The sequence below is a fragment of the Candidatus Bathyarchaeota archaeon genome (genome assembly GCA_026014685.1).
Taxonomy (GTDB): domain Archaea; phylum Thermoproteota; class Bathyarchaeia; order Bathyarchaeales; family Bathycorpusculaceae; genus Bathycorpusculum.
Window position 1 is genome coordinate 1 of record JAOZHW010000007.1, and the last position, 461373, is coordinate 461373.

The 461373-nt window shown below is 47.0% G+C and carries 492 protein-coding genes, 8 tRNA genes, 1 pseudogene and 1 riboswitch (1 of these 502 only partly in view); of the genes and pseudogenes, 247 read left to right on the top strand and 254 right to left on the bottom strand.

What is annotated here, in order from left to right; genetic code table 11:
- Positions 1–22 precede the first annotated feature (22 nt).
- Positions 23–147: transfer RNA gene (locus NWE96_04295), tRNA-Leu, on the top strand.
- 42 nt (positions 148–189) lie between these two features.
- On the opposite strand, the gene NWE96_04300 is transcribed toward NWE96_04295, so the two are convergent.
- The 3 genes from NWE96_04300 to NWE96_04310 all read right to left on the bottom strand — a co-directional run bounded on the left by NWE96_04300 (position 190) and on the right by NWE96_04310 (position 3838).
- The gene (locus tag NWE96_04300) at positions 190–1140 is read right to left on the bottom strand and encodes a site-specific integrase (GenBank protein MCW3983197.1); all 951 of its coding nucleotides are present in this window, start codon (positions 1138–1140) and stop codon (positions 190–192) included.
- A 228-nt stretch (positions 1141–1368) separates the two neighbouring features.
- Positions 1369–3189: a hypothetical protein gene (locus tag NWE96_04305; protein MCW3983198.1), complete on the bottom strand. Its 1821-nt coding sequence runs from the start codon at positions 3187–3189 to the stop codon at positions 1369–1371.
- Positions 3167–3838 (bottom strand): AAA family ATPase, encoded by a 672-nt coding sequence (locus tag NWE96_04310; GenBank protein ID MCW3983199.1) that lies wholly within the window; start codon positions 3836–3838, stop codon positions 3167–3169. The genes NWE96_04305 and NWE96_04310 overlap by 23 nt, the downstream gene beginning before the upstream one ends.
- A gap of 336 nt (positions 3839–4174) precedes the next feature.
- Here NWE96_04310 and NWE96_04315 point away from each other — a divergent pair, with 336 nt between their 5' ends.
- The 4 genes from NWE96_04315 (at position 4175) to NWE96_04330 (ending at position 7312) form a co-directional block, all read left to right on the top strand.
- Positions 4175–5173, top strand: coding sequence for a hypothetical protein (locus NWE96_04315; GenBank protein MCW3983200.1), 999 nt, complete (start codon positions 4175–4177; stop codon positions 5171–5173).
- 351 nt (positions 5174–5524) lie between these two features.
- Positions 5525–5800 (top strand): hypothetical protein, encoded by a 276-nt coding sequence (locus NWE96_04320; protein MCW3983201.1) that lies wholly within the window; start codon positions 5525–5527, stop codon positions 5798–5800.
- Positions 5794–6087 (top strand): hypothetical protein, encoded by a 294-nt coding sequence (locus tag NWE96_04325; protein ID MCW3983202.1) that lies wholly within the window; start codon positions 5794–5796, stop codon positions 6085–6087. The genes NWE96_04320 and NWE96_04325 overlap by 7 nt, the downstream gene beginning before the upstream one ends.
- Positions 6088–6562: 475 nt before the next feature.
- The gene (locus NWE96_04330) at positions 6563–7312 is read left to right on the top strand and encodes a hypothetical protein (GenBank protein ID MCW3983203.1); all 750 of its coding nucleotides are present in this window, start codon (positions 6563–6565) and stop codon (positions 7310–7312) included.
- Between the two features lie 45 nt (positions 7313–7357).
- Here NWE96_04330 and NWE96_04335 read toward each other — a convergent pair whose 3' ends face one another.
- Positions 7358–8824: an MBL fold metallo-hydrolase gene (locus tag NWE96_04335; GenBank protein ID MCW3983204.1), complete on the bottom strand. Its 1467-nt coding sequence runs from the start codon at positions 8822–8824 to the stop codon at positions 7358–7360.
- 140 nt (positions 8825–8964) lie between these two features.
- On the opposite strand from NWE96_04335, the gene NWE96_04340 reads away from it, so the two are divergent.
- Positions 8965–10092: a radical SAM protein gene (locus NWE96_04340; GenBank protein ID MCW3983205.1), complete on the top strand. Its 1128-nt coding sequence runs from the start codon at positions 8965–8967 to the stop codon at positions 10090–10092.
- Here the strand turns inward: NWE96_04340 and NWE96_04345 are convergent.
- Positions 10085–10837 (bottom strand): hypothetical protein, encoded by a 753-nt coding sequence (locus NWE96_04345; protein MCW3983206.1) that lies wholly within the window; start codon positions 10835–10837, stop codon positions 10085–10087. The genes NWE96_04340 and NWE96_04345 overlap by 8 nt on opposite strands.
- A 134-nt stretch (positions 10838–10971) precedes the next feature.
- Here NWE96_04345 and NWE96_04350 point away from each other — a divergent pair, with 134 nt between their 5' ends.
- The 5 genes from NWE96_04350 (at position 10972) to NWE96_04370 (ending at position 14382) form a co-directional block, all read left to right on the top strand.
- Positions 10972–11217: a helix-turn-helix transcriptional regulator gene (locus NWE96_04350; GenBank protein ID MCW3983207.1), complete on the top strand. Its 246-nt coding sequence runs from the start codon at positions 10972–10974 to the stop codon at positions 11215–11217.
- A gap of 921 nt (positions 11218–12138) precedes the next feature.
- Positions 12139–12423, top strand: coding sequence for a hypothetical protein (locus NWE96_04355; protein ID MCW3983208.1), 285 nt, complete (start codon positions 12139–12141; stop codon positions 12421–12423).
- Between the two features lie 129 nt (positions 12424–12552).
- Positions 12553–12819 carry a hypothetical protein gene (locus tag NWE96_04360; GenBank protein ID MCW3983209.1) on the top strand — a complete coding sequence of 89 codons (267 nt, stop codon included), beginning with the start codon at positions 12553–12555 and terminating at the stop codon, positions 12817–12819.
- A gap of 101 nt (positions 12820–12920) precedes the next feature.
- Positions 12921–13715, top strand: a complete 795-nt coding sequence (locus tag NWE96_04365) for a site-specific DNA-methyltransferase (GenBank protein MCW3983210.1) — start codon at positions 12921–12923, stop codon at positions 13713–13715.
- Positions 13716–13755: 40 nt separating this feature from the next.
- Positions 13756–14382 (top strand): hypothetical protein, encoded by a 627-nt coding sequence (locus NWE96_04370; protein MCW3983211.1) that lies wholly within the window; start codon positions 13756–13758, stop codon positions 14380–14382.
- Between the two features lie 458 nt (positions 14383–14840).
- On the opposite strand, the gene NWE96_04375 is transcribed toward NWE96_04370, so the two are convergent.
- Both NWE96_04375 and NWE96_04380 read right to left on the bottom strand, forming a co-directional pair.
- Positions 14841–15503: a hypothetical protein gene (locus NWE96_04375; GenBank protein MCW3983212.1), complete on the bottom strand. Its 663-nt coding sequence runs from the start codon at positions 15501–15503 to the stop codon at positions 14841–14843.
- A gap of 315 nt (positions 15504–15818) precedes the next feature.
- The gene (locus NWE96_04380) at positions 15819–16079 is read right to left on the bottom strand and encodes a hypothetical protein (GenBank protein ID MCW3983213.1); all 261 of its coding nucleotides are present in this window, start codon (positions 16077–16079) and stop codon (positions 15819–15821) included.
- A 31-nt stretch (positions 16080–16110) separates the two neighbouring features.
- Between NWE96_04380 and NWE96_04385 the strand changes: the two genes are divergently transcribed.
- From NWE96_04385 to NWE96_04395, 3 genes are all read left to right on the top strand, one after another.
- On the top strand, positions 16111–16242 hold the full coding sequence (locus tag NWE96_04385) for a hypothetical protein (GenBank protein MCW3983214.1): 132 nt from the start codon (positions 16111–16113) through the stop codon (positions 16240–16242).
- Between the two features lie 585 nt (positions 16243–16827).
- Entirely contained in the window at positions 16828–17715 is an 888-nt protein-coding gene (locus NWE96_04390; GenBank protein MCW3983215.1) for a hypothetical protein, read from the top strand.
- 80 nt (positions 17716–17795) lie between these two features.
- Entirely contained in the window at positions 17796–18284 is a 489-nt protein-coding gene (locus NWE96_04395; GenBank protein MCW3983216.1) for a hypothetical protein, read from the top strand.
- 26 nt (positions 18285–18310) lie between these two features.
- Here NWE96_04395 and NWE96_04400 read toward each other — a convergent pair whose 3' ends face one another.
- Both NWE96_04400 and NWE96_04405 read right to left on the bottom strand, forming a co-directional pair.
- The gene (locus NWE96_04400; protein ID MCW3983217.1) at positions 18311–18775 is read right to left on the bottom strand and encodes a type II toxin-antitoxin system VapC family toxin; all 465 of its coding nucleotides are present in this window, start codon (positions 18773–18775) and stop codon (positions 18311–18313) included.
- Positions 18775–19020: an AbrB/MazE/SpoVT family DNA-binding domain-containing protein gene (locus NWE96_04405; protein MCW3983218.1), complete on the bottom strand. Its 246-nt coding sequence runs from the start codon at positions 19018–19020 to the stop codon at positions 18775–18777. Before NWE96_04405 ends, NWE96_04400 begins: the two co-directional genes overlap by 1 nt.
- A 108-nt stretch (positions 19021–19128) precedes the next feature.
- Between NWE96_04405 and NWE96_04410 the strand changes: the two genes are divergently transcribed.
- Positions 19129–19599, top strand: coding sequence for a GNAT family N-acetyltransferase (locus NWE96_04410; GenBank protein MCW3983219.1), 471 nt, complete (start codon positions 19129–19131; stop codon positions 19597–19599).
- Here NWE96_04410 and NWE96_04415 read toward each other — a convergent pair.
- A complete protein-coding gene (locus NWE96_04415) occupies positions 19596–20306 on the bottom strand; it encodes a hypothetical protein (GenBank protein ID MCW3983220.1) in 711 nt (236 codons plus the stop codon). The two genes, NWE96_04410 and NWE96_04415, sit on opposite strands and share 4 nt — an antisense overlap.
- A 327-nt stretch (positions 20307–20633) precedes the next feature.
- Between NWE96_04415 and NWE96_04420 the strand changes: the two genes are divergently transcribed.
- The 3 genes from NWE96_04420 to NWE96_04430 all read left to right on the top strand — a co-directional run bounded on the left by NWE96_04420 (position 20634) and on the right by NWE96_04430 (position 23888).
- Positions 20634–21248, top strand: a complete 615-nt coding sequence (locus NWE96_04420) for a hypothetical protein (GenBank protein MCW3983221.1) — start codon at positions 20634–20636, stop codon at positions 21246–21248.
- Between the two features lie 137 nt (positions 21249–21385).
- Positions 21386–21883 carry a hypothetical protein gene (locus NWE96_04425; protein MCW3983222.1) on the top strand — a complete coding sequence of 166 codons (498 nt, stop codon included), beginning with the start codon at positions 21386–21388 and terminating at the stop codon, positions 21881–21883.
- 133 nt (positions 21884–22016) lie between these two features.
- Positions 22017–23888 (top strand): carbohydrate-binding domain-containing protein, encoded by a 1872-nt coding sequence (locus NWE96_04430; protein MCW3983223.1) that lies wholly within the window; start codon positions 22017–22019, stop codon positions 23886–23888.
- 193 nt (positions 23889–24081) lie between these two features.
- Here the strand turns inward: NWE96_04430 and NWE96_04435 are convergent, their stop codons facing one another.
- From NWE96_04435 to cbpB, 4 genes are all read right to left on the bottom strand, one after another.
- Positions 24082–24807, bottom strand: coding sequence for a polyphosphate polymerase domain-containing protein (locus NWE96_04435; protein ID MCW3983224.1), 726 nt, complete (start codon positions 24805–24807; stop codon positions 24082–24084).
- Positions 24804–25442, bottom strand: coding sequence for a lamin tail domain-containing protein (locus NWE96_04440; GenBank protein ID MCW3983225.1), 639 nt, complete (start codon positions 25440–25442; stop codon positions 24804–24806). The genes NWE96_04435 and NWE96_04440 overlap by 4 nt, the downstream gene beginning before the upstream one ends.
- 40 nt (positions 25443–25482) lie before the next feature.
- On the bottom strand, positions 25483–26148 hold the full coding sequence (locus NWE96_04445) for a DUF4956 domain-containing protein (GenBank protein MCW3983226.1): 666 nt from the start codon (positions 26146–26148) through the stop codon (positions 25483–25485).
- A gap of 300 nt (positions 26149–26448) precedes the next feature.
- On the bottom strand, positions 26449–27723 hold the full coding sequence (cbpB, locus tag NWE96_04450; GenBank protein ID MCW3983227.1) for a peptide-modifying radical SAM enzyme CbpB: 1275 nt from the start codon (positions 27721–27723) through the stop codon (positions 26449–26451).
- A 271-nt stretch (positions 27724–27994) separates the two neighbouring features.
- On the opposite strand from cbpB, the gene NWE96_04455 reads away from it, so the two are divergent.
- The 3 genes from NWE96_04455 to NWE96_04465 all read left to right on the top strand — a co-directional run bounded on the left by NWE96_04455 (position 27995) and on the right by NWE96_04465 (position 29704).
- A complete protein-coding gene (locus NWE96_04455; protein MCW3983228.1) occupies positions 27995–28591 on the top strand; it encodes a hypothetical protein in 597 nt (198 codons plus the stop codon).
- An 87-nt stretch (positions 28592–28678) separates the two neighbouring features.
- Positions 28679–29224, top strand: a complete 546-nt coding sequence (locus NWE96_04460) for a hypothetical protein (protein MCW3983229.1) — start codon at positions 28679–28681, stop codon at positions 29222–29224.
- A gap of 312 nt (positions 29225–29536) precedes the next feature.
- Positions 29537–29704, top strand: coding sequence for a hypothetical protein (locus NWE96_04465; GenBank protein ID MCW3983230.1), 168 nt, complete (start codon positions 29537–29539; stop codon positions 29702–29704).
- A 206-nt stretch (positions 29705–29910) separates the two neighbouring features.
- Here NWE96_04465 and NWE96_04470 read toward each other — a convergent pair whose 3' ends face one another.
- Together NWE96_04470 and NWE96_04475 are read right to left on the bottom strand one after the other, a co-directional pair.
- The gene (locus tag NWE96_04470) at positions 29911–31032 is read right to left on the bottom strand and encodes an FAD-dependent monooxygenase (GenBank protein MCW3983231.1); all 1122 of its coding nucleotides are present in this window, start codon (positions 31030–31032) and stop codon (positions 29911–29913) included.
- Positions 31033–31043: 11 nt separating this feature from the next.
- Complete coding sequence (locus tag NWE96_04475; protein MCW3983232.1) at positions 31044–31526, bottom strand: flavodoxin; 483 nt, start codon at positions 31524–31526, stop codon at positions 31044–31046.
- 113 nt (positions 31527–31639) lie between these two features.
- Here NWE96_04475 and NWE96_04480 point away from each other — a divergent pair, with 113 nt between their 5' ends.
- The 4 genes from NWE96_04480 to NWE96_04495 all read left to right on the top strand — a co-directional run bounded on the left by NWE96_04480 (position 31640) and on the right by NWE96_04495 (position 35782).
- Positions 31640–32125, top strand: coding sequence for a winged helix-turn-helix transcriptional regulator (locus NWE96_04480; GenBank protein MCW3983233.1), 486 nt, complete (start codon positions 31640–31642; stop codon positions 32123–32125).
- Positions 32126–32205: 80 nt separating this feature from the next.
- Positions 32206–33099: a hypothetical protein gene (locus NWE96_04485; GenBank protein MCW3983234.1), complete on the top strand. Its 894-nt coding sequence runs from the start codon at positions 32206–32208 to the stop codon at positions 33097–33099.
- Positions 33100–33225: 126 nt separating this feature from the next.
- The gene (gene ilvC / locus NWE96_04490) at positions 33226–34290 is read left to right on the top strand and encodes a ketol-acid reductoisomerase (GenBank protein MCW3983235.1); all 1065 of its coding nucleotides are present in this window, start codon (positions 33226–33228) and stop codon (positions 34288–34290) included.
- Positions 34291–34423: 133 nt separating this feature from the next.
- Entirely contained in the window at positions 34424–35782 is a 1359-nt protein-coding gene (locus NWE96_04495) for an SLC13 family permease (protein ID MCW3983236.1), read from the top strand.
- Here the strand turns inward: NWE96_04495 and NWE96_04500 are convergent.
- The 3 genes from NWE96_04500 to NWE96_04510 all read right to left on the bottom strand — a co-directional run bounded on the left by NWE96_04500 (position 35779) and on the right by NWE96_04510 (position 37601).
- A complete protein-coding gene (locus NWE96_04500) occupies positions 35779–36531 on the bottom strand; it encodes a HesA/MoeB/ThiF family protein (GenBank protein ID MCW3983237.1) in 753 nt (250 codons plus the stop codon). The two genes, NWE96_04495 and NWE96_04500, sit on opposite strands and share 4 nt — an antisense overlap.
- A 128-nt stretch (positions 36532–36659) precedes the next feature.
- Complete coding sequence (locus NWE96_04505; protein ID MCW3983238.1) at positions 36660–37016, bottom strand: hypothetical protein; 357 nt, start codon at positions 37014–37016, stop codon at positions 36660–36662.
- Between the two features lie 201 nt (positions 37017–37217).
- Positions 37218–37601: a PRC-barrel domain-containing protein gene (locus tag NWE96_04510; protein MCW3983239.1), complete on the bottom strand. Its 384-nt coding sequence runs from the start codon at positions 37599–37601 to the stop codon at positions 37218–37220.
- A gap of 155 nt (positions 37602–37756) precedes the next feature.
- On the opposite strand from NWE96_04510, the gene NWE96_04515 reads away from it, so the two are divergent.
- On the top strand, positions 37757–37999 hold the full coding sequence (locus tag NWE96_04515; GenBank protein MCW3983240.1) for a hypothetical protein: 243 nt from the start codon (positions 37757–37759) through the stop codon (positions 37997–37999).
- Between the two features lie 36 nt (positions 38000–38035).
- Here NWE96_04515 and NWE96_04520 read toward each other — a convergent pair whose 3' ends face one another.
- From NWE96_04520 to NWE96_04545, 6 genes are all read right to left on the bottom strand, one after another.
- On the bottom strand, positions 38036–39121 hold the full coding sequence (locus NWE96_04520; protein MCW3983241.1) for a flippase-like domain-containing protein: 1086 nt from the start codon (positions 39119–39121) through the stop codon (positions 38036–38038).
- A 473-nt stretch (positions 39122–39594) separates the two neighbouring features.
- Positions 39595–42870 (bottom strand): carbamoyl-phosphate synthase (glutamine-hydrolyzing) large subunit, encoded by a 3276-nt coding sequence (gene carB, locus NWE96_04525; protein ID MCW3983242.1) that lies wholly within the window; start codon positions 42868–42870, stop codon positions 39595–39597.
- The gene (carA, locus tag NWE96_04530; protein ID MCW3983243.1) at positions 42871–44016 is read right to left on the bottom strand and encodes a glutamine-hydrolyzing carbamoyl-phosphate synthase small subunit; all 1146 of its coding nucleotides are present in this window, start codon (positions 44014–44016) and stop codon (positions 42871–42873) included. It lies immediately after the preceding gene.
- Positions 44017–44038: 22 nt separating this feature from the next.
- Positions 44039–45556: an argininosuccinate lyase gene (gene argH, locus NWE96_04535; protein MCW3983244.1), complete on the bottom strand. Its 1518-nt coding sequence runs from the start codon at positions 45554–45556 to the stop codon at positions 44039–44041.
- 15 nt (positions 45557–45571) lie between these two features.
- Positions 45572–46792 carry an argininosuccinate synthase gene (locus NWE96_04540; protein MCW3983245.1) on the bottom strand — a complete coding sequence of 407 codons (1221 nt, stop codon included), beginning with the start codon at positions 46790–46792 and terminating at the stop codon, positions 45572–45574.
- A 280-nt stretch (positions 46793–47072) separates the two neighbouring features.
- Positions 47073–47543, bottom strand: coding sequence for a hypothetical protein (locus NWE96_04545; protein MCW3983246.1), 471 nt, complete (start codon positions 47541–47543; stop codon positions 47073–47075).
- A 114-nt stretch (positions 47544–47657) separates the two neighbouring features.
- Here NWE96_04545 and NWE96_04550 point away from each other — a divergent pair, with 114 nt between their 5' ends.
- From NWE96_04550 to NWE96_04590, 9 genes are all read left to right on the top strand, one after another.
- Positions 47658–48134, top strand: a complete 477-nt coding sequence (locus tag NWE96_04550) for a hypothetical protein (protein ID MCW3983247.1) — start codon at positions 47658–47660, stop codon at positions 48132–48134.
- A 9-nt stretch (positions 48135–48143) separates the two neighbouring features.
- Positions 48144–48296 (top strand): hypothetical protein, encoded by a 153-nt coding sequence (locus tag NWE96_04555; GenBank protein MCW3983248.1) that lies wholly within the window; start codon positions 48144–48146, stop codon positions 48294–48296.
- 286 nt (positions 48297–48582) lie between these two features.
- A complete protein-coding gene (locus NWE96_04560) occupies positions 48583–49161 on the top strand; it encodes an ACT domain-containing protein (protein MCW3983249.1) in 579 nt (192 codons plus the stop codon).
- Between the two features lie 315 nt (positions 49162–49476).
- Positions 49477–50724 (top strand): threonine synthase, encoded by a 1248-nt coding sequence (gene thrC / locus NWE96_04565; protein MCW3983250.1) that lies wholly within the window; start codon positions 49477–49479, stop codon positions 50722–50724.
- A gap of 7 nt (positions 50725–50731) precedes the next feature.
- Positions 50732–51775, top strand: coding sequence for a homoserine dehydrogenase (locus NWE96_04570; GenBank protein MCW3983251.1), 1044 nt, complete (start codon positions 50732–50734; stop codon positions 51773–51775).
- A 2-nt stretch (positions 51776–51777) separates the two neighbouring features.
- Positions 51778–53187, top strand: a complete 1410-nt coding sequence (locus NWE96_04575; protein MCW3983252.1) for an aspartate kinase — start codon at positions 51778–51780, stop codon at positions 53185–53187.
- 39 nt (positions 53188–53226) lie between these two features.
- The gene (locus tag NWE96_04580) at positions 53227–54879 is read left to right on the top strand and encodes a glycosyltransferase family 39 protein (GenBank protein ID MCW3983253.1); all 1653 of its coding nucleotides are present in this window, start codon (positions 53227–53229) and stop codon (positions 54877–54879) included.
- A gap of 50 nt (positions 54880–54929) precedes the next feature.
- A complete protein-coding gene (locus NWE96_04585; protein MCW3983254.1) occupies positions 54930–55517 on the top strand; it encodes a DUF3786 domain-containing protein in 588 nt (195 codons plus the stop codon).
- Positions 55518–55748: 231 nt separating this feature from the next.
- The gene (locus tag NWE96_04590; GenBank protein MCW3983255.1) at positions 55749–56141 is read left to right on the top strand and encodes a 30S ribosomal protein S8e; all 393 of its coding nucleotides are present in this window, start codon (positions 55749–55751) and stop codon (positions 56139–56141) included.
- Between the two features lie 12 nt (positions 56142–56153).
- On the opposite strand, the gene NWE96_04595 is transcribed toward NWE96_04590, so the two are convergent.
- The 6 genes from NWE96_04595 to NWE96_04620 form a co-directional block, all read right to left on the bottom strand.
- Positions 56154–56465: a signal recognition particle protein Srp19 gene (locus tag NWE96_04595; protein ID MCW3983256.1), complete on the bottom strand. Its 312-nt coding sequence runs from the start codon at positions 56463–56465 to the stop codon at positions 56154–56156.
- 10 nt (positions 56466–56475) lie between these two features.
- Entirely contained in the window at positions 56476–58227 is a 1752-nt protein-coding gene (locus NWE96_04600) for a glutamate--tRNA ligase (protein ID MCW3983257.1), read from the bottom strand.
- Between the two features lie 16 nt (positions 58228–58243).
- Complete coding sequence (locus NWE96_04605) at positions 58244–59314, bottom strand: polyprenyl synthetase family protein (protein ID MCW3983258.1); 1071 nt, start codon at positions 59312–59314, stop codon at positions 58244–58246.
- A gap of 4 nt (positions 59315–59318) precedes the next feature.
- Positions 59319–60419 (bottom strand): type 2 isopentenyl-diphosphate Delta-isomerase, encoded by a 1101-nt coding sequence (gene fni / locus NWE96_04610; GenBank protein ID MCW3983259.1) that lies wholly within the window; start codon positions 60417–60419, stop codon positions 59319–59321.
- A gap of 1 nt (position 60420) precedes the next feature.
- Complete coding sequence (locus tag NWE96_04615) at positions 60421–61224, bottom strand: isopentenyl phosphate kinase (GenBank protein ID MCW3983260.1); 804 nt, start codon at positions 61222–61224, stop codon at positions 60421–60423.
- Positions 61225–61361: 137 nt separating this feature from the next.
- Positions 61362–63362 carry a multicopper oxidase gene (locus tag NWE96_04620; GenBank protein ID MCW3983261.1) on the bottom strand — a complete coding sequence of 667 codons (2001 nt, stop codon included), beginning with the start codon at positions 63360–63362 and terminating at the stop codon, positions 61362–61364.
- 160 nt (positions 63363–63522) lie between these two features.
- Between NWE96_04620 and mvk the strand changes: the two genes are divergently transcribed.
- Positions 63523–64461 carry a mevalonate kinase gene (gene mvk, locus NWE96_04625; protein MCW3983262.1) on the top strand — a complete coding sequence of 313 codons (939 nt, stop codon included), beginning with the start codon at positions 63523–63525 and terminating at the stop codon, positions 64459–64461.
- On the opposite strand, the gene NWE96_04630 is transcribed toward mvk, so the two are convergent.
- Genes NWE96_04630 through NWE96_04640 form a run of 3 tightly spaced genes read right to left on the bottom strand, consistent with a single transcriptional unit; the run spans position 64458 to position 67864 of the window.
- Complete coding sequence (locus NWE96_04630; GenBank protein MCW3983263.1) at positions 64458–65081, bottom strand: hypothetical protein; 624 nt, start codon at positions 65079–65081, stop codon at positions 64458–64460. The two genes, mvk and NWE96_04630, sit on opposite strands and share 4 nt — an antisense overlap.
- Before the next feature lie 3 nt (positions 65082–65084).
- On the bottom strand, positions 65085–65720 hold the full coding sequence (locus tag NWE96_04635) for a hypothetical protein (GenBank protein MCW3983264.1): 636 nt from the start codon (positions 65718–65720) through the stop codon (positions 65085–65087).
- Between the two features lie 29 nt (positions 65721–65749).
- On the bottom strand, positions 65750–67864 hold the full coding sequence (locus NWE96_04640; protein MCW3983265.1) for a hypothetical protein: 2115 nt from the start codon (positions 67862–67864) through the stop codon (positions 65750–65752).
- Positions 67865–68263: 399 nt separating this feature from the next.
- Between NWE96_04640 and NWE96_04645 the strand changes: the two genes are divergently transcribed.
- The 5 genes from NWE96_04645 to NWE96_04665 all read left to right on the top strand — a co-directional run bounded on the left by NWE96_04645 (position 68264) and on the right by NWE96_04665 (position 74911).
- On the top strand, positions 68264–69580 hold the full coding sequence (locus NWE96_04645) for a UbiD family decarboxylase (protein MCW3983266.1): 1317 nt from the start codon (positions 68264–68266) through the stop codon (positions 69578–69580).
- A gap of 5 nt (positions 69581–69585) precedes the next feature.
- On the top strand, positions 69586–70785 hold the full coding sequence (locus NWE96_04650; protein ID MCW3983267.1) for an aconitase X catalytic domain-containing protein: 1200 nt from the start codon (positions 69586–69588) through the stop codon (positions 70783–70785).
- Complete coding sequence (locus NWE96_04655; protein ID MCW3983268.1) at positions 70773–71159, top strand: DUF126 domain-containing protein; 387 nt, start codon at positions 70773–70775, stop codon at positions 71157–71159. Before NWE96_04650 ends, NWE96_04655 begins: the two co-directional genes overlap by 13 nt.
- Positions 71160–71352: 193 nt before the next feature.
- Positions 71353–73773: an AAA family ATPase gene (locus NWE96_04660; protein MCW3983269.1), complete on the top strand. Its 2421-nt coding sequence runs from the start codon at positions 71353–71355 to the stop codon at positions 73771–73773.
- A gap of 148 nt (positions 73774–73921) precedes the next feature.
- Positions 73922–74911: a PLP-dependent cysteine synthase family protein gene (locus tag NWE96_04665; protein ID MCW3983270.1), complete on the top strand. Its 990-nt coding sequence runs from the start codon at positions 73922–73924 to the stop codon at positions 74909–74911.
- Here the strand turns inward: NWE96_04665 and NWE96_04670 are convergent.
- The 6 genes from NWE96_04670 to larB all read right to left on the bottom strand — a co-directional run bounded on the left by NWE96_04670 (position 74908) and on the right by larB (position 78957).
- Complete coding sequence (locus NWE96_04670) at positions 74908–75051, bottom strand: hypothetical protein (GenBank protein ID MCW3983271.1); 144 nt, start codon at positions 75049–75051, stop codon at positions 74908–74910. The genes NWE96_04665 and NWE96_04670 overlap by 4 nt on opposite strands.
- 78 nt (positions 75052–75129) lie before the next feature.
- The gene (locus NWE96_04675) at positions 75130–75978 is read right to left on the bottom strand and encodes an energy-coupling factor ABC transporter ATP-binding protein (GenBank protein MCW3983272.1); all 849 of its coding nucleotides are present in this window, start codon (positions 75976–75978) and stop codon (positions 75130–75132) included.
- Between the two features lie 14 nt (positions 75979–75992).
- Positions 75993–76805, bottom strand: coding sequence for a cobalt ECF transporter T component CbiQ (gene cbiQ, locus NWE96_04680; protein MCW3983273.1), 813 nt, complete (start codon positions 76803–76805; stop codon positions 75993–75995).
- The gene (locus NWE96_04685) at positions 76802–77092 is read right to left on the bottom strand and encodes a hypothetical protein (protein MCW3983274.1); all 291 of its coding nucleotides are present in this window, start codon (positions 77090–77092) and stop codon (positions 76802–76804) included. Before NWE96_04685 ends, cbiQ begins: the two co-directional genes overlap by 4 nt.
- Positions 77093–77099: 7 nt before the next feature.
- Complete coding sequence (locus tag NWE96_04690) at positions 77100–77789, bottom strand: energy-coupling factor ABC transporter permease (GenBank protein MCW3983275.1); 690 nt, start codon at positions 77787–77789, stop codon at positions 77100–77102.
- A 385-nt stretch (positions 77790–78174) separates the two neighbouring features.
- Complete coding sequence (gene larB, locus NWE96_04695) at positions 78175–78957, bottom strand: nickel pincer cofactor biosynthesis protein LarB (protein MCW3983276.1); 783 nt, start codon at positions 78955–78957, stop codon at positions 78175–78177.
- Positions 78958–79039: 82 nt separating this feature from the next.
- On the opposite strand from larB, the gene larC reads away from it, so the two are divergent.
- The gene (gene larC / locus NWE96_04700; protein MCW3983277.1) at positions 79040–80290 is read left to right on the top strand and encodes a nickel pincer cofactor biosynthesis protein LarC; all 1251 of its coding nucleotides are present in this window, start codon (positions 79040–79042) and stop codon (positions 80288–80290) included.
- A 9-nt stretch (positions 80291–80299) separates the two neighbouring features.
- Positions 80300–81127, top strand: a complete 828-nt coding sequence (gene larE / locus NWE96_04705) for an ATP-dependent sacrificial sulfur transferase LarE (protein ID MCW3983278.1) — start codon at positions 80300–80302, stop codon at positions 81125–81127.
- A gap of 70 nt (positions 81128–81197) precedes the next feature.
- Here larE and NWE96_04710 read toward each other — a convergent pair whose 3' ends face one another.
- From NWE96_04710 to NWE96_04725, 4 genes are all read right to left on the bottom strand, one after another.
- A complete protein-coding gene (locus NWE96_04710; protein MCW3983279.1) occupies positions 81198–82466 on the bottom strand; it encodes a hypothetical protein in 1269 nt (422 codons plus the stop codon).
- A gap of 120 nt (positions 82467–82586) precedes the next feature.
- Positions 82587–83306 (bottom strand): hypothetical protein, encoded by a 720-nt coding sequence (locus tag NWE96_04715; protein ID MCW3983280.1) that lies wholly within the window; start codon positions 83304–83306, stop codon positions 82587–82589.
- Positions 83307–83470: 164 nt separating this feature from the next.
- Entirely contained in the window at positions 83471–84007 is a 537-nt protein-coding gene (locus tag NWE96_04720) for a gamma-glutamyl-gamma-aminobutyrate hydrolase family protein (GenBank protein ID MCW3983281.1), read from the bottom strand.
- Positions 84008–84024: 17 nt separating this feature from the next.
- Positions 84025–84705, bottom strand: a complete 681-nt coding sequence (locus NWE96_04725; protein ID MCW3983282.1) for a TIGR00289 family protein — start codon at positions 84703–84705, stop codon at positions 84025–84027.
- A gap of 96 nt (positions 84706–84801) precedes the next feature.
- On the opposite strand from NWE96_04725, the gene NWE96_04730 reads away from it, so the two are divergent.
- Together NWE96_04730 and NWE96_04735 are read left to right on the top strand one after the other, a co-directional pair.
- Entirely contained in the window at positions 84802–85374 is a 573-nt protein-coding gene (locus NWE96_04730; protein MCW3983283.1) for an NAD(P)H-dependent oxidoreductase, read from the top strand.
- Positions 85371–86057, top strand: a complete 687-nt coding sequence (locus NWE96_04735; GenBank protein ID MCW3983284.1) for a hypothetical protein — start codon at positions 85371–85373, stop codon at positions 86055–86057. The genes NWE96_04730 and NWE96_04735 overlap by 4 nt, the downstream gene beginning before the upstream one ends.
- A 19-nt stretch (positions 86058–86076) precedes the next feature.
- Here the strand turns inward: NWE96_04735 and NWE96_04740 are convergent, their stop codons facing one another.
- From NWE96_04740 to NWE96_04755, 4 genes are all read right to left on the bottom strand, one after another.
- A complete protein-coding gene (locus NWE96_04740) occupies positions 86077–87261 on the bottom strand; it encodes an ACT domain-containing protein (protein MCW3983285.1) in 1185 nt (394 codons plus the stop codon).
- Between the two features lie 83 nt (positions 87262–87344).
- Entirely contained in the window at positions 87345–87623 is a 279-nt protein-coding gene (locus tag NWE96_04745; protein ID MCW3983286.1) for a hypothetical protein, read from the bottom strand.
- Positions 87624–87721: 98 nt separating this feature from the next.
- The gene (locus NWE96_04750) at positions 87722–88027 is read right to left on the bottom strand and encodes a DUF1622 domain-containing protein (GenBank protein ID MCW3983287.1); all 306 of its coding nucleotides are present in this window, start codon (positions 88025–88027) and stop codon (positions 87722–87724) included.
- A 302-nt stretch (positions 88028–88329) separates the two neighbouring features.
- On the bottom strand, positions 88330–89667 hold the full coding sequence (locus tag NWE96_04755; protein MCW3983288.1) for a serine hydroxymethyltransferase: 1338 nt from the start codon (positions 89665–89667) through the stop codon (positions 88330–88332).
- Between the two features lie 113 nt (positions 89668–89780).
- Between NWE96_04755 and NWE96_04760 the strand changes: the two genes are divergently transcribed.
- Together NWE96_04760 and cgi121 are read left to right on the top strand one after the other, a co-directional pair.
- Positions 89781–90665, top strand: coding sequence for a phosphoribosyltransferase (locus NWE96_04760; protein MCW3983289.1), 885 nt, complete (start codon positions 89781–89783; stop codon positions 90663–90665).
- Positions 90662–91225 carry a KEOPS complex subunit Cgi121 gene (cgi121, locus tag NWE96_04765; GenBank protein ID MCW3983290.1) on the top strand — a complete coding sequence of 188 codons (564 nt, stop codon included), beginning with the start codon at positions 90662–90664 and terminating at the stop codon, positions 91223–91225. Before NWE96_04760 ends, cgi121 begins: the two co-directional genes overlap by 4 nt.
- On the opposite strand, the gene NWE96_04770 is transcribed toward cgi121, so the two are convergent.
- Positions 91222–91749 carry a THUMP domain-containing protein gene (locus NWE96_04770; protein ID MCW3983291.1) on the bottom strand — a complete coding sequence of 176 codons (528 nt, stop codon included), beginning with the start codon at positions 91747–91749 and terminating at the stop codon, positions 91222–91224. The two genes, cgi121 and NWE96_04770, sit on opposite strands and share 4 nt — an antisense overlap.
- Before the next feature lie 184 nt (positions 91750–91933).
- Between NWE96_04770 and NWE96_04775 the strand changes: the two genes are divergently transcribed.
- From NWE96_04775 to NWE96_04785, 3 genes are all read left to right on the top strand, one after another.
- Positions 91934–93424: a 2-isopropylmalate synthase gene (locus NWE96_04775; GenBank protein ID MCW3983292.1), complete on the top strand. Its 1491-nt coding sequence runs from the start codon at positions 91934–91936 to the stop codon at positions 93422–93424.
- Between the two features lie 106 nt (positions 93425–93530).
- Positions 93531–93782 (top strand): hypothetical protein, encoded by a 252-nt coding sequence (locus NWE96_04780; GenBank protein MCW3983293.1) that lies wholly within the window; start codon positions 93531–93533, stop codon positions 93780–93782.
- A 119-nt stretch (positions 93783–93901) separates the two neighbouring features.
- Positions 93902–94010: transfer RNA gene (locus NWE96_04785), tRNA-Met, on the top strand.
- 11 nt (positions 94011–94021) lie between these two features.
- Here the strand turns inward: NWE96_04785 and NWE96_04790 are convergent.
- Positions 94022–94486, bottom strand: a complete 465-nt coding sequence (locus tag NWE96_04790) for a flavodoxin family protein (protein MCW3983294.1) — start codon at positions 94484–94486, stop codon at positions 94022–94024.
- A 120-nt stretch (positions 94487–94606) separates the two neighbouring features.
- On the opposite strand from NWE96_04790, the gene NWE96_04795 reads away from it, so the two are divergent.
- From NWE96_04795 to NWE96_04810, 4 genes are all read left to right on the top strand, one after another.
- Positions 94607–94819, top strand: a complete 213-nt coding sequence (locus NWE96_04795; GenBank protein ID MCW3983295.1) for an AbrB/MazE/SpoVT family DNA-binding domain-containing protein — start codon at positions 94607–94609, stop codon at positions 94817–94819.
- Positions 94776–95183 carry a type II toxin-antitoxin system VapC family toxin gene (locus NWE96_04800; protein ID MCW3983296.1) on the top strand — a complete coding sequence of 136 codons (408 nt, stop codon included), beginning with the start codon at positions 94776–94778 and terminating at the stop codon, positions 95181–95183. The genes NWE96_04795 and NWE96_04800 overlap by 44 nt, the downstream gene beginning before the upstream one ends.
- Before the next feature lie 152 nt (positions 95184–95335).
- Positions 95336–95776 (top strand): heavy metal-binding domain-containing protein, encoded by a 441-nt coding sequence (locus NWE96_04805; protein MCW3983297.1) that lies wholly within the window; start codon positions 95336–95338, stop codon positions 95774–95776.
- A gap of 26 nt (positions 95777–95802) precedes the next feature.
- A complete protein-coding gene (locus tag NWE96_04810; GenBank protein ID MCW3983298.1) occupies positions 95803–97383 on the top strand; it encodes a long-chain fatty acid--CoA ligase in 1581 nt (526 codons plus the stop codon).
- 109 nt (positions 97384–97492) lie between these two features.
- On the opposite strand, the gene NWE96_04815 is transcribed toward NWE96_04810, so the two are convergent.
- The 5 genes from NWE96_04815 to NWE96_04835 form a co-directional block, all read right to left on the bottom strand.
- Entirely contained in the window at positions 97493–97795 is a 303-nt protein-coding gene (locus tag NWE96_04815) for a cupin domain-containing protein (protein MCW3983299.1), read from the bottom strand.
- Between the two features lie 44 nt (positions 97796–97839).
- A complete protein-coding gene (locus NWE96_04820) occupies positions 97840–98115 on the bottom strand; it encodes a hypothetical protein (protein ID MCW3983300.1) in 276 nt (91 codons plus the stop codon).
- 481 nt (positions 98116–98596) lie between these two features.
- Positions 98597–98908, bottom strand: a complete 312-nt coding sequence (locus NWE96_04825; protein MCW3983301.1) for a hypothetical protein — start codon at positions 98906–98908, stop codon at positions 98597–98599.
- Positions 98909–98982: 74 nt separating this feature from the next.
- Positions 98983–100323: an NADP-specific glutamate dehydrogenase gene (gene gdhA, locus NWE96_04830; GenBank protein MCW3983302.1), complete on the bottom strand. Its 1341-nt coding sequence runs from the start codon at positions 100321–100323 to the stop codon at positions 98983–98985.
- 24 nt (positions 100324–100347) lie between these two features.
- Entirely contained in the window at positions 100348–100653 is a 306-nt protein-coding gene (locus NWE96_04835; GenBank protein ID MCW3983303.1) for a hypothetical protein, read from the bottom strand.
- Between the two features lie 175 nt (positions 100654–100828).
- Between NWE96_04835 and NWE96_04840 the strand changes: the two genes are divergently transcribed.
- Complete coding sequence (locus NWE96_04840) at positions 100829–101311, top strand: Lrp/AsnC family transcriptional regulator (GenBank protein MCW3983304.1); 483 nt, start codon at positions 100829–100831, stop codon at positions 101309–101311.
- Positions 101274–101768: an Lrp/AsnC family transcriptional regulator gene (locus tag NWE96_04845; GenBank protein ID MCW3983305.1), complete on the top strand. Its 495-nt coding sequence runs from the start codon at positions 101274–101276 to the stop codon at positions 101766–101768. Before NWE96_04840 ends, NWE96_04845 begins: the two co-directional genes overlap by 38 nt.
- Positions 101769–101860: 92 nt before the next feature.
- Here NWE96_04845 and NWE96_04850 read toward each other — a convergent pair whose 3' ends face one another.
- The 5 genes from NWE96_04850 to NWE96_04870 are packed head-to-tail and all read right to left on the bottom strand — an operon-like array spanning position 101861 to position 107025.
- Positions 101861–102670: a hypothetical protein gene (locus NWE96_04850; protein MCW3983306.1), complete on the bottom strand. Its 810-nt coding sequence runs from the start codon at positions 102668–102670 to the stop codon at positions 101861–101863.
- A gap of 4 nt (positions 102671–102674) precedes the next feature.
- Positions 102675–104186, bottom strand: a complete 1512-nt coding sequence (locus tag NWE96_04855) for a glutamate synthase-related protein (protein ID MCW3983307.1) — start codon at positions 104184–104186, stop codon at positions 102675–102677.
- A complete protein-coding gene (locus tag NWE96_04860) occupies positions 104186–105298 on the bottom strand; it encodes a glutamine amidotransferase family protein (GenBank protein ID MCW3983308.1) in 1113 nt (370 codons plus the stop codon). Before NWE96_04860 ends, NWE96_04855 begins: the two co-directional genes overlap by 1 nt.
- Positions 105299–105300: 2 nt before the next feature.
- The gene (locus NWE96_04865) at positions 105301–106581 is read right to left on the bottom strand and encodes an FAD-dependent oxidoreductase (protein ID MCW3983309.1); all 1281 of its coding nucleotides are present in this window, start codon (positions 106579–106581) and stop codon (positions 105301–105303) included.
- Positions 106582–107025: a 4Fe-4S dicluster domain-containing protein gene (locus NWE96_04870; GenBank protein ID MCW3983310.1), complete on the bottom strand. Its 444-nt coding sequence runs from the start codon at positions 107023–107025 to the stop codon at positions 106582–106584.
- A gap of 269 nt (positions 107026–107294) precedes the next feature.
- Between NWE96_04870 and NWE96_04875 the strand changes: the two genes are divergently transcribed.
- The 3 genes from NWE96_04875 to NWE96_04885 all read left to right on the top strand — a co-directional run bounded on the left by NWE96_04875 (position 107295) and on the right by NWE96_04885 (position 110661).
- The gene (locus NWE96_04875) at positions 107295–108398 is read left to right on the top strand and encodes a phosphate uptake regulator PhoU (protein MCW3983311.1); all 1104 of its coding nucleotides are present in this window, start codon (positions 107295–107297) and stop codon (positions 108396–108398) included.
- Positions 108399–108532: 134 nt separating this feature from the next.
- Entirely contained in the window at positions 108533–109690 is a 1158-nt protein-coding gene (locus tag NWE96_04880; protein ID MCW3983312.1) for an acyltransferase, read from the top strand.
- A gap of 44 nt (positions 109691–109734) precedes the next feature.
- Complete coding sequence (locus NWE96_04885) at positions 109735–110661, top strand: alpha/beta hydrolase (protein ID MCW3983313.1); 927 nt, start codon at positions 109735–109737, stop codon at positions 110659–110661.
- Positions 110662–110669: 8 nt separating this feature from the next.
- Here NWE96_04885 and NWE96_04890 read toward each other — a convergent pair.
- The 3 genes from NWE96_04890 to thsB (NWE96_04900) all read right to left on the bottom strand — a co-directional run bounded on the left by NWE96_04890 (position 110670) and on the right by thsB (NWE96_04900) (position 113609).
- Positions 110670–110747, bottom strand: a tRNA-Glu gene (locus NWE96_04890).
- A gap of 84 nt (positions 110748–110831) precedes the next feature.
- Positions 110832–111776, bottom strand: coding sequence for a DUF475 domain-containing protein (locus tag NWE96_04895; GenBank protein MCW3983314.1), 945 nt, complete (start codon positions 111774–111776; stop codon positions 110832–110834).
- Between the two features lie 180 nt (positions 111777–111956).
- On the bottom strand, positions 111957–113609 hold the full coding sequence (thsB, locus tag NWE96_04900; protein ID MCW3983315.1) for a thermosome subunit beta: 1653 nt from the start codon (positions 113607–113609) through the stop codon (positions 111957–111959).
- 274 nt (positions 113610–113883) lie between these two features.
- Here thsB (NWE96_04900) and NWE96_04905 point away from each other — a divergent pair, with 274 nt between their 5' ends.
- Complete coding sequence (locus NWE96_04905) at positions 113884–114024, top strand: YHS domain-containing protein (protein MCW3983316.1); 141 nt, start codon at positions 113884–113886, stop codon at positions 114022–114024.
- A 32-nt stretch (positions 114025–114056) separates the two neighbouring features.
- Here the strand turns inward: NWE96_04905 and aqpZ are convergent, their stop codons facing one another.
- From aqpZ to NWE96_04925, 4 genes are all read right to left on the bottom strand, one after another.
- Entirely contained in the window at positions 114057–114758 is a 702-nt protein-coding gene (gene aqpZ / locus NWE96_04910) for an aquaporin Z (protein ID MCW3983317.1), read from the bottom strand.
- 86 nt (positions 114759–114844) lie between these two features.
- Positions 114845–116128 carry a DUF1015 domain-containing protein gene (locus NWE96_04915; protein MCW3983318.1) on the bottom strand — a complete coding sequence of 428 codons (1284 nt, stop codon included), beginning with the start codon at positions 116126–116128 and terminating at the stop codon, positions 114845–114847.
- A gap of 11 nt (positions 116129–116139) precedes the next feature.
- Positions 116140–117042: a hydroxyacid dehydrogenase gene (locus NWE96_04920; GenBank protein MCW3983319.1), complete on the bottom strand. Its 903-nt coding sequence runs from the start codon at positions 117040–117042 to the stop codon at positions 116140–116142.
- Positions 117039–118112 carry an aminotransferase class V-fold PLP-dependent enzyme gene (locus NWE96_04925; GenBank protein MCW3983320.1) on the bottom strand — a complete coding sequence of 358 codons (1074 nt, stop codon included), beginning with the start codon at positions 118110–118112 and terminating at the stop codon, positions 117039–117041. Before NWE96_04925 ends, NWE96_04920 begins: the two co-directional genes overlap by 4 nt.
- Before the next feature lie 191 nt (positions 118113–118303).
- On the opposite strand from NWE96_04925, the gene NWE96_04930 reads away from it, so the two are divergent.
- Positions 118304–118420: transfer RNA gene (locus NWE96_04930), tRNA-Ser, on the top strand.
- 270 nt (positions 118421–118690) lie between these two features.
- The gene (locus NWE96_04935; protein ID MCW3983321.1) at positions 118691–119113 is read left to right on the top strand and encodes an OsmC family protein; all 423 of its coding nucleotides are present in this window, start codon (positions 118691–118693) and stop codon (positions 119111–119113) included.
- A gap of 12 nt (positions 119114–119125) precedes the next feature.
- Here the strand turns inward: NWE96_04935 and NWE96_04940 are convergent, their stop codons facing one another.
- Positions 119126–119605 carry a hypothetical protein gene (locus NWE96_04940; protein MCW3983322.1) on the bottom strand — a complete coding sequence of 160 codons (480 nt, stop codon included), beginning with the start codon at positions 119603–119605 and terminating at the stop codon, positions 119126–119128.
- A gap of 347 nt (positions 119606–119952) precedes the next feature.
- Between NWE96_04940 and NWE96_04945 the strand changes: the two genes are divergently transcribed.
- Positions 119953–120783, top strand: coding sequence for an HAD family hydrolase (locus NWE96_04945; GenBank protein MCW3983323.1), 831 nt, complete (start codon positions 119953–119955; stop codon positions 120781–120783).
- A 55-nt stretch (positions 120784–120838) separates the two neighbouring features.
- Here the strand turns inward: NWE96_04945 and NWE96_04950 are convergent, their stop codons facing one another.
- From NWE96_04950 to NWE96_04985, 8 genes are all read right to left on the bottom strand, one after another.
- The gene (locus NWE96_04950; GenBank protein MCW3983324.1) at positions 120839–121201 is read right to left on the bottom strand and encodes an endonuclease domain-containing protein; all 363 of its coding nucleotides are present in this window, start codon (positions 121199–121201) and stop codon (positions 120839–120841) included.
- A 335-nt stretch (positions 121202–121536) separates the two neighbouring features.
- Positions 121537–121770 (bottom strand): hypothetical protein, encoded by a 234-nt coding sequence (locus NWE96_04955; protein MCW3983325.1) that lies wholly within the window; start codon positions 121768–121770, stop codon positions 121537–121539.
- 474 nt (positions 121771–122244) lie between these two features.
- Positions 122245–122490 carry a hypothetical protein gene (locus NWE96_04960; protein MCW3983326.1) on the bottom strand — a complete coding sequence of 82 codons (246 nt, stop codon included), beginning with the start codon at positions 122488–122490 and terminating at the stop codon, positions 122245–122247.
- Between the two features lie 94 nt (positions 122491–122584).
- On the bottom strand, positions 122585–123325 hold the full coding sequence (gene scpB, locus NWE96_04965; protein MCW3983327.1) for an SMC-Scp complex subunit ScpB: 741 nt from the start codon (positions 123323–123325) through the stop codon (positions 122585–122587).
- Positions 123297–124022, bottom strand: a complete 726-nt coding sequence (locus NWE96_04970; protein MCW3983328.1) for a hypothetical protein — start codon at positions 124020–124022, stop codon at positions 123297–123299. The genes scpB and NWE96_04970 overlap by 29 nt, the downstream gene beginning before the upstream one ends.
- Positions 124022–127576 carry a chromosome segregation protein SMC gene (gene smc / locus NWE96_04975; GenBank protein MCW3983329.1) on the bottom strand — a complete coding sequence of 1185 codons (3555 nt, stop codon included), beginning with the start codon at positions 127574–127576 and terminating at the stop codon, positions 124022–124024. The genes NWE96_04970 and smc overlap by 1 nt, the downstream gene beginning before the upstream one ends.
- 273 nt (positions 127577–127849) lie before the next feature.
- Positions 127850–130507: a PQQ-binding-like beta-propeller repeat protein gene (locus NWE96_04980; GenBank protein ID MCW3983330.1), complete on the bottom strand. Its 2658-nt coding sequence runs from the start codon at positions 130505–130507 to the stop codon at positions 127850–127852.
- A 180-nt stretch (positions 130508–130687) separates the two neighbouring features.
- Entirely contained in the window at positions 130688–131464 is a 777-nt protein-coding gene (locus NWE96_04985) for a molybdopterin-dependent oxidoreductase (GenBank protein MCW3983331.1), read from the bottom strand.
- A gap of 240 nt (positions 131465–131704) precedes the next feature.
- On the opposite strand from NWE96_04985, the gene NWE96_04990 reads away from it, so the two are divergent.
- The 5 genes from NWE96_04990 to NWE96_05010 all read left to right on the top strand — a co-directional run bounded on the left by NWE96_04990 (position 131705) and on the right by NWE96_05010 (position 137940).
- Positions 131705–132118: a hypothetical protein gene (locus NWE96_04990; protein MCW3983332.1), complete on the top strand. Its 414-nt coding sequence runs from the start codon at positions 131705–131707 to the stop codon at positions 132116–132118.
- Entirely contained in the window at positions 132087–136334 is a 4248-nt protein-coding gene (locus tag NWE96_04995) for a PAS domain S-box protein (protein MCW3983333.1), read from the top strand. The genes NWE96_04990 and NWE96_04995 overlap by 32 nt, the downstream gene beginning before the upstream one ends.
- Positions 136286–136738 carry a response regulator gene (locus NWE96_05000; GenBank protein ID MCW3983334.1) on the top strand — a complete coding sequence of 151 codons (453 nt, stop codon included), beginning with the start codon at positions 136286–136288 and terminating at the stop codon, positions 136736–136738. Before NWE96_04995 ends, NWE96_05000 begins: the two co-directional genes overlap by 49 nt.
- A gap of 144 nt (positions 136739–136882) precedes the next feature.
- Complete coding sequence (locus NWE96_05005; GenBank protein MCW3983335.1) at positions 136883–137104, top strand: hypothetical protein; 222 nt, start codon at positions 136883–136885, stop codon at positions 137102–137104.
- A 122-nt stretch (positions 137105–137226) separates the two neighbouring features.
- Entirely contained in the window at positions 137227–137940 is a 714-nt protein-coding gene (locus tag NWE96_05010; GenBank protein MCW3983336.1) for a hypothetical protein, read from the top strand.
- A 21-nt stretch (positions 137941–137961) separates the two neighbouring features.
- On the opposite strand, the gene NWE96_05015 is transcribed toward NWE96_05010, so the two are convergent.
- From NWE96_05015 to NWE96_05055, 9 genes are all read right to left on the bottom strand, one after another.
- On the bottom strand, positions 137962–138192 hold the full coding sequence (locus NWE96_05015) for a DNA-directed RNA polymerase subunit N (GenBank protein ID MCW3983337.1): 231 nt from the start codon (positions 138190–138192) through the stop codon (positions 137962–137964).
- A 14-nt stretch (positions 138193–138206) separates the two neighbouring features.
- Positions 138207–138626 carry a 30S ribosomal protein S9 gene (locus NWE96_05020; GenBank protein ID MCW3983338.1) on the bottom strand — a complete coding sequence of 140 codons (420 nt, stop codon included), beginning with the start codon at positions 138624–138626 and terminating at the stop codon, positions 138207–138209.
- Positions 138627–138628: 2 nt separating this feature from the next.
- Complete coding sequence (gene rplM, locus NWE96_05025) at positions 138629–139081, bottom strand: 50S ribosomal protein L13 (protein ID MCW3983339.1); 453 nt, start codon at positions 139079–139081, stop codon at positions 138629–138631.
- A 7-nt stretch (positions 139082–139088) separates the two neighbouring features.
- On the bottom strand, positions 139089–139451 hold the full coding sequence (locus tag NWE96_05030; protein MCW3983340.1) for a 50S ribosomal protein L18e: 363 nt from the start codon (positions 139449–139451) through the stop codon (positions 139089–139091).
- The gene (locus NWE96_05035; protein ID MCW3983341.1) at positions 139448–140251 is read right to left on the bottom strand and encodes a DNA-directed RNA polymerase subunit D; all 804 of its coding nucleotides are present in this window, start codon (positions 140249–140251) and stop codon (positions 139448–139450) included. The genes NWE96_05030 and NWE96_05035 overlap by 4 nt, the downstream gene beginning before the upstream one ends.
- A gap of 124 nt (positions 140252–140375) precedes the next feature.
- Positions 140376–140786, bottom strand: a complete 411-nt coding sequence (locus tag NWE96_05040) for a 30S ribosomal protein S11 (protein ID MCW3983342.1) — start codon at positions 140784–140786, stop codon at positions 140376–140378.
- On the bottom strand, positions 140783–141376 hold the full coding sequence (locus NWE96_05045) for a 30S ribosomal protein S4 (GenBank protein ID MCW3983343.1): 594 nt from the start codon (positions 141374–141376) through the stop codon (positions 140783–140785). The genes NWE96_05040 and NWE96_05045 overlap by 4 nt, the downstream gene beginning before the upstream one ends.
- 2 nt (positions 141377–141378) lie before the next feature.
- Entirely contained in the window at positions 141379–141864 is a 486-nt protein-coding gene (locus tag NWE96_05050) for a 30S ribosomal protein S13 (protein MCW3983344.1), read from the bottom strand.
- A gap of 199 nt (positions 141865–142063) precedes the next feature.
- Complete coding sequence (locus NWE96_05055) at positions 142064–144649, bottom strand: PQQ-binding-like beta-propeller repeat protein (protein MCW3983345.1); 2586 nt, start codon at positions 144647–144649, stop codon at positions 142064–142066.
- 345 nt (positions 144650–144994) lie between these two features.
- Here NWE96_05055 and NWE96_05060 point away from each other — a divergent pair, with 345 nt between their 5' ends.
- Complete coding sequence (locus NWE96_05060; GenBank protein ID MCW3983346.1) at positions 144995–145249, top strand: SemiSWEET transporter; 255 nt, start codon at positions 144995–144997, stop codon at positions 145247–145249.
- 181 nt (positions 145250–145430) lie between these two features.
- Here the strand turns inward: NWE96_05060 and NWE96_05065 are convergent, their stop codons facing one another.
- Both NWE96_05065 and rbcL read right to left on the bottom strand, forming a co-directional pair.
- Positions 145431–148088 (bottom strand): hypothetical protein, encoded by a 2658-nt coding sequence (locus tag NWE96_05065; protein MCW3983347.1) that lies wholly within the window; start codon positions 148086–148088, stop codon positions 145431–145433.
- 249 nt (positions 148089–148337) lie between these two features.
- The gene (gene rbcL / locus NWE96_05070; GenBank protein MCW3983348.1) at positions 148338–149561 is read right to left on the bottom strand and encodes a type III ribulose-bisphosphate carboxylase; all 1224 of its coding nucleotides are present in this window, start codon (positions 149559–149561) and stop codon (positions 148338–148340) included.
- 80 nt (positions 149562–149641) lie between these two features.
- On the opposite strand from rbcL, the gene NWE96_05075 reads away from it, so the two are divergent.
- On the top strand, positions 149642–151186 hold the full coding sequence (locus NWE96_05075; protein MCW3983349.1) for an AMP phosphorylase: 1545 nt from the start codon (positions 149642–149644) through the stop codon (positions 151184–151186).
- A gap of 6 nt (positions 151187–151192) precedes the next feature.
- Here NWE96_05075 and NWE96_05080 read toward each other — a convergent pair whose 3' ends face one another.
- Both NWE96_05080 and NWE96_05085 read right to left on the bottom strand, forming a co-directional pair.
- Positions 151193–151549, bottom strand: a complete 357-nt coding sequence (locus NWE96_05080) for a DUF5518 domain-containing protein (protein MCW3983350.1) — start codon at positions 151547–151549, stop codon at positions 151193–151195.
- A gap of 48 nt (positions 151550–151597) precedes the next feature.
- On the bottom strand, positions 151598–152296 hold the full coding sequence (locus tag NWE96_05085) for a TIGR00266 family protein (GenBank protein ID MCW3983351.1): 699 nt from the start codon (positions 152294–152296) through the stop codon (positions 151598–151600).
- Between the two features lie 89 nt (positions 152297–152385).
- Here NWE96_05085 and NWE96_05090 point away from each other — a divergent pair, with 89 nt between their 5' ends.
- Positions 152386–153099, top strand: coding sequence for a hypothetical protein (locus NWE96_05090; protein ID MCW3983352.1), 714 nt, complete (start codon positions 152386–152388; stop codon positions 153097–153099).
- On the opposite strand, the gene NWE96_05095 is transcribed toward NWE96_05090, so the two are convergent.
- The gene (locus NWE96_05095) at positions 153083–153799 is read right to left on the bottom strand and encodes an NERD domain-containing protein (protein MCW3983353.1); all 717 of its coding nucleotides are present in this window, start codon (positions 153797–153799) and stop codon (positions 153083–153085) included. The genes NWE96_05090 and NWE96_05095 overlap by 17 nt on opposite strands.
- Positions 153800–154242: 443 nt before the next feature.
- Between NWE96_05095 and NWE96_05100 the strand changes: the two genes are divergently transcribed.
- The 24 genes from NWE96_05100 (at position 154243) to NWE96_05215 (ending at position 177893) form a co-directional block, all read left to right on the top strand.
- Complete coding sequence (locus tag NWE96_05100; protein ID MCW3983354.1) at positions 154243–155331, top strand: acyltransferase family protein; 1089 nt, start codon at positions 154243–154245, stop codon at positions 155329–155331.
- Positions 155332–155411: 80 nt separating this feature from the next.
- Complete coding sequence (locus NWE96_05105; protein ID MCW3983355.1) at positions 155412–155819, top strand: putative metallopeptidase; 408 nt, start codon at positions 155412–155414, stop codon at positions 155817–155819.
- A gap of 113 nt (positions 155820–155932) precedes the next feature.
- Entirely contained in the window at positions 155933–157615 is a 1683-nt protein-coding gene (locus NWE96_05110) for a DNA topoisomerase I (protein ID MCW3983356.1), read from the top strand.
- A complete protein-coding gene (locus NWE96_05115) occupies positions 157612–157899 on the top strand; it encodes a DUF167 domain-containing protein (protein MCW3983357.1) in 288 nt (95 codons plus the stop codon). Before NWE96_05110 ends, NWE96_05115 begins: the two co-directional genes overlap by 4 nt.
- Positions 157900–159240, top strand: a complete 1341-nt coding sequence (locus tag NWE96_05120; GenBank protein ID MCW3983358.1) for a PQQ-like beta-propeller repeat protein — start codon at positions 157900–157902, stop codon at positions 159238–159240.
- A gap of 75 nt (positions 159241–159315) precedes the next feature.
- Entirely contained in the window at positions 159316–159756 is a 441-nt protein-coding gene (locus NWE96_05125) for a nuclear transport factor 2 family protein (GenBank protein ID MCW3983359.1), read from the top strand.
- A 192-nt stretch (positions 159757–159948) separates the two neighbouring features.
- On the top strand, positions 159949–161535 hold the full coding sequence (ppcA, locus tag NWE96_05130; GenBank protein ID MCW3983360.1) for a phosphoenolpyruvate carboxylase: 1587 nt from the start codon (positions 159949–159951) through the stop codon (positions 161533–161535).
- A gap of 181 nt (positions 161536–161716) precedes the next feature.
- Positions 161717–163225, top strand: a complete 1509-nt coding sequence (locus tag NWE96_05135) for a homocysteine biosynthesis protein (GenBank protein ID MCW3983361.1) — start codon at positions 161717–161719, stop codon at positions 163223–163225.
- Positions 163226–163660, top strand: coding sequence for a 4Fe-4S dicluster domain-containing protein (locus NWE96_05140; protein ID MCW3983362.1), 435 nt, complete (start codon positions 163226–163228; stop codon positions 163658–163660). It begins immediately after the preceding gene.
- A complete protein-coding gene (locus NWE96_05145; GenBank protein ID MCW3983363.1) occupies positions 163657–164367 on the top strand; it encodes a UPF0280 family protein in 711 nt (236 codons plus the stop codon). Before NWE96_05140 ends, NWE96_05145 begins: the two co-directional genes overlap by 4 nt.
- A 36-nt stretch (positions 164368–164403) precedes the next feature.
- Positions 164404–166092: a hypothetical protein gene (locus NWE96_05150; protein ID MCW3983364.1), complete on the top strand. Its 1689-nt coding sequence runs from the start codon at positions 164404–164406 to the stop codon at positions 166090–166092.
- Between the two features lie 198 nt (positions 166093–166290).
- Positions 166291–167535, top strand: coding sequence for an aspartate kinase (locus NWE96_05155; protein MCW3983365.1), 1245 nt, complete (start codon positions 166291–166293; stop codon positions 167533–167535).
- A gap of 12 nt (positions 167536–167547) precedes the next feature.
- Positions 167548–168339, top strand: coding sequence for a 2-amino-3,7-dideoxy-D-threo-hept-6-ulosonate synthase (locus tag NWE96_05160; GenBank protein MCW3983366.1), 792 nt, complete (start codon positions 167548–167550; stop codon positions 168337–168339).
- A complete protein-coding gene (locus tag NWE96_05165) occupies positions 168336–169376 on the top strand; it encodes a 3-dehydroquinate synthase II (protein MCW3983367.1) in 1041 nt (346 codons plus the stop codon). Before NWE96_05160 ends, NWE96_05165 begins: the two co-directional genes overlap by 4 nt.
- Positions 169373–170056 (top strand): type I 3-dehydroquinate dehydratase, encoded by a 684-nt coding sequence (gene aroD, locus NWE96_05170; GenBank protein MCW3983368.1) that lies wholly within the window; start codon positions 169373–169375, stop codon positions 170054–170056. The genes NWE96_05165 and aroD overlap by 4 nt, the downstream gene beginning before the upstream one ends.
- Positions 170056–170913, top strand: a complete 858-nt coding sequence (locus NWE96_05175) for a shikimate dehydrogenase (GenBank protein MCW3983369.1) — start codon at positions 170056–170058, stop codon at positions 170911–170913. Before aroD ends, NWE96_05175 begins: the two co-directional genes overlap by 1 nt.
- A 7-nt stretch (positions 170914–170920) precedes the next feature.
- Positions 170921–171787, top strand: coding sequence for a shikimate kinase (locus NWE96_05180; protein MCW3983370.1), 867 nt, complete (start codon positions 170921–170923; stop codon positions 171785–171787).
- A gap of 2 nt (positions 171788–171789) precedes the next feature.
- Positions 171790–173085: a 3-phosphoshikimate 1-carboxyvinyltransferase gene (gene aroA / locus NWE96_05185; GenBank protein ID MCW3983371.1), complete on the top strand. Its 1296-nt coding sequence runs from the start codon at positions 171790–171792 to the stop codon at positions 173083–173085.
- A complete protein-coding gene (gene aroC, locus NWE96_05190; GenBank protein ID MCW3983372.1) occupies positions 173063–174166 on the top strand; it encodes a chorismate synthase in 1104 nt (367 codons plus the stop codon). The genes aroA and aroC overlap by 23 nt, the downstream gene beginning before the upstream one ends.
- A gap of 3 nt (positions 174167–174169) precedes the next feature.
- Entirely contained in the window at positions 174170–174430 is a 261-nt protein-coding gene (locus tag NWE96_05195; protein MCW3983373.1) for a chorismate mutase, read from the top strand.
- A 28-nt stretch (positions 174431–174458) separates the two neighbouring features.
- Positions 174459–175538: a pyridoxal phosphate-dependent aminotransferase gene (locus NWE96_05200; GenBank protein MCW3983374.1), complete on the top strand. Its 1080-nt coding sequence runs from the start codon at positions 174459–174461 to the stop codon at positions 175536–175538.
- Complete coding sequence (locus NWE96_05205; protein MCW3983375.1) at positions 175538–176410, top strand: prephenate dehydrogenase/arogenate dehydrogenase family protein; 873 nt, start codon at positions 175538–175540, stop codon at positions 176408–176410. The genes NWE96_05200 and NWE96_05205 overlap by 1 nt, the downstream gene beginning before the upstream one ends.
- 6 nt (positions 176411–176416) lie before the next feature.
- A complete protein-coding gene (locus NWE96_05210) occupies positions 176417–177049 on the top strand; it encodes a gamma-glutamyl-gamma-aminobutyrate hydrolase family protein (GenBank protein ID MCW3983376.1) in 633 nt (210 codons plus the stop codon).
- 196 nt (positions 177050–177245) lie between these two features.
- On the top strand, positions 177246–177893 hold the full coding sequence (locus NWE96_05215) for a hypothetical protein (GenBank protein ID MCW3983377.1): 648 nt from the start codon (positions 177246–177248) through the stop codon (positions 177891–177893).
- A 113-nt stretch (positions 177894–178006) separates the two neighbouring features.
- On the opposite strand, the gene pheA is transcribed toward NWE96_05215, so the two are convergent.
- The 8 genes from pheA to NWE96_05255 form a co-directional block, all read right to left on the bottom strand.
- Positions 178007–178819, bottom strand: coding sequence for a prephenate dehydratase (pheA, locus tag NWE96_05220; protein MCW3983378.1), 813 nt, complete (start codon positions 178817–178819; stop codon positions 178007–178009).
- Positions 178816–180342: a 2-isopropylmalate synthase gene (locus NWE96_05225; protein ID MCW3983379.1), complete on the bottom strand. Its 1527-nt coding sequence runs from the start codon at positions 180340–180342 to the stop codon at positions 178816–178818. The genes pheA and NWE96_05225 overlap by 4 nt, the downstream gene beginning before the upstream one ends.
- Before the next feature lie 6 nt (positions 180343–180348).
- Positions 180349–181383, bottom strand: a complete 1035-nt coding sequence (locus tag NWE96_05230; GenBank protein ID MCW3983380.1) for an isocitrate/isopropylmalate dehydrogenase family protein — start codon at positions 181381–181383, stop codon at positions 180349–180351.
- Positions 181380–181883, bottom strand: a complete 504-nt coding sequence (locus NWE96_05235) for a 3-isopropylmalate dehydratase small subunit (GenBank protein ID MCW3983381.1) — start codon at positions 181881–181883, stop codon at positions 181380–181382. Before NWE96_05235 ends, NWE96_05230 begins: the two co-directional genes overlap by 4 nt.
- On the bottom strand, positions 181883–183145 hold the full coding sequence (locus NWE96_05240) for a 3-isopropylmalate dehydratase large subunit (GenBank protein MCW3983382.1): 1263 nt from the start codon (positions 183143–183145) through the stop codon (positions 181883–181885). Before NWE96_05240 ends, NWE96_05235 begins: the two co-directional genes overlap by 1 nt.
- A 97-nt stretch (positions 183146–183242) precedes the next feature.
- Positions 183243–183755 (bottom strand): acetolactate synthase small subunit, encoded by a 513-nt coding sequence (gene ilvN / locus NWE96_05245; protein ID MCW3983383.1) that lies wholly within the window; start codon positions 183753–183755, stop codon positions 183243–183245.
- Entirely contained in the window at positions 183755–185461 is a 1707-nt protein-coding gene (gene ilvB, locus NWE96_05250; protein MCW3983384.1) for a biosynthetic-type acetolactate synthase large subunit, read from the bottom strand. Before ilvB ends, ilvN begins: the two co-directional genes overlap by 1 nt.
- A 505-nt stretch (positions 185462–185966) precedes the next feature.
- Positions 185967–190316, bottom strand: coding sequence for an AAA domain-containing protein (locus NWE96_05255; protein MCW3983385.1), 4350 nt, complete (start codon positions 190314–190316; stop codon positions 185967–185969).
- Positions 190317–190477: 161 nt separating this feature from the next.
- Between NWE96_05255 and NWE96_05260 the strand changes: the two genes are divergently transcribed.
- Positions 190478–191047, top strand: a complete 570-nt coding sequence (locus NWE96_05260) for a hypothetical protein (protein MCW3983386.1) — start codon at positions 190478–190480, stop codon at positions 191045–191047.
- Between the two features lie 4 nt (positions 191048–191051).
- Here NWE96_05260 and NWE96_05265 read toward each other — a convergent pair whose 3' ends face one another.
- Positions 191052–191177, bottom strand: a complete 126-nt coding sequence (locus tag NWE96_05265; protein MCW3983387.1) for a hypothetical protein — start codon at positions 191175–191177, stop codon at positions 191052–191054.
- 174 nt (positions 191178–191351) lie between these two features.
- Between NWE96_05265 and NWE96_05270 the strand changes: the two genes are divergently transcribed.
- Entirely contained in the window at positions 191352–191510 is a 159-nt protein-coding gene (locus NWE96_05270) for a hypothetical protein (protein ID MCW3983388.1), read from the top strand.
- 3 nt (positions 191511–191513) lie between these two features.
- Here NWE96_05270 and NWE96_05275 read toward each other — a convergent pair whose 3' ends face one another.
- The 6 genes from NWE96_05275 to NWE96_05300 all read right to left on the bottom strand — a co-directional run bounded on the left by NWE96_05275 (position 191514) and on the right by NWE96_05300 (position 197213).
- Complete coding sequence (locus NWE96_05275) at positions 191514–192668, bottom strand: M20/M25/M40 family metallo-hydrolase (GenBank protein MCW3983389.1); 1155 nt, start codon at positions 192666–192668, stop codon at positions 191514–191516.
- On the bottom strand, positions 192634–193830 hold the full coding sequence (locus tag NWE96_05280) for an acetylornithine/succinylornithine family transaminase (GenBank protein MCW3983390.1): 1197 nt from the start codon (positions 193828–193830) through the stop codon (positions 192634–192636). Before NWE96_05280 ends, NWE96_05275 begins: the two co-directional genes overlap by 35 nt.
- 10 nt (positions 193831–193840) lie before the next feature.
- Positions 193841–194647, bottom strand: a complete 807-nt coding sequence (locus tag NWE96_05285; GenBank protein ID MCW3983391.1) for a [LysW]-aminoadipate/[LysW]-glutamate kinase — start codon at positions 194645–194647, stop codon at positions 193841–193843.
- A gap of 8 nt (positions 194648–194655) precedes the next feature.
- A complete protein-coding gene (argC, locus tag NWE96_05290) occupies positions 194656–195705 on the bottom strand; it encodes an N-acetyl-gamma-glutamyl-phosphate reductase (GenBank protein ID MCW3983392.1) in 1050 nt (349 codons plus the stop codon).
- Positions 195706–195736: 31 nt separating this feature from the next.
- On the bottom strand, positions 195737–196921 hold the full coding sequence (locus NWE96_05295) for a hypothetical protein (GenBank protein ID MCW3983393.1): 1185 nt from the start codon (positions 196919–196921) through the stop codon (positions 195737–195739).
- Positions 196922–197003: 82 nt separating this feature from the next.
- Positions 197004–197213 carry a lysine biosynthesis protein LysW gene (locus NWE96_05300; protein MCW3983394.1) on the bottom strand — a complete coding sequence of 70 codons (210 nt, stop codon included), beginning with the start codon at positions 197211–197213 and terminating at the stop codon, positions 197004–197006.
- 251 nt (positions 197214–197464) lie between these two features.
- Between NWE96_05300 and NWE96_05305 the strand changes: the two genes are divergently transcribed.
- Positions 197465–197875: an Lrp/AsnC family transcriptional regulator gene (locus NWE96_05305; protein ID MCW3983395.1), complete on the top strand. Its 411-nt coding sequence runs from the start codon at positions 197465–197467 to the stop codon at positions 197873–197875.
- Here the strand turns inward: NWE96_05305 and NWE96_05310 are convergent, their stop codons facing one another.
- A complete protein-coding gene (locus NWE96_05310; protein MCW3983396.1) occupies positions 197876–198328 on the bottom strand; it encodes a DUF523 domain-containing protein in 453 nt (150 codons plus the stop codon).
- Between the two features lie 107 nt (positions 198329–198435).
- On the opposite strand from NWE96_05310, the gene NWE96_05315 reads away from it, so the two are divergent.
- A complete protein-coding gene (locus NWE96_05315) occupies positions 198436–198615 on the top strand; it encodes a CooT family nickel-binding protein (GenBank protein MCW3983397.1) in 180 nt (59 codons plus the stop codon).
- A 287-nt stretch (positions 198616–198902) separates the two neighbouring features.
- Positions 198903–199823, top strand: a complete 921-nt coding sequence (locus NWE96_05320) for a hypothetical protein (protein MCW3983398.1) — start codon at positions 198903–198905, stop codon at positions 199821–199823.
- Positions 199824–199898: 75 nt separating this feature from the next.
- Here NWE96_05320 and NWE96_05325 read toward each other — a convergent pair whose 3' ends face one another.
- From NWE96_05325 to NWE96_05335, 3 genes are all read right to left on the bottom strand, one after another.
- The gene (locus NWE96_05325) at positions 199899–200330 is read right to left on the bottom strand and encodes a hypothetical protein (protein ID MCW3983399.1); all 432 of its coding nucleotides are present in this window, start codon (positions 200328–200330) and stop codon (positions 199899–199901) included.
- 114 nt (positions 200331–200444) lie between these two features.
- Positions 200445–201152 (bottom strand): zinc ribbon domain-containing protein, encoded by a 708-nt coding sequence (locus NWE96_05330; GenBank protein MCW3983400.1) that lies wholly within the window; start codon positions 201150–201152, stop codon positions 200445–200447.
- Positions 201153–201204: 52 nt separating this feature from the next.
- Complete coding sequence (locus NWE96_05335; protein MCW3983401.1) at positions 201205–201717, bottom strand: hypothetical protein; 513 nt, start codon at positions 201715–201717, stop codon at positions 201205–201207.
- Positions 201718–202002: 285 nt separating this feature from the next.
- On the opposite strand from NWE96_05335, the gene NWE96_05340 reads away from it, so the two are divergent.
- From NWE96_05340 to NWE96_05360, 5 genes are all read left to right on the top strand, one after another.
- On the top strand, positions 202003–202833 hold the full coding sequence (locus tag NWE96_05340) for a D-fructose 1,6-bisphosphatase (protein MCW3983402.1): 831 nt from the start codon (positions 202003–202005) through the stop codon (positions 202831–202833).
- Positions 202826–203671, top strand: a complete 846-nt coding sequence (locus tag NWE96_05345) for a metallophosphoesterase (GenBank protein MCW3983403.1) — start codon at positions 202826–202828, stop codon at positions 203669–203671. Before NWE96_05340 ends, NWE96_05345 begins: the two co-directional genes overlap by 8 nt.
- A 73-nt stretch (positions 203672–203744) precedes the next feature.
- Positions 203745–203966, top strand: coding sequence for a type II toxin-antitoxin system HicB family antitoxin (locus tag NWE96_05350; GenBank protein ID MCW3983404.1), 222 nt, complete (start codon positions 203745–203747; stop codon positions 203964–203966).
- A 13-nt stretch (positions 203967–203979) separates the two neighbouring features.
- Positions 203980–204177 carry a type II toxin-antitoxin system HicA family toxin gene (locus NWE96_05355; GenBank protein ID MCW3983405.1) on the top strand — a complete coding sequence of 66 codons (198 nt, stop codon included), beginning with the start codon at positions 203980–203982 and terminating at the stop codon, positions 204175–204177.
- A gap of 88 nt (positions 204178–204265) precedes the next feature.
- Positions 204266–204421, top strand: a complete 156-nt coding sequence (locus tag NWE96_05360) for a ribbon-helix-helix domain-containing protein (GenBank protein ID MCW3983406.1) — start codon at positions 204266–204268, stop codon at positions 204419–204421.
- Positions 204422–204426: 5 nt separating this feature from the next.
- Here the strand turns inward: NWE96_05360 and NWE96_05365 are convergent, their stop codons facing one another.
- The gene (locus NWE96_05365) at positions 204427–205194 is read right to left on the bottom strand and encodes an orotidine 5'-phosphate decarboxylase (GenBank protein MCW3983407.1); all 768 of its coding nucleotides are present in this window, start codon (positions 205192–205194) and stop codon (positions 204427–204429) included.
- Positions 205195–205552: 358 nt separating this feature from the next.
- On the opposite strand from NWE96_05365, the gene NWE96_05370 reads away from it, so the two are divergent.
- Complete coding sequence (locus NWE96_05370) at positions 205553–207472, top strand: aconitate hydratase (protein MCW3983408.1); 1920 nt, start codon at positions 205553–205555, stop codon at positions 207470–207472.
- A 39-nt stretch (positions 207473–207511) separates the two neighbouring features.
- Here the strand turns inward: NWE96_05370 and NWE96_05375 are convergent, their stop codons facing one another.
- Entirely contained in the window at positions 207512–208198 is a 687-nt protein-coding gene (locus NWE96_05375) for a hypothetical protein (GenBank protein ID MCW3983409.1), read from the bottom strand.
- Between the two features lie 154 nt (positions 208199–208352).
- Between NWE96_05375 and NWE96_05380 the strand changes: the two genes are divergently transcribed.
- Positions 208353–209300, top strand: a complete 948-nt coding sequence (locus tag NWE96_05380) for a sodium:calcium antiporter (GenBank protein MCW3983410.1) — start codon at positions 208353–208355, stop codon at positions 209298–209300.
- 77 nt (positions 209301–209377) lie between these two features.
- Here NWE96_05380 and NWE96_05385 read toward each other — a convergent pair whose 3' ends face one another.
- The 4 genes from NWE96_05385 to NWE96_05400 all read right to left on the bottom strand — a co-directional run bounded on the left by NWE96_05385 (position 209378) and on the right by NWE96_05400 (position 212181).
- A complete protein-coding gene (locus tag NWE96_05385) occupies positions 209378–209794 on the bottom strand; it encodes a universal stress protein (protein MCW3983411.1) in 417 nt (138 codons plus the stop codon).
- A gap of 114 nt (positions 209795–209908) precedes the next feature.
- Complete coding sequence (locus NWE96_05390; GenBank protein ID MCW3983412.1) at positions 209909–211165, bottom strand: right-handed parallel beta-helix repeat-containing protein; 1257 nt, start codon at positions 211163–211165, stop codon at positions 209909–209911.
- A gap of 503 nt (positions 211166–211668) precedes the next feature.
- Positions 211669–211932, bottom strand: coding sequence for a hypothetical protein (locus tag NWE96_05395; GenBank protein ID MCW3983413.1), 264 nt, complete (start codon positions 211930–211932; stop codon positions 211669–211671).
- Positions 211933–212093: 161 nt separating this feature from the next.
- A tRNA-Leu gene (locus NWE96_05400) sits at positions 212094–212181 on the bottom strand.
- Between the two features lie 151 nt (positions 212182–212332).
- Between NWE96_05400 and NWE96_05405 the strand changes: the two genes are divergently transcribed.
- Positions 212333–213577, top strand: coding sequence for a glycosyltransferase (locus NWE96_05405; GenBank protein ID MCW3983414.1), 1245 nt, complete (start codon positions 212333–212335; stop codon positions 213575–213577).
- A 6-nt stretch (positions 213578–213583) separates the two neighbouring features.
- Here the strand turns inward: NWE96_05405 and NWE96_05410 are convergent, their stop codons facing one another.
- Positions 213584–214834 carry a hypothetical protein gene (locus NWE96_05410; GenBank protein MCW3983415.1) on the bottom strand — a complete coding sequence of 417 codons (1251 nt, stop codon included), beginning with the start codon at positions 214832–214834 and terminating at the stop codon, positions 213584–213586.
- 182 nt (positions 214835–215016) lie between these two features.
- On the opposite strand from NWE96_05410, the gene NWE96_05415 reads away from it, so the two are divergent.
- The 6 genes from NWE96_05415 (at position 215017) to NWE96_05440 (ending at position 221558) form a co-directional block, all read left to right on the top strand.
- Positions 215017–215093, top strand: a tRNA-Thr gene (locus NWE96_05415).
- Between the two features lie 155 nt (positions 215094–215248).
- Positions 215249–216139 (top strand): hypothetical protein, encoded by an 891-nt coding sequence (locus tag NWE96_05420; protein MCW3983416.1) that lies wholly within the window; start codon positions 215249–215251, stop codon positions 216137–216139.
- A gap of 160 nt (positions 216140–216299) precedes the next feature.
- Positions 216300–217568 carry a glycosyltransferase family 39 protein gene (locus tag NWE96_05425; protein ID MCW3983417.1) on the top strand — a complete coding sequence of 423 codons (1269 nt, stop codon included), beginning with the start codon at positions 216300–216302 and terminating at the stop codon, positions 217566–217568.
- Positions 217558–219423, top strand: coding sequence for a phospholipid carrier-dependent glycosyltransferase (locus NWE96_05430; GenBank protein ID MCW3983418.1), 1866 nt, complete (start codon positions 217558–217560; stop codon positions 219421–219423). The genes NWE96_05425 and NWE96_05430 overlap by 11 nt, the downstream gene beginning before the upstream one ends.
- Entirely contained in the window at positions 219420–220163 is a 744-nt protein-coding gene (locus NWE96_05435) for a glycosyltransferase family 2 protein (protein ID MCW3983419.1), read from the top strand. Before NWE96_05430 ends, NWE96_05435 begins: the two co-directional genes overlap by 4 nt.
- 207 nt (positions 220164–220370) lie before the next feature.
- Positions 220371–221558 (top strand): MFS transporter, encoded by a 1188-nt coding sequence (locus NWE96_05440; protein ID MCW3983420.1) that lies wholly within the window; start codon positions 220371–220373, stop codon positions 221556–221558.
- A gap of 45 nt (positions 221559–221603) precedes the next feature.
- Here NWE96_05440 and NWE96_05445 read toward each other — a convergent pair whose 3' ends face one another.
- Complete coding sequence (locus NWE96_05445; protein MCW3983421.1) at positions 221604–222896, bottom strand: hypothetical protein; 1293 nt, start codon at positions 222894–222896, stop codon at positions 221604–221606.
- Between the two features lie 117 nt (positions 222897–223013).
- On the opposite strand from NWE96_05445, the gene NWE96_05450 reads away from it, so the two are divergent.
- The gene (locus NWE96_05450) at positions 223014–224168 is read left to right on the top strand and encodes a right-handed parallel beta-helix repeat-containing protein (protein MCW3983422.1); all 1155 of its coding nucleotides are present in this window, start codon (positions 223014–223016) and stop codon (positions 224166–224168) included.
- Here the strand turns inward: NWE96_05450 and NWE96_05455 are convergent.
- From NWE96_05455 to NWE96_05465, 3 genes are all read right to left on the bottom strand, one after another.
- The gene (locus NWE96_05455) at positions 224165–224758 is read right to left on the bottom strand and encodes a hypothetical protein (GenBank protein ID MCW3983423.1); all 594 of its coding nucleotides are present in this window, start codon (positions 224756–224758) and stop codon (positions 224165–224167) included. The genes NWE96_05450 and NWE96_05455 overlap by 4 nt on opposite strands.
- Positions 224759–224854: 96 nt before the next feature.
- The gene (locus NWE96_05460; GenBank protein MCW3983424.1) at positions 224855–225340 is read right to left on the bottom strand and encodes an Lrp/AsnC family transcriptional regulator; all 486 of its coding nucleotides are present in this window, start codon (positions 225338–225340) and stop codon (positions 224855–224857) included.
- Positions 225340–225825, bottom strand: a complete 486-nt coding sequence (locus NWE96_05465) for an AsnC family transcriptional regulator (GenBank protein MCW3983425.1) — start codon at positions 225823–225825, stop codon at positions 225340–225342. Before NWE96_05465 ends, NWE96_05460 begins: the two co-directional genes overlap by 1 nt.
- 206 nt (positions 225826–226031) lie before the next feature.
- Between NWE96_05465 and NWE96_05470 the strand changes: the two genes are divergently transcribed.
- Together NWE96_05470 and NWE96_05475 are read left to right on the top strand one after the other, a co-directional pair.
- Positions 226032–228518 carry a hypothetical protein gene (locus NWE96_05470; GenBank protein ID MCW3983426.1) on the top strand — a complete coding sequence of 829 codons (2487 nt, stop codon included), beginning with the start codon at positions 226032–226034 and terminating at the stop codon, positions 228516–228518.
- A gap of 218 nt (positions 228519–228736) precedes the next feature.
- Positions 228737–229180, top strand: coding sequence for a hypothetical protein (locus NWE96_05475; protein MCW3983427.1), 444 nt, complete (start codon positions 228737–228739; stop codon positions 229178–229180).
- On the opposite strand, the gene NWE96_05480 is transcribed toward NWE96_05475, so the two are convergent.
- Complete coding sequence (locus NWE96_05480) at positions 229177–230562, bottom strand: B12-binding domain-containing radical SAM protein (protein ID MCW3983428.1); 1386 nt, start codon at positions 230560–230562, stop codon at positions 229177–229179. The two genes, NWE96_05475 and NWE96_05480, sit on opposite strands and share 4 nt — an antisense overlap.
- Positions 230563–230718: 156 nt before the next feature.
- On the opposite strand from NWE96_05480, the gene NWE96_05485 reads away from it, so the two are divergent.
- Positions 230719–231558 carry a class I SAM-dependent methyltransferase gene (locus NWE96_05485; GenBank protein ID MCW3983429.1) on the top strand — a complete coding sequence of 280 codons (840 nt, stop codon included), beginning with the start codon at positions 230719–230721 and terminating at the stop codon, positions 231556–231558.
- 7 nt (positions 231559–231565) lie between these two features.
- Here the strand turns inward: NWE96_05485 and NWE96_05490 are convergent, their stop codons facing one another.
- On the bottom strand, positions 231566–232597 hold the full coding sequence (locus NWE96_05490; protein MCW3983430.1) for an AsnC family transcriptional regulator: 1032 nt from the start codon (positions 232595–232597) through the stop codon (positions 231566–231568).
- Between the two features lie 277 nt (positions 232598–232874).
- Between NWE96_05490 and NWE96_05495 the strand changes: the two genes are divergently transcribed.
- On the top strand, positions 232875–234239 hold the full coding sequence (locus NWE96_05495; GenBank protein ID MCW3983431.1) for a B12-binding domain-containing radical SAM protein: 1365 nt from the start codon (positions 232875–232877) through the stop codon (positions 234237–234239).
- Positions 234240–234249: 10 nt separating this feature from the next.
- Positions 234250–235344: an aldo/keto reductase gene (locus NWE96_05500; protein MCW3983432.1), complete on the top strand. Its 1095-nt coding sequence runs from the start codon at positions 234250–234252 to the stop codon at positions 235342–235344.
- A 7-nt stretch (positions 235345–235351) separates the two neighbouring features.
- On the opposite strand, the gene NWE96_05505 is transcribed toward NWE96_05500, so the two are convergent.
- On the bottom strand, positions 235352–235690 hold the full coding sequence (locus NWE96_05505; GenBank protein MCW3983433.1) for a hypothetical protein: 339 nt from the start codon (positions 235688–235690) through the stop codon (positions 235352–235354).
- Between the two features lie 118 nt (positions 235691–235808).
- Here NWE96_05505 and NWE96_05510 point away from each other — a divergent pair, with 118 nt between their 5' ends.
- Entirely contained in the window at positions 235809–237161 is a 1353-nt protein-coding gene (locus NWE96_05510; protein ID MCW3983434.1) for a glycosyltransferase family 39 protein, read from the top strand.
- On the opposite strand, the gene NWE96_05515 is transcribed toward NWE96_05510, so the two are convergent.
- Complete coding sequence (locus tag NWE96_05515) at positions 237139–238350, bottom strand: MFS transporter (GenBank protein MCW3983435.1); 1212 nt, start codon at positions 238348–238350, stop codon at positions 237139–237141. The two genes, NWE96_05510 and NWE96_05515, sit on opposite strands and share 23 nt — an antisense overlap.
- Positions 238351–238471: 121 nt before the next feature.
- On the opposite strand from NWE96_05515, the gene NWE96_05520 reads away from it, so the two are divergent.
- Positions 238472–239161: a hypothetical protein gene (locus NWE96_05520; GenBank protein MCW3983436.1), complete on the top strand. Its 690-nt coding sequence runs from the start codon at positions 238472–238474 to the stop codon at positions 239159–239161.
- Positions 239162–239163: 2 nt separating this feature from the next.
- Here NWE96_05520 and NWE96_05525 read toward each other — a convergent pair whose 3' ends face one another.
- From NWE96_05525 to NWE96_05575, 11 genes are all read right to left on the bottom strand, one after another.
- A complete protein-coding gene (locus NWE96_05525) occupies positions 239164–239727 on the bottom strand; it encodes a hypothetical protein (GenBank protein MCW3983437.1) in 564 nt (187 codons plus the stop codon).
- Positions 239728–239816: 89 nt separating this feature from the next.
- Positions 239817–240386, bottom strand: a complete 570-nt coding sequence (locus tag NWE96_05530) for a flavodoxin domain-containing protein (protein MCW3983438.1) — start codon at positions 240384–240386, stop codon at positions 239817–239819.
- A gap of 113 nt (positions 240387–240499) precedes the next feature.
- Complete coding sequence (locus tag NWE96_05535; protein MCW3983439.1) at positions 240500–241036, bottom strand: N-acetyltransferase; 537 nt, start codon at positions 241034–241036, stop codon at positions 240500–240502.
- 122 nt (positions 241037–241158) lie between these two features.
- Positions 241159–241416, bottom strand: a complete 258-nt coding sequence (locus NWE96_05540) for a KEOPS complex subunit Pcc1 (protein MCW3983440.1) — start codon at positions 241414–241416, stop codon at positions 241159–241161.
- Positions 241417–241483: 67 nt separating this feature from the next.
- Positions 241484–241810, bottom strand: a complete 327-nt coding sequence (locus NWE96_05545) for a 50S ribosomal protein L37ae (GenBank protein MCW3983441.1) — start codon at positions 241808–241810, stop codon at positions 241484–241486.
- 15 nt (positions 241811–241825) lie between these two features.
- Complete coding sequence (gene rrp42, locus NWE96_05550) at positions 241826–242617, bottom strand: exosome complex protein Rrp42 (protein ID MCW3983442.1); 792 nt, start codon at positions 242615–242617, stop codon at positions 241826–241828.
- Complete coding sequence (rrp41, locus tag NWE96_05555; protein ID MCW3983443.1) at positions 242617–243351, bottom strand: exosome complex exonuclease Rrp41; 735 nt, start codon at positions 243349–243351, stop codon at positions 242617–242619. Before rrp41 ends, rrp42 begins: the two co-directional genes overlap by 1 nt.
- Entirely contained in the window at positions 243344–244060 is a 717-nt protein-coding gene (gene rrp4 / locus NWE96_05560; protein MCW3983444.1) for an exosome complex RNA-binding protein Rrp4, read from the bottom strand. The genes rrp41 and rrp4 overlap by 8 nt, the downstream gene beginning before the upstream one ends.
- Positions 244061–244090: 30 nt before the next feature.
- The gene (locus tag NWE96_05565; GenBank protein ID MCW3983445.1) at positions 244091–244777 is read right to left on the bottom strand and encodes a ribosome assembly factor SBDS; all 687 of its coding nucleotides are present in this window, start codon (positions 244775–244777) and stop codon (positions 244091–244093) included.
- A 7-nt stretch (positions 244778–244784) separates the two neighbouring features.
- Positions 244785–245513 (bottom strand): archaeal proteasome endopeptidase complex subunit alpha, encoded by a 729-nt coding sequence (gene psmA, locus NWE96_05570; protein ID MCW3983446.1) that lies wholly within the window; start codon positions 245511–245513, stop codon positions 244785–244787.
- Between the two features lie 308 nt (positions 245514–245821).
- On the bottom strand, positions 245822–247180 hold the full coding sequence (locus NWE96_05575) for a PQQ-binding-like beta-propeller repeat protein (GenBank protein MCW3983447.1): 1359 nt from the start codon (positions 247178–247180) through the stop codon (positions 245822–245824).
- A 179-nt stretch (positions 247181–247359) separates the two neighbouring features.
- Here NWE96_05575 and NWE96_05580 point away from each other — a divergent pair, with 179 nt between their 5' ends.
- Complete coding sequence (locus NWE96_05580) at positions 247360–248787, top strand: radical SAM protein (GenBank protein MCW3983448.1); 1428 nt, start codon at positions 247360–247362, stop codon at positions 248785–248787.
- Positions 248777–249730, top strand: coding sequence for a DUF362 domain-containing protein (locus tag NWE96_05585; protein MCW3983449.1), 954 nt, complete (start codon positions 248777–248779; stop codon positions 249728–249730). Before NWE96_05580 ends, NWE96_05585 begins: the two co-directional genes overlap by 11 nt.
- Here the strand turns inward: NWE96_05585 and NWE96_05590 are convergent.
- From NWE96_05590 to NWE96_05600, 3 genes are read right to left on the bottom strand one after another with little or no spacing between them, the layout of a single operon-like run.
- A complete protein-coding gene (locus NWE96_05590) occupies positions 249727–250920 on the bottom strand; it encodes a glycosyltransferase family 4 protein (GenBank protein ID MCW3983450.1) in 1194 nt (397 codons plus the stop codon). The genes NWE96_05585 and NWE96_05590 overlap by 4 nt on opposite strands.
- Positions 250917–251909, bottom strand: a complete 993-nt coding sequence (locus NWE96_05595; GenBank protein MCW3983451.1) for a glycosyltransferase — start codon at positions 251907–251909, stop codon at positions 250917–250919. The genes NWE96_05590 and NWE96_05595 overlap by 4 nt, the downstream gene beginning before the upstream one ends.
- A gap of 5 nt (positions 251910–251914) precedes the next feature.
- Positions 251915–252613: a glycosyltransferase family 2 protein gene (locus tag NWE96_05600; GenBank protein ID MCW3983452.1), complete on the bottom strand. Its 699-nt coding sequence runs from the start codon at positions 252611–252613 to the stop codon at positions 251915–251917.
- Here NWE96_05600 and NWE96_05605 point away from each other — a divergent pair, their 5' ends adjacent.
- From NWE96_05605 to NWE96_05630, 6 genes are all read left to right on the top strand, one after another.
- Complete coding sequence (locus tag NWE96_05605; protein MCW3983453.1) at positions 252614–253252, top strand: hypothetical protein; 639 nt, start codon at positions 252614–252616, stop codon at positions 253250–253252. It begins immediately after the preceding gene.
- On the top strand, positions 253236–254348 hold the full coding sequence (locus NWE96_05610) for a histidinol-phosphate aminotransferase family protein (GenBank protein MCW3983454.1): 1113 nt from the start codon (positions 253236–253238) through the stop codon (positions 254346–254348). The genes NWE96_05605 and NWE96_05610 overlap by 17 nt, the downstream gene beginning before the upstream one ends.
- A gap of 122 nt (positions 254349–254470) precedes the next feature.
- On the top strand, positions 254471–255913 hold the full coding sequence (gene proS, locus NWE96_05615) for a proline--tRNA ligase (GenBank protein ID MCW3983455.1): 1443 nt from the start codon (positions 254471–254473) through the stop codon (positions 255911–255913).
- A gap of 216 nt (positions 255914–256129) precedes the next feature.
- Positions 256130–257443 (top strand): hypothetical protein, encoded by a 1314-nt coding sequence (locus NWE96_05620; protein MCW3983456.1) that lies wholly within the window; start codon positions 256130–256132, stop codon positions 257441–257443.
- Positions 257440–257907, top strand: coding sequence for a hypothetical protein (locus tag NWE96_05625; GenBank protein MCW3983457.1), 468 nt, complete (start codon positions 257440–257442; stop codon positions 257905–257907). Before NWE96_05620 ends, NWE96_05625 begins: the two co-directional genes overlap by 4 nt.
- 105 nt (positions 257908–258012) lie before the next feature.
- Positions 258013–259248 carry an aminotransferase class I/II-fold pyridoxal phosphate-dependent enzyme gene (locus NWE96_05630; protein MCW3983458.1) on the top strand — a complete coding sequence of 412 codons (1236 nt, stop codon included), beginning with the start codon at positions 258013–258015 and terminating at the stop codon, positions 259246–259248.
- A gap of 503 nt (positions 259249–259751) precedes the next feature.
- On the opposite strand, the gene ilvE is transcribed toward NWE96_05630, so the two are convergent.
- The 3 genes from ilvE to NWE96_05645 form a co-directional block, all read right to left on the bottom strand.
- Positions 259752–260636, bottom strand: coding sequence for a branched-chain-amino-acid transaminase (gene ilvE / locus NWE96_05635; GenBank protein MCW3983459.1), 885 nt, complete (start codon positions 260634–260636; stop codon positions 259752–259754).
- A 93-nt stretch (positions 260637–260729) separates the two neighbouring features.
- Positions 260730–262628: a threonine--tRNA ligase gene (locus tag NWE96_05640; protein MCW3983460.1), complete on the bottom strand. Its 1899-nt coding sequence runs from the start codon at positions 262626–262628 to the stop codon at positions 260730–260732.
- A 12-nt stretch (positions 262629–262640) separates the two neighbouring features.
- On the bottom strand, positions 262641–262862 hold the full coding sequence (locus tag NWE96_05645) for a hypothetical protein (protein ID MCW3983461.1): 222 nt from the start codon (positions 262860–262862) through the stop codon (positions 262641–262643).
- Positions 262863–263015: 153 nt separating this feature from the next.
- On the opposite strand from NWE96_05645, the gene NWE96_05650 reads away from it, so the two are divergent.
- Positions 263016–263924 carry a glycosyltransferase gene (locus tag NWE96_05650; GenBank protein MCW3983462.1) on the top strand — a complete coding sequence of 303 codons (909 nt, stop codon included), beginning with the start codon at positions 263016–263018 and terminating at the stop codon, positions 263922–263924.
- Between the two features lie 6 nt (positions 263925–263930).
- Here NWE96_05650 and NWE96_05655 read toward each other — a convergent pair whose 3' ends face one another.
- Positions 263931–264857 (bottom strand): PfkB family carbohydrate kinase, encoded by a 927-nt coding sequence (locus tag NWE96_05655; protein MCW3983463.1) that lies wholly within the window; start codon positions 264855–264857, stop codon positions 263931–263933.
- Positions 264858–264974: 117 nt separating this feature from the next.
- A riboswitch (Fluoride riboswitch) is annotated at positions 264975–265052 on the top strand.
- Between the two features lie 15 nt (positions 265053–265067).
- On the opposite strand from NWE96_05655, the gene crcB reads away from it, so the two are divergent.
- From crcB to NWE96_05690, 7 genes are all read left to right on the top strand, one after another.
- The gene (gene crcB, locus NWE96_05660; protein ID MCW3983464.1) at positions 265068–265454 is read left to right on the top strand and encodes a fluoride efflux transporter CrcB; all 387 of its coding nucleotides are present in this window, start codon (positions 265068–265070) and stop codon (positions 265452–265454) included.
- A complete protein-coding gene (locus tag NWE96_05665; protein ID MCW3983465.1) occupies positions 265455–265766 on the top strand; it encodes a DUF190 domain-containing protein in 312 nt (103 codons plus the stop codon). It abuts the gene before it with no gap.
- A gap of 238 nt (positions 265767–266004) precedes the next feature.
- Positions 266005–266841, top strand: coding sequence for a hypothetical protein (locus NWE96_05670; protein MCW3983466.1), 837 nt, complete (start codon positions 266005–266007; stop codon positions 266839–266841).
- A complete protein-coding gene (locus NWE96_05675; GenBank protein MCW3983467.1) occupies positions 266838–267680 on the top strand; it encodes a hypothetical protein in 843 nt (280 codons plus the stop codon). The genes NWE96_05670 and NWE96_05675 overlap by 4 nt, the downstream gene beginning before the upstream one ends.
- Positions 267673–267999 carry a hypothetical protein gene (locus NWE96_05680; GenBank protein MCW3983468.1) on the top strand — a complete coding sequence of 109 codons (327 nt, stop codon included), beginning with the start codon at positions 267673–267675 and terminating at the stop codon, positions 267997–267999. The genes NWE96_05675 and NWE96_05680 overlap by 8 nt, the downstream gene beginning before the upstream one ends.
- A 121-nt stretch (positions 268000–268120) precedes the next feature.
- Positions 268121–269560, top strand: coding sequence for a hypothetical protein (locus NWE96_05685; protein MCW3983469.1), 1440 nt, complete (start codon positions 268121–268123; stop codon positions 269558–269560).
- A gap of 114 nt (positions 269561–269674) precedes the next feature.
- Positions 269675–270289, top strand: coding sequence for a superoxide dismutase (locus tag NWE96_05690; protein ID MCW3983470.1), 615 nt, complete (start codon positions 269675–269677; stop codon positions 270287–270289).
- 56 nt (positions 270290–270345) lie between these two features.
- Here the strand turns inward: NWE96_05690 and NWE96_05695 are convergent, their stop codons facing one another.
- Positions 270346–270663: a ferredoxin family protein gene (locus tag NWE96_05695; GenBank protein ID MCW3983471.1), complete on the bottom strand. Its 318-nt coding sequence runs from the start codon at positions 270661–270663 to the stop codon at positions 270346–270348.
- Between the two features lie 90 nt (positions 270664–270753).
- Here NWE96_05695 and NWE96_05700 point away from each other — a divergent pair, with 90 nt between their 5' ends.
- A complete protein-coding gene (locus tag NWE96_05700) occupies positions 270754–271530 on the top strand; it encodes a DNA primase (GenBank protein ID MCW3983472.1) in 777 nt (258 codons plus the stop codon).
- 204 nt (positions 271531–271734) lie between these two features.
- Positions 271735–273117 carry a dihydrolipoyl dehydrogenase gene (locus NWE96_05705; GenBank protein ID MCW3983473.1) on the top strand — a complete coding sequence of 461 codons (1383 nt, stop codon included), beginning with the start codon at positions 271735–271737 and terminating at the stop codon, positions 273115–273117.
- A gap of 49 nt (positions 273118–273166) precedes the next feature.
- On the opposite strand, the gene NWE96_05710 is transcribed toward NWE96_05705, so the two are convergent.
- Entirely contained in the window at positions 273167–273661 is a 495-nt protein-coding gene (locus tag NWE96_05710) for a GNAT family N-acetyltransferase (GenBank protein ID MCW3983474.1), read from the bottom strand.
- A 96-nt stretch (positions 273662–273757) separates the two neighbouring features.
- Between NWE96_05710 and NWE96_05715 the strand changes: the two genes are divergently transcribed.
- The 4 genes from NWE96_05715 (at position 273758) to NWE96_05730 (ending at position 276674) form a co-directional block, all read left to right on the top strand.
- Positions 273758–274543, top strand: a complete 786-nt coding sequence (locus NWE96_05715; protein MCW3983475.1) for a Coenzyme F420 hydrogenase/dehydrogenase, beta subunit C-terminal domain — start codon at positions 273758–273760, stop codon at positions 274541–274543.
- A gap of 136 nt (positions 274544–274679) precedes the next feature.
- On the top strand, positions 274680–275411 hold the full coding sequence (locus tag NWE96_05720) for a hypothetical protein (GenBank protein MCW3983476.1): 732 nt from the start codon (positions 274680–274682) through the stop codon (positions 275409–275411).
- A 142-nt stretch (positions 275412–275553) separates the two neighbouring features.
- Positions 275554–276294 carry a coenzyme F420-0:L-glutamate ligase gene (locus NWE96_05725; protein ID MCW3983477.1) on the top strand — a complete coding sequence of 247 codons (741 nt, stop codon included), beginning with the start codon at positions 275554–275556 and terminating at the stop codon, positions 276292–276294.
- Between the two features lie 44 nt (positions 276295–276338).
- Positions 276339–276674, top strand: coding sequence for an SCP2 sterol-binding domain-containing protein (locus NWE96_05730; protein ID MCW3983478.1), 336 nt, complete (start codon positions 276339–276341; stop codon positions 276672–276674).
- Here the strand turns inward: NWE96_05730 and NWE96_05735 are convergent.
- The 3 genes from NWE96_05735 to NWE96_05745 are packed head-to-tail and all read right to left on the bottom strand — an operon-like array spanning position 276669 to position 279656.
- Complete coding sequence (locus NWE96_05735) at positions 276669–277214, bottom strand: YkgJ family cysteine cluster protein (GenBank protein ID MCW3983479.1); 546 nt, start codon at positions 277212–277214, stop codon at positions 276669–276671. The two genes, NWE96_05730 and NWE96_05735, sit on opposite strands and share 6 nt — an antisense overlap.
- Before the next feature lie 11 nt (positions 277215–277225).
- The gene (locus tag NWE96_05740) at positions 277226–278425 is read right to left on the bottom strand and encodes a glutamate-cysteine ligase family protein (protein ID MCW3983480.1); all 1200 of its coding nucleotides are present in this window, start codon (positions 278423–278425) and stop codon (positions 277226–277228) included.
- Between the two features lie 37 nt (positions 278426–278462).
- A complete protein-coding gene (locus tag NWE96_05745) occupies positions 278463–279656 on the bottom strand; it encodes a cation:proton antiporter (protein ID MCW3983481.1) in 1194 nt (397 codons plus the stop codon).
- Between the two features lie 213 nt (positions 279657–279869).
- Here NWE96_05745 and NWE96_05750 point away from each other — a divergent pair, with 213 nt between their 5' ends.
- The 3 genes from NWE96_05750 to NWE96_05760 are packed head-to-tail and all read left to right on the top strand — an operon-like array spanning position 279870 to position 282468.
- A complete protein-coding gene (locus NWE96_05750; protein MCW3983482.1) occupies positions 279870–280565 on the top strand; it encodes a RimK-like ATPgrasp N-terminal domain-containing protein in 696 nt (231 codons plus the stop codon).
- A complete protein-coding gene (locus NWE96_05755) occupies positions 280558–281436 on the top strand; it encodes a RimK family alpha-L-glutamate ligase (protein ID MCW3983483.1) in 879 nt (292 codons plus the stop codon). The genes NWE96_05750 and NWE96_05755 overlap by 8 nt, the downstream gene beginning before the upstream one ends.
- A 60-nt stretch (positions 281437–281496) precedes the next feature.
- Positions 281497–282468, top strand: coding sequence for a deoxyhypusine synthase (locus tag NWE96_05760; protein MCW3983484.1), 972 nt, complete (start codon positions 281497–281499; stop codon positions 282466–282468).
- A 12-nt stretch (positions 282469–282480) separates the two neighbouring features.
- On the opposite strand, the gene NWE96_05765 is transcribed toward NWE96_05760, so the two are convergent.
- Complete coding sequence (locus NWE96_05765) at positions 282481–283557, bottom strand: deoxyhypusine synthase (protein MCW3983485.1); 1077 nt, start codon at positions 283555–283557, stop codon at positions 282481–282483.
- Positions 283558–283873: 316 nt separating this feature from the next.
- Between NWE96_05765 and NWE96_05770 the strand changes: the two genes are divergently transcribed.
- Genes NWE96_05770 through wecB form a run of 3 tightly spaced genes read left to right on the top strand, consistent with a single transcriptional unit; the run spans position 283874 to position 287570 of the window.
- Positions 283874–284440 carry a hypothetical protein gene (locus NWE96_05770; GenBank protein ID MCW3983486.1) on the top strand — a complete coding sequence of 189 codons (567 nt, stop codon included), beginning with the start codon at positions 283874–283876 and terminating at the stop codon, positions 284438–284440.
- The gene (locus NWE96_05775; protein MCW3983487.1) at positions 284398–286467 is read left to right on the top strand and encodes a minichromosome maintenance protein MCM; all 2070 of its coding nucleotides are present in this window, start codon (positions 284398–284400) and stop codon (positions 286465–286467) included. The genes NWE96_05770 and NWE96_05775 overlap by 43 nt, the downstream gene beginning before the upstream one ends.
- A gap of 14 nt (positions 286468–286481) precedes the next feature.
- Positions 286482–287570: a UDP-N-acetylglucosamine 2-epimerase (non-hydrolyzing) gene (gene wecB / locus NWE96_05780; GenBank protein MCW3983488.1), complete on the top strand. Its 1089-nt coding sequence runs from the start codon at positions 286482–286484 to the stop codon at positions 287568–287570.
- Here the strand turns inward: wecB and NWE96_05785 are convergent.
- From NWE96_05785 to NWE96_05810, 6 genes are all read right to left on the bottom strand, one after another.
- On the bottom strand, positions 287567–288337 hold the full coding sequence (locus NWE96_05785; GenBank protein ID MCW3983489.1) for a PAC2 family protein: 771 nt from the start codon (positions 288335–288337) through the stop codon (positions 287567–287569). The two genes, wecB and NWE96_05785, sit on opposite strands and share 4 nt — an antisense overlap.
- Positions 288334–288501 carry an RNA-protein complex protein Nop10 gene (locus NWE96_05790; protein MCW3983490.1) on the bottom strand — a complete coding sequence of 56 codons (168 nt, stop codon included), beginning with the start codon at positions 288499–288501 and terminating at the stop codon, positions 288334–288336. Before NWE96_05790 ends, NWE96_05785 begins: the two co-directional genes overlap by 4 nt.
- Entirely contained in the window at positions 288501–289286 is a 786-nt protein-coding gene (locus tag NWE96_05795) for a translation initiation factor IF-2 subunit alpha (protein MCW3983491.1), read from the bottom strand. The genes NWE96_05790 and NWE96_05795 overlap by 1 nt, the downstream gene beginning before the upstream one ends.
- Before the next feature lie 12 nt (positions 289287–289298).
- Entirely contained in the window at positions 289299–289496 is a 198-nt protein-coding gene (locus NWE96_05800; protein MCW3983492.1) for a 30S ribosomal protein S27e, read from the bottom strand.
- Positions 289497–289522: 26 nt separating this feature from the next.
- Complete coding sequence (locus NWE96_05805; GenBank protein ID MCW3983493.1) at positions 289523–289798, bottom strand: 50S ribosomal protein L44e; 276 nt, start codon at positions 289796–289798, stop codon at positions 289523–289525.
- Positions 289799–290006: 208 nt separating this feature from the next.
- On the bottom strand, positions 290007–291971 hold the full coding sequence (locus NWE96_05810) for an arginine--tRNA ligase (protein ID MCW3983494.1): 1965 nt from the start codon (positions 291969–291971) through the stop codon (positions 290007–290009).
- Positions 291972–292057: 86 nt separating this feature from the next.
- On the opposite strand from NWE96_05810, the gene NWE96_05815 reads away from it, so the two are divergent.
- Positions 292058–292906 (top strand): histone deacetylase, encoded by an 849-nt coding sequence (locus NWE96_05815; GenBank protein MCW3983495.1) that lies wholly within the window; start codon positions 292058–292060, stop codon positions 292904–292906.
- Positions 292907–292919: 13 nt separating this feature from the next.
- Here NWE96_05815 and NWE96_05820 read toward each other — a convergent pair whose 3' ends face one another.
- From NWE96_05820 to NWE96_05830, 3 genes are all read right to left on the bottom strand, one after another.
- Positions 292920–293546: a 4Fe-4S dicluster domain-containing protein gene (locus NWE96_05820; GenBank protein MCW3983496.1), complete on the bottom strand. Its 627-nt coding sequence runs from the start codon at positions 293544–293546 to the stop codon at positions 292920–292922.
- 237 nt (positions 293547–293783) lie between these two features.
- The gene (locus tag NWE96_05825) at positions 293784–294218 is read right to left on the bottom strand and encodes a cobalamin-dependent protein (GenBank protein MCW3983497.1); all 435 of its coding nucleotides are present in this window, start codon (positions 294216–294218) and stop codon (positions 293784–293786) included.
- 64 nt (positions 294219–294282) lie between these two features.
- On the bottom strand, positions 294283–294786 hold the full coding sequence (locus tag NWE96_05830) for an amino acid-binding protein (GenBank protein ID MCW3983498.1): 504 nt from the start codon (positions 294784–294786) through the stop codon (positions 294283–294285).
- Between the two features lie 124 nt (positions 294787–294910).
- Here NWE96_05830 and NWE96_05835 point away from each other — a divergent pair, with 124 nt between their 5' ends.
- From NWE96_05835 to NWE96_05845, 3 genes are all read left to right on the top strand, one after another.
- The gene (locus tag NWE96_05835) at positions 294911–295204 is read left to right on the top strand and encodes a UPF0175 family protein (GenBank protein ID MCW3983499.1); all 294 of its coding nucleotides are present in this window, start codon (positions 294911–294913) and stop codon (positions 295202–295204) included.
- A 13-nt stretch (positions 295205–295217) separates the two neighbouring features.
- Entirely contained in the window at positions 295218–295748 is a 531-nt protein-coding gene (locus NWE96_05840) for a DUF3368 domain-containing protein (GenBank protein ID MCW3983500.1), read from the top strand.
- A gap of 80 nt (positions 295749–295828) precedes the next feature.
- Positions 295829–297250, top strand: coding sequence for a TrpB-like pyridoxal phosphate-dependent enzyme (locus NWE96_05845; protein MCW3983501.1), 1422 nt, complete (start codon positions 295829–295831; stop codon positions 297248–297250).
- Between the two features lie 32 nt (positions 297251–297282).
- On the opposite strand, the gene NWE96_05850 is transcribed toward NWE96_05845, so the two are convergent.
- Positions 297283–297759 (bottom strand): hypothetical protein, encoded by a 477-nt coding sequence (locus tag NWE96_05850; GenBank protein MCW3983502.1) that lies wholly within the window; start codon positions 297757–297759, stop codon positions 297283–297285.
- A gap of 217 nt (positions 297760–297976) precedes the next feature.
- On the opposite strand from NWE96_05850, the gene NWE96_05855 reads away from it, so the two are divergent.
- The 5 genes from NWE96_05855 (at position 297977) to NWE96_05875 (ending at position 302096) form a co-directional block, all read left to right on the top strand.
- A complete protein-coding gene (locus NWE96_05855) occupies positions 297977–298612 on the top strand; it encodes a DUF996 domain-containing protein (protein ID MCW3983503.1) in 636 nt (211 codons plus the stop codon).
- 13 nt (positions 298613–298625) lie between these two features.
- Positions 298626–299183, top strand: a complete 558-nt coding sequence (locus NWE96_05860; protein ID MCW3983504.1) for a hypothetical protein — start codon at positions 298626–298628, stop codon at positions 299181–299183.
- 56 nt (positions 299184–299239) lie between these two features.
- The gene (locus tag NWE96_05865; protein ID MCW3983505.1) at positions 299240–300373 is read left to right on the top strand and encodes an ATP-NAD kinase family protein; all 1134 of its coding nucleotides are present in this window, start codon (positions 299240–299242) and stop codon (positions 300371–300373) included.
- Between the two features lie 125 nt (positions 300374–300498).
- Positions 300499–301602: a DegT/DnrJ/EryC1/StrS family aminotransferase gene (locus tag NWE96_05870; protein ID MCW3983506.1), complete on the top strand. Its 1104-nt coding sequence runs from the start codon at positions 300499–300501 to the stop codon at positions 301600–301602.
- Between the two features lie 113 nt (positions 301603–301715).
- On the top strand, positions 301716–302096 hold the full coding sequence (locus NWE96_05875) for a cyclophilin-like fold protein (GenBank protein MCW3983507.1): 381 nt from the start codon (positions 301716–301718) through the stop codon (positions 302094–302096).
- 7 nt (positions 302097–302103) lie between these two features.
- Here NWE96_05875 and NWE96_05880 read toward each other — a convergent pair whose 3' ends face one another.
- From NWE96_05880 to NWE96_05890, 3 genes are all read right to left on the bottom strand, one after another.
- Positions 302104–302577, bottom strand: a complete 474-nt coding sequence (locus NWE96_05880; GenBank protein MCW3983508.1) for a hypothetical protein — start codon at positions 302575–302577, stop codon at positions 302104–302106.
- A 61-nt stretch (positions 302578–302638) separates the two neighbouring features.
- On the bottom strand, positions 302639–302965 hold the full coding sequence (locus NWE96_05885; protein ID MCW3983509.1) for a 30S ribosomal protein S25e: 327 nt from the start codon (positions 302963–302965) through the stop codon (positions 302639–302641).
- 35 nt (positions 302966–303000) lie between these two features.
- A complete protein-coding gene (locus NWE96_05890) occupies positions 303001–304491 on the bottom strand; it encodes a radical SAM protein (protein MCW3983510.1) in 1491 nt (496 codons plus the stop codon).
- 106 nt (positions 304492–304597) lie between these two features.
- Here NWE96_05890 and NWE96_05895 point away from each other — a divergent pair, with 106 nt between their 5' ends.
- Positions 304598–305350: a TrmB family transcriptional regulator gene (locus NWE96_05895; protein ID MCW3983511.1), complete on the top strand. Its 753-nt coding sequence runs from the start codon at positions 304598–304600 to the stop codon at positions 305348–305350.
- Between the two features lie 99 nt (positions 305351–305449).
- Here the strand turns inward: NWE96_05895 and NWE96_05900 are convergent, their stop codons facing one another.
- From NWE96_05900 to NWE96_05915, 4 genes are all read right to left on the bottom strand, one after another.
- Positions 305450–306556 (bottom strand): ABC transporter permease, encoded by a 1107-nt coding sequence (locus NWE96_05900; protein MCW3983512.1) that lies wholly within the window; start codon positions 306554–306556, stop codon positions 305450–305452.
- A 3-nt stretch (positions 306557–306559) separates the two neighbouring features.
- Complete coding sequence (locus NWE96_05905) at positions 306560–307513, bottom strand: ABC transporter ATP-binding protein (protein MCW3983513.1); 954 nt, start codon at positions 307511–307513, stop codon at positions 306560–306562.
- 115 nt (positions 307514–307628) lie between these two features.
- Complete coding sequence (locus NWE96_05910; protein MCW3983514.1) at positions 307629–308147, bottom strand: hypothetical protein; 519 nt, start codon at positions 308145–308147, stop codon at positions 307629–307631.
- A 7-nt stretch (positions 308148–308154) separates the two neighbouring features.
- Positions 308155–308523, bottom strand: coding sequence for a hypothetical protein (locus tag NWE96_05915; protein MCW3983515.1), 369 nt, complete (start codon positions 308521–308523; stop codon positions 308155–308157).
- Positions 308524–308605: 82 nt separating this feature from the next.
- Here NWE96_05915 and NWE96_05920 point away from each other — a divergent pair, with 82 nt between their 5' ends.
- On the top strand, positions 308606–308884 hold the full coding sequence (locus NWE96_05920; GenBank protein MCW3983516.1) for a UPF0147 family protein: 279 nt from the start codon (positions 308606–308608) through the stop codon (positions 308882–308884).
- Positions 308885–308954: 70 nt separating this feature from the next.
- Here NWE96_05920 and NWE96_05925 read toward each other — a convergent pair whose 3' ends face one another.
- The 6 genes from NWE96_05925 to NWE96_05950 form a co-directional block, all read right to left on the bottom strand.
- Entirely contained in the window at positions 308955–309833 is an 879-nt protein-coding gene (locus tag NWE96_05925) for a UbiA family prenyltransferase (protein MCW3983517.1), read from the bottom strand.
- Between the two features lie 149 nt (positions 309834–309982).
- On the bottom strand, positions 309983–312664 hold the full coding sequence (locus NWE96_05930) for a PQQ-binding-like beta-propeller repeat protein (protein ID MCW3983518.1): 2682 nt from the start codon (positions 312662–312664) through the stop codon (positions 309983–309985).
- 203 nt (positions 312665–312867) lie between these two features.
- Positions 312868–313146, bottom strand: a complete 279-nt coding sequence (locus NWE96_05935; protein ID MCW3983519.1) for a winged helix-turn-helix domain-containing protein — start codon at positions 313144–313146, stop codon at positions 312868–312870.
- A 206-nt stretch (positions 313147–313352) separates the two neighbouring features.
- The gene (locus NWE96_05940; protein ID MCW3983520.1) at positions 313353–314525 is read right to left on the bottom strand and encodes a KamA family radical SAM protein; all 1173 of its coding nucleotides are present in this window, start codon (positions 314523–314525) and stop codon (positions 313353–313355) included.
- Between the two features lie 163 nt (positions 314526–314688).
- On the bottom strand, positions 314689–315078 hold the full coding sequence (locus NWE96_05945) for a non-heme iron oxygenase ferredoxin subunit (GenBank protein MCW3983521.1): 390 nt from the start codon (positions 315076–315078) through the stop codon (positions 314689–314691).
- Between the two features lie 20 nt (positions 315079–315098).
- On the bottom strand, positions 315099–315569 hold the full coding sequence (locus NWE96_05950) for a PadR family transcriptional regulator (GenBank protein ID MCW3983522.1): 471 nt from the start codon (positions 315567–315569) through the stop codon (positions 315099–315101).
- Between the two features lie 85 nt (positions 315570–315654).
- Between NWE96_05950 and NWE96_05955 the strand changes: the two genes are divergently transcribed.
- The 16 genes from NWE96_05955 to NWE96_06030 all read left to right on the top strand — a co-directional run bounded on the left by NWE96_05955 (position 315655) and on the right by NWE96_06030 (position 331164).
- Positions 315655–315984, top strand: a complete 330-nt coding sequence (locus tag NWE96_05955) for a cupin domain-containing protein (GenBank protein ID MCW3983523.1) — start codon at positions 315655–315657, stop codon at positions 315982–315984.
- 37 nt (positions 315985–316021) lie between these two features.
- On the top strand, positions 316022–317455 hold the full coding sequence (locus NWE96_05960) for an NAD(P)/FAD-dependent oxidoreductase (protein MCW3983524.1): 1434 nt from the start codon (positions 316022–316024) through the stop codon (positions 317453–317455).
- A 4-nt stretch (positions 317456–317459) separates the two neighbouring features.
- Positions 317460–318203: a hypothetical protein gene (locus NWE96_05965; protein ID MCW3983525.1), complete on the top strand. Its 744-nt coding sequence runs from the start codon at positions 317460–317462 to the stop codon at positions 318201–318203.
- A gap of 60 nt (positions 318204–318263) precedes the next feature.
- Complete coding sequence (locus tag NWE96_05970; protein MCW3983526.1) at positions 318264–318803, top strand: hypothetical protein; 540 nt, start codon at positions 318264–318266, stop codon at positions 318801–318803.
- Complete coding sequence (locus NWE96_05975) at positions 318803–319780, top strand: SPFH domain-containing protein (protein MCW3983527.1); 978 nt, start codon at positions 318803–318805, stop codon at positions 319778–319780. The genes NWE96_05970 and NWE96_05975 overlap by 1 nt, the downstream gene beginning before the upstream one ends.
- Before the next feature lie 12 nt (positions 319781–319792).
- Complete coding sequence (locus tag NWE96_05980; GenBank protein ID MCW3983528.1) at positions 319793–320131, top strand: hypothetical protein; 339 nt, start codon at positions 319793–319795, stop codon at positions 320129–320131.
- A 193-nt stretch (positions 320132–320324) separates the two neighbouring features.
- Positions 320325–321614 (top strand): serine--tRNA ligase, encoded by a 1290-nt coding sequence (gene serS / locus NWE96_05985; protein MCW3983529.1) that lies wholly within the window; start codon positions 320325–320327, stop codon positions 321612–321614.
- Between the two features lie 51 nt (positions 321615–321665).
- Positions 321666–322325, top strand: coding sequence for a 30S ribosomal protein S3ae (locus tag NWE96_05990; protein MCW3983530.1), 660 nt, complete (start codon positions 321666–321668; stop codon positions 322323–322325).
- Positions 322326–322387: 62 nt separating this feature from the next.
- The gene (cofD, locus tag NWE96_05995; protein ID MCW3983531.1) at positions 322388–323356 is read left to right on the top strand and encodes a 2-phospho-L-lactate transferase; all 969 of its coding nucleotides are present in this window, start codon (positions 322388–322390) and stop codon (positions 323354–323356) included.
- Positions 323357–323699: 343 nt separating this feature from the next.
- Complete coding sequence (locus NWE96_06000; GenBank protein ID MCW3983532.1) at positions 323700–324368, top strand: DUF47 domain-containing protein; 669 nt, start codon at positions 323700–323702, stop codon at positions 324366–324368.
- Between the two features lie 532 nt (positions 324369–324900).
- Positions 324901–325938: a 4-hydroxy-tetrahydrodipicolinate synthase gene (dapA, locus tag NWE96_06005; GenBank protein ID MCW3983533.1), complete on the top strand. Its 1038-nt coding sequence runs from the start codon at positions 324901–324903 to the stop codon at positions 325936–325938.
- On the top strand, positions 325931–326716 hold the full coding sequence (gene dapB, locus NWE96_06010) for a 4-hydroxy-tetrahydrodipicolinate reductase (protein MCW3983534.1): 786 nt from the start codon (positions 325931–325933) through the stop codon (positions 326714–326716). Before dapA ends, dapB begins: the two co-directional genes overlap by 8 nt.
- Positions 326717–326783: 67 nt before the next feature.
- Positions 326784–327842: an aspartate-semialdehyde dehydrogenase gene (gene asd, locus NWE96_06015; protein ID MCW3983535.1), complete on the top strand. Its 1059-nt coding sequence runs from the start codon at positions 326784–326786 to the stop codon at positions 327840–327842.
- Between the two features lie 31 nt (positions 327843–327873).
- Positions 327874–329163, top strand: coding sequence for a diaminopimelate decarboxylase (gene lysA, locus NWE96_06020; protein MCW3983536.1), 1290 nt, complete (start codon positions 327874–327876; stop codon positions 329161–329163).
- 5 nt (positions 329164–329168) lie between these two features.
- Complete coding sequence (dapF, locus tag NWE96_06025; GenBank protein MCW3983537.1) at positions 329169–330014, top strand: diaminopimelate epimerase; 846 nt, start codon at positions 329169–329171, stop codon at positions 330012–330014.
- Entirely contained in the window at positions 330007–331164 is a 1158-nt protein-coding gene (locus NWE96_06030) for an aminotransferase class I/II-fold pyridoxal phosphate-dependent enzyme (GenBank protein MCW3983538.1), read from the top strand. The genes dapF and NWE96_06030 overlap by 8 nt, the downstream gene beginning before the upstream one ends.
- Positions 331165–331235: 71 nt before the next feature.
- Here NWE96_06030 and NWE96_06035 read toward each other — a convergent pair whose 3' ends face one another.
- Positions 331236–332279: a sodium:calcium antiporter gene (locus NWE96_06035; protein MCW3983539.1), complete on the bottom strand. Its 1044-nt coding sequence runs from the start codon at positions 332277–332279 to the stop codon at positions 331236–331238.
- A gap of 133 nt (positions 332280–332412) precedes the next feature.
- Between NWE96_06035 and NWE96_06040 the strand changes: the two genes are divergently transcribed.
- Positions 332413–332829, top strand: a complete 417-nt coding sequence (locus NWE96_06040; protein MCW3983540.1) for a universal stress protein — start codon at positions 332413–332415, stop codon at positions 332827–332829.
- A gap of 15 nt (positions 332830–332844) precedes the next feature.
- On the opposite strand, the gene NWE96_06045 is transcribed toward NWE96_06040, so the two are convergent.
- Positions 332845–333906 (bottom strand): mechanosensitive ion channel family protein, encoded by a 1062-nt coding sequence (locus NWE96_06045; protein MCW3983541.1) that lies wholly within the window; start codon positions 333904–333906, stop codon positions 332845–332847.
- Positions 333907–334006: 100 nt separating this feature from the next.
- Positions 334007–334936, bottom strand: a complete 930-nt coding sequence (locus NWE96_06050) for a hypothetical protein (GenBank protein MCW3983542.1) — start codon at positions 334934–334936, stop codon at positions 334007–334009.
- 336 nt (positions 334937–335272) lie between these two features.
- Here NWE96_06050 and NWE96_06055 point away from each other — a divergent pair, with 336 nt between their 5' ends.
- Positions 335273–335623: an Ig-like domain-containing protein gene (locus tag NWE96_06055; protein MCW3983543.1), complete on the top strand. Its 351-nt coding sequence runs from the start codon at positions 335273–335275 to the stop codon at positions 335621–335623.
- Between the two features lie 84 nt (positions 335624–335707).
- Positions 335708–336247 carry a zinc ribbon domain-containing protein gene (locus NWE96_06060; protein ID MCW3983544.1) on the top strand — a complete coding sequence of 180 codons (540 nt, stop codon included), beginning with the start codon at positions 335708–335710 and terminating at the stop codon, positions 336245–336247.
- Between the two features lie 60 nt (positions 336248–336307).
- Here the strand turns inward: NWE96_06060 and NWE96_06065 are convergent, their stop codons facing one another.
- From NWE96_06065 to NWE96_06080, 4 genes are all read right to left on the bottom strand, one after another.
- On the bottom strand, positions 336308–337540 hold the full coding sequence (locus NWE96_06065; GenBank protein ID MCW3983545.1) for a phosphoglycerate kinase: 1233 nt from the start codon (positions 337538–337540) through the stop codon (positions 336308–336310).
- A gap of 62 nt (positions 337541–337602) precedes the next feature.
- Entirely contained in the window at positions 337603–338622 is a 1020-nt protein-coding gene (gene gap, locus NWE96_06070) for a type I glyceraldehyde-3-phosphate dehydrogenase (protein MCW3983546.1), read from the bottom strand.
- 266 nt (positions 338623–338888) lie between these two features.
- Positions 338889–339917, bottom strand: a complete 1029-nt coding sequence (locus NWE96_06075) for an adenosylcobinamide amidohydrolase (protein MCW3983547.1) — start codon at positions 339915–339917, stop codon at positions 338889–338891.
- Between the two features lie 15 nt (positions 339918–339932).
- On the bottom strand, positions 339933–340151 hold the full coding sequence (locus NWE96_06080; GenBank protein ID MCW3983548.1) for a 4Fe-4S binding protein: 219 nt from the start codon (positions 340149–340151) through the stop codon (positions 339933–339935).
- Between the two features lie 60 nt (positions 340152–340211).
- Between NWE96_06080 and NWE96_06085 the strand changes: the two genes are divergently transcribed.
- Positions 340212–341096, top strand: coding sequence for a hypothetical protein (locus tag NWE96_06085; protein MCW3983549.1), 885 nt, complete (start codon positions 340212–340214; stop codon positions 341094–341096).
- Here the strand turns inward: NWE96_06085 and NWE96_06090 are convergent.
- Positions 341083–341835, bottom strand: a complete 753-nt coding sequence (locus NWE96_06090; protein MCW3983550.1) for a carbon-nitrogen hydrolase family protein — start codon at positions 341833–341835, stop codon at positions 341083–341085. The two genes, NWE96_06085 and NWE96_06090, sit on opposite strands and share 14 nt — an antisense overlap.
- A gap of 245 nt (positions 341836–342080) precedes the next feature.
- Between NWE96_06090 and NWE96_06095 the strand changes: the two genes are divergently transcribed.
- On the top strand, positions 342081–343064 hold the full coding sequence (locus NWE96_06095) for an asparagine synthase C-terminal domain-containing protein (protein ID MCW3983551.1): 984 nt from the start codon (positions 342081–342083) through the stop codon (positions 343062–343064).
- A 40-nt stretch (positions 343065–343104) separates the two neighbouring features.
- On the opposite strand, the gene NWE96_06100 is transcribed toward NWE96_06095, so the two are convergent.
- The 4 genes from NWE96_06100 to NWE96_06115 all read right to left on the bottom strand — a co-directional run bounded on the left by NWE96_06100 (position 343105) and on the right by NWE96_06115 (position 346477).
- Positions 343105–343929, bottom strand: a complete 825-nt coding sequence (locus NWE96_06100) for a PKD domain-containing protein (protein ID MCW3983552.1) — start codon at positions 343927–343929, stop codon at positions 343105–343107.
- Between the two features lie 106 nt (positions 343930–344035).
- Positions 344036–344836: a molybdopterin-binding protein gene (locus NWE96_06105; protein ID MCW3983553.1), complete on the bottom strand. Its 801-nt coding sequence runs from the start codon at positions 344834–344836 to the stop codon at positions 344036–344038.
- An 81-nt stretch (positions 344837–344917) separates the two neighbouring features.
- Positions 344918–345124, bottom strand: a complete 207-nt coding sequence (locus NWE96_06110) for a hypothetical protein (protein MCW3983554.1) — start codon at positions 345122–345124, stop codon at positions 344918–344920.
- A 294-nt stretch (positions 345125–345418) separates the two neighbouring features.
- Complete coding sequence (locus NWE96_06115) at positions 345419–346477, bottom strand: zinc metalloprotease HtpX (protein ID MCW3983555.1); 1059 nt, start codon at positions 346475–346477, stop codon at positions 345419–345421.
- A 341-nt stretch (positions 346478–346818) separates the two neighbouring features.
- Here NWE96_06115 and NWE96_06120 point away from each other — a divergent pair, with 341 nt between their 5' ends.
- Positions 346819–347010, top strand: a complete 192-nt coding sequence (locus tag NWE96_06120) for a hypothetical protein (GenBank protein MCW3983556.1) — start codon at positions 346819–346821, stop codon at positions 347008–347010.
- Here NWE96_06120 and NWE96_06125 read toward each other — a convergent pair.
- Together NWE96_06125 and NWE96_06130 are read right to left on the bottom strand one after the other, a co-directional pair.
- Complete coding sequence (locus NWE96_06125) at positions 347007–347234, bottom strand: DUF2798 domain-containing protein (GenBank protein ID MCW3983557.1); 228 nt, start codon at positions 347232–347234, stop codon at positions 347007–347009. The two genes, NWE96_06120 and NWE96_06125, sit on opposite strands and share 4 nt — an antisense overlap.
- A 122-nt stretch (positions 347235–347356) precedes the next feature.
- Positions 347357–347797 carry a hypothetical protein gene (locus tag NWE96_06130; protein MCW3983558.1) on the bottom strand — a complete coding sequence of 147 codons (441 nt, stop codon included), beginning with the start codon at positions 347795–347797 and terminating at the stop codon, positions 347357–347359.
- Between the two features lie 197 nt (positions 347798–347994).
- Between NWE96_06130 and NWE96_06135 the strand changes: the two genes are divergently transcribed.
- Positions 347995–348345: a hypothetical protein gene (locus tag NWE96_06135; GenBank protein MCW3983559.1), complete on the top strand. Its 351-nt coding sequence runs from the start codon at positions 347995–347997 to the stop codon at positions 348343–348345.
- A 75-nt stretch (positions 348346–348420) separates the two neighbouring features.
- On the top strand, positions 348421–348960 hold the full coding sequence (locus NWE96_06140; GenBank protein ID MCW3983560.1) for a hypothetical protein: 540 nt from the start codon (positions 348421–348423) through the stop codon (positions 348958–348960).
- Positions 348961–348968: 8 nt separating this feature from the next.
- Here NWE96_06140 and NWE96_06145 read toward each other — a convergent pair whose 3' ends face one another.
- The 3 genes from NWE96_06145 to NWE96_06155 are packed head-to-tail and all read right to left on the bottom strand — an operon-like array spanning position 348969 to position 351240.
- Positions 348969–349925, bottom strand: coding sequence for a hypothetical protein (locus tag NWE96_06145; GenBank protein MCW3983561.1), 957 nt, complete (start codon positions 349923–349925; stop codon positions 348969–348971).
- The gene (locus NWE96_06150; protein ID MCW3983562.1) at positions 349922–350764 is read right to left on the bottom strand and encodes a hypothetical protein; all 843 of its coding nucleotides are present in this window, start codon (positions 350762–350764) and stop codon (positions 349922–349924) included. The genes NWE96_06145 and NWE96_06150 overlap by 4 nt, the downstream gene beginning before the upstream one ends.
- Positions 350761–351240 carry a hypothetical protein gene (locus NWE96_06155; protein MCW3983563.1) on the bottom strand — a complete coding sequence of 160 codons (480 nt, stop codon included), beginning with the start codon at positions 351238–351240 and terminating at the stop codon, positions 350761–350763. Before NWE96_06155 ends, NWE96_06150 begins: the two co-directional genes overlap by 4 nt.
- A 192-nt stretch (positions 351241–351432) precedes the next feature.
- On the opposite strand from NWE96_06155, the gene NWE96_06160 reads away from it, so the two are divergent.
- Together NWE96_06160 and NWE96_06165 are read left to right on the top strand one after the other, a co-directional pair.
- The gene (locus NWE96_06160) at positions 351433–351717 is read left to right on the top strand and encodes a glutaredoxin family protein (GenBank protein MCW3983564.1); all 285 of its coding nucleotides are present in this window, start codon (positions 351433–351435) and stop codon (positions 351715–351717) included.
- On the top strand, positions 351714–352289 hold the full coding sequence (locus tag NWE96_06165; protein MCW3983565.1) for a ferredoxin:glutaredoxin reductase: 576 nt from the start codon (positions 351714–351716) through the stop codon (positions 352287–352289). Before NWE96_06160 ends, NWE96_06165 begins: the two co-directional genes overlap by 4 nt.
- Here the strand turns inward: NWE96_06165 and NWE96_06170 are convergent, their stop codons facing one another.
- Together NWE96_06170 and NWE96_06175 are read right to left on the bottom strand one after the other, a co-directional pair.
- On the bottom strand, positions 352290–352439 hold the full coding sequence (locus tag NWE96_06170) for a hypothetical protein (protein ID MCW3983566.1): 150 nt from the start codon (positions 352437–352439) through the stop codon (positions 352290–352292). It abuts the gene before it with no gap.
- Positions 352440–353188: 749 nt separating this feature from the next.
- Entirely contained in the window at positions 353189–353758 is a 570-nt protein-coding gene (locus NWE96_06175; GenBank protein ID MCW3983567.1) for a ribbon-helix-helix protein, CopG family, read from the bottom strand.
- Positions 353759–353962: 204 nt separating this feature from the next.
- On the opposite strand from NWE96_06175, the gene nth reads away from it, so the two are divergent.
- Both nth and NWE96_06185 read left to right on the top strand, forming a co-directional pair.
- Positions 353963–354622 carry an endonuclease III gene (nth, locus tag NWE96_06180; GenBank protein ID MCW3983568.1) on the top strand — a complete coding sequence of 220 codons (660 nt, stop codon included), beginning with the start codon at positions 353963–353965 and terminating at the stop codon, positions 354620–354622.
- 53 nt (positions 354623–354675) lie between these two features.
- On the top strand, positions 354676–355152 hold the full coding sequence (locus tag NWE96_06185) for a peroxiredoxin (protein MCW3983569.1): 477 nt from the start codon (positions 354676–354678) through the stop codon (positions 355150–355152).
- A gap of 169 nt (positions 355153–355321) precedes the next feature.
- Here NWE96_06185 and NWE96_06190 read toward each other — a convergent pair whose 3' ends face one another.
- Entirely contained in the window at positions 355322–356209 is an 888-nt protein-coding gene (locus NWE96_06190) for a GDP-mannose dehydrogenase (protein ID MCW3983570.1), read from the bottom strand.
- 76 nt (positions 356210–356285) lie between these two features.
- Here NWE96_06190 and NWE96_06195 point away from each other — a divergent pair, with 76 nt between their 5' ends.
- Positions 356286–356789, top strand: coding sequence for an N-acetyltransferase (locus NWE96_06195; protein MCW3983571.1), 504 nt, complete (start codon positions 356286–356288; stop codon positions 356787–356789).
- Positions 356786–357763 (top strand): DUF354 domain-containing protein, encoded by a 978-nt coding sequence (locus tag NWE96_06200; GenBank protein ID MCW3983572.1) that lies wholly within the window; start codon positions 356786–356788, stop codon positions 357761–357763. The genes NWE96_06195 and NWE96_06200 overlap by 4 nt, the downstream gene beginning before the upstream one ends.
- Here the strand turns inward: NWE96_06200 and NWE96_06205 are convergent.
- The 5 genes from NWE96_06205 to NWE96_06225 all read right to left on the bottom strand — a co-directional run bounded on the left by NWE96_06205 (position 357760) and on the right by NWE96_06225 (position 360415).
- The gene (locus NWE96_06205; GenBank protein MCW3983573.1) at positions 357760–358530 is read right to left on the bottom strand and encodes an S-adenosyl-l-methionine hydroxide adenosyltransferase family protein; all 771 of its coding nucleotides are present in this window, start codon (positions 358528–358530) and stop codon (positions 357760–357762) included. The two genes, NWE96_06200 and NWE96_06205, sit on opposite strands and share 4 nt — an antisense overlap.
- 3 nt (positions 358531–358533) lie before the next feature.
- Complete coding sequence (locus NWE96_06210; GenBank protein MCW3983574.1) at positions 358534–358818, bottom strand: MoaD/ThiS family protein; 285 nt, start codon at positions 358816–358818, stop codon at positions 358534–358536.
- Positions 358819–358868: 50 nt separating this feature from the next.
- Complete coding sequence (locus NWE96_06215; protein ID MCW3983575.1) at positions 358869–359249, bottom strand: hypothetical protein; 381 nt, start codon at positions 359247–359249, stop codon at positions 358869–358871.
- 15 nt (positions 359250–359264) lie between these two features.
- Positions 359265–359498 (bottom strand): 30S ribosomal protein S17e, encoded by a 234-nt coding sequence (locus tag NWE96_06220; GenBank protein MCW3983576.1) that lies wholly within the window; start codon positions 359496–359498, stop codon positions 359265–359267.
- A gap of 143 nt (positions 359499–359641) precedes the next feature.
- Positions 359642–360415: a TatD family hydrolase gene (locus NWE96_06225; GenBank protein ID MCW3983577.1), complete on the bottom strand. Its 774-nt coding sequence runs from the start codon at positions 360413–360415 to the stop codon at positions 359642–359644.
- A gap of 149 nt (positions 360416–360564) precedes the next feature.
- On the opposite strand from NWE96_06225, the gene NWE96_06230 reads away from it, so the two are divergent.
- Positions 360565–360786 (top strand): NFYB/HAP3 family transcription factor subunit, encoded by a 222-nt coding sequence (locus tag NWE96_06230; protein ID MCW3983578.1) that lies wholly within the window; start codon positions 360565–360567, stop codon positions 360784–360786.
- A 216-nt stretch (positions 360787–361002) separates the two neighbouring features.
- Here NWE96_06230 and NWE96_06235 read toward each other — a convergent pair whose 3' ends face one another.
- The 4 genes from NWE96_06235 to NWE96_06250 form a co-directional block, all read right to left on the bottom strand.
- Positions 361003–362613, bottom strand: a complete 1611-nt coding sequence (locus NWE96_06235) for a glutamate synthase-related protein (GenBank protein ID MCW3983579.1) — start codon at positions 362611–362613, stop codon at positions 361003–361005.
- Between the two features lie 184 nt (positions 362614–362797).
- Positions 362798–363133, bottom strand: coding sequence for a hypothetical protein (locus tag NWE96_06240; GenBank protein ID MCW3983580.1), 336 nt, complete (start codon positions 363131–363133; stop codon positions 362798–362800).
- Positions 363134–363137: 4 nt separating this feature from the next.
- Positions 363138–364382 (bottom strand): replication factor C large subunit, encoded by a 1245-nt coding sequence (locus NWE96_06245; GenBank protein ID MCW3983581.1) that lies wholly within the window; start codon positions 364380–364382, stop codon positions 363138–363140.
- Entirely contained in the window at positions 364366–365379 is a 1014-nt protein-coding gene (locus NWE96_06250; GenBank protein MCW3983582.1) for a replication factor C small subunit, read from the bottom strand. The genes NWE96_06245 and NWE96_06250 overlap by 17 nt, the downstream gene beginning before the upstream one ends.
- 285 nt (positions 365380–365664) lie before the next feature.
- On the opposite strand from NWE96_06250, the gene NWE96_06255 reads away from it, so the two are divergent.
- The 6 genes from NWE96_06255 to NWE96_06280 all read left to right on the top strand — a co-directional run bounded on the left by NWE96_06255 (position 365665) and on the right by NWE96_06280 (position 371710).
- The gene (locus NWE96_06255; protein ID MCW3983583.1) at positions 365665–366243 is read left to right on the top strand and encodes a CBS domain-containing protein; all 579 of its coding nucleotides are present in this window, start codon (positions 365665–365667) and stop codon (positions 366241–366243) included.
- Between the two features lie 71 nt (positions 366244–366314).
- Positions 366315–367661 (top strand): dihydroorotase family protein, encoded by a 1347-nt coding sequence (locus NWE96_06260; GenBank protein MCW3983584.1) that lies wholly within the window; start codon positions 366315–366317, stop codon positions 367659–367661.
- The gene (locus NWE96_06265; GenBank protein MCW3983585.1) at positions 367658–368134 is read left to right on the top strand and encodes a Mut7-C RNAse domain-containing protein; all 477 of its coding nucleotides are present in this window, start codon (positions 367658–367660) and stop codon (positions 368132–368134) included. The genes NWE96_06260 and NWE96_06265 overlap by 4 nt, the downstream gene beginning before the upstream one ends.
- Positions 368135–368371: 237 nt before the next feature.
- The gene (locus NWE96_06270; protein MCW3983586.1) at positions 368372–369622 is read left to right on the top strand and encodes a Glu/Leu/Phe/Val dehydrogenase; all 1251 of its coding nucleotides are present in this window, start codon (positions 368372–368374) and stop codon (positions 369620–369622) included.
- 200 nt (positions 369623–369822) lie between these two features.
- Complete coding sequence (thsB, locus tag NWE96_06275; protein ID MCW3983587.1) at positions 369823–371466, top strand: thermosome subunit beta; 1644 nt, start codon at positions 369823–369825, stop codon at positions 371464–371466.
- A 1-nt stretch (position 371467) separates the two neighbouring features.
- Entirely contained in the window at positions 371468–371710 is a 243-nt protein-coding gene (locus tag NWE96_06280; GenBank protein MCW3983588.1) for a DNA-directed RNA polymerase subunit K, read from the top strand.
- A 353-nt stretch (positions 371711–372063) separates the two neighbouring features.
- Here NWE96_06280 and NWE96_06285 read toward each other — a convergent pair whose 3' ends face one another.
- Positions 372064–374601 carry a hypothetical protein gene (locus NWE96_06285; GenBank protein MCW3983589.1) on the bottom strand — a complete coding sequence of 846 codons (2538 nt, stop codon included), beginning with the start codon at positions 374599–374601 and terminating at the stop codon, positions 372064–372066.
- A gap of 179 nt (positions 374602–374780) precedes the next feature.
- On the opposite strand from NWE96_06285, the gene NWE96_06290 reads away from it, so the two are divergent.
- The 3 genes from NWE96_06290 to NWE96_06300 all read left to right on the top strand — a co-directional run bounded on the left by NWE96_06290 (position 374781) and on the right by NWE96_06300 (position 376292).
- Complete coding sequence (locus NWE96_06290) at positions 374781–375533, top strand: hypothetical protein (GenBank protein ID MCW3983590.1); 753 nt, start codon at positions 374781–374783, stop codon at positions 375531–375533.
- 158 nt (positions 375534–375691) lie between these two features.
- The gene (locus NWE96_06295) at positions 375692–375892 is read left to right on the top strand and encodes a hypothetical protein (GenBank protein MCW3983591.1); all 201 of its coding nucleotides are present in this window, start codon (positions 375692–375694) and stop codon (positions 375890–375892) included.
- A complete protein-coding gene (locus NWE96_06300; protein ID MCW3983592.1) occupies positions 375882–376292 on the top strand; it encodes a PIN domain-containing protein in 411 nt (136 codons plus the stop codon). Before NWE96_06295 ends, NWE96_06300 begins: the two co-directional genes overlap by 11 nt.
- Positions 376293–376294: 2 nt before the next feature.
- On the opposite strand, the gene NWE96_06305 is transcribed toward NWE96_06300, so the two are convergent.
- The 5 genes from NWE96_06305 to NWE96_06325 all read right to left on the bottom strand — a co-directional run bounded on the left by NWE96_06305 (position 376295) and on the right by NWE96_06325 (position 379955).
- Positions 376295–376382, bottom strand: a tRNA-Leu gene (locus NWE96_06305).
- A gap of 103 nt (positions 376383–376485) precedes the next feature.
- Positions 376486–377070 (bottom strand): methionine biosynthesis protein MetW, encoded by a 585-nt coding sequence (metW, locus tag NWE96_06310; protein ID MCW3983593.1) that lies wholly within the window; start codon positions 377068–377070, stop codon positions 376486–376488.
- Positions 377067–378170, bottom strand: a complete 1104-nt coding sequence (locus tag NWE96_06315) for a homoserine O-acetyltransferase (protein MCW3983594.1) — start codon at positions 378168–378170, stop codon at positions 377067–377069. Before NWE96_06315 ends, metW begins: the two co-directional genes overlap by 4 nt.
- Positions 378171–378186: 16 nt before the next feature.
- A complete protein-coding gene (locus tag NWE96_06320; GenBank protein ID MCW3983595.1) occupies positions 378187–379488 on the bottom strand; it encodes an O-acetylhomoserine aminocarboxypropyltransferase/cysteine synthase in 1302 nt (433 codons plus the stop codon).
- 113 nt (positions 379489–379601) lie between these two features.
- Entirely contained in the window at positions 379602–379955 is a 354-nt protein-coding gene (locus NWE96_06325) for a helix-turn-helix domain-containing protein (GenBank protein MCW3983596.1), read from the bottom strand.
- A 113-nt stretch (positions 379956–380068) separates the two neighbouring features.
- Between NWE96_06325 and NWE96_06330 the strand changes: the two genes are divergently transcribed.
- From NWE96_06330 to NWE96_06340, 3 genes are all read left to right on the top strand, one after another.
- Entirely contained in the window at positions 380069–380623 is a 555-nt protein-coding gene (locus NWE96_06330) for a CBS domain-containing protein (GenBank protein ID MCW3983597.1), read from the top strand.
- 62 nt (positions 380624–380685) lie between these two features.
- Entirely contained in the window at positions 380686–381630 is a 945-nt protein-coding gene (gene cysK, locus NWE96_06335; protein ID MCW3983598.1) for a cysteine synthase A, read from the top strand.
- A gap of 76 nt (positions 381631–381706) precedes the next feature.
- The gene (locus NWE96_06340) at positions 381707–382774 is read left to right on the top strand and encodes a serine acetyltransferase (protein ID MCW3983599.1); all 1068 of its coding nucleotides are present in this window, start codon (positions 381707–381709) and stop codon (positions 382772–382774) included.
- A gap of 267 nt (positions 382775–383041) precedes the next feature.
- Here NWE96_06340 and NWE96_06345 read toward each other — a convergent pair whose 3' ends face one another.
- Complete coding sequence (locus NWE96_06345; GenBank protein MCW3983600.1) at positions 383042–383485, bottom strand: Lrp/AsnC family transcriptional regulator; 444 nt, start codon at positions 383483–383485, stop codon at positions 383042–383044.
- 215 nt (positions 383486–383700) lie between these two features.
- Here NWE96_06345 and guaA point away from each other — a divergent pair, with 215 nt between their 5' ends.
- From guaA to NWE96_06370, 5 genes are all read left to right on the top strand, one after another.
- A complete protein-coding gene (guaA, locus tag NWE96_06350; GenBank protein MCW3983601.1) occupies positions 383701–385251 on the top strand; it encodes a glutamine-hydrolyzing GMP synthase in 1551 nt (516 codons plus the stop codon).
- A gap of 98 nt (positions 385252–385349) precedes the next feature.
- A complete protein-coding gene (locus tag NWE96_06355; GenBank protein MCW3983602.1) occupies positions 385350–386438 on the top strand; it encodes an NDP-sugar synthase in 1089 nt (362 codons plus the stop codon).
- Positions 386439–386470: 32 nt separating this feature from the next.
- Positions 386471–387838, top strand: a complete 1368-nt coding sequence (gene glmM, locus NWE96_06360; GenBank protein MCW3983603.1) for a phosphoglucosamine mutase — start codon at positions 386471–386473, stop codon at positions 387836–387838.
- 21 nt (positions 387839–387859) lie between these two features.
- The gene (locus tag NWE96_06365) at positions 387860–389188 is read left to right on the top strand and encodes a 3-hydroxyacyl-CoA dehydrogenase NAD-binding domain-containing protein (GenBank protein MCW3983604.1); all 1329 of its coding nucleotides are present in this window, start codon (positions 387860–387862) and stop codon (positions 389186–389188) included.
- Entirely contained in the window at positions 389185–390132 is a 948-nt protein-coding gene (locus tag NWE96_06370; protein ID MCW3983605.1) for a Gfo/Idh/MocA family oxidoreductase, read from the top strand. Before NWE96_06365 ends, NWE96_06370 begins: the two co-directional genes overlap by 4 nt.
- Positions 390133–390134: 2 nt before the next feature.
- Here the strand turns inward: NWE96_06370 and NWE96_06375 are convergent, their stop codons facing one another.
- Both NWE96_06375 and NWE96_06380 read right to left on the bottom strand, forming a co-directional pair.
- The gene (locus NWE96_06375; GenBank protein ID MCW3983606.1) at positions 390135–390404 is read right to left on the bottom strand and encodes a Trm112 family protein; all 270 of its coding nucleotides are present in this window, start codon (positions 390402–390404) and stop codon (positions 390135–390137) included.
- 36 nt (positions 390405–390440) lie between these two features.
- Positions 390441–391304: a class I SAM-dependent methyltransferase family protein gene (locus NWE96_06380; protein MCW3983607.1), complete on the bottom strand. Its 864-nt coding sequence runs from the start codon at positions 391302–391304 to the stop codon at positions 390441–390443.
- A gap of 78 nt (positions 391305–391382) precedes the next feature.
- Here NWE96_06380 and NWE96_06385 point away from each other — a divergent pair, with 78 nt between their 5' ends.
- Complete coding sequence (locus NWE96_06385; GenBank protein ID MCW3983608.1) at positions 391383–391544, top strand: DNA-directed RNA polymerase subunit P; 162 nt, start codon at positions 391383–391385, stop codon at positions 391542–391544.
- A 61-nt stretch (positions 391545–391605) separates the two neighbouring features.
- On the opposite strand, the gene NWE96_06390 is transcribed toward NWE96_06385, so the two are convergent.
- On the bottom strand, positions 391606–391908 hold the full coding sequence (locus NWE96_06390; GenBank protein MCW3983609.1) for a hypothetical protein: 303 nt from the start codon (positions 391906–391908) through the stop codon (positions 391606–391608).
- A gap of 127 nt (positions 391909–392035) precedes the next feature.
- Positions 392036–394078, bottom strand: a complete 2043-nt coding sequence (locus NWE96_06395; GenBank protein ID MCW3983610.1) for a carboxypeptidase-like regulatory domain-containing protein — start codon at positions 394076–394078, stop codon at positions 392036–392038.
- 202 nt (positions 394079–394280) lie between these two features.
- Here NWE96_06395 and twy1 point away from each other — a divergent pair, with 202 nt between their 5' ends.
- The 6 genes from twy1 (at position 394281) to NWE96_06425 (ending at position 397747) form a co-directional block, all read left to right on the top strand.
- Positions 394281–395243 (top strand): 4-demethylwyosine synthase TYW1, encoded by a 963-nt coding sequence (gene twy1 / locus NWE96_06400; GenBank protein MCW3983611.1) that lies wholly within the window; start codon positions 394281–394283, stop codon positions 395241–395243.
- 82 nt (positions 395244–395325) lie between these two features.
- Complete coding sequence (locus tag NWE96_06405) at positions 395326–395508, top strand: hypothetical protein (protein MCW3983612.1); 183 nt, start codon at positions 395326–395328, stop codon at positions 395506–395508.
- Positions 395509–395566: 58 nt separating this feature from the next.
- On the top strand, positions 395567–396220 hold the full coding sequence (locus tag NWE96_06410; protein MCW3983613.1) for a hypothetical protein: 654 nt from the start codon (positions 395567–395569) through the stop codon (positions 396218–396220).
- Between the two features lies 1 nt (position 396221).
- Positions 396222–396887 (top strand): endonuclease V, encoded by a 666-nt coding sequence (locus NWE96_06415; protein ID MCW3983614.1) that lies wholly within the window; start codon positions 396222–396224, stop codon positions 396885–396887.
- 39 nt (positions 396888–396926) lie between these two features.
- Positions 396927–397277 (top strand): methionine--tRNA ligase subunit beta, encoded by a 351-nt coding sequence (gene metG, locus NWE96_06420; GenBank protein MCW3983615.1) that lies wholly within the window; start codon positions 396927–396929, stop codon positions 397275–397277.
- 176 nt (positions 397278–397453) lie between these two features.
- On the top strand, positions 397454–397747 hold the full coding sequence (locus NWE96_06425; GenBank protein MCW3983616.1) for a 30S ribosomal protein S26e: 294 nt from the start codon (positions 397454–397456) through the stop codon (positions 397745–397747).
- 4 nt (positions 397748–397751) lie between these two features.
- Here NWE96_06425 and pgsA read toward each other — a convergent pair whose 3' ends face one another.
- Positions 397752–398417, bottom strand: coding sequence for an archaetidylinositol phosphate synthase (gene pgsA, locus NWE96_06430; protein ID MCW3983617.1), 666 nt, complete (start codon positions 398415–398417; stop codon positions 397752–397754).
- 182 nt (positions 398418–398599) lie between these two features.
- Here pgsA and albA (NWE96_06435) point away from each other — a divergent pair, with 182 nt between their 5' ends.
- Both albA (NWE96_06435) and NWE96_06440 read left to right on the top strand, forming a co-directional pair.
- Positions 398600–398890, top strand: coding sequence for a DNA-binding protein Alba (albA, locus tag NWE96_06435; protein ID MCW3983618.1), 291 nt, complete (start codon positions 398600–398602; stop codon positions 398888–398890).
- Between the two features lie 152 nt (positions 398891–399042).
- Positions 399043–400323: a cation:proton antiporter gene (locus NWE96_06440; GenBank protein MCW3983619.1), complete on the top strand. Its 1281-nt coding sequence runs from the start codon at positions 399043–399045 to the stop codon at positions 400321–400323.
- Between the two features lie 62 nt (positions 400324–400385).
- Here NWE96_06440 and NWE96_06445 read toward each other — a convergent pair whose 3' ends face one another.
- The 3 genes from NWE96_06445 to rpl7ae are packed head-to-tail and all read right to left on the bottom strand — an operon-like array spanning position 400386 to position 401206.
- Positions 400386–400583 (bottom strand): 50S ribosomal protein L24e, encoded by a 198-nt coding sequence (locus tag NWE96_06445; GenBank protein MCW3983620.1) that lies wholly within the window; start codon positions 400581–400583, stop codon positions 400386–400388.
- 21 nt (positions 400584–400604) lie between these two features.
- Positions 400605–400826, bottom strand: a complete 222-nt coding sequence (locus tag NWE96_06450) for a 30S ribosomal protein S28e (GenBank protein MCW3983621.1) — start codon at positions 400824–400826, stop codon at positions 400605–400607.
- Entirely contained in the window at positions 400826–401206 is a 381-nt protein-coding gene (rpl7ae, locus tag NWE96_06455; protein MCW3983622.1) for a 50S ribosomal protein L7Ae, read from the bottom strand. The genes NWE96_06450 and rpl7ae overlap by 1 nt, the downstream gene beginning before the upstream one ends.
- Before the next feature lie 165 nt (positions 401207–401371).
- On the opposite strand from rpl7ae, the gene NWE96_06460 reads away from it, so the two are divergent.
- The 5 genes from NWE96_06460 (at position 401372) to NWE96_06480 (ending at position 404305) form a co-directional block, all read left to right on the top strand.
- Positions 401372–401629 (top strand): Gar1/Naf1 family protein, encoded by a 258-nt coding sequence (locus tag NWE96_06460; GenBank protein ID MCW3983623.1) that lies wholly within the window; start codon positions 401372–401374, stop codon positions 401627–401629.
- Complete coding sequence (locus NWE96_06465) at positions 401622–402596, top strand: transcription initiation factor IIB (GenBank protein ID MCW3983624.1); 975 nt, start codon at positions 401622–401624, stop codon at positions 402594–402596. The genes NWE96_06460 and NWE96_06465 overlap by 8 nt, the downstream gene beginning before the upstream one ends.
- 37 nt (positions 402597–402633) lie before the next feature.
- Positions 402634–402939, top strand: coding sequence for a hypothetical protein (locus NWE96_06470; protein MCW3983625.1), 306 nt, complete (start codon positions 402634–402636; stop codon positions 402937–402939).
- Positions 402940–402986: 47 nt separating this feature from the next.
- Complete coding sequence (locus NWE96_06475; protein MCW3983626.1) at positions 402987–403601, top strand: DUF116 domain-containing protein; 615 nt, start codon at positions 402987–402989, stop codon at positions 403599–403601.
- A 128-nt stretch (positions 403602–403729) separates the two neighbouring features.
- Positions 403730–404305 (top strand): hypothetical protein, encoded by a 576-nt coding sequence (locus tag NWE96_06480; protein MCW3983627.1) that lies wholly within the window; start codon positions 403730–403732, stop codon positions 404303–404305.
- Between the two features lie 54 nt (positions 404306–404359).
- Here the strand turns inward: NWE96_06480 and NWE96_06485 are convergent, their stop codons facing one another.
- The 5 genes from NWE96_06485 to NWE96_06505 form a co-directional block, all read right to left on the bottom strand.
- A complete protein-coding gene (locus NWE96_06485) occupies positions 404360–405790 on the bottom strand; it encodes a site-specific integrase (protein ID MCW3983628.1) in 1431 nt (476 codons plus the stop codon).
- The gene (locus NWE96_06490; protein MCW3983629.1) at positions 405787–406188 is read right to left on the bottom strand and encodes a hypothetical protein; all 402 of its coding nucleotides are present in this window, start codon (positions 406186–406188) and stop codon (positions 405787–405789) included. The genes NWE96_06485 and NWE96_06490 overlap by 4 nt, the downstream gene beginning before the upstream one ends.
- 15 nt (positions 406189–406203) lie before the next feature.
- Positions 406204–406470, bottom strand: coding sequence for a hypothetical protein (locus NWE96_06495; protein ID MCW3983630.1), 267 nt, complete (start codon positions 406468–406470; stop codon positions 406204–406206).
- Positions 406471–406569: 99 nt separating this feature from the next.
- The gene (locus tag NWE96_06500) at positions 406570–406956 is read right to left on the bottom strand and encodes a hypothetical protein (protein MCW3983631.1); all 387 of its coding nucleotides are present in this window, start codon (positions 406954–406956) and stop codon (positions 406570–406572) included.
- Between the two features lie 181 nt (positions 406957–407137).
- The gene (locus tag NWE96_06505; protein ID MCW3983632.1) at positions 407138–407389 is read right to left on the bottom strand and encodes a hypothetical protein; all 252 of its coding nucleotides are present in this window, start codon (positions 407387–407389) and stop codon (positions 407138–407140) included.
- Between the two features lie 202 nt (positions 407390–407591).
- Here NWE96_06505 and NWE96_06510 point away from each other — a divergent pair, with 202 nt between their 5' ends.
- From NWE96_06510 to NWE96_06560, 11 genes are all read left to right on the top strand, one after another.
- A complete protein-coding gene (locus tag NWE96_06510; protein MCW3983633.1) occupies positions 407592–408035 on the top strand; it encodes a winged helix-turn-helix domain-containing protein in 444 nt (147 codons plus the stop codon).
- A gap of 99 nt (positions 408036–408134) precedes the next feature.
- Entirely contained in the window at positions 408135–409055 is a 921-nt protein-coding gene (locus NWE96_06515; protein ID MCW3983634.1) for a zinc-dependent metalloprotease, read from the top strand.
- 226 nt (positions 409056–409281) lie between these two features.
- Positions 409282–409875, top strand: a complete 594-nt coding sequence (locus NWE96_06520; GenBank protein MCW3983635.1) for a hypothetical protein — start codon at positions 409282–409284, stop codon at positions 409873–409875.
- A 178-nt stretch (positions 409876–410053) separates the two neighbouring features.
- Entirely contained in the window at positions 410054–411007 is a 954-nt protein-coding gene (locus tag NWE96_06525; GenBank protein ID MCW3983636.1) for a hypothetical protein, read from the top strand.
- Positions 411008–411153: 146 nt separating this feature from the next.
- Positions 411154–411753 carry a hypothetical protein gene (locus tag NWE96_06530; GenBank protein ID MCW3983637.1) on the top strand — a complete coding sequence of 200 codons (600 nt, stop codon included), beginning with the start codon at positions 411154–411156 and terminating at the stop codon, positions 411751–411753.
- 336 nt (positions 411754–412089) lie between these two features.
- Positions 412090–412797: a hypothetical protein gene (locus NWE96_06535; protein MCW3983638.1), complete on the top strand. Its 708-nt coding sequence runs from the start codon at positions 412090–412092 to the stop codon at positions 412795–412797.
- A 78-nt stretch (positions 412798–412875) separates the two neighbouring features.
- A complete protein-coding gene (locus NWE96_06540) occupies positions 412876–414408 on the top strand; it encodes a hypothetical protein (GenBank protein ID MCW3983639.1) in 1533 nt (510 codons plus the stop codon).
- Between the two features lie 703 nt (positions 414409–415111).
- Positions 415112–415987, top strand: a complete 876-nt coding sequence (locus NWE96_06545) for a hypothetical protein (protein MCW3983640.1) — start codon at positions 415112–415114, stop codon at positions 415985–415987.
- 17 nt (positions 415988–416004) lie between these two features.
- A complete protein-coding gene (locus NWE96_06550; GenBank protein ID MCW3983641.1) occupies positions 416005–416616 on the top strand; it encodes a hypothetical protein in 612 nt (203 codons plus the stop codon).
- A gap of 213 nt (positions 416617–416829) precedes the next feature.
- Positions 416830–417297 (top strand): hypothetical protein, encoded by a 468-nt coding sequence (locus tag NWE96_06555; protein MCW3983642.1) that lies wholly within the window; start codon positions 416830–416832, stop codon positions 417295–417297.
- Positions 417298–417677: 380 nt separating this feature from the next.
- On the top strand, positions 417678–418211 hold the full coding sequence (locus NWE96_06560) for a hypothetical protein (GenBank protein MCW3983643.1): 534 nt from the start codon (positions 417678–417680) through the stop codon (positions 418209–418211).
- 601 nt (positions 418212–418812) lie between these two features.
- On the opposite strand, the gene NWE96_06565 is transcribed toward NWE96_06560, so the two are convergent.
- The 20 genes and pseudogenes from NWE96_06565 to NWE96_06660 form a co-directional block, all read right to left on the bottom strand.
- A complete protein-coding gene (locus tag NWE96_06565) occupies positions 418813–420276 on the bottom strand; it encodes a hypothetical protein (protein MCW3983644.1) in 1464 nt (487 codons plus the stop codon).
- Between the two features lie 7 nt (positions 420277–420283).
- The gene (locus NWE96_06570) at positions 420284–421735 is read right to left on the bottom strand and encodes a terminase family protein (protein MCW3983645.1); all 1452 of its coding nucleotides are present in this window, start codon (positions 421733–421735) and stop codon (positions 420284–420286) included.
- Positions 421686–422138, bottom strand: coding sequence for a hypothetical protein (locus tag NWE96_06575; protein ID MCW3983646.1), 453 nt, complete (start codon positions 422136–422138; stop codon positions 421686–421688). The genes NWE96_06570 and NWE96_06575 overlap by 50 nt, the downstream gene beginning before the upstream one ends.
- Entirely contained in the window at positions 422135–422377 is a 243-nt protein-coding gene (locus NWE96_06580) for a hypothetical protein (protein MCW3983647.1), read from the bottom strand. The genes NWE96_06575 and NWE96_06580 overlap by 4 nt, the downstream gene beginning before the upstream one ends.
- Complete coding sequence (locus NWE96_06585) at positions 422361–422774, bottom strand: hypothetical protein (GenBank protein MCW3983648.1); 414 nt, start codon at positions 422772–422774, stop codon at positions 422361–422363. The genes NWE96_06580 and NWE96_06585 overlap by 17 nt, the downstream gene beginning before the upstream one ends.
- Positions 422775–422787: 13 nt before the next feature.
- Positions 422788–424398, bottom strand: a complete 1611-nt coding sequence (locus NWE96_06590) for a hypothetical protein (protein ID MCW3983649.1) — start codon at positions 424396–424398, stop codon at positions 422788–422790.
- Positions 424395–424946 carry a hypothetical protein gene (locus NWE96_06595; GenBank protein MCW3983650.1) on the bottom strand — a complete coding sequence of 184 codons (552 nt, stop codon included), beginning with the start codon at positions 424944–424946 and terminating at the stop codon, positions 424395–424397. The genes NWE96_06590 and NWE96_06595 overlap by 4 nt, the downstream gene beginning before the upstream one ends.
- A pseudogene (locus NWE96_06600) lies at positions 424943–425260 on the bottom strand (hypothetical protein). The gene NWE96_06595 and the pseudogene NWE96_06600 overlap by 4 nt, the downstream one beginning before the upstream one ends.
- A gap of 106 nt (positions 425261–425366) precedes the next feature.
- A complete protein-coding gene (locus tag NWE96_06605; GenBank protein ID MCW3983651.1) occupies positions 425367–425831 on the bottom strand; it encodes a hypothetical protein in 465 nt (154 codons plus the stop codon).
- Entirely contained in the window at positions 425806–426012 is a 207-nt protein-coding gene (locus NWE96_06610) for a hypothetical protein (protein ID MCW3983652.1), read from the bottom strand. Before NWE96_06610 ends, NWE96_06605 begins: the two co-directional genes overlap by 26 nt.
- 18 nt (positions 426013–426030) lie before the next feature.
- On the bottom strand, positions 426031–426894 hold the full coding sequence (locus tag NWE96_06615; GenBank protein ID MCW3983653.1) for a phage tail tube protein: 864 nt from the start codon (positions 426892–426894) through the stop codon (positions 426031–426033).
- Positions 426895–426913: 19 nt separating this feature from the next.
- Complete coding sequence (locus tag NWE96_06620) at positions 426914–427936, bottom strand: hypothetical protein (protein MCW3983654.1); 1023 nt, start codon at positions 427934–427936, stop codon at positions 426914–426916.
- On the bottom strand, positions 427933–429324 hold the full coding sequence (locus tag NWE96_06625) for a hypothetical protein (GenBank protein MCW3983655.1): 1392 nt from the start codon (positions 429322–429324) through the stop codon (positions 427933–427935). The genes NWE96_06620 and NWE96_06625 overlap by 4 nt, the downstream gene beginning before the upstream one ends.
- A 2-nt stretch (positions 429325–429326) precedes the next feature.
- The gene (locus NWE96_06630; protein MCW3983656.1) at positions 429327–429677 is read right to left on the bottom strand and encodes a hypothetical protein; all 351 of its coding nucleotides are present in this window, start codon (positions 429675–429677) and stop codon (positions 429327–429329) included.
- Positions 429674–430909: a hypothetical protein gene (locus NWE96_06635; GenBank protein ID MCW3983657.1), complete on the bottom strand. Its 1236-nt coding sequence runs from the start codon at positions 430907–430909 to the stop codon at positions 429674–429676. Before NWE96_06635 ends, NWE96_06630 begins: the two co-directional genes overlap by 4 nt.
- A 68-nt stretch (positions 430910–430977) precedes the next feature.
- A complete protein-coding gene (locus NWE96_06640; protein ID MCW3983658.1) occupies positions 430978–431931 on the bottom strand; it encodes a phage major capsid protein in 954 nt (317 codons plus the stop codon).
- A 6-nt stretch (positions 431932–431937) separates the two neighbouring features.
- Complete coding sequence (locus NWE96_06645) at positions 431938–432366, bottom strand: DUF2190 family protein (GenBank protein MCW3983659.1); 429 nt, start codon at positions 432364–432366, stop codon at positions 431938–431940.
- An 85-nt stretch (positions 432367–432451) separates the two neighbouring features.
- A complete protein-coding gene (locus tag NWE96_06650; protein MCW3983660.1) occupies positions 432452–433138 on the bottom strand; it encodes a hypothetical protein in 687 nt (228 codons plus the stop codon).
- A 194-nt stretch (positions 433139–433332) separates the two neighbouring features.
- On the bottom strand, positions 433333–433677 hold the full coding sequence (locus NWE96_06655) for a hypothetical protein (protein ID MCW3983661.1): 345 nt from the start codon (positions 433675–433677) through the stop codon (positions 433333–433335).
- 238 nt (positions 433678–433915) lie between these two features.
- The gene (locus NWE96_06660; protein ID MCW3983662.1) at positions 433916–434866 is read right to left on the bottom strand and encodes a sodium:calcium antiporter; all 951 of its coding nucleotides are present in this window, start codon (positions 434864–434866) and stop codon (positions 433916–433918) included.
- Between the two features lie 320 nt (positions 434867–435186).
- On the opposite strand from NWE96_06660, the gene NWE96_06665 reads away from it, so the two are divergent.
- On the top strand, positions 435187–435483 hold the full coding sequence (locus NWE96_06665) for a hypothetical protein (protein MCW3983663.1): 297 nt from the start codon (positions 435187–435189) through the stop codon (positions 435481–435483).
- Positions 435484–435929: 446 nt separating this feature from the next.
- Here the strand turns inward: NWE96_06665 and NWE96_06670 are convergent, their stop codons facing one another.
- From NWE96_06670 to lysS, 6 genes are all read right to left on the bottom strand, one after another.
- On the bottom strand, positions 435930–436454 hold the full coding sequence (locus NWE96_06670) for a hypothetical protein (protein MCW3983664.1): 525 nt from the start codon (positions 436452–436454) through the stop codon (positions 435930–435932).
- A gap of 182 nt (positions 436455–436636) precedes the next feature.
- Positions 436637–437587, bottom strand: coding sequence for a hypothetical protein (locus NWE96_06675; protein MCW3983665.1), 951 nt, complete (start codon positions 437585–437587; stop codon positions 436637–436639).
- A gap of 7 nt (positions 437588–437594) precedes the next feature.
- Positions 437595–437945, bottom strand: a complete 351-nt coding sequence (locus tag NWE96_06680) for a hypothetical protein (protein ID MCW3983666.1) — start codon at positions 437943–437945, stop codon at positions 437595–437597.
- Between the two features lie 261 nt (positions 437946–438206).
- Positions 438207–438285: transfer RNA gene (locus NWE96_06685), tRNA-Arg, on the bottom strand.
- 84 nt (positions 438286–438369) lie between these two features.
- Entirely contained in the window at positions 438370–439992 is a 1623-nt protein-coding gene (locus NWE96_06690; GenBank protein ID MCW3983667.1) for a PAS domain S-box protein, read from the bottom strand.
- A 99-nt stretch (positions 439993–440091) separates the two neighbouring features.
- On the bottom strand, positions 440092–441705 hold the full coding sequence (lysS, locus tag NWE96_06695; protein ID MCW3983668.1) for a lysine--tRNA ligase: 1614 nt from the start codon (positions 441703–441705) through the stop codon (positions 440092–440094).
- Between the two features lie 324 nt (positions 441706–442029).
- Between lysS and NWE96_06700 the strand changes: the two genes are divergently transcribed.
- A complete protein-coding gene (locus NWE96_06700; protein MCW3983669.1) occupies positions 442030–442263 on the top strand; it encodes a hypothetical protein in 234 nt (77 codons plus the stop codon).
- A 31-nt stretch (positions 442264–442294) separates the two neighbouring features.
- Here the strand turns inward: NWE96_06700 and NWE96_06705 are convergent, their stop codons facing one another.
- Entirely contained in the window at positions 442295–443332 is a 1038-nt protein-coding gene (locus NWE96_06705; GenBank protein ID MCW3983670.1) for a hypothetical protein, read from the bottom strand.
- Between the two features lie 161 nt (positions 443333–443493).
- On the opposite strand from NWE96_06705, the gene NWE96_06710 reads away from it, so the two are divergent.
- Positions 443494–444222, top strand: a complete 729-nt coding sequence (locus NWE96_06710) for a glycosyltransferase (protein ID MCW3983671.1) — start codon at positions 443494–443496, stop codon at positions 444220–444222.
- An 82-nt stretch (positions 444223–444304) separates the two neighbouring features.
- On the opposite strand, the gene NWE96_06715 is transcribed toward NWE96_06710, so the two are convergent.
- Both NWE96_06715 and NWE96_06720 read right to left on the bottom strand, forming a co-directional pair.
- Positions 444305–444466, bottom strand: coding sequence for a 50S ribosomal protein L40e (locus NWE96_06715; protein MCW3983672.1), 162 nt, complete (start codon positions 444464–444466; stop codon positions 444305–444307).
- A gap of 92 nt (positions 444467–444558) precedes the next feature.
- On the bottom strand, positions 444559–445017 hold the full coding sequence (locus NWE96_06720; GenBank protein MCW3983673.1) for an Lrp/AsnC family transcriptional regulator: 459 nt from the start codon (positions 445015–445017) through the stop codon (positions 444559–444561).
- Between the two features lie 241 nt (positions 445018–445258).
- On the opposite strand from NWE96_06720, the gene albA (NWE96_06725) reads away from it, so the two are divergent.
- Genes albA (NWE96_06725) through aspS form a run of 3 tightly spaced genes read left to right on the top strand, consistent with a single transcriptional unit; the run spans position 445259 to position 447450 of the window.
- The gene (gene albA / locus NWE96_06725; GenBank protein ID MCW3983674.1) at positions 445259–445549 is read left to right on the top strand and encodes a DNA-binding protein Alba; all 291 of its coding nucleotides are present in this window, start codon (positions 445259–445261) and stop codon (positions 445547–445549) included.
- A gap of 54 nt (positions 445550–445603) precedes the next feature.
- Positions 445604–446113 carry a hypothetical protein gene (locus tag NWE96_06730; protein MCW3983675.1) on the top strand — a complete coding sequence of 170 codons (510 nt, stop codon included), beginning with the start codon at positions 445604–445606 and terminating at the stop codon, positions 446111–446113.
- Between the two features lie 17 nt (positions 446114–446130).
- Positions 446131–447450, top strand: a complete 1320-nt coding sequence (gene aspS / locus NWE96_06735; GenBank protein MCW3983676.1) for an aspartate--tRNA(Asn) ligase — start codon at positions 446131–446133, stop codon at positions 447448–447450.
- 69 nt (positions 447451–447519) lie between these two features.
- Here aspS and NWE96_06740 read toward each other — a convergent pair whose 3' ends face one another.
- Both NWE96_06740 and NWE96_06745 read right to left on the bottom strand, forming a co-directional pair.
- A complete protein-coding gene (locus NWE96_06740) occupies positions 447520–448965 on the bottom strand; it encodes an asparagine synthetase B (GenBank protein ID MCW3983677.1) in 1446 nt (481 codons plus the stop codon).
- Positions 448966–449057: 92 nt separating this feature from the next.
- Complete coding sequence (locus NWE96_06745; GenBank protein ID MCW3983678.1) at positions 449058–449630, bottom strand: hypothetical protein; 573 nt, start codon at positions 449628–449630, stop codon at positions 449058–449060.
- A 170-nt stretch (positions 449631–449800) separates the two neighbouring features.
- On the opposite strand from NWE96_06745, the gene purB reads away from it, so the two are divergent.
- Positions 449801–451138 carry an adenylosuccinate lyase gene (purB, locus tag NWE96_06750; GenBank protein ID MCW3983679.1) on the top strand — a complete coding sequence of 446 codons (1338 nt, stop codon included), beginning with the start codon at positions 449801–449803 and terminating at the stop codon, positions 451136–451138.
- Here the strand turns inward: purB and NWE96_06755 are convergent.
- Together NWE96_06755 and NWE96_06760 are read right to left on the bottom strand one after the other, a co-directional pair.
- The gene (locus NWE96_06755) at positions 451135–453423 is read right to left on the bottom strand and encodes a DEAD/DEAH box helicase (GenBank protein MCW3983680.1); all 2289 of its coding nucleotides are present in this window, start codon (positions 453421–453423) and stop codon (positions 451135–451137) included. The two genes, purB and NWE96_06755, sit on opposite strands and share 4 nt — an antisense overlap.
- 202 nt (positions 453424–453625) lie before the next feature.
- Positions 453626–454816 carry an ABC transporter substrate-binding protein gene (locus NWE96_06760; protein ID MCW3983681.1) on the bottom strand — a complete coding sequence of 397 codons (1191 nt, stop codon included), beginning with the start codon at positions 454814–454816 and terminating at the stop codon, positions 453626–453628.
- 375 nt (positions 454817–455191) lie between these two features.
- On the opposite strand from NWE96_06760, the gene NWE96_06765 reads away from it, so the two are divergent.
- The 5 genes from NWE96_06765 to NWE96_06785 all read left to right on the top strand — a co-directional run bounded on the left by NWE96_06765 (position 455192) and on the right by NWE96_06785 (position 459642).
- The gene (locus NWE96_06765) at positions 455192–456415 is read left to right on the top strand and encodes a cysteine desulfurase (protein MCW3983682.1); all 1224 of its coding nucleotides are present in this window, start codon (positions 455192–455194) and stop codon (positions 456413–456415) included.
- Positions 456416–456417: 2 nt separating this feature from the next.
- Entirely contained in the window at positions 456418–456930 is a 513-nt protein-coding gene (locus tag NWE96_06770; GenBank protein MCW3983683.1) for an iron-sulfur cluster assembly scaffold protein, read from the top strand.
- Entirely contained in the window at positions 456927–458150 is a 1224-nt protein-coding gene (locus NWE96_06775; GenBank protein ID MCW3983684.1) for a cysteine desulfurase, read from the top strand. Before NWE96_06770 ends, NWE96_06775 begins: the two co-directional genes overlap by 4 nt.
- 1 nt (position 458151) lies before the next feature.
- The gene (locus NWE96_06780) at positions 458152–458421 is read left to right on the top strand and encodes a hypothetical protein (GenBank protein MCW3983685.1); all 270 of its coding nucleotides are present in this window, start codon (positions 458152–458154) and stop codon (positions 458419–458421) included.
- Between the two features lie 66 nt (positions 458422–458487).
- Complete coding sequence (locus NWE96_06785; protein ID MCW3983686.1) at positions 458488–459642, top strand: glycosyltransferase family 4 protein; 1155 nt, start codon at positions 458488–458490, stop codon at positions 459640–459642.
- Here the strand turns inward: NWE96_06785 and NWE96_06790 are convergent.
- Positions 459639–460613: a glycosyltransferase family 2 protein gene (locus tag NWE96_06790; protein ID MCW3983687.1), complete on the bottom strand. Its 975-nt coding sequence runs from the start codon at positions 460611–460613 to the stop codon at positions 459639–459641. The genes NWE96_06785 and NWE96_06790 overlap by 4 nt on opposite strands.
- 191 nt (positions 460614–460804) lie before the next feature.
- Here NWE96_06790 and NWE96_06795 point away from each other — a divergent pair, with 191 nt between their 5' ends.
- On the top strand, positions 460805–461373 hold the 5' portion of the coding sequence (locus NWE96_06795; protein ID MCW3983688.1) for an FkbM family methyltransferase. Its footprint extends 373 nt past the window's final position; 569 of the gene's 942 nt are visible here — the first part of the coding sequence; its start codon is at positions 460805–460807; the stop codon falls past the right edge of the window.

A 461373-nucleotide genomic window follows, 5' to 3' on the forward strand; every position in this document is an offset into this window, starting at 1 on the left:
CCGAACAGTATCGGATGCTGGTGGCGGGGTATCCGAGCCAGGTCTAAATAGGTGGCCAGACACCGCAAGGTGCACCTAAGATATGGAGGAGGACTTAAGATCCTCTGGCGCAGGCCTTCGTGGGTTCAAGTCCCACCCCCGCCACCAATATGGTAAAATAACCAGAGGGTTTACGAAATCGGGTGATGATTAGAATTTGCGTTTTCTGAAGAGTTTATTGCCATCAATTTCGCAGACATAATCAAAGCCTGCTTCAATCAAGATGCAAGCTTCATTTGTTGTTTTAGCTACTTTTGAAATGTATTCAGTTTCGTTTTTGAACAATGTTTCAGCTAAACTGATGTATCTTTCTGTGTTCTCCGTGCTTTTATGTCCCAGTATTTGCTTGACGTGCAGTATGTCTTTGGTTTTATGGTATTCCATCGTAGCCTTCCAATGTCTAAAAGTGTGGAAGGTTATTTGGTTAATTCTTGGGTTCTTAAGCTTGTGAGCTACTTTTTTACGCTGGAATGCGTAGTCGTCTCGGAAGTTGTCAAGTGAATTGCTGGGGTTACCAAAGATTTTCTGTCCATATTTTCTTGGGTAGCATTCGAGCATGGCTAATAGCTTCTGGCTTAGTTTGCATATTCTTGGGTTACTGCCTTTCTCTGGAGTTATGCGTATGGTTCCTGTTGCAGTGTCTAAATCTGTCCATTTTAGTGTCCATGCTTCTCCACTTCTTATCCCTGTTTCTTTGAGCAATAATAGAAATGTGGCTATTTTTGTGGTTACTGCTGCTATTAGTTGGTCAAGCTCGTTTTCTGTGGGTATGAATGGAATCTTGTTGACTACTTCATAAGTTGGTGGTGTCCATTTTCCTCCTCTCATTTTGAGGAAATTGTTGTAGGCGTTTACTGCGTTAGCTTTTCTGCCTGTGCTCCAACTTTGTTTTGCTATGACTTCTTTGATTGATTCAGGATCATACAGATTTGCGCCCCTTTTTACAAGTACCTCTATTAGTTTTACGTCGCCTTCTATTGTTGCTTCAGCGTATCCTTGCTTTTTCATCCACCATAAGAATTCAAAGATTACTCCTTTAGAGTCTGCAGCGAATTCTTTGTCGCCCTCCCGCTGGGCGTTGACTTCGGGTTTAGTTGACAAGTTTTTCGACCTTTCGTCGCATACTTGTTGAGTAATTGTGTACAAAGAAGTCCTATTTATGGAGGGCTGAATTCTGTGTCTTTCAGGGAAACTGAATCTGTATCCGCAGATTCTGCAAAGGTAACGTTGAACTGTACTGTCATCTGGTAAACGACGCTTGCCATCCTTGAATAGTTTATCAGAATGACAGTTTGGGCAGTTCAACGATTAACGTCTCTATTACAGGTTTTATGATTTGGCAGTTTCTGGGATGCAGATTGTTTTGTTAGTATCTGTAAAAACTACAGACCAAACATTGTCTGCTTTTTTGACGACTTTGAATCCAAAATATTTAGACAAAAGCAAGTTATGGGTTTCAATGTTGCTGTTGGCTAAATTGCACTCCACGTTACTCCAGTATCTGTTATTATCTTGGTTGAAGTAGCCTTCAAGTTTTGCGAAAGGTACTTCTTCTCCAAGTTGCTCAACGTTTTGTTCTTTGTAAGCTTTCAAAGTAGCTATGATATCCTTTAGGTAATTTGGGAACTTTTCGTAAATCATCATTTGAAATTGCCATTCTGTTTCGAGTGTTTTTGAAATGTTTGCTATACTTTCAAGGTTAATGTTTACCAATTGCCCAACATAGCCGTCTGCTTTAACCAGAAGTTGTTCAACGATTTCTTTGGATATTCCAGCGTTATTTTGTCTTAGATTGACAAATTCAAGAAGCATATCTATGATTGCACAGTTTAAGGCGCCGCCTCGAATGTGCCTGTAAGCTCCATAGCCATGTGTTCTTAGGAACTCCTTGATTGACCTGTCTTCTATTTGACTTGCAAGGTTATTGACATTCGATTCATAGTTTGTGATTGGTGTTTCAAACCATGTTCTCACTGTTGCATCTTTGAAAAGTCTCTGAATCAGTGGATATGCGTATTCTTCGATGGAACGGAAGAATTCAAACCTACTATTCCATGCTGTTTCATCTAAACTTTGTAGGCTTTTAACCCTCTGGTAAACGCCGTCTCCTCCATAAACTAAAAGTCCTATACGTCGTCCAAGTGCATTGTGGTTTGAACCCAAAGAATCGATTAAACTTCTGAATGAAGCTATTTTATCAGTGTCATAACCAGTAGGGTTTGCAGTGACAACAAACGTACATTGACCTTCAACTTCAAGGCTTCCAAAAGCTGTCGATGCACTAGCCTTACCTTTTTCCATGAAAGTTAACATAAACCTAAAGATTTCATGAGCAGATTGACTCTCAAGCTGTTCGATGCACACTGGAAGAGTTTGGTCTTGAACCAGACCTTCAGAGTAACGATTTTCTGTGCGAGTACCAATTAGAGAAACAGGAGTTACTTTATCCCTACGTATTCCCGCAATGTCGTAAATGTAGCTCTTGCCCGTTGCTGGTCCTGTGCATAAAAGCGCATGAGGACAATAAAGCATGTCAACTCCTCTCAATATCGTTGCCTTAAAAACGGTTTTTAGTCGCGGGTCTTTTTCGGATTGGAATGACAAAAGTTCGTTTTCCACAAAGCTGTTCCAGTCAATTTTATCTAGAAGCGCTGTGTCAGCCAAGCGTAAAATAGGTTCGTATAGAATCTTATTGTCGATTAGAGTTGATGGATCAAAATTTATGGAATTAATTGGGTAGTAATCAAGCAGTTTAGTTACCCTTTTCTTTACCACAGTCGGCATACTTTCCCAAAGTTCAGTGAATGGAAGTAGGTCTGTTGGCGAGTATAACTTCAAGGGATAGGCGTTTCTTCCAGGAGTTATCAAACCTTGAGTGTCAAGGAGTAGGATTGGAGGGTTAGAGTGTGACCTTAAATTAGGCTTAGCTTCAAATAGTGTCCATGATTTGTCAAAGATTACCTCGCCTGTCTTTAGTTGTCTGGTGATTGATTTACTGTAGATTGGTTTGATATATTGAAGAGGGGTCATTTTTCTAAAGTATGCTGAAAAGTCTACTATGCCAGTGAGACTTTCCAGTTGTTGGTTAGGATTTTTTGTTTGTAGAACCACTGGAGACAAGCTGTCCTTAGATGTATTGCTCGAGTTCATTTATCGCACCTCGAAGGTCACCTCTATTAGTTAGTATGGTTTGTAGTACTCGTTGGCTCAGTTGTTGGACTCTTAAAGGTCCCTTTTCTTGCATAATTATGTAATTTAGTCTATCAAGCATGTCTTGGGGGCTTATTGGCTCAAATTTAAACTTTGTAAGCCGCGAAAGAAGGGGTGCTGTAATGGCTGGATGGTCTGGTTTATTCCAAATAAAAATAAACCTGACAAGATCAAAATACTTCGGGTCCATCATTTTTCTCAGAATTGTTTCAACTGTTGAGTTGAGTTTTTCACATTCATCCAAGATTACTAGTTTATATGACGGTAAGGGTAAATTCACGCGCAAGCCCGTTATGTCATGCGTTGTTATGCTCAAACCGCCTCTTATCCAGTTACCCAATGTATTGCAGGCTTCTTCCTTGCTAAGCTTTGCTGCTTCGTAAATTCTAAAGTTATAGTATTCGGCGTCTTCACCATAGAGAGCTTGCGCTAAGCAAACAGCTGTTGTGGTTTTTCCAGTGCCAGGATTACCTACAAAGGCTAAGTTTGGTATGTCTTTTGTTAGTAATCTGCTGTTCAAAAAAGAGATTACATGATGTTGACCGATAACTTGATTTAGGTTTGTTATAGGGTATTTTGCTAGAAGCATTGTAATCTACTCCTTTGTACACAACTTTAGTTGCTCAATGTTGGCTACTGATGAAAAGATTTTTACCGAAGATTCCTTGCGGTCGTAGACGCATATTTCGTCACTATTGTAGCTGTTCTTTTTGTGTTTAGAACTTAACCAACAAGGTTCAAGTTTGTACCTTGTGGTAAGGTCCAAAACTTTTTCGTCAAAGGAAGCTTGTTTTCTATTTTTAGGTTTTTTACAGATTTTTTTTCTATTCATTTTTTATCACTGGGAAAAACTCTGGTCAACAAGTTTATAATGTCTATCGAATATAGTCATTAATCATTGATAGACAATAAAGTGAAAGACAGCATGAAACAGAAAAGGGTTAGTTCGCCAAATCGCATATCGACGGAAGAGGAGGTTTATGCCAAAGCCGAAAACATCTTTTTTTCAGAACTTAATCTTAAGATGCCCAAGACAAGACTGCTAATACTTTTGTATCTTGCTCAGGCAAAGCCAGCCAACCCCAACAACCCAATTGAGTTGCAAAATGAAAAGATCTATGAAAAAACTCATACCACACGAACTAACGCGTTACACCACTTAGACGCCCTGTTAAGTGAAAAATTTATTCAGATTGTTCGCCAAGATGAATACAAAAATCGCGGAAGTAAACTAACTTACAAAGTCACTACAAAGGGGCTGGTTGTAGCAATAATTTACCATGCTACCCCATTTTATGAGATCTTTAAACTAAAGCTACCATGGAATCCTCAATCTGAAGAAGGTTGTGATTCAGCATTCTATAACCCAAGAAAGGAACCTGTTAAAATAGAAGATCTGGAACCCCATTGTTATTACTTAAAGGAAATACCCGTTCTTATTGAAAGTAATCAAGAATTATTCTCAATAAGGTATAACGATCTAAATGACGAGCAAAAAGAGATAGCTAAACGAAGTGCAATTTTCGCAGCTTATGATTATGCAGACAAACGATTGCCGCTTTTTGAATCAGTAATCTGTAACAAAGGTATACCAAAAGGTCTTCTAAAGGCAAGCCAGCGGTTTCCTTATCTTAAGGAACAAATAAAACAATCGCAAGCTGATCCGTTTAAGACTGAAAAACATGAGGCAAAAGAATTGGCGCCTGACGATGATTTCATCAATCTGTTCTTAACTCAGCCGATTCTTAAAAAATGGGAAAATTGGCACAAATGGGTTGATTTAATAGTAGGAACGCCAAGTCTAAAAAGAAGGCTTACGTCTAATTTGACAGAGAAGGTGAATTTTATGGTTATGAAGCGGAATTCACTTTTGACTCAAATAAATTCAATTAAACAAGTTATTAATTTAATTAATCAATGGTAATTTAATACAAACCAATTTTTTTAGTTTTTTAGTTTTTTAGTGGAATAAGCCCCTTATGTACCAAATTCGAATAAAATATAAAAATAAAACTGGAAGATAATGCTCATAATTCTTAAATAGTTCCAAATTATTTATATCTATACACATTAAACGATTTTTGAGGAGTTTTTAATTGGGTGTAATATGCTTTAGTATTGACTCCAAACTGGAAGAATCCTTTAGAAAAAAAGCAGGAGAAATCTACGGAGCCAGACGGGACAGCGTAGGTATAGCATTGAGACAAGCGATCAAGAATTTTCTAGAAGTCAGCAATGACAACTTTAAATAAAAAATATCGTGAGGTGAACAAATATGAAAATAGGAAATGAAATCTTATCAAAAAAGACAACAGGACTAAGCGCAAAAGACCATGATGAATTTGAACGTTTTAAAGAACAAAGAAAAAAGAAAACACAACAAAAAGAAAAAGAAGAAAAAATTACTGCTAAAATGCCAAATGATGAGGGGGATGCAACCGACACTGAGATAGCAAAACAAAGAGAAGACCTTGCAAAAGAAAAACACGCATACGACGAACTAAACAACATTAAGAACAAACAACAAACACAGAGGAATGCAAATTGGTAGATTTTTGTGACAAAAACAAGTTGCTAATCAAACAACTTCAAAAATATCTTGAAACAGCCGACCATGACTTTCTGGAGATTTGCGGAAAACTATTGCTGGAAGGACGAGCCATACCGGACATTAGAGGAACAGTTTGGGAAATACTGCAAGATTTAGATGCGATGGGGCTGATAACTATAGAAATTAAAGTTGAGCCAGACTTAGATAATCTAAGAAAAATCAAAAAAGGCGATATTATTGTTCATCCAAAAAAATTAAATTTGGATTTAGATGGTCTTTTTTCTTAATTTTTTTTTTAAAAAAAAAACTGCATTGCAGGAACACGTGAGATAGCGTGTGTGCACGAGCGAGATATAGTGTGTGAGAATGAGCGATATAGTTTGTGAGAGCAATTTACTCATACTCATAATACTCAACACATAACTACTCAACCCAAAAGGAGTACTCAAGTAAGTACTCACTAAGAAAGTTAGATAGTTCTCAAGATGATACTCACTAAGAAAGTTAGATAGTTCTATCCTATCCAATCACATGAACCAATTCCACTCTTCAAATAATAAAATAAACCACTTACGATTGTAACAACTGTGTGGCTTCTCGGTTCGCCGGTTCTGTTTTCATAATTTCGCAGAATGCTCGAAGACCTAAAAGGTCGAAGAGCACACAGGACGGTTGGGTCTTACACACAAAGAACAAAATCTGTGTAAGATCTAATTTAATTCTTTTATACGAGTGAACAGGTAATTAAACAAAAGACCACCTATGTCAACAAATCATGAACGGGGAAAAAAGGCTGAAGAATTTTGTAAGAAGTGGCTTGAAAATTCATTTAAAGATCGCTTTTCAAAAAAGAATTTACCTGTAGGATTTAAAAAAGATGGAAAAATTGCCCAACACAGTTTCGATCTTGTATCAAGCGACAACCAAGTTGTAGCAGAGGTCAAATCACATCAAATAACCAAAGGTGGAAATAACCCATCAGGAAAAATTGCAGATACCTATTATGCTTGTAGTATGCTTGAAAAAGTGAAATCAAATAGAAAATTATTGCTTCTTACTGATGAGCAATTCTATAATCTTTTCAAGCGTTATTCTGATGGCAAAATAGCCGAGGATATAGAAATTATCCAAGTAAATATCCCAGTTGATTGGAATTGCATTGTTGTTAACAAATTTGACGACTTGACCACATTTCCAAATATGGCCTTTGAAGATTTTTGGCAGGAATTGGCTGAGTATCTTTCTAATGAACGAGAAATAAGTAATTGGACAAAAGACAAAGGATATTTTGGAGAGAATTTTCTTGCAGGCCCGCTCTTAGGAAACTATGTTACTGTTAAAGCTCCTTCTGCAACTGTAATCCAAAAAGTGCCCAAGAGGGATTTTAAGATTATATATGAAAAGTGGAAAGATTATCTTAATGGAATTGAAAATAGAGGCAATTTAGCAAAAGACAGCCGATTTACAAAATATACCATAAGCATAATTCACGAGTTACTTGACAAATCATAATGTCCTTTCCATAAGTATTGCGCTACCGAAAATTGAAAATTGTGCCTAAATGGCATAGCTATCTCCAATCTTAGTTGGAATAATAACTTTTTTGGACCAATTCTTGAAAGCATCTGCATTTTCAGTGTGGATAGGAATAACAACCTTTGGAACTACATAGTCGATGAACTGCTTTAGATGCAGACCAGAAGCGTGTCCCGATACATGGGTTCTGTTGATTTTCATTCCAAAATGGTTTATCCAGTTCTTGACTCTGTTCCAGTCTATCTTCATTTCAGCATCAAAAGGCTCACAAGCAGACTTAATGTAAACCGAACCCTTGCATGGCTTAACATCAATCATTTCTTTTAAGTCAAAGTTGCTGCAAAACATCAAAAATTCATCTTGATTTTCCCGAACTTCTTGGTAACAAATAGCCCTATCAAGATAAGGCCTCTCCCAAGTATCATAATCTTGATTGCGAATCTTTTTATCACAAGAGCTATCCCCTATCATGCCCCAGCTTTTCCTAGCTGCATAAATCTCTATGTTCTCATCCTCCAATTTAGGCGCTAACGTGTCTGAGCATTTTGACAGTTGATCAAGCAAATAAGCCTGTTTTAGTGAGATAGCCAACTTTTTACCCATATGCTTTGCAGCATTAAGAAACGACAACATACGATCTGTATCTCTAATTGACCAATTACAAACCGAGAGCCCCTTAGCCTTACTTGTATAGCTACAAATTTCTTGTTCAACATCAATTTCTTTCTTGTCTGAATCCGAGTCTATCCGTGTCCCCTCAATTATTAAGACATCTGGCTCTGCCGATCTACAAGCATCCATAAACTCTTGTGTCTTTTTCTCTCGTCTACCATGAAAGCGAAAGTCACCCGTGTAAACCACTGTTCCTGAAGAAGTATGAATTATGTATCCAGTTGCCCCCGGCAATGAATGATCAACCTGATAAGGCTCAATAGTCAAATGTTTAATCTTGAAAGACTCTCCAAACTTGAAAGTGCGAAAATCTCTCTCAATTAACAAATCTTCATGAGTCTGAGAGGTTTTACGGCTCAACTCACCTTTCTTGTTAATGTAAGTCTCAAAACACCTAACTAACTCCGTAAGATCGTTAAAACTTCCAGCGCCCGTATCGTTCATGGCCTTTAGTATGGAAAAAGTCTCGGGTGAAGAATAGATCGGCAAATCCTCCCGCAAGTGATTAATGTAAGAAGCATGATCCGCATGAGCATGAGAAACTAAAACCCCATCAAAATCAAGCTCTTCTTTTTCTATTCCCATATGTTTTAGAAAATCTTGTCGATAAATACCCTTAAGGTTCGGAATAAGCCCGAACTCAAAAAAATCGCCCAACCCATTACACTTTCTCGGCTGCAAAAATTCTGAAAAATACCTATTTGCAGTGCCAAAACTCATGCCGAAATCAAGAAAAACTCTCGCATCTTTATCTTCAAGAAGAATCTTGTTACCGCCGATCTCGTTAACGCCGCCATAGAAGGTTAGCTTAACCATGCCATCGCCTCTTTGATTGCATAATAATGTGAAAGTCTTTTAAGAATCTTCCAATGTGCAACATATTGAGATTAAAATTATTCTTGAATGCCTTAGAGCTATTTCAATAGGCTTATTACTAGCTTCATTATTGAAATTTCATGGAAAAGAAAATAATAGAAGTAGCATGCAAAACCTTCATGGTTGATGTCAGCCAGTACCCCTTGAACTTCCTGATTTTCCCTCACAGGCTCACAGGTAACAGTTACGTTGGCTGTGAACACAACTGTGTATACTGTTATGCACGATGGTACTGCAAACAAAACGAAATAAAAGTAAAAACTAATTCCCCAGAAATCCTACAAAAAGAACTACAAAACCGGATAAATAGAGGAAAACACCGAGAACCACTATGCCTTGGCTCCATCAGTGACCCCTACCAACCCATTGAAGCTAAATACCAACTAACAAGAAAAACCCTACAAGTCTGCGAAGAATTGAGTTACCCACTAATCATAGTAACCAAATCCGCTTTAATCCAAAAAGACATCGATATCCTAAGTTCTCTAGCCCAAAGAAACTTTGTAGCAGTAAACCTAACCATTACACCACTTGCAAATAAGGTACTTAAAAAACTGGAACCCCACGCACCCTCAAACAGAAAAAGACTAGAAACTATAGAACATATGACCAAAGCTGGAATACCCTGTAACCTCTACCTTTCACCTATTTTTCCACTTTTTTCTGACGAATTAATTGATGACTGCTTGGAGAAATCTGCTTTAGCTGGAGCCAAATGTTGCTCAGCCATTCCGTTAAAGATTAGACCTGTAATTTGGCATAGTATAAAACAATTCTTCAATTCAAACTTGAATCTACTCATCAAAGAACTCGATGAGCTATATCTTACAGAACAGGCTCCTGATTTGGTAACAAAATACTATGATTTATACTTCAAGAAAGGAACCAAAGACCTCTCTGGATACAGATTGCCAGAACTATCTTACAGACGCAAAATGATGGAACATATTGCTAACAAGTGTAAACAGCTTGGTATGTGCTTTACAAGCGAGGAATTTCTTGATCTATGGACTACACCCTATTCTGATTGTGTAAACATCGATGGCTGGAATGCACCCACAGCTTACGATATCTTAAAAAAAATAAAAAACCAACCAAAAGCTAGCAAAGAACAGATCATTGAATTAATCAAGAAACAGTTTATCCTGGATGATAAATGGGTTAAGTTAGCCAATAAGCATTGGGATAAAATTGAGTTATTTAGTTAACAATCAAAAGCAAACTTATTATTTTATCAAGTGTTTCAGTGCCTGTTGTTAAACCATTTAAATAAATGTTGAAAAGCTCTTCAGGTAGCTTTAATGCCCTTAGCGTCTTGCCGCTTTCTAATAATTTTACTCGATACTCAGTGCTGCCGATATTATGGTCCTTTTCAAAGGTTAATTCCCAGTTGTTTGCTTTGAATGTCTTTAAGGTATAATCTTTAACTGGTGTTAAAATATTTTTTTTGTCTAATTCTTGAAAACTCCAATTGTCTTCATATTTTAAACCTATTTCGTAGTTAGAACTTTTCAAACCAACTCTGAAAGTTCGGATGGTAGTTTCTTTAGGCATCTCTCCATTTGGTCTTTGATAATTCATCCATTGTTCATGCTCCCATTTCAAATATTCAGCCACATTTCTGCTCGGAACTATGAAAAATCTGGGCAACTGATTCTCTCGCAGAAGCACGAAACAATAGAATAAGTTGTCGTCAACTATATCTTCATTTTTTTTATCCATAATCCATTCATAGTTTGAACCAAAAGGTTTAGTGTTGTAAAGTCCGGTTTTTTCATCAGTTGTTTTTACTTCTACGATTATTCTTTTGCTATTATTTGGGTTAACAGCAAAGATGTCCATGTGCTTAGTTTTTCCCAAAGTTGGTGTTGCTAAATAACCATGTACAAATAATTGAGCTACTGTGAAGAATTCGCCTGCAAGCGACTTTTCGTTTTTACCAAGTTTGTGCATTCTGACATCAATTTATTTGCTCTCATCTTGCATAAGTTCTTTTTGGTGAACTTAGTTCTTACGTGAGTGTTACGATGTTTTCAACGGGTAAGCCTCTCTTTATTAGTTAGGGCTATATGGTGCAAATATCAAAGATGTTTGATGATCCTTCAGTTAAAATCCTGCTATTTATCGGCAATAAGGAAGTCAGGTTTGCTGACCTTACAAAATTAATTTCAAGTCGAGGAGCATTATCATCGAATCTTAAATGCTTAGAGCAAGACGGCTTAGTGAGCAGAAGGGTTGTACCGAGCAAGCCAATTCAAGCCTATTACTCTTTAACAGAGAAAGGAAAGAAAGCAGCCAAGAGCTTTTCTGATCTAAAAGTGCTTCTTCAGTAAAAGTTCTCAGTAACACTATCAAATCTAAGTCACTATTAAATCTCTAAAGTTGTTGAAAAATGAGCCTTTTGACTGGAAGAATATTGAGTATCTTAGAGTAGACATTGTTTTTTAGATGTCACTTAAACTTTTTCAGTTAAGGTTTAGCTGTTTTTCTGCGATTCTAAAACAGTTTCAAAAGTGACATAAGAAACCATGATGCCCTGTTTAAGGCTAAAGAATTTGTCAATAACTAATGCTTTGTCAATAACTAATTCAAATGGGTAAATCGCAATCAACCTACAACTATCCTTCTTTAGAAATTCAAAATACCAATCGACTCGAACATTAATTTGAATAAAAATTGTTATATCAATGCCTTAAAGCAAGAAAATAGAACTTTTTCTTTTGGTTAAAGAGACCTTAAGTGTTTAAGTTATTAGAAAAGCGTTCGATAAATATCCAAATAGTAACAAACAGTCTATTTGGACTGATTTCTCCTAACTCCATTCAACATATTAAATCCAAACATGATTTATGCACTACACGATTCATAATCTATTCCCATCAGTTAACCCCAAGTTGCAGTAGTAAAAGAATAGTAAAAATGGCTTAACATACAAACAGATTTCCCTTCCAGAATTTCTTTTTCAGCTTCCAAACACATCTTACAGGAAAACGATTCTAAGCTATCGAAAATATATTTTGAAGGATAAACTTAGGATAGTAAGAACTATGTATACCTTGAAGCAAAAAACCATACTTAGCTGTGTACTTCCAAATTACTACTGGAAAACAACAGAAATGAAGTAAATAAAATACAACAGGAAAAGCTCGAAGGCTGTTCTTAAAGACAGAACATAGCTGGGTTCCTTAGAGACCTTCCTTTTAATAGCTTAATTTCAGATGCTTTAATACCGACTTTCCTTATTAACAGTTCCAATGACTAACAGGGCACCAAACCTTTGCATCCGAGATATTACCTTAGAAATTGGTAACTTTACAGTAGTGGCTAAAGTAGTAGCTAAGTCCAAAACTAAAGCAGTAATCGAAGACGACACAGGAAGAATAACACTGAACTTGCACGGTAAACAAATACAACAAGTCCAAGTAGGGCAAACAATCAAAATCTCAGGAGCCTTTGCCCAAACAAAAGACGGGTTTATGGAGATCAGCTCTTGGAAAGAAATAGAAAGTATACAAAAAAGCGCATTCAAAAGCTTATAAACAGAATTATCCGAATTTGTTGGATATGACACCTGAGCCCCTTTCTTTGATTTATCGGTGAAATCTACTTCCAATACTATCACATTACCAAACTCAATAGATTTAACACATTAAAATATTGTGACCATATTGGAAATATTACATACAGCAGACATGGTTAAAGTGGTAAAAACAATTGATGTGGCAAAAACGTTAAATACACATACCACATCTAAACTATTGGAGAAATTACTGGTGCAACGAAGAAAAGAAGTCAATACGCGCAATGTAGTTCTCAAAATAGAAACATACAACCGCCTTGACAGGTATAAAGTAAGACTAATAAGCGAAAAAGGAAATTCTAAGCTAACGTTTGATGATGTGTTAAACGACTTATTAGATAACATTAAGGCATAAAACAGGAGAGATGGCAAACGCAAATAGAATATAACCACATTTACTCAGAAGATTGTCTCACATTCATGAATAGGCTTAATAAGAAAATTTTTAGTGTGATAGTGACCTCTCCCCCGTACAACCTAAGCAAAAAATATTCAAAATATAAAGACGATAAAGAGCGAAACGAGTATCTAACATGGATGGGAAAAGTTGCTGAAACTGCTAAAAGTGTTCTAAAGGATGATGGCTCATTTTTCTTAAATGTTGGTGGAAGACCAAGTGACCCGTGGCTCGAATTTGATGTGGCAAGAGAATTTAACAAGCATTTTGAATTACAAAATGTAATCCATTGGATAAAACATATTTCCCTGCCTAAAGATACATCAGTAAAAACCCATAGTCTTAATGGCGATATGTCTTTTGGGCATTTCAAGCCAATAAATACCAATACTTACCTTAACCAATGCCATGAATATATTTTTCATTTTACCAAAAACGGGAAAGTCCAGTTAAACAAATTAGCCATTGGTGTACCTTATCAACATAAAAGCAATGTTACACGATGGAAAGAGAAAAGAGACTTAAGGGATAGAGGTAACGTTTGGTTTATACGTTATGAAAATAAACAAGGTGGTTTTTCACCAATTCTACATCCAACTATCTTTCCAGAAAAATTGCCTTATCTTTGTATAAAGTTGCACGGAGTTAAAGAAGATACCGTGGTGTATGACCCGTTTATGGGTATTGCTTCGACTGCTTTGGCATGTTTAACTTTAGGTGTCAAATTTATCGGTACAGAAATTGACGAAAAATATGTAACTATAGGTAATAGCAGGATTAATGAGAGGTTAAAAGAGCTAAATCAGAAAAAAGAAGATTTTTTTGCAGAAAAAGGTAGCTCTGAAATTTCTTAAGCAGTAAATGTTTTATATACATTCAACAAATTGCTACGTTATGCAGACAGAAGATAAGCCTTTAGACTTGGAAAGCGTTTTTTTGCTCCATAAAAAAGTAGGTCATATATCATTTTCAGAAGTAGTTTCAAAATCTTGTAAATTTAAAATTATACCAATAGACAAAAACTCACCTGAAGATAAAGAATTAGTTAGACATTTAACTCTTTCATTAAATAATTTTCTAAAAGTCGCTGGAAAAGCTGGACAAAGATATACAGGAGCAAGAATAAATGACATTGGAAAAAACCTTGAAACACAGATTGTTGAAGAAATAAAGAAAACACCCTTAGAAATATCGAAGTTATCCTCAAGTGGGTATCCTGATTTTGAGTTAAAGCAAAAAACGAGAGTTAGTTATCTTGAGATTAAAACAACAGGTAACGTCCATAAAGATTTGACACAGCATCGGATGTTTTATTATTCTTCAGGGAAAAAAATAAAATCAGATGCAAGGCATTTACTTTTACAAATACAAATGGCAGAAGAGCAGAGGGGTTATTGGAAGTTAGTATCTTGGGAAATCCGAGACTTATCCTCTTTAATGGTCGAACTGAAAACCGAGTTTAACGCTTCGTTTCATGATTTTGGTGCTACACCCCTTTTAGCTTCATCTGAACCAGCTTAAGTAACGTCATCAACCGAAAAGTAACAGTCTCATTGAACGGCAGAATAAACCTACCGTAACAGAATCGGAACAGGTTATAATAATTTAAGATAGCTGATCCGTCGGTAAGTGGCCATCGCATTAATCTTTAAGTTGTTTAGGTTTTCAGTTTTCTGTAAATTCTTGGTTTTAACTAGAGACCATTTTATATTGAATCAGTAGAAATGCTCTTTGATAGTAAACAACGGACATATGTGAATTTCTTGCAACGACAACTAATATATAGCAAAAAAGTTTCTCAAAAAATTACTTATCACGGGTAGTTTGATACTCCAAAAAAGAGGTAACCCTTCTTTTAAATAAAAAAGGGGTTATGCGGGTGATATCTCCCTTGCTTCGTGGGTTCAAGTCCCACCCCCGCCACCAATATGATAAAATAACCAGAGGGTTTACGAAATCGGGTGATGATCAGGAATTTGCTATGTTACAAATCCGATTGCGAGATCAGATACTTCTTTTCCATTATCGAACATTTTCCAGTTTCCTGTGAGTTCAGGTAAGCGGTTTCTAGCTTTTTGAAAAGCAGCAGTCAAAAGCATTGGCTCATATTTTCCCCTTGGCCCGTAAAATAGGTAAGTATAAAATAAAGTTGAGAACATGGCGGAGTGTTCCCAATTAGTCTCCCTCACTGGCGCAATACAATATCTGCAACCTTCTTTAGATAATTTATTTATCAAATCCTTATGACCTGCCCCACATGCCGACAGAATAATTAAGCAGGGTTTTTCAGAACTAGGTCTGTCTGACCAGATATCATCCAGATCTTTTAAATAAAACGGACTATTTCCAGCCAACAGAATTGTTTCGCCAGTCTTCTCATCTTTTCCACCATGAGCTGAAATATGTATGGTATAGGTAAGTGAATACTTTAGCCAGTCCCTTAGGTTGGTCAAACCATCTTTTGCACTACGTGATTCTCTTAGTTTGTGCCAAACAGGTTTCTGCTTTGCAGCAACTCTTTGTCGATTCAAGATATTCATATATTCTTTGACAAATTTTCCTTCAGAGCATTTTTCATATTTTTTTACGGTACAATCAATTATAGTTAATCCTTCGCGGATTTTTTCCCGAGTGGAAGTCATGACTATACCCTTTCCTTGAGGTAATCCTGAAGGCACATTAATAATTTTCTAATAAATTATTTTGCCAGAATTAATCAGTAGCGGCTCTCATGTTCTTTTCCCCCTTCAACAAAAAATCACAATATTCGTTTTCGGCTATGTGGATTCCCCATATTATAGATCTCAATTTCTTCGCACACGCCACCCTGAACCTGAGTCCAAATTACAATATAATCTGAATCCTTTCACGCCCCAAACCAACGTGATTCCCATAAATCAGCCAAAGCTGAGCTCTGGGTTCAACCTTGCGGAAGGGCGTCTCCAAAATTAGGGGATTTATGGGAAGTCCTTGTGAATCGCTGTCCCCCCTGCGGGTGCATGGACAGTAAAGTTGCCAAGGAGGGCTTCACCTGCAGACATGTTGCCCTGTGTACCGCAAAAGTAGCCGATGACTACTTTGTAGGATTGTCCATTCGCTAAACTTGTGGAATAACGGTCTGAGGGGTGATTGACAAGGGTAAATGGGTAATTTGGGCTGTCAATGCGGAATGGGCAGTATCCCAATAAATCAAGGTATGTCTCAAAGCCAGTTTGCATATTAATGAAATACATTCCATACGGGATCGATATGGAGGAATTGCAAACAGAAGCAGTGCTTACAACCCCTGATACGGTTACTCTTTCATTATTCAAGACTGACAAAATCAACGAAGCGCCGGCAACCTGCCTACTGCCAGAGGCAAAAACCGTAACGGTATAGTTTCCAATTGGCGTAGAATCAGGAACATTAATGTATAATGTACTTGTAAAATTTGACGCGCCAGCAGCAGGCCTAAATTTACAAGTCACGTTGCTCGAGCTAACCTCACCACTTAACGTTATGTTCTCACTATCCCCAATAGAATTCACTTCAAATTGTATTCGGGAGCCTTCTCCTCGCAACGCATAGATTTGGCGTTGAAAGCTGAGGCTAATTCGTGTTGTGGCTAACTGGTTTAACTCGTTGAGCAGAATCAACGCACCGCCAACAAGCGAAAAAAGAAGTAACATTATAACTATAGAAGCTATAGCGATTTTTCTGTGCATGTTTGAGTTGCTAATCATTTGCTTTATTCTCCTGATATTGTTCCAATAGACCGAGGGCCCCTTTAGTTCTACTCATGGAACAAAATCAGGTTAAACGTTCCAAAACTGGAACAGTCAACTCTATTGAATCACTGGCTTTCGCGGGTTCAAGTCCCCCGTCGCCAAAACTTGCAGTCAAGAAACTATGCTTGGCAAGGAATGTGAATAAGAACGCTTTTAACCAGAAGTAATCCAACAATTAACTATGCTATGGGGTAAGGTGCGGAAAACTGAATTAGCAGTTACATTGATTCTAACGATTAGTTTTCAACTTGCCCTATTGAACTTGGCGACTGCTAACCCGTCAATACCGCCTGATATCCCAGTGGTTGTTACAGTACCAAACATTCAAATCAACGCTGAAATTTCACAATCAAATGAAGCTTACGCAACGGTTGACTCAATCTATCAAACAACAACAGTTTACAAGTTTGGTGACACATACAATAACGGCTCAATAAGGATGGCATACAACAGAATCGATGCTTACTATCCGGTACCGATTGACAGCAAAAATGTTCAAGTAAAGATGGATGGCGAAGACCTCAATTGGACATATAGGGATAAAGTGTTTACTCACCTTTTTGATTCTGACTTGCCAAACATTAACTGGTCAATATCACCAGTTCCTAACACTTTCTCACTATCAACACACTATGAAATTGAAGTCCCAAAAACAACTCAAGCCAACACACATTTGGGAACTTATGCTTTGGTTATCCCCGTAGAATCACGCTATGGCTTAGATGAAATAAGCGGAAATTACTCTGGTTATTCTTGGGTTGGTTGGAGTTCAAATTCGTCGGCACATGTTAGAATAAAAATCGACCCCTCTTTTAGTAATCTTCATTTGTATTCAATCAATAACCTTGGAATTTTAACCCAACTTGAATATCGCCTTTTAAATGGGAATTTAGCAGAAACCCAAATACAGTTAATTGGCAGTAATCGTCCTTTTGGTTTGGTTCTAACATTTGATAAACCCCAAGAATCACCATTGCAACCTATGCTTACCCTGATAATAGTTTCAGTAATAATTGTGTTGTTGGCTATTCTTGTGTTGATTCTAAGAAGACATCGAAGAACACAGTTTAGCCTAAAATGGTAGTAAGCATTTCACTTTTCATCATGGCCGCTCGCGTTCAATGGCGATAAAGTTAAGAGGGTTTGTTTTGAAATGTTACTGTTATGAGTGCGCCTCAGGAACTAGAAAAAACCGCCATGACCTTTGTTGCGGATGCGGTTGAGTTTGAAAAACAAGGCGAAACCCAAAAAGCCATCGCCCTCTACAAGAAAGCCATAGACCGCCTCAACAAACTCGTCGAACGATACCCCGACCACGGTTTTAGCAAAATATACCGCGACCGCGCCGACCTCTACCAACAACGCATCACCGCCCTGCAAGCCGCAAGCGCCAAAGCAGAAGCCGAAGCCAAAGCAGCGCCTGCCCCTCAAGAAGTCGCCGCCCCAAAACCTGAGCCCCAAGTTGACTATATGCCGATTCTTATGGAAATTAACCGAAAACTCGACGACTTAACCGCCTCAGTAGCTCAACTCAAAGACGACGTGGTAAACCTCAAGGTAAACGTTAATGATGCTGCAGCTAAGACGGAGTTAACGCAGAAGGAAGCAACTGAAATCAGAAACCTCCTGTACTCAATTAAGTACGACAGATAGGCATCAATTTCCCGCCTGCATAGAAACTATTGTTTCTTTTGTATGAACTCTTTCGGAGTTAAAACTTTGCCCTTAAGGTTGGGTAACCTGTCGAAGTGGTCTTTGTTTTCAGTAAGCAGAATATCGCAGCCTTCAGCTAAAAAACATGCGGCAATTGCTACGTCTTGGTATTCTATAGGCTGCCCTTTTGAGATTAGGTATGCGTTTAGCTCAGCAACTATTTTGGCGACTTCCCCGTTCAAGGGCACCCAGCGAAATTGGTCAAGCACTTTTTCTGCTTTTTTGATGGCTGCTGAATAATCCCTTCTTAGGTATGATCCTGTCAAGATTTCTGAGACGCTAACGGTGCTTATGAAGGCGTTGTTGGTGCTGGTTAATTGTTTGCAGAGGTTAATTACCTCTTGTTTTCCTCGGTCTACATCTACGATTATTGAAGTGTCAACCAACACAGTTTTGATGTCTTCTTGACGTTTCTTGCTTTTTGGCACCATTAGGGCACCAGTCCAAGTCGCTTGAATCGACTAGTTGAGTCGCTACGGAGCGCTTTTAGGGTCTTTTCGAAGTCGTCAGGTAAAAAGTCAGTGCAGTTTTCCCATGTCTCATTTGTTTTTTCGATAACTATCTTTTTTCCTTCCACTTTCATTTTTACCCTGTCGCCCTCCGCTATCCCTGCTGCTTCACGGATTTTTTTTGGTATGGTGACTTGTGAATGTCTTGTTACTGTGACCGAAGTCATGTTTTTCCCTTAATATTTACTTGTAACTGTTACTAATAAATAATTACTACAATATTGTAGGAAAAGCAGCTGCAACAAATTTTTATCTTAACATCAGCAATAAAGGGTATGGCTCACGAGAATTTGGTTGCCATCAGCAAAGTTAACGCAGAGACATTCAACGAATTTTTAGGCTTAATTGATAAGCTTGCCGAGTACGAAAAACTTGCACCCCCAACTGGCGACGCCAAAGAACGGCTACGCAGAGATTGCCTCTCAGAAGCCCCAAAATACAGCGCCTACCTCGCCCAGTTCGGCGGCAAATACGTCGGCTACATCATCCACTACTTTACATACTCAAGCTTCCTTGCGCTGCCCACCCTGTTCATCGAAGACATCTTCGTCTTAGAGGAATACCGCGGGCGAGGGATCGGCGAGAAAATGTTTAGCTTCCTCAAACAGGTTGCTAAACGTGAAGGCTGCGGAAGAATCGAGTTCACGGTGCTTAAGTGGAATAAGTCCGCGCAGGAATTCTACGAAAAAAACGGCGCTAAACGCTTAGAGTGGTACCTTTATCGCTTGACAAAAGAAGACTTTTAATCCGTGGGTCGCGCGGCTTTTCTTTGCAGCAGCGTGTTGATGGAGTCTATGAGAGCTTCGCAGGCAAACCATCTCATCTCCAACGAGCCATCCGTCTCCAATTCCGAAACCTCCCTCTGACAAGCTTTAATCTCTTTTAGAACAGGTTCCCGTTTTCTCTCAAAATCGTCCTGTAGCTTCTTTTTTTGAGCGTTAAACTCCAGCAGCGCCAACTCAAGCGCCCTTTGCTTATCCGCTATTTGTTGGGCTATATCGAGTTCTTTTTGTTCTCGGCTCTTCTTGGATATGCCGTGGAAGAAGCCTGTTTTCATTCGGATAACTTTTTCCTGTTCCCGTTTGAGGTTTTCAATCTGGCGGTTGAGACGTTTGATTTCGTGGTTTTGTTTGGTTTTGATTGCGCCTGCCAGGGTGGCGTATTGGGTGTTGATTTGTTGCAGGTTGCTTTTGTGGTAGGTGAGGGTTTTGATTTTTTGGTCTATGGTGGCTTCTTTTTGTCGTCTCTCTTCGAGTTGGATTTTGATGTTTGCGAGTGTGTCGGTGCGTTCCTCAATGTACTGGTCGTCTGGGGTGATGTTTGGGTGCGCTTCAAACTCTGCTAGCACGGCTTCTACGTTTGTGCGCCAACGGTCATAGTGGTCACTGAAGGGGGTAGAGGCAAATTTTTGGTTACCCAAAGTGTGCAACCGCTTAAGTGTGGCTTCGGTCACTTCCTGCTCGCTTGTCAGTGGCTTTTGTTGTGGAAGCTGCCGATGGGGTAAACTACGTTTTCGCTCTTTCTTCCGTTCTCGTAGCGGTTTACGAAATTCCCTGCCTTTCGGAGTCTTTATTCGAGGCGGATAACCCATGTAATCAGATTGATTTCTTGAAGTATTTAATTTATGCCTAAAAATCACTTTGAACTGGGCAAAGGTTGCTTGACTGGTTGTAATATGTAAAAATTGGGAATATAATTGCAAGGGGACTAAACCAGTTATATAGCGACGCCGAAGTGGAGTATAGAGAAACCCGACATCAGAAAGGAGAAACAAAATAACATGTACATCCAAGAAATAGAAACCCTGCTCGCAATAAAAATCAAAGACGCAGAACCAATGCTCGACATCATGGGTGCAGACCGAAAAGTCCTCCAAGTCGCAACCCAAGATGCAACAAACTACCTCAAATTCGTCGCCGACCCAGCAAACCAAAACAACGACGCAGACTCCATGGGTCAACTTCCAAGCTTAGACCGAGCAGAAGTAGAAGCGTTTCTATCTTTCTACACAGGCCTTTGGCTAAAGAAATGGAAAGAACGATTCAACCTCCTCATCGGTGGAGGAACAACCAAAGCCGCCCAAACCATCAAAACCCAAGAGGCACTCGCCAAAGGTGAAGCAGTCTGGACTAAACTTGCCTGCAGAGACGAATTAACAAATCTCGTTGCCTCTGCATTGATTCGGAACGGTGAAATCTGCGGCACCGCAATCATCGCAGAAAACACCATCAAAACGGTGCTCGCAAAACACGCAGACCAAGACATCAACACCAAAGAGCAAACCCTCAGTATACTGAGCGAGTCACTTCGCAGAGTAACTGAAATCGCTCAACGGCATGGTCCACTGGTTTCAATTAAAGTTGAGAAAAGCTACTATTGCCAAATGAGCAACTAACCTCTCCTTAAAGTTCGCTGAAGCCCTGAGGGTGGCAATCTGGTTAGGTGTAGGGTGCCAGACCCATCCTCAACTCCAGCAAAAAACGGTTTTTTCTTGGGCAATCTAAATAAGTCTTAGATGCGGCGTCAGGTGGTATGAAGCCGATTTGTCAGGTCTGCGGCGGAACCTACCGCGGCATTGCGCTCTCCACAGTCAAAGACGGAAAACAAGTCGAAGTTTGTCCCTCCTGCTACAAAACCTTGGACGCCCAGTACCGAAAAAACAGCTGCTTAGCCTGCGTATTTTTCCACGTTGGCAACTGTGAACTCTTCGGCACCGAACTAGACGAGCCATACGTGCAAAGCGCAAGATGCGAATACTTCACAACCAGCACCGACCCGTCAGTGGTGGCGGCGGTGAAGGAAAAAGCTGACACGGCACGCAAAAAGACCAAAGAAAACGCCCACCCCCTAACGCTTGAAGAGCTAATCGCAGAGATGGGTGAACGAGGGCAAATTTTGACCTATTTCTGCTGCCACTGCGGCGGACCTCTCAAGGTGGGCGGTAAACAAGAAATCCAAAAAACCTGCCCCCAATGTAAAAGGGACCTCTCCGCTATCAATTTAACAAAGTTAATCAGTCAACACCTTTAGTTTTCCTTGTTTTTTTAAGGGATTTACGAAAATTTTTTGAGTTGCGGAAGGTGTAAAAATGGGTAGATTTGGGTATAATTCTGAAAAATCCTTTTAATTAATTTCCCTCTTCTCGGTGCAGTGTTGGACGAGTATGCCTAGCAAGAAGCTAATCCTCTCAATTATCTGTATATGCCTAGTTTTATCTATCGTTGCATATCAAGTGCTTAATACACAGTTACAAGCTACAAACGCCACGAATTCCCCCAATGCCACGACGAGCCCCACATCCACTCCAACCAACGCCCCAGCATCATCTGGCAGCTCTACCAGTACACCCACACCGACCTCCACAAGTTCAAGCAGCTCTGGAACAAGCACAAGTAACACCGATACTTCAGGAAACGCAGCTATCCATGAAGATTCTGCCGATTACGTTTGGAACTCTTCTGAGGTTATCGACATAACTTTTAGTGGGACTTCGGTAACCTCTAACTCACCCAACATCTCAGTTGATGGTGCAAAGGCAACAATCACCGCTGAGGGTACCTATAGGCTCACTGGCGCGTTGAGTAATGGACAAGTTGTTGTTGATAGTCAAGGCACTGGTACTGTTCGGCTCATTTTAGCGGGCGTAGATATAACTTGCTCTAACAGCGCACCCCTCTATATTCTAAACTCTGAGAAAACAATAATTATCCTTGAAGCAAACACCCAAAACCATCTAACCTACACCTCAAGCTCAACAACCGAACCAAACGCAGCACTCTACAGCAAAGACGACCTCACAATCTACGGCGACGGCACACTAAGTGTCACATCTACATACAATGACGGCATAACAAGTAACGACGGCCTCATCCTCAAGAGCGGTACCGTCACAGTCAACGCCCAAGACGACGGTGTGCGAGGCAAAAACTACCTCATTGTCGAGGGCGGAAAAATCACTGTAACAGCGGGAGAGAACGCTTTCATCTCAGACAACACCGCTGACTCCACCAAAGGTTACGTTTCCATGTCAAGCGGCACAGTAACCCTCACCTCAGGAGGAGACGCCATCGACGCTCAAACCGACGTCATCATCTCAGGTGGGCAGGTCACCGTTACCTCTGGTGGCGGAAGCAGCAGTAGTTTAGCTTCTGGCATTTCTGCTAAGGGAATAAAAGGTGTTGTTAGCATCGTCATCGATGGCGGAACCATCAACGCAAACTCAGCAGACGACGCCCTCCACTCCAATGGAACCATAACCATCAACGGCGGAACCCTTTCAATTTCAACTGGGGACGACGGTATACACGCTGACTCTGCTATAACCATCACAGCTGGAACTATAGATATAACCAAAAGCTACGAAGGCATCGAAGCCGAAACAATCACTATCAACGGCGGAACTATATACCTTGTCTCAAGTGATGACGGCATAAACGGTGCAGGCGGAAATGACCAATCCGGATTTGGAGGGGGCCCCGGCGGCAGAGGCGGTGGAGATGCTTTTATGAATTCAGGTAGCTGCAACCTCTACGTCAACGGCGGATACATCGTAGTCACCGCTGCAGGCGACGGCATCGACATCAACGGCGCCATAACCATGACTGCCGGATCCGTAATCGTCAACGGTCCTACATCTAACAACAATGGGGCGCTGGATTTCTCTTCCTTCAAGATGACGGGCGGCTTCCTTATCGCGGTTGGCAGTTCAGGCATGGCGCAGGCGCTCAGCACTACATCCACTCAATGTAGTGTGCTGGTGAATTTCCAGAGTTCATACTCAGCTGGAACCCTCATAAGCATCCAGAGCTCAAGCGGCACCGACATCGTAACCTTCAAGACCTCAAAGCTGTTCCAATCCGTAGTCGTCTGTTCGCCAAAGCTAACTCAAGGAACCACATATAACGTTCTCGTAGGCGGAAGCTCAACTGGCACACTCAAAGACGGCGTCTACTCAGGCGGAACCTACAGCGGCGGCACCCAATACACCAGTTTCACCATAACCAGCGTGGTAACCTCGATTGGCGGAAGATTCTAACTTTCATTTTTTCTTCATGGTCTTCGTAACTATGGCTCAAGTTTTTCCTAAAAGGGCAAATCCGCTTTTTATAAGGGGCGGGCGGGTCCTCAGAGAGCAACAAAACTTTCGTTATGTTGACTTTGATCTTTCTATATATAAGGGAGGGGAGGTAGTTCAAGAGAAGTCGCGTGGTCCGCAGACATGTTTAAGCTTATTGCATTCCTGTTTGGCAGAGTTGCTGGTTTCTGCATATCACAAACTTTCCAATCGCCAACTGCGGTCTAATTGTGTTCGGAAACAGTCCACGAATGTAGTTTGGGAGTACTTCGTTGTATTTTACCTCCAAAATTATGTTCTGCTGCTCCAGAGTGGGCAACCCAACTAATGTTTCGTCAAAAAACTCTTTGTAACCAAAAGAAGTCCGCATTTGTGTATCAAAAGTTACCCTCACGTTTCCCACTGGGTGTATGTAGGCTTCTCGCGCGTATTCTACGATGACAACTGGGCGCATCAGGTTGCAGCGTGTTTCTAAAAAGAAATCTCTGAGCAACTGATTCTCGGTGTTAGCGAGAAAGCTGAAGTCTTTAGCTATTAATCGGTCTGCGTCTTCGCGGGTGATGCGGGTGCTTTCTTTTAGCATGTATGCGCCGATTTTTGTTTTTCTCTCAAACTTTATGAAGTCGTCGCTGTGATTGTAGATGCGAATTCGGTACTTTTTGCGCCGATACACTCCTGCCTCTTTATCGTTTAATGCAGTGTCATAGAGGTCGTCGAAGTATAGGCTGCGAACGTTGTAGTGACAGTGACCGTTAGAAATCATATGCGGGTCAGGTTTGAGTAGAGTGCAGAGTTTTTTCTGTAAAACTTGGTATTCGAATGGGTCGATTTCGTATTTGAGTTCATGTCTTAGGCAAGGCTTCTTTTCTGACGCTATCATTGGGTTCTGCCTCCGCAAATTTTCCCTTTGAAAACCACAATGCAAACTGCAAACGCTCCAACTGCAACGATGACCAAAACTATCCCTGTATCAGCGGTGAACAAGGACGAGCTTGAGTTGTTAGCTGCGCCCGGCGTTGGGTCTGTGATGTATGTCCAGTTTGAGTCGCCATCCACCGTTCGACCATAAGAAATATCCGCAATCTGTTCGCCAAAGGTGACGGAATCCATCAGCGAGCCATCTGTTGCGTAGAGTCCGATGGTTTCGCCGTCGCCATCTAACTTGAAATTGGTATGTAACCCGCCTAACATGACATCGGCGTCTGCCCAGACAAGCAGGTATCCATGGGCTTGGATTACTGTGTCGTTGGGGAATTGCCATCGGTAGCTGGTGAGGTTGTCGGTGAGGAACATATCGCTTAAATCAATCGAGTAATCGGCTGTGTTGTATAGTTCAATCCAGTCCGTATAGTTGCCGTTGTCGTTCTGTACGGTTGATTCGTTGATAGCCATAAACTCGTTGACGACCACAGTTGTGGAAGAAGCGCCGCTAACCGCAGACCCAGAAGTTGAAAATGTTGCAAATAAAAATGCTGCACCAAGAATTGCAGCGGATGTCTTAGTTAGGGTTTTCATTTTTTCCACGCTCAGGCATATTTAAGGAAGCGATTCTGGGTTATGTGGAATCCGAGGTGTAACTAACTATGGATGCATCTTTTACTCCTTTGATTTTTAGGAGTTCATCCACCTGGGGCACCTCTTTGCTGCTCATGCGAACCTCACCCATCAACTCTACGCCATCCGCATTTACGGTTCGGGAGCGGATTTTGTGTTTAGGCAGGGCTGCTTGAACAGCATTTTCGGCTGCGCTTGTGTAATGCACTACAAGCAGGTATGGGTCTGGACCCCGGATTTTTGTGCGCTCAAGAACAACCAGCATAACCGCGATGACCGGTACACCGATTATGGCGACGATGTATAAGCCTGCGCCACAGATTATGCCAACAGTTATGGTCCAGAAGGTGAAGACTATGTCTTTGGGGTCTTTGATGGCGGTTCGGAACCGAATTATGCTCAGTGCGCCGATCATGCCCAGAGACAGCGCGACGTTGGAGCTAATCGGCAACACAACCAGAGTCACAACTAAGCCCGTTAAGACTAGGCCTATGTTGAATTGCCGGTTGTAGACGACGCCTTTGAAGGTTTTTCGGTAAATGTAGAAGATGACTAGGTTTATGAGAAAAGACATCACAAGCGCTATGACTACTCGGTCGACTGTTAAGGTCTCATATGTAGCTGACGGCGTTAGGAGATCTGTAAGCCACTGTTGTAGGTCTGCCATTCTGAATCCCTGTTTTTGTTTGCGAAACAGGGTTGTGCTATATAGATTAAATAGATTTTACAGAATTATACCCAAATTCCTTCAAAATCAGTCATAAGCGTTGGAATAATCGTTTTTGGGTGATTTTTGGTTAACCTTTAAATTTGGCTTGTTAGTGCTTGGTTGATGGTGAGGAGAGCCTGTGAAAGCGGTTTGGGAGCCCCTCTCCCTTCTAATTGGGGTTTCCTGGGCCGTTGGAGTAGGAACAGACTCACCACTTCTCAATAATTAGCTGCAAGGTTTTATGGGTAGAAAGGAAGGTTAGCTGTTTTGAAGGTTATACAGCTCTGTTAGGGCAGATTTCTTTACCACAAACCCTACATCGCCTCTCGCAATTACCCGAAAAGCATGCAACGCGAGTTGCTTGTAGAATTCGCAGTAGTAGCTTTTCTGTAGCATCTTGGGGTCGGCTGTGTGCATTTCTGCGGGGCAGGGTGAACCGCACATGTTGCGGAACGTGCATGTTTGGCATTCCGTTATGTCATCGACGCTGCGTTTGGTTACTTTGAGGAAGTTCTGTGAAGCCGCGATTTGCTCGATTGGGTCGTTGAAGATGTTTCCGCCGTTGAAGTCTTCGATGCCTATGAATTCCCCGCACGGATAAGCGTTTCCATTGGCTGCAACTGCAAAGTATCTTCTGCCGCCGCCACAAGGTGAAATGTCACACATCATGACACGCGCCGAAGGCGCGATGATACCCAGCAAGATGTTAGCGAAGTCTGCGACCACAATTCTTTTGCCCGCTTTTGTTAGGCGTATGGCTTCTTCGGTTGCACCTATGAATGCTGCAGCGGCAACCGCAGGGTCAGGCCTCAGCGCGTGAGCACTTTGTTGCGTACCGCGAACGGGGTTCATCAGGCACAACGTTACCCCTTTGCTTTGCAGTAACCGTACCATGTCTGTTAATTGCCCAACATTGTATGTGGTCATAGTAGTTACAACGTTTAAGCCTCTGTAGCCCCTCAACCATTCCAGAGCTTTCATTACCTGTTTGTAGTGTCCTTGTCCCCTTAAGAAATCATTAATCTCCTCAACCGGCGAATCCAAAGAGACGCCCACGTTAACTTCATATTCCTTGATGAAGTCTGCGTCGCATTCTGTTAGGGCTAAACCATTTGTTTGTATACCAAAGAAGACTTCTTTGTGGTATTCTCTGATGATTTGGAATAAGTTTTCTTTGTTAAGCAGCGGTTCGGTTCCGTGAAAGATGACTGAGCCCTTCTTGTTTTGGCTTTTGAAGAACGCGGAGGCTTTTTCTACGATAACTTTGAGTTCTTGGTAAGTCATGTTTTTGCCGCGACTTTTGACTTCTTTGGGCAGGTAGCAGTAGGGGCAGTTTGCGTTGCACATGTCGGTTGGGTTAACGTAGAACAGGATTAGGTCGGTGTTGTAGCGGAGTTCTTTCATTTCGGTAGCGAGCTTTGTTTGCATTTGGTTGTAGAGTTGTTCTAGTTTGGTTGTGTCGCCTGTGCCCCAAAAGTTTGTTTGGGGGTCTATTTGGAATTCTGTTCCGTCAACGGTTATCTTGTCGAACATTGATTGGTTAGCGCTCCAAAAAAAGGGTTAGAAGGGGGATTCGTCACTTTGCATTACGTAGTGAGTGAGTCCTGCCCCTTTATACTTGCATTCTAGTCGGTAACTTTTGGTTTGCATGGTTGTTGCGGTTTTTTCCATGTGGTTTCCCTGTGTGGGGTTTGGTTTGTTTTAATTTAAGCCTTACCAACTGTATTACATATGTAATACTAGGGCGAATGCTTTTATCCCCACTCCGCCAATGAAGCCCCTAAAACACACTGGAAAGAACACTATGATCCTACAAAGACAAAGCAAAGCAAAACAAGTCTCCATAATGGCCATGACAGCAGCACTCTTCGCAATATTCTTCTACCTCTCCAAACTCATCTCACTCCCCACCTTCACCTTCCTATACCTCCCAATCATCCTACTCGGCGTCATCCCCATCTGGTTCGGTTGGAGCGGCTTAATCGGCAGCATGATAGGCGCATACATCGGCGGCGTCTACGTCGAATCACTCCCCCTCCACCTCGCATGGGTCGAAGTCACAACAGTCATAATCATCTACGCCCTAAACTGGCTCCTAATCCCACGATTCGCCGCAGAAGCAAAAACCCTAAAAGGCCTCATAGTCCTCGGAAGCGTATACGCCCTTTCACTGTTAGTCGGCACAATCGCCATACTCTGGCAGTTCGTCGCAGTCGGATTATTCCCAGCAGAAATCGCTTGGCCCCTCCTGCCCGGAACCTTTGCCCTCAACTTACCCATCGTCGTCATCGCTTGCCCAGCCTTGCTAAGGGCAATTTCACCACGACTACGCGCTTGGGGCGTCTATACTGGCAGCTTTGCCGAGTGGCGCGCCAGAAAAGCCACACCCAAACCCCTCTAACTCTTTTTCCTTTTTTCCTGCCGTAGCTTCGGTTGATGGTAACGCTTTTATGTTATCGGTTGCCTAAGCGTCAATTGGTGCCCATTAATGAAGTTGCGAATCATTAAACTAAGCCTTGAGCAATTCACCAATCTACTCCAAGGCAAACCTTCGCCGTTTGCAGGTAATCTGCCAAGCGACTTTGAAGTTTTAGATGCTAAAGTTGACCTTTTCTCAAGGCAGGTTTCGCTGGTAGTTAGAAGTGACAGCTTTGAAGATGCTTCAGAAACCCTCCCGATACCTGAACTCACTGTACCAATTAAATCTGAGCAAAAACCAGCCGCCGCCCCCAAACAAGTACTCTCAGCACCAAGAGTTGAACCCAAAGCCGAACCCGCACCCCCACAAACAAAACCGCTAATCCCCACCCCAACCCAGCCGCCCCTCAGCCGCTACGCCGCCAAGATGGAAAACGAATTCAGCCCCGACCAACGAAAACTCCTCAGCTTTACCGTTAAAGAGGATGTTGTGGTGGTTAAACCGGTGACGTTTTTGAAGGCCGAGTGGGACGACATTAACGATGTTGTGCGTGGACTCGGCGGCAGATGGGTAAAGGGTGACATAATCAGTTACTGGGAAATTCCTCTCCAGTAAGAATGCCGTTTGTAATAGCTTTTGGTTTGTTGTGGCGGTTTTTCTTCTTAACCGCTTGTCCTTTAAATAAGGGAGGGGAGGTAGACGCTGAGAGACGGCGTGGTTTTCAGGAGATGGGACACCGCGTGAATAGGCGAGGTAAGATTTACAGACCGCAGTTCATGCCGCAAGGGCCGACGAGGTCATGGGTAAATTTGTTGTCCATGTCGGGTATTAGTTGCGGTTTGCACTTATGTATTATGTACATGGAGGAGGCGAAAAGTAGAAATCCCCTCAAACCTATCCAACAATAGGTAACTGGAGCAACAGTAGTTGAAAAAGAAAGAGAGTCTAGAAGTCAGCGAATCAGAAACATTCGCATCCTACGACGAGAAACTCAAAAACAAGTACGGCGACAACTGGCTGGGCAGGGGCAAATGTACGGGACTTGAGTTTAAGCGTTGGTTGGCGTTACGTGACAATTTAACTGAAATTCCCTGATTGATAGGCGAAATCGGGGTTAAACATGCCTTCTTGGCAGATGCTTCATGTTTTTAGTTTATAAAATAAGCAACAAGGCTTGGTACCATACTCAATGGTTGTTCCCTTTGCAGGATGGCATAATTGATTCTTTATCTGAAATGTAGGGTCAAAATTTGAACAGTCGTACCCAAGTTTATACTATAAGCATCCACATACTTCTCCAATTATGTAGGTAGCAGTATTATTTTTTCGGCTGGAAGAATCCTGTTGATTTGGTTTGAAATTATCATCGTAAGCCCGTCTTTTAACAAATTCGCAGATGACATGCTCTTTTCTAAGCTTTCATTTGATGCATACCTTTTGGTTTGTTTCTTTTCGTTAGCCTCCAGTTTTTTTAAAGTATTTTTCATAAGTCTTTGATAGTGTTCTATCGGAGATGAAGCTGTTTTTTCAGCAAACTTGATTGCTTTTACTGCTAATCGCCCGCTTAAAGCGGCTAGATCCATACCTACTCCACGGTATAAGTCAATTAGGCCTGCAGCATCTCCAGCTAGTAAGATGTTGTCTTCTCCAAGGAAGGTTGTTATCTTCTGGGTAGAGGCAAATCCCTCTTTTTTCACGATTTCACCCTGAAGTAAGTGTTTTTCTTTTATGTAATTGAAGAATCGGTCTGCATAATCTACTGCGTTTTCATTCGCCCCTGTTCCTATGACCCATTTTTCATCCTTCAGATAGACCCAGGCAAACATTAAGGGGCAATATTCTCGATTGTAATACATGTAAAGTTTGTTTGGGTCAAGGTTTCCTTTTCCTTCAAAATAGTAGTTTATTGCTGTCCCTAAACGGCTTTTTTCTAAAGACGCAGGGTTTATTTTGCTTCTTATTCCAGAAAGCATTCCGTCTGCACCGATTAGAAAACGTGTGGTGACTTGAGTAGACTTCGTATCTTTTGAAAGTGTTAGGTTTATTCTTTTTTGGCTTTTGGAAAAATCAATTAATGAGGTGTTATCTTGAAATTCTGCTCCTTCTTCGATGGCGAGTTGATTTAGCCAACTGTCAAAAGTTGAACGCCAAAAGTTAAGCATCTTCATTTTTCCCCCCAAGGTTTTCCCTGATGGTGTAATCATGTCCACTTTGTAGAGTTCATTCTTGCATAGTTTTTCTTTAGGAATTTTTTTACCTATGAGTTTTTCGAAGTATGGAAATTGTATTCCTGAGCAAGGTTTGTTTCTGGGGGTTTTGTATTTCTCTATTAGAAGGGTTTTGAAACCTTGTTGTGCACTGAACCTTGCGGCTACTGAACCTGCAACTCCGCCTCCTACTACGGTAACATCGTACTCTTCCAACATTATCGCCTTTATTTTGTTTTAAGTATAATATTCTTGGCCCATTCAGAGATTTTCTCTTTATTTTCTGCTAATTCCTTATTAACGTTGGTGACGGTTAGTTCGCTTACAAAATCACATCCAGGTATCAATTGCTTCAAAGTTGAGAAAACCCGCTCGGACGGAGACCCCAAGTTTGTACAAAAAAGAGCCACATGCTTTCCCGAGAAACTGTTCTCCTTTAGATATGTTCTTACAGCGGGGGCAATTCGCTTATTCCACATAGGCGTTCCAATAATAATGAGATCATAATCCTGAGGCGATTTCTCTATTTCAACAATTTTTGTTAATCTTTCTCTTGTTGCGTCATATCCACTTAGAATAAAACCAAAAAGGCCTTTCCTTTTCTTTTTATCAACTATTTCGGCGATGTCCGCGCCGATTTCCTGAGAAATCTGCTCTGCGACTAAACGCGTGTTACCGCTTCTTGAATAGTATATAACTAAAGATTTCATTAAAGCCAACTCGCTGTGCTGAAACGCGTCAGTAGGTTTATTTATTAAGCTTAGTTTAATATATAAACCGTGAAGTAGAGAAAAATCCACTTAGTTTAAACAAAGTGACTTACTTGGAAAAAATTTTTCAAAAAAAGGAAATTCACCTATTAAGGCAGAACCTCCAGACTATTCTGGAGCTATCTCAAGTAGTTGCAAGTAATACCAAGACTTTTGCAAATGTCTTGTCTTCTAATGGAAGTCTAAAACCTCAAGAGGCAAAAAAGTTCATAGATCACTATAAAGGTCTCTTGGGCGAAAAGGAGATTCTGATTCTACTTGCGATTTCAATGAATGAGGGTATGGGTTTCAATAGGCTTAGAACCATTTTAAAAGGGTCGATGAGTTCCAAAACCATTTCTGAGAAGCTAAAACGATTGGAGCAAGAAAGATGGTTAACCAGAACGATGGTCAATGATAGACCATTTCGGGTGTCATATTCGTTGACTTCTCTTGGGAGGAAAATTGCAAATTTATCGTCAGTTATTGGAATACTGATACTTTTCCCTGATGAACCAGAAAACACACCCAGTACAAACAAGCGGCTAGACAAGTGTTAGTTAATAAGTACTATTAATAGCAACATCCTACATACTATAATGATGAGCCTTATTGAAATCTGCATTATGTAGTGGAAAAAATGAAAACCAATGATCTTCGACGCTTCATCAAGACAACCGAAAAAATGGTTGTTCCATCCAAAGTTGCGTCCACAACCCAAGGAAGCGCTATGCTTCGAAAACTTCCTCTACGATTCCAACGATACATAGTCAATAGAGGCGCACGCACCAATCCATACATGAGTTTTGTAGTAGAACCGTACGCTGTGTTTCTCGCTTTTGAAGTCACCGATATTAAAGCAGCAGAGCAGTTGTTACCACCCAACTACAGCTTGTCTCCTTCAGCAATGTTTACTGACACCGACAAGCGAAAATGCGCAATAGTGAGTGCCTTTAATGTGCACACAAGCGTTTTTTGGGGTAGCCGCGTAGAGTTCTACTTAATCGCCGAGAACTGTAAAACTGGACTGCTCTCGTGGGTTATCATTGAGTACGAAAGCAATACCCATAGTTACGATCCAAAGCAGGGTTTTGTAGCTCCGAGCACCAAACATTCAGTAGTCACGACGTCATATCTTGGAGAGATCATAGTTGATGTGTTAAGCAACAGATCAGCTAACAGCCTTGTCTTAATAGCAGACCTAAAGAACGGGATTCTCAAAAAACTAGACCAGCGTCTGTGGGTCGAGGGAAATCTCTCAGTCGACTACGGCGGAGAACTGCAACAATGCACTAAACCGTTTAGTCTGGTTTTCGATCCAACCGAGATGGCTCAAGCGTTAAAGATTCCAATCGACGATATCTCTTTGTGTACGAATACCTTTGGGGCTGGTTTATTGAATCCAGATCCTTTCGAAGTAGCGTGTTTTCCATACGCTCAACACTTCGTTACTACGAGTGTTCCGACAGCCACTTCTATGCGGACTGCTGATGACCTTGAGCAGGCAGTTAATGAGATAAACAGAGCAAGATGAATGCGCCTGAGGAGATGGGCTGTAAAAAGTAGCACACTTAAGGTTTGTTGATTATTATTGCCGTTCCCAGTGAGGGTAATTCTTAATTAGCCCCTCTGCTAAATGGTTGGCTGAAGGTACTTAAATATGGTGAAAATGGATTTCGGTGGCGTCCAAGAAGACGTCATCACCCGAAAAGAATTCACAGTGGCAAAAGCCCAAAAAATCCTCAAAGACGAAGTCGTCGTCTCCTTGGGCTACGGAATACAAGGCGCAGCTCAATCATTAAACATGCGAGATAACGGCATAAAAGTAATCATCGGACAAGAAAAAGAAGGCGTATTCAAAAAAGAATGGGATAAAGCAGTAGCAGACGGATGGGTTCCAGGCGAAAACCTGTTCCCACTCGAAGAAGCAGCCAAAAAAGGCACAATCAAAATGTTCCTACTTACCGACGCCGCGCAGAAGGCAGTATGGCCAAAAATTAAAGCCACCCTCAAAAAAGGCGACGCACTCTACTTCAGCCACGGATTCAGCATAGTCTACAAAGAACAAACAGGCGTCATCCCACCCAAAGACATCGACGTCATATTGGTCGCGCCAAAAGGCAGCGGCACCAGCGTCCGCCGCAACTTCGTCGACGGATCAGGCATAAACTGCAGCTTCGCAGTCTTCCAAGACGCCACAGGCAAAGCCGAAGACCGCGCCAAAGCACTCGGCATCGCCATCGGCGGAGGATACCTCTTCCCAACCACTTTCGAGAAAGAAGTCTACAGCGACCTAACTGGCGAACGCGGAACCTTAATGGGCGCACTTGCAGGCATACTTGAAGCCCAATACAACACGCTCCGCGCTAACGGTCACAGCCCAAGCGAAGCCTTCAACGAAACCGTCGAAGAACTCACCCAGAGCCTCATCCGCCTCGTAGACGAGAACGGCATGGACTGGATGTACTGCAACTGCAGCGAAACCGCCCGCATCGGCGCATTACGCTGGAAAGAACGGTTCCGCAGCGCAACTCAACCCGTGTTTGATAGTCTCTACGAGTTGGTTGCGGCAGGCGAAGAAACCCGCATCGTCCTAGAGAAGAGCAAGGCACCGGATTACCGTCAGAAACTCGCTGATGAACTCAAAGCGATGGGCCAAAGTGAGATGTGGCGTGCTGGCGAAACGGTCCGCTCGCTTCGACCTAAACAGGCAAAGAAAGAGTAAGCCCTCTTTTCTTTTACTTTTTGTTTAATTTATTTTTGTTTTTTAGCCATTACCTCATTGAGTTCTTGTTTGTTTGCGAAGTTAGTCTTTTATAGTTGAACGGTGCGCCTGCTTAGCTAATGCGAGGTTCCCTTTGGATTACGTTACCGTAGCTGCAATAGCGGTATTCGTTACGACACTATTTTTGATGATTAAGCGTCCAAGGGGCATTAAACTGGGTTACGCGGCAGGCATCGGTGCAGTAGCTTCGCTGTTGCTGGGCACGGTCAGTTTGGGGCAGGCTGCAGAGTCGTTTTTGCATATTTGGGATGCAGCGTTAGCTTTTGTTGGCATAGTGGCGTTTTCGGTGATTTTGGATGCTATGGGCTTCTTCAAATGGGCCGCCCTGCGTGTGGTGCGGTTGGCGAAGGGCAGCGGGGTGCGTCTCTACTTTTACGTGTCATTGTTGACGGCGGCGGTTAGCATCCTTTTTGCTAACGACAGCGCCGTTCTCATCCTAACCCCTATTGTTTTGGAAATTATCAGTGAATTAAAAATCGACGGCAAAGGCAGGTATGCATATCTCTTCGCTGCGGGGCTCATAGCCGACACAGCCGCCATGCCACTCATAACCAGCAACCCCATCAACATCTTAAGCGCAGACTACTTCGGCTACACCTTCATCGACCACCTCGTCTTTATGGCGCCAGTCGCCGTCGCCACAATCGCAAGCAGCATGCTTCTGGTGTACGTGTTTTTCCGCAAAAAGATCCCCAAAACCTACGACACCAAACTAGTCGACATAATATCCACAGGCTCCACGCCGATAAGCCGCCGTATGCTCAAGGTTTGCTTGGGCACTTTGGTGGCGATTGATGTGGGCTACGTTGCGGCTTCGCTTTTCAGGATTCCTGTGTCGGTGGTGATTTGTTCAGGTGCAGTGTTCCTTTTGGCGGTTTATTTGGCTGATCTCAAGGGTGAAGTGGTTCGAGGGGAACGCAAAGGTCTCGTTGGTTTAGCTAAGGACATCAACTGGGACATCGTGCTCTTTATGCTGAGTATTTTCTTTGTGGTCCAGGGCTTGACAAACGCTGGAATCACCCAATTGTTGGCGGATACATTGGTGTCCGCGAACTCGCTGCCTTCGGTGATGGGGATTATTGCGCCGAGCCTCGTGGTTACGGTTGGCGCAAGTTTCATGAACAACTGGCCCATGACCATCCTTGGCTTGATGTCGATTCACCAAGCAGCCGCAACCGTCACCTTGAGCAGCCAAGCGTTCACGGAGTTGGTTTTCTCCAACATCATCGGCAACAACCTTGGCCCCCACTTCTTCCCACTCGGCTCGCTGGCAATTCTGATGTGGCTGGAGACGATGAAGCGCAAAGGTGTCAACATCAGCCTGTGGAGTTACCTAAAGGTCGGGTCTGTCCTCTCCATCGTCGAAGTCGTGGTGGCGTCGGTGGTTCTTTGGGTTGAAGTAACCTACTTTGGATGGGTACTTCCGATTTAGCGGTGACAAACCTGACAGTGGGGGTTCTTTGGAAGCGGCACCACCGTAAAATCCATGTCACGGAAGTCGCAGACCAACAGTTTACCCGCCAAACTCGACCCAACTCCCGCGAGGAGCTTGATGGTTTCCATGGCTTGCATGCTGCCCATGATTCCCGCCGAGGCACCGATTATGCCAAAAACCCCTCCAGATTGGGGGTTGCTTTGGTGGTTGTGCATTGTGCACTCTAAGCAACCTGTTTCGGGCGGGTTGAAAACTGAGAGGTTGCCTTCTAAACCCATGACTGCACCGAAAACGTAGGGAATTTTAAGTTTTATACATGCTCTGTTGAGCAGGTAGCGGGTTTGGAAGTTATCTAAGCAGTCAACCACCACATCTACAGCCTTCAACAGAGATTCAACGTTATCTTCATCCACCTTTTCGGATACCGCTTCAATTTGCACCAGAGGATTTTGCTTGCGCAGTTTTTCGGCGGCGACCTCTGCTTTGTGGTGGTGGAGGTCGTTTGGGGTGTAGAGGATTTGGCGGTGCAAGTTAGGGGTTTCGACGGTGTCTTGGTCGATTAAGCGCAAGTAGCCGACGCCCGCCAAAGCCAGATAGAGAGAGCAGACTGAGCCTAATCCGCCCACGCCGACTATGGCGACACGGGATTTGGATAGTTTCTCTTGCCCAAAGGAACCTAATTCTTCTATCAGTATTTGGCGACTGTAGAATAGTTTAGCGAATTCTGCTTTGCCTGCTACATCCATCAATGCTCAATCCTGCTGGGCTGTATTTTGCTTTAACGTGAAACTGCCTATCATAGATTTCCCTTACCAACCTTTTCATTAAAATTGGTGATTCTGGGGCTTAACAGATTAACTTTTAGAAAAAAGGTTTAGATGGATGCTTCTTGTGAAAGATCAGCTTGAAGGACCTGGCGAGTTCTTTTTCGTAACAGCACCACCCCAACCACTCCAACAAGCGCCACCAAAACGACGCTTCCAACCGCGATCAACGTGTAGTCAGTTTGCCCCTCAACAGCTTGAGGGTTAGGTTGTCCATTCATTTCACCCGGAGAACCCGATGGCATCGGCATAGTCCCGTTGAAGTCAGGCCTGTTTCCGCTACCAAAATCGTATGGTCCACCAGAGGGCCTAGTCATGTTTCCGTTCCAGTTTGGCGGGGCGGTTCCGTTGAAGTCGGGCGGCTGCATCATTTCGCCAGATTGAGCGTTCACGGAGTTTATCGACAAAAGACATCCAAACAGAAAGATTGCTGCTGCAAGGGCTGTTTGTATTTTCTTGTTACCTTTTTGTGTAAGGAGCGAGTTTTCACTTCCACATTTGAGGAGTCAGGAGGTAGCTTTGGGGCGGATATAAGATTTTACCAAGATGTCTCCCAAAACAAAAACCACGGAAAAAAATTAATGGCAAAAAAGAAAAAAAGAAACGCGTTACGCGTATTTCTTGTCGTTGTAGCAGTACCAACGCTGATACTGTGGAATCCAAGTCAAGGGTTTACCACAAGTTTGGCAAAGTGGCTGCGAAGATGCCTGCTGCTGAACTGGAGCTGCGGCTTGAGCGGCAGGTTGCTGGTAGCTTTGTTGGTAGGCGATTTGGGCGACGGGTTTTAATATGATGAAGTCTGAAGCTGCTTGAACTTCTTCCCAAGCGACGTTTTGGATTTGTCCTTCGTCGTTTTCGACGGTCAAGGATATGCCCATTTTGCCGACTGCAAACGCGACATCCTTAACTTTACCAAGTAATCTGCCTTTTGCGTCTATGACTTGCATGGAAACCAGTGCATCTCTGGTTAGGGGTTTATCGTTTTCGCTCATGTTGATTCACTCAGATTCTGAATAGTTTGTTCCTGTTAAAAGAATTTTCTGTTCACCGACAAATGCTGCTCAAAGCAAGGTGGCAAGTAAACGGTGGCTTGTTTAGCAAGGGCTAAATACCCCCAAAACCTGTAGTTTAAGTGTAAGGTGTTTTTATGTCAAATATTGATTTATCCCAAGAGGCAACAGCGAAAATTAAACAAGCCATAAACGAATTCAAAAACTCCCTTGGAACATATTTTAAAGACAACACTATCGAAATTAAAACTTGGAAGTTCGCCGTAGAAAATAACGAAGCAGGCTACAGCATAGATGCCGCCGTTAAAATCCAAATAAAACCCAAAGAAAAATCTGCCGACCCCACCAAATCCACAAGCACGACTGAACTGCTAGGATAAAAGAAAAGCGACTTTGTGGCATTAGACGCCACACCATTAGTTTTCAGCAGAAGGCAGAGGCAGTTCTGTTTTCTGCACACTATTTACAACCGAAGCTTTTAGCCCCGCTATGTTGATGAGTGGGTAACCAATTAGCACTTGGCACCAAAAAGTGATTAGGCGGGTAAGTGTGGTTGCAGCGGCAGCGGTGGCAAGAGGGACACCGTAAAGGCTAAACATGTTCACCATAGTTATCTCGACTGCGCCAACTGGGAACCCAGCGGTTAAGGTTTCAACGGTGGATGTAACGCTGAAAACCGTTGCTAAACTAAAAATGCTAATCTCTGGATACCCCAAAGCGTAGAACACCATCAAAAAGACTAGCAGACTGAATATCCAAGCGATTACGGCGAAAAAGAGCGGTTTGAGCAAAAGCTTGGGGTGCGTTCGGTATGTTTTGAAGGATAAGCTAAAGGATAACAGGGTTTTCTGCAGGTTTTCCCTTTCCTTCTCAAGCCAAGAAGGCTTCTTGATTATGAATCGGATAATCGTCATCAAAATGTTGACCAACCGCTCAGCTGCACCCTCTTTGAGCGCTATGTAGAGGATGATAGCTACCACCGAAGCGGTCCCAACAGTAACTAAAGTAACTAGCAAAACAAGGTAAGAAGTAACCCAACCATTGATCACCAACGCGATAAACCCAACTATCAAGCCCCCAGTGTAAACAAGCGTACTTATCAAGCGAGAGGTTATCACGGTTGCAGAAGATATTCCAGTGTCGTTTTCGGGTTCTCTTTGCGCGAGATAGATTCTGGTTGCTTCTCCACAGACGGTTTGGCAGGGTAGAATCATCTCGACAAAGTTACCGATCCAGTTGTAGAGCATGATGCGGCGGAATTTTATGTTGATTTTTAATGCGTCAAGCAGTGAATGCCAAATCAGCGAATCAAAGAAAACCGCCATAACAACGCAAAGAATCGCCAAAGAATAGAAAATCGCGTAGTTGGTGAAGTCAAGGGTGCTTAAAACCCTCAAAAAACCAGCGAAGTCACCGAAGAAAAGCAGGTAAAGGATGAACGCGATAAGCCCCAATACCATTAACACAATCGATTTGCGGGTTTGGGTGAAGGCTATCGACATATCTTTTTCTCACATGTTTTAAAATCAAAGGGTAACTAGGGTTTCAGGCGCTAAATCCCATACATCAATGAGAACACACCGTGAAATGTAATAAAAATTGTGGTAACTTGGGGTACACCAGAAAAGAGCAAGCAGACAGCTGAATTCTGGCTTATCAGCAGTCAAAATGTGTGTCTTGTTGTTTTGTAGAAGACCCCTATATACAACAACCAGCAGACCTCAAAAAAGTTGCTTCAACGGTTCAGAACCTGCCAATAAATTGAGAGCGGATTGTGGCGATTTCCACAAGCACTTCAGCTTCGCGAGGCTTAAGGCAGGGTCAAGTGCGATTTTTTCTTTAGCCCCTTATTTAATGCCGCATACGTTTCCGTATCCGTACTTGCTGGAATCACGCGACGTCTCAAAGCTGACCTCCCCTCCCTTATATAAAGAAAGAATGAGGCCTTTGCTCTTTTGAAGCCTTTTAGTGGATTCTACCATCTTTTCCAGGGTAACTCGTCCATGTATTCGTTGAGGCTGCGTATGGTGTTGCCGTTTTTGTCTTTATGCTTCAGCACTTCAACGAGTGCCTCGGCTAGTTGCAGGTTGGTGATGACGGGGACGTTGAATTCTACTGCTTGGCGTCGGATGGTGTAGCCGTCGGTTATGATGTCGCTCATGTTGCTGCGGCGGTTAGCCATGGGTACGTTTATGACGAGGTCTATTTTGCGTTCTTGAAGGTAATCGAGGATGTTGGGGGTTACGTCGGGGTCTTTGACTTTATGCAGTACTGTGGCTGTTACTTCGTTGGCGTTAAGCACTTTAGCGGTGTTGGCGGTTGCGTAGATTCTAAAGCCCATATCCAACAAGGCTTTAGCTATGGGAACCACACGTTTTTTGCGTTCTTCGTCTCCGCCGACGCTAACTAGGACTGAGCCGCCTTTCGGTGGAATCGTAAACTCCGCCGCTTGCAACGCTTTGAAGAATGCATCTGAAAAGTTTTCACCTAAACACGCCACTTCGCCTGTGCTTAGCATTTCTACGCCCAAAACGGGGTCTGCGCCGCTGAGCCGCATGAAGCTGAATTGGGGCACTTTTACGCCGACGTGAGGCGCGACTTTCATAGGGGAGAGCTTGACATGGCCGATTTTTTTGCCCAGCATAGCCAGCGTTGCGAGTTCGATGAGGTTTATGCCGCGGCATTTGCTGACGAAAGGCATGGAGCGGGATGCGCGGAGGTTGCATTCGATGACGTTGACAACGTCGTCTTTGACGAGATACTGGATGTTGTAGGGTCCGTGGATTTTTAGGGCTTTCACGATGCTGATGGTGGCGGTTTCGATGTCTTTTTGCACTTCGGGCTTGAGTGCCTGTGGCGGGATAGTCATGGTTGCGTCGCCGCTGTGTACGCCTGCGTTTTCGACGTGTTCCATGATTGCGCCTATGAAGACGTTTTCGCCGTCTGAGACGCCGTCTACTTCGACTTCTTTGGCGCGGGTGATGAATTTGCTGATTACGACGGGGTGGTCGCGGGAGACTTTTGCGGCCAAGTTGAGGAAGTTTTCAAGCGCTACTTCGTTGTATGCGACGCGCATGGCTGAACCCGAGAGCACGTAGCTGGGTCTTACCAGAACGGGGTAACCGATTTTGGTTGCAAACCGTTTCGCTTCCTCGATGGATTGGAGTTTGCTCCAGCTTGGTTGAGATATTCCCAATTGGTCGAGTAGTGCGCTGAATTTGGAGCGGTCCTCTGCTAGGTCCACGTCTTGTGCGGAGGTGCCCAATATTTTTGCGCCTGCGTCTGAGAGCGGCATGGAGAGGTTGTTTGGGATTTGTCCGCCGACGCTTGTGATTATGCCCATTGGGTTTTCTTTGTCGTAGATGTCAAGGATGCGTTCAGTTGTTAATTCCTCGAAGTATAGTTTGTCGCTTATGTCGTAGTCTGTGCTAACGGTTTCGGGGTTGTAGTTAACCATGATGGCTTCTTTTATGCCGTTCTTTTTGAGCGCCCAAACCGTGTTGACGCCGCACCAGTCGAACTCGACGCTACTGCCGATACGGAAAACACCTGCACCCAACACGATGACTTTGCTTTGTGTTTTGCTGAATTCGATGTCGTCTTCGTCGCCGCCATAGGTCATGTAGAGGTAGTTGGTTTTTGCTGGCCACTCCGCCGCTAACGTGTCAATTTGTTTCACGACGGGAATGATGCCGTTGGTTTTGCGGAAGGCGCGTATGGATTTTTCATCTGTTTTTTGGCACACCGCTATCTGCTCGTCTGAAAAGCCGAGCCGTTTGGCTTCCCGGATAACGTCTACAGCGTTGCTTTCTGCCAAATTGAGCTTGCAAAGTTGCTCTTCCATGTTTACGATGTTTTGGATTTTGTAGAGGAAGAAGGGGTCTACGCCGCTTAAGCGGTAGATTTCCATTATGGGGATGCCGATTTTGAGGGCTTTAGCGATCTTGTAGAGGCGCTCGTCTGTGGGGTGCGCCATTTCGTCTCGCAGGCGCTCTTCAGATTCTGGTTCTGCATCTTCGGGGTTGCAGACTAAACCGATCTTGCCCGTGTCGAGCATGCGTACCGCTTTCTGTAGTGCCTCTTCGAAGCAGCGACCAATCGCCATGACTTCGCCGACGCTGCGCATTTGTGGTCCGACGTGGCGGTCGGCGTTTTTGAATTTCTGCAGGTCCCAGCGTGGGATTTTGACTGTGATGTAGTCCAGTGCTGGTTCGAAGCAGGCGGTTGTGACTTCGGTGACTTTGTTGATGAGTTCGGGCAGGGTGTAGCCCAAGGTTAGTTTGGTTGCGATGTAGGCAAGTGGGTAACCTGTGACTTTGCTTGCCAACGCAGAGCTGCGTGACATTCTTGAGTTGACTTCGATGACGCGGCATTCCTCGGATTTGGGGTGAAGCGCCCACTGTATGTTGCATTCGCCTACGATGCCCAAAGCGCGGATGGCGTTGATGGATATGCTGCGGATTTGGTGGTATTCTCTGTTGGTCATGGTCTGCGAGGGTGCAACAACTATGGAGTCGCCTGTGTGGATGCCCATGGGGTCAAAGTTTTCCATGTTGCATACGGTTAGGCAGTTGTCTGCGTAGTCACGCATGACTTCGTATTCGACTTCTTTCCAGTGCCCCACGTATTCTTCGACGAGGATTTGGCTGATGCGACTCTGGGCAATGCCGATGGTTGCGATTTCTTTTAGTTCTTTTTGGTTGCGCGCTACTCCTGCGCCTTTGCCGCCTAACGTGTAAGCGACACGAATCATAACTGGGTAACCGATTTCCTCCGCAATCTCCAACGCTTGTTTAACGCTGGTTGCGGCTTTGCTCTTTAGGTATGGGACGCCTGCTTTCTGCATAGCTTGGCGGAAGCGTTCTCGGTCGCCTGTGTCTTCGATAGCTTGCACAGGTGTACCTAAAACTTTAACGTTATACTTCTGGAGTAAACCTTTCTTTTCGAGTTCTAAGCCGCAGTTGAGTGCGGTTTGTCCACCGAAGCCAAGCAGGATGCCGTCGGGGCGTTCTTTCTCTATGACTTTTTCGACGTATTCGGGGGTGACTGGGAGAAGGTAAACTTTCCCTGAGAGGCGGGGGTCGGTTTGGATGGTGGCTATGTTTGGGTTGATGAGGACGGTTTCGATGCCTTCTTCTTGGAGCGCTTTTATGCATTGGCTGCCGCTGTAGTCGAATTCGGCTGCTTCACCGATTTTGATGGCGCCGCTGCCTAGCACCATGACTTTTTTAATCCAGTCAAACTTGGGCATCTATGGAGCCTCCAAGCTTTTTGCAAATTTATCAAACAAAAGCTCCGTATCATACGGTCCCGGAGATGCTTCGGGGTGCCACTGCACAGCGAAAACGGGTTTAGTTTTATGGTGAATGCCCTCGGTGGTTTTGTCGTTGGGGTTAACAAACCAAGGTTCTAAGACGGTGTTTTTGAGTGATTTCATGTTTATGGCGTACCCGTGATTCTGCGTGGTGATGTAGCATCGGTTGCTGTTTAGGTCCAGTGCAGGCTGGTTTTGGGCGCGGTGGCCAAATTTGAGTTTGTAAGTGTCGCCTCCCAATGCAAGCGCGAGGATTTGTGCGCCCAGGCAGATGCCCATCATCGGAGTTTTCTCGCTTAACTCCCGCACGGCCTCGATGGTTTTGACACATTTCTTAGGGTCACCTGGACCGTTACTGATAAAGACGCCGTCAGGGTGGTAGCTCAATATTTGTTTGGCTGATGTGTCGTAGGGGACACGGACGACGTTTATGCCGCGTTTGAGGAGGTTGCGGATGATGCTGTACTTCACGCCGCAGTCGATTAGTACGGCGGTTCGTTTGCCTTCGACGTTGTAGGTAATTGGTTTTTTGACTGAGACTTCTTTGGCTAAGTCGGTTTCGTTTGGGTCCGCGATGCTTTTGCCGTTCTTTAGCAGTGCATCCATGTCGGGTTCGTTGCCTTCCTCAAACACCTGCAGTATGCCCAGCATGACTCCGTGTGTGCGGAGTTTTTTGGTTAAGCGTCGGGTGTCTACGCCGTAGATGCCTGGGACGCCTTCGTCTGCCAGCCACTTGTCCAGCGTCCGCGTGGATGCCCAGTGGAACGGTTCATGGCAGAGTTCGTGGATGATTAAGCCTTGAGGTTGAATGTGGTCGGATTCGAAGTAGAGCGGCAAACCGCAGTCCAGGACTTTGTCTGGTACACCATAGTTGCCGACCATTGGGTAAGTGAAAGTTAAAATCTGCCCCTTATACGACGGGTCAGTCAATGCTTCTGGGTAGCCAACCATCTGGGTTGAAAAAACCACTTCGCCAGAAACTTTTGCTGTTGCACCAAAACCTTTACCGATAAATGACGTTCCGTCTTCGAGAAGCAGAACCGCTTTTTTACATTTTTTGGACGTGCTATCTTGTGGAGCCAAAGCCCTATTCAACCTACCAGTTTCAATTTTTAAGCTTTACGCTTTCTTTTGTTTTTGCAGAAGAGTATGCCTCGACGGTTTTGTTGAGTGTGGTTTCGGCGCCTGCAAGGTGGTCTTTGAGTTTAGCGACGACTTTTTTGTTCTCTGCGAGCATTTTGTTTCGTGTTTTAAGTGCGCGTTTGACTTCTGCGGGTGATGGACCGCCTTGTACTTTATATGTTTCGATTAGTTTGCGTAAATTTGTGCATGAAACAATATCTGCGTCTTTTACATCTAACTTGACGCCTGCCACATCCAAAGCCACCTTCTGCAGCAACTGAGCCGTGGCGTCGTTTAGCGTCTTCTTTTCGTCGATTAACGCCTTGACGAGGGCGCCGACGATTTTGTGGGACGTGCGAAAAGCCACACCGTATTTGCTTACGAGCATGTTGGCGACTTCGGTTGCCGCCACAAAACCCGAAGCTGCTTTTGCTTCGACGTTGCCTGAGACTTTGATGTTGGGAATAAGCGCTGTAAAGATGCCCAAAGATGCTTTTAGGTTATCAGTTGAAGCCCACAGCTTCGGGGTGACCTCTTGGAAATCCAAGTTGTATGTAGTCGGTAACCCTTTCAAGGCAGAAGCTGCAGCTACGAAATCGCCCAACGCGTAGCTTGCCCGAGCGCGGATGACTTCGAGGACTTCGGGGTTTTTCTTCTGTGGCATAATGCTGCTAGTCGAGGTGAATTCGTCGGGTAACTCGACGGTGCCGAACTCTGCGGAACTCCAGACGATTAGGTCTTCGGCGAAGCGGCTCAAGTTGACCGCAAGCAACGCCAACGCCGCTTGGGTTTCAACTATGAAATCTCGGTTACCGACTGCGTCAATAGAGTTCTCCAGCACATCGGTGAAGCCTAAGAGTGCTGCGGTTTTTTTGCGGTTAATCGGAAAACTCGTCGTCGCCAATGCACCTGCGCCTAAGGGACACAAGTTTACCCGCCCATAAGCGTCCAGCAGTCTTTGCAGGTCGCGGCCCAGTAGGTCGGCTTGGGAAAGCAGGTAGTGGGCGTATGTGACGGGCTGCGCGGCTTGAAGGTGTGTGTATTCGAGGATAATTGTCTCCGTGTGTTTGGCGGCTGATTCGAGAAGCTCTTGCTGCATGTCAACGATTTGCTGCATTATGGTGAGCAGTTCACTGCGGAGGGCAATGCGTATGGCGGTGGTGACTTGGTCGTTTCGGCTTTTGGCGATGTGGAGGTTGCCGCCCACTTCTGGGCCCGTCTCAGCCAGCACGGCTTCTTCGACGGCCATGTGGACGTCTTCGGCGTTGGGGTCGAGTTTTTGAGGAGTTTGTTTTTGGAGGGCGGAGAGGATTTTTGCGCCGTCTTGCCATTGGATGATTTTTTGTTCCATAAGCATGGCGACGTGTGCCTTGTTGATGGCTAAGACAGCGTCAGCTAAGCGTGCGTCGTCCTTGCGGGACGAGCAGAACTTGGCTACGTCTGAGCGGACATCGCCGAGTCTTCCGCCATGCAACATTTTAGACGTATCTTCGTCCTCCATATAACTAAGAAAGGTTTAGGGTTTTTTTGCCTTGGGCTTCTTGCTGGCTTTCTTTAACGAATTGTACATCCGCGTCTGCAAGCCCCAGAGCTCGATGAAGCCTTTGCTGTAGGATTGGTTAAAGCTTGTTTTTATGTTGTAGTTGGCTAGGTTTTTGTCGTAGAGGCTGTTGGGTGAGCTGCGTCCGACGACTTGGAGGCTGCCTTTGAAGAGTTTTAGTTTGACTTCGCCTGTGACGTTTTCCTGTGAATGGTTGATGTAGGCGTCTAAGTCGTCTTTGAGTGGGTCAACCCACAAGCCCGCGTAAGCCAGAAAAACCCATTCAGCGTCGATTTGCTGTTTGAAGAGCACTTGGTGGCGTGTCATGACCATTTTTTCGAGGTCTTTGTGCGCTTCAAGAATTACCAGTGCAGCGGGGCATTCGTAGACTTCGCGTGATTTTAAGCCGACGATGCGGTCTTCGATGTGGTCTATTCTGCCGACGCCGTGTTTGCCAGCGATTTCGTTAACGGTTTGGATGAGCGCGAGGGGCTTCATTTTTTTGCCGTTTACCGAAACGGGGACACCTGCCTCGAACCCGATGGTGATGACTTCGGGCGTGTTAGGCGCTTTCTCTGCCGAAGCTGTCCACTCATACGCGTCCTCTGGCGGCTCATTGTTTGCGTCCTCAAGCAAGCCGCATTCGATGGCGCGGCCCCAAACGCTGGCGTCGATGCTGTACTTTTTGGCGCTTTCGCTGACGGGGATGCCTTTGGTTTTGGCGTAAGCGATTTCTTCTTCCCGTGTTAAGCCCCATTCGCGGACGGGGGCGATGATTTGTTTGTCAGCTGCGAGGGATGCGAGGGTTATGTCGAAGCGAACTTGGTCGTTTCCGCGTCCTGTGCAGCCGTGAGCTAAGCCTGTTGCGCCTTCCTTCTCCGCGACCTCCACCATCTTTTTGGCGATCAGTGGCCGAGAGAGGCTGGTGCTGATGGGGTATTTGCCTTCGTAGAGTGCGTTGGCTTTGATTGCTGGGAAAATGTAGTCTGTGCAGAATTCTTCTTTGGCGTCGATTGAGTAGTGTTTTAGGACGCCGAGTTTTTTGGCTTTCTCTTCGGCCGCTTTGAGGTCTTCGCCTTGACCTACATCCACTGTGACTGTGATGACTTGTGCGTTTAGTTTTTCTTGGAGGTACTTGATTAAGACGGATGTGTCTAATCCGCCGCTGTAAGCTAACACATATTTTTCGGTTGTTATGGTGTCTGTTCCCCCATTTTTTGGTTGGAATTGTTTCCCTTACCTTGAGGGCTGTATTTTTAAACGTTGTGACTTTTTTGTCACTTAACAAGCTCTTTGTGTTCTATTTGGGACATTTATTGAAGGGCGGGATCAATTCTATTAAACAGACTAACGGCGATTGGGTTTCTTGTTTGGTCATCTGCGATTTTTTTGGATTATCACCTCTCTTCTTTTGCCTTATTTCGAATAATTCTACTTTATCAATTAAGGAAAATGAGCATATCTTTGAAGAGGGAGGCTACGACTTTAAAATAACCTTTATGCCCTCTAAAGCTCGCTTCGCGTCTATCCATTTAGGAATATTATTTAGCTGGCTTTCAATCTCTGAGGCGGCTATACTTGGAGTTATTTTACTTGCTTTCCTCTTCAGATATTCCTCTTGAGTAAGGGCAATTGATACCCAAATGCAGTCGCCCCAAGGATCTCCCTCAGCTGATACCTCCTCGTATAACTCTATGCCTGACGGTTGATTGTAAATCTGAGCTAAAGCCTTAGAACCGTCAATTATGCCTATTTCATAAAATAGTTGAAAACTCGATTTTACTAAGCTCTCCCATTTACCCAGATTTTCAGCGATTAATATTTTGATCCCTTCAACATCTTTTTCACCGAACCTACGAAATACCGGCTCAACCTTGAGCACAACTCTTCCACTTTTTTCGTCATGATTTTCAATGCTCAACCTATAATTAGCCAATATTATAGTCATCTGATAACCCTCCAATCATTATTTCATCTAACTGTGGGTAAATTTAATTATTTTTAACATGTTCTAAGCAAGCGATAGCAAAACTTAAAACCGCATAATAGTAAAAAGAGAGCCATGACTCAAGGAGAAGCGGAAAAAAGAGATAAGCTAATTTATGAAGCTGTAAATGATCGTTATGCACTTGAATGGAAGAGAACAGATGACCTTGATGCGAAAGCGAATAATTTAACGGGTTTTGCTGGATTATTGGCAACTCTAACCGCTGGAATAACTACATTGCTACCGAAAGCTGACGGAGAATACTTGTTCTTGATTCCGTTAATATTGTTTCTATTTTCGGCCCTTTTTGGTATCTTAGCGTCATGGATAACAAGCTTCAGAGGATTAAATCCCAAGCAGCTAATTGACGGATACAAAGACAGGACAGAGTTAGAGACTTTAATTGCCCTAACTGCCACAACTTCCGAACATACTCTGCACAATTTTTCTTTAAATGGGCGAAAAGTCAGATATATTTCCGCTTCTTTCATTGTTTTAATCTTAGCAGTGGTATCATTTTTTATAGTTTGTTTGATAAACTGGTTAATGTGAGGTGAGAGGTTGACGCAGAGCGGTACAGAAAGGGATGCCGGAAAGAAAGAGTGGAAACCTGACCCATCATTAACGATGGAAATTAGGAAAGGGGCAGATTGGAAATCTGATGACAGTTTGACGATGACATTAAAGGCTTCGAAGAAAACAAAGAAAGAATAACCTCCGTCTATTGGCATGCTTTCCCTTGAGGAAGCCCCCCAAGTTTTTTACAATTAAATTTTGCAAGACGCCGAGTCTCAGCAGCTTTTGAGGCACAAAAATAGGACGAAAAGTGCTTTCAAGGTTTTATTAAGGCACATTGAGTCAGCGTTTATTTGTCATTTGAATATGAAAGAAAGGAAAGTCAAAGAACAAGAACTCATAAAGAAACGAGCTACACAACAAAAAAGTCAATCCAGACGCTAACAAGCTTTAAATGTCCCATTTGATACAACAAGAAAACAACATGACAGTCGCTCAAAACGTCCGCAACCACCTCAAAAACAAACCCTACCTACTCGAAGCCCTCGAAAAAGGCATCGTAAACCTAAGCGAACTCAGCCGTCAACTCCAAAAAGAACTCAAAACTGACGACACCAGCGCCATAAAAGCCGCCCTGCGCCGCTACAGCGAAGAACTCCAAAAACACCGCCAGAAACGCGAAGAAAAAGTCCTCGCCCTCCTCAGACGCAGCGGCATAGCAATCTACGACCGCAAATCTGTCATCATAACCTCCAAAGAACTCACCCTCAACACAGGCATGAAGGTGGATTTGCTAGACAAATTCGTCTACTTGCTGGATCGCAGTGATTTGCCTGAACGTATAAGCGCTTTGGTGAAGCATGAAAACTGCACCATGATAGTGGTTCACTCGCCTGAAGAGTTGGAAGCTACGCCGGGAGTTGTCGCTTTTCTGGCTACGTTGCTGGCGGAGCAGAACGTGAACATCGTCGAGTTCATTTCTTGCTGGACCGAAACCATCATGGTAGTTGACAAAAAAGACAGCCTCAAAGCCTACGAAGTTCTGTCGAATTTGGTGGGGTAACCAAGCAGTCAAACAAAACATCTGCAGCTAAAATTTGTGCTATGTAATGGTTCCGCGAAAAGCGGTGTTGCAGTGTGTTTTACGCCTAATTAGACGCTATAACAGATTCCTATGCAGAAACCTATTGGAGGGGAGAGTGCTGTCAGCGGATAGGTGCGTTTTTACGCAACTATGCGTGCGCGCCAAGTTCTAAGGAGGGGCAAACAGCCACATTGATTCTCTTAGGCTGCACCAAAATTATTAATTGCAGCGCTGATACTTCTCTGACTATACTCGTAACTTGAACAGGTGCCTTGTTCACTGGAGAGACAAAGTTTGGTTCATCAGGAATGCATAAACTGCAAAGCAACCTACAGCGTAGATGAAGTTGTCTACTTCTGCAAAAAATGCAAAGACATCCTCGAAATAAAATTCGACAAAAACGAATTAGCCCAGAACTTAGCGGCAAGCGACTGGAAAACCAAACCGCTCAGCGTCTGGCGCTACCGCCCCTTAATGCCCATCCACGAATCCACCAAACTCGTCACCCTCGGCGAAGGCGGCACAGGCCTCCACCAATCTCCGCACCTCGGCAACGAATTAGGCATGAAACATCTCTACGTTAAAAACGAGGGGGAAAACCCCACAGGCAGCTTCAAAGACAGAGGCATGACCGTCGGAGTAACCAAAGCCGTCGAACTCGGCGCACGCCACGTCATCTGCGCCTCCACAGGCAACACCTCCGCCAGTTTGGCAGCGTACGCCGCCAGAGCAGGCATCCGATGCACCGTACTCATTCCCTCAGGCAAAATCGCGTATGGCAAACTCAGCCAAGCCATGATTCACGGAGCCAAAGTGCTTCAAGTCAGAGGAAACTTTGATGAAGCCTTAGAGTTCGTTTTGAAGTTAGCGGAGAAGCACAAGAGCATCTACCTGTTGAATTCGATTAATCCCTTCCGCATTGAAGGCCAAAAGTCGTTGGGCTACGAAATCTGCGAGCAACTCAACTACGAAGCCCCAGACCGCATCATCATCCCAGTGGGCAACGCAGGCAACATAAGCGCCGTCTGGAAAGGCCTCAAAGAATTCCACCAACTCGGACTCATAAAGAAGCTGCCCAAAATGACAGGTATCCAAGCCGCAGGTTCAGCCCCCATCGCGCAGGCAATCAAAACAGACAGCGACAAAATCGTCCCAGTCGAGCACCCCGAAACCATCGCCACAGCCATCCGCATCGGTGCACCCGTCAGCTGGAAAAAAGCCGTCAACGCCATCCGCGAATCAGGAGGCACCGCAGAAACCGTCACCGACGAAGAAATCCTCGATGCACAAAAAATCCTCGCCAGAATAGAGGGCATCTTTGTGGAACCCGCATCTGCCTCATCCATCGCAGGCTTAAAGAAACTCATCAAGCAGGGCACGGTGGCAAAGGACGAAAAGGTTGTCTGCATAACCACGGGGCACGGCTTAAAAGATCCCGATACAGCCATAAAGCAGTGTGAGAAGCCAGTGGAAGTGGACGCGGAAATCTCCGCTATAGAGGAAGCGTTAGGCTTAAAGAACCAACCCATAATTGCACGGTGAAGTATGAATGAGGATTATCTTAGTTGGATACGGCGTCGTCGGTAAAGGTGTAACGACGATTCTCGCGCAGAAGTACGCGGAGAAAGTCAAAGATTACGGGTTCAACCCCAAAATCGTCGCCATCGCAGACTTAGACGGCGCAGTCATAAACCCCAGAGGTTTAAGCCCTGAAAAACTTGAAGCCATCAAACAAAAAGGGTACCCGATTTCTGCGGATAAAGAGTTCGGGCATCCAGGCATGAAAGCCCTTGACGTAATCGAGAACGTAGAAGCAGAAGTTGTCGTGGAAGTCACCCCCGTTAACATCCAAACCGCAGAACCCGCCATATCACACATCACCAAAGCCTTCAAAACGGGCAAACACGTCGTCACAACCAACAAAGGCCCACTCGCACTAGCCATGCCTGCACTCACCGAACTCGCGGAATACAACAACGTTTACCTCCGATTTAGCGGCACAGTCGGCGGCGGCACCCCCATGCTGGAATTCGCCAAACGATGCCTCGCAGGCGACCACATCAAAGCCATACGCGGCATCTTCAACGGCACCACCAACTACATCTTAAGTGAGATGTCACAGAACCGCGTTACCTTCCAAGACGCCCTCTCAAACGCGCAGAAACTGGGCTACGCTGAGCGGGAACCCTCCATGGACATCGACGGATTCGACACCGCATGCAAAGTAGTTATCTTGTCGAACTGGATTATGGGCAAAAAAATCACCCTAAAAGACGTTGACCGAACAGGCATCCGCGACGTCACATTAGATATGCTGGATGAAGCCTCAAAACGGGGCAACACCATAAAACTCATCGGGTCAGTTGACGGCGACAAACCCACCGTTAAACCCACTGAAATCGCTAAAACTCACCCGCTTTGCGTCAGCGGAGTCCTCAATGCCGTAACTTTCTCAACCGAGTACGCGGGTGAACAAACCCTAGTTGGTAGAGGTGCAGGGGGAATTGAGACGGCAGGTGCAGTTTTAAGGGACCTTCTAGACATAAGACATAAGTTGGCAAATCGAATGCTAAATAGTAACTCGGAGCAATAGACATGAAGTTAGTAATGAAGTTCGGCGGCACAAGTGTCGGCAGCGGCGAAAACATCCGCCACGTAGCCGAAATAGTAACCGAATACGCAAAGAAAGGTGACCAGATAGCGGTTGTGGTTTCCGCTTTGGCAGGCGTCACCAACAGCCTCATCGAAACAGGTTGTCAAGCAAAGAGAAGTGACGAGAAAAAAATCCAAACCTTCACCGCAGAACTGCTCAAAAAACACACAGACGCCGTTTCAACGGCCATCAAGAGCAAGGCAATTCAGAAAGAAGTTAACCAGATTATTGAGAAAAACATCGCTGAACTCGAAAAAGTCCTCACAGGCATCTGCTACGTCGGTGAACTCACCCCTAAAAGCAAAGACTACGTCGTCAGCTTCGGTGAACGTCTCTCTGCGCCGATTGTTTGGGGCGCCATAAAAGACCTCAAAGCCCAAACCCAATGTTTCACAGGCAAAGAAGCAGGCATAGTTACTGATAGCAACTTCGGCGAAGCTAACCCTCTGATGAACTTCACAACTCACCTTATCCGAGAAAGAATAGGTCCACTGCTCGAGAAGGGCGTTATTCCAGTTGTAACAGGCTTTATTGCGGCAAACCAAGACGGCATAGTCACCACCGTCGGACGAGGAGGCTCAGACTACACCGCAACCATCCTTGGCGTCGCATTAAAGGTGGATGAGGTTTGGATTTGGACCGACGTTGACGGTATCATGACCACTGACCCCAAGCTGGTGCCTAAAGCTCGCATGCTGCCGCAACTCAGTTATCAGGAAGCAGCGGAGATGGCGATTTTCGGCGCCAAAGCCATGCACCCCCGCGCATTGGGACCCGTAAGCAAAGAAAACATACCCGTCCGCATCCGCAACACAGCCAACCCCAAAAACACAGGCACCCTTATCACCAAAGAACCCGCTGCAGACGCTAAAGAAGCAGTCAAAGCAGTCGCCATGATAAAAGATGTCGCTATGATAAACGTTTACGGAGCTGCAATGGTCGGCGCACCCGGCAGCTACTCCAAAGTCTTCGATGTGCTAGGCAAAAACGGCATCAACGTCATGATGGTATCCGCTGCAGCTTCAGAAGCCAACATATCCATGATAATCAAACGCAGCTTACTCGGTAGAGCAGTTAGCAACCTCGAAATTGCGCTGCAAGAAAAAGGCGGCTTAGTCAGCGAAGTGACAACAGAAGACGACGTGGCAGTCATAGCGGTTATGGGTGCAAACATGAAGGGCACTTTGGGTGTTGCGTCAAAAATCTTTAGCACCGTCGCCAAGAAGGGCATCAACATCCGCATGATCGCGCAGGGCAGCTCAGAACTCAACATCTCTTTTGTAGTTAAAGAGAAAGACGGCGCCGCTGTGGTTCGCGCGATTCACGACGAGTTTAACCTCGACAAAACATAACCCTTTCCCCTTTTGTTTTCCATCTCTCGCTGGCAGTGAATGGAAGCTTTAATAGAAAACATCCACCCCTTTTTGCATCAAGGTGACCAGCAACTGCCACGCTTCCCCTTCAAACAGCTTGACAGATGGCAAATCTGCCTATTCATCGCTGCGTTGGCATACAGCGGCATCCTCCTCGCAATAATGCCCGCTAACTCGCTTATGTGGGATGAAGTTACCCATCTGCACGGCGGGTTTCTCCTATCCAGAGGACAGGCTGTAACGTGGGCTTTGACTAACTCGTTTTATCCGCCTGCCTTCGACGTTTTTGCCGCGTTGTCTTTTTTGGTTTTTGGACCAAGCGTTTGGGCAGCCCGCGTGGTCAGTGTCGTTTTTGCGGTGCTCTCGCTCTTTGTCGTCTACGAATTAGCAAACTTGCTCTACAACTCAAAGAAGGCGGCGCTGGGCTCGGCTGTTTTGTTTGCGGTTATGCCTGGAATCGTTTGGATTTCAAAGATGGCTATGATTGAGACCTTGCTGATTTTTACTGTTTCATTGGCGATGCTTTTCTTCTTTCGGTGGCTCAAGTATAGCCGAGAAAAAGACCGCGTCCTCTTTGTCGCTACGTTTGTGTTGGGGGTGTTGGTGAAGTATCAGGTAATCGTAATTGTACCGTTAATTGCTGTTTTTGGCACTTATTTTTGGAAAAGAGACTATTTTCGCGGTGAACTGAAAAAATGGTTTACGCTGCCCAGAGTAGCCATCGTGGCGACTGCCCTATTTGCAGCAACTGTAATAGGGTACGTTCTTTTGTCGTCTAAGACTTTGGATTTTCTGATTTACGCGTTCGGCGTGGGCTCCGAGCAGAAAGCCACCTACAGCACCCGCTACCCAATCCCCATCTTTTATTTTGCCGAAATGACATGGGTAACTGAACTCTTTCATCCCATCTCGCTTCTACTCTACCTTGCGGGTCTTGCGGGGTTGGGGTTGATGATTTACCGCAGAAAAACAGGCGACAAATTCCTGCTTTTGTGGTTCACCGTTACCTACGTTGTTTTTACTTTGGTTTCTAACAGGGAATGGCGATACATGACAGTGGCGTTTCCTGTGTTAGCCATCGCTGCCTCCAGCTTCATCGCAGCATTATGGACTAAACTACAGGAAATCAGCAAGAAAGCCACATCCAACTTGAGCAAGTGGAGCGCAAGAGCAGGCACTGTGGTTTTGGTAGCTTTCGTTGTGAGCGGAGGTTTTCTCAGTGCGGTGGACGCCTACAATTGGGTGTGCCATGACCGCGCAGAGGTTCCCGTGGAGCAAGCCAGCCTCTACGTTGGTCAGAAGTTGAGTGAAAACCAGACCCTTGTGGTTGTAGCGGCAGTTAACCACTTCAGCAAATACATGGTCTCATTCTACCTAAGCACAAAGGATGCAACGCGGGACTTTAACCAGACCTGCCTTCAGTACCCTGCCTCAGCCATGGACACATTCGCCTCTGCGTTTAACGTTTCAGAACTCGTGACCCTCTGCCAAGAAAGCGGAACAAGGTATGTTTTGTTGTACGAGTATGGCGGGTTGCAGTATTTTGAATCCAGCTTATCTGCGTCGCAAGTTTACGATTTACTAAACGCGACGGGAAAGTTCAGTCTTGAAACCAGTTTTGGAGTTGAGCCGCATAGGATTTTTGTGTTCAGTTTCGATGATACGGCTTAAAGATTACTTAGCTTTTAATCCGAAGATGCAATTGGATAGAGGTGAAGCGTATGGTTAAGTTATACCTTGAAAACGAAACGCTGCAGAAACTAAAGCAACTGCTGGGTGCTCAGTACGAGTTTTTAGGCTTCACCTTAAACCTCGAAACATCCACCCTGACAGACAACCTATGCAGCAACACTTGGACGGACTCGGCGGTAAAACTCGTAGTACCCATGCTGAGCCACTACGCTGTGGGTACTCAAACGCCTCTAAGGGGCAAATTGGTCAAATTCAGAGACATCCCAGGCGGCTACGCATATGAGGGCGCATTCATCAATCGGGCGATTAAACCCATAGCGCAAGCCTTCGGCGATAATCCACAAAAGTTGCCTCAAGCCGCAAAACTGCTCGGCGGCAAACCGCTAAGCTTAGGCGACGTTGCAGCCGAAATCCCGGCCCTCAAAGGCATCCCTTTAACCTACATCATGTACGCCGCAGAAGAGTACCCTGCGTCAGCCAACATACTCTACGACGAGTCAGCGAACAGCTTTTTGCCGACGGAAGATTTGGCGGTTTTAGGAGAGTTGGCAACGATACGGCTGATTGAGGCAAAAAACGCTTTTGAGCAAAGACAAAACACCCAAATAAAGAGCTAAAACAAATTTTTCTTCTTTATATAAGGGAGGGGAGGTAGACGCTGAGACGTCGCGTGGTTTACGCGTCCGCGGATACGGATTCGTATGCGGCTTTAATTGAAGGATAGAGAAAAACAATTAAAGAAAAACAGGGCAAAACAGGTTAGCAACTCATGGAAGTTTATGGTTGAAACAGTATGTTTATATTGGAATCTAGTGTTTTAGTGACTACGCAATTGAGGAAAATTGGATATGTCTACTCATAGCAGTATACGCAAAAGAAAGCTAACAGGCGGCAAAAAACGCGCTTACCGCACCAAAAAGAAGTACGAAGCAGGCGGATACCCAGCAGAAACAGTGCTTGGCGAACCCAAACGTAAAATCACCAGAGGCTTAGGCGGCAACATGAAAGTCAAGGTGTTAACAGAAAAGTTTGCCTCTGTGACTGACCCCAAAACTGGCGCCACACAAAAAACAGAAATCACCCGTGTAGTTCGCAACGGCGCAAACGTTGACTACAACCGTCGAGGCGTAATCACCAAAGGCGCAGAAATCGAAACTGCACTGGGCTTAGCCAAAGTCACCAGCAGACCAGGCAACGACGGCATCATAAACGCCGTATTAATCGGCAAAGAAAAAGCCTAATTATTTTTCAATTTATCTTTTGGCAAGCTGAGCCGCTTGCTGACTTTTAATTTTCTGCAGATGCCTCGCTAAATCCTGAATTAACTCTTCTTTTGATTCCCGCTTCTCAACCATCAGCATACCCATCTTTGCCCAAGGCATCTTAGGAAAATGTGCTTCAAGGTTAACTTCGTTTTCTAATCCAAGCTTGTCTGCGGCTTCTTTGACTTCGAGGATTTTAGGTGAAACCACAGCGAGGTTTTTGGGCACTCGACGTCCTTCCTTGCGGGTTTTGTTGATGTCGAAGTAGACGGGCCAGATTATGAATTTGTCAAGTTTACGCATAGCTTTTCACCTATTTTTGGGCGTAGTAAGCGACTAGTTTTTCGCCGACCTCGTCCACCCGTACGAAGCCGTAACGTTCAAACTGTATGATGTCGTCTGGCTTTAACTTTTTGCACGCCAACTCCGAGTAACCTTTGGTGACTGTGGCGTCTTGCTGAACCACTTCGGCAGGGTATTCGCTGCCTTTAGGTATCCACTGGATGAGTTGCACCTTGAGTTTACGGACGTCTTCGTAGGATTCGCTGGCGAAGGCTGCAGTTACGCAGGTTTCGGTTTTGCTTTGGATTTGGATGTTAAAGAGCTCCATAAGGCGGATAGTTTGGTCTTGAAGCATGGCTTCTGCGTCTTTTTGTGCAATCCACAAAGAAACTGCTTTTTCATCGCCACTCGCCGAGATGGTGTATTGCCTAACGCCCCGCTCAGGATGCTCTGGATGCAGCGGCAACTTCGCCACAAAAGCCTTCGGCAACCCCACAACTTTGAGTTCAACTGGGGCTGCGACGAAGAAGTATCGGTTGCTTGAAGCGTCAAGGATTCTGCGGTTGTGCGAGTAGAGGTTCTCCCAACTCAAGGTGACGTCGTTGGGTTTTGTGCCGACTTCGATAATCATCTTCTTTATGGCTTCCGCTGTGATTCCCCGTTTCTTTAAAGCAGCAAAAGTGCCTAATCGGGGGTCATCGAAGTCCGTGAAGTCACCTTCTTTTATGCCTGCCACAATTTTAGATTTGGATAATGCGGCACCAGTGATTTTTAGTCTGCCGTAATGTATGGCTTCCGGGTACTCCCAGCCGAGATGCTGGTACATGTACTTCTGGCGGACCATGTTAGTGTAATGCTCTTTGCCGCGTATGATGTGGGTCATACCCATCAAGTGATCATCTACACCCGCTGCGAGGTTGTAGAGGGGCCAAAGGAAATATTTGCTGCCGACACGAGGATGTGGATATTTTTTGGTGTCGATTACACGGAGCGCTGGCCAGTCACGGATAGCAGGGTTAGGGTGATCTAACTCAGTTTTAACGCGGACCACTGCTTGTCCTTCTTGGTAGCCGCCGTTGAGCATTTTTTGCCAGCGTTCCCGCTGTTCTGCGGGTGACATGTTGCGGCATGGACACGCCTCCTTCGCTAAGGTCGCCTTGCGGAAATCTTCAGGGGCGCATTCGCAGACGTATGCGTTGCCGTCGCCGATCATTCGCCCAACGATTTCATAGTAGATTTCTAATCGGTCGCTTTGGATGTATTCTTCGTCTATTTTGCACCCGAGCCACTTGAGGTCTTCGCGTATGGCATCGTAGAATGGAAGCTGGGGTTTCTTGGTTTTTGGGTCTGTGTCTTCGAAGCGGAGGATGAATTTGCCGTTATACATGCGTGCATACTCGTGGCTCAACACGATGGCGCGTGCGGAACCCAAATGTAAAACACAATCAGGGTTGGGGGAAAATCGGGTGACGATTTGTTTGTACTTCTCAGCGTTAGGAAGTGGAGAGAGCTTTTTCTCCTCAGCTTCAGGTTTTTTCTGTGTTTGAGGCCAATTTTTCTCTACGATTGCCTTCTGTTCAGAAAGTGAAAGGCTGTTAACTTCCGCGACAACTTGGTTAATGACAACTGAGAGTTCTTTGACGCGGCTTCTTAGTTCGGCTTTTTCGCCCAAAACCTTGCCAACCATTGCGCCTGCCTGCGCTTTCCCATCATGTCCAACCGCGTTAAGCAAGGCGGCTTTACGGATAAACTCTCGTAGTTCTGTATCGTTCTCTAATGCCAAATCAGTTACGCTCGCTTTACTTGTTTCGGGTTATCAAGAATTCAGCGAACGCTTTTAATTTTTCCTTAGCTTCTGGTGTGGGTAGAAGTTTATCGACTTCTTTCCAGCTGTCGGTAACCATGCGTTCTGCGAGGGCTTTGACGTGCTCGAAGGCACCGTACTTTTTGATTATGGCTATGGCTTCGTTACGCAGGTTCTGGTCAAAAGTGTGCATGGATAGGATTTCGAGTAGACGTTTTCTGTCTTTAGCGTTGGCTTTCTGAAGGGTATAGATGACCAATAGGGAACGTTTGCCTTCGCTTATGTCTCCGCCGACGCAGCCTTTACTCTTGGCAAACTCTTCACCCGTTAAATCCAAAATGTCGTCCTGCATCTGGAACGCGACGCCGATGCATTCAGCTAAGCGGCCTAGTTTCTCGACTAATTTGCTGTCTGCGCCTGCGAGAACCGCCGCCATCTTCGCCGACATACGCGCCAACGTGCCTGTTTTGTAGGCGCACATCTGCAGATAGTCCTCTTCGCTTAGGGCGTCCGCGTTGGCTATGCCGCGATGCCAAGCGATATCCATGGCTTGTCCCATGCTGAGGTTGACCATTTCCTGAACGTAGATTTCGTAGACGTCTCGTTGGGCTTCGGCTGACAGTTTGCTTCTGTTCACCATCAAGGGTAACAGAGGCAGATAGTACATGGCGTTTCCCACGTTGATGGCTATGTCGACGCCGTAAATTTTGTGTGAACAGGGTTTGCCTCTTCGGACTTCGGATGAATCTTCGATGTCATCGATAACCAATGTGCCGTTGTGTATGACTTCGGGGATGATTGAGAAGTCAAGGCAGTAATCGCTTTTTTTACCCAGCGCCTCACAGATAAGCAGAAATAGTGCTGGTCGCCAGCGTTTTCCACCGCGGTCAAGCATGTCCCAGATGGGTTCCGAGATGGCTTTGTTAAGAGGCTCAAGGTTGTAGCTGTATAGGGGTGGGTTAACTTTGAATAGGACTGCGTTTTTGGTTAGTTTTCTGGGGATGTATTTTTCTATGGCTTTGTCCACTTGGGGAGCGGTGTCTGTTAGAAATTTTTCTACATTCACTTTACTATGCGCCTCGTTTTGCATATTTTTGGAGGTTGAAGCCTCGAGCTGTGAGCCACTGGGCAGTTTTACCCGTTACAACCACGGGCGTTTTAGGTAAATCAGAAATCTTTTCAGCGCCAACCAAAAACATGACGTTTCGCAACTCTTCAATAAGGCAACTGAGCTTCTGCTCGGTTTGTTTGGCGCCTTTCACTGCAGTTTGCAGAATCGGCTGCACGATGCTGGCTAAGCTGGCGTTTAAGGCTAATGCTTTGGCTATGTCGGTGCCGCTTCTGATGCCGCCCGATGCGATTAAGGGGAGTTTAACGGTTTGGGATGCTTCGATGAGGCTGACTGCGGTGGGTATGCCCCAATCCCAGAGGGCTTCACCGATAAACATCTGCGTTTCGCCCCCAGTTTTGGGTGCACGGTAGTATTCGACTGCTGCAAAGCTGGTTCCGCCGACGCCGCTTATGTCGATGGCTTTGACGCCTGCTTTCTCAAGCGCTTTAGCATCCTCAGCTGATATGCCTGCACCCGTCTCCTTAACGATTACAGGCTGCTCGATTGAGGCAGCGATTTCCGCGATTTTGGATAGGACGCCTTTGAAGTTTGTTTGCCCTTCAGGTTGAACCGCCTCCTGCAGGGCATTTAGGTGGACTGCCACCGCGTCAGCATCAATCATTTCCACGATGCGTTTGACTTCTTTCACGCCGTAACCATGGACGAGTTGAACGCCGCCGACGTTGGCGATTAAAAATGCATGAGGCGCTTTTTCTCGGGCGACGCGGTAGGTTTTTTCAAGGTTTTTGTTTTCTATAGCGGCTCTTTGGCTTCCCAAACCCATGCCTAAACCGAGTTTCTCCACGGCTTCCGCGATTGAGGCATTGATTTTGATAGCTTCCTCAGCGCCGCCAGTCATGGCGCCTACGATTATGGGTGCTTTGAATTTTTTTCCAAGAAAAGTGGTTTGTAGGTTTATTTTGGCTTTGTCGGTTTCGGGTAAGGCGCGGTGAACGAGTTGAAGGTCTTCGAAGCCAGAAGTGGCTTTCTTAGCTTGCGCTTTATCATCCAGACAAATTCGGATGTGGTCGACTTTGCGCTTGCCCGTTTCCTCTGCCATTTTACGCCTTCTCTATTTCAGTGCCTAACACGCTTTGGTCTGTTAAGGCTCTGTAAATAGATAACCCTTTCGTGGCGCCCGTGATGGTTACATGGATGCCTGCTTCCACGACAGGAATTAACTCAGCGATTTTGCCAGCCATGCCGCCTGTTACGTCGGTGCCTTGTGCTTTTCCGAGTTTAGGTTGGAGTTCTTTGAGTTCTTTTAGGGTGAGTTTCTTGAAGGGTTTGGCTTCGGGGTTAGTTTTAGGGTCACAGTCGAATAACCCGTCGGTGTCGGTGCCTATGACGATTTTTTGGGCTTTGTACTTTAATGCCAAGTAAGCAACGAGTTGGTCGCCTGAGAGAACGGTGAAACCCAGTTTTTCGTCGAACACTACGTCACCGTAGAGGACGGGTGTAAAAATCAGTTTTGCCATGTTTTTCATGACGGTTTCGTCGAAGAATTTGACTTTGCAGTTTTCTGTAACGAAACAGTTGGATGGTGCGATGCTGACTGCTGGAATCTCATGCCATATTAAGGCGTCCATAACTAACCCGTTTAGAACGGTCATCATATGGTGAGTTTCAGCGAAACCAAACTTTTGTGTCGGGTCTTCTTTATAGCCGTCTTTTATGCCGTATTTTGCTGCGGTTGGGTGACCGAAGCTGCCTCCGCCGTGGACGACGATGAGGTTATCTAAATCGGCGCGTTTAATCTCTTCGGCCAATCGGTTAATTATGTCTGTTCGAGGTTTTGCCTCTTCTGCTTTGTCGGTTATGGCTGAGCCGCCAAGTTTTAGTATGATTGGTCTTGCATCGTTCATCGCAAATCTTACCTGTCTATGTTATTTGAGTTCTGGTAATTTAACGTTGCAGTTGTTCTGCCTCGCCGTCCAGTACGGTAACAGAGCCGCCTGTTTTAACCGTGAATGCGTCAGATTACCTATGCACAAAAAAGGCGTCAAATTGCCCCGCGGTTTCGCCGTCGCCTTAAAAACACCAAAGCCGCCAAAACAGCCCCAGACGATACTGCAGCAGCTGCCACAACCATAAATACCCAATTAATACCAGCTGCAACAAGTACATATGGCCTCATCATTTCGTTGTCTTCGTGCTCTAACATGTGACAGTGCCAAACATACCCTGGACCCGCTGTCGCATCAAAAGCGTATGGACTGCCATCCAACTGCGTCCACCTAATCCTAATCGTAACAACCTCCCCTGTATTCACAATCACGGTGTCTTTCCAGCCTTGCTCGCTTGGAGCTGCAGCTTTTTTGGTGCCAGTCAAGTAGGGATCCAGTGATTGGACGTTGATTGTGGTGTGGTTGAATGGTGTTTCACCGTTGAGGCGACTCCATTCAGCTAGGTAGCTGCCGATGTTGAAGGTTTGTCGGCTCACGATTTGGAACTGCACCAGATGCAGATGAATAGGATGCGCCTCCATAAGCGGGTTGACTATGACCCAGTCCTCGGTGCTGCCCACAGTTGGGGTTTCCGTAATTGGCGCAGACCATTCTTGCCCGTCAAGCAGCATCATCTGTGTGCCGCTTGCTCCAGCAACATCGGTCAACGTTAAGATGCGCTGTTTGCCCGATGAGGCTAAAGTGGGGAATTCTCCGCTAAGAGTTGGGTTCAACTCGCTGGGCAAATCTTGCCCCTTGAAACCCTGCTCACCCACCACTGTGAACTGCATGATTTGACCCGTGGTCTGCGCGTTTTGGTTGCCTTCTTCAGCGGTGTTTCTTAGCACAATTTTCTCCCCCACCGCTACGTTGGAGAAGTCAACGAGTATGTCTATGCGTTCCCCTAGCGCGATGAGTTTTGAGGTTGATTCAACGGGTGCTTTTAGGTATCCCCCGTCTGAGCCAATTTGGGTGAAGCTCATGCCGTTTGAGAAGCTAAGGTCGTAGAAGCGAGAGTTCGAGCCATCTAAGATGCGTAGCCGATAGAGTCCTTGTTTTACGTCCATGTTGGGCCACGCTAAGCCGTTGACGATTATGGTGTTTCCCAGAAAAGAGGGCTGCCACTGCGGATGCACAGCAGGGGTGTTGCCGACAGTTGGGTAGTAGAGAGAACCGTCAGGGTAGAAGCTACGGTCCTGAATGGCTAAAGGAACTTCAAATTCACCTGACGGCAAAAACTTCTCGACGGAGTCAACTGTGTTCCTCAGCAGATAGAAGCCTGCTAAACCTGAGAGCACGTTTAGGCGGGTTAAACCCAAAGCGTGATCATGGTACCACAACGTGGCTGGCGGCTGCCCGTTAGGGTATACGTAGACCGCTGAGTTTGCTTCGGTTGAGGCAGCAGTGTTGTAGGCGGAGCCGTGTTTGCCGTCGGCGGTCCACCAAGCGTCGGGGTGCCCATCCGAGGTTGATGGGACTTCGCCTCCGTGCAGGTGGGTGACGATTGTCGGCGGAATTTGGGTTTGCATGTTGCCGCCTGTCATGTCCATGGCGTCGCCGTTTGGGTTTGCCCAGTGAATCGAGGTATCTACAGGAACCAAGTACTTTAAGGGCTGCCCGTTTGAGTCTAAGAGGTTGTTTACCCATTTCACTTGAACGGGGACACCTTGGATGGCTTCAAAAGTACAGCCAGGAGTGCTGGCAAAGTTCCCCAGAGCTTCGCCTGTGAGGGGGTTGTGGGCTTCTGCTTGGTAACCCCAGACTTTTGTGGCTGCAAACCCCGTCGGTGACCCATCTGCTTTCGTGGCGGGCAACATCTGTTGGGTGAATTCGGCGACTTTTACGGTGTATTCTTGTCTGATGAGGTTGCCATTGTTATCTGTGATGTTGGTTGGGGTGTAAACTGGCGGCGGACCTGTTAGTTGGTTGACGAATTTGGGTATAGTCTTGGGGTCCAGTAACTGGGGAGTTTGAGAGAAAACTGCAGGAACTAAAGAGAAAATTAACAGTGCACAAAAAATAGTTGCTAGGGCAATTAGCTTTTTGGAGCTTGACAAATTTGTCTCCTCAAAAGAATCGTTACTGTATGTTTAGCTTTGTCTTGTAAAAAACATTTGCCCACCCCGCCGCCTCTACAAAAAATGTGGCGCCTAGCAACTTTTGTAAACGAACATTTTTATCCCAACACCACACTAGCATCCAGTCAAGGTGTAACATATGGGTAAAGGTTCAGGTTACGGAAAAGTCATCCTGTTCGGCGAACACTTCGTCGTCCACGGCATCCCCGGAGTCGTGTCAGCAATCGACTCCTCAACAGATGCAGAAGTCAAAAAATCCCCAACAATGATAATCAGAGATGAACGCAAAACCGCCAAAGGTTACAGCGAAGAAAAACGGCTCCAGCAAATCGAATCCATAGAGCGCATGCTCAAAGCCATGGATTTAGATCCCAAGATGACCTTTGACATCTGGATAGGCGGCACACTGCCCGGCTTCAGCGGACTAGGCGCCTCGGCGGCAAGCAGCGTCGCCATCGCACGCGCCATCAGCGAAGAACTCAACCTTAATTTATCTAACGAAAAAATCAACTCAGTCGCCTACGAAGGAGAAAAAGCCTACGCAGGCAACCCAAGCGGCATAGACAACACCGCAGCCACCTATGGCGGCGTCATGTGGTTTAAGAAGAACCCATCAGGCGGGCAAGACCTTGTGGAGAAAATTCACCTTAAACGTCCCGTCGAAATCGTCATCGGCAGCACAGGTAAAGTCGCAAACACCAAAGCCATGGTGGAAGGCGTAGCTGAACGCAAAAAAGCCAACCCCGCCAAATACGACCCCCTCTTCAAGCAAGCAGAGTCCTTGGCGGTTGCAGGTAGAAAGGCAATCGAAGCAGGCGACCTCAAAAAAGTCGGCGACCTAATGAACGAAAACCACCGCATCCTCCAAGAAATCGGCGTGTCGAGCAAAGAGTTGGATTTGCTCGTTGACATGGCACGCAAGCAGGGCGCTTTTGGCGCAAAATTGACGGGCGGCGGAGGCGGCGGCTGCATGGTGGCGTTGACTCCGGGCAAAGATTTGCAGGGCAAAGTTGCATCTGCATTCAAAACCGCAGGCTACGAGTTTATCGCAACTAAAATCGGCGTAGTAACCTACTAAACAAAGGGGCGAAAAGCCCTTTCAATTTCTTTGTGGCTTTTGCGATGTTTTCTTTTCAGGTAAATAGCAACAGATGCCACCGCTAATGCAATTGTCAAGCCCACAATTATGGACAGAGCGTTTGTCTCAACGATTTTTGTCCAAGGTGGCGATGGATTGCCTACTTGGAAATTGACGGAACCTAAGGTGCAATTATATGGAGACACCTGCCCCCAAGCAACCGTTACCTCAGCATATAACGTAAGCTCATGCGCTCCATCTTTCAACCCAGAGACATCAACAATATCATTGACTGCTACCATCTCTGTTGTACTGTTCTTAAAATTGATGTATGGATCGATTCCTGAACGTAGAATGTGTTGCCGTGAGCCGTTATCAATGCTATAACTGTAACTTGGAGCCATCCATATTAGCCAAGTTGTAGTTACGTTTTTTCTCCATTCTACGGTAAAATTCAGTGGCATCAGATCCGTGTAAAAGGAACCGGAGGCGGGGCTTAGGATTTCTGTTTTATAATCTGCAAATAGTCTTAATCCCTGATCAGTCTCAGCTTGACATAACAAAATTAGATTAGATAGTGGAAGAAGTAGAAGAATAGGCACAAGTTTCTTTGTTAACATCTGTTATTGCACCCCTACGCAGTCTATAGAGACCCCATACAGGCCTACTGGGTCAGTTGAAAGTTTTATGTAACTGAATTGGTTTGCGACATTTCCGCAGTCAATCCACTGCGGTGTCGAACCTACCCCAATTGAAGCGCGGAGAACCCAGTTGGAACCATCCGTTGATGTATACACTCTTAAAGGACCACTCATCTGACCATAAGCATACAAATAGATGTGCCCAGTAGCGGGTTGATTCAACGCTCCAGCTATCCACCCAGAAGAACCATAAGGGGGCCAATAGGGAGGGGCCATACCTACAATTCCAGCGTATTGACCATCAGGTGCTGAACCAATCAAGTTGTTGGGGTTAGTGGCTTCACTATAACCTGTGACGCTGGAAACATATGAAGTCAGTGTCGGTTGGGGGGTAGGAGTAGGAGTGGATACAGGTGCATAATTCGCAACTAATTGTCCATCTAAAGCGACTTGAATGTTTGCTGGACGACCCATAGGGACACCATTATAAGTAAACCCTTGAAAGGTATACCCGTCTATGTTTTGAACGTTGATTGTGTAGAAATCAGGAATCATATAATGATTACCTGTAGCATATGATTCGGTTGGACCGCCCGATTGGCGCTGTATTGTGAACATAGGCGTTAATCCCCCACTAGCAGAGAGAGTTAGTGTTGGCTGGTGCAATTTGATGAGGTATTACCATAGACCGCCATTTTATCGTGATCACCATAATATATGGGACTCCCTGCCCAAACAGATGTAAAACCTGTGTGTAGCTTAGTGCCCCCAAAGCCAGCTATATTTGGATAACATGATTGTGATGCATCATCCAGAGCGTCTTTTATCGTCAGATCAAAGTTTAATGAAGAATTAAAGAATTCCCAAATCCAATCGTAATACTTAATGCTAGGAATGGCAGGATCTATAGCTTGTACAAGTGAGGCGGATCCTGCAGAAAAACCGATATAACAAAAAGAGCTAGAGGTATCTGGAGTTTCATAGCCAGTTGTATCTAAGTTAGCAACATGTGTAAAAGCATAGGGCATTCCAATAGGCTTCGCATTACGTGGGTCATTCCCGTAATATCCGTTGCCTAATAGACCATCACCATCTGGATCTGCTGGCCAATGAGATAGCCAGTTTAAGTCTATTTTTGCTGACAGACATGTGTTAATTAGCGCAAATTTAGTTCTGCCCTGAGTCTTTTCAGATATTTCGTAATCGTATATTTTATCGTTATTACTGTCACAAAGCATAAAATGCCATTCATTTGGATGATCTGGGAAATTCAATCCCTCGCCTATGCCATGGTCAAACCAGACAGTCGCATGTCGATAACTCAGATCTTCATCAAAAGCGATTCTATTAAGAAAGTAATTTTTGTTGCTTGAGGGACCTTGAAGGTCGAGTGATGTATAACCATTAGCGTCAAACCTGCCCTTAATAATGCCGCAAATTAAATCTTGGTGTTCAAGCTCTCCTGACGTTTTGTAGGGAGCTAAAGAACCCCATGTTGTAGCACGCCCCTTATACATGGAAGCATCAGTTGGTGAGACTGAACTTGCGACAATAAAAAAGAACATTAAAAAACAAATGAACAGCGCAAAGATTTTATACGAACGCTTATTTGATAAGAAGTAAAGCTCTTTGGTGCGCAAAAACAGAAGTATACCCGCCACACCAAAAAGAAACATTATCGGAAACAAAAGAAATGCAGCAGTTGACAACGGGGAACTGGACTGTGATTCTTCGATTGCGCTTTCTTCGATTGATGCGACTTCATGTGGCGCACCTAGCGTAGAAAAGAACTCTGGGTCTAATGTAGTAAATACTTCTTCAATATCCCTAACCTGTTTAGTATCTGCCCAGATATCGACGTAAATTCCATAAACGTTTCCAGGATAAAACTTGTCTAAATTTATTCCAATACGCCACATTGGGAAAAGCATCAGGGTATCTGTGGTACGCGGATTATCAGCATTGTGTGAATTGCAAAAAATCAACTGCTTAACTGCAACGTCTGTAAGATTAAAATTGTTGATTTCAATCTTTGTTGTATTATCAATGTTTACTTCCCATGAATACTTTTCAGCATTCTCATAAGCTATTTCTACAGCTTCCTCTTCAGACAGGTTTATGTCTGTACTGCCTATGTTATACAAATTCCAAGTGTCAATGAAATATTTTAGGAAGCCATTTTCATAACTTATAATTACGCATTTTGATGAAGCGTTAATGCCGTTATAGGTGTATGACCAAGTGAAGCCTTTAATGGTCTCTGAATCAGTGACTTCGAGCTTTGTTGACCCTGAAGTTATTGTCGAGTTCTTGAGCGTATCGACTTTCTCTAGCATTGACCTTAGTTCACCATATAAAGTATTGCCTGAGTATTGCTGGTAGGTTGTAAGGAAATCTTTAGTCGCCTCAAGCAGATTATCGATAGATTTGGTCATTATTGGTATCCCCTCTTTTTCGAGAACATGAAGGATTACTAATTGATCATTTGTAAATGTACAGAGAAACTTCAGGTTGCTTGTACTAGAATTAAAAGTGTATTGAACTTTTTCTTCAGGAATAACACCTAAAAACGAATCCTGTCTCTCTGTTGAAGTAATTCTATACTTTTCAAGATTAAGACCCAACACATCAACTAAGATGGAGAGACCTTTTTGTGTTGCACTAATTTCTGTTGCTTGTGCTTTAGGAGTCGTGTACAAGTAAATGCTAGAAAACATCAAGAAAACAATAATTGAGGATAGGAATAGCTTTTGTTTACCCATTCTTATTCCCCTTGCAAATTATAGATAGCGCTCACACCATTTAAACTTTGGTTTAATTTAAATTAATTCAAAGTTGATAAACTAAAATTGATTGATTATTAAACAGCCTCAATTTTTACTTCAACTTCGCCAAAAAAAGTGAATGAACAGTTTTATTAATAAAAGAATTGCTTCCATCATCACTGTTCCATTATTGGTACGTATGCATAGTTGCCATCGTATTGACTGTAGCTATAACAGCTTATATGACGAACAGAAAAAATAGGAATTAAATTTCTGATGCGCGCCAAACATAGTCATATAGACAAAACGTCTTGTTGAATTCGACAGCAGATAATCGCGGTTTGCCAAAACATATAAACGCAGACTTTGCTACTTTTCCAATCGAGGCGAACCGATTTGACCTTAAGAGGCTTCATAAAGGAACTTAAAAAAAGTGGCGAATTAACCAAAATCACCAAGCCCGTCTCGGTTGAGTACGAGATGGCAGGCATCATCGCGGCAAACTGCGAAAAACCCATCATGTTTGAAAACGTCAAAGAATCCAGCATCCCCGTCGTAGCCGGATTAGTTTCAAGCAAAGAGCTGATTTGCCGCAGTATGGGCATCAAAAAAACTCAGCTTCTACCCAAATTGCTGTCGGCGATTGAGCAGCCAGTCGCACCCACAATGGTTGAGAAAGCGGCGTGCCAAGAAGTCGTCCATACCGGTGCAGACGTGGACTTAACCAAGCTGCCCATCATGCATTACACTGAAATGGACGGCGGAAAATACATCGCCTCAGCCGTCTCCATAATCAAAGACCCCCAAACAGGCGCCCGCAACATGTGCTTCCACCGCCTGATGCTCAAAGACAAAAACCACTTCGTCGCCCGCATCGTCGAAAACAGAGGCACCGATACCGCGCTCAAGAATGCAGGCGGCGAACTTGAAATCGCCATCTGCTTGGGTAACTCTACTGCGGTTCTGCTTGCTGCTGCCACCACACTCCCGATGGGCGTGGACGAATTGGCGATGGCTAACGCTTTGGAGAAAACTGATTTGGTCAAATGCAAAACCGTTAACCTTGAAGTGCCTGCGGACTGCGAATTTGTCTTTGAGGGCAAAATCACCAAAGAGAAAGCCTCTGAAGGACCTTTCTTGGACTTAACAGGCATCGTGGACCGCACCCGCCAGCAACCAGTCATCGAAATCAAATGCATCACCCACCGCAAGAACCCCATCTACCAGACGATTTTGGCAGGACGCAACGAACACAAATTCCTAATGGGCATGCCAAAAGAACCCACCATCTACAAAGAAGTCAGCAAAGTCTGCCAATGCAAAGACGTCTACATCACCCCCGGCGGATGCAGCTGGCTCCACGCAGTTGTCCAAATCAAAAAACAGAACCCTGAGGACGGCAAGAACGCGATAGCAGCCGCCTTCAAAGGCCACGGCTCACTCAAGCACTGCGTCGTAGTGGACGAAGACATAAACATCTACGACCCCCACGACGTGGAGTGGGCAATCGCTACACGCTTCCAAGCCGACAAAAACAGCATCATCCTCAGCAACCAACCTGGCTCATCTCTGGATCCCTCAGGCGACCTCTCCGAGGGCAAGAAAGCCACAACCGCAAAAGCAGGCTTAGACGCCACGGCCCCGTTGGTCTCGACTGGCAAAGGTTTCAGCAAGGTTGATTACATAAAAGTGGATTTAAACAAGTACCTGTGATCTGTATGGAGCTAACTAGTCAAGAACAAGCCATGCTGGACGGAAAAGAAGGCTACGCCGTCCGCAAAAGCATGGAAATCCTCGTCGCCCTCGGCGAAATCTTCGGAGCCAAAAACCTCATCGGCGTCGGCAGCGTCCAAGTGGCAGGCGTCAGCTACCACAACCTCGGCGACGCAGGCCTAGAATTCCTCAACACACTCGCCGCTGACGGCAAAGTGAAGGTGCAAACCACCCTAAACCCCGCAGGCATGGACCTAGAGAAGTGGCAGCAACTCGGCATAAGCCCCGAATTCGCTGAAAAACAAAACCTAGTTATAGACGCATTCCAACGCATGGGAATCATTGTCAGTTGCACTTGTACACCTTACCTTATCGGCAACCTCCCACTCTACGGCGAACACGTGGCGTGGTCAGAAAGCAGCGCAGTAACATTCGCCAACTCCGTCTTGGGTGCACGCACCAACCGTGAAGGCGGACCCTCAGCTTTGGCGGCGGCTTTTGTGGGCAAAACCCCAAACTACGGCTTGCACCTCGACGAAAACCGCGTTCCCGACGTCCACGTCCAAGTAAACGCTGAACTGTCTAAGCTCTCCGACTGGGGCGCACTGGGCTACGCCATCGGCAAGAAGGCGGAAAACAAAATCCCCTACATCACAGGCATCAAAGCGGCAGAGCTTGATGAACTCAAAAGTTTCTGCGCATCCGTGGTAACTTACGGCGTGAAGCCGTTGTTCTACATCAAAGGCATAACCCCCGGAGCAGAACTCCAAAAACAACCCCCCACCACAGTAACAGTAGACCAAAGTGACCTCAAAATCGCATACGACGCCATAAACGACGACGTAAACGACATAGAACTCGTCTGCCTCGGCTGCCCCCACTGCTCCATCAAAGAAATCTCTGAAATCGCAACCTTGCTGGAGGGCAAAAAAGTGGCGGAAGGCACCGAACTTTGGGTAGCGACTTCAAGAACAGCCAAACAACTCGCAGATAAACGCGGCTACACGGCAACCATCGAGGCAGCGGGAGGCAAATTCGCATGCGACACCTGCATGGCAGTCGCCCCCCTCAAAGGAAGATTCAAGTCGCTGGCGACTACGTCGGCGAAGGGCTGCTTCTATTCAAGGCAGAACCTTATGAAAACCAAGATGGGCAGTATTGAAGAATGTGTTGAAGCGGCGGTGAGTGGAAAATGGAACAACTAAAAGGCAGAATCATCTACAAAGGCAAAGCCGAAGGCGAAGCTCTCGTCACATCGATGCCGATTAGCTTCTATGGCGGCGTTGACCCCAACACTGGCGAAGTCATCGAGAAGGGCCACGAACTCCAAGGGCAGAGCATCAAAGGCAAAGTGTTGGTGTTCCCGCAGGGCAAAGGTAGCACTGTGGGTAGCTACACACTCTACAGGCTCAAAAAGAACGGCGTCGCACCCGCAGCCATGATCAACAAGGAAACCGAAACCATCGTCGCAGTCGGCGCAATCATCAGCGAAATCCCCTTCGTAGACAAAATCGACGTCAGCAAAATCAAAACAGGAAACAAAGTCAAAGTAGAAAACGCCACAGTTACTTTAGCTTAACCATCTTTCACCATTTTTTTTGAGAACTTTTAATCAAATTACACTTCGACGTCGGTGTATGATTGTGGCAGACTCAGCTGCGGACAATGCTATTAGGGCACAACAACTATAGAAAAAGCAAGACTGCCTAAAGCGCAAAAAAGTTAAATGCACAAAGCCAATTCCCTATTAACCAGTTGTGGAGGATTCTGTTTTGGCTAAGTTACCTGTTGAGAAGTTACGAAGAATCTGTGATACGAGTTTAATTCACTGTACATCCACCAAAGAATTAACCCCGCTTACCGAAATCATCGGACAAGACCGAGCAGTCCGCGCCCTAAAATTCGGGTTAGGGATCAAAAACCACGGTTTCAACATGTACGTTGCAGGATATTCGGGGACAGGACGGAAAACCGCGGTGAAAAGCTTCGTGGAAGCCCAAGCTAAAACCATGCCTGTGCCGTCTGACTGGTGCTACGTCTACAACTTTGCCAACCAATATGAGCCTAGAGCCATCCAGTTGCCTTCTGGCAGGGGTAAAGAATTTCGCGAAGACATGAAAAACTACATCGAAAACGTAAAAAACGCATTGCCTAAAGCGTTTGACAGCGAAGACTACGTGGCAAGGCGAGACGCAAGAATTCGCGAAATAGAAAGCCAACGGAAAAAGTTGATCGATGAATTAAACCTCAAAGCCCAAAGTGAAGGCTTTGTAATCCAAACGACTCCTTTGGGCATTTTGCTTATCCCAGTTTTAGATGGTAAACCCTTAAGCGAAGAAGAAATGCTTGCATTACCCCCGAACATGAAGCAGAAGTTTGCAGAGAAACGCGAAAAGCTGGAGACCCAATTCCGCGTAACCATGCGGCAACTCGTAGACATGGAACGCCAAATCCATGATGAACTCCGAAAACTCAACAAAGAAATCGCGCTTTACGCCATTGGCAGTCAAACGCAGAGTCTTATGGAAAAATACTCGGGCAACACTGAAGTGACGGCGTATCTTAAGGCGGTTGAAAATGATATCTTGGAGAATCTGCAGCAGTTCGCGCGCAGAGGTAGCTCAGACAATCAGCAGCAGTCGTTTTTGCAGTTGCCTTGGATGCGAGGCGAAGACATCTACAAAAAATATCAAGTAAACGTCGTCATAGATAACTCGGAAACCAAAGGCGCGCCGGTGATCATGGAAACGAACCCCACATATCCCAACCTGCTGGGCAAAACCGAGAAAGAAGCTCAATTCGGCGCCTTAACCACTGACTTCACTATGATACGTGGCGGCAGCATCCACAAAGCCAACGGCGGATACCTCATAATCCCCGTCGAAGACCTCCTGCGCAATCCGTTGTCCTATGATGGCTTGAAGCGAGACCTCAAAGACGGGAAAATGTTTATCGAGGAACCAGAGGAACGCTATGGTTTTCTGAGCATAAAAACCATCAAACCTCAGCCTATACCTCTAACAGCCAAAGTCATCTTAATCGGTGACCCCAACATCTACCAAGCACTGTTCAGCCTCGATCCAGACTTCCGTGAACTCTTCAAAATAAAAGCAGAATTTGACACTACGATGCCTCGCTCTAAAGAAAAGGTTCAGCAGTACGCTGAATTCGTCTGCGGCTTATGTGAACGCGAGCAACTGCGGCATCTTGACAGCGGCGCCTTAGCCAAACTCGTCGAATACAGTTCACGATTAGTCGAGGACCAGTACAAGCTCTCCACCCAGTTCTCGCAGATAGCTGACATTATCCGGGAATCCAACTTTTACGCGGAGCAAGACAGCGCCCAATACATCACCGCTATGCACGTTAAGAAAGCCATTGAAGAAAAAATTTGCCGCTCCAAACTTATCCAAGAAAAAATCCAAGAAATGATCACCCGCGGCTTCTTCCTCATCGACACCGCCGAACAAAAAGTGGGGCAAGTCAACGGTTTATCCGTCATGGGCTTGGGCGATTTCGCGTTTGGTTCGCCGTCTCGTGTTACCGCCAGCATCGGTTTAGGACGCGAGGGCGTTATTGACATTGAGCGGGAAGCAAAAATGGGCGGTCCAATTCACACCAAAGGCGTCCTGATCTTAAGCGGTTACTTAAATGAGAAATACGCTCGTGACAAACCGCTGAGCCTCTCCGCAAGGTTGGTTTTTGAGCAGAACTACTCAGGCGTCGAAGGTGATAGCGCATCCAGCACCGAACTCTACGCCATCCTCTCGGCCCTCAGCGGCTTACCCATCAAGCAATATCTTGCCGTAACAGGGTCGGTGAACCAGAAGGGTGAAGTGCAAGCCATCGGTGGCGTCAACGAAAAAATCGAGGGTTTCTTTGAGGTCTGCAAAGCCAGAGGGTTGACAGGTGAGCAGGGTGTGATGATTCCTGAGAGTAACGTGCAGAACCTGATGCTAAAGGAGGAGGTGATTGACGCGGTTAAGGCGGGGCTATTCAGTATCTACTCGGTGAAGTCGATTGACGAAGGCATCGAAGTCTTAACAGGTACAAAGGCGGGGCAGCGGCGGGCCGATGGCACCTACGAAGAAGGCACAGTCAACTATCTGGTGGATAAGCAGTTAAGGGATATGGCGGAAAAAATCAAAGAATACTCGCCTATTCCGGGAATGCAGAAAAAACTTGAAGACTAAAATGGTTACTGCTAAGTGAAGTAAACTGTGAATCTGCTTTATTTTGTGAATTGCAGGTTGTGAGTAGCCTGATTAACTCGTCCATTGAGGTAGCAACATTATTTTATAAGCTCAGACATGCTTAGCTATCAGCTTCAAGGTGACAGCAGTGAACGGCAAAAACATCCTCGACTTAATCGGCAACACGCCACTTGTACGCATCCAACGCCTAAACCCCAACCCAGACCTTGAAATCTACGTTAAACTTGAAAAAAACAACCCTGGCGGCAGCATAAAAGATCGCGTCGCCAAATACATGATTGAGCAAGCCGAAAAATCTGGGCAATTAACCCATAGTAAAGTGGTGATTGAACCGACCAGCGGCAACACAGGCATCGGCATCGCTTTGGTCTGCCGTGCAAAAGGCTACGACGCACTCATCGTTATGCCTGAAACCATGAGTATGGAGCGTCGCCAGATGTTGATTTCGCTGGGTGCTAAAGTTCTGCTGAGCGATGGCGCAAAGGGGATGGATGGCGCAGAAGACTTAGCTAAAGAAATCGCCGCCAAAAACCCTGACAAGTATTTTATGCCCAACCAGTTCGCTAATGAAGCCAACGTTTTAGCTCACTATGAAACGACTGCGCCTGAGATTTGGCGTGACACGGATGGCAAAGTAACCCATGTAGTGGCTGGGATCGGAACGACTGGCACGTTGATGGGTTTGTCTAAGCGTCTAAAAGAATACAACGCTGATGTGCAGGTGATTGGTGTGCAACCCGAAGTAGGCACAGCCATTCAAGGGTTAAAAGACCTAAAAACGCAGCATATCCCAAAAATCTGGAACCCCGCCCTCGTAGACGAAATCCATTACGTCAACCCCAAAGTTGCAGACGAAACCGCGCGGTTGTTGGCGTTGCAGGAGAGCATTTTTGTGGGTCCAAGTTCAGGCGCAATTTTCAGCGTTGCCCTCCAGAAAGCCCAGACGCTCAAGTCAGGTTTGATTGTATGTGTTGCGCCCGACGGCGGAGAGAAATATCTCAGCACTACGTTGTGTGATCCCCATTTGTGTTTGGAATGTGCCAAAAAGTACGGCATCGGTTGCAGCTACCGCGACGGCAAACCCGTGATGAAAGGCGACCCAAATACCGTTGTCTAATCGTCCATTATTTCGATCATTTGTTGTCCACAGCATTGTGGATTCTTCTTTTCGTGGCATTGGTGCGCATGTGTGCAGTCGCAGGTTTCGTAGTCGGCTTCGATTTTTCTGCCGCAGACTTTGCATTGGAAAAGAGGCACGAGTTTCACCACTAAAATATTGAGCATCGGAGTTTAAAGCTTTGAGGCAGACAGAAACCGCTGTTAAGTTCAAATGGGTTATGTGGGAGTATTCTTTTGTGTTTTTAGCAGCTTTATAAGCGCCTCTTTCCCATCCGACAAGGTAATTGGTACATCATTGATTAGTCCTTGAGTTTTGAGTTCCCCAAACAAGTCCACTATGGTGGGCGGCTCCAGCCCTGAAGCTTCAAGCATCGCCTTGTCCTCTAACACTTCGCTGGTTTTGCCTTCGCAGAGTTTTTCGCCGTGGCTTATGACGACGATTCGGTCGGCGAGTTCAGGGATGGCTTCGGCATCATGGGTTGAGACGATGATGGTTGTGCCTGCCTTGCTCAACTCATTTATAGTTTCAATTAGTCCTCGTCGGGAAACAAGGTCAAGGTTCGCGGTTGGCTCATCCAAAATCAGCAGTTCAGGCTTAAGCACCAGCGCCGTTGCAAGCGAAACCTTCTTTTTTTCTCCAAAACTCAACCGATGTGGTGGGCGATTTCTCAGATGCGTTATGCCCATTTTTTCGAGTACATGTGCACTTCGTGCTTTGATGTCTTCTTCGGGGAGTTTGAGGTTTTTCGGTCCGTACTCGACGTCTTCGATAACGCTGGGTGTGAAGAGTTGATCGTCGGGGTCTTGAAAAACTATGCCTATCCTTGAACGTAGTTTTTGGAAGTCTTTTGAGGTTGTTTTTTCGCCAAAGACTGTTATCTCGCCCTTGCTGGGCAAAAGCAGTCCCGCAATCAAAAGGATAAGCGTAGATTTGCCTGAGCCATTCGGTCCCAGCAGCGCCACACGTTCCCCTTGATGGATATCGACGGAAACGCCTTTGAGTGCACTAACGCCTGCGGGATAGCTAAATTTAACGTCTTTTACTGAAACGATTGGCTCAGCCATTGGTGGACGCCTTTCTATAACAACGCAAGATATGCAAACGCCACTATTATTGATGACGCAAACGCTACATCCATTACATGTAGTTTTGGGGCTGCCTGTTTTGTTTCGTTGCTGATTTCGAATCCGCGGGCTTTCATAGCCAAGTAAACTCGCTCAGAGCGCTCGTATGTGCGGATGAAGAGGGTGGCGATTATAGCGCCTAAGTCTTTTAGGGCTTGCCTGTTTATGGTTCGCTTGTGGATGTATGTGCGGGCTTCTTTAGCTAACAGAACGCTTTGGGCTTCATGGATGGAGACGAAAAAGTATCGGTATGTTAAGCTGAACAGTTGAATTATCAGATGCGGAACTTTTAGAGATGAGAAAAGCCTAAGTACCTTCTCAAAACCCGTTGACAACACAAAGACAACTATGGATGCGACACAGAACCACACGCGCACGGTGAAAATGAGAAACTGGTTAAGCCCCTCAGAAGTTATGGTTAAGGTTGTGATGCCAATGTTGGCTGATGCGATTGGGTTGCCTGCAGTTAAGAAAAGAGGCGGGAGCGCAATTATGACGGAAAACAGCGGAATCAACGCGGTGCGGGAAAAGAATTGGCGTAGGGGGAGCCTTGAGGTTACAGCTAAAAAGATGGGGACACAGCAAATCAATAGCAGATAGGTTACGTTGAAGATAAACAGAGACGCCACAATCATCGCGGTTATGGCGACTAATTTTGCGAGGGGATTTATTGCTTGCAGTACCCCTTTTTTTGTGCTTAAGTCTTCTAGGTAAACTAGTGATTCGGCTCCTTCCATGAGGTCTTTTAGGGATTGGGGGACTTTCATTTGGATTTACTCTTTTTCTTTAAAACCATAGCTGCAGCTAAACCTGCAACGAACAACAGTAATGTGCTAGCTACGCCTAAGAGCAGTGTACCCCATTCATCTTCCCAGCCGGGGATGGTGTAGTCGGGTAATGGTGGCTCGTAGATGGGGTTTTCTTCTGCGCCCAATTCTTCTGCTTTAACGTCAAGAGTTTCCATAGCGTAAGAGAAAACAAAAACACCCAAAAGCACAAAGATTAAAGAGATGCCTAGTCCGATTATGATGGTTTTTTGGTTCTTGGATACCATTTCCTGTTTACGCCTCCACTTCATCTTTCTTGTTAAACATGCTTAGTTTGCCCAATATGGGGCTTTTAGCTAAAACGTCCGGGCGAAGTTTTAGAAGTGTACCGATAATGACTACTGTGACAAAAGCTTCCGCGACACCCATAATGGAGTGGTTGATTGCCATCGCTGGAACTGCCACGCTTAAACCGTACTGGAATACGGGTTGCGACAAGCCAAGTTCCACACCTGCTGCAACTGCCGCGGTTACGTCGCTTAAGAATGCTGCAACAAAAACCGTTACAAACAGGGCTGCGGTTGTTTTAATTTTAAGTGCCTTGTTCATTACTAGGAATACTGCGCAGGGAACGACTATGCCGATTACACCCATGTTGAGGATGTTGGCACCGAGGGCTGTGAGCCCGCCATCTCCAAACAGGAACGCCTGTAAAACAAGGATTATAGTCATTGAGATGCCGCCAGCAAAGGGGCCTAATATGAGGCCCAACGTTGCTCCGCCTAAGAGATGTGCGGTTGTTCCGCCGACGATGGGGTAATTCATCATCATGGCGGCGAAGAAAAGCGCGGTTAGTAGGCCCATGATGGGGACTTGTTGGTCGGTTAGTTTTACTTTTTTGATGGCTATTGCCAGGAAGATGAGTGTGATTATGAAGGTGGGTATTATGACGTTTATTGTTAGGAATCCGTCGGGTATGTGCATTGCTTTGTCTCCGCAGTAACACTTTTATTTAAAAAAGTGTTATGTTAATTAACCTTTTGCTGTGTCGACAAATAAAAATTCGTAACAAACTGCAGGTTCATGCGTGCGCTTTTTGTGTTTTGAAAATGTGTCACGTTGCAACAAAGCGATTCAGTGTTACTAATTTTTATAAAAGTAATACTTATATGGGGGTTAGCACATACCAGTAACACGTAAAACCGGGGACTAACGACTGCCCTACAATCAAAGCAACCCTGCCCCGGTTGTGTGCCAAGGCAAAACCTTTCGGTTGGCTGTAAACTTCCGAAAACCCTTTGGCAATTAGGCACAAACCGCAATTGTGTCTAGTTGGGTTTACCTTGGCACATACCCTTCTAAAAAGCACTCATTTCCTAAATTTGGCTACACGTTTTGCAATCAGAGCTGCAACGGCTCCTGCCGCCACGCCCCCGTCAATGTTCACAACAGCCAGCCCCAACGAACACGACTGCAACATCGCCATCAAAGTGCCGACGCCCTTTTCGCCAAACCCATAACTGTTCGAAGTCGGTACCGCAATCACGGGAACATCCACCAAACCTGAAACCACCGAAGCCAATGCCCCCTCGCGACCCGCAACCACCACCACAACATCAACGTCGTTGGTGATGACTTCTTTTATGGGTTCAAGCAAACGGTGAATTCCTGCCACACCCACATCATAGTAAGTGTAGACGGTGCAACCCATCTCTTGTGCGACGACTTTGGTTTCTTCTGCTATGGGTATGTCTGAGGTTCCCGCGGTTAAAATCGCCACCCTTCCACCATTACCTGCGTTTGTGTAACTGTCTTTTTTTAGCACCGCCAACCTTGCTTGTTTGTTAATTTCGATTTGTAAACCTTCCGCAGCGAGTGTTTGGATGGCTGAGATGTGTTCCTGTTTGCATCGGCTGACGATAACTCTGCCACAATTCTTCAGCATAACCTTACAGATTCCGATAACTTCACTAGGTGTTTTTCCTTCGGCTAAAATGATTTCAGGTACACCCTTGCGCAGTTCACGGTTACCATCCAGCTTCGCTAAACAGCCCAACTCGTCAACCGCATGCAGCTTAAGCATCTTCTCTGCCTGCTCAGGCGAGATTTCTTTGCGAGAAACCTTTTCTAAAACTTCCCTAACCGATGGCATAGAACAGACAATACTTAAAAAACCAATAAACCATTTATCTATTATGCTAACTCGGTAAACAAGTTTTTGAATTGTGATACTTATGGTTGAAACTAAAAAAGTTCTAGTCATAGACTGCAACGCTTGTGGAGTTGCAGGCGACATGCTGCTGGGCGCTTTTCTGGATTTAGGCGTCAACGTTGAAAGGATTATCACCGCGATTAAAACGTTGGAAAACCCCGAATTCGGATACAACCACATCGACATAGCAATTGACGAAGTTGTGCGGGGAGAGTTCCGCGCCACCCAAATCACAGTAAACTCAGCCACCGCAGAGAAACGTCACGGCAACGAACTTATCGGGATAGTGGAGAAAGCTGCTGCAGGCATTTACATGTCGCAGAAAGCCCGAGAATTCGCCTCCAAAGCAATCCACACCTTAATCGAAGCAGAAGCCGCACTGCATAAAACCAGCTTCGAAGATGCACACCTCCATGAAGTCGCGTTGGTGGATACTGCCGCGGAGATCATCGGTTGCGCGGTAGCTCTTGACGACTTGAACCTGTTTGAAGCAAAAATCTACTCAACACCATTAGCCGTGGGCGGCGGCTTAGTCAAATTCTCTCATGGCACGGTTGCTGTGCCTGCGCCCGCGACGTTGGCGATTCTGCAGAGCAAAAACTTCCCCTTCCACGGCGGACCCATCGAAACCGAATTAGCTACACCCACAGGAGCCGCAATACTGGTCAACTTGGTTAATGAAGTCACCAACTTTTATCCAGCAATTGTGCCGTTAAAGGTGGGTTTTGGGGCGGGAACCAAAGAGTTTCCAGACATGCCTGCGGTTTTGCGGGTGACAGTCGGCAACGCAGTAGACACTGGAGTTGCGAGCGACGAGATTGCTGTGCTTGAAACTAACGTTGATGATCTTTCAGGCGAAATTTTAGGTTACACAATCGACAAGCTACTTGCAGAGGGCGCAAAAGACGTAAGCATCACACCGATGGTCACCAAGAAAAACAGACTAGGGCAAATCGTTAAGGTGATCGCGGACCAAAAAGACGCAACGCACCTCTCAAAGGTACTTATTGCGGAAACGGGAACGTTGGGTGTGAGAGTCAACTACTGTCAACGCCACATTGTAAATCGCGAGGTTGCCATGGTGGATTTGACGGTTATGGGCAACAAAGCGTCTGTACGCGTCAAAGTCTCCAAGAACGCTCAGGGTGAGGTTATCCGTGTCAAACCTGAGTTTGAAGACCTTAAAGTTTTGGCGGAGAAAACTGGGAAGCCGCTGCGGGAACTTGTGGAGTTGGCCGTGTCTAAAGCGCAAGAAATGTTTCCCAAAAAATAGTGGTGCCAAATGGACGCCCTGCAACGCAAACTAGATAACCTAAAAAGCTTCATAGCCGACAAGGGCAAAAACGGCGTCGTCATCGCATTTAGCGGCGGCGTCGACAGCGCCACACTGGCGGCAATTAGCCATCAGATATTAGGAGAAAAAGCCGTTGCAGTCATCGCCCAATCCCCCACATACACCACCGAAGAACTACGCGAAGCCAAACAAACAGCCCAAGAAATCGGCTTAAAACTCTACATAACCCACACCAACGAATTAGAAAACGCAGAGTTCACCAAAAACCCCGAAAACCGCTGCTACCACTGCAAAAAAGAACTCCTCCAAAAACTGACGACATTTGCGCATCAACAAGGGTTTGCTGCGGTTTTCGAGGGAACTAACTTTTCCGATTTAGCTACTCACAGGCCTGGTTTTCGGGCAGTGCAGGAAGCGGAAGGCGTTTGGAGTCCATGGGTTGCCGCCAAATTCAGCAAAGAGGAAATACGGCAAGTAGCCAAAAATTTGGGGCTCAGCGTGTATGATCGGCCTGCTTTGGCGTGTTTGGCGTCGCGAATTCCCTTCGGCGAGGAGATTACAGCCGAGAAACTAAAGCGCATAGAAGAGTCCGAAAAGGTAGTTAAGCGAATTTTGGGTGTAAAACAGGTCAGGGTTAGAGACCACAAGGGGTTGGCGCGAATCGAAGTGGACGCAGATGAGAGGACACTGTTTTTTGATGAAGCAGTCTTAGACAAGGTCGCCTGTGAGCTTAAACGGTTGGGCTTTAAGTACGTGACGTTTGATTTGGAAGGCTACCGAAGTGGCAGTATGCTAAAAACTTTGGGCGAGCGTTAACTGCGATTTTTTTTCTTTGGTCCCATTATCTTGGGTGCGCATCTATAGGCGAAAATACGTAAAAAAAATACTAAACGGTTGTCACCTTCTTAACAGACCCACCAATGCTCCTCTTACGCAAGTAAAACACCACAAACACCAACAACACCACGACGGTAGCCAGCAGCGCCACAATGGCGATTCCAATCCAGTCAAGACCCAACAGGACAGAGCCCCCAAAAACAGGCTGGCTAGGCGTTGACGTGGGATTCTGATCAAAGGGGGTTCGACTTGGTGCAATTGTAGCTATTGCCTCTAAGTCATCAGGAATTTCCGGAGCTATCGAGTCAGGGGTTGTTAAGAAAGGGGTATAGTTAACCGTGATGAAATCGAAGTTTTTCCAGTTATTGTGTATTTTTTCATCAATTAACTGTGTATCTGTCGTTCCCCACCAGTTGTTAGCGGCAGTAATATTGCGCGTTGCATAAGTGTTAAGATAAATATTACGTGTATTATTCTGGAAGTTATTGAACTCTATAATTGAAACACTTTCACCTACATACAAGCCTTCATTGTTATTCATTATGGTATTATGGCGGATTGTTTGAAAATATTCAACTTCAATTCCAAAATAATTGTTGGAAATCAAATTTCCCTCGATTATCTTTCCAGCTTTAACCCCAGTCTGGAAACCAGAGATAACATTGTTTGAGATTTGCCCTCCTCCGCCAAATATTCCAGTATAATCTGAGACCCCAACTCCATTACCAGTCACTCTATTGTAAGAAATTTTGGGTGAGCCTCCACTACATTCAATTGCGAATGAACTTGTAATAATATAGTTGTTTTGGATTAACGGTGAGCCCTCTTCAACCGATATTTTTCCTATTATTAAATTATTTGAAATTGTTGGTGAACTTGCGTTAACGCGAATTTCCCCCTGAATTGTATTGTTATTTATCATTGGGGACACATTATTGCACTTAATCGCGAATTGCCCTGAATTGATTATTATTCTTTCGATTGTATTACCAGAACTTGTTGACATAAAATCTATTGGGCCACCATTAAATACGATTGGCTCAGCATTGGACCCTTTGGCAATTAAAGTACCATTAACTTGGAGATATCCTCCGTTGATAGTGACTCCTGCTTCAATTGTTAATGTTACGCCTTCGCTTATTCCAACGGGTCCCCTAAAATAGTATGGACTGTTTGCTTTTGTCCATGTTGTATCTGACCTGATTATGCCACTGACTTCTTTGTATGTCTGCGCACTACCAAATTCTAGCGTACTACCTATAGATAGCGCAATAAGTGAAACTAAGAAAAAGCCCCAGAGCGATAGGTTTCTTTTCATTTTATCCTATACGTAGGTGGGTGCTTTGCAGTATTATGTTTTTCCTTGTTTACCCATCGGGATGGTCTCGGTTTGTTACGTACAAGGCACAATGTGTAGTACAATTTGAAATTCGACTTTTTACAACCCTCTACGCTTACCCGAATAAAACACCACAAACACAAACAACACAACAACCACCCCAAGCAAAACAACAACGACAACCCCAACCCAATCCAAACCAAACACTTGACTAACTGTCGGGTTTACGGTTGGTGATGTTGATGATTGAGAAGCGCTGGGGACAGCTGTTTGTGTCGGCTCGGGTACGGTTATGGTTTGTGTGCTGCTCCAATCACTTGTCTCTCCCTCGAAAATCCATGGAGCAGTATCCATAATTTCTGCTGCACTACCGTTGTAAACCCTATGAACGGATCCTATTAATGCTTGCACTTGAAAATCGATTGTACCTTCTCCCTTAATATTATCCCAAAATGGGTATTCATTGTCATCTAAAGAATAAACTACCGTTGTGTAATCAGAGTTTGATTGGGTCAAGTAACCTTTGCTGGGACTGTATATTATTATCCAATCTTTGTCATAGTTTCCTTTAGTGCGTATGTTTAAGTAGTAATTGATTATCTGCCCGTCGCTCTCATATGCGGTAAACGGTTTGTTCTTGATGCTGAGTTCTATTGTTCTGTTTACTACATGATAACCCTGATTAGTTATTTCTGCTCCCGTGTAAGGGTCAACTGAAGTGCTCGCAGGTATATAATAAGATGAATCGATCAATTTTACAGTAAATTGTGGAACGGATGGTTTAGGTATAGAGGCGGAGACAAACGAAGGGTCAATCATTATTGGGGCTGTTAGCGCTAAGATTAGAAAAGAGGAAAAGAATAGAATGAGGGCTTTATGCATATGTCATATTTGGTTAACTTTTGATTAAAAGTTTACTCAGTTTTCTGATAGGATGCGTTCCAAGGAGTGCATACGACCTTGCTTGCATGGCGGTTGAACAATTAAATTCCTACCCTGCTTTCGACGAACCGTTTTAGGATGTCGGGGTTGCGGACTTCGGGGTGGAATAGGACGCCGTAGAGGGGTTTTTGTTTGTGTTTTATGGCTTGGATGCACTCTTTAGATTCTGCTATTACATCAAAGGTTGGGGATGGCAAGACTGTGTAGCTGTGGAGCGAGTATGCTTGGAAAGTGCCGCTGAAGAGCGGGTTTTCTTTTGTGGTGGTGATTTCGGTCATGCCTACCTGCTGGCAGGCACGGAGGTTTTCGCCGTAGACTTTTGCGATGGTTTGCATGCCCGCGCAGATGCCCAAAATCGGCTTTTGGGAGGTTTTTATCCATTGGAAACGGTCGAGGCGTTTTAGGAATTCGAAGTCTTTGAGGGGGGTTCCTGAGAGGATTATGTGGCTGTAACCGTCGATTTCTGAGTGCTGTAGTTCCAAGTAATGCCTGACTGCACATGGCTCAAGGGGCTTAACAGCAGCTAGAATCGGCGAGACGAATTCGGTGTAAGCCAGCGAATCCTTCCGCCAGTTCAAATCCACAACAAGCACCGTCACTTGGAAACCAGCCTCGCCTCTTTAATTACGTAAACGCCTGAACTGCCACTCCACTCCACCACAGCGTTGGCAACTTCGATACGCCTCTTAAACAGGGGCGCATCAAGAACCGTGGTTTCGATTTCTCCACCTTCCCCTGACGGACTGATACCGTATTTGCCCTCCAACTCCACCAACCGCGCGACGATTGTGGAGTCGATTTGTCTGCCAAGCCACGTCTGGTCCAGTGGGTAAGCAAAAACTCCTGATATGATAACTTGATACTTTTTTGCGATTAGGGTTTCCAGCAGTGCTTTTTGGTCTGTTTTCCAGAGCGGGTTGAACTGCCAGAGGTCTAATCGGTTGCAGATGCGCTGGACGCGGGAGGCTTGGTAGACGGATTCGACTGCGCCCGTGACAACCCCCTCGATTCCGAACCTGCCTTTGGCTTCGGCGATGGCGCACTCTAAATCGGCGAGTTCCTCTTCCTTTCTGCCCTCGGTCTCCACCCTAACCAGCGGCAACCCCAAAGCCTGCGCCTGCAACGCTGAAACGTCGATGTTGGGCGTGTGAAACATGAAGCTCTCCTTATTCTTCGAAACCACAGTGATGAGGCAGGCTACCTGTTCTTTCTCCGCAGCCAAATGCAACGCGAGAGTGGAGTCTTTGCCTCCTGAAAATAACACGCCGAGCTTCATTTGAAAACTATTTAGAACGTAACCTGCTTATATACAGATAGTTGGTTATTTTTATTTACTAGTAAATGAAAATCGTTTACTTAGAGTCTGTTTTATTTGGAAATCGTTGTGCTAAACGATGCAAGAAAACAAGATGACAAAGTGGACCAAACGGCCCAAACCCTAACAGACACCCTGACCCCTTTCGGTCATGTTTCTCTTTATCGTTTACGGGACATTCAAGTGGGCGACTGTTTGGGCTGTTTTGGCTGCTCGACAAAAACCCCTGGAAAATGCGTCATCAACGATGATGCACAAGAAATAATCAACAAACTCCCCTTAACCGACCTAAGTGTATATGTGTCTCCTGTGGTTTTCGGCGGTTACTCCTACGAACTCAAAAAAGTCCTAGACCGCCAAATCTGCGGTATACTACCGTTTTTCCACAAAGTAAAAGGAGAGTTACATCATCCACAGCGTTACAACAAAATCGGCAAACTCGCAGCGATCGGCGTTCTACCAAAACCCGACCCGCAAGCCGAAGAAATCTTTCGCACCCTGCTCTACCGAAATTCACTCAACAAACAAGCCAGCCGTCACGCAACCGCCTTCATCTACTACAAAGATACCGAAGAACAGGGTGAAGGGAAAATCAGTCAGTTGCTTGCAGCGTTGGAGATAAAAGTATGAGTCACTCCGCGTCGCTTCTAGTTGCTAGTCCCCGCTGTTTTAGCAGTACCTCTTTCTCTTTAGGTTCCTACTTGCTCGATAAGCTTCAAGAAGCAGGCTACACAACCGCCAAGCACCATGTTCAATCGGCCCATCATCAACTTTTTGTGGAAAAAGAGTTACTCGCATCAGTGGCTGACTGCGACTTGCTAATAGTCGCTTTCCCTCTCTACATCGATTGTCTGCCCGCTCCCTTGATTTTGATGCTGGAAAAAATCGCAGCCCAACGCAAAAATAACCCAACACCTAAACCTCAGCGGATGGCGGCAATCGTCAACAACGGTTTCCCCGAAGCAGCACAGAACAACACTGCATTGGCAATCTGCCGCCAATTCGCCTACGAAACAGGCATAGCGTGGGCGGGAGGGTTGAGTTTGGGTGGTGGCGCGGTGTTTAACGGTGCATCGCTAAAAGAGGCAGGGTTCCTCGGTCGGAACGTTGTTAAAGCACTCGATTTAGCCGCAGTTGACTTGACAGGTGGTAAACCGATTTCTCAAGAGGCTGCGGCGTATATGGCTAAACCCATTATTCCACGGTGGCTGTTTTTGTGGGCGGCTAACCGCAGCTGGAAAAGCATGGCTAAAAAGCACGGAGTCGAAAAGAACCTCAAAGATAAACCTAAACAAAACTTTAATAAAAAATAAGGAAAAGGAAAATTGCCGTTTAGGCTTTGACGTTGCAGACGTTGGGGACGGCTTTGAGTTTGGCTACGATTTCAGGGGTAACGGCTTGATGCAGTACGTAGACGCTTATAGCGTAGCCTTTGTTGATTTGGCGGCTGTAGTTGGCGCGGATGTTTATGTTGCAGTCAGCAAGCACCTTATCGATGTTAGCGAACACGCCTGGCACGTCATGGTGATGGATGAAGAGTGTGAAAATCTCCTTCTCTTCTACCTCGATTGATTCGCCTGCGTTGACGGCGTTGGTGAAGTCTCCGCCCAACAGGTACCCGCTGAGTACCCGAGCGATTTCAGTCGAGGTTTCCCGCTGCGCTTCGACGGTGGATGCACCGAGGTGGCTGCTCAACACGACGTTGTCGAGTTCTTTGAGTTTGTCGTTGAAGGGGTCGTTTTCTGCTTTGGGTTCCTCTTTGTAGACGTCTGCTGCGTAGCCGCCGATTTTGCCGTCTTTGAGGGCTGCGTAGAGAGCTTGCTGGTCAATGTTGTTGCCGCGGCTGGTGTTGATGATGTAGGCTGTAGGTTTCATGACGGCGAGTTCACTGGCGCCGATGATGACGTCTTTACCGCCTGTGTGGACACTTATGTAGTCGGCTACTTTTAGAACGTCTTCTTTTGTGGCGAGGAATTTGATGCCGCTCTCAGGGCAGGGTTTAATGTCGTAACCTACGACTTCCATGTTGAAGCCGAGTTTAGCAATCTGGGCGACTCTCTGCCCGATTCTGCCGCAGCCGATTAAGCCTAAGGTTTTGCCGTTGAGTTCTCTGCCCTCCAGCTTCTTTTTGATCCAAACTCCGTTTTTGAGGAAATGATGAGACTGCGGCGTGTTACGGGAAATACAAAGCATCAGATCTATGGTTAATTCTGCCACGGCGTTTGTGCTGCCGTACGGCGCGATTTTTACGACTATGCCGTTTTCTGATGCTGCTGCTACGTCGATGTTGTCGTATCCTACGCCTGCGCGTCCGATGATTTTGAGTTTTCCCTTAGCGCCTGCCTCGATGACTTCGCGGGTGACTTTGGTGGCGCTTCTAACCACGAGCGCGTCGAACTGGCCGATTTCGGCAACCAGTTGCGTGGGGTCACGTTTTTTGGTGTCGGTTTCTATGCCTGCTTCTTGGAAGATCGCTAAGCCTTCCTTCTCTAAACCATCGTTTAACAGTACTTTCATGACAAATGTTCACCTTGAATGTTAGCTAAGACTGAGATTGCACGTGTAGCCTAATAAAGCTCTCTACAAAAAACCGTGTCTGTCTACTTTGCTTTCTTCGTTTTCGGTGTAGTTAAGCGTGTGGCTGCGATGTCGTAGGTGGATTTAATGTGGCAGTAGGGACATTTGAGGTCGCGGTAGTTGCGTCGAATCAGAGAGGTTATGGTTGCGCCTGGGATCCAGTGGAAGTTGAAGCTTTTTTTGCAGTTAGGGCAAGTTAAGCGTGAAGTGTAGTGAGGACCGTATCTGGGCAAAATAAAGAAGAGCAGAACAAATCCTATTGCTACGGCGATGAATAGCCCAGAGATTAGGTCGATTGACATGAGTTTTCATTTGCTAAAACGTCATGGTCTGTTAATTAATGTTTAGGCAAAACCACACTAATCCCAGTTTGGCAGGGGTTGAGCTGAAAAAGCGGGAGTTACTCGGTTTCGGTGGCTCCATGCCAACGCCGCTCTAAATACAAAATCAAACTAAACAACCCCCTGCTGAAAATAACCAAAATCAACAACGTAAACTCCTCATAAGTGCGCACGGCAACAGTGCGTATGATTTCTGCCCCGATGAAAAAGTTCAAGCTCAAAGTCAAGTAGCTTGAAAGGTAACGCGTCGAGTAGGTGTGCTTGTAGGGGTTAGCCAGCTTAATCTGGATAAAACGAATCGTCACCAACAGTGCCCCGTAGATTAGAACGCCTCCCCCGAAGAGGTAAAGCACATCAGTCGCCAACGTGAGGACGACGTAGATTGCGTCGTAGATGGCGCCGCCTGAAACGTAGGTGGTTCCTGAGAGTAACCTGACGAAGTCGGGGTAGATGAAGCTGATTATGGCGCCTACAGTGGCAGTTATTACGATTGTGAGGGATTAACGCTAACGATAGGGTGCTTACGCCTGCTGGTTTATGCTGAGGGGGTTGCTGTGTTTCCAAAATGGGCACTCTGCGCTTACTTGAACTAAGGCGGGTTTAGTTTATAAATCTGCCCAAAAGAGCTTGCCTGCTTCTAAGGGTTGAAAAGAGGTTGAAGCCAACTTTAGGGCTTTTTGACGTATTTTAGGGCTTCATCAACGCTTTGGAAACCGTATTTGACGCCAGAAAACTCTTTCTTAAGCGCCAACACATCAACCTTAACCTCAGCGGGACTACGTTTGCCCTTGATTACATCCAGCATCAAGTCGCAGAGGTGTTTGATGTCGCCTTCGCGGAAACCGCGGCGAGTGATGTCTTGGAACCCAACGCGTAGACCTGAGGGGTTCTCTTTGGTGTCTTGGTCGTCGTAGGGCAGCAGGTTTTTGTTGAGGATGATGTTTGCGTCTTCGAGGTCTTGGGCGATTTTATTGCCGCCGCCGAACGCTCGAATGTCAAGGGCTATTTGGTGGCTGCGTGTGAAGCCTTTATGTTCAGCTATGACTTTGACGCCGTTTTCGTAAAGGTACTGCCCAGCGGTTTGGGCGTTTTTGACGATTTGGGTGGCTAGTTCTTTACCGAAGAGCTTCATTTCGAGACAGGCGATACCTAATGCGGGCAGTCTGCCGAGGTGCGTGCTGGAAGCGGTTAAGGGGAAGACGGCATGCTGGATTTTCCGCACCGCCTTCTCTTTGGCGGGTGTATCTGGGTTGCCCATGATGACGCCACCCTGTGGACCTGGAAAAGTCTTGTGAGTGGAAGAAGTGATAAAATCAGCGCCTTCGCGCAATGGGTCTTGGAATTGGCCGCCTGCAATCAAACCCAAAACGTGCGCGGCGTCGTAGGCTATGTATGCGCCTACTTCGTCGCAGACTTCTTTGAGTTCTTTTATTGGGTGTGGAAAGAGGAAGAGGCTGCCGCCGAAGGTGACGATGCCGGGTTTCGCGGCGCGGATAACGTAGGCGGATTTTTCGGCGTCTATGTTGAATTCTTTTAGGTCGTAGACGTGGTTGATGTTGTCTATTCCAAGTATGCTGCCTGCTAAACCCGTGTAGTCGTGGCTTATGTGGGCACCGCAGCTTAAGGGGGTGACGACCATTTTGTTGTTTCTGGAAGCCATCGATAAGCCTTTGAATGTGGCTGTGTTGGCGTGGGTACCTGAGATTAAACGGACATCGGCCCATGACGCGCCAAAAAGGTTTTTGACTGCGTCGCATGCGAGGTCTTCGATTTGGGACATGTATTTTTGCCCTTGATAGTAACGTTTCTTAACGTGCCCCGCCATGTCGTTGTCGCCTTCCGCGTATCGGGTGGCGAGGTCGTGGCTCATGTCCAGCATTTGGCAGACAGCGGGTGACTTGATGCCTTCGCTTGCGATCATGTTTATGCATTCTTTGTCGCGGTACTGCTCATGCTTTTTGGATGCTTCGATTAAGTCAACGATTAATTCGGGCATATCTGTCATTTGGTTGATCCCACGCTGAATATCAACGCATGTGGGCTTTGTTGTATTTAGCCGTTACTGGATGCAGCGGGGTATTCAAAGGATGCAGCTTAATTTAGGAGCGGCAACGCTTTGTGAGTGTAAAAGTCTTGTCGCAGTCTTCTTCGCTGAGTTTTCATGTTCAAACCAGCAATAACAGTTCAAGAATCACCTTTTTTTCTTTATATAAGGGAGGGGAGGTACACTTTGAGACGTCGCGTGATTCCAGCTGGTGCGGATACGGAACCGTATGCCCCCTAAACTGTGAGTTCATAGAAAAAATTGCTTCGCACTTCTCTCAATTAGTTGTGTTATGTTTACGTGCAATCGCAATCACCACTCGTATCGAAAGGCTTAACAGAACCCAAAAACCAAATTCCCCTAAAGAGGCACCAACAATACAGTACGAAATCCCCACATGGAACCAAATCTACGACATACTCATAGCGCAGGCTCAGAAAATCCAGACTTCACTCTTCAACCCCGAGCTCATTGTAGCGATAGCACGTGGCGGCTTAGTTCCTGCCCGTATTTTGGCGGATTTGCTTGAAGTAACGCAGATTGCGACCTTACAGGTTGAGTTCTATGTGGATATAGCTCAAACAAAAGCGGAACCCACAATAAAACATGCACTCACCGCGCCTGTGCAAGGTAAAAAGGTGCTTCTGGTAGATGACATCGCGGACACAGGAAAAAGCCTGCAAGTAACCGAAAAATACCTCAAAAATCAGGGTGCCCAAGAAGTCAGGTGTGCAACAATCTACTTTAAACCTCAAAGTGTCAAAAAACCTGACTATTTCGAGAAGGAAACTGACAGTTGGGTTATTTTTCCTTGGGACACTAAAGAAACGCTGCGTTGCATAACCAGAAAACAGTTAGGGAAACGGCAAGCTAATCAAGAAATTCAAAAAATTGTAAAAGCAGGTTTACCCAAACAGTTAGCTGACAAACTCTTAAGCGGAATGCAGGAGCCAAAATGATGCTGCAGCAAATCGAAGAATTCGGTAAATACGTCGAAATCACAGGTTACCGAAACATATCTTTCAGTAAAGTTGATGAGTTCTTAAAAGCTAACCGCAAACAAAACAACCTGCACGTAGAAGTCCAGTTTTTTGAAGCTGACCTGATCGCAACACAGGAACACCTCTACTTTGCAGTCCTCAACGCTTTGCAAGCCTTTCACAGCAAAACCAACAAATCCAAAAGCGTTGCCATGGAAACCATGCTGTATGCGGCAGCGCAGCGGCAAATCCAGAAAGCCATCGACAAAATCGGCGTTAAACCTGAAACTAAAGCAATGGCGGTAGTGGTTGTAGGCAGCAGCCCCAAATGTGTGGAAGCGATGATAAAAGAGTTAACCTCGTGTGTTGGCAGTGAACCTGACGATTCAGTTCTCAAACTAACCAAACCTAAGCAACAAAAAATCAAGGAAACATTCCAAATATCCGCTGAGCAACTAAAAACCCAACCAGTCACCACAGAAGAGGCGCTGGTTAACTTGGTAATCGAAGACGTAGCCCTTCTTTCAACGCAACTTTAGAGGATTTTCTCTTTCACAACACCCAAAACATCGTTTGGATGAATCAGCGAAACCCCAGTCAAAGCCCCCAACACCTCAACCTGAATTACCCAATCAGGGTTTTTGAGATCAACACGAGCTTTTATGTCGCCCACTGCTGCTTCGATGAGGTCTTTTGTGTGCAGTTCAGTGAAACGTTTCTCGACGGTAACACGGAAACTCTGTGTTTCGCCAATTTTTGTCGCCAACTCCGCGGTTGCCTTCTTGATTTCCTCCAAATCCGTGGGTACAACCCGTTGAATAGGCACGATACGCAGGGCATAACGGAACATATAGGGTCGCTCTGTGAGGATGCTGTGGAATTTCTCTATGACTGCGATGGGGTCAAGTGCAGTTTTGGCGACTATTAAGCCGCGGATTTTGGTTTTGCTTGCTTTAGCTTCGGCGTCGCCTAATTCGTCTTTTAGGAGGTAAACGATTTCGTGGGTCATGGCTTTCTCGTTGCCGCGTGCAGTGGTGGCTAAGAGGTTAAAGTCGCTAATCATAAAGTTCATCTGCACAAGAAAGGGGAAGCTGGTTATTTTTGCTTTATGCACAAATTGTCAAAGGAGGCTTGAAAGGAAAGTATGAATTTGTAATACCATAAATCTTATATCCCTGCTTCGCGCTGAGCAATGGAGAGATGACCTTAAATGGGGTATCGCTTTATTCAACCGCTTCCCTAAAACCGTGAAATTTTTAGACACCACCCTGCGGGATGGTGAACAAACACCCGGAGTCAGTCTGATTCCTGAAAACAAACTAAGGATAGCCCAGAGGCTAGACGAACTCGGTGTGGACGTTATCGAAGCTGGGTTCGCCGCAGTCAGCGAGGGCGAAATGGAGGCAGTGTCGCTTATTGCCAAGCAGGGCTTGCGAGCTGAAGTTAGTAGCGCAGGCAGAGGCACCAAAGGCGACATCGATGCCGTCATCAAAAGCGGCGCCTCCACGATGAGCATGATCATACCCACCTCAGACTTACACATTGAGTGTAAACTCCGCAAAACCCGCGAGCAAGTGCTCAAAATAACTGAGGACTGTGTGCGGTACGCTAAAGCCCACGGATTGATCGTGGAGTTGTTGGCGGAAGATGCGACACGCTCAGACTTTGCATACTTAACCAAAGTGTTCCAAACCGCGGTAGATGCAGGTGTGGATCGCGTTACGCCCTGCGACACAGTCGGTTACTTAACCCCTGAACGTACCGTGGAGTTCTTCGCTAAACTAAAAGAAACAATCAAGGTGCCGATTGGAGTACACTGCCACAACGACTTTGGCATGGCAGTAGCCAACTCGGTTGCAGCGCTCGGAGTCGGGGTTGAACAGTGCCACGCCACAATCAACGGCTTAGGCGAACGTGCAGGTAACGCGGCGCTTGAGGAAATCGTGGTCGCCCTGCGCACGTTCTACAAACTGGACCTCAACATCAAAACTGAGTTGCTCTACAGCACCAGCCAACTGGTCAGCCGTTTAACAGGCGTTCATGTGCAGCCCAACAAAGCAGTAGTTGGAGAAAACGCCTTCACACACGAATCAGGCATACACACCCAAGGCGTCCTAGCAAACCCCCTCACGTACGAACCCATCGCACCTGAACTCGTCGGTTGCAAACGGCGCATTGCACCGGGCAAACACAGCGGCTCAAACGCTATTCGAAACGACCTTGCTAACATGGGTCTTAAACCCAGCGAAGAGCAGTTCAAAGAGATCATGCTGCGCATCAAGGAACTCGGCGACAAAGGCAAAGCAGTCATGGATGCAGATGTCTTAGCCATAGCTGAAACCGTTATGGGGTTGAGTGGTGAAAAGCCGATTTGGCTTGAGGAACTCACGTTCGTCGGAGGCAACAAAGTTACTGCGACGGCGTCGGTTCGGCTTAAAGTGCAGGGCAAAGAGGTTTGGGGTAGCGCTATCGGAGTGGGTCCCGTCGATGCAGCCATTAACGCTGTTAAGGCAGCTATCGCTGAAACTGAGCCTATCACGCTGGAGCAGTACAACGTTAAGGCGATTACTGGTGGCACAGACGCCATGGTTGAAGTTGTCGTTCATCTTCGTAAGGGAAACCGTACTGTGACGGCGATGGGTGTCAGAGAAGACATCGTCAAGGCCAGCATGGATGCGGTTATTTCAGGTATGAACGTGCTTAAGACGGATTACAACGGCAAAGCACAGAAACCATGACCCTGTCTCCTTTTTTGTTCAGCGTTTTGTGTCTGTGTTTTGCGGCAAACGATAAATAACTGTGACGCCGAATAGCACCTGTTTGTCTGCCAAACAGGACTCGTACATGAAGCAAACAACAAAACCCCGCGACATCAACCCAAAAACCCTACTCGGCAACCTACTCCTAACCGCCTTCATCTTCGGAACCATCGGCATAGCCCTAAAATTCACCACATACTTCAACCACTGGATATACTTCTCCGCCTTCCCAAACGCCCTCGACAGCACCTTCCTAATCCTAAGCGTAACCTACTACGCAGCATACATCATCCACAAAAACAAACAAAACCAAACCAAAACAAAAAAACCAAAATAGACCACACCAAAATTTTGACAGAAACACTCCCTTTTCACCCAAACCCCCAAGTCACCTTAAAAGTTTAAATCAAAGAAATCAGACTAAACAATCCGACACCACCATTTTGAGCGGTGTTTGCCGGGGTAGCCTAGCCTGGCTAGGGCGCCAGACTCATAATCTGGAGAACAAAGGTGGCCAAACGCCCATGTCCAGAAGTCGCGGGCTCGAATCCCGCCCCCGGCACCATCCAACTGTTTTTAGAGGGGGTGTTTTAGGTTTTGGGCGAATGTTTCTGCTTTTTGGAGGTCTTCTTGGTTGGGTCTGCCTTTGTTCATACCGCCTATGTGTTTGAGGAAGCTGTTGGTGTTGAAGCCGTGGCAGTTGAATTCATCGACGATGGTGTAGCCTTTGGTTTGGAGTTTTTCTCGCAGGGAGGTGTGGATTTTGGTTTTGTATTTTGTGTTTGAGACTCCGCTGGTTGAGAAAATGAAGGCTTTCTTGCCGTTGACGTTGGGGAGTTGGTCGGCGAAGTCAAGTAGCGGCTTGTAGTGTTTTCCGCTATCGATTCCAGCGCCAAACCCAACTAAATCATACCCCTCAAGCCCAGACGGGTTAGCATGCTGAGGCGTAACTATTTCTGCATCCAGAATCCTTGCGAAGACATCCGCAACTTTCTGAGTGTTTAGGTGATGATATGAATATACAACTAGCAATGTTTTCATGTTTAGTTAACCTTTTTTTGGGGGGGTGCTGTTCGTTTAGTTGTTTGAAGGGTGTAATTAACTTTTTAGCATAAGCAAGTTTTATATCGATACGCATACCGTTATACGGTGTGGTTAACGATGGAAACGGTGACTGTTTCAAAAAAATACCAAATCGTAATCCCAGAAAAACTCCGCAAAAAAGCAGGCATCAAACCAGGCGACAAAATGGTCGCCATAACAAAACACGGCATCATCCAATACATCCCCGTACGTCCTATAAAAGAAACCGAAGGATTCATCCCTGGACTTGACACCGAAAACCTCCGCGACGAGTCTGACCGCATTGATTAGCATAGACATCTCCGGCTGGATTGAACGGTTCACAAAGGGACCCAAAGCAGCAAAATACAAAACCGTAATCGAATCCACCAAACCCAAAGACATCGTCACCTCGGTTGTGGTGCTCTATGAAGTTTACAAGAAAATCAAAAAGCTCAAAGGCGAAGAAGAAGCCCTCTTGGCAGTCGCAGCACTAAGCCAAACCACAGTGGTTCCCATCGACCAGACAATATCTCTTGAAGCCGCAGATTACAGCCTTGAGTATAGCTTGCATTTCTCAGACGCCCTTGTTTACGCCACAGCCAGACACTACAAAGCCCAACTCTATACAAGCGACGACGATTTAAGACCACTAAAAATGGTATGCTTCATCTAACTACAATTCCAGAACAAAAACTGTGGACAAGGTTTAGGTGCCCTCATAAAAATTGTTTTTCTATCTCAGTGACGGCTTAAGTACTGCATAAGCATAAAAGAAACAAACCATGACATAACAATCAAAAACAGCTCTCACTTAAGGTGAACAAGATGAATTGCCCCCGATGTGGAAACAATGTTCCCGACGGCGCAAACTACTGCAGCAAATGCGGCGCCCAACTAACCCCAACCACACCCTTCCTAATCGTAACAACCCCCACAATAGCAGGGTATAGGATCAAAAAAGTACTGGGCTTAGTCACCGGCTTAACACCCCGCACCAGAGGTATATTCGGCAAATTCATCGCTGGTTTTGAGTCGATGGCTGGCGGCGAAGTAACCGCTTTTACCTCTGAGATGGAGAAGGCACGTTGGGAAGCCATTGAACGGGCAAAAGCACGGGCTATGGCTCTTGGCGCTAACGCAATAATAGGCATCGACGTGGAGACATCTGATTTGGGCTTGCAGAATGGGGTTGTGTTGTTTTCGGCCACGGGAACTGCCGTTGTGATTGAGCCTGACGTTGAAGAGGGCAAAGTTGTGCCGCTCTAAACCTTGTTGCTGGAGTGCAGCTGACTTTGAATGACTCGAAGCCTTGGTTAAAAAATTGGCCTCACGGAGTACCTAAACACATAGAATACCACACAGTTCCCCTGCATATGCTTCTTCATCAAGCAGCCAAAAACCAACCCAAAAAAACCGCCATAACATGCGGCACCCAAGAAATCACCTACTCCGAACTCGATTTGCTCTCAAACCAGTTTGCCAACGCACTCATCTCCAGATTTGGGGTGCAAAAAGGCGAATGCGTTGCACTCTATTTGCCCAATGTGCCCCAGTTTGTTATAGCTTATTTTGGTGCTCTAAAGACGGGTGCTGCGGTGACAGCGATTAGTCCGCTTCATCGAGAACGGGAAGTGGAATATCAACTGAGAGATTCAGGGGCTGAAACCATCGTTACACTCGACACACTCTACCCAGTTGTGGCAGATGTCCGCGAAAAAACACAACAAAAAAACATCGTAATTTCCCGTATTGGTGAATACGGCTTTTTTGGGGATTTCCAAGAGGGCTTTCCCGAAGAACCACCCGATGTAGAGGTTGACTCAGAAGATTTAGCAGCACTTCAGTACACGGGAGGCACCACTGGAACGGCCAAAGGCGCTATGCTTACCCATTACAACTTGGTTTCAAACGCCCAAGCATTCGCCGCGATGATACAAGCAAAAAGCAGCGACATCTTCCTGACTGCTTTGCCTCTTTTCCACATCTACGGCATGACGACGAGCATGGCCACACCCATAAGTGTAGCCGCAAAAATGGTGCTTATGCCCAAGTTTGAACCCGCCAAAGTCCTCGAAAGCATCCAGAAGCACAAAGTCACTGTCTTCTGCGGCGTCCCCACCATGTACCAATACCTGCTCGCCAACCCTGACCTATCCAAATACAATTTAAAGTCGATTCGAGCCTGCATTTCAGGGGCTACTTCGATGCCGCCGCAAGTGCAGAAGCAATTCATGGAGGTTACAGGCGGATTTTTAGCGGAAGGATATGGATTAACCGAAGCATCCCCAGTTACCCACTGTAATCCAGTTGACAAAGCGCGGCTGCACGTTGGCTCGATTGGGTTGCCTCTGCCTGATACAGACGCAAAAATCGTCGATTTAGAGACGGGGAAAAAGACGCTTGCGGTTGGGGAGGTGGGCGAGTTGGCAGTTACAGGTCCGCAAATCATGAGCTGTTACTGGCAGAAACCCACCGAAACCTCACATGTGCTCCGCTCGGGTTGGCTTCTCACTGGCGACATCGCCCGCATGGATGCAGACGGCTACTTCTATATCGTCGACCGCAAAAAAGACCTTATCAAACACAAAGGCTTCAGCGTCTACCCGCGGGAACTTGAAGATGTACTCTATGAGCATCCAGCAGTGAAGCTTTGTGCAGTCGTGGGCAAAGCTGATGCAGAGGCTGGTGAGGTCCCAAAGGCGTTTGTCGTTCTCAAAGAAGGCAGAGCTGTCTTAGCTGAGGATTTGATGACCTATGTTAACACAAAAGTCGCTTCGTACAAGGCAATCCGCGAGGTCGAATTCAGAAAAGAATTACCACTTAGTGCGGCGGGTAAGGTTTTGAGGAGACAACTAAAAGAACAGCAAAACTAGCAGGAACCACGCGACGTCTCAAAGTGTACCTCCCCTCCCTTATATAAAGAACAAAAAATTTCGATGTTGCTTTCATCGAAGCCCAGCTGCCAATAAAATGGGGAAGGAGCTACTTCTTTAGCTCCATCACAACTAAATCAACAATCGAATCCCCAATGTTGATTGCCTCATGGTTTTGTGCCTCAAGAAAAACCACCTGCCCCTGCGCCAAGTCGATGTCGCTAGAAGAGCCCGAAGAGGTGGTAAGCCTTAGTTTTCCGCCTTTTAGTACATAGACGACGTGTTCTGGGTGTCGGTGCATGGGCGCTTTGTCACCGGGGTTAAAGGTTACCTGAAGTACTCTTACGCGGTCGTTTTCGTTTATGGCTCTGTAGACGTTTGAAGCAGCAACCAAAGGATCCAAATTACTCATACTTTGCAACAGTTCACCTCCTTTTGACGCTGAAAAGAGGCTGCTTAGGAGTCTTGGGCGTCTTCTTTAGCTAATTCTACCGAAACGTCATCATCGTGGCCGGCGGCTTTCTTGCGTGTTTCTTTTTTGCTGGGTGGCTCTTGTTCTCTGCCTACCATGAAGCCTTCTTCGGCTGCGGTTATGTCGTCTTCTTCAAGCATGGTTTCTCGGACGTCAGTGTCGTAGATGTCTTCGGTTAATTCCTCTTTTTCCTCTTTAGAGGGAGGTGGCCCGTCGTAGAAGTATGGCGGGGGTTTTTTCGCCTTTTTTCTAGAACTCATGCTGTAGCCTCTTTGGAAATTGACGCTTTAGCTCTCGATTAGAATGAGTTTAACGCTGTTTTATTGGTATGTGACTGGAAGTTAACAGTCACAAAACAAGGAGGGACTGTTTAGAATGCGGTTTCCTAAGTGCTTTGGGATACTTTGGCCCAGTAGTATCTTTCAGCTTTGTAGCAATCGTAACATAAGTACCTGTCATCAAGCATGTATTCAGGGTGGATGTCACCACAACCAGCGCATTTGGTCTCAAGTGACGAATCATACTCGACTGAGGCCTCTGTGGTCTGAATATTTTGTTTGTTTTTTTTGCTACTGCTGGACATATTTGAAGGCATGATAGTTACCTTACATCAATTGTGCAGAAATTGCCTTAAAAAAGTATTGAACATTAAATGGATGTAAATATAGGTAAAAAATGAAACATATATCCGACGTGTTAACTACGCAAAGATTGAAAAAAAAAAGGTTTAAAGATGATTTGCTAAACTGACTCTTCGCACACTACTTCATCAACGGCAGCTTCAGGTTCGCGTCCGGCAATCTTGAGTACATTAGATACATCGAACTGATGCACCAAAGTACATCGACAGATGTGCCCTGTTTCCTCTTTAACTAAGCTGCCTTCAACGGCGGGTCTGTTGTCAAAAACAGGGCCGAATTCGGGGTGAACAAGTTGCTTAGGAATGGGTTTTCCAGCTTCCACTACCCAAGTGTAACCGTCCAATGCCTTGCATGTTGGGCACACATCTGAATCCTTCTGGGTTCGCCAAATGATTCTAAGCGTTATTGACATGGCATAGGTCTTCCTGTTCATTCCCCGATTTCGACTTTTGATTTCACGTTTATGCATTCCAGTTTACGTTATGGTTACACAACGCCTTGGTCCACCATTGAATCTGCGACCTTCACAAAGCCGCCGATGTTTGCGCCTTTAACGTAGTTTATGGAGTCTCCTTCTTTGCCGTATTTAACGCAGGTTTCATGGATGGATTTCATGATTTGTCGTAAACGCGCGTCCACTTCTTCCCGTGTCCAAGACAAGCGCATGCTATTCTGTGACATCTCTAGTCCTGAAGTGGCTACACCACCGGCGTTTGCGGCTTTTCCCTGTCCATATAGGACTTCGTTTTCTAGGAACACTTTGACGCCTTGGGGCTCCGTCGGCATGTTAGCGCCTTCGCATACGCACATACAATCGTTTTTTACAAGGGTTTTAGCTGCTTCTCCGCATATTTCGTTCTGTGTAGCACAAGGTAGGGCTACATCGCATTCGATTTCCCAGGGTCGTTTGCCTTCAAGGTACACCGCGTTCTTGTATTTGGTTATGTACTCTTTTATGCGGCCTCGTTTGTTGTTCTTTAGATCCATAACAAATGCTAGTTTAGCGCCCGAAATGCCTTCTGAATCGTAAATGGTTCCGTCGCTATCCGATAAGGTGACGACTTTTCCGCCGAGTTGGGTTACTTTTTCTACAGCATACTGAGCTACGTTTCCTGAACCAGAAATGCAAACGGTTTTGCCTTTGAAGCTTTCACCCTTTAATTTCAGCATTTCTTCAGCAAAGTAAGCTACGCCGTAACCTGTGGCTTCTGGTCGAATTAAGCTGCCGCCCCAGTTGAGGCCTTTTCCAGTTAATACACCTGTGAACTCGTTTTGAATTTTCTTGTACATGCCGAACATGTATCCGATTTCTCTTCCACCTACGCCTATGTCGCCTGCTGGTACGTCTAGGTTTGGTCCGACGTGGCGTTGGAGTTCCATCATGAAGTTCTGGCAGAAACGCATGACTTCGGCGTCGCTTTTGCCTTTGGGGTCGAAGTCTGAGCCGCCTTTTGCTCCTCCCATTGGTAGGGTGGTTAAGGAGTTTTTGAAAACTTGTTCAAAGGCTAAGAATTTTAGGATGCTGAGGTTGACGGTTGGGTGGAAGCGGAGGCCGCCTTTGTAGGGTCCGATGGCGCTGTTCATCTGGATACGGTAGCCTTTGTTTACTTTTACTTCTCCTTTGTCGTTTACCCATGTTACTCTGAACATGATTACGCGTTCAGGTTCAACTATGCGTTCCAAAATGTTTGCTGACTGATATTTTGGGGTGCTTTCAATTACTGGCCAAACAGAATTTATAACTTCTTCGACTGCTTGGTGAAATTCTGGTTGGTTGGGGTTTTTTTCTTTTACGTATGTCATGAAGTCTTCGGGGGATTTATACATGTTTTATTCACAGCTCGTCTTTTGTTAATTGCTGACTATGCGTATGCTGTCAAAGCTTAGCGGTGAATCTTTGAGGCTATCAGAGGAGAAGGCGATTTCGTAGGCGTCTTTTGAGCCACAGGCGGGACAGGACCTGATGCGGTGCTTACAGCTTTGGCAGGCTTCAGATTCCTGACCGAATTGGAGGTACACGTCGTCTTTTCCTTCGATTGCCCCAGCGAATATTCCGATTACTTCGACCCAAGTTTTTCCGCAGTGTGAGCAAGCGAATCTTTTCTTGATACCATGCTCAAGTTTCTCGACTTGTTCAAACACTTTTTCTGATCGCATGTGCAGCCACAGTGTAAGATATTTACAGGTAATATATAATATTTTGTAGGACATTTTACTGCAAGTTGTCTATATTTTAAGATATATTTAGCAAAAACTGCGACAATTTAGCCTGTATTAAATAGGAACATTTTATATCTATAACTACAAGGTTATCAATACAGAAGGGAGCAAAATGGCCACAAAACTAGACGACATCGACATAGCAATCATCAGAGCCCTCCAAAAAGACGCCCGCGTCAGCTTTGCCTCAATCGCCAAGAACTGCAACGTCTCCGTTGACACAATCAGCAAAAGATTCAAAAAACTCGAAGGCCTGGGCGTGGCGAGGGGAACAACCGTTCTGTTGAACCCTAAAAGTTTTGGTTATGACTGTGTGGCTAGCTTCGGCATACGCGCTGACTTCTCACACATCAATGAGATACTGCAGTTCATAAAGAAAATGCCCGACATCGTTTTCTCCACCCAAACTATGGGTAGACACAGCATCTTTGCGTTGGTTATCGTTAAAAACGTGGCGAAACTCAACGAAATCAAAGAAACGATAAAGGGGCATCCGATGGTTAGAGAAATAATTACAAGCATCTGGGTTAGCGACATACTGCTCTGCCCTTCAAACTTTGATCTGTCAATGGCAGGAGAGGCTAAAACTGGATAAAATCGACCTCTACATAATTGAACAATTAACCAAAGACGCCCGCACCCCTTTTCGTCAAATTGCAGCGGCCTTAAACGTTTCACCCGACACCATAATTGACCGATACAACGCTATTCAACAAAAAGGCATCATCCGAGGATCCACAATAGTGCTTAACCCTAAAGAAATCGGATACAACGCCATGGCAGTTTTCATGATTGACATCTCGCCAGCTGAGGAAGGTAAAGCGCAGTTTGATTCTTTTTCTATACTGGAAACCGTCATAAAAATGAAAGACATCATTGTGGCTTCAAAAACCGTTGGAGATTACGATCTTATGGCTATTGGAGTGATAAAAGACATCCAGCACCTGTTCGCGGTTAGAGATGAAATCGCAGCTATCCCCGGCGTTAAAGATATGGAGATTTCTTTCTGGAGCGAAATAACTGAACTTTCACCGAAGTACTTTGTAATTTAAGATTAAGTTGCCCTCTGTTTGCTCTTGCGCTACTTGTCTATGCGGCATATAGATGCGTCAAGTATAGAGAAGAAAATAATTGAAAAAGGGGTTTAATGCGAAAACAGCTTCGCATACGGTCTGCTCGACAAGGGCAGGATTTTCTTGAATTTGGCTGCAAGGATGGCTTTGGGGTCGCCGCCGAAGTGGCTACAGTACTCATTAACTAAGCCCTCGATGACTGCCATGTCACGTTTGCCGACGTCTTGGACTTTTGTGCCTTCCACTGGGCAGAGGAATTCTCCGCGTTCGTAGATGACGCCGCCGTGCATGCCTGTGCCGACGAAGCGTGCGTTGCATTTTTCGCCTTCTTTGAGGTTTAAGCCTAAGACGCAGATGATGCCGCCCGCCATGTACTCGGCTAAAAAGTCGCCTGCAGTTTCGCCGACAACTATCGTCGGGACTTTCTTTTGGTACTGTTTCATGTGGATGCCGACGCGGTAGCCGACGTAGTCTTTGACGAAGATTTTGCCGCCTCGCATGCTGTGGCCTGTGACGTCGCCTGCGTGTCCGTGGATGACGATTTGGCCTTCGTTCATGGTGTTGCCGCAGCCGTCTTGTGCGTTGCCATACACGGTGATTTGTGGACCGTTGTTGAATGCACCTAAGTCGTTGCCGGGGGTGCCGTAGATGTCAAGTTTCACGGGGGTGTTTAGGTCGGTGCCGAGATAGCGTTGGCCGCAGACGTTGTAAACCTCGATTTTTTCTACATCATCGCCTTGGTTTACTGCGCGCAGTATTGCGTTGAGGTCTTTGTAGTATAGGTCGCATGCGTCGATTTTGACGGTTTTTCCGCTGTGGGTTATGCGTAATTGGTATTTGGGGTCGATTTCTGAGGGGTTACTTCTTGGGGGTACCTGCATAGTTTTATTCTCCTGCCATTTTTAAGCCCAAAATTTTGAGCTCTTGATCTGATAAGCCAACCCCGCGCAGTGCCAATCTGTTGCCTCGGAGGCTTTCGATGGCGTTTATGCCCATGCCGCCCATCATGTCTTTGATTTCTAAGCTCCAACTCTGCAGCAAATTGACTAGCCGCTTTGTGGCGATGTCGGGGTTGACACGTTTGCCAATCCAGGGGTCGCTTGTGGTGATGCCCCAAGGACATTTGCCTGTGAAGCATCGTTGGCAGACTGTGCAGCCGATGGCGACGAGGGCCGCTGTACCGATGTAAACTGCATCTGCGCCTAAGGCGATGGCTTTGAAAACGTCTGAGGCGCTTCTAAAGCCGCCTGCAGCTACGATGGAGGCTTGGTTGCGTATGCCTTCGTCTCGGAGCCGCTGGTCAACTTGTGCTAAGGCGAGTTCGATGGGTATGCCGACGTTGTCTCGGATGACTTTTGGTGCTGCGCCTGTTGCGCCGCGGACGCCGTCCATGGCGACTATGTCTGCGCCTGCGCGGACGATGCCGCTTGCGATGGCTGCTATGTTGTGGACTGCTGCAACTTTGACTGAGACAGGTTTGGTGTAGTTGGTGGCTTCTTTTAATGCGTAGATGAGTTGGCGGAGGTCTTCGATAGAGTAGATGTCGTGCTGCGGATAGGGGGACAACGCGTCAGTTCCTGTAGGGATCATTCGGGTTTTGGCAACTGGTTCGGTGACTTTTTCTCCGGGCAAGTGACCGCCGATGCCTGGTTTTGCGCCCTGCCCGATTTTGATTTCGACAGCTGCACCTGAGTCTAGATATTTAGGGTGGACACCGAATCTGCCTGACGCAACCTGCACGATGGTGTGGTCGCCGTATTGGTAGAGGCTCTGGTCTAAGCCGCCTTCGCCCGTGTTGTAGTAGGTGCCGCATTCTGAGGCTGCCCGTGCGAGTGCAGTATGGACGTTTAGGCTGATGGCGCCATATGACATGGCGGAGAACATTATTGGGGTGTCGAGGCGGAGTTGTGGTGTGAGTTGGGTTTTGAGTTCGGGTACGCCGTCTTTGTAGTCGATTTCTATGTGGTCGGGTTTGCTTCCCAGATAGGTTCGGATTTCCATGGGTTCACGCAAGGGGTCGATGGAGGGGTTGGTGACTTGGCTGGCGTTTAGGAGGATACGGTCCCAGTAGTTGAAGGCTGGTTTGTCGTTGCCCATACCGGTAATTTGGACTGCGCCGCTTTCGGAGGCTTTCTTGAGATCGCGGATGGCTTCCACGGTCCAGTTGGCGTTTTCGCGGTTGGCGTTGGGGTTCTTTTTGACGGTTATGGCGTTTGTGGGGCACATGGTTACGCAGCGTTGGCAGTTGACGCAGGTGGAGTCTTTGCTAACTATGGTATCGGATTCGGGGTCGTAGCAGTGCGTTTCGTAGGTGCATTGGTTAACGCAGACTTTGCAACGTATGCACCGTCTTGGATCACGTTCAACGAGGTATTCGGGGATTACGTAAGTTTTCATTACTGTACACCTTTCATGTTTTTCAGTCTACAAATGACAGGCTCGCCGCCGCGTGGCGCCCAGAACTTATCAAGCTGAGGCGAAACAAGCCGCATCGCAGCCTCCTCTGAGGAAATAAACTGGAAGTCGCCTCGGCTACCGGCAACCATGGGTCGCAGTTTGATGCGGTCACCCAACCCAATCATTTCGCCGTGGTGGGCGATGACTATGCCGAAGGGGCCGTTCATTAAGAGACTGCCGTATGTTTGTCGGAGCGCTCGTAGCAAGTTGGCTTTTTTGGGTTCCATCTGGTCTATTTCATCCCAGAGCGGCGCCGCCAGTACTTGGGCAACCAACTCCACAGGCAGATGCTGCCGCCGCATGAGCAAGTCCACTGCGTACGCGAGCACCTCAGTGTCTGTTTGCATAGTGCATTTGTAACCGAACATTTCGAGGTAGCGGCGGTTTATGCCGTAACTGGAGAGTTCACCGTTGTGGACTACTGTCCAGTCGAGGATGTTGAATGGGTGTGCTCCGCCCCACCAGCCAGGTGTGTTGGTTGGGAAACGGCTATGGCAGCTCCAGAGGTAACCTTGGTAGTCTTCGAGGCAAAAGAATTCTGCTACATCTTCGGGGAAGCCGACGCCTTTAAAGACGCCCATGTCTTTGCCGCTGCTAAACACGAATGCTTTGCCTGTTTCGGTGTTAACGCGCATTATAGCTTCGATTACGTAGTCTTCTTCTGATTGTCTTTCGGGGCGGTTCTTTTTGGGTGCCGCGAAGTAGCGCCAAACCACGGGGGGGTCGCGTACGTTTGCGGGTTTGGTCTGCATCTCTTCGTCGTAGATGATTTCGAATCTGGAAGCTAGGATGCGGTCTGTTTTTTCTTTAGCCTCTCTACTGAGGTACATGACGTGGAATGCGTAGTAATCTTTGAATTGCGGGTAGATGCCGTAGACTGCGAATCCGCCACCTAAACCGTTACCACGATCATGCATGTTTGCCATGGCGCGAACAGGGTCTTTGCTGCCGAAGCGGTCGCCGTTAGTGTTCATCATGGCGAATATGCCGCAGGCTGCGAAGTCTTTATCGTCGCCGTATGGGTTCATAATTTTTCTGTCGTACTCGTCCATCTTTATTGCACCACATTCATCTTTTTCTGTAAACTCGCAGGCAAAGTTGCCAAACAGAAGCTCTCGGCGAGCAGTTGGTCTTTGAATTTCTTTACGTTTATGCCGTTTTTGAGGAGGTAGAATATGACTCCTGCCCGCTCGATACAGTTAACCATCGTCATGCCAACGATGACATTGTTGCGCAAGACCAGCTTTTTGTAGACTTTGCGTTCGAAGTCACTTTGCACAAGCACCTCAACGGTCGGGTCATCTTTGGGGTTAGCTAAACCTATGGAGACGATGGGTATACCGAAGTATTTTAGGCTGCTCATGTTTGTTCCGCCTTCGTATGTTGCTTTTTGCCCTGCCATGTTGTAACCTGCAACGTGACCGCCTTGCATCGCCAGAGGCCAAAGAGGTAACAGACGGTTTTGGCCCAATACGAAGTCGTATGCTTCAGCAACATCACCGCTGGCGTAAACGTCAGGTACATTGGTTTGCATCGTGCTATCCACCACTATACCGCGGTTAACTTTTATCGCTGTGCCAGCAACAAGTTCTGTTCGGGGGATAACGCCGATGGCAACGATAACTAAGTCGCATGGAACGGTGTCGCCTTTTGTGAGGACTACGCCGCCGACTGCAGCTTCGTTGTCGGGTTTGCCGATGATTTTCTGCACAGACTGACCAGTAACGATGTTGACTCCTGCCGCTTTCACGACACTCTCAACCATCTCGGAGGCTTTAGGATCCAAGAGCAAGCTGAGGATTTTGTCCTGTAACTCAACCATCGTAACTTTTAGACCGCGTTTTGTTAGTGCTTCGGTAACGCTTAAGCCGATTAAACCTGCGCCGATTACAACTGCCGATTTGGCTTTTATGGCGTCGATTTTGGCCGCAAGACGCTCGGCGTCGGCTATGGTGGTGAAGGTGAATACACCATCTTTTTCCTGTCCCTCCATCTTGGGAACGAAAGGCTTGCCGCCTGTGGCTAAGAGGAGTTTTTCGTAGGAAACTTTTTCGCCACTTTCCAGTGTCACAGTTTTTTCAGCGAGGTTGAGTGCCGTGGCTTTTTTGCCCAATACTGGTTCGGCTTTGAGTTGTTTCCAGAACTCGTCCTCGCGGCACTTCATTTTGTTAAAGTCTGCTTTGCCGCTTACGAAGTCACTGATCATGGGGCGACTGTACTGCGGGCAAGCCTCATCTGAGATAACTGTAATTGTGCCTTCTTGGTCGATTTCGCGTATGGCTTCAACTGCGCCTATACCTGCAGCGGAAGCCCCGATGATGACGTATTTTGCCATTTAGGATCGAACCTCTTTGAATTCTAAAGCTTGGTTTGGACAGTTCGCTACACATGCGGGTTCTTTGAGGCCTTGGCAGAGGTCGCATTTAGCGACGACTTTGTTTTCTTTGTCCATCTTTATGGCGCCGTACGGGCAAACCATGATGCAGGTCCAGCAACCCATGCATTTGTCTTTGTTGTGTTTGACTTCGCCTGTTTTGGGGTCTTTGGTCATGGCGCCTGTTAGGCAGGCGACTACGCAGGGGGCGTCTTCGCAGTGGCGGCATTGGATGGCAAAAGAGACGGGTTTTTGTATTTCTCGGGTTACTCTGCTTATGGGTTTGGGGCGTTCGCTGTTGTAGGCTTTGATTATGTCTTTTGTTTTTGAGTGTGCTACGGTGCAGTAGACTTCGCAGAGTCCGCAGCCCATGCAGGCTTCTTGTTTTGCTACTATTTTTTTCATGTTTTTGACCTTTTTTCTCTTTAGCGCGGGCATGTGAGCACTAGAATGTGAAGTTCCACGTCTCTTGTGCATAATACACCTTTGCTTTTGATTGATTGTTCATCTTTTTTTATTATTACTTTACACGTGTTTAACGGCAATGGTGTACCCTCTTTTTTTGAGCGCGCCCACCCAAATAGCACATAATCTATATAACTTTGTTGAAAATCATTTATATTGCACTTAACGAAGTATGTTATATACATGAAACATTTACCAAAGTGACGCACATGGCCGAAAAAGACCTCGGATACAGACGAGTCCAATGCACAGGCAGAGGCTCCTACATCATCTCCCTCCCAAAAGAATGGGTCGAAGACATAGGACTCAAACGCGGCAGCGAAATCGCCTTCAACATCCAACCCGACAACACCCTCACGCTGGTACCGCGCAAAATAGCAGAGAAAGAAGGCAAAAGCGACACAGCAAAACCCAAAGAATACTACATAAACGTCGACCCCAAAGAAGCCCCCGAAGCCGCATTACGCATGATACGTGCACTCTACGCCATAGGCGCCGACATCATCCGCATACACTTCAAAAACATAAAAGACGCCCCAAAATACAAAGTTGAAACAAAAAACTTTGTCCGCGACACCTTCTTAGGCGCAGAAATCATCGACGAAACCCCTGAAGAAATCACGCTGCAGATTCTTATAAAACACAGCGAATTCGGCATCGAAAAAGCAGTTCGCCGCATGGCCATCGTGGCGCTTGCAGCCAACCGAGACGCTATAGCTTACCTCACCGACCGCAGTCCCGCCCTATTTGACAGCGTTCTTCACGCACGCAATGATGTAAATCGACTCGGACTCTACATAGTTCGCCAACTCAAATACGGCATTGAGCGTAACCTATACCGTGAACTTGGTTTCAGAACGCCTAAAGAGTTCCTACTCTACCGCATAGCCGTTAACGACATAGAAAACATTGCCGAAAACGCCCTCAACATAGTCAACAGCATCGGGTCACTCCAGAAATTAATCGACGACGAAACGCTCTTCTTAAAAGACCCCATAGACGAAGAAACCTATACACAGTTATCTAACTATTACATGCAGGCGCAGCAGCTTTACGAAGACGCCGTTAAAGCAGTTTTCAAGCGGGACTACAAAGATGCTGAAAAGCTAATTTCGAAGCGTGAATCCCTTTTTGCGTTGGAAAACGAGCTAATTATGTTGATTTCAAGCAAAAAGATGGATCCTAATGTGACGGCGATTTTGCGGTTAATCTTTGACAGCACACGACGCATCGTGGATTACAGTCGTAACATGGCTGAATTGACCTTGAATCGTACGGTGGAGGAGTTGTGCTCGACATTGACGTACAAATGAGCATGCTTTCACCTTTTGATTTTGTCTTCTGCCGTTCTGATGGTTTGTTGTACAGCTAAACGCGCATTTTTTGTCCAATATTCTGTCCGCGAATGTATGTTTGGTTGTTGTATTTCGAGGTTATCGTTTGTTTTTTGACCGAAAGGGTTAAATGGAAATGTGTCTCTCGGCTGGAGAAAACACTGATGTATATGATGACTTACGACGATATACAGAAGGCTGAGCGGCCACATTCAATCTCAGAACTAACAATCCTAAAAATAACCGCCCTAGTTCTACTTATATTCGTCCACAGCGACCTCTTATTTGCTTACCCAGCCATCATGCAACCAGTAGAGTGGTTTTTGCTAAGTGTATTCTTCTTTGTAGGCGGGTACTTGGCTTACTCCTCATTTCAGAAAAGAGGCAGAAGCCTAAAACAATTCTTTAAATCAAAAATCCTAACACTGTATGTTCCCTTCGTTGCTGCAGTCGTATTTTATTTATTTTTAGATACCCTTATGGGTGCACCGACTGAGCCCTTGGCGTTCGTCTCTCAAGTGTCTATGATGAACGTGTTTGCACATTTAAATTCACTCTATAATTGGGGAACGCTGTGGTTTATCCCATTCTTGCTACTGTTCATGGCCATCACCTGCGCTTTGGAACGTTACGTTCAAAGCACAAAAAAACAAATCTTTGCAATCAGCGTGTTGCTCTTGGGGACAGCCCTTCTTTGGGCTTTTAACACCCCCCTGAGGTTGGATGGATTGTTTAACCAGTACCTTTTGGTCTTCGTTTTCGGCTTCTACATAAGCAAATTCCACCTCTACGAAAAACTCATGAACTACAAAACTGCACTCGTAGCATTACCCATAGTTGCTTTCTTTGCACTGGATTTCTCAGGGGTATTCAACTACACCACACCCATTAACGCCCTCGTAGCCCACATCTACTTCAACACCCGAAGCATCGCATTAACGATGAGTTTGGTCCTGCTAGCTCTGATGGCGCTAAGAAGAGTAAAGATACCCGCCAACGGATTCGCCAAACAAATAGCAGATCACAGCGCCTTCATCTACCTCTCAGAACCCTTCATCAGCTTCGTAATCCTAACCTACGTGTTCGGGCAAGGCGAATCCTTCTTTGCCAGCGGACCCCTATTCTACCTCTACCAAGCAACAAGAATCCTAGTGCTGTTGGTTGTGATGCCGCTTGGGTTTTTGATGTTGCAATATAGACCCAAGATTGCCACCCCAGCGGTTTTGCACAGGGTAAAGGTTGTTTATAAGAATCTTTTATTTAGGCGTTGAAGTGTTAACTCAAAGGCACAGGTCTAAAGTCGAGGACAGGGGCTTTGAGGAAACGCTACATAGCACTTGCTGGAGTAATCGCTTTAGGCACCGTTTTGTCTCTGTTCACTTTTCTGTACTGGAACCCTCTAAACGGCGAATCCAAGTTACTGCCTGAAAAAACAAACTACACCCTACAAAGTGGAGTCCGATACCTAAACGACTCCAACCCATACCACTTAATGGACGTGTACCTGCCAGACGGCGACGGACCTTATCCCGCGATGATTTATCTTCACGGCGGCGGATGGGTGGAAGGTAACCGAAGCGACCTCAGCTCCACGGCAGCGTTTTATGCTAAAAGAGGAATCGCGGGCTTCACCGTTGACTACACGCTTGCAACATCGAACGCCTCTGCTTGGCCAGCTAACATCCAAGATGTATTAGCTGCAGTGCACTTTATCAAAGAAAACGCTCAAAACTTTAACATTGACCCCACAAGGCTGGCGGCTATGGGTAGCAGCGCAGGTGCACATTTAGCCTCACTTTTAGGAACACTCTCTGGAAAAGAAGCATTCCTCACAAATTCAACCGTGGAAAAAGTTCAATTGGTAATCAACTATGCAAGTGTAGCGGACTTGGAGTTTGTGGGGCAAAACAGGACTGAAAACAATAACTTAATCTACAGCCTAGTTAGCAGCTTGTTTGGCAACATCTCCTACGAACAGAACCCCAACCTGTGGCGGGAAGCATCCCCCGCAACCTACATCTCAGCCGATGACGCAACCTTTGTCTTCATCCACGGAGTCTCCGACCGCATCGTCCCCATTGAGATCGCTGAATCCTTCAACATAAAACTACAGAACGCGGGTGTTGAAACGTTTTTTGTGAAAATCCAAGGAGACCACGACATTTTGACAAATGACGCATGGAACCTGCAAGCGCGTTACACAGTTGAGCCCGTGCTAAAAAGCGTTTTTCACCTGAATTGAGGTGTGAGTGGTGCTCCGGCCGGGATTTGGACCCGGGTCCGCGACTCGAGAGGCCGCTATACTTGACCGGACTATACTACCGGAGCACAGATTTTAGCCAACAATTGTTCGCTCATAGAGATAAATAGGTTTTCGTGGGGTTCTGGCTAAATGTGTCTGAGAGCGTGGGTTTAGGTGGAGCTTGTAGGTTCTACGCAGGTTATTTTCGGGATTTTTCGTTTTGACAACCAATAAGCTATCCCGACGAGGGAAAAGGTTATGATTATGGGTACAACTGAGGGCAGTTCTACTCCGAAGGCTTCGATTATCATGAAGAGTCCAAGAAAGCCGATAGAGGTTAAGGCACCGTTTTTGAGGTAACAGTATTTGGCTATGGTATCGATGCCTTTGATGGTTAACTCTCGGACGACGATTGCACCTACGCCAATACCGATTAAGATTAAGATCAGGTTGATAGTGAAAGCGAAAGCACCAATTACCCCGTCGAAGCTAAACGTCATGTCGAGGACTTCGAGATAGAGGAACTTTGATGCGTCACTCATGTTGCCAGCACCCTTAACAAGGTTGCGTTCGCCTTCCTCCGCGGTTTGTTTTAAGCCGTAAAGTATGAAGAAGGTGGCGCTACCGATTGCTGCCGCGAGCATAACCATTGGATCCGCACGGGCAAGATACATGACTATAACAAGGATTATGGCTGCAAAAGCGAAGAACCATACACCATGCTTCTCTTTTAGGAAACGCTCAAAAAAGAGGGGTTCTTTCTTTTCAAGGAAGAGCCAATGAAAGTAGAGGAAAAGTAGGAAGACTCCTCCAAACATGAGGATAAGCGGTTTCTGTTCCTCTATGGCATGCGCTGCAACGTCGCTTTGACCCACGAATGCTAAGAAAAGGTCTTGGCCGCTGATTGTGGGCACTGAAATCCAGACGATAATGAGTGGGAGAATGAAACGGACCAAGAAGACAGATGTGAAAATTCCGATTATGAGAAAACGTTTGCGCCACAGCATACTCATGGTTTTTAGTACGCTTGCGTTGACGATAGCGTTATCAACACTGTTAACTACCTCAAAAACAATCAACCCGACTACTATCAGGATCGACTCGACTAAGGACAACACTTTGCGCTCGCGAAGTTATTTGCACTTACGTATCAGATGTTTTTAATAAACAAATCTCTAAAAAAACCCGTAAAAACGATAGAAATGTACAAAAAAGAAGCAGATAGAGTTTCTGGTTTCTAAATTATGAAATGAGAAAACAGTTTTTCTTGACAAATAAAAGGTGGGAAAATGGGTTTATTCTTCGCCCATGCCGCCGCCCGGCATTCCGCCTGGGCCGCCTGGACCGCCTTTGGGTGCTTTAGCGGTAATGACGTCGTCAATGCGTAGGATGAGCGCTGCGGATTCTGAGGCTGATTTGATTGCTTGCTCTTTAACCATGATTGGTTCGATGACGCCGTTTGCGATGCTGTCTTGGAGTTTACCTGTGAAGACGTTGATGCCTTGGTTTTTGCCGTCTGCTTTGTCGTGAACACTGCGTAACTCGACGAGGATATCAATGGGTTCGAGGCCTGCGTTTTCTGCAAGTGAACGCGGGATGACTTCGACTGCGTCTGCGAATGCTTCAACTGCGAGTTGTTCGCGTCCGCCGACTTTGGTTGCGTATTTGCGCAGTTCTTTGGCAATTTCCATTTCGATGGCGCCGCCGCCTGGTACGATTTTGTTGTTTTCGATAACGTCTGAGACTACTGAAAGTGAGTCAACCATGGCGCGTTCGGCTTCGTCGACCATGCGTTCAAGACCTGCGCGGATGAGGATTGCGACGCTGTGGGGGTCTTTGCATTTCTCGACGAAGATCATTTTGTCATCGCCGATTTTGCGTTCCTCCACTAAGCCTGCTGATCCGAGGTCGGTTTTCTTGAGGTCGTCGAGGTCGCTGACGATTCTGCCGCCTGTTGCGCGGGCGAGTTTTTCCATGTCGGATTCTTTTACGCGGCGTGCTGCGATGATGCCTTCTTTTGCTAGGAAGTGCTGGACCATATCGTCGATACCTTTTTGGCAGAAAATCACGTTTGCGCCTGAGGCTTTGACTTTTTCAACCATGTCTTGCATCATGGTGGTTTCTTGGTCTAGGAATGCCTTCATCTGTGTGGGGTCTTTGATTCTGATTTCAGCGGTGATCTCGGTTTTCTCGATTTCAAGAGCTGAATCAAGGAGTGCAATCTTGGCGTTCTCTTTCATCTTAGGCATACCAGGGTTGACGACTTCTTTATCTATAATTACGCCTCTGATTAATTCTGTTTCTAAGAGGCTTTTGCCTGTTTTCTTGATGAGTTGGATGTTGTCGATGTCGGCGATTGTTTTGTCTCCGCGTTGTTCAGCAATCTGCTTGACTGCGTCGATGCTGATTTCTGCAAGGTGGTCTTTTGCGGAGCCGAGTGATTTGCTGCTCATTGAGGTTAAGGCGACTTTTAGGAGGGTTTTACGGTCGTTTGTATCAAGTGGTACTGCAGTTTTGCCGATGACTTCAATGGCTTTTTGGCTTGCTTTGCGGAAGCCGCTAACAAGGATGGTTGGGTGAATGTTTTGTTCTAAAAGTTCCTCAGCTTTTTTGAGGAGCTCGCTTGCTAAAACGACTGCACTGGTGGTTCCATCACCAACCATGTCGTCTTGGGTCTTTGCGATTTCAACCATCATTTTTGCCGCGGGGTGTTCGACGTCGATTTCTTTGAGGATGGCTGCGCCGTCGTTAGTTATGGTGATGTCGCCCAAGCTGTCGATGAGCATTTTATCCATGCCTCTTGGGCCAAGGGTTGTTTTTAGGACTTCACCGATTACTCGGGCTGCCATAATGTTGTTTCTTTGGGCTTCTTTGCCTCTGCTTCTGGTTGTTCCTTCTTTGAGGATAAGGACTGGCTGTCCTGAACCGGTTGTTGTCAAATACGCCATACGTTACACCTACTTTAGTAGAATTTTGTTTAATTCGGATTATTGCAAAAAGTAAACGTAAATATAAACTTTAAGGCTTGATGAGTCTGTTGTAGATTTGAATTATTTCCAATACTCAACACGTAAGTTTAATGGAAACACGGCCCAATTCACTTTAGCAACTGGGTTTTTGCGGGAACATCTGGCTGTGCTGTGCCTTTTCCAGAATGAAGCCACCACTAACGTTAATAGGCAGTTAGGTGCAATCAATGTTTGAGGCTTAATTACACTGTCAATGAGAGATCCCGTTTGTGGCGCAGTTCTCGACGAGAACACCGCGAAGTTCAAAATTTCTTATGAAGGCGAAACCTACCATTTTTGCAGTTTAGTATGCAAAAAAAGGTTCAAGCGGCAACCGACTAAATTCGTGAAATAAAAAATAAAAAAAGGTTACTGGTGGGTTAGGGCTTACTTTAGGGCTTTCCAGACTAATGCAGCCAAGATACCGCCGATAATTGGCGCCACCCAAAACAGCCACAACTGCTCCAACGCTACACCGCCGACAAAAACGGCTGGGCCTAAACTTCTTGCGGGGTTAACTGAAGTGTTAGTGATGGGTATGCTTACTAGATGTATCAGTACCAGTGACATGCCGATTGCGAGTCCTGCGAAGCCTTTTGGTGCACGCACAGAAGTCGATCCATGGACTACTAGCACAAAAATGAACGTCAACACTATTTCTGTTATCAAACCTGCAAGCAGTGAGTAACCCGCGGGGGAAGCTGCAGCGTAGCCGTTTTGAGCTAAACCTGAAACTGCAATAGAGTACGATGCTTTTCCTGTTGCAATAGCGTAAACTATTCCTGCACCGACAATTGCGCCTACGCATTGAAAAACTATGTAGAGAGCTGCGTCGCGGGCACTGATTTTTCTAGCCACTAGCATAGAGATTGTTATAGCTGGGTTTATGTGGCAACCGCTTATGCTGCCTATAGCGTAAACCATTGCCAAAACTGAAATACCGAAAGCAAAAGAGACGCCTAAGAAGCCTATGTATGTTCCTGCAAAAACTGCACTGCCACATCCCATGAGTACAAGTACCATGGTTCCGATGAATTCAGCTAAATATCGTTTAATTGGTTTAGGGGGTATGTCTACTCCTTCACTCATTTCTTTCTCCTCTTTATTCTGTTGTTGAATCACTCAGTGATTTACCTAAATAATGGTTGTACACAAAAAAGGCGCTAAAACGCCACCTATGCAGGCAGCTTTTCGCTAGTTGCGATATCCATCAAAACAAGTCCCGAAACCAGTTTAGGATAGAAATCGGTGCTTTTTTCGGGCAAAACTTGATGCTGCACAGCAACTTCCGCAACCGTCTTAGCCGAAACAGGATTAACCAAAAAAGCTATGCTTGCCTCTCCATGGTCAACCTTGGCGAGGGCATCTTTGGCCCAGCGTTCGTAGAGGATGGTTTCGTCTATGTCGAGTTGCCCTGTTTTTAACACATGCTTGAATACAATGTCGCGGAGGATGACTACGTCGAAAACCTTGGTTTCCTTAGACACATTAGCATCAATGAAATCGTAAACGAACTTGTCATGTTTTAGGGTTAACCCACAAGCTTTAGCACCATCGTAAACACAAAAAGCATGCTCACAAAGGTGATTACGCAAGTAACGCTCAATGGCCTCCACGGTTGGCGGAATTTCGCTAATCTCAAAGAAACAACTCAATCCAGCCACGACTTCAGGGGTTAACTTGTAATTTTTCAGCAACCGATGAGTGGGCAAAACGATTAAGCCCTCCTGCTGCACTGGAACCATGTAGCACATGTAAAAATTAAAGGCGTCGTCCTCGCTCCAGTTGCCTTTGGCACGCATTTCGTCGCGGTAAGCCACAGCGCTTTCGTAGCGGTGATGCCCGTCATTTATAACCATAGGTTTAGGAGCCAAAATCGCCTGCAATTGGCGGATTTTCCCTGTTTCCGTAACCTTCCAAACCGTATGCCTAACGCCCAATGCATCAGTTATCTGCAGTATCGGAGGAGTTTTTGTGACTTCAGTCATGAATTTTAGGGTTGCCTCTTCTGGGTCTTGGTACATCAAAAAAACGGGTTCCAAATCTTTCTGCACCGTTCGAAGCATGTTCAGGCGGTCGGCTTTAGGCGCTTTATAGGTGGCTTCGTGGGGGAACACGGTGTTTTCGTTGTAAGGATAGAGGCGAAGCGCGGCGATTATGCCCATACGATTGTATTGTTTTTTGTTTAGGGTGAATTCTTGGCGTGAAACGAAAATAGCTGGTTCTGGCTCTTTGGTCATGACTCCTTCTTTGAGCCATTGCTGTAGCCGCTGGTTTGCCACGTTATACTTATCTTCTTCCATGGGCAAAATTAGGCGGCAGAAATTGTAAGGCGACAACGCGTAGTAAGCTTTCTGCATGGCTACATCGATTTTGTCGTATGGTTGCGTTATGAGGTCTTCAGTTTTGCCTGCTTTGGGCGTATAAGTTATCGCTCTAAACGGTCTAACGTCAACCAATAATGTTCAGCTCAGAGTTTGAGTTTATCAAGCGCATCTATAACGTTATTGGCTATTTGTATGCTTGCCCTATGTTGAGCCTCAAAAGTTTGAGCCCCCATATGCGGCGTAGCGATAACGTTACTCAAAGCGAACAATCTGCGGTCTTTGGGCGGCTCCTCTTCAAACACATCCAAAGCTGCACCCCCAACTTTACCAGACAACAGAGCCTGATAAAGCGCTTCTTGATCGATGACGCCGCCACGTGAGCAGTCGATGATGCGGACGCCTGTTTTCATGAGGTTGAACTCTTTGGTGGAGATAAGGTGGCGAGTTTTAGGAGTCAGGGGCACATGAAGAGTAATGAAGTCTGCCTGCGGTAACATATCCGCCAAGGGCACAAAACGGTCGTAGACACATTCTTCGACGACTATAACTTTCATCCCAAGCGCCAACGCGAGGCGTTCGACGTCTTTGCCGATGAAGCCGCAGCCGATAACCCCCAACGTTTTGCCGCTGAGTTCGGTGCCCATGAGTTTCTCTTTTTCCCATTTGCCCTCCCGCAGCGAATTGGTGCATTGAACTATGTTTCGAGCTAAGGCGATCATGTGTCCGATAGTGAGTTCAGCGACGCTGATGTAGGAAACATGTGGGGTGTTGACTAAGGTGATTCCGAGTTGTTTGGCGCGTTCGAAGTCTACGTTGTCTAAGCCTTCGCCTGCTCTTCCGATAACTTTGAGGTTCTTGGCGTTCTCCAGCAGTTCGCCTCGAACTTTGGTGGCGCTACGCACAATCAGAACGTTGTATTCGCCGATTATTTTGGGGAGGTCAGGTTTAGGAATATCCCAACCCCGCTTAACCTCGTAGCCTTCCTCTTCAAGGATTTTTATGCCTTCGTCAGCGATTTTGTCGCTAACAAGGATTTTAACGGTCACTGCAAACCCCAGATTTGGTCGATGTTGGCGATTACGTCTTTGATGCCGTCAAGCGTCCATTCGCCCATGTGGCCGATGCGGAAGGTTTTGTCTTTTAGTTTTCCGTAGCCTGCCGAAATTAAGTAGCCTTTTTCTGCCAGTTTCTGGCTTAGGGCGTTGACGTCTTTGCCGTTGCTGTTTATGCAACTGACGGTTATGGATTCGTAGCCTGCTTCGGGGAACATGCTAAAGTGCTTCTTTGCCCACGCCTGGGTGTATTTCGCCATATCTAAGTGGCGCTGGTAGACTCTGTCGTATGTCTCAGCAAGAAGAAGCTCCATGCGCTTGTTGAGTGCGTACAGGAGTGAAACGTTAGGTGTGAAGGGCGTCTGGTGTTTCTTTTCGAATTCGAATATGTCGACAAGATCTGTGTAGGCGCCTCTGTTGGGGACTGTTTTAGCGCGTTCGATGGCGCGGTCGCTGACCAAACCGACAGCTAACCCCGGCGGAAGCGCGAAACATTTCTGGGTGCTACCAAAGATGATGTCACAGTTCATTTCTTGGGGCATTGTTTTGTCGCCTGCCATTGAGGAGACAGCGTCGACTGCGAAGATGATGTCGGGGTATTCTTTTTTGACCATCTTGCCGATTTCGGCGATGGGACTGCGGACACCTGTACTGGTTTCGTTATGGCAAACGGTAAGCGTGTCGTATTTGGCGGTGGCGAGTTTTTCTGCAACCATCTCTGGTTTGATGGCTTTGCCCATTTCGACTTCTAGAATGTCGGTTTGTTTACCGCATGAGGTGAGTGTTTGGGCGCATCGCTGGCTGAAGGCGCCGTTTACGCAGGCGAGTGCGCGTTCTTTTACGATACTTCTACCGATGATGTCAAACCAGAGGGTTCCTGACCCCGTAGTTACTGTGGGTTTGTATTCGGCGGGTAATTGGAAGTATTTGGCGATTTTGTCGGTTATTCCGCCATATAATGTGGAGAACTCTTTTTCTCTGTGCCCAATTAGATATTGGGTTTGTTCTTGAAGTACTTCTTTACTTACTTCTGTTGGACCTGGAATCAAGAGTTTCTTATGCATGACCTAAACCTTCAGTCAAAAAAGGTTAACTTTGCAGATATAAGCCTTGTGCGCACCCAAACGTCTGTTTTCTCCTCAAGCAAACGAATAACGTGCTTTACGGTAAGCTGCAAAGTATGCTACGTTGGGGGTTGTTTTTCGATAAAGCTTTAAATTCCGCGCAAGTCAGAGAAAAGGTGCAAACCATTGTTGCCGGGGTCTCCTAGCCCGGCAGGGAGCAAGCCTGGAGATAGCACTCTTCAGGGTGTGTACCTGTTAGCTTGTGGCCTTTCGGGGCCGCGGGGGTTCAAATCCCCCTCCCGGCGCCATTTTAGGTTTTTGTCAATTTCTATGAAGCAATATAGACCATTAAATAGTCTTATAATCTATTAAGGTAAGTCTAAAAACAGTCTTCTATGAAGTCTTTTTTGAGCTTTCAGCATTGGATGCCGTGTTGCATGTGTAAATCCCATAACATGCCTATCTCGCTGCGAGAGAGCCAAACTTGACCTTTATGGGTAACGTGGATAGGCATCATGAAAGCATCTAAACACGCAGAGAACTCTAAACATAAGAACAGCGGAATTGATAATTAACGTATGTCTTCGTCAAAGAAAATGGTCATCGAATGGAAAGGCAACCTGCGCTTAGAAGCAAAAAACGAGAAAAACCTAACCGTAAACTTTGATGCCCCAATAGCGCACGGCGGCGAAGAAACCGCGCTGTCGCCGATGGAGAACGTTTTGGCAAGTTTAGCCGCCTGCAGCAGCTTTCATGTCCTAACAATTCTTAAAAAGAAACGCCTAAACGTAACAGGTTACTCTGTGGAAGCTACCGCGGAAAGAAGAGACGAACCACCCAGAGTATTCACTAAAATCCACCTAAAATACACCGTTAAAGGCGAAAACATCCCCGCTCAAGCTGTCGAGACGGCGATTAAGCTCTCAGAGGAGAAGTACTGCTCAGTTGGGGGTATGCTGCAGAAAGCTGTTCCGATCACTTCGTCGTTTGAAATACTCTAAAGGATGCAAAGGTTAGTCGAGGTTTACGTTTTTGGGCAGAAACCTCAGCAGCTGAGCGATGAATTCTTCTCTGTTCTCAAGGATGTCAATTTTTTGGTTTTTAATTTTGTCTGGGTACTCTTGGAAGAACCCATAAACCAAATCCACCAGCCTCTCTCGAGGTGCCTTCTGGGAAAGTCTAAAAACTGTTTCTGCTATGGCTTGGTCGAGGGCTTTAGCGCAGTTGGCTCGCCCCAACTTTTTGCCTTGCACCATTAAACTGACTACGGAAGTTAAGCATTCGTCGGCGAGGATGTCTTCGAATAGGGTTTGTTCGCGGATTCGAAAGTGAAACTCGTACTGCTGCTCGATGAAAGAATGCGTCAGAAGCCGCACGAGGAGGTCTTTTAGGGTTTCGTTGTTATCGTTCTTTTGCAAAAAAAGATGGATTTCGAGTGGGTTGTCCTCTTTTAGGCTGCCGCTGTTGCTCTGAGGCGTCTTTTTGTGTAACACGACTTGGATTCCGCTTTGTTTGGCGGTGTTGGTGTAGCTGTCACCGCAGGCTTCTTCGATTTTACGTAGAGTTTTTGTGCCGTTTTTGCTCCAGAGTTTTTCAAGGTACTCTTTTTTCTTTTTGAGCCATTCGCGGTCGCTTTTGGTTTCACCAGTTCCAATTTTGAAAGTGACAAGCGGGTAATCGTCGATTGTTATGCACCTTGCAGAGTATTTATTGGTTCATTGCATAAATTTTTACCTGTAATGTTGCTGGGTGCTCACTATTTTGTTGATATATAGTTTAACATTAACTCTATATATTATGGCTAAAACCTCTATATCGTCTGCTGCAGCTAACATAAATCATGCTACAACTAACCCACAACTCACCATACAACCACAAAGCATTCCACAGCAAACACAACTCCACGCCCGAACCAATGTTTGACGCAGTGCTCTTTGACCTCTTCGACACACTCGTTCTCTTAGGAGACGAGCACGAGTCATACATAAAAAGCCTCAAAAAAACCCACCGATACCTCTCAGACAACGGTTTAGATTGCTCCTTTAACACCTTCAAACAAGCCTACTTCAAAGCGGTAGACAAAATCTCTACAGAAACAGCGTACTCTTTAGAGGAACCACACTTGAGCACGTACATTGAGGTCACCCTGACAATGTTGCGCCCAAACCTCAAGGGCAAAACATTTCTGGCGTTGGAATCTGTTAACGAGTTTTCCAAAGAATTCAAAAAACACATAAAAATTGATCCTCAAACCTTGGATGCTCTAAGGCTGATTCACCGCGGCCATAAAGTGGGCTTAATCTCTAACCTATCATTTTCTGAATGCGCATGGGACCTTCTTGAAGAGTTCGACTTAAAACAGTTCTTTGACGTAATAATCGTAAGTGGAGACGTTAACCTAAGAAAACCTCACCCTCAAATCTTTAACATGGCACTTCGATACTTGGAAGTTAAACCTTCCAGAGCCGTGTTTGTGGGCGACACTTTAGAAACGGATGTTTTGGGGTCAAAAAATGCAGGCATGACTTCGGTGCATATTAAAAGAAAGGTTTACTCCCAGAAAGTGGAAGTTAAACCTCATTTGACAGTGACTGAACTAAATCAGCTGCTTCCATTCTTAGGAATCGAGACATCACAGGACGAAAATCTGAATCTCACTTGCCAAATTTAGGCACAGTCTGAAGAACAAGTTTGAAAATCCCCCGATTAAAAGGAATTTTGAAGAACTATTGAATGTCTTCTTCATCCACGTTTAGGAACTGCTTAATCTGCGTCATAATCTCTTGCAGCCCTTTCTCGGTCAGCGGCGGATCATAAGGAATTCTTAGCACATCCCAACCTTGAGCCTCGAGTAACGCATCGATTTCCTCATCCCGTGCCTGCTGTTTGTCTTTTTTGTGTACAGGGTTGCCGTCTAGGTAGGCGATTTTGCGTTTTTCTACCCAGCAGAAGTCAGGGATTGTGGATTTTAGTATGATGGGGCGTTGGGTTACCATGCCGCTTGTTAGGTTGGCGTTGCTTAATGCTTTGAAGACTTCGATTTCTGCTTTGCTTACTTTTGGGTGCATGAGTTCTTTGTAATTATTCAATGTGGTTTCACGAAGCTTAGCATTGCATTATACAGCATATAAGCACTGCACAGAAAAGACTTTTACATGCAGGGGAGAGGGGTAACTAAAAGTAGGCTTAGCGACCTAAGCCACGGTGTAACGGTGCGGCATGAATCAAAAGTTAGTTTCCCTAACCTTCCTTTAGGGGGTGCCTGTGGCGATTCATGCCCACGTTAACTGCTCAAGCCGCCAAGCATGGGTGTACCTCTTGGATGGCTATTTCTCGCAGAATAGACTTTGTTTAGCCAAGAATAAAAGAAGTTGTGACTGTAAGGCAGTGACAACAGCTTGCTACATCAACAGGGGAAACCGCGCTACTTGGAGATTACTTTCTGCTCTTCAAGGTCAACTGGAACAAACGACACACCATCGTCACGTTTAGGTGCGTTGGGTGTTTGGGCAGGTGCCTTATGGGTTTGTTTGTTGGCGGGTTTTCGGTTGCCCATGGCGTACATTAACCAGCCTAGAAAGCCTATGAAGATGAGCGCGGGAAGCATCAAGATAACTAAGGGTTTGCTGCGTTTGCGTTTGGTCTTAACTTTGTACACTAACCTGCCACCTAACCATGTAGTGCGCAGGTTTGCAAGATAAGCTTTTATCATTCTAAATATTGAGCAGAAATCACTTTTCCTTTTTTTGAGCTTTAAATGGTCAGATAGGTTAGGAGAACACGACTGTGGCCTCTTTCTATAGCCGCACTTATTTTGGGGTGCATACGTTTCCGTATCCGTACTTGCTGGAGTCACGCGACGTCTCAAAGTGTACCTCCCCTCCCTTATATAAAGAACAATTCGTGGGGGGTTTGGAGTTTAGCGTTTTGGGTTCTATATATTCTATATTGACCTATATATTTTATTTTCAAAGGGCTTAAGCGCAACAACCAGCCTAAGAATTATGGATGTCCCATGAACAAGAAAGTGCCCCTATTCGAGTTTGAAAGCTTTGCAGTTCCACGGACAAAATGCATCTACGTAAACGATTTTCCCAAAAAAGCCAAACGTTGAACGATGCAGGGTTCAGGCTCAAGATTTTAGGTTAGTTCGCATCAATTTAAAGTAGAGATAGATGAAATAAATTAACGTAAAGATTGTCAGCCCAATCTCTGAAGATAAAACGTATGGGTTCGACTCGATGGCCATGAAGTATCCTTGTTGATAGATGTTTAGGAAGACTAGAACTTGTAGGAAGATGGCGCCGCCTAAGCAACTTAGACCTAAACTGTGGATTAAGACGCTAAGTCTATGGTTGACTTTGGGGAGAGTTGTCATGTTTACCTAAACTTATATCGCATCTTACGACTTAAGTGATTTATGAAGTTAACTTATGAATTAAAAAGAAACACAACAAAAAATGTAAAGGCATTTAGCTGTCTACAGACGTTTCTGGTTTCTCTGACTGCGTCGCCGCCTGTGCCTGCTCCTCCTTAAGAGCATCACCAAAAATCTTGCGCAAATCCCTCTTGAGCGTCGCCGTATCCTGCGTCAACCCAAAGTAATCCGCAAAGTAATCCGTCGTCTTAAGAGCCAACGAACGTCCAGCACGTTCCGTCATAATCAGCCCCATATCTTTGAGCAACTTTACATGTCCATAGGCGTGTTGACCGCGAACTTCAATGACCCGTTTCTGGGTAACAGGTTGACGGTAAGCAATGTAGCTAAGCGTCTTGAGCGGCCCAGATGAAAGCAGTGGTCGGTTAACAAGTTTCTTGATAAGCGGCGTAAACTCTGCTTTGACTTGAAGCACAAAACGGTCGTCTTTGAGCGCCAAAATCTCCATGGGACTATTACGCGCCTTGTACTGCTCCATCAACGTTTCCGCATAGCCTATAACGCGTTTTTTGCTGCGGCTTCCAACCACCTGACACATCTCGTTAATGTCTAAGGGTCTGCCTGCAACGTAGAGAGCAGCCTCCAGCAGGTTTAGCGCATGTGCCCTTTTCTGTTCAGTATCTACTGCAGACTCTGCGGCTTCAGGAAGCGTAGTTTGCACTTGGTCAGTCGCGTTTTGATTCGGCTCTTGGGCTGTTTGGGAGGTTTCAGCAGCCGGAGGTGATTGAGGCGCCGCTTGGTTCTGTTCAACGGGCTGGTTTTCCTTGTTTTCCAACGTTTAATTTCCCCACTGCTATGTAGAGTTCTTCAGTTTCTTCGTTCTGCCACAGGCTAACTAATCCATCCTGCGCTAAGAAGAGCAAATAGATAAACATGCGAAGCGCTTCGATTCGGGTTGCACCCTTCGAGAGCGTCGTGAAGTCAATGATTCCTTGCCCCCCAGTTTTTTCAACGAGGATAGCGTAGAGTTTGTCGACTTCGAATTCGAGTTCAGCTATGAATTTGTCAAATTTCGGAAGCAAATCAGTTACAGCGGGCAGGATCGGATGTTGCTGCACGACAGGATTTAGGTTAACGAGTTTTTCACCCTTCAAAACGTCATCTAAGACTTCAAGCAAATGCTGAATTGTCGTTGAGGTGAGTTCATGACGTAACGGCAAGAAAAGGGGCGGAGGCACGAAATCAGTTGGGATTTTAGGTTGAGGAGGCGGAGGCTCTTGCAAAGTCAACAGCAGCTTGGATTTCATGAGGTAAATCAGTGCTGAAGAGTCTAAGGCGACGCCTGAAGCACGGAAATCCACTTTTTCAGGCGAATTCTTCTCCATCTCTAAAAGGAAAGACCGAAGCAGATATGCGATGTTAACGTTCCAAGGGGTTAGTTTTTCGAGTTTACTTATTTCAAAAAGTATGTTCCATGGGGGCCGCAAATAGAAGGGTCTGCGTGTAGGCGTTGTGGATGCTGTTGAGGACATTAGGCTGCTGGCGCCTCCGGTGGGAACTTGGCTGTCACCACGTTTGATATACCGTTGCGTTCGTAAACGCCGTACACTTTTTGTGCCTTGTTAACCATCTCTGGGCGGAGGCTGATGACTATAAACTGGGTTTTTCCTGCCTCTTCAAGGAGAGTTTCGGCGAGTTTTGTGGTGTGGAAAGCGTCTAAGTGGGCATCGACCTCGTCGAGGATGTAGAATGATGCTGGCGAAAACTCTTTGAGCGAGAAAATGAAGGCAACCGCTGAGATGGAGCGTTCCCCGCCGCTGGCTCCACTGACGACGATGCTGGGTTTGTTGGGGAACTGGACGATCATGTCGATGCCGCCTGTGAAGGGTTCATCGGGGTTCTCCAGTTTCAAGGTGGCGCTTCCGCCGCCTGTCATCTTTGCAAAGTAAACTGTTAAACTCGCGTTTATCTTGTCAAACGCTGTCATGAACACTTTGCGCTTCTTTGCCTCGATTTCATCCATAAACGCGACGATGGCCTGTTTTTCGCGTTCTAACTCGTTGAGGCGCACGGAGAGTTCACGGTAGCGGCTGATTTGGTCTGCATAGTGCTGTGCAGCCAGCTGGTTAACTGCGCCTATGCGGTCCATTTCGAACTGCATCATGCGGATGCTGGTTTCCGCGTCTTGCACCTGCTGCGGGTTGGTTTCAAGCGGCTGTTCGTAGCCGTACTGTTTGAGTTGAGAAAGGAGCTGTTGAAGCCGAAGCTGAGCAGTTTCCATGCTGACCTGCAACTGGTTCTGAAGTTTATCTGCCTGTTCATACTCGGCGTCCAGTAGCCGTAATTCAGCATCAATGGCATCAATTTGGGAGGTGAACTTTTTGGATTCTTCCCTTGCCGAAAGCACAGCGTTGGAGAGTTCCACGCGGCGTTTCTCAAGTTCTTCAGCTTCCTTCTTTATAGCGTCCCGCTCGGCAATGGCGTCGGCAACTTCCTTCTGAAGTTTAACTTGCTGCTGGTCAAGTTTTGAAAGCTGAATCTTAGCGTTCTGGTAGCCCACACGTAGAACGTGGTCAAACTGTGACTGAAAAGTGTTGATTTCTGTTTGCAGGGAGCCGAGCCGTTGGCGCAGAGTGTTGGCTTCTTCGCCGAATTTTTCACGTTGTACCTCAAGTTCCTGAATGTGGGCAACGTTTGTTTTTAGGCGAAGCGCGGCGATTTCTGTATGGATTTTTTTAAGGTTAGCATGTATGTTGTTTCGTTCGTTGCGGTAAACGGTCATACGCCCACGGAAAGCTGCGGCTTCCCGTTCAAGTTTACCTGAGTATTTGTCTACATGACGAATGTTTAGTTGTGTACGTTTTACAGCTCGACGTACACGGATGATTTCTCTTTCTAAAGTCGCTATGCCTTCAGAGAGGCGGGTCATGTCTATTTTGTACTGGTCAAGTTCTTCTTCGATGCCGGCAATGTCTGTACTACGTTGAGCAAGATGAGTTTGGAGAGCTTTTACGGCTTCGTCGAGACTTTTTAGAGCGTTTTCACTTGGGATAATCGTGGAAAAATCTATTGGAGCACGGTAGTAACCACTTTCAAAGGCGCCAGGCTCATAGACGTCGCCGTTGACGGTAACAGCGCGGTAGCCCTCATTCGACAACGCGAAGCCCACTTTGTCATTAGAGACAACAATGGTGTCGCCAAAAACATAGTTCACAGCTAACTCAAAGCTCGATTCATACTTCATGAAGCTACTAAGCGGCCCCAAAACACCTTCACGTTTAGGCACAGGCTTATTTTTTATGGTAATTGCACCCTGAAGCGGAATGAGTTTAATTCGTCCCAACTTCATACGCCTAAGTGTCTCGGTACAGGTGAAAGCTACGTCGATGTCTTTAACAACCAACGCGTCAAGCCAACCAGTCGCAGCGGCGTCAATAGCTTTCTTGAAGCTTTTGTCGATTTTGACGAGGTTACGGAGACGACCATGTATACCGTTTATGGCGCCGACGTTGCCCATTTCTTCGATGCCGCGAAGGGCTTTTTCTTCAGCCGCTATGGTTGCGGCTAAGTCGCGTTGGGTGGCGAATTCTACTACGGCGTCTTTGGCTGAGCTGGCGATTTTTTCGGCTTCCAAAATCTCCTTCTCAACAGTTTCTTTCTGGAGTTTCTTTTTCTCGATCAGGTTTTCAAGGTTTTTGAGTTGCGCCTTCTGGTCCCGCTGCACCTGCTCCAGTTCGCCCAGGGATTTCTCGATTTCAGCTTGGCTTGCGATAAATTTCTCTTTGCGCACGGTTAAGTTTTTGATTCTGCCCACGCACAGCCGCAATGCGGCTTTATCCTGCTTGTACTCAGAACGCAGGAACGCCAAACGTTTGACGTATCCTTCGATTTGGCCGTTCAGTTGACTGATCTGCTGGTTGTTACCGTCCAAGTTCTCCCAGAGTTGCGCGGTTTCTTTGGCGAGGGCTTCATGCTGCGCCTGCTTCTCAGCCAATTGAGCGGTAAGTTTTTCGTATTCGCTGCGTAGCTGTCGGATTTTGAGGCGGTTTTCTCGGATTTCTTTTTGGAGGTTTTCGTGTTGGGCTACGTTGTTTTCTTTGACGCGTTTGAAGCTGTCCAGTGTAGCTTGCCCAGAATTTATCTTGGAGTTTAACTCCGTTAGTCGAGATTTTAATTCTCCGATTTTAATCTGAGTTTTCAGGACCTCAGAGCCGCCTTGCTCTAATCCTTCGCCGCTGAGTTTACGCCAGTCACCTTCAATCTCGTGGCGTTTGCTACGGCGGAGGTCACGTTGCTCTCTGAGTTTATCAACGCGTTCTTTGACTTTTTGTGCCTGGGCTTGGTTTTCACTGATTTTTTGATTCTGTTGATGGACTTCGCTTGAGAGTTTAATTGCTTGGAACTTTCGGGTCTCAGCTTGAATAAAGTTATAACGCTGAAGTTGATTGCGTTCCCGCTCTAAGTCGTCGAGGCGTTTTTGTACTTCGTCGATTCTGCCCATGGCGGTGCGGATGGATATGTCTGCGGCGCGCAGTTTCTCTTCCGCTTCGGTTTTCTCAGAGTCGTACTGTGCTATGCCGATGAGGTCTTCGATGATTTTGCGTCGTTCCTGCGAAGTTAAGTCAGTTAAACGGGTAATTGTGCCTTGGGGGATGATGTTGTTACTCATACTGCTGATGGCTGCCATAGAGAGGGTTTCGGTTATGTGGGTGCGGCTCATGCGTCGCCCGTTTAAGCGGTAAACGCTTTGTCCGTTACGGTAGACTTCCCTTGAAATCGTCACCGTATTGGTATCTACAGGCATTAAACCGTCAGAGTTGTCGAATTGGACGACCACTTTTGCCATCTTCGCTTTTTCTAAACCGCCCTTCTCGGAGCCGTGGAAAATTAGTTTCGCCGAGTTCTCTGCCCTGAGGCGTCTGGTGCTAAGTTCTCCAAGCGAGAAAAGCAGGGCGTCCATGATGTTGGTTTTGCCGCTTCCGTTTGGTCCCGTGATGGCTGTGAAACCCTTGTCTAGGTTTACCTTTACGGTTTGTGGTCCAAAAGACTTAAAGCCCTTTAACTCGATTTTTTTAATGTACGGCACTTAGTCTTTTACCCCTCTCGCGGAAGCACACACTCTTCTTTTGAACATCCATCAACAACATACGTATAAAAGCTTTAAGATTTGCCCTTTAAAAGTGGTAGAGGGTTTGCTGGGGTTTCTGGGTCATAATTCTTCTTAAGGAGAAAAGAAAAATGAAAAACCACGATCGCAACATCGTAAGGTTAAACCAGAAACCCTCTCAGCCCCAGCTTCTAAAGCCAGATTCAAACAAAGAAAAGGAGGGAAAGTTGATTTTTTCATCTACTTCACCGTTTATGGTCGTTTCTTTAGAACCAGCAAGGTCAACAAGATGCTTACTACGACTAAGACGAAGAGGCCTGCGATTGCTGGAATGAAGTACAGGTCAGCTGCTGATGGTGGCTGGGTTGGTTGTGGTGTGGCGGTTGCTGGTGCTTGGTCAACTGCGAAGGAAGTCATTGCACTTGAGGGGTAGTATGCGTTGCTACCGGCAAATGAAGCGTATACTAGATACTGACCGGGTATGTCGGGTTGGTAGTTGTAGGTGAAGAATCCGTCGACGGTGGTTGTGGTGCCTATGACTCTGTAGTTGCCGTTTGCGTCAACCACACTTAGGGTTACTTCAACGCCTGTTGTGGTTGTTGGTTTGTTCTGCTGCATGTAGACGTATTCCATCCACTGCTTCATGCTTGCGTCAGAGACACATGGGACGCCGTTGGGGAAGCGTGCTGCTTGTTCATCTTGGGTTGTGCCTGCGGCGATGTCAGTGACTGAGCCACGGATGACTAAACTTTGACCTTGGGTTATGGCTGCTGTTGGTGCTTCAACGGTTAGTTTGCTTGCACCTTTACCGAGTGTGTAGATCTGCATGTCGTAGATGTTTAGGTACGTGAAGTAGCCGTCTGCTACGAGGTCAGTTTGGCCAACGTACATACCTGAGCCCATACCGGTTAGCGTCCAGATTTCTTCGCCAGTGGTAGCGTTTAAGCATCGGTATTGTGAGCCTTTGTAGAGTGGTTGGTCGGGTGAGTGCTCGGTTGTTGCTACGTAGACTTTGCCGTCTGCGATAACGTTTACGAACGTTGGGTAGTGACCGTAGACTGTGTCTTGACCTGAGTTGGTGCTGTTGCCTTCGCCGCCGTTGCCGTAAGTCCATTTTAAGTTGCCGGTTTTCATGTCATAGCAGTAGACTATGCCATCGTAGCCTGAACAGTAGAGATTGTCATAAGCCCAGAGGTTAACTCTTCTTAGGGTATCCCATTCAACTACGAGGGCATTTGAAGTCCAAAGGTTGTTTCCATTGACAAGACTATAGCCGTTGAGTTCCAAGGTTTCCTTGTCTTCTGTAACGAAAACGTCTAAGTCTGCGTTTAGAGCGATGATTGTTCTGGTGACGTTTTTGCCTGTTGCAGCGTAGGATTTACTCATTAAGATGTGGCCAACATTGTCAGGGTTTATGCTTACTACAGTTACGTTCATGCCTGTTTCTTGAGCTCTTGGACCAACACCCATACTGCCTTGTGTGAGCATTAGTTTGTTGCCGACAGCGATGTCGCGGTAGATGCTCCAGCCTGTTCCAGTTAGCGATGAGAGGGATACGTTCCAGTCGTAGCAACTTGCCAGACTTGCATTGGAAGTGCCAGTGTACCAAACTGCATTGGCTGTCGTTGGTTGACCGCCGCCTTCGTTGGCAGGAATGAGAATCTTAGAGGAGTTCCATTGTGCCAGATACCAGTTGGGGTTTGATGTGGTGCCGTAGTTTGTTAGAGTGTAAATTAGGTACTCGCCTCGTGGACCAGCTGCAATTGTGCCTGAAGGTACGTTGGTGATAGTCATTTGTGTAAGGACACCGTTTGAGGCATCGTATGCTTTCCATGTGGTTCCTTGACCGCTGTAGGATGTTGTAGACGCGATTAGTATGCCGTTGGGAAGAACACCGTGTTGGTTGCCGTTGGGTGATTCATAACTGTAGAGGTAACCGAAGGATGGGACAAGAGATACGCCTGTTGCGGATGCGTTGATGCGCCATAATTCTTGGCCTGTTTGTAGTTTTACTGCAACGTAGTCGCCGCCAGTGCCTGAGTTACCGTATGGTTCTTGATAGTATAGGATTCCCTGCATAACGATAGGGTTTGAGAATCGGGTGTTGTAAGAGCTGCCTGTGTAGAAGCCTTCACCATAGTTTGTAGTTGATGATCCGCCAACTACTCCACCTTGTTGGATGGGCTTAGTCCACATGATATGTTGAGTTTCTGGTGCTGAACCGTCTTTTTGGTATCTGCCGTATCCTGCACCGCCAGTGGCTGTAGCGCCTGAGCGGATGTAGGGGCCGTTTAGCCAGTTAGAGGAAATTACGTACCAGTTACTGTTTTGGCCGTTTATAGGTCGCGTCCAGTATTCAGTTGGAAGAGCAGCGGGGCTGGTTACGTCGCGAATTGGGTCTTCCTGTACGGTAAAGGTTGTTACTGCCTGAGCGGGAAGGAATGTGTCGTTCTCGAAAAGTGCGTTTGCTGCTGATAGCCCTGGAGTGTTAGAGGTGTTCCAAGTGTATACTTGTCCACCATACTTGAATGTCACTGTATAGTTTCCTACTTTACTTGGTGTGTATGAGTAGGCTTGGACGTTTGTTGTGTCTTGAACAACATCCCAGTGCTGAGTTGTGTTTGAACCGTCTGGATCAGTTATGATCACGGTATAGTCGTGCCTGCGGATGTCGTTTGCTGCGGCTGAACCTGCTAGAGGTGTGTCAACCCACATGTAGACATACATTTTCTGCCCAACACCGATTGGGTTTGGGGCAGCAGTTACGTAGGCAAATGAAGTGATTTGCCATGCGGGAGTGTGTGCACTTGCGGTTGACAGTGCAGTCATTGGGATAGCTATGGATAGCGCAAGAACTATTGCGAATATTGAAAGTGTTTGCTTGCTAATTCTGTTTTTTGTTAAATTCACTTTTTATCTTTCTCCTGAATTTGTAGGTATAAAAACTATAGTAACGGCTAATAAGACTCGCTCACGTATAGTACTAACGTATCGTGAGTAAAAGAGGCTAAAATAACAAAAAACACGTAATTTAAGGCGCTTTTTTTAGAAAAAGTAAGTCGTCAACTGATGCGTCAAACGTTAAATTTTTTAGTTTTTTCTGCGTCTGCTCAGCAAGATTCCAACCGCAAAACAAACCAATAAAACAGCTATCACCGAAACCATCAGAGAAGGCGCGAAAATAGTTGGCTGCTGCCCGACCGATTGATATGTGGGTTCAGGGTAAGCTGCAACGCTGTTTAAAGGCGTCGGGCTCGGACTTGTAGCAGGTGGACTTGCACCTGTGTTTGAGGGGGTTGCAGACGTGTGTGAGGAAGGTGATGAAACAGAAGCAGGAGTTGGAGTAGGTGCAGGATTGGTATTTAAGTCACTGACTGTGTTCCTTAACATACCGCCACCTACAGAAATCAAGGCAGGATTAGGAACCACAGCGTCACTCACAGAAAGGTATACTATATGAGAAATCCATGCGGCTCCATTGTAGTCAGGCAGAATAAGCCGAAGCTCTTCGGGTAGCGGTTGACCATTTATTTCGTACGCGATTAAGGTTTGAGGTGCCTTGGCCAATTGTATGGGTATGGTGACGGTGTATCCGTCTGAGGCGACGAATTGAACAGAGTTGGCCTCGCTGTCAGCATGGAGGTAGTTTAGTAGATAGCTGAGTTGTACGCCGCTCCAATCTGCACCGGTTAATAGGAAGCCGTCGCAGTAGAGTTCAGCATATACGGTTATTTTGGGCATGTCTACGAGGCTTTGATACGTGATTTTATAGTTCGTTGTTGGAATTTGAGCGTGGACGCCGTTTTCAGCTATTGTTAAGGCTATTGTTGCGAGGAAAATGATGGTTATTCTTTGTTTTTTGTTCATTGGTCCGTAGCCATCATTAATATGACACGCGTCATATTTTTAAAGTTTCCCAAAACAAAACAGAAAAACACACCCAACAAAAAACAGCAAAAACCCAAAAAACACACTTCACCTCAACTACAGTGGTAGTCTGAATTCTGGATTCATAAGCCTTTTACTTCATTTTTCACCCTTTACCAATATAATCCATACACCGCGGTTTGGTAGCAGAGCAAGGGCACCACCGACGAGATGAACCGCTTGGCAAAAACGAAAACCGAAAAGAAATTCGCAGCATTACTGCTAGAAGCCCTAGATGAAGCATTCTTAGCTCTAGGTCAAACCACCAGGTTTTCGATTTACTTCAGCCTAGAAACCAAATTTGCACTCCCAAAACAAGACATCCCCGACCGAATCGAAGACTTCGCCAACGCCTTACGAAAAATCTTCGGTAACGCCGCCGCCCCACTTGAGATTTTAATCATGAAAAGCCTAAACGAAAAAATCAAATGCAACTGCAAATGGGTGGGACCAAAGTGGTTAGTTCCCGATTTAACGCTTGAAAAATACTTAAAGTTAGCTCAGTTAAGCCTTGAAAATTCAGGTAGAAAAAATGAAGTAACAGACTTTGAGGTTATGCTAAATGAAGGAGAAACACCTGAACAGGAAACTTGAAGACTCCTTCACGGCACTTCTAAGCTACATAGCAGATCCAGCCGTGGTTATGAGCGCCTCAGGTCAAGCGTTAGCTGTGAATAAAGCAACCGAAAAATACACAGGCATAAAATGCGACAAACTGGTGGGAAAAAACCTCTTTAAACTGGGGTTATTTGGGAAAAAAACCATTCAGGACATTAAAAGAAACCTGAAAAAAAGATTAAACGGGCAGAATGTTCCGCCATATGAAGTGCCTTTAAACATCAACGGAAAAATCGCCGTCTTAGAAATTAACGCCAAAATAATCGAACACAACGGCGAATTAGTTGACGTAGTCGTTTTCCGCGACGTAACCGAGAAAGTACAACAGCGAAAAGCGCTTGAAAACGACCTGCATAAAACCAAGTTAAATTTCGAAGCAATCAGCGATTCAGCCTTCGACGGAATCATCATATTTGACACAAAACAAGTAATCCGTTACTGGAATTCGGCGGCGCAAAGAATATTTGGCTACACAAAAAACGAAGTCATGGGCAAAAAAATCCAAGATACAATTATACCACCCAAAGCAAAGAAATTACTTTCAGAGTTAAAAACAGAATTCATCAAAAACCCCGAAACTTTCCGTCGAACACGAGAATTCCCTGCCCTAAAAAAAGACGGCACCGAATTCCCAACCGAAATCTCCCTTTCAACCTTAAAGATTGACAAAGAAGAACTAATAGTTGTCACAGTCAGAGATATCACAGAACGCAAAAACGCCCAGCACTACCTACAGCAACAAAGAGACATCATCGAGGCAGTCACCAAAAACACGGGCGTTGGATTAACCCTGATAGATAAAAACTTCAAGATAATTTTGGCAAACGAATGGATGAAAGAAAAAACAGGTAAAAACATCACAAACAAAACCTGTTACAAGGTTCTGCACAAAAAACGAGCAGACGTTTGCTCCAATTGCCCAGTGAAAAAAATCTTTGACGGAGAAAACATTGCAACCAAAGAAGATGCAAGACTCGATCCATGTGGAAACTTAATCTCGGCTCAGATAACTGCTTTACCTGTAAGAGATAAAAACGGCCAAATTTTCGCTGCACTTGAAATTGTTGTTCCGACAACCCAGAGAAAACTAATGGAGAAAAAAGTTAAAGAAGCTGAGGAACTTTCCCGCGCCATGTTCGAGCAGACCCCACTTGGAGTCGCCCTTGTAGACCCTGAAACACAGGAGTTTCTTCAATTCAACGACGTTGCCCATCGCCAACTTGGCTACAGCAGAGAAGAATTCAGCAAACTCCGTCTCTCGGATTTAGAAGCAAAAAAGGATCTACGTGAAATCAATCGTCGAATCAAAACTGCGTTGAGAGATGGGCAAACAGAGTTTTTAACTAAACATCGCACAAAAAATGGCGAAATCAGAATCGTCCTCGTTAACAAAAGAGCAATCCAGCTATCTGAAAGAAAGCTGCTTTTGTTGACCTGCCATGACGTGACGGGCATAAACAGAATGCATGACGCGGTGCGAAGCAGTGAAGAAAAATTCCACATCTTAGCCAACTCCGTCAAAGACGCTCTGGTAATGGTTGATCACGAAGGAAAAATCACCTTCTGGAACCTCGCCGCAGAAAAAATCTTCGGATTCACAAGCAAAGAAGCACTCGGAAAAGTAATTCATGAACTAGTCGCGCCCAAGTCTTTGTGCAAAGAAGCAAAAGAACGCATAAAACAGAGCATGCAGGTCTTCGGCGAAACTGGCATCGGGTACTTTACAGTAGGCACAGTCGAAGTCAACGGACGCCGCAGTGACGGCAAAGAATTTCCCGCTGAATTGGCCATCGCACCTTTGAAGGTTGGAGAAAAATGGCACGCTGTTGGATTGGTAAAAGATATTTCAATCAGAAGAATAGCTGAACAGCAATTAAAGGATGCTGAACAAAGGTACCATGCACTCTTTGACCAATCCCCATTGGGAGTATTGGTTATTGATCCTGAAACGCTTGGATTTGTCGAGTTCAACGATGTTGCTCATTTACAGCTGGGCTACACCAGAGAAGAATTTGAAAAAATCACCATCCCCGATTTCCAAGCGGAAGAAACACCTGAACAAGTTCGGGCACACGCCAAACAAATGATGGCGGAAGGCGGGGGCGAATTTGAAACCAAACATAGAACCAAAACAGGCGAAATCCGCGACGTCATTGTTACCATTAAGCCGTTTCAATCTAACGGCAAAACATACCTGCATTGTATATACCACGATATAACAGAAGCAAGAAAAACCCAAAACGCACTCATCGAAAGCCAATCAAGATACCGTCAACTGATCGAGATAGCTCAAGAAGGCATCTGGACAGTAAACAACGACATGGTTACGGTTTTTGTTAATCCACGTATGGCGCAGATGATGGGTTACAGCGAAAAAGAAATGGTTGGAAAATCGCTTTTCAGCTTCATCGACCCAGCTAAGGCTGGAAAAATCCGTGATGTTCTGAATGGTTATACGCGTTTAGACATGAGGGGAACATACGAGTTTGTGTTCCCAAGAAAAGACGGAAGTTACATGGACGCAACAGTTTCGCTGTCAGTAATTGCAGATGAACAGAAACGCAAAGCTGGGATATTGGCGGTTGTTTCAGACATTTCAGAACGCAAACGGGCTGAAAAAGCGCTAAAGGAAAGCGAGGCGCGATTCAGAGCAATCAGCACATCCGCAATGGATGCGATAGTACTTTGCGACTCAACAGATAAAGTGATGTACTGGAACCCAGCTGCACAGAAAATGTTCGGTTACACATCTGAGGAAGCTTTAGGCGCAAAAATGATGGATTTAGTGATTCCGCCTGAATTTCACAAGAGCCACCTAAAATTCCTAAATCAATTATCACTAACAGATACAGCAAGACGCCATTTCGATTTAACAGCATTAAGAAAAGACGGCTCCAAGTTTCCAATTGACCTTTCAGTTTCCATAGTTAAACTAAACGGTAACCTCTGCTTCCTGTCGATTGTCAGAGATATTAGTGAATGGAAAGCCATGCAGCAAGCACTTCGACAAGAAAGGGACATGCTTGAAAGCGTAGCTGAAAGCACAGACATGGTCTTATCAATCATAGGACGAGACTACAAGATTATCTGGGCGAACGCAAGAGCGCTGAAGATTACTGGCTGCGGCAGCCTTGAAAACAAGTATTGCTACGAAACATTTGGCGCAGGCTCCCCAACCGTTTGCAAAGGATGCGGTGTAAAAAGAGTCTTTGAAAACGGGGAAGCAGTCGTTCGACGAGATTACTACAGAAGAACCAAAGATAATAGAGATATCTGGGTTGAACTAATCAGCACGCCAATTAAAGATAAAGATGGAAATGTCATAGCCGCTTTGGAAATTGCGGTTGAAATCACTGAGAGAAAACAATTACAGAACAAACTTGCAGAGTACTCTCAGCGACTAGAAGAAATTGTCCAAAAGCGAACGGATGAACTTAAAAAGACACAAGCGGAACTCGTTAAATCTGAACGGTTGGCCGCCATCGGCGAATTAGCAAGCATGATTGGACACGACCTAAGAAACCCCTTAACTGGCATCAAAAACTCAACCTACCTTCTAAAGAAAAAGATACCTCAACTTCCACTTGAACAAACCAAAGAGATGCTGGACATAATCGATAAATGCGTCAACTACTCAAACAAGATAATCAATGACCTGCTGGATTACTCAAAAGAAATGGCACTCATAAAAGATGAAGAGTCACCTAAACGGCTACTCCAAGATTCCTTATCAATGCTGGACATACCCCAAAAAATCTTGGTCAAAAACAACCTCAAAGATAACCCCACAATCAAAGTTGACAGAGACAAAATTAAACGCGTCTTCATCAACCTCATCAAAAACGCCGTAGATGCCATGCCGGAAGGCGGCAAAATCACGGTGAACAGCAGAGAATTAAAAGATGCTTTAGAGATTTCAATCTCCGATACAGGACCAGGCATAGATGAAGAAATCATGCCAAAACTCTTCACACCCCTATTTACCACAAAAGCTCAGGGCATGGGCTTCGGCTTAGCCATCTGCAAACGGGTAGTAGAGGCACACAATGGCACCATAACAGTTACAACAGCCAAAGGCAAAGGAACAACTTTCACACTAACATTCCCCATCGAAAACAAAATTGAAAATGGAGGTGAAAACGTATGGATAAGAATCCCCGAATCCTCGTTGTCGACGACGACGAAACCATAAGAACCACCATGAAAGCTATCCTTCAAGACGAAGGATACCAAGTGGATTTAGCAGCTACAGGAAAAGAAGCAATACAGAAAACCCAAGAAAAACCCTACAACGTCGCTCTCCTAGACATCAGATTGCCAGACATGGAAGGCGTAGAACTACTGAAACTACTCAAAGACGGCGTCCCAAGAACACGCAAAATCATGGTCACCGGTTACCCATCAATGCAGAACGCAATCTCAGCCCTTAACAAAAACGCAGATGCATACCTACTGAAACCTGTCGACGTAGAGAAACTCTTAGCAACCGTTAAAGAGCAACTGCAAGCTCAAAAAGAAGAGCAAGAGTTCAGCGAGCAAAGAGTAGCAGAATTCATCGAAAGCCGCGTCAAAGAACTATCCACCACAAACCTCTAAACCCGCTGCCACCCCCAAATTTCTACTTATTTTACCAAATTTTCATTAAACCAAATTCATTACCCAAAAAGCAGAGATTGAAACAATAAATTAATATCCCGCGTATGAGCTAACCAAACTAACAGAGTTAGGAACGGTGAAAAGATGAGTTTTGGAAGCTTTAAAGTCTTCAGCGGCGTTCAACAGGCACTTGTGATAGCGTTGATGTTGGTGACTATGATGGCGCTTTTCTACGCGGACATAAGTTTAAGCTACAAAATCGGGATAGCAGTTTTCTCGTTCTCAGTTATCTTCCTTGCCACGTTAGCTACTGCGATACTTCGGCAACAAAAAGAGATGCATGACCAACAGGTAAATCAAGCCTAAACCCGATTTTAGATTTCACTTTCAGTCCCCTCCCCCCTCCACGATAGGGTATTTTGAACGGTGCTTTAAATAGGCAAAAATGGGGTAATGGTGCTCCGTACAATAATCGGAGACCTAAAAACATGATGCAGAAAGTAATGGTTCAACCTAAGGCGACCCAACAGAAATTCGCCTTTAACACACCAGAAGTTGACTACCTTTTTCCAGGGTTCACTCTAGGCGAATTCGCAGTTATATACGGGTCAAGCGCCATTACTTCCCTAACTGCCTTGCTATGTGTAAGAGCCCAACTACCCACCCAATTAGGAGGTTTAGCAAGCAACGTAATATTCATCGATGGCGGAAACACTTTCTCACAAAACAACATCTCAAAAATCGCACAACAAAACCACATCAACCCAACAACCGCTCGACAAAGAATCTACAACTTCACAGCATTCACCGCCTACCAATTAACCTCATTAATCATGGACAAACTGGAAGAAAAAATCCTCACTTGCAACGCCAAATTTGTGGTTATCTCCGACATCGCTGGCTTATTCTTCGATCCTGCAATCCCAAAAGAAGAAGTGCAAAGAGTATACAGTCAAATCGTTAGCTATCTCGAGTACCTGGCAAAGAAACATCAAATCATAATAGTCGCAACCTATCCATCACGTGAAGGCAGCATAAGAAACATTGCGTTAAAAGAAATGACTCTGAGCAAAGCAAACACCGTGCTGTCTTATTATAAGACGGCTTACACTGCAGAATTAAATCTGGAAAAGCACCCAAGCTACATGTTAGGCACCGCTGAACCGCCATCAGAAAACGTTACATTAACAAGCTTTTTCTAAAAAGTAACTAAAAAAGAAATATTAGTAGAAGTTGCGGGCTTCTTTGCGTTTCTCTGCTTCTTCGTAGAACCGCAATACTTCGTCAATGATTTCCACGTTAGAGAGCAACATGCGCCTGCAACAGTACCGTTTCAATCCGAGACTGTCAAGTACGTCACTTGCGTTTTCGCCGGTCTTGATGCGGCGTGTGAATTCGTCCCATCGGTCTCCAACCAACTTGCCGCAGGTGAAGCATCTTACGGGGATAATCACGTTTTTCTATTCTCCTATCGGTAGCTTTTCTGTTCCTTAGCTCTTGCGCCTGCACCGCCGACTTTCTTGGTTTCTTTAGCGCGACTGTCGCCTGCAATCATGGTGCGGTCGTATTCACTGAAAACCGTACGGAGGTGTGTACTTTTAGTCCATTTGAGTATACCGTTAGCTATGGCCATGCGTGCTGCTTCTGCTTGACCCATGTAGCCGCCGCCGCGGGTTTTGACGTCCATGTCTAGCTGGCTCCAGACGTCTGTGCCTGCTTGGAGGAGTGGCTCCATGATTTTGGCTTTTGCGATGTCAGGTTCGTAAATCTCCACGGGAGTTAGGTTTATACGGACTTTGCCGACGCCTGGTTTAATGATGGCGCGGGCAACTGCGGTTTTTCGTTTTCCACTTACTACAAGAACTTTCTTTGCTGGTGCTGTTGGCATAATTATTCCATCCTGTTTCTCCACCCGATTTCTTTTGCCAGTTCGGCAAGGGTGAAGTGTGGCCCTTTTAGGTTTGCTGCTTGGGCATCATCGAAAGATATCATTTTTTGGTCTTTGAATTCTGCTGGCACACCCATGTATGCTTTTAGGCGTTTGTAGGCTGCTTTGCCTTTAGGTTGCTTAAAGGGCACCATGCCGCGAACGGTTTTGCGTAGGAAACGGTCGGGTCTGCGGTAGTGGAAGGGTCCACGTTCAGGTGCACCAACTTCTAGAAAGAGGTGTGCTTCGGCGATTTTGCTTTTCTTTTTACCTGAAAACACTGCTTTTTCAGCGTTAAGTATGACGACTTCTTCGCCGTTCAGAAGCATCTTGGCTACTTTGCTGCACATGCGGCCAACGATTTGGCCTTCAGCGTTCACCAAGGTAACGGCTGGTTTTGTTGTTACTTGTGCCATTTTGTTTTCACCGGATGATTTTTACTTTTGAGCCTTTGGGGTTTTTCTCCAGTAGCTCTTGGATTGTGATGTATTTTGATTTTGCTGCTTCAAGCTTGGCTTTGGCTGAGTCAGAAGCATCAAACGACGCCACCGTAACGGGATGGTCGAGTGCGCCTGAAGCTAGGATTTTTCCTGGAACAACTACTACGTCTGATTTTTCAGTGTTACGGTTTATTGTGCTGAGGTTGACGACGACACGTTGGCTGCGGGTTTTCGCCAAGTAGTCTGCTACGTCAAGCCAGATTGGTGCATCTTGCTCTTTGCTTTGCTTGCGCAGCGTACTGATAAGTTCGATTAGTTGGGGGTTGGTTGTTTTGGTTTGTCTCATTTTTGTTCAGCCTTGATTTGTTTTTCAAACTCTTTAAGTTGTTTAGCTAAAAGTTTAGTAGCTTCCTTCAGCACCCGTTCGGGACGAAGGGCACCTGTAGATTCAATGTTCATAATGAACTGGTTCTTTTCCCACTCAATCTTCAAAGGCGAAGCCTTACCCTGCGGACAAGCCTCAACACAGTCCATGCAAAGCGTACAAGCCAACAGATCTCGGACTTCGACTTTTTCATCTTTGATAGCTAAAACTTTGCGTGGACAGATGTCAACGCATTTGCTGCAGTCAGGGCACTTCTTTTCGGGAGTGGTGATTTTTGGGTAGTATTTGTATGCACACATAGAAACTGGCTGCCACTTTGCGTGTGCTTTTCCTCTGCCAAGCCGCGCATATGCTTCAAGTTTAAGTTTCTGATTTTTAGCCAGTTTAATAATTGGAACCTTGTCGGAAACTGGGAGAATCTCTGGGTTTTCTGAGACGATTTCGCCGCTGTAGACGGTCCTTGTTCCGTCTTTGGCTTCTGCATCAAGGGTAAGAGTGACGCGACATTTGGGGCAGCCGAACTCGCTTTGGCAGTCGCATTCGTCAGGCAGGTTGTACCCGTCGAGGTCTGTTCTTAATGGAATAAGTCCCAGACGATGAGCAATGATTTCGTCTTGGAGAATGGAGCTGTTTTCTATCATGACAACTTCTTCGATTGCCATGCTGGGAACTTCAGCAAGTGCTAAACGACGCAGAGCGTTCATTAGAGGCACATCTGCGCCTTTTACGGCTATGCGAAGGTTTGTATCGGTTTTTTCCAAGACTTCTATCTTTAACACTTGCCAAGACACTCCAATAATGTTACTATAATGGCTTTGCGGTCAATACGATATTTCGGTGCATTATTTGTATTTTTCCCTTAAATAAACGGGGTAAGGAGAGGTTTTAGACTCTTCTTCCTCTTCTGCCGCCAGGCCTTCTGGTTCCGTCATGTGGAATTGGGGTAACTTCTTCGATGCGTTCAATACGGAAGCCAAATCTCGCGAGCGCACGAATAGCTGCTTGAGCACCTGGACCAGGAGTTCTTGGACCACTGCCACCTGGAGCGCGAACTTTGATGTGAATAGCAGTGATTCCCTTGTCTCGGGCTACCTCAGCTGCGCCGGTAGCTGCCCGCATTGCCGCATAGGGTGATGACTCCATGCGGTCGGCTTTGACGAACATACCGCCTGTAGTGCGTGCAATGGTTTCTGCGCCTGATATGTCGGTTATGTGGATGAGTGTGTTGTTGTAGGAACTGAATATGTGGACGATTGCCCATTTGTCGTTACGTTTGCTGTTTGCTGGGTTACTCAAAATCTGCCGCCTCCGCGTCCTCCGCCTCTTCGGCCTCTCTGCTGCTGCCTAAGCTCAGGTTGCTTAGCGACAACTGCTAGTCCTAGGCGTAGGGGATGTTCCTGTTTTGCAACTGCACTTTCTGCAGAATAAACAATTTTTGCTTCTTCCTCTTTAGGCACAATGTAACCAGGGATAGTTACACGGCGATTGTCGATAGATATGTGACCGTGTGTGATTAATTGGCGTGCCTGGAAAACGGTGCGTGCTAATCCCTTGCGGAAGACTATAGTTTGCAGTCTGCGTTCCAAGATGTCTTCGATGGTTAAGTCGAGTACGTTGTCAAGCACCGCGGTTTCCTGTAAGATGCCTTTCTTTTTGAGGGTTGCAAGGAGCTCGTTTTCCATCTTTGCACGTTCTTCAGTGGATTTGCTTATGAGTGAACGGGCGATACCTCTGGCTTTGGACAGGGTGGTTTTGTGGCGCCAGAGTTCATGTTTGTTCCTTAATCCATAGGTTCCGAGGAGTTTGAGTTCTTCTTGGAGGACGTCCTTGCGCCAGCGGAAACGCGGCGTATCGAATTTCTTACGTTGCTTCTTTGGATCTCCCATGCTTATTTGCCTCCTTCAGCGGCTGCGCCGGGTTTCTGCATAAGGGTCTTCTTTTTGACACCTAATGATTTGCCGCTGCGGCCAGTGGTTTTGGTTCTTTGGCCCCTTACTTTCAGGCTGTAAGCATGACGGTATCCACGCCAAGACCTGATTTCTTTGGCTCCGTCAATGTCAGTTTTAATTTTGAATGCTAAATCTGCACCTAAAACATGCATATCTTTTCCGGTGTCGCTGTCTTTTCTGCGGTTAAACATCCATGCGGGGATGCCGTATTTTACGGGGTCCCGGATAACGTCCTCGATTTTGGCTACGTCGGATTCAGTTATGAGACCGACGCGGAGGTCAGGGTTTACGCCTGCCTTTTTGAGGATGGCGTTTGCAAGGCTGGTGCTTATGCCTTTTATATGTGAAACTGCGTAAGATGTCTTTTGGGTACCCTGTACGTCTGTACCCATGATACGAACAATATAGCGGTATTCCTGTGACATGCTGAATTTTCATCCGTTTTTTTAGCTTGAAGCATATACGAAATGAGTCAGTATTTATTTAAACCTTCCCTAGTCAAGGCAAGCGTTTAACACAAAAGAAAACCTGTGCCCATTTTTGATAATTAATAAAATCGAACAGATAGATTTGGTTCTTAGATTGAATAAAAAAGAGAAAGGGAAGTGGATGTTTGCTTTTTGCTTATTTTTTGCGTACTAGCAGGATTATGACTACGCCGATGGCGATGATGGCGATAATGATTGCTGCGACTGAGGGGAGGAAGTATTGTTCAACCATGCTTGCTGGTGCTGGTGTGGGTGCTGCTGTGGGTTCGGGTGCGTCGTCAACTGCAAATGCTGTTGTTGCTTGTGATGGCCAGTAGGATGCGCTGCCCATGAACTGAGCATAGACGGTGTATTTGCCTGGAATGTCGGGTTTCCATTGTAGACTGTAGAAACCTGTAGCGTCGCTTGTTGCTGTTCCGATGCTGCGATAGTTACCGTTACCGTCGACTACGAAGATTTGGACTGGAACACCTGTAGCGTCTGAAGGACAGGGCTGCTGCATATAGACGTATTCCATCCAGCGGTTTACGCTTGCATCAGAGACTGCTGGAACACCGTTGGGGAATCTTGCTGCTTGCTCGGATTGTTTTGTTCCTGGAGAGATGTCGGTTACTGTGCCGCGGATCACTATACTTGAACCTAAAGTTACAGCTGCCATTGGTGCTTCTACGGTTGTTTTGCTCGGGCCTTTACCCATGCAGTAGATTGAGTTGTCGTAGTAGTTGTAGTAGACAAAGAAGCCGTCTGCTAGAATGCTAGTCGAGCTGCCTGGGCCTCCGCTTTGGCCTGCCCAGCCTAACATCTTTGAGATTTCTGTGCCGTCAGTTGCGTTGATGATGTAGACGCATTCACCCTTGTAGAGTGGTGCGTTTGGTGAGTGTTCGTTGTTAAAAGCGTAGACTTTACCATCAGCGATTGCTGCTATGAAGATTGGTGTTAGACCCCAAGAGTTATCAGTACCTGCATTTGTGTTGTTGTACTTCCAGAGAAGTTTTCCAGTGGCCGCATCGTAAGCGAAGAGTTCTCCGCCGAAGCCGCCTTCGTAGAGGTTACCGTATGCTGTGACTGCTCTCTGACCTGCACCGTAGCCGCTTGCGAAGAATTGCATTGCACGTTTTTCAACGCTGGTTGGACCCCAGATGAGGTTTCCGTTTTCTAAGCTGTATCCTAGCCACTGCATTGATTCAGCGTCAGTCATGGTCCAGACTCGGTTAACTGGGTCAAGTGGGCCCAGTGTTCTAGACATGTTACCTGAGGGAGCGGGATAGGATTTCTTCCAGAGGATTTGTCCTTGCTGACCGTCTTTTACACTCATTGCCCAGACCGTGTATGGATCTGGTGTTCCTCTTGTACTAAAGACACCTGCGGTGATTGCGCTGCTTCTGCCAAGTATAATATCTCCTGGCAAGACGTAGACTATTGATGGTGCTTGGTTTCCGACGAGGTCTCCTGAGAAGGTTTTGTTCCAAGAGTACGCAGTGCTGCAGTTTATGTTCTTGCCTACTGGTCTGAATTGGAAGGCTCCAGATCCTGATCCAGGTGCGCTTGCTGCAGCGCCAGGTGCAGCAGTCCAATTCCAAAGTGCTATCCAACCAGTTTTTGAAGTTGTGCTGTAGCTGAGTATGTATTTCACGATTTCGCCTTTCTCAGTATATGCCATTGTACCTGACGAGGGAACATCGGTTAGGTTGAATATCCATTTGCCTGTAAGTGGATCAATAGCCATCCAAGTTTGTAATCCAGCTGATTGAGTTACTGTTTGCCATAGGTATCCGTTTGGAATAACGCCGTGCTGGTTTATTGATTCATAGCTGTAGAGTTCGCCGAATGTTGGATTCATTGTTGCGTTTCGCCAGAGCTCTTTTCCTGTGCGTAAGTCCATGGCGATGTAGTCGCCGCCGTTTTGGCTGTTACTTAGGGGCAATTTAAAGCAGAGTTTTCCATCGATAATAATGGCGTTAGCAAATCTGCCTTCGTATGAACCGCCTGAGTAGTAGGTAGATTCATCGATGCCAACATTGTTTCCGCCGACAACACCGCCAGATTCGATTGGATAGGTCCACATTATATGTGAACTCTCAGGTCCAACCCCGCTTTGTTGCCAGAGGTTATAGCTAGCCATTTGGAAAACGCCGAATTGTGCGCCCCAAAGCCAGTGTGACCCGAGCTGGGCCCAAGCATGGTTTTGGCCGAAAATTGGGCGAGACCAATACTCGGTTGGCAGCGGTGTGACCGGTGTGCCGCTGATAGGTTCTTCTTGTACTGTCAGTGTTGTTGATGCAGATGATGCGAGGAATTTGGTATTATTCCATGCTGCGCTGATTGAGCCCCAAGTGTATGTTTGTCCGGGGTATTCGAATTTGAGGGTGTAGGTTCCGAGTTGAGTTGGCGTGAAGGAGGTAAATTCGACGCCTGTTGTGTCCCAGATAATGTTCCAAGTTTTTACTTCAGTTGTGTTATCTGGTGCGGTTATGGTGAGTTTGTAGTTGTGGCGTCTTACATCGTTTGCTTCTGTTGCTGAAGGTAAGGGAACGTCAACCCAGACTGAGATGTAGGTGGTTTGACCTACTCCGATTGGGTTTGGCGCGACTGAAATATAGGCGTATGTTGCGAATTCGCCTGAGCTTTGCGCATTTGCGAGTGGTGATGGAACTATTGAGATTACCATCGAGACCATTAGTATTGTTGCGATAATCAAGGGTATAGATTTTTGTTTTAACATTTTTCTTTTCTCCTAAAAGCTTGTGCCACAATCTTAGGGTAAATCGCTTAATAAATTATATGTAAAAGCATCAGCCGTGTAATTTATAAAAAATATACTTATAAACCAAAATAGATAAAAATTGTACACAAATAATTAATTGCCACAACAATTTTTGGAGAGAGCCAAAAACGATACAAAAAATGAGCAAAAAATCCAAAAATTAAAACTAAAACTCCTAGAAAAAGCAATAAACCGCAAAAAAACTCAAACACAACAAAAAGCAAAAACACCTTTTTGTGCCAGAAACAACAACAAATCTAAACGAAACAATAAAATACCCTCTTGAGCCCACTATCAAAACCTATGGAACTAATAACCATCCTCGGATTAACCGCCGCACTATTCACAACCGTCTCACTGTTTCCGCAGTTACTGAAAGTGTGGAAAACAAAGTCAACAAAGGACATCTCCACAGGCATGTTCCTATTATTCTGCGGCGGAGTACTGCTCTGGTTTATCTACGGAGTTTTCGTAAACGATTTACCCATCATCATTGCAAACTCGCTTGCCTTTATTCAAGCCCTTATCATCTTAGCCTTCAAAATGAAATTCAAATAACCCGTACACAGGAAGGAAAATGTTTCCATAAAACATACGGACCTGTATTTCTGATCTGTATATATAAGGGAGGGGAGGTCAGCAGAGAGCGCACGTGCAATTTGGAATAAGAAAACAGATTTTTTTGTTGTAAACAAAAAAGAAAGGAAAGGGGAAATTGTTTGTGTATTGTTGCCGTGGTTTATGGGTGTTTTCTGAGTAGCAACAGTGCAAGGATTGCACCGATGACTACTATTGCTACGATGATGGCGATGGACATTGGTAGGAAGTATAGGTCCGCTGCTGAAGGTTCTGGTGTGGCTTGTGGAGGTGCGGTTGCGTGTGGTTCGTCAACGACGAAAGCTGTTTGGTCGTATGAGCCGTAGTATGCTTTAGAGCCAGCGAAGGTTGCAATTACAGTGTACTTGCCTGGAATGTCTGGCATCCAGTTAAAGCTGTAGAAGCCAGTAACATCACTTGTAGTAGTGCCGATTTCGCGGTAGTTACCATTACTGTCAATGACTGCTATTGAAACTGGTACACCTGTTGTGTTGGTTGGGCATTCGAACTGCTTATACACATAGAGCATGTATCCGCCTTGGCTGTCGTCAGAAACTGCTGCAACACCATTGGGGAACCGCATTGCAATGCGTGGGTCGTTTGTGCCTGGTGATATGTCGGTTACTCTGCCCTCGATTAGAACGCTGCTGCCGTGTGCTTGAACTTTTGGCGAGGCAGAAACGGTCAATGCGCTTGGGCCTTTGCCGATTGCGTAGATTTGTAGGTCGTATGTGTCGAAGCCTGCGATGATGCTGTCACCCATAACAGGGTTACCACCCCAACGAGTCAAACGAAGTAGTCCGTTTACACGGAAGATTTCGCTACCGTCGGTTGCGTTAACACATGCGTATGGTCCGCCTCTTGGGATTGGGTTGTTAGCTGAGTGTTCTAGTGTGCCGATGTAGACTTTGCCTGCAGCGATGTGACTAATCCAGCCCCACCAGTTCTCACCAGTGACAGGCTCGGTGTAGGGGTCTTTGAGTGTGTAGACCCATGAGGTCTTGCCGTTGGATAGGTCATAAGCGAAGAGGTCGCCGCTGAGTCCGACTGAGTATAGTTTACCGTATGCAAAGTACCATGTGTGCTCTGCGTTACCCCAACCGTACTGGTTAAGGTATGGTTCAGGGGCAGTTGCCCACATGTATGAGCCGTCTTTGAGGCTGAAAGCATAGTGGGTTCTGAGTTCTTTGGACCAGAGTGCTATGACACCTGTACCGTAAGTTGGGTCGTCAACGTAGTTGGTTGCGCCTGTGAAGTGTATGGTGTTTTTACCTTCTACCCATTCAGTTGGTGGAGTCCATGTCTTGTCGAAGATTGTGTTTACTGAGCCTGAACTGATGGATGCGTTTCTGGTGGCTGTGATTCCTGTGATTGGTAGTGCCCATATGCGGACGTAGGAGTAGTTGTAGAAGACACCGACGAGTCTGTCTTCGATGACTCTGCCTGTGGATGCGCCTAGTGAAGTTGAGATTGGCAGACCTTTGGGTATTGTGACGTTCCAGGAGTAGCATTTAGGTAGTGATGCGTTGAGGCATCTAACGACTGGGAATGCTGAGTCAACTTGTTTGCCGATTGGGTTTGTTGGGTTGGCTGTACTGACGCCGTTAGCGTTTAGTCCTATGACACCGAAAGTCCAGCTGCCATATGAGGGTTGACCCATGATTGCGTTTTGTAAGCCTGCAAGAGTTGAGTTCCAAAGTGCCATCCAACCGTTTGTACGGTCTAGTTGGTAGATTAGGATTTCACCGTTTGGACCCCAAGTTCTGAATCCTGATGGAACGCCGTAGAACATGAATTCGAATTCGCCGTTATCGGGGCTGTATGCTGTGTAGTTTGAGCCAGATACTGACCAGAGGTAGTTCCACATACCGTTTACGTTGTAGCTTGGGTAGAACATGGTTTGTCCGAATGAGAGTACTGTGTTGTTGAGGAACCAGAGTTTTTCGCCTGTGTGCAGGTCAATTGCTTGGATACCAGGTATTCCTACAGTGGAGTAAGTGCCTGAGCCTGCTGTGTTATAGAATAGTCTGCCGTTGATTACCACTGAGTTTGAGAATCTGCCTTCGTATGCGTCACCTGCGTACATTGCTGCGGGAACTTGGTTTTCGCCGTCGTATAAGCCGCCTGATAATCCTCCCATCTCGTAGGGTTTAGCCCATAGGACGTGGGGGGTTTCGGGTGCGTTGTCTTGGTACTTTACAAAGGAGTTAACTGGTCGTTCTACCCAGTTACCTGAGATGGAGTACCATTCTCTGAGTTGTGGGTCGATTGGTCTGCTCCAGTATTCGGTTGGTAACGCATGACCGGGGTAATAGTTGATTTCAACTGATTCGACTACTTGTAGTGTCATTGATATGGAGCTTTCTAGTAGTATGGTTCCTGCTAAGATTTGATAGCCTCTTTCTGATGGAGTGAATGTGAATGGTACTGTGTTATTTGGGAAGATTGTTGTTACGGTGTAGTTGCCGATTTGGTCAGGGGTGTAAGATGTATAAGTTGAGCCTGTGGAGTCAGTGGTGAAAGGACCAAAAGTCTGTTTTGTTCCGTCTGGTTTTGTGACTTCGATTTTCAAGCCAGACCAGCCAATTGATGCTGATGGTGCAGCTTCTGAGATACCGCATTTGAGCAGTGTTGTTTGGCCAACACCTACTGGGTTGGGTATGGCGTCGACGAGTGGGTATGTTTTCATGGTTCCGCTGATTTGTGCTTGGACGTTTGAGTTCATCAAGGGTACTGATGTTACAACTGAAGCTACGAATATTGCTAGTAGCAAAGTAGCTAGTTTGTTTTTATTGTTCACTTTTTCTTTTCTCCTTAAAGTTTTGAGATCCACCCGCATTTCTTTAATGGAAAAATTGGGTGAATTCTCCAATAATATTAACCATTTTACCTTATAAGGATTTACCACTAAGCACTATGCAACCTATTGTTGCCAAAAAAGCAATAAAAAATAAAAAAGACAAAAAAACTGCCTAAAATGTAAAAAAAATGAAAACAGCTCAAAAACAGCCGTTTTAAGAGGCAAAACAAATTATTTAAGCAAAACCCCCTAAATCTGCCATTGTTTTATGGAAAGCTCAAGTTCGCGGTGGTTTTTTGCGTATTCGTCAAGAGATTTACCCGCTAACGCAGCATCCACCGCTTGTCGCATAGCTTTTGCGCCGTTTACTGTGCCTTTTGGGTGACCATGAATTCCGCCGCCTGCCTGCAACACAACATCTACCCCAAACGTCTCAATCAGTGAAGGCACCAAACGCGGATGCAGACCACCTGAAGCCACAGGCAAAACAGGCTTCAATTTACCCATTTCGCCCTTGCATGCTGCGATGTTTTCGAGCACTTCAGCTTTGGTTTCAGACATTTTTCCTACGACTGTGCCGACATGAAGTTGGTCGACGCCGATTATTCGTGCAACTGCCGCTATGGGTTTCATGGATATCCCGTGAAGTTGGTTTTTGGTGAAAGCCGCATGGCCCGCTCGGTGAGCGTGGATAACAAGCTTGAAGTTTTGGTCTCGCAGCGTCTGCAAAGCCGACCAGCCGCACGTTAAAATGTCCACCATGACGTATTCGCCACCTTGATCCACCACAGCTTGAGCACGTTTAAGCAGCATGTTGGTTTCAGCAGTGATGTTCACCATGTAGACTTTTCGTTCCCCTGTTTCGTCTTGAGCTTTGTCTCGACTTTCCAGGGTTTGGGTTAGGCGGTCGTCGAAGGGGTTGAATTTTTGGCTGCTGAGGTTTTCGTCGTCTTTGACTACGTCGCAGCCGCCTAGCCAAGCTTCGTAGGCGACTTTGGCGTGGTCTTTAGTTTTTAGGCCCAGTTTGGGTTTGATGATGGTGCCGACGAGGGGGCGTTTTGGAACTCTGAGGAGTTTGCGTATGCCTGCAATGCCGAACTGTGGACCTTTAAAGCCATCGAGCAGTGCTTTGGGCAATTCTAAATCTAATAGGCGCAGGTTTTTGAGTGCTTTTAAGCCGAAGACGTTGCCTGCGACGCTGCTGAGTATGTTTGGCATGTTGCCTGCCTCGAAGAGCTCGATGGGGTAAGCGATTTTTATGGTGTTGCCCTCGATGCTGTATACGTGGGCGGCGAGTTTTTTGACATATGGCTTTTCAGTGGTTAATTCCGTCCATGTTCCAACAGAGCTTTCCGCGGCGACTCCGCCTGCAGCTTCTTTTAAGTTGATGCCGTCAGGCTCCACGTAAAAAGTGCAGAGTAAATCGGTTTCTTTGGGTTCGTAGGATAAATCTACAAAGTCAACATACTTCAAGCAAAATTCCTCGAATACTAACTATTGTTTTTCCTTAAAATCTTTAACTATAACATGCCACCAAATAGTAAGCGGTAAACATGGAGCTAATCGTTGAACTTTTAAACATAACCACAGGCGGCAACCGAATCGCCGTCGTCAGCGAACAAACCGCCAACCAACTCGGCGTCCACAGTTCAGACAGAATAAAAATCACCTACAGCGACAAAACATCCATCGCCATCATCAACATCGCAGAAAATTTCCCTGGCAACCGCATCGGCCTCTTCGAAGAAACTGAGGCAGCACTGGGCGTAAAAGGCGATGAGGTTGTGGATGTGGCGTTGGCGTCGCTTCCTGAATCGCTTTTCAACATCCGCGCTAAGCTTCGCGGGGAACGTTTACGTGAAAAAGACATAGTTGCCATTGTTAAAGACGTGGTTGAGCGGCATTTAAGTACCGCAGAAATTGCAGCGTTTCTCACTGCACTCAACATATATGGGTTGAGCACAGGAGAAACGGAAGCTCTTTCTCGTGCAATGATTATGACTGGAAAAACCCTCAACTTTGGCGTTTCACCTATCCTTGACAAGCACAGCGTCGGCGGCATTCCAGGAGACAAAACCAGCATGCTCGTTGTACCCATCGTCGCCGCTGCAGGTTTCACTATCCCCAAAACCTCGTCGCGTGCGATTACTTCGCCAGCGGGTACCGCAGACCGCGTTGAAACTCTATGTCCAGTCACACTTTCAATAAAAGAAATCTATGAAACAGTTAAAAAAACAGGCGGTTGTCTTGCTTGGGGTGGCTCGCTTGAGTTGGCACCTGCCGACGACCTCTTTATCCAAGTTGAATACCCATTGGGTATAGACCCGATGCTTTTACCCTCGATTCTAAGCAAAAAGAAAGCCATAGGCGCCACTCATGTCGCCATCGACATCCCCACAGGTATGGGGGCAAAAATCAAAACTCGCCAAGAAGCCTACACTTTAGCTTCAGACTTTATCGACTTAGGCAAACGGTTGGGATTGAACATTCAGTGCGCCCTCACATACGGCGATCAGCCGCTAGGTTGCGGTATAGGGCCAGCTCTTGAAGCCCGAGAAGCCCTCCAAACGCTTATGGGCGGTGGACCACCTGACCTCCGCGAAAAAGCACTAAGTTTGGCCAGCATGCTCTTTGAGATGGTCGGCGTAGAGAACCCGCGGGGTATGGCGCAGGACATGATTGATTCGGGCAAAGCAATGCAGAAAATGCGGGACATCATCGCAGCGCAAGGTGGAAATCCAGCAGTTAAACCTGAGGATTTACCTGTAGGCTCAAAATCTGCTATAGTTCGATCCAAAGAAGCAGGGAAAGTACTCTGGTTAAGCACCGACGATATAGTCCGCATAGCGCGCACGGCGGGGGCACCTAAAGAGAAAGGCGCAGGGGTACTTTTGCATGCTAAACTAGGTGATTATGTGCGAAAAGACGGGGCGCTGATTGAAGTTTTTGCTGAAAGAAGCAGCAAACTGTCAGCGGCACTGGAACTTGCCAACCAGCTAACGCCAATTGTGCTAAGTAAAAAACCAGAAGCAAAAATGGTCCTAGACACTATCCCAGAGAAGCCGCCACATGAAAAACCCTTCATGCTGGATAGATAAAATGGTCTACCGGGTGACGAGCCCGCCGATAAAGCCGCCGACCATCGAAGCCACGGTTGCAACAACTGCTATTATAATGCTTAGGGCTGCGCCGACGACTCCGCTGACTAATGCCCCGATGAATCCAAAGTTGCTGGCACCGTAGAATACGAAGCCGAAAAGAGATAAAATAAAAAGAATGATACTGCTCGATATGCCTGCAAGTAACCCCGCTATGCTTCCGCCGATTATGCCTCGGGCAACTAAACCTGCGATTAAACCGCCTACGAATCCACCGAGCAAGTGACCAACACCGGGGTAAACAATGCCTAAACCAACAGTCACCAGAAAACCAACGAATGCTCCTAAACCTACACTAGCCACATATATCACGGGTTGTTGGAATAGAAAAAGAGAAAATAAAAAGGTTGCCTATCTACTGCGTTCACTTCGCACTTTAGGTCCAAGCAGCGTCCACAGCCAGTCAGCGAATTCTTGAAGGTTCTTGGTTTGAATGTGTACTTCACCGGGGCCTGTGATTTGGGTGACTAAGCCCTCGCCGCTTAGCAGGGTTTCTTTTAAGCCGCCAAATCGTGTGACTTTGTAGCTGCAGGATTGGCTGAAGCCGACGAGATGAAAGTTGTCTACGATTAGGGTTTGACCAGCCTCAAGCCTGTGAGTGTCAATGGCGCCGAAAGTGTTGATGAACATTTGCCCGCTGCCTGTAGCTTTAATCATGAATAAGCCTTGCCCAAAGAGTCCTTTAGTGAAGCCTTCCCATTTAACGTCTAAGTCGATGCCTTGTGTGGAGGCGATGTATGCGGATTTCTGGATGACATATCCGCTACCTGGTGCGATGTCAAGTTGTTTTATGTCGCCAACTGGAGCTGCGACAAACGCGGCTTCACCCTGTCCGTTTTGGGCGGTGTAGTCGTTAACCCAGAAGGATTGCCCACCGATGATGCTTAAGCCTAAGCTGCCAAGCAGGCTTTTTTCGCGTTTTCTTGTGTGGACTTCGATGTTGGGGGTCATGTAAGTCATGGCGCCTGATTCTGCAGTTATGGTTTCTCCCTGCTCGAGGTTTGCGACGAGCATAGAGTATGAGGGTTTGTATTTGATTTCGAATTTCATGGTAATTCTCTCCTAACTTGCGTTAGTTATAAAAACCCCTTAGTGAACCCTGTTAATAAAGTAATGACACAAAGGGCTTTGGGCAACGCATGGTAACGGCTGCATCGGTTTGGGTGATTGTAAAGAAGACGTTTAGTTTAACGCTTATTTTTAATGCGTTGATGACTTTGGGATGCGTAGCTGGCATCATTTACGGCTTCTATTTGGCGTTCCCAAATTGGCAGCCCTATACGCCTTATTTGCTTGACGGGAACCTGTTTTGGTTCGCCATCGCTGCGGCACTCATCAACATCTTCCCCAGCGCGGCCATAGGAAGAGCCCTACATACAGGCAGGTTCCTTTTCCATCACTATGTATACGGGTTTTTTGTGTTAGCAGGATCATCGGCGTACGTGTTTTTCTTTACTCCGATTCCACTGCAAAACCTGTTTTTGGTCGATTCAAGTAGCATAGCGGTTAATGCAGTGCGTGTTTGCTTGTTGGCTGGTGTAGCGTTGTTGCTTGATGATTTGCCTGATGTTAACAAGCGTGTTGAAGCGGGGTTGAACTGGATGAAATCTAAAGCTTTCCAAGTACGCAAAGGGCTACATATCATGCAAATCTTAACTGGCGGATTTGCTATCTACTGCGCTTCTGCGATGATACTTTCAACGGTTTTTGTTGACGCACAACGTGCACTTCCGAATTCTTTCTGTATAGGTTCACTACTCATAACGGGCATCACTTCGTTTGTACTCGCAAAGAGGGGCGCATGGCTAAAAATTACTCCACCAACACCTAAAGCGCCTAAGCTTTCTGTTTAGCGATTTCTCTGCCTATAGCTTCAAGTTGTTCACGGCTGAATCTGCGTTGGCTTCCGTGGTTTGTTAGGTAGTTTGGCAGCTGCAGGAGTTTGAGCACGGGTACTGTGGGGTTGTTTAGTTGGAGCGTAGCGTGTTTGTTGGTTATTACCACTATGCCTTCAACCCAAACACCCAAAGAACGCAGATGCGGTGCGTTGTCGAGGATTTGTTTTATTTTGGCGACATTCCGTTTGACTTGGCGGCTTGGACTGGCGTTGAAGTTGCGTTTGCCTGCTCTCTGCCATTGGTTGCCTACGCAGTTTATGATTCCAGTCCAATTTTTAGTTTCCAAAACAAAAACACCGCTTGGCGCTAAGACAACGTGGTCTATGTCCCCTGCGCCGTCTTTGAGGTAGAGGTCGTTTATGAGATAATAGTCGTCGCTTAATGTACTACCAAGGAGTTTGACGACTTGTTTTTCGCCTTGCAAGCCACCACTGTAGATGCGGTATTTGCGCAAATAAAAGTAAAACCCAATCAGAGGCACAACCAGAAGAATCAGCCCCGCCTGCTCCAACAGACCAACCTGCAACGTAGAAAGCACCCTAAAAGCTACTGCAGTTAAACCAGCAAAAATGATCAGAAAACAGAATGAGGCTTTGGCGAGGTTTCTTCTGGTTTGGTTCTTGAGGTAACTACTTGAGGCTTTTATTTTGCGCATACAGATAATGGATTGACTATTAGGGTATATTACGGTTGGGCTGTTTGTAGCTTAGTCTAGTCTACAGAAAAATCTCCCGCGTAACTATAGACGTGGGTGTTTGCTGGTTGGCTGTTTTTGGGTTAGAGACCGTTAGAAGCTCAAATTCAACCCATAGTTCAAAGAATAATAAAGCAACATCGAAAAACAAGCTGTTGCTCTGCCGCCTCCGCCCCTCACTTATATATATGCGGACATGGGCGGCTACGGGATTTTGAACCGCGTTATAGCCACCTGCCCTCTGTAACATGGGTGACCACAAAACGGAGTTACTGCCAATCACGGGTTGTTCTTGAAAAAACCAACTATGTCCTGTATTCTGTGGTAATGTTGGCTTTTTAGTCGATTAAGTGGTGTCTTTTTCATCAAATTTTATATTCTCTAAGCTATAGAGATGCTGGAGCATGGGCAGACAAGTAGAGGAAACGCTGAAGCCTAAGTGTGAACCTCCAGACTTCTCGGTGGACATACTCCGCTTCATCGCCATATTCCTTGTCATTCTCGTTCATTCCTCTGGTTTCCCATACCGCTTCCTCAACCCCCAAATCACCCCGATGGATGTCGTGAATTGGACTACAGTCAGCGTCTACGACGCACTCGGAATGATGGGGGTACCGCTGTTTGTAATGCTCAGTGGCGCGCTTTTGCTTAACCCCATCAAAGCTGACGAACCTCTCAGGGTTTATTACAAGAAGCGTCTTGACCGCATTGGGTTGCCGTTTGTTTTTTGGACGGTAGTCTATTTTGTTTGGACTTTTGCGATGCTGGGTTGGCCTCTGACGTTTTTCAACATAGGACAAGGTTTACTGACGGGCTCCTACTATCATCTCTGGTTCCTTTACCTGCTTATGGGGCTCTACGCGGTTACGCCGATTCTGCGGGTGCTGGTTAAGCACTTAGACCGCAACCTGTTCCGTCTACTTTTGATTCTCTGGTTTGCAGGAACCGTAACTACGCCTTTCATCCATACTTTTACCAGTTTCCATTTTGACCCTGTTCTCTTTGTCTTCTTCGACTGGGTCGGCTACTACCTGCTGGGCATCTATCTCGTAAAAGCCAACTTCAGCCGCTCCAAAACCATCCTCGTCGCAGTGTTAGGGCTTCTGGGCGCGGTTTTCGGCGACTGGGTGGTGACAGCCACTATGGGTGAGTCGATGACAGGGTACTTCCACAACTACATGAGCGCCACCATGATTATCGCAAGTGTAGCCTTCTTCTACTACCTAACCACCATCAAGCCTAACCGCCTTGAAAATCGCCCAAAACTCAACCGTTTTGTTCAATGGATTAGTCAAAACACTCTGCCGATTTATTTGATTCATATGTTGGTGTTGGTGACGTTTACGAATGGCTTGTTTGGGGTCTACGTTAACACTTTAGTTTATCTGCCGCTTATTGATGTGCCAGTTTTTGCGGTTATTGTATTTGTGACTTCTGCTGTGATTGTGTATGTTCTCAAAAAAATCCCTTACGTAACCAAACTGGTCGGGTAACTCTTCGTTTTGGAATTGGATGGGGAAGCGTTTAATTTTTTAACCTAAACCGCACAGTAAAATTCAGAGAGAGGAACTGTTTGCCAATCAAGTATTATGAAGCGCCAGAAATCAAAAAGCAAGTTGACCAGCTTGCTGAAGAATGCGAATTCTACCATGTCGTGCCCCAATTCGTTTTCTGCGTCAGAAGCCGTGGCAGCAAAGCCCGCCGCACCATCGCGCGCATCCATGGATTGGGCAAAATTTGGCAAGGCGTCCTTAACTTGCCCCCCTCGTACACTATAGAGGTTATCTCCGAAATCTTTGACAAAATGTCTCCCGAAGATAAAGAAAAAACACTTATCCACGAACTCATGCATATCCCCGGCGGCTTCAGCGGGGGCTTCCGACCTCACAAGGGCTACGTGGAGCGCCGAAACGTGGAGGCCGTTTATAAGAAGTTGCAGAGTGACCGCGCAGCGAAGCGACAGAAGAAGCTATTCCCATAAGGAACCTTCTTTTTACCTAATTTTTGTGTTGTTGGACGTGTAGGTTTCAGGTTGATGCAGGGTTAGTGGAGGAAAAACATTATAAGTCTTAACTGGTAGAGTCACAAGAAACTTTGCCGCTATACGAGATGACTGATTTGAAGCATGTTATGAAGAGTCTAAAACACAACGGCATATACGTCCCCACATACGACCTCAAAGGCTTCAGTGTAAAGATTCAGGGTCAAAAAATCAAGTTAACGGAAAAAAGCGAACCCATGGCGGTTGCTTGGACTCGACGTGTCCTTTCAACAACCGTTCCTCCACCAGACCAAGTTTTCACTCGTAACTTTATGCGGGAATTCCTCGAGCAACTCAAAGCAGAGAACCCCTCTGCAACGTTTCTAGACGGTTTCTCCAAGAAATATCTTGAGTGCCTCGAGAAAAACTTGCCAACTGAGAACAACGGCGGCTCCCAAGCGCTTGGAATTGACTTTTCAGAAGTCAGAGCGTACATTCTTGATGAGAAAGCAAAGAAGGAAGCCATGACTAAGGAAGAAAAAAAGAAGCAGGCAGAAGAACGTAAAGTTGCCAGACAAAAACTCCGAGACTTCTACGGTTACGCTGAGGTGGATGGGCAACGCCTCGAAGTGGCAAACTGGACAGCGGAACCCAGCTGTCTTTTTGCGGGCCGCGGAGATCACCCTCAACGCGGCAGATGGAAAGAAGGCCCAACCAAGGCAGACATCACCCTTAACCTTTCACCCGACGCACCTAAACCCGAAGGCTGGAAGACCACTTGGGAACCAAACAAGATGTACGTTGCTAAATGGGTGGATAAACTCACAGGCAAAGTCAAGTACGTCTGGTTCAGCGACACCGCGTTCCTCAAGCAGAACCGCGAGAAAGAAAAATTCCAGAAAGCCGAAAACCTAGGCAAACAAATAGGCACAGTTGAAAAGCACATCATGAAAAATCTCGAAGATAAAGATGTGGAGCGCCGTAAGGTGGCGACAGTCGCATGGTTAATTTTCGCGGTTAACATGAGGGTTGGCGACGAAAAGGACCCTGACGAAGCAGACACAGTCGGCGCAATTACGCTGCGCGACGAGCACATCAGCATCGAGGGCGACAAGGTAACTTTTGACTTTTTAGGTAAAGACAGCGTGCGTTGGGTAAAAACAATCCAAGCCCCACCTGCAGTAATAAAGAACCTTTCAGAATTCAAGAAAGACAAAACCGTACAGTACCTCTTCGAAGGTATCGACAGTAAAAAAGTCAGCCGTTTCCTCTCTGAAAAAGTGCCTAAACTAACTGCGAAAGTGTTCCGTACTTGGAAATGCACTAAAACCGTCAAGGAAGAACTTGAAAAAAGCGGCGTAACCAAAGATGACCCTGACTACAAGAAAAACTATGCAGCCAAGATGGCTAACCTAAAAGTCGCCGAAGTAGCAAACCACAAACGCAAAATTCCACCTACCTTCGACCAGCGTGTTGCAGAGAAGGAGCAGAAACTCAAAGAAATGCTGGAGCAGCTTGAAGCTAAAAAGAAGGAAGGTAAAAAAACAGAGAGCCTCGAAACCCGCGTTGAACGCGCCAAACTCGACTTGGAACTAACCAAACTCACCAAAGAATACAACCTCGGCACCTCTCTCAAAAGCTACATCGACCCAACCGCCTACGTGAAATGGGCTAAGAAAGTCAAATTCGACATCGAAAAATTCTATCCCAAAACGCTCCGAAGCAAATTCAGTTGGGCGCTGGAGCAGCGCAAGAAAGCTGATGCAGCCTGCGATGCTGAGTGCATAACGCCGTGAGCCTAAAAGAAACAAAAGACGGCGTCTTGCTTTCCATTTTTGTTAAACCCAACAGCCCCAAATTCAAAATCGAGTGCGATGCCAACGAAGTGGTTGTTTACGCTACTGAGGAGCCAGAACGAGGCAAAGTAAACAAAGAACTCTTAAAAGAGCTATCCAAGTTCTTCGGCGTTAAAGTTGAGCTTGCTTCGGGAGCCACTTCAAAGCAGAAAGTGCTTTTGGTTTATGCAACTAAAGCTGCTGTGCAGTCGGCGCTCGATTTGGGAACTCGTAAACTTAATTAGGTGAGCGCAGAAACCAAACCTATGAAGCGTTCCGTCATCACCTTATCTGCTGTAGCCTCAATTTTTGTGGTTGCCGCTGCGCTTTTCTTTTATCTTCAGGTTGTTTACCAAGCGGGATCGGATGCACGCAGTTTGGTTTGGCAGACTGCAATTCCTCATTTCGCAACAAGTTTAGCTGCAGGAGACGGGAAAGTATTTGTGGATAACAGTTACGCCGATGTTGCATGCTTTAGGGGGTCAGACGGAGTAAACTTGTGGAATACAAGTTTAAGCTACGCAAACTATGGGGGCGGACCGCAAGTCAAATTTTATGGAGGCAAAATTTTTGCTAGCCAAGAAGAAGGCATAGTTTACAGACTTAACATATACACAGGAGCAAAGGAAATGAGGTATCAGGCGCCTCCTGCGGACATTAATAATTACAAGAGAACCGCCAACTTTTTTGTTGCTGACGGTAAACTGTTTGCCTCTAACGCTGGCACCGCAGTTTTTGATGCCGCTTCGGGGATTCAATTATGGAAACACGCATACTACGAAACAAACGTCAGCCAAACTGCAAAGGAACTCTCGCCAAGCAGCTACGTTTACATGGTTGGCGGAGAAAGGTTAAATCCAAACACAGGAGAAACAATTTGGTTTTTTCCAAGTGCAACAAACTTGCAGCCCATAGTTTACCAAGATAAAGTAATTTTCTGGAATTACGCCTCCAACTATAGTTACCCTCACGATGAGTATGCAGTCGTCTGTCTAAACGCAGAAAACGGCAAACAAATCTGGAGAGTCGACTTTGGCAAACCAGTTTTTCAGCCAGTAACCGCTGAAGGTATATTGATGTTTTGTGCGCAGGACGGCTATTTTTATGCGTTAAATTTAGTTGACGGCAGGATTAAGTGGAAAACATACGTAGACACAGGAGGCGTTATTACAAAACAGGCTGATTACTTGCAGCGTGAGGGTTTGTCTTCTTCTTTTGGGCATTTTTCTGTTGACCCCTTAGTTGACGTGGTTAACCAAAAAGTGTACTGCACCTTATGGAGTAGCATTGAAGAAAATCGTAGCTTAATCAATCAAGGCGAAATCGTCTGCCTAAACACCAATAACGGCTATACCCAATGGATTACACAGTTGAGCAACTCAACGATAACCAGCATTAAAGGCTCCGCGATGGCGTTAGTAAACAGTAAACTCTTCGTTTGTGGCAACAACGCAGTTTACTGCTTCAGCGCAGATTCAGGGGCAACATTGTGGCACCGTGATTTCGAGCATTACGTGCTTAACCCAGTGGTTGCAGACGGAAAAGTCTACGTTGCAGCTGACCTCTACTTGTTAGCCTACAAATAACTCGCTATCTTTTCGGTGTTAAATTTGGTAAAAACATAAAAGGCAATCAAGACAACCCTAACACGTGATCTTACCATGAAAGCTGATCCTAGAACACAAACCGAAGTCATCCAAGCCTTCAAAGGAATGTTTGAAGCCTACAAGAAAAAAGACCTCCAAGCAACGCTCGCATTTTGGGCTCCAGACCCCGACGTAGTAGTCATAGGAACAGGCTCAGACGAGAAAGGCTCAGGCTTAAAACACCTCACCGAAAGCCTGCAGAGGGATTTTGCTCAGGGCGATGTGCTGTCCATCAGCGTGAAGGATTTCACTGTTTCCGCTTCGGGGATGGTGGCGTGGTTCGCTGCGGATGTAACTTTCCATGTTAAAGTAGGGGAGAACGAGTTTGATTTCGGCACCCGCTTGACTGGAGTTATGGAGAAAGTGGGTGGCAGCTGGCTTTGGATGCAGATGCATATGTCTACGCCGTGCAGTAAACAGAAAAAGGGGCAGTCTTGGCCTAAACCTGCAAAATAGGAATATTACCTAAATCGAAATATGGCTTATATGCAAAAAATCCCTAGTTAGCTTGTTTAGTGTTGTTCCAAGATGGGAGGGACTGACACCCTTTCACCTTACCCCTTGTAAATTTTACAATTTTTCGAGTGGAAAATTAAAATAATCGCTTTCATACACTGTTAAGGCTACAACGGTAGCAAGAGACAAAAAATGAGCAACCTAGACGAGTCCCGAATTATTCCAAGAACCATGTCCACTCAGCACCCAGACAACGCATCAAACCCCGAGTGGAACAAAGAAGAAGTAATCAACGGCAACGCAGAGGTACTGGAAGCCTACTACGCGTACAGCACACTCGGCTGCCAAGAAGTCATGTGGGACTCGGAAGGTAAAGACACCGATACCCGTGTTTCGCGTAAACTTCTCCAGAAATACTGGGATTTCTTTGCAGGCCACACCATAGGCGAAGACCTCTTCTTAACATACCGCATTCCCAACCCCAAAATTGAGGGTGCAGAAAAGAAAATCCTAGTTGAAACCCTGCAAAACATACCCGTCGCCTACGATGTTGCCTCGCTGGTTTACAAACGCGAAGTCGCCCCCATCTTCGAAGTGATCTTGCCGTTCACTACTGACGGCAAAGAAATCATCATGCTTTTCAACTACTACAAAAAAGCCATAGTCGGAGCAGAAGACGCCTCCATCTACGAATCCACAACCGTCAAAGACTGGATAGGTAACTTCAAACCCAAAACCATTAAAGTCATCCCCCTTGTGGAAGACTTCGACAGCATACTCCACGTAGACACCATAGTCGCACCGTACCTCAAGGCAGTGAAACCAAAAAAGCAGCGGGTTTTCATCGCCCGCTCTGACCCCGCCCTAAACTACGGCTTAATCTGCGCCGTGTTGCTCTCAAAAATAGCGCTCAGCAAACTCAAAGCACTCGAAAAGCAGCATGACACATCTATCCACCCCATATTGGGCGTTGGCTCTAAACCTTTCCGCGGGCACCTCTCACCCGACAACATCGACAACTTCCTCCAAGAATACAAAGGCCTCTCCACCGTCACCATACAATCCGCCTTCCGCTACGACTACCCAACCGAACAAGTCAAGGAAGGCATCCAAACTCTCAACCAGCGGCTCCCCAACGGCACCCCACAGTTCATAGACGAAAAAGAGCAACAAACCCTGCTGGGAATACTCTCAAAGTGCCGTTTAGAATACGAGCGCCAGATTGAAACAATCGCGCCCTTCATCAACAGTGTAGCTGCCTATGTGCCGCCGCGCAGAGCCAGAAAACTCCACATCGGACTCTTTGGTTACAGCCGTTGCGTCGCAGGCATCTGCTTACCACGGGCTATCTCATTCGCAACTGCCCTCTACAGCATCGGGTTGCCGCCGGAATTCATAGGCTTAAAAGCGCTCAACCAACTTAGCGAAGAAGAATGGAAAGCACTAAACAGACATTACCTAAAGTTGCACTACGATCTCAAAGTGGTCGGCGAATACGTCTCTTACGGAAACATCAATATGCTGCTTGAAATGTCGCATGCAACCGCTAAAAGGGCAGGGATGAGTGAAGAGAAACTCAAAGACTCCCTTACCACAGTGCTAGGAGACCTCGACGTCGCCGAGGAAAAACTGGGCTTGAAACTGGGGCCACACGGCATGGCGCAACGTAAACACGAAAACTTCACTAACAACTTCCTACTGTCTTATCTCCAAAAGCAGGAAGCAGAAGCAAAAACGGCGCTTACAGAGTCGGCAAAAATAAGGAAATGCCTCGGCTAACCGCACCAAAGGCACTTTTCCCCGTTTTTGTTTTTTTACATTACTTAAAAATTCAGTTTGTACGCTTCTTTGGGTCGGTTTATTTCGTGTCTTACATGAGTAAAGAAGTATACCTTAGAGTTTTTGCGTAAGTATTATATCCCCGCTCCGCCTTTCGATTGCCATCAAGGGTAAGGCATCTTTGTCCAACCAAGCTAAAACACGAACCGTAGAAGAAATCAACCAAAAAATCCGCAAGGGCGACGCCCAAGTCTTAACCGCTGAAGAAATGAAGAAACTTGTGGAGAGCAGCGGGGTCGAAGTTGCCTTCAAGGAAGTTGATGTGGTTACAACGGGCACTTTTGGTGCTATGTGTTCTTCGGGCGCGGTTATCAATCTCGGTCATTCTGATCCCCCTATCAAAATCGACCACGCATGGATTAATGACGTGGAAGTATGCCACCCCGGTGCTGCGGTTGACATTTTCATTGGCGCTACTAACATGTCGGAGAAACAGCCTTTTGAGTACGGCGGCGGACACGTAATCAGTGACTTAGTCGCAGGTAAAGAAGTTGAATTCCGCGCCACCGCGTATGGCACCGACTGCTACCCCCGCACCCAAGTAAAAACCACCTTAACCAAAGACGACCTCAACCAGTTTTGCTTGCTGAACTTTCGCAACGGCTACCAACGCTACAACTGTGCGGTAAACAGCAGCGACGAAACCATCTACACCTACATGAGCAAACTTTTGCCACGGTTTCGTAACGCCACCTTCTCAGGTGCTGGTGAACTCAACCCCCTTATGAACGACCCCGATTACGAGACGATGGGTTTGGGCACTCGAATATTTCTCGGAGGGGGACAGGGTTACATAATCGGCGAAGGTACACAGCACAGCCCCAAAAACCAAAACGGCACCCTCATGGTTAAAGGCGACGCTAAACAGATGACGCCTGAGTTCCTGCAAGGCGCTGCCTTCACAAAATACGGCACATCGCTGTATGTTGGGTTAGGTGTTCCAATCCCAATCCTTAACATCGGCTTAGCTAAGAAAACTGCTATCCGTGACAGCGAAATCTTAACCGACATCGTCGACTATAGTGTGCCGAGGCGTGACCGACCCAAGTTGGGGCAAGTTAGCTACAAAGAACTCAAATCAGGCAGTATAATCATCAACGGCAAAAAAGTCCGCGTCAGCTCCCTTTCCAGCTTGAAGATGGCTAAGAAGGTAGCCCAGACTTTGAAGTCATGGATTGAAGAGGGCACATTCACATTAACTTCTCCTGTTGAGCGGTTATCAACCACCTCAGTTTTCAGGCCGATGCGCCAAACCGAAGAAATCCCCTTCGTCGTCAGCGTCATGCACCCCGCAGTCACCTGCACTGAAGACGAAGAAATCCGAGCCATAGCTGAACGTATTGTTACAAAATCCGTAAACCACATCGTTGTCGTAGACGCTACAGGTAAACTTCGCGGCATAGTTACCTCATGGGACATAACGCGTGCGATGGCGGAGGGCAAAAAAGCCTTAGCTGACATCGAGTCGCGCAACGTTATAACCGCCAAACCCGACGAACCGCTTGAGATTGCCTCTAAACGTATGGCGCAACATAACATCTCCGCGTTACCAGTCATTGATATCGAGCGGAAAGTGCTGGGCATCATAACCACCGAAGATGTAGCTAAACTTTTAGGGAGACGATACTAAATGGGCAGAATACTAATCAGATTCAACGAAGAACAAGTCTCTGAGCCAATCGCGTCACAAGTCATCATCGAATACAAAGTGCCCATGGCTATCCTGTCAGCGCACATAAACTCCAAAGGGGGAGAAATCCTCGTCGAAATCCCCGACGACGCGGAAGACACAATCGTCGAAGCCCTACGCAAAAGAGGCGTCACCGTAAGTGTCCCCAAATCCATCGAAGTGGACAGCGAGAAATGTTTCAGTTGTGGTAGCTGTGTCGCCCTTTGCCCTGTAGAAGCCATCAGGTTAACCTCTGACTCCTCGGTCGAGTTTGACAAAGAGAAATGCTTAGGCAGCACCTGCAGCATCTGCGTGGACGCCTGCCCTGCTCGAGCTATAAAAGCGGTTAAACCTAACGGTAACGGCTCCCAAAATAGCAGGGAAAAGAAAAGTTGACAGGCATACTCATAAAAGAAAACTTTACCCTAAAAGAATCCCAATGCACCATAATTTCTGACCGCCCAAAAGCCATAGAAGCCGCCAAAGAATCCATCCGCAACAGCCGACAAGAACTCGAACTCTACGTTCGAGCAAACCCCAAATTTCTACACACATTAACCCCTGTCCCTGTGCCAGAGAAGCCGCTGGTTGCCAAAATGATGGCTCAAGCTGCACAGAAAGCCGACGTTGGACCCATGGCAGCCGTCGCGGGAGCCATCGCAGACTTAGCTGTAGAAGCCATGAAGCAGGCAGGTTGCACAGTAGCGGTGGTGGAGAACGGTGGAGAAATCATGGCAGACTCCAACCAACCCGTGGATGTGGCGGTAGCAGCAGGCGATGAGCCGCTTTCTAAACGTTTTGGTTTTAGATTAACCGAGTTCCCCATAGCTGTCGCGACGAGTTCGGGGCGTTTTAGTCACGCGTTTAGTTTTGGGGACGCTGAGGCTGCGACGGTTTTCTGCAAAAACGCCGCCTTAGCTGACGCGACGGCAACTTCGGTAGGTAATGTGGTGAAAGGGGAAGATGTTGAGGGGGCAATCAAAGCAGGCATCTGCAAAGGGCTATCTATTGAGGGTGTTGAAGGCGTCTTTATCCTTTACAAGGGGCAAGTGGGTACAGCTGGCAAGATACCTCAAATGATCAAAGTCAAGCCTTCACCCTGATTGTGTGTAAGTTCTGAGACGCCTCAAGTGCTAATCTTGAGTGGCTACACTATTTCGGTTTGGCTTGACATGACTCAGGAAACCGATGCTGCAGTAACAATTAGCGAAGCTTCAGCGCCGCCAAAACCCACTGGCAAGAAGCAAATCAGCATCGAAGAAATCGTCGCTACCTTCCAAACCGTAGCCGAAGACATAGCCCAAATCGGTCAACTAAACTCTGAGGAAAACGCCGTAGTAACCCAGTTTTTGACTTCGCTAAAAACACACATGGAACCCCTCACACCTGCAATTCCTGTTTCTACCGTTATTATCCCAATCGAGTATGGTTTACCTGAACAGGCCCACATAGAAGTAAACGGTCGCCTACGGTTGACTTATGATGATGGCAGCCAAAAAATTGTAGATTTAAGTGAGCCTAAAAACCGCGATTTTATGATGGCCGTCATCGACGATGTCATGCCCAAATTGGAGGCTTTAGCCCGAGAGTTCGAGGAACGCCTGCTACGCAAAGACATACCTGTCGAGGAACCGCCTGTTGAGATTCCAGCGCCACAACCTCCAGCACCCATCATCCCTGAACCTTTGCCGCCTCCAGTAGTCGCGGTTGAACCCGCCGTAACCTTGCCAGAGCCTGAACCCGCACCAGTTGAAGCCACCCCTGAACCTCAACTGCCACCCGTAGAAGTCATCGACCCCACAATAGAGCGAAACGCCAAGATCGATGCAATTACCACTGAAACTCTGGATTTTCTGGGCATGCTTGGCGGGGAAGTGTTTGAACAGGAGCCCGTCAGCAAATACTTCGACGACTGGATGGTGAACCTTCGCCAAATCATCCTTTCATTTGAATCTAACGAAGTAATCGGTCCAGACGAGGAGTTCGCTGCTCAGTACAACCAGATTTTCAGTAAAATCCAAGAAGAACTAGATAACAGAATAGCTAACGAAGCAGAAATAGCGGTCTCCTACAGAACCCTTGTTGAAAACCGCTACTTACTCAACAAAATCGATGAAGAACATGCTGCACAAACCAAACAGTTCGTTGAGAAAGGTGCGAGCACCATCGAAACCCTGATGCGCAGCATGGCCAACATCGAAAAAGAGTTAGCTGAAGCGCAAGCAGTCAAAGTCAGCTACCTACACCCACTGCAGAAGATGGCTAAAGACCAAAAAGTGTCTGAACTTACCCAGAGACTAAACTCCATCAAAAAACGCTTAGCAATGGCAGTAGGCACATCCTCAACTGACAGCGGAAAATCAGGAGACATCGATGCTCAATTTGAGGCGCAGATCAAGATGCTTGAGGAGAAACGTAAAATCGCCATGGAACTCCTCAACAAAAACGTGGACGACTTGGTTAATGAAATCGCCAAGTTAAAGATGATTAAAACCAGTAACCCCATCAAGAGGGTCTCCATCCAGCAGCAAGTGTTCGAAACAGAAGAAAAACTGTACGCAGCAAAGAAGCGTCTTGAGTTAGCGGAGAAGAACTCCTCAGCTGAGATGGAGCAGCTACGCGCAGAATACGAGAAGAAGAAGCAAGCTGCGTTAGGTAAAGTGCAGACATTAGAGAAAGACATAGCTAAAAAAGCAGTTGATAACTCAGCAGGAGTCAGAAAAGAAGCTGCTAACGCTTTGGCCGAAGCTGTTAAAGCGCTTGCAGAGAAAAAGAAGGCTGCACCAGCCTCGCCAGCGGCTGAGGAGGCTGAACAAGTTAAGCAGTAATCCGAAACGCTTATATTTTAAAGTCGGTGACTGTTTGGACAGGTTCGAAGCAATGACCAACACACAACGCAGAAACGTTAATGCATGGCAACGCGACAGCTTCGACTATGGCTTTTATTATTTCGGTTATTTTCCTTAAGCCCAGAACTGAAAAATTTTTGTAAAGCGGTTCTGGGCAGGGTATGGGTGTAATACGTTATGACCAAACAACTCTCTAAACGAAAAATCGTTGTTAAATTCGGCGGCTCCAGCCTCGCCGATCACGAACGCATGCTCAAAGCAGTTAATTCAGTGGTTAACGAAGCGAAGAGGGGCACAAAAATCGCTGTGGTAGTGTCCGCTATGGGCAAAACCACCGACGTTCTCTTAACCACCGCGAAAAACACCTCAAACGGCAAACTCGCCAAACATGAACTCGACGATATCCTTTCCATGGGTGAACGCACCAGCGTACGCATATTTTCCACTGCGTTACGCAACAACGGTGTGGATTCCTGCTACTTTGATCCCATGGATAGTAACTGGCCCATAATCACTGACGACAAATTCCAGAACGCTAACCCTGACGTCAAAGCCTGCACAAAAAACATCGCCGAATACGTCCTGCCCATAGTGGAGAAAGGCACAATACCAGTAATCGCGGGGTTTGTGGGCAAAACAAAAGAAGGCAAAATCACCACTCTGGGCAGAGGCGGAAGCGATACAACCGCTTTCTTGTTAGCTGAGGGTATAGCTGCGGATCAAGTTGTTTTGGTCACTGACGCTGAAGGTATAATGTCTAGTGACCCCAAAATCATCCAGTCACCCCAAAGACTACCCACAATCGACGTCAACACTCTCGTGGGCTTGGCAGATTCGGGAGCGAAATTCATACACAGCAAAGCCCTCAAATACAAACCTAAAACAATCGACGTCAAAGTCATCAGTAACGCATACGGGGACCTCAACAGAGAAGGCACCATCATCACAGGCGGTTTAGCCACTGAACTCGACGCTGAAATCGCGCATCAAACCCCTGTCGCTGAAATCACAGTCATCGGTAACGGGTTATCCGCTAACCCTCAAGTCATCACCCAGATGATTGAGAAAGTCAAAGAGAACACTGTACTTCTGGGTATGTCGATGAATACCAACTCGATCATCCTCTACGTGCCGCAGACAGAAAACATCGCTCAACTCTTCAACCAACTCCATCAAATCACAGTCAGCAACAAAGAAACTATAGCTATGGCAGTCAAAAGAGACCTTGTCTTCATCAAAACTAGCGGTGTCGGCTTAGAAGAAACGCATGGTATCATCGGCAGAATCAGCGAAGACCTCCGCGTCAACGGCATAAACATCAGCGGCATCCTCACCATCACGTCAAGTATTTTGCTGTTTGTAGATTGGAACGAGAGGGAGAAAGCGCTAAAGTTAATTAAAAACGCGCTCAAGTCACATTAGGGGCAATTCAAATTGAACGTAGGCAAAACCCGCAGACTCAAAAAAATCATGCAGAAAGATAACCGCACAGTAATCGTGCCCATGGATCACGGCGTAACCATCGGACCCGTCCAAGGCATAACCAACATGCAAAACATAACCAATCAGCTTCTCAAAGGCAAAGTTGACGCCATCTTGGTGCATAAAGGCATAGCTAAACGCATCGACGTGGACGGCGCAGGATTAATCGTTATGCTCTCAGGTGCATCCAACCTTGGTCCTAACCCCAACGGCAAAGTCCAAGTTTGCAGCGTGGGCGAAGCTCTTCGCCTTGGTGCCGACGCCGTAAGCGTACACGTCAACATTGGTGCACAGGACGAGGATAAGATGCTTGCGAATCTGGGTAAAGTCAGCGAAGAATGCGAGCATTATGGGTTGCCTTTGTTGGCGATGATGTATCCCCGTGGCCCAAAAATCACAAACGAACATGCAGTCGAAGTGGTGGCGCATGCTGCCAGAATCGGCGCGGAACTCGGTGCAGACATCATCAAAACCAACTACACAGGTAACATAGACACATTCAAAACCGTCACAGAAAGTTGCCCCGCTCCAGTAGTCATTGCGGGTGGACCGAAATGCAAATCAATGCAAGAAGTCCTACAAACCACGTTCGACGCGCTCAAAGCAGGCGCAGCTGGACTCTCGATTGGACGAAACGTGTTCCAATGTGAAAACCCAACCCAAATCGCAAAAGCCCTCTCCGCAATCGTGCATGAAGGCGCAACTGTAGAGCAGGCCCAAAAAATCCTCGGTGACAAACTTTGAAGGAACTCTGGCTAGAAATCCCCAAAACAGCATCCCCGCAAGAAAAGGACGCTTTACTTAGCCTTGCCCACGAAAATGCTGATGTAGTTTTGGAGAATGGTCAAGCCAGAAACCGTGCGGGTAAACTGGACCTTACATTTCTATCCGAATTAAACGAGAAAACTCTTGCTCAACTTAAAAAAGAGGGAAAAAAAACAGTTTTCCAAGTCACCATAAAGGGCAAAGAGGACGAGAACCGCGCTGCCAGAGCTGCAGAACTTGGCGTCGACTACGTCATCATCAACTGCCAAGACTGGCGCGTTATCCCACTTGAAAACCTTATCGCAAAAGGCAGAGGTAAAAGCAAACTAATCGCCGAAGTCCCCACCGCAGACGACGCCAAAGTGGTTTTGGAAGCGCTGGAACTGGGAACCGATGGCGTATTACTCCAAACTGGCAACCCTGCTGAGTTGGAGAAAGCAATCAAACTTGTCAAAAACCAACTGCCCAAAATGGGTTTAACCACAGGCAAAATTCTCTCCGTCAAACCCATCGGAACAGGTGCTCGTGTTTGTGTGGATACAGTGGATTTGATGGTGCCCGGTGAAGGCATGCTGGTAGGATGTCAATCCGCAGGCTTCTTCTTGGTCGAAGCGGAAGTCAGCGAGAACCCTTATGTGCAGTCACGGCCTTTCCGCGTAAACGCAGGACCCGCGTCACATTACACGTTGACTTCTTTGCAGGGCACCCGTTACCTCTCCGAGCTCAAGGCAGGCGACGAAGTTCTCATAGTAAGCCGTGAAGGCAAAGTACGAATTACCAATGTTGGCAGATCCAAAATTGAATTCCGACCGCTGATGCTTATTGAAGCTCAAGTGGACGACACCAAAATCAAAACAATCCTCCAAAACGCCGAAACCATTCGCGTCGTTACCCCTAAAGCATCCAAACCCGTGACTGAACTCAAAGCGGGCGACGAGGTCTTGGTGCATTTGGCGGCGAAGGGAGGCAGACACTTCGGCATATCTGTGCCAGAAGAAACGGTGATTGAGAAGTGACGCCGAGAATCTGCGTCTCGATTCTTCCCAAAAACATCACAGAAGCTCAAGAACTGATATCAAAAGCCGAGGACGCAGAAGCTGATTTTGTTGAAGTCCGCATGGATTGCCTCGAAGAAACCCGCAACCTCAAAGACTTAACGGCGAGCACAAAAATCCCGCTTATAGCAACAAACAAACTTGAGAGCGAGAGAGGCTTTTTTTCTGGCAGCGAAACAGAGCGCCAACAAACCCTGCTCAACGCCGCTGAATGTGGCTTCAAATACATCGACGTTGACTTCCACAGCTCCAAACGCAACGAAACAATCGCTAAACTAAAAGCGCTAGGCGTTAAAATCATAGTTTCCTACCATAAATTCGACGGCATCCTAAACATTTCTTCGCTGGAAAAAATTATAGATGAACAAATCGCAAGCGGAGCTGACATCTGCAAAATCGTCCTAACCGCGAGGCAAGTGGAAGATAACCTTCCTGTGCTCAGTTTTGTCTCCTTTGCCTCCGCCAAAGCCAAGCTTGTCTGCTTCTGTATGGGCGCAGAGGGTAAGACTTCACGGTTGCTTTCCCCAGTTTTCGGGGCTTTCTTCACTTTTGCCTCGCTAACTGAGGGTAGTGAGACTGCGGCGGGACAGATGAGTATAAAAGAAATGAAAGCCGCATACAAGCTGTTGGGGATTGGGTAATGACTATTTCGGGCAAAACTCGAGTTTGCGGAGTCATAGGTGACCCCATCGAGCACACTCTAAGCCCCTGTATGCATAACGCGGCGTTTGAAGCGTTGGGGTTAGATTACGTGTTTTTAGCCTTCAAAGTTAAACCTGCCTGTGTAGCAGACGCCGTGAACGGCATGCGCGCGCTAAACATTCGGGGCTTAAACGTAACCATGCCCCACAAACACACAGTCATGGCAAACCTTGACCGCATCGACCTCTCAGCTCAACTCATTGAATCAGTTAACACAATCCTAAACAAAGAAAACCTGCTTTTCGGCTTCAACACCGACGGTGTTGGCGCAGTGAAAGCCCTCAAAGAAAACGGCGTTGAACTCAAAGGCAGAAAAGTTCTCCTCTTAGGCGCAGGCGGCGCAGCTAGAGCCATAGCTTACGCGATGGCAAAAGAAGCTGACGAACTCGCGGTACTCAACCGCACCGTCAAGCAAGCCCAAGCCCTCGCAAGGCTGCTGGAAAAATCTGCGAACAAAAAAATCGCTTCAGGTTCCCTATCTCCAAGTGATATACAAAAAAACCTACGTGACTCCGACATATTAATCAACGCCACCTCCATCGGGATGAAGCCACACTCAGAAGAAACCCCTGTTCCACCCAAACTGCTCAGACCCGACCTCTCAGTCATGGATATAGTTTACAATCCCCTTGAAACGAAGCTGGCTAAAGACGCCAAAGCTGCAGGAGCCAAAGTAATAAGTGGCGTTGAAATGCTCATTTACCAAGGCGCAGCCTCTTTTGAAATCTGGACAGGCAAATCTGCGCCCGTTGAAGTTATGAGGAAGGCAGCGCTTAACCGTTTAATGAAGGTGTAGCAAGTTGATGGGTAAAGCAGTGGCGGTAGCGCATGGCGCAGCGACAATCGTTAACGCGATTGCCCTGGGGAGGGGAGCAGCGTTTGGAGTTGATTTGTGGACAAAAGCAGAAGTCAAACTGACAAGTGAAGTGGGCGTTTTTGAGGTTAAAATCACTTCTGACCCCACTGAGAGTACTCTTCTAGTAGAAAAAACCGTTACTCGTGTCCTGCGAAGGTTTGGGTTAGAGAAATCTTTCGGGGCAAAAATAAAAACAGAATCAAACATCCCTGCAGCCCGCGGATTAAAAAGCAGTAGTGTAGTCGCAAATGCAACTGCCTTGGCAACCACCACAGCGTTAGGAAAAACACTGGATGATTTGGAGATAGTTAAAATCGGGGTTGAAGCGGCTTTCGACGCCAAATGCACAATTACAGGCGCTTTTGATGACGCATGCGCATCATACTTTGGAGGCGCAGTCATAACCGACAACACAAACCGACAAATCCTCAAACAGACCCAGCTACCAAAAGATTTTGCGGTGCTGTTCCATGTCCCAGCAAAAAAAGCTTACACCATCAACTCAGACGTTGCACGGCTACAAACGGTTAAGCCGCTTGTGGAGACCGCTTTCGAGAAGGCGATGGCTGGCAAACTCTGGGAAGCCTTAACCCTTAACGGGCTTGTTTACTCTGCTGCTTCTAACCAGAACGCCTCAATAGCCATCGACGCGTTGGCTGCTGGCGCCATCGCTGCAGGACTCTGCGGCAAAGGACCCGCCGTAACAGCCGTAACTCCAAACGACAAAGTAGACAGGGTCAAAGCTGAGCTTCAAAAGTATGAAGGCGAAGTCCTACTGACTCACTTCAACACTGAGAAAGCCAAGGTGCTCTAGCCATGACCGATGTAACTGTGAAGCGAGCTTTGCGTCTAACTGGGGAAGTGGTGGCGCCGCCGTCGAAGTCCTACACCCAACGTATGGTCATAGCTACCGCGTTATCCGAGGGCACCTCGAAGGTTTGGTACCCGCTGTTTTCAGAAGATACCGACGCCGCACTTCGAGCTGTAACCGCTTTGGGCGCTGGGTTCCAAGCCTGCGACGAACACTGGACAATAACAGGGGCAAAACCCCTCAAAGCAGCAAAAGCACCCGTTGACTGCGGAGAGTCAGGCGCAACCTTACGTTTCATGATACCTGTTGCGGCGCTAGCTGATGGCGCATCGACATTGGTTTTTCGTGGTTCGATTGAGCGACGCCCAGTGGAGCCGCTGTTAAAAAGCCTAAAAGACCTCGGCGCAGAAGCCCATGTTGGCAAGATTGGCGACTTAGACGCCGTGTTCGTTGAGGGCGGTGGCATTGTGGGCGGAAAAACATCCATAGCGGGTGATGTGAGTTCACAGTTCATTTCTGGGTTAATGTTTGCTTGTCCGATGGCAAAGAAGGATGTGGAAATCAAGCTTACTTCGCCGTTGGAGTCTGTGGATTACGTGAAAATGACTCAGGCAGTTCTCTCCAAACACACAGTAAAAGTCACCTTAGAAGACAGACGTATCCTTATTCCCGCAGGTCAAACCTACAAGTCAGCCGATCACACCGTTCCAGGAGACTTCTCCTCAGCCGCATTCCTACTAGCCGCCGCAGCCATAACCCGTTCCAAAGTCACAGTCGCAAACCTCGATTACGAGAGCGTGCAGGGCGATAAAGCCATCCTCACAGTGCTCAAACGTATGGGTGTCAACGGAAAGGTCTGCCCAGACAGCGTCGAAATCAAAGGAACAGGCGCCTCGCTCAAACCCGTTGATGTGGACGCCAAAAACATTCCTGACCTTGTTCCAGTTATCGCGGTGTTGGCATGCTATACAGACGGTGTGTCGCATATTTCGGGGGCAAAAAGGCTTCGGCTCAAGGAATCCGACCGTCTGCAATCTATCTTTGTGGAACTCACCAAAATGGGTGCCCAAATTACCATAACAGACGACGGCTTAACTATAAAAGGCACCCCGCTCCACGGCGCAGTCATCGACCCCCACAACGACCACCGAATTGCCATGGCAGTAGCCGTCGCCGCGTTAGGTGCAGAAGGCGAAACCACAGTTACAGACGCAGAGTGCATCAGAAAGTCTTATCCGCAGTTCTTCCATCATCTAAAGCAATTAGGAGTTGACGTTGTTGGCGGGAAACTCGATAGGTAAAGAATTCACGGTAACCACGTTTGGCGAAAGCCACGGCAAAGTCGTCGGCGTCGTCGTGGACGGTTGCCCCGCGGGGCTGCCGCTTGTCGAAGCTGATTTTCAAGAGGAACTGGACAGGCGAATTCCAGCGGAACCCAAAATCGTCTCAGCTCGAGTTGAAAAGGACACAGCCAAAATCCTCAGCGGCGTCTTCAACGGCTACACCACAGGCGCACCCATCGCCCTGACGGTTGAGAACAAGGAAACTAAATCCAGCGACTACGACGCCATAAAAGACTTCCCCAGACCCGCCCACTCCGACTACCCCGCCAAAATCCGATACGGCGGCTTCAACGATTACCGAGGTGGCGGACGCTTCAGCGGACGCGTAACTGTGGCGCTTATCATGGCTGGTGTTGTCGCTAAGAAGCTGCTGGGCAGATACAACATCGACGTATTAGCCTACACCAAAGCCATCGGACCAGTCAAAAGCACCAAAGCTTTCACTGCGGCGGAAATTCGCAAAAACCGCTACGCAGCCGCGACCCGGTGCCCCGATTTGGCGTGCGCCGAAAAAATGGAAGAAGCCATCATCAACGCAAAGTCAGAAGGTGACAGCCTCGGCGGAGTCATCGAATGCTTAGCTCTAAACATGCCCGCAGGCGTCGGCGAACCCCTCTTTGATACGCTTGATGGGGATTTGGCGAAGGCGCTTTTCAGTGTACCCGCCGTCAAGGGAGTCGAGTTCGGTGCAGGTTTTAGGGCTGCAGAGTTGCGTGGCTCAGAAAACAACGACTCTTTCCTGGTTAAAGGCGGTAAGGTTGTGACGGCGTCGGAGAACGCTGGCGGCATCTTAGGAGGCTTATCCAGCGGTATGCCCATCGTCATCCGTGTTGCAATCAAACCCACACCGTCCATCGCTAAAGAGCAGCAAACCGTCAACCTTTCTTCAATGAAAAACGTCCCGCTATCCGTGAAAGGTCGGCATGACCCCTGTGTGGTGCCCAAAGCGGTGCCCGCCATCGAAGCAGCAGTCGCAGTAACGTTAGTGGATCACTTGATTCGTTTAGGCGAGATCCCCAAAACTCTCAAGGAGCATTAAAGTATGGAAGATATTGCAGTGTTGCGTGAAAAAGTCGATGCAGTCGACGACCAAATTCTAAGAGACCTAGTTCAGCGAGTAAAAATCTGCCGCGCCATAGGCGAACTAAAAAAGCAGCAGGGTAAACCAGTCCACGATATCCACAGAGAAACCGAAGTCCTAAAACGCGTCAGAGAAAGAGCCGAAATGCTCAAGCTTGACCCAGATAAGATTGAGCGGATTTACCGCGAAATAGTTAATATGTGCAGTAGCGTTCAACAGTAGGAGAACTCTCAACGGAGAGCCGTTCCCTATGCTGTATGAAATAAACGAGAAAGCACTTAAACTGGAAAGTGAAGGAAAAAAGATAATTCGATTAAACCTCGGCGACCCAGACATGGCTACGCCCCCCGAAATTGTGGAAGCAGCTTACGCTTCTATGAAAGCGGGCAAAACCAAGTATAGTTCCTCTTATGGGGAATTGCGGTTGCGCCAAAAAATCGCTGAGGTACACGGCGTCAAAGCAGAAAACGTGGTGATCACCCCCGGTTCGAAATGGGCGATTTTCTCCACGATGTTTCTAATGCTCAAAAACGGCGGCAACGTCATCATCCCCACGCCATATTGGACGGCTTACGATTTAATCGCAAAGAGTTTTGGCGCGAAAGTCAAACTGCTTCGCACTGAAATGGAGAACGGCTGGAACGTTGACCTTGAAAAACTTGAGGGTTTGATTGACAGCGAGACAAAGATGATTATCTTAAACAACCCTAACAACCCAACCAGCAAAGTCATGGACTCCAAAACCCTCGACGGCATAGTAGAGATCGCCAACAAAAAAGGCGTAACCATTCTAAGCGACGAGGTTTATGGTGCAATCGCATTCAACAAAACTAAAAGCATACTCGACTATGGCGCCGATAGCAAACACATAGTCAGCAACGGCTTTAGCAAAACCTTCACCATGACAGGCTGGCGAATAGGCTACGTCGTCGCAAACAAAACCTTAATCGACAACATCACCAAACTCAACCAAATCACCTTCAACAACGTGCCCGTCTTCATCCAAGACGCCGCACTCAAAGGCTTAGAGTTACACGCACAAATCGCCAGCAACATCAAAGCAAAATACAAAGCCCGCGCAGACCTCGCCTCAACCAAACTTAAAGCTGCCGGTTTCAAATTCACAGCGCCCGACGCACCCTTCTACGTTTTCCCCAAACGCGACGGCTTAGACGGCACCAAATTCACTCTCGACCTCCTCGACCGCGGCGTCGCTGTGGCTCCAGGCTCAAGCTTCGGTGAATACCCCGAACACTTCCGCATCAGCCTAACCGCACCCGACGACCAAATCGAAGAGGGCTTAACGAAAATCTGCGAGGCACCCCTCTGATGAGGACGGCGGTTCTTGGCGCGGGAAAAATGGGTGTCTGGTTTGCCAAATGGTGCAAAGAGAAAGGCGACACAGTTGTTCTCGCTGACAGGAACCCCCAGAAACTCGCAAAGTTAGGCAAAGAGTTAGGTGTGGAAACCGCTGATTTTCCAGATGCAGTAAAAGGCGCTGACCGCGTTTTAATCTGCGTATCCATCTCTTCTTTTGAGGAAATCGTCAAAAAAATCGCGCCCGCCATCCACAAAGGGCAACCCATCATGGATATCTGCTCCATCAAAGAGTACCCCGTTAACGTAATGCATCAACACCTCAAGGACGCGCTGGTTTTAGGCACTCACCCAGTGTTTGGCCCCGGCAGCAACGGCGTAGCACACAAAGCTTACGTCCTGACCCCGACCAACAAAGAGGAAGAGGCGTATGCCAAAGAATTCCAGAAGTGGCTTCAAAAAGAGGACGCCCGCGTTTTTGTCATGTCGCCCCAGAAGCATGATGAACTTATGTCCATCGTGCTTGGGTTTGCGCATTTTGTGGGTTTAGCCACATGCGAAACTCTACTTGAGCAACCTGCGTTCGCTGAGTCGAAGAAGTTGGCGGGCACCACCTACCGCATGCTGTTCACGCTTGCAGAGGCGGTTGCGCAGGAAACCCCTGACCTCTACGCCAACGTGCAGACCAAACTGGCGGGGCTGGATGAAATCGAGCAGTCCTTCATCGCTAATGCGGAGGCATGGTTAGAGTTGATGAAAAAGAAGGATTCTGCCGCTATCATGGAGCGTATGGAGCGGCTTCGCAAGAAATTGGGCAAAGTGGACAGTGAATACGGTAAAAGTTACGAAGTTATGTATAGGATGCTACAGTCAACCGAGGAGTGAACAGCTATGACTAAGACTTTGCTTATCAACTGCTACCAAGACAGCGCCGAAATCAACCAGCTCACCGATGCGCTAAACAAGTTTACGGTCTGCAAAGTAGTTCCCTACACAAAAATCCACAGCGGTTATCAATTGGCTGAAGATATCAGCGCTGTAGTGGTAAGCGGCTCCGAAGCGCGCATAACAAAACCCGAAGACAAAGCAAAATACGACGGCGTAATTCAGCTTATTCAGAATTGTAAGGTTCCGTTGCTGGGCATATGTTTTGGGCATCAACTTCTGTGTTCTGCGTTTGGAGCAAAAACCGCTGCACTAAAAAAGCCCGTTATAAACAAATTCGAACAAGTCAACATAATCCAAACAGGCGACATCCTCAGCAGATTCAGAAAAGGTCAAACCGTCCCGCTTGCCGAATACCACAACGACTACGTCTTAAAAGATAGTCTCGACGGGGCAGGTTTCAATCTCTTAGCCGATTCCGCTAGCTGCGAAGTAGAAGCCGTTAAACACAAATCGAAACTGTTTTTTGGTGTACAATTCCACCCCGAACGCATAACAATTGGAACCGAAAGCCACCCTGAAGGATACCGAATCCTCGATAACTTTTACTGTAACAATGTAAAGCGGCTGGGCATATAGCCAAATCCAAATTTGGTTAACCTCCACCTCACAACTAGTTGCGTCTGAGGTTGTGTTTTGGGTTTGCAACGGTTTCGGCTTCAGCTGCACTGTGGGTGTGAAGTTATGTTAAACTATTGGAAAGTGACACCTTTCTTTCGGTACATGTTGTAAATTATATAACCATAAAACATTAAATGCAAATGGGTAAGCAGACTTGACACGAAAACTATACTTTTTCTTAACCCTAATTATAATCGTAATAATCGGAGTGGCAGCATTCGCACTCATCAACGGTGGATTCAAAGCGCAACCAAACCTGCAAGTAACTCCAACGGTACTCTCAGGAAAAACAGGCTCAGTCGTCACGCTAAATTTTGAAATAACCAACAGTGGGGGGGACGCAACAGGCGTAGTTATAACCGCAGTTTCAGACGCATTCGGGCAAGGTGTAACCGAAAAAATTGCTGTTCAAGCACGACAAACCGTCACCGTTGCTTGTGAAGTCACTGTAAACGACGTACAAAGTAAAGACTATCCAGTTACCTTAACCTATACCGCCGACGGCGGAGTCTTAGGTCACGTTTCAGGTTCTGTATCTGGCGATTTAAAGTTTCACGTTGTACCTAATTTAGAGCTTGTCTCGGAGTGGCTTCATGGTTCCAACGTAGTCGGCACATATAACTACACCATGCTCTACGTTACGCTTAAAAGCAACACAAACCATGCAGTGCAAAACGCAACCGTTTACACAACCGTTCAAGCTGAGGTGCCTAACTTGGTTGTTAATCCAACCCTATGCGGCGTTGTATGTTGGGCCATACCAGCTTTCCGAAAAAATTGGAGTAGCTATCGCAACTTATAGTTCACCTGCAGGCTCCTATCCTGTGCAATTGAAAGTTACGGTCGACGACTACGAAGTAACTACAGAAATGTTGACTTTAGAAGTGAGAGGGTGAAAAGCCCAAATTTCTATTTTTAGATGACTCTGGGGTAGCTTCCCAGAATCTTGACGAAAGTCGCAAACTTCTCCAACGCTTCCAGCGCTTCTGCGCAGTGTTTTTCAGTTCTATGACCTTCAAAGTCGAGGTAAAAGTTGTATTGCCACGCTGTGGTTTTGGTGGGGCGGGATTCGATGCGGGTGAGGTTGATGTTGCGTGATGCGAATTCGCCCAGTGCATGGTAGAGGGTTCCCGGTGCGTGTTTAGCGCTGAAGATAATGCTGGTTTTGTCGTCTCCCGTCGGCGCTGCATCTTCCAAGCCTAAGACGAGGAAGCGGGTGTAGTTGCTTGGGTTGTCAGCGATGTCTCGTGCGAGGATTTTCATGTTGTAGAGGTCTGCGGCTTTTTCGCTTGCAATGGCAGCGGCGTTCGATAAAGCTTTTTCTTTGATGATTTTAACTGAGCCTGCGGTGTCGTAGGCAGGGATGATTTCCCATTTGTGTTTTTCAAGGTATTTGCGGCACTGCGCTAGCGCTTGTGGGTGTGAGTAAACGGTTTCTATATCTTCGAGTTTAGTTTGGGGATTGCCGATCAAGACGTGGGCGAGTTTAACTGCGACTTCGCCGCAGACTTTAAGGTCATAAGTTAAGAAGAGGTCGTAGTTTTGGTTGACGCTGCCCTCAATCGAGTTCTCAATCGGGACGACGCCGTGTGGAACGGTGCCTGTTTTGACTGATTCGAAAACGTCTCGGAAATCCTTGCAGGGCACTGGCTCTACTTTTCTGCCAAAAAACTTGTAGACCGCCATTTCGCTGTATGCGCCAGTTTCGCCCTGATAGGTTACCTTCATTGTTTCTTGCCTTGATTACGATTCTTTAGTAGGCACTTGTTTATACCGTTTATCATTGCTTCCACCGATGCCATGACTATGTCTTCTCGGGCGGCGCGTGCTGATACTATGTTGCCTTTTTCGTCTTCGACTTTTATGACAACTTCAGCAACTGCGTTAGAGCCTCCCGTGATGGCTTCGAGGCGGTATTCGCTTAAGCGGATTTTTTCGAGGTTGCTGGTTAATTTCTGGATGGCTTTTAGCACTGCATCTACTGGGCCGACGCCTGTTTCTGCAGCAACGTACTCTTTGCCGTCTAAGGTTAAGCGTACGGAGGCGGTCGGGATTACTTTTATGCCGGTAACCACTGCCATGTCGCAGAGGTCAACGATTTTTTCTTCCCCAACTACTTGACCCATAACAGTAGAGGTTATTGCAATGAGGTCTGCGTCGGTAACCATTTTGCCTTTGTCGCCTAACTCTTTGACCCGTTTGACGATGTCACTCAGTTGGGCTTCGGTTGGGTGGATACCGATTTCTTGTAACTCCGCTTTGATGCCACGTGTGCCAGCCAGTTTGCCTGCGACGAGTTTGCGGGTTCTTCCGACGAGTTCGGGGCTGATGGGTTCGAAGGTTAAGGGTTGCTCGGTTACGCCTCGGGTGTGGATTCCTGATTCGTGTGCGAAGGCGTTTTCGCCGACTATGGCTTTGTTTACCTGTACGGTGATGCCTGTTAGGGATGAGACCATGCGGCTGGTGCTGTAGAGTAAACGTGTGTTTATGTTGGTTTTGTACTTGTAAACCACATGTAATGTAGTGACAACTTCTTCTAAGGCAGCGTTTCCTGCGCGTTCACCTAACCCATTTACTGCTGTGTGTACTTGTGAGGCGCCTGCTTCGACAGCTGCGAGGCTGTTTGCTACAGCTAAACCGAAGTCGTTGTGGCAGTGTACACTAATTGGCACTTTAACAGTTGTTTTCAATTCAGTTATTAACTCAGCCATGGTCTTGGGAATCATGATACCAACGGTGTCAGGCACGTTTAAACTGTCCATCCCTGCGTCCTGTGTGGCTTTGCAGATTTTCTTCAGAAAAGGCAACTCACTGCGGGTTGCATCCATAGGCGAGAACTCGCAGGTTACACCATGTTTCTTCACGTATTCAACGGATTCCACCGCCGAAGCCAATACCTGTTCGGGTGTCATGCTAACTGCATATTTCATCTGAACAGGTGACGTGGGGATGAATACATGGATTAAGTCTACGTTGCAATCCAATGCTGCATCTATGTCTTTTTTTGTGCACCGAGATAAGGCGCAGATTTTTGAGTTTAAACCCAATTTAGCGATGTCTTTGACGACTTTGCGTTCGCCTTCAGAACTACTGGGAAAACCTGCTTCGATGATGTCGACGCCTAGTTTGCTTAGTTGGCGTGCTATCTCGATTTTGTCGTCAGTTGTTAGAGAAACGCCGGGGGTTTGTTCCCCGTCGCGCAAAGTTGTATCTAAAATGCGGATAGTTCTTGTTTGAGTTTCTTTTGTCATTATAGGTCAACTTTTAGCCGTTAAGGCTGCGGCTATGGCTTCCGCCATGCCCAGAGTTGTGGTTTTACCGCCGCAGTCACCAACAGATTGACCATTCTTCAACGCGTAGATTACTCCGTTTTCTATAGCTTTTGCTGCCTTAATGCATTTAGGATCGCTGTATTTTTCTCCCAACCACTCCAGCATCATCTGTCCAGATAGAATCATGCTTAGTGGGTTTGCGGTGTGTTTGCCTGCGCGGTTTGGTGCAGAGCCGTGGATGGGTTCGAATAATGCAAAGTTGTCGCCGATGTTTGCGCCTGGAGCCATGCCTAAGCCGCCGATGAGTTGCGCTGCTTCGTCAGAGAGGATGTCGCCGAACATGTTGCATGTGCAGAGCACGTCGAAGAATTGGGGTTCTTTGATTAACCGCATGGATGCGGCGTCAACGTATAACTCGTTGAAGGCTATGTCTGGGTATTGTTTGGCGACTTCACGGCATACATCGCGGAATAAGCCGTCAGTTACGCGCATGACGTTGGCTTTGTGGATGGCGGTTACGCGTTTTTTGCCGTTGCGTAGGCGTGCCATTTCGAATGCTTTTTTGGCTATGCGTTCGCTGTTTCTGCGGGTTATGACTCTTAAGCAGAGGGTGGTGTCTTCGCCGATTTTGAATTCTAAGCCTTTGTAGACGTCTTCGGTGTTTTCGCGTACGAATAGCATGTCGATGTCTGGGCGTGCAACTGGCACCGCGGGATACGCCTTCAACGGACGCAAGTTAGCGTAGAGGTCAAACATGTAGCGTAGTTTAACGATGACGTCTGCGGCTGATTCACCGACTGGACCCTTCATGCATGCGTGGCTGTTCTTGATAACCTCTACAGTTTCTGCGGGTAATGCGTTACCGAGGGTTTCAAGGGCTATGTCGCCTGCTGGGCACTCCATGATTTTGAATTTTAAACCGAATTCTTTCTCTACGCCCTTTAGGACTATAACGGTTGCTTCGGATAGTTCTGGTCCGATTCCGTCGCCTGGAATTAAGGATATTTTGTATTCAGTCATTTCTTATTCATTCTCCTACGTAAATTCTCAATTAATCCGCCGTCCGCTAAGATTTCGAGTATGAAAGGCGGCAGCTTCTCAACCTGGAACTTTTTGCCGTTAGAGACGTTCTCGATCCTGCCGGCTTCAAAGTCCACAGCTAATTCGTCGCCATTCTTAACCGCACTTGATATGCCTTTGCATTCAATTACAGGTAAACCGATGTTGATTGCATTACGGAAAAAGATACGAGCAAACGATTCAGCGATGACACATTTGACGCCAGAGTACTTCAACGCCAGAGGTGCCTGTTCACGGCTAGAGCCGCAGCCAAAGTTTTTGCCGCCGATCAAGATGATGCCCTGTTTGGCTTTTTCGACAAATTGAGTGTCCAAACCTTCCAGTGCATGCTTCGCTAAGTCGTAGGGATCTACTAGGATTAGATATTTGCCGGGTAAGATGACGTCGGTGTCGATGTTGTTGCCGAAGACTACGGCTTTGGCTTTGATTTTGCTGTCCATTATGCTTTAACCTCTCTTGGGTTAGTGATTTTCCCTGTCAATGCGGATGCCGCTACTGTTGCGGGTGAGGCTAAGTAGACGTTGGCTTGGGTGCTGCCCATTCTGCCGATGAAGTTGCGGTTGCTTGTTGCGACACAGGTCTCGCCCGCTGCCAGCAAGCCGATGTGGCCGCCTAAGCAGGGTCCGCATGCGCTGCCGCATACGATTGCGCCTGCATCGGTGAAGATTTTCAGTAAACCTGCTTGGTCTGCCTGTTTCCAGACTTCTTGCGATGCTGGGATTACCAGTGCGCGAACGCCTTCTTTGACTTTCTTGCCTTTCATAACTTTCGCTGCCACCTGCAGGTCTTCTAATCTGCCGTTAGTACAGCTGCCGATGAATGCCTGATCTACTGGGACGTCGCCGACTTCGCTGACTGGTTTAACGTTATCTACTGAACTGGGGCATGCTACTTGTGGCTCCATCTTGGAGACGTCGAATTCGACGGTGCGCTCGTATTCTGCGTCTTTGTCGCTCTGCAGTGTTTCTAGGTTTGGCATTTTTTTGACTCTGCCCGCTAAGAATTCAGCGGTGGTTTCGTCGGGTGCGATTATGCCGTTTTTGGCGCCCATCTCAACCGCCATGTTGCAGAGGGTCATTCTGCCTGCGTTGCTCATGGCTTTGATGGTTGGGCCTGTGAATTCGGCTGCTCGGTATATGGCGCCGTCTACGCTTAGGTTGCCGATGATGTTTAGGATTAGGTCTTTAGGTGTGACGTATTTTTGGAATTTTCCTTTTACGTTGACTTTGATGGTTGGGGGAACTTTAAACCAGATTTTTCCTGTTGCCATAACTGCGGCTGCTTCTGTACTGCCGATGCCTGTGGCGAAGGCTCCGAATGCACCGTAGGTGCATGTGTGGCTGTCTGCGCCGACGATGACGTTGCCGGGGGTGACGTGGCCGTTTTCTGGCATGACTTGGTGGCAGATTCCGCCTCTGCCGACTTCGTAGAAGGTGAGGTTTTGTGTTTTGGCGAAGTTGCGCATGGTTTTGTGTAGTTCCGCTGCTTTCACGGATTCAGCGGGCACTTGGTGGTCCAGAATCACCACTACTTTTTTGTTATCCCAAACTTTTGGGGTGCCTATTTTTTTGAAGGCTTCCACAGCTAAAGGTCCAGTTAAATCATGCACCATGACCATGTCGACGTTGGCGTCGACGATTTCGCCTGGGTGCACGGTTTTTTTGCCTGCTGCTTTAGCTAATATTTTTTCTGTTATGTTCATTTTTCTTCTCTTTTCCTACAATTAATCAAGTTTAACGTAAGATATTGGCAAATTCTAAAGAAGGGACGTTTAAGTATTTCCACTATGGATGCAGTGTTTATCCGTCGATTCTTATGGATTTTGTGCCTCGTGCCAATGCGGTGATGCCTGTGCGTGCGAGTTCGATGATGCCGAAGGTTTTCATCAGGTTTAGGAAAGCGTCGATTTTGTCTGGGGTGCCGGTGATTTCCACGGTTAAGCTGTCGAAGGATACGTCGATGATTCTGCCTCGGAAGACGTCTACGAAGTTGATGATGTCGCTGCGTTCTTTTGCGTCTTTTACTCCGACTTTAATGAGGGAGAGTTCACGCATGACAAAGTTGCCGTATTCGAGTTCTCCGACTTTTAGGACGTCGATTTGCTTAGCGACTTGCTTGACAACTTGGTCAAGGGTTTTTTCGTCCCCGTTCACAGTTATGGTCATGCGCGCTATGTCTGGTTGTTCGGTTGGGCCGACAGTGATGGATTCGATGTTGAAGTTGCGGCGACGGAACAAGTTGGCAATCATATGCAAGACACCGGGTTTGTTTTCGACTAGGACGGATATGACTTTGGTTTTTCCAGCTTGCATTAGTAGTCACCTCTCTGTTGGGGTAAACCGCAGCCCGGCGGCACAAACGGAACCACATCCGTCTCTGAACCGATAGGCACATCGATTACCGTTGTTACTTTACTGGATAGTGCGGTCTTAACTGCTTTTTGGAACTCCGCTATGCTGCCAACTCGGAATCCTTGTGCTCCGTATGCTTCAGCTAATTTGACGAAGTCAGGGGTTTTGCCCAAGTTCACTGCCATATATCTGCGGTCGTAGAGGGTTCTCTGCCACTGCGCCACCATACCCAAGACACTGTTGTTTAGGACTATTACGGTGACGGGGATGTCTTCAGCGACGCTACAGGCGAGTTCCTGCTCAGTCATGATGAAGCTACCGTCTCCTGCGATGTCCACAACGGGACGGTTGGGGCATGCGACTTTGGCGCCTAACGCTGCAGGGAAACCGAAACCCATGGTTCCCAATCCTCCGCTGCTGATGAATGTTCGTGGCTTTAGTGCTTTGAAGTAGAGTGCACTCCACATCTGGTTTTGGCCGACTTCAGTTGTGACTATGCCGTTTTCTGGTAGCAGTTCACGTAACGCCATAAGCAAGTGTTTGGGCACAACTTCCCGTGGGCGATCCTTTAGTAAGGGGCTTAATTTTTCTTTAACTTCCTTAACACGCTTGGTCCATGCTGCACCTTCGCCCTTCGCCAGTTTCTTGGTGGTGGCTTTCAGAAGCATCTGCATAGACTTCTTTGCGTCTGCAACGATGGGAACGTCCACTTCGATGTTCTTGTTTATTTCCGCGTTATCGATTTCTAGATGAATCTTTTTTGCGTTAGGCGCAAACGTGTCGAGGTTTGCGGTTGCGCGATCGCTGAATCTGGTGCCGACTGCTAAGAGCACATCTGCTTCACCCATCAGTCGGTTAGCTGCGGGGTTGCCGTGCATGCCGATACTGCCCAATGACAAAGGATGAGTTTCAGGGAAGACACCTTTACCCATAAAGGTGGTTGCAACGGGCGCCATAAGCAAATCTGACATCTGCATGATTTCGTCGGAGACACCTGCAGTTATAGCTCCGCCACCCGCCAAAATAATTGGGTACTCTGCTTTGGAGAGCAGTTTAGCGGCTTCGCTAATTTTAGCTGGATCTGGGTCGCCTGGCAGCTTGTAGCCTCGGGCGTCGATTTTGTCGGTGAATTCAACTTCTGCGATACCTGCTTGAACGTTCTTGGGTAAGTCGATTAGGACTGGACCAGGTCTGCCAGTAGTAGCTAGATAAAACGCACTTTTGACGGCGACTGGAATTTCGTTAACCGTGCGGGGTTGATAGCTATATTTTGTGATGGCTGTGGTTATGCCGATTATGTCTGCTTCTTGGAAAGCGTCGCGTCCAATCATGTAGCTAGTGTTGACACCTGTGGAGGGCACTTGCCCTGTTAGGGCGATGATGGGTGAGGAGTCCATGTATGCGTTGGCGATGCCTGTTACGAGGTTGGTTGCTCCGGGGCCTGAGGTTGCCATGCACACGCCTGCGCGTCCGCTGGCTTTGGCGTAGCCTTCGGCGGCGTGGGCTGCACACTGTTCATGTCGTGAGAGGATGTGGCGGATTTTCTTGTTAGTGCAGAGTGCATCGTATACTGGGAGTATGGCGCCGCCTAAGATGCCGAAGATCACGTTACATTTTTCTCGTTCAAGGGATTCTAGTAGTGCCTGTGCACCGCTCATTTGAGTCATATCTACACATGGTCTCCTTGTAGGTTTATGCTCTCGTCTAAACAGATATTTGTCTGCGAGAATTTTGTGGATGATTTAGAGGGTTGCCTGGATGGGTTAGAAGAATTGTACCCGTCGATCCCAGCTATTGAGGTGACGATCCCTCATGTTCATGCCTCTTGAAACTCCACGTACCTAAAAGGGTAGACACCGAGCTAATAAAAAGATTGTGGTGTAACTGTGGCTTGTTGACACCAAAAAGGCAACAAAAAACATGCCAAGATTGCCTCCACTTGAATGTTTATTGGTTAAAAGCTGCAGATTAAACACTGATAAATCATCAGAGTTAAAAAGAAGCAACTCTAACAAGAGATAATGCGACCCAAAAAATCTATTACAATAAGCTGCTTCTCCGTCGCTTTTTTCGCAGCATTTACGATCCTCGGCTTGTCCTTCGCACTGTGGCAGGCTACTTTTTGGCACTCTTCATTGGAATATACCGTTTCAAAAGAATTAAACAGGACGTTTAATTTGCTGATTTAGTGTAAACTTCCACCTTAACCGGGGCGGCCTCAGCGCCAAGAAACTCCGCTAACGTCCCAGCCCACTTCGGTTTCGAATTAGCTGTGAAGCCGACGGTTTCTGAAATTCCCCGCCACAGCAGTGCCTTGTCGTAGTCGCGGGCATCTTGTGGCATAAACTCGAAAATCGATCGGCTAGCCACAATCACCAGCTTCTTCTTCATGCGGCTGATGGCGACGTTAATGCGGTTCAGGTTGAGGAGAAATTCGCTTTCGCTCCGAACATAGTCGGGGTCGCTTACACAGGTAGAAATTATGATGAAGTCTGCTTCGCCGCCCTGGTAACGCTCCACCGTGTCCACTCGAACGTCCTTGCAGGCGTCGCTGAGCATGTTTTTGAGCAAACCCTTCTGCGCGTTGTGAGGTGTGATTACTCCGATGCTTTCAGACTGGGCGCTTTCTACTAAGGCTTTAACTATCGCTGCCTCCGTAAGGTTTGATTGGAAACTCTCTGCTTCATCATGAACAACAAGCACAAAGATACTCTCAGGCTCCAACGCCACACCTAAACCGCCCGTCTTAGCCTTCACGGGAGAGATAGTCTCCTTCTGTTCAGAGCGGAAATCAATCGCATCCTTCTCATACACCCACTCACGCAAGAACTCAGCGACAACTGAGTGGCAACGGTGGCTTTCACAGAGCCGCACAGCAGGGATGGCGGCAGGATTTCGGCATTTAATCCTCTCCAACCCCAACTCCTCGTTACGCAGCAACCGTAAGAAATCCATCGCTGAGAGGAAAGACGCCATTTCTTCGAGTGTGCGGCGGTCTTCTTTTTCCCAGTTATGCGCCACAATCGGCGGTAGTTGGCGGTGGTCGCCTGCGACGAGGATTTGGCTGTTTTTGGTTAGGAAGCTGCCTGAGAGGATAAGTTCGGGCAGTCGCATCATGCTGGCTTCGTCTACGACTAGCAGGTCAAAGAAGCCTTCGCCCCAAGGCGGCTCCTTGTCGCCAATCTTCTTCATCAACCCATACAAACCAGGAGGAGTTAAACAGAGAACCAAGGGCGCCCCAACCGCGTCGGGTGACATCAAAGTTGACTGGTTCATGAGGCAGTCTGCGACTTCTTTGACGGTTTCGGGGTCTTCGTTGTAGTTGAAGTATTTTACGCCTTCAAGCGGAGGAGTTAACGCTGTGTCGCTACTTAGCACGCGGTAAATTTTTAGGTTTTTAAGGTCTCTGCCGCCTTGAATGGTGTATTCTTGCCAGCATCGGGCGAGTTTGGCGACGAATTCTTGGATGGCTTTGTGTGTGGGGGCAACCATGAGGACGCGGCAGCGGGATTTCGCGCGGTGGGCAGCTATGTGGGCCAGGACTGCCAACTGGAGAGTTTCTGTTTTTCCTGTTCCAGGAGGACCCTGCAACATCACAATCGGTTCCTGCCCAAAGACTTGGTCAACCATCCTCTTCTGCTCACTTTTGGGTTGCAGACTCCGCTTTTCTACCCAACTCAAAAACTGCGCAGCCCCCTCTTTTGAGAGCGGAGTGTGGTTGCCGCCGCATGTTTTGCCTGCCAAATAATCCGCCAGCAAACAGTACAACACATTGTTGGCAGCGTAGTCGAGGCATTTGGCGGCTCTATCAGAGATTATGTCGTCAGCCAATTCGTCCAAGATGTAGTAGCGTCCAGCCTCGAAGAGCTGCAAGAATTTGTTCTGGGCAGCTTTTTCTGGGTCAGTTGTTGGTAGGTTGTGCCATGCGCTGTATTTGCTGCCTTTACCCCGAGGCCAACTGACCACCTTAACAACAACTTCAAGTTTGGTTACATCAACCTTATCGACGATGGCACGGGCTGATTTCTCTACTTCGGCGGGTGAGTGCTTCTCGGTTTCCTCAAACTGCCCCTGTCCGTTACGGTGCAACTCGGTGACGACCATCCAGTCTCCTGAACTGGAGCCATCAGAACCTTTCACTCGGCAGGCGTTGGCGACACATTCAGCTTTGGGCAACCCTATGCCTTCATAGACTAGTTTGCCTCGGACGATAAAGTCATGTTCTAATTCATCGACTCGAGTACACTGGAAAATCAGCGAACGCCCAGAAGCCACCCGCTGATATGGCAACATCGCGTAGTGCTGGTACATTTCTTGTCGTTTAGAGAAGTATTCTAAGTCGAGAAATTCTCGACAACTGCGTTCCAATGTGGCGTCGCCGAGTGTGAACTCTGAGATTTTGGGGATGTCGATGGGTTTTTTGCCTAAGCGTCGGTTGCGGATTGTCATTGAGCGCTCTATTTGTTCTATGGCTTGGCAGATTTTGGTTCCCATCAAGTTGAGTTCTTCGTCGGTTATGCGGCGGGTTTTCTGGTTATAATCGCACCATTTACGTTTGTCAAGAAGAATCTTGGCTGGACCTTTAACTTGTTCAAAGTTATCAAGACGCCCCTTAGCCCCCCAGATGTATTCGATGGGTATCTGGTCGCCGAAGCGGGCGCGAGCAGGATAGTAACCGTCGTTTGCGCCTTCTTTTAGGAAAGCCATTGTGCCATCGGGGTTTCTGCGGAATGGCAATGCGTAATTGAACAATCCATCGCGGAAAACCATGGCTAAATCAACTGTGCTGCCGTCTTTGCGTGTGGCTCGCCATTGCTGGCGGTCATAGTAGTTGGATTGTTCAAGAATCGGCAATAACCCTGAACTGTGGAATCGGAGGGCTTTACGGTGAACGACTTCGTCTTGAATGATTGAAAACATGGGTTGATCGATGGCTTGCCTTAACCCCAAAAGGTCCCGAACCGCCCGTGCACTGATCAGTGTCGGTTGGCGGCAGACCGCTTTCATTAAGACGTCGCGTTCTTGGCGACTGAAGAAGTAAAGGTGGATTGGAGCTTGATCTGGGCTTCCCACAGAGTTGGCGACTTCAGTTATTGCGCGGGTCAGGTCTTTGAAGAATGCTTCCATGAGGGCTTTTTCTTCGTCAAGGCATTGGTGGCGGTCGTCTGGGAGGCTGCCTATGACGTGGGAGACGGTTTGGGGTTTGCCTCTGTAGCGGGTGCAGCTGACTTTGGCGCTTAACATCGACACCACATCTAGCATGTAGTCCCATTCGACGAAGAGGTAGATGCGAATCATGCCGTCAGGGCTGTAAAGCAACGGCGAATCGATGCCTGCAGATGGGCTATCTTCGGGGAGCCCGCCATACCCTGTACCTGTCAACCAAGGCATCCAGCGGCTTTTGCTCGCGTGGGGGCTGTTGGGTCTGATGCCGCCGAGCATGTATTGGGCTCGCTGAATCAGCCAGTCAAGTTTCGCCCCGATTATGGGGTCAGTTGACAACTCATGCACTTTTTTTGCGTCTTTGGGTGGGATGGTTTTGAAGTCGTAGGGCTTCAGGTTGGCGGTGTCGATTACAGGTTTGAGCCGTGCTAAATCCTCCAACTTTGTAATTCCATGGTTCCTAAGGGCTTTCTGCTCTCCTCGACTCAGATTAAGCAGTGCGATGCTTTCGTTTTCTACGGCGCAGACGATGCAGCATTCGTTGAAGCCGCAGTTGTCACATCGCCAACAAAGCTGGTACTCGACTTTCTCAATTGGGGTTTCGTGTATGCGGTTTAGTTCCCCGTTTTTGGATAGCAACCGCTCGACGTCTTGAATGAGGGGGCTTAGTTTAAATTTTGGGAGGTTATCGGGGTGGAGGTTTTCAAGGCTGGTCTCGCGGTTGATTACTCCGCCCTCCAACTCGACTTTTGATAGTAAACTGCCCAGTTCTCGTCTGAGCAGCAGAATGTATATGGCTACTTGGATGCGGTGTGCGGTTTGTTCTTTCCATGACGATTTTAACTCGAAAATTCGGATTTTCAGTTTGCCATCTTTAAGTGGCCAAATCGCGATTAAATCAGCTATGCCTTTAACGTCCCAAACACCTATTGGGCCTTTCATGGGTACCTGATAGAGTAGAAGCGGCTTGCCGTCTGCTTTCTCTCCTTCTTCGATTTGGTGTTCAATTATGTATCGTAAGTTGTCCATGGAGTCTTTGGCTTTTTCCCAACCGTTTTTGCCATGATGTTTAGGGTCGTAGATTGTGAAATCGAGGTATTTTGCGGCTTTTTCTTTGAGTTCAGCTACCTTTTTTTCTTCCAGTGCTTTGCCAGTGCCGTAGAGCAGGGGGCTGATGGGTTTGAAGGCTTCAGGCCAGACGCGTTTGCGGACTTCTTTGCCTTCGAATTTTAGTTTGAAGAATCGGGGGCAACAGTTGAAGCGGATGTACTCAGCAATTCCTGAAGCGGTTAAGGTTCCCTCAGGTTCCTCTTCGCTGTCGTCATCTGGTACTTCGGTGATGAAATCGTCGCTTAACATTGTCGCCTCCTCACTGATGCCTGAACTTGTTTTCTTTAACCCGTGTGGAGCCTTTTGTATTTACCGTTAATTCACAACCAAACACGACCTGCAACAGATGACGCTGTAAGTGTTTTGGGGAAAATTTATTGTTAACAAAGGCTCTATTGATGCGACGAAACATGCCCAAAAACGAGAGAGACACAAAGCAGTCTACGCTAGATAAACTACCTGAGCGCCCAAAAGACGCGCTTGAAATCATCAAAGCCACCCCAGACCCCATAGACATAACACAGATACAAGCCACCACAAAAGAAGAGGACGAGTTAGCGGTTAAAATCTCGTTTAAGCTGCCCCCAAAAAAAGCGTTCTCAAGGGTGAAGGCGAATTTGTGGTTTGATGGGCACCAAATCAGCTCGGTTGCTATTCGGATACTGCAGGGACCGTTGGCAACGGAGGAATCTGAGTTCTCAGCGGTTTTGGATATGCGGGGTGTAGCGGCGGGGAAGCATGTGGTCACGGTTGAGATGTTTGGGCTGTGGGATTTAAATGAAAAACTCAGCCGCGCTTTGAAGGAGACAACGATTAATTATGTACCTCAAACTCGAATGTCACGACTCGTTAAAGTACCAACCGTGAAAAGTGTGGCGGGGGCAGATTTGGCTGTGTTTTCAAAAACAGAAAGCAGTCTCTACGAAGGAATCGCAGAAAATCAAAAGAAAGAGCAGCTAAGTAAAAGGGATAGCTGGTAAGCTACTATCGTTTCTTACCTTTTGGCGGAAGCTGGTTTAACATTGCTTTTTTTGCTGCTTCTTTTTCCCGTTTAGCTTTCTTTTCCTGTTCTTTGCGGGTGTTGATGTTTTTCCTTTTCATTGTGCCCATTTTAGCCATCTCAAATAAAAAATTAAAGGGTCAGCGTGCACTAAAATGTTGCCCTTTTTCTGGGGCAAAAAACAAAAGTCACACAAAATCCTAAATCTTCTCTTGCGTCCAAAAAGTCCTTTGCGTGAGGAATGCTTATCAAAATGCGCCACTTATGTTTATCTTGGTGCTAAGGTGCCGACTAGAACTCTGCTCTGTGGATGCGTTTATGAAGAAAACGACTGGATGCTCGTTCGCGTTAAAGAATGCGAAAAACACCATAAAGCAAGAAACAGAAAAGTAGAGTACCGCCCCAAAGCTGAATGTAACCGCAACGACACCCGAGGAGAATAAGCCCTACTTGCTGGTTTCGCCATTGTCAGCGGCTGGGTTGCCGTTTTTGTTATTATGTAACTCCGACAATCTTAAGATTGTATCTTTGTAGACTGCTATCGCATTTAAGTAATCATTGATTTCTATGTGTTCGTCTATGGTATGGTCGAGGTGGGAGTCACCGGGGCCGTATGTGACGATTGGGATGTTCATGGCTTTTCCGAGGATGTTCATGTCGCCTGTGCCTGTTTTGCGTAGGAGTGTTGCGGGTTTGTTGAGGACTTTACGCACCGAAGAAGACAGCACATGCACAAGTGGCGAGGACTTGTTTGCTTCAAACGGTTCTACAGTGTCGAGTACGGTGGCTTTGATTCCGACTTTTGGGTTTGCGTTCTGGTAGCTGGCGATTATCTTCATCATCTTTTCGTAGACTTGGGTTGTGGTGTATTGTATTGGAACGCGTATGTCGAGGTTCATTTCTGTTTCGAAGGGTATAACCGAGTTACCTCTGCCGCCAACCATACGAACCAAGCAGACTGTAATCGCTGTGAAGGGGGTTTCCTGTGGTTCAATCGAGGGGTAAGTGCAGGCAGCTTTAATTTTCTCCCAAAGCTCATAGGCCTTCTCTAATGCATTGTCAAAGAGCCACGGTGTCGAGGAGTGACCCGTTTCAGTTTTGACGACAAGCTTTAGCTGGATTTGTCCTTTGAAGCCGATGGTTATGTTTTCGACTCCGCTGGGTTCACCGAATATCGCGTAGTGTGCGTCGATGCCTTGAGTTATGAGGTGGCGGACTCCTTTGCTTGTGGCTTCTTCTTCGACGACGCTTGCTATGAGAATTTTCCCCTTAAAGGTGGGGTCTTTACCTGCCTGCGCGGCAGCCATAATCATGGCGGCGAGTGGTCCTTTGGCGTCAACTGCGCCTCGGGCGTAGATTTTGCCTTCTTCCAGTCGCAACGGAACATGCCCTGCTACGGTGTCCATGTGACCGCAGAGCAAGATGACGGGTTCACCTTTGCCGACGACGCCGATGACGTTGCCGATGCTGTCTATGCCGACTTCGAAGCCCATGCGCTTCATTTCGGAAGCTACAAAGTTGGCAACATCTTGCTCTTTGCCGCTGGGGCTGTAGATACCCAGCAGGTTAGTTAGGAACCGAACTGCTGCTTGCTCGCTCAATTTCTTCTTCTCCTAATGCTTCATCTAAAACTGTCACGGCTCGGTCAATCTGGGGCTTAGTTATAACCAGAGGGGGGAGTAAGCGCACGACGGTTCTGCCTGCGTCGATGACTAAAACGCCTTTGTTGAGTGCCTTTTGGATTACGCCGTAAACATCGTAGCGTAACTCCATGCCAAGCATCAAGCCTAAACCGCGGACTTCCTTGATTATCTTATGCTTCTCAGCTAAGCCTTCCAGTTGGGTTTTGAAGTATTTACCGTTTAAGGCAGCTTTGTCGGCGAGTTTCTCCTCCATCAAAGCGTCGATGGCGGCGCAGCCTGCAGCGCAAACCAGAGGGCTCCCGCTGAAAGTAGTAGTGTGCTCACCCAGCTTCAGTGACGCCATAATGGTGTCTTTTGCGACGGTTATGCCGATGGGTAACCCACCTGCAAAAGGCTTAGCTAAACACATGATATCGGGTGTGACGCCCCAGTTTTCGCCACCGAACAATTTGCCCGTGCGCCCAAAGCTGCTTTGGACTTCGTCAAAGATGAGTAGGACGCCGCGTTTGTTGCAGATTTCACGGACCTCTTGGAAGTAGCCGTTTGGGGGCACACGAATGCCGCCTTCGCCTCGCACAGGCTCCAAGATGACGGCGGCGGTTTTCTCTGTGATTGCCTCTGCAATTTTTGCGGCGTTGTCTGGCGCAACATGCTTAACATCTGGGATAAGCGGCATGAAGGGTTCACGGTATTTCTTGTCCCAAGTCGCCGACAATGCCCCCATGGTTTTGCCATGGTAAGAACCCATCACCGCAATGATTTCGGTTTTAGCTGTAGCTTTGCGAGCTAACTTCAGAGCACACTCTACGGATTCGGCTCCACTGTTAGATAGAAACGCTTTGTTGAGCCCTTTTGGGGTGATTTTGATGAGTTTGTCGATGAATTCAGCGCGTTTGTCGTTGTAGTAGCAACTGTGGCAGGTTATGAGTTGCTCAGATTGAGCTTTGATGGCTTCAACGATTTTTGGGTGACAATGCCCCAATGCGGCGACACCGTAGCTGCTTGAGCAATCCACGTATTCCTTGCCGTTTATGTCCCAGACCAAGGCGCCTTTGCCATGGGTTATGACGACGGGTTTCTTAGCGAACACGTTAGCCAGATAGCAATCTTCAGTTTCCATTATTTCAGTTTCATTCACTCGTGATCACGGTACCAGTTTGGTGATTTAGTACTGAGGTGATGGGTTGCTTAGCGGTTCCAGAAGTAACCAACACTTCTTTGACGCCTTGATTGAGTGCTTCGAGACCCGCGTGGACTTTGGTGCTCATGCCGCCGCCGATTTTGCTGAGGACTTCTTTTACTTCTGTCGCGGCGATTTTAGGCACACGTTCCCCTTTTAGAATTAAGCCTTCGACGTCGGTAAGTAAGATGAGTTTGTCTGCTTTGAGTGCACCTGCAACGATGGCTGCGGTTCGGTCGCCGTCCACGTTTAAGGGTTCGCAGTCTTGACTAAGAGCAATCGGTGTCACAATCGGCACATAGCCCTTCTCAAGCAGCAAACCGAGCAACTCAGTGTTCACTTGGGTAATTTTGCCTGTGTAGCCGCCGTCGATTACTTTTTTGCGGCCTCGCTCGTCTACAGCGATGAGTTTGGTTTTGCGCTCAGCCCTTAAAATGGCAGCGTCAAGACCGCTTAAACCGACGGCAGATATGCCTTGGCTTTGCAGTGCAAGAACGATTTGTTTGTTCATTTTGCCTGCCATAACCATGGTGTAGATTTCGATGGTTTCTTTGTCGGTGTAGCGACTACGGAACCCCTCAGGCGACATGATGAACTTCTGCTCTTTGCCCAGCTTCGAGGCGATTTCGGTGACTTCTGCGCCGCCGCCGTGTACCAAAACAACTTTGTGCTGTTTGGCAACTTCTTTGAGGTCAGCTACGAGGTCGCTTGAGGCGCCTTCTTTTAGGATGCTTCCACCCATCTTAATAACAAGCAACATACCTATCACATCGGGTGGAACCCAGTGCTCTTAAGGCCTGTGGTTTCGTCAATTCCCATCATAACGTTTAGGCACTGCACACCCTGTCCCGCTGCACCTTTAACCATGTTGTCCAATGCTGAGAACATTATGAGGCGATTGGCGTGTTCGTCGATTTCGAAGCCCACGTCGCAGAAGTTGGTGCCTGTGGTGATTTTGGGGTCAGGTAACTGGTAGGGGCCTTTTAGGTATTTTACGAGGCGAATGAATGGTTCGTTTCCGTACATGCCGCGTAGTGCTTTCCAGAGGTCTTTGCTTGCGATTGGCTGCTTGGGGAAAGTGTGGATAGTTGCCAATATGCCGCGCACCATGTTAACCGCGTGGGGGGTGAAGGAGATTTTCACTTGCCCGCCTAGAGGTGCGAGTTCTTGTTCGACTTCTGCTATGTGGCGGTGCCCAACGACTTTGTAGGGTCGGACGCCTCCGAAGCGTTCAGGGTGGTGCGAAGCAATGGTGGGTTTGCTGCCGCCGCCTGAGGACCCGACTTTGAGGTCGACGACGATTTTGTTTTCATCAATCAATCCCGCTTTTACTATTGGAGCTAAGCCGAGGATTGCGGCTGTGGCTTCGCAACCGGGGCACGCGACAAGTTTAGCTTTCTTGATTTCTTCCCGATGTAACTCAGGCAAACCGTAAGCGGCTTCCTTGAGCATCTCTTGGTGACCATGCGTCCAGCCGTAGTATTTTTCGTAGTCGGCTGGATTTTTTAAGCGAAAGTCAGCGCTCATGTCAATAACTTTTAAGCCTGCCTCAAGCAACTTCGGAACCAAGTTCACTGAGCCGCCATGTGGGGTAGCTGTGAAGACTAAATCGCAGTTTTTCTGTAGTTCAGTCATGTCTTGGGGAACAAACTTGAGTTGTGTCATGCCTCTGAGGTTTGGGTGCACGTTGAAGACGTATTCGCCTGCGCTTTGGCGTGAAGTAACCATCGTTACCTCAACCTCTGGGTGTAGAAGTAGCAGTCTTAATAGTTCGCTTCCAACGTATCCTGAACCGCCGATTATTCCAACTTTCATTTTCTGTATCCTCTTTTCACTATTTGTTTGATTAATGGTCGATTAGGCTAACTGCACCCTTAAGCAACGGCTCCGCCACGTTAAGCCCCGTTGCCAGCCGAGTGTTTTCCCAGAATTCTGGGCACGAATTTGACTCGTGAAACACAAGGGCGTCTTGATTGTTTTGTAGGCTCTCTTCGATTATGTTTTTAATGTTTTCGTAAGCTGACGTAGCTCGGTAGGTTTTAAACGCGGCTTCGAGTTTTTTGTTCCAGCCTTCAAAGTCTGTTAGGCGGGTTTCGTCTTTTTTGACTTTCTGTACATCCAGCCAAGCCTGTGCAGCCGAATCAAGCTGACCTTTGAGGTATGCTTCGTCAGCGTTTTTGTTTTCTTTAACGTCAACCATGGCGTCTAAAGCGAAAATCCAAGCGTCCGATCCTGCGCCAAGGGTTTTGCCGCATTTAACCGCCAACTGCTGCACACTCAGCGGCAACTTAGCGTGAAAAACCAAGTTGCCAAGAAACGTGTTGGTGCGGAAATCTTTGAAGCCCGCCCGAGCCATCGAAGTGTGATAGCAGACGGGTTCCTTGCCCTTCTCTTTAGAGACAATTATGCGTAAGTCGTAGAACCATTTCTCAACCAGTTCCTGTGCGACTACACCGATAGGGTTGATGATACCTGGTTTGGTTTCTTTGATGTTTGCTTCCAATTCAGCGCGGTTCTGGGAGAGCATAATCATTTTGCCATGCGTCCCCGCATCCGCCTTGATCACAATGCCGTCTGAAAGCGGAATTTCCGCCTCAAAGAGGTCAGCGATGTCTTTTTCATTGTGGATTTCTTTGCCGTTCTTCATGACGTCGGTTGCATCGCAGGGCACAAAGACAGTTTTGGGAATGGGAAGCCCCTCCTTATGCAAGTTCAGAAGGGTGCGGAGTTTGCTGTAGCAGACGAACTCAATTTGGGAGGAGTTTAGGGTTTTTTTCCCCAAGGCTTCCATTATGTAGGATGCTTGGAGACGGCGGTTTTTGCTCTGTGCACGGTTAAGGACGACTTTGGTGTCTTGAAAGGTTTGGGTGTAGTCTTTACCTTTGGTTTTAGCTGAGAAGCCGTCTTTGCCGATGGACAGAGCGATTTTTCGGAAGGGAATAAAGGTTAGGTCTATGCCGAGTTGTTGAGCGGTGAGCTTTATGCCGTTTTCGTCGTTTTCCGAACGTTCATAAAGAAGTGCAATGCTCATCGCCTACCGCTTCCATGAAAAAATTATTTTTGCCTTAAAAGGGTGGTTCAAATAAGGGAGTCAAAGTGGAGGTGGATACGGCTTATTCGCCCCAGTCTTCGCCTTCAATAGTGAGTTCTTGAAGGTCTACGCATCCGCCTTTAACCTGTTTAACCTCGAGCTCGAGTCCACAGCCTGGGCAGCTTAGGATTTCGCCTTTTTCTGTATCAGATGGGACATCGAGGTCTGCGTCGCAGTCGGGGCATTTTGCGGTGAATGCTTTCATTTCGGTTTGGTTTGCTTGTTTAATCATTTTTTGTTCGTCACTTTATTTTTTTGTTTGGAAATGTCATTGTGAATATTTCGGGTATCTTTTAAACCTTGTGACGAATTTGTTACAACTTGGGGTTGTAATGTTCCATTTTGTACATGTGTTCATGGGCTAAAAGTGCCAAAATAACTAAAAACAATGCACTTGATGGACGAAAAACGTATCTCTACTTCAAATTAAAGTATGGAAAACGTTAAATTCACACTAACACAATAACCAGACGGCTGAAACGCATGGACGAGAAAGACAAACAAATCATAAAAACCCTAAAAGACGACGCCCGAGCAGGCTACGCCGACATCGGAAGCAAAATCGGCCTCTCCGAAGGCGCCGTACGTAAAAGAATCAAAACCCTCACCGACGAAGGCGTCATCCGCAAATTCACGGTCAAAGTCAACGTCGCAGAAGGCGCCCAAGCCATCACTCTACTGGCAACTAACCCCGCTTACCCAACATTGGAAGTATCCAAAAAAATCCAAACCCTCCCCAACGTGGAAACCATCTACGAAGTCACAGGAGAATACGACATAGTCGCCGTCATCACAGGCATGAACGTCACCGAAGTCAACGAATGCATAGAGAAAATCCGCCGCGTCGAAGGCATCATGAAAACCAACACCATGATCGTACTAAGAAGCTGGTGACTAAACTTTTTCTCCAGCTTTCACGCAACTAACTTTTAAGCCGTTTTTCTTGAGCAAAGCAGCAGTTACGCCGTCGCCCGCCTTGAATTTTTCTTTGAAGGTGCCGTCGAAGATTTTTCCGCACCCGCAAGAGGGACTTTTCTCGATTAACAGTGCTTCTTTTGCCCCTACTGCTTGGCCTATTTGCAGGGCTCGCTTGGCACCCTCTACGAATTGAACAGTAACATCAACACCTTCCATGTTCATCACCTTGGCTTTGCCCTCAAGCACATCCCAACCGTCACCGCCCACAATTTCCGCTGGCACACGGGGAACCGACAAGCCGCCGAGAACTTCGGGACAAACAGGAAACAACTCCCCCCTGAGAAACTCTTCTCGAAGTTTAGGATTTAGCCAGTTTTTTGCTTCAAAGTTGCAGTTGACGCCCAAGAGACAGGCACTAACGAGTTTCATACTCTAACAGTTGTGGTTGCAGCTTATAGGTTTAGTTTCATTCTATTTGGTGGCTTTTCAGTGTAATTGCTTATAACCTTGAAGTAGTGGTTCTATTCTGATGTCTCATGTGTGAATTTAATGTAATCTTAAACGGCAAAGTCCAAGCCAAAGATGTAATCTACGCCAAAATTGAGGGCGGCAAAGTAGTCGTAAAGGATATTATGGGTGAACCCAAAGAGTTTGCAGGCTACAAGATTGTAGAGGTGGACGTGCCCAACGCCCGATTGGTTTTGCAACAAGCATAACTACATTGACTTCTATTTTTAATTAACCATAGACGTAAGCTCTTGGCACGTAGAGAACCCAACCATTTTCGATTCTATATATAATGGAGTGGAGAGAGACGGCAAAGCAGCATTGTTCAAAGTATGTTAAATTTGGTTTAAGCGCTTGTTTGCTCCAGTTTTCTCATTATCTGTGTTTCTTGAGCGGGTGTCATTCAACCTTTTTGTTTTTGCAACCAAAACTTAGCTTATTATGCAAAACTTTATAACCGCGCCGAGCGTTTTGAGTTCTAAAAAGGTAGAAGCAAATGAAATTCGGCACATACATGTTTGAAGCAAAGAAAGTTCCAGGCTTCGACTTTGACCTTTTCCGCGTTAAACCTGAAGTCGGAAGACGATTACCCCCCAAAGCAGATATGTACAGCAACGTAGCAATCTTCGGCGACAACGTCACAGCACGCCTCCACCCAGACTGGATCAGCCAAAGCGACCTTGGTCCAGCATGGAGAACCAACGACAACTTTAACGTCCGCTGGGAAGTCCTCTGCCAAACACAACCTGAACACAGAGCCGAACAACTCGACTACATGGAAGACGTAGCACGCAAAAGCCAAGGTGTCTGGCTAAACAGCATCCACTTCGCAGAACACGGTCACTGCACCTGCCCACGCTGCAAAGAACTCCACGCAAAAAGCGGCTTATCATGGTATGAATGGAGACGAAAAGAAGTCACAGACTACATGGCAGCAACAAGCGACCGCGTAATCAACAAAGCCAAAAAACCACTCTACATCGGTATCCTGCCAGACCCAGTCACAAACTATGAACGCTTCGGCGTCTGGTTCGACGATTTGCTCCCGCTCACAACCGAAATGTTCGTCGTCATGTTCAGCAAGAACTACGCTACACCCTGGTACTGGGAAATGCTCACACGCAACTTCAAGAAACTCTTCAAAGACGTCAAGCTAAACATCGCACTCTACGTCATTGGCCCCGGCGACGACCCACGTGAAACACCAACCCCAAGCGAACTCCTCACAGTTTCAGTCCGCATGGCACGCGCAGGCGCTGACGGTTTACTATACCTCACAGACAAAGCAGCACAGATGCAAGAATTCCAGAAGGCAGCAATCGCTCAGAAAGAAACACGCGAACGTCTGAAAACCTACGGCGGCAAAGCAGGCCAAGAAGTCCTAGACTTAGTTACAAGCTGGGAAAAACTCTTCTAAAAATTTGGAATTAGCTACGGCAGTCAACACTTTGCGGTTGAAAGCCAAGCTGAATTTTTTTATTCTTTTATCTCTTTAGTGGATGTAGCCGAGGTTTTGTTTTTGGGATTCGTTGATTTCCTTCATCGATTCGTATTGTGCTTCGATGAGGATTTTTAGTGCGTCGATGTTCTTTTTTATGTCTTCTAGTTCGACTCCACTTTGTAGGACGCCTGATTTGACGAGTTGGTCTTTTATGTTGTCGACGGAGACTTCTAGAACTTTTACTTTGAACGCGAAAATCTGTAGGGAATAGAGCAGGCTTAGCTGCGAGTTAAGGTGCTCAAGGCGGTCAAGCTCTAAGGTTTTTTTAACAAATGCTTTAATTTTCTGCTCTTCCGTTGCTTCAGGCGACTGCTGAAGCTTTTCGTAAATCGCTGACTGCTTCCATACTGCTTCTTTGGTTTCATCCGCGCTTTTTTGGATTCGTTTAGCGGTTTTATCGAGCATCTCTAAGACTTCATCCAAGGTAAATCGTCCTCCCTCAACAGAGGTTACTTCATTTCAGCAACAACTATCCGACCAATTATATAAGCTGAATCATAATTTCCAAATAGCCTTATTCTAAGAGCAAGTCAATGGCTAAACGTATCTGCGCTCGTTATCGCAGTACCAGCGTTGATATTGCTGTATGTAGCGGATTGGGTTTCGGCAGTAAGGGCATGTTGGGGTTTGGGTTGGCGGTGGCGGAGGTGGAGGTGGCAGAGGCATTTGGGGTTGTGTCTGGGTTTGGGTGAGGGGTGAGCCGCATGTGGTGCAGAATTTTGATCCTGAACTGTCAGGCGTGCCACATCGTTGGCAGGTTCGCTGCGCCTGCTGAGTGGCACTGACTGCCTGTGTTGGGCTGGCGTTTATGGCTGTTTTGGCTTGGTTTATGGCTGCTACCCACTGCTGGTTGTTGTTGCCGCCGGCCACGACGTAGGCGTGAACTGGTTTTTCTGTGCCTGTGCTGTCGACGCGGACGTAGGATTGCCCCATCTTTTTTCCTGCTTCTACACGTGTTATGTTCTGCAGGGGCATGTAGTAGCTACCTTGTTGAGTTGCAAGTTCGTCTATTTCGGCTTTGGAGACGCGTTGCTCTATGGCTTGAGCGGCGAATACTCCGCCGATTGCCCATGCTGCTGCACGTGATGCGCCGCCTTTGGCGATGTAGATGAGACGTTTGTTGGTTAAAATTAATGTGCCGAGGTCGGCGAATGCGCCTGCTTTCAAGCCGACGGTTGGGGGTGACTCGGATTGGTGGTCTTTTACTCCTGCTTCCTGTCTTAAGATGACTTCGTACTCCGACACTGAATAACCTCTTTAGGTATTTTGGTTCGTTAACGCTTTAAGGCTATCGGGTTTACCGTTTGTCCACCAATTTGAGTGTTTTCTCTACGTCGCGTTTAAGAAGACTCTGCTGGTTCTCCTTGTACATGTCAAATTTGAGCTTAAGCAAACCCTGCTTAATCGCGCCGTTGTACTTGTCAGTGGATTGCATGACTGTGGCGAGTGCTTGGATGGTTTGGCGGGCAGTTATGAATTTCTCGTCGTTGCAGCAAACCCAAAACTTGCCAAGCACATCATTGAACCTGTCGTCTATGTCCCAGCGAACGTTTTCGGCAAGCAACATCACACCGAGGCTGCGTTGATAAGAGTTGTCACTATCCAGCTTCTTTTCCAACACATTCCAGTGCGGGTAAACTGACGCGGCGATTTTGGAGTGCGCTTGGAGAAGCAAAAATGCGTTGTAACGCAGTTTATCGTCCTTCTCCGCAAGGGTTTCAACCAAAAAGCCTATGTCGGCTGCGGTGAGGTTTTTTGCAAGTAGAGAAATTTGAGTTTTGGAGACTAATTTTAACTCGCTGGGATTCAACGTTTATCGCCACCGATAGTTAGCTTCAATCAATGTATAACGTTAGCGGTCAAATGCTCAGCGGTTAATAGACGCCCCTTATTTAAAGTCGCATACGAATCCGTATCCGCAAATAGCTGGAACCACGCGACCTCTCACAGCAGACCCCCCTCCCTTATTTAAAGAACTAAAGTTGCTTCTATAGCTGGATTGCTGTGAGTGTTTCTATTGAGCTAATTGGAGACTTGCGGGATAGAGATTATTCTTTATCAACTTGACCGCCAATAATACGGTGAAGGTTAAGCAATGAAAACCCAACTTGACTGGCAACAAATCCTAACCGAATGCAAAACCAACATCCAAACAGCCATAAAACCGCTCTTCAAAACCCTCCGCGAGCCTCAACCGAACTTGGGCATGGGCGCAGGAGGCGACCTGATGAAACCCGTAGATTTAGCCGCTGAAACCGCCATCGTTGAAACCCTCAAGCGTCACAACATCTCGTTTACTTTAATTAGTGAAGAGTCAGGCGTCAAAGAATATGGCAACTCACCAAACGGCTGCTACCTGTGCGTGGATCCCATTGATGGAACCACCAACCTCATCCATGGGCTGCCCTTCTATGCCTCATCCATAGCGGTTTCAAGCCAACCTGAGCTGGGTGCGGTTTATGCGGGGATGGTTGCGGATTTGGCTCATGATGAAGTCTTCATTGGCCTCGAAGGAAAAGGTGCGTACCGAAACGGTGAACGACTACACGCCTCGAAAACCGCAAGCTTGGATGAAGCGGTCATCGGTTTAGACCTAAACGCCTACAAAGCCAAACTAAACATGACCTGTGCAGCCGCTTTAATCGAAAACATCAAGCACACTCGTCACTTCGGCGCCAACGCCCTCGAAGTGTGCCATGTCGCAGCAGGCCTTACAGATGGCTTCATCGATATACGCAACAAAATCCGAACAACAGACGTCGCCGCAGCATTCCTCATCGCCAAAGAGGCAGGCGCAATAGTCACCGACGCAAACAACAAACCCATAAACGTACCCCTCGATCCCAAGCAGACGTTGAATTTTGTTGCTTCAGCAAACATGGAGATTCATAAACAAATCCTAAGCTTGGTTCAATCTGATGTTTAATTTGCTTTTGCCTCACCCCGCCGCGCTGGTTAAATCGGAAAAAAACAGCACGCTCCTCATCGCTGACCCCCACATCGGCTGGGAAATGGAGCTACAAGAAAAAGGCATCCATGTACCGAGCCAAACAATCAAGCTGCTAAACAAGTTAACAGCCATCCTAGCCGAGTATAAGCCAGATGCATTGGTAGTTTTAGGCGACGTTAAGTACACGGTGGTTTCAAGCGAAATGGGCGAGTGGCGTGACATCCCGGATTTCTTCAAAAAAATCCAGTCACACGTCGGCGACATCGCAATCGTGCGGGGCAACCACGACGCCAACCTTGAGCCACTTCTCCCAGAAAACGTAAAACTTCTGCCTGCCACTGGAGTAGTGATTGGGGATGTGGGGGTTTTTCATGGGCATAAGTGGCCGTCTCCCGCGGTTTTGGGCTGTAAAACCCTTGTTATGGGGCATTTGCATCCTGTGGTGGTTTTCCGTGACCCAACTGGTTGCAAGATGACGCGACAGGTGTGGATGAGGGCAAACTTGGACAGCGAAGCCTTGGCGAAAACGCTACTGCAAAAGAGCAACATCAAAAGCGTTGGGTCAGTTGAGGAGACCCTTCAGAAAAACTTCGGCATCAAACTCAGGGCGTCGGAACTCTACATTATGCCCAGCTTCAACGACTTCCTCGGTGGCAGACCCATAAACGAATCCAAACCCAAACGTGAAATCGACGCCGAAGCCCTCATTGGACCCGTGCTGCGGTCGGAGGCAGTAGATGTCGATAATTCTGAGCTTTATCTTTTGGATGGAATTTATTTGGGAACCTTAGATAATTTGAGGAAGCTCAGTTGAAGCTTGTTTATCATGTCTTCTGGCAAAGTTTATATTAACTTCGAGGTGGTCTATTGATGTTTGGTGCTCTTTGATGGTTGAAGTTAACGATAGGAAATTCACAGTCATTCTAAGAGAAGAAGCTGAAGGTTATTCAGCCCAAGTTGTTGAGCTACCTGGCTGTATTAGTCAAGGAAAAACCAGGAAAGAAGTTATATCAAACATCAAGGAAGCCATTGAAGGTTACATTGAAGCTTTCCCTGAAGAAATAGACCAGCTTAGCGGAAAAAAGGAGCTGGTGGAAGTCTCTGTCTGAAAAGCTTCCAGCCATTTCTTACCGCAAACTCCTCAAAGCCTTAAACAAGGCAGGTTTTAAAATTGTTCATCAGCGTGGAAGCCATATTTTCCTGACTGATGGTGTTCATAAGATTACTGTCCCACGACATGAGGTTATCCAGAAGGGAACTCTTCTGGCGATTCTCCAGCAGGCTGGTTTGACGAGAAAGGAGTTTCTCAAATTACTATGATAAACATTAGCAGCAATCAGAGATGGGCTAACTCTTATATTTGCCACATGTTATATGGCTAACATAGTTACAGGGAGAGAATACAGCAATGAAGTTAGTAACGGTTCTTTTACCAGAAGCCTACCTAGAAGGCTTAGACGAATTAGTTCGAGCCAACATGTACCCAAGCAGAAGCAGCGTCATCCGCAGCGCTGTTCGGGATTTGCTAAAGAAAGAACTTTGGGAGAACAAACGCGGAAGATAAACCGCTTACAAATTTTTTGTCGAATACAGAATCGTCTGTGCAGCTTCCGCAGGGTTACTTGACATCGTTATTTCTCTGCCGACAATCAAGTAGTTGGCGCCCGCACGCATCGCTGTTGCTGCAGCGCCGCCCTGTGCCCCTACACCAGGCGAGTAGACGTCAACTTTGTTGCCTAAGATACCTTTGACTTCTGCTATTTTGTCAGGCACTGTTGCGCCTACAACCACGCCGTCTGCACCCCACTCTAAAGCTTTGTTGGCAAACGCGACATACTGCGGCGTCTGAACACCCGTGTAGATGTCCACGATGGTTTGTCCGTATCCTTCAGAGGCACCTTTATGGCTCATGTAGGTAAGCAAGATGACTCCACGATTGAGGCGTTTGGAAACGTCAAAAAGTGGTTTTAAGCCTTCTTCCCAACCCACAAACGGATTCGCGATGATGGCGTCGAATCCTGCTGCATAGTAGTATTCAGCTATGGTTTGGTTGGTGTTGCCTATGTCGTTGACTTTGGCATCCATAATCGCTAGCAAACCCTGCCCACGTATCTGCTCTACAAGATCCGCGACGCCGTCAAAGATACCCAACGGCAACGTGAGGTGATGGTTGATTTTTACGGCGGCGATGTAGGGGTGGACGACTTCGAGGATTTTCTGCGCTTTAATGAGTATGTTGTTGCGGTTTTCGGCTGGTTGAAAGGGGAAATCCAACGCTAAGATGAGGGGGGATTTTTTGCTTTTTGCGGCTTCCTGCATTTTAATTTTAAACGACAACACGACGCCTTCCTGTCTTATTGTTGCTTTTATCCTATTTCTGTTTTCTCTCTATATGTATAGCGGTTTATGGGACACTGCAAACGGCAGTGGGGCGCAGTTGCTTTTTGGGCTGTAACACTCGTATGACCAAGGCCTGTTGCCCAGTTTTCTTTGGGTATTTCAATAAAGATTATTTTGAGGGGTTTGAGGACGCTTTCATGTAGATGGACTGTCGAGTGGTTCCAAGATGGATGGTGTTGGCTGCGAAATGCGGGGGATTCTGCAGAAATCTAAGATAAGCTTAATTTCTCAGCGCAAAAAGGAATAATAACAATAATACACGCTCATTAAACCAAGATTACTGTAGGGAAAGATTATGCCGAAAACCTTAGCTGAAAAAATCATAACCAAACACCTAGTTGAAGGCAAAATGGTAGCAGGCGAAGAAATCGCCATAAAAATCGACCACACTCTCACTCAGGACTCTACAGGCACGATGGCATACCTCGAGTTCGAAGCCATGGGCGTTCCCAAAGTCAAAACTTTTCTCAGCGTCAGCTTCGTCGACCACAACATGCTCCAAAACGACTTCCGCAACGCTGACGACCACCGCTACCTCCAAGGCGTCGCATCCAAATACGGCATAATCTTTAGCCGACCCGGTAACGGCATCTGCCACCAGCTCTTCTTGGAGCGCTTCGCCAGACCTGGCTACACGCTTTTGGGTAGCGACAGCCACACCCCCACCGCGGGCGGCGCAGGCATGATAGCCATCGGCGCAGGTGGCTTAGACGTCGCCGCAGCAATGGCGGGAGAACCCTTCTATTTGGAAATGCCTAAAATCGTCGGCGTAAAACTCACAGGTAAACTTCAACCCTTCGTCTCAGCCAAAGACGTTATCCTCCAAGTCCTCAAAATCCTAACCGTCAAAGGCGGGGTAAACAAAATCCTCGAATACTACGGTCCAGGCGTAGAAACCCTCAGCGTCCCCGAACGCGGCACCATCACCAACATGGGAGCCGAAACAGGAGCCACCACCTCGATTTTTCCCTCTGACGAAGTCACCCGAGCGTTCCTTGCCGCACAGGGACGAGAGGAAATGTGGGTTGAACTCAAAGCAGATGAAGGCGCAAAATACGATGAGAACATCGAAATTGACCTTTCCAAACTTGAGCCGCTGATTGCCCTGCCACATAGCCCTGACAACGTTAAAAAAGTCAGCGAAGTCGAAGGCAGCCCAGTTGACCAAGTCTGCATCGGTAGCTGCACCAACTCCTCGCTGCGCGACCTCAAAATCGTCTCCGCCCTACTTCGGGGCAAGAAGGTTCACGAAAACACCAGCTTAACAGTCTCCGCAGGCTCCCGTCAAGTCATGGAAAACCTCGCCGCGGCAGGCGAACTGGAACCTTTCATCCAATCAGGCGCAAGAATCCTCGAAAATGCATGCGGACCCTGCATCGGCATCGGTCAAGCCCCGCCTACAGAAGCCGTTTCTCTGCGCACTTTTAACCGCAACTTTAAAGGTCGCAGCGGAACACAGGACGCGAAAGTTTACCTTGTCAGCCCTGAAACCGCAGTGGCCGCGGCCCTAACAGGTAAAATCACGGATCCCCGCAAACTCGGAAAATTCCCTGAAATCAAAATGCCTGAAAAGTTCCTCTTAAGCGACGCCATGTTTCTGCAACCCAGCGGCTGCGCAACAGCCAAAGTGGTTATGGGACCAAACATTAAGCCGCTACCAGACTTTCCGCCGTTGCCAGCTAAATTATGCGGAGAAGTTCTGCTGAAAACAGGCGACAACATCACAACCGACGACATCATCCCCGGCGGCTCAGAAATCATGTCACTACGCAGCAACATCCCCCAAATCAGCACCTACACCTTCTGCCACGTAGACAAAACCTTCGCCTCCCGAGCACTCCAGAAAGGCGGCGGATTCATAGTCGGAGGCGAAAACTACGGCCAAGGCAGCAGCCGCGAACATGCAGCACTCGCCCCCAAGTACCTCGGCGTAAAAGCCATCATCGCAAAATCTTTTGCCCGCATCCACATGGCTAACCTCGTCAACTTCGGCATACTCCCCTTGACATTCGCAGACAAAAAAGACTATGATTCTATAGAGATGGGTGACGAATTGGAACTCGCGGTTGAAGGCTTAAAAGAGCACCTGGTCGTCACCAACAAAACTAAGGGCACAAAAATCAACGTGAACCTAAACCTAAGCGCAATCGAGAAAGAGCAGGTGCTTGCAGGCGGAAAATTGGCGTTGATAAAAGCTAAGCAACACAAAAAATAGAACAGGTTAGTTGGGAGAAAAGAATTGGTTAAAGGTTGTTTAGACCTGCCAAACTGACGTGTCTACTAGTTTCCATGTGACGACTTGCTGCATCTCAGGGTTGTTAAAGAACTGATACCAAGTGAAAGAAGTCATCATCCCAGTTTCTTTGTCAAAGAATATCTGCCGATAATCATACATTAAAGTGTTCTGTGTTGGGTCTGTGTAGTCGAAGAACTGGTTGTTAATGAACCAGTAACATCTGGATCTAACACCGCTGGAGTAGGTTTTCGTGTCGGTGTTGTTGACTGTGTAGCCGTCATATCCTTTAGGGCGAAGCAAGTCAGTTTTTTCTAGTTTCGCGGGGTAGATGGCCCAGAAACCGTTTTCATCGGTTTTATCACCAGTAGCTATGTCTATGGTTTGCGGGTATGGTACTTCTGTGCCGTTTTTAAATTTCCAAACTGCCTCCAAAGACACCTTAGTGCCGTTTACGCCGGTGATTGTGACTTTGTAGTATTCGGTTTGGTTGTATTGGTAGAATCCTGGGGTTTCAGTGGCGTTTGCAGCGGTCAAGGTTGATACGCCTTCTAATTGGTAAGTGAAAGTGTCGCCTACTTTTACGCCGACTTCGACGGGTTTAACACTTAGGAAAGCAAAGGCTACAAATCCACCGATAACTGCCAGAATGAGTATTGTTAGGAGCGCTATGTTGCGTTTGAAGTTACTTTTCTTTACGTAGGTCATAGCTTATTGATTGAAGTCTTCAAGTATTTAGTTGTTTTCCCAAAAGCCACATATAAAACAGGCGCTGTTGATGTATCAAAACGCCGCTTTTTTAGGTGCAAACAAACCTAAAGTTACATAAAGGAATAAATCAGACTGCATCCGCCTAATAATCATGGTTCTTATCCCAATTTTGCTTATCGCAGCAGGCTTAACTGTTGTGGTGCTCTGTGCAGACGAAGCCATCAAACGCTTGCTGAACCTAGCCAGATTTTTCCGCCTGTCTGAATTCACAACAAGCTTCGTTTTAGCAGGCGTCATCGCCATCTTACCTGAACTAACCATAGGCGTAGTGGCGGCGCTTTCAGGTTCATCCTCGCTTGGCTACGGTGTTATCATAGGCTCAAACGTAATCGACCTGACCCTCATAGTTGGCGTAGTCGTCCTGTACTCTGGGAAGCTAACGTTGGACTCTGCGATGATAAAAAACATACGCATGTCTTTTTTGGCGGTTATACTCCCAGTGGTGCTGTTTTTTGATTTGGAAATCTCGCGCCTAGACGGCGTCATTTTGATTGCTGCGTTTGCTGTTTATGTGGCGGTGCTGCTTCGAAACAAAAGAGACGGTGAAGCAACTCAGGGCAAAAGAGCGAAACTGCGGTTCATCTTTGAATTCGCGATTCTACTGGTCAGTTTAGCGATACTATTTGCTGGCGCAACCCTTGTCACCAACAACGCCCAAGAAGTAAGTTTGCTTTTGGGGTTGCCCTTGTTTGTAGTCGGAGTCGTAGTGGCGGTTGGGACTTGTTTGCCTGAACTGGTTTTTGCCCTTCGAGCCTGCAACAAAAAACACTGCGGACTCGGCTTAGGCAACATCTTAGGAAACGTCCTCGCAGACTCCATGCTAACCATCGGCATAATAGCACTCATCCAACCCATCAAACCCACATTCCCCCTGCCACCACTCGCAACAGGAGTTGTGATGGCGGTTTCAGCGTTGATAGTGTATTGGGTTTCAAGAGACGGTGTATTAGATAGAAAAAACGGTGCGTTGTTGCTAGGGGTTTTTGTTGGTTTTCTGGTTATGCAAGCGGTTATCGAGACTTTCAAGTTAGCAATTTAAGTTGAGCTCACATAAACGGAGCTTTCAACCCCGACAAGCAAACTTCGGAAAGTTCAAGGATATACTGACTTGCTTTTCTAACGAGTCACAATAACTGGGCAGGGCGCATTCTCTGCCACGCCATGACTGACGCTGCCCATCATGATCTCCTCTAACTTACTCAACCCTCTAGCGCCAACCACAACCAAACCGAACTGCCCCTCTTTAGCCGTCTTAACAATCTGATCAACCACGTTGCCTTCCAACAGCAAGGTCTGAACAGAAACACCTTCAGCTTCAACGATTCTTTTTCCGTCAACCAAGATGCTTTGAGCAGCACTTTGTGATGCTTCTTTGTCTTGTGGCTTAGCTGGAGGAATTAGGGGTGCCCTTTTTGGTTGTACATGCAACAAGGTTATTGTTCCGCCAGTCATTTTAGCGACTTTTATGGCTTCGTTCAATGCGCGTTTAGAATGTTCAGAGCCGTCTACTGGTACTAAGATTTTTTCATACATCAGAGTGCCCTTGTATTTTCCTTAACTGTTGTAGGTATTAATAATATTTTTCTAAAAATATGGTGCAAGGGGGGATTTAACCAATGGCGGTTATTTCCCGAACGTGGGAAAAGGTTATTGCTTCAAGTTAGCAGTTTTTCGATGCCTTCTATAAAGCAATACTGAGAAAACTACAATCGCTAAAATTACTAAGGCAATGGTTATGATTTCTAAATCCAAAACTACACCACTTGTTGGGAAAGGCATCGGAGTCGGAGCTATGGCGTTAGTATCAACCTGTTGAGTTAATGGGTAGTGGTCAACGTTTTTCTCATCAATAACGTAAGAACCGTTACCATTGTAATCGTCCCAATAGTTACCGACAACACCATTATCCCAAGAAACAACATCTGTTACATTGCCGATGACATATCGTCTTTCTATTTTATCTAGAGTTAGGTTGTAGGGATATTCTGTTTCCACATAAGCGTTTTTTGTGTTATCAATTATGTTGTTATAGAATATTTTAGTTCCATTGCTGATGGGAGGGTATTTTTGGAGAGCGAAATTGTTTAAATATATTCCAATTCCGTTTCGTGTAATATAATTAGAATAAATACATGAGTTGCTTACCGCTCCCTCAAATTCGATACCGTATCTTGAATTATCCGTTATGTTGTTGTAAGAAATGGTGATGTTGTTAACAACATCATGATAAAAATCAGAAAGGTTGATTCCAATACTGTTATTGAAAATGTTGTTTCTTATTATGGTAACGTTAGAACTTTTAGAAACATGCAAACCCACATAACTATTAGTTAATATATTATTTTCAACCACACTATTTGAAAACTGTATACTCAATGAACCCTCAAAGGTGTTAGAAGATATATTTTGATTATTTCCGATTCCTGAGAGGTAGGTTTGGAAAGTATTGTTTATAATCTTGCAGTTAGAACCAAGAATTCCAACGCTGCCAATTTGTGAGTAAATAGTTGAACCGAAAAAACTTTTGATTGTAAACCCAGAAAAAGTAACATTATCAGCTTCTATACAAACTGCTACGGAAACTCCTTGAGACCAGTCCATTGAAAGAACAGTATTTCTATTTTCACCAACCAAAGAAATTGATTTGTTAACTATAACTCCATAATTAGGAGTTCCTGAATGGGGACGTGCTATTATGGAGTTTTGCTCAGTATACTTGTAAGTTCCTGCTCTCACGACAACTGTATCGCCATCGTTTGCATGGTTTATCGCTGTCTGGATGTCGGAATAATCATCTGGTACAATGATATTTCTGGTTTGGGCTTTAACGGTTAATTGTGCAGTAGAGGTTACTATTAACAAAACAACTAAACATATTGTGAGATACTTACCCAATCTAGCCATAATCAAAGTTAGCAGTCTGAAAGGTTATATAATTTACTTGAAAATTCTAATACTAATTATTTTGTTAATATCTTCCTCTCTTGGAACTTTTGTTATCCTTTCCTCTCTAATGTAAATGGGTTTAGTCCATTGTATAGCGTAGTGTTTGCAAAAGTGACTATAAGCATCAATCTGGTTGTCTTTGTAGCCATCGGCATATTTTTGAGAAGCTATGAATTCCTTGACTTTCTCAGGGTCGTTTAAGTCTACATTTCTACTTAAGAACTTTAGTCGTTTAAGCATTGGAGCAAGAGTAGTGTCTTTCTGCCTTCACTTTTTAGCTTTAAAATCACAGGCAAAACAAATGCGATAGAGTCAGATTGTGGTCAGGGGGTGGGATTCGAACCCTCAGTCAGCGGGCGATATCGCCAGCCTATGTTTCTTCGCAGCTTCCTTCCACCTTTTCCTTCCTTTACCAGAACTACCCACAGAATCTTAAGCTGAATTGTGGATTCAATTACCATTTAACCGACATTGCCAAAGAAACTAACTGTCCACCCTGCTTCCCCTGGGAACGCCACAAACCTACCGAAAGGAACCCAGCTGACTTGTTTCGGAATGTCTTTTACAGCCATGTCATCACCCAGATAAGTGAAACGAGTATCTGGTCCACCAAGTTTTTCCACAACCCTGTCGATGGCGTAGTCGTGAGTGATCCATGGTGCCCAAAGCAAAACGATGAAAGTAAAACTCGCGGCAACCAAAATGGCTACGATTTTCTTTTTCATTCTTTTGAAGCTTCCACATACAGATATTTACCACCTTGGCTAAATATTTTCGCTGAATCACGTGACTGGTGCATTTTGCTTTATTATGTTATGCTGGAGGCCTGATTTTTTTGATTAAAAGAAGCTAAATCGCTAAAATAAACTCCTATGTTTTAACATACTGGTGCAGGGGGTGGGATTCGAACCCACGAACGCCTACGCGATAAGGTCCTAAGCCTTACTCCGTTGACCTGGCTTGGAGACCCCTGCAGACGTGTGGTCAAAGAAAAATAACGTCCTGCCTAATATTTATTTAATCTCACAAGAAAATAACTGAGCCCAATATGTCGCTTTGAGGGTGCGCGCTGGGAATAGCTTTTATTTTTCAACTAAAGTAATAGTCACTTGTGGCAGACATACGTTGACCTTTCTGACACCTTTCTGGGAAGGCTTCACATGTTGGCTGGGCAACTTAACTATCTGGGATCTTATTCTAATTTTTTGGCTATTCATCGCAGTTGACCTGACCCGCTCAATCGGAAAACCCCTTTTCCTCTTAGCCCACAGCCTCCACACCAAACTCAAACCCAAAAAACCCCCTCCCGCCTTTAACCCAAAAATTTCAGTCATAATTCCCGCATACAACGAAGAAAACGCGATTGCAAAATCAATAGAGTCTGCACTAAACGCGGACTACGATTACAAGGAGATCATCGTTGTAGATGACGGTTCCAAAGACAACACGTATCAACGGGCGAATTTTTTTGCCTCCGACGGTCGAATAAAACTTGTTCACCGCGACTACTCAAGCGGCAGCAAAGCAGGTGCCTTAAACTACGGTATACTTTTTGCCTCTGGAGAGGTGCTTGTCACCGTAGATGCAGACACCTTAATTGAAAAAAACGCCTTAAAAGAAATCGTGCAACCCCTAAGTGATCCTGATGTGGTTGCTGCGTCGGGAAAAGTAGGCATCCTTAGTGGCGAAAACGGCTCCAAAAACCTGCTGGTTCGCCTCCAAGAATACGAGTATTTTTTGGCTTTTGAGGTGGGTCGCCCATTCAACTCAGTTATGGGGACGATTATGATAATTTCAGGTGCGTTCGGTGCGTTTCGCGGCAGAGAAATGAAAAACTTGGGGCAGTATGATAAGGACACGATTACTGAAGATTTTGATTTAACGATAAAGCTTAGGAAACTTGGTAAAAAAATCGTGTACGCCAACAAAGCTGTCGCGTGGACTCTTTCTCCGTTTACTTGGAAAAGTTGGAGAAAGCAGAGGATCCGTTGGACAAGAGGTGAAGCGGAGACTCTTTGGAAGCACCGAAACGTCCTTCGGCGGAGAGGGTTTGATTTGAGGTCGGTGGTTTCGACTTGGGATATGTTGTTTATGGATGTGATTTTGCTTGTGCTAAGAGCTGTTTGGTTTGTGAGTTTAGCGTATATGTTTAGCGCTAGTTTAGTGTATGTTTTGTTTTTGAGTTTGATTATATATTTAGTGATGGAAATGTTTGTTGTGGTTTTTGCGGTGGGTCATTCGCGGAGGTTACGTGACTTAAGGCACATGTTGCTCATACCTGTAATGGTTTTAATTTACAGGCCATACTATGCTGTCATTCGGTTGAAGGCGTATTTTGATTGGCTTTTCAAGAAAAAAACAGAATGGTAAATCTGCTCATACACTTAAAACATTCTGGTCATACCTATCCTGCGAGAGTTGATGTTTGCCTTTCTCGGTTAATTCATAGATGTATTGTTTTTCAAGTTTAGCTTCACTGAAGTCAAACTGTTCTTTGCATTTTGAACACACAAAAACTATTCGTGGAGTTGAAAACAGGTGTCTATTAGCACAACTGTACCCTACGCCCACCCTTCGGTAGTCAACGCCTATCTGCTTTAGGTCTTTGTTGCATTTCAAGCAGACCAACTTGTCGTCTCGTTTAAAGTTTGTATCGAAATCTACGTAGCCGCAACTGAAATGCTCGATTATTTCGCCTCTGTTAAGCAGACGACTTTCGCATTGGGGGCACTGTAAATAGAACTCGAATGATTGGCCGTTGCATGTTGCGCATTTTATCGTGGAGCAGTATGGAGTCTTTTTTACTGTTTTTTTGTCTTCCAGAAGCGTTAATTTTTCTGCGACCTCGTCAATTGAGCCATCTATCTCGGCTGAAGTGGTCAACTTTAGTGTGGGTGTGATTTTTAGTTCCTGGAAGTCTGCTAATATTGATAGGAGTGTTTGTTCGTTTTCTGTTTCAGTAGGTGATTTTAAGGCGACTTTGCCGTCTTGGTCGGTTGAAAGCAGAAATTCTTGATGGTTTACATGTTCAAAGCGGTCAACAATCAGGGTCTCTCCTTTGAAGAGCAAGTTTCCGTCAGAGTTTGAGACAATGAGATCCAAGTCGGCTACTGGCGCATGGGTGATGCCGATGATTATGAGGTTGAAGGCTCTGCCTAGCAGTTTTATTCCTCTTATGAAGTCGTAGGCTTCTTTTGTATCCATGTTTAAGGTAAGTGTGGAAAGGGAGTCGATTATTATGAAGCCGTTTTTTATCCAGTCAAGAAATGGGCTGATGGTTTCTAGGAGCATGTGAGGGTTGTATTCGAGGGTTCTTAGCTCGGCGGTTTCGATTAAGGCTTTTTGGCTGTAGGAGAAGAAGTCTATGAAGAAGAGGCTGTAGCTTTTGTCGTAGGCTGTTATGTCTAGTTTGATTTGTTTGAAATGCCGTTTGATTTCTGCTGCTGGGCGGTCTAGACAGATGTATAGGCCTTTGAGGCCGTTTTTTAGGAAATTGTTTGTTAATTGAAGTATAAAGTTACGTTGGTTTGGGGTGAATTTGCCGCTTATACAGATGCATGAGGGAGCGATTATGCCGCTCTCTAAGGTTTCGTCAAGTATAGAAAACCCTGTTGGCACATGTAGCATTAAGTCACCTTTTGGCTGCCTTTTGGCTGCCATAGTTGACTTGAATGCTAAAATTAATTAAGCTTTCCTGTACCCAACCCAACACCCTGCGCTCTTTCCTGTTTTCCCTGTTTAAAATGAACGCTTTGACCGCAAGCTCTTTATTTACTATCGTATTTGTTTTGGAGGAAGAACAAAAATTTGCCTTCGTAGCCTAGCCCGGTGGGGCGTTACCTTGGTAAGGTAATGGTCGCGGGTCCAAATCCCGCCGAAGGCTCCACTTCTGTTCATTTTTGGTTAAGCTAAATTGCGGTTTTGGTTGGTTGTACCAAAATAGATAATAAACTGCCGTATGATTTCGACTCAATGACCTTTAGTAGCTTCGTTAGTCGGCTTTCTGGTGTTGTGGTTAGTCTTCTGAGCAGTAGTTCGTTGATGATGTTGTCTGCTCTTGTTTTGGTTTTGGGTGTCGGAGGTTTTCCAGAGGGGTTTTTGGTTTCAAACGGGGACATAGCCATGATGTCGTTGATACTGATGATGACTCTTGCGCTTTCCTCCATACAGCTCAGAAGCCTCAAACTCCGCTCCTACATTAAAGAGGTTAGAAACGCTTTTGGTCTGTCTTTTGTGCTCTTGACCGGCGTCACTTTAGTTGTAGCATACTTCTTTAGCGGTGACCTGAGAGCAGGCTGGATACTGTTGGCTGCGGTGCCGTCTGCGGTGTCAGTGATATCTTTCACTTGTCTGTGGGGTGGAGAAACGGAGTCGTCAGCTGTCTCGACGATTGCAATGTACCTTGCCGCGTTGGTGGTTACGCCACTGATTACTTTCGTATTCTTGGGCACCGCGGTAAGCATGTTAACTTTGCTGTACTATCTGTGTCTCCAAATAGTATTGCCTCTGTTCCTTTCAAGAATAGTTAAACGCTACCTAACCTCTCCCAAAACCCGCAACATACTCATCCACAGCTGCTTCTTCATTCTCGTAATCGCAGTAATGGGCGAAAACCGAAGTCTGCTATTCTCCGCGGGAACCGTCGTGGCGACTTTAGCGGTGTTTGCGGTCATAAGAATCTTCGGCGTCGGCATAGCTTCTGATCGTCTTCTTCGTAAACGCGGCATAAAACAGTCCAGTGCCGTTTCCAAGGTTCTCTTCAGCACCTACAAGAATACAGGCATGGCGGCGTCGTTGGCATTGATGCTCTTGGGACCTCAAGGGGCTCTGCCTGCTGCAGTTTGCATGGTGGTCGATGTGGTGTGGCTTATATTCGCGGGGAAGTTCCTGTTCCCCCAAAAAGCAGAGTCTGCTTTCGCCGCAGAAGAATGAATTAACATTCAAAACTCGATGTCTTAAGCGGTTAATCTCAGTAGGTAGCGTTTGTATAAAATTGTATAAAATTGGTTAACCTTATTCCCATTGTTGGGGCAGGTTTGGAAAAAACTTCTTATGCCTTGTATGCGAGATAGTCTTTCACCGAGAGGGGAACATGGTTAGGTTCTCGTTTGAGAAACGCGAAGTCGCAACTTTAGCGGTGTTGCTTCTGGGTGCCTTCGCAGTTAGAGTTCTGCTGTACCCCCAGCAAGGTTACCCCATTGACACCAACGACTTTCTTTCGTGGTTCAATACGGCAGCCACAGGCGGCATAAGAGATTTCTATCAAAACACGTGGTGTGATTACCCGCCGGTTAACATTTACCTCTTCTGGTTCTTCGGCAACATAGCCAACGCCGCCACAACCCTCGGCATAAACGCCGTCAACATCGTCAAATTAGCACCCACCCTGTTTGACCTCGCCACAGTCGTCCTAATCTACATGTTTCTGCGCAAACAATTCAGCCACAAACAAACCCTCATAGCCACATCCCTCTATGCATTCAACCCCGCAGTAATCTTTAACGTTGCATGGTGGGGACAATTCGACGCCATCTACACCTTCTTCTTGGTGTTATCGCTCATGTTGGCGCTCAAAAGGAAACCGGAATTATCCGCAGTAACCTTTGCGGTAGCGTTGTTGACTAAACCGCAAGGTATCGCTTTACTTCCGCTGGTTGTGTTGGTTATTTTCATGAAGGATGGCGTCAAGCGACTTCTCACATCTGTAGCTGCCTTTACAGCAACCGTGTTCTTGCTGATTTTACCCTTCCAGTGGAGCAACCCCATCACTTTCCTCACAGACATCTACTTCGGAGCGTACAGCGGCTACCAGTACACTTCAATCAACGCCTTTAACATCTGGGGCATGTTCGGCATGTGGATGCCCGACAGCGGCGGCCTCTTTGTTTTGGGCTGGGTTATGTTCGGATTTTTTGCTACGTTATTCCTGTTTGTAACGTATAAACGGTTCAAAGTATCAGGCGAGGGACTTGTTTTCTTCACTGCGTCAATGTTGTTCTTTGCATTTTTCATGTTACCCACCCGCATCCACGAACGTTACCTATTCCCTGTGCTGGCGGTTTTGGCACTGAGTTTTCTGCTCTACAAGAAATCAAGGGTTATCTATGCAGCGTTAACTGGAACTGTTCTGGCGAACCAAGCCTACATCCTCTACTGGCTTAACGTGTCCTATCCGAACGCTTCGCCTAATTTGACGGGGGACCCTGTGGTTTTGGCGGTAAGCGTTATTAATTTAGTGCTGTTCCTTTATGGCGTAATGCTAATGTACAGTGAACTTAGGGCGCAATCATCGCTCCAAGCTAAGCCAACGGAGCCACTGAACCAAAAAGAGCCAAAAGGGGAATCGCAAAGTGAACTTTGAGCTAAAAATAACAAAAGCAGACATCCTAACAATGGTGCTTTTGTCGGTACTGTTCTTCGGTATAGCCTCATGGAACGTGGGCAGAATCGACTCACCGACCACGGATTGGGAAACCACACAGCAAGCAAGTTTCTATGTTGATTTAGGCTCCGTTCAGCAAGTGCAAAACGTTATCCTTTGGGTGAAAATGGGCAACGCCTCAGCACAGGTCTTCTCAGGCGACCCCGACGCGTGGAACTCGTTGGGCAACTTTAGCCTCCAAGACCGCGCCACAGACTACCAAGTCCAAAAAACCCTACCAGTAAACAGCAACACACGGTACTTGCGGTTTGACATAGTAGCGGTTACTTTTGATTCTCGCCCGAACTTTTCGAATTGGGGCGTAACTAACCCCACCGACAAGGACCCCTCGCCATACATCCAGATAACAGAGATTGGACTCAGCGACCCAAACAATCAACAGGTGCCAATTGTTTCTGTTTCAGGGTTAAACGGAACAGACGCAACCATCAACAATTTAGTTGACGAGCAATCCTCCCTTGAGATTCCACCCACCTACATGTCTAAAATGTACTTTGACGAAGTCTACTTTGCAAGGGCAGCAGAAGACTACGTGAACCATGTCTTTCCCTTAGAGCGCACACATCCACCGCTGGGCAAGCTAATCCAGTCTTTAGGCATCGTGGCTTTTGGTGAGACGCCGTTTGGCTGGCGCATAATGGGCGTCATCTTTGGAACTCTGATGGTTCCCTTGATGTACCTCTTGGGCAAGAAGCTATTTGGGACATGGATAGGCGGATTTTCCGCTGCGTTTCTGTTCACGTTTGATTTCATGCATTTCACCATGGCAAGAATCGGCACCGTAGACACCTACGTCGTGTTCTTTTCGTTGCTTTCTCAACTGTTCTTTTTAGTCTACTTCACCAATGTCCTCAAGAAAGGCTGGAAAGAAACTTCGGTTTTGCCGCTTCTGTTGGCGGTGGTTTTCTTTGCGTTGGGTTTCTCGACGAAGTGGTTCATTCTCTGGGGCACAGCAGGGTTACTGGCGCTACTCGTTGCAGTCAGGCTCAGAGAAGTTTTGCGACTCAAAGGCAGCTTAAGCGACAAATACGTAGCTTTCTTTGCCCACCCCTTCCTGCTACTATTGGGCTGCATCGGCGTGGTTGCCGCCATCTACTTTGCCACCTACATCCCCGAAATGCTCATGGGAAACTCCCCGATGACCATCCTTGAACTGCAAAACGCCATGTTCAGCTTCCACTCAGGCACCGTAACCGACTCCGCTGCGGCTCCATGGTGGTCTTGGCCATTCATGTTCCGCTTGGACGGCACAACAGTACCCAGATGGTTTGACATAACCTACTTACCTAACAGCACGGTTTCGACGATTACAGTGTTTGGGAACCCCGCAGTTTGGTGGGTCGGCTTTGCGGCTATGCTGATTTTGGCGTTCAAAGCGTTCCACGTGGAAGAAGCGTTCACGGTTCTCAAAAGACGCTTATCCAAATCTGCGGCAGAGGAACAAGAACCAGTAACCGTCAGGGGAAAAGGTTGGGATGTCACGGCAATCTACATCGTTGTCGTGTTCTTGTTCTCGTGGTTAACCTACGTTTTTGTGGGCAGAGCCACCTACATCTACCACTACTACCTAAGCGTGCCCCTCATCTGTTTCGCCACAACCTACTTCATCAACAAATACTGGCATAAACCTCTGGGAAAAGTAGCAACAATAATTCTCTTTGCAGCCACAGTCGCCTTGTTCTTGGCGTTTTACCCTGTGATTTCAGGCGCACCCGCATCGACGGATTATATTCATAACTTAAAGTGGTTCAAAAGCTGGTTCTTTGCGCCATGACCACACCAAAACTGAACGAAACAGTACAGGTTTCAGTGGTGTTGCCCGCCTACAACGAAGTCAACTACCTCACACCAGCCGTAGAAAAAACCATCCAAACCCTAAACCAATTCGTGGATTCCTACGAAATAATCATAGCCGAAGACGGCAGCACAGACGGCACCGCCCAACGCGCCCAGCAACTTGCTCAACAATACCCATGCGTGGTACATATTCACCGAGAAAAAAGGTTAGGGCGGGGAACTGCACTCAACAACGCTTTCTGCCAGAGCCGCGGACAAGTTTTGGTTTACATGGACCTCGACTTAGCCACCGACCTCAAACACCTAAAACCCCTCGTTGAAGCCATCAGCGTTGGGGGTTACGATTTCGCCACGGGTTCAAGGATGCTTGAAGAGAGCAAAGCCGAACGCACGTTTAGCAGGGGGTTTAGCTCTAAAACTTACAATTGGCTCGTCAGACGCATGTTGGGCTCTAAGTTGCGTGACCATCAATGCGGATTCAAAGCGTTTAGGCGGGAAGCGCTTTTGGGTTTGCTCGGTGAGGTGGAGGCGACGCATTGGTTCTGGGACACAGAAGTCATGGTCAGAGGCTATCGTCATGGTTTGCGAATTAAGGAGTTTGCGGTGGAGTGGCATAGCGGCAAAGACACCAAAGTCAACTTAGCAAAAGACGCTTGGAACATGTTTCGGCAAACCGTTGGGTTATGGTGGAAGTTTAAAACAGAGAAAAAACCGTAATTCAGCCTTTAGTTTATAGAATGAGATGTTGCGTTGAGGTTGGGTTGCAGGTTTGTTAAATCAGAAAAAAGCTCGTAAGAACGCCTACTGCTCTGCTGCCTCCTCCCCTCCCTTATTTAAAGAACAAAGAGGCCCTTCGTAACCGACCATAATGCCTTTAAGAACAAACAGAATAACCAAGTCCTCTTATAGCAAAGGGTTAGCTGCTTGACTATCTCAAAAAGAACCGCCTACGTTGCAATCCTCACAATGGGTATCGTAAGCATGTTAGGCGACATCGTTTACGAGTCAGGCAGAGGCATAACTCCTGATTACCTGAGTTTTCTGGGTCTCTCCGCGTTAACCATCGGTTTAGTCAGCGGGTTTGGAGAGTTTCTTGGTTATGCTGCAAGACTCGTCACAGGCAAACTGGCAGATAAGAGCCGCGCGTACTGGTTTTTCATTTTCCTCGGTTACGGCTGCATACTTGCCATACCCCTAGTAGGCGTGTCAACGAGTGTAGAATTAGTTATCGCTTTAATTTTGACGGAGCGATTAGGGAAGGCTTTGAGGTCGCCTTCTCGGGACACGGTTGTCTCGGTTATTAGTAAAAGTGTTGGGGCAGGGAAAGCTTTTGGTCTTCACGAAGCTATCGATCAAATAGGCGCAATCATTGGGCCCGCACTTTTCGGCGTTATACTACTGCTAACTGCAAACAATTACTCCATTGCGTTTGAACTGCTGATAATTCCCTTCATTCTAATGATAATCGCGTTGATTTTCACCTATAAAAAAATCGGTAAAAAAGTAGACCAAAACATAGAGGTTGAAATAAAAGCAGCCAACGACAAAAAAACACCGCTTAACCGCCACTTCTGGCTCTACTGCTCAGCAGTGTTCCTAAACACACTCGGTCTTCTTCCTGTAGCTTTGATACTGTTTCGTGGCTCCATGATTCTTCAACCGCTAGGGGCGCAGTGGATTATTCCTTTCCTCTATGTCATTGTTCAAGTGGTCGATGTTCCGATGGCTTTAGTGTCAGGGCACCTTTTCGACAAAATAGGTTTGAAAATTCTTTTGTTACCCTTTGCCCTTTCACTTCTCCCTGTGCTCGCTATCGCCTACGGCGGCTTAACTGGAGTAATCGCAGCCTGTGTCCTGTTCGGTTTAGTTTTAGGAATGCAGGAATCGATTTACCGTGCTGCAGTTAGCAATTTGGTTTCGCTCAACCAGCGAGGCACCGCGTACGGCGTTTTTAACACCGTTTTGGGTGTCGGTACGCTTGCCAGCGGAGCCATCTTTGGTTTCTTGATGGACAGCGGATATTCTGTGTTAATATGGATTGGATTCTCAGCGGTAATCCAGATAGTAGCCTTATTGATGTTACAGAAGGCGCGGAATTGCCCGCTTACTTAGGGCGACTGTCAGAAAGAAGCTGATGTGTTTACTACTAAGTTCTTTTTAGCGGGTAGCGGGGAGGGTTTGGTTCCAGTAGTAAACCGACTTATAATCCGCTTTCGAAACTGGGTAAGCTTCATCCTCAAAAACGATGTCCAGCGATGCGCCGTACCTCGCCAACAGTTTCCCCATGATGATGGCGATTTGCTCTGTGTTATCATCCGTATTCCAGAAGCCCCAAATTTTGTCGTCGGGTTCACGCATGCCCCAACCATAATTGTGGGGTAAAACCAGCACCGCCTCAGGTTTACTTAAGTCAGTATAGGGCTTGCTGTGGATGTCGTTCCAGAAACGCTCCAGCGCAAGATAGTGCTCGTCAATCATAGCGGCTGCTGTGTTACCGTTGTCGTCTTTGGCATAGTTAAAGATCACTATGTACTTGGCTCCTGCCTGATAGGCGGTCAGCATCTGGCTGTAGATTTTTTCGCCTGAATCAAGAAAAGGCACATCATAATATTTCCAAGTGATCATGGCACCCCACTCTTTATCCATTAAACGAGCTGCACCTTTTACTTGAGCTATCTGCTGGGCAACACTGGCATTCCAACCTAACTCGGCGAACATTACATCATAGCCGCCTATGTAGTCCCACCAATACAAACAGTAATCTGAAGTGAAAATCGGGATACCTCCAGTGGTTAGGTTCTGCATGCCAGGGTCTTTTACGATCACTTCGTTGATGAAGAAGTCAGCTTCCATGTTGTAATCTGTGGGTTTGACGCCGTTATCTACGTAGTTGAGCATTTTTAGGTAAATCTGGTACATAGCTTCGGCTGCTGAATGGTCTATTTCGTTGAGGTGTTCACCGAACCATTGATACCAAAGTCCCCACTCGCCATCCAGTTGGATTCCTCCGGGCTCATCGTTGTAATAGACACCAAGGAACTTATTCCCCCAACGTTGTGTCCAATTCTGCTTAACAGCAGTCATGTCCTGCTCCCAAAACCAAGTGGTGGTGTCGTTATCGTAGGGACTGTTGATCCCCAAGTTAACTATGACGCTTTGCCCGTTGGCTACCGCGTAATCGCAGATTTCCATAACCGCCGTTTCGTTTCTGCTTAGTGTGCTTCTCCCGATGTCTAGAATAAACAGGTTAGTGTAGGTTTTTGTCCGGTCGATTTGGGTTTTGGCTTCGGCGCTGGTGTTTCCGCAGAACGCGATCCCAACGTAGGGGTTGCTGTTTATGGTGGCGCTTGTTAGGCTTAGATGTAGCTGGAGAAGTGTGGCGGAGAGCACTATGAGGGCGATGAGGGTGGTGGGAATCAAGTATTTCTTGACTCGACTAATCCTACTCATGTCAAAGCCTTACAGTGAACTGGCGGCTTCCTTCTGCTTATAGTTTTGCCAAAAACACACCCAAAAAAACAGCCCCAAAGTGAGCATGAGTGTTCCAGTTTGGGAACATTTTGTTCCTTGAGTAGAACTAAATCCGCTGTTACAGTTGACTTGATGGTGAACTGTATGCGCAAAGCTGCAAGCTTAACGATAATCATCTTCATGTTAGCGGCTTCTATAGTTGTGTTTCAGCCTTTGGAGGCAAAGGGAAACGTGATAGTGGTTCCCGACGATTTTCTCACCATAAACCAAGCCATCCAGAACGCTAAAGACGACGACACAATATTCATCAAACAAGGCATCTACAATGAAACCTTAGTCATCGATAAACGGTTGACAATCAGGGGCGAGGATACAAACAAAACTGTACTCAACGGGAACTATCGCGAAACCGTTATTCAGGTCCGCTATTATAACGTCACCATAACAGGTTTGACGATTTTGTTCTCTCAAGACCACAATAGTGCACACCGCTACTATATACGTCCCCCTGGCAACAGTTCCGCCTTCTTTGTAAGGCATACTGACTGGGAAGAAGGGCTGTCTGGAATTCATCTTCAAAATGCCCAATACTGCAACATCTCTGGTAACATAGTTTCAGATTGTGGCTTGGGTTTATGGCTAACAGGATCCCAGTACAACACGATTTCTGGAAATACCTTTGTTCGAAACAACAATGGATTAGTGGCTCAAACTTCATGGTACAACAAAATCGTCGGAAACACGTTTCTAGATGGAGGCGCAGGCGTTTGTTTACCGCCACAAAACGTCTTTAAAACGGGTTTGGTCAACGATCAATCATCTGGTTACAATACATTTGTACATAACAACTTTATCGGCAACCAAATACCCATAGAAAGCCTAAGCCTAGTAAATACAACGTCGAACATTTGGGATGATGGAACAGAAGGCAACTACTGGAGCACATACAACGGCACTGACAGCGATGGCAACCACATAGGCGACCAACCCTACCAAATCATGGCAGAATACTACACAGGTTACATAAGCAATGCCGTCTGGAAAGAGCAAGTGTACGGCGTAGATAACTACCCCCTTATGGAGCCTTTCAATGATGACAATGTGGTTGTCGCATCAACAGACCCTGATATGCAAGCAAAACAGAACTCAGCCACCTTAACCCTGATAGAGGTAACCGCCGCAGTGACAGCCCTAATCGTCATCGTAGCATTGATTGTTTACTTCAAGAAACACGGTTTCTTCTCACTTTAAATTAGCGGAGAATTCGAAACTAGCGAGCCGTACTTAACTAGTCTTTTGGCTATGAGGTAACTTAATGGAACCATGATGATGGGCACGGTTATGTTGTAGATAATCATGGCGGGCAGCATTGCAAGCACCATATTATACGAAGCTGCAATAGACAACCCCGAAACCACCGACACCAAGAAACCATACACAAAATAATCCAGCGGCAACATAATTAATGTCCTACTTACCGCGCCAAGGGTTGTGGAGAACCCCACCGATTTGGCTACGTAAACGTTTTTTGACATTTGGCGCCGCTTAACAAACTCTATTGCAGAGTAAATCCCTAAAAACATTGCAATGACTGAAATTAAATAGTAAGGTGGCCCGATTGGACCCGCGGGGTTTTGGTAGAGCACAATCGTCATGAGCATGTTTAGGGTTGCAATTAAAAGGGCTGGCTTCAACCCAAAAAGCAACAGCGCCACAATCAAGACGACGTCGCCCATTTGATACGAAAAGTATGGCAAATAAGGTACAGGAATTTTGATGTAGTTTAGCACTGTTGCGAGAGCAGTGAAAGCGATAGCAACCGCTACTGCTTTAGTGTTCACTTTTCTTTCTCCTTAGGGGCAAACCTCGCCTGCCTTTTGGGCATTTTAGAATATGATGCTAATAGATTTTTCCAAAATCCACCCTGCTTGAAGCTCTCACAGTTTATCTGCAAGAACCCGGCATCTCTGATTGAGCATCTCACCAAAGTTGTGCCCGATTGGAAAACTATTGTTGTTTATGCAGTAAAAATCAACTTTTTGGATGTTGGGCGCTTTTTTTGCCTCCGATATCAGTGTTTGGATGCTTGTTAGGTCTGTAATAGGCGCGATCGCCATTATGTCGCAGGGGCCGATGATTTCTGTGACTACTAGCACGTTTTTTATGTTCTTTAGGTACGCCACGGTTTCGAATTTGTTGCTGTTCGGCAGCAGGTTAATGAGTAGAAAAGTTTTTCCTTGGTAGCCTAACCGCGCCAAGTCAAGGGATACGATGCAGCGAAAAATTTTGCCCTCTTTCTTCATTTTTTCATAGCGTCTTCGAACGGTGCAGGGGGTGGAGTGAACATTTTTTGCTATGTCAACAAAAGACATCAACCCGTCTTTTTGCAGTTCAGCTAAAATGAGGTAATCTAGCTTGTCCATCAGGTACACCCAGTTTTCGGCATCAAATCAATGTTTTCGAAATTTAGGATTGGTAACCCTGACCACACGGACACAACGACTTTTCGGATTCCAGGTAGCCGCCGCACCATTTCCACGCGATCGTTTAGGCTTTCGAAATTTTCTGAATAAATCAATGCGTAGAGGTCGTATTTTCCTATGCTTACGGAGGGCTCGATTAGGCAGGTGTGTTCTTTGAAAAACCTTAAAATTTCATCTACGTCGGCGTCGTTTTCAGTTTCCATTCCAATAGAGGCAACTAGGTATAGTTTGAAATTATCCAGTGAGGCGAACAGGGTTGCGCCTGTGATGACGCCTTGTTTTTTGAGGCGGTTTATTCGGTTGAATACTGATACGGCGGATATGCCGCATTTTTTGGCTATTTCTTTTAGGCTTAGGCGTGCGTCTTTGATGAGGAGGTGTATGATTTGTTCGTCTATTTCGTCGATTTCAACTTTGGGGGACATATGTGTAGCCAGTTTCTTGTGTGATAGATAGGTGTTTGTGTTTTTCTTCTTTAATTATACGTCATAATATATATCCATTATGATAAAATTTTAGTGATTTAGCAATTTATTATTAATAATAAATCAGTATAAAGCAGTGTTTTGAAAAGTTTTATAAACACAACACATCGAGATGTAGAAGCACGCACTTAAGGAGAAAAAGAAAAATGAAAATTAGTATAAAAAAAGCAGCAGCAACAATCCTACTGCTCTCATTCATACTACCAATGATAGCGATACTACCAGCAATCGACGCACAAACCGCCTTAACTAGAAAAACCTACGCATTCTGTAACGCCACACCAAACCCCGTCGGCGTCGGCCAAGAAACACTCATCCACCTCGGCATCTCCGAAGCCACCAACGGCACCTACTTCCAATGGAAAGGCCTAACCGTCGAAGTAATCCGACCAGACAACACAACCACAACCCTTGGACCATTCAACACAGACTCCACAGGCGGAACAGGCACAGTCCTCGTACCCGACCAAGTCGGAACATACAAACTAAGAACACACTTCCCAGAACAGAAAATGGTCCCTGCATTCACATTCCCCGCTGTTGAATATACTTTTACTGCTAGCACCAGCGAATGGCTTAATTTGGTCGTTCAAGAAGAACCCATACCTTACTTTCCAGGTTTTCCGCTGCCAACTGAATACTGGAACAGACCCATCAACGCACAATTCTACGAATGGGCTCCTCTGACAGGCCAATGGTTAAGACCCGCAGGTAGCTACAGCATGCCCCCAATCGAAAAGTTCCACGAAGGCAATTCTGAAGCACCTGAAACAGCTCACATACTCTGGACCAAACAGTATGCCCAAGGAGGCATGACTGGAGGCGAACAGGGAGTAATGGGTTACGAGATGGGTGACGCATACGTCGGCAAATTCTTAGGTACCGTTGTCATCGACGGCGTAATGTACTACAACGCTTTCCAATCCACAGGCGGTACAAATGTAGAACAAAATGTCCACGCAATCAACCTGAAAACTGGCGAAGAACTATGGGTTAAAAACTGGAATAACACACGCTTAGCCTTTGGTCAGGTATACAACTTCCAAGGATTCAACTACTACGGCGCATTCGCATACTTATGGACAACAACTGGCACCACATGGGACGCATACGACGCATTAACTGGCAGATGGGTATACCGCATAACCGATGTTCCCTCAGCGAGCCCAAACTATAACTACTATGGCGAAAGAGGCGAAATCATAAGATACCAAGTTAACCTACAAAACGGCTGGATGATATGCTGGAACTCGAGTCGAGCTACAAACCCCCAGACAGCAATGGCTGTTGCAGACGGCAGTTGGGACGTACCCGGAAACACATACAACGGCACAAGAGGCATAATGTGGAATGTAACCATACCCAAAGGACTACCAGGCGCAGTATGCCACGCAGAAGTTAACGACTGCATACTTGGGTCACAGGCATCTGCATTCCCAAGTTACAGAGGCTCAACCATCACTTCATGGGCAATTAGCACAAAACCAGAAACCGCGGGGCAACTGTTATGGAACAAAACTTGGACGGTACCTTCAGGGTTTGAAGACGCAAACTGGGTTTGGAGCGACGTCAGCTTCGAAGACCGCGTTTTCATCATATCCTGCAAAGAAAACATCCGATTCTACGGCTTCAACCTAAATACCGGGAATTTCATGTGGGAAACCGAACCTGAACCATACCTACAATACTACGACAAATGGTACGGCCCCTGCCACGGCTACGGATTATTCTTCAGCGAACGCATGAGCGGACAAACAATCGCCTACGACATGCAAACAGGCAAACGAGTCTGGAACTATAACTGCTCAGACCCCTACTCAGAAATCCTATGGAGCGAAAACTTCCCAACCATGTTCCACTTCGTCACCGACGGCAAAATCTACCTGTCCTACGCAGAGCACTCACCCAACCTAAGCTCAAGAGGCGCACCCATGGTCTGCCTCAACGCAACCACAGGTGAAGAAATCTGGCGAATCAGCTGGTTTGCTAACTGGTGGGGCGGAACATGCGTCATCGGCGACAGCGTAATGGCAGGTCTCAACGCAGGCTACGACAACCGCCTATACTCATTTGGCAAAGGCCCCAGCGCAACAACGATTTCCGCGGCACCCAAAGTCTCAACTAACGGCAACAAAGTCCTAGTGGAAGGCTTCGTAACTGACCTTGCACCAGGCCTAAGCAACTATGACATCAAAGTTCGCTTCCCCAACGGTGTCCCCGCAGTCTCAGACGCAAGCATGACGGATTGGATGCAATACGTCTGGATGCAGTACCCACGCCCAACCAACGCCACAGGCGTAGATGTAACCATAACTGTGTTTGACCCCAACGGCAACCACTACAAAGTAGCTAGCGCAACAAGCGACGCAAACGGTTTCTACAGCACCTCATTTGTGCCAGAAGTTCCAGGCAGATACACCCTCATCGCAACCTTTGACGGCACAAAATCATACTACGGTTCAACTGCAGTGACCGCGATAGAAGTCGAAGACGCACCACAGCCAACCGCTGCACCCACACCAGCACCTGCATCACCCGTTGAGATGTACTTTGTTCCAGCAGTAGTCGCCATTATAATTGCTATCGTCTTAGTCGGCGTAGTAATCATAATGGTCCTCAAGAAAAGACCATAAAACAACAAACACCAAAATCCCTTCCCCTTTTTTAGTCCCAAATAAGTGTTGGAGAAAGAACGAGGCTGAGAGGGCTCTGGCTCAAACTTAAGAGTTGCAAAGTAGCGTTTGCATTTCTTTCTCCTAAAAACCAGAGCCCCAGCAAACCCCACCACATTTGCCGACGCATATTTTTTAAGCATACACCACCCTAATTGTCAACAACGGAGCCTAACCCTTTGGAGCCAAACGAAGAACTCAACTCAACACTATTCCAAACATACGTTTACATTGTTAAAGCCGACAAACCTGTGGGTCCACGGGATTTGATGCGCGGCGCCAACCTCAGCAGCCCAAGCGTTGCCTACCGTAACCTTCAGCGCCTCATCGACTTAGATTTGGTTGTTAAAGACGACTACGGTAACTATGTGGCCAAAAAGAAGGTTAATTTGAAGGGGTATGTTTGGGTTGGGAAAAGGCTGGTTCTGCGCTTTGCGATTTTTGGTTTGGTTTTTTTGGGGGTTTTGCTTGCAGAGTTTGCGGTTTTGATTCCGCATCTTTTGTTGGGTTCGATGGTTGAGGGCTCGTTTTGGCTTTTAACGATTGTGACGGTTGTTTCTGCAGCGATTTTTCTCTATGAAGGCTTGAAGTATAGGAAGAAGCGGCGACCGAGAAGCAACTAGTTCCTTCTCAGTTTCAGCTTGATGTTCGCAATTAAATGCATACCGACTACGATGGCGGTGGAGAGTTTGAAGCGTCGGCTCTTATCCATAAAGTACGCCCTTCGTAGATAGTAGTGGTGGAATGCGCCTTCACGGAGTTTCCCCAACTCCTTCATGCTAAGCTGCGGCGTCTCAAAAATCGGGCGTGTTGTGTCGTACTTGTCGAAGTCGGTGACGCGGAGCCAACCGTTAGCCTTAACTTGATCATACAGCGGTGTGCCCGGGAAGGGTGTAGCGACGTTGTAGAAGCCTACTGCGTCCGGAGCGACTTTTTCTATGAATTTGATGGTGTCCCACGCGGACTTTTTGGTTTCACCTGGGAAACCTAAAATTACGTTTGGAACAGGTCTCAAACCCACTTCGCGAACCCAACCTAGGACTTTTTCTGTTAATTCGGGTGTGATGCCTTTTTTCATTGCATCCAGCATCTGCTGTGTACCTGATTCGACGCCGAACCAAACCGAAACGCAACCCGCCTCCTTCATGGTGACCAACAAATCTTTGGTTAACATGTCTACGCGGGTACCGCAGTTCCACTCGATTTTGAGTCCCCGTTTCTTTATTTCGTTACAGATGTCGATGACTTTTTGTTGGTCGACTGTGAAGGCGTCGTCGCAGAAGGTGAACTTGGTTTTGCCATAAGTTTTGTAGAGAAACTCTAATTCGTCTGCGACGTTTTTGGCACTTCGCATACGGTACTTGCGTCCATGCATGCGCACAGTACAGCAAAATTCACACCAGTAAACGCAGCCACGGCTCATCGCCAAGTAGAGGACATCTTCGTACTGGGCGAATTTATCCATCGGCCAGAGATGCCGCGCGGGAAAGGGCAAGCTGTCGAGGTCTTCGATGTAGGGGCGGTCGGGGTTTCTTATGATTTTGCCGTCTTTGCGGTATGTTATTCCTAAAACGTCGGCGCAGCTTTCTTCAGCCTCGATACGCTGCACCAACTCCACAAGAGTGGCTTCTCCTTCTCTGCGAATGACTATGTCTAATTCTGGGCACTCCTCAAGCGCGTGGTCATCCCAAAATGTCACGTGGGGGCCGCCTGCGAGGGTTATGCAGTTTGGGCAGGCTTCTCTTGCCGCTTTAATCAGCTTCAAACCTGACTTGTAAGTGAGCGTAGATGAGGTAACTCCGACGATGTCTGGTTGGCGTTTTTCTATTTCTTTTTTGAACTCTTCAATGGACATCGGCTGTACTTGGCAGTCGATAACGTCTACTTTGTAGTTGTTTTTCTCTAAAACCGCCGCCAAGTACCCTAAACCCAACAGGGCAAACGGCCAGTGCATGACGGCGCCAGCGGGTGCAGCGGGGTTAACGAGCGTTATGTGGGGTTTCATGTCTGCTTCACGCTTAAGTGTTGTCTGTTTGAAGGGGTTTGATGCTTAAATCGTTTCGCATTTTAATGTATTAACTCTACCTTGTGCATCTCCTTGATAAGCAATTAGATTGGTGTCTGTTTTTCTCAAACTATTTAAATGCTGTAAACCGTTTTAATGCAATACACTTCGGAGGAAAACGTAACGCTACACAACCAAGCACTAAGCGAACAAATTCATAAAGCCAACATAGAGGTCCACCGCAGCGAAGCCAAATATTACGAAGCCATCCACCCCGAAGTCTACAGCAAAAAAGAACAAAAACGCCTAACAGCCCAACTAAACGCCATCGACAAAATGGTGACCCACAACCAGAAAAAAGCCCTCGACGTAGGCGCAGGCACAGGCAACCTCACGGGCAAACTCCTCGCAATGGGGTATCATGTGACTGCAACAGATATTTCTCCTGAGATGTGTGCTATACTCAAAAAGAAGTACGCCGCGTTCATGCCTGACAAGTTGGTGGTTATCAATTCGCCCATAGAAGCGTTGACCTTCCAAGAAGGCGAGTTCGATTTAATAACCAGTTACTCAGTGCTTCATCATCTGCCCGATTACGAGGCGGCTCTTGTTGCTCTTTGCGGCTACCTCAAGAAGGGCGGAGTCATCTACATCGATCACGAAGCCTCCCCTTACTATTGGGCTACTGAGAAGGGCATGTTGGCAAGCATCATCAAAGGCTTCACGTTCCACTCCAACCCCATGCTCAACAGCCTCTACTTTGGAATCGTCGGATTAAGAATCCCCATGATTGATTACACGTTGTCTGATTATTGGTTTAAGAAAGAGCACGCCCTAAACCACACCGTTATCGCCGAGGTTTTTAGGCGGCAGCGTTTTGAACACTACCAAAGAACAGACCACTACTTAACGGGAACTTGGCTGCCCAACCCCCTTGCGTACATTTATCGGCTTGTCTGTAAGCCTGAGATGAGTTTTTGGGTAGCAAAAAAATAGAAAAGAATTAAGGATTAGGCGGTTTGGGTGCCCAATATTTTGGCATAGCACCAGTTTCCAGCAGCGAAGAGAACAAATCCAGCGGCCAAGCAGCTGGCGACGGACCCAAAAGGACATCTGGTTCAAGGTTGTTGATTCTGTTGATCTGCTGGGTGACTTCGAACATTTTATCAAAGTCCTCCAACGCTACCGCTGCATACAAATCGAAGTGGCCGATGAGTCTGATGATGACGATTAGGTTCGGTATTTTGAGCAGCTGACTGTAGATTTCAGTCATTTTACTTCTGTTTGAGACGTTTATGTAAAAGTGGGCTAACGCTTTGTAACCCAACTTAGCTAGGTCCAGTGTAATAGTTGAAGTTGGAAGAAGGGTTTTCCGTAGCTTCTTGTACCTTTGAATAACCGTCTTAGTGGATATACCCAACTGTTCGCCGATCTGCCTAAAAGGGGTCCGCGAATTTTTAGCGACAATTATCGCGATTTGCCTATCGATGTCATCGAAATCCAACAGGGAAGGGTCTATGTCGGTTTTTGGAGAAGGTAATTTTTTTGCGTCACTTTTAAGGGGCAACGGTTTGATGGTTAAGTTTGAGGCGAACTCTACGTTCACTGCATCTGCCCAAATCAATGCATCGACATGTTTGATTTTTGGGCAGGACTCTAAATCTTCAATTACATCCAGTAAGCTGTTGATTTCTTTTAAAGCGGCTTTGCCGAAGAAATTGTATTTACCCATATGCCGAATTACTTGTGAAATTTGCGGTCGGGTCTCCAGAAAAGCGGCGACTTCATCTTCATGCTCAAAGTCGGTTATGATTCCTAAATCTACAATATGGCTGTAGCCGAGGCATCGAGGGTTAACCAGCGTCACTTCACCTGTAATTATGCCTTCTTTCCAGAGGCGCTTGTAACGCATCCTAACTGCACCGACAGTGATTTTGCATACCTTCGCAATGTCAGTGAAGCTGGTTCGTGACTCTGCGAGAAGCATTTTGATTATTGTTGCGTCTATTGCGTCTATTTTAGGGTCTGCTGACATGTAAAGACCTGGAGAGATAAATTTTGTTTACTTTGAGTTAAAAGCAGAATTTAAAGTTTGTTTTATTCACCCTTTAACACTGTGCGCTTAATATTTTGGCAGACTTGGAACTTTGGTAAACCGAGTTTTGAGGGAAAAATTTTAGAGTGTAGGTTTTTCCGTTAAAGCTATAACTCTGCGAACCATCAAACCTAACAATCACCCCTCAAGAGACAAACCCCACATGCCCAAACGTCCCCAAAAAAACCCTGGAAACTCACAGCGCAGTATCTTGCTTATGACAACGGCGCCGCCCGAAAAAGACACATGGTACCACGGGAAACGGTTGCCTCCCATCGGTTTAATGTACATCGCTGCGGCACTCGAAAAAGCAGGCTACAAAGTTCAGATGCTTGACAATTACCTCGCCAACAAACCCGCCGCTGAGGTTAAGCAACTTGTCGAGCAAGCCTCCCCGTTTATGGTGGGTATTACTTGTGGTTCAGCCACGTTTGCGCGGTGCGTGGAAACTGCTAAACTCATTAAAGAAGTAAAACAGGACTGCACCGTCGTGGTCGGTGGTTGGCATGCCTCCTATTTACCTGAAACACTTCTTGCACACCCAGAAATCGATTATGTCGTTATGGGTGAAGGAGAACGCGCGATAACCCAGTTAGCCAACGCGTTGTCAAGTGGCGACAAAACTCAAGCCGAAACCGTTCCAGGGGTCGCTTGCAGAGGAAGCGGCGGCAACATAATCAACCCGCCCCAATTCATCGAAGACATGGATGAAATCCCATACCCAGCACGGCACCTGCTACCGCTGGACCAGTATGACCGCACCATCGAATTCTTAGACGCCAAACCCGCCGACGTCATGAGCATCAGTCGTGGCTGCGTCTTCAACTGTGGTTTCTGTGAAACCCGCAAACTCTGGGGTAACATCTGCCGCGGTTTTAGCCCCAAACGCGTGTTGGGCGAAATCCAAGACCTGCAAGCCAAATACGGCACCAAAGGCATATACTTCATAAACGACAATTTTACGCTACGTAAAGAGAAAACCAAAGAACTCTGCCACCTCATCATCGAAAACAAGCTCGATTTAGAGTGGGTCTGTGACACCCGCGTGGATCTGGTCGATGATGAGCTTTTGGAGTTGATGAACAAAGCGGGTTGCAAGGTGATTTGGTTCGGCGTCGAATCAGGTTCCCCTAAAGTTCTCAAACGCATAGGCAGAAACACCACTCCCGAACAGGTCGAATCCGCGTTTAAGCTCTGCAAGAAACATGGCATAAAAACCGCCTGCTCATTCATGCTGGGCTTACCCGACGAAACCCTCGCAGACATGGAGGTATCCCTGAAGTTCGCCAAAAAACTCAGCCCAGACTACTGCCAATTTAACATCTTCATCGCGTACCCCGACAGCAAACTCTACAACGAGATGCTCCAGAGCGGAAAATACACCCAGCTAGACGATTACCTGCTCAGCGTCAAATCCGAAGAATACGACTTCGAATCCCTCAAAGCTGTGCAGTGGCGCTTCTTCAAAAGCTTCCACATGACCCCTAAACAAATCATTAAACGCGCCAAACGCGAAGGCATCTTCAACTTCGCCAAAAGCCGCCTGATGCATGGAACCAAAAAAGCCAGCGGTTCGGCTTAGGTGAAGCCGAGTGGATAAGCGGAGGCTTGGCAGAACAAACCTCTCGGTGTCGCAGGTTGGGTTCGGCGGCACATGGATAGCTGAACTCACAAAAGAGGAAGCGGTAAAGGTTGTTAGGCACGCTTTTGATTTGGGCATTAACTATTTTGATACGGCACGCTGGGACGGAGACAGTGAAGAAAAAATCGGCGAAGCCCTCCAAGACGTCCGAAGCCAATGTGTAATCGCGACTAAGACGGGGAGCCGAACAAAACGGGAATCGATGGCTGACTTCGCGGTGAGCCTCAAAAACCTCCGCACCGACCACGTCAACATCCTTCAATTGCATGGCATCGATGACGAGAAAACTCTTGAGAAAGCCATGAGCGTAGATGGGTCGCTGCAGACATGCAAAGAAGCCCGCCGTGAGGGGCTGGCAGATTTTGTAGGCATCACGGGGCATAAGCCACGGGTACTCGCGAAGGCTGTTGCGACAGGCGAGTTCGACACGGTTTTGGTGCCCTTAAATGCGGTGACTCGGCAGGCGATTGAAGAGCTGTTACCTGCTGCGAAGGCGCATGACGTAGGCGTAGTCGCCATGAAGCCATTGATGGCGAAAACTTCGAATTTGATTACTTGCCTCTATCGGCCTTCGCTTTCTTTGGTTTCAGATGAACCAGAACTCAAAGCGTGGCTGGGCGAATCGGCGGATGAACGGGTTAACAGTTTGCTGCGGTTTGTTCTATCGCAGGATGTCGCCGCGGTTATTCCCGGGTTGCGAAGCGTCGGCGAAGTAGAGGCTGCGATGAAAGCAGGGGGAGAATTCAAAGGCTTAACACCCCAAGAGCAGAGGCGATTCAGTTTTGAGTTGGGCGACTACTGCCGTGACTGCGGAGCCTGCATGCCCTGCCCCCAAAACATCAACATACCCGCTATCCTACGATTCCACAGCTTCCACGAAGCTTATGGGCTCAAGGAGTGGGCGTGTAAACTCTACGGTGGACTCGAAGTTAAAGCGGACAAATGTACAGGGTGTGGAGAATGTAGGCCTAAATGCCCCTATCAGCTACCCATTGAGGCGCAGTTACAGAGCGCCCACAGAGACCTCACATTCAACCAACATTAATTTTGTGTTAGTTGTTTTTGTCTGCGAACAGTGTCTTAAACAAGTACACTATGAGGGGCAGGTTGATTGCGACGCGAATTGCGTTTAGCCACACCTGATAGTAAATCAAAATCCCCACACTGGTGCTCAGCGTGTAGGTTAAGGTGAATATGGCGAACGCTATGCCCCATTTGCGATTCGAAAGCAACGCGGGAATCGAGGTTGACCAAAGCGCGATTTCTATCCAGTTGTTGAGGTCTTCAACGTCGCCGTTTAAGATGATTACAGCCATTAAAACGATGTTTAGCGCCATCCATAAAGCGGCGCCATACAGTAAGGGTGACCTCTGAGTTTTTGTTGCGATCAAGACTTTCTCCACAGCGGAAAACGCAGATTCGCCATATAACGTTTTGCACATTCACGCAGAAATGTTTAGGATAATATTTTATTGCCAAACCGCTGATGCTAAAGTCTGGGAAGCAACCGTGACAGCAAAGAAGGTTGAGGAGTTTCTATGCGAGCACAGCATGCTCATCTTGGTCTTAGTCGGTAGCTTCCTCATCACCGCACCCATGGGCACCTACAGCAACTGGGATGCACAACTCGAATACGAAGCCACCGCCAGCATTCTCACCACAGGATACCCCACTGTCACAACGGGACTTATGATTAATCAGCCTCCGCTGGGTTTCTACACCTCAGCTGCTACCTTCGCAATCTTCGGCGCGTCATACCTAAATGGCGTGGCTCTGGTGACTGTGTTTGGGCTCGGCTGCGTCGCGGCAGTCTACGCCTTAGGCACAGTACTATATGGCAAAAAAACAGGTTTAGCCGCCTCAGCGCTCTTCGGTTTTGTCCCCTGGCACGTTTACATGTCGAGAATTTTCTTAATCGACAACCAATACCTTTTCTTGAGCCTAACGTTCCTAACATTGGCAGTTTTGGCTGTTAAACGCAACAGTGAACGGCTGGTTTTGGCTGCTGGTGTGGTGTTTGCGTTGGCTTTTTTAACCAAGCTCTTCGCCGTGTTCACCCTAATCCCCCTACTGCTCTTCATAACTCTGAACAGAAAAGAGAGTACCTTCAAGTTGGATAGACACAAGGTGCTGTTGTTTGTTTTGCCCTCGCTTATTCTGCAGACGGTTTGGTTTGGAGGGTTTGCAAACCAGCATTTCTTCGGCGTCTACTTCGCCAGCGACTTCACCCACCCCGAACTCGTCGCCAACCCTGTACCAGAATTCTTACCGATAATTTATGTAAAGAGTGCAGGGTGGTTCCTGTTTGCTGCGGTTTTCTTTTCTGCGGCGCTTGCGGTTGCCTATCGGCGGCAGCTGAAAAGGTTTTTGCGTTTAGACCTTGTCTGCCTCGGAGCCGTCGCGGCGGTTATGGCGCTTGATATGCTGTTGGTTTTGGTTTTTCATTTGACAGTGCCCTATGTCAGCGCCGTGAAATACAACTATTTCGCGTTGCCCTTCCTGTGTTTGGCTGCAGCGTCGATAGCCGACAAAGGCCACGTCTTGATTGGTTCATTGGATACCAAGAAAAAAATCGACTGGATAAAACCTGCCTTGGTTTTAGCGGGGTTGCTTTTGGTTTTTGCTTCGTTGGTTGAAAGCACGCTGTTTGTGAATGCGTGGTATGGTTTTGTTTCGTTTGGCGTGGACTCGGTCACCTACTACGGATTCTACCTAAACACCCCCGTAGAAGATCCAAATCTCATGGTTAACATGCATTTTGTGGGGTTAGCGTTAACTGTTGTGGGCTTAGTTGCCTCAGCGTTTTTTAGTTTGCTAAGCGGCACCTTGAGACGACGGGTTAATTCGAAGGTGGTACCTTAACCCGCCTTTTGCTCAAAACAAAAACCGCTATCGAGCTTGCCAGCAGCGTACTCAGAGAGGCAAACAAACCCAGATAATGCAGACTTGTTGCGAATATGATGCCGCTTAAAATGGGTCCTAAAGTTTGCCCTATATCCATAACGGTTGCGAGAAAACCCATCGAAGCACCCACCAGCGACGCGGGCACCAACTCGCTCATCAACGGCGTAGTCGAAGATAGAACAGCGGCAAACGCTACACCGTACCCAACCGCCAAGAGGAGCAGCAATGGGAACGCTGTTGTGAAAGGAATTACCGCAATCAGGAGGCAACTGGCGGCTGCGCCTGCGATGATGGGTTTAGAGCGCCCAATCCTATCCGAGACTCGCCCTATTAGGGGTCGCGCAATCACCAGCGCAGCGATTTGGCTGCCTGCAATGACGCCGACGGAAAAAATGTCTAGTCCCGCAACCTCCGTCAAGTAGCCGACTAAGAAAAACTCTACGGAGCCAAACACGTAGTACTGGATCGCTTGAACGTAGCTTACCCCTAAAACCCTGCGGTTCCTGATTAGATAAACCCAGCCGCCTAACATTTTTCTGGTTGACCGTTCCACAGGTCGCACCACCTGTGTTGATTCTCTTTTTTCAGCTAAAAACAGCACCGCAACCACCAACGCCGTCACCCCCGCCACGCCCACAGCCAAGTAGAGCGAGAAGTAGCTCTGGCTAGTTGCGAACAGGATGTAGCCGCCGAGAAAAGGAGCTAAAGCCCGACCCACCGCAGTGGCAGAACTGAAAAGCGAGATACGCTCACCGCGCTTGGTTGGGTAGAGTTCGGCGATTGAGGCTTCAGCTACTGGGATAAAGATGGCAGTGGCGAAACCGTGATAGAAACGGACAAGCGCCAACGTCCACCAAGAATCCACTCCCAAGTAGAAGAAAGGTGCGGAGGCAAAAACGAAAGCGGATAGTAGCAGCATTTTGCGTCTGCCAAAGATGTCGGAGAGTGATGCTGCGGGCAAACTGACGAGGATGCCTGGTATGGTTGAGGCAGAGGCTACGATGCCCAGCAGTTCGTTGGGGGTGCCTAAGCTGGTTGCGAAGGGTTTAAGCACGGGGTTTTTTGACATAGTTGAGCTAAGGATAGCGAAAAAGCCCAGTATACACATGATAACGAAGATTTTCTGGGTGTTGCTAAGCCTAAGCATGTGCGGTAACCTTACAAGGAAGCTGCAGTTGGCGTATTTTTTGTTTACTCTAACCTCCTAAGAACGATGTTGTTTATTAAGAAAGAACGTGTTCAATTAGAAGCTAATTGAAGGCACCACATTGAGTATACTACCGAAAATAACCCGCAACGAGAACTTCAAATCCATACTCGCTATCGCCATAATCGTAATCATAGTTTTAGGTTTCTTCTTTGGGCTACGGTTCGCCCTAAACACAGATGTCCCAGTTCGCGTTGTTGAAAGCGGCAGCATGTGTGTACCCTACGACGGCTTATGCGACGGCTGGAGCCACACCTTCGCCCAAACATTACACGTCGGCGACATCATAATCATCCAAGGCGTAGACCCAAAAACCCTAAACGCAGATTACCCCAACAGCGACGTCATAGTCTACCTAAACCCCAACAACCCCTCAGCCACCCCAATTGTGCACAGAATAGTTTCAAAGTACGAAATCAACGGCACCCTTTACTTCCAAACTAAAGGCGACGGCAACGGCGACCCCTGGCCCAAAGAGGTTTCACCAAACCAGTATGACTCCCGCACGCTCTGGAACAGCGGTCAAGGTGTACCCGAAAACCTCGTTATCGGCAAAGTTGTTATGCGTATCCCATGGTTTGGGCACATAACGCTCTTTCTGAGAAACAACCCTGTGGGGTTACCGATTGTTATTGGGTTAATCATCTTGCTGTTGCTGGTTGAGTTCATCATACCTTTAATCAGGAAAAAAACGCAGCAACCACCACAACCTGCTATGCCAGAGACAGAAAAAGGAAATTTTGAAGTGTAAATTTATTTAAGCAGATTTGTCACGAATTGTCGGCATTTAGCGTCTACATCGTCACTGTTGGCAATTTTTGTAGCGGCTGTTAAAACCAAGTGGCTGTCGCTTGGAAGGTTCGCCACATCCGCCATCACAGCAGTTTGATCCGCGTCGTCGATTTGTGCGCTGCCATAGCCGAACACGCCTACTTCTACGCCTGCGGGTTGAGTTAGACGGTTTAGATAAGTTTGGATGGCGCTTGCGGGTTTGCCTGCATAGATTGGGCCGCCCACCACCACAAGGTCATAGCTTGCGATGTCTGCAGCGGCGGAGCTTTTGACGCCTGCTAACGTAACGTCGTAGCCAGCTGCTTGTAGGTTGTAGCCGATTTTTGTAGCCACATCCTTAGCGCCACCGGTTAAACCAGGAGAATACACAATCAAGGCTTTGCCTGTTGCGTTTCCGTGTGGTAACGGATGCGTGTCAGTTGCCAAGTTACCTGCAACATCAAAGATCACTAAGGCGAAACCTGCAAAAACCGCAACAAAGAACACAGCGAAAACTATCAGAATTATTTTCAGTATTTTGTTCATGCTCGTCTCTTTTCCTCTCTGTCGAGGTAATTTGGATGATGAGATAAAAAGTTAGCCCGAGAAGAGAAGCAGTTTTTCATGCAGCCTTGTCAGGTTTGACTTGCTTTTTGAGCTAAATCTTTTGCCCAACTTCGAATTTCTTCCATATCACGCAGGTCGTAGACTCCAGGTGAGGTTTCTTTGAAACCGTCTTTTTCTAGCTGCTGACGAATTGAACCCAACGTTTTGCGGAACAAAAAATTCATCTTATTGTAATCAATCACTCCGCCAAAGAAACCCAAAGAGATGGGCTGCAGACTGTACTTGGTGACTTTGTCGGTTAAGGCGAACTTTCGGGTTACTTCTACGTCTTGGGTTTTGCCCTGTCGCTCCGAAACCGTCTTCATCGTCGAAGCAAACAATGCCAGTTTTTTGTTGGCGAAGTCGTTTTGGAAGCGTTTAAGAAAATCCTCTGCTTCACTGGTCCATTTTCCTATCTGTAACCCGCTGCCCACAACTATGAGCTCGTATGGGTTGAGGTCTTTGATTTTTTCTTCTTTAGCATTTACAACTTTAACGTCAAAGCCTTCGCCTCTGAGGACTGAGGCGATTTCTTCAGCTGTGCCTGCGGATGCGCCGTAGCGGGTGCCATAAACTATGAGTGCCTTCACGTTTTCCACCAGTACCTACTCGGTTGAGTCGTTTAATAAAACTATGTCAACATATTTTCAGCGCTTTATAGAGGGTAGACGTCTATGCAGATCAAAACCTATTCTTCTTGCCATGCTTCTTGTCAGTTCATGGTGTCGGAGCCGAGCACTCTGCCAGAAACTTTGCCGATTACGCCGGGGCGAAGCGCCTGCACCATCCATGCGTCTGCGACTTCTGCGGGGAGGGGGTATGTGGGTTCGAAGCCCAATTTTGAGGCCGGCGTGAAACCGAACTTTGGGTAGTATGCTATGTGTCCGAGCACAAAAACGAGGTCTGTGCCTGTTTGATTTTGGAGTTCTAGGCCTTTATTGATGAGGGTGCCGCCTATGCCTTGCTTTTGGAACTCGGGGATGACGGCGAGGGGCGCGAGGAATGAGGCTTTGATGTTGGGGGCGCCGACGACTGTTGCTTTGGAGAAGAGGATATGCCCAACTGGCTGTCCATCAACGTAAGCGAGTAGCGACAGCAACGGCTTGGCGGATGGGTCAACTAAGAGGTCACGGGTCAAGTTAACCTCTGCGTCCCTGTTGAAAGCCGCCCGCTCAACCAACAGTATGTCATTTAAGTCTGCGTCGGAGGTTTCACGTATTAGCATAAGCTTCACTTGGGCAATACTCATTCGCTTGTTCTTTATATAAGGGAGGGGAGGTACACGCTGAGAGGTCGCGTGGTTCCAGCTATTTGCGGATACGGAAACGTATGCGTCTCTAAAATAGAAGGGGGTTATTCAACCGAGAGCCGTTAGGTTTTTTCAATAACGTTGAGGACGTTTAGGGTTGAGTTTATCCATCTTAGGTAAGCATTAAGTGTTGCTCTAAGTGCAACCGTGTCTTCTGCAGTCACCATCAAAGTTAGGGTGCAATCACCTTTTTGAAGCGTTACTGATGAGCGGTGTGTTGGAGGTGCTTTGACTTCAGGCATCAACGCAGCAAGAAGGGTGTCGATTTGTTTTTGGTTCCCAAATCGTAAATGGATGGTGGCTTTTGCGTTTTTAGACATAACGTTCACTATGAACAAAAACAAGCATGATTAATAAACAAAAACTAAAAATTAAAAAAGGAAAAGTTTACTCGGTGGCTTCTTCTGTTGCCGGCTCAACCGATTCAACTTCAGCTTCAGAAGCCTGTTTTTGGGCTTCTTCCACTGGCATGCCTTTCGCTGCACGCTTCGCAACAGCGCCGAGTTTAGTGTGGGGCGTGTATGCTCCACCTGCAAATTTGAACCCACATTTCCCGCATTGCCAAACACCGACGCTTACCCGTTTAACTCGGGTGAAGCCGCATTGTTGGCATCGGTGGGGTTTCTTGAGTTCAGTTATGACTTTAACGTAGCGTTTCCTTACTGTGGCGCCGTAACGTGTTCCGAGTCCTCGAGTTGGACCAACTTTCTTCATCTTAGGCAACTATGTTCACCAGTTGAGTTTCTTGCGCAGTTCTGCTGCTTTGTCCAGAGCAATCTTTGAGGCTTCTAAAATCTGTTGCGGTGTAAAAGAGCTCGACCCGCCCTTCTGAATGGCGCAGATGTTGCCGTCTTCGTTGGTTGCGAAGGTGATACGTGAGTCCATAACGGATTCTTCTTCAAGCCAGGGGTCAACTAGCAGTTTGTTGTTGATTTTGCCGATAGTGACAGTTATTGGGTGGCTTTTCATCGGTAGTGGTGTGTAGCCTTGTTTGATTTTGACTTCGCCGTCTTTAACTTCATAGTTAGGCATCTTTGTGTTTAGCAAAGCCGCGATGGCTGCGATGGCTGAAGCATCGATGAGGTTTCCGTCGTGGTTCAAAACGTAGACGTCTACGAAAACCACAAAGACGTTTTTGCCTGGTTCAATGCAGAGTTTAGCGGTGTCGATTGCGTGTGATTCTCTTATGCCTCTGTCGACGACGCGTGCGAGCTCGATGCTGTTTTCGTCAGGTGGACCAGGCTCAAAGTTTGGTGAAGCAAGAGGAACGAGTTCTGCGTTGACGGTCATTACACCTTCGTTTGGTGTGTCTGGGAAAGGTTCACCTGTTTCGATTTTTACGCCGACGAGAACCTCGGTTTTTCCGAGTAAAACGCGGGCTGAGCCTTCAGCTTTCTCGATCATTCCTTGTTCGATTTTGATTTCGCGGGTATCCAGTAAGCCTCTGTCGTCGAGGCGTTTGCCTTTTTCGAGGAGTGTTTCAATTTGCTTTAGACGTACTTTAGTTATAGGTGATGACATTACTCTTCGACCTCCTTAACAACCATGTACTTAGTTTTGAGTGCTTCTTTCTGCAGGGCGTAGATTTTCTTGCAGCCATCCATTGCCATGTTGACTGCTTTCTCGAATTCATCAGGGCTCAGGATACCGTCCATCTGCAGCAAGGTAACAGCGTTTAAGCTGGGCATGTAGGCAACAGGCACGTCTGCACAACCGAGTTTATCCTCAGCGTCATAGAGGTCCAAGACGACTGTATCGTCAACTTTGCCTGCGGCGCATGCCGCAACTAAGTCACGCATGGGAACTCCTGCGTCAGCGATTGCCAACGCTGCGGCGGTTATGCTTGCGCATCTGGTTCCGCCGTCTGCTTGCAGGACTTCTACGAAAACATCTACACCTGTGCGGGGGTAAAGTTCCAAGAAAAGTGCTGGTTCAAGGGATTCTTTTATGACTTTGCTGAGTTCTACTTCGCGGCGTGAGGGTGCAGGGGATTTGCGTTCCTGTACACTGAAAGGTGCCATGTGGTAGCGGCATCTTAGAACCATTCTGTCTGGTTGTGCTAGGTGTTTGGGGTGCATTTCTCTTGGGCCGAATGCTGCGGCTAAAATTTTGTTTTTGCCGTGTTCAATGTAGGCTGAGCCGTCTGCGTTTGAGAGTACGCCGACTTGAAGTTTTAGGGGGCGAAGTTCATCCGCTTTTCGTCCGTCTCCACGGATGCCCTTTTTGTCGATTAGTTTATCGGGTTTTTCATTCAACTTTATTTTCCTCCAATTTAGCTGGTTGTTTCTTTTCTTTCAATAACTGCGTGATGCGGTCAGTTAAGCCGCTGGTGTGGGATTCTTCTTCAATTTTACGTATGGCTCCGATGGCAACTTCCTCATCTTCAGGGGTTTTGCCAGTGACCAAGACCACACCGTTTAAGCCGAGTATGATTTGGCAGTTGGTTTCCTGTTTAATCATAGAAATCATGGAGCCTTTGCGTCCGATGATGCGTGGAATCTTTGTCGGGGTCACTCTGAGAATTTGACCGCGTGTAATCTTGCCCAAGCCGGGTTCGCCCACGGTTAATTGGGGGTCGTGTGCGCGGTCGTAGGATGCGATTTTGGCAACGATTAGGTCGCCTGCGTTTAGGACTGCACTTAATTCATCGTTTTGGGGTTTGAAGGGTCTGCTCAAGACATCTGAGGCTCGGAGCATGGCTGTGTAGGGTGCTTTGATGTCCACTGTCCAGCCGTTGAAGCCTACTTCAATGACTGTGCCGATAACTATGTCACCTGTTTTTGGGACATAGAATGCTCTGAGTGCAACGACGTTGACTTTTTTGTTGTCGCTGTCTACGAGTCCAATCCTTGAGGCATAAATCTTGCCGTTTTCTACAAACGTGTTTTCGCCGGGTAAGTAGTCGCCTTCAGCGAGTAATTCTCCGGGCGTTACGAGCTGTTTTTTTTCAAAGAATGCTGGCATAAAATCACCATTTTTTGTTTTTCATGTTACTTAGATTATTTTTGCTTCTCCACTTCCTTTAGTTACGTCGCCCAACTTATTTAGCAGTGAAGCGTATGATCCTGCGGGCAACTCGAGTTCACCGTACCATGAGCCGTCACCGCGCCATTCTTCCCGTTTTATGGTGCCGAGTGCTTTGACGGTGCCGTATGCTCTGGCGGCGTACTGTGTGGGAATTTTTACTGCAACCTTGATTTGCTCCACTTTGAGTGGCAGTATGGGTCGCAGAAGTTTAACTATGTCTTTGGCTTGTTCCTCGACAGGTTTGTACGGGTCGATGGGGTAGCGGATTTGCTCCATGGCGTTTTCGATGCGCATGGGTGGATGCGGCAAGTTGGTTTTTGGGTCAACTGCCTGACGAGAAATGAAGTCGATTACTTGTCTTTTTTTGTCTTCGACCATTTTTCTTCTTTGGTCGGTTGTAAGCTGGAGGGTTCCTTTCTTTATGATTTCATCTGCGATTTTGAGTGGATCCACCGTTTTGAAGGCTTTTTTCATGGCTTCTTCGGAGACTTTGGTGCCTTTGTTTGCGTCAGAAAAAATGATTTCTGCAGCTAAAACCTCGGTTATTCCTGAGATTTTGCCGCTTCGGTAGTCTAGTGCTTTGTTGGGTTTTACTAGGATTTCGAAGTGTTCGTTTTCTCGGGTTAAGCGTGCGACGGTGAACTTTTCACTCATTACTTTGTCACTTGCTTGAACCCAGCTCTTTAATGTAACCTTCGACTTTGTCGTCGCTTAGCATTTCCATCTTTTTGGTTGAGGCTGGGATGATCGCTATTTTGATTCTTGGCGGTAGCTGCCGTGCTTCCAGTGCCTTTATGAGGCATTTCACTGCCAGTTTGATGGTGCTGTCTAGTTTTAGGTCTTCTTTGTATTCCTCTTTTAGGATGTTTAGGACTGTTTCTCGTCCTGCACCCAACGCAGTGGCTTTGTATCCGCGGTATGTTCCACTTGGATGTGTGCCGAATACTCGTGCGCCTGTTTTGTCGACACCGCCGAAGATTATGGATACACCGAACGGTCGGACACCTGCATGTTGGGTGTACATTTGTTGGATATCGCAGATGCGTTTGGTGACGACTTCTACATCGATGGGTTCATCGTATGTTAGTTTGTTACTTTGAGCATAGATGCGTGCTTGATCGATTAGGATTCTTGCGTCGCTGCTTAATCCAACGATGGCTGCGCCTATGTGGTCGTCTACGCGGAAGATTTTGTATGAGAAGCCTGCTTCTTCGAGGGCTTCTATGTTTTCCTCGGACCCCAAGACTAAGCCGTCTGAGGTTTGGATGCCAAGTATGGTGGCTCCGCGGTTGACGAGTTCCATCGCGTATTCGACTTGGAAGAGTCGACCATCAGGCGAGAAAACTGTGATTGCACGGTCATATGCTCCTGGTGCTGCAAATACGGACATAATATGTTAACCTCATTTATCCTGTTGACTTTTTCACAGACTCATACAATAACTATACTAAAAACCTTCCTATAAAAGGAAAACCTAAAACTTGTCCAACACAGGGGCTAAAAAGGCGCTTTTTAGCAGCAAAACAGACCACAAGAGGCGTTATCAGTTACAATTTTCTCTTTCCCTCTTATTTAGGGACGCATACGAACGTACCTACAACTTCTGGAGCCACGCGACGTCTCAAAGCTGACCTCCCCTCCCTTATATAAAGAACAAACTGGTTAAGCAAATGGAGAGGTTACTACATCAAAAAGTGGCTATGTACAGGCTGTGAGCCAGAGGTCACCAGCAATAAACACTTGGTCGCCGTCTTTTACTGGCGGCAGAACAAAATGGTCGAACCGATGGAGCTCCGTCAAGTTGCCTGTTGAAGCGTCCAATATCCAAAGCGAAGTGTGTTCCGTTAAATAAACTGTACCCTTGTTGACGACCATGCCTGCTGAGGGACTATAAAAGCTACCCTTGTTCTCTATCACTTGTATCCACGTCAGGTTGCCGTTGGGTAAGTCAAGGCTACAGACGACTCCTGTGTACGTGTAGTTTTTGTTTGAACTGCTGGTTACCAGTTTTTGGGTTACACCGAAGCTCCAGTATAAACGGTTGTTTTTAGTGTCAATTTGAATGGGGTATGTTGTCAGGGTTATTTTGTCATCGTCCACATTAGTCAACAGGTTTTTGCTGTCAATATTACTTATCCACACCTGTTTGCCTTCAGAGACGTTTACTGCATAGAGGTTGCCGTTACCAGCGCCAAAAAATAACAGGTTCCCATTTGATGTTGCCTGATAGATTGAAGCGCCGACATCGAAAGTCCAAAGGATTTTACCTGAGGTTTCATCTAAAGAAATGAGTTGTGTAATGTTAGCTATTATGACTTGACGTTGGGTGATAGCTATAATAATTGGAAGAGTTTCAAGTGTTGATTCTGTGTTTGTTTGCCAAAGGATATTGCCGTTTTTTGTGTCCAGCTTGAAAAAGTATACGTCTGATGCGTTGCCGCCAATACAGTATACCCAACTACCATCAAATGTGTTGCCGACCAATGGAAACCCACTAACCCGCCAATTTTTGAGGTCAGTAATGTTGCCAACGGTTCTCCCGTAATAGCGTACAGCCTCCCATATCAAATCCCCCGTCGATGCATTAATAGCAATAACATAACCCCCGAAACCTGCTGAAACAGCAAAAACCCTTCCATTATTCACTATAACCGTGTCAGCTACATGAAATCGGACCGCTGTCCCATATTGGATCCATTTGAATTGTCCTGTAGCTTCATCCAAACAGCCAACCGCGCCATGTCTTTTGGCTCCACAAACAATTCCCTCAGAAACCACCAATTCGCTTTGAATCAGTGCACCTAAGCCCAAACCTGAACCGTTCCAGATGGATCGCCCAGTTTTGGCGTCATAACAGTTTACGTTGTATTGTGCGTCTGTGGTAAACACTTTGCCATTAGCGCTTGTCAGTGCAGTTGCGAAGTGCCCGATTGGGCGTTGCCATGAACCTATTGGTTCTTCTGGACTGAGAAGGCTGTTTTGGTAGATTACTAAAGAAGAAACTGCTATGGCCGTAACCAAAAATGTGGCAAGGATTACTTTGATTTGCCGATTCATCTTCCTTCTCAATCTGCTCGTGGGTTATCCGATCTTATATCGTTTTGCAGTTTTCCGTTGTTATTCAAGGGGACCATTTTTGCTATTAAATCTAAGTTGATAACAAAAAGCAATTAGAGAAATCTTTACATCTCCCCCACCTCAAATTAACTATCAAACCCGCCTCGAGAAGCCCGCATATGAGCATCCTATCTCATGACACATTCTGGAACGGCATCGTCTCCATGCCCATGACCAAGCGGATGCTCCAGCTCTCGCTTAAAAAGTGCCCAGCCTGCGGCAGAACGGTTCTTGAAGCGGCGCTGGATGATTACGGCGGCAAAACCGACAAAAAATGCCGCAAATGCAGTGGGCTCTACTCGCAGATTATCGCGTTCTGGATAGAATTCCTACGCAGGGCATTGGGATTCAAACGGGCTAAAGTCGAGAAGCTCCTAACGGACAGATACGCGCGCAACGCTGTCCTCAACTTGGTTGAATCTTTTGAGCACTTCGGCATAAAGAAGCCAATTTCGCTTGTAGCTCCTTTTTTGGTGGTTTGGGATTTCACCCACAAATGCAATTTGCGTTGCAAGCACTGCTACAGCAACAGCGGCGAACCCGAGCCTGACGAGTTAACAACCGAGCAGGCACTCAACGTTGTTGACCAGTTGGCTGATGCGCATGTTACGGCGTTGGCGTTTAGCGGCGGCGAACCCCTCACACGCAAAGACTTCTTCCAAGTTGCAAAACACGCCTCAGACCGAGGTCTCTACATTTCTTTAGCGTCAAACGGCACCCTACTAAATAGGGAGAACGCTGCTAAACTGAAACAGGCGGGAGTTAACTACGTTGATATTAGCATCGATGGGGCAACTGCGAAAACCCATGACGACTTCCGCGGGGTAAACGGCGCCTACGACCGTGCTGTTGCGGGTCTCAAGAACTGCATCGAAGCCGACATCTGCACGTGCATCGCCACCACCGTTGGCAAAAACAACATGGCGGAGCTCCCTGCTATAATCGATTTAGCTGAAGAATTGGGAGTGGAACGGTTTACTTACTTCAATTTTATCCCTGCTGGACGCGGCAAAGACCACGCCGACCAAGACCTAACAGCACAAGAACGCGAAGACGTAATGCGCTACCTTCTGAATCGTATGTCGGCAGGCTGCAAAACCACCATACTCGCAACGGCGCCGCAGTTGGCTCGGGTTGCAGCTCAATGTCAAGGTGACGCAGGTACAGGGGAAGTCACGATGGCTTTGGCGCATATGCAAACCGTCAAAGTCACAAAGAAAGCGGTGCCCTTGGGTGAGTTCATAGGCGGCTGTGGAGCAGGAAGACTCTACTGCGCCATTTCTCCGCAGGGTGACGTGCGCCCCTGTGTGTTCCTTCCAGTTAACGTGGGTAACCTTAAAGAACGCACATTCAAAGACATCTGGCTAAACGCGCCGCTCTTTAACGCCTTCCGCAACCGAGCTAACCTCAAAGGCAGCTGCAGCAAATGCACCTACAAGTACATCTGCGGCGGATGCCGAGCACGCAGCGCAGCTTACCATAACGGAGACACCTTAAACGGTGACCCAGGCTGTCTTAACGGAGTGAAAATCCAAAATGGCAGCTAACACGGTGAAAATCAGCCGTGCAGGCAACGACGTAAGCGGCATCATTAAAGAAGCCGTCTCAAAAGCTAACCTCAAAGGCAAAAAACGGATTTACATCAAACCCAACCTCAGCCACCCCGAATACCTGCCCGGCGTCGTCACCAGCCCCGAAGTCATGCGTCAAGTCGTCAGCCTCTTACGCGACGCCAACAGCGAAGTTATAGTCGGTGAATCCAACGGTTTCAACTATCCCTGCTGGACCGCCTTTGACAAAACGGGGGTGCAGGCAGCGGTTGAGGCGGCAGGCGGAAAAGTCATCAACCTCTCTGAGGACAAAGTAGTTGAAGTAAAATTCCAGACCAACACACCTCTCAAAAGGCTCTACCTTCCCAAAACCATCATAGACGCAGACGCCGTCGTCGATTTGCCGCTAATGAAGACGCATGAGTTTATGGCGTACAGTGGAGCCGTCAAGAACCTCTTTGGATGCGTGCCAAGCAACCGCCGCATCTATCTGCATCCGTATCTGCCTGAAGTGTTCTATCGGCTCTATTCTCTTTTCAAGCCGTCGCTTACAATCATGGACGCCCGCATCGGAATCGAGGGCAACGGCCCAACCAAAGGCAAACCCGTCAAAATGGGCTTATTCCTAACGGGCAACGACGCCTTGGCAGTGGACATCGTCGCCGCAGAAGTTATGATGTTGGATTGGAAGAAAACCTACCTCAAATATGTCGCCGACAAATCGGGCTTCAACGGAGACGCCATCCAAGTTGAAGGGTTGCAGGTAAGGGAGGTTGCGCACCGCTTTGAGCCGCCCCGAATTGACCTGCCTGTGAAGGCGCAGATGATGATTTATCAGCATGAGTATTTGACCAAGTTTTTCTTCTGCTCACTCGACATTGTGCACTTGTTCCAGAGGGTTACACAAGCTTACCGAAAAGAACCCGTACAAATTGCCTAACTAAGCGCTTCTTGGTAGACTTTCATGGCGTCTTTGACCACAATGCGCCAATCCAGCTGCTCAACCACCGTCTGCCGCGCTTTTACCCCCATCTCAGAGGCCTCCGCTGGGTGCTCAAGCAAGTGGAGGATTCTGTCCGCGAATGCTTTTTCATCGAAGGGCTTAACAAGGAAGCCGTTTTTGCCGCTTTGGATTGTTTCGGGGATGCCGCCCACCGTTGTCGTCACTACAGGTAAACCTGTTGCCAACGCCTCCAACACTGCAAAGGGGTGATGCTCATAGAAGGTGCTGAAAGCGAAGACGTCGGCGGCTTGGTAGAGCAGGGGTAGTTTTTTGTCGGGGTAGTAGCCTGTGAAGACGATGTTGTTTATGACGCCGAGGCGGGTGGCGTGGGCGATGAGTTTTTGCATTTCGTCGCTTTGACCCTTACCGCTGATTATAAATTTAGCGTTGGGAAACCGCTTCACGACGGCAGGCATGCTTTCGATGAGAGTGAATAGCCCTTTGCGTGCGTAGAGGCGCCCCACTGAGACGATGGCGATGTCGTCGGGGTTAAATCCGAGTGCTGCTTTGATTTTGCGTTTGTCAGTGGCAGGTTGGAATTTTTGGATGTCTACACCGTTGTGGATGACTCTGATTTTGTGTGCGGGAATCTTGTAGTAGTTGGTGAGTTCCCACTTAGTGAAGTGACTAACCGCGATGATTTTACGCGCCCGATGCAGCATACCTTCCTCAAAGAACCGCAGGAACCCGTTGAAGCTGACGAGAAACTTTTCGTTGGCGTTTAGGCGCATGTAGGGTTCGCCACGGATGGCGTCTGCTTCGCCCCTCCATGTGGAGTGCACGGTGCAGACCAATGTTTTGCCAAAGTTGGGCGGCACAGCACAGTTGGGCGTCAACGGCAACTGGGGATGCATAACGTCTACGTTTGCGGTGTGGCGGACGCTTTGGAGTTTGCGGTTGCTGGCGGCTGCGAGCATAAACGATTTAACGATGGGGGTTTTGGGGATTTTCAGAAAAGAAACGTCGAGCTGCGGGTTGACATGGACGTCTTTGGTTTGGTTTTGGCCTGTGACGACGTAGATTTGGTAGCCGTTTTTTAGGAGTTCGCTGCTGAGGTAGTAGACGTAGCTGCCTGTGCCGCCTGTGAGTGGCCAATATTCGGGGGATATGAAGCAGACCTTAGTCACTGTTTTCCCCTCCCAGTGATGAAGGTGAGTGTGGTTGACACAGCGCCATCAAACCACGCCCCAGACCGCACAAAATAAAGCACAACAAGCCGCATAGCCGACCAATCGCCATATTTGGCGGAGATTTTAGCCGCGCAATACGTAAAGTAAATCAGCATACCCAAAAGAACGGCCAGCGAACCAAACCACAGAAACCGCAACATCGGCACCAAACCCAAAAAGAACAACACCGCAACCCCCAAAAGCAACACAGGCTGCACATTCATGCCCACATCGGTGATTTCGTCGCCCTTGGCCAATCGTCCATGCTTGAAGTAGAGTTTAAGCGTGTTCTTGCCGTACTGCAACTGCTGCCGATAATACGCCTTCAACGTGGGGCGATTGTAGTGGTAGCAGACTGCAGAGGGTTCGTAGGCGATTTTGTAGCCCTTAGATGCCATTCGAAACCCAAAATCCGTATCATACTGGCTTGGTAGCTTCTCATCCCAGCCGCCCACCTCTTCGACTACAGATTTTTTGAGCAGCAGATTCATGGTGGCTATGCGCCCCGTGTATTTGCCGAGGCGGCGGTAGCGGTTTTTGAGTTCGTACCCGATGCTGCGCGCCCATGGGTTATCTTGGTTCCATGTTTCGATGCTGCCGCTGACCCCTGCCACCTGCGGCTCATCAAGGTGTGGAACGAGCTTTTTTAGCCAATCCGATTCGACTTTGGCGTCGGAGTCTATGAAGCCTAAGATGGGGTGGCTGGCGATTTTTTGGGCGTAGTTGTAGGCGGCGGGTGCGTTGAGGCGGATGGAGATGACTTTGACGGGGAATTGTTGGGCGATTTTGACGGTTTCGTCTTTGCTGACGCCGTCCATAACGATGACTTCCACGTAGCCCGCGGGGTAATCCAGTGCCAAAACGGATTTGAGGCACTCAGCGATGGTGTCTTGGTTGTTGTAGGACGCCACGATAACTGAAACTTTGGGGTAACTGCTTTGCACCACTCTAATTACCCCTTTAGATACGCCAAGATGATTGAGAACGTGATTTTTGAGCCATCCACCATAGGATCCACACCTGAACGACCATAGGTGCGCTGCTCAAACGTAATCGGAACCTCAGAGACACGGAAACCTGCCTTCGCGGTTTTGACAAGCATTTCAGATTCTATTTCGTACTCTCCCGACTTTAGCTTTTGCTTTGCGAGAACTTCGCGTTTCATTGCGCGGTAACCTGATTGGCTGTCGGTTATGGCGACACCTGTGAAGAGTTGAATGAGGTAGTTGAAAAGGCGAACGCCGAACTTGTTGAGTTTACGGGCTTCAACCCGTTTGTGGTTCATGTAGCGGGATCCGATAACCATGTCTGCTTTGTTTGACAGCACGGGGGATAGGACTTCGTGGAGTTCTTCGGGCCAATGTGACCCATCGGAGTCTATGGTGACGATTATGTCGCCTTTGACTTTGGCGAAGCCAGCCCTCAAAGCGTAACCTTTGCCAAGATGCTTTTTTAGCGTGTAAACCCTGACGTCATGTTTCTTTGCTACTGAAAGCGACCCATCATAGGAGCGATCATCCACCACAACGATCTCATAGGGCAACCCGATTTTCTGCGCCGCCACCTTGGTGCGGTCAATGATGTTGCCTATCGTCAATTCCTCGTTGTACACGGGGATAATGATGGATAGCAGCATCGGAGGTCGGCTCATTTGAAAGTTAACCTCCAATGGAAACCTTATAAAGTTTGGCACCCCCAACCATGTAAGCAATCCAACGGGAAAGTTGAACCAGAAATGCAAGCCACACTCACAGCCAAAGCCGCTTCGGATCGGAAGGTTTGGTTTTCCATGTGGTTTTTGGGTGCAGTGGTCACTTTTGGGGCTGCTTTTTTTCCGATGTTTTATCGGTTGGTGGATGGCAGAAACAGGCACTTCCAAAATGAAGCCCAATTCGAGGAGCGCATTGCCGCTTACGTCAAAAGCAGGGGCAAAGAGCCGCCATCAGGACTTGAACCCATAAAAGAGCGAAACGCAAAGCTATGGGCGGCAAGCATCATCCTCATTGTCCCCGCCTTCATCATAGTTTACCTCTTATCCAAAGACCTCGCCGAGCACGAACAGAAACAGGACGCATACCTCGCCGCTGCCTTGCCCCAACGCGTCTTCATGCCCCAAACCATACCGTTAACATCATATGTATTGATTACAATTGTTACGCTTGGAGTGGGGATCGTGTACTGGCTATATCGCGTCACTAACCTGTATAACGCCCACTACAAGGCTCACTTGGCGGTTGAGAAAGAGCTGAGCCGACTGATGGAGGAACAAAACAGTGTCCAGCACATGTAAAAAGCGCCGATTCGTCAGCCACGGCGGCGACATCTGGGGTTTCAGCAGAAAACACAACATTCCCCTAGAAGAAGTGCTTGAATTCAGCGGACCCATCAACTTTATGGGGCCACCTCCCAAAGCTGTAGAAGCCGTCAAACAAAACGCCCGATTAATCAAGTTCTACCCTGACCCCAACCCAGTCGAATTCAGAGAAACCATAGCCAACTATGTCGGGCACGGTGTGGAACCCGAAAACATCCTACTGGGCAACGGCTCCATCGAACTCATCTATATGATAACCGAAATCCTCCCGCCGAAATTCCGCGCAGTTATCCCGGTGCCGTCCTTTTCAGAATACGAAAAAGCAGCCCTTCGACTCGGCGGCGAAGTCACCTTCGTCCAGCTACCCACGGACTTCTCGCTGGAGAACGACAAAATCAAAGCCGCCGTAACCGACGACACCAAAATCATGTGCCTCTGCAACCCCCACAGCCCCTCAGGCAAACTCTACAGCAAAGAACGCGTCATGGATCTGGTGGATTTCTGCCACAAAAAAGACGTCATCTTTAGCATAGACGAAAACTACATCGAATTCGCCGACGAAGGCGACAAAAACACCGTTGCAGGTATGGTAAAGGAATACGAGAACCTGTTTGTTATCCGCTCAGTCACCAAATTCTACGGGATGGCGGGCTTGCGGTTCGGCTACGCGGTTGCAGCGAACAGTTTGATTGAAAAGTTGGAGACGATGCGGCAGCCTTGGAGCATAAACGGGTTAGCATGCCAAGTAACTGCGGCAGCGTTTAGTGACACCGAATTCATTAAAAGCACCAAAGAAACCATCAACAAAAACCGCGCAGAACTCGCCAAAGAACTCGGGGCAATCGAAGGTTTACAGGTGTATCCGTCCACAACCAACTTTTTGCTCATAAAAATCCTCAACCGAAAATTCACCTCAACCGTCCTCAAGGAGTTGCTGGCAAAAGAGCGCATCTTAGTGCGCGACTGCTGCACATTTATGGGCATGGACGACAGCTACATCCGCGTCACAGTTCGCTCAGCAAAAGACAACCAGATACTGGTAGAGAAACTAAAGCAGATACTCAACCATTGACGCTGTTGCTCTGCCGCCTCCTCTCCTCCCCTATATAGGGAACAAGGCGTTTTTAACGTGGTTTGTTGCCGTTACGGTTTTATATGCAGACGCAGGCATAACAGTGCAAGAAGCGAATCTCTATGTCTGATACTGGAGTAACCGTAAAGAAAAACGTTGATTTCAGCGAATGGTACGTCGAAGTCGTCTTAAAAGCTGAATTAGCCGACTACGCCCCCGTTAAAGGCTGTATGATAATCCGCCCAGACGCGTATGCGGTTTGGGAAAAAATCCAGCAAGTCGTCAACCAAAAAATCAAGGAGACAGGCCACCGCAACACTTACTTCCCCATGTTCATCCCTGAAGCGTTCCTCAAAAAGGAAGCCGAGCACTTTGAAGGGTTTACTCCAGAAGTTGCCTGGATTACACAGGGCGGCGACACTCCGCTTGAGGAGAAGTTGGCGGTGCGTCCAACCAGCGAAACCATCATGTACGCTATGTTTAGCAAGTGGATTCGCAGCTGGCGGGATTTGCCCTTAAAGATTAACCAGTGGTGCAACATTGTTCGCTGGGAAACCAAAGCCACCAAACTTTTCCTGCGCACCCGCGAATTTCTTTGGCAGGAAGGCCACACAGCCCACGCCACCGCGGAAGAAGCAGAAGCAGAAGTCATGTGGGCGCTCAACATGTACAAAGACGTAGTTGAGAGCTACCTCGCCATCCCCGTATTAATCGGAACCAAGAGCGAAAGCGAAAAATTTGCAGGAGCCCTCTACACCACCGCGCTTGAATCCATCATGCCCGACGGCAAAGCCTTGCAGATGGGCACCAGCCACAACTTGGGGCAGCACTTCGCCAAGGTCTTTGACGTGAAATACGTCGGCGAAGACAAGGCTGACCACTATGTTTGGCAGACCAGTTGGGGCATCACAACGCGGCTCATCGGTGCCATGATTATGGTGCATGGCGACGACAAAGGTTTAGTTATGCCGCCGAAAGTTGCGCCGACGCAGGTTGTCATCGTTCCAATTCCGTTCAAGGGTTTAGAGGCAGAGGCTATCGCCGCTAAAACCAAGCAAATCCAAAGCGACCTCCAAGCCCGGGGCATAAGCGTCATCCTCGACGACCGAGGCGAGTACACACCCGGCTGGAAATTCAACCAGTGGGAACTCAAAGGCATACCCCTCCGCATCGAGATAGGCCCGCGAGACATCAAAAACGGGCAATGTGTGATGGTGCGACGAGATACAGGTCAAAAAGCATTCGTTAAAGACGCTGACATACTTGCTACCGCTGAGAAACTACTCCAAGACATCCAAGACAACCTACTCACCAAAGCCAGAGCCATCCTAGCCGAAAAAACCACTCTTGTCAAGGACTACGATGAGTTCAAACAGGTATGCGAAAGCAAAGGCGGCTTCCTAAAAGCGGCATGGTGCGGCAGTCCACAGTGCGAAGCCAAAATCAAAGACGAAACAGGTGCAACCATTCGTATCCGACCCTTCCAAAAGGAAGCGCCGACATCGGGATGCGTCTACTGCGGCAAAGAAGCAGTTGAAACGGTCTATTTTGCTAGGTCGTACTAAAACAGCCCTTTTTTGCGAGTTTTTATGCTCGTCGTTTTCTTTATTTTAGCTCGTTAAAAATCAAAAATTCGGTTTATTGCCAAAAACGAAACTGTATATCTTTCGATTTCTCTATGATTTTTTAGCGTTCAATCTGGGTGTTCGGTTAGACGAACGGAAGTGTTCGGCGAATAGAGCTAAGTGCGGTTAAGGTGTTGAGACTTGGTAGGTGAAAACATGAAAAAAAGCAAAACGCTAGGTTTAGTCGCATTTTTAGCTTTGAGCATGGGTCTCGCTTACGCCGCGCCAATGATCATTGCCCAAATGAACATACAACTATTTCCCAACGTTCCTGAAGGGCCCAAAGCGAAATTCATCGTAGAAGTAGTCTACGCTAACTTCAACACAGTTGACTATCAACGCACAAATGAATTCCATAACAAAGATGGAAGCTTAAACCATGTAGAAACTTATCCAGCCACTAACGTCACCTATAACGTTGTTCTCAGAGTAACTAACCCCTCAGACCAACCCGCCACGCTCTACGAAGTTACCTTTGCAGCAGGTCAAGATATCTCAATCAAAGATTCGATTCTTGGGGGAATAATCTACGATTTCGGCTTTACCCCTGAAAACACCTTCCTGGCAAGCAGACACTTCGGCGGGATAGTCGACGGTGTATACTTAGACGGCAAATGGGTAAACGTAACATGGATTCCAGAAGTACAATACTACAGCAACGGCACAACATACACATTGCCATATCCTGAAAACCTGATCTCTCTAACACAAGCATCTTGGCACGAAGGCATCATCTCAGGACCTCTATCTCCCGACGACATAGAGGCTTTCAGTGCAAACCACAACCTTAACGGCACCATCCCAGAACTACCAGCAAACGCAAGCAACACAGGCACATGGTTTGAAGGCATACCCATCACTGAATACTACGATCAATATGGCAACCCCTTGGTAACAGAGATGTACATTAATGGAGCATGGGTTGACGTGACAGGCAGAGTAACAGTTGACAACGCACAGCCAATGGTTACTGTGTCAAATATGCTGGTCAATGAAGTTTTAACGTTCGGGGCGCAGCCATACGTTAACATGAACGCCACAGTTGGACCCATAACAACTTTGCCGACATGGGGCAACTGGGGCACTGGACGAACATTCTTCTGGTTCCCATGGGACTATGGAAGTCAACCCTTCAACAGTACATTTGCACCCCATGAATCAAGACTGATAGCTTTCAACCATACACAGCCCTTCATCATGATGACAGAAGACTCACCACCCAGCAACGGCATCGTAGCACTCAAAACTGGAAACCTCCAATTGTACGCCTCCGCTTCAAGCTATATAACTAACTGGCCAGTCAACGGAACCTACTACAACACCGTCTCAACCACCACCCAGGTAACCCAACTTCAATTCGAGCAGACACCAAACGGCTACATCTACAACGCCATCTTAGCTGACAACCAAACATTCCAGCGAGGTAACTCACCCTACGAAGTAATCGTTGTGCCGAGGACAGAGCCATGACCAATATAGCTGCCGAAGAGCTCGAAGGCACAACTCTAAACGTGTATTCATACGTAGTCAAAGAGGGCAAGTCGGTTGGACCCCGCGAAGTGATGCGGGCCACTAACCTAACCAGCCCAAGCGTTGCTCACTGGCATCTACAGAAACTCGAAGCATTAGGTTTGCTGACAAAAACTGAATACGGCGAATACATAGTTAAAGAAAAAGTCAACGTAAGCGGCCACCTCTGGGTTGGCCGAAAACTGGTGCCTCGGCTCATCTTCTATTCTTTCTTTTTTATGGGTATTCTGATAATCGAGTTAGGTCTACTTGCTTACCCCCTCATAATTCAAGGCCAAGCGCCAAGCATCTACCTTTACTATTTAATTTCTCCGACCGCCATCGCAACGGTTCTTTTTTTGGCTGAAGGCATATGGCTTTCTAAAAAAATCCGTGCTGAAAACAGAAAAAAACCCAACAAATAGCCCTCTTTTTATCGGCATTTTTGTATCCAAACTATTTTTAGGTGATTGTTGAAGATAACTTTATTTTTGGGGTCGGCAAGTGTTTCTGGATACAGGTAACGGCAATTGGCAGGCATCAAAGTAACCAAACGCGCAAGCAACATCGAATACGCCATACGGGACGTTATAGTTCATACTAAGGAACTGATTAAGAACGGCAAAAAAATCTATTACTTAAACATCGGTGACCCCGCGGCGTTTGACTTTAAAACTCCACCCAGCCTCAAAGAAGCGCTTTGCACCGCCATTGCCAAAGAAGACAACTACTACTCGCCCTCAGAAGGCCTGCTTGAGTTGCGGCAGGCAGTGGCAAATAAAGAGAAAAAAGTCAACAACGTCGACATAACCGCAGACGACGTACTGGTCACAGAGGGCATCTCTGAAGGCATCGAGATGCTTCTGGGCGCCATCGTAGAGAAAGGAGACGAAATCCTTTTCCCCGGACCCACATATCCCCCATACATCAGTTACACTCGATTCTTCGACGGCACCCCAGTCGCGTACGAAACCATCGAAAAAGAAGGTTGGCAACCCAACATAGATGACCTCCGCAGCAAAATCACGGAGAAAACACGCGCCATCGTCATAATCAACCCTAACAACCCAACAGGAGCAGTCTACGACCGAAAAACCATCAAACAAATCCTCGACATCGCAGGGGAACACGACCTGCCAGTAATCAGCGACGAAATCTACGACCAACTCACCTACGAAAAAGAGTTCGTCAGCGCAGCAGAAGTAACCAAGGACGTTCCAGTAGTTGGACTGAACGGTTTCAGCAAAGTTTACCAAATGACAGGCTGGCGTTTGGGATACATGTACTTCAAGGGCGAAGGCAAACAACTTGAGGCACTCAAAGACGGCGTAGAGAAACAGTGCAGAATCCGCATTTGCGCTAACACACCCGTCCAGATTGCAGCAACCGCCGCACTTAACGGTCCACAGGACTTCGTCAACGACATCGTGGACAGACTTCGTCAACGTCGAGATTACAGCTACAAACGCCTAAACGAAATCGAAGGCGTCAGCACCACCAAACCTGAAGGCGCATTCTACATTTTCCCCAAAATCGAGGGTATCGGTAAACGCTGGAAGGACGACATGGACTTCGTGGTGCAACTGCTTAAAGCGACAGGTGTGCTCATTGTGCACGGTTCAGGTTTTGACCCTGTCTACGGAAAAGACCACGCCCGAATTGTGTTTCTGCCGCCGATTAGCGAGTTAGAAAAGGCTTATGACGCTCTGGAAGGTTTCATGAAAAATGGGCAGCATAGAGGCCGCGGCCACGTAGGTCACGGATAATTGCCCTCGTGTTGCTGTAATAAAAAATAGCCTTACTACTTGTAGACATCATCGTGATGTTCTTATCTTATTGTGACCACTTTTCTTTCTTCACTTATATCATAGACGACGACAAATGAGTCTACGTGAACTCTGCATGTGTTGCATAGGTGCCTTCAGAGGTTTGAATTGATGAGGATTTTCAAGGATTTCATTTACCTTTTTAGATAGAGTCTCAAACTGAACTTTGTCCTTTTTTTGAAGCTTTTTAAATATTCTATCAACTTTTTCAACGACCTCTAAGCAATAATGACCAGACATGGAATTAGTTGCGTTGCTCTTGCTAGTTAAATTTGAAATGATTGTCTACTTGGAATATCTCTTGTTGAAGTCTTTTACTTTTACGGTTTTTTCGCTTTGGGAAGCTTTGAGGCTTTCTATGAACTCTGGTCTTAATTCGGGTTCTAGGATACCTGCCTCGAATTGTTGTACAAAGACTAACTCAAAACAAAATAAAGGAAAAGTTAGATTTTTACGCCGTTTTTCGGGTCCTCGATTACTTTGTGGAATTCAGCCATCAACTTCTTGGTGACTGGACCAGGTTTACCGTCGCCGATGATGCGTTTGTTGACTTCTCTGATGGGCACCATCTCCATGGCTGTGCCTGTGAAGAAGGCCTCGTCTGCAGTGAAAATCATGAAAGGCGTGAGGTTTGTTACAGTGAGTTTTAGGTTGAGTTTTTTGCAGAGTTGGGTGACGACTTCGGCGGTTATGCCTGCCAATGCGCCTGTAGCTGAAGGGGGTGTGAAGAGTTCGCCGTCTTTGACGATGAACACGTTTTCGCCGACGCCCTCCGCTATGTAGCCGTTAGCTTCGAGGCAGATGGCTTCGTCTGCTCCGCATGCGTTAGCTTCGATTTTTCCAAGAACACTGTTTAGGTAGTTGAGGGATTTGATTTCATGGGTTGTTGCATCCACGGGGTTGCGTCTAACCCAGGTGAAAACGGCGGTGATGCCGACTTCTTTGGCGTTGCCTGCTTTGATGTTTATGGTGTCCGCGATGATTATTACTGTGGCTTTGGGGCATTTGCGGGGGTCTAACCCGAGGTCGCCGACTCCGCGTGAGACGACAAGGCGGATGTAGCTGTCTTTCATCTTGTTTTTGCGTATTGTTTCAACTACAGCTTGTACCATCTCTTCTTTGGTTAGGGGGATTTGTAGCATAATGGCGTGTGCACTGCGGTAGAGGCGGTCAACATGCTCCTTGAGCTTGAAGACCACTCCGTTGTACGCGCGGATTCCTTCGAACACGCCGTCGCCGTAGAGGAACCCGTGGTCATAGACGCTGATTTTTGCTTCTGACTTCGGATAGAATTTGCCGTCTATGTAGATTTGAAGTTCATTGGTCATTTGTTTATACCTTCTTGGAGTACATTTTCATATTGTCCAATTGCTGATAAGGTTTACCCCAGTGATACATACGAATCGTTTACTGCGTATTTATTAACCGTGGAACGAGGGGCGCTTAGACAGATACAGCGGCAACGGCAGAGGCTTAAACGGTTTACCAGCGATCTTCTCCGATACCTTCTTGATGAGTTGATCTGCAGTCATGGTTTCTTGTTTGCCCTTCTCTTCGCGAACACGAACAGACAGGGTTCCTGACTCGATTTCTTTTTCCCCCACCACGATGATGTAGGGCACCCACTCCTGCTCAGCTTCACGGATCTTCTTCTGAAGCGTCGAGGCGGAATCGTCTATGTCAACGCGGATGTTGTGCGAGGAGATTTGCTGTGCGAGGGCTTCGACTTTGTCGAGGAACTTGTCAGATATCGGAATCAGGCGGACCTGAGTTGGTGACAGCCACAGCGGCAACATGGGCGCTTTCCCCGTCATCTGCTCACGGTAAGCCTTCTCCAGCAACGCATAAATGTCACGTTCGATGGCGCCGCTTGGGCTACAGTGTAAAATCAGTGGGAACTGTTTTTCGCCTTTCTCGTCCACGTAGGTTATGCCGTAACGTTTCGCGTTCTCCACATCAATCTGGTCGGTGCTCAGCGCGGCGGCTTTGTCTTGGTTGTCTACAAAGTTTAAGTCCCATTTCAGGGCGAAATAGAAGAAGCGCTCGTTCCAGACTTCAGCAAGGATGGGCTTGCCAAATTTGGCTGCCAACGAAGCGATGAAGTCTTTATGCTCTGCGTAGAAGTCCTTTGTAAAGCGCATCGCAATCTCGTAGTCATCTTTGACCAAGCCGATGTTTTCTAGGACGTCGATGCAGAGGTCGAAGCGGATCATGAACTCCTTCTTAGCCTGCTCAAGGTCAGTGCAGAAGGCGTGACAATCAGGCATCGTGAACGCACGGAGCCGTTTTAGCCCGACGACTTCGCCGCTTTTCTCTCTGCGGAAACTGTAACGGGTTAGTTCGTAGAGTTTGATTGGCATCTGTTTGTAGCTGAACTGGGCGTCATGTGCCATGAGGAACTGCCCAAAGCACGCGGCGAAACGGAGAAAGAGTTCTTTGTCTTCGGATTTGAGGACGTATTGGCGTGCAGGGAAACGGTTCAGGTAACTTGAAAGGCTTGGGTGGTTGAAGTCATACATCAGCGGCGTCTCAACCTCCATACCGCCATACTGCGCCACTCGGAGACTAACGTACTGCTCAAGTAGCGACTTCATCAAACGACCTTTGGGGTACCATCGCACGTTGCCAGGATCGCTGCCTGGTTCGTAGTCAGCGATTTCAAGCCGCTTCATCAACGGAACATGCGGAGGCATCTGTGTGACGGCGCGGGTCTTCTTGATTTCGTATTGGCTAAATTTCTGCAGGTTACTTTTGCCTTTGAACTTGTACTCTTCAATCGGCACCAATGAACCGTCCGTTTGCAGAATATGCCAATAAGACTTCAGGGTGTCTTCTGCTTTAAGCGCCGCAGAGACAGGTTCCTCTTCCTTTTTGCCTTCACAGGGCGCCTTCGCTTCCGCCACTTCCTGTGTAGAAGTGTAGCTGCGAGCCATCTCAGCCAGCGGGTGCCCTTTGATGGATATAGTGAATTGCTTGTTCCAGCCAAACGGGGCGCGGAAGGTTTCTATGCCTTTGCTTTTGGCGTAGACTTCCATGTCTTTGATTATGGCGAGTGCTTGGCTGGGTTGGCTGAGATTACTGCTGAGGTGCGCGAAGGGGTAGATGAGGACGCGGTTAACTTTGAGTTTACCCAAGAACGCACGGGCGTCATCTATGGCTTTCTGTGCCAACGCTGAACTGTCGCCTTCCTCAACCGCAACGAAGAGCACAACGACTTCTTCGATGCGGGTTTCTTCTTTGGAGGCTTCTTCGGCTATGTTGATTTCTTTCTCTATGGGTTTGAAAACTATAAAGTTGGAATGTAACTGTAAAATGCGCATAGAATTACGCCTCTATCCGTAGCGCCACTTCTCGAGGGTCTTGTCTTTCTTGGTTTTCTTTTTGAATTCTTTGTAGTGTTCTTTACATAGGTATGCGCGTTTCTCTGCAGTGTTGATGTTTAATCCTGCAGCTTTAACTTTTTCAGCAGTCATGGAACGGGCTGCTTCGTTTTTGCATCCTGATACGTTACACGTTACGCCTTTGTCGATGCGACCCAAACAAGTCACGCTCATATTACTATTTTACTCTCTACATATACGGCTATTGCTTAAGTTCCTTTTCATTCGGTATTCAAATTCTGAATATATGGTATTAAAAGCGTAAAACTTAAACCGCCTTTCAAGCATAAGTCTCTAAATCTCGGCAGGTTACATGAGGGAGAAGCCTTGAACGACCAGATGGTTCTCCGCGACAAAGTCGTTTGCTCAATCAAAAGCGTTGTATCAGCCGCGCCGAAACTTGGACTAATAAAAAAACCCCGCTACCACAAAGACGGCGTAAGCTTCCTTGTTGCCGTTAAAGACGAAGAACGCTGGATTAAACCCTGCATACTCTCCATCCAAGACGTCGCAGACGAGATAATCGTGGTTGACAGCTCAGTTGAAGATCACACCACAGAAATCGTGGAGTCACTTGCCGCGAAGAACCCAAAGATTAAGCATATGCGATTCTATGGCGGTGGACCCTTCGCTTTTGCATTAGCGCTACACATTGGGTTGGTTAATGTTAGTTATAAGTGGGTGTTTAAGTGGGACAGCGATTTGGTCGCCCGAAACACTGAGTGCCTAAAAGAGTGGATGGGCAGATTAAAACAGCTAGACCAAGACCGATACTACGTCATTGACGTACCCCGAATAAACCTTGAACCAGACCTGCAGCATCAATCTAAATCCTTACCATTCGGCGCCTTCGAAGGCAGATTATTCACATGGAGCCCCGAGTTACGTTGGGGTCTAAAAGAAAACTACTATGAACAGGTTTCGGGCGATAGCATCTGGGGGCACCGGTTCCCACCGTGGTTTAACAACTTGAGATGGTCTGAACCTTACATTTTTCACTGCAACATCAAAAGTCCCAAGCGTACACTTACACGTGGCTTCTGGGGCGACTACATGATGCGCAAAGAAACCCAATTCAAAACCCTGGAAGAATACACCGCGTACAGGGTGCGGAAAGACTGGAATATGAGCATGGAAGAAGCCCAAAACAAAGTGCTGAGTGATCTTATGAAGGACGCGGAACCCTACGATAAAGCGCGCTTCGGAGAATTACCTACCGTACTGCAGACCGCTTGAGCAACCTTATTGTTTGAGTTCTTTTTCGAAAAGTCGCTGTGCCCGTTCATAAATTATTTCTTTCTTACCAAAATATGTGGGGCCGATCCCTTCCACTACACATGACGCGGCAGCAGAACCAACCGCAGCACACCAAAGCGACTCCTTCTGACCCAGATACTCTGTTAAGAAACCACCCATGAAAACGTCTCCTGCGCCTGTGGGGTCAACTAGCACCTGTGATGGACAAACACCGATGTTGTACTCCGCACCCTCCACGGAGAGCACGGAACCTTTGGCGCCCAAGGTTACGATGACTGTTTCTACGCCGATGTCATGAATGGTTTTTAGGGCTGGTTTGAGGTCTTTCTCGCCTGTTAATGCGTAGATTTCGTTCTGTGAAGCCTTTAAGATGTTAATTAAGCTAAAGATGTGGCTGTCTACGATGGCGTCTTCGGCGACGTTGCCTTGCTCATCGAAGCTGCGAATCAAACCCTGAGGATCAAGCGAAAGCACGTCAGCGCATTTTTTAAGTTGCTCAGACACTTCAAAACTGATTTCATTAGCAATGGGCGCCAAGTGGACTGCTTTGCCGCGGAAATCTTTAGGGATGTCGTTGAGGGTTATGGGGGTGCCTTTGTTTTTGAGTCTCAGTTTCCGCTCTGAAAAGTCTTGGTTATACTCTAACTCGAAGCCCGTTGTAGCCTCGTCAGGGTACCTTGTGACTGCGGATATGTTGATGCCTTCCTGTTCCAGCCACCACAAATACGCTTGCGGAAAACCTTTGCCAACCCTTGAAATCACACTAACTGAGGCGCCGAGCGTTTTGGCAGCAAAGGAGGTGTAGGTTGCTGAACCGCCTAAAACTACAAAAGGCGCTTTTCTTGTGGGCAGTTTGAGGGTGTCTACTGAAAAGTGTCCTACTACTGTTACGTCGGGACAGGTTGCCGCCATCTCTCTTCAGCTTCCATTATTGGATTAGTCCTATATAGCATTAGCCTAATCCATCGAGGTCATAACAGCCCAAAATACACTTTCTGTAGGCTTAAAGTTTAATAGTTGCAGAGCGGCATCAAGTGTGGCTATGGCATTAGCCGTGGCATTTGCCAGAACCGCACAAACCTGGATGCTGATAATGCCTACCTAAAGTCAAAGGTAGCAGACATGAAATGGCTGGAATTTGGCCTCTTAGCACTCGGCGCCGTGATTGGAGCCTATTTACGGTACAGAATGGTGGAGTCTCCAGTGACTTTTTTTGGGCTTCCAGTTAATGTTTTGATGGTTAATGTTTCAGGAAGCTTCATTTTGGGGTTGTTCTCGGTTCTATCTTTGGCGTTTAACTTAGACTCAAGGTACACTCTATTTATGGCGATAGGTTTCTGCGGCTCCTACACTACGATGTCCTCTTTCGAACTTGAAACAGTTAACCTGATGGATAATCACCGATTAGGCGCCGCAGCTTTAGATATGGCGGCAAACGTTGGGTTCTCGTTTGTGGCGGTTATCCTTGGCAGGCTTCTAGGGACAGCAGTTGTTGAGAGGGTGTTTTGATTGAGACAGAAAATGTGGAGTTTAACAATCAGAATAAAACGCAACGACGAAGTCGGGGGAAAACGTTTGCAGACTTTGGTGATGGATTTTCTGATGAAAGCCAAAGTTTCGGGTGCAACAGTTTGGACTGGCGTGAATGGATTTGGTAAAAGAGGCAAATCCTCGCTTCATTTGGAAGGCGTTTTAGTAAATATGCCCTTACTCATTGAAGTAGTTGACTCTCAAGAGAAGCTGGAACCGCTACTGCCCGATTTGAAGCACATCGTCGGCGACAACGGACTGGTAACCATACAAGAAACCTACGTCATATAATTGACCGCCACGCGACGTCTCAAAGCTGACCTCCCCTCCCTTATATAAAGCAGCCAAATCGCTGGATATGACTGTAAAGGCGGTTACGCCGAAATCTGGCTTTTCTCTAGCGCCAGGTTGCAGGATGGTTGTGGATTGCGCCATAAACTGCTTGGAGGTTTGTTCTTTTTGGAGAACACCCTGTTCCTTGGGGAGAGTGATAAGCCGCTTCTAAAATCTACTTTAACCGTGAAAGCGCATGAAGAAAACATGGCTGCTGATAACCATACTTTTGAATGTTTCATTAATTCCCTTTACGCAGGTTTCTACAGTGCAAACCCAAGACAGCTCAATATCAGCTACAAAAACACAAGACACCCCCACCAGTGGAAATGGTGTGACCATCTATTCGCCCTGCAACCGAACCTACAACCGCGACGAAGTCATAGCCATAAAAGCCTCCTCAGCCACACTCGGAGGAGCAAACATAATTTACGAAGGAACCTACACCATCGACGATGGCGCCCCCCACAAACTAAATACAGAATCCCTCCAGACACACTCTTGGGATCCATTCTTTGGAGCCTTAGTTGGAACTGCCACACTACCCACGTTGACTGAAGGAACACACAAACTTACCGTATACCTAAAAACCTACATTGAAACCACTGCAAAACCTCCAACAATGTCAGGTGAGGCAACCGTTTACTTTACTATCGGTGACAACGTCCAGCCAAGTATAACTCTTGAGGCAGTGGATGGTGTGGTGTTCAATCAGACCCTTGTACCGCTCAACTTTACCATAAACGAGCCCGCCGCGTGGACTGCTTATCGACTTGATAATGGCACCTTAATGGACATAGCGGGTAATACCACTCTAACCGTTGCCTCAGGAAGTCACAGTATAGTCTTGTATGCTAATGATACAGCTGGAAACATGGGGCAGTCTGGGATGGCTCAGTTCTCAGTACGAATACCTGAAGTTGCTTTAGCGCAGCAACCGTGGGGCTTGATAGCGTTTGTCTTAGTGGTTATAGTTACATCGTTTATAATCGCGTTATTTTACAGGCAAAAACGACGGGAGAACGAGCCATGACAAAAAAAGCACTGATGCTAATCCTCATACTGCTCGTGCCCCTGTTGAGCACACCAGCGATATCAGCAGCACAGACCCAAAACGTACTCATCTGTCAAGGCAAAGTGAAACTTTTCTCCCCCTATAACCGAACCTACACTCCAACTGAATCCCTACACCTAGATGCCGCCCTAGACATTCGCTACGGCCCAAGCAATGTTTATGCAGCAAACTACACCATCGACGATGGCCCACTCATCAAGGTAAGTAAGGACAATATACGTGACGAATTTTGGAGTGTCTCATACGGTGGCATATATGTGGATGTAGATTTGCCCAAGTTGCCTATAGGGCAGCATAAACTTACAATCTACATCAGCTCAGACTACCCAAATGGAACTCCGCCTTACGTGGTTAGTGGAGAAGCAACCGTTTACTTCACGGTATCAACTACAAAAACACAGGATACCCCTACAACAGGCGGCGAGATAAACATCTATTCTCCTTGCAATATCTCATATAGCCCCAAAAGCGTCATCCCCATAGAAGCTTCCGCTAGCACGATGGGGCAAAACTTGACCTATACAGCCACCTACTGCGTTGACGGTCAAGGACTCTACATATTACGCACAAAAAGCTTCCAAACATACCAATATGACCTCTTCTTTGGCAGCATGACCGCAACCGGTGAACTCTACTTTCTGCCTGAGGGCCAGCACAACGTCACGGTTTATATGAGAGCATGCAGGGCGAACTCTGAAATCCCCACCATAACAAGCGAAGCAACTGTCTATTTCAGGGTAGGCGATACAAAGCCCCCCAAACATCACCCTGTGCGAGATAGATGGAGAGGTGTTTAATCAAAATAGTGTTCCGCTAAACTTCACCATAAACGAGGCCGCCTCTTGGTTAGGTTATAGCCTTGACAACAGCACCCAGATAACCATAACAGCCAACACAACCCTAACAATACCTGTAGGCAACCACACTCTCACAGTATACGCAAAAGATACTTATGGAAATATGGGGCAATCAGAAATGGCGCATTTCACAGTATTAATTAACCCCACCGAAAGCCCAACATATGACGTGGTACTTGTAGCTTATGCTATTTTAGTTATAGCAGGTGCTAGCGCATTTTTTGTGGTTTTTAAGAGAAAACAGAACAGAAATCATTAACCGCTAACTGTAAGCGCTTTCTGTTCCAACAATGGAACAGTTTGTTCCCTGAGTAGAACTAAAACCCACATCTCCATCCTCACCTACAGGGAACAAAATGACAAGAAACAGGTGGAAATAAATGAAGAAAACTGGCATATTACTCTTAACCCTCATACTAATCATAATCCCCACTATAGCAAAAACTGACCATTTTGCATCTTCACAAACAACAAACAGTACTCAAACCCCCCTAAGCAACCATTGGGAAACCATGGCGTCGATGCCGACAGAAAGAAATGGACTCCAAGCGGCTACAGTCAATGGCAAAATCTACGCTATAGGCGGATACAATGAAAGCAGCCAAGCGTCAGCTTTTAACCAAATGTATGACCCAGAAACCGACACATGGACAACTAAAGCTCCGATGCCGACTGCGCGAACACAGTTTGCCTTAGCAGTATATGAGGGCAAAATTTACTGCTTCGGCGGCACGATACCGAATGCAACTAACATGCGGGATTCCCTGCATTGCGCAGTAAACGAGGTTTACGACCCCACCACTGACACTTGGACTACCAAAGCAGCTATGCCCAGCGCAAGATGGCTACTTGGAGCAAACACTGTAGGCAACAAAATCTACTTAATCAGCGGCTTACCTGACCACACCCTCAACTGGGAATACGACCCAGCCACGGACACATACACCACAAAGGCACCCTTGCAGTACAATGAATACAACGGGGCCTACCAGTCAATCCGCGCCTTTAACATAAGCTTTGGAATCTCAACCTCACTGGATAACCAAATAGTTTGGTTTGGCAGCGTTTTACCTACATTTGAGTCATTTGAGTATGGCTACAAAAAAGCCACATTACTGTATAACCCAGAAAACGACAGCTGGACAGCTAAAACTCCTCTTCCAAGCTACCTTGACTCTCAAGAGCAAACTGTAGCCACAACAGGCATCTATGCGCCCAAGTTGATTTACGTTTTCGGCTCCAACGTAGTCGCCGCTTACAACCCCACAAATGACACATGGAAATACGTTATGTATCACTCTATGCTTGCAGGCTTTGGTGCGGTGGCATGCAACGACAAAATTTACCTGCTGGGGGGAACCAGTGCAGCGCCTGCATTCAACGGCAAACAATTCATAGGATTCAGCTACAAAATGCACAACATCAACGACCAGTATACTCCGTTGGGCTACGGAACCGTTCCCCCTGTGATTTCCGCCTCTTCGCCCCAGAATAGCACATTGACAGTGAAGGATTCACTGATATTTAGCGCCAATAAACCAGTTGACTCTTTAAGTTACAGTTTAGATGGACAAAGCAACGTCACGTTCGCAGGAAACCTGACCCTTGGAGATGTGCCTTTAGGTGCACATAACGTAACCGTCTATGCGACCGATACTTTTGGAAACGTCGGCACATCAGGAACATACTATTTCACTGTTGAACCGCTAAAGCCTGAGCCATTTCCAAGTGTGCTGTTGGGTGTGGCAGTTGCGGCGGTGGCTTTTGCAGTTGCCTGCTTAGGGTTATATTTGAAGAGAAACAAGCATAGTTCCGCTTGAGTTCTTCTTGTCTTCAACCTCAGCCCGATAGTAAGCAGGTCAGCGCTTTATGGCTTTAAGGCAAAGTATATTAATTCTGTTTTTCTTTTGCCTAGTAGATTTTTGGTGAACTTTATGGAAAAAGTAAAAACCTTTACACTACCCAAACTACCCTACGACTACAACGCCCTCGCCCCATACATAAGCGAGGAGCAGCTAAAACTGCACCACGACAAACACCACCAGAAATACGTCAACGACGCCAACGCCATCTTCGCAAAAATCGACGAATCAAGAGCACAAAACACCATCCTCGACATAAAAGCCGTAACCAAAGAACTCGCCTTCAACATAGGCGGCCACCTTCTGCACACGACTTTCTGGGAAAACATGGCGCCCGCGGGCAAAGGCGGCGGAGGAGAACCAAACGGACCCGTAGCAGAATTGATTAACAACAATTATGGCAGTTTTGAGCGGTTCAAAAAAATCTTTACCGCAGCAGCAGTCAGCACGGAAGGCTCAGGTTGGGCAGCACTGGCGGTTCACCCCTGCATCGGAAGACCGCTGGTTATGCAGATAGAGAAGCACAACGTCAACGTGTACCCCACATTCCAAATCCTGATGGTTCTCGACGTTTGGGAACACGCCTACTACGTGGACTACAAGAATGACCGCGCCAAATTCGTCGACGCATTTTGGAACGTCGTCAACTGGGACAAAGTCAACAAAAACTTGGCTTTGGTAAAATAGAGAAAACTGACCAAGTAGTGGTCAGCCCAAAACTTTTTCCTTTCTATGCAGCAGTTTTATGGTGCTTGAGTAATTTTAATCGCAGCCGCTGGACACTGCAGCTCACACGCAAGACACTGAATGCACTCCGATTCGCGGGCTGGGTCAGCTTTTCGGTTCGAAAGGGGGTGCCCAGGCGTGTCCACCATCTCGTAGAGCGACACGGGGCAGACGTCTGCGCATACGCCGTCTCCGATGCATACATCCCAATCCACCGCAACGTTTGTTCCATGGATTCCAAGGGTTGTTGGGGGTTCAACGGGGCCCCAGACTTTGTGGCCACTATGCTCGCCAGTGGCTTGGCGTTTAGTTTGAAAATCAGGATCAATAGGCAAAACAAGTCACCAATTAAACTTCGGAGACGGGGGCATATTAGGGTTTCCACAAACCATTTCGGTAACAGCGCCTAACTATACTTGGTGTTTATGACCAAATATCACCTGCCCACGGGCATGCGCTATGCCACTTTAGAGGAAAGAAAAGAGTTCTATACAGAAGAATTCAACCAAAAAAAAGTCGCCGACTGGTTTGGGCCCCTCTTGATGAACACCAAATTTGCAGTCATCATGGGCAGGCACACCAAGATTTTTTTGGAAAAATACAAAGAAGACGCAGCCACCACCATAATAATCGACGAGTACAAGGATTTGGTGGATGTGCAAGCGCAGGTTTTGGAGTTTTTGCCTGAAGCCGTCTACTACGACCGAAACGTCTACGACTCAGACGGCCAAGTCATCGGGCAGGAGCTTGCTTTTGATTTGGATCCTGAAAACGTCACTTGCCCCGTACATGGCACGTTAGCTGATAAGTTGAAGCGGCGGCAGGGCTTGAGTTTCTGTGAACTCGAACTGGGCATCGTGCAGAAAGAAGCCATCGGTCTGTATGAATTTCTTGAGCGGCGGTTTGCGGATTTGCGAATCGTCTATTCAGGCAGAGGGTTTCATGTGCATGTGTTTGATCAAGTCGCCTGCAGATTCACAAGTCAAGAACGCCTTCGATTAGCCCAAGAAGTGAAGAATGCAGGTTTCCACATCGACGAGTGGGTAACCACAGGTGAATACCGCCTCATACGTCTCCCCTATAGCCTCAACGGTTTGGTGTCGCGAATCGTGTTGCCACTAAAAAAAGAAGAGATAGAAAGCTTTGATGCCGTTCGTGACCGCCGATGTCGACCCAAATTTCTGGGGGGAGCTACTTTTTGACGGCTTTAGCTTTCTTTTCGCCTTTGCTGTAGTAGGCTTGCTTCTTTTTTTGCTCTTCAGCCGAAGGTTTCTTAGACACAAAAATCTCCAATAGAAAGTGATACATAAGGGCGCTTAAAGGCTTTTTTGAAAGCCCCGTTTGCAATTGAAAGGTTTATCTAAATAAAAATGCCATTAAATGTACAATACTTATGAGGCTTATTTATGGAAGAATTTGACGTCATAGTTGTAGGTTCAGGTTCAGGGATGCTTGTTGCGTCGGTTGCGGTGGATTCAGGTTTTAAGGTGGCGGTGGTGGAAGGCGGCCGAATGGGCGGCACCTGCATAAACGTCGGTTGTGTGCCCTCAAAGATGCTCATCCACCCTGCAGACGTAATCCAAACGATGAAAGACTCGGAAAAACTAGGCATCAAAGCAACAGTGGATTCCGTGGATTTTGGCAGTATCATGGCGCGTATGCATGCCCTCGTAGACCACGACACATCTCAGCAAGCAGCGGCAGTCGAAGCTACCCCCAACATGAAGTGGTTCAAAGAACACGGCGAATTCACCTCAGACTACACTATGCAAGTCGGCAACCAAACCATTAAAGGAAAAGTGATTTTTATCGCGTCAGGCGCACGCACCGCTATTCCCCCGATTAAGGGCATAGAGAGCGTCAACTATCTCACCAGCGACACAGTATTGCAACTTCAGAGGCAGCCTAAGAGTATCATAATAGTTGGCGGCGGCTACATCGGCATGGAGTACGGGCACTTCTTCTCTGCGTTGGGCACCAAAACCACAGTCATCCAGCGCGCGGACAGGTTGCTGCCCGAAGAGGAACCTGAAGTCTCCGAGTTGCTTCTGCGAGAGGTTTCTAAGCGTATGGATGTTTACCTCGGTTATGAGGCGCTTGAAGTCAAACAGGACGGTGAACAAAAAACTCTGGTGACGCGAAACCGCGTTGATGGAACAATGAAAACCTTCACAGCCGAAGCCCTCCTTATAGCTACGGGCAGAATCTCAAACGCCGACCTGCTCAAACCCGAAAAAACAGGCGTTAAACTCGACGGGCGCGGCTTCATAGAGGTCAACGAGTACCTCGAAACCAGCAAGAAACACATTTATGCTTTCGGTGACGCCATCGGCAAAGAGATGTTTAAGCACTCCGCTAACTACGAAGCAGGTTTGGTTTGGCATAACAGCACCCACGACCACAAGGTCAAGATGGATTTCTCAGCTACACCCCACGCCGTCTTCACGTACCCCCAAATTGCCGCGGTCGGCTTAAAAGAGGAAGAAGCAAAAAAGCGTTACAGTATAGCAGTCGGTAAAGCGTATTATCGGGATACTGCGATGGGTGCTGCGATGGGGAACCCTGAGGGTTTCGTCAAAGTCATCGTAGACGCTAAAACGGGAAAGATTTTGGGCGGTCACATAATCGGGCCCGAAGCGGCAGTTGTTATTCAGGAAATAACTAACGCTATGGTTAGCGGCAACGGAGACTATGGTCCCATAGCAAGGGGCATGCATATTCACCCCGCCCTCAACGAGGTAGTGCAGAACGCGTTTGGCAATCTCCATGAACCCAGTCATCAGCACTAACCGGGTATAAGCTTCGTTAGAGACTGATTGCAGAAGCTGATAGAGGATCTCAGGAAGGCAGGGTTTTCTGTTTAAGTAGAGTCTTGCGTGGCAAAAAACCGAATCGCCGATAGAAACTCCAAGCAACTTCATTGCCCACCGACACCTCAACCTGTTTTGAGGCTACACCGTTTTGATCCATCCAAGCCAACGCATTCCGCATCAACTGGTCACCTACGCCGTTTCGCCTAAAGTCTTCTTCGACGTAGACGGATTCGACTTCGCCGACTTTCTCGGAATTTATGGTGCTGATTACGTAGCCGACTCCTTGTCCTGTGGCGTCATAGACGGCTAAGTCCACCCGCAGCTGCCCTCCAGCCGCCTTCTTGAGCAAACCATTACACCGATTTTCAAAAGTCATTGCTTTGTAGTGTTCCTTGAAATGCTCAGAGCGAACGCAGTGGTATTGGTTGAGTTTTTCCCATAGGGGTTTGATTTGGCTGAGTAGGGTTTGGTCGCCGTGTAGGTAGCGGATTTTGTGGCTTTCGGCGGGTTTGTCGGGCATGTAATCACTTTTGGTGTGAAGTGTTGTTAGTTGTTTGGGTTTTAAAACTTTATTTGCACCAACCCCCTAGCTTCCTATTAAACCGAGCCCACCAAAATGCCGCCAAAACAAGAAGACCCCCAAAAACCCCTAGAAGATGAAGATTTAGGAATTTACCTCGATTTGTTCTCAGCCAAAACCCCCATTGAGGGGCAGGATGGCGGAGTAGTTTCCGCGTTGCTGCTCAAGGGGTTGCGTGAAGGCTTGTTTGATGCCGCGGTTGTGGTAAAGCGAGGGGAAGGTTACACTGCCCAAGCCGTTGTCGCCGAAAACGCCGAAGAGGTATTGGCAGCGAAAGGCACAACGTACCTCCGTGTAGACGTAAACAGCAAGCTACGGGAACTTGTCAGTCAAGGAAAAAACCGCGTAGCCATCGTTTGCACCCCTTGCGAGGCGGGTGTTGCAAGGAAAATCCAGCAAACCAAAGTCAACTGCGAAGTTACCGTCATCGGGTTGTTCTGTTACGGATGCTTCAATCACGACAAACTCAAAGGGGAACTGAAGGCACGTTTAGGAATTGACTTAGACAAGGTGGACAAAACTCAGGTTCGGCAAGGCAAATTTATCGCCCAAAGTGAGGCGAAAGAAGTAAGCTGTAAAGTTAAGGATTTACATGGGGCTTCTGAAGCTGCATGCAGTTTCTGTGACGATTTTACTTCGCGGTTGGCGGATGTTTCGGTGGGATCGGTGGGGAGCAAGTTGGGATATTCGACTGTAATCGTGCGGTCAAAGCTTGGGATGCGGTTGGTAGAGGGGTTAGAAGCCGACGTCGCTCAAGCTGATAAGGAAGCAATCGTTAAAATCTCAAAGCTCAAGAGGCAACGCGCCAAAAACAATGCTTAGCCAACAAAAAAAGCTGATTTAGGCGAGTTAAGCAAGTAATCAGGAAAGGAGCCCTGTATTGTTACTTCAAGTCAAGCTTATACAAAAGATTTTTTAACCCAAAAGCGCTCCCCTTCTAAGCTGAAGTGAACTCTCCATGAAAATATTAAACGAATTTGTCCCCACACGTAAATTCTTTAAGCTTGCCGAAGAACTCAAAGACCTCGTTGATGGATGGAACGTAACTGACAGCGCAGCAGGCTATCCAGCACCAAGCGGCGTCGTTGTAAGCTGCTTACTCAAAAACAAGTACCCAGACAAATATGTCTGCCCAATCTTCATTCTACACTATAAAGGACCCGTTGAAGTCGGAGCCTTAGCCCTCGCATCCGACATCGTCGGCTTAGACGGTTTAGCAGTAACCATGGGTGACAAGCCAAGCGTTGGCGAACCAATCAAAATGCTTCCCTCATCCGAAGCTGCACGAGACTTCATACGAAGCGACAAAGTAAAAACCAAAAACCTAAAACTCGGCTGCTTACTCAGCGCAAGGTCATCAGTTGAAGACGCAATCAAACGCGCCCAAGAGCCATGGGACTTCGTCTACTTCATGAGACTCAACGACGACTCATTCGAGCAACTCAAAGCAGTATCTGCTGCATGCAAGAAAATGGGCAAGCCACTCTATGCATACTTCCTAGTCGGAACAGAAAAGAACAAGGAAATCGTGAAAGTCATCGGCTGGCCAGTAACAGCCACGATGGATACTGTTGAAGAGAAAGCAGCAAGACTCGTCGGCCTAGTCGACGGCATCATCGCAACCTGCGCTGGTGACGCTGAAGGCGACAAATTGATGCTGCAGAAACTCCAAAAGTTCCGCACAAAATAAACACCCACCGAGACCATCAAGGTCTCTTCCTCTAAATTTCAAATTTTACCTTTTTTGGTTTCTGTTTCTTTAATGGAAAAAATTTAAGTTTAGGCTCTGTTAGGCTTTCTTAAAAGGAGACACAACTACGAACACTATCCAAGTGATCCCCGTAACAGGTTTACCGTTAATCCAACCCGGCGACAATTTAGGCAAACTAATCGTGGAAGCAGCAAACAAACAGAAAACTCCAATCCAACCCCACGATGTTGTGGTGGTTACCCATGTTGTGGTTTCAAAAGCTGAGGGCAACATAATTAACCTCGACACCGTCAAACCGTCACCTAAAGCCATCGAAATCGCAAAGCAAACCAACAAAGACCCCGCACTCGTCGAGGTTATCCTGCAGGAAACCAAAGACTTAGTCTGCATAGGCCCCAACAGCATCATAACAGAAACCTACAGCGGAACCATAAGCGCCAACGCAGGTGTAGACCGCTCAAACGTATCAGGCGAAAACAACGTTGTACCGCTACCCAAAAAACCACACGCATCAGCGGAAGGCATAAGGCAAGAAATCAAGCGCCTCACCGATGCCGACGTAGCGGTTATTGTTTCAGACACCCATGGCAGGCCGTTCCGCTTGGGTGAAATTAACGTGGCTGTGGGCGTTGCGGGATTGGTTCCGATTAGGGATCGGAGGGGCGAAAAAGACCTCTTTGGTTACGTGTTGCGTGTAAAGCAGACTGCTGTTGCAGATGAGTTGGCTTCTGCGGCGGAGTTGGTGATTGGACAAGCAGACGAAGGTATCCCAGTCGCTATCATCAGAGGATACAATTATATCTCAACCGACGAGCCAGCCCCAACGTTGATTCGCTCAAAAGAGAAAGACCTCTTCAGGTAAAGTTCAAAAGCCCAGCCAAACTACAGTGTACTGAAGTGTATTGAATGGAGACACATGCACAAACCCCACAAGAGTTTTTTGAAAAAATCTTGCCCACACGTTTTAAAGCTGAAAGAGCAGCAGGCATCAATGTTGTGGCTCTGATTAATGTTTCTGGAGTTGACGGCGGCGACTGGACAGTCACCATTAAAGACCAGAAAATGCAAGTAACCCCAGGCTTATATTCCTCACCTGACCTGACATTGAAGATGGCTCAAGCGGATTTTTTGGAGTTAGTAAATGGAAAAATAAGCGCCGAGAAAGCCTTCTTCACTGGTAAAGTCCAGTTCAAAGGCAACATCGCTCTCGCATTGAAGCTACGTGACGCGGGGTTTCTATAAGTCCAGTTTTCGGATGACTTCAGGCGAGAGAGGTTCCTCGCAGAACTTGAAAGTCTGCGGTTCCTCAATTTTCATCAGTGCCCGCAACTCGTCTGCGCTGAGTTGATCGATGAGTGTGAGAATTTGTTTGCGTGCAACCTCAAAATGCTCTTTTAAGGCGGGTTTATCCCTGAACAGAACACCAGCGTAAGCACAGATTTCCTCTTTTTTGAGGAAGAAACAAACCTTTTGCGTGTTAAAGTTTATGTCAAAAGTGAAGGGGCCAGCAACGCAGGTTTCGGGTTTTACGGGGTGAACCATGCATTTGCCCGTTTTCTTATTAAACAGTTTACAGTAAACATCGCTGTCCACGGCTGGATAAGTGTATTCTTCTTTAGAGAAGGGTTCGGTGACGCGGAGTTTCTTTTTCTTAATGTAGTCTTGGATGATTGTTTTACGGTTCTCTGTTAAGGGTGGTTTGGCGTCTTGGCAACAGATAGATTTGCATTGGCTGCAAACGTCAAAGCTGTAGGTTGTTCCCTTATTGTCTTCCTTGGACATGGAAGTTCACCTTAAAACGGTTCATTATTACGCAGGCAATTAATAAGGGTTGAATACACATCAACGATTGCTTCATGGAAAATTGTTTTCTCTGCACGCTGCCGCACTTTGGCGCGGATGAGTTCTGAGAGGCAGCCGCCATCAATTCGGCGTTTAACAAGTGGGAGGTACTTTTTCTCGTCGCCCTCCGCGTACTGTGTGGCAAGTTTGAGGTAGTGTTGGCAAACTTGCCGAGCGGTTTCGCCGAGTGGACTGGATACGTGTGTGGCTAAACCTTCTTTGATAACAGCGTTGAAGTCCGCAACGAGAACCTTATGCGGTGCAAGCTCCGCTTTCTCCGCGATTAAGCCTCTTAGCGTGGCGCGGATAAAGCAGGCAAACGCTACATCCATCTTGATGCATTCCTGTTCATCCATCACCCTCACCTCAAGCGCAGAGCGGTCAAAACGGAAAATCACACCCCTCGAATTAACCCACTCCCGATTCAGCAGGGTTTCGTCTGCGCCAGCGGCGGCTAAGTCTTTGGAGTACCGCCCGATAACATCCCGCTTGTATTGCCCGATTGAGGAAACATAGTCGGGGATGATGTCGCCTGCGACTGAGGGAACTTCTTTCTGGTTTGCCTTGTAGAACTGAAGTCGGTTGTCCAAGTCAGGTCCCGCTTTGCCTTCGAAGATGGGCGATGAAGCCGCTACTGCGGGCAGGTAGGCGCAGAGGTTAGCGAGTTGGTTGTGAATTTGGATGGCGTCGGTTTCTTTTTGGTAGGGCAGGTTAAGGTGGAAGCTTTGGATGTTTAGCCATCCATGTTGGTTTAGGTTGAAGATTTTGCCGTATGCGTCGTAGATTTTTCTGTGGTAGTGAGGCCAGATGGCGGTGTCTTGGAGTTGTAGCAGGGGGTGCATGCCTGTGCCCAGAAGCATGGCGCCGTGTTTCTGCACGATTCCGTTTAGGGTGGACACCGCCGACTGAATGGTCTCCTCAAACTCGGACGGAGACTGAAACGGCTCGTTCGCTTTGATCTCCATCACATGCAACTGCAACTCTTTGCCGAAAGTGAACTCAGGTAACTCGATAAAGTTCAACATGCGTCCGCAGTAGCCTTTGATGATTTTGTCGGCTATGGGTAAAACTTGCAGGTCGGGGTTTACGAGGGCAAACTCGTGTTCAGGTCCGAGGACTTCAAGTGGTTTATACGTGGAGGCGCCATCCAACAGGTTCTATTTACAGCCTAATCTGCTGGGCGTTATTTTAAACTTGACTGTACAAGTAATCTGTTGGGTTGTTGGGGTTTGGTTTGTGTGAGAATTTGATTAGGTATGGCGTTGTGAAAGCGGTGATCATGGTGGCGACTCCGATTATGGGTAAAAGAAAACTGCTCGTTACACCCACATCTTGCCCTGCTTTGGCAACGATGAAAGCGAATTCACCGATTTGCCCCATACCTAAACCAACCCGCAGCGAAGTTGTCTTGTCGTAACGGAAAAGGCGAGTACCAAAACCACAGCTAGCCAACTTTGTAACGATAACTACGATAGTGATTATCACTGCGGGGAACCAGTAGACGGCGATTTGAGTAATATCCATCAAGGCACCCATGGAGACAAAGAATATGGCGCCGAAAACAATTTTGAACGGCCCAATCTCGCGGTTTATGTCCTCTCGATGTCTAGACCTTGCGATGACGACTCCGATGATGAATGCGCCGATGCCTGCAGAGAAACCAATTTGGGTGGCCATGATGGCGAACAGGAAGCAGACGCCCAGCATCAAGATGTAGAGTATCTCTCTGTTTGCTACCTGTGAAACTCGGTCGAGTGCTTTGGGCACGAAGAAGCCGCCTAAAACTAAGGTTCCGCCGATGAATATCACCAGTTTGGCAACTAACCAAAGCGCATCAACAACTGAGACAGTGTGCACAATTGCCACGTTCTGCAACATAGCCAATAAAATCACTACAACCACGTCTTCTACGACAAGAATCCCAAGCATCAAGGTGGAGGAGATTTCTTTGAGTTTCCCCATGTCGCCCAACACTTTAGCGATGATGGTGGTGCTGCTGCTGGCGAGTGCCGCACCCAAGAAGAGTGTGTCGTAGAAGCCCCAGCCCAAAAAAGCTCCAACAGCCCAGCTGACGACTATCATTAGGGTTATTTCTATGGCTGAAACGCCGAAAATTACACGCCCGATGGAGCGCAGATAACGCACGGGAAACTCTAAACCGATCGTGAAGAGCAGGAGCACGACACCGATTTCAGCAAACACTGAAAGGAACTCGACGTTTTGAACGAGATGGAACGGTGTTGTGAATGGCCCGACGATGATGCCTGCAATTAGGTAGCCGATTATTATGGGTTGCTTGAGTTTGTAGAATATGAAGGCTACCGCTGAGGCAACGACCATTAAGACGGCAAGGTCTGTTAGCACTTGAATCTCAAAGCTCATGTACAATCTCCAACTACAACTGGGAAATAATAAGGCTAGTTAACATTCAATCATGCTGCCAAAACAAGATTACACATACATTTATCCATCCAGAAAACAGCTTAAAAACTGCCTGCTTTTGGCCAAAGCGGCAAATAAAATACAGATAACTACAACGTTAATTTTAAATATAACAAGACGAATAACGCCACCTATAACCTTGGTGTCCTATGGGTGCTGGTTGTTTCAAGCATTGGCCTATGTGATGATCTACGCGCGGTTAAACCCGCTGTATTTCTGGAGTCATCGATAAAAGACACAACCATCAACTTAACCAACGATTACCGCTACCTAAAAACTGGGTATTATGTTTCTTTGCACGCTGAAGTCTTGGGCAGTCAGGTTATCCCTTCATGCGAAAACATCATCGACGCCAGCCGCACCCCGATTTTGTTGCTTCGCGCCCAAAAAGCAAACATCCCCACTGCACCTTTCCTTGTAACTGATAATGTTAAGAAAATCATAAAAGAAGTCGGACTACCAGTGGTGGTTTTCGCAGTTAACCCCTTCATCCATGAAGGCTACAAGGTAGCAAAGAATCAAAGCGCCCTCTACCGCGCCATGAAAAGCCTCGGCATGAACTACAAATTCACTGTCTGCGCACAGCCCCTAAGAGGCGAGTTACATACTGTTAAGTCTGTGTTTGGAAAAACCGAGTTAGCAGATGAGCAAATTAGCGCTATCTCACAAAAGGTTTATGAACTCTTTAGAATTCCACTTTGCAAGTTACATGTTCAGAAAGCAGAGGATAAAGCCTTCCTGTGTGGCCTTGAACCATTGAAAGAAACCGAACTGTCAAAAGCTGATTTGAAGTTAATCTCGAAAGAGATTATGCTGATTTCTCAGCAGGGGAACCATATCGGTGTCTAGAATCGCTTGTTTTGTTGAAAAATATAATTTTAGTGACCCCCGCGAGGAAGCTGCTCTCCAGAACTTTAAAGCGGCAGCAGAGAAATCAGGCAGCCAATTCAGCTTCTTGTTCCGCGAAAACATCCAAGACATACCCAACTATGATGCTGTCTTCATCCGCGCAACCACCGACCCCCTCTTCACCTCATACATCGTCTCCAAAACCGCTTGGGAACTGGGCAAAAAAGTCATAGACGACCCCGAATCCATCAAAATCTGCGCCAACAAAATCCACCAATACGCCCTCTTCGAAAAACACAACATCCCCCGCATTCCCACCGTTTTCCTCAGCAAAGACGACTTGCGCCACAAAAAAATCACCGAAATCTTTGACACCTTGGGCAAACCCGTCGTCATCAAAGCCCCCTACACGAGCTTTAGCCGTTACGTCGAGAAAGCCGCCTGCGAAACCAGTTTCCGAGAAGTCGCCAAACGGTTCTTCAAAAAATCCGATGTCTTAGCTATCCAAAAGTTTACTCCAACCGCGTTTGATTGGCGTGTCGGTGTGTTGGGCAACGACATACTCTATGTCTGCAAATACATGATTCCTAAAGGCAAATGGAAGCACGGCGCTAAACTCCGTGGCAAACCGACGGTGATTTGGGGTAGAACTGTTAGCGTTCAGAAGAAGGACATGCCGCCGCGGTTGCGTGAAGTTGCTCTTAAAGCTTGCAGCGTCATCGGCAAAGGTCTCTACGGTGTGGACATAAAAGAAGTCAACGGCGAATACGTCGTCGTCGAAGTCAACGACAACCCCAGCATCTACGCAGGCTATGAAGACCAAATGGACCCCGACATCTACCAACGCATCATCAGCCACTTATCGGCGTAGCCGCTTTTCGACACCTATTTATCTTCAGTTTCGTTTAACCATTGCAACGGAGCCAAGATTATGCCAAAAAAAGTTCACGAAGCACACAAAATACCAGTTAAAGATTACCAGTTCACAGAGAACATGACCGTAGACCAGCTTGTCAGCCAGATGGAGCAGGCGTGGGGTTTCACCGCGGGCAAACTGGCAACAGGCGTCAACATCCTCGAAGCCATGATTAACGACAAGAAATGCGTCAAGTTCCTTTCATTCACTGCCGACATAATCGCTACAGGCACACGCGGCGTCATCCGTGAACTCGTTAAGCGCAAACTCGTGGATGTCATAATCACCACCTGCGGCACCTTAGACCACGATGTTGCCCGCTGCTGGAGAGACTACTATAAAGGCAGCTTCATGATGAGCGACACCAAACTTCACCGTGAAGGCGTCAACCGCCTCGGCAACGTCTTGGTACCCAACGACAGCTACGGCGTCATCTTGGAGAAAAAAATCCAAGCCCTACTAGCTGACCTCTACAAGGAAGGCAAAAAAGAACTCTCCACAACCGAGTTATCCCGAGAAATCGGCCTACGATGCTGCGACGAAACCTCGATTCTCTACTGGGCAGCCAAAAACAACATCCCCATCCACGTGCCAGGCATAACCGACGGTTCAGTCGGCTACCAACTGTGGATGTTTAGTCAAGACCACAAAGACTTCCGCATAAACCTCCTAAAAGACGAAGGGCAACTAAGCGACCTCATGTTTGACTCCAAAAAAACAGGCGCACTCATCGTGGGCGGCGGCATCAGCAAGCACCACACGATCTGGTGGAACCAATTCAAAGACGGCTTAGACTACGTCGTCTACATCTCAACGGCGGACGAGTGGGATGGCAGCCTGAGCGGCGCCCGACCACGCGAAGCAGTCAGCTGGGGGAAGATTAGCGAGAAAGCTAAACGCGTCATGATTGAGGGAGACGCCACAATGGTTATGCCAGTAATGACAAGCGCCTTGATCGATCGTTTAAGTAAAAATAAGAAAAAATAAAAGAATAGTTGGTTATGCTTTTGGCATGTCTTTGAAGATCCAGCTCATGTCTGGACCCTTGCGTTTCTCTGTTACGCGCTCCGCGAGTGCGTGACATATGAGCGGCAGGGCGATAGTTGCGTCGCAGTAGCAAACGGCACGGGTTCCTGTTTGGCTGTTAATTTTACCCCAGCTAATCGCCTCTTCCAAAGTGCAGCCGCTGAGTCCACCCCATTGTGGCGAGTCGGTGGTGATTTGGATGGCGTACTTGTGGGGGTAGTAGTATTCCTGCAGTGATTTGCGGAGTCCGCCTTTTCTGCCTTTGACGCCTTTGTCTTCAGTCATGGGCGAGACGGATATGGCGATGAGTTGGGTGAGGTCTTTGGGGACGCCTCCACCGATGTAGACGACGCCGACTTCTTTGGTTTTAGTGCCGATTTGGACGAATTGGTCGAATTCTTTAACGCTGTCGATGTGGACGTTGTGGCCTTTGTTTTTGGCGAGTAGGAAAGTTTCGCCGTATGCGCTGTCCACCATGGCTGGGCTGAAGATGGGGACGCCGTTGGCTGCGGCAACTGCGGTGATGGCGGGGATGTTTTTCTTGCCGAGGAATTTGCCTAAGCCGTAGAGGAATTCGGCTGAGGTGTAGTAGTAGTCTTCTTTGCAGGTCATAACGTAGTCGGTAACGAGGTCTTCCATCTTGCGGTAGTCGGTTTCTTTGCCGAAGACGTCGTAGTAGCGGTTTATGTCTGCATGCAGGAGTTCTTCGTCGTTGACCATGTGGCTGCCTTGCCAGTAACCTAACCCCATGGCGTCAACTATGTCTTCGCTCACGTTAGCGCCCGTCGAGACGAGTACGTCTATGAAACGATTCTCTATAAGCCAGTTGATGATTGTCCACTGACCCGCAGTCGACATCGAACCCGCGAAACCCATAGCGATGACGGTGTCTTTTTCTTTAATCATGTTTTCCCATACGTCAACGGCTTCGCCTAGTTTGCGGCCTTGATAAGCGGTTTTGCCCATTTCTTTTAGAAGTTGAGAAATCGGTTTCTGCTTAGTTACCTTGATTGGTTCAAGTTTCTTTTGGAAGTATGAGTCCTTTCCCATTGTTAATGTGCACCTGCCGTTGTATGTTTATGGGCAGGTATTTGAAATTTGTTATTCAATTAAACAAGCAAAGATATACATAGTTGCCAAACCGATTTTGCAGCTCCAAAATGAGGGTCGGCAGGTTTTTTGAGGCAGCAAAATCTTGAATCTAAAAGAAAAGCCAACCCATGAACACACTAAAAAAACGCAAAAAGCACCGAAAATATAAGTTCTAGATGATACAGTAGCCTCATCGGTTCTAGTGCAAACCCTTAAAACTGCAATCGTTATATCCTTTGAACCCTGAAAAAGGGCAAGTAAGAGGGGGACAAGCTTGGCGGCAAACAAAATCTGCACATTAGACTTCTGCTACGAGAACTCTATGGTTAAAATCGTAGCAAACCGCAACTGCCCTGAAATAAAGCTTGCAGGCTTAACTGTTGGTCCCTTTGACGAAGGCAACGAGTACGAGGTTTATTTTTGGGTAGCCAAAGAACTTACCGCCGCTGGTTTGGTTCATTTCCGCGAAGACGACATCTTGGACTCTACCAAACTCTATAAAGCGCAGTGGAAAGAGGGCGTGCAGGTTCCTGGCCAAATCAGCGAGTTACCACCAGACTTTTACCCGAAACTGCGCAGGTTCCTCTTCGAATTACATCAACAAGCCACCCGCTCTCAGGACTCCGAGAAATACCACGAATCCGACCGCGCAAAACATTTGGCCCGCGACATCGTGAACTCTCGGCTGAAAAAAATCGTCGCCCTCGCTGCTGCACCGGGACAAAGTGATCAAGTTTTAAATAAGTTGACCAAAGAAGAAAAACTCGTCTATGAGCAGCTTGTTAAGATAATTTCTGAATGGAAAGCCAAAATTCTGCAGAACGGAGCGGACAAGCCATGACGCTGGAAACCGTTGAGCCCACCAAGCGGTTTCAAGAGTTCTTTAAAAAAGAAAAGTACCGCCAAAGAATCGCCCAGTTAGCCATCACTGGTAAAAATTCGTTGACCATAGATTTTGAGGAACTCTACGGTTTTGATCAGGCTTTAGCGGAGTTGCTTTTAGCTAAACCTGAAGAGTACCTGCAGCACGCGGGCAAAGGCGCCTATGAACAGCTACGTATTGAAGACGCTGAGTACGCAGAGAAAATCGAGAAACTCATCGTCCGTGTTGTCAAGTTGCTGGGCAAAGAGCAACTGCGCCGATTGGGTTCAAGGAACATGAGTAAACTAGTCATGGTGGAAGGCATAGTCGTAAGAGCCACACCCGTCCGCCCCATGGTCCAGATTGCTGCTTTTAAATGCAAACGATGCGGCACAGTCAACCAAGTTGAGCAGACAGGACAATTCCTAAAAGCACCCTCAGTTTGTATGGCACCCGACTGCGGCAGAGACGGCCCCTTCGAGTTTAGCCAAGAAGAATCCACCTTCATCGACTCACAGGACCTACGTTTGCAAGAGAAACCCGAAGACCTCCCACCGGGGCAGTTGCCGCGTGTTTTGGCGGTAAAGTTAATCGGTGACGAAATCGTTGACGTAGCACGTCCAGGAGACCACGTGTCAATCGTGGGCATTGTCCGTGCTTTTGCGCCTTCACTGCAGGGTATGGGAAAACTCCGCACTTTCATCCTCCAATTAGACGCCAACTCCATAGAGGTCTTGGGCAAAGAACCTGAAACCTCTCCGCCGACGCCTGAGGAAGAAGCAAAAATCCTTGAACTCTCCCGCGACCCCTTGGTGCATAGAAAAATCATGAGTTCAATTGCTCCCTCCATCTTTGGCAATGAGCACCTAAAAGAAGCCGTCATGTACCTGCTCTTCGGTGGAGTATCTAGAAGTCTCCCTGATGTAAACATTAGAGGCGAGATGAACGCACTTATCATCGGTGACCCCGGTACTGCTAAAAGCCAGATGCTTCAGTATGTGTCGCGTATTGCGCCAAGAGGGCTCTACACTTCAGGCAGAGGTACCACTGCCGCAGGTTTAACCGCAGCAGTAGTCCGAGAAAAAGGCGGAAGCATGAGCCTCGAAGCAGGAGCACTCGTTTTAGCTGACAAAGGAATTGCCTGTATCGACGAAATGGACAAAATGCGTCCCGAAGACCGAGTCGCTATCCACGAAGCCATGGAACAGCACACTGTCTCCGTTGCGAAAGGTGGCATCGTCGCAACTCTAAACGCCCGCACCGCTGTTTTGGCAGCCGCTAACCCATCGCTTGGCAGGTATGAACCCAACCGCACCGTAGCCGAAAACATCTCGCTCCCCGTCACTATCCTCTCCCGTTTTGACCTCATATTCGTGCTCCGCGACATCCCAAACAAGGACGCTGACGGCAAAATGTCTCGCCACATCTTAGAGATGCACCGACGAGGCTTAAGTCCTGTTGAAGCCCAAGTGGACGTTGAATTACTACGCAAATACATAAGCTACGCAAAAAGCGTAAAACCTGAACTCAGCGAAGAAGCCCTAAAACGCCTAAGCGACTTCTACTTGGCGATGCGTTCCGCCAGCGAATCCGAAGGTTCACCCGTCGCCATCACCGCCCGCCAGCTTGAATCTCTGGTGCGGATTGCAGAAGCTCGAGCCCGTGTTGCTCTCCGCCCCACCGTAACCGCCGAAGACGCGGAGGCCGCTATTGCGATTATGAAGCGCTCACTGGAGGAAGTAGGCATCGACGTATCCAACTACAAAGTCGACATCGACTTAATCATGACTGGGCGCCCCAAGAGCATCCGCGACCGCTTAGGCATTGTGATTTCCACCATAATAGAAATGGAGAAAGTTACAGGCATAGTCGAACGCGACGCATTAGTCAATGAATTAGAAACCAAGCACAAGATTCCCAAAGGCGAAATCGAACGAATGATCAGCCAACTACTCCGCGAAGGCACCATCTATGAGCCACGCGAAGGCTCTCTGAAGAAAACATAGGGGGAGCACATTGAATGAAACCTGTTCTTGTCGTCACGGGAACACGGCCTGAAATCATCAAAATGGCGCCCATCATCCGCGCCCTCAAAAAAACCCAACTGCCCCACCTGTTTGTGCACTGCGGACAGCACTACGACTACAACATGGCGCAGCAGTTCATCGAAAACCTTGAACTCGCCTCGCCTGACCACTGGCTCAAAATCGAGTCAACTTCCCCCGGCGGACAGACGGCTGAGATTTTGATGAAGATGGATGAGTTGCTGGGCAAAATAGAGCCGTCAGTGGTGCTCGTAGAAGGCGATACTAACACAGTTTTGGCTGCGGCTTTGGCGGCAAACAAACGCGAAATCCCCATCGGACACGTGGAGGCGGGTTTACGCAGCTACGATCTACGTATGCCAGAGGAACACAACCGCCGCTTAACCGACCACATCTCCCAGTATCTTTTCGCGCCCACCGAACACGCTAAGGCTAACCTGCAGAAAGAGATGGTTTGGGGAAAAATCTACCTAACAGGTAACACAGCCATAGACGCTGTCAAAGAGCATCTGCCCATCGCTGAGAAAACGTCGAAGATTATGCAGCAAATTCCCTTCGAGACCTATGCGTTGGCTACTGCACATCGCGCCGAGAACGTGGATGACCCCGTCGTGTTGGAGTCGTTTATGGCGGTTTTTGAGCGGTCACCTTTGCCCATTGTGTACCCGATGCATCCCCGCACCCGAAAGCGGCTCCAAGAAAATCACTTACTCAGCAAAATCGAGGAGATGTCTAACGTGCTGGTTTTGCCGCCGACAGGCTACCTCGACTTCCTCATGTTGATGAAGAACTGCAAGTTGATAATCACTGATTCAGGCGGCATCCAAGAAGAAGCAACTGCACCCCAAATCCGAAAACCCGTCCTTGTCATGCGCCTCTCCACAGAGCGACAGGAAGCGGTCGAAGCAGGGTTTGCTACAGTGGTGGGCACAGACCAAAACCAGATTTTAAATGCAATGAATCATGCGCTCTCACGAAAGGAAGCATTGCCTTCTACGTCGCCTTTCGGAGACGGAACGGCAGCCCAGAAAACAGTTGAAATAATAAAAGAAAATTTCTCTTAGGAAATGTAGGTTGTTTTCTTATCTTCTTGTTTGCGAGTTTCCTCAGCTTCCAAGGCGCGTTTAGCTTCGATCTGCTGTAGCTTGGTTACCATAGTTTCGGCTTTGGCGATTTCATCGTCTAATCCTTTGAGGTCCAAATCGAAGTTGAAGGTGGCTTTGAGGACTTCCAGCACGCTTTTAGCTGCTTGCGGATCGGGAAGGTAACCGCGAGTTTCGCCTAGTAGACAGAGTGCCTCGATTTTTTTGAATTTCGAGAGCCCCAAGATGAGTCCTGCCGTGCCGACGATGGGGCTGCCTGCGGTGCTCAGGGTTGCGCCGCCCTCAAGGGCTTTGTGGAGGAGGTCTTGGTTGGTTGCAGCGATGAAGACGCGAGGTTTCTTTTGGGGTTCCATGCGGTAGCCGCCGATGGTTGCTATGGTTTTCACGCCATGTTTCTCGGAGAAGTCTAGCATGCGGTCAGCGATTTCGTATTGACCTTCGATAGTTTGTGATTGGCTGTCGCCTGTGAAGAGGATGAGGTCTTGTCCTTTTGGGTTCTTGTAATAGTAAAAGGCCCCGCGTAGCAACCGCACATCACCCTTCTTATTAACCAAAACGAAGTAGGGGAAGTGTGGGCTATAGAGGTAGGCGAATTTTTTAGCTTTCAACTGTTTAATGAGGTAACGTAAAGCGATTTTGCCGACTAAACCGAGGCCAGGTAAGCCTTCGATGAGGACTGGGTTGTTGAGTTGAACTTGGCTGAATTCTTTGATGTAGGTTTCCTTCATTGCTCTTGGCTCCTTTTTGCCGCCATACGGTATTTGAGGTATTTGTCGTCGGGGGAAAACTTGGCTGGATGCGGAACCTTGACTGCGCCGCCGCAAACGGGGCAGATGTCTTTGTTAAGCGTGTACGCACTGCATTTTACGCATTTGCGCAGTTGCCAAACCACTATTTCTCCCTTCTAAAAACGCCTTCTCCGCCAGCTTTATGAATGGTGGTTATGACGTTGTCTGCTGTTTTCTGCATGACGTCTTCGGCGCGCTTATAGTTTTCTGCTTGCACCTCGATGGCGTATTTTGGTGCAGCGATAACGTAGAAGGTGATTTTTGCATCTTTGATGCGTTCGCCTCTGGCTTTGTGGAAAGCGTCTTTGATGACTTTGACCCCGTTGGGTTTAGCCACTTTAACTTCGAGGACACCGCGAACTTTTACCAGTTTTACGTGGATGCGTTCCTGTGCCACTTCAGCGAAGGCAGCAGCTATGTTCTCTGCGATGCCTAAATCGGTTAAGACTTCGGCGCCTTCTATGGCTGCTTTCTCAAAGGCTTCATAGAGGTCATACTTCTGCTCTACCGCGGGAACAATCTTCTGGATAATTTCATCTAAAGGTAAACCAGTTTTCTCTGCGACTCCGCGGAGCAGGGCATCGGCTTTGCGTTCTTTCTTCCAAACCATGATTTTCTCGATACGTTCACGTTTGGTGACGCGACGCAGGGAGAGGTCAATGTGGCCTTTCTCGTGGTCAACGCGCAAAACTTTTAGGACAACTTTTTGCCCTTCCCGCACAAAATCTCGGATGTTTCTAATCCAGCTAGAAGAAATTTCTGAGACGTGGAGTAAGCCACGTTTGTCGAATTCGTCGAGTTTCGCGTAAGCGCCATAATCTGTTACGGTCTCGATGGTGGCGATAACGAGGTCGCCTGTTTCGGGCCACTGCGGCTTACGCTCAGCCAACTTTTGGCCTCCTTACTCGAGGACGGTCAATACTTCGCCGTTGATTCTTGCTCTGCCACCAGTCGGTTCAGCTAATGTTTCTCCGCATACGTTGCAGGCGATCTTGTTGACTGTGTTGCTGAAGAGGAGTTGTTCGTTGCCGCATTTTTGGCATTTGACACGCAAAAAGACGCTGCGCGGTTTGGGGATGAGTTTGTTCCAATCTGACATTTCTTTTTTTTCTCCTTAAGTTAATTTTAAACTATGGCCAATTTTCTTAGGCGTATGCCGTCTTTGTGGTACATGTAGTTGCAGGTTTTGCATTTCAGGCGCAAAGTCTGCTTCTTGGTGGTCTTTGCGAAGGTGTGTTGAAGGGCATATTTTTGGCCACCGTAGCCTTCTTTTTCTCGTGCGTGGGCTCGTTCGCCCGCTGCGAGTGCTCGGCGTTTGCCGGCTTTGTAGAGGCTTACAGTATGAACTGTGTGACTTTTACATTTTGGACAGTAGGTGTTGATTTCTTTAGGAACGTTCACGTATTTCACTACCAGCTTCCCAATAAGGAAACACACTTATTCTTATACTTTATGACATATAAACCATAAAGGGTAAACACTCTTTTGCATAAACGTAACCGCTCGCCATTATGAGGGTTTTGTTCTTTATATAAGGGAGGGGAGGTACTCGGTGAGAGGTCGCGTGGTTCCAGCTATTTGCGGATACGGATTCGTATGCGCAGGAGGGTTACATTTTTTCTGGCGCAGTTACTCCGATCAGGTTTAGCGCATTGCGCATGACGATTTGGATGGCTTTTGTGAGGGCGATTCTTGCGTCTATGAGTCCTTGTGAGTCGGCTTTTAGGACGGGGTGCGCGTTGTAGAAGGTGTTAAATTTGTCTGCTAAGGCGTTGGCGTAGTCGGCTATCATGTTGGGTTTGAGGTATTCTGTGGCTTCAATGAACATGTCTGCAAAGCCAGCCAAGTTAAGAATCAACTCTTTTTCCAGCCGCTCAGAGAGCAAAGCGAAGTTGGGGTTTTCGGCTTCCTTTCCCGCTTTACGCAGAATACTACAGGCGCGTGCATGAGTGTACTGCACGTAGGGCGCGCTGTTGGTTTCGAAGTTTAAGACGCGTTCCCAAGTGAACACGACAGGTTTACCTGAATCCACATCTACCAACGCATACCGAACTGCACCCAACCCGACGAAACTGGCGATGTTGCGTTTTTCTTCCTCAGTCAGCGTCGGTGAACGTTTAGAGACTTCTTGGTAAGCGCGGTTAACTGCTTCGTCAAGCACCTCATCGAAAGTTATGTAGTGTCCACGTCTGCTGCTCATCTTGTAACCGGGCAACGTCACAAGGTTGTAGGCAAAATGCACCAAATTGTCAGCGTTTTCACCGTAACCCATCGCATAAAGCGCCAACTTCAACTGTAACTGCGCAAGCGATTGCTCCATGCCGATGACGTTGATGACTTTTTCTGCGTGCTTGAATTTCCAGATGGTGTAGGCGATGTCACGTGTGGTGTAGAGTGTGGTGCCGTCAGCCCGGACAAGGGTAAGTGGTGGCACTTCGTTGTTGGCGCTCAAACCCAGTTTGCCCTTCAAATCCAACGTTTTGGTGACTTTGTCGGCGTCAAACTGCAACACCCCTTTCTCGTTGAATATAAACGGGGTTGCCTGAAGTTTTGCCATAACCTCGTTAACCTGTGGTGTCCAGACAAAGTCGCTTTCCCAATCCCACGAATCATAAGTTACACCCACCCGCTTCATGGTAGCTCGAAAACCGTCAAGGCAGAGTTCGCTGACCTCGCGGATAAGCTCTTTTGCGGCTGGCTGTCCATCTTCGTATGCGCGGTTGAGGCGGTTGATTTCTTCCTCTGGATTCTCATCTTCACCGATTTTGGCGGTTAAGGCTTCGAACAACATAGGAAATTTGCTTCGCAGTTCAGCGGCGATGCCGACCCATTCGTCGAGTTCCTTGTTGACTTTGATTAAGTCGTCAGCGTTTTCGGCGGCGCAGGCTTTTTCGCGAAGCCTCTTTAACCTGTTGATTTCAACGATGCATGATGTTACGGTGTAGATTTTACCTACAAACAAATCCGATTTCTCAGTCGGTTTAGGCTTTCCCAGTTTAGCGTATCCATAAGCCACAACGCTGGATTGGCGGCCCACATCGTCGATGTAGTAATGCCGAGAAACACTGTGCCCTCTACATTGCAGGATGCGCGCGAGTGCGTCGCCGAGCATGGGGTTTCTGGCTTGTCCAATGTGAATGGGGTGAAGGGGGTTAACGCTGGTGTGTTCCACGATTATTTTTTTGGGTTCTTGGGTTTTCACGAAACCGTACTCTTTGTCCAGTTTCCGAATGGACTTTAAGGTTAGAGCGCTGAATTTTGCGAAGTCAACATAGAAGTTGATGTATCCTGCCCCTGCTGGCTCAACTTTTTCGATCAAGTCAAAACTTGACGTGTCAATGCTAGCCACAAGGTTCTGCGCCAAAGCGAGCGGCTTGAGGCCGAGTTTTTTGGCTAATTCAAAACACAGCGAAGTCGCGAGCTGTCCGTATTCGATGTTTGGGGTTTTCTTCAACGTTATGGTGGGTTGCTCGATGTCTGGAAGGGTTTTCTTTAGCGCTCCAGCTATTGCTGTTTGGCATTCTTGGCGGAACAGTTCATAGGGGTTCTGTGTAATCAAGATTCTGCGCTCCATTGCTTTTTTGTTCAGTAATGTGTGTTGGGGGTTATATTTTAAAATACGTTTGACACATTTATGTGTCTAATGGATGCAGGTTTGGGATGAAAACAAAGATCGTCTATTCTGAGAAGTGTCTTGGCTATGGCACATGGCACGTTGAAGGACCACAGCGAGTAAAAGTAGCTACAGAAATCTTGGCTTCAAAAGGTTACGAATTTGTTTCGCCGACGCCAGCCACTGAAGATCAAGTATCCTCGATCCACGACATGGAGTACATCTGGAACCTCAAAAAAGGGTTAGTGGAAGACTCGGATACTCCAGCGTACGACAACATTTTTGATTACGCATGTTTATCCGCAGGCGCCGCGTTAACGGCCAGTAAAATCAACGGTTTCTCCATCACGCGACCGCCTGGTCACCATGTTGGTCGTTATGGTGCTGCTTTAGGTGTTTATACCCGTGGCTTCTGTTACTTAAACAACATCGCCATAGCAGTTAAAGAGTCAGGTAAAAAAACGCTGATTCTAGACATTGATGGGCACCATGGTAATGGGACTCAAGAAATCTTTCTCGGCGACCCAAACGTCACTTACCTTTCGATTCATCAGTCCCCAAACTTTCCCGGAACAGGCGGCTTTAGCGAAGCAAACTGCATAAACTTCGCCCTGCAACCTAACGTTGGCAGTAAAATCTACTTTGAAACTTTTGACAAAGCGATGAGTTGTGTTGACCCCGCTAAGTTTGAGGCGCTGGCTGTTTCAGCTGGGTTTGATACGCATAGCTGTGATTTGGCGTCGTTGGGGTTGGTTACTGAAGACTTTTTTGAGATCGGCAAACGCATCGCCAAGTTGGGGTTGCCATCCTTCTTTGTTCTGGAAGGCGGCTATAATGGACAAAACTTGGGGTTAGATGTTGACGCGTTTTTGAGGGGTTACGAAGAAAACCGTTAACCCCAAAAATTTTTTATTGCTTTTGTTGTGCTGCTTTTTTGGCTGCGGCACGTTTGTTGATGGCGTCGAGTTTTTCTGCAATACGTTCTGAGCGTTGCTCTGCAGCGGCGATGAGCGGCTTCCAGTCTTTCTTTTTAACGATAGCGGTTAGTTTGTCGGTTTGCTCTGGCAGTTTAGCTAAGGCTTGGTTGAAGTGTTTGTCTGCAGCTTCGTCAGATTCGACTATGTCAAGGGCTTCTTCGGGGCATGCTTGGATGCATTTGGGGTCGCCCTCGCAGAGGTTGCAGGCGATGGCTTTACCGGTTTCAGCGTTGATAGCTATGCCGCCGTGTGGGCAGGCTTGAACACACCAGTCGCAGCCTTTGCATTTCTTGTCGTCGATGATTAGTAAGCTGTTGACTTCGCTTTGTGTTATTGCGCGCTCTGGACATGCTTTAACGCATCGTGCGTCTACACATCCGCGGCAGGTTAAGGCGAAGTTGAAGACGGGTGCCATGCGGACAACACGGATTCTGCTTCGAACTGGATTCCAGCTGGCTTCGCCTTTCTCGGTTGTGCAGGCGTATTCACAGATGCCGCAGCCGATACATTTGCTGGGGTCGACTGCGACAAATTTTCGAGGTAAGGTTTTAGTGGACATTAGGGTTACCGAACCTGTTTAGTAATAAAGTATCACTGTGCATCATTTGCTTTTATGCGTTACCCAAGAAAAACAGTTTTTTGATGTAAAACCGCAAAAACCAAACAAAAAAGCCACATTTTAATTGGGTGTTTACTCAAAGACGTTTGCTGCTCTCAGACTCCCCTCCATTATATATAGAACAAACATGACGAAACGTGAGAGATACAAGGGAGTAGAGGAGAAAAAACGAGGGTGTTACTTCTTTTTTTGTTCGATGACTTTTTTCGCTAAAGCCACTGCGTCTTCCCTTGTCTTCCCATACATTGCCCCGATTTTTTCGGCATCTTCCTTAGACACAGCCGCGCCACCAATCATAACCTGAACTTTTCCTTTTAATCCCTCAGTCTCCAGAAGTGAAACCAGTTTGGCGAGGTTTTCTTTAGCTGCAGATAGACCTACAGTAACCACAAGTATGTCGGCGTTTGCCTCTTTTACTTTTGCAACGAACACCGATGGAGATACCCCTTTGCCTGCGTCTACAGTTTTGAATTGGGCGGCTTTGAGTGATTTTCTCACCATTTCTTTTGCGGTATCCATGATGTCTGGATGCAGAGTTCCCAGCACGACAGTTCCAATGGGGTTAGCGGGTTCTGGAGGTTCTTTTTCAGTCATTCCTTTTAGCCAAGACATAAAAATCAACTCGAATGCTACAAAAATAATAGTGTCTAGTTGCTATTAATCTTGATTGACAGATTTAGTATACGGATACTTTGGCTACTCCCGAAACCTTTAGCAATTCAGGTATTAGTTCACCGGGGATTTTTCGCTCTACAATCAACGTCAGCTTCGGCTCTGGGCTAAGTTCAGGGTCGTCAACTATGGCTTGACGTATACCTAAGCCTGCCTTGTTGAGAGCGGCTGCGGAGTTGGCTAGTATGCCTCGGGTTGCGGCGCTAGTGGGGGTGATTTCGATTACGCCCAAATTGAGGTGTTTGGCGATTTCTTTTAGGCTGTGGCCTGCGGGGCGTATTTCTTCAAAAATCATGCGCAACTCGGGGGTGTTGTGGATGGTTGTTAGGGTTTCGTTGACTGTTCTGCGGTCTACGCCTGCGACTCGGGCGATGCGAATGGGTGGGATTTCGATTTGGTTGAGGTAGATTTTGTCGCCCCGCGCTGAGAGACCGTTTTCGATGAGGACGCGTGCGACTTTTAGGCGTTCGGGGTAGGTTTCGAGTTGGCGCTCTATGTTCTTCCACATATTTATCCGCTTGTGTATTGTTCTGTGCGTTTAGGTATAAATGTGTTGTTTGTATTTTACCAAAAATCAGTCAAGACAATCTTAATAGGACACATTTGATATCTAATGTATTACGGTGAAAGCGATGTCAGAAACCATCACCCTCCGACTCCCACCACAGACAGCAAAAAAACTACGCGAAATCGCCAAAAAAGAAGGAAAAGACCGCTCAACCCTCATTCGCGAACTCCTCGAAAAGGGCGTCAAACAAAAAAACACTGAACAAGCCATCGAACTCTACCGAACAGGACAGGTAACAGCGTGGAGAGGAGCACAGTTGGCAGGAGTCTCCCTTTGGGCTTTCTACAAGCTATTGGAAGACAAAGGTGTCCTTATCCAGTATTCAGAGCGCGATTTAGAACAAGACCTAAAACTCTAATGGAGTCTCGAGCATGCCAACGGTTTCAAACACAAGCCCCCTTATGTGGCTATCAAAAGTTGGCAAACTCAGCCTCCTAAAAGACCTCTTCGGCGAAGTCTCCATCTCGGAAGAAAGTTACAGAGAAGCGGTCGAAGTGGGGTTGAAGGAAGGGTTCAGTGACGCTTTAGTAATAAAGGAAGCTTGCGATCAAGGTTGGCTCAAAGTCAAGATGCTAGACGAGAAGCAGAAGGCGATTTGCCAGATGATCATTCAGCAGAGTTTTGAGCTCCATTTAGGAGAAGTGCAAGCGGTTGTGTTAGCTCGGGGCTTAGGGAAAGATGCACTGTTGTTGATGGATGAGTCTTGCGGTCGGGCTTTTGCGGAAACTTGGGGGCTTAGAGTTAGAGGTGTGTTGTATGTGATAATAACCGCTCTTCGCAGGGAGTTGTTTGGCGCGACTGAAGCGAAGGAGGTTGTTTTGGCTTTGGTTCGGAAGGGGTTTAGGATTGAGCCGAAGTTGCTTGCTAGGGTTTTAGAGGAAATCGGCAGTCAAGCAAAATAAGACAGCATGTACATTTCTGTACAGAAAAGCCTTAAATAAAACCTTAACGCACGATTCACAACTACGCAGAGGCAAATTGTATGCCGGACAAAAAAATTCTACTCAAAGAAACAGACATACCAAAACAGTGGTACAACATCGTGCCCGACCTGCCACATCCCCTGCCACCATTCCTCGAAGCAGAAACAGGGAAACCAGGCGTCGGCATAGTCCCCAAAATTTTCCCCAAAACAATCATAGGACAAGAAATCAGCCAAGAACGCTGGATAGACATCCCAGACGAAGTCCGCGAAGTCTACAAAATCTGGAGACCCAGCCCGCTCTTCCGAGCGTTCAACTTGGAAAAAGCTCTCAAAACACCCGCCAAAATCTACTACAAATACGAAGGCGTCAGCCCCTCAGGCAGCCACAAAACCAACAGCGCCGTACCCCAAGCATACTACAACATGAAAGAAGGCATAACCCGCGTCACCACAGAAACAGGCGCAGGACAATGGGGCAGCGCGCTCTCGTTTGCAGCTAACCAGTTCGGCTTAGAAGCAACCGTCTACATGGTTCGCGCAAGCTTCGACCAGAAACCCTACCGCAAAGCCATGATGAACGCCTTCGGCGCAAAAGTCTTCGCTAGTCCAAGCAAAGAAACTGAGTCTGGGCGCAAAATTTTAGCTGAAGACCCCGACAACAAAGGCAGCCTCGGCATCGCCATCAGCGAAGCCGTAGAAGACTCCCTTACAAGCGAAAAAACAGGCAAGAAAGCAAACTACACCATCGGCAGCGTCTTCAACCACGTCTGCATGCACCAAACCGTCGCTGGACTGGAAGCTCAAAAGCAACTGGCGATGGTTGAGGATTACCCTGACGCAGTTTACGGCTGCATCGGAGGCGGCAGCAGCTTTAGCGGCTTGTTCTGGCCCTTCTACTATGACAAAGTCAGCAAGAAGGCACCCAAAGAAACCCAGTTCATCGCCGTCGAACCCACCGCGTGCCCCAAAGTCACCAGAGGCTACTACACCTTCGACCACGGCGACACCGCCAAACTCACCCCGCTTGTCCCCATGCACACCTTGGGCCACGATTTCATGCCAGCCCCCATTCACGCAGGCGGCTTACGCTATCACGGCATCGCACCAACCATCAGCGTGCTTGCACAGGAAAAGAAAATCAGCACCCTCGCCGTAAACCAGGTGGATGCTTTTGACGCAGCAAAAATCTTCATCCGCAGTGAAGGCATCATCCCCTCGCCAGAATCCACCCATGCAATAAAAGCTGTCTGTGACGAAGCCCGAAGATGCAAAGAAACCAACACATCCAAAACCTTGCTGTTTGCTTTGACGGGTCATGGATTCTTTGACATGTCAGCCTACGACGAGTACTTCAACGGCAAATTGCAACCATATGAGTACCCGACCGAGAAAGTCGCGGAATCCATGGAGAAGCTACGCAAACTTTACCCGTGGTTAAGCGAAGCAACCAAACAATACATCGGCTGCGAAAGCATCTAAAACGCAGCAACCCAATTCTTTTCTTTTTTGTTTTATCTTCGGTTTAGTTCTTTTAGCAGCTCTTTAGCTTCAGCGGAAAGCTTGGGTTTAGTCTTTTTGCCTAAAAGCAGGAATAAACCGCCGACGGAAATGAAGGCGCCGCCAAAAGCTGCGATGCTCCACACTGGCAGAATCTCAAAATGCAAGCCCACAGTGAAAGATATCAACGCGATGCCCATAACTACCATTATCCAGTTACTCATGGATTGGGTGGAGTAGAGGGCGAACTCTTTTTTGCCTGTATCAGTCACTTGGTAGTAGCCTTGTTTTTCTTCTATCATGTTTGCGCCGACAAGATAGTTCCAGTCGTAATGGAAATGCCCATCGGACTTGTACCCAAGCGCTGCGCTGATGCGGCTTTTTGTGCCCGGGGCGGCTTTGATGCGGCTGTTGGGCGCACTATAGATTAAAAAAAGCAGTCGTGTACGTGGTGACTGCATATCTGCGCTTATGCCCCGAGTCTTTGACATTTGCCCAATCAACCCTTGCCTGCATATTCTGCGCGATGGGAATAAAAGGTTTAACCGCTAAAACGAGGCTTTTTCGTCTAAATTGGGTTTTATTTATAGCTCTAAACCTTAGAGTTCCCCCTCTAAGCAGTGGTGGCGGCTTTCTAAATGTTAGGGCTATATCCCGAACCCGACATAGCTCTCTCAACCAAAAAAGGAACTTCGGAGGAAAACAGAAATGAACGTAAACTTCCAATATAGCAAAACTTTGGCCATTGAAGGCTCAGTCCTTCTCTTACTTGGCCCAATTCCAACAGTCGGTTGGATACTGGCAATAATCGGCGTAATCCTACTCCTCAAAGCAACAAAAGAACTATCAAACTACTATCAAGATGAAAGCATTCATAGAAACGCATGGAACGGCCTCAAATACTACATAGTCGCCATAGTCGCCTTAGCAGTCGGTGCAGGCATCGGTATAGCAAGCTTTGCAGCTGCAGGATTACTCGCCGCGGGAGCACAATTCACACTAGCTGCAGGCGTAGTAGGCGGCTTAGTCGCAATCTTCGCAGGCTTAGCAGTTGCATTCGCCTTCTATCTGCTTGCAGCAATGAACCTAAGAAAAGTCTACGATACATTGGCACAGAAAACAGGCGAAGCATCATTCACCACTGCATCCACACTACTCTTCATCGGCGCCATACTAACCATCATAGGCGTCGGCGTAATCTTGGTCCTCATCTCGTGGATATTCATCATAATCGGCTTCTCCAGCATGAAGCCAAAAGAGTACCAACCATACCCAAACGGCTACAGCAACGGAAACAACTACACACAACCACCAGCACAGCCAACCCAACCACCACAAGCATAAGGAGAGAGACACAATGACACAGCAAACTGAAACCCAAACCGAATCAGACTGGCGCCGCTTCTTTAGAAAACACTGGGCAGCGTTCTCGGTGTTTGCCGCAGCCGCCGTGTTGGCTGTCGCAGGCGCCGTGTACGTGTTTGTCTGGTTCACAGGCAACGCACAAGCAACGGGGTTGGTGCCTTCAGCGCTGAACATGTGGTCGATGAATCACGTGGTACTGTTCGCTTTGCATGCCTTGTTCTGGGAGCTAGTCCTAATCGGCATCCCAGTCGCCATCGGCGCAATCGCGGGTTGGGCATGGTGGAAACGCATCCCCGAAATGGAGAAACCGCGCTCAAGCAAACATTCCAAGAGCAGAAACGCAGGCGGTGGCATCTCGCTGTTGATGTTCATCGCGTTCGCCATCAAAGTCTACATAGACGGAAACTGGCATACCGCAATCGCAAGCTGGAACTTAGAGTACGTCGTTGGCTCAATGGTTACGATACTGATTTGGGCAGCCGCCATCTTTGCAATTCCCGCGGTCATAGGGCTCGCTTGGTGGATAAACCATGAAAGAAAACAGCCCTAACCCTTTTCTCTTTTTATTAATCCCCCACGCCTATCTATTATACAGGTTAAACAACCTTGACTACCAAACCAGCCATTCCAACCAAAACAATAGGGTTCATAGTAAACCCCGTGGCAGGCATGGGCGGCGCAGTGGGACTTAAAGGCACCGACGGAGACGAAATACTTCGGCAAGCCAAAGCGTTAGGCGCAAAACCCATCGCATCGCAGCGAGCAGAAACCTTCCTAAGTGAACTCTCCAACGCCAAACCCCATCTGAAGCTGATTGTGGGTGCAGGCGACATGGGGGAGTTTGAAGCAAAAAAACTCGGCTACACCTGCCAAGTCATCGGCGAAAGCAAACCCCAAACCACCAAAGAAGACACCCAAACCGTCGCCAAAGCCATCGCCGAGGTGGGGGTGGATTTGCTGGTTTACTGCGGCGGCGACGGAACCACCCGCGACATCCAAAAAGCCGTAGACATGAAGCTGCCCGTGCTCGGGGTGCCCACAGGCGTAAAGATGCACAGCGCCCTCTTCGCCATCAGCCCTCAAGCGGCGGCGAGGGTTGCAGTCAGGTTTCTTTGGGGTGGGTTGCCTTTGCGGGAGGCGGAAGTTATGGATATTGATGAGCAAGCGTTCCGTGAGGGGCACTTGTCTGCGGAATTATACGGTTATATGCTTAGTCCTTTTGAGCCGCATTTGATTCAGGGCAACAAGATGGAGAGCCCCATGACGGTAAATGAACTGGAGAATCAAGCAGCCATCGCAGTGTACTTAATCGAGGAAATGCAACCCGACACCTTCTACATCATGGGACCAGGCACGACCACCCGCACCGTCGCCGACTTGTTGGACCAGAAAAAAACCCTCCTCGGTGTAGACCTCCTCTTCAACAAAAAAATAGTCTCCAAAGACGTAAACGAAAAACAACTCCTCGAATTAACAAATGGCAAACCTACAAAAATCGTCGTAACCCCGATTGGCGGGCAGGGCTTCATTTTCGGCAGAGGAAACCAACAAATCAGCAGCCGCGTGATTCGCCAAGTCGGCTTAGACAACATCGTTGTGATTGCGACGAAGAGCAAGTTGGATAGGCTTAAGAGTTTGAGGGTGGACACGGGCGATGTGGCTCTTGATGAAGAGTTTAAGATGCGTGGGGTCAGGGTAGTGGCGGATTACAAGACCACGCTGGAAATGACCGTTGAATGAAGCGTCTTTCATCGTTATGTCGATGCGTGTGGATACCACTTTAGCCAACTGTTCCCGCGGGGATTGTGGAAAAATGAAATATAGCAGCAAACTCTAAACACTACCCTGTCGAGGCTAAACCAAGTTTGATACCAATTAACAAGCCAAGCATGGACGAAGAAGAAGTCCAAGCAGTCCTAGAAGTTATGCGTAAAGGACCCGTAACCAACGCCTTAGGCGCAGGGCCAAAAGTCCTTGAATTCGAAAAAATGTTCGCTGAATTCGCAGGCGTCAAACATGCAGTCGCCGTAAACACTGGCACAGCCGCTCTACACGCCGCTGTTATGGCGGTCGGCGTTGGGCGCGACGACGAGGTTATTGTGCCCAGTTTTACTTTCGTGGCGACGGCTGAGGCGGTTGTTTTGGCAGGCGCTAAACCCGTTTTCACCGACATCGACCCCGAAACCTACACGCTTTCCCCAGAAGCCGTAAAGAAGGCCATTACCAAAAAAACCAAGGCGATTTTGCCTGTTGATCTCTATGGTTTCTCAGCCGACATGAAGCCACTTAGAGAAATAGCAGCAAAACATGGGTTGGGTTTGGTTGAGGATGCGGCTCAAGCACATGGAGCAACCTATGCGGGGAAACCTGCGGGTTCATTTTCTGACGCCGCCTGCTGGAGTCTCTATGCAAGCAAGAACATGATGACAGGCGAAGGCGGAGTCGTTACCACCAACGATGACAAAATCGACGAAAAACTCCGCATGATCCGCACTCATGGCGAGAAAGCAAAATACGCCTCTGAGATGTTGGGAAGCAACTACCGTATGCCTGAATTGGAAGCAGCCATTGGAATCGTCCAAATGAAGAAGTTACCCGGTTTTGTAGCTAAACGTCGCCGTAACGCTCAGCAGCTTACAAAAATCCTCTCAAAATCCAACAAGCTGGTTTTGCCTTACGAAACCAAGACTTGCCAGCATAGCTGGTACCTCTACACCGCGCGACTAAAGGATGCAACTGAAACGGAACGCAATAAGCTTCTTGAAAACCTCAAAGCTAAAGGCATAGGCGCCGAAGCTTACTATGTGAACCCGATAAATACGATGCCGTTCTACCGTGAAAACTATGGTGTTAAGGCGTTGCCTGAAACAGAAAAAGCAGCTAAGCAGGTGTTTTCGCTGCCTGTGCACCCTGCGGTTACTGAGGAAGAAATCAAGTTCATAGGCGAAACCGTTCTCAGCCTATTGTAGAACAGCCTAATCTGTTGGTGTATGGAAGTGTAAGAGTTAAATTACTCTTCCACACTATACTTTTTGATCTATCTAAAGTTATAGGTTTTCTCTAAATAGGGGTATGAAATGATTTGAGTACCGATGAAGGCGTCTCCAGAGTTAAAGTTAAGTTCCTCATAGAAGGTTTAGGTGAAGCTGAAGGAGAACTCGTCCGCTTCCTCGCACCCAGAACCATAGACACCATCATGCGAAAACTGCCAATGGAAGGCAGAGCAGCGATATGGAAAGAGGAAGTCTACTTTGAAATTCCCCTCAAGATGGGTGAAGAAAAAGCTAAACCCACTGTTGAACAGGGCACCATAGCGTTTTGGCCCATGGGCAGCGCCTTATGCGTCTTTTACGGGAAATCTCAACCCTACAGTCCTGTGAGCATACTGGGAAAAATCACAAGTAACCTTGACCTGTTTAAGCAGGTGAAAAGTGGCGCGACAATAAAAATCGCGCCTGCCTAGACACAGCTTAGAGTGAACTATCCGCCCACAGGGACAGGAGCCGTTCACATTCTTCTTTAACTTCTTTGTCTTGGCTTTTCTCTTTTAATGCTTGCAAGAACTCGACACGCTTAGCGATTGAACGTGCTTCTGCGGCGCCGCCGTAGTAGAGTTTGCCATGCATGTATTCATCCATGCTGAAGGCTTTTTGGATAAACAGGCTTGCGGCGTCTACTGGGTTGTCGACGGCGAATTTGTTTGCCCAAATGGCGACTTCGGTTTCGCGAAGCTGAGTCATGCCGTCGATTTCGACGATTTTTTGGATGTATGTTTGGAGGTAATCGTAGTAGCCTGCGGTTTTTATGTGTTCGAGGGCTTCTTTGACTTTCTTGGTGAACTCGGATTGGCCTTCTACAACTAGATTGTGTTTGTATCCTTGGTCCACTAAGGTTCTTGCTGCTTTTAGTTCTTTTGCGGTGTAAACTTTTTCTGGGAAACTCAATTGAAATAAACTCCTCAGAGTATAGAGAGGGATTGTTTGAATAATTGTGGGGACGCAGATTTTAAGCTGCTGGTTTGTAGACCTTTAGGCTGTGGCTTCCGGAGACGAGTTGGATTGCTCCGTTTGCTTCCAGCTGTTCTAGAAAGTCTTTTGCTGCACTGATGCGTATACCGTAACGTGTTGAAATTGCGTATGGGGTTAGGACACCCATTTTTTTGACTTCAGCTACGATTTTTTGGTCTTTTGCGTCTGGAGGCAAAACGCCTATGGTTGTTTTCTTCTGTGGCGGGCCTTTCTTTTCTTCTTTCTTCTTCGCTTTATCGTCTGCGGCTTTGTCTTCTTGCTGCTTTTCCATCTGCTTTATGCCAAGCTTCTTTTTTCCACCCATGATTTTCACCTTGATTATGTTTTAATTTCCAGCATCTAGACTGTCTGGCTTATTTCAACCTTATGTTTGTTTTGCCACTCTTTGATTGGGATGCCAAGTTTCTTTTCTACTTCAGCGCGGTGAATTGAGTTCATGGTGCAGAAAGGTATGATTCTACCGTCAGGAACAGCATAGTGGATGACACATCGGGAGACTCTTTCGAGGTCAAAGTTGTAGGGATCCATGAAGTGCATCGAGGAAATTAGCACTGCAGAGCGGGCGAAGTCGCCCAGCGACTTGTAGTCACCGTTTAAGAGCACTTTTAAGACGTACTTGCGAAGGAAGCTGAATTTGATGTGGCGGCTTGCACCGACAAGGCGAAGTTTAGCTTTGCTTTTACTGCCTTTGGAAGCATCGTCGTAGACGCCTTGAAGGGTTGCGACGAATTTTTCTATGTTGCCGTATCGGGTGATGGGTGTGATTTTGCCGTTTTCGATGAACACGAAAGTTGCCATGCCGCAGTGGGGGTGCGCGGTGAATTCGACGTAGCGTTTGTCTTTGATGGCGCCGACAGCTTTGGAAACAGGCACAACCACGGGGACGGGGTAGAAGTCGCTTACTTTTATGACACCGTTGGTCTGCTCCTCGACCTTCTTCATGAAGTCGGAGATGGTGATGCGTATCTTTTCGCGTTCGTTAGGCGGTAAACGTCCGCAGAGCGAGACGGGTTGGACGTTTATGCATCTGACGACGTCGCTGTTTTTGGCGGCGAAATTGATGATGTCGCCCAGTTGACTGTCGTTAACGCCTTTAACTAATGTGACGACCAAAACGACGCTGTTCCAGCCTGCTGCTCGAAGGTTCTCAATCGCCTTCATCTTTATGTCCAGCAAGTCGATGCCGCGGATGTACTTGTATACGTCAGGGGTTAAGCCGTCGAATTGGAGATAGATTGTGCTGACGCCTGCCGCTTTGAGTTCTTTGGCGAATTCTACGTCTTGGCTTAGTCGTAAACCGTTCGTGTTAACTTCCACATGGTTGAAGCCGAGTTCTTTGGCTTTTCTGACCATGTCGGGGAGTTCTTTGCGGATGGTGGGTTCTCCGCCGCTGAACTGAAGCGCCTGCGCAGGCACTGGTTTGGTGGCGCGCAGATTCTCAAGCATACCCACAACCTGCTCCATAGTGGGCTCATAAACGTAGCCCGCATAGTTTGCGTTAGCAAAGCAGACGGGGCATTTGAGGTTACATCGGTTGGTGATGTCGATGATTGCTAGTGCGGTGTGGCTGTGGTGTTCGGGGCAGAGTCCACAGTCGCTTGGGCACCCCAGCTTCTTCTGTGTACGGGGGTTTTCTACGCCGTCGCCTTCGCATCGGAATTTTTCGGCGCGCATGTATTGGTCGTAGTCTGACCAGTAAAGCTCACTGTATAGCCCGTGTTGGGGGCAGGTTTTTTTGATGAAAACTTTGCCTTCGTCCTCGTAGATGGTTGCGTCGAGGGCTTTGAGGCATTCGGGGCAGATGCTTTTTGTCTGTTTGATATCTTTCATTTGATGGTTCCTTCTGAGGGGTAAGCGTTACTTTCGAAGGGCTTAAGAGGCGAAGTCACGATAATAATGTTTCCAACTGTTTCCAACGGTGATTGAGGGGAAAACTATGTCAGTTGATGATGAAACCCGCGCTGCACTACGCGAAATGGGCTTAAACACCTACGAAATCGACTCCTACATAGTTCTCGTGAGCGGCGGGCAAATGACCGCCATGGAAGTCAGCGAACAAGCCAACGTACCCTACAGCAAAATGTACGAAGTCCTAAACAGCCTAAAAGAAAAAGGATGGATAAAAAGCACCGAAAGCCGCCCCTTCAAGTACTACCCCGTTCCACCCATCGAAGCCACACGATTCACAAAACTGCGACTCGAAAACAAATACGCCGCATTAGAAAACACAGTTGCCGAAACCCTGCAGCCCCTCTATGAGCAAAGAGAACTGGTTGAACGCCCAGAAATGATGATTCTGCGGGGACAACAAGCGGTTCTCACAAAACTGGAAGATATTCTAAAAAAAGCCTCCGTTGAGATTGTAGTGGCAGCGCCAGAATTCGCTAAACCTGTAATCGCCTTAGCTGAACCGCTACTTGGAAGCGGACTGAAAAAGAGTGTAAGCATCAAGTTTATGGCTGCAGGCAAAAAAAGCGACTGGGAGTTTGTCAAAAGATTCGGCGGCTTAGGCGAAATCCGCCTCCGTGACCACATGTTCGGCGGCGGCATAATCGCAGACGGCAAAGAAGCCATGCTATTTCTGGGAGAAGAGAAGCCTTCGCTGGTTATCTGGAGCAACCATGTTGGACTGGTGGGGTTTGCTAGGGAATATTTCCAGTTCCTCTGGGACTCATCCGCCACCATATAGCGCCTTGTATGTTGGAAACCACGCCTACTCTCACGCGGTACCTCCCCTCCCTTATTTAAAGGCACAAAGAAAAAATAAAGGAAAAACAAAGAAAACTGGTTAGTCTTCTCGCCACTTAAACATCTTCACTGCTAACACAAAAATAATCACAGTGATAACAGTGAGAACCGCTATGTCGATAAGTGCACCTAGAATATTGTTGTAAACCATGACGTTGTTGAGACCTTCAGTGACGTAGAACAACGGTAAAACATGCGCGAACGTCTGCAGATACTCTGGCATCTGACTTATAGGGAAAAATGTACCGGCCAAAAACATCATAGGGAAGGTAATTATATTTCCGATCACGCCTGCGGTTTCAGGGTTCTTGGCAACGGTACCCACAAGCATACCAAGCGACGCAAACAGCATTGGACCTAGAATCAGGAAGGGTATAAGCAATGGTGATAGAGTGATATGTGCATCGAACGCAAGGGTGCCTACAGTATACATTAACAGAAAACCTGCAATTGTTAACACGATGTACCAGAGCATTTTTGATGTAAGCCACTCCATCTTCGTGAGCGGGGTTAGGCTGAGTTGTTTGAAGAGTTTGTTTTTCTTGTAATCACTGGAAATGTTGACAAGTGAGAACATGGGGCTTGTGAGCACTGAGAAGCCGATTAGACCGGGAATGAGATAGTCGATGTATTTGTTCTGTTGCGTATTCACACTTTTACTTTCCAAACCGATAATTGCTGTTCCATTGTAGCGCTGTAAGTTGAAATACCCTGCAAAGCCGTTAACCGTTCCACTAACTATTGCGCTTGTACTCGAAGCAGGGTTACCGTAGACAGTTATGTTCACAGGTTGAGCTGTTATGTAGTTTTGGCTAAAATCTGCAGGTATGACAATGCCATCCGACTGGGATTTGTCTGCAAGATATTCTGCGAAATCTCCGCTAACATCTACTGTTACCACTTGCAACGTACTTGATTCATTAAGCGCGCTAAGAAATGTATTGCCCAAGTTTTGTCCCCCAAAACCAGCGTCCAAGTTTTGGGCGTAAACGATAGTGGTTCCTGAGCTGCCACCTGAAAAGATAGCCCCGAAAATGAGGATTAACACAACTGGGAAAATTAAACCAAAGAACAAACCGAACTTGTTACGCAAAAAGCCTCGACTAAACACTTTAAAGTCTGCAAAGATTCTTCGACCACTAACCATAATTTAGCGCCTCCGCCTTTTGCCGTTCTCGACAGCGACTTCGCCTTGCTCACCCATTGGTTCGCTGACCAACTTGATGAAGACATCGTCTAAGCTGTCTTGACGTGTTTGTATTTGACCCCACTCCATGCCTGACTGCTCTGCAGCTGCTAACGCGGCTAAAGCATCAATCTTTTTCTTAAGGGGGATAGTTATGATGCCGCGGGGATGGTCATAGTAGACGTCCAATTCGGTATTTTCTTTAATGTAATCTGCAAGACTCTGGGTCCCTTGAATCTCAAGGCGCTCACCTGAACCATGTTTCTGGATAATCTCTTCCGTGGTTCCCATGGCAACTATACGGCCGTGATCCATGATGGCAACATGGTCGCTGAGTTGTTGAGCTTCGTCAAGGTAGTGAGTAGTCAGAATTATGGTTTTTCCTTTGGCCTTAAGACTCCGAATAACCTCCCAGATAGCACGGCGTGCGTTAGGGTCTAAGCCTGTAGTGGGTTCATCTAGGAATAATAAGTCAGGGTTGTTGACTAAAGAAAGAGCAAGACCGGTTTTGCGTTTCTGACCGCCTGAAAGATCTTCAAAATAAGTTTTCGTTTTCTCATCAAGAAGAACGTCTTTTAGAATTTGATCAGGGTCGCATTTAACGTTAAAGAGATCGGCATAGTAAAGAATAGCTTCTCTAGGGGTGGTTTTCTCCATAAAAGTGAATTCTTGGGGGATGACACCGATTTTTTTATGGAGTTCATAGCCCTTTTTCCATGGATCCAGACCGAGGACTTTTACGTCTCCGCCGTCGCGTTCACGCAGGCCCTCCATGATTTCGATGGTGGTGGTTTTGCCTGCGCCGTTGGGGCCTAAGAGCCCGAAGACTTCGCCTTCTTTGACGGTGAAGGATATGCCGTCAACCGCTTTCAGCGAGCCATAGTTCTTTTTGAGCTGGGTTACTTCGATAGGTAACATGGGGTTCCATCTTTTGTTAATTTTATTTTTTTGAGTTGTGAGTCTGTTTAGTGGGGGGACACATATAACTTTCGGATAAAGAAAACCAATCTTTGCTATTAGCTATATAACTAGCTCAGGGGTTAACTGTTTCCTTGAGAATTTTTCGGTTCGAAGAACCATTAATCCGGTCCGTGATAAATTTGACCAAGTCCCCAGGCGAAAGGTAACGCGGACCCCGCTCATGAAACACCTGCACCTCAAAAGTGCCCTTCCCAAAAACCATCCGCAACATGTAATAATCGAATTTTAGCGCCTGCCTCTTTCCATCGGCGCCTTTGCCCTTGTAGTACCGTATAGAACAGAAAAAATCCAGCGAAGCCACCTGCGACTTAGAAACAAACTCCAAAGCCTTAGCAACCTCAGCCGAGTTGAAGAAAGTAAAGTTGTCCAACTCCGCTATACCAAACTCAAAAATCACCGTTCCCTCAGGAATCGTGGGGATAGCAACCGCCTCGAAACTGGTCTCTTTACGGTTAACTTCACCTAAAAGCTGAATTAACCGCTGCTGAAGCTGCCTACTTGAGACGGTTGAGGTAAAAGTTTCCACGTAGTGGATGCTTGCGGGGAAATTGCTGTAGAATCCAAGAGTCAACTTGGCGCTAAGCCTTCATCTTTTTAATTTTCTCGACACTGTTAAGCAACTCGCTAAGCGCCACGGTCAGCTTCTGAAGTTCATCTATGTCCTCGGTTTTCTCGATTTTAGCTTGGATGTCAGCGATTTTTGCCATAAGCGTTTCTTCGAGTTTGTCGTAGGCTGCGTTGTTGCTGGGTGCAGTTTGTTTAGGCGGTTCCTCGCCTTCTCGGACTACGATCACTTTTTTCTCGTCTTTTGCGCACCAGAGTGTACCGTCTTTGAGGCGGAACAGTGGAGATGCACAGGCGGGGCAAGAGAGGTCGGTTAAGGTGGCGCCTTGCCGCAGTAATTCAGCCATACGCTTGATTGGGTTGCTTTCTTTTTCTTGTTGCAATTTAAATCCCAAAGGTAAATACGTATAAATACATATATAGCTTGATTTACTGCCAAGATGGAATAAAAAGGGGAACCGTTCAATGGTGCGAAAGAAGAAAACTGAAGAATATGAAGCCAAGATTAAGCAGGCACTGGTCGTGCTTGGCGAGGTTTCTGAAGATAGTACAACACCGAGGAACATTCGCCGAAGCGCAAAAGACGCCATGAACGCGCTACAGGGCACTGAGTATACCCCTGCCGTGAAAGCTTCAAACGCTGTGGCGTTGCTGGATGAGATTTTGCAGGATCCCAACATGCCGCCTTACACGCGAGTGAAACTCTGGAACGTCATGAGCTTAATAGAAGCCATAAAAGACTAGTTCAGAGTTTAGGCTTTTTCTTTCTTTAAACATTGAAGGGCCAAAGTTTTTTGTGTTTTTGATAATACGCTCAGCGGATAAAGGCGCACACCGCGAAGGTAACGCTGAATACCAAGGTTATCTTAACGAAATCCTTAGACAACAAACCTCCAAGCGACAGTTGCTCTGATGTGTTTTCTCTGTTTTTACTCAACATACGCCGCTTTATGAACAATTTAGTCAGCATGTAGCTGACGACGACTGCTAAAACCACGTAGTAAACAGGATACACTGAGTACATTAACCCAATGTAGGTCATAATTGGAATTAACATGCAGCCCAAGATAACAGTGAAAAATAACCCGTTTCTAAAACCTAAAATTACAGGTAAGGTTCGGGCGCCGCTGTTTTTGTCTGATTGATAATCCGCCAAGTCGCCCCAGATGCTATTCACAGTTGTAACTACCCCAAAAAGCAACGTCAAAAGTAATACATTCAACGTGAAAACCCCGAAGTGGGCCCCTGAAATAAAAATGGCCACAGCTCCAAAGACAAAGTTAACAAGCGGTTTAACGATGGTTGTTCTCAACCGTATCGGTGGCGCCGAATAAATAAAACCAATAATCAATCCTACCGAAATCACAGCGAAAACAAGCCAGTTTAATGTGAGTGCACTCAAAAACAAGGTCAACCCTAAGAACAAGTAAGTTATGTAGTAAGCTTTTTTGCCTAATTTTTCGGTGAATTGGGCTCTTTTAGGATCAGAAGTAGCATCAAGTTCCTTGTCGTGTATGTTGTTGATTGCGTCCGAAAAGGTCCAGAAGCAAAACACGATAGCGGCAAGGTGCAAAGCTGGAAGTAAAGCAGTTGAGTTACCAACAAGGAAAGCTCCGCCTAAAGTGACCACGAACAGCATTAACCCTCGTTGTATGGCGATGAATTCCGAGTAGCCTTGTAAACTTGCAAGCATAAGCTAAGAGCCTCAACTGCTAAAAGTTTTCCAAATAACTCTCAGCCAGTTTTAAGAACCTACTGCTTTTCTTCTCTTAAATACAAAACAAACATTCTAACAAAAAAAAACAAAAAAGGGAGGGGGAGATTTTTTGTTGCGACACCGTTTTAGGGACGTTTCTTTAGCATCAGCAATGCAAGTATAGCGCCGACAATGAAGATTGAAACTATTATAGCTGCGACTGCTGCTGGGAAGTATTGATCAACAAGCGATACAGGTATCGGTGTCGGTGATGGGGTTGGTTGCTCTGGTTCAACTACGTTAAAGGTGGTTACTGAACTTGATGGCCAATACCCGTTGGTTCCTTCGAAAGATGCCGTAATTTTGTAGTCGCCTGGAATATCGGGTGTCCAAGTTACGCTGTATGAACCTCTACTGTCAGTGGTTGCCGAAACCATTCGATAGTTATTGTTTGAGTCCAAGATAGCTATCTTAACGTTGACTCCAGTGAAATTCTCGGGTTTGGGTTTTTGTTGGTAGACGTAGCCCATCCAGTCTTTCATGCTGCTGTCGCCACAAACGGGCACACCGTCAGGGAAGCGAGAGGCTTGCTCGTGCTGTTTGGTTCCAGCTGATATATCAGTTACTGTGCCTTCAATAACGACGTTTCCACCTAGTGTTAAGCTCTTTGGTCCGACTTGCACAGTGGTTTTGCTTGGTCCTCTGCCGACGCTATAGATTTGTTGGTCATAGCTGTTGAAGAAAGTTGAATATCCATCTGCGATTGCGTAGCTTGAGGCAGCGAATTCTCCTGTAGCAGCTGAAAGCGTCCAGATTTCGGTGCCGTCGGTTGCGTTAATTGCTCTGGCCAATGCTCCTTTATAGATTGGTGTTTGGAAAGTATGTTCAGAGGTGACGGTGTAGATTATGCCATTACCTATTGCGTTGATGAATGTTGGGTATGGTCCAGGGACTTCAAAGCCGCTGTAGGTGGTGTTTCCTGGTACTCCGCCGTTACCGTAAGTCCACAGAACTTTGCCTGTTGACATATCATAACAGTAGAGTATACCTGAGTATGCACAGCTATAGACGCGCCCGTAGGCAACTACGTTTGATAGTGTGCCTGGTCCATTGCTGCCGTAATAGTCGAGCGCTGCTTGCGGTTCACTTAATCTGATGAATTCACCTGTACGTAGGTTAAAGAATGCAAACTGCTGGGTTTGTCTGTATGACTCGCAGAAGTATCCAGATGGATCCATGCCTGCGAACGAGATGGTAGTGATGTTCCCTGCTGGCGGGTTTACTGTTTTCCACCATAGGACGTTGCCAAAGGTGCCGCGTGACTTGTTTATGTCGACTGCAAAGTACGTGTATGGTTGACCATTATCACCTAACGCGGGATATGATCCGTTTCTGCAAAGTAAGATGTCGTTGTAAATAGCGCCAAGTATTGTTGGTGTATTAGGCATTGATTTACGCCATGAGATCGATTTATTCTGTGTTGACTCACTTATGTAGTCATAGAATATTCCTCGGCTGGCTTGAACGGCGGTTGTTTGGGTTGTAGTAGTCACGTTTTTGCTCTGAATCTGAGGTACATTATTCACGTAAATTGTTGTGTTTTCCCACTGCCATGTGGTAGTAGTAGTGGTTGTTGTTTGTATGTTCCAAGCTGTGCTGGATCCGCCCCACATCAGACTTGAATTCCATTGAGTTAAGTACCAATCGGGGTTTGATGAGGTGCCATTGTTGAAGAAATTGTACTTTATCATTTCTCCTAAGGGGCCAATAACACTAGCACCTGAGGGTACTCCTGTCACGTTGAATAACGGTTTTCCTGTATCTGCGTCGTATGCGTTTGCGAAGTTGCTAGTGAAGAGTATCGCTGGGTAAACTCCATGGTAGTTGGGTGTATGTACACCAGATATGTAGGCAAATGATAGTGCAGGTATGTCTGATTTTCTCCAAACCTCTTCGCCTGTTTGCAAATCAACGCAAACCGTGTCTCCTCCAGTTCCGCTAAAGGAGAACGGTTCTTTGTAGTAGATTCTACCGTATACGATTATTGGGTTAACGTATCGCTGTTGGTAGGCGGTTCCTTCAAAGTATGTGTCGCCTAGAATCTCAAAGTTGTTTCCTCCAACCACACCACCTGGCTGCAACGATTTAGTCCACATTATGTGGGCTGTTTGTGATCCAACTGCGTCAGGTGCGAATTGGCGTTGGTTTGGTCCATTCATGCCACCATAGCCGGGCATGCCGCTTCCAAGCCAGTTGGAAGAAATTATGTACCAGAATGGGTTTTCACCGTAGATGGGGCGACTCCAGTATTCAGTTGGCAGTGGGTTGACAGGTAATTCGAGAATTTGCTCTTCTTGAACAGTTAAGGTTGTTGTCGCGTTGCTAGGCAGATAGTAGTCGTCGATGTAGGCCGATGTGGGGCTGTGTGGGTAGTCGTTGACACGTTGTCCTGGGAAAATGAACGTCAAATTGTAGACGCCTACTTGGTCAGGTGTAAACGTGGCGATTTGGTTTGAGGTTGTGTCCCAAATCGTGTCCCACTTCTGAGTAGTTACCTTGCCGTCGGGAGCGGTTATTATGAGTTCATAGTTGTGGAATCTGTAGTTATTTGTCATAAGTGTATCTGCGTAGGTTGGAGTGAGGAATAGGTATATGGATGCTTGTTGACCGACGCCTATGGGGTTTGTAGCAGCATAAATGTGGGCGAAGGTGGGAATATTCCAGGGTGGAGTGTGTGCTGATGTTTGAGCTATCAGAAAGGTTGCCATTGAAGAGGCTAATAGTGCAATAAACAGAATAGTCACTAATTGTTTTTTAGGTTTGTTCATGGTTTTTCTCTTCTGATATTTCTTGAATGACAGGCAATTAAGAAAAAATTGCTTGCCAACCATAAAGCATGTGTCTCAGTGTTTAGGCAATATAATTAAAATGGACAATACGTCCATTAAACTTAAAACTACAAACTACACATAATAATAAGGTTAATTTTATTTTTATTTACGCGAAAAAACAGAAACATAAGGGGAAAACCCTAGAAATCAAGCCCAACTTTGCTGAGCAAAGAATTTACTTCACGCAACTGACTCAAACAATTAATCCCCCTCTGAGTTACTAGAATACCACTATCGGTAAATCGAACCATACCCACATCAACCAAATGTTTCAGTATCTTCTGAAATCGAACATAAGAAAGATTGGCCCGCCGAGCAACACGTGTTGGACTGGCTTTTCCAGTTCTGCCGCCCTCTTTACATAATAGGTCTAACACGTCAAGATAGATGTCAGTTCTGCTACGTTTTTTCACAGCCATTAGGTTTCGCCTCCGTTACTCAGCGAAGAATTACCCCTGGTTGGGGTAAGCAAAAAACTATAGTTCTGGGCCATGAGTATTCTTAGCAGTAATTCAACTGTCATGGCAATACCCCTTTGGTTTAGTCAGTTGAACTATTATTTATAATATACACATCGCGCGTTTGATGGATGCTTCTTGTTTAATTTGCATCTAAGGTTTGGCGTTTAGTTAGTTTCTTCTTGGATTTCCCATTTTATTGCTTGCTTAATCTTGAGTTCTTTTTGACTCTGATCTTCATAGGGGTTGAAATCATCAAGCCACCCTGCCGTTCTACTTACAGGATACTTGAACATTGCACCTATTTTTTTTCTGTCTTTTGCTTGATGATACTTGAAGTATATTTCGTCATCCATTATGCCCAAAATCTCGATTTTCCCTGTGACATGAGACATAATGTACTTGAAACGTTTGCTTAAACCGCTACAGTGCGCTTTTGCTTTCTCAATAACCATTAACCCATCATATATGGGAACTTGGAAATGGCTCTTAACTCTGGTAAGCGGGCGACATTGAAAAACATAATATGGCGTGACACCGATACCTACAAGGTTGTTCATTAAGGTGGCAAGTGTTTCGGGTTTATCGTTGACGCCTCTGAGCAGAACAGCTTGGTTATTAATCAAAACGCCCGCATTGATTAACTCGCTTACCGCTTTGATAGATTGAGGACAGATTTCTTTTGGATGATTAAACTGGGTTACAACGTACAACCGTTTTTGGCTGGTTGAGTATTTTTTAAATATCCCCAAAAGTTCGCCGTCATCAAACCTCTGCGGGTACGTCACGGGTACTCTTGTGCCGATTCTTATGGCTTTTATATGGGGGATTTTTGTTAGAAGCGCCAGCATTTTCTCGATTGTTCGGTTGCTCAGAGTAAGGGGGTCGCCGCCGCTGACAAGAACGTTGTTTATCTCGGTATGTTTTTTTATGTACTCAGCCGCGTCTTCTAAGCGTTTAAGTATCTCTTTGGTCGGCAGCCCAACAAATCGTTTTCTAAAACAATGCCTGCAGTACATCGCACAGGTATTTGTAGCCAGAAGCAGTGCGGTTTCGGCGTATTTATGTTGAATTCCGGGGAACTTGGTGTTTTCGGCTTCTCCGCTTGTATCGTAGCTGCCTTCAAGGTTTAGCTCTTGACGGGAAGGGACAGCCATTTTCTTTAGGGGATCGGCTGGGTCGGTCCAGTCAATTAAAGATGCGTAATGTGGAGTGATTAGCATGGGGTGCGCTTGTAGTACACGCTCGAGCTGCGTCTCTGTTACAGGTGAGATATTGAGGTGCTTCTTAAGCTGGTCTAAAGTTGAGATGCTGTCTTCGGTGGGTAGTTTTTCTTTCACATTTCTTTCCTCCACATCAGGGCCCGAAAAATATCACGAAAGCACTAAAGGAGATGTTTAGTAGAGACTAAATGGCAAGAAGCCCTGTGTTGTTGGTTGTGTAATGTAGGGTTTTTATTTCTAATAAGTGTTTATTTTTTCGTAACAGACTTAAGAGTTTTCTTTATAAAATTTTGATTAATATTCCGTGGTTTTCTATCTTAAGCGGATAAGTGGGCAGGTTCTCGATTTCTGGCCGATCCAGCGGCTCCGTAGGCGGGGAAACAACGTTGCCGGTGGTTACGTCAAATTTTGCTCCGTGAATTGGGCAGGTTAGTATGTTGCCTTCGAGTTTGCCCTCGGAGAGGTCGCCGCCGTAGTGGGTGCATAAACTGTCAAGAGCATAGAAATTGCCATCGACGTTTGCGACGAGGACTTCTATGTCTCTTGCTGTGACCTTCTTTGTTTTCCCCACAGCGATTTCAGATGTATCTGCAACTCGGATAAACCCTGATTCCAAAGAGACACCCGCTTCAATTAATGTAGAAGCTTTAGGAATAAAAGGATAAGGCACGCCTAAAAAACTGCTAAACGTTATTTTGCTTGTTTGGCGGTTCTTTTGCACTCTTTGTACGAAGCTGCGCAGTGCATGCAACAGAACGCCGTCTCTTTGCCGTCTATGACTTCTTTGTAGGCGCCTTCGTAGACTTTGCAACCGCAGTGGGCACAAACACTGAGGCTTGGCTCAAGTGCAATTGAGACTAAACCAGCGAACCGTTTGAACAGACACGTGCAGAGTTCTCGACCTTCAGGGGTTAGTTCGAAGATTTTGCGTTCTTTTTCTCCGACAGGTTCCACTGTGTATTTGACTAGGCCTTTGTCTTGGAGTTGTTGCAGAAATGGGTAGACCAGTGAGGGGCTGATTTCTTTTTTTACCCGTTTTTTGAATTGGTTTATGATGCTGTAGCCGTGTGTGGGGCCTTCGTAGAGTATGGTGAGTATGTAGAAGCGGCTGAAGTCGCTGACTAATTCGTCTATGCCTTCGGGGTTGGCTGTTTTTGTCATGTTGGTCATGTGGTATTGGGGTTTTGAAGTATTAAATGTTTATTAGATATATCTCAAAAATACACATATAACTCAGTGAAAAAACATGAACATCTGCCACTACAAATGCCTACAAGAAAAAGAAACCTGCTGCACAAAAAGCAAAGTCCGAAAACTCACCCCCACAAACTCAACAAAACCCGAAATAGAACTCTACGAAATGGCACCCGCTGGCTTCAGCCCCCTACACAGCCACAAAGCCCAACATACCCTCCTTGTGCTCGAAGGTGAAGGCGCAGTTTTTGACGGAGAAAAAACCCTACCAATACAGCTTGATGACGTAGTTAACATAGAAGCAAACGAGCCGCATCAAATAAGAAACATCGGAAAAAAGCCCCTAAAGTTCCTCACCATAACAACCCAACCAAAGCAGTAACCCGCCAGCTCTTTAGGCTCAGGGTAGCTAAAAATATATGCTAGTTGTCACATCTAACTCTGGGTTCCAGGGAGAGAAAGTTCCTTTGAAATACGACGTAATCATCGTGGGCGCAGGTCCCGCAGGCATCTTCTCAGCATTAGAATTAACTGAAAACACAAACCTAAACGTATTAGTCATCGATCGAGGCAACGACATCGACCAACGCAAATGCCCCAGCAGCCGCGGCTTCGAATGTGTCCACTGCGAACCTTGCAACGTCCTAAACGGTTGGGGCGGTGCAGGAGCCTACAGTGACGGCAAACTCACCTTATCCACCGAAGTCGGAGGTTGGCTAAACCAGTACGTCTCCAACAAAGAACTGCAAGAACTCGTCAAGTACTGTGACGACATCTACATCAAATTTGGCGCCAGCAAAGAAGTCTTCGGCGTCGAAAACGAACAAGTAGACGAAATCGAACGCAAAGCCTCCCTTGCAGGTTTGAAGCTTATCAAACAAGAAGTCCGCCACATGGGCACCGACAAATGCCTCGAAACACTCATGCGCATGCGCAAATACCTCGAAGGCAAAATCACGTTTTTACCCAAAACCGAAGTCAAGGGGCTAATCGCCGAGGGCAACACCATCCAAGGCGTCGAAACCGTCAACGGCGAAAAAATCATGGGGAAATACGTCATCATCGCGCCGGGCAGAGGTGGAGCAGAGTGGCTGCAGATGGAAGCCCAAATCCGCGGATTAAAAACCGTCAACAACCCCGTTGACATCGGTGTCCGCGTCGAGCTTTTGGCTTCAGTTATGGAAAACTTAACCAAAGTGCTCTATGAACCTAAACTCGTTTACTATTCACGCGCCTTCGACGACCAAGTACGCACCTTCTGCGTTTCACCGTATGGCGAGGTCACAACTGAATCCTACGATGGTGTCTTAACCGTCAACGGCGGCAGCCACGCAGAAACCCGAACCGCCAACACCAACTTCGCCATACTCGTCAGCACCCAATTCACCGAACCCTTCAAAGAACCCATAGCGTACGGCAAATACATCGCCCGCCTATCCAACCTCCTCAGCGGCGGAGTCATGGTACAGAGACTTGGAGACCTTGAAAGAGGTAGACGCTCAACCCCTGAACGCCTCGCCCACAGCGTCCTTAGCCCAACACTCAAAAACGCCACGCCAGGAGACCTCAGCTTCGTTTTGCCCTATCGTTACCTCGCCGACATCCGTGAGATGCTCCAAGCCTTGGACAAGATTTCCCCAGGTGTCGCTTCCCCTGAAACGCTGCTCTACGGTGTCGAAGTCAAATTCTACAGTAGCCACCTACAGTTGAACACCAGCTTAGAAACCAAGATCAAAAACATGTTCACCATCGGCGACGGTGCAGGCGTTACACGTGGCCTCATCCAAGCCTCAGCAAGCGGCGTCATAGTGGCCAGAGAGATTCTAAAGAGAGAAAACCTCCTAAAGGCGTAAAACGATGGCAGTGGCTCAAAACATCCAGTGTTCGCATTGCGGTGCGCCAGTGGAGTTTAAGCCAGGCGAAATCGTGGCGTCTTGTCGCTACTGCGGTTTTACCACAGTCATTCAAACAGGCAAAGCCTTCAACTTTGAACATTCACTGCTTTTGAACAATTACTCACCTGACCAGATTGAAAATTTTGTGCGGGACTGGATGCGGTCAGGGTTCATGAAGCCAGGGGATTTAGCGAAGAAATCCAAAATTCTTGAAAAAAACCTCGTTTACCTACCGTTTTGGGTAGTTTCGGTACAAGCGTCAACCAAATACAAGGGCATTTTTGAACGCATCGCACCACCCATCGTCAAAGAAGGCCAAATACAAAAAGAGTACAATTGGCTGGTTTTGGCACGGAGCGCCGCGGGATTCCCCACCAAAGAATACAACGTTCCCCTAGCGGGGAAAGTGCCGTATGATTTCCGCAAAATCGAAGGTTTCGCTAAACTTTTAAACAGCGAAATCGAACGGGATCAAGCCTTAGAAGCAGCCAAACAACAAATCGACAGCCACCACAGGTTTCTGCTCCAGCAAGACGTCGACCGCATAATAGAAACAACAACCACAGTTGAAGCGAAACAGATGGTGTATTTGCATGCGCCAGTGTGGTTCATCAAGTACGAATACAAGGGCAACAACTACCAGATGATAATCGACGGCTCAAAGGGCATTGTTCTCAAAGGCGACATACCTAACGCTAAGTTCTAGCCAACCTTTAAAAGTAAGCTTTTTCCATTAACGGAATGCGAATAATGGAGGAATTGAGAAATGAGCGAAAATAAAGATGTTTATGCCCAAGCGAAAAGCCAAATGAGGCTTTCGGAAAAAATTGCGGCTGCCCTTCCAGGTTTCCGTGGATACAAAGAGAAGGAACTGCGCCGCGAATCAGATAAATTAATCAGAAATCACCTCACCCTCAAACTCTCCAAAGCCAAAGATAACGTCAAAAGCATCTCTCAAAAGATAGCGGACAGACGCTACTTTGACGTACTAGAAGATGTGGACCGCTTAAACGCTAAAATGGACCGCATCACACAGAAAATCAATCATGCCTCTTACGGTTACGCAGGCTTCTTTGACGTGGTTAAAGTTAAAGAGGAAAACCTTGACCGCATGATAGCCTTTGACAATCAACTACTCGACAGTGTAAACGCCTTAACCGCTGAGATCGATGCCTTCAAAGCTCAACTGATGAGCGGCGACTACAAAAACCTCAAAGACAGCGTTCAAAGCGTAACTGACAAGTTCGAGTTGCTCGAAGACACCTTTGATAAGCGACAGGAAGTAATCATGGGAGTGAATGCATAATGCCACAAGTAATTGAATGGTCAAACGTCGGCGCAGAAGACATCGTCTGGCGCTACCCAATCGAAGACATCACATGGGGCGCCCAACTCATCGTTAAAGAATACGAGATGGCTGTGTTCTTCCGAGACGGAAAAGCCTACGACGTGTTCGGCCCCGGACGCCACACCCTAACCACCCTAAACCTACCCATACTAACGAGCCTCCTCACACGTTTAGCGGGCTTCGGTGGCAACAAACCCTTCAAAGCCACCGTGCTCTTCATCAGCACCAAAATCTTCGCAGGCAAATGGGGCACACGCGCACAGACCACCGAGTTAGCTCCTCTGCAAGTGTATGGGCAATTCTGGTTCAAAATCGGCGACGCCAGCCTATTCGTTAACGAAGTCGTCGGCGGACAGAAAGCCTACACCACCGACAGCGTCAACAGCTTCCTACGAGGCTTCCTAAACGAGAAAATCATCGACGAACTCAGCCACTACGACATAGTCACAGTGTTCACGAGACTAAACGAAACCAGCGTCATCGTCAAAAACACCTTAATCGACTACTTCAAACGCGTCGGCATCGAATTAACCGACCTCCGCTTCGAAGGCATCGACACCACACCCGAGTACCGTGAACGCCTCTTCTGGCTCAAAACAGGCCAAACCGCAGCCGGAGACGTCCTCCGCATGGAAACCGTCAAATCCGCAGCAGCAAGTCTCGGTCAAGGCGGCGGTTCAGGCGCCCTCGGTGCAGGCATGGTACTCATCCCGCAAATCATGAACCAGCAAGGCGCACCCCAAGCAGCCCCCGCAGCAGCCTTGGTCATCTGCCCCAAATGCAGCGAAAAAGTTCCCGCAACCAGCAAATTCTGCCCCAACTGCGGAACACCCCTTGCACCCCCCAGCCAACAAGCCATAACCTGCCCCAACTGCGGCAAATCCATCCCAGCCAACAGCAAATTCTGCCCTGAATGCGGACACAAATTCAGCTAGGAGAACCCCTCCATGAGCGAAAGCAACCGCCAACTGCTCACCCTCGGCATCTTCCTCCTCACAATCGTAGTGGCTATAGGGCTCTACGCTGTGGGGTTGATTGAGTGGACGCTGATTGCGCCGGTAGTTCTGTTGCTTTCGGGACTATGGATGCTGGCGTTGGCCGCAATCCGAATGGGAAATCCCATTAGGTACGAACGTAGCGGATTCAGCACCATGGCGCTTGGGCTAATTGCGATTGCTGTGGGTGGAGCATGGTTCCTGTGGGGCATAAACTGGCTCTACTCCATCATCTTGGTACTACTAGTTGCAGCGGCGTTGTCACTCGCAGCAGCACTAAAACGCAAATAACCCTTTCTCTTTCTTTTCCTTTCTGTAAAAATTTTTGTTGCTTGTTTACTCGGGGCTTTTTTGTAGACTCCAAGCTGAGGTGTGAAAGGCTAGTAGTAGGTTTTGCCACACCATAGCGTATACCTCTAAATGCTCTGTATGTAAAGTTAAATACCACATTACCTTAGTTAGACAATCATCCAAGTGACCCCGAATGTTAGACATCAAACTCATCCGCGAAAACCCCGCCCTCGTTAGAGAAAACCTAGCAAAACGCAACAACCCCGAATGCCTCCAGATGCTAGACGAGCTCATTGCACTTGATAAGGAATGGCGAGCTAACAACACAAAACTAAACGACCTGCGCCATGAACGAAAACAAGTCACCATGGAAATTGCTAAACTCAAAAAAGCCTGCCAAAACGCTGACGCTGCATTCGCTAAAGCTCAACAAGTTGACCAGCAAGTTACCGCTGCAGAGAAGCAGGTGGTTGAGCAGGAAATAAAAATCAAAGACTACCTTTTGCGGTTACCTAACCTCTTAGACGCCACTGTACCAGTTGGAAAAGACTCCACTGAAAACGTAACCGTCAAAACATGGGGCACACCGCCAAAATTCAATTTCCAAATAAAAAACCACATCGACCTCGCTTTGGCATTGGACCAAGTTGATATGGAACGCGCAGGCAAAGTCAGCGCTGCACGATTCTTCTACCTCAAAAACGACGTAGCCATGCTAGACATGGCTCTGATGCATTTTGCGCTTGATGAACTGCAAAAGAGGGGTTACACGCCTGTTGTTCCGCCTTACATGATGAAACGTGACGCTTACGAGGGAGTAACTGCGTTAGGCGATTTTGAAGATGTACTTTACAAAATTCAAGGTGAAGACCTCTACATGATCGCCACCAGCGAGCACCCGCTGGCTGCTATGTACTGGAACGAAGTCCTAAAACAAGACGACATGCCAATCAAACTTGCAGGAATCAGCACATGTTTCCGCAAAGAAGCCGGTGCACACGGTAAAGACACACGTGGTATCTTCCGCACTCACCAATTTAACAAGATCGAACAGTTCATATTCTGCAAACCCGAAGACTCAGCCAAACTACACGAAGAGTTGCTTGAGAACGCCGAGGTGTTGTTGCAAAAGCTTGGGTTGCCTTACCGCGTTGTAAACGTCTGTACAGGCGACATCGGCACAGTAGCCGCCAAAAAGTATGACATCGAAGCATGGATGCCTGCGCAGGGCGATTACCGCGAAGTTGTCTCATGTAGCAACTGCACCGATTACCAAGCAAGACGGTTAGGTGTCCGTTACCGCCTAAAAGAAGGCGCTCCTCCGCTTGGTCCAGTTCATACCCTTAACTCTACTGCTATAGCGACAGGTAGAACCATAGTTGCTCTGTTGGAAAACAACCAAAACGAAGATGGCACCATAAACATACCTGAAGTGCTAAGAAAGTACATGGGGAACAGAGAAAAAATAACCAAAAAACGCTAAAAGTTTTAATATATCCTTGAGAATGTTGTGGGTCGTCTCGGAGAAATAAGTTTGTCCGCAAAATCAGCAAAGCACATACGTGATAAGTGGCGCAGTAAAACATGGTACATGGTAGTTGCGCCATCGTTCTTCGGCAACATAGAGTTAGGAAGCATTCCAGCTCAAGAAGAACAAATGCTCATCGGCAGAGTCGTAGAAGCAACTCTCTATGACATAACAGGCGACTTTTCACATCACTACCTAAAAATGTTCTTCCAAATTAACGCGGTAGAAGGTAAAACCGCCCGAACCCTCTTCAAAGGCCACGAATATTCACGTGACTACCTAAGAAGCTTGGTCAGGCGAAGAACAACCAAAGTAGACGGGTTATTCAACCTCGTCACCAAAGACGGCTTCAAACTCCGCATCTCCGTCTCAGCACTCACACTTTCACGTATAAAGACTTCACAGGAAAAAATCATCCGCGAAATGATGGAGAAAACCATCAAAGACAAAGCCGCAGCACTTACCATGGACCAATTCGTTCAGGAAATGGTTCTTGGCAAAATCGCTTCAGACATCTACAACCAAGCTAAACTCGTCGCGCCACTACGTCACGTCGGTATTCGCAAATCCAAACTAATCGCAGCCCCAACCGATCTACCAAAAGCTGCACCACTGCCCGCCGCTGAGGAAGAAAGCGAAGAAGAAGCTGAAGCTCCCGCGGCATAAAACAATTTTTCTATTCTTTTCTTTTAATGTAAAGTTTTTAACTTCATCAATCCAGATTACGTTTGGTTCTCTATGACTCAGTTCGGAGAGGGTTTACTCTGAAGGTTACTGCACTAGCAGGTGGAGTTGGCGCAGCCAGATTCTTAACAGGTCTCACACAGTTAATTCCACAGAAAGACCTTACAGTTATCGTTAACACAGGCGACGACATAGAACTTTTTGGGTTGCACATTTCGCCTGACATAGACATCGTCACCTACACTTTAGCAGGCATCGTGGATGAAGCTAAAGGTTGGGGAATTCGAGGAGACACTTTTCACTGTCTTAGCCAACTTAAAGCCTTAGGCGAAGACACATGGTTTAACCTTGGCGACCAAGACTTGGCAACCCACATCTACCGTACCCAACGCTTACAGCAAGGCGCAACCCTGCTGCAGGTCACTGAAGAAATCCGCCAACACTTAGGAGTCAAAACAAAAATTTTGCCGATGAGCAATGACCGATTCGAAACCCGAATAGTCACACCTAATGGTTCAGTGCATTTCGAGGAATACTTTGTGAAGCGACAATGCAAAGACGAGGTTTTAGGGGTAGAATTTGTCGGCCAAGCAACCGCAAAACCAGCAATGGGGGTTTTGGAGGCGATTGATGAGGCGGATTTGGTTGTGGTTTGCCCAAGCAATCCACTGGTTAGCATCGGCACAATCCTGTCAGTTCAAGGTGTTAGAGAAGCTTTGAAGAAAACCTCTGCATATATGGTTGGGGTTAGTCCGATTGTTGCTGGTGCAGCGATTAAGGGTCCAGCTGATAAGATGTTGCGTGGTTTGGGTTTGGAAGTTTCAGCGGTTGGTGTAGCTGGGCTTTATTGTGATTTTTTGGATGCTTTGGTGATTGATTCACAAGACGCTGAGTTGAAGGTGCGTGTTGAGAAGCTTGGTTTGAAGGTAACTGTGGCTAACACCGTGATGAAGTCGCTTGAAGATAAGGTGGCTTTAGCTAAAGCAGTTTTGGACTCTAAAGTGTCAATATAGTTTTGTTAGTTCTCTATAGATTATGTTGGTTACTCTAAATAGTGCAGCATCTCAATATAGGGTTGGTGTGGTATCATGTAAAAAAGAAAGCCTAAAAAGCGGTGCGCAAAAGCCGAGGCAGCATGGTACTTTATCCACGTGTAGCGTGCAAAGTGAGGGGGAAACGTGAAACCAAAACTTAGATCAAAAAACCAAGTGAAAACAAAAAAATATGAGTTCATCGATTGGCTTCTAGCAATCGACGCTTCAGTAATGTAACGTTGCGAAAGCCTTTCGGAATTATAAATAGATAAGGGTTATATCTACAAGCCCAAATAGTGATTAACAACCGGAGTTGGTGTTGGTGGAAAAGAAAAGTTACGATTGGTTTGAGCAGAGACGCAAAACCAGAGGCTTAGAATTAGCCCATGACCAGATAACAAAAGCATTTGACACAGTAACATGGCTACAGAAAGCCACAAAAAGCTTCTCGGAAAAAAACCCCAAAGAAGCAAAAAAATACATCGAAAACCTCTACAAAGCCGAAGAGGAAGTCGATGCACTACGCACCGACGTATTCATGGAGCTCTCCAAGGGTGCAGCATTGGTTGCAGACTACCGCGAAGACCTCTTGCACCTCGTTAAACGCTTGGACACATTAGCAGATCACACCAAAGATGCAGCAAGATGCCTCGAGATGCTTCTTGAAGCAGAAATTCCAGTTGAACTAGCCCAAAAAACCGTCTTCATGACTGGAAAACTTGTCGAGACAGCTCAAACTCTGCGTGGCAGTATAGAGAAAATTTCCTCTGCACCAAACGAAGCTATTCGTGAGGCAAAGAAAGTCGGCGAAATCGAACACGCGATCGATGAGGAATACCTTAAATCTAAAGGGTTGTTCGTCAAGTATGGCACAACTATGAACTGCGGTGCTTTGGTGATTTTTGATGACTTAATCGAGTTTATCGAGCAAGCTGCAGACATGTGTGCTGATACAGCAGACTACATTTTGGTGCTCTCAAGCAGAGAGTAACCGTATTTTTCTTTTCCTATTTTATTTGTTTGGTTTTTGACTGAATGCTTATCTTTTTGTTGCTTCAACAAGGGTTGAGGTAGCGGTTTGCCGACGTTTCTTGCGAAAAAAGAAGTTTTTCTATGGCTTAAGCAGGGCAAAAAAACCATCGATGTCAGAAAAGGCAACCCGCAGAAAGGGGGCATTATTCAGTTTATCTGTGGTCCATATAGGCTAAGATTGCGTGTTGTAAACGTGCAGTGTGGTAGGCTTTGTGATGTGATTCGGTCGGATAATTTTAGGCAGGTTATTCCTTCTGCAGTGTGTTTGGAGGATGCGTTGGGTTATTTGCGGGGGATTTATGGGGATTATGATGGGGTTTTTACGGCTTATACGGTTGAACCTTAAAGTCTGTGTACGTTTAATAATGTCTATAGTATGTATTTAACATTTATTAACGCTATTTTTTTCGTTTTCCGTAAAAATAATTCGTAAAACGTAACGCTTAAATATATAGGTAAATATCACTCTACCCTGCAAAGAGGAACCAAAATTGACAACATTCAGCGGCTGTTACACAGCACTAATAACACCCATGAACCGTAATCGCGAAATCGATTACGAAGGATTACAACAATTAGTAGAATTCCAAATAAAAAACGGGGCCAAAGGCATCCTCGCCGTCGGCACAACAGGCGAAAGCCCCACCCTAGACTGGAACGAACACAGCAAAGTCATAGAAAAAACCCACGAATACGCAGGCAACCGATGCCTCACCATCGCAGGAACGGGTAGCAACAGCACCCAAGAAACCCTCGACGGCACCGAACACGCATACGAAGCAGGAGTAAAAACGGTACTACTCGTTGACCCCTACTACAACGGGCCCAGCTCGCTTGAAATCCGCAAGGAATACATCGAGCCCATTGCACGCCGTTTTCCTGAAGTCCAAATCATCCCATACATCATCCCCGGCAGAACAGGCACACAACTCCTCCCGCAAGACATCGCCACATTGCATGCCGAGTTCCCCAACGTGCGTTGTGTCAAGGAAGCCACAGGCGACCTCAAGAACATGGAGTTAACGAGGCAGCTTTGCGGAGAAGACTTTGACATACTCAGCGGAGACGATGATAAAACCTACACGATGATGATTGCGCCCGACATCAGGGCAAGCGGCGTCATCTCCGTCATATCCAACGTTGCACCCAGCGCATTGGCAGATATGGTGCACTACGTTTTGGATGGAAACGAGGAGGCTGCAAGCGTCATCGCTCAAGCCCTTCAACCTCTCTTTAACATCGTTACCGTGAAAACCACCGAGCAAAGCCGATACGGGCCCGTCGCGTGTAAAGCTCGCAACCCCCTCGCAATCAAGACGCTCATGAACATTTTGGGTATGCCCGCTGGACCCTGCAGGCAGCCCCTGGGAAAAATGACCCGCAACGGCATCGAGGTCGTCTTGGCCAGTGCACGCAAAGTTTACGAAGCCAACCCGCAGGTTCTGCAGCCAGTCGCGGACCACTTCGGCGTAGACCTAAAAGACCGCCTCTACAACGAGAAGTACATTGAGGGACTATACTATGCTTAAGCTCTGTGTTGCTGGTGCAGCAGGCAGAATGGGCCATGCAATCATTGCTGAAGCCCTATCTAAAGGTCATCAGATAGTAGGTGCAACCGAAGCACCGACCTCCTCCGCAGTAGGCAAATCTTTACGTGAACTAGGTCTTGCCTCCGATACAGTAATTACCAGAGACCTATCTGAAGCGCTGCAGAACGCGGATGTGTTCATAAGCTTCACCGTTCCCGCTGCCGACTTAGTCAACATCCCCCTCGCTGCAGACTTGGGCAAACGCATAGTCCTCGGAACCACAGGCTTCACTCCTGAACAGAACCGCCAAGTCACCGCAGCCATGGCAGGCAAAGTTCCCGCCGTGTTCTCCCCAAACTACAGTGTAGGCGTAAACATACTCTTCAAGTTGGCAGAACAGCTTAGAGCGTTTCCTCAGGGCTACGATTTCAGCATAAACGAAATCCACCACACAGGCAAAAAGGACGCACCAAGCGGCACAGCAAAAAAACTCGGCGAAATCATCTCAAACGTCCGCGGATACACCAAAACCGTCTCTGGACGCGAAGGCATCAGCCCACGCCAACCGCAAGACATGGAAATTACGGCTCTACGTGCAGGAGGCGTCGCAGGGATCCACGACTTGATCGTCGCAGGTCCAAATGAGATGCTACGCATTGAACACACAGCTTTCACTCGCAACGTATTTGCTCAAGGTGCAGTTTACGCCGCAGAGTGGCTTAGCAGGCAGTCAGAGCCAAAAGTTTACAGCATGGCGGATGTGTTGGGGTTAGTTTAAGAAAAATTCACCATTACCTTTTTTATTTAAGTTACATAATAAATGGTCGCTCAAAGGAAGAATCAATATGCCCAATAAGCGTAAAGTCGCCATTTTAGGCGCAACAGGAGCCGTTGGACAACGGTACATTCAACTCTTACAGGGGCACCCCTGGTTTGAGATTTCCGTACTTGCAGCATCAGAAAAAAGCGCAGGCAAAAAGTACAAGGACGCAGCCACTTGGCTTATGGAGACAGAGCTGCCAAAAGAGATAGCGGAGATGCCAGTCGCAAACATAGATGTCAAGTCATGTGAAGCCACAGGTGACTTTGACTTAGTCTTCACTTCACTTCCAGGCGATTTGGCAGGTCCAACTGAAAACGAATTCGGCGCACTGTACCCCGTTTTCAGCAAAGCAAGCGCACACCGCATGGATAAAGATGTCCCCTTAATCATTCCAGAAATCAACCCCGACCACATCGAACTCATCAAAGTCCAACAGAAACAGCGCGGTTGGAAGGGCTTCATCACAACCGACCCTAACTGCAGCACCATCGGGTTAGCCATAACCTTAGCTCCGCTCATGCAGTTCGGTATAAAGCAAGTAATGGTCACCACGATGCAGGCGCTCAGCGGTGCTGGTTACCCCGGAGTGGCTTCACTGGACATCATTGATAACGTGGTTCCCTTCATTTCAGGTGAAGAGGACAAGATGGAGACTGAAGCACAAAAGATACTCGGCAAATTCGACGGCAAAACAATCAAATACGCAGATTTCCAAGTCAGCGCAAGCTGCAACCGCGTAAACGTCAAAGACGGCCATCTCGAATCTGTATTCGTCAAACTCGACAAAGAACCATCGATTGAGGAAGTGGAAGCGGCTTTCACCAAGTTCAAGGGCGAACCCCAAAAACTCAAGTTGCCCTCTGCTCCAGCACAACCCATCATCGTTCGGCACGAAAAGAACCGCCCACAACCCAGATACGACCGCGACGCAGGACGAGGACAAAGCGTAGTCGTTGGCAGGTTACGTAAGGATCCAATTATGACTATAAAGTACATGTGCCTAAGTCACAACACGGTTCGTGGCGCAGCAGGCGGCGGCATCCTTAGCGCTGAACTCTACGTAGCTAAAGGATTGGCATAAACAGCCACCCTGCTTTTTTTGGTGTGATGCTATGGTTAAGAGAAAACTGCGTGAGCCCCTTGAAGACCGAAAAGGAACCCTCTACTTCGACGGCGTCTCCACCACTGAATTGGCAAAAACCTACGATACCCCACTGTACGTGATAAGCGAGAAGCGCATACAAGACAACTACAACCGTCTCTACGGTGCCTTAGTCAACAACTACAAGTATGTGCGCATCTACTACGCCGCCAAAGCCAACACAAACCTCAATGTGCTGCGGATTCTACAGGCACAGGGCGCCTATTTGGACACCGTGAGCCCCGGCGAGGTTTTTTTGGCCTTAAGCGCAGGTTTCACTCCTGACCGCATCATGTTCACTGGTACCAGTGTTAGAAATGACGAGTTAAAGATGCTTGCAGACGCTAACATAACAATCAACATCGATTCACAATCGGAAATGGATCGACTCCTCAAGATCGCCGTACCCCAAATCCTCTCCGTCCGCGTGAACCCCGAAGTCGGCGCAGGTCACCACAGTCACTGCATAACCGCAGGCGCTGAATCCAAGTTTGGACTCTGGGAAGAAGAAGTCATCCAAGCATACGCCATTGCCCAACGTGCACGAGTGGAACGTTTCGGTATCCATATGCACATCGGTTCAGGTATCTTGGACGCTGAACCCTATGTTTCTGCGGTTGAGAAGCTGCTAAGTATTGCGAAGCGTGTTCATAAGGAAGTGGGGATAGACTTTGAGTTTATCGACATAGGCGGTGGATTCGGTGTACCGTATAAGCCTGAAGATAAGGAGCTTGACTTAACAGAGTTCTCAAACAAGGTCGTTAACCTCTTTAAGAATAAAGTCAAAGACTATGGACTCGGTAAACCGTTCCTTTTTGTTGAACCCGGCAGATACCTCGTATGCGACGCAAGCATCCTTCTGACCACCGTTAACACGGTTAAAGTGACGCCCAGCCGCAAATTCGTCGGTGTAGACGCAGGCTTCAACACCCTCGTTCGACCCACAATGTATGGTAGCTATCATCCAATTTTGGTCGCCAACAAACTAACAGCAGCAGACAAGGAAACCTACGACGTAGCGGGGCCAGTCTGTGAGTCAGGTGACCTGTTGGCAAAAGACCGCAAATTGCCCGAAATTGCAGAAGGCGACCTGCTTGCAGTGCTCAACGCTGGCGCGTACGGATTCAGCATGAGTTCACAGTATAATTCGCGTCCAAGAGCCGCCGAAGTCTTGATACGGGGCGGTAAAGCTGTAGTGGCGAGAGAACGGGAACAGCTAAAGGATCTGTTAACAAATCAAAAAATGCAAAGTGATTCTTGATGAAGATGCCTTTCTGGAAGATGCATGGATTAGGAAACGACTACGTCGTAATCGACAACCGAGACCAAAAAATCAGTGACGCACACGCTTCAAGGTGGGCTGAGCTGCTTTGTGAGCGGCGCTTCTCCATCGGCGCAGACGGACTTTTGCTTGTTTACAAGTCAAACGTTGCCGACGCCAAGATGCGTATATTCAACGCCGACGGCAGTGAAGCCGAGATGTGCGGTAACGGTATCCGATGCTTCACCAAATACTGTTACGAAAAAAACATCGTAAAGAAAACTGAGTTCACAGTAGAAACCCTCTCAGGCATAAAACACGTTTGGTTAACTCTGGAAGGCGACGAGGTGGCGTCTGTTAAGGTTGATATGGGTGCCCCTAACTGGCAGCGCTCTTCGCTTCCTATGATTGGCGAAGGCGAATGCATAAACGAAAAGTTAGATGTCGTCGGAGAAACCTACAGGGTCAGTTGCGTCTCTATGGGTAACCCGCACTGCGTGACCTTCGTTGGAGACGTAGATGCTTTCCCAGTGTACTCGATTGGAAAGCTTATTGAGAATCACAAGGCGTTCCCTAACAAAACTAACGTCGGTTTCGTGCAGGTCCTCGGTTCAGGTGAACTCAGCGTGCGAGTTTGGGAACGGGGATGTGGAGAAACCCTTGCTTGCGGAACTGGTACGTGCGCAGCGGTTGCAGTAGCTCACAGGCTTGGCAAAGTCAAAGACAAAGTTACAGTGCATCTGCTCGGCGGAGACCTGCAAGTTGAAGTTGGGAAAACCATCTTCATGACTGGACCCGCTGAAAAGGTTTTTGAAGGTACACTATTCAAGGAGCCACTACTCTATGTTTGAATACGCAGAAAGAATCAAGCGACTACCGCCATATCTCTTTGCCGAGATAGAGAAAATTCAAAAGGAAAAGAAAGCCCAAGGCGTGGACCTCATCTCGCTTAGTATCGGTGACCCTGACCTGCCGCCTCCTCAATTCGTCATAGATGCGTTGGCAGCTGAGTCAGCGAACCCAAAAAATCATAACTACTCCTTTAGTCAAGGTGAACCCGACTTCCGCGCTGCCGTAGTACAGTGGTATAAGACCCGTTTCGGCGTAGATTTAGCCTCCGACCAAGTCGTTGCCATGATGGGTTCCAAAGAGGGCTTAGCAAACATCGCTCGCGCCTACATCAACCCAGGTGACCACGTCCTCTGCCCCGATCCCGCTTACCCAGTTTACGCAAACGGCAGTACCATACTCTGTGATGGCATACCTACTTCGATGCCGCTTCTGGAGGAAAACGGTTTCTGCCCAGACCTCACATCAGTTGACGCCAGACGGGTAAAAATGATGTTCCTCAACTTCCCCAACAACCCCACCGCTGCCACCGTGGACGCGAGATGCTTGAAGAAGGCGGTTGATTTCGCTAAAGACAACAACATTATCCTCTGCTACGACAACGCCTACTCAGAAGTAACCTACGACGGATACCGAGCACCAAGCATTCTTGAAATCCCCGGGGCAATGGATGTGGCGATAGAATTCCATTCGTTGTCGAAGACGTTTAACATGACTGGTGACCGCATCGCATTTGCAGCCGGCAACAAAGACCTTGTTGCAGGTTTAGCTAAAGTGAAATCCCAAATCGACTCAGGTCCACCTGTGTACACGCAGAAGGTAGCTGTGAAAGCTTTAGGCAGCTATACTAGCCGCGACCCCCCAGAGTTCCTCAAGAAAAACAACCAGATTATGCAGGAACGCCGTGACCTGCTTGTTGACGCCCTAAACAAGCTCGGTTACCCGTGCCAGAAGCCCAAAGCAACCTTCTATGTCTGGTTTAACTGCAAAGGCGACTCCATGAAGTTCGCATCTAAACTGCTCGATGCAGGCATAGTGGTAACCCCTGGTGTTGGCTTCGGCAAATACGGCGAGGGCTATGTGCGAATGACTTTCACGCAACCGAAGGAACAGATTGCGGAAGCTTGTAAACGTATGGCTTCCGTTCTTTAATCCCCCTTTCTTACCGTAAGCACCTTTTTTAAAGTTAAGAAACGAAGAAAGGCGGAATGGTGTGTTTTTTGTTAAATTCCGATGCCCAACGTAGTTATCAAGAATAACGCGTAGATTGTGAGGAACACGAGGCCTTCTTTCCATGTTATGGTCTTTCTGGATAAGAAGTACCAGAAGAACGTGTTGATTATGATTGAGAAGATGATTAGGTTTTGGTAAACCCCCATGTTTAGTGAGGTCAAGGGTGAGCCGACGAGTACAGGAACAAACAGTGTAACTCCCAAAATCAGTGTTGTGTTGAAGAAAGCTGCTCCGATGATGTTACCTAATGCAAGGTTGGGGTGTCCTCTTAGAATAGATTTTACGCCTATGGTTAATTCTGGTATGCTGGTGCCTAACGCGACGATTGTAGCGCCAATTACCTGCTGAGAAACCCCTGCAGAGGTTGCTAAGGAGATTGCAGCTTGAACCATATAATTCGCGCTGATAACGACACCTAAAGCACCAAGCACAGTTAATAGGACGTATTGTTTGAGTTTTCCTTTTTCTTCAATGGTGACTTCTACATCTGCTTCTGCAGTGGTTATTCGTACTTTTGATAATCTGTAGAGGTACGTTCCGAATATAATCAAAAGAATTAAACCGACAATCCACGAAGCTTCAGTAGACACATACATCAGTGACAAGGGCACGATTGAAGCTACGAATAACCCGAATTCTATGTTGCTCAATTCGGAGGTTACGAACTTGGGAATTATATTGTTGCATCCGATTGGTCTTCCTATGTTTCTTTTTGAGATGTAAATCTTCAGCCCCAAAATTACTGCACCTATGCCAAGTATAGCGGAGATGTTGAAGATGTTTGAACCTATAGCGTTGCCAATAGATATCGCCGCTCCACCAGATAATGAAGCACTAAGAGCAACAGTTAATTCTGGCAGGGTAGTTGAAAGCGAGATCAGAGTAAAGCCGATTGATGTTTTGCCCAGTTTGCTGATGGCAGCTACCTTTGTTGCATATTTGATTACTACGTCGCTTGCAAGGTTGAGGAATACTAATGATACGGCGATGATTGCGAGGTTAATGAGGAAGTCAAAGCTGAAGAGATCGGCCATCTTGGATGCCTCTGAGGAGTTTTAGTTTTTTCTCGGTTGAATAGGATTATAAACTCTTAAAGGTTGTCCAAATTGTTTCCAGACAAGAAATTATAAATTAACCAAAAACGGTATTTTGATAGGTTATCTTGTTATGTATGAAAAAATCTTGGTGCCAATCGACGGTTCAGACTACTCCTTTCGCGCCCTATGCGAAGCAATCAATTTAGCGAAACTCACTGGCGGCTCAATCACCCTTATTCACGTAACACCCACTGGTTCATCAGTTGTGATGTCTTCTAAGCAGCACTTCTACGCTATGCTCCAACAAGAAGGCAAACAAGTTCTTTCTAATCGAATGAAGTTAGCTGAAGAAGAAGGAGTTAAAACCGAGACACTTCTAGTTGAAGGAGACCCAGTTGAGCAGATAGTGAAGACGGCTAAGCAGGGCAATTTTAGCCTAATCGTCATGGGCGCAAGAGGCCTGAGTAAGCTTGCGGGTCTTGTTGTGGGTAGTACAAGTCAGGGGGTAATCAAGAACGCGCCGTGCCCCGTCTTAGTTACACGCTGACCTCTTGGTTAGTGTTTAATTTTTAACGTAGACTGTGCTGGTTGGGAACGCTATCTGTATGCCTTCACGTTCAAAGGCTTCTTTTATGGCATAATTGATCTTCTGCTGAGTATCTAAGTAAACTGTATAAACTGGCGAATTCACGTAGTAAACGGTTACGAATTTTAAGCTGTAATCGCCGTATTCGGTGAAGTGGACGCGATCGAATTGTGCGGTGTCTATGCTTTTTATGATGTCGGTTATTATGGTTGGGATCTTTTTGAGTTTCTCCAGTGAGGTGTCATAGGTGACGCCTATAGTGAAGGAGATGCGTCTCTTTTCGAGTTTTCTAAAATTACGCACGCTAGTGGAAGTAAGTTCTTTGTTCGAGATGATGAGTTCTTCGCCCTGCAAAAGCTTGATGCGGGTTGATTTTACCCCGATACTCTTGACGAAACCACTGTACTCGCCTACAACTATGAAGTCATCAATTTCGAATGGACGATCAAAGTATATGGAGAAGGCGCTAAAGAAGTCGCTTAATGTGCTCTGCAAGGCAAAAGCAATGGCGATACCTCCGACACCTAAACCAACCACTACACCGGTGAGGTCAACTTTGAAGACGTAGAGGATTATTAGAAAAGCGAAGATGTAGACGACTAGCTGAATTACTTTTTTGAGTATAAACATGAGGTGGTGACTGTTTTTTCCGTCAGCATCTTTCTTTTCAGTGTACCAATCTATGAGTATACTTGACACTCTAGTGGCGGCGTAGGCGCCTAGAAAAATTTGTAGAACCATGAAAACTCCCGTCAAGACGTCATTGTATGGTTCTAAGACGGAGAGCGGGGAAAGCGCATATTCAATCCCCAAGATCATAATGCTTATGACTATGACTGTTTTTATCGAGGAAAGTATGACATCGTCGAGTTTAGTTTCGGTTTTCTCTGTCAACCGAATGAGATGCTTACTAAATATCCCATAAACCGCCCAGCCTACAAGTGCTACGACTGCAAAAATCACAAGCGACGCTAAGATTTCGCTGTCGATTTGACTTGTATGCAGTAACTGCTGGATTATTTCAGTCAGGGAAACCATTTGGCGTTCTTGTTATTCAAGGCTATTTATTTAAGTTTCTTGAAAAAACCAAAAAAAACAACAAATGCTGAAAAAAGATAAAAAGGAAAAGAAAGCTGCACTACTTTGCAGATGCTTTGGCAAGCTTCTTTAACATTTGATCTTTAGCGATACTGTACGCGATCGAGTAGTCAAAGAGTCCTTGTGGTTCAGCTGTGGCGCGTTTAATCATTTCCACTTCAGTTTTGATTTTCAGTTTACCTATGGCTAATGCACCGATGCCCCAAACGCCAGGTTTCATTTCTTTGTCATCGTTCGGACCAAGTCCTTCTACACCGAGGGGTTTAATCGCGTTTATGTCCGCGACGATTTTACATTTAGATGCTGCGGCTAAGTCGGCTGCGGTAAGCAACTGGACTCCGCCTGCACCAGCGGCAAGGATAATCTCGGCATCTTTAATGGCTGCAACTGTCTGCTCAGGCTTAGAAACTTCAACGACTTTGACGCGTTTGGCACCGCATTCAGCGTTTATTTTATCCGCTACAGCTTGACCTTTTGCAAGGCTGCGACTGCTGATGGTTACGTCGGCTTTTTCTGCAGCATAGATACGGGCTGCGGTTTGGCCAACTGGACCTGTGCCAGCTAAAACGGTGACTTTTTTGCCTTCTAAGCTTCCGAGACCTCTCTCCATGGATGCGCCAAAAGTTTTGGCGACTGCTGCAGCTGCGGTGCTGTATCCACCTCTGGGGTCAACGATGATGCTGTTTCCCCATGGAGCGGTGCTCATGGCTTTCTGGGTTGCCGCGACGACTTTTTCAACTTCCTCGAAGTTGCTGCCGTTGATGAAGACTTTGGTGTGTGCTGCGCCTGCGGGTCCGCGCGGGAAGAGGAGGTCGTAGACGATTTTGGGGGCGTCTTCGCCTGTGACGTTTTCGTATTTGAATATCATGGAGTCTGGGAATGCATCTATAGCGACGAGTAAGTCAAATGGGCTGCAATATTTGTCTGTGTCTAGGAAAACAAAAACTGTTTTGAAAGTTGGTTGTGCCAAGTTTAAACACCTGTCTTGTCTGTGATGCAGTTTAATAATTTAAGAATTGTCCAGACACAACAGAAAAGCCCATACTCTTCTGCCTTTAATTTCAGCGTTGAAGATTAAACTGATGTCCGCGTTTGGTCTGGTCCTTAGAAAATAGTCGGCTTGTTACCGCTGTATCTATAAACATGAAGCGAGTGTGTTTACTCGAGGAACCACTCAATGGTACACTATAAAGGAAAAATCATTTGTTTCACTGCTTTCTGTTTAGTCATTTTTTTCTCTGGATTGGCATCTTCGGTTGCCGCGCCTTCTCTGAATTTAAGTTGGTATAAAAATAACGGTTACGGCATGGGAAACGACATAGGTGGAGAATGGATCATAAACACTAACGTCTCCACAGATGTTGTCAGGGTAGAGTTTTACTTAGATGACGTATTACAGCTCAACGACACTGTATCTCCGTTTAGCTGGAACTTTAACACAAACAACTACACCGTAGGTCTACACACGTTTAAGGTTGTTGCGTTCGATTCAGCGGGGGATTCGGCGACTGCTGTTGCGGAGCGAAACTTTGGCGAATACTCCGTTAGTTCAGTTATCATCACAACTATCATAGTAGCAGTGGTGGGTTTCTCGATTTTGCTTGTTGCAAGCTGGGTTTGGATTAAGAAAAAAGCCAAACAGAAAAGAAAACAGTAGGCAACCAGACAAGCGCTAACAAGTTTTTTATACCCCCAAAGCAAGAAACAGTCAGCATCAGTTTGCATAAAGGAGAAACAGAAAATGGTAAATCAAGTACAAAATCCACCGACCGCAGCATACTGGCTATCCATCATTGGCGCAGTTATCGGCTTACTAGTTGGGCTAGCATTTCTAGGTTTAGGCGCATTAGCTTACATCACACTTGGCGAATACATCGACTACTACGGCGGCTACTACGGATACGATTTAGGTCTCGGCTGGACATGGACAGTATACTTCGGGTTAGGCTTATGGTCCCTCATAACCTCCATACTGATAATCACCTTCGCACGCAAACTCAAAGCAAACCCAATGGAACACACCAAATGGGGCGCACTCATCTTGGTCTTCTCTATCATCGGCGTCGGCGGCATCTTAGGCTTAATCGGCGGCATACTCGCAATCATCTACAAACCTATCCCTGCAGGAGCCCCACAATACAGTCAACAACCATACTATCAGCAGCCACCCCCACAACAAGCATACCAACCGCCACCATCAATGCGTATCTGCCCTAACTGCGGCACCCAAATGCAAAACAACGTAAGATTCTGCCCCAACTGCGGAACACAGCAATACTAAACCAGAAAGCCAAACAGCTTTTTGGAAAACACTTTTTTTCTTCGAAAAATAAAGAAAAAATTAGATTTGTTTAGATTGAACAGCCGTCTCCAGTGCCACAACGCCGGGCAGTTTTTTACCCATCAAAAACTCGATGAGTGCGCCGCCTGCGGTACTGATGTAGCCAATTTTGGGGGTTAAGCCGTATTCTTGGATGGCTGCGATAGTGTTTCCGCCGCCTGCTAAACTGAATGCGCTGCTTTCAGCTATAGCGGTTAGGACGCCTTTGGTGCCCCAATTAAATTGGGGGTTTTCATATACGCCCATGGGTCCGCTGACCACGATGGATTTGGCGGATTTAATGAGTGCGGCGTAGTTTTGGACGGTTTTGGAGCCTAAATCCAGAATCGTGTATTCGGTGGGTAGTTGGTCAACGGGGATTTCTAGGCGGTCGCCATAAACATTTAAAGCAACGTCAACTGGAACTTGGATTTTGTCCCCGAATTGTTCAATCAAGGCTTTTATGCCTGGTAGAAACTGTGTTAATTCTTTCTTTGCCAAAAACTCCATCGTCGGCTTTCCCAAGTTAACGCCTTTAGCCGCCAAAAACAACTGCGAAGTTACGCCGCCAACCAAAACGTAGTCAGCTATGCCGTTCCCTAAAACGTACTTGCTGATTTCTAGGCTATCGTCGGCTTTTGCGCCACCCATAACGTAGACACATGGGTGCTCAGGTTTCTCAAGCGCCTTACTAAGCGAGGATAATTCGCGTTCCATTATGCGGCCAGCGGCGGAGGGCAAAACTGCGGTGAAGCCAACCATTGACACGTGACCACGGTGAGCGGCAGAGAAAGCGTCGCTAACAAAGAGGTCTGCCAACGGCGCCAGTTTCTGCACCAACTCAGTTTTGGCTTGCTGCTCGGGGGAGCCGCTTTTGGTTTCCCCGTCCCAGCTCCGTACGTTTTCCAGCACCAAGATTTCTCCAGCTTGGAGGTTTTTTATTGCGGCTTGGGCTTTTTCGCCAAAGAGATCGTCGACGTATTTTATTGGGCATTTGAGGATAGTTTGGAGGATTTCAGTGTGGGTTTTAAGTGTGGTGTAGTCGGGGTCACCTTTACGGCCTTGGTGAGCGATGACGACGGTTTTGGCGCCTTTCTCGGCGAGTTCTTTAAGTGTTGATTCGGCATGGGCGCGGATACGTACATCGCTTGTGACTTTTTTGGTTTGGGGGTCAATTTCAGAGTTGAAGTCTACACGGACAAGAACAGTCTTGTTTTTTACGTCAAAATCGTTTAGGGTTTTGTATTTTGCCATGGAAATCCTCTCGAATTGTCTAAGAAAAAGAAAAGAAAGAATAATTAAATCTTACTTGCAGACTATAAGCCTGCTTTTTTACCGATTAACTCTATGAAGTCAACCATGCGGTTGCTAAAGCCCCACTCGTTATCATACCAAGAGAAGACCTTCACAAAGTTGCTTTTCTCGCCAAGCACCATAGTTAAACCTGCATCGAAAACGCTGCTGTAGGTGCTGTGCAAAACGTCGCTTGACACGATGGGATCTTCTGTGTACTGAAGAATGCCTTTGAGTTCGCCTTCAGCGGCCCTCTTCATGGCGGCGTTGATGTCCTGTTTGGTGACTTCTTTACCTAAAACGCAGGTTAAGTCCACGATAGATACATCGGGTGTGGGTACACGCAGTGAGATACCGTTCATTTTGCCACTACAGTTGGGCAATACTTCGCCGATGGCTTTGGCAGCGCCTGTGCTGGTTGGGATGATGTTTAGGGCCGCAGCACGTGCACGTCTGAGGTCTTTGTGGACCAAGTCGAGGACTTTTTGGTCATTGGTATAACTGTGACAGGTGGTCATGAACGCTTTTTCTAAGCCAAAGTTGTCGGCTAAAACTTTGCTGATGGGTGCTAAAGCGTTGGTGGTGCAGCTGGCGTTGGAGAGTATGTTGTCGGTTTCGGGGTTGTAGGTGTCTCCGTTGACGCCTAAAACTATGGTTTTATCGGGTTTCTCGGCTGGCGCAGATATAAGGACTTTTTTTGCGCCTGCAGTTAAATGTTTAGATGCGCCTTCACGGTTAGTGAACAAACCAGTGCTTTCAACCGCCAAATAAACGCCCAGTTGCTTCCACGGTAGATTCCCAGGGTCCTTTTCTTGAACACACTTGAGCACTTTTCCGTTTACGACCAAATCATTGCCCTGCACTTCTACGGTACCTGGAAATCGACCGTGAACGGAGTCGTATTTTAGGAGCATCGCGTTGGTTTTTGCGTCAGCTAAATCGTTAACTGCTACAAAATCGATGTTGGCTTGTTTTTCTATGGCAGCTCGGTAGATGAGTCTGCCTATTCTTCCAAAACCGTTGATTCCGACTTTTATTGCCATAAAGCTTTTCTCCTATTGGATGCGCAGTTAAAATCGAATCTAGGTTAATTAATTTTCCTACCCACCAAAAATCTTGAATGCAGAATCACCCGCAACTCTGCCATCTGCAAAATAATTCCAATAAAACACGCTCTAAACCAGCAATCCAATGTAGGAACAGGCTAACATAGAAATCACCTGGTGCTCTGCTACCTCCTCCCCTCCCTTATATAAAGAACAAAAATTTGAGACGCCTAAGAGCCGCTGACAACTAGAAAGCACACGCGTCAATTAGCAGGTAAACTATTTTTTACTATTGCTACAAGTGCCTCTTTGACAAAAGGCGGCAAATCAACCCCCTCACAATCCGCCAGTTGCTCGCAGCCGTTGGTTGGTGTAGCAAAGCATTTGGTTATGGTTTCCCAATCTTTGTAGTCTGTTGGCAGCAAGTTCTTCTTGTAGTCGTCATCCATCTTTGCAGCCGCCAACAAAACCGCGCTACTGCAGGGGTTCTGAGCTAAAATCTTTCTCAACTGCTCCGCGGTCACCTTTAAGCCTTCGATTTTAGATACCTCAGCAGCCAACTTTTCAACTGGCAGATGCCTCTCACGTAGCCTATCTAGAACGCTGCGGTTAGCCCAAACAGGCTCCTGCTTAAGCAACGCCTGCGTAACCGCTTTGCGTGCACAGTGCCCGACGAGTTGCCCCAGTTTTGATGCTGGACCACCCAAAACCACCTCTTTACCTTTGCCTGTCGTGGCTACGGTGACGCTGTCGGTGATGGAGCCTGTGGCGGAGTCGCCTGTGTAGCGGCTTCTCATGTCAAAATCGCGGAGGGCGGCTGATTTGGCTTCTGTAGCGGTTATGAGGGCGGCGACCATGCAGCTTTCAGAGGGGTTGCCGTCGATGAAAACGATTATGTTTATGGTTCCTGTGATTTTTTCGACTCTTATGTCTTCGCCGCTGGATTCTCCGTGCGAGCACCCCGCGGTTGCGGCAACACTAACAGTGAAGTCTTCGTCTTTTTTGGTTACGAGGGCATAGTTTTTGATTTTGGCGGCCGTTACCATGGCGAGGTAGTCTTTGGTTATGTTTAGTTTTGCTGCAGATTGGGTGATAAGTTGCAGCGGGTCAAGGTGCAAGGAGAGGTCACTGTAGCCCTCCGGCACCCCAATATTAAGGACGGCCTTAACCTGTCTGCTCCCGCCGTTAAAAATTGCGGAGCTAACTGTCTTTAAAGGATTATCACAAATTACGGCTAGCACGTTGTCTTTTATGACAAGCTTTGTTTTTTCTGCTAAATCAAACTGCTCCAATCTGTAATCCCGCTGCTACTTTTGGGGTTTGCCAACGTTTAACGTGATGGCTTTAGCTGGACAAAGGTTGACGCAGACACCGCATTTGGTGCATTGGACAACCGCGATGACTTGGGGTTTGCGGTTTTTGCCCTCTTCAAGGGCGCCTTGGGGACAAACACCGATGCATATTTGGCCGGTGCAGGGAGGGCATTTGGCGGTGTCGATGGTTATGGGTGACTTATGTTTGTCCATGCGAAATCAACAACTAAATAAGCGCCAACAATATATCTGTTGCGAGCAAAGGTATTGGGCATGCAAATAGGCTTAGTCACATACAAACCCGAGTTCGTCGAAGGCTATGATGTTCATGTTTACTTCTCTAAATGGGTGGATGGTCAAGTTTTTCCCGCTGCAAAGGGCATGCAAAATGACGTGACTGTTTTCTGCGACGCCAAAGCCATCCGAGAAGACCCCAACATCGTTTCACTCTCCAAAGGTGGCCCCGCATTACGTCGGAACCGTAAATCGAATTTAGCGTTTGACTTCGTCTGCCCTACCCATCAGGGATACCGCAAAAAAGTCTTCGACTATCTTGACGATGTTTCTAAGCAGGATATTCAAGGAGTTACCCTTAATCTCTACCACTTCGCTGATCAAGACTACTGCACCTGCCCAAGATGCACTGAGCAGCGCGAAAAAAGCAGATTGAACTGGACAGAGTGGCGAGCCAAAACGATAACCGCGTTCCTAAAAGAAGCTAAAACCCACACTAAAGGCACTTTTGCGGTTGAAATGTTCCCGGACCCTGTTTTGGCTAAGGAACGCTTTGGTATAGATTTCGCGGCTATTGCTGAGTTGGTGGATTACTTCCATGTGCCGCTGTCGTCGAGGGATTACTTCACTAACTACTGGGTTGACACTATCGTCCGCGACTTCGTTGCCACCTTAAAGAAGCCTGTTGTGGTGGAGTTGAGTGCGGAGATGCCGACCGACGAAAAAATCGATGCTCTTCTTAGGACTGTGGCTTATATCTCGCGCCATAACCTGATGGCGGTTTTGCTGTTGGTTCATGACTCTGAGAACGCACGGCAGGTTGCACGGTTTGCGGTGCATAACGCTGAATTCCGCGAATGGCTTCAAACCTACGATTTTAAAGAAATGATTCGTATCGTGGATAATTGGGCTAAACTTTACTGAGCGTCTTTCGGTATTCCCTTAGTCGCTTCATATCTAACTCTGCAGTTAACACGGAGTCTTCAGGTGCGTCTGTGACCTGGCCCAGTATGCCCCAAGGCGCGATAATGGCGCTTCTGCCGCCCCTCATGTTAGAGCATACATTGCCAACTTTTAGGACGAATACACCGTAGTCTCTAGCGATACCCTCGGTTAAGGGGTGCCCTTTTACGATTGGATGTGAACCCATGGCTGCAACGGGCAAAGAAATGATTTCTGCGCCTAACTGAGCAACCTTTTTAACTAGCGCGGGGTCAAAGCTGTCAGCGCAAACCAGCAGCCCTATCTTGCCGAGTTCCGTATCCACAGCCAATGGCTGGTCACCTCTGGCGACGCCTGCAGTGATTTCGGCTTGGATGGGGTTGATTTTTTTGTACTTAGCCAATAGCGCGCCGTTTCTCCATAGGGTGCTTGTGTTGTAGTATTTGCCGCTGTCTTCCTGTAGGACTGTGCCGCCTAAGAGGTAGATGTTACCGATTAGTTTGGAGACTTCTTGGAGGAATTCGAGGGTTTTGGTGCAGGTTTCTTGGCTGATTTTGGCTGCGTCGGTGAAGTCTGCCATGCAGTTTGGGACGGTAAAGTATTCGGGTAAGGCTATTAGGGCTGGGTTTTGTTTGGCGGCTTTGAGGATGGCTGTTTTGGCGGCTTTGAGGTTTGCTTCAAGGGTGGGTCGGATTTCCATGTGGAGTATGCTGACTTTCATTGAGTTTCCTCTTTGGGGTTGTGTATTGGTTTGGTTGATGGCTTTTGAAGTTTACTGTGTTTTTTGTAAGAGGCGATTGTGGTGAATGATTGGTGTTGTCGGCGCCTTAAAGTGAGCTAAGCGATGTGTTTGTTTAAATTTTTTGCATATTTTTATACAAATGTTCAGGTTTTAAAGTCTTTTATATGCATGCAGTAAACTTAATTAGCGGCGAAGCGACAGACACTATAACAAAAGTGATGTAAATGGCCATTAACGAAACAGAAGTTAACAAATACAAAGCAGAAGCCCGAGAACTAGTCCACAAAGTAGTAAAGAAAAACCTAGCCGACGGCTTCCTTTTCTCCGCAGGAACCGACACCCAAATAATCGCCTACGAAGCAGTCAAATACAAACCCGACATCCCCTGCCTAACCCTCGCGTTTAAACATGGACAACCCAAAGACACCGAATACGTCAAAAAAATGGTTGAACTCCTCCACCTCAAACACGAAACCTACCAATTCGGCAAAGAAGAAGTCTACAAATTCTACCCAAAAGTCGTCGAAGCCCTCAAAAAATATGACCCCATGGAAATCCGCAACAGCCTCCCCGTCTACATCGGCTTAACACTCCTAAAACCCAAGGGCATAAAAACCGTCTTCACAGGAGACGCTTTAGACGAGCTTTTCGGTTACCCTTGGCAGTTCCACCTAAGCGAAGAACAGTTTGCAGTTAAACAGAAGGAAATGTGGGCGGAAATGGGTTTCTCCTCGTTCCCTATGGCTGAATCGATGGGCATGCAAATCAAAGCACCTTACCGCGACCCCGAATTCATGGAATGGGCCATGAAGCTGCCAATCAAATACAAAATCAACATGTACAACGGCGTCAAATACAGCAAATGGATCCTACGTAAAGCCTATGAAGACGTCATCCCCAAAGACATCATCTGGCGACCCAAAGCGCCACTGGAAGCAGGCACTGGCACAGAAACCCTGCGCACCTACTTCAACGACTTAGTTGAAGACAAAGAATTCAACGAGAAGAAAGCAGCTATCAAAGCCGAAGACGACGTTGAAATCCAAGACAAAGAACAACTGCTCTATTACGAAGTGTTCCGCAAGAAATTTGGCAAACCTAAAGACGTCTTCCCCAAAGTCGAAGGTGCAGTGCAATGCCCCAAGTGCAAAAGCCACCTCGTAACTAAAATCCAGTTCTGCAAAGTTTGCGGAGCTTACCCCATCTAACATTTTTCTTCTTTTTGTTAGATTTTTATAGAGAAAAAAATTAGGGTTTAGAGTTTTTTCTCAGCAACACAACGATTACGACGCCAAATACAGCTATAACCGCGACGATAATCAGGGCAATTGTCCAGTCTGAGTTAAGACCGTTTGGTTCTGGGGTGGGTGAAGCTGGGGGGTTTGCGGTGGGCTGTGTTGTGGGGGGTATGTAGGTGGTTGGCGCAGGCGTGGGGGTGGCTGTTGGAGTGGGAGTTGCGGTTAAGTCCGGGATTCGGGCAATTAACGTTGACGAACCATTGTTTCCTGCATGATCTATAACGGACAAAGTCACCGTATAGTTCCCTGCATCAGTATACGCATGAATTACTGTTACGCCGCTTGTAACGTTGCCATCTCCAAAATCCCAAACTACATTTGCAATTCCAAAGTTGTCTGTGCTGTAGCTGGCATCAAAATACACGGTCCGATAATCAGTAGTGTACCAGCTGGCGTAAGGCACGGCATCAGGCGGCGTAGTGTCAACCACGATGGAGGCATTTGCAGTTGAGATTTGGCTTTCGCTGTTTTGGAATTCAGCGTATATGGTGTAGTTTTTGTCTCCCTCTGTCACCGTATAATTTGCTTGGGTTGCATAGTCTTCCCATTCTGACCAAGATGAGTTATCGGTGGAGAATCGCATCTGAACAGCGTTGCTTGAGAACAGAGTGAATGATAGGGTGGTTGAGTTGGTGTAGGCTTCTCCAGTGTTTATTACTATGGAGCCTGTTTGGGCATACACTTGTCCGCTGAAGAGGCTTGCTGCGGAGACTGCGGTGAGGATTAGCATTACGGTTAAGGCAACGGGGGGTAGCTTTGTTTGGTAAACTTTCATTTGGGTGCACTCTAAAAAGCTACAGCGCCAGTTTTCAATATAAAACTTTACCAGAATTGTACCCGCCTCTCAGCTTCTTTAAGGAAAAGAAGATTCCCAATGGAGATCAGGTTCGTGTTTTTCCACCGTTCTCTGCAATCAAAGCTCTAAGTTGCCCAGCCGCCTTCTCCAGCCACCCATTAGGTTCCCCATTTTTTGACATCATGGTCAAATGCAACTCCACCCTGTTGCAACCCATCGGATGCGACTTAACGTAAACCCCACGATACTCCGCCATCACCCTATCTATGAGCGGAGCCAAACGTGACTCCACAACACCATCTGAAAAAACGCTACATTCACAAAAAACGCAATCTCCACCAGCCACCCTAATCTCAGCTGCGATGCTTTCAGTGAAAATCGCTTTCATTTCAGCAGGTACTCCAGGTAAAGCGTACAAAACTGTTTCGCCGATTTGAGCCCGCAGCGCAGGTGCAGTTCCGATTGGGTTGTTTACAGGTTGAGTTGTTTCTGGAAAAATCGCCATCTTGACCCTCGGCGGCGTCATCTCAACTTCACCGGGCATGCCGTGGTTTTTGGCGAATTCGGTACATTTCCGCTTCACCGTTTCGTATGCATCGGCGTTTACAGCGAGTTTTTGGTTTAGGGCTTTGGCGATACCTTGGAAGGTTTTGTCGTCAAAAGTCGGACCTAAACCGCCTGTGGTGATGATGAATCGGGGTTTTCTGCAAGCGACTTCTTGAATACAGGCGGCGATTTCGTCGATGACATCTTGGATTACAGTGACTCGCCTTAAGTTCGCGCCCAACGCGGTGATTTGTTTTGCAAGCCAATAAGCATTGGTGTTTTCGATTTTACCGATGAGCAATTCGTTACCGATGCAGATGACTTCGACATCAACGGTCAAAGGGGTTCCTCGTTTAGCCTTTCCAAAAAAGGTGCATAGTCAAGGCTATGAATGCTGTTGGTTCCCCTTGTTGGGGTGAACCTATTTTTTGCTAAGGTACCATTTAAGGTACTCTTTTCGGCGGGCTGCTTTGGCATCTTCCTCGCTGTCGTAGTCTGGTCGGCGTTTGTCGTGGTAATCGTTGAGTTCCTGCCCTGTGCAGGATAAGCCGCAACCTTTGCAGACGTAGTGCTTGGTTAAGGAGATGTAGTGCATTTCTCCGCCGCATTCGGGACAATAATTCACCATTTATGTATGCCCTTTTTCGGTTTTGTAGTTAATCGGCGACGGAGAAATATTAGTCTTGTGCGGTTTTGTCGGGTTTTCGGGCTTGAAAACCTTTGAACCATTCCAGTGCCGTGTGAAGGGTGGATTTTTATGAAAAAAGCGTCTTTATTGTTGTTACTCAATATTATTATTCGATTAAACCATTCTATAATAAATGTGGGGGGTTGTAGTCGTAAGTTCCCTATGTTCCCCTAAGTGTAGGTTGCTTCGTGTATCTGTCCACCTTTACGACTACAACTCATCCTAAAAGGGGGTTTAGACGTGGCGGTACATTTGGTCATCAGTGTACTGTCCCGTATTCATTTCCTGCTCAATTTCCCGCAACAACATTATACGTTTGTAGGTTGGAGGGTGAGTTGCAAAGAGACTGTTCATCTGCACCCATGTATCATTAGCCTCCTTCTCCATGGCCAAACTGAGTTCACGCTCATTTAGAACTCCATCATTGTCCAAGTCGTATTCGTCTTTCTTGCTCATAACACGCTTGATTTCCTGCTTTGCAGTAGCTGGATCACCGATGTAGAATGCACGGGCACCCTCAGGCGGCTTAGGTGAAATAGATAAACCATAAGTAATTTTTGCAAGACCACTCTGCAGACCATGCGGGGACCCCGTCAAATAAGCGGAGAAGGCGTCAGCGTAGTGTTCGCGAAGACGGCTTAGGCGCATGACGATAAGGAACGTCAAGATGTAGACTATGAACGCAACTATACCGATAACGATTAGGGCGGCGCCTGCGTTTCCTTCTTTTTGGTTCCGTCGCCCCCTGCTTGACATGGAGCTAATCATACCTGCACGTAACGCGGCTTGAGCGATGATGTATGCAATCAGCGGTAAAGCTGAAAGAACCGTCATAACTATGTAATCTTTGTGCTTGATGTGCCCCAGTTCATGAGCGATGACAGCCTCAATTTCCTGCTTGTTCAAGGTTCTAAGCAGCCCTTCATGTACGGCTAAGGTGGCGCTGCTGGTAGTTCTGCCAAACGTGAACGCGTTGGGCGAGTTGTCGGGCACGGTTGCCAGTTTGGGCATGGGTAACCCGCTTTTTTGCGCCAACTCTTTAACCATGTTTTCAAGCCACGGATTTTCACCTGGCTTTAGATAATGTAGCCGTGTGGTTGCCGCGACTATGACTGGGCCGATGGCATACTGAAAGAGGATAAACAGTGCTGAGGCACCTAAAGCTACGAACAGCCCTGTGAATGTGTCTAATTCTAGGAAGTAGACGATGCCGAAGACGAAGAGTCCAAAGATGAATGCTGATAGGAATATGGAGATTCCCATTGCGGCTTTAAGTTGTGACAGATTCGCCAAGTATTGCCCCTCTCAGTGCAATCCAGATTGTAGAACTAGAGATTAAGGTTTTTCCCAAAAAGAAGATTGAATCCTGCCCAGAAATCGACGCCTACGAATCGTCCAAATTGCGCCTTTCTTTATATAAGGGAGGGGAGGTAGACGCTGAGACGTCGCGTGGTTTTCATGTTTATTTTTTTGGTTAGTGAATTGTAAGTTGAACTTGTAGTTCAGGCTGATTGGAGTTCTTTTAGTTTGGCTTTGGTCATCGTTTGGTTAGTATTCCTCAGATGGTGGTCGCGGTCTCGTTTGGCGTCGGCACCATTGTAGAAATTATACGTTAAGCGAGGGAGAATGAGGAGTTGAAAGAAAAAATTAAGAAAATCCAGAAAGCTAATCCAAGCTTAAACAGCTTCGGTGAAGGCATGGGGATAACTCGCTTTTTCTCTACACCACTCTGTCTTTTAGTTTTAAGTCAACTGATTAAATCCTTTCAAGAAAGCGTATACTTCGAGGAAGCCGCCTCAGTAAACCAAGTTTCGAAGGTAGCTTAGGGCGAACAAACTCTGCAGACTAGTCGCCTCACAAGGGGCATAATCAAAAGTACGGTTGGTAAACCTACAGCGAACCCGATTAGCCACCCAAAAGTGAACCTCTCTAGAAACCCAGGTGTCCAGCCAGTCATAACTGTGGTCATTGTGAAAGTCATGGTTGTATCCATCACTATCATCATTAAGACCGCTGTGAGGGTGCCCGCGTATTTTGAGTTTAATTTCATAGGTTGGCCCTTGTCTGCATTTTAGCTAACAAAAAAGATTTCGGCGACTAAAAAAGGTACTGTAGCGTTCGTGTTAGCTTAGGTTGACAAAGAAACCCGAAAAAAGGAAGCCACTGTTGGGGCTACATTGTACCTGATATCGTAATGCTGTTGCTAAAGACAGTTATGCTGTTGTCTATAGATGAGGAAACAGTCAAAGTCAAGGTTGCTTGCAGCACCTGATTTGCACCCAGCACGGCGTTGTTGCGGTTCCACGTTATCGTTATGTACTGTGAAGCTGTCTGGGGCGACCAGTTGCTTGTCGACATACTCAACGTTTCCGCGGCGTTGCCCGAGTTTTTTATGTAGAGTGTGTAGGTTGCTGAGGTTCCCGGTGAGAGATTGCCCCAGTTTATGTTTGTTGCTGTTTGTGTGCATGCGCTGTCAAGGTAGACTTCAACGTTTATGGTGGAGACGGTGCCGCTGGAGGAAATTGTTTTGCTGGTGTTTAGTACTCCATATGTGCCAGTTGCGACTGCGCCCAGAAGGATCGCTGCACAGAGGCCTGCCCAGAATACCTTCAATTCCAAGTTCACCTCATTGGCACAAATGTGTGAGGCTTCTTAGGTGTTGTCCGTCAGGTGAACTACACAAATATACCATTTGGCAGTCTAATGGTGCTTTTTTGGCGATATTTATATGCACAAAATTTATATTGAAAACAAACCCAATAGACAAACAAGGCGTAAACACATTTTTAAAACAATCAACGAGGAATAAAATGAACGACGTTGAACTCAGGGCAACCTTAGCTAAACTGGTTAAGCAAATAGAATGTATCGACGCCAAAATCAGTCAGATGCCTCAAGTTCAGATCCAAGTTTCCAGTCGTCTTTTGCCTACTTTGTTGGCGTTGCAGAAAATCGGGTCAGGAACCGCCACCCAAGTCAGCAGGATAACCCAGCGGTGCCGCGCCTTTGAAAGCAAAAACCTAAACGAACTCTGTCTCATGGGTGCTGTGACTAAAGAGAAGGTGGGGCACGAAAAGGTGTTCAAGGCCAAAACCGCAGTTGACCTCCTTAACGTCGAAGTGGTGCCTGCGAACATCAGATGTAGGTCTGTTCAACATTGAATTGCACAAAATCTTTAAAGAAACAGGTTAAATACACTGCATAACCTAACAGTTGTACAGTAATGGGTGGCTTGATTGGTTAAAACTGCACTACTAACTCCAGCATATTTGTCAGTAGCTTGGGCATTGATGGTGAGTTACCAAATCTTCACACAAACAGCCGTAACAACCGTCGTTAATTCATTAGCAGTCTATGTCCCAGTGGTGGGGTTGTGGTTGGCTTCGAGAATCGACATGGTCATCTTCGTATACGCCTTCGCATGGGTCTTCGTCTTATCCTCAATCATTCCAACCCTGCTTTTGGGCAAAGAGCGAAGCGTCTTTGTGCAGTTCTTGGTCTGTTTAATCTTAACCCTGATGGGCTTCATCTTAATCGACGTCTTGGCAGGTTACGGCTTTAACCTAAACGACCCAGCCGCAGTCATGGCTAACCCCTATACGCAGCTATTTAGCAACATATTCTTCGCTGCCTTCTACCTGTCGTTACCCTACATATTCATGCTTGCCATAGATGTACGGGGAAGGAAAAAGCGCAGACTACAGAATGACCGCGTAAAGAAACTAACTGAAGAATACTTTAAAGAAAAACCCAGCGACGCAACCACACAAACGTGAGGATTTTCTCAACTTAAACTCTTGTAAGTGAGCAATGTTCCGTCGGGTTCAAATTCTGCCTCAAAAAGGCCCGTGTAAACAGTAGTGCCCATTTCATCGCTGTTTTCGCCTCTTGCTGATAGCAGAATAGTTAACCCTTGATAGTTGCCGACCTCGTTATAACCGATAGAAATTATTAATGCACTGATTTGCGAAGCGTTGGGCCGGTTTTGGTAGATGTCCACTCCCTGTTTTAAGAATGAGGCAAGTCCTATGCGGTCAATTTGTTGGAATGTATCAACTGTGGATTGCAGTGTGTACCTTTTGGTTTGGGGTATTCTGGGGAAGAAGCTTTCCATCATGTTGCCAACACTCGTGCGGTATGGTTTTCCTTCGATGTTGCCTATGGTTACTTCAGAATTTGTGTCTGTAGTTCGGAAGGTCCAGGTCAACCATCCATGGTTGGGGTAAGCGCAGATTCTCAGTTTTTCAAAAGTTGCCGAGTTAAGATGATTTGCTTGTAGCAAACGGAAATTTTCTGACTGCTCAACGTTTTGCAGATACTCGGTTAACGAGGCGTTGAGTAATGAGGGATAACTAAGCTGAGGTACAGTTGTAATTGTAAATCCTGACGTTTCAAATACCAAAAACTGTAAACAGGCAAAGATTAACACAAGACCAAGAAGACAAAACGCGGATTTTCTCAAGAATATAGCTGCTTGTTTGTAGTTTGTTCGGTCGACTATAAACCAAAAAATCCCCGCTATTGCTGTTGAGACGACTAAGGCTGTTTGGATAGTTGAAAAAGCAAATAACAAAGTGAAAACTGCACTATACATTGCAGCATTAGTGAGGATTCTTCTGACAGGGTTAGGCAGCGATTTATGCCCTCTGGGTCTTCGTAGTGTGCTGCTTTGAAGTGGCATCTTCGTTTCCTGTGGGAACCAGCCTCTAACTTGCTTTTCTATTTCTTTAGTGTTTTTCATGCTTTCAGCTCTTGATAAGCTATTTTCTTTGTGCTAGAACCCGGATGGCTTCTACCTATATTTACTAACGAAATGACAAAAACCCCCAACAAACTCAATATACCTGCAGCGAGAACGATGTTACCGATGTCTCGATAAGGGTATCTTATGATGTATCCGCTTTGAGCTCCATTAATAGGCGTCTCTATAGTAAAGGAGGATGCGCCTGCATTACTGGCATTACAGTATAAGGTGAAAACGACGCCTGAAACTAAAGGTTGTAAACTTACCGGACCCGGTTCAAAGGGTGGTGTCAGGTCAAATACGCTAAAGAGTAAAGCTGGTTTTTTAGACGCGTCAGGCCTAAACATGCCTGTCTGATTGAATTCTTCTGGTGTGTACGCTTTTAAAGTGGTGTTGTAGCGAGCATACCTTAACGTAGTAACGTATACTCCAGAACTAATGTTTCCAGGCTCGTTAAGATACACAAACAGCGTGTTAACCCTGTTAGCTGGACCAAGCACACTTTCTTGCAATGGCGGCGAAATGAAGAGGTGAATAGAACAATTATAGAGAGTTCCATCAATCTGAACGGGATCATGATAAGTTACGCTATTTATAGGCAAAGAATAGGTACCTTTAATTGTAGAAACTGAGGTTAGAAGTAATCCACCAAGTATAAGACAGATAGATAAAACCACAGCAACCAACTGGGCCACATTAATGGTTAATTTACTTCTTATGCGTTCGAGTTTTACGGGGTTTGTTTTAAGATGAAGTTTCATTTGCTTGTTTGGACTAAGAGGTTCCTGTGGAAACCAGCCTCTGATGAGAGATGCGAGTTTTCCTCTGAAAGTCATTCCTTCAACTCCGGCATCAATTTAGAGAATACTTGATGTGCTAACTTGGCTGGGTGAATATTTTCAGCGTTGGGAATTTCTATGCCTCTTTCTTTTGCTATGTCGATTAGGTATTGTTTTGTTTGGTTGAGGAAGGCTGGGTCGGTGACTTCTTCGGGGTTTGGGTGCCAGTACCAGACTTTTATTCCGTGGGTGGTTGTGTAGGTGATGATGGCTTTCTTTTTGAGTGCAGGGTGATATCCTAAGAGGATGGCTTGTTGGGGGTTGAGTTTGGTTACTTGGAGGTCGTTTACTGCGGCGACTTCTAGGAGGGTGGTGGCGAGTTTTGTTTGGGCTGTGTGGCGGGTTTGGTTGACGTATTGGCGGGTGGTTTTGAGTTTTTCGGCGATGCTGCTTACTGTGAGGCCGCTACTTAGGAGGGCCCAGATGGTTTTTTGGCTTTGACTCAGCGGTGAGGATACGGAACAACTGGACATAACAACATCTGTAAATAATTCAGTGTTTACAAATATTTATAACTTTCCAAAAACAACAGTCCCCAAACGCCGCACCAACCAAAGCAGTAACTTTACAAACATGCAAAAACCAACCGAGGGTCTTCTTTGGCAGGTTTATCTAAACAGTTATATTCGCCCCGCCCCACCCATTTAATTGGTGAATTATTTCTAATGGAATTCTCCAAAGTTTCTGGAACCAAAACCGACCACAAAGTAACCATATACGCCCTCAGCACCTGTGTCTGGTGCAAACTAACCAAACAATTCCTAAGCGACAACGGCGTCGCCTACGAATTCGTAGACGTAGACCTCCTCGACGAAACCGACAAAAGAAAAGTACACGAAACCATCCTAACCAGAGGCGGCAGCCTAAGTTACCCAACTACAATTGTGGACGACAAAAAAATCATCACAGGCTTCCGAAAAGACCAACTCAAAGAGGCACTTGGAATTTGACCCCACTAACCATAGATTTTGTGCGAAAACGCGCCGAAGCCGACGCCAAAACCTACGGTTACTACCTAACACCCCAACAAGACCTACTCCAAATGTTTCTTGAAGGATTAAAAGCCAACGAAGAAAGATACGGATATCCGGTTTGCCCTTGCAGACTTGGCACAGGCAACATAGACCTTGACCGAGACATCATCTGCCCCTGCGACTACCGCGACCCCGACGTAGCCGAATACGGCTCATGCTACTGCCGCCTATACGTCACCAAAGCAGTCTACGAAAGCCAAAACCTCCCCGAAGTTCCAGAGCGCCGTCCCCAAGAAAAAATCGCACGCGCATACGGAGTGCCAACAGCGGCGCCTCAAGTACCTCAGCAGTTCACTGTGGCACCGACACCTGAAACATCAAAACCTCAACCACCACCAAAACAGCCTGCAGTCAAAAAGAAACTGTGGTACTGCAAACAATGCGGCTACGTGGTGTACCGTGAAGACCCGCCCTACATCTGCCCGATCTGTAAGGCTAAACGGGAAATCTTTGCAGAAATAGATGCCAAAGTGGAGTTAAACGGTTAACTACCGTTCCACTTGGATTTCGATTTTTTTCCAGTCTTCGCGGACGCCTTTTAGAGTTGTTACTGCACCCGTTACGGTGCCGTTGAGGATGCTTTCAACAAAGTCGTTTAGGGGAATAACTTTTCCATCTACCTTTAATTGCAAACCCATCAGTTTCACCTTAACAGTAAGGTAGCTTGCCAAAGCAAAAAAGCTTATCGAAAAAGCGGACGGAAAGTTGATTTAAAAAATTTGGTTAAGAAAATTGGGAGTGATTGAGGTTATGCCTGAACCTGTAGGTGTGGTTGTGATTTTTCATGTTGTCTCCGGTTTTCCTTGGTTTGAGGGTGTAGTTGGCGAAGACCTCTTTGGAGTTTGCTAGGGCGTTTAGGTTTAGGGTGGTTTCCATGTTGTTTTTTCTCCTATGGGTTTAGGGCTGTTGTGCAGCCGGCCAGTTTCTCTGGCATTTTTAGGTTTTTCTTGTTTTCCACACTCATGTTTTTACACCAACTTTTCGTGAAACAATATAATAGTTACAATCTATATATAATTAGTTGAGAATAATTCATAAAAGTTAAGAATACATCAGTAAAACTACAAGCATATATTTACAGAACTGCCTTAAAAAGACGCCTAAAGTAACTCCTAAAACAAACATGCCGAACTCAGCAACTTTTCCCAAAAGGGGGCAAGTTCTAAAGTTCGGATTTCTCTGCCAAGCTTTTGGCCAAAATTATCTCGCTAGCGAAGTAACCCACTACCAAGACGATTAAGCCTAAACCGATGGCTAACATAGTAATCAACCTTTATCACCAGTATTCCATATTTGTTTAATTAAATATAAATATAGTTAAGATATGTTCATAAAAATTAAGAAAAAATAAACGTATGATATAGTAATTCGCGGAATTACTAAACAATTATGCTTTAGATGAGCACGGTTTCAAAGTAACCCGCAACTTTGTCAAGTTCTCCTTAATCTCCACTTTCACACCCATAGCCGCAAAGTACTCCTCAAGGAAGATGCGGATGAAATTCTTTGAAACCTCCGAAATTAACACCAACGTATAATCGTTAGGCGCGTTTTTTGTGAGACGATAAAGGTTACAAGCTTCCAGACGCGACAACATGTCCTCTGTTGTGTGCACTTTCCCTTTGAGTTGTTCCCAGTGGGCTTTAGCGAGTTCTCGATGTTCTATCCAGAACCGCTCCTTCTGTGGCGACGTTTCAACTATCCGCAGAAACATAAGCCAGTGATCGACGTCTATGATGACGTGTTCGCCGCTCAGCAGCATGTCTAGGTATGAGTGAAGTTTGCGTTTGGTTTGGGGTTCTTCGAGGGTTTTGTTTTCGGCGTAGAATTTTATGGCTCGACGCATGACTTCGCTTTGTGAAACATCTGATTCAGTGCTTATTTTTTCTAGCATGTCTGCGGTGGTTTTGTCGAATGCTACGGTTATTCTTGTCGGGTTTGTCACGTTTTCAGTCAACCTTTTTTTTGACAGCTTTTCAGTTTATTGATAATTATATAAACATTACGCAACAATATTCAAGTTTTACTTTTCATATTTCCAAATATCTGGGCTTTAAACTGTACATATGTTTAACAATTCCCGCCGTGGAAGCGCAAAACTCTTTTATCCCCAACAAACCCTAAACAACACAACAAACCACCCACAAAACAGGAACCACACATGACCACCCCACAAATAAACCTCAACCCAAAACAGCGAACCCAAAAAATCCTAGAACTACTCCAAAAACTCTACCCAAACGCCAAAACCGCCCTCAACTACACCAACCCCCTCGAACTCCTCGTCGCCACCATGCTCTCCGCCCAAACAACCGACGTAAGAGTCAACATAGTCACCCAAACCCTATTCAAAAAGTACCGCACCGCACAAGACTACGCAAACGCATCCATAAAAGAACTAGAAAAGGACATACACTCAACGGGTTTCTATCACAACAAAGCAAAAAACCTCAAAGCCTGCTGCCAAATGCTAATGGAAAAATTCGGAGGGCAAGTGCCTAAAACAATGGAAGAACTAATTCAACTTCCCGGTGTAGCCAGAAAAACCGCCAACATTGTCCTCTACCACGGTTACGGCATAACCGCTGGAGTTGCCGTAGACACCCACGTGATGAGGCTTTCGCAGCGCTTGGGCTTAACAAAAGAAAAAGACCAAAACAAAATCGAACAAGACCTCATGGCCATAACACCCAAAGACCAGTGGATGCCGCTAACTGACGTGCTGATTTTCCACGGCCGCCAAGTTTGCATGGCAAAAAACCCCCAATGCAACGCTTGTGTACTGAACAAAATTTGCCCCTCCGCGTTTACCTTCAAATAGCATCAAAAATTTATAGCCCCAACACCTAACTTTGGGTGAGGACTGATTCTTGTATGGTAAACGTTAAAGTAGGCGATCAAGCCCCCGATTTCACTTTGCTCGATGTCGATATGAACGCACGGAGTCTGCGTGAATTTTTGGGACAAAAAGTTGTTTTAGCCTTTTTTGTAGGCGCATTCACCGCCACATGCACCAAAGAGATGTGTACCTTTAGAGATTCTATGGCAAGACTGACAAACTTAAACGCCCAAGTTATCGGCATAAGCGTCAACGACCCCTTCTCAAACAAGGCATTCGCAGAAAAAAACCGTTTACCTTACCCTATTCTCAGCGACTACAAACGTGAAGTCATACGGCAGTATGGGTTGGAGTCAACGGATTTTGCTGGTTTAGGGGGATACGTGGTTGCTAAACGGTCGATTTTTGTTTTAGACGAGAAGGGTGTTGTTCGCTACGTGTGGGTTTCAGATGACCCCAATGTTGAACCGAACTATGAAGAAGTTCAAGCGGCGCTAACCAAGATTACATAGCAACCTTGAAGTGCTCATCCACTTTTTTGGATGAGGAGTTACTCGGCTGCCGTAGCAGCGTTTGTTCTATATATCGGGCGGGGAGGAGGCGGCAGAGCAGCAAAGCATGCGATTGCGGTCTCTTATGCCCAAAAATAAGAAGGGCTATAGATAAAAATCTCAATCGCATTTAGCTACATTGGTCTTTTTGTGGAAGTGTAACGTTTTTGTTGCCTGTCAGTTCTTTTTGCAGGGCTTCGGCGCGTGCAGCGACTTTTTGGGCTTCGGCTTTTATTTCTGGGTCCTTCATTTCTTCGCGGCGTTTTTTGTTGGATTCTAAAATCAACCGCAGCATGTCACTGTCGTAGGATTTCAGCAGCAACTCAGTGTTTGGAATGAGGCAGTGACCGCCGATGACTCCTGGAAACATCACAGGTCTATCAAGCCGCACACGATGCGTGTCTTCGATGAAATCGACCGTTTCGTTAAAGTCTGCGCCGAATTTGTGGGCGATGCGGTGCATCTCTTGGAAGCAAGTGATCATCCAAGCGCGGTATGTGGTTTCGAAGATTTTTGCCAACTCCGTTTCTGTGCAGCCTTTGAGCACTTTAACTTTAAGCCCCAACTTCTCGAAATGAGCCTTCGCCAACTTGGAATCTTCTGGTGTGGCGCCGCCAACGTATTTTGGCCAGCGCTTCATTTCCCAAAGCATATGTTCAGCGTTTATGTGGACGCCGCGCGAGGGCGAATGGGCAACTGGGCATTTGCATTGGTCAGCGATTTTTTTTGTGGTTCCAGGGGGTGTGGTGCTGTTGTTGATGATTAATTTTGGTTTGTATTGGGTTGCGTATTCTGCCACGATTTGGACGAATTTGTCGGGGTTGCCGCAGGGAAGGCAAACCTGAAGCGTATTGACCGTGGCTGGAACCGTATGTTTGCTTTGACCCAGTTCACGCATCTTAGCTTCGTCTAAATCCAGTCCATAAACCTCAAAAACATCCTTTCTCTCAGCGTATAGGGTGAAGAGAGTGTGACCGATTTCGCCTAAACCGATCACTAAAACTGTTTCTTTAGTCATAGAGTGATGCCTTCGTTTTGTTGGTGAACCATGTGATTTTAAAACTATTTAAATCTGGAGCCAGAAAAAGCTAAGTATGCAGAATCAGAAACGTGGCGTCGGCATCGTTGAAGGCAAAAACGTGCAGATCGGCAAAGACTGTGCGATTTGGAACTATGTGGTTATCGGTGATAACACCAAAATCGGCGACAACACAATCATCGGCAGTTTTGTTGACCTCGGCAAAGACGTCTCAATCGGAAAGAACTGTAACATACAAGCCCATGTCACCATCTCAAACGGTTGTGTCCTTGGCGACAACGTTTTCATCGCGCCTAACAGTAGTCTGCTAAATGACAAGTACCCCAAAAGCACCTACATGACACCGCCAATCATAAAAGACGGGGCAGCTATCGGTGGAGGAGTCACCATCTTGCCAAACGTCACCGTCGGCGAAAAAGCGGTTGTGGGCGGTGGAAGTGTCGTCACCAAAAACGTGCCTCCCAAAACTGTGGTCGCTGGTTGTCCCGCGAAAAAAGTCATGACACTTACAGAGTTTGAGGCAAAACGTGAAAGGTTCTTAGCTCAGGTGAAGCGATGAGGGTTTGGTATGACGCCTGCACGGGTAAGCACACCCGATACGGCGCAGCCATCGGCAAAGAGCTGAAAAAATGTGGTCACGAATTCATATTCACCACAAGAGAGCACCCTGACACGTTGCCGCTTGCGAAACTGCTCGGCGAAAAACCACTTGTCGTCGGCAAATATAACCCTTCAACTAATGAATCTAGGCTCAAAGAAAGCGCGGAACGTGTCATCGAATTCGCTAAGCTTTTTGAAAAAAACAAACCCGACGTCGCTATCGCTCACCAATCTGTCGAGTTATGCCGAACCGCCTTTGGCTTGGGTATTCCAATTATTTTGACTGCTGATACGCCGCATGCGTTGGCAGTTAACAGGTTAACCATCCCCTTCGCCCACACAGTGGTGGTTTCTGAGGCTTTGCCAAAGAGCTTCACGCGGCAATACTGTGCTCAGAGGGTTGTTCCATTTCGAGGTGTAGATGAGGTTGCGTGGATTAAGGACTTCAAACCCGCAAAACTCTCGGTTAAGAAGCCCCTGATTGTGCTTCGGCAAATAGAAACCAAAGCTGCATACGCGAAAGGCAAAAGTGACAGCGCAAAAACCCTCGCGGAGCAGCTTGCGGAACTGGGAAATGTGCATCTGCTTGAGCGCTACAACTGTGAAGGTCACGCTTTTGGGGCGAAGGTGGCTTTTGAGGATTCAGCCAGTTTGGTTGCGCACGCAGATTTAGTTGTCAGCTACGGCGGAACCATAAGCCGCGAAGCTGCCCTGCAAGGCGTCCCAAGCATCGCCATCGGTGACATGGCAAAAACCCCCGTCAACAGCTACCTCGCAAAAAAGGGCTTTCCACTTTTCATAACAACCGAAGACAAAGTGCAGGGGTTGGCAAAGAAGTACATGAGCAAACGCTTTGATGTTGCCGAAAAGCTTGCGGCGTTGGAAAACCCCGTTGAAGTCATCGCAAAACTCGTAGAAACCATAAAACCCTAAACCGCAGAAACTTGAACCTTGTCGCCTGCGTTAACATGGAACTTTTCTGCGAAACTGCCCTGATTGAGAGCTAACTCTAAAAAACCGTGACTGCCAACTAACGCTGTGGGTTCGTGGAGTTTGGTTTCTGCGTAGGTTTCTGAGAGAGCAAGCTGCAACGTTAAATGATGTAGAGTTACTTTCAGGGTTCCGTCTTGTAGGTCTTCTTTTGGTATGTTTGTTATGACGTTGCCAAAGTCATCAACATGCAAAACCTCACCAAACAATGCGCCATTTTTGTGCTCCACGGACGCGAATTTTGGGGTGACTGGGTCGGTGACTTCTGGGCCGAACTCTTGTGGTGCAATACCTCGGTCGAGGTGGGCTGCGGCGGGGGCAAAGATGTCCCTGCCATGGAAAGTGGAGGAAACCTTGGGAAGCATGAACTTTGGGTTAGCTATTTCATAGATGTGCTCGATTCCCTGTGCTTGAGCGGCTATCATCAACAGGCCGTTGTCTGGGCCAACGAAAAAGCCGTTTTTAGTTTGAACTATAATTGCTCGTCGAGTGGTGCCTACACCGGGATCTACCACCGCTACGTGCACTGCACCTTTTGGATAGTATGGTGCAGCGGAAGCTAAAATGAAGGCACCCATGCGGATGTTGTATTTTTCTACTTTGTGGGTTATATCGATGAGGGTGGCGTTTGGGTTTATGGTTAAGATGACACCTTTCATTTCCGCCACGTATGGGTCTTTGAGCCCAAAATCCGAAGTTAAAGTTATCATTTTTTAGCCGCCGTGTACAACTGGAACAAACACGACTTCGTCTCCGTCACACAGTTTAGTTGCATATCCGTTTAGTACGCTAATTTCTCTGCCGTTAACCAGTATGAGCGAGTTGGAGCGTGCATCGTTTAGTTCTTGGTCACAGAAGGTGTGCTTCAACGATGGGATGTCTTGGCTTATGGCGTCAACCATGCTTTTGACGGTGAAGCCTTCTTGGAAGTTTAGGGTGAACTGTTTTTTTCCTGACAGATGACGGAATGCACCGAGGAATTTGATTATTAGAGGCACCAGTGATTACACTCGTAACAGTAGGATAAGAAAGTGGTTTGTTAAAAGTTTTAGCTAAAACCGTCGAGTTTTTCCTGCGTGAGGGTTTCAACGATATCTGTGGCGATGTCCACGATGGAATCTGCCTGCTTCATCATTGCATCCCCGTTGACTTCTTCAAGCTGAGAAATCTGCTGCACAATCGTCTCTATCTCCATCAAAAACCGCAAAACAGAATCGTTAGTCGCAGGGTTTTTTGCAACTTCGTCACGGATGAGTATCTCGATGAAGGCTGGTTCGCCGAGGCTGTAGTAGATGGCGTTTCGGGCTTTACGTATGGCCTCTAAAACCAAGCTTGGTGCCATGTAGGGGATTTTGCGTGCGGCTTCTAATTCAGCTTTTGCTTCACGCAAATACCTTAATGCCCAACCTCTGCGGTACTCATCCATCATAGCATATTTCTCTGATTAATCGACTATATCTTCTTCGATTTCAGTTTCCATCTCAGAGCTAGATTGAGCCAACGCGATTGTGCGTGTAATGTACCCGGCGACTTTGTTGCGTACGCGTGTAGTTGTGCCTTTGGTCACTTCGTCTACGGCGCGTTTGTTTTCGTCAAAGTTAGTTGTGAATTTGCCTGGAAAGCGAGTCATTAGTTCTTTGCCGAGATGCTTTATCTGCTCAGTCTTTACTTTTCCCAATCAGTTTCCTCCAGTGTTAACGTGTTTTCTCCGACGTTTAAAAGCGTAGGAGCAACTCTCAATATTGAGTAGCCGTAATTTAAGGTTACGCCTCAAACCAACATAATATGCTGCCAGCAAGTTGCGTATAAACCGTTAAATTGCTAGTTTAGTTTTATGTTAAAGAAGGTTTCAAAGTTCTTGGCAACCTGCAAAGCAACTTCATCGGCAGATAATTTTTTAATTTCAGCAACAGCAGCAACAACGTTTCGGATGTAGGAGGGCCTAGTTAATTGCCCATTGTAGGGTTGTTTCCAGTAAGTTACTGGACCATCAGTTTCCGTCAACAGGTTGGTAAGAGGGGTTTTTTCTACAACTTCACGGATGCCGTTGGAGTATGTTACAGGTGGACCTTCAGTGATGTAGTAACCGTTGTCTATGGCTTTAGCAAGGGCTGTCATGGGGTGACTAAACCAATGCAGCAACACACGACTAAGGCGGTATGATGGAAGCATTTCGACGATTTTGTCGGTGGTGCCCCTTGAATGTATGATCACTGGAAGGTTGAGTTCTTCAGCTAAATGCAGCATGCTATTGAAAACCTCAACTTGCTGCTCCCAGATAGATTCATACTTGTAGTCTAAGCCGATTTCGCCGATGGCGACCACTTTACCTTTTTGGGACCGGATGAATTCTATAGTATCCTGTAGCTCGTTTCCTTTGAGCACATTAACATTCCAAGGATGGATACCTAAAGCAGGATAAACCAAACCTAGATACTGCTCGGCGAGTTTAACGTCGTTTTGGCAGGTCTTTAAATCCATAGAATTAGTCACCAAAGCAGCCACCCCAGAGGTTTTCGCATCGGCAATTAAATCTTCAATGCGACCAATATATTCGGTGTCAGAGAGGTGAATGTGAGCGTCGATTAATTTCATTATTTCTCAGCGCTATATGCGTAGTTGAGGGTTTTAAAATTTTCTTTACTAAACTCGCTGAGTATGGGCTGGCTGCTTTTTAGAGCAAAAAACGATAACAAAGGTTAAATACAGCTTTAAAAAGAAAAAGGAGCTAGAGAGATGTCGATATGACAGAATTAGAAATAGCTGTAGCTCCCATGCATAGACTATGTAAAAAAGCAGGCGCGGACAGAGTAAGCGAAGCCGCAGCAAAAGAACTAGCAAAAGCCTTAGAAGAAATCGGCGTCAAAGTCGCCAAAGAAGCACTCGATTTCGCAATGCATGCGGGAAGAAAAACAATCAAAGCCGAAGACATAGAAATCGCGGCAAAAAAAGTCATGGGCAAATGAGCTAACTAACATTCATCTTTCCCTTCTTCTTTTTTGTTCAACACCCCAACCTGAGATGTGCTTTTTTGAATAGATTCCCCTTTTAGATGTGCAATCGGTTCCGTATCCGTACATGGTGGAGCCACGCGACGTCTCAGCGTCTACCTCCCCTCCCTTATATAAAGGGCAAACAAATTTTCAAATCAAAAAAGGTACAAAAAGAAAAAGGAAAGACGCTTAGAAGTCAAGTATCTTCTTGACTGCGTCGTTTTCGACTTCATGCGCCAACGGAATGCCTGTCACTTGCTGTGCAATGTTGCTTAGACTCATCAAGTCGCCGCGGTTCAGCAAACTCAAGTTCCATTTGCGGTTACCCGCCATCAACTGCTTAAGACCCACACCGACTCTGTCAGTTAGGTACGTGTAGACGCCGACACTTTCCAGCGGGATTTCGCTGTATCGTTTGCCGTATTTGGCTTTAAGCTCTGGGGCAGCTATGAAGAACTTGTCTGGGTTAGCGCCGAACTTGTCCACGAAGCTCTTGGGCAGTTTGCCTTCAGCTGCGAGTTGTTTGAAGTAGCTGGCTTTCATGGCTGCAGTGATCGGTGAGCGTCCCATCAAAACCGCTTTGACCAGTGGGCCATCTCCGAAGTTGCTCATGGCGATGGTTTTGAATATGCTGGTTTCTTCTATGAAGCCGCCTGCCATGACGAGGTCAGGAACGTACTTGCCCTTCTTCTTGAGAATCTGAGCACATTGCAATACGAGTGCTTGGAGGTAGAGAGTTGGGATGCTCATTTCATCCATCATGGGGACTGGGCTCATGCCTGTTCCGCCTCCTGCACCGTCAAAGCTGAGGGCGTCGATTTTAGCTTCCGAAGCCCATTTCATGGTATAAGCAACTGCGCTGGGTCGGTATGCGCCTGTTTTGAGGAACACTTTTTTGGCGCCCTGTTTGCGTAGCCACTCTATGTCTTCTAGAAAGCTTTTCTCTTTGGGGATGCCGACTCTGCTGTGGCGCTCAAAGGTGTTGAAGACGCCGTCTTTGAAGGCTTGCTGTACTACTGGGTCTTCAGGGTCTGGGATAACGATGTAGCCGCGTTTTTTGAGTAAGATGGCTTTTTCGAGACTTTTTAGGCGTACTTCTCCGCCGATGGCTTTGGCTCCTTGGCCCCATTTACGTTCGATGATGTTGACTTCAAGTTTAGAAAGTGCGTAGACGTCTATGCCTAAACGTTGGTCTTCAACGTTGGTTTGGATGATGACGTCGCCGTATTTTTTATCCCAGAATTTGCGGAAGGAATCGACTCTGCGTTTGAGTTCTGGTGAGTGGGTGACTTTGCCGCCTGTCAGTTGAGATTCAACATCCATACCTGCGATGTTTTCGCCTATGGTTACTGATACACCTGAGAGGGCTGCGCCTATGGCTAATCCATCCCAGTTGGCGCGTGCGACCTCGGTTGAGCCGAAGGCGCCTGTGAGGATGGGCAACTTTAGGGGCATGCCGCCGACTACGACTTCTGTGTTGGCGTTGGGGAAAATTGCTGCTTCAGATGTTTCTGCTACGCCCTGTGCTTCAAAGAGTCCAGCTTGTATGCTGAAGTGCGACCAGTCTAAGCCGAAGTTTTTGAGGGCTCCGGCGGTGCTGGTTCCGAATTGGGCTGGTTCGGGGTAGAGGGCTTCTCTTCCTCTAAATGCTGAGAGGCTGATTTCGCACAGGACAGGGCAGTCGCGTATGCAGATGGGGCACATGCCGCTGATTGTGCTTGTGTCTTTTACTCTGGTGTTGGTTCCAACGGTTGATTTGCCGTTGAGGTATGAACTGTTTTTGTGTACTCGTTCGCTCATTTGTTCAATTCTCCAAGTTACCTCAAAGTTAATGTGGTTGCTAGTGCGTTCGTTCAGTATTTAATCCTATTCAACATCATATATACGAAAAAACGAGTAATTATATGAAATAAATGAAACAGCCGTTCAACACTAGACGTACCATACTAAACAGAAATAAATAGTGAAAAGCGTGAACATTTGTCTAAAAATTCACTAAGGACGCCTCAGAACTTTGCCCACGTAAACACTTGTGGCAAACACAACTGAAAGGCAAATTCTTAGTTGAACAAGTCTCTACGTAGCTGCATTCTTTGCAGCCAAAGCTCTTCCCGCATCCAATACAAATCTGCTGAAAAACAACTTCATCCCCCAAAATCACGCCGACCGTTTCAATAAGCTTCTCTATGTTATTGTAACTCTTAATAGAAAACAAGCCTGCGTTACGGTCATAATCCAAGCCGAGATGGATGAGGCTGACGAATTTTTCTTTCTCCAGCCGCGGAAGCTTAAACCCTTTGCTGTTCAAAACAATCGTCATGACCCTAGAACCTGCCCATTGTAACTAAGAAATTAACCTCTTCAGGGGTAAACTTAAACCAAGCCGCTAAGGGGCTTTTGGGTTTCTTCTGCAAAATCAGCCGAATGTAGGGCACATACTGTTCTCTGGCAATTTGGTGGCTAACGTGGCATTGTGCTCCGATTTTGCCGCAGATAGCGTCCAGCGTGGTGCGTTTGCCTTTCGTCCAAAACAGAGTTATCACGCGAATAGGGGGAGTAATGAAGGTGAAAGGCTTGTAGGACGCGGGGTTTACTGCGGAGGCTTCAGCGAGACAGTTGAAGAAGTATTTGAGTAGATGCCAGTTTTCTGTGCCGATTCTTCCACGAAACACATCAGCTTTAGAGACAAAGTCGAAGGCTTTGGCGAGTTCAGCGGCATCGGTGTAGCGTTTAGGCAAGTTGTCCGCCACGGAGAGCAAGAAGTCATCGTAGTCCACGTTTGAGTAGCTAAGCAACCGTGAGGTATCCGCTATTGACTGTGCTGAGAAGAAGCCTCTTAATGTGTCGTCGAAGCTTACGTCTTTGTTGCGGCTACTTAAGGTGAGTGTGTCTTGGAGCGTTAAGCGGTGGTTTTCTTCGCTAAGACTCTGTAGGTCATTTATGGCTGAGCGTACGTCGCCTTTGCTGTTCTGAGCTATGCGTTCGAGCGCTTCAAACTCAGCCTTCACACCTTCCAACCGGCATATTTTTTGTAGCAACGCAATGATAAGCGGGATGCGAACCTGATGAAAACGCACAAGCAGACACACTTTTTTGAGAGGCCGCAGCTTCTCTACGTCAGGATCATTTGCAGCCATAATCACGGGCACAAGCGACTCTTCCACGATTTTTAAGATCGCGTTAACGCCGCCTCTGTCCTCGTTCCCTGCGATGCCGTCCACTTCGTCAAGGAACAACACGTTACCGCCCGCTTTTTTGGCTGCACCTGAAAAGCTGTCCAGCGACGTGTATGAGGTGGCGGGTTTAGCGACGGCGTTTATGGCTTTTTCTGATCGGGTGTCGCTGGCGTTCATTTCGATAACGTTAAAGTTGAATTCAGATGCAGCAGCCGTGACCAAGGTTGTTTTGCCGACTCCTGGTGGACCATAGAGCAGCACCGCTTTTTTGGTGTGTTTCTTGTTTTTTAGCCAATCCAGAAATAGGGCTTTGGCTTCGTCGTTGCCCGTGACATCGGCGATTTTTTTGGGTCGGTACTTTTCAACCCAGAGCAGGTCACTTTGTTTCTGCATAACTTTCCTCTATACTTTTTCCGAACTTGGCAAACTGGGCGAGGAGTGCGCTAAGTTGGATGTCGGTGTTTGCACCTTCAGTTAAGCGGAAGTCGTATTCACCGATGACTTCTGAGAGTTCGGCTTTCTGTTCAGCGGTTAAATCCGACATTTTGAAGATTTCACGCTGTATTTGCCGTATGATTTCTGTGCCTGAAAAACCGAAGTTACCCATTATGTCGTACATGGTTTTACGTGCCTCCATAAAGTCCCCGTAGAGCGCTTTTCTAATCATTTTTTGGACTAGCATGGGGCTGGCTTCGCCGATGACAAGCGCCACTGTTTTCTCGTCGATGACGCCTTCCTTGTAAGCTGAAGCAGTTTGCAGCGAGTTTATGGCATGCCTTAAGTCGCCTTCAGAAAAGTCTACGATTCGGTCGGCAGCTTCGGGCACAAGCGTGTAGCCCTCCTTTTTAGCGATACAAATGAGGTGCTCTTTCATGGCCTGTTTGTCTACGCGGCTGAAGCGGAATATGGCACAGCGGCTTTGGATGGGTTCGATGATTTTGCTGGATTGGTTGCAGATGAGGATAAATCGGCTGGTGCGGCTGCCAACTTCCATAATGCGGCGCAGGGCGGTTTGGGCTGGGCCTGTCATTTGGTCGCATTCGTCGAGGATAATTAAGGCGAAGGGGATGTCTCCGCCAAAGCCTGTTCGGCTGTAACGGCTGAAGTCTTTGATGCGGTCTCGGACGGTGTCGATGCCGCGTTCGTCTGAGGCGTTGAGCTCCAGCGTGAAGCTTTTCCAATTCGGCCCGTAAAGGGTGTGGGCGATGGCGAGTGCGAGGGTGGTTTTTCCTGTGCCTGGAACGCCTGCGAAAAGGAGGTGGGGCATGGTTTTGGGGTTTTTCATGAATGCTTTGAGGCTTTCGACTATATCTTTTAAGCCGACGACTTCGTCAAGCGTTTTGGGGCGGTACTTCTCTACCCACATAAGTGCTTCTTCGGATGTTGCCATAAACTGGAACCTTCAAGTGGAATACTAACATAACCTTTGGGATAATTAATTTAACTTTTCTCTAAAACCTGTTTTTCTACAGTGGATGTAGAGAATTTGCTTTGTACAATTAGCTGGAGTAACTGCACTATTCAGGGTATCGTTTTTAATTAATGTCATGTGCAGTTTTTATTGCGAGTAAAAGCTGTAGAGTTGAGTTGTTGATGTTAAGTAACTCTTAAATTATGCGCCCCTTCTATTTCTGCTTAGAAGCTAAGCCTATCTAAACCGTCGAGGCGACCCTTTATGTCTGAAATTGGATTAAGAACAAAAATGCTAGTAAGAGACGTCATGAGCAGCCCCGTCGTAACCATAGACGAGGATGAAACCGCCAACAAAGCAGCCGCAAACATGGATATGAAAGATTTAGGCGCAGTCATAGTCCAAAACAAAGCAGGCAAATCCATAGGCATCATCACCGAACGCGACCTCGTAAAACGAGTGGTAGCAAAAAACCTCAAACCCGACACGGTGAAAGCTAAAGAAATCATGACCACTCCGTTAGTCACTATCGAGCCTGAGGCATCCATCACTGACGCGGCAAGACGCATGACAAGGCTGGACATTAGAAGACTTGGCGTCATCTACAAAGGTAACCTCGCAGGCATAATTTCAAGCAAAGACATCCTCGGCGTGATGCCTGAGTTAATTGAAATCATGCAGGAAAGACAACGCATCGAAGGCTCAGCAAGAGTGGAAGACACCGAAGAGGTGCCGCTTTCAGGTTACTGCGACCGATGCAACACCTACTCAGAGAGCCTCAAAGAACGCAACGGACAAAACATCTGCGACGAATGCCGCATCGAACTCGAACAAGAAAAGTAACCCTTCGCGGGTTTTCTATCTTTTTCAAATAACTTTATTTAACTAACCGCCCGCTAATTCTATGACCCAACTTGATAGTTGATTCTGTACTCACTAACGCCAAAGCCTACCTAAAAGGCCAAATCACCGACTGTTGCATAGCCATCGAAGAAGGCAAAATCCAAAAAATCGGCAAAGAAACCCACATGCCCCAAGCAGACGAAAAAACGGATTTGCACAACCTGCTGGTTCTACCGGGATTGATTGATGAGCATGTGCATCTACGGGATGAGGGCAGGGCTTACAAAGAAGACTTCGCTTCAGGAACCGCGGCTGCTGCGGCTGGCGGCTTTACCACCGTCTTAGACATGCCTAACAACGAGCCCGTAACCATGAGTGCCCAAAGCCTTAGAAATCGCATGCAACTTGCACAGCGAAGGCTTCTGGTCAACGTAGGATTCTACTCCGAGTTTCCCAAAACGTTCCCAGAAATCAAAGAAATCGTCTCAGGGGGCGCGGTTGGGTTCAAACTTTTCATGGGCAACCAAACGGGCGGCGTAAACGTTGACGACGACTCAGCCCTAAAAGAAGCCCTCAAAGAGGTTGCTGGTCAAAAGGTGCCAGTCGCCGTCCACGCCGAAGACCGCACAATGCTGGCAGCCAATGAGGCGAAACTCAAGAAAGCTCAAAAAACGGCGCCAGCCGACTACCTGCGAGCCCACACAGAAGAGGTTGAGTTGAAAGCGGTTCAACGTGTCCTCAAACTCATAGAGGGAACGGATGTGCAACTGCATTTCTGTCACATCTCCACCAAAGGCGCGCTCGAAGCGATTGCAGGAGCAAAAAAAGCAAGCAAAGCGGTCACCTGCGAGGTTACCCCTAACCATCTGATGCTATCAAGTGATGATTTGCAAAGATATGGCTCATTGGTGATTATGGCTCCGCCCCTGCGTGACCGACTTCAAGTCGAGGCGCTCTGGCGCGGTTTAGAAGACGGTGCCGTGGACACTTTGGGCTCAGACCACGCACCCCACACGCTAGAAGAAAAGATGGCAAGCAGCGTCTGGGATGTCAAGGCAGGTATCCCCGGTTTAGAGGTTACTTTACCACTGATTTTAACGATGGTGCGAAAGAGGCGATTGACGCTTAACCAAGTTGTATCGCTTCTTGCTGAGAAACCCGCAGAAATCTACGGCTTAACCGACCGAGGCCGCCTCGAAGCAGGCAAAGCCGCAGACCTAACCATAATCGACTACAATTACCAATTCAAAATCGAAGCAGCCAAATTCAAAACCAAAGCCAAATTCTCCCCCTACAACGGCTGGGAAGTCAACGGCAAAGTCGCCAAAACCATCGTCAACGGCACAGTTGTCTACGAAGACGGCGAAATCATCGCGAAGGGCGGCGTTGGCGGAATCGTACGGGGAGGCACCCGGTGAAGTTCCTAGCAGATGGTATGCTGGGGAAACTTGCGCGTTGGTTACGGATGCTTGGACAAGACGTCAGCTACTCCACACAATTAGGCGATAATGAGTTGTTGGGGTTGGCTAAGGCGGAGGGCAGGGTTTTGTTGACGAAGGATTTGGAGCTCTACAAGCGCGCGGTGACGCGGGGCTTGGAGGCTTTCTACGTTGAGGGTAAAACTGAGGTAGAGCGGCTGGCGGAGGTTACCAAACGGTACAGCGTCGATTTAGCGGTGGATATGGATAAAGCGAACTGCCCAATCTGCAACACACCGCTGAAAGCATCGCCTAAAGAGCAACTTAAAGACAAATTAGAACCCAACACCTACCTTCACTACGACAGGTTCTGGCATTGCCCCAACTGTGGACAAGTCTACTGGCAAGGAGCACACTGGAAACAAATCACAAACACACTAACACAAGCACATCAAAAAAAGCTCTGCGTCTAGCGGGGGCGCCAGACTGTCTTGAGGTTCTCAATTTTCTCGAAGTGTGCTTCGTCTGCGGATAAACCCAACAGTAACTTTTTCATATAGAGCCAAATTTTTCTATATATAAGGGGAGGGGAGGTATCCTCAGAGCAGTTGCGTAACTCGAACATTCAAGTAGAATACACTGTGGAGCTTTGACCAAAGCAAGTCTTATTTAACTACCCACAATTATGAATTGAACATAGAAGGCTCTTTATGTCCGAAACACCCAACGCGTTAAACGTAGCACTTTCTCACCTTAAACTCGCATCAGAAAAACTCAACTTAGACGACGGCTTACAAAAAATGCTAAGCCACGCCAAACGCTCCATAACCGTAAGCATGGACATCCACCTCGACGACGGCTCGGTAGGCGTCTTCAACGGCATCCGCGTTCAGCACTGGGACGCCCGCGGCCCCTTCAAAGGCGGCATCCGCTTCTACCCCGACGTAACAGTCGAAGACGTAACCGCGCTTGCGATGCTGATGACTTGGAAATGCGCCATAGCCGACATACCCTTCGGTGGCGCTAAAGGCGGCATATGTGTGGACAGCAAACAACTCAGCAAACTCGAACTTGAACGCCTAACCCGCCGATACGTCAGCCTCATGTTCGAATACCTCGGGCCACACCGCGACATCCCCGCACCCGACCTCTACACTGACGCACAAACCATGGCTTGGATAATGGACACCTACAGCCAACTCAAAGGCTACCGCGTCCCCGAAGCTGTAACAGGCAAACCGGTGGAGATCGGCGGTTCATGGGGCAGAACCGAAGCCACAGGCAGAGGCGTTGTCCACTGTGTCAAGCAGGCCGCAGCTAACAAGGGACTAAAACTCGGCGGTGCTTTGGTTGCAATTCAGGGATTTGGCAACGTCGGTTACCATGCAGGGGTGGCTGCTGACGAAATCGGCTGCAGAGTAGTGGCGATTAGCGATAGTTCAGGCGGTATCTATTGTGCTGATGGTTTAAATCCGCAGGCGGTGTTGGCGCATAAAGAGCAGACGGGGTCAATTCAGAACTATAAGGGCTGTAGAAACATAACTAATCAAGAACTGCTGGAACTTCAATGTGACATCCTCATCCCCGCGGCGCTGGAAAACCAAATAACCAGCCAAAACGCGGATAAAATCAAAGCAAAGCTGGTGGCTGAAGCCGCCAACGAACCCACCACACCCGAAGCGGACCGAATCCTCAACGAGAAAGAAATCTGCCTTATACCCGACATCTTAGCTAACAGCGGCGGAGTCACCGTGAGCTACTTTGAGTGGGTGCAGAATCTCACGCGGGAGCAGTGGCCGCTTGAAGTCGTCAACCGCAAATTGGAGGAAAAGATGACTAAAGCGTTTAATGATGTGGAGGCGGTTGTTGCAAGGGAAGAAAGCGACATGCGTACAGGTGCGTTGATGCTGGGCGTGGGCAGAGTGGCAAACGCGATTAAGACGCTTGGATTGTGGCCTTGAAAGCTGTAAGTGCTTGTTTAGTTTTTGAGTCATAATCTGTTAAAAGGCTGGAAATCAAGAAAAACCGCTAACCTGCGGCTGTATCGACATGATGGGCCTAGAAAAATTTATATGGATAAGGCTGTCATGTTGTTGTTCGCATTAATGGAGGTTTACTTGATTTGTCAACAGCACCAACACAAGCAGGCGGAATACCCATTATGGTTCTCAAAGAAGGCTCAAACCGCAGCCGCGGCAGAGAAGCCCAACACAGCAACATAATGGCTGCCAAAGTTGTCGCTGAAAGCGTCCGAAGCGCACTCGGCCCCAAAGGCATGGATAAGATGCTGGTCGACAACTTCGGCGATGTAACAATCACAAACGACGGCAGAACCATCCTTGACGAGATGGATATTCAACATCCAGCCGCCAAGATGATGGTTGAAGTCGCCAAAACCCAAGATAAAGAAGCAGGCGACGGGACAACCAGCAGCGTCATCGTTGCAGGTGAACTGCTCAGCCGCGCAGAAGAACTCATAGACAAAAACATCCACCCCACAGTTATTATTGAAGGCTACAAGTTAGCGGCACAGAAAGCCCTTGCAACACTTGACAAAATCGCCATACCCATTGATTTAAAGAAACCTGATTACCTCAAAAAAGTCGCCATAACCACCATGGGCAGCAAAATTGTTTCTGAACACAAAGAATACCTTGCTGATATAACCGTTAAAGCGATGCTTGCCGCCGCTGAAAATCAAGGCGACAGCTACAAAGTAGACGTCGATGACGTTAAAGTGGAAAAGAAAACAGGAGAATCACTCGCCGACACAGCCCTAATCAACGGTATCGTTTTGGATAAAGAAATAGTACACAGCGGCATGCCCAAACGTGTCGAAAAAGCAAAAATCGCCCTGCTGGACGCTTCACTAGAAAACGAGAAACCAGAACTCGACGCAAAACTCAACATAGAAAACCCCGCCCAAATCGAAGCTTTCCTTAAACAGGAAGAAGCAATGCTCAAAGCCATGGTTGAAAAAATCGCTTCAACAGGCGCAAACGTGGTTATCTGCCAAAAAGGCATAGATGACATGGCTCAGCATTTCTTGGCAAGAAAAGGCATAGTTGCGGTACGAAGAGCCAAAAAATCTGACATGGAAAAACTTGCCCGCGCCACAGGTGGAAAAATCATCTCGAACATCGACGCCCTTTCAGCCTCTGACCTCGGTGAAGCCAAACTTGTAGAAGAACGCAAGACAGGCGACGACAAAATGACCTATATCGAGGGCTGCAAGAACCCAAAATCCGTCACCATACTCATCCGAGGCGGAAACCAACGCTTAACCGCAGAGGCAGAACGCTCAATCCACGATGCACTATGCGTCATCAAAGACCTGCTTGAAGACCCCCGTGTAGTTGCGGGTGGTGCAGCTCCCGAAATGGAGTTAGCCAGTGTTCTCAAAAAGTATGCTCAAACTTTACCTGGCAGAGAACAGTTTGCTGTACGAGTGTTTGCTGAAAGCCTCGAAACCATAGCAACTGCCATCGCTGAAAACGCAGGATTAGATCCCGTTGAGTTACTTACTCAGCTTCGTGCAAGCCACGAGAAGAACCAAACATGGGCAGGCATAAACGTAGCTGAAGGCAAAGTCTCTGACATGACTAAACTAAACGTTTACGAGCCGCTCGCAGTCAAAAAACAAATCATAAAATCAGCCACAGAAGCAGCATCCATGATACTCAAAATCGACGACGTCATCTCCGTAGCAAAGATGAAAGCTCCTCCGATGCCACCAGGAGGAGGCATGCCAGGCGGCGGAATGGGCATGGGCGGAATGGGTGGAATGCCGGGAGGCATGATGTAGAATGCAAGAAAAAACAATCAGTGTAGGACCCCCAAAAATTACTCGCTTCGAGAAAGCACGCATAGTCGGCGCACGCGCCTTGCAGATCTCGATGGGAGCACCAATCTTGGTTGATGCAGAAGAAAACACAAACCCAATCGACATAGCCGTAACAGAACTCGACGCAGGCATCTTGCCGATTACCATACGCAGAACTCTGCCAGACGGCACCTTCCAAGATATACCCCTAAAATGGCTTTCTTAAACGCCATTTCTTTTCTTATTTACTCCCCTAACCACCACAGCTAATACGGTTACACTGTAGACATTTTTTTATCTAAATTCCAATTTTAGGGCGCATAAGAAACCGTAACCGCAGACGCTTGTTGCTCCCTGCCATAGACACCTCTCCCTTATACATAGAACAAAAATCTCAAAAGGCGTTGCATTGGCTGGGTTTGCTGGGGCTTCTGGGTCAGTTTTCTTTAAGGAGAAAAGAAAAATGAAAACCACGATCGCAACATCGTAATTTTAAACCCAGAAACCCACTCAGCCCCAGCTTGGATTTCAAAGAAACGAAAAAATTGAGGGAAGATGGGTGTCTTCATTTTTTTCACTTTACGGGTGTTTTCTGAGCAGTAACAGTACAAGAACTGCACCGATAGCTACGACTGCTATGATGATTGCAATGGACATCGGTAGGAAGTACAGGTCAGCTGCGGATGGAGGTTGCGTTGGCTGTTGAGTTGGTGTTGCTACAGCTTCAGAGATCACTACGGCGGTTTCTGCAAATGACCCGTAGTAGCCTTCTGTGCCTGCAAACGTAGCGGTGACTGTGTATTTGCCTGGGACATCAGGAGTCTTCCATGCAAAACTGTATAATCCACTGGTGTCGCTTGTTGCTTTGCCAAGGATTATGTAGTTGCCGTTGGGGTCAATTGCGCTGATTGTTACGTCAACACCTGTAGCGTCAGTCGGCTTTGCTTTTTGCATATAAACGTACTCCATCCAACCACTCATGCTGTCGTCAGACACACAAGCAACGCCATTGGGGAAACGTGCCGCTTGCTCATCTTGTGCAACGCCTGCAGCGGTGTCTGTCACTGTTCCCTGTACGATTATGCTCTCCCCTGCTGTTATCTGAGTTAGAGGAGCTTGGATAGTAGTAGCGCTTGGACCCTTGCCCACACAGTACAATTGCATGTCATAGCTGTTCAAGTAGACCATGTAACCGTCTGCGATAGGCCAGCTTTGATCCACACCTACCTGTCCCCAGCCGCTCATTGTCCAGAGTTCTGCGCCAGTGGTAGCGTTAAGGCAGCGTACCAATGCACCTTTGTAAAGTGGAGCGTTAGGGGAGTGCTCAGAAGTGTATACGTATATTTTGCCGTCAGCAATGTTGGCGATCGCCAGAGGATAGCGACCGTAAGCTGTTTCGAGACCGCTGTTGGTGCTGTTGCCTGCGCCACCGTTGCCATAGGAGTATTCCAGTTTACCTGTTTCTAGATCATAGCAGTAGAGTACTCCGCCGTAGCCAGCATAGTACATGTTACCATATGCTTTGAATGCTTTCATTGTGTTGCTTGCAGTACCATAGTAGTCAAAGGCAACTTGAGATTCAGTTGGACCCCAGATTTCTTTACCTGTATCTAAGTCATAGCCGTACCACCGCATAGTTTCTTTTTCTGACAACGTGAAAACACGAGTATCTTCGTCAACTACACCTATGATTCTGCTGACGTTGCCTGAAGGGGCAGCGTAATTTTTGGCCCATAGCAGGCTTCCGCGTGTGTCTGGGTCTATGCTAATGGCCCAGAAAGTGTAGGGATCTGTGGTTCCCCACGTAAAGCTTGAAGCTAATGTGCTGCTACCGAGAATCATGTCGTCGTAGATTATTGCTTGTATGGTTGCTCCTGTTACGTTTGTCTCCTTGGGTATCGTTACGTTCCAAGAATAAGCATTTTTAGCGTCAACTATTGCGCCTATTGGTCTGTATGAAATCATATTGGCTCCAAAGGCTTCAGTTGAATTCCAAAGGGCTAACCAGCCCTTGTTGGTGTTGATTTGATAAATCAGTAATTCTCCGTTGGGACCGTATCGGGTGGTGCCTGAGGGGACGTTGGTAAGGTTGAATAGCCAGCTTCCGTCAAGAGGGTCGTAGGCTATCCATGTTGTTCCTGAGACTGCCCATAAGTAGCCGTTGGGTATTACGCCATGTTGGTTAGGGCTTTCGAAGTCATAAAGTTGTCCGAATGTGGGGGCTACGGTATAGGTTTGTCGCCATATTTCTTCGCCTGTTTGCAGGTTGACGCAGACGTAGTCGTTGCTTTTGGGGTTGTTGCTTTCTGGTGGGGTGTAGTATAGACGTCCATTGATGATTATTGAGTTCGTGAATTTCGCTTCGTATAAGAGGCCGTTATAGTAGGTTACTCCGTCAATTGCGCCGGTTGTTCCACCCACTACACCGCCGTATTGGAGAGCTTTTGTCCACATTATGTGAGAACTGCTCGGTGCTGCACCGTCTGGTTGTACTGATTGATCGCCATATTGGGTTCCTCCTGCTGTGCTAAGCCAGTTAGATGAGATAGTGTACCAGTTGCTGTTTTCGCCATAAATTGGGCGGGTCCAGTACTCGGTTGGTAATGCGGTTGAGGCTATGTTCTCTATCGGATCTTCTTGCACTGCCAGAGTTGTTGTTGCGTTACTTGTTAGAAAGACATCGTTTATGTATGCGCTCGGTGCGGTAACTCCCCAGAGGCTTGTTACGGGTTCAGTCCATGTATAGGTTAATCCTGGAAACTCAAAGAACAAAGTGTAGTTGCCGACTTGGTCTGGTGTATAAAGCGTGTACGCTGAGGAGGTGGTGTCTGTAACAGTGTCCCATGTTATTGTTTCGACTTTTCCATCGGGTTTAGTGATTGTCAGTTTGTAGTCTTCAAATCTTATGTCATTGGTTACTGATGCGCCGTCGAGGACCTTGTCAATCCAAACTACAATGGTTGTTTGTTGACCAACTCCTACGGGGTTGGGTGCGGCGTTGATGTAGGCGTATGTTGGAATTTTCCATGCGGGGTCGTGTGCGCTAGCGGTCGGTAAAAGTATCATTGGAGCTACAAATGAAATCGTTAACAGTGTAGCTAAGAAAACAAAAGTCATATTTTTTCTATTTTTTATTTGCAAGTTTTTATTCTCCATTAAATTGTGAAAAACTAATTCGCAAAAAGATTATTTTAAAACTGGTTAGTGTCCTCTGTACTAACCTGTTTTAATAAAATTAATAAGCACTAAAAGGCTAAGACGACATCATGGGGCAGCAAGAGTCAGACATTGAAACCATGCACAGATTAGGCTTAACTGTTTTGGAGGCTAAAGTCTATTCGTCGCTTATTGCAAGAGAGGGTGCTGAGGCTAAAACAATCGCCCGAAACCTCAACATAGCCAAGTGTGAGGTCTATCGAGCAATATCTTCACTTGAAAAAACAGGGCTGATCGAAAAAAAATTGACCATTCCTTCAGTGTACAAAGCCATACCGATAAGAGAAGCCTCAAAGATACTTCTTGAGAAGAAAACAGCAGAATACAAGAAATTACAAGAGGACGCTGAAAAGCTAGTAATATCCCTAGAAAGAAGCAGCACTTTTGATTTAGACAAGGAAAATGAGCAGGGCATCGTGTTGTCTGAAGGTAAGACCGTTACAAAACGGCTTGTTAATCAACTGCGTACTACTGAAAAAAGTTTTGAATCTATTTCTACTTGGAATGTTTGCGCAAGGATGCTTTGTGACTGGATAGATGACTTCAAATGGTTAACGGAAAATGGAGTAAACGTCCGAGTGTTAACTGACAAGTTGCGGAAGGATGAGTTAACACCGCAGTTTTTGTTGGATTTAGAGAAAAGTCAGTTTTTTGAAATACGATACTACAAGGAACCATTGTCGATTAAGATGGCGATACGAGATAAGAAAGAGATCAACGTCTGTTTTTACGAAAAAAGAGGAAGCCCCAGCATGTGGTCAAATAACCCCATCTTTGCGCAACTTGCCACTAAATGCTTTGAGTGCATGTGGAACGAAGCTACTCAAGTTTAGGCCCCTTAAGCAAAGCCAGACACGTTTGCTAAGATAGGATTTGAACACGCGAACTCCTGCGGGATAAGAGTCTTGGTCCTACGCTGTTGATTATGACCTGCAGTTTAAATGGGAAATTTTAAATCCATAACTATAGTTATAGATAATTGGTGTTTTATTTGGCAACAACCGTTCAAGTGGATGAAAAAACCCTTCAAATGCTCAACAAAGCAAAAAAAGAAATGAAAGCAAAAAGCCACAACGAAGTAATAAAAAAACTGCTTGCAGAACACAGAAAAACCCCCTGCTCCATGTTCGGCTCAAACCCAAAACTTGACTCCTTCATTGCAGAAGACGAAGCGGATTCCCATGAACTGTAACTACATCATCGACGCCTACGCTTGGATAGAATACTTCAAAGCTTCAAAACAGGGTGAAACCGCAAAGCAATACATAGAGAATGAAAACGCCGTAACACCAACCATCGTTGTCTCAGAAATCAGCAGAAAACTAAGTCAACAAATCCAACTTGGAAAAGAAACAAAAGAAGGCAGCATAAAGCGTTTAGATTTTATTCTAGACACAAGCAGAATCGTTGACTTGGACTTTGAAACCTCAGCCGCAGTGGGAAAAATCATTGAAGAACTAGGGAGTCAGATAAAGGATTGGAGCTTGGCCGATTTAATCATTCTTTGCACTGCACGCAGCTTGTCGGGGAAAGTTGTAACAGGCGATGAACACTTCCGTAAAGTGAAAGATGCACTTTTCATAAAAGAGTAATTTGGTGCGGAGGGTGGGATTTGAACCCACGAACCCCTGCGGGATAGGAGCCTCAGTCCTACGCCGTTGGCCATGCTGGGCGACCTCCGCCTAAATGCAACCCATTTGAGGCTTTGCGGAGATATAGAAACATCTAGCCCAAATAAAGGCTTTACCGTTAAAAACGGCAGCAGCGATAAGTTTAGCGGTTGGCTCATGTTTTGGAGAGCAAAAAATAGCCGTATTCCGCTAACAGGTTGGGCAGGAGCTTGACTTGCCTGTTGTCGGTTCTGAAAAAGGCACGTTGCACTGTTATGTGTTTGGTTTTGCAGTAGTCTTTGAAGTCAGCTAAGCTCAAAAAATGAAGGTTCGGCGTGTCGTACCACTGGTAGGGCAACGATGCGGTGACGGGGACGCGTCCGCGGAAGAATATTCTGGCGCGGGCTTTGTAGTGGGCAAAGTTGGGGATGCCGACGATGACTTTCTTGCCAACACGCAAGGCCTCTTGGAGGGCGAAGTCGGGTTTTTTGACCTGCTGCAAGGTCTGGTTGAGGATGACGTAGTCAAACGAGTTGTCGGCGTACTCGGAAAGTCCCGTGTCGATGTCCTGTTGAAAAACGCTTAACCCCTCTTTGACGCAGCGCAGAATAGCGTCCTCATTTAACTCGATACCCTGCGCATGCACCTGCCTCTCGCGCGTTAGGTACGCTAAGAGTTCGCCGTCGCCGCAGCCCAAATCCAACACCGAAGCGCCCGTGGTGATCCAGTTGGCGAAGGTTTTGAATTCAGTTGGGTTCATGGTGTTTGTGCTCCTTTGCCGTTGCAGACGCTGTTTAGGAAGTTGCCTATGAGTTGGCTTTCCTGCTCCGTTTCTAAAAGGAAGGCGTCGTGTCCGTAGGTGCTGTTGACTTCGCAGTAGCTGGCGTCTACCCCGCTGAGTTTGCAGGCTTTAACGATTTCCTGTGATTGGTAGGTTGGGTAGAGCCAGTCGGATTTGAAGGCGATGACCAACACTTTGGCGCTTAACCCCCGAAAGATGCTGTTGAGGCTGTGGCCGTTTAGGATGTTGAAGTAGTCGATGGCTTTGGTGATGTAGAGGTAGCTGTTAGCGTCAAATCGCCGTACAAAGGTGTCGCCTCGGTTGTGGAGGTAGCCTTCGACTTCGAAGTCTGCCCCGAACTTGAACGGCGCCCTATCCGCGCGGAATTTGCGGCCGAACTTTTCAGCCATCGAAGCGTCACTCATGTAGGTTATGTGCCCAATCATGCGGGCGATTGCAAGCCCTTTGGCTGGGATGCTGTGGTCGTAGTAGTTGCCGCTGTGCCAGTCGGGGTCAGCCATGATTGCTTGGCGTCCGACTTCGTTGAAGGCGATCTGTTGGGGTGTGTGTTTCATTGTAGTTGCAATTGGTATCGCCGAGCGGATGCGTTTTGGGTAAGATGTCATCCACTGTAGTACCTGCATGCCGCCCATGGAGCCGCCGATGACTGAGAGTAGCTTGTTGATGCCGAGGTGGTCGATGAGGTGACGTTGGGCGTTTACGATGTCGCTGATGGTGATTAGGGGGAAGTCTATGCCATACGGCTTGCCAGTTTTCGGGTTAATTGAAGATGGTCCTGTGGAGCCTTTGCAGCCGCCTAAAACGTTACTGCAAATAACATAGTACTTGGTGGTGTCGATGGCTTTGCCTTCGCCGATGAGGTTGCTCCACCAGCCGCCTTGGCCTGCAGCGTGGGCGTCCCCTGTGAGGGCGTGTAAGATGAGGATGGTGTTGGTTTTGTCTGGGTTGAGTTTGCCGTAGGTTTCGTAGGCAAGCGTGACGGGGGATAGTTTTTCGCCTGACTCAAGCGTTAACTCGTCGAAGGTGTAGGTTTGGGTTTGTTGGCTTTGGGGTGTGATTAGCTTTGTTTCCTCCTTATGTGGTCGCTGAGGCTTTGAGGGCTTGGTCGAGGTCTTCGATTATGTCTGCTGGGTCTTCTATGCCGATGGAGAGGCGGATGTAGTCTGCTGTTACGCCTGTAGCTTGCTGTTCCTCTGCGGTGAGTTGCTGGTGGGTGGTTGAGGCAGGGTGGATGATGAGGCTTTTTGTGTCGCCTATGTTTGCCAGATGTGAAAACAGCTTCACAGACTTGATTAACCGTTTGCCTGCGTCTAAGCCACCTTTCACACCAAAACCTACAAGTCCACCGTAGTTGCCTCGAAGATATTTTTCGGCGATTTTATGATTAGGGTGGGTTGGCAGACCTGGATAGTTTACCCAGCTGACCAGTGGATGCGATTCTAGGAATTGGGCGACTTTGAGGGCGTTTTCGCTGTGTCTACGTTGCCGAAGCGGCAAGGTTTCTAATCCCTGAATGAACAGCCAAGCGTTGAAAGGGCTTAAAGCGGGACCCACATCGCGCAGCAACTGCACCCGTGCTTTGAAGACCAAAGCCACGTTGCCCAAACCGGGGAAGTTGCCGAATGCATCCCAGTATTTGACGCCGTGGTAGGCGGGGTCGGGTTCGGTGAATTCTGGGAATTTACCGTTGTTCCAACTAAATTTGCCGCTGTCTACGATGACGCCGCCGAGGCTTGAGCCGTTCCCAGCGATGTATTTGGTTGCGGAAAGCACGGTTATGTCTGCGCCGTGTTCGATGGGGGCGATTAAGCCGACGCCAACAGTGTTGTCTACGACGAAGGGGATGCCTGCTTCATGAGCAATTTTTGCTATGGTTTGGAAGTCTGGAACGTCGAGTTTGGGGTTACCGATGGTTTCGGCGTAGATGGCGCGGGTTTTTGGAGTGATGGCTTTTTTGAACTCTTCAGGTTTGGATGAGTCCACGAATATTACTTTTCTGCCGAGTTTGGGGAAGGTGTAGTGGAAGAGTTCGTAGGTTCCGCCGTAGAGGTTGTTGGCGGAAACGATTTCGTCACCCACTTGCGTAATTGTTAACAGCGCCAAAGAGATTGCCGCTTGACCCGAAGCCACCGCCAACGCGCCTGTTCCACCCTCGATGGCCGCAACACGCTTTTCGAAAACGTCGGTTGTGGGGTTCATGAGGCGTGTGTAAATGTTTCCGAGTTCTTTGAGTGCGAAGAGGTTTGCTGCATGCTCGGGGCTTTTGAATACGTATGAGGCTGTTTGGTAGATGGGGACAGCCCGTGCGCCGGTTGCTGGGTCAGGTGATTCCTGGCCTGCGTGGACGGCGATGGTGTCTATTCTTTTTTGGGTCATTTTTGTGGTGCTCCTTTGGTTGGTTTGTTGGAACACATCTACCGATAACGCCGTTATAACTGTTCTTGCAAAAAATATTCTAAAAAGAATATCAAAACGCGAAAATATGAAAATCAGATGGAAAAATCAGGACCATCAACAGCCAACGAAGGGTTGTTTCTGCAAAAAGTCGAACACAACCGACAAAAATCAACCGTAACATCCCCCGCACTAATCTCCTTATTCACCAATTTCTCAGCCGTCTCCGCCGCCATAACCCTAATCTTAGGCAGAAACTCTTCCACATGCTCCATGCCCTTGTAAGCCCGTTTAGAACTCAAATACTGACTCACAGCCGCTTGTGTTGTACCAAGCTTTTTTGCTGCCGCTGTTTGAGAAAGGTGGTGCTTTTGGACTAGTTCTTTGGCTAGCATTGAGCGGAAGATGGGTAGGACGTATTTGCCGATTATTTCGCATGGGGGATCCATGGGGCACCGTGCTGGTATAACGGCTTTATAGCTAAAAACCTTTCGAGATGCAGCCGAAAAATCTGCGGGATATTCCAAAAGTAATATTACCCTTCGCTGCAAATTACTAAATCATGTTTCCAACCCTCGAAGACATAGCCAAACGCCGACGTCAACTCGGCCTAAAACAAAGCGAACTCGCCAAAGCTGCAGGCGTCAGCCAATCCCTCATCGCCAAACTCGAAGCAGGCACCATAGACTCCTCCTACAACAAAGTAAAAACCATATTCGACGTACTCGAACGCTTAGAATTCAAAACTAAAGTGCAAGCCGAAAAAGTCCTCCACAACGAAGTTATAAGCGTGCAGAAAACTGAACCCATCTCAGCGGTTGTTAAGATTATGAAGGAGTACGGGATTTCTCAGGTGCCTGTTTTTGATGGGAAGCAGTCCGTGGGCAGTATTTCTGAGAAGGCGATTTTTCACCAGATTTTGGCTGGGCGGGATTTGGAGGAGTTGTCTAAGCAGCCTGCTGAGCGGATTATGGAGGAGGCGTTTCCGCAGATTAATGAGGATGCGCCGTTGTCGTTGATTACGAGTTTGTTGCAGACGTATTCGGCGGTTTTGGTTTCGCGGAGGGGGGATATTATTGGGATTATTACTAAGGCGGATTTGTTGAGGATGCTTTAGTTTCCATAAAGGTTTTAAGCACCAACAAAGATTATAACAGTGTTATAGAAGCGTGTATTAAAATGAAAATAAACAACAACATCCTACAAGCCATCGGAAAAACCCCCCTCATACGCTTAAACAAACTCACCGAAGGACTAAACGCCACCATCGTAGGCAAACTTGAATCCCGAAACCCCGGTGGCTCAGTCAAAGACCGCATCTGCAACAGCATGATCGAAGAAGCCGAAAAACAAGGCATCCTAAAACCCGGCGCCATCCTCATCGAACCCACCAGCGGCAACACAGGCATCGGACTCGCCATGGTCGCCGCCGTCAAAGGCTACAAACTCATCCTAACCATGCCCGAAACCATGAGCCTAGAACGCCGCAACCTCCTAAAAGCATACGGCGCACAACTCGTCCTCACACCCGGCCCAGACGGCATGGGCGGCGCCATCAAAAAAGCCGAAGAACTCCACGCCACCACACCCGGCAGCTTCATGCCCCAGCAATTCAAAAACCTCGCCAACCCCAAAGTGCACCGTGAAACCACAGGACCCGAAATCTGGGAAGACACCGACGGCCAAATCGACATCCTCGTGGCAGGTGTCGGGACAGGCGGAACCATAACAGGCGTAGCTCAATTCATCAAGCCTAAAAAGCCAGAGTTCAAAGCCATAGCGGTGGAACCTGCAGCGTCGCCAGTACTCAGCGGCGGAGCGAAAGGCCCACACAAAATACAGGGCATAGGTGCAGGCTTCAAACCCGACGTTTTGCAACTGGAACAGATAGACGAAATAGTAAAAGTAGCCGACGACGTTGCATTAAAGACTGCCAGAGTACTTGCACAGAAAGAGGGTTTGCTGGTAGGGATTTCTGCAGGAGCCGCTACGTGGGCAGCGCTTGAAGTTGCTAAAAGACCCGAAAACAAAGGCAAACTAATCGTTGTAATCTTGCCAGACACAGGCGAACGTTACCTAAGCACGGTGCTGTTCCAGGAGCCAACGCCGCCTCCCAACATTTAATTCCTTTTTTCTTTTTACAAAAAAAGACGCTTCTCTTATATCCACCCTCAACACTATTGAGGGAAAGGGAAAAGACATGAGTTCAAAACCAAGTCAACCCCGACCCAAAGACTGCGCCGAATGCCTAGAAAAAAACAAAGACATAGACTGCTGGAACCCCCAGCGCATGCTAGACACCCTGCTGCGCAACAGTCAACAAGTGGAACATGACTGGGTACTCAAAGGCATACCTAAACTCGTAGACGACGTTATGGTTAGTTATGAGCGGTTCGGCGGGATGGATCACCTTGAAGGACGCGACTTACCATCCAAAAAAGTCGTTATCGAAGTCTTGGAGGATTTGTTCACGGTTCTTTTCCCCGGCTACTTGGGCGATTCTGAACTCACCAAAGCCAATGTAAAATATCATTTAGGCACCAAACTAACCTCCATCTATGAGAGGCTTACCGACCAGATTGACAAGAGCCTCAAGTACATCTGCAGAAAAATCAGCGAATGCCCACAAGACATCTGCCAAAAACGGGCACACATCGTGGCTCGGGAGTTGTTGGAGAAGTTGCCTGAAATCCGCGCTAAACTCAGCGGCGACGTGCAAGCAGCATACAGCGGCGACCCCGCAGCGGTAAGCACTGATGAAGTTATCCTTAGTTATCCCTGTATTTTGGCAATCACAACACACCGCATAGCCCACGAACTCTACCTTGCAGGTGTCCCGTTCATTCCACGTATCATGAGTGAACACGTGCACAGCTTAACAGGCATAGACATTCACCCAGGCGCAAAAATCGGCAAAAACTTCTTCATCGACCACGGCACAGGCGTCGTCATAGGCGAAACCACCGAAATCGGCGACAACGTCAAACTCTATCAAGGCGTCACGTTGGGTGCGTTGAGTTTTCCCAAAGATGAGAAGGGCAACATCATCAAGGGCAGAAAACGCCACCCCACAATCGGCAACAACGTCGTCATCTACTCAGGTGCAACCCTGCTGGGTGCGGAAACGGTTGTGGGAGACAACGTGGTAATAGGCGGCAATGTTTGGTTGACTGGACCCGTGGCTTCTGGAACGAAAATCACTATAGCTGAGCCCGAACAGAACTATAAAATGGAGAACGCACACAAAAAAGAGAAACAATACGTCTGATTATTTGTTTTCTATTTTTCAGTATGAAATAGAGTAGTTAGGGAGAGTACACAGTGGTCTATTTGTGGTTGTATGTTGGTGACGTAGAGGGAGTGGGGTTAAGCGTTTTTTGTTCTATATATAAAGGAGAGGGTCAGTGGCAGAGTAGCAACCGCAGGCAAATTAGACGACAAAGCCAAACCCGCTAGAAGAAGATGAAATAACAGATGTTCAAGGCAACTAAAATAAAAATTGAACTAAAGGCTAAATAAACTGGGGAAGGTGGGTTTAGAGTAGGCGGAAGTTTTCTTTAACTGTTGTTAGCACGACATGTGTGTTGGTGCGTTCGATGTATGGTAGTGCGAGCATTTTTTTGGTGAATGCGCCGAGGTCTTCGCGGCTTTTGAATTTGGCGATTATGATGGCGTCAGTTAAACCTGTAACGTCGTAGACTCCGCATACGTTGGGGATTTTGGCGATTTCGGCTTCGGTTTCGACGAGTCTGCCTTTTGAAACTGTGATTTCGGTGACTACTGTTAGTTGGTAGCCGAGTTTTTCGTGGTCTAAAATCACGGAGTATCCTTTGATGAGACCTTCATCTTCCATTTTTTTGATTCTGGACAGCACGGTGCCGACGGATACGCCGACGTTTTTGGCGATTTGGCGGCTTGAGAATCTTGCGTCCTCTAAGAGGCCCTGTAAGATTTTGACATCTGTATCGTTTAATTCCATGAACGTTGCCTTCCTAAACATTTTTTCAATCAAACGTTATTTTTAGGAACACACTTTTGATAATCAGACTTTTAAGTTTATAAAAGTTTAGTTACCCACACCAAAACGCACATGTGAAATACACGTCAAACCCCCCCAAAAAAACGGTGCACTTTGACAGAAAATAGATAGCAATATTAAATTAGAGCAAAAACCCCAATAGTCCTGAGCCACCTATGCCAACCAAATACGACACCATACTCGTCTTAGATTTCGGCGGTCAATACTGCCACTTAATCGGCAGAAGAATCAGAGAACACGGCGTTTACAGCGAAATCGTACCCCACGACATCTCACCTCAAGAAGTGTCGGCCTTAAACGAGAAATTCAACGTCAAAGGCTTAATCCTATCAGGTGGACCCTCAAGCGTTTACGAACCCAACGCACCCAAACTTCACCCACGTATCCTCGAAGTAAACTTGCCCATCTTAGGCTTATGTTATGGGCATCAGTTATTGGCGCAGATGGTAAGTGGAAAAGTGGAGCCAGCTACCTGCAAAGAGTACGGCATAGCCCAAGTTGAAATTGACAAACCTGTCGGCATACTCGAAGGCTTAAGCATGAAGGAGCAAGTTTGGATGAGCCACGGGGACACCGTGATGGCTCCGCCGCCAGAGTTTGAAACTTTGGCGCACACTGATAACTGCCCAGTTGCAGCTTTTCGCCACAAGACCAAGCCAATTTACGGTTTACAGTGGCACCCAGAAGTCATCCACACCGAACATGGCATGCGGATGCTGCACAACTTCATCTTCCAAGTCTGCAAGGCACAGGCTAACTGGCAGATGGAAGACCTCATAGGCAAGATGGTTAAAGAAATCCAAACTGAAACCGCTGGAGGTAGAGCTATAATCGGCTTAAGCGGCGGCATCGACAGCAGCGTTGCCACTGCTTTGGCGGCTAAAGCGCTCGGCGAGAAACTTACAGCGGTCTATGTTGACCACGGTTTTATGCGGGAAGGTGAAACCGAAGCCATACGGCAAGCCTTCGAGAAATTCGACATACGATTCATCGTAGCTGACGCCCAAGAACGCTTCATGAACAAACTCCGAGGCGTCACTGAACCTGAAACCAAACGCAAAATCATGGGCGAAGAATTCATTCGTGTCTTCGAAGAAATCGCCAGCGACTCAGGCGCAGAATACCTCATCCAGGGCACCATATACCCCGATCGAATTGAGTCGGGTTTCCGCAAAAACAGCGACAAAATCAAAAGCCACCATAACGTGGCTGGGTTGCCCGAGAAAATCAAATTCAAGAAAATCCTTGAGCCCCTGCGTGACCTCTACAAAGACGAAGTTCGCAAAGTTGCACGCATGTTGGAGTTGCCCAAGGAAATAGTGAACCGCCAACCTTTCCCAGGACCAGGCTTAGCGGTGCGCATAATCGGGCCACTAACCGAAGAAAAAGTGAAAATTGCCAAGAAATCTGACAAGATTGTCCGTGAAGAAATCGAGCGATGCGAGTTTGCGGATGGTTTGTGGCAGTATTTCTCTGTTGTAACCGACACTAAAGCTACGGGCGTTAAAGGCGATGCGAGGGCTTATGGGTACGTGGTTGCGGTGCGGGCGATGGAGAGCCGAGAAGCCATGACAGCCAGCTTCGCCAAACTACCCTATGCAGTTCTGGAGAAGATTTCGACACGCATTACTAACGAGATTCCACAGGTTACCCGCGTGGTCTACGATGTTACGCATAAACCGCCTGCAACGATAGAGTGGGAGTAAACAAGGGGCAAAGGGTAAAGCTATAGAACTGTCGCCTCAAAAACGCACTTGTATTTATAAACCTGCCATAAATGTACTCTAATACCAAAGGTGACACCGTGAAAGCGTTGATCCTCGCAGGCGGTTTCGCAACCCGACTAAGACCCTTAAGTTGCACCAGACCCAAAACACTCTTCCCACTAGTCAACAAGCCACTGTTGCAGTGGATTTTTGAGCGTTTAGCTAACAACGGAGTTGACGAAGTCGTCATGGCAGTTAACGCGCTAACACAATTCTACATCCGCCAGCAGAAACCGCCAAAATGCGGCTTGAAAGTAAGGTTCTCTATTGACCCGCCTAAGATGCCTCTTGGAACTGCGGGACCCATCAAGAAAGCAGAGAAACTCCTCGGGCACAGCGAACCCTTTATTGTGCTAAACGGGGACATATTTGCGGACATAAATTACAAGAAGCTCCTCCAAACCCACAATGACACTGGTGCCTTAGCTACGATAGCGCTTTGCACCGTCGAAGACCCCACTGCGTTTGGCGTAGCGGAACTCTGCAACGGTAACCAAATTAAACAGTTCATCGAAAAACCACCCAAAAACGAAGCCCCAAGCAACCTAATCAACGCTGGAGCTTACGTTTTGAGTCCTAAAGTCTTCGAGTACATTCCAGAGGGCAGGGCGGTTTCGATTGAGCGGGAAGTTTTTCCTAAGTTGGCGGCTGAAGGAAAGTTATATGGTTTCCGTATGGAGGGGTTATGGATGGACATCGGTAAACCTCCAGAATACCTCGAAGCAAACAAAACCATACTTGATTCCGTGTCAAGTAAACTCAAGAAGCCCAAGTCAAAGAAATATAACGTAAGCTTTCCTGTTGCCCTCGATAAAGGCGTCACCATCGCTGAGGGCTCCATCATCGGACCATATGCAATCGTCGGCAAAAACGTCAAAGTCGGGAAAAACGTTCAGATATGCGACTCAGTCATTTTCCCCGACGTGGAGATAGGCGACGACACCACCATAAACGGTGTAATCGTCGGCGAAGGTGCACGTATAGGCAAAAACGTCAAGTTGGGTCGAGGCTGCATCATCGGCGACCTAGTAAAAGTCAAAGACAACATCGGCATCCACGAATCTTCATCGGTATGTCCAGCGAAGGAAATCTCTGAAAACATTTTAAAACCCAAAGTCGTCTGTTAATGGGTAGGGCAGCTTTAAGAGGAAAAAAATACATGACCACAAAGCTTTTTGGAACAAACGGCATACGAGGCCTAGTTAACATCGAATTAACACCTGAAATGGCTATCAAGATCGGTTCAGCCATCGGAACTTTCTTTGGGAAAAACAAAAACATACTCTTGGGCTATGACGCCCGAACCAGCGGGCCCATGTTCGCTAAAGCAGTCACCGCGGGATTAACCGCTGCAGGCTGCAACGTCTATTTCGCGGGTATGGCTTCAACCCCTGCGATTCAATTCGCCGTAAAAAACCACAAGATGGATGGTGGAGTAATTATATCTGCATCTCACAACCCGCCAGAATATAACGGCATCAAAGTCATCTGGAGCGATGGCATCGAAACCTCGCATGAACAAGAGGTTGAAATCGAAAACATTTACTTTGACAACAAAATCGTCTACGCACCATGGGATCAACTCGGAGCCAAAAAAGAGCTACCGTGTATAAACGACGAATACAAAGAGGCTATCAAAAAACACGTAAACCCACAAGCAATCGCAGCCAAAAAATTCCACGTGGTCGTGGATGCAGCTAACAGCGTCGGCGGAATCGCTTTACCGCCTCTGCTGCGTGAGTTGGGCTGTAAATGCACAACCATAAACGCCAACATCGACGGAACCTTCCCTGGGCGCCTCCCTGAACCGAGACCTGAGAGCCTCGGTGACCTCTCCAAAACTGTCAAAGCAGTAGGTGCAGACATGGGTGTGGCTTTTGACGGCGACGCAGACCGCTCGATATTCTGCGACGGAAACGGCACCATCTACTGGGGCGACAAAACCTTCGCAGTCGTAATAAAGCAGTATCTTATCAAGAACCCTGGCGCAAAAATCGTCACTCCTGTCAGTAGCTCCACCTTAATCAAAGACACCGTTGACGCCTACAAGGGCGAGTTAATTTGGACTAAAGTCGGCAGCGTCACCGTCTCACAGACCATGAAGGCAGAGAACGCCAACTTGGGCGGGGAAGAAAACGGTGGCATCTTCTATCGACCACACCAAGCCGTCCGAGACGGCGCCATGACAACCGCGCTGCTCCTAAACATCATGGCCGAGACAGGCAAATCACTCGCAGAACTTGTCGCTGAGCAGCCTCAGTACTTCATTGAGAAAGGCAAAATCGAGTGCCCGAACGATAAAAAAGAGGCTCTTCAGCGGGCAATCTATGAGCAAGTCAAAAACGAGAACGTCAGCACCATAGATGGCGTTAAAATATGGTTCCAAGACGCAAGCGCCATATTGATTCGCCCCAGCGGCACTGAACCCGTCTTTAGGCTATATGCGGAAGCTAAAAACCAAGAAAAAGCCCTCAAATTAGTCAAAGACTACACCGCCAGATTAGAAAAAATCTTAGCTGCCTTCTAAGCAGAACCTGAGGAGTAGCCCTTGCCCCCTCTTCTACAGCTAAACCCCCAAGACGTCGACAGCCTCGACAAACGCCGAAAGTTCAACGTTGCTGTAGTCGGCTGCGGGCACAAGGGCATATTCTTCGCCAACGCTTTCGCAGACGCAGGGTTCAGCGTGGTCTGCACCGATGCTGACGCCAGCGTCGTAAAGAAGGTAGCAAAGGGGAAAACCGCTTTCTGTGATGCTTCGGCGGAGGCGAAGCTAAAAAGTCACATAGCCGCAGAGAAAATCGATGTAACCAGTGACCTTAAAAAAACGGTTGCTCAAAGCGACGTAGTGGTCATTGCGATTTCGACAAGGGTTGATGAGCAAAAAAAGACAGATGATAACGGCTTAATTAACACCTGTAAACAGGTTGGGGCTGCCCTGCAGCAGGGTGCATTGGTTGTTTATGGTGGTGTCGCAGCGTTGGGTTTTGTGGATGGCACTGTTAGGGAGTTGCTTGAGAACACCTCTGGCTTGAAGGTGGGGCAAGACTTCGGTTTAGCCTACTGCCCAATCTTAACCACCAACGTTTCGCTTGCCAACTCTGGTGTAAGAGTTGCCGCAGACGACAAAGCCAGCTTGGCTGCAGCAAGCACTATCCTCAAAACCTTAACGAACAGAGTCCAAGAAGTCAACGACTTAAAAACCGCCCAAGTAGCCACACTCTTCACCATCGCCAAACAAGACGCAACCAACGCCCTCACAAACGAGCTGGCAATGTTCTGCGAAACCGCAAACATAGACTACTATAATGTTCTTGACGTCCTCAACTTAAACGACCCCAGTTTCCAGCCCAGCATCGCCGAAGGAGAAAACCATGAAGCTGCATACCTGCTACTTGAAAGCGCCGAGAACCTAAACGCCAAACTACGGTTAGCGGCGTTGGCGCGGCAAATCAACGAAGACATGGTTAAACATGCTGTTAATTTGACTCAGGAAGCGCTGCGGAATGCGGGTAAAAGTTTGAGGCGGGGCAGAGTGGCGGTTTTGGGGTCAGCGAACCCAGCGGCGGCCACCTGCATGTTCGCCAAGTTGATTGAGCAGAAAGGCGCAAAAGTTGCAGTTTACGACCCTGCCGCAAAAAAGGAAGCAAAAGAAGCTGGACTGATTAAAACTAGCCTAAACGAAGCCGTAGAAGGCGCCGACTGCATCGTCACATTAACGGGGCAGGAGCAAATCAGCCATTTAAACCTTAAAAAACTCAAAGCACTCATGAAATCACCCCCTGTCGTGGTGGATTTAGTGGGCAAATTCGACCCCAGTCAGGTGGAAACAGAAGGATTCATATACACTGGACTGGGAAGAGGAACTGGTAAGAAATGACAAAACTTGGTGTTGCAGTAATCGGCACGGGACAGTGGGGCAAAAACCACGCCCGAGTCTACAAAGAACTACCCTCAACTGAACTTGTCGCGGTCTGCGACGTTAACATGGAGCGAGCTAAAGCCATGGCTGACCAGTACGGTGCAAAAGCCTACTCCGACAGCACCGAGATGCTCAAAGACAAATCCATCCAAGCCGTCAACGTCTGCACATGGTCCACCATACTCGCGCAGGAAGCCATGAAAGCCCTAAACGCAGGCAAACACGTCCTCGTCGAGAAACCCATGGCAACCACACCCGAGCAGGCTGAGCAACTCGTCAAAACAGCCCAAGAAAACGGGTTACACTTGACCGTTGGGTTTTTGATGCGTTTCATTCCTGGGTTGCAGCAGATTCGGCAGTCGGTTGAGAACAAGAAAATCGGGGAATTAGTCTGCGCCACCGCCAAACGTGTCTCACAGTGGCCGGAGCGCATTGGCGATGTCGGCGTCGTCAAAGACACCGCTATCCACGACATAGACGTCATGAACTTTATCTTTAACCAGCAGCCCACTTCCGTTTACGCGAACATGGGTAGTATGCGAATCAAAAAGTTCGAGGATTACGCGCAAATCATGTTGACCTACGAGGGCGGCAGAACAGCCTTCATCGAATCCAACTGGCTAACCCCTTACAAAACACGCTCGCTAACCGTGACGGGAAGCGACGCCATCATGCGACTCGACTACATGACACAGGAATTCTGGATTGAACAAAAAACCGAAACCGTGCAGCCCCGTCTGCCCTTCCAAGAACCCCTCAAAGCGGAACTCCAGCACTTCGTCGACTGCATTGTAGAGAAGAAGAAGCCGCTGATAACAGGCGAAGACGGCGTTAAAGCACTAAAGGTAGCTTCTGCCGCCATCGAGTCTTCAGCTAAAAATACGGCAATAAAAATAGAATAAGTTTATTTTAGGTTGAAGGGTTTGCCTTCAGAAACCACATTCTGGGGCGCCTTATCCTTCCACTTCTTTAGAAAGGGCAGGTCCTCGGCTTCTTTGCGGAGTTCGTCGGGCAGCATTTCGGGGATTTCTTCGCGGATGGGGTACCAGCGGAGGCATTTTGGGCAGACGATTAAGCCTTCGACGATTTCGTCTTTCTCTTCAAAGACATGCAAGTCAAGTGGGTGATACTTGTCGATTGGGCAAGCGAGGATTTCCATGAGTTTACGTTTCATCTGAAACCACGAATATGATAGGTGACCGTTTAGTTATTAAAGCTTGTTCGGCAGGTGAGCTACTTGGATGTCTAGCACGGTTTGGTACCAGTTAGGTCCAGTACTACGTACCACACGCGAGTGTGAAAACATGAAGCGGACGCCAAGGCTGCCCAGTTTCTCGGCGACTTTTGTCTCGGTTTTCTCCACAGGGTCCTCCTTGCCAGTGGCGTGCTCGAAGTCGTAGTAGTGTATCCAGCCGCCAGTTTTCTTGAGCGCTGAAACCGCAGCAGGCAGGTATTGGAGGGCTTTCTCGGGCAACGGCATCAAAACCCGATCAGCGACGCCCTGCAGCTTGGTTTCCACGATTTCTTTTGAATCTCCAAGCAGGGGAATTACTCTATTATAGACGCGGTTGACGCGTATGTTTTCCACCATAAACTCGTAAGCCACAGGGTTAATGTCGATGGAGTAAACCTTGGTTTCTGGCACCATACGCGCAGTGATAACGCTGAAGCTACCCACCCCCGCAAACATGTTAACCACAGTTTCCCCCCTTGAAACGGCACTTGCCACCCGCAGGTGCTCATGGCTAAGTCGAGGCGAAAAATAACATTTCTCAACATCAACAGAAAAAGTGCAGCCTGCTTCTTTATACTTAGTTACGGGGTTGTTTTCGCCTGCCAGCAACGTTAGCTGCCGTGTGCGGTGGCTACCTTTGATGCCGCTGGTCTGCGAGTAGACGGTTCGGATTTTTTTGTGTGTCTCCATTATCTGTTTGGCTACGGCTTGTGCGTCAGCGGGGTTTTGGGGGGCTTTTATGATGGCTATGTCACCGACTATGTCAAAGGCGCTGTACACTTTGCTTAGGGCTTCGGCTGAAAGCTGGTTTACAAGCTTCATTTTGAGGCGTTTGCGCAACTGTATATCCTCATTGTGTTAAGGTATTGGAAATGTTTAAAAGTAAAATGCTTTTCTTTATGGGAACAGGCGTTTCAGATGGAAAAATCAGGAATTGTTTACGAATGCATGAGATGCGGTTCACGTGTGCCCTCTGAAGAGTTAGAGCTCCGAGGCGGAGAAACCAAATGCATCATCTGCGGCTATCGCATCTTAAAGAAAGTGAAGCCCCCCGTAGTGAAACGGGTTCAAGCCAAATAGAATGGAATTATACTCGTGCGTTGCACGAGCACATTTTGTTTTTGAATCTTTTTAGTTTTGTTTAGTAGTAATCTTGGTCTCCAAGCTTACGCAGTGCTTTACCCTTCAACTTAACAGTCGAAGTATCGTCTTCTTTATAGAAGTCGTCATCGAAGTCGCGTTCCATGGTTTTGCGTTTGACGGTTTCGCCGCATATGGCTCCGGGCAGTAGTCGTCTTTTGAAGCACATGGCATATGTGCATTTGGCGACTGTGCAGGGTTCTTCGCCGTCTCTGCACCAAACTGAATCACGTCGGAAAATTGCTGCGTTTTTACCGCATTTAAACGATTGACATGTTGGAGAACAAGGTTTTGGTTGTGCCAACAGATACACCTCATTGGTCGGTCAAAATTTTGTGGTTTCGTGTAGTGTCCTTGTTTTTCTTTAGTTCATTAGACGCCATATAAACTTTATCCATTGTAAGTGTGGAATTAAAATCAATACTGAATCATCAGTTTTTGGTTCTTCTTCGCCGAATAACCTCCACGACGGCGAACAGCGCCAACCCGATGACTACAACGACGAGGGAGATTAGGGTGCTTGCTTGAAGCAGGACGCCGCCTACTGAGACATACTTGTCGATTTTTACCTGCACCGTTGTAGGTTCCTCAACGTTGACTGTTATGGCTTGGGAGGCGTCTTGGATTCCTTGAGGCTGAACGATTATCTGCATATTGCCCCCGATGATGTTGTCAAAATTGGCTATACCATTGTTTTGGGTAACCCCCACAGTTTGGGTTGACCCGTTTAGGGTGACGTTTACGTTAGCGATTGGGACACCGAAGAAATCAACAACAGCCACTGAAATGGGGATACCATACAGGGAACAACGGACTTCCTTGTGGCTATCGTTGAAAACTTGCAAGTTTACTTGATGGATTAATAAACCGTCTTTGTAGACCCTCACTCGATACATCCCAAAGGTCGGTTCCATAAAAGCCACCCCATCGGCATCGGTGGAAGCAGAGTAAAACAACCCGCTTGAAATCTCTACAAGTTCCAGTCGAGCGTTAGGTATAGCTTCATAGTTGCGGTCGGTTACAGCTAAAGTTACATTTCTGGTTGGGCAGATTATTGTAACTTGAGCATTTACTTTGTTGGATGCGCTTGTCGCGGTGTTGTTTTGGGCATTAAAAGTTTGCCCATATAGTGAGGCGTCTATAGTGTAGGTGGCACCTGCTAAAGCGGATGATAAAGTGAAAGAGCCCGAGGGTCCCGTTTGCCCTGATGCGTTGCCGCTTCGAGAGATACTGCCGCTTTGGTAGTTGTATTTAATTGCCAAGTTTACGAAGGGAACAGGTATTCCGTCAACAGTTAAAACAGTAATTGTAAGATCAGTTAGTTGGCAGCGTAGTGTAAATGTTCCGTCACCTGTTACAGTGATGTCTGTTTGACCTATGATGAGGTCATTTAGGTAGGCAGTTAAGCTATGGGCGCCTTTTTCAAGCCTAAATGTTGCTCCGCCTGTCGAGTTGGTAGTTGAGTTTGTGGCGGCTTTAGTAGTTGAGTCAACGGCTTGCACGATAACGTTTTGGATTGGGCGATCAATGAGGTTGATTACTTGGACGTGCACGATGTAGCCTACAACGGTGAATGTTTGTTGGTCCACGGGTGTTTTAGCGGTGCCTTGCGGCGTTATCTTTATGATGCATTCCCCCAGTGGAGTGCTTGCAGAGACTAGCCAAGTTGTGTCAATTACTCCGCTTGAGGATGCAGTGACAGATTTCTCGTCGATTGTGGAGCCGCCCGCGATTATGGTTATCGTGGCAGCTTGGTTTGGCTGGTAGCCTGTGGCATGGATTTTCATGGTGTCTCCGCGGTGGTAGCTGTTTGCGTCAGTGAACCTTACGGTGAATTGGGTGGTTGCTAAAGTTCCCCCAAAGGTAGCTTTGTAGGCTCCAACGTAGTCGGTTGAGGCTCCTGAAGGAGAAAAAGCGCTACTGGGATACGTGACTTGGGCGTTTGCGGTTCCTTTCGCGTTGGGTGTTCCTAAAGCTACTGGAGCACTGTAAGTTGTTCCGCTTGGGAGAGTAACCACCAGGTTTCCATCGTATGAATTTCCGGGTTGGCCGCCGGTTACTGTGACGTTTAAGGTTACGCTGCTTCCCTCCTGCACAGTTGAGGGTGTAGCGGTAACTGTGTAGCCCAGAGTTATGGTGAATTGACTGTAGTCTTCAGCTCCACTTTTTGTGTCTCTTAACGCTAGAGGATATGATGCAGCTAAAAGTTCAGGAACAACAAAGTTTGCGTTAACACGGTAACCCTCAGCGGTGCCGCTGGCAACCATAATGTTGGCTAATGCGATTTGGTATGAGCCGTTTTGGGTGCTTATGGTTCCTTGGAGGTTAACTGATGATCCTGCTGGACCACTGCTGGGGGTGACTTGGAGGATTCTAACAACTGATGGGTTGTTTTGCGCATTCACAGCTAACGGGGTAAATGCGGCAACAACCGCGAGCAACAGAAGAGTGAATACAGCAATTTTTCGATTCAAACATAGTCCTCCGAATTAACCCCGTCAGAGTATGCTCAAGTAAGATTTGGCGTCATTTTAAACTTTGCCCAAAATCTAAGGAGGCTCTGTGTAAATCTGCAGATCTGCTTTCTTGTCAAATCAGCTTTGAAAGTGGTTTTCGGGATAGGGATTTTTAAAAGTCAGCATTTCATACTTTAGAAGGAACTTTGGTGTAGAAATCTTGGAAAAAACCGCTTTGTCACAGCTTTTAGCTTCCCTCAAGAAGCAAAAGTACCATCTAATAGGTGTGCATTCAGCGGTAAAACGGTGTAAGTGGCTCTATGAATCCATAGTCAACAACCGAGTCTGCTATAAACAGAAATTCTACGGCATCCAATCACACCGCTGCATCCAAATGACGCCCTCGCTTTATTATTGTACGCAGCATTGCCTGTTCTGTTGGCGCGCACAAAGCGGCGACATGCAAGTCACTTGGGATGAAATGCGCAACCCCAACAAGGACACACCTGAACAAATCGTAGAAGGCTGCTTCAAAGCACAAGAAAAGATAATCTCGGGGTATAAGGGTAACGAGAAGACAGATTGGCGCAAATTCCAAGAAGCCCTCCGACCCAAACAGGTCGCCATCAGCCTAACAGGCGAACCCACCCTCTATGGGCCTCTGGGGGATTTAATTGGGCTGTTTCACCAGAAAGGCTTAACCACTTTCCTTGTCACCAACGGCAACTTGCCCTCTAAGCTCTCAAAACTCAGCCATGAACCCACTCAACTCTATGTTTCGCTATGTGCTCCAAACGAGGATGTCTACAATAAGGTTTGCCGACCCCAATTCCCAAAGGCGTGGAAGAATCTAAACGAAAGCTTGGAGTTGCTTAAGAGTTTCCGCTGCCCCACCGTCACCCGCATGACCTTGGTTAAAGACCACAACATGAACGAAGTGGACGGCTACGCGAAGCTCATTGAGAAAGCTCAACCCACCTACATTGAAGCCAAAGCCTACATGCATATTGGCTTCTCAGGGTTGAGGTTGGGGTTTGACCAAATGCCGATGCATGGAGAGGTCAGGGAGTTTGCTGAGAAATTGGCTGAGGCATCCGGTTACAGGGTTATTGATGAGGCGCCTGAAAGCCGCGTGGTGCTACTTAGTCGACTAAAGAAACCCATCAAAGTGGGCAGCAACTGATTTGGCTGCGAGTCTGGATAAATTTAAATACCCATTTTTAGCCATGAATCTTTTTAATAAGCAATAAAGAGCGGTGTAGCGGATGGTAAGTGAAGGAAAAGGGAGACTCTTCAAACGAAAAGACGGCAAATACTTGGTGTATCTACCTAAAGACTTAGCTGAGGACAGTATGTTTCCCTTCAAAGGCGCTGACACCATATTCGTTAAAGTCAGCTTCGCTTTAGGTGACAACAAGATAACGGTTGAAAAATGGCAAGCCCCCTAAACTGTCCTTTAAGAAATTAAATAAACAAGCCTTCCTATTCTATTTTGGTGCCAAAGTTTTGTCTTCTCTAGAAACCGTCATTCAACAAGTAAAAACCGAGTTAATGGCAAAAAGTAAAATCCGCGAAGAAACCCACGAAAGCATGCGCAAAGCCACAAGCCTCTCCAAACAATCCATCCTTTTGCTTCACCAAAAACGCTTCGAAGACGCCGCTAGAATGCTACAGAACGCTAAAGAAATCATCTCCAACCTAAACAACTTGGCGGAGAAGAGCCCAGAAATCGTCTACGGCGGCATGTTCAGCGCCGCATTGCAGGAGTACGCGGAAGCCTACATCTTGCTGACGCTGGTCAAGGAGGGACGCTTTGTCACGCCAGCGGAAATCAATGTGCCTTCTGTGGATTACATTTTGGGTTTAGCTGACGTCATCGGAGAGTACAGGCGGCTTGCATTGGACTTTCTGCGGGCAGGGGAAGTTGAAAAAGGTGAAGAATGCCTCAAATTCATGGATGAAATCTTTATTCAACTGTTGGCGTTGGACGAAGCCTACATGCTGGTCTCGGGGTTGAGACATAAATCCGACATCGCAAGACGCGTAATCGAGACAACCCGCGGCGACATAACCCTTGAAGTGCGACGCAAAGCCCTCGAAGACAAACTAAACAAACTTCAACCCAAAAAACGTCAAAAGCAGGCAAAGGGTAAAAAGTGACTTGCCCAAGCTGCCAAAAAATTTTTCAGTAAAAAAAGCCCACAACATCCAACTGTACCTATCCAAACGCGTTATCCACGAAGACCATTTGCCAAGAAAGATTCGGATGGTGGGCGGCGTGGATGTTTCTTACGTCGACAACTTGGGTGTTGGTGCAGTGGTGGTTTTGGATTATGATTCACTTGAACTTTTAGAGGCAGCGGTTGCCACTTGCCCTGTGAAGATGCCTTATGTGCCGACGTTGCTGTCTTTTAGGGAAGTTCCGCCTGCGGTTGCAGCGATTAGGAAGCTAAAGGTTCAACCAGACGTTTTCTTAGTCGATGCACAAGGGTGGGCGCATCCATTCCGCTTCGGCTTTGCCAGCCACCTCGGCCTCGCTTTGAAAAAACCGACGATTGGAGTAGCCAAAAGCCGACTCATCGGGGAACCCACCGAGGTAGCCGAGAGAACCTTGCTGTTGGATAAGGGGGAAGTCGTCGGTGAAGTGGTAAAGACCACAACAGAAGCTAAACCGGTTTACGTGAGCGTCGGATACATGGTCAGCCTTGAAACTGCAGTGGCTATCGTGCGGCACTGCTCCCAAAACCGCATCCCTCAACCGCTGCTTGATGCGCACAAGTTAGCAACTAAAACCCGCCAGAACATTGCAAGAAGGCAAAGTAAATAACCACAAAAACAGATACCTAACGTTTAAGCGTGAAAAAGCATGACTGAAGAAGTTAAGTCCACAGAAGAGATAACTTTTGATTACTTCACAAAACTCGACTTGCGAGTAGGCAAAATCATCGAAGCCGTGGCAGTTCCTGAATCTAAGAAACTCATCAAAATGCAAGTGGATTTCCGAGCCGAAAAACGTCAATGCATCGCAGGGCTACTCAAATACTACAAACCCGAAGAGTTAGCCGGCAAAAAATGCGTCTTTCTCCTCAACCTGCAGCGTCGTATGATCGCGGGGCTTGAGTCGCAGGCTATGATTTTGGCGGCTGAAGACGCGGCTGGCAACGTGTCGGTTTTGCAGCCTGAGAAGGATGTGGCGGAAGGCAGCAAAATCGGCTAACTTTAGAATCTCATTACTAAGGTTATCGTCTGGGCTTTACAGCTGTAACGATTGATTGAGAAATCAATCCGCATGTATCGCAGAAGGCAAACATCGCATATACGCGTAAGTTAAGAGCAGATATATAAGAAAGGAAAGTCCATATTTGCAACAAAGTAATAAAGGAGACAAAAATATTGCCATTTAAGCGAAAAAGCCGAGGAAGATCAAAAGGAAGCAAAGGAAGTAGCACATTAGTTCAATGCGTTAACTGCGGATCGATGGTGCCGCGTGATAAAGCCAAGAAATCCACACGCCGCGTCTCATTCGTTGAGCCTCAACTTGCCAAGGAACTCCGCCAGAAAGGCACATTCCTTGCCTCTTGGGTAGACACAAAATACTACTGCATTTCATGTGCAGTACACCGTGGCATCGTTAAGGTTCGAGCTGAAAACGAGCGCCACTCCAAATACAGGCGCCCAAGATACTAAGCAGTTAGGTAGCTGCTTTCTCTTTCTTTAATTCTCTATAAACATGCCAAACTCTTTGTACAACAGTCACCATCGATAACACCGCTATTAGGGCAACTCCGTAACCAAGTATGGGTAAATAGAAAAACCCAATCACACTAGCCACCGCCAAAATTATCATACGTTCCGCTCGCTCCGCGATACCCACTGACTCCATTTTTACCCCGAGAACTTCCGCGCGAGCCCGCGTATAACTAACCAGCATGGACGCTATCAAAGCCACTAAAGCAACGACGGTGCCCCAGAGGTACCCGAAAGCTGCACTGCACAGTCCCGCTATGATTATGCCTGCATAGGAGGCTGCGTCAGCGAATCGATCCAGTACAGAGTCAAAGAAACCGCCGAAAGCGGTGGTTTGCTTGTAGGTTCGGGCGACAATGCCGTCCATGGCGTCACAGAACCCTGACGCTAAAAAGAAGAACACCGCCAACAGCAAAAACCATGCCGTTGAAGGGGTGGTTAAGGCGTAGCAGGCGGCGGAGGCTAAGGCGAGCATGAAACCGATTATGCTGATGCGGTTGGGTGTTAGGTGTAGTTTGTGGGCTATTTTTGCTTCGGTGGTTAGCATCTGTTGGATTTGCTGTTTAAGTTTGGTTAGCACAACTTCACGCTGCGTGTATGTTGTAGCCAATTACGGGTTAGCAGTAGAAAAGCCTTTCTTTAGTGACCCGTCCAACAGTTCGCCACATATGGATGCTTTTTCAATGGACTTATTAGGAACTTCGATGCAATATTGGGCAGTAACGTTCTATTGTGCAGCAGAGCGCAAAAAAGCAACGTTACACAAAAGCAAACAAATGGAGAAATGATAGTATGACTGAAAACGCAGACGTTATCTTCGTCGGAAACAAACCCCCAATGAGCTATGTATTGGCCATCATCACAAGCCTCTCCTCAGGCAAACTTAACGAAATAACCCTCAAAGCCAGAGGCCAAGCCATAACCACCGCTGTCGACGTAGCTGAGATCGCAAGGAACCGTTTCATAAAAGACCTTAAAGTCAGCAAAATCGCAATCGGCACCGTTGAGATGCCACCTCGTGAGGGCGAGAACAAGTCCAGAATGGTTTCCACAATGGAGATAACCCTTACCAAGAAAGCATAAAAAGGGCAACTAAAATCTCAGGTTAGCATCCAAACCTTCTTCTTTCATTTTTTAGTTTCTTATGTAACTTTCACTACACCAAAAGGTCTGGCGCTATAAAGCACTTTAAATAGAGCATCGTTGTTGCCTTCCCACAGAGAGGGGTGCACTTCGTGGCTTTAGACGCTGCGCTTACATCAATCGTGACCATATGCATTCTGGTTTTCTCAGCAAAGGTGCTGGGTGAAATCTTTTCCTGGCGCAAAATCCCCTCAGTGCTAGGCGAACTGGTCGCAGGCATCATCCTTGGACCCTTCGCATTAGGATCATTTTTAACGATAAACGGAACGCCTCTGATTGAAATCAATGAAATCGTAAAAGCATTCGGAGAAATCGGAGGCATATTGATTCTCTTCGTCGCTGGCTTAGAAATGACGTTTAAGGATTTCCGAAAAGTCGGCAAAGCAGGCTTCATCATAGGAACAAGCGGCGTACTCGTTCCCTTCATAATGGGTTATGCACTCTCGTTGACTCTTGGCTTTGGCACGATAGCCAGCTTAGTTATCGCCTCAGCGTTGGTTGCCACAAGCATCTCCATCACTGCACTGGTACTTGAAGAACTCAATCAATGCAGACGACAAGAATCACGGATGATGATTAGCGCCGCGGTAGTTGACGACGTTTTAGGTTTGGCGATATTGGGAGTAATCGTATCCTTCATCACCACTTCAACCGCCATAACCCCGCTAAACGTCGTAATCGTAATTTCCACTTCACTGGCACTGTGGCTTGGCTTAACCGTTTTCGCTTCGATAATACTCCCCAGAATAATCAACCTCACCTCCAAAGGCAAAGAAGGAACCGTAGAAGCCGCCGCCACCGCCTCCTGCTTTGGCGCATCCGCATTAGCCGCCGCGATTGGATTATCACCCATCGTTGGAGCCTTCGCAGCAGGCATGGCTGTTGCTAGCTCAAACGCGATTGAGAAAATCCGTGACTACACCAAAAAAATCAGCGTAGTTTTCTCGCCTGTGTTCTTTGCGTTGGCAGGCGCCCAATTTGACATAAGGAGCTTCTTCACAACTGATTGGATGTTCTACGTTCTCTTCATAAGTTTGGTGGTAGTGGCGATTGTCAGTAAATTAGTAGGCTGCGGATGGCCCGCTGCGCACTTCTTAAAGAGCCGCAGTAAAGGAATCAAAGTTGGTTACGGCATGATTTCACGTGGCGAAGTAGGTTTAATCGTGGCTGGAGTAGCCATTTCTGCAGGAGCCATCACCCAGAGCACCTACGCAGCGATTTTAGGTATGATTATGATTACCACCCTTGTGGCTCCCCTGCTTCTTAGACGTGCCTGCGAGAGAGAACCACTAGATGAAGAACAACTGAGAAGTGACGTCGATACAAACGCTCCAGACTATATACCGACGTATCCATTAGACTTCCACGAGTAAACAAATCAAAAACTTGAACTAAAAAAATAAGATGAAATTGTAGAAAAGGATAGGTTTTGGGTTTACCCTTTGCCTTTTTCTTCTTTACCGAAGTACTGAGTCCACTTCAGCTTACGGGCATCACGTTTGAATGCTAAGCTGCTCTTTTTGCATTTGCTGGAATCGAACCAAAGGATTGAGCCGTCATTTTTAACGTACATCATGCCTGTGCCAGCTGGGAAATCAGCACCACAGAATGAACATTTTCTCGGTTTTGGCATGACAAAGTCTCCATGTTAGGTTTATCTGGTGATTTTCTTCGCTTCACGTTCTGTTTCTCGAAGCATCAGGATATCTTGTGTACGAACTGGACCTTTGACGTTGCGAGTGATGATTCTGCCTTTGTCTTTACCTTCCATGATACGAACGCGGACTTGTGTAATTTCGCCTGTTACACCCGTGCGTCCGATGATTTGGATAACTTCCGCAGGAATTAGTTCTTCAGCTACTTCTTTGCTACTCATTACTGAGTGCCTCGTTTAACCTGATCGATACGTGTCACGATCTCTTTGATTAAGCCTGCTGCTTCGCCTTCTCTCATAATGACTGACGCTGCACATGGAACATCGATGCCAATGGATTTGCCGAGTTGTTCTTTGCTTGGAACAAAGACGTATGGAATCTTTCTTTCGTCACAGAGCAGTGGTAAGTGCGCGATGACTTCTGGTGGGTCAACGTCTTCAGCGATAACGACAAGTTTTGCTTGGGAACGTTCGACAGCTTTTGTAGCTTCGTTGGTTCCTTTCCTAACTGATCCTGATTTTGAAGCAATCGTTAGGGCTTCATAGGCTGCATCTACGAGTTCTTTTGGGACTTCATATTTTACATAGAATGGTTTAGTCATATTTCTTAGCCTCACCCTTGATAAGGCACAGTCTTATCCACACTTCCTGTTTAATAAGTTTTCGACGCCTAAATCGCATACTTGTCGCATGCCTATATATAGTATCCAGAAACGTTTAAATTCACAGTTACGGTCACTTCCATGTTTTCGAGAGGGGAATTGCGTTTGCAAAGATTGGGCAGGATTTCAAATGTATCTCCTTCAGGAAACGCCATAGTTAAAGCTGAGAATCCCCCGAAAATCGGCTCCGAAGTCGTCGATGAAAACCTAAATGTTGTCGGCAAAGTTTTCGATGTCATTGGCCCAGTCTCGTCACCTTATGCAGTGATTAAACCCAGTGTTAGAGAACCCGCCAAATTGGTGAATAAACCAGTCTATCTGCTTCTCTCGAAAACGAAACGGAGCAGAAGAGACAATGAGTAGGGAACCCAAATTACAGCCCCCACAAGAAGAAGATCAACCCACCTCAAAGGTTGAACCCCAAAAAGCAAGGGTTTGCCCTGAATGTGGAAGCGCCCGACTTATGCATGATTCTGAAGCCGCTGAAATCGTGTGCATGGACTGCGGCATAGTTGTTCAGCAGAAAATGGCTGACCGCGGACCCGAATGGCGAGCCTTCGATGATGAGCAACGTTCAAAACGCACCAGAGTCGGCGCACCCTTAACCTACACCATCCATGACAAAGGTTTATCCACGACTATAGATTGGCATGACAGAGACGTCTACGGCAAAAGCCTCTCGCCTGGCCAGAAAGCCCAAGTTTATCGCTTGCGAAAATGGCAGCGCCGCATCAGGGTTTCCGATGCAACAGAACGTAACTTGGCGTTTGCGCTTTCAGAAATCACAAAGATATCCAACAACCTGAACTTGCCAAAAAACATCCTGGAAACCGCTTCAGTTATCTACCGTAAAGCCGTCAAAGAACGCCTCATACGTGGCAGGTCAATTCAGGGTGTTACGTCCGCTGCTTTGTATTTGGCGTGTAGGCAGTGTGGTTTGCCTCGAACGCTGGATGAGATTTCTCAGGCATCCGTAGTGAACAAAAAGGAAGTTGGGCGGAGCTATAGGTTCTTGATTCGGGAACTCAACTACTCGATTCCGCCGCTGCGCCCAAGTCAATACATCACTAAATTCTCAAATCAGCTCACCATGCAGGGGAAAGTGGAGGAAATCGCCCACAAAATCTTGACGTCCGCTAAAGAACTAAAACTTACCTCTGGACGTGGACCCACAGGTATCGCTGCAGCTGCAAGCTACATAGCTTCGGTTTTAACTGGAGAACGCAAGACGCAAAGGGAAATCGCTGAAATCGCGCAGGTTACCGAAGTAACTATCCGAAACCGCTACAAAGAACTTAGTGAAAAGCTGATGTTCCAGATCAGCATTTAAACCCCTTCACACTCTTTCTTTAAGTTAAGGGTTGTCTATGGAGTTCACGTTTGAACCTGACTCTGAACCAGATGCTGAGGACGTTTTGAGCTTAGATGAGGCTGTTGTTCGGCTTCGGCAGATACAGGTGGGCTTAAAACATGTTTTAGGCAACCTTCAAGAGAAGCTTGCGTTGCTTGATGCGGAACCTCAACTGCAAGGCAACCTTGACAAGCTACGCAGGGATGTAGAGTCACGGGCCACGGATTTAGAGACTGAGGTTAAACGGTTGCGTGATGACCTCAAGTCAATCAAAGACTTCTTAGGGCAGGATCTGGAGAAGAAAAAAACGCCTGAATCTTAACCAAAAGACAGGTATTTTTTTAAGGATGTAAACAGCTATCCTACATTATGCCCTATAAATTCACTTTTGACTTGTCAAAAGTTCCCCGATTCTTCTTTACAGAGCTGGCGATGATTAGTTACCAGCGGGGCATGCATAAAACGGTTCTAAACACCGCTAACGATTTGATTGTTAAATTTCGAATTCAAGAAGCCACAGGCTTAAACATTTCAGACGCAGTGGTTTTACTTCAGGACCTCTTGGATTTGCAGGCAGTCAACCTTACAGAGCGACCAAGGTTCTTAGAAACCAAGAAACGGGCACTCTTCATCCCGCACTGTTCCCGCAAATACATGGACAACAGATGTAAAGCCAGCTTTGACCCCGAAGTTCCAGCTTACACTTGCGCTCATTGCTCCGATGACTGCATAGTTAACAAGGCTGACCGATACGCCAGAAGCAAAGGCTACGACGTCTACGTTGTTCCCGGCGGTTCATGTATTCCAAAGATTCTTAAAAACAACTGCTATGAAGGCGTTGTAGGGGTGGCTTGTGGAGAAGAGATGAAGATGATGGGGCACCTCTTAGCCAGCCTAGATGTTCGCGGTCAAGGCATACCTTTGATTAAGAATGGCTGTGCAAACACTTCCTTCAACATGGACACCGTCATGAAAACCCTCTAAACGAGACCGTAATCGCAGGCGCTACTGCTCTGCCGCCTCCTCCCCTCCCTTATATATAGAACAAACACCCTTAAGTGGGTTCATTGTAGCCCCCTTAAAATACCTGAGCCACCCAAGAAGTACCCCGTATGTTTGAGTATCTAGTGTTTGTCGCCGCCGCAGCCTCGTTGACCGCCGCGTTGGTTTACATCCGCTCCATGTTTAGGGGCGAAACTAAACCCAACAGGGTAACTTGGTTCATGTGGGCGGTTGCACCCTTCATAGCTACTGCAGCGGCGGTCTCCAGCGGGGTGGGTTGGGCAGTGGTACCCGTGTTTATGTCGGGGTTTTCGCCGTTTCTGATTTTTGCAGCTTCGTTTTTCTGTAAGAAAGCCTACTGGAAACTTTCAACTTTCGATTACCTCTGTGGAGTCCTCTCAGCTGCAGCCTTGGTGCTGTGGTACTTGACCCGCGACCCAAACCTAGCCATAACCTTCGCCATGGCAAGCGACGCTTTCGCCGCTGTCCCCACCCTCACAAAAGCGTGGCGGAACCCCAAAACTGAATCCGTCTGGCCGTACCTCATCGGCACTTTCACGCCGCTAACCAGCTTTCTGGCGGCAACAGCTTGGAGTTTCTCGGAGTTGGCTTTCCCCGCCTATCTTGTGGTAATTAATGTGATGCTTCTGGTTTCTATGTCTAAGAGATGGCTTGATAAGAACTGACTTGGAAGGTTGGGGGTGGCGGGCCCGCTGGGATTCAAAAGATTTGACTGGAATTTAGCCTGTTTTTTCATTGTGTATCAGCTCCTTAATGTGGTTGCTTAGCACTATTAGTTGGTGGTTTTCTATGTCGGTTTGGTTTGTGTAGGTGATTGCACCTTCAGCTAGTGCATCTCTGGTTAAGAGTTGTTCTGGGTTTAAGCCCCAAGCGCGTATGATTTCTTTGAGGGCTTCGACTTTGCTGACTTGCGTTTTCGGCTTAATGCATAATCCTGCTGCTGCGTAGATGCTGCGTAGTTTGTCTATGCCTATGCTTTGGATGTCGTGGTAGGTGTCGATTGTGTGTCCCATCATGTAGTCAACGTAGTCTGCTTGGACGCCGAGTGCGAGCATTTGGGTTTTGAAGTATTTTCTTAGGCTATGGACTCTTAGGTCATACATGCGTCCGATTGGTTTCTTGATTAAGTCTGCATCTTGGTATAGTTCGTGTACGAGTCTGCGTATTTCTTTTGAGGTTATGCTTTTGGGGGTGCGGTAGTGCTCGTTTCTTATTAATGGTGACTCGGGAGTCAAGGTTTCTGGTGGGATTCTTTGTGAGCCTTTCTTTCGTTGTTCTAGGTATGCTTTTAGGAATTGTGCTGCTTCTGCGCCGAGGAAGGTGTCGTAGTCGTGGTATTTGCCTTTGGTGATTTCGGCTTCGACGTGTACGTGGATGGGGATAGTGTTGTTTTCGATGTCTTTTTGGACGTGTCTGTAGAGGAGTTTGGCGAGTGTTTCTTCTCTGAAAGCGCCGAGTGCAAGCATGGATATGATGGTTTTTTCTCGGAGTTGTGCTATGTCAAGTAGTTTTGCGAGTTCTTCTGGTTTTGGCGCTCTGTCTTTGTAGGTTACTCTTCGGCTTAATGGTGCTGAAAGCTCAAGTTTGATGCTGTTTGTTCTGTAGAAGGTTTTGACGTGTTTGGCGCAGCAGTGTACTCTGCTCGGTGTTAGGCCTTCGTCTTGAAGTGCTGCTACATACTCGTCAAGATAGCCTGAGTGGTTTTGGACTCTTTGTGGGTCGGGTATGTTTCCGATGGGTTTGCAGTCTTGGATTATGAGGTCGGGGCTGTAGCCGAGCCATATTGCGTATCTTTGTACGGTTGAGGTGTAGCTGTAGCAGCTGTTTAGAGAGCCTGAGCAGTGGCGCAGGAAGTGTCTTGCCATTTTGATGAGGCTTTGGTTGTCGAAGACGTATGGGATTAGGTTGGGTCTTTCGTTTACGAGTGCGCTTATGATGTAGTTGATTAAGCCTTTTTCTTTGGCTGCTAAGACTTTGTTTAGGCTTAAGGTGACTGGTTGCTGAAGTGGCCAGCCTCTTAAGCTGTGGTCGATTGTTACTGTGTCGCCTTGGATGTTTAGTGGAAGATTGAGTGTTTTTAGTTCTTCAACTGTGAGTTGGCGATTTCTGGTTATGGGCTGTGCTAGTGTTTGCGTGGCTCTAGTAATCATTTGCCGTCTTTCCTTTTTCTTTGTTGAGTTTTTCGCTTCTTTGGCTGAAGCGCGAACTCAGGTTTACCTATGTGGCTTTGAGAATTTAAATTCCAATCTGAACTTTCTTGTAGCGGTAGCTTATGCATTTCTAGGACGCAACTTTTCAAAATTATGACTCCGCTACCTTGTCCACTGGGAATTTGAGCATTCGGAATTGTCCGGTCATGCTCGATTAGCACTATGTCATCAGTTTGTTTCGAGAGCCAGCCGATGGTTTCACGTTCGACCGACTCGGCAATTGGTTGAGTGATGTTTTTGAAGAGTACGTGGTCTTTGTAGCGGACGTAGACTGCTGAGCCTATACAAAACATTAGGTTAGAAAAGGATACAGATGTGCCTCGTGTAAGTTCAGCCATCCGCTCATCTCAGCCTCAAACTGAATGTTTCTCTTGCTCTAAGTCTGCGATGCCCAGCAAATCACACAAACTCTTGAATGCCAGCAAAGCCTCAGTCTGCTTTTTCTTATCAGAAATGGCCAAAATCCTGTTCTTGAACAGTTCCAGTTCAGCCCTCAGGTCCAGCCCTTCGATAAGCTGCAGTCTTTGCTCATGATCGTTTAGCACGAAATTGATCTTATTTAGGATGGTGCAGATGTCAGCGATGATTTCTTGAACTGTCACTTTTTTGGGTTTATCCAAGCCTTTTTCACCTTGACCAACTCTCAGGCTGAACATAAAAACTATCTATCGACACAACGAGATCATCTCGTTGTAGGGGTCAACAACGACACCAATCTTTTACCGATACATCTTAAAGGCATCCACTACCTTTTTGAGCTGGTCTTTGGGAGCAGTTTCGAGAAATAAGTTTAGGTCCCTTCTCAGCTCTAAGGCGGCTCTGCCTCTTTCGCTTAGCTTATAGAGAGTTGAAAGAAAATGCGGTTTGGTCTCTCGGGTGCCCTCATCTTCCAACCAGCCCTGCTGAAATAAAGCCTTGACTCGTCTATCCACGTTTTGTTTTCCTCTACGTCTGAATCCTCTTGTGGCATGGACCTCTCTGTATATGTCATAGCTTGCCAGTAGTTTTCCCTCTGGGTAGAGAATCAAAAATATTACAAAATTTAGCTTAGCTTGTCGGCCACTGAAGACCTCAAGTTTAGTGCACTTGCTATGTTCCCTCACCACCCTTGTCTACTCTCCCGATGGATTGTAGACCAAAACTGGGTTGGGATTCTGCTAAAAACAGGATGAGGCGATGACTTGCCAGTTGTGATGACATAATGCGTAAGAATTAATACTTAATGCTATACTTTAGGACAAAACATAGAAAAATTAGTACGGATACAGAGAACCTTAAGAGTTTTGATTATCCTTCGGTTAGTTGCTCACTATTTTTCTCTTTTCTTATACGGTTAACTACCATGAATGCTCCAACAATGGTGAGGGAAACGATTGCTGCTATACCTATCAATTGAAATGCCCAAAATATTTGGCTTAACAAAGATTCTGGTCTAGAGGTTGGCTGTGGTCCAGGCGGTTGTTGTATAGGCATATCGGGGAAGATAATATAGCTTAAACCTAGCAATAAAAAAGCCGACAAAACACCAACTATGACCATTATTACCATCTTTGTTTCTAGTTTCACCAAGGTTTCGAAGATTCATCACCCCTGTGTTTTAATGAATTCTCAAAGCACCCCAATATTTTAACATTATATTTCTATTAGGTGTACTAAATTTTGTACACTCGGTTATCTGTATAACAGATGAAACGTTCTGCATATATCGGGCTAGTTTTTAAATTGGTGTTAACGATAAATTATGTCTTTGGGGGTAAGAGATTTACCAGAAGATGAATCAAGCGATGTTCTAAAGGGAACTGCTCTTGATATCTATCGCCTTTTGTTACGGAGTCGTAAATCTCTTGGTATTCGAGAAATTCAAAGAGCATTAAAACTGAGCAGCCCCTCTGTAGCGCAATATCACATCTCTAAATTAGAGCACGCAGGACTATTAAAAAAGGAAAGTGGAAATTATACCGTTGACAAGTTGATATTAGAAAATTGTGTTAAAATCAGCCGCTTCTTGATTCCTAGATATCTACTTTATTTGTCTTTTGCGATTACCATCTTATTGATAGAGCTTACTTTTTTAAGACCGCTTGTTTTTAACGGTGAATATTTCTTTTATGTATCAGTGACCGCTATAGCCGTCTTAGTTTTTCTCTATGAGACAATAAAGGTTTGGCGTAAAGGAAGCCTTTAATCCAAACAATTTCAATTTTTGTGTCCTAGTCCGTAGTACATTTGTCCTAAAGTATAGAAATAAATTCAATATGTAAAGAGATATTATCAAGGTGAATCAATGAAAAACCCAAAAATTTTAAAATTTGTTGCAGTAGCAAGTGTTCTTTTCGTTATCATGGCAATATTGCCCGTTCATGCATTGGCTCCATCGGACGAGACCATAGGCATTCCGGCTGGTGCAATGACTTTTGATGAGTTGCGCTCTATCATCTCTCAATCCACGAATAAAGACACGGTTGAGAACGATATTGAATACGAAGTGTGCGTTGAAACAGCTGATGCTTGGCAATTGCCTCCTGAGATAGTGGAAAAAATGACTAAAGAAGATTTAAATAAACTTGCATGTCTACCCGGCTACTTTACACCAAATCAGATGTCGATAGAAGTCATAACCGATAACATTGGCGGACAAATGCTATTGGATGAGACAACTCATGTTGTAAAAACAATTGTGATAATCGATGAAGAGGCGTATTATTATTACGCATGTAATGAGCCTTGGTTTGCGACATGGGAAGGATGCTGTGCGTGGGCAAATAACATTCTAGAGGGCGGTGATGATTATTTGGAGATACCTTTTGGAATTGACTTCCAAGCGCAATCACAGTATTATTGCTATTGGGAAACACCCGACTACATGGATTACTATGACCTGTTAGATGAGATTGATGGCGTTGATCCGACAGGTGTAAGCTGTGACGTGATAGTCTTAATGACAGGGCAATCTGGCGGAAGCATTGTGGGTCTCGCAAATAGAATGGGGCATCATTTTCTTATGAACGCAGCCGCATCTGGTTGGCCATATTACATTCCCGTAGCAAATCTCTTCCAACATGAAGCTTCCCACCTATACGACTGCTCAGACCACGGATACGATCAGACCTATTGTATCATGAGCTACACGTATCAGTGGCAAACAAGAGGATATTGTACTGGATGCACTACACAAATTAATCTAAACTGTGCTCGTTTCGATTAATTATTACCACTTCCTCTTTTTCTAATCTGGTGACCGCAGATAAGTTTACTTAGTAACATTTGTCGGCTTCTACTCTTGTGTTCTTTCCTAAGGGCATTTATAATAATATGCTGATGCTTTAGAGATAAGAGTTTCTCAATAAGTGTACTAAAAATGAGACAGTATGTCCTAAAGCATCGCTTTATATCAATCCAATCTGTAAATAATCTAACGGTGTATACAGAAAGTGTCAATTGCTAACTTGTATTTTGTTCCTTATGTTATTCTTTTCATTGCTCTTACAGTAATAGTTCTTGTATGTTTCTTGAAATTCCCATCACTAAGGAAATACCAGAAAAAAAGAAATATTGCAGTCTATTTTGTCTTGGCCATAATCTTTAGCTTGCTGGCGTATGAAACCTATGATGTCTCTTTAGGTCCCGCTGTCATCTCCTACAAGATAGCCAGTGAAAAACAGATTTATGCTGGGCAAGTTAATCAGTTAGTTGTTTCCTGTGAAAGCCTCAGTATGAGAGAAACAAGCTTCTATTTGGTATTGAGATCTACTAATGCATCCTTGATAGGAGACAGCCCAGATGGGATTCAAATTAACAGCAACTCAATCAAAATTCCATTCACGCTGAATAGCTTGCAGAAAGAGGTAAATAAAACAGCGTCTTTCAAAATAGACGCGAATGTTACTCGTTGTGAATTTTATTCTTCAATTGAACAATTGGACCGAAAAACTATTGTGACCGATTCCACAATTCGAGCGGAGTGCGTATTCAATAATAGATCTGATACTTACGTACTAAATACAATACTTGGTCCATCTGTATGAAAAATTCAAAGTTGGCTACGAGAAGAAATAATCTCTCTTCTACATTATCGGCAACCGCTTTTACTTTTTAAGACGTGTAGTTTTTATGCATTTGATGTCCTACTCTTTAGTACAGTTGTCCTAGAGCATAGAAATATAGTCTGTAAAGCAGGTTGTAGACTAAGAGGGAGGTGAAATAGTGAAATGGAAATTAGTTTACCACTTAACAGCTATTTTGCTTAGCATCGCGATGTTTTCTCCAATGGTCTTAGTAACTGCATCAGGGACCGATAATGCATCAATCTCTGGGATTTGGGAACCACAAGAAAACTTTGTAGATCCAGTGACGCTGAAAATACAAGAATTCAAGTTACAGGCGCTTAATGATGAAGAAATAACCGCAAGGCTCACAGAGCTGGGAATGGGTTGGGATCCTAAAACTGGTGCAAGATGGCTTGGTAGAGCCATGACTGCTGAAGAAGTTGCCAAAATGCCCAACAGAGGGCCCATAAAAGCCCCTGCCGAACAAGAAGCATTTTCCGATGGTTTTGTTGTTGCTTCCCAAGCCGATAGAACATCGTGTATGCGAACAAGTGCTGCCTCTTGGAGAGGCGTCTCCTGTGAGATGGTCTCAGGTTCCATGGGTGTTGCTTCAGGCCAAACGCTATACCATTACTTGTGTATGCAACTTGGCAGTTTAGATAGTGGTAGCAACTGGGTAGAAACTGTACTTTCTCATAACTTAGGCGAAGCTTACTCTTGGCGTTCATACGACAGTGATGAAGGCTACTGGATAATCCATCTGAATAAAAACACTCCCATAACTTCTGCTGACACCTATACTATCATGTTGGATGGCACTCAGGATGCTTATGGCTGGAAATACGATGTCTGGATTAACTATCAATGGGTAAGAACTGGGCACGTTTCAAGCTTGTACAACCAAGCTGGCTTCCAAAAAGAGGTCTACAGTAATTCCGGAGTATACACAAGCGATAGTTCTCATGCCGTATTCTACCGCAATTGGCTACAAAACTCACAAGGATGGGCCTATTGGACAAACTCAATTAATACCTGGTGGTCAACGGTCAGCCCCGTGCAAGAATCACACTCAATGGGTGCTTTGAGTTATAGATGGGAAACATGGGTATAACTAAGCGTTATACCTTTCACTAATCTTTTTTATGATATTAGCTAAACTTCGATTGTTATCTTTTTTGACAGCTCGTCCCCTTATCAGCAGATTAGCTATCCACTTTTTGATAAGAGCTAAATATGATTTGCCGTTATAGGAACGGTATGGATCGAAAGTTCAAAATATTAGCTGTTATATTTGTTGTAGTTCTATTATTGATTACGTTTGCGGTAAGTTATCAGTTGTTAGTTTTAAAAGGTGGAGTGTCAGTAAACCCGCCCATGCCAACCGGCAGTCCTGGCAATGAATCTGAGAACGCTCAGTCTCTACGCCTTTCAGTAAAGTTATTAAAAGATTCACAGGAAAGCCTCGAGTTTAACATCACTCAAGAAAGTTCGATTACGATAAATGTTGCTTTTGCATCCCTCTCAAAGAATCATTTCATAATACCTCTCTATCTGTCCGTAGGGTCCTTTGAAGGTCAACGCTTGTCTCAATTAATCACTTCTCCACCAGCACCATACCCAACTGCTCCATCGTCTATCGATGATGAGTCCTCCAATACCTCTAAACTTTTCGAAGCCAGTTTCACCGTAAACCCCCTAACGATTGAACCGAATGAGAATAAAACAACTGACTTGACAATAACAGCGCTACAAGAAGCAGATATCGGAGAATACGCAATGCTGTTGGAAATGGGGAGTTGGGAACAAACAGGATTATCTGCTATTACTTTCAAAATAAGGGTAATTCCAAATCAATAATTAATTATAACAGTGCCTTTTGGCAGCATGTTCTTGGTTCACTCAGGTATTCCTTCGTTGGTTTAGAAATTGAGTTGCATGACTTAGTTCATTCTGCAAGCGATTAACTTTACACATTAATGGTGATTTTGCTTTTGTTTACTCCTTGATGGCGAACGTCTGCAAGCTTTTTCTATCTTCTTGTTAGCGCAAAATAAAATTCTTGGTTAAACGTACTGTCCTATAATTTCGTATACTTGTCCTAAAGTGTAGAACTAAGTACAGCTTGTCTGATATGCATAAGTTAGTTTGCCAGGCAAACTACTAAGAAGAAAAATAAAAAAATGGAGAGAACTGATGAAAACAGGTAAAAAAGCGATATTGATAGGAACCTTTTGTTTAGTCATGATTTCAATGCTGTTTTTCCCAGCGGCGTCAGCTACAACATACTGTTACGGTTGGTATCATGTTCAAAACGATGTCACTGGAGTCTGGTCGTATGTAAAGGAGACCTCAGCAGTTCACGCTCAATCTGGTAATTATATGCAAAAGTGGAATGCAATATTGGTTGCAAGTGGCACTAATAATTACACTGCAGAAATAAACTTATGTTGGTATCAAACCGATTCAACCTCACAATTATTCTTTACTGCTGCAGTACAGAAACAAGGCGTTTGGCAGTCTGATGTTACAACTCAAATTTCAACGACAAATCTTGATTCTAATACCATAAGGATATGCGTTGGAAGAAATGGTACCGGTAGTAAGGTTTGGATGTTTTACTATAGCTTAGACAGCGGAGCCCATTGGACTACGATGCGTACGTATGACTTCGGAGTTGTTTGGAGTGGTGACAGATATGTCACAACATTTGAGGATAGTGTAGGGGCTATGACTGCAACTAGCCCACCAGCTCTTGCTGGACAAACAACTTCAATGCAGTATCAATTAAGTGGTTGGAACTGGTACGATACTAACCTAGATACAGTCCTGAACTCTGGACAAGACCCGCATATAACCTACGGACATACTGCGACCTCTGAAACAGGAACCTTCCACACATAAAACAGGCTAAACGTTTTTTTGACCGTTTTTACCGTTTTTTTTATTTATTGGATTTGACTTCGACTAAGGCGTGTACCCATGAACCGGAAAAATATCCTCTCATTAGCCATTATTTGTATACTTTGCGGAAGCTTGATTACATTCATCAATTACACAAGCTTCATTGGAAAAAATAAAGAACAGGAACCTTTCTACGTCGGCGTAACCTATGGCGGAAATAACATACAAGACGCCAAAACCCTCATTGACAAAGTCGCAAATTATACAAACCTCTTTGTGCTGCAATCAGGCATTTTAAAGGATAATGCCACTGCTGTCAACGAGATAGGCGATTATACGGTATCTAAAGGATTACACTTTGCGGCTATGTTTGATGTATCAGGTCCTGCGCAAAATGCAATGTGGGTAGGAACTGCCAAGCAAAGATGGGGTAAGATGTTCGTGGGCGTCTATTTGGGCGATGAACCTGGAGGCAAAATGCTTGATGGCTCCGTTACTTTTAATGAAGTACAAGGAATTACGGTAAACAAATCAAATGACGGCATTGTAAGTTACGATGATGGCAATGGGTGTTTGACAACATTTTTCCCAAACGACAAAATTACAGTACAGAAAAGCATTGTTTCCTTTTCGTCTGAGCTTGATCCTGACAATTCTTCTATAACGATATCTAAAACGTTAAGTAATTCCAACTTGACCACTTATGAGCCAGACGGTTTAATAACAGTAAGTGAAACAATCACAAGTACAATAAATAAAGTATACACAGGCGGTTTACCTTATGGCCACCATAATGTAGGGGACTTTTATCAAGTATTGAGAGATAATTTCTATACAATGGAGAATGGCTCAGATCGTATTGCTCAAGAAGAAACTTATGAGCAAGTTAAGACCAAAAACCCAATACCTGACTATAATGCTGCAGCAAACCTATTTATGACCAAAACCAAAGGACCCATAGATAACCTGAGAAGCCAATGGAATATAAGTAGAGGGGATTTTCCAATTTTTACGTCTGACTATAGTCTTTACTGGTGGGATTACAAGAGCGGATATGACATGGTTCTTGCGCAGTTAGGCTGGAACAATTCGTTTGCTCAAGAAATCGCCTTAGTGCGTGGCGCAGCAAATCTGCAGGGTAAAAGTTGGGGAACTATCTTGACGTGGAAATACACCCAAGCCCCGTTCCTTGCGGATGGAAGCGAAATTTTTAACCAAATGAAAACCTCCTATGAAAACGGAGCCCAATATGTCATACTATTCAACTATGCAGAAAGCATGTCAGGACCATACGGAACTCTACAAGAGGAGCATTTCCAAGCATTAGAACGCTTCTGGACTGAAGTAGTTCAAAACCCCACTGTAATACATGGTAGCGTTAAAGCTCAAGCAGCGCTGGTTTTGCCAACGAATTATGGCTGGGGAATGCGAAACCCAAACGACCGCATTTGGGGAATATGGGAACCAAACAGCGCTTCCAACCAAACCTGGACCGACGTACAAAGCAAACTTGGGCAGTACGGAAATAAACTAGACATAGTTTATTCTGATTCAGCTTACTCTGTTACAGGCAGATACGTCTACATTTATATTTTGAACACAACACCATAAGCGGTTGATTGGAATGATAGACACACAAAACCCAGATAGCTAAACCAAACCTGATAGGATATTATTAGGAAATCATAGGATGCCTTAAAAGGACATTTTTTCTTCGTCCTTACTACCCTAAACTTTTCAATGCCTGTTTTACAAATAATCGGTTAACACTGAACCGAATAAGAATACACAGATAGGTTGACAATAACCGCACAGAAGATGCTAAAATTGGAGTATATAAAATGCTTTTAGAAATGGGTAACTGGGAACAGACGGGACTATCTGCTGTTACCTTCAAAACAAGAGTTTTGCCCTTGAATAATCATTCGGGCTTTTCAATTTGTTGAAGAATACACATTTTCCTTTTTTTAAGTTAAGCAATCGGATGTCCTAGCGTTTAGTACACTTGTCCTAAAGCATAGAAATACTAACAAAAAGCGCTTAATCCACGTATGAGCGTCGAGCGAGGGGCGTGATGATAAAAATCCCCAAAAAAAAGTGGAACGAAAGAATATGAATAAAACACAAAAAAATCTGATACTGGAGGTTTAAAATGAATATCAAACGCCATTTAAATAAAAAAATTGTTGCAATATTAATAACATTAAGCATATGTCTAATGCTATTGCCGACAGCATCTGCAGTTATAACAGTCAATAGAACTAATTCAGTCTATTCAGACACAAGTCCTTATAGAAGCTATATGCAGTATAAAATGAACTGCTACGGATATGCATCCCACCTCTATTACCCCGATGGCTCCTCAGGTTCGCCCTATAAGCAACAACCAGGTGAATTTGGTTACAACACAGAGCCTTTTTCAAGTCTAATGCAAAGTTATGTATACGCCATGACATATTGGAATAACATGTACTATTTTGTTCATGACAGAATCTACGAAGACTACGGTACACTCTCCGCCGTATGTTCTGAATTCAGCACGTTAACCGAAACAACCAGAACAGCTAGTGTTCCTGACGGACAAAGAAAAATCGCGCTTACGATCAGACAAGATGGCTATAACAGTGATTACCACTTTTATCTAAGGCATTCTGATGGTACTTGGTCACATAAGCCAGGGTCAACTGCCATAACAGATATTTCACTAACCTCCGGGGTTCAGATAACTGACTCAAATATTGCGACTACTATCACTGAGGGAGGCTACGACGATGGTGCAAGATACTACCTAATTGCTAAATCAGTTGTTGTTGATTTCCCACACTTCTTCGGACACGACGCTTCCACGCAGTACACAACAGATGATTTTAGAGACAAAGCTGGTGATGTACTCGAAAAAAGTTTTACCATAACCAACAGCTGGAACTGTCGTTTTGACTATCCTGACGAAAAAGATTTCTTTAAATTTACTCCAACCTCAAGCGGTACATATAATATCTACACAGACAGAGGGGCCGGTTACAATATAGATGGAGCTGTATTTGATAACAACGGAAATATGCTGGTCTATGATACTTCACCAAACAATGCTGACTTTGACATATATCTGACAGCAGGTACGACATACTATATTGGCATAACTGATTTTAATCAGCATACTGGATACTATATCCTTTGGTGCTACAAGTAACAAAGGAGCTTATGACCATGTTGAAAAATAAAAAAACTAATGTGGTATTAGCAATCGTTGTAGTTGGAGCATTATTTGGCAGTATATTAGCTGTCTCTGCTGCATCTAACTGGCTTTCAGGACAAGAAGCAACCCCTGCACCGAGTGCATCTTTCTACGAGTTAGCATATGCCAAAGCAACAAGTGAGCAGAAAGTACAACTAGACAAAATTATTGCTGACAAAAGCATTGGTTTGCCAGGCGAATGGAGACGACCCGTTCTTATCGCCATCGGAGACCTACCAAAAGACCAGCCCAGATTAACCTCTGAACAGGCAGGGAAGCTATATGACACTAAGGACAGGAGCGTTTTAGAAAGTGAATTCAACAAAATTGCAGGAGCACCAGACTTTATTGGCGGCAGCGGAATTGGGCGATCTATTTACTATCTAAACGACGACAGAACAGAAGCCATCTATGTAATGGAAGGCAATGCATTTCACGTAGTATTTAATGACGATGGAACTTACACAACATTGCCATTAGGCAACCAGAAACTTCCTGTCAACCCAGGTCCGTCATCAGCACCACATGACACTCCTCAAACGCTTCCTAACATGCCAAGCCCAACAGAAATGCCTCTTCCTTGATAGAAAAATTCACATGATGAATGTGACAGCCATCCCCAAAAAGGACCCCCAAAAAGAGGGTTTACTTCTTTTTCTTTAGTTTAGCTTCCTCTTCTTTGTCCTCTTTGTCTTTGCTAACTTTACGTGTAGTAGATTCGCCGATCTTCTTCTGGAACTTATCCATCTGAGAATCCTCTTTGTCACAGTACGCTACAACAAGAGCACTATGACGCGATGCAACGCTTCTGGAACTATGCACAAAACAACCAGCCCAAAAGCAACTGCCATAAAGGTGCACGCACAGCATACGGGCTTCCTAACGCTTACAGGTTTGGTTTTCGTTGGTCCACAGACCACATCTGGGGCATTTGGGATGCAGATGAATACACTACCCAAATAAGCAAAAGTGTCGGCAAACTGCTAAGTGAGTATGACAATAAACTAGACATTATCTATGATGATGGCTCAATAGTAGGCAACGAAGGCTATAGCCAACTCATCTACTGGAATGCTTACGACCCAACACCCACCCCTTCACCGTCACCAACACCCTCACCGACTCCAACCGCAAGTCCAACCCCTGAACCCACACGGCCGCCAGAACCCTTCCCAACAGCACTCCTTATCGCTGCTACAATAGTGTCGATTACGATGGCTAGCGGGCTTCTAATACTTCACTTTAAAAAAAGAAGCCAAAGCTAACTCAGTTTTTCTCTTTTCACTCCAATGGTTCTTTGACATAACGTTCGCTTCTTAAAAGCTATAGTTAATCCTATTTTGCCAAGAAATCACTGGTGTACAATAATTTAGGACACCGTTGAAGTTTTATACTGAATAGGTGTGAATTAGCATACCACAAAATGTTCAAAACATAAGGATGTGTTAAACTGAAGATTAAGCACCTCTCCATTCTCCCGTTACTTTTACTCGTCCTCACTATATTCCCACAAAGTATCGCCTCTGAAGAAGGACAGCTCAAGACATTTTATAGCCACGATAAATTCTTCATTCCATCTTCTAACGGCTCCGTTAGTTTTGCGGTTGGAGGGTCGTATTCTCTTCTAAAGGAAGAAAATAGTAGCTTGCATTTTTATGGATTGATACTAGACAATTATATGCTCAATTTCACTGATCCAAATATTGATATTGCGAAGGGAACGGTGACTGGAAGAGATGTTTTGAATTTTACTCGTAATCATGGAGATTTCAGTATATCCGCTCAAAATTGTAATGTTACTATTCAAAACTATGATATCTTGGCGAAGTTTCTTCCTGCACAAGGTTGGTTAAACTACACAGTGAGTGGTATGGGAAACCAATCTTTCAATCTTCACTATACAGGGACCGTCTATCAACCATTAAATTGGACAGTATTCAGTAATGACACTGTTGTTTCACAAGGAATGTGGCATGTCAGCTCCGATGGCTGGGTAACGGTGTCGAGCTCAAACAGCAATGTTAGTATTTTCTATCAGATGATTGATTCACCCAAAGACGAGCCAATAGTACCTCAAGATATCGTCACTCTAAGTGTCATTGCGATTATTATAGTGCTAATCATGTTAACGACTATTACCATATTACTATTAAGGAGACGAGCCAAAAAGCAATTCTAATGGTAATAGTCAGTTTTAAGAAAGAATCCGGTATTTAGTTTAACCTACCAACTCATCGTAAACCACTTAATGATAGCAAATAACGTTATCGCTTGTATAATTTTTAGTACGGATGTGAAGCGACAGGCGCGATATACGTCAATAGCTATTCCGAAAGCGGATATCATGGCTACTTGTACATCTATGTTTCAATGAACCCAAGCGGCGGTTGGACTCAAGTCGGCTCTGCGTTAGGCATTGGACACACATCACCAAGCTGGGACAAAATTGGTGATTATGCAGGTCACTTTAGGTATATCGCAGTATGCGGCTATAACCCAGGAGGCAATCCGGTTAGACTTCATATCGATGCTGTAAATGTTAACTCAGGTTAGCAAAAAACAATCTTATTCTTTTTTTTAATTGCTTTTTTCTATCTCGTCGCTAGTAGCAGCTTGGGAATACAGAATGGTTTGATCAAAACCTAAATTTGTTTGCTAAATTATCTATTAACAATAATAAGAAGTTTCTGTAGGTTGTAGATACCTCGTTTCATTGCCGAAAACGAGACTGATAGATACACCCGTAACGTTTTCAGAACACTACTAATCCTTATTCTTTTTTAGTCTCTAGGATATACCTGATTTTTATCCGAGTTTGCCCAGAAAAGATAGACCTTTGTTTGAGAAAGCATACCTACCAGCTTTATCAGTTTGACCAATTCTGGCAATTCAGCTTTATACATACAGGTAATATAATCGGCGACCTTTCCAAAGGGCTGATTGCGGCTAGCTGCAAATTCCCTCCTAAAGCGTGTATGCTTGTTTTTAATGAAAGCTTCTTTGAGTTTATTAATCTCCTCTGGTTGCAAGCTTTCAAGCTTAGCCTGGACATATCGTTCACTTGCCAAGAGTTGCGCCTCAAACCCTAACTCCAAGAGCGCTTTAAAAACGCTGGATATGCTTTTTACTGTTTGTTGTTGGGCTATTTTTTGCATGCCAGCCTTTTCAGCGAATGGGCTATACTTTGCCATAACCGCTATCAGTTCCACATATTGGGTTCCGACCAGCGGCATTGTCTCACGGATGAGTTTGGCTCCTATGCCTATAGTGCGGTATTTTGGGTGGATAACTACTCGGTTGATTATGCTAAGTTGCTTATTCAACTCCTGAATAGTCATTTTCGGTAGTACCATTCGCCTTCCATAACAGGCGGGAGGTGGGTAACTATACACTATAACCCCGCAGAGCTCCTCTCCCCGTACCATGCGGAAGATTTTTCTTGGAACCGCAACCTTGTGCCCGCGATAATGGAAGCTGCTGAGTTTCTGCCAGTCTGCCCTTGTACCCTCTTCGACGCGCATTTCACGGGTTAAGCTGCATTCCGGGGCTGGTGTGGTTGGGTAATAGTCGATTTTGATTTCTTCCCCAAACCGCTTGCGCACTAAAACGCTGGGTTTGAGGTCCTCGGCTAGGTCGCTGTGGGTTGTTGCCGCGATGACCGCTTTGCCTTGTTGCCTTGCGATTTTTTGCAGGTTGTAGGCGATGATTTTGGCGGTGTCCCGATCCAGGCAGGCGGCGAATTCATCCATTAGCCACCATTGTTTGCCGCTTTCGATTAGCTTGGCGATTCTGTAACGGTATCGTTGGCCGTCGCTGAGTTGGCTGTAGGTGCGTAGGAATAGGAAGGCGTCGTTTAAGCCGACTTTGCTCAGCAACTCCAAGCCTTCTTCGACGGTGGCGCCGACGGTCTCAATTAGGGGCTTGTCTGGGTCAACTGCAACCTCGGATAGGTCTATTGCCTCTTCACCTAAGTCTGCCCTGATTGCCCGCAGCAGGACGCTTTTGCCGCTGCCGCTGTCGCCGGTGATGTAGACAATGTCTTTGGGGCCAATCTTAAGTTCAGCATCCAACACCTTGAACTTTTGGGCGTCGTCGATGCCTAGTCCGAAGGCTTCAGCCACAACCAGGCTTCTTGGAGTCGGCTTAGTGTGGGTTTCATAGCTGATGTTGAAGGTGAATTTGCCTTCCGTGCGGTCGTAGATTCGTCGGAACTGCCTTATCCGAAAGTCATTTCGTCGCCTCATTTCTTGGTTACCTCGGTATGACTGTTAGGAATGGTTCGGGTTCCATCTGTTGGGTTGCGTACACGGCTAGCGCGATGCTCCAAAATACGTCGTCGTGGGTTCCGTTGGGGTGGCTGTAGCCTATGGCGCCGTCCTTGCGCAGTTCGTAGCGTTCCACGTTTAGCTCGGTGCAGAGGTCGCCCCGATACGGCCGCTCCCAATTCAGCAGCGGATAGTAGAACTGTTTGTTCATCATGCGCTGTTTTAGGAGGCTTGCCATCTCTGATTTTCGGGGTACGCTAAAGTTGACGCCCTCCGCGTTCTCGATACCCGCGTTCTCCATGTCCGCAATAATCGAGGGGCCTTCCCGGGTGAAGTCAACACGGATTTTCTGGAAGCCGCCCCACCTGTCCTGCAACGCCTTAAGATAGCCCAAAACCTGCGCGTAGAGTGTTGGCTGCTGAAAAATCTTCAAATGCCGCAAAAACAGCCTATCATTTAAGCGTTCAACCACGGAAAGGACGCAGTAATCGCGGGTTTGCGCTAAATCCAGTCCCGCAAAAAACTCGCCTTCGCAGCTGGCTTCGGGGTTGAATTCTTGCAGGTCAAAGCCGCAGTTCTTTACCGTACCCACACAGGAAACGATTAAACTCTGAGCCAGCCAGACATCCTCATCTTCCGCCCATTCCGCCTCCATCTCACGGCGCCACCTTGCCGGGTCATCTCCGAACTGGCGCTTAATCTTCTCAATAATCCCCGGTTTTAATGGCCCGTTGGGTTCTAGGGCTTTTTCCCAGCCGAAATGCAGCCGCCCAAAATCCTCGTAGTCTTTATGGTTACACATCCTCCAAAACAATGCATCCGTATTAAACGGTGTGCTGCTGGCGGTTAATTTGCCGTTAGTGGTGCCCAACGTGAACAGGATGGCGTCGTAGAGGTCTTCGTCGTTGGCGGTGAAGTTGACTTCGTCCCACCAGATGCGGTGGAAAGTGTTGCCTCGGATGGTGTCGGGGTTGTTTGGGAACGCTTCGATGACGCTGCCGTTTGGGAAGGTGATTTTGGTTTTTTGTACGTGTAGGCCTTGTTGGGGTAGGTTGCGGCAGAAGCCTGCGACTCGGCGGATGTTGAGTTTGGTTTGGCGCCAGCTTGGTCCAACAAAACCGATGTTTAGGTCGGGGTTGTTCCATGCGTCGGCTAGGTGTAGTGCGCCGATTCCCGTGCTTTTACCTGTCTGCCGCGGCCACCTCACCGCGTTGAATTGGAATTTTTCGTAGGATGCAATCAGTTCGAGCAGGTACCAGTAGGGCTTAAGTTTACAGTACTGCTCCAAAAATTTGACTACATCCTTGGATGCTTCATTGACTTGTGCCGACTCCTCAGTCTGCATTTGGTGGGCGTAGTCTTCCAGTGAACCGCGGATTATGTGGTAGTCAGGCAGATGCATCCGCCGTGGGCTTCTTGTTTTTTGCTGACTCGGCATATTTGCGTTCCAACTCCATTAGCCGCTGCTCCAACTCGCAATAATTGAAGTAGTCGGCGAAAATCTCCTTGTACACTTTAACTCCCGAAATAATGCTGCGTAAACGTAATACTTCGGATTGGTCAAGCCCGGGCTGCTCCAGCTCTTTTAAGGCCGCCGCCAACTTTTTTAGTGCCTCTTCAACGCTTGGCAACTCTTTGGGCAGTTGGAAAGAAGAAGACAATCTCCTGCCATGCGCTTTGTTTTCTTCTTCTCTTTTTAAACCTAAATCGTAGATTTTGTTAAGCACGGCATCGCGGGTTTTAACCATGACTTTAGCGATTTGGTCAACGTTTTTGCCCTCTTCAAAAAGCATCCGAAGCTGCCGTTCCTCCTCTATATCCCAAGGTTTACCCTTCGTCATGCTTTCTGCCCCACAAACAACCCAATCACGGTGCCGCTTAAGCCCGTGATGGAAGCAAAAATCTCCGCGTTCCACGCCCCCAAAACGACCAAATGCGCCAACTCAAGAGCAGACATAAAGGCGGTCATGCCGATGGCGAATTTGACGCCCAACACCAGCTTAGCCGCAGGTTCTTCAACGATAAGGCGCCCCCGCTCAAAACGCCTCCTTGTCAACGCCCGCTTAATGAGGTCTGCCATCGACACTTAACCTCCGCTGCGCAAGTGCACGCCGAAACGTTCGGGGCCGATTCATGGAACGGTGCCCGCCCATCATGAAACTGTTAACAAGTCTGCCTGCCGAATCCACGGGAATGTGCTCTTTAACCAGAACCGTCACGCCCAGCGCCCAACCGACGGGTATGGCGGTGTAGTCTAAATCGAACAGGCCGTCGGCGTATCGGAAACTGTTCTGTGCGATTACGATGTGTTTTACGCGGTCACCGATTAAACCGACAAATATGCCCCAGCTCTTCACGGGCACGTCGATAGTCATGCCGCTGCCACTACTTTTACCCACGCTGGCATCGCACCAATCAACAGCGATTAAGTCACCGGGTTTGATGTTTTCAAAGAGTTTTAGGATTTGCTTACTCATTTCTAAGTCACCTTTAACGTCTTGCCTTGTAGTTGCTCAACGCGTCTGTGCGGGTTCGCAGAGCGTATATCCAGTCGGCCATCAACTGCTTCTGATAACCAAGATTCAAAGTAACATCCAGTGTGTTGTTTTCTGCCAACAAGTGATAGTCCACGCTTTTGACAAGAAAATTAACGGAGGAGATGTTTTCGTTTGGCAGAGTAACCGAAATCATATCGCCGGGCAAGATAGGCGAAGTACCATAATCGATTAAGGTGCTTTTTACCACCAGCGAAGTTTTAGCCTGTTTCTTGTAGGCCAGTATTGATTTGGCTCTTAGCATGCATTCGTTGTCGCTGCAGAGGTCTTCGACGATGTCGACGTATTGGCGTTCGCCGTAGACGGCTATGCTTGCGGCGTCGGTTTGCATGTTGCTGTATCTTGCGCCGGTGAAGTAGAGTTGGCCATGCCACACTTGACCGCTAACGCCCGGAGTAACCAGATACGCCGTTACGGTTACGGTGCGGATGTTTTCCCAGTCAAAATCAGCGGGAGCCGCCCACTCCGAAGCATGATTCAAGCCCACGTCTAACTGATAGGTTGACCAGTCATTGCTTGCCGAAACACTGTTGACGTTTGAGAGGTTTCGCCCGCAAACCCGAGAAGAAGAATCATGCAAAATAACCAAAAAACCGTCGGATTTCACCTGGTCGTCTCGCAGCAGAGCCAGGAACAGTTTAGGGTACAGGTTGCCGTTCACGGTTACGTTGAAGTAATAGACGGATACCGCGTTGTAAGCGGTGCCCGTCGTGTTTTTGACGCTTGAAGAGGCAGAACCATACTGCCGTGTGGCGTCGAGGGAGAGATTGCCGCCGTAGCCTGTCCAGTAACCGCCTGCCGGAGTGAGGCTTTCGACTGTTTCATCCACGTCTATGGGTATACTTTTAGTGGCAGCCCCATAAATCGTCACCTTATTTCTGACCGACAGAATATCCGACTCCGTTTCCGCCTCCTCAATCAGCTCGTTGAGGTTGACGGGGCAGGTTTTAGCGCCTCTGTGGAAAAACTCGAAGCGGCCATCCAGAGCCACCCTGAAATCGTAGCCTATGGCGCCTGCTTTATCGCTGTCTTTGGCGATTTGTTTTAGGATTTCCCACGCCTGCTTATTCTCAAAATCCAAACGCGTAAACGTAGTATCCGTGTCCTCAACCAGTTCCGCTGTGCCCCGTACATGAGGAAGCCCCGAATGGTAATCCAAAAGGTGCTTAACGATTTCCTCGCCCTTCATCAGCGCGTAGCTTTCGGTGACGTATTCGCGGAATAAGCGTTCGCCCCAGTCACGCCCCGAAACAGTAACATAATGCTCGGTGGGGGTTGATTGGAACTTCATGTTCTCGTTTCGCGTCGTTATAAGTTGGGGACAATTGGCGCCTCTGCCGAGCATGATGTAGCCGTCCTCGCCCAACGCGATTGGGGAACCTGTGGTGCTGTATTTGCCGTTCCAGTTCTGCAGGCGATAGGCAAAGCTGCTGACTTCCTCGGTTCCGCCCAAATGCACAGTCAACTCCAAAATGTCACTCTGCTCTATCGAGCCGCCTGTTACTCCCGAGTAGAGCGCAACTGATGGAGATGCGGGTTGGCTCATGTGTCCTCGACTCCTTGACGATAAATCGCCATGTCGCCCGAGCGCACGATGCCCCGTGTAACTGTGGCGTTGGTTTGGGCGGCTGATGCGTTAAAGTTCTGCATGCTGATCGTGGCGGTGTTCATGCTGTTGGCGAAACTGTACATTGCAACGGCGGCAGCTGCAATAACCGCTAACCCCACGCCCGTGAGGGCTAGGAAGGTGCCGTAGCTGATGTTGAGCGCGTTCTGTGCGGCTGTGGCAACCCAGCAGGCGGCGGAATACACTTTTTGGGCAACTGCGACGCCTACGCTGGTGGTCATAAATGTGCCCATGACTGAAACAACCATCATCGCCGAATTGAACACCTTAGTCTGCGAGTCGTTTAGGAGTCCGAATTGGTTGGCGATGTAGCCGATTGCCATACCCGAAGCGCCGATACCTGCGATCGCGGCGCCTAAACTTTTAACTCGGGCACTTAGGGCTTCGGCGTCGGTTTTGATTCGGCTAAACTCGTTACTGGCGCGGTTAACCGCCCGTATGGTTACCGCGATTTCGCGAAAACTCAATGCTCCGCCTCCACTTTTGCCTGCTCGATGGCTGCTGTTATTGTGGCTTCAAGTTGGGGCAGGAACTGTTCAACTGCAGGGTAAAGGTAGGGATGAGCTTGCATGTATTTGGTACCCAACTCCACAAACAATGCGTATGTGGCTTCCGCGCCGATTTCGGCTGTCCATTCTCGGATTTTCGTGTAGATGGTGCTTTTGAGGTAGCCGGTGCGGACGGGAACTTGACGTGCTACTTCGGCTTTGACGTCGGCAGCCCAGCTAGCCAGTTGACTATGCACGTGACGCTGCATGCCCGAATCGAACCGCTGCATCGCCGCTTTGAACTCTTCAGCGCTGTCTACTTCAAGGGTTACGGTTAGTGCCGTTTTGCTTCACGCTCCGCTTTCCTTTTTTCTTCTTCAGCGATTTCGTCTAGTACGTTCAAGATGTGGCAGAACTCCTGCACTGTTCTAGCCGGCTGTTCGGCGAGTTGGGTTGGGGTCCATCCGAAGGTTTGGCATAACCTGAACTCGGCAAGGGCGCCGTGCGGTTTTCCCCGTCTGACTGCTCCGGTAAAAAACGTAAATCCTCCTGCGATACACTGTTCAGCCTGTTGACGATTTTAGAGAATAGTTCGCCCAGCTCGATTGGGACGCCTTCTTCTTCGCCCAAAAGCTTCTCAAGCGTTATGGGGCGGGTTTGGGGTTGACCATGCATGCTAGCCATTATGGTTTCGGCTTGTATCGCTATGAAGTCGCTGCTCTCCACGTCGCCGCTTAATCGGTTGTATCTGGTGTGCTTCTGAATGATGCGGTTACGTTTAGCCCATGTTATCTCCGCAAAGCTATAGGTGCCTCTGTATTCCTCGCCGAATTTGCCGTCAAGCTCTATTTTTTCTGTGCGCATTTTCAATCATCTCCATAGTTGCAACCCTGTTTCTGATGGCTGTGTCGATGTCTTCAAGCACAATGTCCTGCATCCATTCGGGAAGCCTCAGAATCCGAACGCCGATTGCCTCCCACATTTTGAGCCAATCACTGCGCAAGGCAGCTTCCCTAACGAAATCTTCAACTTTAGTTTCTTCCATACTTTTCTCCTCCTGTTATTATGAAATGTTCAATGGTCCTCTGGCTGTGAAGGACACTTTGGCGTAGATTAGGTCTTCAGCTTTGCCGCCTAAACTGAAATCGTCCCACTTCGTGTGCTCAACGGTCACTTTGTTAGCTCCCCCAAGCCCAAATTCAAGGCTGGACTGCTCCGTGTCGGCTAAGACTTCGTCGGCTTCCTGTTTGCTCTCAAATTCAAACGTGAGTTCACCCGTCAGCAGCCGTTTACCCCAAGTGATGTACTTCGCCAAATGCCCATTAGTGGACCTTATGACTGGGACAGCTTTGCAAGAGTTGTCAATTTGCAGTTTCCAAGAAGTCACCCGCTCGCAGGTTGCACCGCCGATTTTAACGTAGCTCTCGCTGGCCGAAACTGCGCCCGCGTACTCGGTGTAGGATGCACCCGAAATTTTGGTCGTGGTGACTTCGACGTCTTGGGCTGGAAACTCGGCTTCGCACTCTAAGATGCCGTCGATGTCGCATGTTAGGGTGGCTTTGTCAAATCTTGCGCCCTTGAAGAGCAGGCTGACTATGTCGGTTGCGGAAACAAAGATGTCCTTGTAGTAGAGCACCTGCAAGGCGAGGCTGGCGTTGAGTTCCTGCTTGACGTACTGGAGCAGGTTGATTGGGGCATCGGACGGGATGGGATACTTGATTTTTAGAAGCGGCTGCCGTAATCCGCGTTTTAGGGCGGCAAGGTCGATTGAGCCTGTGCCTGCAACGCGGATGTTGTTTGGGTTAATGTCGGGGTCTATGTTGCTACAAGAATGCCCAAGCATCGCTGGGCTGGTTGGCACTACGCCGAAAGTCGTTTCGGTGACGTAGTAGAACTTTTCTTGGTCGCTGTGATAGGTGTCAACCATCTTGTTTTTTCACCTGTTACTATGAAATGGCGATTGACTCGAAGAGCCATGCCACCATTGTGATTTCTTCCTTGTACAGGAAGGGTTTAACGTCGGTTACGTCGACGTCTCGGTAACTGTGCACATCGCAAAACGTCACGCCTCGCACGTCAACGGTTGCCTGCACAAAATCGCAGTGCAGAACGGCAGGAGAAACCCCGTCTGACGGGTTGGTTGTTCGTGCCATGAGGTAGAGGTAGCCGTCGTCGTTGACGTAATTCGTGAGGTTCGAGGTTAGAGTGATTGTTACGGTTTGGTCTGTTCCTGCAGTGCCAAGTTGGGCGTCTCCCCAAGAACCCGCTGCGTGATTCCACACTTTCAGAATCGCCCCGTAGCCAGCAGGCGACACCCCAAAGCCTTCGAAAGCCAAGACAAGACGCTTTAAACACTGCTTTCTAGGCTCATTACGGGTTTCTCCAGCTTTGGCGCCGATTTTGAAGCGGAAAAGCATAAACGCAAACTCGCCACTACCAGTTGCGCTTTTGGTGTGTCTTTGGTCGTCGCTTCCCCAAAGATTCGCATACTCAGAATTGGACAGCTCCGTCCAAACAGTGCTAGACGGCTCAGGTTCGGTTTGGGTTGCTGCATCATAGGCTTTGTGAGTTGTAGATGTTGAGTCAATCGGGTAAAAGTTGTAGGTTGTCCTGTAGGGTAGGTTGCGGTTTTCAGGAATAATTAGTAATAGCTGCTCAAGGACTTTGTCACGCATTACTCTGCCCACATCTGCGTTTGGAGCGGGCTTGTCAACTGTGGTTATGGTTGCTCTCAGGGAGTAGATTCGGCGTCTTAGTTTGCCGTCTAAGGTGTGTTTCTGTGATTGACTGGGCTCCGAGGTTTTGGATACTGTAATTTGGGCGTCGATGTCTTTTAGCAGTTCCCTGTCGTAGTTGGCTTGAGTGCAGAGGACTCGGGCTAAGCCGCCGTCGTCTTTGACAACTCTTAAGCGGGACTCGATTAGACGCAGGATGGTAACGACTGGGTTCTCAAACTCGGCAACACTCAAGTTGCAATCAGCCTCCTTGCGATGCTTTTGAAGTAGAACCGCTGATTCCCAAACGTGAACAGCGTCACCGTTTGAACCTCGTAATCTTCGCCCTGCCGCCTGATTTTGTCGTGAACTCGAACGGGAAGAAAAGTGTAGAATGCCAAGTAGTCACTGAGGTAGTAGCCTGCCTCAATCATAACCTGCTCAGCCTTAAGCGGAGAAACAACCGCCAGCAAATCCAGCGGCTCACCATACGCCACAGTTGCAGCCGCTTCGCGGACAGGGTAAAGCGTGACGGTTTCGCCTTTGCTTCTCAGAATCTTGGTGAATTGGGTTGTTGGTTCCTCGTAGTTTAGGAACAGCTGGGCTAGCCAGCAAACCGTCGCCATAGCCCACTTATTCTCAACCGGACTGTAATCGTGGTGTTTGGCGCCCCAGAACATGAACTCCGATGAGTGTTTGCCGATGACTTCTACGCTGAGCTTGAGGCTGGGTTGGTCGTGGTTTTTTCGGATGCGCCAGAGGATGCCGCTTGTGACGGCGTCGTAGTAGTCGCATGCTACAGTTCGGTTGACGACATCTATGTAGCCCGCCCAGCACACCGCAGGCTCATAGGCTGGGTAAGTGGCGCTAGCGCGAATGCTATTTAGAAAGCTGTAAACCCGCTGACAAGTTAAGCTCCAACCTTCCACCGCGTACAAACCCACCAAGGCGTAGGCGAAGGGGTCATCGTAAACCTCATTCTCGCTTAAGCCAACGCGGTGCCACTTGCCATCGGCAGGGTCAAAATTAAGCCACAACTTCTCTAAACCATCCCTGAGAAAACCAACAGCCTTATCCATGATGCTTTGGTAGAGGGCTGCGTTGGCTGTGTCATACTTCTCCGCTAAGAGCTTGAGACCTGCTAGCCCGTAGAGGCATTCGATGTCCATTTGCAGAAGCCACGCATCGCCGAGTGTGACGGCTCTGGCGAAGCCGCCGTAGGCTTGCTGGTCCTGCATGGTTTTGAGGAAAGTTCCAGCCGCCAGCTTAGCAGCATCCAAATAGCGGGTGTCGCTTGTGAGTTCATAGGCTCCAAGAAGGGAAGGGATGGCTCTGCAGGCGTCGACGCTGTAGTAGTAGGTGCTGGTTTCTGCGCTTTTGAATCCGCCATACGCTTTTCGTGCTGGGTCGAGGCACTGCTGGGTCAGAATCCAATCCGCAAGGCTGACGATTTTAGTATAGATTTCCGTCTTTCTGCTTTCAAATTGTTTAGCAGAGTACGCTTCACAGAGAAAGTCAATAGCAAAGCTAGCAGCCAAAACGCCTTTGCCAAACGTTGGGTCTGGTGTGTTTGGCGGAATCACGTAGACGTAGGGCGCGTAGTCCATGATGAATTGGTAGTAGGTTTCTGGCACGGTTCCCACGGCTACACGCTCCCCACATAAGGCTCCTTGAGGCTAGCAAGGATGCGCTCGAATTCGTTTTGCAGAACGGCTAAGCTGGGAAGACCCGAGTTAGAACTGCTCAAGTCGCCAACGCTAAAGTTTAAGCCCACAGCGCTGCCGCCACTTAGATAGCAGATTGCGTAAATGGCAGCCAAAAGCGTTACAGCCTCTTTCTCGGGTTCGGTGCAGTCTGTGTGGTCGATTTCTCTGGACAGTTCAAGCCCCAAAGTGACTTCGGCACGCTTAATCATCTTCAGAACCTTGGCGTCTGTAATATCGGCTTCAGAGATGTGCAGCACGTCCCGAACATCATCCACGGAAACAGCAGTCACTTCTGGGCGCCTCCATCTGCACTGTTGGTTGTTTGGGGCTGCGTATCCCAGAGCTCCCATCCGAACTTGACGGCGTTCTTGCGGAACTCTTCCGCCCTCACCAGTCCCAACTCGGCAGCACGAATCAGGTCAGCGGGCACCAGTTCAGGCGTCTCGGGACTGCCAAAATTAAGCCGAACCTTCGCCTTGGCAGCGTCAAAGCCTGCTTGAGAGACAACCACATCGAAGATTTGTCTTTCGACTTGGCGCTTGATGTACCGCTGCACAGGCTTAATGAGCATGTCTTGCAAATCGAGGGCTGCTCTTGCTGATGCTTCGGTGAAGCCCGGAGTGCTAAAAAGCCGGGGTAGAGGTGTTTCGCATCCGAGGTAGAATTGGTTGACCATGTGGTCGATGTAGTACTCGAAGCGTGCCCGTGGGTCGATGGTGACTGGGTGGACGCTGACGGATTTGGCGCCACTGAAAAGCCACTGCCCCTCCTCAGGACGGTTCTTAATCGCAGTCTCGTACTTTCTGATGGTGTCTTCTTTTTGTCCTTCCAGCTGCACAACCACGTCGGGTCCAGCATACTTGGTAAAGATGTTGGGCAGTATCTTCTCGATTTTCGCCTTCATCCACGCATACGAGGGACGCTTGTCAGTGTCAAGGGTTAACGTGTGCAAGAGTACCTGCAGCAAACCCACGCCAAACCCAGACGGGATGTCGCCGCTTAGGTGCCAGTGGATGACGGCTTCAGGTTTGAGTTCGTTACCAGAGTTGCCAGTGTAGACGCTTTTGAGCTGGTAACCCGTGACCTTGTAGGGCAACTTCAAATCGGGAACGCTGCTGAGTCCTATTCGCTGGACTGCATCAATTGGTGTGCGTACTGTGTCGGTTAGCTGTTCAGGTGTAAGTTTTAGCCAGAAATCGTTTCCGCAGCCAATCAAAGGCTTAGCCATGTCGTTAAGCAAGCCGTCCAAGTTGACGTCTTCACAGAACCTATCCACCGCTGCTTTAGCTTCAGGTGCTTTCTCATATTTCTCGTCGGCTGTGGTGTAAAAGCCCATACCCACCGTCGAAGCAGCCAAGAGGTCTACGCTGGCTTTGCAGGTTGGGTCACGTTCATACAGCTTCATAACGTCAGCTAAGGGGATGCAGGAAGTGTCAAAGAACACTCGCTGCTTAGGAGACGCCACGCCAGAGGCAGGCGCGTAAGAGAGGACTTCACGGATTTTCCTCAAGACACCATTCATAGCAGGTTAGACCTCGTGAATTGGATAACCCAAAAAATGGGGAAAATAGTTGATGCGTTGACGTGTGTTTAGGTCAGCGTTTGTTTGATGTTGGTCATTTTGGCAACCGCTGTTGAACGCAGGACACCTAAGCCGAACCGTGTGGTAGCGCGGACGCCGTACTTGCCTGTTTTGACGTCTTCCCAATCCTCAACCGTAACGTCCCGACGCAGAAGCATCGCAGAGGCTACTCGGGTGTCTATGGCATAAGCGGTGCCGTTTGGAACCAGCGTGCTGGCTTGGACGCGCATGCCTAAGACGCTGCCGATGCTTCCTGCTTCGATGTCGGTTTCGCTGCTTGGGAAATACTGCGAGTGGATGAACTTGTCATCGTTGAGCAACTGATGCAACTGAGTCTCGTTAATCGCCAGAACCGTTGGACGCCAGTTTTCGCCTCGAACAGCATTATGAAGCTCAAGCAGCTTAACCCAGCTAAGAACCGCGCCGCCACCATTCAAGACTGCTCCGCCAGCCAAATCCCCATCTGCAACTGCGCCGTAGAGGACGAGGATGGCTTGGGTTTCTTTAAGCGCTAAGGCTCTGCCAACCTTCTGCACCATATTGTCCATGACGTTCCAAGTGGCGTCTTCGAGGTATTCGCGTGTCCATTCCTCAGAAGCGTCAACCAACTGGCTTGTGTAGATGTCGACTGTGGTGTTTTTCTTGCCGCTTAGGCGTGTGACTGCGCCTTCAGCGTAACGATAAGCCACCGCATCAACGTCCAGCGGGAAGCGCTCCATCGGCTCGGATGTGGGCATGACGGTGATGATGTTTCTGCCGATAAGTTCGGGATACGCGGCTTGCACTAAGGTGTCGTGCATTCTGCCCAATGCGCCTGTCATGTCGCTGAAGAGGCCTTCTTTGATGCCCATCTGCACGTAGCGCTTGAGGAACGGATGCTCAGTTTTGAGCTTAAGTTTCTCGTAAACCTCGCGCTGGTCGTTGGGCTTAGCCATTAAAGACTCGAAAAGTTTCGGCTTCAATGCAGGTCACTTCTCCACGTCGATGAAGATGAGGTCGCCGTCCGCCGCTGCCGTTTCCAAAGCCGTGCCGAGTTTGCGGTTGTAAAAAATCGTGTACGTCGCTGAACCGCCCTCGTTGACTGCTTGGTCCACGAGCTGTGTGACTTTTCTGTTTGCTGCGCTACAGACCGCGGTTCCTCGGGTTATTGGACCGTTCGCGGTGACTTTGACTCTGCCCCGCTTAAGCACTGGGCACATTTCGCCTAAAGCTACGGTTTTGACGGCTACGCCTATGGCGTTGTCTCCGCCTGGGCTTTCGGAAACCTTGTCGTCTGCGCTTAGGTAGACCGGGCTGCCTTTGGTGACTGCCGCCGCAGCTTCGAAGGATTCTATTTGGGCGTTTGGGTCGTCGGTTTCGCCGACTGTCATCCAGTTTTTGCCTGTTTTATCCGCCATTCAAAATCAAATCTGTCTTCAGTTTTGAATTTCCCAAAGTTCGTCCTCTGGTACTCTTCCCCACAAAAGTGAGCATAAACACGGCTTAGCTACCTCCCGCCTCCAACTGCTTGACGACTCTGCGGAGTTCTTGACACATGCGCTGCGGTCCCAAACTCCAACTCCGCTGAACCATAGGCGAAGGCAAAACAGATTCAACAAGTTTGATAGTTTCAGAAACCGCTACCATTTTAGGCGGGTTCTTGAGCAAGCCGCCACCAGGCAGTTGCCTGCGCAAATCTTCAATGGTTTTTTGTGCTTCAGTTAACTTGCTTTCTGTTTGCGAGAGCTTCTCTTGGAGGCGCTTATCCTCGAGGTTTTCCAACACCTGCACGTTGGTCTCGGGGATACCGGGCACAGCCACAAGACTCAACTCGGCATTATGCAATCCATGCGGCACTTTGCCGTCCACGACGTCTATGGCTTCGTAGTCTGCGCCGACGCTGACATGCTGGATTAAGCCTTTACGGATTTTCTCAGCTGTCTCGTTATCGTAAATCTCCGCCTCATACCACAGGTTGTGGCCATCCCAATCGGTTTTGATGACTTTGCCGACAGCGTTGGGCACCGAGACATGCTCGATGTAAACTGGAGCATTTGCCAGTTTGCTTGTGAATGCTTGGAGCTCCTCGGCGGTGTAGATGTTGTGGTTTCGGCTCATGCCGCTGCACATGGCTACGCCCCGAATACTCAAGGGTTTACCGGACAGGGCTTCAAGAACTGTGAAAGGCAAAAGAGAAGCTACATGCTCCCTAAGCCGCTTGCAATCTTTACAACCAACGCCATCCTCAGACATAACAATCGAATAAATAAGCCGTGACTAAGGATTAATGGCTTGAGAGCCCAAACACGATAATATCATAAATACGATATTCCAGTATACTTAATAATCGTGCGGCTCAATCAATAATAAATTGGAAAAATGAATTAAAATAATTCTTTGGCGTTTTTCAAGTCTTTCATTGCACTTTTAAGCGCTTTCGGCATATCTTCTAAATGAATCGAGTTGCGTCTAATACCTTCTTGAACCAATCCAGCCGCTATAAGTGAAGTACCCAGAACATCGCTTACTATAGGTTCAGGAAACACGATTAACGCCATCCCAGCTTTAATAAGGTAGTTTTTATTTCCACTCTTGGAAAGCTTGTTAACAGAGCCAGCACTTTTTTGTGTAGTTTTCATTGATTGCTTAACGTCATTATAGGTTTCAACATGAGTCTGGGTTACCTCTTTGACAGTTGGAGCAAGTTTTCCAAGTTCTTTCGCGCTCATTATTATTCAATCCTTAAATCACAAAGTATTGGTCTTTGAAGGCATAAGCTTTCTTCGAGAATTGAACAAGAAATTCGGCTCCTTTTAAGAACACGAAGCTAAATAGTTTAGCTTGGAACATCAATTCTACATAACATAACACTCCTGTTTAACATGAAAATCTAATTTTATGCAGTTCTCTAAAAGGTGTTTTTTAAGTTCAAATGACTCTTAAGCGGTTCCTGAAAAAAGAAAGGAACTAAACCCCAATCACTTCAAACAAATATTGAATCAGAACAAAAAGCACATATGCCCCAATCAGTAAAATTGCATCTTTCTTGTTTATGTCGCCGTCTCTCGAACGTAAATAGACGAACACTGTTGACGCCGCCACAAACACTCCAGTAGATATTGGAGAAGCCAGACTGGGCAGTCTGATAGGATGGATAATTGCGATAATGCCTATGGTTAAAAGTGAATCAGCAAGTACGTTTCCCAAAATGTTACCGATACCAATGGAACCTTCCGTTTCCGAGGCGCGAATTGCAAAAGCCATCTCGGGCAAACAAGTGCCAATAGCGACAACAAGCCCAATCAAAAACAAGGGCAACCCCAGTACCTGACTTAACTCTTGTGCTGAATCAGTTACAAGTGAACTGCCTATGAATAAAACAGTAATCCCAATAATTAACATGAATATAGTTATGCCTAATCGGACTACTCTTTTTGATAATCGCATACGTTCGGCAACTTCTCTGTCGCCGTGACCACTTTTAAGCAGCCAAATAACGTAGACCACAAAAGCAACTACCAGTATTCCTCCGTCGATGCTTGATATTTCTCCATCAAAAAGCAGAAATACAGGAAGGAGTACAGCGATAAAAGAGATCCGCAAATTCTTAAGCATATCTCTTGTCATCTTTTGCTCTCCTGCAATCAATACCACAACCCCAATGACTAATGTCAAGTCAGCAACGTTAGCTCCAAAAATTAACCCTAAACCGAAAGTTGATGACCCTCCAAGAGCCGACAAGATACCGATAGACAACTCAGGCAAGACCGCAAGGGTGCCCGCTATGACTACGCCCACAACAAATGCTGATAGCCGAAAGAACTTGGATAAACCTAAAAGCCGCTTAATTGCTTCATCAGCACCATAAACAACTATGGCAATTCCAGCAAGAAGGATAAGAAGCGTTTCCCAAGGCATTTTTATCAAAACTTGGAATGCAGTAATTTATTTAAACAGTTTGCAGATTAGAGATTAGATAATGTGAAAAATGACGCATAATTTCATTATTGTGTGTATATAGCCAATTATCGTCGAGTTTTATGTATTGGAAAAAAAGGGGTGGCTATAGCTGTTTTGGTATTAATTTTATTGCTTGCTTAACAGTGTACTAGATAGAAAAGCATTGGTAAATTCTATAAAAGTAAAATTTTTTATCCACCTTTTACCGCTTAAATCTTTCCATCGATCCTCACCATCAAGGGCAAAAAAAATAAACAATAAAGTTGTTTAATTACAGGGTGTCTAAATTAAGTATACCAAAACTTGAAATTATCTCTAAGAACATTGAAGTTTGGATTAAAGAAAACTTCATCAAAGCCGTAGCTCAACCTTCAACTAAAAGTGACTTTAAGTTCGGGAAAATCGATAGAATCACCAGAGTATGGAAAAACGATGATTACTGGATAGTTGATGCTTTTATAGAGTATTCCTTTACAAACCAGAAAATCAAAACATTCACTTTTCAGGTAGACAGTGAGGGTCAAGTTGTTGGGTTTAATTTTAATGAACCAACAAACAGCAAAGTATCGCTTTAAAAAAACCTCATAATCTTGACTTACTTTTTTTTAAAAAAAAATAACTATTAACCTACTTTTTTTACTGAATTCTCTGCTTTAGTACAATACGGGGCTTAGTGGTTAATGCCTTGTGCGCTCTAAAATTAAAAACCCAAAAAGCTGTTATTGCTCGTTTTTTAGTTTCACTAATAGTTTAATTTATTTTCTTAATGATTATACCCGACTTCACATGATGCCCGGTGTTAGCTCAAAGGACCATTTTATTTGTCCTTCTATATTTAGGATTTTAGTTTATTCATAAATTCTAAGTCAGATCTAGCATCCTCAATCTTTCTCAGTGCATTCTTTCTTGAACGGGTAACGTTGGGCGTTTCCATATTTAGCCTGTGAGCAATTCTGTAATCAGACATGCCTTTGGACTTCAAACGCAAAATTGCTTTTTCTCGCTCTGTCAACACCATAAGCTATGTCTCCTCATCAGAAGCACTGTGTATGCTTACGCCTTCGGGTTGCAAGTCTTTTTCTGATGCTTTGTAGGCGTCTACTCCTAAGCTTGTCATAGCCCAGCGCCAACCGCGCCGCTCAACAATCTTTGAATCCAATTCTTTAGCCAGTCGCTTATTCATGCGAATAATCCGTCGAGTCACTTGATGTCGGGCAATCTTGAATTCAGCCAATTTGGCAGCTATGTCTTTAGGCAGTATCCCGGGAGCGCCCGCTTCAAACAGCACTTGGAGAATAGCTTTGTCTACCTCGTCGCAGCAGGCAGCCTCTTCGATAAGCGACTTCTCAAAGTGCAAGGAGTCCTTTAGGCCAGCAAAGATAACCCTAAGCAGCAGCTTTATTTCGGCTACGTCGCGGTCGAGTTTCTTGTCCTTGGCGAGTAGGTACTTGAGTTTTCCAACCTTGTCGGCTTGGCTACGCTTCGCTTTTGGCGCTTTTTGGGTTGAAATTGGCGTGTTTTGAACAGGTCTGTCGTTTGTTTCCATGTCAAAGTGCGCACTCCATGTTTTTCGCTCCATGAATCCATGTGACTTTTAGTACTCGGCAATCTACACCAAGCAACCGTAGAAAAGCAACTTCCGAAAAGCATGGACTTTTCCCATACCATCGATACAGCGCAGAAAGTGCTTTTGAACAGGTTTCCACAGCCAAAAACGCCCAACTCAGCCTAAGAGACATAACGGTTACCTCCATCAGCAGAAGCCTTAGCCACGCCTTGACTGCCTTCAGAATCAGCAAGCTTGCAGAGGACCTCGGCAATTTTAGCTATGTCATAGCCCATCTTGTCAAGTTTGGTTAGGCTGCCTGCGATTTTCTCCAAATCATACAGGACATTGCCCATTTGCCCCTCCAGCTTTTTGACACGCTCTGGCATCAGCAAATACTCGACTGCAGCGTCACGGCCAAGATGATCCAGCTCTCCCTCGTCTTCGCCTGGGCTATCATCTATCAGCCGTTTTGGCGTGCTTACTTCAAAGTAGCGGTTTAACAGGTTAGCTACTGGGTCGTCTATGCCTAGTTCATGGCGTCTGTTAATTTCTCCTTGGCCAAGTACGCAACCATATTTTGCCATTAAGCCTTGAGCTACTCTATCAGCTGAATTCTTAGCTAAAGTCACCAGTTCCCCGGGACTACGCCCATACAACGTTTCAACATGAACAATCCAAGACGTCGTCGTATGCCTAACTTTGACGCCTTGCTCTAAACCCAAAAGTGCGGTCCAATTCTGCATCTCAATCCGCTTAAAATCGCCCATCGGATAAACCCCCTCTCGCAAAATAGGGAACTTGAAAAAGCACCGATGCAACCGAAAGACGCCGCTACTGAAGAGGACGCCTTCACAGGATATGAGAAAATTTTGACCCCGCTCAGTTAACTCATAATCGATGATGTTACTGCGCTTTAAGCGGCGGATTAAACCAGCCTTTTCCAGCTTCTTAACATAGTAAGCAACATGCTGACGCTTCCATCCACGGACACGCCCTATCTTGGCAGGGTACATTTTGACCTCTATGCCCTTTAGAATCGGCAGGACACGGGAGCGGACAGTATTGAAGTCAAATTTGACTTTTGACTTTGAAAGAGAAAAATTTTGACTTCTATCCTCGGCGCCAACCAAAACGTTTTCACCTCAGCTTCGGAACCACATTTTCCCTAATTCGCTGCCTAAGAGCCTCTATACCCTCATCGAGCTGTGCCAAACTCAGCAGACGTTTATCATAGAAATCGGCTAAAGCTGCTCTTAGGGAATCGCGGTTTTCAACAGTGTCTTTTATGCGAAAGAAAGCAGAGATGCCAGAAATGCCATTGACAAGGACTGGCGACGCCATGATTTCGAACTCATCGTTTTTAGGAGTCCCGGGCGCAAAATAGCAGTGCTCCAAATACTGCCCGAAGCCGCCGTTGTAGCCAAAAACAATCCAGCGCTCATCGGTCAGCCAGTCAACAGCGTTTACCCTGCTAAGAACCAGATCCAACAAAACCCTCCTTATGCTGGATACCCTGCCCTCTCGCTTTGAATGCTGAGCAGGCTTCACTTGATGCTATACGATTAACTGATTTCTTGCCCTTCATGGTGGGCTCGTTGCAGCGTCCGCACCAAGAAACGCAGTCCATACAGTAGAAAACTTGATTACTTGAAAACTCAGAATGCGCCCAGTCTGGACTTAACCTGTCTGGAGTAAGTTGTCTAGAAAAGAAAAAAGGGGAAGAAGAACAGGATGAATTCGAGTCAAATATGGCGGGCCCGCTGGGATTTGAACCCAGGACCTCCGGCTCCGCAGGCCGGTGTCATAATCCGTACTAGACGACAGGCCCAACTGTCTGTACCCTACCAAAAAGCAGGGCAGTGTACTAAATACTTTGCTTAAACTTAAAAATAGTGGTCACAAACAACCAAGCCTAAACCGTTTGCTTGGGGAATTTGACGTGGAATTTGGTGCCTTCGCCGACTTTGCTCTCAAAGCCGATGGTGCCGCCCTGCGCCTCCACCAGTCGCTTTACCACCGCTAACCCAAACCCCTGCCCCTTCGACTTCGTCGTCATTAAAGGCTGAAACACTAGGGGTTTAACTTCATCGGGGATGCCGACGCCTGTGTCTGCGACGGTTATGGTGATTGCGCCGTTTTGCTGGGTGGCTTTTATGGTTAGTCTGCCGCCGTTTGGCATAGCTTGTATGGCGTTGGTGGTGAGGTTTACTAGGATGCGTTTGAGAAAGGTGGGGTCGGCTTTGAGTTTGGGCAGTTGGCTGTCGCATACCGCCTGGGTTTCCACGTTAACTGGAACATGGACAGTTGCAACCATCTGCGGAATCGCGGTGCATAAATCCACCTCTGCCCATTCAGGCGTTAAGGGTCGCGCGAAATCCTGCAGGTCTGCGATGATTTTGTTCATGTAGTCGATTTGCTCTTGGATGCTGATTAGACTCTCTTGTACGTCTCTTTTGCATTGACTGTCAGGGGAGTTGTCGACTTCTTGCTTCATTAAATAGAGTTCGCCTGCTATAGCCTGCAGGGGATTGCGGATGTCGTGTCCAATCATGCCAGCAGTCTGACCGATAGCTGCTAAGCGTTCGGCGTTCTTTAACTGGCGGGTTCTTTCCTCTACTAGGCGTTCAAGGTTTTTTGTGTACTCAGAAAGCTTCTGTTCTGACTGTTTGCGTTCCGTAATGTCTTGCTCAACACCCATAACTCGTATGGGTATATTGTTTGCTCCGACTTCTCGGACTCTGCGCTCGGTGTGGATTACGCGGATTGTGCCGTCTTTGCGGACGATGCGGTAATCAAAACTGTCCTCTGCACTTATACCCCGACGACTTGCCATGTTTTGCTCCATCGCTTTTCGGTCGTCAGGATGAACTAAACTCAAATATTCCTGCCTATTTGGACCAAACTCTCTGGGAGGTAAGCCGAATATGCGGAACAGTTCATCTGACCAAAGTGCTTTATCCTCCTCGACAAGGTATTCCCAGCTGCCTACGTGGGCGATTCTCTGCGCCATCCTTAGACGTTCCTCACTTTCCATGAGCGCCTTTTGGGTTTTGACGCGTTCAGTTACGTCGTCGAATATGGCTACTGCTCCGTTTACTTTGCCGTTTTTGCTGTAGAGGGGTTTTGCGCTGACGTTAACGATGAAGCGTCTGCCGTCGGTGCGTTCGATGATTAGTGGTTGGTCTCGGAATGATTCCTCTTTGAAGAGGGCTCGGTAAGTGTAGAGTTCATGTGTGGGGCAAGGTTTCCCATTCATGCCATAAATCTTCAATTCCTGTGGGTGCTTTTCGATGGCGATGCCGCAGGGGTTTAAGCCGTGGATTTCTGTTGCTCGTCTGTTGGCATAAACTACTCTGCCGTCTGGTTTATCAAACACCACAACCGCTGAGGGAATGTTCTCTAAAATTTGCTCTAGGCGCTCTTTGGTCATGGAGATGTTGCGGGGTGGAATGGCTGCATCTGAGGAGTCGACTTCTTCATGTCTAAAACGGGGTTTTTTGAGTTTTATGGTGGCAGAAGGAGATAACTCAACCATAGATGCCTCCGGAAAAAGAAATCTCCATATAGTAATAGGGCAACAGAAAAGTTAAGGCTTTTGTCAAGCCAAAAAGGCAGTTAAAAAGAAAGGGAAGCTTTAGCCTTTGCTGAGCACACGCTCAAGGGCGGCAATCACGTTCTGTTTACCCATTGCCAATACGTAAGGTCCCAAACGTGGACCCTGCGGAGCACCCATCAAAACCGAGTAGAGCACTTTGAAGAAGGCTCCGGGTTTTAAGCCGTTGTCTTTGGCTGAGTTGAAGATGGCGTTTTGGATGGCGTCGGGGTCGTTTTCGGTTTGCAGTTTCAGAATCAACTCGGAGATGGCTTTGCGTTCTGTAACGGAGAGTTCCACGTTGCTTTCTTTGATTTCGTCGAAGTCGCGTGTCCAGTTCTGGGCGTATTCGATGCGTTTCTGCAGGTCTGCGTCGATTTTTTGGCCTTTCTGGAGGTAGCCGTAACTTTGAAGTTTTTCCTCGAGGTATGTGTTTAGGCATTCTTTGGGTGCCATCTTGACGAGGAACGCCATGAGGTTGTAGGGTACATGTATGCTTGGTTTAGCGGGTGGTTTCATGACGTAGCAGTACTGGTAGAGTCCTTTGAGTCGGATGGCTTCCTTTTCTCCGACCTGTTTCTTGCCAAAGTAGACATCTTCTAAACTGTCCAGTTCATTCATGTAAGAGGGGATATCGGAGACATCGAGGCTGCGTGTGCCCACGAACCGTTTAAGCATAAGCAGCAACAGCGATTGAGGTGAACCATAGTTGAACCAGACTTGTGGCGTGAATACGTTGCCTGCTGATTTGCTGATTTTTTTGCCGCCTTTGTCGAGGAACATCTCGTATTTGGCGTGGTTGGGCGGTTCAAACTTTAGGACTTCACGGCATATGCGGTCGTTAATGCGTACCGAGTCGGCTATGTCTTTGCCATACGCTTCAAAACGGATGTCGAGCGCTTTCCAACGGGCGGCGAATTCGCTTTTCCAAGTCAGTTTGCCTTGGCCGCTTTTGATGTCTACTTCGCCCTCGTGACCACAACCCGCGATGAGTTTGCCTCTGATTTCGAGTCCTTCGCATTTGTAGGTGACTTTGTCGGTTTTGGGATCGAACTTGTATGCTCGGGTGGTGTAGAGGTGGCCGCATTTTTCGCAGACCGCAAAGAAGGGCAGGACTTCGTTGTAGGTTTCTTGTCCGACTTCTTCTTTGATGATTTCGCCGACTTGCTTGGCGTTGGCGAGGAGGGTGCGGATTTCGTTTAGGAGAAGGCCTTTTTTGTAAACCTCGTTAGCGCTGTAGTACTTGTATTCGATGCCGCACTTATCAAGCGCCTCAAGCAACAGCGAACTCATGTGTTTGCCGTAGCTTTCATGGCAGCCGAATGGATCGGGAATGGTGGAGACGGAATAGCCGAGGTATTTCTCTAAGCTCTGAGCCATATCGGCGGGTAAGCCTGCGGGAACTTTGCGTAAGCCGTCTTTGTCGTCGCAGAAGGCAACCAACTCCGAATTACACCCCAAATTCTTGAGTGCCAAAGTGACGGCGTAGCTGCGGCTGGCGTCTCCTAAGCTACCGATATGCGGAAAACCTGAGGCGCCTAATCCCATTTCTGTGCGCACAAGGTTCATGTCACGCTTAAGCGATTGCTCGCGTTCGATGACTTTCTTTGCCATCATGTCGTACCATGTGCCGTGGCCAACGATTTCTTCACTCATAACTTTGCCTTCAGCCAAATAGCATGACGAGGGTATAGAAAAATGTTTAGAGCCAAAAGCGCCTGTAGCGACTTCCAAAATAAGTTCATGTTTGAGAAATCATTATTGACGGGGTAGCTGCAATTTTTCTTTGATCGCCCTAAAAGTCACAGAGCAAATCATGTAACATCAAACCACGCGACGTCTCAGCGTCTACCTCCCCTCCCTTATTTAAAGGCGGATAGCTGTTTTTGCTTTTATGAAAACTAAATCACTGCGCATATATCGGTTGATGTTAACAAAGCTTATAATCAAAAATTGCCGCAAAAGAAATTGGCGACAGTTATGCCTGAGCGGAAACCTTTAAAGAAAACAGCGCCCAAACCAAAAACCACCAACAAAACGGCAAAAAAGCAAAAGGTTTACCGCACAGGTGAAAAATGCCCCGAATCAGGACTCTACGCCCACTTCTGCACGGGCAAGGGCGAAAAATCTACCATTCCCTTGTCAAAGACTGAGACGTTTCCACCCTGCCGTGCGTGTGGTTCAGTGAAGTGGACGCTGGTAATGGCTGCATAACCCGCTGAGTTTCAGCCACATTTGGCTTCTTTTAGCCTAATTGGACAGTTACTTGTTTGGTGTTTGTGTTTTGGCCGTTGCCGTCTTTAAGCACTACAGAAACTGTTGAACCTACATCTGTTTCATCAAAGATTGTATCTTTTTGATAGTAGATTATCATCCATTGGCCGTGGTCAACGGTGTGTGTGGTTGGTCCAACTTCAAGAGTGTGCCCTTGGATGGTGTTTTTACCAGTGTAGTAGGGTAAATTAGAAGTAAACGGTGTCGTGTCATAGTAAATCCACCAATCCCCATTCACCTGTACACCATCAACGTATAGGGCGTTCCAAGAGAGAGACACCGCGGAACCGCTTGGGTTCGTAAGAACAATCGCCACCTGATCGCCATCAAACTCACGGTAATACGCCGAAACATACACCAGTTGAAGCGGGCTTGCTTCAGAACCACCGGACCCAGAGGAGCCTGACACATTTGCAATTCCTCCTGCTCCCTGCACGTTGGTTTCTTTGTAATACATCGCCTGAGACGTAAAGATGGTTATAGAAACGGTTAAGCCGACGTCGCTTACGGTGATGCTGTCAGGGTTTAACATGTAAATTATCAGAGTTTTACCTGACTGCAGAGTAAGATCAGTTGTTGCTTGCTTGAATACCCGTTCCACGCCGCCGATGGAGATCACACCGCCATCCACCAAAGTTGAATTGTAAAGTAAATCCCCAGAAATAGAGTCGGAAACGACTGCATAGAACACTTTAGACCATTCACATTCTTGACCGCGAACGGTTAACTTATCGATTACAACGTCTCTTCCGCCCGTGTTGATTGCTATGATTGCTGCTTGGGTGGTTCCAGTGTTGAAGTCATGCCAAATGTGTTGTTTAGTTAAAGCTAAGCTTTCTTCTTGGGCACGGGTGCTGGTGACGTTTATGGCAAAGTAGCTAACCACGCCTGCTAAGAGGACGGCTGTTACGAGGATAATCAGAGAGGTGACTACTGTGCTTAGTGCAAATTTGCTTTTTGCTATTCGGCGGAGTTGCTGTTTTATGGGGTGGGGGGTCACACGTTCCAATCCATGTGCTTCAAGGGTTGGGGGTATTTAATAGGTTGTGTATTGGGAATCGACATCCAGTATTCAGGTTCTGAACTTGAACTTGTTTTTGATATGCAACTATTTCTATTTCCATACACAATTTGGCAATCTTTTTATCTGCCCCACAAAACATAATGCTCATGCCACCCAGCTCTGACCCCAACTTCAAGGTTGATTTTGTTGTGCCTTCCCGCGACGAAGCCAACCCAACACTGCTAAAGCAGATCAGAGCCATGAAGGGTGCAGGACAAATCATAAACACCCATGAAAAACCCCTCAGCGTGGCACGAAAACACGGCGTTTTATCAGCGTCAACGGAGTGGGTTGCCATGATCGACGACGACATGTTGCTGCCGCCAGATTGGCTCCAAAAAGTCTCCGCTCACATCAGACCCGATGTCGGAGCCATCGGAACAGTCGCAGTCCACAAAAACCCCCACGCCGCCGCATACGAACGTGTCGTCGGAACCGTCTACAACCTCAGCAAGTTGGACACTAACCCGCACATAAACAACATCCTTATCCGTCGCGTCCTCATGAAGGACTATAATCCGCCTAAAGTTTTCTTTGGAGAAGATCAATACTTCAAAAGCTACGTGTTAAAGACGGGTTACAAGTGGAAGGTGCTGCCGTTTTTGGGTGCAACCCATTTGGGGACCTCAAAAAATTATGTAACCGTCGGCATCTCGTATAGGCGGTATGGGCACTTTGGCTTCTACAAGCTGGCACGACGGATGGCGGCAAGGTTTATTTTTACGCCGTACGCGGCGCTGTCACGGTTAAGTTTGGTCACGTTTTGGTATCTAACCAAGCTTAACGTCGAGTTCTTGGCGGGGTTCGCTAAGGAATTAGTTACAGAAAAACTCTAACCCTCCTTTTAGGTGCAGAGGAAGCAAAAGGGCGTACACTAAATTTTTTGAACTGTTAAAAGGGGAATAAGAAAGTGGGTTATTACTTTACGATTTCTCGTTTCTTCCAGCGCAGGTTTTTACCCTTGCATTTTCTGCATTTGAGCGCTGTTTCCGCGTTGCGTGCGCCGCAGTCTCTGCAGATTTTCATGTATAGGCGATGCTTCTGCGCGATGGTTTTCTTGACTGGGTCTAATATCGGCATTTATGTGTTCCTTCCGTTTAGGGTTACATTTTGATGCCTAAGTCTCTGATATACCTTTTGTCTACTACACCCTTATTCATGCGCGAAGAGGGCTACTTGATTACTTCTATGGTAACATAACTACGGGTGTCTTCTATACCGTCGATGCTGTAGAGCTTTTTGAGAAACTCGTCAAGGTTCTCCCGTTCCACCATAATCAAAGCATCCACCTCACCTGCAATACGAAAAGCCCGCGAAACCGCCAACTCACGAATTTGCTCATACACATGAACCCGCTTCATGGGGGCAACTTTGAGCAGAATAAACGCAGGGGTTGTGGAGATACCCAGTGCAGATAGACCTTTTTCGGTGACGTCTATGAAGCCTCGACCTGTGCGGATGTAGCCGCGGTTTTTAAGTTTCCGCAGATGAACGTTGAGGGCTTGGCGGCTTACACCCAGTTGGGTTGAAAGCTCGTCTTGTTTGACTCTGAGTGTGTAGGTGTTAGTGGATTTTCCTTTTTCGAAGAGGGTTTTTAGGAGTTGGATTGATCGTTTAGTTAATGGCTCCAATTTGCTCACTATTGGTAAGTTTTGGTAAGATAAACCTTTACAATAGTTGTGGTTGCTTAAGAATTTGATGGCTTAAAACCATAACAAAAAAGCATCTAAGCATCAGTTAGCGATAAAAAAGTAGAAGGTTTTAACAGCGATTGATTTGCCGCCAGAAAACTTCAGCCATACCACAATGTATTTATGTGGAAAAAAATGTAAATGAAGCCACTTAAAAGTAAACTAGGAGTGAAGCGAAACCGTGACAGAAGCCCCCAACGCGGTCCTCATCGGCAAGAAGCCAATCATGAACTACGTCCTTGCGGTCATCACCTTCTTCCACGGCGGAGCCAAAGACGTCAGCATAAAAGCACGCGGCAAAAGCATCTGCAGAGCCATCGACGTCGCCGAAGTAGTCCGACACAGATTCCTCCCCGACGCCAAAATCAAAGCCATCAAAATCGGAACAGACCAGTTTCTTCCCATAGACGCAGAGGAAGGCACACAGGGCGGCACAAACGTCAGCACCATCGAAATCGTGTTGACACGTTAGGTCACAGGTTAAACTTACGCGGATCTCCTTCTTTGCAGGAAAACCGACTCGCAAATGAAAACAGAACTATGCAGTTTCTGCCTCAAAAGCGGCATACTATGCCAGAAGTGTTCAGCTAAAGTTAAAGCTGGCGAAATCAGTGACTTAGACCTCAAAATCGCCCGCTTACTGCTTAACTTAGAAGAAAAGTATCCCACCCTGCAAAACGTCTGCTTCTATAGGGCAGTGGACGTTGACAAAACCTTAGCCATCCTCGTTGGGCACGGTGATGTCCCCAAGATTTTGGGTTACGGCGGCAAAATCGTCAAAGCCATCGGCGACGAAACCAACAGAAACGTGCGTGTACTCGAGTACGGTGTTGATGACCGCAAATTCCTCGAAGACCTCTTTGTTCCCTTCAGCATCTTAACCATCAACACGATTTGGCTTCCAGACGGAACCACTGAAACCCGAGTAATCCTACGCAGAAAACGTGGCGCGCAATTGCCCATGGACCTAAAAGCCCTCAAGGAAATCGCGACTAAAGTACGCAAGATGTCTTTGCGTGTTGAAATTGCAGACTAAAAAGGTTGGCAAGCAGTATGAACTTGGACTCTATCGGCGACTGGGTTAGAACTCATTATTCATCTCAAGTAACCCCTGACTTAGACGGCAAAGAAATCACCCTGTTTGGTTGGGTTCAAGAAGTGCGCGACCTTGGCGGATTGCGCTTTCTCATACTGCAAGACCGTGAAGGCACAGTCCAAATTACCATACCTAAAAAAAGGGTCGCTCCAGAAGTTTTAGCAAAATCCGATGTGCTACAGAAACGTTTCAGCTTCGCAGTTAAGGGCACAGTTAAAAAAACCAACATGACCAAACGCGGCGTCGAAGTTGTCCCAACAAGCATCAAGGTTTTTAGCACCGCAACTGAGCAGTTACCCATAGACATCACGGGCAAAACCCCTGCCAACATCGAAGTCCGCCTAGATGCACGGCCTCTTGATCTCACTTTGGAATCTAGTTTAGCTATCTTTAAAATTCAGCATGTAGCGTTGGAGGCTATCCGCAGCTTCCTCTTTGAGAAAGGCTTCATGGAGGCACATAGCCCACGCATCATTGCTTCGGCAACGGAGGGTGGAGCGGAACTTTTCTGCATCGACTACTTTGGGCAGAAGGCTTACCTTGCGCAGAGTCCCCAACTCTACAAAGAAGAGTTGACGCTTAGTTTTGAAAAGGTTTTCGAAGTCGGGCCCTTCTTCCGTGCAGAAGAATCCCATACCAGACGCCATCTTAGCGAATTCACCTCGGTCGACATCGAGTTGGCTTTTGCTGACGCTGACGACGTTATGGAGTTGCTTGAACAAGTTATCCATCACACTTTCAGTGTAGTTAAAGAGAAGTGCCAAGCGGAACTCGCTGTTTTGGGTCACACCCTAGAAGTTCCAGCTTTACCGTTTAAGCGGTTAACTTACACGCAGGTGCTAGCTGACCTCAAAGCGCAGGGTGTCGAGGTTCCATGGGGTGAAGACATATCCACAGAAGCCTTCCGCGTCTTGGGCAAAAGCTACCCCGGATTCTACTTCATAACTGACTGGCCAACACATGCCAAAGCCTTCTACATTAAACCCCGCGACGACAACCCAGAAGTCAGCGAGGGCTTCGACTTGATGTTTGGCTACATAGAGTTAACTTCAGGCGGTACACGTATCTGCGACAAAAACCAGCTTATAGCGCGCCTAAAAGAGAAAGGCCTCAACCCTGAATCGTTTAAGATGCACTTGCAAGCTTTTGATTACGGTATGCCTCCGCATGCGGGTTGGGCTATTGGTTTAGAGCGGCTCACGATGATTTTGACGGGCATAAAGAACATCCGCGAAGTTACCCTGTACCCAAGAGACCGCGTAAGACTAACCCCGTAAACAACAAAGAAGCCACGCGACCTCTCAGCGGTGACCTCCCCTCCCTTATATAAAGCAGCCAATTCGCAACTACGCTTTAGTCTTCAAGAACAGTTCCCCAACGTACTCGTTAACTGTCTTGCCGTGTTTTTTAGCTATCCTCTTGACCGCGTCGTTTATCCCCGTCGAGTACTGCACCGCCTTCTTAGGCTTAGCTGCAATTACCGCTGGAACACCGAGGTTCTCAGCGACTTTGCGCAGCACCAACTTGCGTGGCGTGTCGGGTTTGTTCTCGATTTTGCATTCCACAGGCAAAGCCATGGCGAACTCGGCGACCTCAAACGAGGCAAAGGGGCACCGCAACTCCACGTCGTGGAACCCTGTGATTTTGAGGTCCCGCTCCAAATTACTCTCATGAATGCCGACGACGTCGCTGAACATGGTGCGTCGGACTTTTTCAACTCCGTCTTTGCAGTGCTCGGTGACGTAGCGTTGGTAGCCGCCGAACAACTCGTCTGCGCCCTGCCCCGCCAATAGCGCTTTGTGTTTTGCTTCTGCTGCTTGCTGTGCTGCCCAGTAGAAGGGGACACCGATGGCGGCTTTGATGGGGTCAGCTTCCTCGATTAACTCAACCACTTTGGGCAATGCAGCTTCCACGTCGGAGTCTTTGTAGAGGTGAATTTGCATGGGCAAATCCAATGCTTCTGAGGCTTCGAGGGCTTCCTCGGTTTCAGGCTGATTCTCCAAACTCACATGCAACAACTCAACCTTGACGCCTTGCTTGCTCGCCAAGTAGGCAACGACGCTGCTGTCTAAGCCACCTGAAAATGCAACTGCAACTTCCTTTAAGCCCTGTACGCGGCGCTTAACCGACTCCACAAGGAGCTTTTGAAGTTCCTTTGCTGCTTGGTCGAGCGTTATCTCCTTGGGTGCTGTGTACTTGAGGGTTTTTATGGGTTTGAATTTGAAGCCGTTTTTGTCTGCGAACCCCAAAGTTCCCGGCGGAAACGACGCGGGGTTCTCGATTCCGAGTCGCCAGAGCGCTTTACGGTTGGTGGCGTAGGCGGCGATGTCTTGGTTTTCGCCATAATAGAGGGGTTGCACGCCTATGGGATCTCTGCCTGCGGCTACCCAGCCCTCTTTGAGCATCCAAAACGCGTAGTCGCCGTCTACCTGTTCAATGAGGGGTTGGAGGCTGGTTTCGCAGTGCTGCCGCTCTTTAGCTAGCTGACTGGTTAGAGCGGCTTTGGGCACGGGCGCGTATACTCTGCCTTCAAATGCAACAGTTGCTTCTTCTAATTGCAGGAAGTCGTAGCTGCTTGAGGCGATGGGTCTTGTGCTGATGCAGCCAAGCACGGTGGATGTGTCAAGCCCCTGCCTGTTAACTATGCCTAAGGGTTTTTCAAAGAAGCCTTTCTTGGGCGTAACCACCGCAAAATGCGAAACCTGCCCCACATCAAAAGATTGCAGCACATCTAGCATCCGCGTAACTGCGTTGTCGCCATGCTTATCTAACACTGCAACAGTAACTTTCAATCAATCACCCAAACATTGCTAGTGAATCGGTAAACAATAACCTTCCTTCGAAGCAAAACAACTATGGACTCAAGTTTAAAAAGGAACTTAAATCAACTTAACTCCAGTTGCTTTTTTGCTGCGCCATGCCGCAGAAATGCCCTTGCGATAAACGGCACAATGACCCCTGCAAGAATCCTCGACAGGAAGGCAAGCGCGACACCTGAAAGGGTTATTCCCAGAATGGGGGAATACAGGCTTGAATAAATCACAATCAACGAGCCCATCACTCCCGCTGTAACTCCCGCCATTATGAGCCGCCGAACATTCAGGGAGCGTTTTCCTAAAGCGCCCGCGATGTAGCCGATTAACATGGCGCTTACCAAGTTGCCCAAGAGACTCATGTCGGCTGAGCCCTGTGACGCGTAGAGTTGGTCTGCGTAAAATAACGCGTAGAGGCTGCCTAAAAGAAAACCTGATGCGCCGCCAGCCCACTGATTCCAAATTAGCCCGATGAGCATGGGAACGCCTACGACAACTATGGCTTCTAGTAATGCGTATTTTAGTCCGATAATTGCAACAGAGGATTGGGTTGAAACTACAACGATTAATAATGCAACGATGGTGGGAATGGTTACTCCGAAAATTATGTCGGCTGTTTTTCCCTCTCTTAGGCGATGAGACAACAGTGTTCCCTTCAAACCTTATTGAAAGCTGATTTGTATTTTAGATTTTGGGTGCTCACCTATAACTCTATTTAGGCCCTTGACGAGTTTACGAAACAGAAACTGACCATTCAATCGCACAAAACATTAATCTTCAATCGTCAATACCTTGTGCTTGAGGAAACTCTAACTTGCCAATCTTACCTATAGACACAGGCCGCTACGGAACGCCTGAGATGCTTAAAATCTTCGACGAAGAAACCCGTGTGCAGAAACTTTTAGATGTGGAAGCTGCCCTTGCGTTGGCGCATGCTGAAGTGGGCAACATACCCAAAAAGGACGCCGCGAAAATTGCCGATATGGCATCCACCAAATACGTTAAAGTTGAACGCGTAAAGGCGATTGAGAAGGAAATCAAGCATGACATCGCCTCGTTGGTGCGGGCGCTCTCTGAGCAATGTGGCTCAAGCGGCGCATACGTGCACCTCGGCGCAACCAGCTACGACATCGTAGACACAGCCAACGCCCTGCAACTAAAAGACGCCATCGCCGTCCTCGAAAAACGCCTCACCGAATTCAAAACTATCCTCCAAAAACAAGCCGCCACACACAAAGCCACAGTCATGATTGGCAGAACCCACGGCCAACACGCCCTCCCCATCACTTTAGGCTTTAAATTCGCTGTTTGGGGTTACGAAGTCAACCGCCACCTTCAACGCCTCGACGAATGCAAAAAACGCGCGTTAGCAGGCAAAGTTAGCGGCGCAGTCGGCACCCAAGCGGGACTCGGCGAGCACGCAGTCGAAATTCAAGCGCTGGTTATGAAGCGGCTGGGCTTGTCGGCAGCGGAGATTTCCACCCAAATCGTGCAGCGGGACCGCTACGCCGAAGTCATCTCAATCTACGCCATGATCGCCAGTTCATTGGAGAATTTCGCCACCGAAATCCGCGAGCTCCAGCGCCCCGAAATCGCAGAGGTTTTCGAATCCTTCGAAGCCAAAAAGCAGGTTGGCAGTAGCACCATGCCTCACAAGCAGAACCCTGAGACCTGTGAGCGGGTTTGTGGTTTAGCAAGAATTGTCCGCAGTTTGGCTATGCCTGCGTTGGAGGATATGGTGACTTGGCATGAACGCGACCTCACCCAGTCCTCTGCGGAACGGTTCATTTTGCCCGAATCCTCCATCTTACTCGACTACATCTTGAACTTGATGTGTAACATCGTTGCCAACCTCCGAGTGGACAGCCAACGAATGCTTGCGAATATGTCCGCGACAGAGGGTCGTGCGATGTCGGAGTCCGTCATGATGGCGCTGGTCAAAAAAGGCGTCAACCGACAGGAAGCCCACGAACTCCTCCGCCAACTCACCATCAAAAGCGCCGTAGAAAAGAAGCCCTTCAAGCAAACGCTTCTCGAAGATAAACTCGTCAGCAAAACGCTTTCGGAGAAGGAGATTGAGGCGGCGCTTGACCCCAAAAACTACCTCGGAACCGCAATCAAACAGGCAGAGCAGTTCGCAAAGGGCGCCTAGAAGTCAAAGAGTCCTTTCTGCTGGGATTCCTCAGGCGCTTTACTGGCTTTGCTGAGGCTCTCCCACTCATCCTTTTTCACGTAGCCGCCAACTTGCTCTTTAATCTTCTTTGCCAAACGGGGACCCACGGAGGGCAGGGCGGTTAGTTCTTCGATGGAGGCGTGTTTTAGGTCTTCGACGGTGTGGTAGCCTGCGTTAAAGATGATTCTGCCGCGAACTCTGCCAACGCCTTCTAACGCGACGATGGGCATGAGTTCCCGCTTTATACCCTTCGAAACCCGCTCAACTAGTTCACGAGCCAACGCGGTTACTTCCTTGTTTTTAGCCACCACAGGCGACAACTCCTCGGTGGCGTGCAGCAGCCACTTCGCGTTCTCAATCGTGCGGTACAAATCGCCGGGCTGCACGTTGAACCGCTCCAAGATTTTCTCTTCAGGCAACTCCTCTATCCAGTTGTTGAGCACCATGGCGGTTTTAACTTCGCCGAGGAAGTCTGCGTAGCCTACGTGGTCGCTCCACTGGTCAGGGATTTCCACAAAAAGCTCTTGCTTGTGGTCTTCGGTGATTACAGCGAGTTTATCCATTTCGCGTTGGTAGGGACGCATGATGGGCCCCATGTCGGGGGTGTGGGCGATGAGTTGGAGCAAACTGAATTCTGTTAGCAGCGGAGGTTTGGTTTGGAGTGCGTCGCGGATGATGACGCCGCTTAGGGGGTCGATGTAGAGTTCACTTATACGTTTCCCAAAACTGGTTGCGCGGATGTCATCGCCTCCCACTACGTATATCATTTGTTCGTCGTGGAGAAAGCGCAAGATTTTGTTTATGACGCTCTGGATGGCTTTGACGTCGTATTGGTAGGCGTAGAAGGTTTTGCCGAAAAAGTTGTAGATGCCCTGCTCGGTGTGTGCATAGTCCGAGGCGATTGTGGCTAATACGTGGGTGCGGATGATTTTCTCCACCGCCAGCCGTGACCAGATGCGTTCAGGCTTAGCCAACACGTAGCTTTCCATGAGGTAGTCGGCTTCGTCAGCAGTCTTCGCAATCAATACGGATTCGCCGAACTTGTCATACTTCGGTCTCCCCGCCCGTCCAGCCATCTGCTTGTAGTCTAAGACGCTGATGGGGTAGTTGCCTAAGCCTGCTTCGAAGCGACGGTAATCTTGAATGATGACGGTACGTGCGGGGAGGTTGACGCCCCAAGCCAACGTCGGCGTCGCAGTCAAAACCTTAATTTTACGCTCTTTAAACGCATCCTCGATGATTTTACGATGCGACCCCGACAAACCCGCATGATGATAAGCCACCCCACAGCGGACCAATTCTGCAAGTTCGTCACTCATCTGCGTATGCTCGCCTGCATCGAGAATTTTCTTTGCCTCCTTCTCCAATGCACCTTTGGTTTGCTGCTCAAGGCTCTTCTTAACCAACTTAGAGCCGCTTTTGGGAACAAGCACTTTGTCCATGTGGCTGGCAACGGTCTTCGCTGCAGAAACCGCGTTCTTGCGGGTGGAGGCAAAAATCAACGCTTGCCCACCGTTGCGCAGGGTGTTTAGGACCATGTTGATGAAGGTTAGGCGGGTTTCCTGCTCGATTTTTCGGGATTCGCCGTCGCGGTACTGGATTTCGTCTTGCAGGATGACGCCTTCTTTTAGGTTGATGGGGCGCCATGTAGTGACGATGTGCCGTGCATTTAGCCACCCCGCGATTTCATCCACGTTGTTAATAGTTGCGCTTAACGCGAGGATTTGGATGCGGGGGTTACACTGCATCAACCTTGCCAGCACAATTTCCAAAGTTGGACCGCGGTCGGCTTCGTTTAGCAGGTGCACTTCGTCGGCGATGACGGCGCTTATGCTGTCCATCCACTTCGCTCGGTGTCGAAGCAGCGAATCCGCCTTCTCGTTAGTGGTCACGATTATGTCGTATCGGGCTAGCCAGTTGTCGGCGGTGTCGAAGTCGCCTGTGCTGATTCCAACAGCCACCTTGCCCCCGTCAGGCTTGGTTATGCTTGTGTATTTTTGGAATTCCTCAAACTTCTCACTAGCCAAAGCCCGCAGAGGAGAGAGGTAGATGACTTTGCCGCCGTTCTCCAAAACATGCTTTAGTGCGCAGAGTTCCGCAATCAACGTCTTGCCTGAGGCAGTGGGGCTGGCAAGCACTATGTTGCAGCCGTCGAGCACTCCTGCCCGTATGCAATCCTCCTGCGGTGGAAACAACTCACAAATGCCCAGCCCGTGGAGGATTTCTTTAACTGAATCTGCGATGGGTAACTCTGCAATCTTCAACAGGATTCGCCGACAAATATTGATGGTTGCTACTATGATTTGTCTGGGTTATTAGAAGTTTAGGTTTGCATCTCAATTTCTTTGGCGCTAAAGAGTGCGTCAGTGAAAGATTATAGACTTGCTTTGCCGCAGCAGATAAGCATCAAAAAGAAAATAAAAAGGGGAACTGAGGTGTCGTCTGGTTTTTCTTTTTTCTTGGTTGTCATGGGTAGAGGTAGACTCCGCTAAGGGTTGTTCCGTAGTATTTCTGAATCATCTCTGCGTGTATTGCGGCTGGGTTTATGTCTTTGAATAGGTCAGGGTGGAACCACTTTGCAAAGTAGAGCAAACCAATCACATCCCGCTCCACCAAAAGCGTACTCTTGATGACGTAGAGCTGGTTGTTTTGGACGGCTTTGACTCCACTCATGCCTGTTCGGCTTGCTATAGTACTGTGCAGGTTCTGGAACGCTTGAAGGGTTTCCCCAGAAGTGTAGTCAAGCATGCGGATGGCTATGTCAGGGTTCTGTTCTATGATAAACTCGGCGGTTAACTGTGGATTAGCAACAGTAGCGTTTTCAGCGAGATTTATTCCGCCTGCAGCTTCAATCAGCCTAGTGTATGAACCGCCTGGACCTGTGCTGAACCATTGCATGTACCATTCAAAGTAAACCAGAGGCTTCTGGCTCCGTGGCAGATTTGCTACACGCTGCTCAACCAGATCCCAATAATGCTGCTCATAACTGATGAGTTCTTCAGCCCTTGCCTGTGCATTGAGAATCAAACCCAGATTCCTCATGTACTGGTTGCGGCGGATTCCTGTGGTTGAGTCTTCGATGACGGCTATGCCTGCGTCTTCGAACAGTTTTCGATGGGCATCAGTTAATCTTTGGCTGGCAAGAATCAAGTCTGGCTTCAACTCTAGTATAACTTCGATGTTGGGGGATGTGTCTCTGTCACCCACCACGGGCAAATTTAGAATCGCCGATGGCAGAACCGCTTTAACATCTGTGGTCAACATGCCTGCGATGCCCACGATTTTACCTCCTCCGCCTAACGCGTAAACAGTTTCGACCGAAGTGAGGCACACTATACGATTAACTGGAAGTTGAACAGTAACGTTTGCACCGTTTGCATCTACAACGGTCACTGAACCTGTAGGCTCCATTAGGGGAACTGGTTGTGTCGATACAGAACCCCCTGTTGAAGACGACTGAGTAGTTGAGTTGGGTGTTGGAGTGGAGGTTGGAGTAACGGAAGCTGTGGTGGAGGGTTGAGGTGCGGTGGATGAACTTGGGGTGGGTGTGGGGGAAGTTGGTTGGGTTTGATTAAGTAGCGTAAATGCGCCTGTGGTGGCGGCGACTATGGCTATTGCGGCGATAGCTACTGCTATGAGGATGAAGGCTTTCTTCATCCGGAGGTCTCCTTTTGTTGCTTTTTTTGGAGCATATGGTTTGGTTCGGCTTTGGTTGGTAGAAGGTGGAGGGGTGAAGTGTTGTTTTTGTTTTGCATTCTTTTTACCCACTAAACACTTGGATGGATAATCCAACCCACACAATAGATATAAACACTAGTTTAACCCAAGTTAAGCACAAGTTGATAAACTAATTTGAAACACCCAAAACCACCAAAAAACCAAAACAACCCCACAACAACCCTTAACCTTAAAATAATCAGCACAAACCACAACCACTATACCCAAAACACTTTTGCGGCTAGCTTTTTTTACTGGAACATGCATTAGCACTGTGACGAGTTATCTATCCCAAACTTTATGGTAGGATACTGTATGGTTGAAAACGTAAAAGAACTTCTCAAACTCCACGAAGGCATAACCCACGAAGTATACCTCGACAACGAAAACAGCACCACCGTCCCCCCAGAAGTCCTCGACGCTATGCTCCCCTACTACAACAAAAAAGCCTACGGCAACCCCACCTTAACCCATAAACCAGGCTGGGAAGCCTTCGAAACCATCATGGGCTGCTTCGGAAAAATCAGCCGCTACCTCGGCGCCAAAAACCTCGAAGAAATCACCTTCACCCCAAGCGAAACCGAAGCCAACAACCTCGCCATAGTCGCATCCTGTTTTGCACAGAAAGACAAAGGCAAAAAAATCGTCATAAGCGAAATCGAACCCATCAACGTCTTGCAAGTAGCCGAGATGATGAGCAAATTCGGGTTTTCAACCACCAAAATCCCCGTCAACAACGAAGGCTTTGTCAACCTTGAAAAACTCAAAGAAGCCATCGACAACCAAACCGTCCTAGTCAGCATCGCAGCAGTAAACAACGAAGTAGGCACCATCCAACCCCTAAAAGAAGCAGTCGACATAGTCAAAGCCAAAAACCCAAACGCACTCTTCCACACTGACGCCTCAGACGCATACGGCAGAATCCCCCTAAACGTCCAGCAACTCGGCGTAGACATGGCAACCGTGAGCAGCTTCAAAATCCAAGGCCCCCGCGGAGTCGGAGCATTCTACCTCAAAGAAGGCATCAACTTGGAGCGCATCTTGGAAGGCCCCATCGGAACCCAGAAACTTTGGCCAGGCGTCGAAAACACCCCCCTAATAGTTGGCTTCACAAAAGCTTCTGAACTTGCATTTACAGACTTCGAGGGCAACGTGGCGAAACTGCGCGCTCTGCGTGACAAACTCGTAGACGGCATATTCGCTGAGCTAACCGACTTACGTTTCAACGGTCCCAGAGGCGACAAACGCAGCCCAGACAACGCCAACATAAGCATCCTGCGCTGCGAAGGCGAAGCCTTAACCATCGAACTCAGCCTCAAAGGCGTCTACGTCTCAAGCGGAAGCGCATGCAGCCGCAGACTACTCCAACCCAGCCACGTCTTAATCGCCATCGGACGCATCTTTGAGGAAGCGCACGGCAGCATTCTCATGAAAGTTACCCGCACCCATACAGAAGACGATATATCTTACGTTCTAGACGTTCTACCATCAGCAGTGAATCGTATAAGAGGGATAGTTGGCTCAACAGGAGTACACTAAACATGTCACGTATACCTTTACCGTATAACCCCAAAGTCATGGACCTCTTCCGCAACCCCAAAAACTTGGGCAAAATGGAAGACGCAACCGTCGTCGCAGTCGCAGGCAACCCTGCATGCGGAGACATGATCACCTTCTACCTAAAAATCAACGACCGACAAGTCATCGAAAAAGCAACGTTTGAAAGCTACGGCTGCGCAGCCAACATCGCCACCAGCAGCATAGTCACCGAAATGATCAAAGACCTAACACTCGAAAAAGCCTGGACAGACATAACCTGGAAAAAAGTCACCGAAGAAATCGGCGGCTTACCCAGCGTCAAATTCCACTGCGGCGTTTTAGCGGTCGGCGCACTCAAACGCGCCATCCGCCTCTACTTCGACCAAAAAAACATCGCCTACCCAAGCTGGCTCTCAAAAGAACACACTTTTGAGGAGAAGCAGGCGCTTGAAGAAGAGGAACTGGCAAAGACACTCTCTAAGAGGATGAAACCTGAGGCAGAAAAGCAACAGTGAACACCCAAGCAGTCAGACAAGACTTCCCCATTCTAAACCGCCAAATCAACGGCAACCCCCTAATCTACTTTGACAACGCCGCCACTACCCAGAAACCCCGCCAAGTCATAGACGCCATAGTCGAATACTACACCCGCCACAACGGCAACGTCCACCGAGGCGTCCACACCCTCTCAACCGAAGCCACAGAACTCTACGAAACCGCCCGCGAAGACACCGCGAAGTTCATCAACGCAAAATCCCCCAGCGAAATCGTTTTCGTACGCGGCACAACCGAAGCCATCAACCTAGTCGCGTACTCTTTGGGTTGCAGCAACCTTGGGCGGGGCGACGAAGTACTGGTCTCGCTTATGGAGCACCACAGCAACATCGTACCATGGGAAATCCTCTCCAAATGCAAAGGCTTCAAATTAAACTACGCTAAAGTCCACGACGACGGCACCTTAGACTACAAGGACTTCGAAAGCAAAATCACATCCAAAACCCGAATCGCCTGCCTAAGCCACGTCTCCAACGTCACAGGCGTCATAAACGACGTCAAACGCATCGCCAAAGTCGCCCACGAAAACGGCGCCTTAATGCTGGTTGACGGCGCCCAATCCGTGCCCCACATGAAAGTTGACGTGCAAGACATGGATATGGATTTTTTGGCGTTCTCGGGGCACAAGATGCTGGCTCCAACAGGCATCGGTGTCCTCTACGGAAAAAAAGCCGTTCTCCAAAAACTGTCCCCGTTCCAAGGCGGAGGCGAAATGATAAAAGAAGTCTCCTACAGCCAAGAACGCTGTACTGTAACTTGGAATGAGTTGCCCTACAAGTTTGAGGCAGGCACCCCAAACATCGCGGGTGCTGTGGGTTTAGGAGCAGCTGTTAGGTACCTCTCGGAATTAGGCATGGACAACGTGTTTGCCCACGAAAAAGAGTTAACCGAATACGCCTACAAACGCCTCAGAGACTGCAGCAACATCACCCTCTACGGCCCAAGCGATCTGTCCAGAAAATGCGGCATCGTCCCCTTCGGCCTCAAAGGCTTCTCATCTCACGAGGCAGCCGCGCTGTTTAACGAGTACGGAATCGCCATCCGCAGCGGCTACCACTGCGCCCAACCGTTGCATCAACTTTTCAAGCTGGAGTCCTCTGCTCGGGCAAGCTTCTACATCTACAACACGCCCGCTGAAGTGGACCGCTTCGTAGAGATTTTGCGGGGGCTTGAGGGGTAATATGTCAACTGTCGCTGACTATGTGTCTCGTATCGAGGGCACTTGCGGCGCAGAAAGCGATCTGATTGTTAACTTCAAGTATGAAAAAAAAGACGAAGCCATAGCCAACATACTTAAGAAAGCCACGCTTAAAAACAACCTTGCAGGCATCATCTTCGAGTTAACTTACGAAAACCGCTCTTTTCGTCTCTACACAAGCGGCAAAGCCATCTTTCGAGGGTTCCTAAGTAAACCCGAACTCATGGACTTCCTAGCTAAACTTTTACTCTGATCTGTTTTTACACAAGCATTTTTAGCCAACATAAAGAGTAATCATAAACCACAGGTAAAGTTTAACTTGCGAAAAGTCGGTGTCTTGAGGGGACCAAACCTAAACCCATATGAAGGGCAATATTTTGAGAAACTACCTCAATTTGGCTATCAACCCATAGGCATAACGACACGCGACAAAGTAAAACAACTCTCAGACATCAGCTTCCCATTGAGGGCGGGTCACAATCTTCGGTCACTTACAAAGGGCAAACTAAAACCCTTGTTCTCCCTAGTCGGCAAAGCAACAAAGTACAATTTTGAATCCTGGAACCTCCGAGTAGTCGGCTTAAACAAAATAGCCAAAGACCTCGACATCATCCACTCAGCAGACATATGGTACCCCTTCACGTACCAAGCAGTAAAAACAGGCAAACCAACCGTGGCAACACAGTGGGAAAACCTCCCCTTTAACGTCAAGGGAAAACCTTACCTAAAAATCCAAGAATACAACCGCAAACACGTAACCCACTTCATAGCCATAACAGAAAAAGCCAAAGAAGCCCTAACCATAGAAGGCGTCAACCCAGACAAAATTTCGGTGATCCCCGCAGGTCTAGACTGCCAAAGATTCAAACCAACAACCAAAGCAGCACCCGGCAGGTTTAATGTTTCAGAGGATAAAACCAAAATCCTCTTTGTGGGACGCCTGACCCCCGAAAAAGGCATATTCGACTTACTCCACGCGTTCTCAATAGTACTAAAAAATCATGCAAATGTTGAGTTGCTAATCGCGGGAACTGGAACAATAAAAATGCAAACAGAAATCCACAACCTATCTGAAAAACTGAAAATACAAGGCCACCTCCGATTCCTCGGCAGCGTCAAGTATTCAGAAATGCCTCAGGTCCACAACTTAGCTGACATCTTCTGTTTGCCAAGTGTCGAAACAGATTTCTGGGCGGAACAATTCGGCTACTCAATAGTTGAAGCCATGGCAACCGAAAAACCCGTAATCTCCACCTTTACAGGCTCCATCCCCGAAATCGTCAAGAACCGCGTTACAGGCATATTGGTTGAACAAAAAAACCCCCCAGCACTTGCTTCGGCTTTAGATGAGCTTTTGCTTGACAAAAAAGAGCGGGAACGCATGGGACGCAATGGACGCGTCTGGGTTTTGGAGGCTTTTGAAGCAAACAAGGTTGCCAAGCAACTGGCAACAGTCTACGAGCGCATTGTTTAGTTGGAGAGTTGCAGTTTTCTTTTGTACTGGAACCTCTGCTGACGTTTAGCCAAGATGCCTCTGAGGTCGCGTATGCTGGGGCTCCATGTGCCAACAAGAAACGCAAGTCTCTTCGAAGCGTCAGAACGCAAGACAAGGGGGAAGCCTCCTTTTCTGTTACGGCCAATAAAGCAAGCTATGACTGATGGAAACTCGAACCTAACAAGACGCTTCAGGATGTCTTTGGTTTGGTAGTTGAGTAAGAAAAATCGGATGGCGCTTTTCCTGAAAATGAACGCTTTTTTGGAACCCATCTTCGCGGTGTCAACGCCGCAATGGTGAATCAGCGTTGGCTTGGGAGTGTAGATTATCTTGTAGCCTCGGAGTCTTGCACGGACACACCAATCGCTGTCCTCACAGTAAATAGGAGAATACCCCTCATCTAATAACCCGATTTCTCTAATGACCTTCGCCTTAATCAGCAACACTGCACCAGTAACATAATCCACAAATTCAACCCTATCAAACTGCCCCCCGTCAACCTCGCGTTCACCACGATGGGAAGCCCCTCGAAGCGTTATAACGCCACCGGCATGCTGAATTCGCCCATCCCCAAAAAGAAGCTTGCAGCCAGCAACGCCGATCTGGGGGTCAGATTCCAATACGGTTGTGAGTTTTTCGAGCCATTGGCTGTCAGTGATTTCTATGTCATTGTTCAACAGTAAAACCTGTTCGGCGCCGTTTGCAAGGGCAACTCGGATACCCTGATTGTTCGCTGCTGAGAACCCTTTGTTGGAGTTGTTTTTTATTAGTTGGATTTGTGGGAAGTCTTTTTGCAGCATCTCGACTGAGCCGTCGGTGCTTCCGTTATCCACTAGGATGACTCTGCAATTGTCGCTTTTGGTGTTGGCAAAGAAGGTTAACAAGCATTTATGCAGGATGGCTTTGCCATTCCAGTTGATGATGACCACGTAGGTAAGCGGATAAACCAACAGGTGACTCCTCAACAGTTGAGTATAGCTTTTGTCTATTTATAAAAAACCTTTGAGTCAAAAATCAACCAGTACCATCTCCAAAGAGCTGAATTGAAACATGGATTTCGAATATAGATTCAGTCTTCTGAAGATTAATAATTAAAAATCATCAACCTTGGTATTGCCCCCCAAAATGGAAAGGAATGTAATTGGTTACTTTAACTGGACTAATAAAAACATTAACTGTCACCTCTAAACCACTTGATTGTTTACCCTACCCTGACAGGAAAAAAATTCAATTCAGAAGAGGTCCTACACTGGAACTTACATTTCCACAGTTTAGGAATGCCCGAGATAATATTAGTTTACTGAAAAGATATGGAATCAGACAAGTGACTTATGATCTATTCGAGGCGGATTTCGGCGACTTCAAGATGACAGCAAATCTAAAAATAGTATGCAGAATGTGCCAGCTTGCAGATTTCTTTGAAAAGAATAATTATCAGATTACTAAGGTCGATGAAGATATTTTCCGAATAAAAAAGGGTAAACTCGAACTAGAAGGCACCTTTAGAATGTTGGAGATATTCAAAGAGTTGAATTCAGGTGCGTACGAAGCAGACTTTAATGATAGGGTTGTCCTTGATATTGGTGGTTTTCAGGGCGAATCAGCCGTCTACTTTGGCATGGTAGGAGCAAAAAAAGTTATCGTTTATGAACCCGTCCATGAATATTGCCGATTAATCGAAAAGAACGCTAGCTCTAACCATGTTAACGC

What these genes read in the sequence shown, in the direction of transcription:
- NWE96_04305 (MCW3983198.1), bottom strand. Translation starts at nt 3,189, where the DNA reads ATGAACTCGAGCAATACATCTAAGGACAGCTTGTCTCCAGTGGTTCTA.
- NWE96_04310 (MCW3983199.1), bottom strand. Translation starts at nt 3,838, where the DNA reads ATGCTTCTAGCAAAATACCCTATAACAAACCTAAATCAAGTTATCGGT.
- NWE96_04315 (MCW3983200.1), top strand. Translation starts at nt 4,175, where the DNA reads ATGAAACAGAAAAGGGTTAGTTCGCCAAATCGCATATCGACGGAAGAG.
- NWE96_04320 (MCW3983201.1), top strand. Translation starts at nt 5,525, where the DNA reads ATGAAAATAGGAAATGAAATCTTATCAAAAAAGACAACAGGACTAAGC.
- NWE96_04330 (MCW3983203.1), top strand. Translation starts at nt 6,563, where the DNA reads ATGTCAACAAATCATGAACGGGGAAAAAAGGCTGAAGAATTTTGTAAG.
- NWE96_04335 (MCW3983204.1), bottom strand. Translation starts at nt 8,824, where the DNA reads ATGGTTAAGCTAACCTTCTATGGCGGCGTTAACGAGATCGGCGGTAAC.
- NWE96_04340 (MCW3983205.1), top strand. Translation starts at nt 8,965, where the DNA reads ATGGAAAAGAAAATAATAGAAGTAGCATGCAAAACCTTCATGGTTGAT.
- NWE96_04345 (MCW3983206.1), bottom strand. Translation starts at nt 10,837, where the DNA reads ATGCACAAACTTGGTAAAAACGAAAAGTCGCTTGCAGGCGAATTCTTC.
- NWE96_04350 (MCW3983207.1), top strand. Translation starts at nt 10,972, where the DNA reads ATGTTTGATGATCCTTCAGTTAAAATCCTGCTATTTATCGGCAATAAG.
- NWE96_04355 (MCW3983208.1), top strand. Translation starts at nt 12,139, where the DNA reads ATGACTAACAGGGCACCAAACCTTTGCATCCGAGATATTACCTTAGAA.
- NWE96_04370 (MCW3983211.1), top strand. Translation starts at nt 13,756, where the DNA reads ATGCAGACAGAAGATAAGCCTTTAGACTTGGAAAGCGTTTTTTTGCTC.
- NWE96_04375 (MCW3983212.1), bottom strand. Translation starts at nt 15,503, where the DNA reads ATGACTTCCACTCGGGAAAAAATCCGCGAAGGATTAACTATAATTGAT.
- NWE96_04380 (MCW3983213.1), bottom strand. Translation starts at nt 16,079, where the DNA reads ATGCAAACTGGCTTTGAGACATACCTTGATTTATTGGGATACTGCCCA.
- NWE96_04385 (MCW3983214.1), top strand. Translation starts at nt 16,111, where the DNA reads ATGGAGGAATTGCAAACAGAAGCAGTGCTTACAACCCCTGATACGGTT.
- NWE96_04395 (MCW3983216.1), top strand. Translation starts at nt 17,796, where the DNA reads ATGAGTGCGCCTCAGGAACTAGAAAAAACCGCCATGACCTTTGTTGCG.
- NWE96_04400 (MCW3983217.1), bottom strand. Translation starts at nt 18,775, where the DNA reads ATGGTGCCAAAAAGCAAGAAACGTCAAGAAGACATCAAAACTGTGTTG.
- NWE96_04405 (MCW3983218.1), bottom strand. Translation starts at nt 19,020, where the DNA reads ATGACTTCGGTCACAGTAACAAGACATTCACAAGTCACCATACCAAAA.
- NWE96_04410 (MCW3983219.1), top strand. Translation starts at nt 19,129, where the DNA reads ATGGCTCACGAGAATTTGGTTGCCATCAGCAAAGTTAACGCAGAGACA.
- NWE96_04420 (MCW3983221.1), top strand. Translation starts at nt 20,634, where the DNA reads ATGTACATCCAAGAAATAGAAACCCTGCTCGCAATAAAAATCAAAGAC.
- NWE96_04425 (MCW3983222.1), top strand. Translation starts at nt 21,386, where the DNA reads ATGAAGCCGATTTGTCAGGTCTGCGGCGGAACCTACCGCGGCATTGCG.
- NWE96_04430 (MCW3983223.1), top strand. Translation starts at nt 22,017, where the DNA reads ATGCCTAGCAAGAAGCTAATCCTCTCAATTATCTGTATATGCCTAGTT.
- NWE96_04435 (MCW3983224.1), bottom strand. Translation starts at nt 24,807, where the DNA reads ATGATAGCGTCAGAAAAGAAGCCTTGCCTAAGACATGAACTCAAATAC.
- NWE96_04440 (MCW3983225.1), bottom strand. Translation starts at nt 25,442, where the DNA reads ATGAAAACCCTAACTAAGACATCCGCTGCAATTCTTGGTGCAGCATTT.
- NWE96_04445 (MCW3983226.1), bottom strand. Translation starts at nt 26,148, where the DNA reads ATGGCAGACCTACAACAGTGGCTTACAGATCTCCTAACGCCGTCAGCT.
- cbpB (MCW3983227.1), bottom strand. Translation starts at nt 27,723, where the DNA reads ATGTTCGACAAGATAACCGTTGACGGAACAGAATTCCAAATAGACCCC.
- NWE96_04455 (MCW3983228.1), top strand. Translation starts at nt 27,995, where the DNA reads ATGATCCTACAAAGACAAAGCAAAGCAAAACAAGTCTCCATAATGGCC.
- NWE96_04460 (MCW3983229.1), top strand. Translation starts at nt 28,679, where the DNA reads ATGAAGTTGCGAATCATTAAACTAAGCCTTGAGCAATTCACCAATCTA.
- NWE96_04475 (MCW3983232.1), bottom strand. Translation starts at nt 31,526, where the DNA reads ATGAAATCTTTAGTTATATACTATTCAAGAAGCGGTAACACGCGTTTA.
- NWE96_04485 (MCW3983234.1), top strand. Translation starts at nt 32,206, where the DNA reads ATGAAAACCAATGATCTTCGACGCTTCATCAAGACAACCGAAAAAATG.
- ilvC (MCW3983235.1), top strand. Translation starts at nt 33,226, where the DNA reads ATGGTGAAAATGGATTTCGGTGGCGTCCAAGAAGACGTCATCACCCGA.
- NWE96_04500 (MCW3983237.1), bottom strand. Translation starts at nt 36,531, where the DNA reads ATGGATGTAGCAGGCAAAGCAGAATTCGCTAAACTATTCTACAGTCGC.
- NWE96_04510 (MCW3983239.1), bottom strand. Translation starts at nt 37,601, where the DNA reads ATGAGCGAAAACGATAAACCCCTAACCAGAGATGCACTGGTTTCCATG.
- NWE96_04515 (MCW3983240.1), top strand. Translation starts at nt 37,757, where the DNA reads ATGTCAAATATTGATTTATCCCAAGAGGCAACAGCGAAAATTAAACAA.
- NWE96_04520 (MCW3983241.1), bottom strand. Translation starts at nt 39,121, where the DNA reads ATGTCGATAGCCTTCACCCAAACCCGCAAATCGATTGTGTTAATGGTA.
- carB (MCW3983242.1), bottom strand. Translation starts at nt 42,870, where the DNA reads ATGCCCAAGTTTGACTGGATTAAAAAAGTCATGGTGCTAGGCAGCGGC.
- argH (MCW3983244.1), bottom strand. Translation starts at nt 45,556, where the DNA reads ATGGAGGACGAAGATACGTCTAAAATGTTGCATGGCGGAAGACTCGGC.
- NWE96_04545 (MCW3983246.1), bottom strand. Translation starts at nt 47,543, where the DNA reads ATGACTATAATATTGGCTAATTATAGGTTGAGCATTGAAAATCATGAC.
- NWE96_04550 (MCW3983247.1), top strand. Translation starts at nt 47,658, where the DNA reads ATGACTCAAGGAGAAGCGGAAAAAAGAGATAAGCTAATTTATGAAGCT.
- NWE96_04560 (MCW3983249.1), top strand. Translation starts at nt 48,583, where the DNA reads ATGACAGTCGCTCAAAACGTCCGCAACCACCTCAAAAACAAACCCTAC.
- NWE96_04570 (MCW3983251.1), top strand. Translation starts at nt 50,732, where the DNA reads ATGAGGATTATCTTAGTTGGATACGGCGTCGTCGGTAAAGGTGTAACG.
- NWE96_04575 (MCW3983252.1), top strand. Translation starts at nt 51,778, where the DNA reads ATGAAGTTAGTAATGAAGTTCGGCGGCACAAGTGTCGGCAGCGGCGAA.
- NWE96_04580 (MCW3983253.1), top strand. Translation starts at nt 53,227, where the DNA reads ATGGAAGCTTTAATAGAAAACATCCACCCCTTTTTGCATCAAGGTGAC.
- NWE96_04585 (MCW3983254.1), top strand. Translation starts at nt 54,930, where the DNA reads ATGGTTAAGTTATACCTTGAAAACGAAACGCTGCAGAAACTAAAGCAA.
- NWE96_04590 (MCW3983255.1), top strand. Translation starts at nt 55,749, where the DNA reads ATGTCTACTCATAGCAGTATACGCAAAAGAAAGCTAACAGGCGGCAAA.
- NWE96_04595 (MCW3983256.1), bottom strand. Translation starts at nt 56,465, where the DNA reads ATGCGTAAACTTGACAAATTCATAATCTGGCCCGTCTACTTCGACATC.
- fni (MCW3983259.1), bottom strand. Translation starts at nt 60,419, where the DNA reads ATGGCAGAGGAAACGGGCAAGCGCAAAGTCGACCACATCCGAATTTGT.
- NWE96_04615 (MCW3983260.1), bottom strand. Translation starts at nt 61,224, where the DNA reads ATGAACGATGCAAGACCAATCATACTAAAACTTGGCGGCTCAGCCATA.
- mvk (MCW3983262.1), top strand. Translation starts at nt 63,523, where the DNA reads ATGGGTAAAGGTTCAGGTTACGGAAAAGTCATCCTGTTCGGCGAACAC.
- NWE96_04630 (MCW3983263.1), bottom strand. Translation starts at nt 65,081, where the DNA reads ATGTTAACAAAGAAACTTGTGCCTATTCTTCTACTTCTTCCACTATCT.
- NWE96_04635 (MCW3983264.1), bottom strand. Translation starts at nt 65,720, where the DNA reads ATGTTCACAATACAGCGCCAATCGGGCGGTCCAACCGAATCATATGCT.
- NWE96_04640 (MCW3983265.1), bottom strand. Translation starts at nt 67,864, where the DNA reads ATGGGTAAACAAAAGCTATTCCTATCCTCAATTATTGTTTTCTTGATG.
- NWE96_04650 (MCW3983267.1), top strand. Translation starts at nt 69,586, where the DNA reads ATGGAGCTAACTAGTCAAGAACAAGCCATGCTGGACGGAAAAGAAGGC.
- NWE96_04655 (MCW3983268.1), top strand. Translation starts at nt 70,773, where the DNA reads ATGGAACAACTAAAAGGCAGAATCATCTACAAAGGCAAAGCCGAAGGC.
- NWE96_04675 (MCW3983272.1), bottom strand. Translation starts at nt 75,978, where the DNA reads ATGGCTGAGCCAATCGTTTCAGTAAAAGACGTTAAATTTAGCTATCCC.
- cbiQ (MCW3983273.1), bottom strand. Translation starts at nt 76,805, where the DNA reads ATGAAAGTCCCCCAATCCCTAAAAGACCTCATGGAAGGAGCCGAATCA.
- NWE96_04685 (MCW3983274.1), bottom strand. Translation starts at nt 77,092, where the DNA reads ATGGTATCCAAGAACCAAAAAACCATCATAATCGGACTAGGCATCTCT.
- NWE96_04690 (MCW3983275.1), bottom strand. Translation starts at nt 77,789, where the DNA reads ATGCACATACCCGACGGATTCCTAACAATAAACGTCATAATACCCACC.
- larB (MCW3983276.1), bottom strand. Translation starts at nt 78,957, where the DNA reads ATGCCATCGGTTAGGGAAGTTTTAGAAAAGGTTTCTCGCAAAGAAATC.
- larC (MCW3983277.1), top strand. Translation starts at nt 79,040, where the DNA reads ATGGTTGAAACTAAAAAAGTTCTAGTCATAGACTGCAACGCTTGTGGA.
- larE (MCW3983278.1), top strand. Translation starts at nt 80,300, where the DNA reads ATGGACGCCCTGCAACGCAAACTAGATAACCTAAAAAGCTTCATAGCC.
- NWE96_04710 (MCW3983279.1), bottom strand. Translation starts at nt 82,466, where the DNA reads ATGAAAAGAAACCTATCGCTCTGGGGCTTTTTCTTAGTTTCACTTATT.
- NWE96_04715 (MCW3983280.1), bottom strand. Translation starts at nt 83,306, where the DNA reads ATGATTGACCCTTCGTTTGTCTCCGCCTCTATACCTAAACCATCCGTT.
- NWE96_04725 (MCW3983282.1), bottom strand. Translation starts at nt 84,705, where the DNA reads ATGAAGCTCGGCGTGTTATTTTCAGGAGGCAAAGACTCCACTCTCGCG.
- NWE96_04735 (MCW3983284.1), top strand. Translation starts at nt 85,371, where the DNA reads ATGAGTCACTCCGCGTCGCTTCTAGTTGCTAGTCCCCGCTGTTTTAGC.
- NWE96_04740 (MCW3983285.1), bottom strand. Translation starts at nt 87,261, where the DNA reads ATGAAAGTACTGTTAAACGATGGTTTAGAGAAGGAAGGCTTAGCGATC.
- NWE96_04745 (MCW3983286.1), bottom strand. Translation starts at nt 87,623, where the DNA reads ATGTCAATCGACCTAATCTCTGGGCTATTCATCGCCGTAGCAATAGGA.
- NWE96_04755 (MCW3983288.1), bottom strand. Translation starts at nt 89,667, where the DNA reads ATGACAGATATGCCCGAATTAATCGTTGACTTAATCGAAGCATCCAAA.
- cgi121 (MCW3983290.1), top strand. Translation starts at nt 90,662, where the DNA reads ATGATGCTGCAGCAAATCGAAGAATTCGGTAAATACGTCGAAATCACA.
- NWE96_04770 (MCW3983291.1), bottom strand. Translation starts at nt 91,749, where the DNA reads ATGATTAGCGACTTTAACCTCTTAGCCACCACTGCACGCGGCAACGAG.
- NWE96_04780 (MCW3983293.1), top strand. Translation starts at nt 93,531, where the DNA reads ATGAAGCAAACAACAAAACCCCGCGACATCAACCCAAAAACCCTACTC.
- NWE96_04790 (MCW3983294.1), bottom strand. Translation starts at nt 94,486, where the DNA reads ATGAAAACATTGCTAGTTGTATATTCATATCATCACCTAAACACTCAG.
- NWE96_04795 (MCW3983295.1), top strand. Translation starts at nt 94,607, where the DNA reads ATGGAAACGGTGACTGTTTCAAAAAAATACCAAATCGTAATCCCAGAA.
- NWE96_04805 (MCW3983297.1), top strand. Translation starts at nt 95,336, where the DNA reads ATGAATTGCCCCCGATGTGGAAACAATGTTCCCGACGGCGCAAACTAC.
- NWE96_04815 (MCW3983299.1), bottom strand. Translation starts at nt 97,795, where the DNA reads ATGAGTAATTTGGATCCTTTGGTTGCTGCTTCAAACGTCTACAGAGCC.
- NWE96_04820 (MCW3983300.1), bottom strand. Translation starts at nt 98,115, where the DNA reads ATGAGTTCTAGAAAAAAGGCGAAAAAACCCCCGCCATACTTCTACGAC.
- NWE96_04825 (MCW3983301.1), bottom strand. Translation starts at nt 98,908, where the DNA reads ATGTCAATAACGCTTAGAATCATTTGGCGAACCCAGAAGGATTCAGAT.
- gdhA (MCW3983302.1), bottom strand. Translation starts at nt 100,323, where the DNA reads ATGTATAAATCCCCCGAAGACTTCATGACATACGTAAAAGAAAAAAAC.
- NWE96_04835 (MCW3983303.1), bottom strand. Translation starts at nt 100,653, where the DNA reads ATGCGATCAGAAAAAGTGTTTGAACAAGTCGAGAAACTTGAGCATGGT.
- NWE96_04840 (MCW3983304.1), top strand. Translation starts at nt 100,829, where the DNA reads ATGGCCACAAAACTAGACGACATCGACATAGCAATCATCAGAGCCCTC.
- NWE96_04850 (MCW3983306.1), bottom strand. Translation starts at nt 102,670, where the DNA reads ATGCAGGTACCCCCAAGAAGTAACCCCTCAGAAATCGACCCCAAATAC.
- NWE96_04855 (MCW3983307.1), bottom strand. Translation starts at nt 104,186, where the DNA reads ATGAAAACTTACGTAATCCCCGAATACCTCGTTGAACGTGATCCAAGA.
- NWE96_04860 (MCW3983308.1), bottom strand. Translation starts at nt 105,298, where the DNA reads ATGGACGAGTACGACAGAAAAATTATGAACCCATACGGCGACGATAAA.
- NWE96_04865 (MCW3983309.1), bottom strand. Translation starts at nt 106,581, where the DNA reads ATGGCAAAATACGTCATCATCGGGGCTTCCGCTGCAGGTATAGGCGCA.
- NWE96_04870 (MCW3983310.1), bottom strand. Translation starts at nt 107,025, where the DNA reads ATGAAAAAAATAGTAGCAAAACAAGAAGCCTGCATGGGCTGCGGACTC.
- NWE96_04875 (MCW3983311.1), top strand. Translation starts at nt 107,295, where the DNA reads ATGGCCGAAAAAGACCTCGGATACAGACGAGTCCAATGCACAGGCAGA.
- thsB (MCW3983315.1), bottom strand. Translation starts at nt 113,609, where the DNA reads ATGGCGTATTTGACAACAACCGGTTCAGGACAGCCAGTCCTTATCCTC.
- NWE96_04905 (MCW3983316.1), top strand. Translation starts at nt 113,884, where the DNA reads ATGAGAGATCCCGTTTGTGGCGCAGTTCTCGACGAGAACACCGCGAAG.
- aqpZ (MCW3983317.1), bottom strand. Translation starts at nt 114,758, where the DNA reads ATGAGTGAAGGAGTAGACATACCCCCTAAACCAATTAAACGATATTTA.
- NWE96_04925 (MCW3983320.1), bottom strand. Translation starts at nt 118,112, where the DNA reads ATGCATAAGAAACTCTTGATTCCAGGTCCAACAGAAGTAAGTAAAGAA.
- NWE96_04935 (MCW3983321.1), top strand. Translation starts at nt 118,691, where the DNA reads ATGTCTTCGTCAAAGAAAATGGTCATCGAATGGAAAGGCAACCTGCGC.
- NWE96_04945 (MCW3983323.1), top strand. Translation starts at nt 119,953, where the DNA reads ATGCTACAACTAACCCACAACTCACCATACAACCACAAAGCATTCCAC.
- NWE96_04960 (MCW3983326.1), bottom strand. Translation starts at nt 122,490, where the DNA reads ATGACAACTCTCCCCAAAGTCAACCATAGACTTAGCGTCTTAATCCAC.
- NWE96_04970 (MCW3983328.1), bottom strand. Translation starts at nt 124,022, where the DNA reads ATGTCCTCAACAGCATCCACAACGCCTACACGCAGACCCTTCTATTTG.
- NWE96_04985 (MCW3983331.1), bottom strand. Translation starts at nt 131,464, where the DNA reads ATGAACAAAAAACAAAGAATAACCATCATTTTCCTCGCAACAATAGCC.
- NWE96_04995 (MCW3983333.1), top strand. Translation starts at nt 132,087, where the DNA reads ATGAAGGAGAAACACCTGAACAGGAAACTTGAAGACTCCTTCACGGCA.
- NWE96_05000 (MCW3983334.1), top strand. Translation starts at nt 136,286, where the DNA reads ATGGATAAGAATCCCCGAATCCTCGTTGTCGACGACGACGAAACCATA.
- NWE96_05005 (MCW3983335.1), top strand. Translation starts at nt 136,883, where the DNA reads ATGAGTTTTGGAAGCTTTAAAGTCTTCAGCGGCGTTCAACAGGCACTT.
- NWE96_05010 (MCW3983336.1), top strand. Translation starts at nt 137,227, where the DNA reads ATGATGCAGAAAGTAATGGTTCAACCTAAGGCGACCCAACAGAAATTC.
- NWE96_05020 (MCW3983338.1), bottom strand. Translation starts at nt 138,626, where the DNA reads ATGCCAACAGCACCAGCAAAGAAAGTTCTTGTAGTAAGTGGAAAACGA.
- rplM (MCW3983339.1), bottom strand. Translation starts at nt 139,081, where the DNA reads ATGGCACAAGTAACAACAAAACCAGCCGTTACCTTGGTGAACGCTGAA.
- NWE96_05030 (MCW3983340.1), bottom strand. Translation starts at nt 139,451, where the DNA reads ATGAGACAAACCAAAACAACCAACCCCCAACTAATCGAACTTATCAGT.
- NWE96_05045 (MCW3983343.1), bottom strand. Translation starts at nt 141,376, where the DNA reads ATGGGAGATCCAAAGAAGCAACGTAAGAAATTCGATACGCCGCGTTTC.
- NWE96_05050 (MCW3983344.1), bottom strand. Translation starts at nt 141,864, where the DNA reads ATGTCACAGGAATACCGCTATATTGTTCGTATCATGGGTACAGACGTA.
- NWE96_05055 (MCW3983345.1), bottom strand. Translation starts at nt 144,649, where the DNA reads ATGTTAAAACAAAAATCTATACCCTTGATTATCGCAACAATACTAATG.
- NWE96_05060 (MCW3983346.1), top strand. Translation starts at nt 144,995, where the DNA reads ATGGAACTAATAACCATCCTCGGATTAACCGCCGCACTATTCACAACC.
- NWE96_05075 (MCW3983349.1), top strand. Translation starts at nt 149,642, where the DNA reads ATGGAGCTAATCGTTGAACTTTTAAACATAACCACAGGCGGCAACCGA.
- NWE96_05085 (MCW3983351.1), bottom strand. Translation starts at nt 152,296, where the DNA reads ATGAAATTCGAAATCAAATACAAACCCTCATACTCTATGCTCGTCGCA.
- NWE96_05090 (MCW3983352.1), top strand. Translation starts at nt 152,386, where the DNA reads ATGGTAACGGCTGCATCGGTTTGGGTGATTGTAAAGAAGACGTTTAGT.
- NWE96_05095 (MCW3983353.1), bottom strand. Translation starts at nt 153,799, where the DNA reads ATGCGCAAAATAAAAGCCTCAAGTAGTTACCTCAAGAACCAAACCAGA.
- NWE96_05100 (MCW3983354.1), top strand. Translation starts at nt 154,243, where the DNA reads ATGGGCAGACAAGTAGAGGAAACGCTGAAGCCTAAGTGTGAACCTCCA.
- NWE96_05125 (MCW3983359.1), top strand. Translation starts at nt 159,316, where the DNA reads ATGAAAGCTGATCCTAGAACACAAACCGAAGTCATCCAAGCCTTCAAA.
- ppcA (MCW3983360.1), top strand. Translation starts at nt 159,949, where the DNA reads ATGAGCAACCTAGACGAGTCCCGAATTATTCCAAGAACCATGTCCACT.
- NWE96_05140 (MCW3983362.1), top strand. Translation starts at nt 163,226, where the DNA reads ATGGGCAGAATACTAATCAGATTCAACGAAGAACAAGTCTCTGAGCCA.
- NWE96_05155 (MCW3983365.1), top strand. Translation starts at nt 166,291, where the DNA reads ATGACCAAACAACTCTCTAAACGAAAAATCGTTGTTAAATTCGGCGGC.
- NWE96_05175 (MCW3983369.1), top strand. Translation starts at nt 170,056, where the DNA reads ATGACTATTTCGGGCAAAACTCGAGTTTGCGGAGTCATAGGTGACCCC.
- NWE96_05180 (MCW3983370.1), top strand. Translation starts at nt 170,921, where the DNA reads ATGGGTAAAGCAGTGGCGGTAGCGCATGGCGCAGCGACAATCGTTAAC.
- aroA (MCW3983371.1), top strand. Translation starts at nt 171,790, where the DNA reads ATGACCGATGTAACTGTGAAGCGAGCTTTGCGTCTAACTGGGGAAGTG.
- NWE96_05195 (MCW3983373.1), top strand. Translation starts at nt 174,170, where the DNA reads ATGGAAGATATTGCAGTGTTGCGTGAAAAAGTCGATGCAGTCGACGAC.
- NWE96_05200 (MCW3983374.1), top strand. Translation starts at nt 174,459, where the DNA reads ATGCTGTATGAAATAAACGAGAAAGCACTTAAACTGGAAAGTGAAGGA.
- NWE96_05205 (MCW3983375.1), top strand. Translation starts at nt 175,538, where the DNA reads ATGAGGACGGCGGTTCTTGGCGCGGGAAAAATGGGTGTCTGGTTTGCC.
- NWE96_05210 (MCW3983376.1), top strand. Translation starts at nt 176,417, where the DNA reads ATGACTAAGACTTTGCTTATCAACTGCTACCAAGACAGCGCCGAAATC.
- pheA (MCW3983378.1), bottom strand. Translation starts at nt 178,819, where the DNA reads ATGAAGGTAACCTATCAGGGCGAAACTGGCGCATACAGCGAAATGGCG.
- NWE96_05225 (MCW3983379.1), bottom strand. Translation starts at nt 180,342, where the DNA reads ATGACAAAAGAAACTCAAACAAGAACTATCCGCATTTTAGATACAACT.
- NWE96_05230 (MCW3983380.1), bottom strand. Translation starts at nt 181,383, where the DNA reads ATGACTGAATACAAAATATCCTTAATTCCAGGCGACGGAATCGGACCA.
- NWE96_05235 (MCW3983381.1), bottom strand. Translation starts at nt 181,883, where the DNA reads ATGGACAGCAAAATCAAAGCCAAAGCCGTAGTCTTCGGCAACAACATC.
- NWE96_05240 (MCW3983382.1), bottom strand. Translation starts at nt 183,145, where the DNA reads ATGAACATAACAGAAAAAATATTAGCTAAAGCAGCAGGCAAAAAAACC.
- ilvN (MCW3983383.1), bottom strand. Translation starts at nt 183,755, where the DNA reads ATGCAAGCTGGAAAAACCAAAGTCATATCCGTCCTAGTCGAAAACAAA.
- ilvB (MCW3983384.1), bottom strand. Translation starts at nt 185,461, where the DNA reads ATGACTCAAATGAGCGGTGCACAGGCACTACTAGAATCCCTTGAACGA.
- NWE96_05255 (MCW3983385.1), bottom strand. Translation starts at nt 190,316, where the DNA reads ATGTTAAGCGACGATTTCATCACCGAAGTACCAGATGACGACAGCGAA.
- NWE96_05260 (MCW3983386.1), top strand. Translation starts at nt 190,478, where the DNA reads ATGCCCAAAAACGAGAGAGACACAAAGCAGTCTACGCTAGATAAACTA.
- NWE96_05265 (MCW3983387.1), bottom strand. Translation starts at nt 191,177, where the DNA reads ATGGGCACAATGAAAAGGAAAAACATCAACACCCGCAAAGAACAGGAA.
- NWE96_05280 (MCW3983390.1), bottom strand. Translation starts at nt 193,830, where the DNA reads ATGGAAACTGAAGATTGCTATCTGGCTAACGTGTTCGCTAAGAAACCC.
- argC (MCW3983392.1), bottom strand. Translation starts at nt 195,705, where the DNA reads ATGAAAGTTGGAATAATCGGCGGTTCAGGATACGTTGGAAGCGAACTA.
- NWE96_05295 (MCW3983393.1), bottom strand. Translation starts at nt 196,921, where the DNA reads ATGAGCATTGCACTTCTTTATGAACGTTCGGAAAACGACGAAAACGGC.
- NWE96_05300 (MCW3983394.1), bottom strand. Translation starts at nt 197,213, where the DNA reads ATGATTAAACAAGCAAACCAAACCGAAATGAAAGCATTCACCGCAAAA.
- NWE96_05305 (MCW3983395.1), top strand. Translation starts at nt 197,465, where the DNA reads ATGGACGAGAAAGACAAACAAATCATAAAAACCCTAAAAGACGACGCC.
- NWE96_05310 (MCW3983396.1), bottom strand. Translation starts at nt 198,328, where the DNA reads ATGAAACTCGTTAGTGCCTGTCTCTTGGGCGTCAACTGCAACTTTGAA.
- NWE96_05315 (MCW3983397.1), top strand. Translation starts at nt 198,436, where the DNA reads ATGTGTGAATTTAATGTAATCTTAAACGGCAAAGTCCAAGCCAAAGAT.
- NWE96_05320 (MCW3983398.1), top strand. Translation starts at nt 198,903, where the DNA reads ATGAAATTCGGCACATACATGTTTGAAGCAAAGAAAGTTCCAGGCTTC.
- NWE96_05340 (MCW3983402.1), top strand. Translation starts at nt 202,003, where the DNA reads ATGAAAACCCAACTTGACTGGCAACAAATCCTAACCGAATGCAAAACC.
- NWE96_05345 (MCW3983403.1), top strand. Translation starts at nt 202,826, where the DNA reads ATGTTTAATTTGCTTTTGCCTCACCCCGCCGCGCTGGTTAAATCGGAA.
- NWE96_05350 (MCW3983404.1), top strand. Translation starts at nt 203,745, where the DNA reads ATGGTTGAAGTTAACGATAGGAAATTCACAGTCATTCTAAGAGAAGAA.
- NWE96_05360 (MCW3983406.1), top strand. Translation starts at nt 204,266, where the DNA reads ATGAAGTTAGTAACGGTTCTTTTACCAGAAGCCTACCTAGAAGGCTTA.
- NWE96_05370 (MCW3983408.1), top strand. Translation starts at nt 205,553, where the DNA reads ATGCCGAAAACCTTAGCTGAAAAAATCATAACCAAACACCTAGTTGAA.
- NWE96_05375 (MCW3983409.1), bottom strand. Translation starts at nt 208,198, where the DNA reads ATGACCTACGTAAAGAAAAGTAACTTCAAACGCAACATAGCGCTCCTA.
- NWE96_05380 (MCW3983410.1), top strand. Translation starts at nt 208,353, where the DNA reads ATGGTTCTTATCCCAATTTTGCTTATCGCAGCAGGCTTAACTGTTGTG.
- NWE96_05385 (MCW3983411.1), bottom strand. Translation starts at nt 209,794, where the DNA reads ATGTATGAAAAAATCTTAGTACCAGTAGACGGCTCTGAACATTCTAAA.
- NWE96_05390 (MCW3983412.1), bottom strand. Translation starts at nt 211,165, where the DNA reads ATGGCTAGATTGGGTAAGTATCTCACAATATGTTTAGTTGTTTTGTTA.
- NWE96_05395 (MCW3983413.1), bottom strand. Translation starts at nt 211,932, where the DNA reads ATGAAAAAGAAAATCGTAGCCATTTTGGTTGCCGCGAGTTTTACTTTC.
- NWE96_05410 (MCW3983415.1), bottom strand. Translation starts at nt 214,834, where the DNA reads ATGCTACATGTGCCAACAGGGTTTTCTATACTTGACGAAACCTTAGAG.
- NWE96_05420 (MCW3983416.1), top strand. Translation starts at nt 215,249, where the DNA reads ATGATGTTGTCTGCTCTTGTTTTGGTTTTGGGTGTCGGAGGTTTTCCA.
- NWE96_05425 (MCW3983417.1), top strand. Translation starts at nt 216,300, where the DNA reads ATGGTTAGGTTCTCGTTTGAGAAACGCGAAGTCGCAACTTTAGCGGTG.
- NWE96_05435 (MCW3983419.1), top strand. Translation starts at nt 219,420, where the DNA reads ATGACCACACCAAAACTGAACGAAACAGTACAGGTTTCAGTGGTGTTG.
- NWE96_05445 (MCW3983421.1), bottom strand. Translation starts at nt 222,896, where the DNA reads ATGAGTAGGATTAGTCGAGTCAAGAAATACTTGATTCCCACCACCCTC.
- NWE96_05460 (MCW3983424.1), bottom strand. Translation starts at nt 225,340, where the DNA reads ATGGACAAGCTAGATTACCTCATTTTAGCTGAACTGCAAAAAGACGGG.
- NWE96_05465 (MCW3983425.1), bottom strand. Translation starts at nt 225,825, where the DNA reads ATGTCCCCCAAAGTTGAAATCGACGAAATAGACGAACAAATCATACAC.
- NWE96_05470 (MCW3983426.1), top strand. Translation starts at nt 226,032, where the DNA reads ATGAAAATTAGTATAAAAAAAGCAGCAGCAACAATCCTACTGCTCTCA.
- NWE96_05480 (MCW3983428.1), bottom strand. Translation starts at nt 230,562, where the DNA reads ATGAAACCCCACATAACGCTCGTTAACCCCGCTGCACCCGCTGGCGCC.
- NWE96_05485 (MCW3983429.1), top strand. Translation starts at nt 230,719, where the DNA reads ATGCAATACACTTCGGAGGAAAACGTAACGCTACACAACCAAGCACTA.
- NWE96_05490 (MCW3983430.1), bottom strand. Translation starts at nt 232,597, where the DNA reads ATGTCAGCAGACCCTAAAATAGACGCAATAGACGCAACAATAATCAAA.
- NWE96_05495 (MCW3983431.1), top strand. Translation starts at nt 232,875, where the DNA reads ATGACAACGGCGCCGCCCGAAAAAGACACATGGTACCACGGGAAACGG.
- NWE96_05515 (MCW3983435.1), bottom strand. Translation starts at nt 238,350, where the DNA reads ATGCTTAGGCTTAGCAACACCCAGAAAATCTTCGTTATCATGTGTATA.
- NWE96_05525 (MCW3983437.1), bottom strand. Translation starts at nt 239,727, where the DNA reads ATGAACAAAATACTGAAAATAATTCTGATAGTTTTCGCTGTGTTCTTT.
- NWE96_05535 (MCW3983439.1), bottom strand. Translation starts at nt 241,036, where the DNA reads ATGAGTATTGCCCAAGTGAAGCTTATGCTAATACGTGAAACCTCCGAC.
- NWE96_05540 (MCW3983440.1), bottom strand. Translation starts at nt 241,416, where the DNA reads ATGTCTAAAAACGCAAAAGCCACCATCCATTTACGATTTGGGAACCAA.
- NWE96_05545 (MCW3983441.1), bottom strand. Translation starts at nt 241,810, where the DNA reads ATGAAGAAAGTTGGTCCAACTCGAGGACTCGGAACACGTTACGGCGCC.
- rrp42 (MCW3983442.1), bottom strand. Translation starts at nt 242,617, where the DNA reads ATGTCATCACCTATAACTAAAGTACGTCTAAAGCAAATTGAAACACTC.
- rrp4 (MCW3983444.1), bottom strand. Translation starts at nt 244,060, where the DNA reads ATGCCAGCATTCTTTGAAAAAAAACAGCTCGTAACGCCCGGAGAATTA.
- NWE96_05565 (MCW3983445.1), bottom strand. Translation starts at nt 244,777, where the DNA reads ATGAGTGAAAAGTTCACCGTCGCACGCTTAACCCGAGAAAACGAACAC.
- psmA (MCW3983446.1), bottom strand. Translation starts at nt 245,513, where the DNA reads ATGTCCGTATTTGCAGCACCAGGAGCATATGACCGTGCAATCACAGTT.
- NWE96_05575 (MCW3983447.1), bottom strand. Translation starts at nt 247,180, where the DNA reads ATGAATCGGCAAATCAAAGTAATCCTTGCCACATTTTTGGTTACGGCC.
- NWE96_05580 (MCW3983448.1), top strand. Translation starts at nt 247,360, where the DNA reads ATGAGCATCCTATCTCATGACACATTCTGGAACGGCATCGTCTCCATG.
- NWE96_05585 (MCW3983449.1), top strand. Translation starts at nt 248,777, where the DNA reads ATGGCAGCTAACACGGTGAAAATCAGCCGTGCAGGCAACGACGTAAGC.
- NWE96_05600 (MCW3983452.1), bottom strand. Translation starts at nt 252,613, where the DNA reads ATGAGCCGACCTCCGATGCTGCTATCCATCATTATCCCCGTGTACAAC.
- proS (MCW3983455.1), top strand. Translation starts at nt 254,471, where the DNA reads ATGTCTGATACTGGAGTAACCGTAAAGAAAAACGTTGATTTCAGCGAA.
- NWE96_05620 (MCW3983456.1), top strand. Translation starts at nt 256,130, where the DNA reads ATGAAAAAAAGCAAAACGCTAGGTTTAGTCGCATTTTTAGCTTTGAGC.
- NWE96_05625 (MCW3983457.1), top strand. Translation starts at nt 257,440, where the DNA reads ATGACCAATATAGCTGCCGAAGAGCTCGAAGGCACAACTCTAAACGTG.
- ilvE (MCW3983459.1), bottom strand. Translation starts at nt 260,636, where the DNA reads ATGACCAATGAACTTCAAATCTACATAGACGGCAAATTCTATCCGAAG.
- NWE96_05640 (MCW3983460.1), bottom strand. Translation starts at nt 262,628, where the DNA reads ATGCGCATTTTACAGTTACATTCCAACTTTATAGTTTTCAAACCCATA.
- NWE96_05645 (MCW3983461.1), bottom strand. Translation starts at nt 262,862, where the DNA reads ATGAGCGTGACTTGTTTGGGTCGCATCGACAAAGGCGTAACGTGTAAC.
- NWE96_05655 (MCW3983463.1), bottom strand. Translation starts at nt 264,857, where the DNA reads ATGGCGGCAACCTGTCCCGACGTAACAGTAGTAGGACACTTTTCAGTA.
- crcB (MCW3983464.1), top strand. Translation starts at nt 265,068, where the DNA reads ATGAAATGGCTGGAATTTGGCCTCTTAGCACTCGGCGCCGTGATTGGA.
- NWE96_05670 (MCW3983466.1), top strand. Translation starts at nt 266,005, where the DNA reads ATGAAGAAAACATGGCTGCTGATAACCATACTTTTGAATGTTTCATTA.
- NWE96_05675 (MCW3983467.1), top strand. Translation starts at nt 266,838, where the DNA reads ATGACAAAAAAAGCACTGATGCTAATCCTCATACTGCTCGTGCCCCTG.
- NWE96_05685 (MCW3983469.1), top strand. Translation starts at nt 268,121, where the DNA reads ATGAAGAAAACTGGCATATTACTCTTAACCCTCATACTAATCATAATC.
- NWE96_05690 (MCW3983470.1), top strand. Translation starts at nt 269,675, where the DNA reads ATGGAAAAAGTAAAAACCTTTACACTACCCAAACTACCCTACGACTAC.
- NWE96_05700 (MCW3983472.1), top strand. Translation starts at nt 270,754, where the DNA reads ATGACCAAATATCACCTGCCCACGGGCATGCGCTATGCCACTTTAGAG.
- NWE96_05705 (MCW3983473.1), top strand. Translation starts at nt 271,735, where the DNA reads ATGGAAGAATTTGACGTCATAGTTGTAGGTTCAGGTTCAGGGATGCTT.
- NWE96_05710 (MCW3983474.1), bottom strand. Translation starts at nt 273,661, where the DNA reads ATGCCCGACAAACCCGCCGAAAGCCACAAAATCCGCTACCTACACGGC.
- NWE96_05715 (MCW3983475.1), top strand. Translation starts at nt 273,758, where the DNA reads ATGCCGCCAAAACAAGAAGACCCCCAAAAACCCCTAGAAGATGAAGAT.
- NWE96_05720 (MCW3983476.1), top strand. Translation starts at nt 274,680, where the DNA reads ATGAAAATATTAAACGAATTTGTCCCCACACGTAAATTCTTTAAGCTT.
- NWE96_05730 (MCW3983478.1), top strand. Translation starts at nt 276,339, where the DNA reads ATGGAGACACATGCACAAACCCCACAAGAGTTTTTTGAAAAAATCTTG.
- NWE96_05735 (MCW3983479.1), bottom strand. Translation starts at nt 277,214, where the DNA reads ATGTCCAAGGAAGACAATAAGGGAACAACCTACAGCTTTGACGTTTGC.
- NWE96_05745 (MCW3983481.1), bottom strand. Translation starts at nt 279,656, where the DNA reads ATGAGCTTTGAGATTCAAGTGCTAACAGACCTTGCCGTCTTAATGGTC.
- NWE96_05760 (MCW3983484.1), top strand. Translation starts at nt 281,497, where the DNA reads ATGCCAAAAAAAGTTCACGAAGCACACAAAATACCAGTTAAAGATTAC.
- NWE96_05765 (MCW3983485.1), bottom strand. Translation starts at nt 283,557, where the DNA reads ATGGGAAAGGACTCATACTTCCAAAAGAAACTTGAACCAATCAAGGTA.
- NWE96_05775 (MCW3983487.1), top strand. Translation starts at nt 284,398, where the DNA reads ATGGAAAGCCAAAATTCTGCAGAACGGAGCGGACAAGCCATGACGCTG.
- wecB (MCW3983488.1), top strand. Translation starts at nt 286,482, where the DNA reads ATGAAACCTGTTCTTGTCGTCACGGGAACACGGCCTGAAATCATCAAA.
- NWE96_05785 (MCW3983489.1), bottom strand. Translation starts at nt 288,337, where the DNA reads ATGAAGGAAACCTACATCAAAGAATTCAGCCAAGTTCAACTCAACAAC.
- NWE96_05800 (MCW3983492.1), bottom strand. Translation starts at nt 289,496, where the DNA reads ATGTCAGATTGGAACAAACTCATCCCCAAACCGCGCAGCGTCTTTTTG.
- NWE96_05810 (MCW3983494.1), bottom strand. Translation starts at nt 291,971, where the DNA reads ATGGAGCGCAGAATCTTGATTACACAGAACCCCTATGAACTGTTCCGC.
- NWE96_05815 (MCW3983495.1), top strand. Translation starts at nt 292,058, where the DNA reads ATGAAAACAAAGATCGTCTATTCTGAGAAGTGTCTTGGCTATGGCACA.
- NWE96_05820 (MCW3983496.1), bottom strand. Translation starts at nt 293,546, where the DNA reads ATGTCCACTAAAACCTTACCTCGAAAATTTGTCGCAGTCGACCCCAGC.
- NWE96_05825 (MCW3983497.1), bottom strand. Translation starts at nt 294,218, where the DNA reads ATGTCTTGGCTAAAAGGAATGACTGAAAAAGAACCTCCAGAACCCGCT.
- NWE96_05830 (MCW3983498.1), bottom strand. Translation starts at nt 294,786, where the DNA reads ATGTGGAAGAACATAGAGCGCCAACTCGAAACCTACCCCGAACGCCTA.
- NWE96_05835 (MCW3983499.1), top strand. Translation starts at nt 294,911, where the DNA reads ATGTCAGAAACCATCACCCTCCGACTCCCACCACAGACAGCAAAAAAA.
- NWE96_05840 (MCW3983500.1), top strand. Translation starts at nt 295,218, where the DNA reads ATGCCAACGGTTTCAAACACAAGCCCCCTTATGTGGCTATCAAAAGTT.
- NWE96_05845 (MCW3983501.1), top strand. Translation starts at nt 295,829, where the DNA reads ATGCCGGACAAAAAAATTCTACTCAAAGAAACAGACATACCAAAACAG.
- NWE96_05850 (MCW3983502.1), bottom strand. Translation starts at nt 297,759, where the DNA reads ATGTCAAAGACTCGGGGCATAAGCGCAGATATGCAGTCACCACGTACA.
- NWE96_05855 (MCW3983503.1), top strand. Translation starts at nt 297,977, where the DNA reads ATGAACGTAAACTTCCAATATAGCAAAACTTTGGCCATTGAAGGCTCA.
- NWE96_05860 (MCW3983504.1), top strand. Translation starts at nt 298,626, where the DNA reads ATGACACAGCAAACTGAAACCCAAACCGAATCAGACTGGCGCCGCTTC.
- NWE96_05885 (MCW3983509.1), bottom strand. Translation starts at nt 302,965, where the DNA reads ATGGGTGGAAAAAAGAAGCTTGGCATAAAGCAGATGGAAAAGCAGCAA.
- NWE96_05890 (MCW3983510.1), bottom strand. Translation starts at nt 304,491, where the DNA reads ATGAAAGATATCAAACAGACAAAAAGCATCTGCCCCGAATGCCTCAAA.
- NWE96_05895 (MCW3983511.1), top strand. Translation starts at nt 304,598, where the DNA reads ATGTCAGTTGATGATGAAACCCGCGCTGCACTACGCGAAATGGGCTTA.
- NWE96_05900 (MCW3983512.1), bottom strand. Translation starts at nt 306,556, where the DNA reads ATGGTTAGTGGTCGAAGAATCTTTGCAGACTTTAAAGTGTTTAGTCGA.
- NWE96_05905 (MCW3983513.1), bottom strand. Translation starts at nt 307,513, where the DNA reads ATGTTACCTATCGAAGTAACCCAGCTCAAAAAGAACTATGGCTCGCTG.
- NWE96_05920 (MCW3983516.1), top strand. Translation starts at nt 308,606, where the DNA reads ATGGTGCGAAAGAAGAAAACTGAAGAATATGAAGCCAAGATTAAGCAG.
- NWE96_05925 (MCW3983517.1), bottom strand. Translation starts at nt 309,833, where the DNA reads ATGCTTGCAAGTTTACAAGGCTACTCGGAATTCATCGCCATACAACGA.
- NWE96_05930 (MCW3983518.1), bottom strand. Translation starts at nt 312,664, where the DNA reads ATGAACAAACCTAAAAAACAATTAGTGACTATTCTGTTTATTGCACTA.
- NWE96_05935 (MCW3983519.1), bottom strand. Translation starts at nt 313,146, where the DNA reads ATGGCTGTGAAAAAACGTAGCAGAACTGACATCTATCTTGACGTGTTA.
- NWE96_05950 (MCW3983522.1), bottom strand. Translation starts at nt 315,569, where the DNA reads ATGACAAAAACAGCCAACCCCGAAGGCATAGACGAATTAGTCAGCGAC.
- NWE96_05955 (MCW3983523.1), top strand. Translation starts at nt 315,655, where the DNA reads ATGAACATCTGCCACTACAAATGCCTACAAGAAAAAGAAACCTGCTGC.
- NWE96_05960 (MCW3983524.1), top strand. Translation starts at nt 316,022, where the DNA reads ATGCTAGTTGTCACATCTAACTCTGGGTTCCAGGGAGAGAAAGTTCCT.
- NWE96_05965 (MCW3983525.1), top strand. Translation starts at nt 317,460, where the DNA reads ATGGCAGTGGCTCAAAACATCCAGTGTTCGCATTGCGGTGCGCCAGTG.
- NWE96_05970 (MCW3983526.1), top strand. Translation starts at nt 318,264, where the DNA reads ATGAGCGAAAATAAAGATGTTTATGCCCAAGCGAAAAGCCAAATGAGG.
- NWE96_05975 (MCW3983527.1), top strand. Translation starts at nt 318,803, where the DNA reads ATGCCACAAGTAATTGAATGGTCAAACGTCGGCGCAGAAGACATCGTC.
- NWE96_05980 (MCW3983528.1), top strand. Translation starts at nt 319,793, where the DNA reads ATGAGCGAAAGCAACCGCCAACTGCTCACCCTCGGCATCTTCCTCCTC.
- serS (MCW3983529.1), top strand. Translation starts at nt 320,325, where the DNA reads ATGTTAGACATCAAACTCATCCGCGAAAACCCCGCCCTCGTTAGAGAA.
- dapB (MCW3983534.1), top strand. Translation starts at nt 325,931, where the DNA reads ATGCTTAAGCTCTGTGTTGCTGGTGCAGCAGGCAGAATGGGCCATGCA.
- asd (MCW3983535.1), top strand. Translation starts at nt 326,784, where the DNA reads ATGCCCAATAAGCGTAAAGTCGCCATTTTAGGCGCAACAGGAGCCGTT.
- lysA (MCW3983536.1), top strand. Translation starts at nt 327,874, where the DNA reads ATGGTTAAGAGAAAACTGCGTGAGCCCCTTGAAGACCGAAAAGGAACC.
- dapF (MCW3983537.1), top strand. Translation starts at nt 329,169, where the DNA reads ATGCCTTTCTGGAAGATGCATGGATTAGGAAACGACTACGTCGTAATC.
- NWE96_06030 (MCW3983538.1), top strand. Translation starts at nt 330,007, where the DNA reads ATGTTTGAATACGCAGAAAGAATCAAGCGACTACCGCCATATCTCTTT.
- NWE96_06035 (MCW3983539.1), bottom strand. Translation starts at nt 332,279, where the DNA reads ATGGCCGATCTCTTCAGCTTTGACTTCCTCATTAACCTCGCAATCATC.
- NWE96_06040 (MCW3983540.1), top strand. Translation starts at nt 332,413, where the DNA reads ATGTATGAAAAAATCTTGGTGCCAATCGACGGTTCAGACTACTCCTTT.
- NWE96_06045 (MCW3983541.1), bottom strand. Translation starts at nt 333,906, where the DNA reads ATGGTTTCCCTGACTGAAATAATCCAGCAGTTACTGCATACAAGTCAA.
- NWE96_06055 (MCW3983543.1), top strand. Translation starts at nt 335,273, where the DNA reads ATGGGAAACGACATAGGTGGAGAATGGATCATAAACACTAACGTCTCC.
- NWE96_06060 (MCW3983544.1), top strand. Translation starts at nt 335,708, where the DNA reads ATGGTAAATCAAGTACAAAATCCACCGACCGCAGCATACTGGCTATCC.
- NWE96_06065 (MCW3983545.1), bottom strand. Translation starts at nt 337,540, where the DNA reads ATGGCAAAATACAAAACCCTAAACGATTTTGACGTAAAAAACAAGACT.
- gap (MCW3983546.1), bottom strand. Translation starts at nt 338,622, where the DNA reads ATGGCAATAAAAGTCGGAATCAACGGTTTTGGAAGAATAGGCAGACTC.
- NWE96_06080 (MCW3983548.1), bottom strand. Translation starts at nt 340,151, where the DNA reads ATGGACAAACATAAGTCACCCATAACCATCGACACCGCCAAATGCCCT.
- NWE96_06085 (MCW3983549.1), top strand. Translation starts at nt 340,212, where the DNA reads ATGCAAATAGGCTTAGTCACATACAAACCCGAGTTCGTCGAAGGCTAT.
- NWE96_06090 (MCW3983550.1), bottom strand. Translation starts at nt 341,835, where the DNA reads ATGAAAGTCAGCATACTCCACATGGAAATCCGACCCACCCTTGAAGCA.
- NWE96_06095 (MCW3983551.1), top strand. Translation starts at nt 342,081, where the DNA reads ATGGCCATTAACGAAACAGAAGTTAACAAATACAAAGCAGAAGCCCGA.
- NWE96_06100 (MCW3983552.1), bottom strand. Translation starts at nt 343,929, where the DNA reads ATGAAAGTTTACCAAACAAAGCTACCCCCCGTTGCCTTAACCGTAATG.
- NWE96_06110 (MCW3983554.1), bottom strand. Translation starts at nt 345,124, where the DNA reads ATGGTGAATTATTGTCCCGAATGCGGCGGAGAAATGCACTACATCTCC.
- NWE96_06125 (MCW3983557.1), bottom strand. Translation starts at nt 347,234, where the DNA reads ATGAAATTAAACTCAAAATACGCGGGCACCCTCACAGCGGTCTTAATG.
- NWE96_06135 (MCW3983559.1), top strand. Translation starts at nt 347,995, where the DNA reads ATGAACGACGTTGAACTCAGGGCAACCTTAGCTAAACTGGTTAAGCAA.
- NWE96_06145 (MCW3983561.1), bottom strand. Translation starts at nt 349,925, where the DNA reads ATGAAAAACACTAAAGAAATAGAAAAGCAAGTTAGAGGCTGGTTCCCA.
- NWE96_06150 (MCW3983562.1), bottom strand. Translation starts at nt 350,764, where the DNA reads ATGACTTTCAGAGGAAAACTCGCATCTCTCATCAGAGGCTGGTTTCCA.
- NWE96_06155 (MCW3983563.1), bottom strand. Translation starts at nt 351,240, where the DNA reads ATGTCCAGTTGTTCCGTATCCTCACCGCTGAGTCAAAGCCAAAAAACC.
- NWE96_06160 (MCW3983564.1), top strand. Translation starts at nt 351,433, where the DNA reads ATGGAATTCTCCAAAGTTTCTGGAACCAAAACCGACCACAAAGTAACC.
- NWE96_06170 (MCW3983566.1), bottom strand. Translation starts at nt 352,439, where the DNA reads ATGGGTTTGCAATTAAAGGTAGATGGAAAAGTTATTCCCCTAAACGAC.
- nth (MCW3983568.1), top strand. Translation starts at nt 353,963, where the DNA reads ATGACCACCCCACAAATAAACCTCAACCCAAAACAGCGAACCCAAAAA.
- NWE96_06185 (MCW3983569.1), top strand. Translation starts at nt 354,676, where the DNA reads ATGGTAAACGTTAAAGTAGGCGATCAAGCCCCCGATTTCACTTTGCTC.
- NWE96_06190 (MCW3983570.1), bottom strand. Translation starts at nt 356,209, where the DNA reads ATGACTAAAGAAACAGTTTTAGTGATCGGTTTAGGCGAAATCGGTCAC.
- NWE96_06195 (MCW3983571.1), top strand. Translation starts at nt 356,286, where the DNA reads ATGCAGAATCAGAAACGTGGCGTCGGCATCGTTGAAGGCAAAAACGTG.
- NWE96_06200 (MCW3983572.1), top strand. Translation starts at nt 356,786, where the DNA reads ATGAGGGTTTGGTATGACGCCTGCACGGGTAAGCACACCCGATACGGC.
- NWE96_06205 (MCW3983573.1), bottom strand. Translation starts at nt 358,530, where the DNA reads ATGATAACTTTAACTTCGGATTTTGGGCTCAAAGACCCATACGTGGCG.
- NWE96_06215 (MCW3983575.1), bottom strand. Translation starts at nt 359,249, where the DNA reads ATGATGGATGAGTACCGCAGAGGTTGGGCATTAAGGTATTTGCGTGAA.
- NWE96_06225 (MCW3983577.1), bottom strand. Translation starts at nt 360,415, where the DNA reads ATGAAATTAATCGACGCTCACATTCACCTCTCTGACACCGAATATATT.
- NWE96_06230 (MCW3983578.1), top strand. Translation starts at nt 360,565, where the DNA reads ATGACAGAATTAGAAATAGCTGTAGCTCCCATGCATAGACTATGTAAA.
- NWE96_06235 (MCW3983579.1), bottom strand. Translation starts at nt 362,613, where the DNA reads ATGAGCGAACGAGTACACAAAAACAGTTCATACCTCAACGGCAAATCA.
- NWE96_06240 (MCW3983580.1), bottom strand. Translation starts at nt 363,133, where the DNA reads ATGACGATTGTTTTGAACAGCAAAGGGTTTAAGCTTCCGCGGCTGGAG.
- NWE96_06245 (MCW3983581.1), bottom strand. Translation starts at nt 364,382, where the DNA reads ATGCAGAAACAAAGTGACCTGCTCTGGGTTGAAAAGTACCGACCCAAA.
- NWE96_06250 (MCW3983582.1), bottom strand. Translation starts at nt 365,379, where the DNA reads ATGGCAACATCCGAAGAAGCACTTATGTGGGTAGAGAAGTACCGCCCC.
- NWE96_06255 (MCW3983583.1), top strand. Translation starts at nt 365,665, where the DNA reads ATGTCTGAAATTGGATTAAGAACAAAAATGCTAGTAAGAGACGTCATG.
- NWE96_06270 (MCW3983586.1), top strand. Translation starts at nt 368,372, where the DNA reads ATGTCCGAAACACCCAACGCGTTAAACGTAGCACTTTCTCACCTTAAA.
- thsB (MCW3983587.1), top strand. Translation starts at nt 369,823, where the DNA reads ATGGTTCTCAAAGAAGGCTCAAACCGCAGCCGCGGCAGAGAAGCCCAA.
- NWE96_06280 (MCW3983588.1), top strand. Translation starts at nt 371,468, where the DNA reads ATGCAAGAAAAAACAATCAGTGTAGGACCCCCAAAAATTACTCGCTTC.
- NWE96_06285 (MCW3983589.1), bottom strand. Translation starts at nt 374,601, where the DNA reads ATGACTTTTGTTTTCTTAGCTACACTGTTAACGATTTCATTTGTAGCT.
- NWE96_06290 (MCW3983590.1), top strand. Translation starts at nt 374,781, where the DNA reads ATGCACAGATTAGGCTTAACTGTTTTGGAGGCTAAAGTCTATTCGTCG.
- NWE96_06300 (MCW3983592.1), top strand. Translation starts at nt 375,882, where the DNA reads ATGAACTGTAACTACATCATCGACGCCTACGCTTGGATAGAATACTTC.
- metW (MCW3983593.1), bottom strand. Translation starts at nt 377,070, where the DNA reads ATGAACCCAACTGAATTCAAAACCTTCGCCAACTGGATCACCACGGGC.
- NWE96_06320 (MCW3983595.1), bottom strand. Translation starts at nt 379,488, where the DNA reads ATGACCCAAAAAAGAATAGACACCATCGCCGTCCACGCAGGCCAGGAA.
- NWE96_06325 (MCW3983596.1), bottom strand. Translation starts at nt 379,955, where the DNA reads ATGGATCCCCCATGCGAAATAATCGGCAAATACGTCCTACCCATCTTC.
- NWE96_06330 (MCW3983597.1), top strand. Translation starts at nt 380,069, where the DNA reads ATGTTTCCAACCCTCGAAGACATAGCCAAACGCCGACGTCAACTCGGC.
- cysK (MCW3983598.1), top strand. Translation starts at nt 380,686, where the DNA reads ATGAAAATAAACAACAACATCCTACAAGCCATCGGAAAAACCCCCCTC.
- NWE96_06340 (MCW3983599.1), top strand. Translation starts at nt 381,707, where the DNA reads ATGAGTTCAAAACCAAGTCAACCCCGACCCAAAGACTGCGCCGAATGC.
- NWE96_06345 (MCW3983600.1), bottom strand. Translation starts at nt 383,485, where the DNA reads ATGGAATTAAACGATACAGATGTCAAAATCTTACAGGGCCTCTTAGAG.
- guaA (MCW3983601.1), top strand. Translation starts at nt 383,701, where the DNA reads ATGCCAACCAAATACGACACCATACTCGTCTTAGATTTCGGCGGTCAA.
- glmM (MCW3983603.1), top strand. Translation starts at nt 386,471, where the DNA reads ATGACCACAAAGCTTTTTGGAACAAACGGCATACGAGGCCTAGTTAAC.
- NWE96_06370 (MCW3983605.1), top strand. Translation starts at nt 389,185, where the DNA reads ATGACAAAACTTGGTGTTGCAGTAATCGGCACGGGACAGTGGGGCAAA.
- NWE96_06375 (MCW3983606.1), bottom strand. Translation starts at nt 390,404, where the DNA reads ATGAAACGTAAACTCATGGAAATCCTCGCTTGCCCAATCGACAAGTAT.
- NWE96_06385 (MCW3983608.1), top strand. Translation starts at nt 391,383, where the DNA reads ATGGAAAAATCAGGAATTGTTTACGAATGCATGAGATGCGGTTCACGT.
- NWE96_06405 (MCW3983612.1), top strand. Translation starts at nt 395,326, where the DNA reads ATGGTAAGTGAAGGAAAAGGGAGACTCTTCAAACGAAAAGACGGCAAA.
- metG (MCW3983615.1), top strand. Translation starts at nt 396,927, where the DNA reads ATGACTGAAGAAGTTAAGTCCACAGAAGAGATAACTTTTGATTACTTC.
- albA (MCW3983618.1), top strand. Translation starts at nt 398,600, where the DNA reads ATGACTGAAAACGCAGACGTTATCTTCGTCGGAAACAAACCCCCAATG.
- NWE96_06445 (MCW3983620.1), bottom strand. Translation starts at nt 400,583, where the DNA reads ATGCCAAAACCGAGAAAATGTTCATTCTGTGGTGCTGATTTCCCAGCT.
- NWE96_06450 (MCW3983621.1), bottom strand. Translation starts at nt 400,826, where the DNA reads ATGAGTAGCAAAGAAGTAGCTGAAGAACTAATTCCTGCGGAAGTTATC.
- rpl7ae (MCW3983622.1), bottom strand. Translation starts at nt 401,206, where the DNA reads ATGACTAAACCATTCTATGTAAAATATGAAGTCCCAAAAGAACTCGTA.
- NWE96_06465 (MCW3983624.1), top strand. Translation starts at nt 401,622, where the DNA reads ATGAGTAGGGAACCCAAATTACAGCCCCCACAAGAAGAAGATCAACCC.
- NWE96_06470 (MCW3983625.1), top strand. Translation starts at nt 402,634, where the DNA reads ATGGAGTTCACGTTTGAACCTGACTCTGAACCAGATGCTGAGGACGTT.
- NWE96_06475 (MCW3983626.1), top strand. Translation starts at nt 402,987, where the DNA reads ATGCCCTATAAATTCACTTTTGACTTGTCAAAAGTTCCCCGATTCTTC.
- NWE96_06480 (MCW3983627.1), top strand. Translation starts at nt 403,730, where the DNA reads ATGTTTGAGTATCTAGTGTTTGTCGCCGCCGCAGCCTCGTTGACCGCC.
- NWE96_06485 (MCW3983628.1), bottom strand. Translation starts at nt 405,790, where the DNA reads ATGATTACTAGAGCCACGCAAACACTAGCACAGCCCATAACCAGAAAT.
- NWE96_06490 (MCW3983629.1), bottom strand. Translation starts at nt 406,188, where the DNA reads ATGGCTGAACTTACACGAGGCACATCTGTATCCTTTTCTAACCTAATG.
- NWE96_06505 (MCW3983632.1), bottom strand. Translation starts at nt 407,389, where the DNA reads ATGGTCATAGTTGGTGTTTTGTCGGCTTTTTTATTGCTAGGTTTAAGC.
- NWE96_06510 (MCW3983633.1), top strand. Translation starts at nt 407,592, where the DNA reads ATGTCTTTGGGGGTAAGAGATTTACCAGAAGATGAATCAAGCGATGTT.
- NWE96_06515 (MCW3983634.1), top strand. Translation starts at nt 408,135, where the DNA reads ATGAAAAACCCAAAAATTTTAAAATTTGTTGCAGTAGCAAGTGTTCTT.
- NWE96_06530 (MCW3983637.1), top strand. Translation starts at nt 411,154, where the DNA reads ATGGATCGAAAGTTCAAAATATTAGCTGTTATATTTGTTGTAGTTCTA.
- NWE96_06535 (MCW3983638.1), top strand. Translation starts at nt 412,090, where the DNA reads ATGAAAACAGGTAAAAAAGCGATATTGATAGGAACCTTTTGTTTAGTC.
- NWE96_06540 (MCW3983639.1), top strand. Translation starts at nt 412,876, where the DNA reads ATGAACCGGAAAAATATCCTCTCATTAGCCATTATTTGTATACTTTGC.
- NWE96_06545 (MCW3983640.1), top strand. Translation starts at nt 415,112, where the DNA reads ATGAACTGCTACGGATATGCATCCCACCTCTATTACCCCGATGGCTCC.
- NWE96_06550 (MCW3983641.1), top strand. Translation starts at nt 416,005, where the DNA reads ATGTTGAAAAATAAAAAAACTAATGTGGTATTAGCAATCGTTGTAGTT.
- NWE96_06555 (MCW3983642.1), top strand. Translation starts at nt 416,830, where the DNA reads ATGCAACGCTTCTGGAACTATGCACAAAACAACCAGCCCAAAAGCAAC.
- NWE96_06565 (MCW3983644.1), bottom strand. Translation starts at nt 420,276, where the DNA reads ATGAGGCGACGAAATGACTTTCGGATAAGGCAGTTCCGACGAATCTAC.
- NWE96_06570 (MCW3983645.1), bottom strand. Translation starts at nt 421,735, where the DNA reads ATGCCGAGTCAGCAAAAAACAAGAAGCCCACGGCGGATGCATCTGCCT.
- NWE96_06575 (MCW3983646.1), bottom strand. Translation starts at nt 422,138, where the DNA reads ATGACGAAGGGTAAACCTTGGGATATAGAGGAGGAACGGCAGCTTCGG.
- NWE96_06580 (MCW3983647.1), bottom strand. Translation starts at nt 422,377, where the DNA reads ATGGCAGACCTCATTAAGCGGGCGTTGACAAGGAGGCGTTTTGAGCGG.
- NWE96_06585 (MCW3983648.1), bottom strand. Translation starts at nt 422,774, where the DNA reads ATGAGTAAGCAAATCCTAAAACTCTTTGAAAACATCAAACCCGGTGAC.
- NWE96_06590 (MCW3983649.1), bottom strand. Translation starts at nt 424,398, where the DNA reads ATGAGCCAACCCGCATCTCCATCAGTTGCGCTCTACTCGGGAGTAACA.
- NWE96_06605 (MCW3983651.1), bottom strand. Translation starts at nt 425,831, where the DNA reads ATGCGCACAGAAAAAATAGAGCTTGACGGCAAATTCGGCGAGGAATAC.
- NWE96_06610 (MCW3983652.1), bottom strand. Translation starts at nt 426,012, where the DNA reads ATGGAAGAAACTAAAGTTGAAGATTTCGTTAGGGAAGCTGCCTTGCGC.
- NWE96_06615 (MCW3983653.1), bottom strand. Translation starts at nt 426,894, where the DNA reads ATGGTTGACACCTATCACAGCGACCAAGAAAAGTTCTACTACGTCACC.
- NWE96_06635 (MCW3983657.1), bottom strand. Translation starts at nt 430,909, where the DNA reads ATGAATGGTGTCTTGAGGAAAATCCGTGAAGTCCTCTCTTACGCGCCT.
- NWE96_06645 (MCW3983659.1), bottom strand. Translation starts at nt 432,366, where the DNA reads ATGGCGGATAAAACAGGCAAAAACTGGATGACAGTCGGCGAAACCGAC.
- NWE96_06655 (MCW3983661.1), bottom strand. Translation starts at nt 433,677, where the DNA reads ATGAGCGCGAAAGAACTTGGAAAACTTGCTCCAACTGTCAAAGAGGTA.
- NWE96_06660 (MCW3983662.1), bottom strand. Translation starts at nt 434,866, where the DNA reads ATGCCTTGGGAAACGCTTCTTATCCTTCTTGCTGGAATTGCCATAGTT.
- NWE96_06670 (MCW3983664.1), bottom strand. Translation starts at nt 436,454, where the DNA reads ATGGAAACAAACGACAGACCTGTTCAAAACACGCCAATTTCAACCCAA.
- NWE96_06690 (MCW3983667.1), bottom strand. Translation starts at nt 439,992, where the DNA reads ATGGTTGAGTTATCTCCTTCTGCCACCATAAAACTCAAAAAACCCCGT.
- lysS (MCW3983668.1), bottom strand. Translation starts at nt 441,705, where the DNA reads ATGAGTGAAGAAATCGTTGGCCACGGCACATGGTACGACATGATGGCA.
- NWE96_06700 (MCW3983669.1), top strand. Translation starts at nt 442,030, where the DNA reads ATGCCTGAGCGGAAACCTTTAAAGAAAACAGCGCCCAAACCAAAAACC.
- NWE96_06710 (MCW3983671.1), top strand. Translation starts at nt 443,494, where the DNA reads ATGCCACCCAGCTCTGACCCCAACTTCAAGGTTGATTTTGTTGTGCCT.
- NWE96_06715 (MCW3983672.1), bottom strand. Translation starts at nt 444,466, where the DNA reads ATGCCGATATTAGACCCAGTCAAGAAAACCATCGCGCAGAAGCATCGC.
- NWE96_06730 (MCW3983675.1), top strand. Translation starts at nt 445,604, where the DNA reads ATGAAAACAGAACTATGCAGTTTCTGCCTCAAAAGCGGCATACTATGC.
- aspS (MCW3983676.1), top strand. Translation starts at nt 446,131, where the DNA reads ATGAACTTGGACTCTATCGGCGACTGGGTTAGAACTCATTATTCATCT.
- NWE96_06760 (MCW3983681.1), bottom strand. Translation starts at nt 454,816, where the DNA reads ATGAAGAAAGCCTTCATCCTCATAGCAGTAGCTATCGCCGCAATAGCC.
- NWE96_06765 (MCW3983682.1), top strand. Translation starts at nt 455,192, where the DNA reads ATGGTTGAAAACGTAAAAGAACTTCTCAAACTCCACGAAGGCATAACC.
- NWE96_06770 (MCW3983683.1), top strand. Translation starts at nt 456,418, where the DNA reads ATGTCACGTATACCTTTACCGTATAACCCCAAAGTCATGGACCTCTTC.
- NWE96_06780 (MCW3983685.1), top strand. Translation starts at nt 458,152, where the DNA reads ATGTCAACTGTCGCTGACTATGTGTCTCGTATCGAGGGCACTTGCGGC.